General features: G+C 66.0%; 443 protein-coding genes, 4 tRNA genes and 1 other RNA gene (1 of these 448 cut by a window edge). 228 read left to right on the top strand and 220 right to left on the bottom strand.

The features are described from left to right. From murJ to D578_RS0107305, 16 genes are all read right to left on the bottom strand, one after another. Positions 1–643, bottom strand: partial view of a murein biosynthesis integral membrane protein MurJ gene (murJ, locus tag D578_RS0107385; RefSeq protein ID WP_018949334.1) — the start only. 929 nt of this gene lie to the left of the window's left edge; 643 of the gene's 1,572 nt are visible here — the first part of the coding sequence; it begins with the start codon at positions 641–643; its stop codon lies off the left edge, out of view. A gap of 460 nt (positions 644–1,103) precedes the next feature. Further along, complete coding sequence (locus D578_RS0107380) at positions 1,104–1,325, bottom strand: cold-shock protein (protein ID WP_196800663.1); 222 nt, start codon at positions 1,323–1,325, stop codon at positions 1,104–1,106. Positions 1,326–1,768: 443 nt separating this feature from the next. Continuing rightward, positions 1,769–2,488, bottom strand: a complete 720-nt coding sequence (locus D578_RS0107375) for an SDR family NAD(P)-dependent oxidoreductase (protein ID WP_018949332.1) — start codon at positions 2,486–2,488, stop codon at positions 1,769–1,771. 291 nt (positions 2,489–2,779) lie between these two features. Beyond that, positions 2,780–4,939: a bifunctional diguanylate cyclase/phosphodiesterase gene (locus D578_RS0107365; RefSeq protein ID WP_018949330.1), complete on the bottom strand. Its 2,160-nt coding sequence runs from the start codon at positions 4,937–4,939 to the stop codon at positions 2,780–2,782. Beyond that, a complete protein-coding gene (locus D578_RS0107360) occupies positions 4,936–6,720 on the bottom strand; it encodes a SpoIIE family protein phosphatase (protein ID WP_018949329.1) in 1,785 nt (594 codons plus the stop codon). Before D578_RS0107360 ends, D578_RS0107365 begins: the two co-directional genes overlap by 4 nt. A gap of 7 nt (positions 6,721–6,727) precedes the next feature. Then, complete coding sequence (locus tag D578_RS0107355; protein ID WP_018949328.1) at positions 6,728–7,033, bottom strand: STAS domain-containing protein; 306 nt, start codon at positions 7,031–7,033, stop codon at positions 6,728–6,730. 259 nt (positions 7,034–7,292) lie between these two features. Further along, the gene (locus D578_RS0107350; RefSeq protein WP_018949327.1) at positions 7,293–8,492 is read right to left on the bottom strand and encodes a methyl-accepting chemotaxis protein; all 1,200 of its coding nucleotides are present in this window, start codon (positions 8,490–8,492) and stop codon (positions 7,293–7,295) included. Positions 8,493–8,503: 11 nt separating this feature from the next. Beyond that, the gene (locus D578_RS0107345; RefSeq protein ID WP_018949326.1) at positions 8,504–9,583 is read right to left on the bottom strand and encodes a chemotaxis response regulator protein-glutamate methylesterase; all 1,080 of its coding nucleotides are present in this window, start codon (positions 9,581–9,583) and stop codon (positions 8,504–8,506) included. Beyond that, a complete protein-coding gene (gene cheD / locus D578_RS0107340) occupies positions 9,584–10,207 on the bottom strand; it encodes a chemoreceptor glutamine deamidase CheD (protein ID WP_018949325.1) in 624 nt (207 codons plus the stop codon). It lies immediately after the preceding gene. Further along, on the bottom strand, positions 10,207–11,028 hold the full coding sequence (locus D578_RS0107335; RefSeq protein ID WP_018949324.1) for a protein-glutamate O-methyltransferase CheR: 822 nt from the start codon (positions 11,026–11,028) through the stop codon (positions 10,207–10,209). The genes cheD and D578_RS0107335 overlap by 1 nt, the downstream gene beginning before the upstream one ends. Positions 11,029–11,063: 35 nt before the next feature. Next, positions 11,064–13,307: a methyl-accepting chemotaxis protein gene (locus tag D578_RS0107330; RefSeq protein ID WP_018949323.1), complete on the bottom strand. Its 2,244-nt coding sequence runs from the start codon at positions 13,305–13,307 to the stop codon at positions 11,064–11,066. A gap of 24 nt (positions 13,308–13,331) precedes the next feature. Then, a complete protein-coding gene (locus D578_RS0107325) occupies positions 13,332–14,111 on the bottom strand; it encodes a ParA family protein (RefSeq protein WP_018949322.1) in 780 nt (259 codons plus the stop codon). A 21-nt stretch (positions 14,112–14,132) separates the two neighbouring features. Continuing rightward, positions 14,133–14,654, bottom strand: a complete 522-nt coding sequence (locus D578_RS0107320) for a chemotaxis protein CheW (RefSeq protein ID WP_018949321.1) — start codon at positions 14,652–14,654, stop codon at positions 14,133–14,135. 20 nt (positions 14,655–14,674) lie between these two features. Further along, complete coding sequence (locus D578_RS0107315) at positions 14,675–16,741, bottom strand: chemotaxis protein CheA (RefSeq protein ID WP_018949320.1); 2,067 nt, start codon at positions 16,739–16,741, stop codon at positions 14,675–14,677. A 2-nt stretch (positions 16,742–16,743) separates the two neighbouring features. After that, the gene (locus D578_RS0107310; protein ID WP_018949319.1) at positions 16,744–17,106 is read right to left on the bottom strand and encodes a response regulator; all 363 of its coding nucleotides are present in this window, start codon (positions 17,104–17,106) and stop codon (positions 16,744–16,746) included. Next, on the bottom strand, positions 17,099–17,413 hold the full coding sequence (locus D578_RS0107305) for a lipid asymmetry maintenance protein MlaB (RefSeq protein WP_018949318.1): 315 nt from the start codon (positions 17,411–17,413) through the stop codon (positions 17,099–17,101). Before D578_RS0107305 ends, D578_RS0107310 begins: the two co-directional genes overlap by 8 nt. A gap of 229 nt (positions 17,414–17,642) precedes the next feature. On the opposite strand from D578_RS0107305, the gene D578_RS0107300 reads away from it, so the two are divergent. Then, positions 17,643–19,580, top strand: coding sequence for a GNAT family N-acetyltransferase (locus tag D578_RS0107300; RefSeq protein WP_026289237.1), 1,938 nt, complete (start codon positions 17,643–17,645; stop codon positions 19,578–19,580). A gap of 16 nt (positions 19,581–19,596) precedes the next feature. On the opposite strand, the gene D578_RS0107295 is transcribed toward D578_RS0107300, so the two are convergent. From D578_RS0107295 to D578_RS0107245, 11 genes are all read right to left on the bottom strand, one after another. Beyond that, on the bottom strand, positions 19,597–21,612 hold the full coding sequence (locus D578_RS0107295) for a methyl-accepting chemotaxis protein (protein ID WP_018949316.1): 2,016 nt from the start codon (positions 21,610–21,612) through the stop codon (positions 19,597–19,599). A 163-nt stretch (positions 21,613–21,775) separates the two neighbouring features. Then, complete coding sequence (locus tag D578_RS0107290) at positions 21,776–23,674, bottom strand: ATP-binding cassette domain-containing protein (protein ID WP_018949315.1); 1,899 nt, start codon at positions 23,672–23,674, stop codon at positions 21,776–21,778. A 961-nt stretch (positions 23,675–24,635) separates the two neighbouring features. Next, positions 24,636–25,976 carry an MFS transporter gene (locus D578_RS0107285; RefSeq protein ID WP_018949314.1) on the bottom strand — a complete coding sequence of 447 codons (1,341 nt, stop codon included), beginning with the start codon at positions 25,974–25,976 and terminating at the stop codon, positions 24,636–24,638. Positions 25,977–26,146: 170 nt separating this feature from the next. Further along, positions 26,147–27,217 (bottom strand): homoserine O-succinyltransferase, encoded by a 1,071-nt coding sequence (locus D578_RS0107280; RefSeq protein ID WP_018949313.1) that lies wholly within the window; start codon positions 27,215–27,217, stop codon positions 26,147–26,149. Beyond that, a complete protein-coding gene (locus tag D578_RS0107275; protein WP_018949312.1) occupies positions 27,217–28,068 on the bottom strand; it encodes a hypothetical protein in 852 nt (283 codons plus the stop codon). Before D578_RS0107275 ends, D578_RS0107280 begins: the two co-directional genes overlap by 1 nt. Positions 28,069–28,078: 10 nt before the next feature. Further along, the gene (locus D578_RS16050; RefSeq protein WP_018144768.1) at positions 28,079–28,225 is read right to left on the bottom strand and encodes a hypothetical protein; all 147 of its coding nucleotides are present in this window, start codon (positions 28,223–28,225) and stop codon (positions 28,079–28,081) included. Positions 28,226–28,243: 18 nt separating this feature from the next. Continuing rightward, on the bottom strand, positions 28,244–28,816 hold the full coding sequence (locus D578_RS0107265) for an isochorismatase family protein (RefSeq protein ID WP_018949311.1): 573 nt from the start codon (positions 28,814–28,816) through the stop codon (positions 28,244–28,246). Then, a complete protein-coding gene (locus D578_RS0107260) occupies positions 28,816–30,141 on the bottom strand; it encodes a TolC family outer membrane protein (protein ID WP_018949310.1) in 1,326 nt (441 codons plus the stop codon). The genes D578_RS0107265 and D578_RS0107260 overlap by 1 nt, the downstream gene beginning before the upstream one ends. Positions 30,142–30,252: 111 nt before the next feature. Further along, a complete protein-coding gene (locus tag D578_RS0107255) occupies positions 30,253–30,909 on the bottom strand; it encodes a protein-L-isoaspartate O-methyltransferase (protein WP_018949309.1) in 657 nt (218 codons plus the stop codon). 216 nt (positions 30,910–31,125) lie between these two features. Next, positions 31,126–32,358, bottom strand: coding sequence for a multifunctional CCA addition/repair protein (locus tag D578_RS0107250; RefSeq protein ID WP_018949308.1), 1,233 nt, complete (start codon positions 32,356–32,358; stop codon positions 31,126–31,128). A 25-nt stretch (positions 32,359–32,383) separates the two neighbouring features. Beyond that, positions 32,384–33,355 carry a complex I NDUFA9 subunit family protein gene (locus D578_RS0107245; protein WP_018949307.1) on the bottom strand — a complete coding sequence of 324 codons (972 nt, stop codon included), beginning with the start codon at positions 33,353–33,355 and terminating at the stop codon, positions 32,384–32,386. Between the two features lie 129 nt (positions 33,356–33,484). Here D578_RS0107245 and D578_RS0107240 point away from each other — a divergent pair, with 129 nt between their 5' ends. Continuing rightward, positions 33,485–34,852, top strand: coding sequence for an NAD-dependent succinate-semialdehyde dehydrogenase (locus tag D578_RS0107240; protein WP_018949306.1), 1,368 nt, complete (start codon positions 33,485–33,487; stop codon positions 34,850–34,852). Between the two features lie 43 nt (positions 34,853–34,895). On the opposite strand, the gene D578_RS0107235 is transcribed toward D578_RS0107240, so the two are convergent. From D578_RS0107235 to D578_RS0107225, 3 genes are all read right to left on the bottom strand, one after another. Further along, positions 34,896–35,306 carry an HIRAN domain-containing protein gene (locus D578_RS0107235; protein ID WP_018949305.1) on the bottom strand — a complete coding sequence of 137 codons (411 nt, stop codon included), beginning with the start codon at positions 35,304–35,306 and terminating at the stop codon, positions 34,896–34,898. Between the two features lie 85 nt (positions 35,307–35,391). Beyond that, entirely contained in the window at positions 35,392–36,360 is a 969-nt protein-coding gene (locus D578_RS0107230) for a YafY family protein (RefSeq protein WP_018949304.1), read from the bottom strand. 127 nt (positions 36,361–36,487) lie between these two features. Further along, positions 36,488–39,169 carry a bifunctional acetate--CoA ligase family protein/GNAT family N-acetyltransferase gene (locus D578_RS0107225; RefSeq protein WP_018949303.1) on the bottom strand — a complete coding sequence of 894 codons (2,682 nt, stop codon included), beginning with the start codon at positions 39,167–39,169 and terminating at the stop codon, positions 36,488–36,490. A 39-nt stretch (positions 39,170–39,208) separates the two neighbouring features. Between D578_RS0107225 and D578_RS0107220 the strand changes: the two genes are divergently transcribed. Beyond that, positions 39,209–40,132, top strand: a complete 924-nt coding sequence (locus D578_RS0107220; RefSeq protein WP_018949302.1) for a histone deacetylase family protein — start codon at positions 39,209–39,211, stop codon at positions 40,130–40,132. A 73-nt stretch (positions 40,133–40,205) separates the two neighbouring features. Here the strand turns inward: D578_RS0107220 and D578_RS0107215 are convergent, their stop codons facing one another. From D578_RS0107215 to D578_RS0107175, 9 genes are all read right to left on the bottom strand, one after another. Then, on the bottom strand, positions 40,206–40,991 hold the full coding sequence (locus D578_RS0107215; protein WP_018949301.1) for a metal ABC transporter permease: 786 nt from the start codon (positions 40,989–40,991) through the stop codon (positions 40,206–40,208). Beyond that, entirely contained in the window at positions 40,981–41,589 is a 609-nt protein-coding gene (locus tag D578_RS0107210) for an AAA family ATPase (RefSeq protein ID WP_018949300.1), read from the bottom strand. The genes D578_RS0107215 and D578_RS0107210 overlap by 11 nt, the downstream gene beginning before the upstream one ends. Positions 41,590–41,694: 105 nt before the next feature. Continuing rightward, positions 41,695–42,621 carry a metal ABC transporter substrate-binding protein gene (locus tag D578_RS0107205; RefSeq protein ID WP_018949299.1) on the bottom strand — a complete coding sequence of 309 codons (927 nt, stop codon included), beginning with the start codon at positions 42,619–42,621 and terminating at the stop codon, positions 41,695–41,697. Between the two features lie 84 nt (positions 42,622–42,705). Beyond that, positions 42,706–43,995, bottom strand: coding sequence for a hypothetical protein (locus tag D578_RS0107200; protein WP_018949298.1), 1,290 nt, complete (start codon positions 43,993–43,995; stop codon positions 42,706–42,708). Between the two features lie 150 nt (positions 43,996–44,145). Continuing rightward, complete coding sequence (locus tag D578_RS0107195; RefSeq protein ID WP_018949297.1) at positions 44,146–44,592, bottom strand: DNA-deoxyinosine glycosylase; 447 nt, start codon at positions 44,590–44,592, stop codon at positions 44,146–44,148. A 378-nt stretch (positions 44,593–44,970) separates the two neighbouring features. Further along, positions 44,971–45,453, bottom strand: a complete 483-nt coding sequence (locus D578_RS0107190) for a transcriptional repressor (protein WP_018949296.1) — start codon at positions 45,451–45,453, stop codon at positions 44,971–44,973. Between the two features lie 49 nt (positions 45,454–45,502). Next, a complete protein-coding gene (locus tag D578_RS0107185; RefSeq protein WP_018949295.1) occupies positions 45,503–46,531 on the bottom strand; it encodes an alpha-L-glutamate ligase-like protein in 1,029 nt (342 codons plus the stop codon). Next, positions 46,531–48,066, bottom strand: a complete 1,536-nt coding sequence (locus D578_RS0107180; RefSeq protein WP_018949294.1) for an inactive transglutaminase family protein — start codon at positions 48,064–48,066, stop codon at positions 46,531–46,533. Before D578_RS0107180 ends, D578_RS0107185 begins: the two co-directional genes overlap by 1 nt. Next, positions 48,063–48,611 (bottom strand): ATP-dependent zinc protease, encoded by a 549-nt coding sequence (locus D578_RS0107175; RefSeq protein WP_026289235.1) that lies wholly within the window; start codon positions 48,609–48,611, stop codon positions 48,063–48,065. Before D578_RS0107175 ends, D578_RS0107180 begins: the two co-directional genes overlap by 4 nt. A gap of 124 nt (positions 48,612–48,735) precedes the next feature. On the opposite strand from D578_RS0107175, the gene ppsA reads away from it, so the two are divergent. The 4 genes from ppsA (at position 48,736) to D578_RS0107155 (ending at position 53,163) form a co-directional block, all read left to right on the top strand. After that, entirely contained in the window at positions 48,736–51,108 is a 2,373-nt protein-coding gene (gene ppsA / locus D578_RS0107170; RefSeq protein ID WP_018949292.1) for a phosphoenolpyruvate synthase, read from the top strand. Continuing rightward, entirely contained in the window at positions 51,101–51,931 is an 831-nt protein-coding gene (locus tag D578_RS0107165) for a pyruvate, water dikinase regulatory protein (RefSeq protein WP_018949291.1), read from the top strand. Before ppsA ends, D578_RS0107165 begins: the two co-directional genes overlap by 8 nt. An 81-nt stretch (positions 51,932–52,012) precedes the next feature. Continuing rightward, a complete protein-coding gene (locus tag D578_RS0107160; RefSeq protein ID WP_018949290.1) occupies positions 52,013–52,573 on the top strand; it encodes a YggT family protein in 561 nt (186 codons plus the stop codon). A gap of 137 nt (positions 52,574–52,710) precedes the next feature. Beyond that, the gene (locus D578_RS0107155) at positions 52,711–53,163 is read left to right on the top strand and encodes a DUF4426 domain-containing protein (protein WP_018949289.1); all 453 of its coding nucleotides are present in this window, start codon (positions 52,711–52,713) and stop codon (positions 53,161–53,163) included. Between the two features lie 49 nt (positions 53,164–53,212). Here the strand turns inward: D578_RS0107155 and D578_RS0107150 are convergent, their stop codons facing one another. Both D578_RS0107150 and D578_RS0107145 read right to left on the bottom strand, forming a co-directional pair. Next, positions 53,213–53,875 (bottom strand): sulfite exporter TauE/SafE family protein, encoded by a 663-nt coding sequence (locus D578_RS0107150; protein WP_018949288.1) that lies wholly within the window; start codon positions 53,873–53,875, stop codon positions 53,213–53,215. A gap of 36 nt (positions 53,876–53,911) precedes the next feature. Then, a complete protein-coding gene (locus D578_RS0107145) occupies positions 53,912–54,385 on the bottom strand; it encodes a TerB family tellurite resistance protein (protein WP_018949287.1) in 474 nt (157 codons plus the stop codon). A gap of 43 nt (positions 54,386–54,428) precedes the next feature. On the opposite strand from D578_RS0107145, the gene D578_RS0107140 reads away from it, so the two are divergent. Further along, positions 54,429–55,070, top strand: coding sequence for a 7-cyano-7-deazaguanine synthase (locus D578_RS0107140; protein WP_018949286.1), 642 nt, complete (start codon positions 54,429–54,431; stop codon positions 55,068–55,070). Continuing rightward, positions 55,067–55,306, top strand: a complete 240-nt coding sequence (locus D578_RS0107135) for a hypothetical protein (protein ID WP_018949285.1) — start codon at positions 55,067–55,069, stop codon at positions 55,304–55,306. The genes D578_RS0107140 and D578_RS0107135 overlap by 4 nt, the downstream gene beginning before the upstream one ends. Here D578_RS0107135 and D578_RS0107130 read toward each other — a convergent pair. Next, a complete protein-coding gene (locus tag D578_RS0107130; protein ID WP_018949284.1) occupies positions 55,299–56,033 on the bottom strand; it encodes an HAD family hydrolase in 735 nt (244 codons plus the stop codon). The two genes, D578_RS0107135 and D578_RS0107130, sit on opposite strands and share 8 nt — an antisense overlap. Positions 56,034–56,065: 32 nt before the next feature. Between D578_RS0107130 and D578_RS0107125 the strand changes: the two genes are divergently transcribed. From D578_RS0107125 to cysQ, 3 genes are read left to right on the top strand one after another with little or no spacing between them, the layout of a single operon-like run. Then, positions 56,066–56,779 carry a hypothetical protein gene (locus D578_RS0107125; RefSeq protein WP_018949283.1) on the top strand — a complete coding sequence of 238 codons (714 nt, stop codon included), beginning with the start codon at positions 56,066–56,068 and terminating at the stop codon, positions 56,777–56,779. 18 nt (positions 56,780–56,797) lie between these two features. After that, on the top strand, positions 56,798–57,343 hold the full coding sequence (nudE, locus tag D578_RS0107120; protein ID WP_018949282.1) for an ADP compounds hydrolase NudE: 546 nt from the start codon (positions 56,798–56,800) through the stop codon (positions 57,341–57,343). 50 nt (positions 57,344–57,393) lie between these two features. Further along, complete coding sequence (cysQ, locus tag D578_RS0107115; RefSeq protein WP_018949281.1) at positions 57,394–58,227, top strand: 3'(2'),5'-bisphosphate nucleotidase CysQ; 834 nt, start codon at positions 57,394–57,396, stop codon at positions 58,225–58,227. A gap of 14 nt (positions 58,228–58,241) precedes the next feature. Here the strand turns inward: cysQ and D578_RS0107110 are convergent, their stop codons facing one another. The 3 genes from D578_RS0107110 to purH are packed head-to-tail and all read right to left on the bottom strand — an operon-like array spanning position 58,242 to position 63,642. Further along, the gene (locus D578_RS0107110; RefSeq protein ID WP_018949280.1) at positions 58,242–60,728 is read right to left on the bottom strand and encodes a glycogen/starch/alpha-glucan phosphorylase; all 2,487 of its coding nucleotides are present in this window, start codon (positions 60,726–60,728) and stop codon (positions 58,242–58,244) included. 45 nt (positions 60,729–60,773) lie between these two features. Further along, positions 60,774–62,063 carry a phosphoribosylamine--glycine ligase gene (purD, locus tag D578_RS0107105; protein WP_018949279.1) on the bottom strand — a complete coding sequence of 430 codons (1,290 nt, stop codon included), beginning with the start codon at positions 62,061–62,063 and terminating at the stop codon, positions 60,774–60,776. A 13-nt stretch (positions 62,064–62,076) separates the two neighbouring features. Continuing rightward, the gene (gene purH / locus D578_RS0107100) at positions 62,077–63,642 is read right to left on the bottom strand and encodes a bifunctional phosphoribosylaminoimidazolecarboxamide formyltransferase/IMP cyclohydrolase (protein WP_018949278.1); all 1,566 of its coding nucleotides are present in this window, start codon (positions 63,640–63,642) and stop codon (positions 62,077–62,079) included. A gap of 492 nt (positions 63,643–64,134) precedes the next feature. On the opposite strand from purH, the gene D578_RS0107095 reads away from it, so the two are divergent. Both D578_RS0107095 and D578_RS0107090 read left to right on the top strand, forming a co-directional pair. Continuing rightward, entirely contained in the window at positions 64,135–64,953 is an 819-nt protein-coding gene (locus D578_RS0107095) for a class I SAM-dependent methyltransferase (protein WP_018949277.1), read from the top strand. Further along, on the top strand, positions 64,950–65,798 hold the full coding sequence (locus D578_RS0107090; RefSeq protein WP_018949276.1) for a methyltransferase domain-containing protein: 849 nt from the start codon (positions 64,950–64,952) through the stop codon (positions 65,796–65,798). Before D578_RS0107095 ends, D578_RS0107090 begins: the two co-directional genes overlap by 4 nt. 37 nt (positions 65,799–65,835) lie before the next feature. On the opposite strand, the gene D578_RS0107085 is transcribed toward D578_RS0107090, so the two are convergent. Then, on the bottom strand, positions 65,836–66,570 hold the full coding sequence (locus D578_RS0107085; RefSeq protein ID WP_018949275.1) for an arginyltransferase: 735 nt from the start codon (positions 66,568–66,570) through the stop codon (positions 65,836–65,838). 155 nt (positions 66,571–66,725) lie between these two features. Between D578_RS0107085 and metH the strand changes: the two genes are divergently transcribed. The 5 genes from metH (at position 66,726) to D578_RS0107060 (ending at position 74,579) form a co-directional block, all read left to right on the top strand. Continuing rightward, on the top strand, positions 66,726–70,517 hold the full coding sequence (gene metH, locus D578_RS0107080) for a methionine synthase (protein WP_018949274.1): 3,792 nt from the start codon (positions 66,726–66,728) through the stop codon (positions 70,515–70,517). Between the two features lie 157 nt (positions 70,518–70,674). After that, on the top strand, positions 70,675–71,067 hold the full coding sequence (locus D578_RS0107075; RefSeq protein WP_018949273.1) for a PH domain-containing protein: 393 nt from the start codon (positions 70,675–70,677) through the stop codon (positions 71,065–71,067). Then, a complete protein-coding gene (locus D578_RS0107070) occupies positions 71,064–71,387 on the top strand; it encodes a hypothetical protein (protein WP_018949272.1) in 324 nt (107 codons plus the stop codon). The genes D578_RS0107075 and D578_RS0107070 overlap by 4 nt, the downstream gene beginning before the upstream one ends. A 57-nt stretch (positions 71,388–71,444) precedes the next feature. Further along, positions 71,445–72,998: a bifunctional GNAT family N-acetyltransferase/carbon-nitrogen hydrolase family protein gene (locus D578_RS0107065; protein WP_018949271.1), complete on the top strand. Its 1,554-nt coding sequence runs from the start codon at positions 71,445–71,447 to the stop codon at positions 72,996–72,998. Between the two features lie 213 nt (positions 72,999–73,211). Continuing rightward, positions 73,212–74,579 carry a response regulator gene (locus D578_RS0107060; RefSeq protein ID WP_018949270.1) on the top strand — a complete coding sequence of 456 codons (1,368 nt, stop codon included), beginning with the start codon at positions 73,212–73,214 and terminating at the stop codon, positions 74,577–74,579. A gap of 51 nt (positions 74,580–74,630) precedes the next feature. Here the strand turns inward: D578_RS0107060 and D578_RS0107055 are convergent, their stop codons facing one another. Further along, entirely contained in the window at positions 74,631–75,425 is a 795-nt protein-coding gene (locus D578_RS0107055; RefSeq protein ID WP_018949269.1) for a dienelactone hydrolase family protein, read from the bottom strand. A gap of 193 nt (positions 75,426–75,618) precedes the next feature. On the opposite strand from D578_RS0107055, the gene D578_RS0107050 reads away from it, so the two are divergent. From D578_RS0107050 to D578_RS0107035, 4 genes are read left to right on the top strand one after another with little or no spacing between them, the layout of a single operon-like run. Continuing rightward, positions 75,619–76,515 (top strand): HDOD domain-containing protein, encoded by an 897-nt coding sequence (locus D578_RS0107050; protein WP_018949268.1) that lies wholly within the window; start codon positions 75,619–75,621, stop codon positions 76,513–76,515. 44 nt (positions 76,516–76,559) lie between these two features. Next, entirely contained in the window at positions 76,560–77,144 is a 585-nt protein-coding gene (locus tag D578_RS0107045; RefSeq protein WP_018949267.1) for a Slp family lipoprotein, read from the top strand. A gap of 2 nt (positions 77,145–77,146) precedes the next feature. After that, positions 77,147–77,638 (top strand): Slp family lipoprotein, encoded by a 492-nt coding sequence (locus tag D578_RS0107040; protein WP_026289233.1) that lies wholly within the window; start codon positions 77,147–77,149, stop codon positions 77,636–77,638. Between the two features lie 58 nt (positions 77,639–77,696). Then, complete coding sequence (locus D578_RS0107035; protein ID WP_018949265.1) at positions 77,697–78,695, top strand: zinc-binding dehydrogenase; 999 nt, start codon at positions 77,697–77,699, stop codon at positions 78,693–78,695. Positions 78,696–78,906: 211 nt separating this feature from the next. On the opposite strand, the gene D578_RS0107030 is transcribed toward D578_RS0107035, so the two are convergent. From D578_RS0107030 to D578_RS0107015, 4 genes are all read right to left on the bottom strand, one after another. Then, positions 78,907–80,121: a TraB/GumN family protein gene (locus D578_RS0107030; RefSeq protein WP_018949264.1), complete on the bottom strand. Its 1,215-nt coding sequence runs from the start codon at positions 80,119–80,121 to the stop codon at positions 78,907–78,909. An 84-nt stretch (positions 80,122–80,205) separates the two neighbouring features. Further along, positions 80,206–81,327, bottom strand: coding sequence for a tetratricopeptide repeat protein (locus tag D578_RS0107025; RefSeq protein ID WP_018949263.1), 1,122 nt, complete (start codon positions 81,325–81,327; stop codon positions 80,206–80,208). Further along, positions 81,324–82,727: an adenylate/guanylate cyclase domain-containing protein gene (locus D578_RS0107020; protein ID WP_018949262.1), complete on the bottom strand. Its 1,404-nt coding sequence runs from the start codon at positions 82,725–82,727 to the stop codon at positions 81,324–81,326. Before D578_RS0107020 ends, D578_RS0107025 begins: the two co-directional genes overlap by 4 nt. Then, entirely contained in the window at positions 82,724–83,554 is an 831-nt protein-coding gene (locus D578_RS0107015) for an inositol monophosphatase family protein (protein ID WP_018949261.1), read from the bottom strand. The genes D578_RS0107020 and D578_RS0107015 overlap by 4 nt, the downstream gene beginning before the upstream one ends. Positions 83,555–83,650: 96 nt before the next feature. Between D578_RS0107015 and D578_RS0107010 the strand changes: the two genes are divergently transcribed. Both D578_RS0107010 and D578_RS0107005 read left to right on the top strand, forming a co-directional pair. Next, entirely contained in the window at positions 83,651–84,007 is a 357-nt protein-coding gene (locus D578_RS0107010; protein ID WP_026289232.1) for a DUF3301 domain-containing protein, read from the top strand. Next, the gene (locus D578_RS0107005; protein WP_018949259.1) at positions 84,004–84,942 is read left to right on the top strand and encodes a hydrogen peroxide-inducible genes activator; all 939 of its coding nucleotides are present in this window, start codon (positions 84,004–84,006) and stop codon (positions 84,940–84,942) included. Before D578_RS0107010 ends, D578_RS0107005 begins: the two co-directional genes overlap by 4 nt. A gap of 46 nt (positions 84,943–84,988) precedes the next feature. Here D578_RS0107005 and D578_RS0107000 read toward each other — a convergent pair whose 3' ends face one another. Next, positions 84,989–85,912 (bottom strand): GGDEF domain-containing protein, encoded by a 924-nt coding sequence (locus D578_RS0107000; protein WP_018949258.1) that lies wholly within the window; start codon positions 85,910–85,912, stop codon positions 84,989–84,991. A 264-nt stretch (positions 85,913–86,176) separates the two neighbouring features. Between D578_RS0107000 and D578_RS0106995 the strand changes: the two genes are divergently transcribed. Beyond that, complete coding sequence (locus D578_RS0106995; protein WP_018949257.1) at positions 86,177–88,090, top strand: ABC-F family ATP-binding cassette domain-containing protein; 1,914 nt, start codon at positions 86,177–86,179, stop codon at positions 88,088–88,090. 86 nt (positions 88,091–88,176) lie between these two features. Beyond that, positions 88,177–88,473 carry a hypothetical protein gene (locus D578_RS0106990; protein ID WP_018949256.1) on the top strand — a complete coding sequence of 99 codons (297 nt, stop codon included), beginning with the start codon at positions 88,177–88,179 and terminating at the stop codon, positions 88,471–88,473. A 148-nt stretch (positions 88,474–88,621) separates the two neighbouring features. Here the strand turns inward: D578_RS0106990 and fliL are convergent, their stop codons facing one another. Continuing rightward, complete coding sequence (fliL, locus tag D578_RS0106985; protein WP_018949255.1) at positions 88,622–89,029, bottom strand: flagellar basal body-associated protein FliL; 408 nt, start codon at positions 89,027–89,029, stop codon at positions 88,622–88,624. Further along, positions 89,026–89,862, bottom strand: a complete 837-nt coding sequence (locus D578_RS0106980) for a zinc-dependent peptidase (protein ID WP_018949254.1) — start codon at positions 89,860–89,862, stop codon at positions 89,026–89,028. Before D578_RS0106980 ends, fliL begins: the two co-directional genes overlap by 4 nt. 199 nt (positions 89,863–90,061) lie before the next feature. Here D578_RS0106980 and D578_RS0106975 point away from each other — a divergent pair, with 199 nt between their 5' ends. The 4 genes from D578_RS0106975 to D578_RS0106960 are packed head-to-tail and all read left to right on the top strand — an operon-like array spanning position 90,062 to position 95,335. Further along, positions 90,062–91,159, top strand: a complete 1,098-nt coding sequence (locus tag D578_RS0106975) for an efflux RND transporter periplasmic adaptor subunit (protein WP_018949253.1) — start codon at positions 90,062–90,064, stop codon at positions 91,157–91,159. 3 nt (positions 91,160–91,162) lie between these two features. After that, complete coding sequence (locus D578_RS0106970; protein WP_018949252.1) at positions 91,163–94,348, top strand: efflux RND transporter permease subunit; 3,186 nt, start codon at positions 91,163–91,165, stop codon at positions 94,346–94,348. 55 nt (positions 94,349–94,403) lie between these two features. Beyond that, the gene (locus D578_RS0106965) at positions 94,404–94,757 is read left to right on the top strand and encodes a hypothetical protein (RefSeq protein WP_018949251.1); all 354 of its coding nucleotides are present in this window, start codon (positions 94,404–94,406) and stop codon (positions 94,755–94,757) included. Positions 94,758–94,780: 23 nt separating this feature from the next. Then, positions 94,781–95,335 carry a CAP domain-containing protein gene (locus tag D578_RS0106960; RefSeq protein WP_018949250.1) on the top strand — a complete coding sequence of 185 codons (555 nt, stop codon included), beginning with the start codon at positions 94,781–94,783 and terminating at the stop codon, positions 95,333–95,335. A gap of 4 nt (positions 95,336–95,339) precedes the next feature. Here D578_RS0106960 and D578_RS0106955 read toward each other — a convergent pair whose 3' ends face one another. From D578_RS0106955 to D578_RS0106935, 5 genes are all read right to left on the bottom strand, one after another. Beyond that, positions 95,340–97,025 (bottom strand): alpha/beta-hydrolase family protein, encoded by a 1,686-nt coding sequence (locus D578_RS0106955; protein ID WP_018949249.1) that lies wholly within the window; start codon positions 97,023–97,025, stop codon positions 95,340–95,342. 240 nt (positions 97,026–97,265) lie between these two features. Further along, complete coding sequence (locus D578_RS0106950) at positions 97,266–97,667, bottom strand: hypothetical protein (protein WP_018949248.1); 402 nt, start codon at positions 97,665–97,667, stop codon at positions 97,266–97,268. Positions 97,668–97,714: 47 nt separating this feature from the next. Beyond that, positions 97,715–98,533 carry a UDP-2,3-diacylglucosamine diphosphatase gene (locus D578_RS0106945; protein ID WP_018949247.1) on the bottom strand — a complete coding sequence of 273 codons (819 nt, stop codon included), beginning with the start codon at positions 98,531–98,533 and terminating at the stop codon, positions 97,715–97,717. A gap of 94 nt (positions 98,534–98,627) precedes the next feature. Further along, entirely contained in the window at positions 98,628–98,990 is a 363-nt protein-coding gene (locus D578_RS0106940) for a diacylglycerol kinase (RefSeq protein WP_018949246.1), read from the bottom strand. A gap of 32 nt (positions 98,991–99,022) precedes the next feature. Next, a complete protein-coding gene (locus D578_RS0106935) occupies positions 99,023–100,225 on the bottom strand; it encodes a glycosyltransferase (RefSeq protein WP_018949245.1) in 1,203 nt (400 codons plus the stop codon). A 136-nt stretch (positions 100,226–100,361) separates the two neighbouring features. Here D578_RS0106935 and D578_RS0106930 point away from each other — a divergent pair, with 136 nt between their 5' ends. Both D578_RS0106930 and D578_RS0106925 read left to right on the top strand, forming a co-directional pair. Beyond that, positions 100,362–101,129, top strand: coding sequence for an ADP-ribosylglycohydrolase family protein (locus D578_RS0106930; protein WP_018949244.1), 768 nt, complete (start codon positions 100,362–100,364; stop codon positions 101,127–101,129). Between the two features lie 94 nt (positions 101,130–101,223). Next, entirely contained in the window at positions 101,224–103,314 is a 2,091-nt protein-coding gene (locus tag D578_RS0106925) for a UvrD-helicase domain-containing protein (RefSeq protein WP_018949243.1), read from the top strand. A 25-nt stretch (positions 103,315–103,339) separates the two neighbouring features. Here the strand turns inward: D578_RS0106925 and D578_RS0106920 are convergent, their stop codons facing one another. The 5 genes from D578_RS0106920 to D578_RS0106900 form a co-directional block, all read right to left on the bottom strand. Continuing rightward, the gene (locus tag D578_RS0106920; protein WP_026289228.1) at positions 103,340–103,738 is read right to left on the bottom strand and encodes a hypothetical protein; all 399 of its coding nucleotides are present in this window, start codon (positions 103,736–103,738) and stop codon (positions 103,340–103,342) included. Positions 103,739–103,853: 115 nt separating this feature from the next. Further along, on the bottom strand, positions 103,854–104,306 hold the full coding sequence (locus tag D578_RS0106915; protein WP_018949241.1) for a DUF302 domain-containing protein: 453 nt from the start codon (positions 104,304–104,306) through the stop codon (positions 103,854–103,856). Positions 104,307–104,342: 36 nt separating this feature from the next. Further along, positions 104,343–104,705, bottom strand: coding sequence for a group 1 truncated hemoglobin (locus tag D578_RS0106910; RefSeq protein ID WP_018949240.1), 363 nt, complete (start codon positions 104,703–104,705; stop codon positions 104,343–104,345). A 24-nt stretch (positions 104,706–104,729) separates the two neighbouring features. Beyond that, complete coding sequence (locus D578_RS0106905; protein WP_018949239.1) at positions 104,730–105,818, bottom strand: class I SAM-dependent methyltransferase; 1,089 nt, start codon at positions 105,816–105,818, stop codon at positions 104,730–104,732. A gap of 119 nt (positions 105,819–105,937) precedes the next feature. After that, positions 105,938–106,816: a helix-turn-helix domain-containing protein gene (locus D578_RS0106900; protein WP_026289227.1), complete on the bottom strand. Its 879-nt coding sequence runs from the start codon at positions 106,814–106,816 to the stop codon at positions 105,938–105,940. 191 nt (positions 106,817–107,007) lie between these two features. On the opposite strand from D578_RS0106900, the gene gshA reads away from it, so the two are divergent. From gshA to D578_RS0106880, 4 genes are all read left to right on the top strand, one after another. Further along, positions 107,008–108,594 (top strand): glutamate--cysteine ligase, encoded by a 1,587-nt coding sequence (gshA, locus tag D578_RS0106895; protein ID WP_018949237.1) that lies wholly within the window; start codon positions 107,008–107,010, stop codon positions 108,592–108,594. A 148-nt stretch (positions 108,595–108,742) separates the two neighbouring features. Beyond that, positions 108,743–109,759: a glutathione S-transferase family protein gene (locus D578_RS0106890; RefSeq protein WP_018949236.1), complete on the top strand. Its 1,017-nt coding sequence runs from the start codon at positions 108,743–108,745 to the stop codon at positions 109,757–109,759. A gap of 76 nt (positions 109,760–109,835) precedes the next feature. Then, entirely contained in the window at positions 109,836–110,942 is a 1,107-nt protein-coding gene (locus D578_RS0106885; protein WP_018949235.1) for an efflux RND transporter periplasmic adaptor subunit, read from the top strand. Then, a complete protein-coding gene (locus D578_RS0106880) occupies positions 110,939–114,097 on the top strand; it encodes an efflux RND transporter permease subunit (protein WP_018949234.1) in 3,159 nt (1,052 codons plus the stop codon). Before D578_RS0106885 ends, D578_RS0106880 begins: the two co-directional genes overlap by 4 nt. A gap of 712 nt (positions 114,098–114,809) precedes the next feature. On the opposite strand, the gene D578_RS0106875 is transcribed toward D578_RS0106880, so the two are convergent. Together D578_RS0106875 and msrB are read right to left on the bottom strand one after the other, a co-directional pair. Further along, positions 114,810–116,009: an MFS transporter gene (locus tag D578_RS0106875; protein ID WP_018949233.1), complete on the bottom strand. Its 1,200-nt coding sequence runs from the start codon at positions 116,007–116,009 to the stop codon at positions 114,810–114,812. Between the two features lie 52 nt (positions 116,010–116,061). Further along, positions 116,062–116,460: a peptide-methionine (R)-S-oxide reductase MsrB gene (gene msrB / locus D578_RS0106870; RefSeq protein WP_018949232.1), complete on the bottom strand. Its 399-nt coding sequence runs from the start codon at positions 116,458–116,460 to the stop codon at positions 116,062–116,064. Between the two features lie 116 nt (positions 116,461–116,576). Between msrB and D578_RS0106865 the strand changes: the two genes are divergently transcribed. Then, a complete protein-coding gene (locus D578_RS0106865; RefSeq protein ID WP_026289226.1) occupies positions 116,577–117,656 on the top strand; it encodes an EAL domain-containing protein in 1,080 nt (359 codons plus the stop codon). 13 nt (positions 117,657–117,669) lie between these two features. Here D578_RS0106865 and D578_RS0106860 read toward each other — a convergent pair whose 3' ends face one another. Genes D578_RS0106860 through D578_RS0106845 form a run of 4 tightly spaced genes read right to left on the bottom strand, consistent with a single transcriptional unit; the run spans position 117,670 to position 123,014 of the window. Then, on the bottom strand, positions 117,670–120,759 hold the full coding sequence (locus D578_RS0106860) for an efflux RND transporter permease subunit (protein ID WP_018949230.1): 3,090 nt from the start codon (positions 120,757–120,759) through the stop codon (positions 117,670–117,672). Further along, on the bottom strand, positions 120,759–121,895 hold the full coding sequence (locus D578_RS0106855; RefSeq protein WP_018949229.1) for an efflux RND transporter periplasmic adaptor subunit: 1,137 nt from the start codon (positions 121,893–121,895) through the stop codon (positions 120,759–120,761). Before D578_RS0106855 ends, D578_RS0106860 begins: the two co-directional genes overlap by 1 nt. 7 nt (positions 121,896–121,902) lie before the next feature. Then, on the bottom strand, positions 121,903–122,355 hold the full coding sequence (locus D578_RS0106850) for a cytochrome c (RefSeq protein ID WP_018949228.1): 453 nt from the start codon (positions 122,353–122,355) through the stop codon (positions 121,903–121,905). A 17-nt stretch (positions 122,356–122,372) separates the two neighbouring features. Continuing rightward, entirely contained in the window at positions 122,373–123,014 is a 642-nt protein-coding gene (locus D578_RS0106845) for a TetR/AcrR family transcriptional regulator (RefSeq protein WP_018949227.1), read from the bottom strand. A gap of 115 nt (positions 123,015–123,129) precedes the next feature. Here D578_RS0106845 and D578_RS0106840 point away from each other — a divergent pair, with 115 nt between their 5' ends. After that, positions 123,130–124,527, top strand: a complete 1,398-nt coding sequence (locus D578_RS0106840) for a glycoside hydrolase 100 family protein (RefSeq protein WP_018949226.1) — start codon at positions 123,130–123,132, stop codon at positions 124,525–124,527. Next, positions 124,524–126,707 carry an HAD-IIB family hydrolase gene (locus tag D578_RS0106835; protein WP_018949225.1) on the top strand — a complete coding sequence of 728 codons (2,184 nt, stop codon included), beginning with the start codon at positions 124,524–124,526 and terminating at the stop codon, positions 126,705–126,707. Before D578_RS0106840 ends, D578_RS0106835 begins: the two co-directional genes overlap by 4 nt. A 226-nt stretch (positions 126,708–126,933) precedes the next feature. Here D578_RS0106835 and D578_RS0106830 read toward each other — a convergent pair whose 3' ends face one another. After that, entirely contained in the window at positions 126,934–127,695 is a 762-nt protein-coding gene (locus tag D578_RS0106830; protein WP_018949224.1) for a sulfite exporter TauE/SafE family protein, read from the bottom strand. On the opposite strand from D578_RS0106830, the gene D578_RS0106825 reads away from it, so the two are divergent. Next, positions 127,688–128,350, top strand: a complete 663-nt coding sequence (locus D578_RS0106825) for a DUF4124 domain-containing protein (RefSeq protein WP_026289225.1) — start codon at positions 127,688–127,690, stop codon at positions 128,348–128,350. The genes D578_RS0106830 and D578_RS0106825 overlap by 8 nt on opposite strands. A 26-nt stretch (positions 128,351–128,376) precedes the next feature. On the opposite strand, the gene argB is transcribed toward D578_RS0106825, so the two are convergent. Further along, complete coding sequence (gene argB / locus D578_RS0106820; RefSeq protein ID WP_018949222.1) at positions 128,377–129,255, bottom strand: acetylglutamate kinase; 879 nt, start codon at positions 129,253–129,255, stop codon at positions 128,377–128,379. Positions 129,256–129,416: 161 nt separating this feature from the next. On the opposite strand from argB, the gene hmpA reads away from it, so the two are divergent. Next, positions 129,417–130,598: an NO-inducible flavohemoprotein gene (gene hmpA / locus D578_RS0106815; RefSeq protein WP_018949221.1), complete on the top strand. Its 1,182-nt coding sequence runs from the start codon at positions 129,417–129,419 to the stop codon at positions 130,596–130,598. A 7-nt stretch (positions 130,599–130,605) separates the two neighbouring features. On the opposite strand, the gene dut is transcribed toward hmpA, so the two are convergent. From dut to D578_RS0106795, 4 genes are all read right to left on the bottom strand, one after another. Next, a complete protein-coding gene (dut, locus tag D578_RS0106810) occupies positions 130,606–131,067 on the bottom strand; it encodes a dUTP diphosphatase (RefSeq protein WP_018949220.1) in 462 nt (153 codons plus the stop codon). A gap of 74 nt (positions 131,068–131,141) precedes the next feature. Continuing rightward, positions 131,142–132,317 (bottom strand): RNA-guided endonuclease TnpB family protein, encoded by a 1,176-nt coding sequence (locus D578_RS0106805; protein ID WP_018949219.1) that lies wholly within the window; start codon positions 132,315–132,317, stop codon positions 131,142–131,144. Positions 132,318–132,446: 129 nt separating this feature from the next. Next, positions 132,447–133,664, bottom strand: a complete 1,218-nt coding sequence (gene coaBC / locus D578_RS0106800; protein WP_018949218.1) for a bifunctional phosphopantothenoylcysteine decarboxylase/phosphopantothenate--cysteine ligase CoaBC — start codon at positions 133,662–133,664, stop codon at positions 132,447–132,449. A gap of 10 nt (positions 133,665–133,674) precedes the next feature. Further along, positions 133,675–134,277: a DUF502 domain-containing protein gene (locus D578_RS0106795; protein ID WP_018949217.1), complete on the bottom strand. Its 603-nt coding sequence runs from the start codon at positions 134,275–134,277 to the stop codon at positions 133,675–133,677. Positions 134,278–134,435: 158 nt separating this feature from the next. Here D578_RS0106795 and D578_RS0106790 point away from each other — a divergent pair, with 158 nt between their 5' ends. Next, complete coding sequence (locus tag D578_RS0106790; RefSeq protein ID WP_018949216.1) at positions 134,436–135,407, top strand: MBL fold metallo-hydrolase; 972 nt, start codon at positions 134,436–134,438, stop codon at positions 135,405–135,407. Positions 135,408–135,416: 9 nt separating this feature from the next. On the opposite strand, the gene D578_RS0106785 is transcribed toward D578_RS0106790, so the two are convergent. Continuing rightward, on the bottom strand, positions 135,417–136,466 hold the full coding sequence (locus D578_RS0106785; protein ID WP_018949215.1) for a lipid A deacylase LpxR family protein: 1,050 nt from the start codon (positions 136,464–136,466) through the stop codon (positions 135,417–135,419). Between D578_RS0106785 and D578_RS0106780 the strand changes: the two genes are divergently transcribed. Further along, positions 136,465–138,192 (top strand): potassium/proton antiporter, encoded by a 1,728-nt coding sequence (locus D578_RS0106780; protein ID WP_018949214.1) that lies wholly within the window; start codon positions 136,465–136,467, stop codon positions 138,190–138,192. The genes D578_RS0106785 and D578_RS0106780 overlap by 2 nt on opposite strands. A 41-nt stretch (positions 138,193–138,233) precedes the next feature. On the opposite strand, the gene D578_RS0106775 is transcribed toward D578_RS0106780, so the two are convergent. Further along, positions 138,234–140,285 carry a UvrD-helicase domain-containing protein gene (locus D578_RS0106775; protein ID WP_018949213.1) on the bottom strand — a complete coding sequence of 684 codons (2,052 nt, stop codon included), beginning with the start codon at positions 140,283–140,285 and terminating at the stop codon, positions 138,234–138,236. A gap of 86 nt (positions 140,286–140,371) precedes the next feature. Between D578_RS0106775 and D578_RS0106770 the strand changes: the two genes are divergently transcribed. From D578_RS0106770 to D578_RS0106760, 3 genes are read left to right on the top strand one after another with little or no spacing between them, the layout of a single operon-like run. Beyond that, positions 140,372–140,755, top strand: a complete 384-nt coding sequence (locus tag D578_RS0106770; RefSeq protein WP_018949212.1) for a co-chaperone YbbN — start codon at positions 140,372–140,374, stop codon at positions 140,753–140,755. Then, complete coding sequence (gene ampD, locus D578_RS0106765) at positions 140,752–141,315, top strand: 1,6-anhydro-N-acetylmuramyl-L-alanine amidase AmpD (protein WP_018949211.1); 564 nt, start codon at positions 140,752–140,754, stop codon at positions 141,313–141,315. The genes D578_RS0106770 and ampD overlap by 4 nt, the downstream gene beginning before the upstream one ends. After that, positions 141,312–141,896: a histidine phosphatase family protein gene (locus D578_RS0106760; protein ID WP_018949210.1), complete on the top strand. Its 585-nt coding sequence runs from the start codon at positions 141,312–141,314 to the stop codon at positions 141,894–141,896. Before ampD ends, D578_RS0106760 begins: the two co-directional genes overlap by 4 nt. A 17-nt stretch (positions 141,897–141,913) precedes the next feature. Here D578_RS0106760 and D578_RS0106755 read toward each other — a convergent pair whose 3' ends face one another. Then, on the bottom strand, positions 141,914–142,231 hold the full coding sequence (locus D578_RS0106755; RefSeq protein WP_018949209.1) for a DUF2322 family protein: 318 nt from the start codon (positions 142,229–142,231) through the stop codon (positions 141,914–141,916). Between the two features lie 161 nt (positions 142,232–142,392). Here D578_RS0106755 and D578_RS0106750 point away from each other — a divergent pair, with 161 nt between their 5' ends. Continuing rightward, entirely contained in the window at positions 142,393–143,154 is a 762-nt protein-coding gene (locus D578_RS0106750) for an inositol monophosphatase family protein (protein WP_018949208.1), read from the top strand. A gap of 54 nt (positions 143,155–143,208) precedes the next feature. Here the strand turns inward: D578_RS0106750 and D578_RS0106745 are convergent, their stop codons facing one another. The 16 genes from D578_RS0106745 to D578_RS0106670 all read right to left on the bottom strand — a co-directional run bounded on the left by D578_RS0106745 (position 143,209) and on the right by D578_RS0106670 (position 158,643). Next, positions 143,209–143,535, bottom strand: coding sequence for a helix-turn-helix domain-containing protein (locus tag D578_RS0106745; RefSeq protein WP_018144664.1), 327 nt, complete (start codon positions 143,533–143,535; stop codon positions 143,209–143,211). Next, entirely contained in the window at positions 143,532–144,524 is a 993-nt protein-coding gene (dusB, locus tag D578_RS0106740; protein WP_018949207.1) for a tRNA dihydrouridine synthase DusB, read from the bottom strand. The genes D578_RS0106745 and dusB overlap by 4 nt, the downstream gene beginning before the upstream one ends. Positions 144,525–144,634: 110 nt before the next feature. After that, complete coding sequence (locus D578_RS0106735) at positions 144,635–145,282, bottom strand: DUF3426 domain-containing protein (protein WP_018949206.1); 648 nt, start codon at positions 145,280–145,282, stop codon at positions 144,635–144,637. Between the two features lie 219 nt (positions 145,283–145,501). Next, positions 145,502–146,383, bottom strand: coding sequence for a 50S ribosomal protein L11 methyltransferase (gene prmA / locus D578_RS0106730; protein WP_018949205.1), 882 nt, complete (start codon positions 146,381–146,383; stop codon positions 145,502–145,504). A gap of 32 nt (positions 146,384–146,415) precedes the next feature. Beyond that, a complete protein-coding gene (gene accC / locus D578_RS0106725; RefSeq protein ID WP_018949204.1) occupies positions 146,416–147,762 on the bottom strand; it encodes an acetyl-CoA carboxylase biotin carboxylase subunit in 1,347 nt (448 codons plus the stop codon). A 51-nt stretch (positions 147,763–147,813) separates the two neighbouring features. Beyond that, entirely contained in the window at positions 147,814–148,275 is a 462-nt protein-coding gene (gene accB, locus D578_RS0106720) for an acetyl-CoA carboxylase biotin carboxyl carrier protein (protein ID WP_018949203.1), read from the bottom strand. A gap of 9 nt (positions 148,276–148,284) precedes the next feature. Continuing rightward, positions 148,285–148,725, bottom strand: a complete 441-nt coding sequence (gene aroQ / locus D578_RS0106715) for a type II 3-dehydroquinate dehydratase (RefSeq protein ID WP_018949202.1) — start codon at positions 148,723–148,725, stop codon at positions 148,285–148,287. 198 nt (positions 148,726–148,923) lie between these two features. Further along, positions 148,924–149,586: an OmpA family protein gene (locus D578_RS0106710; RefSeq protein ID WP_018949201.1), complete on the bottom strand. Its 663-nt coding sequence runs from the start codon at positions 149,584–149,586 to the stop codon at positions 148,924–148,926. A 103-nt stretch (positions 149,587–149,689) separates the two neighbouring features. Beyond that, positions 149,690–150,538, bottom strand: a complete 849-nt coding sequence (gene aroE, locus D578_RS0106705; RefSeq protein WP_018949200.1) for a shikimate dehydrogenase — start codon at positions 150,536–150,538, stop codon at positions 149,690–149,692. Further along, the gene (gene hemB, locus D578_RS0106700; RefSeq protein WP_018949199.1) at positions 150,535–151,551 is read right to left on the bottom strand and encodes a porphobilinogen synthase; all 1,017 of its coding nucleotides are present in this window, start codon (positions 151,549–151,551) and stop codon (positions 150,535–150,537) included. Before hemB ends, aroE begins: the two co-directional genes overlap by 4 nt. Before the next feature lie 23 nt (positions 151,552–151,574). After that, positions 151,575–152,504 (bottom strand): oxygen-dependent coproporphyrinogen oxidase, encoded by a 930-nt coding sequence (gene hemF, locus D578_RS0106695; protein WP_018949198.1) that lies wholly within the window; start codon positions 152,502–152,504, stop codon positions 151,575–151,577. 16 nt (positions 152,505–152,520) lie between these two features. Then, positions 152,521–153,129, bottom strand: coding sequence for an L-threonylcarbamoyladenylate synthase (locus D578_RS0106690; RefSeq protein ID WP_018949197.1), 609 nt, complete (start codon positions 153,127–153,129; stop codon positions 152,521–152,523). Next, positions 153,116–155,698: a DNA topoisomerase I gene (locus D578_RS0106685; RefSeq protein ID WP_018949196.1), complete on the bottom strand. Its 2,583-nt coding sequence runs from the start codon at positions 155,696–155,698 to the stop codon at positions 153,116–153,118. Before D578_RS0106685 ends, D578_RS0106690 begins: the two co-directional genes overlap by 14 nt. Positions 155,699–155,839: 141 nt before the next feature. After that, positions 155,840–156,325, bottom strand: coding sequence for a DUF494 family protein (locus D578_RS0106680; protein ID WP_018144651.1), 486 nt, complete (start codon positions 156,323–156,325; stop codon positions 155,840–155,842). Next, positions 156,322–157,461: a DNA-processing protein DprA gene (dprA, locus tag D578_RS0106675; RefSeq protein WP_018949195.1), complete on the bottom strand. Its 1,140-nt coding sequence runs from the start codon at positions 157,459–157,461 to the stop codon at positions 156,322–156,324. Before dprA ends, D578_RS0106680 begins: the two co-directional genes overlap by 4 nt. Before the next feature lie 21 nt (positions 157,462–157,482). After that, positions 157,483–158,643, bottom strand: coding sequence for a LysM peptidoglycan-binding domain-containing protein (locus tag D578_RS0106670; RefSeq protein ID WP_018949194.1), 1,161 nt, complete (start codon positions 158,641–158,643; stop codon positions 157,483–157,485). A 142-nt stretch (positions 158,644–158,785) separates the two neighbouring features. On the opposite strand from D578_RS0106670, the gene def reads away from it, so the two are divergent. From def to msrA, 13 genes are all read left to right on the top strand, one after another. After that, positions 158,786–159,319, top strand: coding sequence for a peptide deformylase (def, locus tag D578_RS0106665; protein WP_018949193.1), 534 nt, complete (start codon positions 158,786–158,788; stop codon positions 159,317–159,319). Next, the gene (gene fmt, locus D578_RS0106660; RefSeq protein WP_018949192.1) at positions 159,319–160,284 is read left to right on the top strand and encodes a methionyl-tRNA formyltransferase; all 966 of its coding nucleotides are present in this window, start codon (positions 159,319–159,321) and stop codon (positions 160,282–160,284) included. The genes def and fmt overlap by 1 nt, the downstream gene beginning before the upstream one ends. Next, complete coding sequence (rsmB, locus tag D578_RS0106655) at positions 160,284–161,642, top strand: 16S rRNA (cytosine(967)-C(5))-methyltransferase RsmB (protein WP_026289222.1); 1,359 nt, start codon at positions 160,284–160,286, stop codon at positions 161,640–161,642. The genes fmt and rsmB overlap by 1 nt, the downstream gene beginning before the upstream one ends. Further along, a complete protein-coding gene (locus D578_RS0106650) occupies positions 161,642–162,220 on the top strand; it encodes a DUF4390 domain-containing protein (protein WP_018949190.1) in 579 nt (192 codons plus the stop codon). Before rsmB ends, D578_RS0106650 begins: the two co-directional genes overlap by 1 nt. A 280-nt stretch (positions 162,221–162,500) precedes the next feature. Then, positions 162,501–164,705, top strand: coding sequence for an ATP-binding protein (locus D578_RS0106645; protein ID WP_018949189.1), 2,205 nt, complete (start codon positions 162,501–162,503; stop codon positions 164,703–164,705). Beyond that, on the top strand, positions 164,702–166,081 hold the full coding sequence (locus D578_RS0106640; RefSeq protein ID WP_018949188.1) for a sigma-54 dependent transcriptional regulator: 1,380 nt from the start codon (positions 164,702–164,704) through the stop codon (positions 166,079–166,081). The genes D578_RS0106645 and D578_RS0106640 overlap by 4 nt, the downstream gene beginning before the upstream one ends. A 23-nt stretch (positions 166,082–166,104) precedes the next feature. Then, positions 166,105–167,484 (top strand): Trk system potassium transporter TrkA, encoded by a 1,380-nt coding sequence (gene trkA / locus D578_RS0106635; RefSeq protein WP_018949187.1) that lies wholly within the window; start codon positions 166,105–166,107, stop codon positions 167,482–167,484. Between the two features lie 10 nt (positions 167,485–167,494). Beyond that, a complete protein-coding gene (locus D578_RS0106630) occupies positions 167,495–168,949 on the top strand; it encodes a TrkH family potassium uptake protein (protein WP_018949186.1) in 1,455 nt (484 codons plus the stop codon). A gap of 40 nt (positions 168,950–168,989) precedes the next feature. Continuing rightward, positions 168,990–169,349, top strand: coding sequence for a tetratricopeptide repeat protein (locus D578_RS0106625; RefSeq protein WP_018949185.1), 360 nt, complete (start codon positions 168,990–168,992; stop codon positions 169,347–169,349). Beyond that, positions 169,346–170,323 carry a lipid A biosynthesis acyltransferase gene (locus D578_RS0106620; protein WP_018949184.1) on the top strand — a complete coding sequence of 326 codons (978 nt, stop codon included), beginning with the start codon at positions 169,346–169,348 and terminating at the stop codon, positions 170,321–170,323. The genes D578_RS0106625 and D578_RS0106620 overlap by 4 nt, the downstream gene beginning before the upstream one ends. Positions 170,324–170,334: 11 nt before the next feature. Continuing rightward, on the top strand, positions 170,335–171,162 hold the full coding sequence (locus tag D578_RS0106615) for an Fpg/Nei family DNA glycosylase (protein ID WP_018949183.1): 828 nt from the start codon (positions 170,335–170,337) through the stop codon (positions 171,160–171,162). Between the two features lie 42 nt (positions 171,163–171,204). Further along, positions 171,205–172,365, top strand: a complete 1,161-nt coding sequence (locus D578_RS0106610; RefSeq protein ID WP_018949182.1) for a PQQ-dependent sugar dehydrogenase — start codon at positions 171,205–171,207, stop codon at positions 172,363–172,365. An 11-nt stretch (positions 172,366–172,376) separates the two neighbouring features. Next, positions 172,377–173,009, top strand: a complete 633-nt coding sequence (gene msrA, locus D578_RS0106605; protein WP_018949181.1) for a peptide-methionine (S)-S-oxide reductase MsrA — start codon at positions 172,377–172,379, stop codon at positions 173,007–173,009. Positions 173,010–173,060: 51 nt separating this feature from the next. Here the strand turns inward: msrA and D578_RS0106600 are convergent, their stop codons facing one another. Together D578_RS0106600 and D578_RS0106595 are read right to left on the bottom strand one after the other, a co-directional pair. Beyond that, positions 173,061–173,828: a gamma-glutamyl-gamma-aminobutyrate hydrolase family protein gene (locus D578_RS0106600; RefSeq protein ID WP_018949180.1), complete on the bottom strand. Its 768-nt coding sequence runs from the start codon at positions 173,826–173,828 to the stop codon at positions 173,061–173,063. A gap of 49 nt (positions 173,829–173,877) precedes the next feature. Beyond that, entirely contained in the window at positions 173,878–174,903 is a 1,026-nt protein-coding gene (locus D578_RS0106595) for an amidoligase family protein (RefSeq protein ID WP_018949179.1), read from the bottom strand. A 73-nt stretch (positions 174,904–174,976) separates the two neighbouring features. Here D578_RS0106595 and folB point away from each other — a divergent pair, with 73 nt between their 5' ends. The 6 genes from folB (at position 174,977) to fetB (ending at position 179,779) form a co-directional block, all read left to right on the top strand. After that, complete coding sequence (folB, locus tag D578_RS0106590; protein ID WP_018949178.1) at positions 174,977–175,342, top strand: dihydroneopterin aldolase; 366 nt, start codon at positions 174,977–174,979, stop codon at positions 175,340–175,342. A gap of 279 nt (positions 175,343–175,621) precedes the next feature. After that, a complete protein-coding gene (locus tag D578_RS0106585) occupies positions 175,622–176,335 on the top strand; it encodes a TorF family putative porin (protein WP_018949177.1) in 714 nt (237 codons plus the stop codon). A gap of 68 nt (positions 176,336–176,403) precedes the next feature. Then, entirely contained in the window at positions 176,404–176,742 is a 339-nt protein-coding gene (locus D578_RS0106580; RefSeq protein WP_012981610.1) for a P-II family nitrogen regulator, read from the top strand. A 34-nt stretch (positions 176,743–176,776) separates the two neighbouring features. Next, entirely contained in the window at positions 176,777–178,030 is a 1,254-nt protein-coding gene (locus tag D578_RS0106575; protein ID WP_018949176.1) for an ammonium transporter, read from the top strand. 331 nt (positions 178,031–178,361) lie between these two features. Then, the gene (locus D578_RS0106570) at positions 178,362–178,982 is read left to right on the top strand and encodes an ATP-binding cassette domain-containing protein (RefSeq protein WP_018949175.1); all 621 of its coding nucleotides are present in this window, start codon (positions 178,362–178,364) and stop codon (positions 178,980–178,982) included. Further along, positions 178,973–179,779 carry an iron export ABC transporter permease subunit FetB gene (gene fetB / locus D578_RS0106565; RefSeq protein ID WP_018949174.1) on the top strand — a complete coding sequence of 269 codons (807 nt, stop codon included), beginning with the start codon at positions 178,973–178,975 and terminating at the stop codon, positions 179,777–179,779. Before D578_RS0106570 ends, fetB begins: the two co-directional genes overlap by 10 nt. Before the next feature lie 154 nt (positions 179,780–179,933). Here the strand turns inward: fetB and speE are convergent, their stop codons facing one another. Next, entirely contained in the window at positions 179,934–180,785 is an 852-nt protein-coding gene (gene speE, locus D578_RS0106560) for a polyamine aminopropyltransferase (RefSeq protein WP_018949173.1), read from the bottom strand. A gap of 293 nt (positions 180,786–181,078) precedes the next feature. On the opposite strand from speE, the gene speA reads away from it, so the two are divergent. The 3 genes from speA (at position 181,079) to typA (ending at position 185,315) form a co-directional block, all read left to right on the top strand. Beyond that, entirely contained in the window at positions 181,079–182,983 is a 1,905-nt protein-coding gene (gene speA / locus D578_RS0106555; protein WP_018949172.1) for a biosynthetic arginine decarboxylase, read from the top strand. A gap of 4 nt (positions 182,984–182,987) precedes the next feature. After that, positions 182,988–183,230, top strand: coding sequence for a YcgL domain-containing protein (locus D578_RS0106550; protein ID WP_018949171.1), 243 nt, complete (start codon positions 182,988–182,990; stop codon positions 183,228–183,230). Between the two features lie 267 nt (positions 183,231–183,497). Continuing rightward, on the top strand, positions 183,498–185,315 hold the full coding sequence (typA, locus tag D578_RS0106545; protein WP_018949170.1) for a translational GTPase TypA: 1,818 nt from the start codon (positions 183,498–183,500) through the stop codon (positions 185,313–185,315). Between the two features lie 266 nt (positions 185,316–185,581). Here the strand turns inward: typA and D578_RS0106535 are convergent, their stop codons facing one another. From D578_RS0106535 to D578_RS0106510, 6 genes are all read right to left on the bottom strand, one after another. Then, positions 185,582–185,968 (bottom strand): type II toxin-antitoxin system VapC family toxin, encoded by a 387-nt coding sequence (locus tag D578_RS0106535; protein WP_018949168.1) that lies wholly within the window; start codon positions 185,966–185,968, stop codon positions 185,582–185,584. Further along, a complete protein-coding gene (locus tag D578_RS0106530) occupies positions 185,968–186,198 on the bottom strand; it encodes a type II toxin-antitoxin system Phd/YefM family antitoxin (RefSeq protein WP_018949167.1) in 231 nt (76 codons plus the stop codon). The genes D578_RS0106535 and D578_RS0106530 overlap by 1 nt, the downstream gene beginning before the upstream one ends. Positions 186,199–186,625: 427 nt before the next feature. Beyond that, entirely contained in the window at positions 186,626–188,041 is a 1,416-nt protein-coding gene (locus tag D578_RS0106525; protein WP_018949166.1) for a prepilin-type N-terminal cleavage/methylation domain-containing protein, read from the bottom strand. 30 nt (positions 188,042–188,071) lie between these two features. Then, positions 188,072–189,325 (bottom strand): PilX N-terminal domain-containing pilus assembly protein, encoded by a 1,254-nt coding sequence (locus tag D578_RS0106520; protein ID WP_018949165.1) that lies wholly within the window; start codon positions 189,323–189,325, stop codon positions 188,072–188,074. Between the two features lie 73 nt (positions 189,326–189,398). After that, the gene (locus D578_RS0106515; protein ID WP_026289221.1) at positions 189,399–190,217 is read right to left on the bottom strand and encodes a prepilin-type N-terminal cleavage/methylation domain-containing protein; all 819 of its coding nucleotides are present in this window, start codon (positions 190,215–190,217) and stop codon (positions 189,399–189,401) included. Then, a complete protein-coding gene (locus D578_RS0106510) occupies positions 190,211–190,771 on the bottom strand; it encodes a GspH/FimT family pseudopilin (protein WP_018949163.1) in 561 nt (186 codons plus the stop codon). The genes D578_RS0106515 and D578_RS0106510 overlap by 7 nt, the downstream gene beginning before the upstream one ends. Positions 190,772–190,960: 189 nt before the next feature. Between D578_RS0106510 and D578_RS0106505 the strand changes: the two genes are divergently transcribed. After that, a complete protein-coding gene (locus tag D578_RS0106505; protein ID WP_018949162.1) occupies positions 190,961–191,371 on the top strand; it encodes a type IV pilin protein in 411 nt (136 codons plus the stop codon). 9 nt (positions 191,372–191,380) lie between these two features. Here D578_RS0106505 and D578_RS0106500 read toward each other — a convergent pair whose 3' ends face one another. After that, positions 191,381–191,905: a GspH/FimT family pseudopilin gene (locus tag D578_RS0106500; protein ID WP_018949161.1), complete on the bottom strand. Its 525-nt coding sequence runs from the start codon at positions 191,903–191,905 to the stop codon at positions 191,381–191,383. A gap of 274 nt (positions 191,906–192,179) precedes the next feature. Here D578_RS0106500 and D578_RS0106495 point away from each other — a divergent pair, with 274 nt between their 5' ends. Next, the gene (locus D578_RS0106495; RefSeq protein ID WP_018949160.1) at positions 192,180–193,046 is read left to right on the top strand and encodes an SUMF1/EgtB/PvdO family nonheme iron enzyme; all 867 of its coding nucleotides are present in this window, start codon (positions 192,180–192,182) and stop codon (positions 193,044–193,046) included. A gap of 107 nt (positions 193,047–193,153) precedes the next feature. On the opposite strand, the gene D578_RS0106490 is transcribed toward D578_RS0106495, so the two are convergent. From D578_RS0106490 to D578_RS0106465, 6 genes are all read right to left on the bottom strand, one after another. Next, positions 193,154–193,534, bottom strand: coding sequence for a type II toxin-antitoxin system VapC family toxin (locus D578_RS0106490; RefSeq protein WP_018949159.1), 381 nt, complete (start codon positions 193,532–193,534; stop codon positions 193,154–193,156). Beyond that, positions 193,534–193,776: a type II toxin-antitoxin system Phd/YefM family antitoxin gene (locus D578_RS0106485; RefSeq protein WP_018949158.1), complete on the bottom strand. Its 243-nt coding sequence runs from the start codon at positions 193,774–193,776 to the stop codon at positions 193,534–193,536. The genes D578_RS0106490 and D578_RS0106485 overlap by 1 nt, the downstream gene beginning before the upstream one ends. 202 nt (positions 193,777–193,978) lie before the next feature. Further along, entirely contained in the window at positions 193,979–194,233 is a 255-nt protein-coding gene (locus D578_RS0106480; protein WP_018949157.1) for a Txe/YoeB family addiction module toxin, read from the bottom strand. Beyond that, positions 194,230–194,481: a type II toxin-antitoxin system Phd/YefM family antitoxin gene (locus D578_RS0106475; protein ID WP_018949156.1), complete on the bottom strand. Its 252-nt coding sequence runs from the start codon at positions 194,479–194,481 to the stop codon at positions 194,230–194,232. Before D578_RS0106475 ends, D578_RS0106480 begins: the two co-directional genes overlap by 4 nt. A gap of 210 nt (positions 194,482–194,691) precedes the next feature. Further along, positions 194,692–195,231 carry a protein disulfide oxidoreductase gene (locus D578_RS0106470; protein ID WP_018949155.1) on the bottom strand — a complete coding sequence of 180 codons (540 nt, stop codon included), beginning with the start codon at positions 195,229–195,231 and terminating at the stop codon, positions 194,692–194,694. Beyond that, positions 195,228–195,659: a hypothetical protein gene (locus D578_RS0106465; RefSeq protein WP_018949154.1), complete on the bottom strand. Its 432-nt coding sequence runs from the start codon at positions 195,657–195,659 to the stop codon at positions 195,228–195,230. The genes D578_RS0106470 and D578_RS0106465 overlap by 4 nt, the downstream gene beginning before the upstream one ends. Before the next feature lie 134 nt (positions 195,660–195,793). Between D578_RS0106465 and nadA the strand changes: the two genes are divergently transcribed. The 3 genes from nadA to D578_RS0106450 all read left to right on the top strand — a co-directional run bounded on the left by nadA (position 195,794) and on the right by D578_RS0106450 (position 197,563). Further along, complete coding sequence (nadA, locus tag D578_RS0106460) at positions 195,794–196,876, top strand: quinolinate synthase NadA (protein ID WP_018949153.1); 1,083 nt, start codon at positions 195,794–195,796, stop codon at positions 196,874–196,876. Positions 196,877–197,005: 129 nt separating this feature from the next. After that, complete coding sequence (locus D578_RS0106455) at positions 197,006–197,230, top strand: DUF433 domain-containing protein (RefSeq protein ID WP_018949152.1); 225 nt, start codon at positions 197,006–197,008, stop codon at positions 197,228–197,230. Beyond that, positions 197,231–197,563 carry a DUF5615 family PIN-like protein gene (locus D578_RS0106450; protein ID WP_018949151.1) on the top strand — a complete coding sequence of 111 codons (333 nt, stop codon included), beginning with the start codon at positions 197,231–197,233 and terminating at the stop codon, positions 197,561–197,563. Between the two features lie 108 nt (positions 197,564–197,671). On the opposite strand, the gene D578_RS0106445 is transcribed toward D578_RS0106450, so the two are convergent. Beyond that, a complete protein-coding gene (locus D578_RS0106445) occupies positions 197,672–197,878 on the bottom strand; it encodes a hypothetical protein (RefSeq protein WP_018938259.1) in 207 nt (68 codons plus the stop codon). Between the two features lie 98 nt (positions 197,879–197,976). On the opposite strand from D578_RS0106445, the gene D578_RS0106440 reads away from it, so the two are divergent. Beyond that, entirely contained in the window at positions 197,977–198,333 is a 357-nt protein-coding gene (locus D578_RS0106440; RefSeq protein WP_018949150.1) for a hypothetical protein, read from the top strand. Positions 198,334–198,703: 370 nt separating this feature from the next. On the opposite strand, the gene D578_RS0106435 is transcribed toward D578_RS0106440, so the two are convergent. Both D578_RS0106435 and D578_RS0106430 read right to left on the bottom strand, forming a co-directional pair. Then, the gene (locus tag D578_RS0106435; RefSeq protein ID WP_018949149.1) at positions 198,704–199,234 is read right to left on the bottom strand and encodes a hypothetical protein; all 531 of its coding nucleotides are present in this window, start codon (positions 199,232–199,234) and stop codon (positions 198,704–198,706) included. Positions 199,235–199,410: 176 nt separating this feature from the next. Continuing rightward, positions 199,411–199,992: a thioredoxin family protein gene (locus D578_RS0106430; protein WP_018949148.1), complete on the bottom strand. Its 582-nt coding sequence runs from the start codon at positions 199,990–199,992 to the stop codon at positions 199,411–199,413. 115 nt (positions 199,993–200,107) lie between these two features. On the opposite strand from D578_RS0106430, the gene D578_RS0106425 reads away from it, so the two are divergent. Continuing rightward, positions 200,108–200,848 (top strand): ferredoxin--NADP reductase, encoded by a 741-nt coding sequence (locus D578_RS0106425; RefSeq protein ID WP_018949147.1) that lies wholly within the window; start codon positions 200,108–200,110, stop codon positions 200,846–200,848. A 129-nt stretch (positions 200,849–200,977) separates the two neighbouring features. Here the strand turns inward: D578_RS0106425 and D578_RS0106420 are convergent, their stop codons facing one another. Next, a complete protein-coding gene (locus D578_RS0106420) occupies positions 200,978–201,748 on the bottom strand; it encodes a S9 family peptidase (protein ID WP_018949146.1) in 771 nt (256 codons plus the stop codon). Positions 201,749–201,889: 141 nt separating this feature from the next. Between D578_RS0106420 and D578_RS0106415 the strand changes: the two genes are divergently transcribed. Next, positions 201,890–202,090: a YdcH family protein gene (locus D578_RS0106415; RefSeq protein WP_018949145.1), complete on the top strand. Its 201-nt coding sequence runs from the start codon at positions 201,890–201,892 to the stop codon at positions 202,088–202,090. Positions 202,091–202,430: 340 nt separating this feature from the next. Here the strand turns inward: D578_RS0106415 and D578_RS0106410 are convergent, their stop codons facing one another. Together D578_RS0106410 and D578_RS0106405 are read right to left on the bottom strand one after the other, a co-directional pair. Further along, on the bottom strand, positions 202,431–203,726 hold the full coding sequence (locus tag D578_RS0106410; protein WP_018949144.1) for an FCSD flavin-binding domain-containing protein: 1,296 nt from the start codon (positions 203,724–203,726) through the stop codon (positions 202,431–202,433). Positions 203,727–203,743: 17 nt separating this feature from the next. Next, the gene (locus tag D578_RS0106405; protein ID WP_018144594.1) at positions 203,744–204,055 is read right to left on the bottom strand and encodes a c-type cytochrome; all 312 of its coding nucleotides are present in this window, start codon (positions 204,053–204,055) and stop codon (positions 203,744–203,746) included. Between the two features lie 225 nt (positions 204,056–204,280). On the opposite strand from D578_RS0106405, the gene D578_RS0106400 reads away from it, so the two are divergent. Then, positions 204,281–204,589, top strand: coding sequence for a PilZ domain-containing protein (locus D578_RS0106400; RefSeq protein WP_081617333.1), 309 nt, complete (start codon positions 204,281–204,283; stop codon positions 204,587–204,589). A 153-nt stretch (positions 204,590–204,742) separates the two neighbouring features. On the opposite strand, the gene D578_RS0106395 is transcribed toward D578_RS0106400, so the two are convergent. Both D578_RS0106395 and D578_RS0106390 read right to left on the bottom strand, forming a co-directional pair. Further along, the gene (locus tag D578_RS0106395; RefSeq protein WP_018949142.1) at positions 204,743–205,135 is read right to left on the bottom strand and encodes a DUF3775 domain-containing protein; all 393 of its coding nucleotides are present in this window, start codon (positions 205,133–205,135) and stop codon (positions 204,743–204,745) included. Further along, positions 205,136–205,447 (bottom strand): DUF2288 family protein, encoded by a 312-nt coding sequence (locus tag D578_RS0106390; protein WP_018949141.1) that lies wholly within the window; start codon positions 205,445–205,447, stop codon positions 205,136–205,138. It lies immediately after the preceding gene. Between the two features lie 95 nt (positions 205,448–205,542). Here D578_RS0106390 and D578_RS0106385 point away from each other — a divergent pair, with 95 nt between their 5' ends. From D578_RS0106385 to D578_RS0106375, 3 genes are read left to right on the top strand one after another with little or no spacing between them, the layout of a single operon-like run. Continuing rightward, positions 205,543–205,872 (top strand): PepSY domain-containing protein, encoded by a 330-nt coding sequence (locus tag D578_RS0106385; protein ID WP_026289219.1) that lies wholly within the window; start codon positions 205,543–205,545, stop codon positions 205,870–205,872. After that, on the top strand, positions 205,869–206,585 hold the full coding sequence (locus D578_RS0106380) for a response regulator transcription factor (RefSeq protein ID WP_018949139.1): 717 nt from the start codon (positions 205,869–205,871) through the stop codon (positions 206,583–206,585). The genes D578_RS0106385 and D578_RS0106380 overlap by 4 nt, the downstream gene beginning before the upstream one ends. Before the next feature lie 25 nt (positions 206,586–206,610). Beyond that, positions 206,611–207,945 carry an ATP-binding protein gene (locus D578_RS0106375; RefSeq protein ID WP_018949138.1) on the top strand — a complete coding sequence of 445 codons (1,335 nt, stop codon included), beginning with the start codon at positions 206,611–206,613 and terminating at the stop codon, positions 207,943–207,945. Positions 207,946–208,113: 168 nt separating this feature from the next. Here D578_RS0106375 and D578_RS0106370 read toward each other — a convergent pair whose 3' ends face one another. The 8 genes from D578_RS0106370 to D578_RS0106335 form a co-directional block, all read right to left on the bottom strand. Then, entirely contained in the window at positions 208,114–209,370 is a 1,257-nt protein-coding gene (locus D578_RS0106370) for an FAD-dependent oxidoreductase (protein WP_018949137.1), read from the bottom strand. 25 nt (positions 209,371–209,395) lie between these two features. Further along, complete coding sequence (gene hrpA / locus D578_RS0106365) at positions 209,396–213,337, bottom strand: ATP-dependent RNA helicase HrpA (RefSeq protein WP_018949136.1); 3,942 nt, start codon at positions 213,335–213,337, stop codon at positions 209,396–209,398. 8 nt (positions 213,338–213,345) lie between these two features. After that, the gene (locus D578_RS0106360) at positions 213,346–213,930 is read right to left on the bottom strand and encodes an SPOR domain-containing protein (protein ID WP_018949135.1); all 585 of its coding nucleotides are present in this window, start codon (positions 213,928–213,930) and stop codon (positions 213,346–213,348) included. A gap of 3 nt (positions 213,931–213,933) precedes the next feature. After that, positions 213,934–215,697: an arginine--tRNA ligase gene (argS, locus tag D578_RS0106355; RefSeq protein ID WP_018949134.1), complete on the bottom strand. Its 1,764-nt coding sequence runs from the start codon at positions 215,695–215,697 to the stop codon at positions 213,934–213,936. A 100-nt stretch (positions 215,698–215,797) separates the two neighbouring features. Then, positions 215,798–218,014, bottom strand: coding sequence for a primosomal protein N' (locus D578_RS0106350; RefSeq protein ID WP_018949133.1), 2,217 nt, complete (start codon positions 218,012–218,014; stop codon positions 215,798–215,800). A 408-nt stretch (positions 218,015–218,422) separates the two neighbouring features. Next, positions 218,423–219,811: an NAD(P)(+) transhydrogenase (Re/Si-specific) subunit beta gene (locus D578_RS0106345; protein ID WP_018949132.1), complete on the bottom strand. Its 1,389-nt coding sequence runs from the start codon at positions 219,809–219,811 to the stop codon at positions 218,423–218,425. Then, positions 219,808–220,119 (bottom strand): NAD(P) transhydrogenase subunit alpha, encoded by a 312-nt coding sequence (locus tag D578_RS0106340; protein WP_018949131.1) that lies wholly within the window; start codon positions 220,117–220,119, stop codon positions 219,808–219,810. The genes D578_RS0106345 and D578_RS0106340 overlap by 4 nt, the downstream gene beginning before the upstream one ends. After that, a complete protein-coding gene (locus D578_RS0106335) occupies positions 220,116–221,249 on the bottom strand; it encodes an NAD(P) transhydrogenase subunit alpha (protein WP_018949130.1) in 1,134 nt (377 codons plus the stop codon). The genes D578_RS0106340 and D578_RS0106335 overlap by 4 nt, the downstream gene beginning before the upstream one ends. Before the next feature lie 334 nt (positions 221,250–221,583). On the opposite strand from D578_RS0106335, the gene D578_RS0106330 reads away from it, so the two are divergent. The 5 genes from D578_RS0106330 to D578_RS0106310 all read left to right on the top strand — a co-directional run bounded on the left by D578_RS0106330 (position 221,584) and on the right by D578_RS0106310 (position 226,207). Next, positions 221,584–222,165, top strand: coding sequence for an HNH endonuclease (locus D578_RS0106330; protein ID WP_018949129.1), 582 nt, complete (start codon positions 221,584–221,586; stop codon positions 222,163–222,165). Between the two features lie 129 nt (positions 222,166–222,294). Continuing rightward, positions 222,295–223,389, top strand: coding sequence for a ferrochelatase (hemH, locus tag D578_RS0106325; protein ID WP_018949128.1), 1,095 nt, complete (start codon positions 222,295–222,297; stop codon positions 223,387–223,389). Between the two features lie 22 nt (positions 223,390–223,411). Further along, positions 223,412–224,170 carry a molybdopterin-binding protein gene (locus D578_RS0106320; RefSeq protein WP_018949127.1) on the top strand — a complete coding sequence of 253 codons (759 nt, stop codon included), beginning with the start codon at positions 223,412–223,414 and terminating at the stop codon, positions 224,168–224,170. Between the two features lie 146 nt (positions 224,171–224,316). Further along, complete coding sequence (locus D578_RS0106315) at positions 224,317–225,036, top strand: 2OG-Fe(II) oxygenase (RefSeq protein WP_018949126.1); 720 nt, start codon at positions 224,317–224,319, stop codon at positions 225,034–225,036. A gap of 172 nt (positions 225,037–225,208) precedes the next feature. Next, positions 225,209–226,207: a DUF4382 domain-containing protein gene (locus D578_RS0106310; protein WP_018949125.1), complete on the top strand. Its 999-nt coding sequence runs from the start codon at positions 225,209–225,211 to the stop codon at positions 226,205–226,207. Positions 226,208–226,381: 174 nt separating this feature from the next. Here the strand turns inward: D578_RS0106310 and D578_RS0106305 are convergent, their stop codons facing one another. Next, a complete protein-coding gene (locus tag D578_RS0106305; RefSeq protein WP_018949124.1) occupies positions 226,382–228,721 on the bottom strand; it encodes a S8 family serine peptidase in 2,340 nt (779 codons plus the stop codon). 480 nt (positions 228,722–229,201) lie between these two features. Between D578_RS0106305 and D578_RS0106300 the strand changes: the two genes are divergently transcribed. Beyond that, a complete protein-coding gene (locus tag D578_RS0106300; protein ID WP_018949123.1) occupies positions 229,202–229,966 on the top strand; it encodes a hypothetical protein in 765 nt (254 codons plus the stop codon). A gap of 324 nt (positions 229,967–230,290) precedes the next feature. Here D578_RS0106300 and D578_RS0106295 read toward each other — a convergent pair whose 3' ends face one another. The 14 genes from D578_RS0106295 to D578_RS0106230 form a co-directional block, all read right to left on the bottom strand. Next, entirely contained in the window at positions 230,291–230,986 is a 696-nt protein-coding gene (locus tag D578_RS0106295) for an outer membrane protein assembly factor BamD (protein ID WP_026289217.1), read from the bottom strand. After that, positions 230,983–231,801, bottom strand: coding sequence for a type II secretion system protein N (gene gspN / locus D578_RS0106290; protein ID WP_018949121.1), 819 nt, complete (start codon positions 231,799–231,801; stop codon positions 230,983–230,985). The genes D578_RS0106295 and gspN overlap by 4 nt, the downstream gene beginning before the upstream one ends. Before the next feature lies 1 nt (position 231,802). Then, positions 231,803–232,297, bottom strand: a complete 495-nt coding sequence (gspM, locus tag D578_RS0106285; protein ID WP_018949120.1) for a type II secretion system protein GspM — start codon at positions 232,295–232,297, stop codon at positions 231,803–231,805. Next, complete coding sequence (gene gspL, locus D578_RS0106280; protein WP_018949119.1) at positions 232,294–233,589, bottom strand: type II secretion system protein GspL; 1,296 nt, start codon at positions 233,587–233,589, stop codon at positions 232,294–232,296. Before gspL ends, gspM begins: the two co-directional genes overlap by 4 nt. Before the next feature lie 47 nt (positions 233,590–233,636). Then, a complete protein-coding gene (locus D578_RS0106275; RefSeq protein ID WP_018949118.1) occupies positions 233,637–234,437 on the bottom strand; it encodes a general secretion pathway protein GspK in 801 nt (266 codons plus the stop codon). Further along, positions 234,434–235,120, bottom strand: a complete 687-nt coding sequence (gene gspJ / locus D578_RS0106270; protein ID WP_026289216.1) for a type II secretion system minor pseudopilin GspJ — start codon at positions 235,118–235,120, stop codon at positions 234,434–234,436. The genes D578_RS0106275 and gspJ overlap by 4 nt, the downstream gene beginning before the upstream one ends. Then, entirely contained in the window at positions 235,107–235,499 is a 393-nt protein-coding gene (gspI, locus tag D578_RS0106265) for a type II secretion system minor pseudopilin GspI (protein WP_018949116.1), read from the bottom strand. Before gspI ends, gspJ begins: the two co-directional genes overlap by 14 nt. Positions 235,500–235,501: 2 nt before the next feature. Beyond that, on the bottom strand, positions 235,502–236,074 hold the full coding sequence (locus D578_RS0106260; protein WP_018949115.1) for a GspH/FimT family pseudopilin: 573 nt from the start codon (positions 236,072–236,074) through the stop codon (positions 235,502–235,504). 8 nt (positions 236,075–236,082) lie between these two features. Beyond that, the gene (gene gspG, locus D578_RS0106255; protein WP_018949114.1) at positions 236,083–236,553 is read right to left on the bottom strand and encodes a type II secretion system major pseudopilin GspG; all 471 of its coding nucleotides are present in this window, start codon (positions 236,551–236,553) and stop codon (positions 236,083–236,085) included. A 2-nt stretch (positions 236,554–236,555) separates the two neighbouring features. After that, the gene (gene gspF / locus D578_RS0106250; RefSeq protein WP_018949113.1) at positions 236,556–237,782 is read right to left on the bottom strand and encodes a type II secretion system inner membrane protein GspF; all 1,227 of its coding nucleotides are present in this window, start codon (positions 237,780–237,782) and stop codon (positions 236,556–236,558) included. Between the two features lie 4 nt (positions 237,783–237,786). Further along, positions 237,787–239,343 carry a type II secretion system ATPase GspE gene (gene gspE / locus D578_RS0106245; RefSeq protein ID WP_018949112.1) on the bottom strand — a complete coding sequence of 519 codons (1,557 nt, stop codon included), beginning with the start codon at positions 239,341–239,343 and terminating at the stop codon, positions 237,787–237,789. Continuing rightward, entirely contained in the window at positions 239,344–241,263 is a 1,920-nt protein-coding gene (gene gspD / locus D578_RS0106240) for a type II secretion system secretin GspD (protein ID WP_018949111.1), read from the bottom strand. After that, positions 241,260–242,123 (bottom strand): type II secretion system protein GspC, encoded by an 864-nt coding sequence (gene gspC, locus D578_RS0106235; RefSeq protein ID WP_026289215.1) that lies wholly within the window; start codon positions 242,121–242,123, stop codon positions 241,260–241,262. The genes gspD and gspC overlap by 4 nt, the downstream gene beginning before the upstream one ends. Before the next feature lie 585 nt (positions 242,124–242,708). Next, entirely contained in the window at positions 242,709–244,031 is a 1,323-nt protein-coding gene (locus D578_RS0106230; protein WP_026289214.1) for a VWA domain-containing protein, read from the bottom strand. Positions 244,032–244,668: 637 nt separating this feature from the next. Here D578_RS0106230 and D578_RS16045 point away from each other — a divergent pair. The 5 genes from D578_RS16045 to D578_RS0106205 all read left to right on the top strand — a co-directional run bounded on the left by D578_RS16045 (position 244,669) and on the right by D578_RS0106205 (position 248,120). Continuing rightward, positions 244,669–245,061, top strand: a complete 393-nt coding sequence (locus D578_RS16045) for a hypothetical protein (protein WP_196800661.1) — start codon at positions 244,669–244,671, stop codon at positions 245,059–245,061. 331 nt (positions 245,062–245,392) lie between these two features. Then, the gene (locus D578_RS0106220; protein WP_018949107.1) at positions 245,393–245,821 is read left to right on the top strand and encodes a hypothetical protein; all 429 of its coding nucleotides are present in this window, start codon (positions 245,393–245,395) and stop codon (positions 245,819–245,821) included. Between the two features lie 820 nt (positions 245,822–246,641). Continuing rightward, entirely contained in the window at positions 246,642–247,115 is a 474-nt protein-coding gene (locus D578_RS0106215) for a hypothetical protein (RefSeq protein ID WP_018949106.1), read from the top strand. A gap of 17 nt (positions 247,116–247,132) precedes the next feature. Then, on the top strand, positions 247,133–247,843 hold the full coding sequence (locus tag D578_RS0106210; protein ID WP_155996766.1) for a hypothetical protein: 711 nt from the start codon (positions 247,133–247,135) through the stop codon (positions 247,841–247,843). A gap of 31 nt (positions 247,844–247,874) precedes the next feature. Next, positions 247,875–248,120 (top strand): hypothetical protein, encoded by a 246-nt coding sequence (locus tag D578_RS0106205; RefSeq protein WP_018949104.1) that lies wholly within the window; start codon positions 247,875–247,877, stop codon positions 248,118–248,120. A gap of 154 nt (positions 248,121–248,274) precedes the next feature. On the opposite strand, the gene D578_RS16040 is transcribed toward D578_RS0106205, so the two are convergent. The 11 genes from D578_RS16040 to D578_RS0106150 all read right to left on the bottom strand — a co-directional run bounded on the left by D578_RS16040 (position 248,275) and on the right by D578_RS0106150 (position 257,739). Continuing rightward, positions 248,275–248,412: a hypothetical protein gene (locus D578_RS16040; RefSeq protein ID WP_018949103.1), complete on the bottom strand. Its 138-nt coding sequence runs from the start codon at positions 248,410–248,412 to the stop codon at positions 248,275–248,277. Positions 248,413–248,876: 464 nt separating this feature from the next. Continuing rightward, complete coding sequence (locus D578_RS0106195; RefSeq protein ID WP_018949101.1) at positions 248,877–249,203, bottom strand: hypothetical protein; 327 nt, start codon at positions 249,201–249,203, stop codon at positions 248,877–248,879. Between the two features lie 98 nt (positions 249,204–249,301). Further along, positions 249,302–250,219 (bottom strand): lambda-exonuclease family protein, encoded by a 918-nt coding sequence (locus D578_RS0106190; protein WP_018949100.1) that lies wholly within the window; start codon positions 250,217–250,219, stop codon positions 249,302–249,304. 240 nt (positions 250,220–250,459) lie between these two features. After that, on the bottom strand, positions 250,460–251,398 hold the full coding sequence (locus D578_RS14845) for an AAA family ATPase (RefSeq protein WP_018949099.1): 939 nt from the start codon (positions 251,396–251,398) through the stop codon (positions 250,460–250,462). Between the two features lie 118 nt (positions 251,399–251,516). After that, on the bottom strand, positions 251,517–252,557 hold the full coding sequence (locus D578_RS0106180) for a DUF3150 domain-containing protein (RefSeq protein ID WP_018949098.1): 1,041 nt from the start codon (positions 252,555–252,557) through the stop codon (positions 251,517–251,519). Between the two features lie 125 nt (positions 252,558–252,682). Further along, positions 252,683–252,817 carry a hypothetical protein gene (locus tag D578_RS16250; protein WP_018949097.1) on the bottom strand — a complete coding sequence of 45 codons (135 nt, stop codon included), beginning with the start codon at positions 252,815–252,817 and terminating at the stop codon, positions 252,683–252,685. A 36-nt stretch (positions 252,818–252,853) separates the two neighbouring features. Then, positions 252,854–253,075 (bottom strand): hypothetical protein, encoded by a 222-nt coding sequence (locus D578_RS0106170; protein ID WP_018949096.1) that lies wholly within the window; start codon positions 253,073–253,075, stop codon positions 252,854–252,856. A gap of 105 nt (positions 253,076–253,180) precedes the next feature. Further along, entirely contained in the window at positions 253,181–255,022 is a 1,842-nt protein-coding gene (locus D578_RS0106165; RefSeq protein WP_231364104.1) for a DUF4942 domain-containing protein, read from the bottom strand. Continuing rightward, a complete protein-coding gene (locus D578_RS0106160; protein ID WP_018949094.1) occupies positions 255,019–255,450 on the bottom strand; it encodes a hypothetical protein in 432 nt (143 codons plus the stop codon). Before D578_RS0106160 ends, D578_RS0106165 begins: the two co-directional genes overlap by 4 nt. 119 nt (positions 255,451–255,569) lie before the next feature. After that, on the bottom strand, positions 255,570–255,800 hold the full coding sequence (locus D578_RS0106155; RefSeq protein WP_018949093.1) for a hypothetical protein: 231 nt from the start codon (positions 255,798–255,800) through the stop codon (positions 255,570–255,572). 103 nt (positions 255,801–255,903) lie between these two features. Then, positions 255,904–257,739, bottom strand: coding sequence for a VWA domain-containing protein (locus D578_RS0106150; RefSeq protein WP_018949092.1), 1,836 nt, complete (start codon positions 257,737–257,739; stop codon positions 255,904–255,906). A gap of 426 nt (positions 257,740–258,165) precedes the next feature. On the opposite strand from D578_RS0106150, the gene D578_RS14840 reads away from it, so the two are divergent. Further along, a complete protein-coding gene (locus D578_RS14840) occupies positions 258,166–258,696 on the top strand; it encodes a helix-turn-helix transcriptional regulator (RefSeq protein WP_018949091.1) in 531 nt (176 codons plus the stop codon). Positions 258,697–258,739: 43 nt separating this feature from the next. Here D578_RS14840 and D578_RS0106140 read toward each other — a convergent pair whose 3' ends face one another. The 3 genes from D578_RS0106140 to D578_RS0106130 are packed head-to-tail and all read right to left on the bottom strand — an operon-like array spanning position 258,740 to position 262,097. Then, the gene (locus D578_RS0106140) at positions 258,740–260,623 is read right to left on the bottom strand and encodes a DNA topoisomerase 3 (RefSeq protein WP_018949090.1); all 1,884 of its coding nucleotides are present in this window, start codon (positions 260,621–260,623) and stop codon (positions 258,740–258,742) included. Beyond that, positions 260,623–261,072 (bottom strand): hypothetical protein, encoded by a 450-nt coding sequence (locus D578_RS0106135; protein ID WP_018949089.1) that lies wholly within the window; start codon positions 261,070–261,072, stop codon positions 260,623–260,625. Before D578_RS0106135 ends, D578_RS0106140 begins: the two co-directional genes overlap by 1 nt. A 2-nt stretch (positions 261,073–261,074) precedes the next feature. Next, positions 261,075–262,097 carry a ParM/StbA family protein gene (locus D578_RS0106130; protein ID WP_018949088.1) on the bottom strand — a complete coding sequence of 341 codons (1,023 nt, stop codon included), beginning with the start codon at positions 262,095–262,097 and terminating at the stop codon, positions 261,075–261,077. Positions 262,098–262,689: 592 nt separating this feature from the next. On the opposite strand from D578_RS0106130, the gene D578_RS0106125 reads away from it, so the two are divergent. From D578_RS0106125 to D578_RS0106095, 7 genes are all read left to right on the top strand, one after another. Further along, positions 262,690–263,322, top strand: coding sequence for a hypothetical protein (locus D578_RS0106125; RefSeq protein ID WP_018949087.1), 633 nt, complete (start codon positions 262,690–262,692; stop codon positions 263,320–263,322). Between the two features lie 726 nt (positions 263,323–264,048). Further along, entirely contained in the window at positions 264,049–264,375 is a 327-nt protein-coding gene (locus D578_RS0106120) for a hypothetical protein (protein WP_018949086.1), read from the top strand. A gap of 12 nt (positions 264,376–264,387) precedes the next feature. Further along, a complete protein-coding gene (locus D578_RS0106115) occupies positions 264,388–264,711 on the top strand; it encodes a hypothetical protein (RefSeq protein WP_018949085.1) in 324 nt (107 codons plus the stop codon). Then, positions 264,708–265,073, top strand: a complete 366-nt coding sequence (locus D578_RS0106110) for a hypothetical protein (protein ID WP_018949084.1) — start codon at positions 264,708–264,710, stop codon at positions 265,071–265,073. Before D578_RS0106115 ends, D578_RS0106110 begins: the two co-directional genes overlap by 4 nt. Continuing rightward, a complete protein-coding gene (locus D578_RS0106105) occupies positions 265,060–265,386 on the top strand; it encodes a hypothetical protein (protein WP_018949083.1) in 327 nt (108 codons plus the stop codon). The genes D578_RS0106110 and D578_RS0106105 overlap by 14 nt, the downstream gene beginning before the upstream one ends. 101 nt (positions 265,387–265,487) lie before the next feature. Continuing rightward, positions 265,488–265,760, top strand: coding sequence for an HU family DNA-binding protein (locus D578_RS0106100; protein WP_369772755.1), 273 nt, complete (start codon positions 265,488–265,490; stop codon positions 265,758–265,760). 10 nt (positions 265,761–265,770) lie between these two features. After that, positions 265,771–266,319, top strand: coding sequence for a PH domain-containing protein (locus D578_RS0106095; protein ID WP_018949081.1), 549 nt, complete (start codon positions 265,771–265,773; stop codon positions 266,317–266,319). A 94-nt stretch (positions 266,320–266,413) separates the two neighbouring features. On the opposite strand, the gene D578_RS0106090 is transcribed toward D578_RS0106095, so the two are convergent. The 7 genes from D578_RS0106090 to D578_RS0106060 all read right to left on the bottom strand — a co-directional run bounded on the left by D578_RS0106090 (position 266,414) and on the right by D578_RS0106060 (position 272,749). Continuing rightward, on the bottom strand, positions 266,414–266,650 hold the full coding sequence (locus D578_RS0106090; RefSeq protein WP_018949080.1) for a hypothetical protein: 237 nt from the start codon (positions 266,648–266,650) through the stop codon (positions 266,414–266,416). Then, a complete protein-coding gene (locus D578_RS0106085) occupies positions 266,647–266,886 on the bottom strand; it encodes a hypothetical protein (RefSeq protein WP_231364103.1) in 240 nt (79 codons plus the stop codon). The genes D578_RS0106090 and D578_RS0106085 overlap by 4 nt, the downstream gene beginning before the upstream one ends. Further along, positions 266,859–267,632, bottom strand: coding sequence for an EAL domain-containing protein (locus tag D578_RS0106080; RefSeq protein WP_018949078.1), 774 nt, complete (start codon positions 267,630–267,632; stop codon positions 266,859–266,861). Before D578_RS0106080 ends, D578_RS0106085 begins: the two co-directional genes overlap by 28 nt. A gap of 460 nt (positions 267,633–268,092) precedes the next feature. Beyond that, the gene (locus D578_RS0106075) at positions 268,093–269,298 is read right to left on the bottom strand and encodes a replication initiation protein (protein WP_018949077.1); all 1,206 of its coding nucleotides are present in this window, start codon (positions 269,296–269,298) and stop codon (positions 268,093–268,095) included. Further along, entirely contained in the window at positions 269,298–270,098 is an 801-nt protein-coding gene (locus D578_RS0106070) for an ATP-binding protein (RefSeq protein WP_018949076.1), read from the bottom strand. The genes D578_RS0106075 and D578_RS0106070 overlap by 1 nt, the downstream gene beginning before the upstream one ends. A gap of 18 nt (positions 270,099–270,116) precedes the next feature. Further along, positions 270,117–271,535, bottom strand: coding sequence for a RepB family plasmid replication initiator protein (locus D578_RS15110; protein ID WP_051076325.1), 1,419 nt, complete (start codon positions 271,533–271,535; stop codon positions 270,117–270,119). Positions 271,536–272,278: 743 nt separating this feature from the next. Continuing rightward, positions 272,279–272,749: a metal-dependent hydrolase gene (locus D578_RS0106060; RefSeq protein ID WP_018949074.1), complete on the bottom strand. Its 471-nt coding sequence runs from the start codon at positions 272,747–272,749 to the stop codon at positions 272,279–272,281. 109 nt (positions 272,750–272,858) lie between these two features. Between D578_RS0106060 and D578_RS0106055 the strand changes: the two genes are divergently transcribed. From D578_RS0106055 to D578_RS0106025, 7 genes are all read left to right on the top strand, one after another. After that, entirely contained in the window at positions 272,859–273,134 is a 276-nt protein-coding gene (locus D578_RS0106055; protein WP_231364102.1) for a hypothetical protein, read from the top strand. Positions 273,135–273,250: 116 nt separating this feature from the next. After that, the gene (gene traW / locus D578_RS0106050) at positions 273,251–273,850 is read left to right on the top strand and encodes a type-F conjugative transfer system protein TraW (RefSeq protein WP_026289213.1); all 600 of its coding nucleotides are present in this window, start codon (positions 273,251–273,253) and stop codon (positions 273,848–273,850) included. Beyond that, complete coding sequence (locus D578_RS0106045) at positions 273,850–274,878, top strand: TraU family protein (protein ID WP_018949071.1); 1,029 nt, start codon at positions 273,850–273,852, stop codon at positions 274,876–274,878. Before traW ends, D578_RS0106045 begins: the two co-directional genes overlap by 1 nt. A gap of 11 nt (positions 274,879–274,889) precedes the next feature. Beyond that, positions 274,890–275,669, top strand: a complete 780-nt coding sequence (gene trbC / locus D578_RS0106040; protein ID WP_018949070.1) for a type-F conjugative transfer system pilin assembly protein TrbC — start codon at positions 274,890–274,892, stop codon at positions 275,667–275,669. 68 nt (positions 275,670–275,737) lie between these two features. Beyond that, the gene (gene traN, locus D578_RS0106035; protein ID WP_196800659.1) at positions 275,738–277,372 is read left to right on the top strand and encodes a conjugal transfer protein TraN; all 1,635 of its coding nucleotides are present in this window, start codon (positions 275,738–275,740) and stop codon (positions 277,370–277,372) included. Continuing rightward, the gene (locus D578_RS0106030) at positions 277,369–278,352 is read left to right on the top strand and encodes a hypothetical protein (protein ID WP_018949068.1); all 984 of its coding nucleotides are present in this window, start codon (positions 277,369–277,371) and stop codon (positions 278,350–278,352) included. Before traN ends, D578_RS0106030 begins: the two co-directional genes overlap by 4 nt. A gap of 71 nt (positions 278,353–278,423) precedes the next feature. Continuing rightward, positions 278,424–278,909 carry a hypothetical protein gene (locus D578_RS0106025; protein ID WP_042798363.1) on the top strand — a complete coding sequence of 162 codons (486 nt, stop codon included), beginning with the start codon at positions 278,424–278,426 and terminating at the stop codon, positions 278,907–278,909. A gap of 65 nt (positions 278,910–278,974) precedes the next feature. On the opposite strand, the gene D578_RS0106020 is transcribed toward D578_RS0106025, so the two are convergent. Then, the gene (locus D578_RS0106020; RefSeq protein WP_231364100.1) at positions 278,975–279,289 is read right to left on the bottom strand and encodes a hypothetical protein; all 315 of its coding nucleotides are present in this window, start codon (positions 279,287–279,289) and stop codon (positions 278,975–278,977) included. Positions 279,290–279,345: 56 nt separating this feature from the next. On the opposite strand from D578_RS0106020, the gene D578_RS0106015 reads away from it, so the two are divergent. The 17 genes from D578_RS0106015 to D578_RS0105935 all read left to right on the top strand — a co-directional run bounded on the left by D578_RS0106015 (position 279,346) and on the right by D578_RS0105935 (position 295,135). After that, positions 279,346–279,780 (top strand): hypothetical protein, encoded by a 435-nt coding sequence (locus D578_RS0106015; RefSeq protein WP_018949065.1) that lies wholly within the window; start codon positions 279,346–279,348, stop codon positions 279,778–279,780. A 76-nt stretch (positions 279,781–279,856) separates the two neighbouring features. Continuing rightward, on the top strand, positions 279,857–280,087 hold the full coding sequence (locus D578_RS0106010) for a hypothetical protein (protein WP_018949064.1): 231 nt from the start codon (positions 279,857–279,859) through the stop codon (positions 280,085–280,087). A gap of 55 nt (positions 280,088–280,142) precedes the next feature. Further along, the gene (locus D578_RS0106005) at positions 280,143–280,550 is read left to right on the top strand and encodes a lytic transglycosylase domain-containing protein (protein ID WP_026289212.1); all 408 of its coding nucleotides are present in this window, start codon (positions 280,143–280,145) and stop codon (positions 280,548–280,550) included. Positions 280,551–280,554: 4 nt separating this feature from the next. Next, on the top strand, positions 280,555–281,046 hold the full coding sequence (locus D578_RS0106000; RefSeq protein WP_018949062.1) for a hypothetical protein: 492 nt from the start codon (positions 280,555–280,557) through the stop codon (positions 281,044–281,046). Positions 281,047–281,067: 21 nt separating this feature from the next. Next, complete coding sequence (gene traA, locus D578_RS14830; protein ID WP_018949061.1) at positions 281,068–281,424, top strand: TraA family conjugative transfer protein; 357 nt, start codon at positions 281,068–281,070, stop codon at positions 281,422–281,424. Next, complete coding sequence (gene traL, locus D578_RS0105990) at positions 281,424–281,729, top strand: type IV conjugative transfer system protein TraL (protein WP_018949060.1); 306 nt, start codon at positions 281,424–281,426, stop codon at positions 281,727–281,729. Before traA ends, traL begins: the two co-directional genes overlap by 1 nt. 40 nt (positions 281,730–281,769) lie before the next feature. Then, complete coding sequence (gene traE, locus D578_RS0105985; RefSeq protein ID WP_018949059.1) at positions 281,770–282,357, top strand: type IV conjugative transfer system protein TraE; 588 nt, start codon at positions 281,770–281,772, stop codon at positions 282,355–282,357. 3 nt (positions 282,358–282,360) lie between these two features. Continuing rightward, complete coding sequence (locus D578_RS0105980) at positions 282,361–283,386, top strand: type-F conjugative transfer system secretin TraK (RefSeq protein ID WP_231364099.1); 1,026 nt, start codon at positions 282,361–282,363, stop codon at positions 283,384–283,386. Beyond that, positions 283,386–284,771, top strand: coding sequence for a TraB/VirB10 family protein (locus D578_RS16150; protein ID WP_018949057.1), 1,386 nt, complete (start codon positions 283,386–283,388; stop codon positions 284,769–284,771). The genes D578_RS0105980 and D578_RS16150 overlap by 1 nt, the downstream gene beginning before the upstream one ends. A gap of 15 nt (positions 284,772–284,786) precedes the next feature. Further along, complete coding sequence (locus D578_RS0105970; RefSeq protein WP_018949056.1) at positions 284,787–285,641, top strand: DsbC family protein; 855 nt, start codon at positions 284,787–284,789, stop codon at positions 285,639–285,641. After that, the gene (locus D578_RS0105965; RefSeq protein ID WP_018949055.1) at positions 285,641–286,171 is read left to right on the top strand and encodes a TraV family lipoprotein; all 531 of its coding nucleotides are present in this window, start codon (positions 285,641–285,643) and stop codon (positions 286,169–286,171) included. The genes D578_RS0105970 and D578_RS0105965 overlap by 1 nt, the downstream gene beginning before the upstream one ends. A 91-nt stretch (positions 286,172–286,262) precedes the next feature. Then, positions 286,263–288,761, top strand: coding sequence for a type IV secretion system protein TraC (gene traC / locus D578_RS0105960; protein WP_231364098.1), 2,499 nt, complete (start codon positions 286,263–286,265; stop codon positions 288,759–288,761). Positions 288,762–288,765: 4 nt separating this feature from the next. Continuing rightward, positions 288,766–289,242 carry a hypothetical protein gene (locus tag D578_RS0105955; RefSeq protein WP_018949053.1) on the top strand — a complete coding sequence of 159 codons (477 nt, stop codon included), beginning with the start codon at positions 288,766–288,768 and terminating at the stop codon, positions 289,240–289,242. 31 nt (positions 289,243–289,273) lie between these two features. After that, a complete protein-coding gene (locus D578_RS0105950; protein ID WP_026289210.1) occupies positions 289,274–289,831 on the top strand; it encodes a S26 family signal peptidase in 558 nt (185 codons plus the stop codon). Positions 289,832–289,867: 36 nt separating this feature from the next. Next, complete coding sequence (locus tag D578_RS0105945) at positions 289,868–290,680, top strand: conjugal transfer protein TraF (protein ID WP_155996764.1); 813 nt, start codon at positions 289,868–289,870, stop codon at positions 290,678–290,680. A gap of 2 nt (positions 290,681–290,682) precedes the next feature. Beyond that, on the top strand, positions 290,683–292,149 hold the full coding sequence (locus D578_RS0105940; RefSeq protein ID WP_231364093.1) for a conjugal transfer protein TraH: 1,467 nt from the start codon (positions 290,683–290,685) through the stop codon (positions 292,147–292,149). Between the two features lie 16 nt (positions 292,150–292,165). Beyond that, positions 292,166–295,135, top strand: coding sequence for a conjugal transfer protein TraG N-terminal domain-containing protein (locus tag D578_RS0105935; RefSeq protein ID WP_018949049.1), 2,970 nt, complete (start codon positions 292,166–292,168; stop codon positions 295,133–295,135). A 25-nt stretch (positions 295,136–295,160) separates the two neighbouring features. Here D578_RS0105935 and D578_RS14820 read toward each other — a convergent pair whose 3' ends face one another. Both D578_RS14820 and D578_RS0105920 read right to left on the bottom strand, forming a co-directional pair. Next, positions 295,161–295,829, bottom strand: coding sequence for a hypothetical protein (locus D578_RS14820; RefSeq protein ID WP_018949048.1), 669 nt, complete (start codon positions 295,827–295,829; stop codon positions 295,161–295,163). A 496-nt stretch (positions 295,830–296,325) separates the two neighbouring features. After that, positions 296,326–296,655, bottom strand: a complete 330-nt coding sequence (locus D578_RS0105920; RefSeq protein ID WP_018949046.1) for a hypothetical protein — start codon at positions 296,653–296,655, stop codon at positions 296,326–296,328. Between the two features lie 156 nt (positions 296,656–296,811). On the opposite strand from D578_RS0105920, the gene D578_RS0105915 reads away from it, so the two are divergent. From D578_RS0105915 to D578_RS0105870, 10 genes are all read left to right on the top strand, one after another. Next, complete coding sequence (locus tag D578_RS0105915; RefSeq protein WP_018949045.1) at positions 296,812–298,356, top strand: UvrD-helicase domain-containing protein; 1,545 nt, start codon at positions 296,812–296,814, stop codon at positions 298,354–298,356. 10 nt (positions 298,357–298,366) lie between these two features. Continuing rightward, positions 298,367–298,765: a hypothetical protein gene (locus D578_RS0105910; RefSeq protein ID WP_018949044.1), complete on the top strand. Its 399-nt coding sequence runs from the start codon at positions 298,367–298,369 to the stop codon at positions 298,763–298,765. Further along, the gene (locus D578_RS0105905; RefSeq protein ID WP_018949043.1) at positions 298,762–299,187 is read left to right on the top strand and encodes a hypothetical protein; all 426 of its coding nucleotides are present in this window, start codon (positions 298,762–298,764) and stop codon (positions 299,185–299,187) included. Before D578_RS0105910 ends, D578_RS0105905 begins: the two co-directional genes overlap by 4 nt. Positions 299,188–299,244: 57 nt before the next feature. Further along, positions 299,245–299,865, top strand: coding sequence for a hypothetical protein (locus tag D578_RS0105900; RefSeq protein WP_018949042.1), 621 nt, complete (start codon positions 299,245–299,247; stop codon positions 299,863–299,865). Between the two features lie 16 nt (positions 299,866–299,881). Then, entirely contained in the window at positions 299,882–300,211 is a 330-nt protein-coding gene (locus tag D578_RS0105895; protein ID WP_018949041.1) for a hypothetical protein, read from the top strand. Then, positions 300,208–300,687, top strand: coding sequence for a hypothetical protein (locus tag D578_RS0105890; RefSeq protein WP_018949040.1), 480 nt, complete (start codon positions 300,208–300,210; stop codon positions 300,685–300,687). The genes D578_RS0105895 and D578_RS0105890 overlap by 4 nt, the downstream gene beginning before the upstream one ends. A gap of 63 nt (positions 300,688–300,750) precedes the next feature. Beyond that, complete coding sequence (locus D578_RS0105885) at positions 300,751–300,978, top strand: hypothetical protein (protein ID WP_018949039.1); 228 nt, start codon at positions 300,751–300,753, stop codon at positions 300,976–300,978. A 13-nt stretch (positions 300,979–300,991) separates the two neighbouring features. Further along, the gene (locus tag D578_RS16145) at positions 300,992–301,942 is read left to right on the top strand and encodes a hypothetical protein (RefSeq protein ID WP_018949038.1); all 951 of its coding nucleotides are present in this window, start codon (positions 300,992–300,994) and stop codon (positions 301,940–301,942) included. Between the two features lie 70 nt (positions 301,943–302,012). Beyond that, complete coding sequence (locus D578_RS15100; protein WP_018949037.1) at positions 302,013–302,513, top strand: hypothetical protein; 501 nt, start codon at positions 302,013–302,015, stop codon at positions 302,511–302,513. Positions 302,514–302,620: 107 nt separating this feature from the next. Beyond that, a complete protein-coding gene (locus tag D578_RS0105870; RefSeq protein ID WP_018949036.1) occupies positions 302,621–303,424 on the top strand; it encodes a hypothetical protein in 804 nt (267 codons plus the stop codon). A 1-nt stretch (position 303,425) separates the two neighbouring features. Here the strand turns inward: D578_RS0105870 and D578_RS0105865 are convergent, their stop codons facing one another. After that, positions 303,426–304,013 (bottom strand): site-2 protease family protein, encoded by a 588-nt coding sequence (locus D578_RS0105865; RefSeq protein ID WP_018949035.1) that lies wholly within the window; start codon positions 304,011–304,013, stop codon positions 303,426–303,428. Positions 304,014–304,195: 182 nt separating this feature from the next. Here D578_RS0105865 and D578_RS0105860 point away from each other — a divergent pair, with 182 nt between their 5' ends. The 9 genes from D578_RS0105860 to D578_RS0105815 all read left to right on the top strand — a co-directional run bounded on the left by D578_RS0105860 (position 304,196) and on the right by D578_RS0105815 (position 310,354). Continuing rightward, complete coding sequence (locus D578_RS0105860) at positions 304,196–304,594, top strand: TonB family protein (RefSeq protein WP_018949034.1); 399 nt, start codon at positions 304,196–304,198, stop codon at positions 304,592–304,594. Positions 304,595–304,637: 43 nt separating this feature from the next. Further along, complete coding sequence (locus D578_RS0105855; RefSeq protein WP_018949033.1) at positions 304,638–305,153, top strand: hypothetical protein; 516 nt, start codon at positions 304,638–304,640, stop codon at positions 305,151–305,153. Between the two features lie 66 nt (positions 305,154–305,219). Further along, positions 305,220–305,552 (top strand): hypothetical protein, encoded by a 333-nt coding sequence (locus D578_RS0105850; RefSeq protein ID WP_018949032.1) that lies wholly within the window; start codon positions 305,220–305,222, stop codon positions 305,550–305,552. Beyond that, on the top strand, positions 305,549–305,818 hold the full coding sequence (locus D578_RS0105845) for a hypothetical protein (RefSeq protein WP_018949031.1): 270 nt from the start codon (positions 305,549–305,551) through the stop codon (positions 305,816–305,818). Before D578_RS0105850 ends, D578_RS0105845 begins: the two co-directional genes overlap by 4 nt. A gap of 3 nt (positions 305,819–305,821) precedes the next feature. Continuing rightward, positions 305,822–306,097 carry a DUF4326 domain-containing protein gene (locus D578_RS0105840; RefSeq protein WP_018949030.1) on the top strand — a complete coding sequence of 92 codons (276 nt, stop codon included), beginning with the start codon at positions 305,822–305,824 and terminating at the stop codon, positions 306,095–306,097. Further along, the gene (locus D578_RS14810; protein ID WP_018949029.1) at positions 306,094–306,333 is read left to right on the top strand and encodes a hypothetical protein; all 240 of its coding nucleotides are present in this window, start codon (positions 306,094–306,096) and stop codon (positions 306,331–306,333) included. The genes D578_RS0105840 and D578_RS14810 overlap by 4 nt, the downstream gene beginning before the upstream one ends. A gap of 213 nt (positions 306,334–306,546) precedes the next feature. Continuing rightward, positions 306,547–307,659 (top strand): uracil-DNA glycosylase, encoded by a 1,113-nt coding sequence (locus tag D578_RS16140; protein ID WP_231364091.1) that lies wholly within the window; start codon positions 306,547–306,549, stop codon positions 307,657–307,659. 63 nt (positions 307,660–307,722) lie between these two features. Further along, positions 307,723–310,035 (top strand): S8 family serine peptidase, encoded by a 2,313-nt coding sequence (locus D578_RS0105820; protein WP_231364089.1) that lies wholly within the window; start codon positions 307,723–307,725, stop codon positions 310,033–310,035. A gap of 88 nt (positions 310,036–310,123) precedes the next feature. After that, positions 310,124–310,354, top strand: coding sequence for a hypothetical protein (locus D578_RS0105815; protein WP_231364087.1), 231 nt, complete (start codon positions 310,124–310,126; stop codon positions 310,352–310,354). 2,183 nt (positions 310,355–312,537) lie between these two features. Here the strand turns inward: D578_RS0105815 and D578_RS15875 are convergent. Then, positions 312,538–312,810 (bottom strand): hypothetical protein, encoded by a 273-nt coding sequence (locus D578_RS15875; RefSeq protein WP_155996763.1) that lies wholly within the window; start codon positions 312,808–312,810, stop codon positions 312,538–312,540. A gap of 427 nt (positions 312,811–313,237) precedes the next feature. Here D578_RS15875 and D578_RS0105805 point away from each other — a divergent pair, with 427 nt between their 5' ends. Further along, positions 313,238–313,666, top strand: coding sequence for a carbon storage regulator (locus D578_RS0105805; protein ID WP_018949023.1), 429 nt, complete (start codon positions 313,238–313,240; stop codon positions 313,664–313,666). A gap of 276 nt (positions 313,667–313,942) precedes the next feature. On the opposite strand, the gene D578_RS0105800 is transcribed toward D578_RS0105805, so the two are convergent. Beyond that, the gene (locus tag D578_RS0105800) at positions 313,943–314,956 is read right to left on the bottom strand and encodes a tyrosine-type recombinase/integrase (protein ID WP_018949022.1); all 1,014 of its coding nucleotides are present in this window, start codon (positions 314,954–314,956) and stop codon (positions 313,943–313,945) included. A gap of 244 nt (positions 314,957–315,200) precedes the next feature. On the opposite strand from D578_RS0105800, the gene D578_RS0105795 reads away from it, so the two are divergent. The 4 genes from D578_RS0105795 (at position 315,201) to D578_RS0105780 (ending at position 319,024) form a co-directional block, all read left to right on the top strand. Next, positions 315,201–315,494 carry a hypothetical protein gene (locus tag D578_RS0105795; RefSeq protein ID WP_018949021.1) on the top strand — a complete coding sequence of 98 codons (294 nt, stop codon included), beginning with the start codon at positions 315,201–315,203 and terminating at the stop codon, positions 315,492–315,494. 82 nt (positions 315,495–315,576) lie between these two features. Beyond that, complete coding sequence (locus tag D578_RS0105790; protein WP_231364085.1) at positions 315,577–317,517, top strand: hypothetical protein; 1,941 nt, start codon at positions 315,577–315,579, stop codon at positions 317,515–317,517. Next, entirely contained in the window at positions 317,514–318,449 is a 936-nt protein-coding gene (locus D578_RS0105785) for a helix-turn-helix domain-containing protein (RefSeq protein ID WP_018949019.1), read from the top strand. The genes D578_RS0105790 and D578_RS0105785 overlap by 4 nt, the downstream gene beginning before the upstream one ends. Next, on the top strand, positions 318,446–319,024 hold the full coding sequence (locus D578_RS0105780; protein WP_231364084.1) for a DNA-binding transcriptional regulator: 579 nt from the start codon (positions 318,446–318,448) through the stop codon (positions 319,022–319,024). Before D578_RS0105785 ends, D578_RS0105780 begins: the two co-directional genes overlap by 4 nt. Before the next feature lie 61 nt (positions 319,025–319,085). On the opposite strand, the gene D578_RS0105775 is transcribed toward D578_RS0105780, so the two are convergent. Genes D578_RS0105775 through D578_RS14795 form a run of 4 tightly spaced genes read right to left on the bottom strand, consistent with a single transcriptional unit; the run spans position 319,086 to position 324,316 of the window. After that, positions 319,086–319,700, bottom strand: coding sequence for a hypothetical protein (locus tag D578_RS0105775; RefSeq protein WP_018949017.1), 615 nt, complete (start codon positions 319,698–319,700; stop codon positions 319,086–319,088). Further along, a complete protein-coding gene (locus D578_RS0105770; RefSeq protein ID WP_018949016.1) occupies positions 319,697–321,622 on the bottom strand; it encodes a helicase-related protein in 1,926 nt (641 codons plus the stop codon). The genes D578_RS0105775 and D578_RS0105770 overlap by 4 nt, the downstream gene beginning before the upstream one ends. After that, entirely contained in the window at positions 321,585–322,508 is a 924-nt protein-coding gene (locus tag D578_RS16135; protein ID WP_231364082.1) for a hypothetical protein, read from the bottom strand. The genes D578_RS0105770 and D578_RS16135 overlap by 38 nt, the downstream gene beginning before the upstream one ends. Positions 322,509–322,522: 14 nt before the next feature. After that, positions 322,523–324,316, bottom strand: a complete 1,794-nt coding sequence (locus tag D578_RS14795; RefSeq protein ID WP_231364080.1) for a type IV secretory system conjugative DNA transfer family protein — start codon at positions 324,314–324,316, stop codon at positions 322,523–322,525. A gap of 142 nt (positions 324,317–324,458) precedes the next feature. Here D578_RS14795 and D578_RS0105750 point away from each other — a divergent pair, with 142 nt between their 5' ends. The 8 genes from D578_RS0105750 to D578_RS0105715 all read left to right on the top strand — a co-directional run bounded on the left by D578_RS0105750 (position 324,459) and on the right by D578_RS0105715 (position 330,418). Next, positions 324,459–325,139 carry an ERF family protein gene (locus D578_RS0105750; protein ID WP_018949012.1) on the top strand — a complete coding sequence of 227 codons (681 nt, stop codon included), beginning with the start codon at positions 324,459–324,461 and terminating at the stop codon, positions 325,137–325,139. 132 nt (positions 325,140–325,271) lie between these two features. Then, on the top strand, positions 325,272–325,700 hold the full coding sequence (gene ssb, locus D578_RS0105745; protein ID WP_018949011.1) for a single-stranded DNA-binding protein: 429 nt from the start codon (positions 325,272–325,274) through the stop codon (positions 325,698–325,700). A gap of 111 nt (positions 325,701–325,811) precedes the next feature. Beyond that, positions 325,812–327,206: a DNA cytosine methyltransferase gene (locus D578_RS0105740; RefSeq protein ID WP_018949010.1), complete on the top strand. Its 1,395-nt coding sequence runs from the start codon at positions 325,812–325,814 to the stop codon at positions 327,204–327,206. Between the two features lie 99 nt (positions 327,207–327,305). Then, positions 327,306–327,845: a hypothetical protein gene (locus D578_RS0105735; protein WP_018949009.1), complete on the top strand. Its 540-nt coding sequence runs from the start codon at positions 327,306–327,308 to the stop codon at positions 327,843–327,845. Between the two features lie 123 nt (positions 327,846–327,968). Then, on the top strand, positions 327,969–328,217 hold the full coding sequence (locus D578_RS0105730) for a DUF987 family protein (protein WP_018949008.1): 249 nt from the start codon (positions 327,969–327,971) through the stop codon (positions 328,215–328,217). After that, a complete protein-coding gene (locus D578_RS0105725; protein WP_018949007.1) occupies positions 328,214–328,507 on the top strand; it encodes a hypothetical protein in 294 nt (97 codons plus the stop codon). The genes D578_RS0105730 and D578_RS0105725 overlap by 4 nt, the downstream gene beginning before the upstream one ends. A gap of 102 nt (positions 328,508–328,609) precedes the next feature. Continuing rightward, the gene (locus D578_RS0105720; RefSeq protein WP_018949006.1) at positions 328,610–329,257 is read left to right on the top strand and encodes a hypothetical protein; all 648 of its coding nucleotides are present in this window, start codon (positions 328,610–328,612) and stop codon (positions 329,255–329,257) included. A gap of 114 nt (positions 329,258–329,371) precedes the next feature. Then, positions 329,372–330,418: a toprim domain-containing protein gene (locus D578_RS0105715; RefSeq protein ID WP_018949005.1), complete on the top strand. Its 1,047-nt coding sequence runs from the start codon at positions 329,372–329,374 to the stop codon at positions 330,416–330,418. A 43-nt stretch (positions 330,419–330,461) separates the two neighbouring features. Here D578_RS0105715 and D578_RS0105710 read toward each other — a convergent pair whose 3' ends face one another. After that, positions 330,462–330,689 (bottom strand): WGR domain-containing protein, encoded by a 228-nt coding sequence (locus D578_RS0105710; RefSeq protein WP_018949004.1) that lies wholly within the window; start codon positions 330,687–330,689, stop codon positions 330,462–330,464. 234 nt (positions 330,690–330,923) lie between these two features. Here D578_RS0105710 and D578_RS0105705 point away from each other — a divergent pair, with 234 nt between their 5' ends. From D578_RS0105705 to D578_RS16130, 5 genes are all read left to right on the top strand, one after another. Beyond that, positions 330,924–331,676, top strand: coding sequence for a hypothetical protein (locus D578_RS0105705; RefSeq protein ID WP_018949003.1), 753 nt, complete (start codon positions 330,924–330,926; stop codon positions 331,674–331,676). Between the two features lie 28 nt (positions 331,677–331,704). Continuing rightward, positions 331,705–332,013, top strand: coding sequence for a pyocin activator PrtN family protein (locus tag D578_RS0105700; protein WP_018949002.1), 309 nt, complete (start codon positions 331,705–331,707; stop codon positions 332,011–332,013). A 50-nt stretch (positions 332,014–332,063) separates the two neighbouring features. Beyond that, positions 332,064–332,300: a DUF4224 domain-containing protein gene (locus tag D578_RS0105695; protein ID WP_018949001.1), complete on the top strand. Its 237-nt coding sequence runs from the start codon at positions 332,064–332,066 to the stop codon at positions 332,298–332,300. A 12-nt stretch (positions 332,301–332,312) separates the two neighbouring features. After that, complete coding sequence (locus tag D578_RS0105690) at positions 332,313–333,293, top strand: tyrosine-type recombinase/integrase (protein ID WP_018949000.1); 981 nt, start codon at positions 332,313–332,315, stop codon at positions 333,291–333,293. A 103-nt stretch (positions 333,294–333,396) separates the two neighbouring features. Continuing rightward, a complete protein-coding gene (locus D578_RS16130) occupies positions 333,397–336,147 on the top strand; it encodes a DNA methyltransferase (RefSeq protein WP_018948999.1) in 2,751 nt (916 codons plus the stop codon). 257 nt (positions 336,148–336,404) lie between these two features. Here D578_RS16130 and D578_RS0105680 read toward each other — a convergent pair. The 7 genes from D578_RS0105680 to aroB form a co-directional block, all read right to left on the bottom strand. After that, positions 336,405–336,481 (bottom strand) — tRNA-Ile (locus tag D578_RS0105680). 110 nt (positions 336,482–336,591) lie between these two features. Continuing rightward, positions 336,592–338,514 (bottom strand): RNA polymerase sigma factor RpoD, encoded by a 1,923-nt coding sequence (rpoD, locus tag D578_RS0105675; RefSeq protein WP_018948998.1) that lies wholly within the window; start codon positions 338,512–338,514, stop codon positions 336,592–336,594. Between the two features lie 217 nt (positions 338,515–338,731). After that, positions 338,732–340,498 (bottom strand): DNA primase, encoded by a 1,767-nt coding sequence (dnaG, locus tag D578_RS0105670; protein ID WP_018948997.1) that lies wholly within the window; start codon positions 340,496–340,498, stop codon positions 338,732–338,734. A gap of 288 nt (positions 340,499–340,786) precedes the next feature. After that, entirely contained in the window at positions 340,787–345,250 is a 4,464-nt protein-coding gene (gltB, locus tag D578_RS0105665; protein ID WP_018948996.1) for a glutamate synthase large subunit, read from the bottom strand. Positions 345,251–345,758: 508 nt separating this feature from the next. After that, on the bottom strand, positions 345,759–347,603 hold the full coding sequence (locus D578_RS0105660; protein ID WP_018948995.1) for an SPOR domain-containing protein: 1,845 nt from the start codon (positions 347,601–347,603) through the stop codon (positions 345,759–345,761). An 11-nt stretch (positions 347,604–347,614) separates the two neighbouring features. Next, the gene (locus D578_RS0105655) at positions 347,615–348,784 is read right to left on the bottom strand and encodes a deoxyguanosinetriphosphate triphosphohydrolase (protein ID WP_018948994.1); all 1,170 of its coding nucleotides are present in this window, start codon (positions 348,782–348,784) and stop codon (positions 347,615–347,617) included. Positions 348,785–348,788: 4 nt separating this feature from the next. After that, a complete protein-coding gene (gene aroB, locus D578_RS0105650) occupies positions 348,789–349,898 on the bottom strand; it encodes a 3-dehydroquinate synthase (RefSeq protein ID WP_018948993.1) in 1,110 nt (369 codons plus the stop codon). 180 nt (positions 349,899–350,078) lie between these two features. On the opposite strand from aroB, the gene rpsU reads away from it, so the two are divergent. From rpsU to hemE, 4 genes are all read left to right on the top strand, one after another. Beyond that, entirely contained in the window at positions 350,079–350,294 is a 216-nt protein-coding gene (gene rpsU / locus D578_RS0105645) for a 30S ribosomal protein S21 (protein ID WP_018144550.1), read from the top strand. Positions 350,295–350,333: 39 nt separating this feature from the next. Beyond that, complete coding sequence (locus tag D578_RS0105640; RefSeq protein ID WP_018948992.1) at positions 350,334–350,780, top strand: GatB/YqeY domain-containing protein; 447 nt, start codon at positions 350,334–350,336, stop codon at positions 350,778–350,780. 75 nt (positions 350,781–350,855) lie between these two features. Then, positions 350,856–352,262 carry an FAD-dependent oxidoreductase gene (locus D578_RS0105635; RefSeq protein ID WP_018948991.1) on the top strand — a complete coding sequence of 469 codons (1,407 nt, stop codon included), beginning with the start codon at positions 350,856–350,858 and terminating at the stop codon, positions 352,260–352,262. 8 nt (positions 352,263–352,270) lie between these two features. Continuing rightward, positions 352,271–353,326, top strand: a complete 1,056-nt coding sequence (hemE, locus tag D578_RS0105630) for a uroporphyrinogen decarboxylase (RefSeq protein WP_018948990.1) — start codon at positions 352,271–352,273, stop codon at positions 353,324–353,326. A gap of 23 nt (positions 353,327–353,349) precedes the next feature. On the opposite strand, the gene D578_RS0105625 is transcribed toward hemE, so the two are convergent. Together D578_RS0105625 and D578_RS0105620 are read right to left on the bottom strand one after the other, a co-directional pair. Continuing rightward, positions 353,350–353,979 (bottom strand): hypothetical protein, encoded by a 630-nt coding sequence (locus D578_RS0105625; protein ID WP_018948989.1) that lies wholly within the window; start codon positions 353,977–353,979, stop codon positions 353,350–353,352. After that, positions 353,980–356,358, bottom strand: coding sequence for a penicillin-binding protein 1A (locus tag D578_RS0105620; protein WP_018948988.1), 2,379 nt, complete (start codon positions 356,356–356,358; stop codon positions 353,980–353,982). Between the two features lie 143 nt (positions 356,359–356,501). Between D578_RS0105620 and D578_RS0105615 the strand changes: the two genes are divergently transcribed. The 6 genes from D578_RS0105615 to D578_RS0105590 all read left to right on the top strand — a co-directional run bounded on the left by D578_RS0105615 (position 356,502) and on the right by D578_RS0105590 (position 362,055). After that, a complete protein-coding gene (locus D578_RS0105615; protein ID WP_042798362.1) occupies positions 356,502–357,569 on the top strand; it encodes a pilus assembly protein PilM in 1,068 nt (355 codons plus the stop codon). Next, positions 357,566–358,129 carry a PilN domain-containing protein gene (locus tag D578_RS0105610; protein ID WP_018948986.1) on the top strand — a complete coding sequence of 188 codons (564 nt, stop codon included), beginning with the start codon at positions 357,566–357,568 and terminating at the stop codon, positions 358,127–358,129. Before D578_RS0105615 ends, D578_RS0105610 begins: the two co-directional genes overlap by 4 nt. Further along, positions 358,129–358,710 (top strand): type 4a pilus biogenesis protein PilO, encoded by a 582-nt coding sequence (locus D578_RS0105605; protein WP_018948985.1) that lies wholly within the window; start codon positions 358,129–358,131, stop codon positions 358,708–358,710. Before D578_RS0105610 ends, D578_RS0105605 begins: the two co-directional genes overlap by 1 nt. A gap of 14 nt (positions 358,711–358,724) precedes the next feature. Continuing rightward, the gene (locus tag D578_RS0105600) at positions 358,725–359,252 is read left to right on the top strand and encodes a pilus assembly protein PilP (protein WP_018948984.1); all 528 of its coding nucleotides are present in this window, start codon (positions 358,725–358,727) and stop codon (positions 359,250–359,252) included. Between the two features lie 18 nt (positions 359,253–359,270). After that, the gene (pilQ, locus tag D578_RS0105595) at positions 359,271–361,409 is read left to right on the top strand and encodes a type IV pilus secretin PilQ (RefSeq protein ID WP_026289203.1); all 2,139 of its coding nucleotides are present in this window, start codon (positions 359,271–359,273) and stop codon (positions 361,407–361,409) included. A gap of 103 nt (positions 361,410–361,512) precedes the next feature. Further along, positions 361,513–362,055, top strand: coding sequence for a shikimate kinase (locus D578_RS0105590; RefSeq protein ID WP_018948982.1), 543 nt, complete (start codon positions 361,513–361,515; stop codon positions 362,053–362,055). A 350-nt stretch (positions 362,056–362,405) separates the two neighbouring features. On the opposite strand, the gene D578_RS0105585 is transcribed toward D578_RS0105590, so the two are convergent. Both D578_RS0105585 and D578_RS0105580 read right to left on the bottom strand, forming a co-directional pair. After that, on the bottom strand, positions 362,406–362,867 hold the full coding sequence (locus D578_RS0105585) for a nuclear transport factor 2 family protein (protein ID WP_018948981.1): 462 nt from the start codon (positions 362,865–362,867) through the stop codon (positions 362,406–362,408). After that, positions 362,843–363,253, bottom strand: a complete 411-nt coding sequence (locus D578_RS0105580) for a nuclear transport factor 2 family protein (RefSeq protein ID WP_018948980.1) — start codon at positions 363,251–363,253, stop codon at positions 362,843–362,845. The genes D578_RS0105585 and D578_RS0105580 overlap by 25 nt, the downstream gene beginning before the upstream one ends. A 124-nt stretch (positions 363,254–363,377) precedes the next feature. On the opposite strand from D578_RS0105580, the gene D578_RS0105575 reads away from it, so the two are divergent. Beyond that, positions 363,378–364,268, top strand: coding sequence for a PfkB family carbohydrate kinase (locus D578_RS0105575; protein WP_018948979.1), 891 nt, complete (start codon positions 363,378–363,380; stop codon positions 364,266–364,268). Positions 364,269–364,322: 54 nt separating this feature from the next. Here the strand turns inward: D578_RS0105575 and D578_RS0105570 are convergent, their stop codons facing one another. The 15 genes from D578_RS0105570 to D578_RS0105500 form a co-directional block, all read right to left on the bottom strand. Continuing rightward, positions 364,323–364,592 carry an HPr family phosphocarrier protein gene (locus tag D578_RS0105570; RefSeq protein WP_018948978.1) on the bottom strand — a complete coding sequence of 90 codons (270 nt, stop codon included), beginning with the start codon at positions 364,590–364,592 and terminating at the stop codon, positions 364,323–364,325. Next, positions 364,564–364,989 carry a PTS sugar transporter subunit IIA gene (locus D578_RS0105565; protein ID WP_018948977.1) on the bottom strand — a complete coding sequence of 142 codons (426 nt, stop codon included), beginning with the start codon at positions 364,987–364,989 and terminating at the stop codon, positions 364,564–364,566. The genes D578_RS0105570 and D578_RS0105565 overlap by 29 nt, the downstream gene beginning before the upstream one ends. 51 nt (positions 364,990–365,040) lie before the next feature. Further along, on the bottom strand, positions 365,041–365,913 hold the full coding sequence (gene rapZ, locus D578_RS0105560) for an RNase adapter RapZ (RefSeq protein ID WP_018948976.1): 873 nt from the start codon (positions 365,911–365,913) through the stop codon (positions 365,041–365,043). Positions 365,914–365,920: 7 nt separating this feature from the next. Then, positions 365,921–366,952 (bottom strand): HPr(Ser) kinase/phosphatase, encoded by a 1,032-nt coding sequence (hprK, locus tag D578_RS0105555; protein ID WP_018948975.1) that lies wholly within the window; start codon positions 366,950–366,952, stop codon positions 365,921–365,923. Positions 366,953–367,000: 48 nt separating this feature from the next. After that, entirely contained in the window at positions 367,001–367,468 is a 468-nt protein-coding gene (locus D578_RS0105550; RefSeq protein ID WP_018948974.1) for a PTS sugar transporter subunit IIA, read from the bottom strand. A 3-nt stretch (positions 367,469–367,471) separates the two neighbouring features. Further along, complete coding sequence (hpf, locus tag D578_RS0105545) at positions 367,472–367,810, bottom strand: ribosome hibernation-promoting factor, HPF/YfiA family (protein WP_018144530.1); 339 nt, start codon at positions 367,808–367,810, stop codon at positions 367,472–367,474. A 16-nt stretch (positions 367,811–367,826) separates the two neighbouring features. Then, entirely contained in the window at positions 367,827–369,311 is a 1,485-nt protein-coding gene (locus tag D578_RS0105540; protein WP_018948973.1) for an RNA polymerase factor sigma-54, read from the bottom strand. Positions 369,312–369,399: 88 nt separating this feature from the next. Continuing rightward, entirely contained in the window at positions 369,400–370,170 is a 771-nt protein-coding gene (gene lptB, locus D578_RS0105535) for an LPS export ABC transporter ATP-binding protein (RefSeq protein WP_018948972.1), read from the bottom strand. Then, entirely contained in the window at positions 370,167–370,706 is a 540-nt protein-coding gene (gene lptA / locus D578_RS0105530; RefSeq protein ID WP_018948971.1) for a lipopolysaccharide transport periplasmic protein LptA, read from the bottom strand. Before lptA ends, lptB begins: the two co-directional genes overlap by 4 nt. Continuing rightward, positions 370,687–371,226 (bottom strand): LPS export ABC transporter periplasmic protein LptC, encoded by a 540-nt coding sequence (lptC, locus tag D578_RS0105525; RefSeq protein ID WP_018948970.1) that lies wholly within the window; start codon positions 371,224–371,226, stop codon positions 370,687–370,689. Before lptC ends, lptA begins: the two co-directional genes overlap by 20 nt. Before the next feature lie 38 nt (positions 371,227–371,264). Then, positions 371,265–371,804, bottom strand: coding sequence for an HAD family hydrolase (locus tag D578_RS0105520; protein WP_018948969.1), 540 nt, complete (start codon positions 371,802–371,804; stop codon positions 371,265–371,267). Further along, complete coding sequence (locus D578_RS0105515; protein WP_018948968.1) at positions 371,804–372,781, bottom strand: KpsF/GutQ family sugar-phosphate isomerase; 978 nt, start codon at positions 372,779–372,781, stop codon at positions 371,804–371,806. The genes D578_RS0105520 and D578_RS0105515 overlap by 1 nt, the downstream gene beginning before the upstream one ends. Then, positions 372,778–373,755 carry a calcium/sodium antiporter gene (locus tag D578_RS0105510; RefSeq protein WP_018948967.1) on the bottom strand — a complete coding sequence of 326 codons (978 nt, stop codon included), beginning with the start codon at positions 373,753–373,755 and terminating at the stop codon, positions 372,778–372,780. The genes D578_RS0105515 and D578_RS0105510 overlap by 4 nt, the downstream gene beginning before the upstream one ends. Before the next feature lie 57 nt (positions 373,756–373,812). Further along, positions 373,813–374,745 carry an NAD-dependent epimerase/dehydratase family protein gene (locus D578_RS0105505; RefSeq protein WP_018948966.1) on the bottom strand — a complete coding sequence of 311 codons (933 nt, stop codon included), beginning with the start codon at positions 374,743–374,745 and terminating at the stop codon, positions 373,813–373,815. A 3-nt stretch (positions 374,746–374,748) separates the two neighbouring features. Then, positions 374,749–375,849 (bottom strand): LLM class flavin-dependent oxidoreductase, encoded by a 1,101-nt coding sequence (locus D578_RS0105500; protein ID WP_018948965.1) that lies wholly within the window; start codon positions 375,847–375,849, stop codon positions 374,749–374,751. A gap of 79 nt (positions 375,850–375,928) precedes the next feature. Between D578_RS0105500 and D578_RS0105495 the strand changes: the two genes are divergently transcribed. The 11 genes from D578_RS0105495 to hisC all read left to right on the top strand — a co-directional run bounded on the left by D578_RS0105495 (position 375,929) and on the right by hisC (position 385,314). Next, a complete protein-coding gene (locus tag D578_RS0105495) occupies positions 375,929–376,591 on the top strand; it encodes a hypothetical protein (protein WP_018948964.1) in 663 nt (220 codons plus the stop codon). Positions 376,592–376,672: 81 nt separating this feature from the next. Further along, positions 376,673–377,506, top strand: a complete 834-nt coding sequence (locus D578_RS0105490; protein WP_018948963.1) for an ABC transporter ATP-binding protein — start codon at positions 376,673–376,675, stop codon at positions 377,504–377,506. Further along, entirely contained in the window at positions 377,499–378,281 is a 783-nt protein-coding gene (gene mlaE / locus D578_RS0105485) for a lipid asymmetry maintenance ABC transporter permease subunit MlaE (RefSeq protein WP_018948962.1), read from the top strand. The genes D578_RS0105490 and mlaE overlap by 8 nt, the downstream gene beginning before the upstream one ends. A 21-nt stretch (positions 378,282–378,302) precedes the next feature. Continuing rightward, entirely contained in the window at positions 378,303–378,761 is a 459-nt protein-coding gene (gene mlaD / locus D578_RS0105480) for an outer membrane lipid asymmetry maintenance protein MlaD (protein ID WP_026289201.1), read from the top strand. 25 nt (positions 378,762–378,786) lie between these two features. Then, positions 378,787–379,455: a phospholipid-binding protein MlaC gene (locus D578_RS0105475; protein WP_018948960.1), complete on the top strand. Its 669-nt coding sequence runs from the start codon at positions 378,787–378,789 to the stop codon at positions 379,453–379,455. Continuing rightward, complete coding sequence (locus D578_RS0105470; protein ID WP_018948959.1) at positions 379,452–379,769, top strand: lipid asymmetry maintenance protein MlaB; 318 nt, start codon at positions 379,452–379,454, stop codon at positions 379,767–379,769. The genes D578_RS0105475 and D578_RS0105470 overlap by 4 nt, the downstream gene beginning before the upstream one ends. 101 nt (positions 379,770–379,870) lie before the next feature. Further along, positions 379,871–381,130, top strand: a complete 1,260-nt coding sequence (gene murA, locus D578_RS0105465) for a UDP-N-acetylglucosamine 1-carboxyvinyltransferase (RefSeq protein WP_018948958.1) — start codon at positions 379,871–379,873, stop codon at positions 381,128–381,130. A 38-nt stretch (positions 381,131–381,168) separates the two neighbouring features. Further along, the gene (gene hisG / locus D578_RS0105460) at positions 381,169–381,819 is read left to right on the top strand and encodes an ATP phosphoribosyltransferase (RefSeq protein WP_018948957.1); all 651 of its coding nucleotides are present in this window, start codon (positions 381,169–381,171) and stop codon (positions 381,817–381,819) included. An 11-nt stretch (positions 381,820–381,830) separates the two neighbouring features. Further along, a complete protein-coding gene (locus tag D578_RS0105455; protein WP_018948956.1) occupies positions 381,831–382,898 on the top strand; it encodes a 3-deoxy-7-phosphoheptulonate synthase in 1,068 nt (355 codons plus the stop codon). 14 nt (positions 382,899–382,912) lie between these two features. Beyond that, positions 382,913–384,214 carry a histidinol dehydrogenase gene (gene hisD / locus D578_RS0105450; protein WP_018948955.1) on the top strand — a complete coding sequence of 434 codons (1,302 nt, stop codon included), beginning with the start codon at positions 382,913–382,915 and terminating at the stop codon, positions 384,212–384,214. Positions 384,215–384,255: 41 nt separating this feature from the next. After that, positions 384,256–385,314, top strand: coding sequence for a histidinol-phosphate transaminase (gene hisC / locus D578_RS0105445; RefSeq protein ID WP_042798376.1), 1,059 nt, complete (start codon positions 384,256–384,258; stop codon positions 385,312–385,314). A 326-nt stretch (positions 385,315–385,640) separates the two neighbouring features. Here the strand turns inward: hisC and D578_RS0105440 are convergent, their stop codons facing one another. The 4 genes from D578_RS0105440 to D578_RS0105425 are packed head-to-tail and all read right to left on the bottom strand — an operon-like array spanning position 385,641 to position 392,068. Then, on the bottom strand, positions 385,641–390,152 hold the full coding sequence (locus D578_RS0105440) for a DEAD/DEAH box helicase (RefSeq protein WP_018948953.1): 4,512 nt from the start codon (positions 390,150–390,152) through the stop codon (positions 385,641–385,643). Positions 390,153–390,177: 25 nt separating this feature from the next. Further along, positions 390,178–390,480, bottom strand: coding sequence for a hypothetical protein (locus D578_RS0105435; RefSeq protein ID WP_018948952.1), 303 nt, complete (start codon positions 390,478–390,480; stop codon positions 390,178–390,180). A 60-nt stretch (positions 390,481–390,540) separates the two neighbouring features. Further along, a complete protein-coding gene (locus tag D578_RS0105430; protein ID WP_026289200.1) occupies positions 390,541–391,740 on the bottom strand; it encodes an alkaline phosphatase family protein in 1,200 nt (399 codons plus the stop codon). 4 nt (positions 391,741–391,744) lie between these two features. After that, a complete protein-coding gene (locus tag D578_RS0105425) occupies positions 391,745–392,068 on the bottom strand; it encodes a BolA family transcriptional regulator (protein WP_018948950.1) in 324 nt (107 codons plus the stop codon). A gap of 166 nt (positions 392,069–392,234) precedes the next feature. Between D578_RS0105425 and D578_RS0105420 the strand changes: the two genes are divergently transcribed. The 3 genes from D578_RS0105420 to D578_RS0105410 all read left to right on the top strand — a co-directional run bounded on the left by D578_RS0105420 (position 392,235) and on the right by D578_RS0105410 (position 393,910). Next, positions 392,235–392,543 (top strand): hypothetical protein, encoded by a 309-nt coding sequence (locus D578_RS0105420; protein ID WP_231364077.1) that lies wholly within the window; start codon positions 392,235–392,237, stop codon positions 392,541–392,543. Between the two features lie 86 nt (positions 392,544–392,629). After that, positions 392,630–393,142 carry a YiiX/YebB-like N1pC/P60 family cysteine hydrolase gene (locus D578_RS0105415; protein ID WP_231364076.1) on the top strand — a complete coding sequence of 171 codons (513 nt, stop codon included), beginning with the start codon at positions 392,630–392,632 and terminating at the stop codon, positions 393,140–393,142. Between the two features lie 99 nt (positions 393,143–393,241). Continuing rightward, complete coding sequence (locus D578_RS0105410) at positions 393,242–393,910, top strand: haloacid dehalogenase type II (protein WP_018948947.1); 669 nt, start codon at positions 393,242–393,244, stop codon at positions 393,908–393,910. 231 nt (positions 393,911–394,141) lie between these two features. Here D578_RS0105410 and D578_RS0105405 read toward each other — a convergent pair whose 3' ends face one another. Continuing rightward, positions 394,142–394,687, bottom strand: a complete 546-nt coding sequence (locus D578_RS0105405) for a glycine cleavage system protein R (protein WP_018948946.1) — start codon at positions 394,685–394,687, stop codon at positions 394,142–394,144. 349 nt (positions 394,688–395,036) lie between these two features. On the opposite strand from D578_RS0105405, the gene D578_RS0105400 reads away from it, so the two are divergent. Together D578_RS0105400 and D578_RS0105395 are read left to right on the top strand one after the other, a co-directional pair. Beyond that, positions 395,037–395,714 (top strand): c-type cytochrome, encoded by a 678-nt coding sequence (locus tag D578_RS0105400; RefSeq protein ID WP_026289199.1) that lies wholly within the window; start codon positions 395,037–395,039, stop codon positions 395,712–395,714. Then, entirely contained in the window at positions 395,711–396,712 is a 1,002-nt protein-coding gene (locus D578_RS0105395) for a c-type cytochrome (protein ID WP_018948944.1), read from the top strand. Before D578_RS0105400 ends, D578_RS0105395 begins: the two co-directional genes overlap by 4 nt. Before the next feature lie 115 nt (positions 396,713–396,827). Here D578_RS0105395 and D578_RS0105390 read toward each other — a convergent pair whose 3' ends face one another. From D578_RS0105390 to D578_RS0105375, 4 genes are all read right to left on the bottom strand, one after another. Further along, positions 396,828–397,562: an SDR family oxidoreductase gene (locus D578_RS0105390; RefSeq protein ID WP_369772756.1), complete on the bottom strand. Its 735-nt coding sequence runs from the start codon at positions 397,560–397,562 to the stop codon at positions 396,828–396,830. Positions 397,563–397,590: 28 nt separating this feature from the next. Continuing rightward, complete coding sequence (locus D578_RS15870) at positions 397,591–397,731, bottom strand: hypothetical protein (RefSeq protein WP_018948942.1); 141 nt, start codon at positions 397,729–397,731, stop codon at positions 397,591–397,593. Then, on the bottom strand, positions 397,728–398,729 hold the full coding sequence (gene rhuM / locus D578_RS0105380) for a virulence protein RhuM/Fic/DOC family protein (RefSeq protein WP_018948941.1): 1,002 nt from the start codon (positions 398,727–398,729) through the stop codon (positions 397,728–397,730). The genes D578_RS15870 and rhuM overlap by 4 nt, the downstream gene beginning before the upstream one ends. Positions 398,730–398,826: 97 nt before the next feature. Beyond that, positions 398,827–399,648, bottom strand: a complete 822-nt coding sequence (locus tag D578_RS0105375) for a TatD family hydrolase (protein WP_018948940.1) — start codon at positions 399,646–399,648, stop codon at positions 398,827–398,829. A gap of 248 nt (positions 399,649–399,896) precedes the next feature. On the opposite strand from D578_RS0105375, the gene pepN reads away from it, so the two are divergent. The 6 genes from pepN (at position 399,897) to D578_RS0105345 (ending at position 407,959) form a co-directional block, all read left to right on the top strand. Next, positions 399,897–402,533, top strand: coding sequence for an aminopeptidase N (gene pepN / locus D578_RS0105370; RefSeq protein WP_018948939.1), 2,637 nt, complete (start codon positions 399,897–399,899; stop codon positions 402,531–402,533). A gap of 232 nt (positions 402,534–402,765) precedes the next feature. Continuing rightward, positions 402,766–403,194 carry a hypothetical protein gene (locus D578_RS0105365; RefSeq protein WP_042798374.1) on the top strand — a complete coding sequence of 143 codons (429 nt, stop codon included), beginning with the start codon at positions 402,766–402,768 and terminating at the stop codon, positions 403,192–403,194. Positions 403,195–403,339: 145 nt separating this feature from the next. Beyond that, positions 403,340–405,157, top strand: coding sequence for a TolC family protein (locus tag D578_RS0105360; RefSeq protein WP_026289197.1), 1,818 nt, complete (start codon positions 403,340–403,342; stop codon positions 405,155–405,157). Continuing rightward, positions 405,157–406,566 (top strand): multicopper oxidase family protein, encoded by a 1,410-nt coding sequence (locus D578_RS0105355; RefSeq protein WP_018948937.1) that lies wholly within the window; start codon positions 405,157–405,159, stop codon positions 406,564–406,566. The genes D578_RS0105360 and D578_RS0105355 overlap by 1 nt, the downstream gene beginning before the upstream one ends. Positions 406,567–406,675: 109 nt before the next feature. Next, positions 406,676–407,047, top strand: coding sequence for a copper resistance CopC family protein (locus D578_RS0105350; RefSeq protein WP_018948936.1), 372 nt, complete (start codon positions 406,676–406,678; stop codon positions 407,045–407,047). A gap of 3 nt (positions 407,048–407,050) precedes the next feature. Beyond that, entirely contained in the window at positions 407,051–407,959 is a 909-nt protein-coding gene (locus tag D578_RS0105345) for a CopD family protein (protein WP_026289196.1), read from the top strand. A gap of 23 nt (positions 407,960–407,982) precedes the next feature. Here D578_RS0105345 and D578_RS0105340 read toward each other — a convergent pair whose 3' ends face one another. Further along, the gene (locus D578_RS0105340; protein WP_018948934.1) at positions 407,983–409,104 is read right to left on the bottom strand and encodes a S1C family serine protease; all 1,122 of its coding nucleotides are present in this window, start codon (positions 409,102–409,104) and stop codon (positions 407,983–407,985) included. A 42-nt stretch (positions 409,105–409,146) separates the two neighbouring features. On the opposite strand from D578_RS0105340, the gene D578_RS0105335 reads away from it, so the two are divergent. The 6 genes from D578_RS0105335 (at position 409,147) to D578_RS0105310 (ending at position 414,126) form a co-directional block, all read left to right on the top strand. Further along, the gene (locus D578_RS0105335; RefSeq protein WP_026289195.1) at positions 409,147–409,896 is read left to right on the top strand and encodes a Nif3-like dinuclear metal center hexameric protein; all 750 of its coding nucleotides are present in this window, start codon (positions 409,147–409,149) and stop codon (positions 409,894–409,896) included. Between the two features lie 317 nt (positions 409,897–410,213). Beyond that, positions 410,214–410,816, top strand: coding sequence for a ubiquinol-cytochrome c reductase iron-sulfur subunit (gene petA, locus D578_RS0105330; RefSeq protein WP_026289194.1), 603 nt, complete (start codon positions 410,214–410,216; stop codon positions 410,814–410,816). Next, positions 410,816–412,225, top strand: coding sequence for a cytochrome bc complex cytochrome b subunit (locus D578_RS0105325; protein WP_018948931.1), 1,410 nt, complete (start codon positions 410,816–410,818; stop codon positions 412,223–412,225). Before petA ends, D578_RS0105325 begins: the two co-directional genes overlap by 1 nt. Continuing rightward, complete coding sequence (locus D578_RS0105320) at positions 412,225–412,968, top strand: cytochrome c1 (protein ID WP_018948930.1); 744 nt, start codon at positions 412,225–412,227, stop codon at positions 412,966–412,968. Before D578_RS0105325 ends, D578_RS0105320 begins: the two co-directional genes overlap by 1 nt. A gap of 106 nt (positions 412,969–413,074) precedes the next feature. Beyond that, a complete protein-coding gene (locus D578_RS0105315; RefSeq protein ID WP_018948929.1) occupies positions 413,075–413,701 on the top strand; it encodes a glutathione S-transferase N-terminal domain-containing protein in 627 nt (208 codons plus the stop codon). Then, positions 413,698–414,126, top strand: a complete 429-nt coding sequence (locus D578_RS0105310) for a ClpXP protease specificity-enhancing factor (RefSeq protein ID WP_018948928.1) — start codon at positions 413,698–413,700, stop codon at positions 414,124–414,126. The genes D578_RS0105315 and D578_RS0105310 overlap by 4 nt, the downstream gene beginning before the upstream one ends. A gap of 63 nt (positions 414,127–414,189) precedes the next feature. On the opposite strand, the gene D578_RS0105305 is transcribed toward D578_RS0105310, so the two are convergent. The 3 genes from D578_RS0105305 to D578_RS0105295 are packed head-to-tail and all read right to left on the bottom strand — an operon-like array spanning position 414,190 to position 417,796. Further along, on the bottom strand, positions 414,190–415,569 hold the full coding sequence (locus D578_RS0105305; protein ID WP_018948927.1) for an FAD-binding oxidoreductase: 1,380 nt from the start codon (positions 415,567–415,569) through the stop codon (positions 414,190–414,192). Between the two features lie 10 nt (positions 415,570–415,579). Further along, positions 415,580–415,936: a YraN family protein gene (locus D578_RS0105300; protein ID WP_018948926.1), complete on the bottom strand. Its 357-nt coding sequence runs from the start codon at positions 415,934–415,936 to the stop codon at positions 415,580–415,582. Next, entirely contained in the window at positions 415,937–417,796 is a 1,860-nt protein-coding gene (locus D578_RS0105295) for a penicillin-binding protein activator (RefSeq protein ID WP_018948925.1), read from the bottom strand. A gap of 81 nt (positions 417,797–417,877) precedes the next feature. Here D578_RS0105295 and rsmI point away from each other — a divergent pair, with 81 nt between their 5' ends. Continuing rightward, positions 417,878–418,714, top strand: a complete 837-nt coding sequence (gene rsmI / locus D578_RS0105290; protein WP_081617330.1) for a 16S rRNA (cytidine(1402)-2'-O)-methyltransferase — start codon at positions 417,878–417,880, stop codon at positions 418,712–418,714. Between the two features lie 210 nt (positions 418,715–418,924). Here rsmI and D578_RS15865 read toward each other — a convergent pair whose 3' ends face one another. After that, the gene (locus tag D578_RS15865) at positions 418,925–419,125 is read right to left on the bottom strand and encodes a hypothetical protein (RefSeq protein WP_155996762.1); all 201 of its coding nucleotides are present in this window, start codon (positions 419,123–419,125) and stop codon (positions 418,925–418,927) included. A gap of 22 nt (positions 419,126–419,147) precedes the next feature. Between D578_RS15865 and rnpB the strand changes: the two genes are divergently transcribed. The 18 genes from rnpB (at position 419,148) to lpxC (ending at position 438,435) form a co-directional block, all read left to right on the top strand. Continuing rightward, an RNA gene (gene rnpB / locus D578_RS15115) (RNase P RNA component class A) lies at positions 419,148–419,499 on the top strand. 286 nt (positions 419,500–419,785) lie between these two features. Then, entirely contained in the window at positions 419,786–420,226 is a 441-nt protein-coding gene (mraZ, locus tag D578_RS0105280) for a division/cell wall cluster transcriptional repressor MraZ (RefSeq protein ID WP_018144475.1), read from the top strand. Positions 420,227–420,231: 5 nt separating this feature from the next. Beyond that, positions 420,232–421,158 carry a 16S rRNA (cytosine(1402)-N(4))-methyltransferase RsmH gene (gene rsmH, locus D578_RS0105275; RefSeq protein WP_018948923.1) on the top strand — a complete coding sequence of 309 codons (927 nt, stop codon included), beginning with the start codon at positions 420,232–420,234 and terminating at the stop codon, positions 421,156–421,158. Next, a complete protein-coding gene (gene ftsL, locus D578_RS0105270) occupies positions 421,158–421,442 on the top strand; it encodes a cell division protein FtsL (RefSeq protein ID WP_018948922.1) in 285 nt (94 codons plus the stop codon). The genes rsmH and ftsL overlap by 1 nt, the downstream gene beginning before the upstream one ends. Next, positions 421,430–423,145 carry a penicillin-binding protein 2 gene (locus D578_RS0105265; protein WP_018948921.1) on the top strand — a complete coding sequence of 572 codons (1,716 nt, stop codon included), beginning with the start codon at positions 421,430–421,432 and terminating at the stop codon, positions 423,143–423,145. Before ftsL ends, D578_RS0105265 begins: the two co-directional genes overlap by 13 nt. Then, positions 423,142–424,683 (top strand): UDP-N-acetylmuramoyl-L-alanyl-D-glutamate--2,6-diaminopimelate ligase, encoded by a 1,542-nt coding sequence (locus D578_RS0105260; RefSeq protein ID WP_018948920.1) that lies wholly within the window; start codon positions 423,142–423,144, stop codon positions 424,681–424,683. The genes D578_RS0105265 and D578_RS0105260 overlap by 4 nt, the downstream gene beginning before the upstream one ends. Continuing rightward, positions 424,680–426,050 carry a UDP-N-acetylmuramoyl-tripeptide--D-alanyl-D-alanine ligase gene (gene murF, locus D578_RS0105255; RefSeq protein WP_026289192.1) on the top strand — a complete coding sequence of 457 codons (1,371 nt, stop codon included), beginning with the start codon at positions 424,680–424,682 and terminating at the stop codon, positions 426,048–426,050. Before D578_RS0105260 ends, murF begins: the two co-directional genes overlap by 4 nt. Next, positions 426,031–427,113, top strand: a complete 1,083-nt coding sequence (mraY, locus tag D578_RS0105250) for a phospho-N-acetylmuramoyl-pentapeptide-transferase (protein ID WP_018948918.1) — start codon at positions 426,031–426,033, stop codon at positions 427,111–427,113. The genes murF and mraY overlap by 20 nt, the downstream gene beginning before the upstream one ends. Positions 427,114–427,117: 4 nt before the next feature. After that, positions 427,118–428,467, top strand: coding sequence for a UDP-N-acetylmuramoyl-L-alanine--D-glutamate ligase (gene murD, locus D578_RS0105245; RefSeq protein WP_018948917.1), 1,350 nt, complete (start codon positions 427,118–427,120; stop codon positions 428,465–428,467). Beyond that, positions 428,464–429,669 carry a putative lipid II flippase FtsW gene (ftsW, locus tag D578_RS0105240; protein ID WP_018948916.1) on the top strand — a complete coding sequence of 402 codons (1,206 nt, stop codon included), beginning with the start codon at positions 428,464–428,466 and terminating at the stop codon, positions 429,667–429,669. The genes murD and ftsW overlap by 4 nt, the downstream gene beginning before the upstream one ends. After that, on the top strand, positions 429,666–430,760 hold the full coding sequence (gene murG / locus D578_RS0105235; protein ID WP_026289191.1) for an undecaprenyldiphospho-muramoylpentapeptide beta-N-acetylglucosaminyltransferase: 1,095 nt from the start codon (positions 429,666–429,668) through the stop codon (positions 430,758–430,760). The genes ftsW and murG overlap by 4 nt, the downstream gene beginning before the upstream one ends. Next, positions 430,757–432,187 carry a UDP-N-acetylmuramate--L-alanine ligase gene (gene murC / locus D578_RS0105230; RefSeq protein WP_018948914.1) on the top strand — a complete coding sequence of 477 codons (1,431 nt, stop codon included), beginning with the start codon at positions 430,757–430,759 and terminating at the stop codon, positions 432,185–432,187. The genes murG and murC overlap by 4 nt, the downstream gene beginning before the upstream one ends. Then, the gene (gene murB / locus D578_RS0105225; protein WP_026289190.1) at positions 432,184–433,146 is read left to right on the top strand and encodes a UDP-N-acetylmuramate dehydrogenase; all 963 of its coding nucleotides are present in this window, start codon (positions 432,184–432,186) and stop codon (positions 433,144–433,146) included. Before murC ends, murB begins: the two co-directional genes overlap by 4 nt. Next, positions 433,143–434,081 (top strand): D-alanine--D-alanine ligase, encoded by a 939-nt coding sequence (locus D578_RS0105220; RefSeq protein ID WP_026289189.1) that lies wholly within the window; start codon positions 433,143–433,145, stop codon positions 434,079–434,081. The genes murB and D578_RS0105220 overlap by 4 nt, the downstream gene beginning before the upstream one ends. A gap of 65 nt (positions 434,082–434,146) precedes the next feature. Further along, on the top strand, positions 434,147–434,869 hold the full coding sequence (locus D578_RS0105215; protein ID WP_026289188.1) for a cell division protein FtsQ/DivIB: 723 nt from the start codon (positions 434,147–434,149) through the stop codon (positions 434,867–434,869). A gap of 23 nt (positions 434,870–434,892) precedes the next feature. After that, positions 434,893–436,128, top strand: coding sequence for a cell division protein FtsA (ftsA, locus tag D578_RS0105210; RefSeq protein WP_018168223.1), 1,236 nt, complete (start codon positions 434,893–434,895; stop codon positions 436,126–436,128). A 100-nt stretch (positions 436,129–436,228) separates the two neighbouring features. Beyond that, entirely contained in the window at positions 436,229–437,386 is a 1,158-nt protein-coding gene (gene ftsZ / locus D578_RS0105205) for a cell division protein FtsZ (RefSeq protein ID WP_018948910.1), read from the top strand. A gap of 128 nt (positions 437,387–437,514) precedes the next feature. Next, positions 437,515–438,435 (top strand): UDP-3-O-acyl-N-acetylglucosamine deacetylase, encoded by a 921-nt coding sequence (lpxC, locus tag D578_RS0105200; RefSeq protein ID WP_081617329.1) that lies wholly within the window; start codon positions 437,515–437,517, stop codon positions 438,433–438,435. Positions 438,436–438,466: 31 nt separating this feature from the next. Here the strand turns inward: lpxC and D578_RS0105195 are convergent, their stop codons facing one another. Then, positions 438,467–438,904: a DciA family protein gene (locus tag D578_RS0105195; protein ID WP_018948908.1), complete on the bottom strand. Its 438-nt coding sequence runs from the start codon at positions 438,902–438,904 to the stop codon at positions 438,467–438,469. 45 nt (positions 438,905–438,949) lie between these two features. Here D578_RS0105195 and D578_RS0105190 point away from each other — a divergent pair, with 45 nt between their 5' ends. From D578_RS0105190 to D578_RS0105175, 4 genes are all read left to right on the top strand, one after another. After that, the gene (locus tag D578_RS0105190) at positions 438,950–439,840 is read left to right on the top strand and encodes a M23 family metallopeptidase (RefSeq protein WP_026289187.1); all 891 of its coding nucleotides are present in this window, start codon (positions 438,950–438,952) and stop codon (positions 439,838–439,840) included. A 119-nt stretch (positions 439,841–439,959) separates the two neighbouring features. Then, complete coding sequence (gene secA, locus D578_RS0105185) at positions 439,960–442,758, top strand: preprotein translocase subunit SecA (RefSeq protein ID WP_018948906.1); 2,799 nt, start codon at positions 439,960–439,962, stop codon at positions 442,756–442,758. A 15-nt stretch (positions 442,759–442,773) separates the two neighbouring features. Beyond that, complete coding sequence (gene argJ / locus D578_RS0105180) at positions 442,774–443,985, top strand: bifunctional glutamate N-acetyltransferase/amino-acid acetyltransferase ArgJ (RefSeq protein WP_018948905.1); 1,212 nt, start codon at positions 442,774–442,776, stop codon at positions 443,983–443,985. Next, the gene (locus D578_RS0105175; RefSeq protein ID WP_018948904.1) at positions 443,966–444,940 is read left to right on the top strand and encodes a Nudix family hydrolase; all 975 of its coding nucleotides are present in this window, start codon (positions 443,966–443,968) and stop codon (positions 444,938–444,940) included. The genes argJ and D578_RS0105175 overlap by 20 nt, the downstream gene beginning before the upstream one ends. Before the next feature lie 34 nt (positions 444,941–444,974). Here D578_RS0105175 and zapD read toward each other — a convergent pair whose 3' ends face one another. Genes zapD through pilB form a run of 5 tightly spaced genes read right to left on the bottom strand, consistent with a single transcriptional unit; the run spans position 444,975 to position 450,302 of the window. Next, complete coding sequence (gene zapD / locus D578_RS0105170; protein WP_018948903.1) at positions 444,975–445,745, bottom strand: cell division protein ZapD; 771 nt, start codon at positions 445,743–445,745, stop codon at positions 444,975–444,977. 59 nt (positions 445,746–445,804) lie between these two features. Next, a complete protein-coding gene (gene coaE / locus D578_RS0105165) occupies positions 445,805–446,452 on the bottom strand; it encodes a dephospho-CoA kinase (RefSeq protein WP_018948902.1) in 648 nt (215 codons plus the stop codon). A 9-nt stretch (positions 446,453–446,461) separates the two neighbouring features. Beyond that, positions 446,462–447,325: an A24 family peptidase gene (locus tag D578_RS0105160; RefSeq protein WP_018948901.1), complete on the bottom strand. Its 864-nt coding sequence runs from the start codon at positions 447,323–447,325 to the stop codon at positions 446,462–446,464. A 3-nt stretch (positions 447,326–447,328) separates the two neighbouring features. Continuing rightward, on the bottom strand, positions 447,329–448,540 hold the full coding sequence (locus D578_RS0105155) for a type II secretion system F family protein (protein ID WP_018948900.1): 1,212 nt from the start codon (positions 448,538–448,540) through the stop codon (positions 447,329–447,331). A 43-nt stretch (positions 448,541–448,583) separates the two neighbouring features. Continuing rightward, complete coding sequence (gene pilB, locus D578_RS0105150) at positions 448,584–450,302, bottom strand: type IV-A pilus assembly ATPase PilB (RefSeq protein ID WP_018948899.1); 1,719 nt, start codon at positions 450,300–450,302, stop codon at positions 448,584–448,586. A 217-nt stretch (positions 450,303–450,519) separates the two neighbouring features. Here pilB and D578_RS0105145 point away from each other — a divergent pair. The 4 genes from D578_RS0105145 to tuf form a co-directional block, all read left to right on the top strand. Further along, positions 450,520–450,604: transfer RNA gene (locus D578_RS0105145), tRNA-Tyr, on the top strand. A gap of 57 nt (positions 450,605–450,661) precedes the next feature. Further along, positions 450,662–450,735 (top strand) — tRNA-Gly (locus D578_RS0105140). Between the two features lie 44 nt (positions 450,736–450,779). Next, positions 450,780–450,855 (top strand) — tRNA-Thr (locus D578_RS0105135). A 66-nt stretch (positions 450,856–450,921) separates the two neighbouring features. Beyond that, the coding region (gene tuf / locus D578_RS0105130) for an elongation factor Tu (protein ID WP_018948898.1) at positions 450,922–451,783 on the top strand (862 nt) is incomplete at its 3' end.

The raw sequence follows: 451,783 nt of genomic DNA, 5'->3' as shown, positions 1-451,783 counted from the left end.
GTCCGGCGCGCCACAGAAAGGGGATCTGGAAGGCCAGCTGCACGGCCCCGGCGATGAACACGCCCCAGGCCAGGGCCACCACCGGCTCGTCGAACATCGGCGCCAGCCACAGCGCGGCACCGATCATCGACAGGTTCAGGAATACCGGGGTGAAGGCCGGCACCGCAAAGCGTCCGATGCTGTTGAGGATGCCGGCCGCCATCGCGGTCAGCGAGATGAACAGCAGATACGGGAAGGTGATCCGCAGCATGGCCGCGGCCAGGTCCTGGCGCCCGTCGTCCTGGGTGCCCAGCCCCGGGGCGAACACCCAGATCAGCGCTGGCGCCGCCAGGACCCCGATCAGGGTGACGATGGTGACCACCGTCATCAGGGTGCCGGCGGTGTGATCCAGCAGGTCGCGCAGGGCCTCGCGCCCGCGCTTCTCGCGAAACTCCGCGAACACCGGCACGAAAGCCTGGTTGAAGGCGCCCTCGGCGAACAGCCGGCGCAGGAAATTAGGGATGCGAAAGGCGACGAAGAAGGCATCGGTCGCCGGGCTGGCGCCGAAGCTGACCGCCAGCACCATGTCGCGCAGATAGCCCATGATCCGGGAGATCATGGTCATGCCACTGACGACGGCGGTGGAGCGAAACAGGCGGTTCATCGCGTGCGGGAGCAGCCTACGGGAAAGCCCCGCAGTGTACTTGAATCATTCTCGACGAACTTCTGCATCCACCACGAAGCGCACGCAGACACGAAGAAGGGCAAGCTCAAGAGCGATTGCACCACAGAGGACACAGAGGAAACGGAGGAAATCGGGGATCGTTTGGTGGTGGGTAGGATGCGGATGAGCACAGCGAATCGCATCAATCCCGTGGGACGGCCCGACCCCGATGCGTTTCACTGCGTTCAACGCATCCTACCCGTCTGCGCCGCGAATCTGTCTGAAGGCTTTCCGGTTTCCCCCGTGACCTCTGTGGTTCAACCGCCCTTATTGGGCCACTTCACTTCGTGTCTGCGTGCGCTTCGTGGTGAATCCTGAACGCCGGACACGAAAAAGGCCGCCCGGAGGCGGCCTTTTCGGACGGTCCAACGAAGGAGCCGTCAGCCTTGGAAGTGGCGCCTTAGATGGCGGACACTTCGCCGGCGGCCAAGCCCTTGGCGGTTTCCTGGATTTCAAAGGAGACCTTCTGGCCTTCGGCCAGGGTCTTGAAACCCGAACCGCTGATCGCGGAGAAATGGACGAACACGTCCTTGCCGCCATCATCGGGGGTAATGAAACCAAAACCCTTGCTCTCGTTGAACCACTTCACAACACCTGTATTCACAACTTGTAACCTCTTCATGTAACTAAAAATGTGTCCGCGGCATGCTGCCAACAGATCAACGGGAGCACTGGTTCAAAAACTAGAAACTTCCTAGTGTTGTCGCTCAACCACGAATCACGCTCCCGACTATACGCGCCATCCCAGGCAAAATCCAACGCCCCTCCATGAACCTTTTTTGGCGCTGCGAAGCCGATTTTCCGGGTTGGGTCGGGATCCACCGCCAAGCGCCCAGAGCTGCGACGAAGGGCGAGGTCGAGAGCGTTTCCGCCACAAAGGGTAGGGAGCAGCGAGAAAAGCGGGGATTGTTTCGTGGTGGGTAGGATGCTGATGAGCGGAGCGAATCGCATCGATCCGACGGGGGCCCGTCCCTGATGCGTTTCGCTGCGCTTAACGCATCCTACCCGCTACAAGGCCATCCTCGGTTTTCTACGCGTCCCTCTGCGGTGAAACAGAATCGGGCGTCAGAGCTGGCGGATGTCGACGAAGCTACCGCGGGTCGTGTGGCGCAGGCGCGGCAAGGCGTCGAGGATGGCGCGCGCGGCATCCTCCGGGCCGGGCATGTCCTGAGTGCCGCGTGCCGCCTTCAGGCGCTGGAGGACCGGGAAGCTCTCGCGGTCGGCCTCGTCGCACAGGTAGTCCTGCATCGTGGTGTCGACCAGGCCCGGGGCGAAGGCGTTGATGGCGGTGTCTTCGGGGAATTCGTGGGCGTAGAGCTGCATCATCATGTTCAGCGCGGCCTTGGACAGCGAGTAGCCGCTCCAGCCGGCATGCCCGGAGACCGAGGCGCCGGAGGAGATCGCGATAATCTGGCCGACGGCCACGCGATGCTTCAGCAGCGCGTCGAGGATGACCTTGTTGGCGAAGGTGTTCACGTCCATTAGCAGGCGCAGTTCGTCCATCGGCGCGTCCTGCATGTGCTGCATATGGCCCAGAAGCCCGGCGTTGAGCACCACCAGGTCAAGGCGGTCCACGCCGTCCAGCAGCCGTTCCATTGCGGCCCCGGTGGCATCGAAATCGCCCAGATCCACTTTTTCGTCGCCGCTCACCCCGGCCTCGGGGCAGCCGCGCCGGCTCATGCCGTAGACGCTGGCGCCACACTCCAGCAGGGTCCGGGTCAGGCCCAGGCCGAGGCCGCTGGAGTTGCCCGTTACGAGTGCCGAACCAATGCCGCTGTCCTGCATGCTCTTTCTCCTTGGTTTTGCCGATGGAGGGATTGTCTATCACGAAGCGCACGAAGACACGCAGAAGGGTCAGGTGAAAAGCGTTTTCACCATAGAGGGCACAGAGGACACCACAAGGCCTTCAGGCGGATTCGCGGCGTGCAGCGGTAGGATGCGTTGAGCTATGCGAAACGCATCGGGGGCGGGCTGCCCCGTGGGATCGATGCGATTCGCATAGCTCATCAGCATCCTACTCGCTACAAGACCATCCTCGGTTTTCTCCGTGTCCTCTGTGGGGCACACCAAAAGCGATTATCCCTGTGTGCGCGTGCGTTCCTTCCATTCGCGTTCGAGCTGGGCGGCGGGCATCGGGCGGCCGAGCAGGAAGCCCTGGACCTCGTCGCAGCCCATGTCGCGCAGGAAGGCGTGCTGCTGTTCGGTCTCCACGCCCTCGGCCAGGACTCGCAGCTTCAGGGTCTTGGCCAGGCCGATGATCGCGCGGGTGATCGCCTCGTCGTCCGGGTCGTTGCCGATGCCCCAGGTGAACTCGCGGTCGATCTTCAGCGTGGTCAGCGGCAGCCGCCGCAGGTAGCGCAGGGACGACTGCCCGGTGCCGAAGTCGTCGATCGCCACCGAGACGCCGAGGTGCACCAGGCGCTGGAGCATCTCGGCGGCCGCGTCGATGTCCTCGACCAGCACGCTCTCGGTGATCTCCACCTCCAGGCGCTTGGGGGCGAGTCCGGCCGCATTAAGCGTTTCGAGGATGCGCTCGGGGAGCTCGGGGTCGGCGAACTGACGGGCGGAGAGGTTGATCGCCAGGCGCAGCGGTGGCAGGCCCTGGCGATCCCATTCCGCCAGTTGCCGCGTGGCGGTGCGCAGGACCCAGTCGCCGATGGGCACAATCAGTCCGGTCTTCTCCGCCAGCGGGATGAATTCGCCCGGCGAGATCATCCCGCGCTCGGGGTGGCGCCAGCGAATCAGGGCCTCGACGCCGACGGTATCGCCGTGGTTCAGGCCGGTCTGGGGCTGATAGTAGAGCTCGAATTCTTGCTGGCGAAGCGCGGCTCGCAGGCCTTGTTCCAGCTCCAGTTGCTCGCGCGCCTGGGTGTTCAGCTCCTGGGTATAGAAGCGGCAGGTGTTGCCGCCCGAGGCCTTGGCCTCGTGCAGGGCGCTGGTAGCTTGCCGCAGCAGGTCATCCTTGCCGCGCGCATCTTGCGGGAACAGGCTGATGCCCACGCTGCTGGTGGCGACATGCTGACCCTTCCCGAGGGCAAACGGTTCCGAGCAGTGATCCAGAACGGTCTGCGCGCGTGCCTGCGCCTGGGCGAGGTCCTCGATCTCGGTCAGGATCACTGCGAACTCGTCAGCGGCCAGTCGGGCCAGGGTGTCGCGCGGGCGCAGCAGGTTCTGCAAGCGCCGGGCCAGCGCGTTCAGCAGAGCGTCCCCGGCGTCGTGGCCCAGGGTGCTGTTGATGGAGGTGAAACGGTCGATGTCCAGCAGCAGCACCGCCAGTGATTCCCCCTGGCGCTCGGCCTCGTCCAGGGCGGTGCGCAATCGGGTGCGCAGCCCGGTGCGGTTGGGCAGGCCCGTCAGGGCGTCGAAATTCACCAGCTTGAACAACGCCTGCTCGGTCTTCTCGCGCTCGGTCAGGTCCTGATGGATGCCGAGGATGCGGGCGGGCGAATCCTCGGCGCGCTCGCCCTCGGCCAGCATGTAGCGTTCCTCGCCGTTGGGTAGTAGCAGGCGGTGCCGAATCGAGAAACGCTCGGTTTCCCCGTTGGCCAGGCGCAGCAGGGCAAAGGCCATGGCCGCGCGGTCATCCGGATGGGTGGCTTCGACCAGCGCCTCGCGGGGCATGGAGCGGGGACGGTCGTCATGCCCGAACAGGACGCTGGCACTTGGTGACAGCTGGAGTTCGTCGGTCTCCAGTACGAACTCCCAGTGGCCGATCCGGGCTACCCGCTGCGCGGCCACCAGGCGCCGATGACTGTCCTGCAGGGCCTGTTCGGCGCGCATGCGTTCTTGCACCTGACGGGTCAGCAGGTCGATGGCCTCGCGCAGGTGTTCGGCCTGTTCCGGCGTGTCGGCGGGGTGCCCCGGCCGCTGCTCGCGCAGTACCACGAACTGCACGTGTTCCTGCGTGTGCTGGCAGGTTCCGATATCGAGCAGGGCCGGCCGCGACTGGCCATCCTCGCAGAGGAGTTCAACCGGATCGCGGCGGGGGATCCAACCATCCGCGCGGGTCGATTCGCGCAGGCGTTCGAGCAGATCGAAGGCCGGATCGCGGGGTGTGATCAGGGCAGCCAGGTCGCGTCCGTCCAGGCTGCAGGCGGTCGTGCCGAACAGGCGTTCCGCCGCCGGGTTGGCGTAGCGCACGTGGCCATCGGCCGTGACGAACAGCACCGCCTCGCTCAGGGCGTTGACCAGATCGATCGGCGCCGGGCTGTGCATGGCTTCCAGGGCGTAGCTCATCCTGACTCTCCACCCTCGGACCCGGTACCCGTGGCGGCGCGCCAACGATAGTCCGCCTCCACCAGGTTGCCGCTGCCGTGATAGCGAACCTGCTCGCAGAGCTGGCGCACCAGGTTCAGACCGCGCCCCCACAGCCGCTTCTCGCCATGGCCTTCCAGGGCCTCTTGGATCTGGCGGTGGTCAAAGCCCGGGCCGCTGTCGCGCACCCGGATGCGAATGCAGTGCTGACCGGCCATGGGCCGGTAGCGCAGGGAGATGCCGATACGGCCGCGAATGTCACGCAGGCCCTCGGTCCGCTGCTGGTAGTACTGCTCGAAGCCCTCTACCGTGGCCTTCATGTCGGAGTCCAGGCGCAGCACACCGTGCTCGAAGGCGTTATTGCAAAGCTCGGCGATGACCGTCTGTAGTGCCTCGGCGTGGCCGCCTCCCAGGTTCGGCAGCCATTCGAGCAGCTGGGATCGGGCCGCGCCGACCAAGTCAATCTCGGCCAGGCGTTGGTCGCTGGCCTCCACTGACCAACGTAGGGTGCCCCCTAGCTGGCGACCCTGTGGGCGCTCGCTTTCGGTGACTACCGCGGGCGTGCAGTCGATGGTCACCAGGGTCATGTCGTCGGCGGGCGTCTTTTCCCCGCAGTGGGTGTCCAGCGCTTCGCGGATGCGCTCGAAAGCATCCGCAGAGGACTGGCTGGACTGGCAGTGGCGAGAGATCGTGCCTTCGCCGAACGCGGTGCCAGCGACATCGGTGGCCTCCAGCACCCCGTCGCTGACCAGCGTGAGCCAGTCGCCCTCGTCTAGATCGAAGGAACGGGTTCCGGTATCAGCGTCGAGGCGGTCGAGGATGCCCAGTGGCATGGCCTGGGACTGGATGCGCCGCACCCGGTCCCGTTGCGAGTTGCACAGCCAGGCGTCGGGCATGCCGCCGTTCCACAGGCGGACCCGGCGGCCGTCGGCGGAGAACGTGACGAGCAGCGCACCCATGAACATCGCGGCTGGCAGGAAATCGTGCAGGACGTGGTTCAACTCGTGTAGCAGTTCTTGGTCGTCCACGCCTTCCTGGGTCAGGGTGTGAAAGGTCTCGCTGACCGGATATGTCCCGATCGCGGCGGTCAGCCCGTGGCCAGTGAAATCGCCTACCAGGACGCGCAGCGCCCCGTCGGGGGTGTAGTCGGAGAGCACTACGTCGCCGCTGAAGGTGGAGGCAGCGCAGCGATGCAACCGCAACCGGTCCAGACCTTGGTTGCGGCGGGTGATGGCGCGCGAGAACAGGCCTTCGGCGGTCTCTTCTTCCCAGGCCTGGCGAGCCTGGGCGCGCAGCAGGGCCTCATTGCGGCTTTGCAGCCCCGCGTGCAGGTCGCGCAGGCGCTCCATCGCATGGATCTTGGCCTTGAGGACCGCGAGATTCAGCGGCTTGCTGAGGAAATCATCCCCGCCCGACTCGATGCCGCGCAGCAGGGCGTTCTCATCGTCCAGGGCGGTCAGGAAGATCACCGGGACGAAGTGATGGCCCATCGCGGCCTTGATGCGGGAGGTGGCCTGGTAGCCGTCCAACTCCGGCATCATCACGTCCATCAGGATCAGGTCCGGCACTTGCTCGCGGCAGGCCTCCACGGCCGCAAGACCGTTGTTGGCCTCGCGGATTCGGTATCCGGCGCCCATCAGCATCATTCGCAGCAGGCGGCGGTTGTGCGGGTCGTCGTCGACCACCAGCACCAGTCCCTCGCCGCAGATCAGATCGCCCGGCGAGGATTCGTTGCTGGTCGGGATGTTGGTCTGTTCGTCCACGACCCTGCTACTGAATGCGGAACAGGCGGCCGAAATTGGCGATATCCAGCACCTTGCGCACGCCCTGGGAGGCATTGGTGACGGTGACATCGGAGAACTCGCCTCCGGCGTGTTCTCGCAGCAGGAGCAGCATGCCCAGAGCGGAGCTGTCCATGTATTCGGTCTGCGAGAGGTCCACGGTGTAACGCACGCCGGTCCCGGCGGTGTCGCGGTAGGCGGCGCGGAAGTCCTGGTGCTGTTCGAAGTCGAAGCGACCCTTGACCCGGATGCGGACTTCCTTGCCGTCGTCGGAGGTGTGTTGCTCGATACTCATATGCGATTCCTGGCGCTATGGGGGGCTTCGTGCCCGGTGGAGTAGGCGCTGAACAAAGCCACCCTGGCTTGTTCAGCGCAAGCGACGCTGCAAATCCGAGTCGCAGCTTGTGCCGGAATCAACCGTTTGGTCCGGTCGATTCTGGCGGCACATCCGGTGTGCTGCGGGGAGGCGCGAATGAAGCTGCGTTCCCCTGGCGGATGATGGCCGGCATGATGCCGGAAGGGCGACGTCGGCGGGGAGGTTGGATGGCAAAATCTCAGAATAATTCCACGTCGCCGGTGGCCATGTTCTGCTGGTCCACCGCGCGGTGGTAATTCTCCTGGCGACGCTCGCGCCACTCGTGCACGCGCTGCGCCATGGCCCGGGCGTCCTCGGTCGAGCGGGCCTCGTGCAGGATGCCCTGAAGCTCCTGCAGGTGGGCAACCGCCTCGTCAGCGGTGCCCAGCGACTGTCGGGCAATGTCCTCGAATTGTAGTGAGCGTACGGCGATGGAGACCGCCTGGTTCATGCGTTCGCTCAACTCGGCCTCTTCGCGGATTCGCGCGTCCAGTTCGTCGGTGGAGCGCTGGGCGTATTCGAATAGCTCGGTAATGCGCTCCTTTTCACCCATGGTGTCGCTCATGTCGCGCGAGGCCATGTCATGCACCGTGCCGTGTACCTTGACGATCGACTCGCGCGCCTGATCGATCTGCTTGCGGATGTCGTCGTGGAAGGTGGCCGAACGCTGCGACAGCGTGCGGACCTCGTCGGCGACCACCGAGAAACCGCGCCCGGCCTCGCCGGCGCGGGCGGCCTCGATGCTGGCATTCAACGCCAGGAGGTTGGTCTGCCCGGCGATCGCGCCGGCGCTGTCCAGCAGCTTGAAGACCCCATCCATGTGCTGGCTCATGTCTTCCATATGGTGGGCGCTTTCGACACTCTGGCGACTGATCTCGACCAGGGTGTCGATGAACATCTGCAGGGTCTCGTCGGACTTGCGGGTTAATTCGGTGATGATCTGGGCCTGGGTCATCTCCTGGTCGCCGTTGCCCTGTGCAATGTCGTTGGTCATCAGCTCCATCTGACGTGCGGCGATTTCGTGCATTTCGTTGAAGCTGGACCCCAGGTCCTTCACTGCCTCGGCGATCAGGCCACGCTGTCGGCCGATTTCGGCCGACAGCTGCCCCAGTTCGAAATCCATCGCTTGATCCAGCTCGTCGGAGAGTTCGCTCCCGCCGGTGGGCTGACCCGGGCGTGTTTCCTTGCCGGACGTGGTGGCAGTGGCCGCCCGCTCGCGCTGGTGAATACCCAGGGTGAGCAGCGCGGCCAGCCCGGCCATGATCACGGCGCCCAGCGCTTGCCACCAGGCGGCGGAGAAGCCAGTGATGATGGCCGCGAGCAGGAGCAGGGCGGTCAGCGCCAGCGCGAGGGCTTTCTGGACCGAATCACGGGTGAGCCATTGCATGCGGTCGTCCATTCACGTTGCTCCTATTGGCCGGATGCGGCGGCGTTGCGGTGATCCCGAATCAGCGCAGCGGCGATACCGCCCAGCGGCAGAACCTGGATGGCCGCGTCCCGTTTGACAGCCTCGCCGGGCATACCCCAAACCAGGCTGGTGTTCTCGTTCTGGGCGATGGTGTGGGCCCCGGCCTCGCGCAGCGCTCGCAGACCGCGGGCCCCGTCGTCGCCCATGCCGGTCAGCAGGGCAGCCACAATATTCGCGCCCGCCTGCTCCGCGGCGGAGTTGAACAGCACATCGACGCTAGGGCGGTGGCGGTTCACCGGGCCGCTCTGGTCGAGCCGGCAGATGTAGCGCGCGCCGTCGCGTGCCAGGCGCAGGTGGTAGTCGCTGCCCGGGGCCACATAAGCATGCCCGGGCATTACGATATCGCCGTCCTCGGCCTCTTTCACGCTGAGCGCGGTGTTGCGGTCCATGCGTTCGGCGAAGGCGCGGCTGAAACCGGCCGGGATGTGCTGGGTGATCAGGATACCCGGGGCATCCGGCGGCAGCGCGACCAGCACCTCGCGCAGGGCCTCGGTGCCGCCGGTAGAGGCGCCCAGGACGATGACCCGGTCGGTGGTTCGGAAGCGTCCACTGCCCGCGGCGGCCAGCCTTTGCGGTGCCGGGGCGGGTGTCGCGCTGCGCGCCTGCAGGCGGACACCGGCCGCCGTGCGGACCTTGTCGATCAGCACGTCGGCGTAGTCCTGCAGGGCGTGGGAGACGTCCACCTTGGGCTTGGTGACAAAGTCCACCGCGCCGACCTCCAGCGCCTCCAGGGTCACGTCGGCCCCTTCCTCGGTCAGTGACGAGACCATCACAACCGGCATCGGGTGCAGCCGCATGAGATTGCGGAGGAAGGTGATGCCGTCCATCTTCGGCATCTCCACGTCCAGGGTCAGCACGTCCGGTTTGTGCTGCTTGATCTTGGTGCGGGCGTCGTAGGGGTCCGCGGCGGCAGCCACGACCTCGATGTCCGGCGCCTGGGACAGGATCTCCGTGAGCAGCTTGCGGATCAGGGCCGAGTCGTCGACGACCAGGACGCGAATGGAGTTGGGGGTAGCGGGCATCTAGAAAAGCTCCACGTCGCCGTGCAGGGGTTCGTCCTGTAGTTGGCGGCGGTAGTCCTGCTCGCGCTCGAGCAGGGTGTTGTTGTGCAGGGATACGAGCTTCTTGACCCGTGCCCGCCCGGTGGCAGGAAAGAACACGACCTTGCGCGGCCAGCGCCCGCCCACGTCTTCCGCCACCAATTCCAGGTTCTCGTCATGCAGGAACCGGCGCATGAAGGCGATGTTGCCCGCGCCGACATCGCTCATCCCGGCCATCACGCGGCCCCCGCCAAACATCTTGATGCGCAGATCCTCGCGGCGGGCCCCCAGCTTGAGCAGTTCGTTGATCAGGAACTCCATCGCGTGGGTGCCGTAGCGGGTGGCGCTGGAGACGGCCGGTCCCCAGCCGCTGTCGCGGTCGCCGTCCGGCAGCATGAAGTGGTTCATGCCCCCGACCCCGGCTTCGGATGACCACACGCAGGCGGAGACGCAGGAGCCGAGCACCGTGGTGATCAGCTCCGAACGCGAAACCGACACATAGCATTCCCCCGGCAGCAGCTTCGCGGCCGGGCAGGCGTGCACCCGATCCCAGTAGCGGTTGATGTGCGCGAAGGCGTCATCGTGCAGCTGCGGCAGGGCGGACATCAGCGGGCCCGCCGGTACAGCGTCTGTTCCAGCAGCCGGAAGTCCTCGGTCACGCGGAACAGGGACTCCGAGTGACCGATGAACAGATAGCCCTCCGGGCGTAGCAGCTTGGCAAAACGCTCCACCAGCTGCTTCTGGGTCGGCTTGTCGAAGTAGATCAACGTATTACGGCAGAAGATCACGTCCAGTGGGCCTTTCATCGGCCAGGGGTCGAACAGGTTCAGCTGCTTGAAATGCACCATGGCGCGCAGCTCGTCGCGGATCTTCACCCGGTCCTCGTTGGCCCCCTTGCCGCGCAACAGCCAGCGTTGCTGGCGTGCGCCCGGGATGCCGGTGACGCGCTTCGCGTCATAGACCCCGGCGTCGGCATGCTCGACCACGCGCGAGTCGATATCGGTGGCCAGGATGCGTACCTCATCCGGCGAGGGCAGGGCCTCGGCCAGGGTCATGGCGATGGAGTAGGGCTCCTCGCCGGTGGAGCACCCCGCCGACCAGACCTTCAGCGGGCCGTTCGGGTTGAGCCGTCGGATCTCCTGCAGCACTGGGCCACCCAGCATCTCGAAGTGATGCGGTTCGCGGAAGAACGCGGTCAGGTTGGTGGTCAGCGCATTGATGAACTCCTCAATTTCGCCCTCGTCATCCCCTTCGACTCGGTCCAGATAGGTGTCGAAGGCATCCAGCCCGAGCACGCGCAGCCGCCGCGAGAGCCGGCTGAATACCAGCTCCTTCTTGCTCTCGTTGAGCATGATTCCGGTGCGTTCCTGCGTTAGGCGGACAACGCGCCGGAAGTCGCGTTCGCTCAGGCGGTCGGAGGCGGCCAATCAGTGTCTCCCTGAGATGGATTGATTGCGGGGCCTTAGAATTCTTCCCATTCTTCGGTCGCCGCCTGGCGCGAGGGAGCCGGGGTCGGCCGTTTGGCCGATCCGCCTTCGTGGTTGCCGCCGGCGGAGGCCGGGCGCTTCAGTCCGGGCGTGCCACTAGCCGCCCTGCCGGTGGCTGGTCGTGCAGTCGACTGCGGCATGGCCTGGCGGGCCATCGGTGCCTCAACGCCCTTGAAGAAGCCCATCAGGTCCAGCAGCTCGCGTGACTGGTCGTCCAGCGACTCGCTGGCGGCTGCGGCTTCTTCGACCAGCGCGGCGTTCTGCTGGGTAACCTCGTCGAGCTGGGTCACAGCCTTGTTGATCTCGTCGAGGCCGGTGGATTGCTCCTCGCTGGCGGCGGCGATCTCGGCAATGATGTCGGAGACCTTCTTCACCGAGTCGACGATCTCCTCCAGCGCCTTGCCGGAGTTGTCGACCAGCTTGCTGCCCTCGCCAATGCGCTCTACCGAGTCGTTGATCAGGGTCTTGATCTCCTTCGCGGCCTGGGCACTGCGCTGTGCCAGGTTGCGCACCTCGGTGGCGACCACGGCAAAGCCACGCCCCTGCTCGCCAGCGCGGGCGGCTTCCACTGCCGCGTTGAGCGCCAGCAGGTTGGTCTGGAACGCGATCTCGTCGATCACGCCGATGATGTCGGCGATCTTCTTTGACGACTGGTTGATCTCGCCCATCGCCGAGACCGTCTTCTCGACGATCTGGCCGCCTTCCTGCGCCTTGTCGCGCGCGGCACTGGCGAGCTGGTTGGCCTGGCGGGCATTGTCGGCGTTGGATTTGACCGTGGAGGTCATCTCCTCCATCGACGAGGCCGTCTCCTCCAACGAGGAGGCCTGCTCTTCCGTGCGCTGGGACAGGTCGGTGTTGCCCTGGGCGATCTCGGCCGAGGCCGAGCGCACGTTGCCGGCGCCCTCGAGGATCTGCCCAACCAGGTTGTCGAGGTTCTCGAGCGAGGTGTGGATGGCGTCGCGGAATTTCCCGAACTCTCCCTGGAAGTCGCCTTCCATACGCACGGCCAGATCGCCCTCGGACATCGCTTGCATGACCCGGGAGCCCTCGCGCAGCGGCGGGACCACCGCGTCCAACAGTTCGTTGACACCCTCGGCAATATTGCGCGCAAAGCCCTGGTAGTCCTCCGGCAGCAGGCGTTCGCCGAGGTTGCCGGCAGCCGCGTCCTTGATCAGGGCGTCAATGGCATCCTCGGCCCGACGCATCTCGGTGGTGTCACGCCATTCGACCATGTTACCGGCGTAGTTCCCGTCGGCATCGATAATGGCGGTCGCGTTTAGGTTGAAATACAGGTCCGCGACCTGAATGTTTGCCTCGAAGGGCAGACGCGCGGGGTTCTGGAGGATCGCACGCTGGTGCGTCGGGTCCTTGTGGAACTGGTCGATCGACTGCCCCACCAGGTTGTCCGGATCGAAGTTCGGGAACTCCCGGCGCAAGACATCGCTACGGCTGCGAAGCAGGCTCACCACGGAAGGGTTGGCATAGACGATATTCATGTCCGGATCGCACATCATCAGCGCGGTTTGCGAACCCTCGACCGCGGCGCGCATTCGCGTGCGTTCTTGCTCCACGCGTTCCTGTTCGGTGATGTCCTGCCACTCGACCATGTTGCCCAGGTAGTCGCCGGCATCATCCAGTACCGCCGTCGCGTTCAAGCGGAATTTGAGGTCGGCGACCTGGATCCGGGCCTCGAAGGGCAGGTTTTTGGGGTTCTGAAGGATTGCGCGCTGGTGCGTCGGGTCCTTGTGGAACTGGTCGATCGACTGACCCACCAGGTTGTCCGGATCAAAGCCCGGGAACTCCCGGCGCAGGGTGTCGCGCCGGTTGCGCAGAAGTTCGACCACGGCCGGATTGGCGTAGATGATGTTCATTTCGCTGTCGCACATCATCAGCGCGGTCCGGGCACCTTGCACGGCGGCGCGCATGAAGAGGCTGTTCTGGTCACTGCCGGTGTGGGTTTGCGGATTGGCGGCCATGGGGGTGTCCTCGCTTTGCTTGTTCGTCTGGCGCGATGCCGCGGTACGGCGTCGCACGGGTTTGTTCGCTTTCGGTGTCGTGGCGGTTTGTGGGCCAGGCTGGGATTCGGGTCCGGATGCGGCGGCATCGGGCGGCGCACTCGAGTGCGTGGCCTCACCCCCGCTCGGCTCGCCGGTCTCGCTGGATTCGTCCAGCCAGCCCAGCGGGTCGTTGCCCAGCTTGTTGCGTTTGCGTGTCGTCATGGCCCGTTCTCCCTGGCTCGAGGCTCAGGCGTGTGCCGCCGTCGGGCGGGTGGTGGTTTGTGCCCCGGCCGCGACCAGGTCGGCGGCCAGCTGCTGAAAGTCCTCGGCCGCGCGGTGACGCGGCTGGTACTCGAATATCGTCTGCCCGAAGCTCGGGCTTTCGGCCAGTACCACCGTCTCGCGGATGGTGGTCGGCAGCAGCGCATCGGCGAAGTGCTCGCGGATGCGCTGGCGTACTTCGCGGGCGTGTCGGCGTTGCTCGACAAAACGCGACAGCACGATCCACTTCTTGCGGCTCGAGCCCAGGCGCGCCTCGACGCCCTGGAGGATGCGCATCAGCCGCGAAAGTCCATTCAGGGCCAGAAAGTCACCGGCCACCGGGATCAGCATCTCGTCGGCCGCGATGATCGCGTTCATGCCCAACAGGCCGGCGGAGGGCGGGCAGTCGATTAGAACGAAATCGAATGCCTGCTCCAGCGCGTCCAGGGCCTTCTTCAGGCGCCAGCCGCGTTCGGCGCCGCCCTGGTTCAGGTTCTCGACCTCCTGCAGCTGATCCCCGGCAGCGACGATCTGCAGCCCGTTGCCGGCCTCGCTGAAGGTATCCTGCAGCAGGGCTTCGTCCTGCAGTACGCGGTCCAGGCCGGCGGGGTCTTCCAGCCCGAAGGCCATGCTGAGATGACCCTGCGGATCGGCGTCGATCGCGAGCACCCGGTGCCCCTGCAGGGCCAGGGCATGCGACAGGTTCAGGGTTACGGTCGTCTTTCCGACCCCGCCTTTCTGGTTGATCACCGCGATGGTTCGCATGGTTCGTGTGCGAGGTCAGGCTTACGCCGTCGCCTCGGCCTCGATGGCATCCGTGCTGGCAATCAGCCCCGGGCCCAGCAGGGTGTCGATGTCCAGCACCAGGATCATCTGCTCCTCGACGGTTGCCAGGCCGCGCACGAAGTTGACCCCGATGCGGGTCCCGAAGTCGGGTGCCGGTTGCAGGTTGTCCGCACCAATGCTGTAGACCTCGGAGACCGCATCCACGACCACGCCCATTACGCGTTCGCGTTCCTCACCCACCACGCGCAGCATGATCACCACCGTGGTCGGGCCGTAGTCCATCGGCTCCATGCCGAAGCGCATGCGCATGTCGATGATCGGCACGATCATGCCGCGCACGTTGATCACGCCGCGGATGTAGTCCGGGGTGTTGGGCAGGGGGGTGGGGCGTTCCCAGCCCTTGATCTCCTGCACCCGCAGGATGTCCACGCCGTATTCTTCCTCCGCGAGGATGAAGGTGAGGTACTGGTCCTCGCCGGCGGTTGCCGGGTCGTGGATCGATTGGGTTGCGTCGTTCGCCATTGCGTTCGGCTCCTTGATGATCAGGCTGCGCGGGTATCGCGCCCGCTAGCCATGCGCGCGATCCCGGCGATATCCAGGATCAGGGCCACCTGGCCGTCCCCGAGGATGGTGGCGCCGGCGGTGCCGGGGACCTTGCGGAAATTGGTTTCCAGCGTCTTGATGACGACCTGTTGCTGACCGAGCAGGTCATCGACCCGCAGCGCCACACGCTGGTCGTCGGCCTCGGCCACCACCAGCAGGGCGCGTTCCGGCAGCGGGCTGGGTTCGGTGCGGCCGAACAGGGCCGCGAGGTCGACGATCGGGATGTATTCGTCCCGCAGGCGGTATAGCGGCAGCTTGCCGAAGGCCTGTTTCACGCTCTCTGGCAGTGTCTGCAGCGACTCGACGATCGCGATCAGCGGGATTACGAAGGTCTCATCGCCGATCTTCAGTAGCTGGCCATCCATGATCGACAGCGTCAGTGGGAGGCGGATGGTCAGGCGCGAGCCCTTGCCGGGCTCCGACTCCAGCTCCACGTTGCCGCCCAGGCCGCGGATGTTCTTCTTGACCACATCCATGCCGACCCCGCGACCGGACAGATCGCTGACCTGGTCCGCCGTGGACAGGCCCGGCTCGAAGACCAGCTGCAGGATCTCGTGGCGGTCCAGATGCTGGTTAGGTCCGACAAGCCCGGCGTCGCGGGCCTTGGCCAGGATGCGGTCGGCATCCATGCCCTTGCCGTCGTCGCGGATCTCGATGACCACGTTACCGCCGCGGTGGAAGGCCTCCAGTGTGACCTGGCCGGTCTCCGGCTTGCCGGCCGCCGCGCGTTCTTCGGGCATTTCAATGCCGTGGTCCACGGCGTTGCGCACCAAGTGCACCAGCGGGTCGCCCAGGTGCTCCATCACGGTCTTGTCGACCTCGGTGTATTCGCCCTTCAGGGTCAGCTCGATTTGCTTGCCCAGCTGACCGGAGATGTCGTGCACCAGGCGCGGGAAGCGGTTGAATACCTGCGCGATCGGCACCATGCGGATGCTCATCACGCTTTCCTGCAGCTCGCGGGTATTGCGTTCCAACTCGCCCAGACCGGTGCGCAGGCGCTCGATCTGCGCTTCCATCTTCGACGGGTCTTCCTCGAGCTGTTCGCTGATGTCGGTCAACATCGACTGGGTGATCACCAGTTCGCCCACCATGTCGATCAGGGCGTCGATCTTGCCGGCGTTCACCCGCATGGAGCTGGATTCCGCCCCACGGTTACCGCTGCCGCCGCGTGCAGCGGAGGCCTCCGGCGGACGGGGGGTGGTCGCGCCCATTTCTGCCGGTTCCGGTGTCAGTGGGGGCGCTTCAGTGGTCGGCTCGCTGTCCGCGTCGAGGGGTTCGATCAGGAGATCGCACTCGTCCTCGACCCATTCGAAGACCTCCTGGACCTGATCGCGGGTGGCATCGCCTTCCAGCTCCAGGGTCCAGGCGAGGTGGCAGTCCTCCGGATCGAAGGCATCCGCGTTGTCCGGCAGGCGATCGGTCTCGCAGTGCACGCTGAGCGTGCCGAGTTCCTCCAGCACCTCGAACATCCGCAGGGGGTCGTTGCCGGTGCGCATCAGGTCCGCGTAGGGCTGGAAGTGGATCCGCCAGCCGCGCGGGCCACCGTCGTGCGCGCCGCTGGAGGTGTCGATACCGTCGTCGCCATCGACTGCGGGCGGGGTCCCGGCCTCGCTGGCGGGCGCTGCATCCCCCAGGTGGGCCTCGATCAGGGTCCGGACCTCGGCGACTTCGGCGGCGTCTGCCTCGCCGCCATCGCGGGCGGCATGCAACTGCGCTCGCAGCGTATCCACTGCGCGCAGGAGGAGGTTCACGGTTTCCGGGGCCGCCTCCTGCTCGCCGTTCCGCATGCGGTCCAGCAGGGTCTCTACACCATGGGTGAACCCGGAGATCGCGCCGAACCCGAAGGTCCCGGCTCCGCCCTTGATCGAGTGGGCGCAGCGGAAGATCGTGTTCAGCGTCTCCGGGTCGCCGCCGTCCAGCGCCAGGAGTTCGGTCTCCATGCGCTCCAGCCCCTCGAAGCTCTCCTCGAGAAAGGCATCGATGAACTGGGCCATGTCGATCGACATGATTAGCGCAGCACCCGGTTGACGGTGTTCATCATCTGATCGGGGTCAAACGGCTTCACCAGCCAGCCGGTCGCACCCGCGGCCTTGCCTTCCTGCTTCTTCTCCGGCCCGGCCTCGGTGGTCAGCACCAGGATAGGCGTGAACTTGTAGTCGCCCAGCTTGCGCAGCTCGCGGGTCAGCTGCAGGCCATCCATGGCCGGCATGTTCACGTCAGTGATCACCAGATCCGCCTTGGCACCCTGGGCCTTGCTCAGGCCATCCTTGCCGTCACGGCCCTCAATGACCTCGTGCCCGGCCTGCTTGAGGGTGAATGCAACCATCTGGCGCATCGAGGCGGAATCGTCCACCACCAGAACCTTAGCCATTGATGTCTCCTGAATCCTTGTCGTCGTTTTGTTCGGCGCTCGACGCGAATCCGTCGTCGGGTACGCCCAGGGCGTGCAGGGCCTGGGCCAGCACAGCGCTGGTCCCGATCAGCGAACAACCTTGCGCATTGCGGGCGGCCGAGTGGCGAGCCATCAGCAGGACCTGCACGCCGGCGGCATCCACATCGGTCACGCCCGCGGCATCCACCTGGAGGTTTTCGCCGGCATCCAGTGCCGCGCGCAGTTCCTGCCAGCACTCGGCTGCGGTGTCGATGCGCAGGCGTTCCGGCAACGCAATGGTGGTCATCTGCAGTACCCTTCTATGAACACGGTCACACTGTACAGGTTTTGTACAGGCCTATTCCAGCCTTTCCTAGACTCTAGTACGGCTGGAAGCGCAAAAACTTGAGACGCGCTTCACCTCGATTACGCGATAAAGGGCTGGACTTTCGCCTCGGCAGTGCGAGGATCTTGCCATTTTTACCCTCGGAAACCCATTTTTTCCATGTGTCATTTGATCTCAGAGAGCCACTGACATGCAGGCCCGTTCGCTCTACCGACTGGCTGCCGATACCGCAGCCTGTCAGGCGACTGCGAACTGGTTGCGGGCTGCGTCATCGCAGGGACCGGTTCTGTGGGTGGGCCGCTCGGCACCCGACGGGGTGCCGCATGTGGCGCCTGCGCAGGCCGGACACTGGCTGGGGCACGAGGTGCAGGCCCTGGTGTTCGAGGCCGAACAACCACTCGCGGTGGATGCCCTGGTCTCGGTTGCGGGCCTGCTGCTCGGCGGTGGCACCCTGGTGATCCTCGACGGCGTCGACGGAGACGAGGTATTTGCCCGCCGCTGGCAGGGCGCGCTCGCCGAGCCGTGGGTGCAGACGGTGGCGGCGCACCAATTGCCCGAGGTCACGCAGAGGACGGAGCGTCGGTTCGAGTGGACGCCGGATCAGACCACTGCGCTGGAGCACCTGGCTGCGCTCGTCTCGGGCGAATGTCTGGCGCTGATTGCCCCGCGCGGTCGTGGCAAGTCGACCCTGCTGGGCGAGTTCCTGGGCGCGGCGCTACAACGGGGCGAATCCACGATCACGCTGACCGCGCCGGGCCCGCGGGCCGTGGACGCGTTGCTGGCACGCGCCCGGCAGTGGACGGACGAACCGGAGCGGCGCTACCGGGCTGCCGACGTCCTGCTGGAGGCCCCGGAACCGCTCGATACCCTGATCGTCGATGAGGCCGCAAATCTGCCGGTGGAGCGGCTGTTGCGGTTGGCGGGTCTGGCACGCCGTCTGGTCCTGGCGACCACGACCGGTGGCTTCGAGGGGAGCGGGCAGGGCTTCCGGCTGCGCGCCTTGCCGGCCCTGGGGGCTGCGGGGTTTTGGCTACGGACACAGACACTGGAAACACCGGTCCGCTGGGCCCCGGGCGATCCGCTCGAGGACTGGCTGAATCGGCTGTTTCTACTAGAGGCGGAGAGTCGGGCCCCGGTCGCCCAGGCCGTGCGGTTGCGCTGGAGTACGGTTGCGGCCCTAGCGGACACGCCGCAAACCCTGGAGGCGGTGATGGGCCTGCTGGCGGATGCTCACTACCGTACCCGCCCCTCCGATCTGGCCCGTTGGCTGGACGACCCCGGCGTGCACCTGTTGCGGCTGGAGGGCGTGAACGACGGCGCGCTGTTCGGCGTGGCCCTGATTCAGGAAGAGGCCGGACTGGACCCGGAGCTGGCCGAGGCCGTTTGGGCGGGGGATCGTCGCCCGCAGGGCCATTTCCTGCCCTGTACCCTCGCGGCGCAGGGCGACTTTGATCTGGCGGCGGAGGGGAACTGGCGCATCCAGCGCATCGCGGTGCACCCGCACTGGCAGGGACGGGGGCTGGGCGGCCGCCTGTTGCGTGCGGTTGCGGACCGGGCGCGTGCCGTGGGCGTGGCGCTGACCGGGGCCAGCTTTGGCCTGCAGCCGAGCTTGCTGCGGCTGTGGCAGAAGGCCGGCTACGGTTTGGTGCGAGTCGGCATCCAGCCGGATGCGGCCAGTGGCCGGGTCAGCGGAGTGGTGCTGAATGCGGTCGCCCCCTCGCTACAGCCCCGACTGGGGCAGACACTGCAGGCCTTCCGGCGCGACTGGCCGGCCTGGCATCGACGGTTCCTGCCGCCCACGACCGCGGCCATGGTGGGCGAAACCCTCGGGGCCAGGCATGGCGATCCGGATCGCCCCTTGCCGCCGGCCAATCCGGGGGCGGATCTGGAGGAGGTCCGGGCCTTTGCCTACCGCTCGCGGCCCTTGGAGTGGGCGCTTCCGGCCCTGCTGCGGCAGATGGCGGCGTCCCCGCCCGACGAGCCGGAAGGCCACCTGCTCGCGGCCAGCCTGGCGGCGCCCATCGACTGGGCCCGACTGGCTCGCGAGTTGAAGGTCTCCGGGCGGCGGGGCGTGACCCGAAGGCTGCGCCTCGCCGCCCGTGCCTGGCTGGAGGCGCGGGGGGTGTAGGTCGGGGTAGGCCCGATCAGAGCCGGAACTGGGCCAGTGCCTGCTGGATCTCCTTCTCCACCTGCTTGAGCTCGTCGGAGGCGGCGCTGACGCGGTCGGCGGTATTGGCCGACTGATCCGCCTCGTCGGAGATCTGCACGATGTTGCGGTTGATGTCCTCGACCACCGTGCTCTGCTCGCGCGAGGCGACCGCGATCTGCTCGGTCATCTCCACGATGGTGGTGACCGACTGGCGGATCTGCTGCAGGGCGCCGTTCACCTCGGCGGTATGTTCCATGGTGGCCTCGGCCTCCTCCTGACCCTGCTGCATGGCCTTCACTGCGCTGGTGGTGGCGGACTGCAGGCGCGCGATCATGGTCTCGATCTCGTCGGTCGATTCCTGCGTACGGGTCGCCAGCTTGCGCACCTCGTCGGCCACCACCGCGAAGCCGCGGCCGTGTTCGCCGGCGCGGGCGGCCTCGATGGCGGCGTTCAGGGCCAGCAGGTTGGTCTGTTCGGCCACGCCACGGATCACCTCGAGGATGGTCCCGATCTGCTTCGAGTCCTCGCCCAGCTTGGCCACGGTGTCGGCCGCCTGTTCGACCGTCCCGAGCAGTGAGGCCATGGACTCGATGTTCTTGCTCATCACCTCGGAGCCGTTGTTCACCGCATTCCCGGCCTCCTGGCCAGCCTGGGAGGTCGCATCGGTGTTGCGGGCGATCTCTTCGGCGCTGCTTTGCAGTTCGTTGATCGCGGTGGCGACGCGGTCGGTCTCGTCGCGCTGGCGCGACACGGCCTCGCGGGCCTGGTAGGCCTCCTGGTTCAGATTCTCGGTGGCACGGTTGAGGGTCTCGGTGCCACCGCGGGCATTGCCAATGGCCTGGGCGATCTTGTCGGTGAAGCGGTTGAAGGCCCGGCCCAGTTGTGCGGTCTCGATCAGGCCGTTCTCGTCCAGGCGGCGGCTCAGGTCGCCGTCGCCGTCGGCGATCTCCTCGAGCGCCGCGGTCGAATGGGCCAGGGCGCGGCGGACCACCAGGATGATGAACACCGCGCCGGCCACGCCCAGGATCACGCCGATCAGGGCCAGTACGCCCTGGGTGGTCTGGGTCGCACGCATGTCGGCGGTCAGCGCGGCGGCGCTGCGCTCGGCGCGATGGGTAATCCGCTCGCTGAGTCCCTGCAGGTGGTCACGGGCCTCGATCAGCACGGGCCCGATCTCGGTGCGGATCAGGTAGGCGTCCTGCAGTGCCTGTTCGCTGCCGTGGATCTCGATCAGGTCATCCAGCGCGGTGTTCTGGGTGTCCAGCGCCCCCTGAAAGTCCTCCAGCGCGATTTGCTGCTCGAAGTCCAGATCGTCGAACTGGTCCATTAGCTGTGCGGTGATGTCGTTGGTGCGAGTCGAGAACAGTCGGACATTCGCGCGGAAGGCATCATCGCGGAAGGCGATAAAGCCGCGCAGGTTGGAGGTGACCTGCACCACCGACATGCGCAGATCATGCAGAGTATCGAGACGATCCCAGGACCGCTGGAAGCGCGGGAGCCCCATCTCGGCGCTGATCATCATGTTGGTTTGCTGGGTCATCTCGCGGCTGGCGGGATTGGCCCGGGCATTGGCGATTCCCAGCGCCGGCATGTTTTCGGCGGGGTTTTCGGCCACCTCGATCAGTCGGTCCTCGAAGCTGGCGAACTGGTTGACCAGCCGGCGGACCTCGGTTGCGCTGGCGGACAGTTCCTCGTCGGCCGCGATCACCGGGTTCTCGTTCAGGGCCCGGGTTGCGCCATCGAGTTCACGCATCGCGTTCTGCCACGCGTCGCGATGGGACTGCTCCTCGCTCATCAGGTAGAAGCCGAGAAACGCCGCGCTCTCCTGCAGCAATTGCTCGACGTCGTTGACCCGGGCCACTGCCGGGTAGTCGGCCTGGGTGAGCTGCTCAACCCCTTGGCTGCCCGTACTCATCGCGCGCAGGGCCAGCAGGGAGTTGATAATCAGGATGGCAACCACCAGGCCAAAGCCGGCGATCAGCAGCCCCCGAATGGAGAGTTTGTCCAGCATGCGATGACTCCTTCTGGGCGCCTTGTGTCCGGCGCTTCACGAACCGGCCGCGGCCATTACGATCGCGGACTCGAAAGGTGGTTATTCAACCCCTGTTACGGCCGACCGCACTCAGAGTTGAGCCGTTATCCAGGGAGTCGCCGGATTGTAGACGTGCCGGGGTTCAGTCGGATTCCAGCTGTTCCCAGCGTTGGTAGCCTTGGGCCAGTTCTGCCTCGACGGTTTCGAGCCGCGCCTGCAGTTCGCGCATGCGGTCACCGTCGCGCAGGGCATCCGGCTCGGTCATGGCCGTGGTCAGGCTTTGCTGTTCCTGTTCCAGGGCCTCGATCTGTGCCGGCAGGGCCTCCAGTTCGCGCGCGGTCTTGTAGGAGCGTTTGCGTGGGGCGGCCGGTGCCGGCTCAGCTGCGGGTGCCGAAGGCTTGGCCGCCGGCTCGGCCTTCGCGGTGGCTCCGGACTCGCCCTCCAGCAGGCGTCGGGTGACCCGTTCGGGAAGGTCCGACCAGCCGCCGACGAATTCCTCGACGGCGCCGTCGCCCGGCAGCACCAGGGTCGAGGTCGCGACGTTGTCCAGGAACGAGCGGTCGTGACTGACCACGATGACGGTGCCGGTGTACTCGATCAGCAGCAGCTCCAGCAGCTCCAGCGTCTCCACGTCCAGGTCGTTGGTGGGCTCGTCGAGCACCAGCAGGTTGGCCGGGCGCAGGAACAGCTTGGCCAGCAGCAAGCGGTTGCGCTCGCCGCCGGACAATGCCGATACCGGCTGGCGCGCACGCGCTGGCGGGAACAGGAAGTCTTCCAGATAGGACAGGATGTGGCGGCTCTCGCCGTTGACCATGACCCGGTCGCGGCCCTCGCCGACCGCATCCTGCACGGTGGTCGCCTCGTCCAGGCGGGCCCGGGCCTGGTCGAAGTAGGCGATCTCGAGCTGGGTCCCCAGCTTGACGCTGCCTGCGAGCGGTTCCATCTGACCGAGCAGCCCGCGCAGCAGGGTAGTCTTGCCCGCCCCGTTGGGTCCGACGATGCCCAGGGCATCCCCGCGCTGCAGCAGCAGATTCACGTCACGCACGATGGGGGTGTCGTAGCCGAAGTCGGCATGCTCCGCCTCGATCACCAAACGTCCCGAGCGTTGTTCCGGGCTCAGTTTCATCTTCACCTGACCGCTGAGTTCGCGGCGTTCCGCACGCTTGCGGCGTAATGCCTGCAGCGCCCGCACGCGGCCTTCGTTGCGGGTGCGCCGCGCCTTGATGCCCTGACGCACCCAGACCTCTTCCTGGGCCAGCTTGCGGTCGAACTCGGCGCGCTGCGCCGCCTCGGTTTCGATCCGCTCGGCCTGGCGTTCGCGGAAGGCCTCGATGGACGGCGGGTGTTCATACAGATGCCCGCGATCCAGCTCCAGGATGCGGGTGGCCACGCTCTCCATGAATTGCCGATCATGGCTGATGAACACCACGGTCAGTCCGCTCTCGATCAGGAACTGCTCCAGCCAGCGGATCGCGGCCACGTCCAGGTGGTTGGTGGGCTCGTCGAGCAGCAGCAATTGCGGGCGTTGCACCAGCTCGCGCGCCAGCCACACCCGTCGCTTCAGTCCGCCCGACAGCGCGGCGAACTGCGCCTCCGGATCCAGGCTCAGGTGCGAAATCGTGGTCTCCACTCGGTTCTGCAGGCTCCATCCGTCGATGGCGTCGAGTTTCGATTGCACCGGACCCATCTTGTCCAGGGCGTCCATGTCACCTGACGCGGCGGCCTGGCTCAGGTGGTGGAAGCGTTCCAGCAAACGGCCGGCCTCGCCGAGGCCCTCGGCGACCACGTCGAAGACGGTGCCCTCGATCCCGGGGGGCAGTTCCTGGGTCAGGTAGGCGGTGGTCAGGCCATCCTGGCGGGTCAGTTCGCCGGAATCGGCCTGGGCCTCGCCGGTGATCACCTTGAGCAGGGTGGACTTGCCCTCGCCGTTGCGCCCGGCAACGGCGACGCGTTCGCCCGGCTCCAGGCTCATGTTGACGCCGTCGAGCAGGGAGGCCATGCCATAGGCCAGGTGGATGTTGCGCAGGGTGAGAAGTGCCATTCGAATTCCGGTCGCGAGCGAGTGTTGTTGCGGGCGCCAAGCCTATCACCTTGGCGCGCCGTAGCGCGCACCGTGATGCCTTGCAGACTCGCCTTTCGGCGCTTGGGTTGCCCTCGTTTGAGGGTATGCCGGGGGAGGGCTGGGCATGGTTTGGCATCTGGTGTTTACGGTGGCTCCGGTCCGCCGTCTGCCACGCGCTGACTCGCCAGCGCGCCCGAGGCACTTTCTTGCTTGCCCAAGAAAGTACCCAAAGAAGGGCACCCGGATTCCGCCCGGGAACCTTGCTCCAGGGCCCTCGGGCCGGCGGCGCTGAACTCGCTACGCCTGCGGCTACGCTCAGACATCCAGCGCCCCGTGTCTATTGTTAACTGGCCGGCCCGAGGACCCTGGAGCAAGAGGCTCCATACGGGAAGCGAAGGTCAAAACAGACGGCATCCCGTAGGGTGCGGTTGAGCGCAGCGAAACGCACCGTTCCCGACGTCGTGCGAAACCCTGATGCGATTCGCTTCGCTCATCACATCCTACGTCCCCCGGCGCCCGCTCGGCGGGTGCGGCACGCCATGGCCGAAGGCCGAGCGTGCCCGAGATGCCGGAAGACCCAGCCTTCATCCATGAGCACAAGCGCCGGAATAGCCGTTGTTTGGATCTTGACCCCGTTGTCGTCGCGCCGAGTGGAGAGGCTTTTCGCGGGACGATTCTAAATAGGCACGAGGCGCTGGATGTCTGAGCGAGGCGCAGCGTAGCGAGTTCAGCGCCGCCCGCGAAAAGCCTCGGGCCGGGGTCGCGGCAGTCGGGCGTGTTTCTTGGGTACTTCTTTGCACGAGCAAAGAAGTCAGTTTTTGATCAAAAACGGGCGCGGTGCGCTCGCGAGAGAGCGCATGGCAGGCGGCCGGACGAAGACACGTAAACACCGACGACGAACAGTGGCCAGTCGGGGGAGGCGGCGGGAAAGAGGCGGGCCTCAGGCTTCGCCCATGCGCCAGGCGCTGAAGGCGCCGGCGAGGCTCATCAGGGCGAGCACGAAGATGGCGACTTCGGTGCCGGCCAGTTGGGCCAGCAGGCCGAACAGGCCACCGATCAGTAGCAGGCCACCGATGACCGTGTTGCTGACGGCGGTGAACGCGGCGCGTGTCTCCTGCGTTGCCATGTCGACCAGGTACGTCTTGCGGCCGAGGCGCACACCGGCATGACTGACCCCGAGCAGAAAGAACAGCGTCGCGTAGACCCAGCCCCCGGGCACCAATGCATGGTCCGTATCCACCGGTGCAAACCAGACGCTCAGGGCGACGGCAATGCCGAGGCCGGCCGCTAGAAGCCCGGAGAGGATCAGGACCCAGCGGGCGGAGCGGTCGGATAGCCGGCCCCAGACCGGCGCACTGACGGCCGAGGCCAGGCCGCTGGCGAGGATCAGCAGGCCCAGGGTGCCCAGGTCACCGGCGGTGGCGTCCTGCGCGAGCAGGACGTAGAAGGGCAGCGCGAGGGCAGTGCTCATCAGCAGCGCCCGGGTGAGCACGAAGTGGCCGAAGGCGCGGTCGGTCCACAGCAGGCGCATCGACTTGATGGCCTCGGTGACGGCGTTGCCGCCGCCTTCGGTGGCACCCGGATCCTCGCGCAGCCGGGTGAAGGTCGCGGCGGCGATCCACCAGGCGCCGGCCGAGGCGGCCAGCAGGGCCACGAATACACCGATGCCGGCCTCTTCCAGGTTCGCGAGGCTGAGGTAGACGCCCAGCCCCAGGGTGAAGAACCCGGCCAGCGAGGCGGCATAGCCCATCACCGTCCCGCGCCGATGCTTGGCGATGGTCTTGCCCAGCACGTCCTTGGCCGCGACCGAGTTGATCCCGCGGGAAAGGGCAAAGACGACCAGCAGCCCGAGGATCGCCCAGCCGGCGGCCACGCCCTCCAGGGTCAGCGCGACCACGGCCATGCCGGCCACCGCGAGCCCGGAGAGCAGGCTGCCGAGGATCCAGAAGCCCTTGCGGATCGCCCGCCGCCGGATGGCGGCGGCGACGAACAACTGCGGCAGCAGCGAGCCGGACTCGCGGATCGGGACCAGGAAGCCGGCGAAGGCGGCCGGGGCCCCCAGGGCGCCCAATAGCCAGGCGAGGACCAGGCGGGCCGAGGCCAGCTCGTCGCCGATCTTGCTCAGGGTATTGGAGACCAGATGGACGAAAAAGTTGGTCGGCTGGGCGCTGCAGGCGTTTTCCGGGATGTCCTTGCAGACGCGTGCGTCCTCGTCCCCGGCAATGGTTTCGTACAGGGAGATCAGCGGGCGCGGCAGCTTGTCCTGGTCACTCTCGGCCATGCATCTTCCCTATCGAGGTGCTCGTCTTCTGCCCTGTCATTGCGAGGAGCCGAAGGCGACGTGGCAACCTCCGGACGCTGGCGAAGCGCCGGGATTTGGTGGTTTCGGAAGGAGATTGCCGCGTCGCTGCGCTCCTCGCAATGACGGGGGCAGGGCCCCGCCGCGTAGTCTTATCGCCGTCCGGCCAGCGGATCGCTCGGGTCGACGCTGTCACGGAACGGCTTGCGCCGGTCGAGGTTGGTCAGCTGATAGACGTTGCCCAGCCAGTTGTTGATCACGGCCAGCGCGGTGTCGTGCCAGGTGTTGTCCAGGCGGTCCAGCAGCAGGGCCTCGGGCAGTGCCGGGATCTCGGTGCAGTGCTCCAGCGCGGCCTCGACCTGTTCGCGATGCTCGTCGAGGATGGCGGCGGCCTGTGGCATCAGGTAGTTCTCCGGCAACGGCGGGTAGGCGTTGCGCTCGCCCCGGATGTAGCGCACGACCTCGCGCTTGTACTCCTTGAGCAGGCTGATGGAGTCGTATTCCGGGTGGCCCTGGAAGAAGACCATGCGGAAGCCGTCCGGCGAGGCGCCCAGGTGAATGCCGGACTGTTCGCTGTCCACCAGCACGCGCAGGCCGTGGCGCTCGAACTGCTCGCGCGAGACATCGTTGTAGCGCGAGTGTGGCACGTCGAAGCGGGTATTCACGCCGGTGACCAGCGGATGCCCGCGGTCCACCACCCGGTGCGGGAACACGCCCCACAGCTTCTCGCCCATGTGCACGCGGTGCTCGCCGTAGCGCGCCTGCAGCACGGCGTGGGTGGCGAGGCAGGAGCAAAGCGTCGAGGTCACATTTTCCCACGCCCAGTCCACCACCTCGGCCAGCGGCTCCCAGAACGGCTCCAGTGCCAGGTCCGGCTGGGTCACGTTGGCCCCGGTGATGATCAGCGCGTCAAGGCCCTCTTTCTTCAGGTCCTCGAAGTCCTCGTAGTACTGCTTGATGTGGTCGCGCCCCTTCGGCCCGCGCTTGAGCTGCGGCAGGGTGAACGGGTGGATGTAGAACTGCGCGATCTGGTTGCTCTCGCCGATCAGGCGGAAGAACTGACGCTCGGTGGCCGACAAGGCGGCGTCCGGCATCATGTTCAGCAGCCCGATGTGCAGCGCGCGGATCTCCTGCTGCTGCGCGAAGTCGCTGGGCAGGACGGTCTCGCCCTCGCTCTTCAGGCGGGCAAAGGTGGGCAGATCGGAATAGGCGACAAGTGGCATTAGAGGCGCGCCTCCCGTTCCAGGGCCATGCACACCAGGTCATCGAAGTCCGCGGCGTTGCGTACACGCGCGAGTTCGGTGGTGCTGATGGTGTAGCCGTGGGATTCGGCGATCGCCTCGTAGCGCGGCAGGCGCGCGCGGAACAGGCGCGAGAAGACCCAGCACACGAAGGCGTCCGGATCGATCTGGGCGACGTAGTCCAGCCCCTCGTCGCGCATGTATTCGGCCAGTTGTTGATCGAGGAAGGCCTCGCGGTAGTACAGCGGCTTGGGGTCACGCTCCGCACGCTCGACGAGCTGGCGTTCGTCCTCGTCGGTCGCCTTGATGTAGAGGATCAGGGTGTGTTCGGCGAGTGTCTCCAGTACGCCGGGGCTGTCCAGTTCGCAGACCGAGCCGCCGGCATCATTGACGAAATGCGGGTAGCCGAACAGCATCTGTGCCTTGTGGATGAAGTCCGGCACGTCGAGCATCGCCTGCACCTCGGCCTCGTGATGCAGGGTCTGGCGGCGCTTGAATTCGGTCAGCGGAAGGCCGCCCAGCTCCGGGTTGCCGAGCTTGCCGAGGAAGCTGGCCACCGGGTGCAGGTTGTCCACGGTGATGTTGTTGATGATCTGGATCGAGTCCGAGCGCAACAGGTCGCGCAGGAACGGCACCGCCATCGCCTGGGCCTTGATGTTGTCCAGGATCGGCTCGCTCAGGTAGCGCGTACCGATGCGGTAGTCCCCGGAGTAGTGGAACCAGTCCTCCTGCCGGAGCATGTTGGACAGGCGTGTCTTGCCGACACCGGACATCCCCAGCAGGGTGATGCGGCGATGTTCCTGGTTACGGTATTCGTCGGGTGTCAGGCGCATGGGAACTCGATTAGCGTCGCAGGATGAACAGGATACCGGCGATCACCGCCAGGCCGCTGATGACGTAATGGTCATACTGGAACTGCAGCCCCAGCAGGCCGCGCAGGCCGAACAGGATCAGCCAGACGCCCAATAGAATGTTGCCGAGTATGCGCATCCCTGCGGAATCCTCCGGTTAGCGGATCAGTTGGCTCAGTTCGCGGAACTGCGGATCGGCCGCGTCGCGCAGCCATTCGAACAGCACCGATTCGTGGTTGGTAATGATGGCGCCGGCCGCGCGCAGGCGCTCCAGCCCGTTGCGCTTGCGCCCGGCGTCGCGCGAGCAGACCCCATCCTCGACCACGAACACGGTCACGCCTGCGTCCAGCAGCTCCAGCGCCGTCTGGGTCACGCAGATGTGGGTCTCCGAGCCGGTCAGGATGACCTGGTCGCCGCCCGTCAGGCGCACGCGCAGGCCGTCCTCGGCGCAGCAGGAGAAGGCCGTCTTGTCGGTGACCGTGCCGTAACCGTCGAGTGCCTGCTGCAGAGTGGCGGTGACTTCGCCCAGGCCCTTCGGATACTGACGCGAGACCTCGATCGGGATCTCCAGCTTGCGCGCGGCCTCGATCAGGCGCGCGGTGTTGCGCTCGACCTCGGCGCGCGCGGCCTCCGGCATGGCGGCCAGCAGGCGTTCCTGCAAGTCGATCAGAACCAGCCGCGAGCGCGCACGCTCGCAGCGGGCTCCCGGATTGGCAGCGGCAGCGGCCATTACTCCAGCAGGCGGTTGATGGCCTCGAGATCGGTCACGCTCAGGCGGCCGGCGGCGCGCTGCAGGCGCAGCGATTCGCTGAGGAAGCCGTAGCGGGCCTCGGCGTAGTCGCGCTCGGCGCGAAAGACCTCGCGCAGGGCGAGCAGGACGTCGACCTGGGTGCGGGTGCCGACCTCGAAGCCGGCCTCGGCGGCCTCGAACGCGGACTGGGTGGAGGCCAGGGCCTGTTCCAGGGCGCGCACGCGGGAGCTGTTCGAGATCACCGACAAATAGGCGCTGCGGGTGTCCTGGGTGGTGCGGCGTTCGACCAGCGACTGCCCTTCCTGCGCGGCCTGGAAATTCTCGCGCGCCTGACGGGTCAGGGCGCTGACGCGACCGCCGGTGTAGAACGGGATCTCCAGCTGGATCCCGACCTGGGCTTCGGTGCCTTCGAAGAACATGCCGCCGGTCGCGCCGGCATCGAGGCCGTGATAGCGGTTCTCGTTGACCGAGGCGTTCAGGTTGATGCGTGGCAGGCCCTCGGCGCGCTGGCGCTGGATCTGTTCGCGCGCGCTCTCCGTGCTCAGGCGCTGGGCGGCCAGTTCCAGGTTGTTCGCCAGGGCGATATCCACCCAGGCCTGCGGATCGGCCGGATCCGGTGGGGTCAGCTCGGCGTCGTCGCGCAGCATGTCGAGCTGGTCCCAGTAGGTGTTGGTGATCACCGCGAGCTGTTCGCGGGTCAGGTCCAGCTGGTTTTCGGCGCTGATGCGTTCGGCCTCGGCAAGGTCGCGCTGGGCCTGGGCCTCGGTGACGTCGGTGCGGGCGACCAGGCCGACCTCAAAGCGGCGCTCGGTCTGTTCCAGCTGGCGCTCGATTGCCTCGACCTCGGCCCGGCGGAAGTCCAGGGTCTCCTGTGCGATCAGCACGTCGAAGTAGGCCTGGGAGACGCGCAGGATCAGGTCCTGACGGGCGGAATCCAGTTCCGCCTCGGCGCGGGCGATCTCGAGATCCACCTGCACAAGATCAATGTAGTTGCGGCGGTCGTAGAGGCTCTGGGAGAGGTTAACGCCAAAGCTGGTCTGGCGACCGTCATCGCTTCCGGGCCGGTTGCGGTCGTCGCGGTAGAACGCGCCCGCCTCGGCCTGCCCGGAGATCTGCGGCAGCAGGGCGGAGCGGGCGATCGGGCGGTTTTCCAGCACGCCGCGGTATTCCGCCTCGGCGGTGCGCAGCTCGGCGTCTTCCGTGGCGGCGCGCTCGTAGACTTCCAGGAGGCTCGAGGCGGCGGCGGGGGCCGAGATCACAAGGACCAGCCCGGCGGTGGCGAGAAGCGACGGCAGACGGTTCATGGACGCGACTCCGGAGGGATATTAGGAAAAGCCTATCCTATCAGAGCCGGTTCGGGCATGGGATCTCCACCCCATGCTGCCCGCGCCTGAAGTGGGCGCCCGGGGTGCCGCTCAGAATTCGAAGGCGGGCTTCGGCTCGAAGCCAACCAGCGGCTTGACGCGGGTCTCGAACAGCTCCTCGTGGTGGCAGCCGTCCTCGGTGGTACGGGTGATCAGCTGGGCCCCCATGATCGGACCGTCACCGGTGATCACGAATAGTCGCCCGCCCAGGGTCAGGTAGGGCTCGAGGAAGTCGTCGTATTCGGTCATGCCGCCGGTCAGGATGATCGCGTCGTAGCGCGGGCGCGGCGGGGTCCAGTCGGGGGTCACCGAGGCGGTGCGCAGTTGCGCGTTGTCGATGCCGAGATCACTCAGGCGGTTGCGGGCGGCCAGGCGCAGCTCGTCGATGCGCTCGACGCTGTCGACCTGGGCCGCCAGATGGGACAGGCAGGCCGTGACGTAGCCGGAACCGGTGCCGATCTCCAGCACGGTTTCGGTAGGCTGCGGCGACACGGCCTGCAGCAGGCGGCCGATCACGACCGGCGGCAGGGTGTTCTCGTCGTGCCCCAGCGGGATCTCGGAATCGGCGTACGCCAGGGCCTGATAGGGCTCGGGCATGAAACGCTCGCGCGGGAGCGTTTCCATTACGTCCAGTACACGGGTGTCCAGCACGTCCCAGGGGCGGACCTGCTGCTCGACCATGTTGATCCGGGCCTTGGCGTAATCCATCGCGGTTTCCTCAGTGCGCTCGACAGCCGCGAAAGAGTACGTTCGCGCGCCCCGACAGGCAAGTAGGAGCCCAGCCCCCTGGGCGATTGGATGCTGGACAGGCCCCATCGCCCAGGGGGCTGGGCTCCTACATCCGCCGTGGCCCCTGGAGCTGTAGGAGCCGAGCCTCTCGGCGATTGGATGCTGGAGAGGCCCCATCGTCCAGAGGCTGGGCTCCTACGGTTCGGGGTTATCCGGGAGGGCGTCGGCAATGGCGCGAATGCGCTCGCGCTGCAGGGCCTCGCCCAGTGCCTTGCCCTTGTGTCCCTCGGCCATCAGGGCCGCCGGCTGAACGCCTTGTGCGGCCGCTACCGCGCGGCGCACGGCGTCGGCCTGCGGATAGGGCTTGTCCTCCCACCCGGTGCGGCCGCGGAAGTCCGCCTCTACCGCCAGGAGGAAGGGCTCCACGTTCTCCGGGCGGCGCAGGACGTCCAGGCCGTCGACCAGCTTCATCACGGTCTTCGGGCGCAGCTCGAACACGCGATGCACCAGCCCGTGGTAGCGCGCCACGCGCACCGCCAGGTCGCGATAGCGATTGGGTACCCGCAGGCGCTCGGCCAGGGCGCGGATCAGGCCCACCCCGCGTTCTTCGTGCCCGTGGTGGCTGGGCAGGATTTCCGGGGCGGTGGTGCCCTTGCCGAGGTCGTGCACCAGGGCGGCGAAGCGCACCTCGGGTGCATCGGAAAGCCGTGTCGCCTGGTCGAGGACCATCAGGGTATGCACGCCGGTGTCGATCTCCGGGTGGTAGCGCGCGGGCTGGGGCACGCCGAACAGCCGCTCGATCTCGGGAAACAGGACCGCGAGCGCCCCGGCCTCGCGCAGTACCTCCAGAAAGCGGCGCGGTGCGGGGCTCTTCAGGGCTTTCTCGCACTCCGCCCAGACGCGTTCGGGCACCAGGGCGTCGACTTCGCCGGAGGTAACCAGTTCGCGCATCAGGGCGCGGGTGTCCTCGGCCACCTCGAAACCCCAGGGCGCAAGCTGCGCGGCAAACCGGGCCACGCGCAGCAGGCGCACCGGATCCTCGGCGAAGGCGGGGGAGACATGCCGCAGTCGTCGGGCCGCCAGGTCGGCCTGGCCGTTGTAGGGGTCGATCAGCGTGCCGTCGGTATCCTCGGCCATCGCATTGATGGTGAGATCGCGGCGTTCGAGGTCGTCTTCCAGCGTGACCTCGGGCGAGGCGTTGAACTGGAAGCCGTGGTAGCCACGCGCCGTCTTGCGCTCGGTGCGCGCCAGCGCGTATTCCTCGTGGGTCCTGGGGTGCAGGAAGACCGGGAAGTCGCGCCCGACCGGGCGAAACCCTGCGGCTTCCATCGCCTGCGGCGAGCTGCCGACGACGACATAGTCGCGCTCCGTGAACGGGCGCCCCAGCAGGCGGTCGCGAACCGCACCGCCGACGAGGTAGGTCTGCATGGCGGCTACCGGTTCACCCTTCGGATCAGCCGCGGCTGGCCCCGCGATTGAGCGTGCGCAGGTGCTGCATGCGGGCCTCGCGCCCGGCGCCCCCGCCGCCCAGATAACTGGGGGCAATGGATTCCAGGCGGGTCGGACAGGGCAGCTGCTGTTCGCCGTCGCAGACCGAGTCGATGGTCAGCGAGGCGAAGTTGTCGCGCGACAGCGGTTTGCCGGGCACGAACTCGAGCACGCTGGCCTGCAGCTTGCCGGCCCAGTCGGGCAGGCCGATCACCGGGCGCCGGTGGCCGGAGACCCGGCCGACGTAGCGCACCAGGTCACCCAGGGTGTAGGTTTTCGGGCCGCACAGCTCGAAGCCCTGGCCGAAGGTGTCCTGGTCTTCCAGGGCCTCGACGAAATGCTCCGCCACGTCGCCGACGAAGACCGGGGCGAAGCGTGCTTGGGCACGTGCCAGGGGCATCATGGGCGAGAACTTCAGCAGCGTCGCGAAGCGGTTCAGGAAGGAGTCTTCCGGGCCAAAGATCACCGAGGGCCGGAACACCGTGACCGCCAGGGACTCGCTGGCGAACACGGCCTGCTCTGCCGCGCCCTTGCTGCGCAGGTAGTGGCTGGGGGCGTCTTCCATGTCCGCCTTCAGTGCGCTCATCTGCAGGAAGCGGCGCACCCCCTGTGACTCGGCGGCGGCCAGGGCCTTCTCGGTCAGCTCGGTGTGGGCGACGCGGAACCCGGCGCCGCTGTGACCGCGCTCGTTGAGGATGCCGACCAGATTGATCACCGCGTCCTGGCCCGCGAACACGCGTTCCAGGGTGGCGGGATCATGGGTGCTGCCTTCCACCAGATCGATCTCCGGGTTGACCAGGAGGTCGCGGTGGCGGTGCGGACGGCGCGACAGAACGCGGACCTTCAGGCCGCGGTCAATCAGTCGGCGGATGATGTGGTGGCCGACGAAGCCGGTGCCGCCCAGCAGGCAGACATTGCGAATCGAATCGATCGACATGGGGCAAGGTCCTTCCGAAAGCGAGTGCGGATCGTCTTATACTCGGGTGATTCGCATTGTTCAAACAAGGGAAACACTGATCAATGTTTCCCAGGGCCTGTTTCCGGGCCGCAACGCCGAGGCACCAACATGACCGAAATGACCGCGATCAACCCTGCCACCGGCGAGACCCTGGCGCGCTACCCGCGCATGGATTCGGCCGGGCTGGAGACAGCACTGGCGCGCGCTGCCAGCGCTGCTCCGGGGTGGGCTGGGCAACCGGTGGCGGAGCGTGCCGCTCGCCTGCGCGCGCTGGCCGGGGTGTTGCGCGACGAGCGCGAGACGCTGGCGGCCACCGCCACCCGCGAGATGGGCAAGCGCCTGGCCGAGGCGCGCGTCGAGGTCGACAAGTGCGCGAATGCCTGCGAGTACTACGCCGAGCACGGCCCGGACTTGCTGCAGGACACGATGATCGCCTCGGATGCGAGCCGTTCCTTCATCGCCTGGCAGCCGCTGGGTACTGTGTTGCTGGTGATGCCGTGGAACTTCCCCTACTGGCAGGCTTTCCGCCAGGCAATCCCGGCGACCCTGGCTGGCAATACCGTGCTGCTCAAGCATGCCTCCAATGTCCCCGGTTGTGCCGAGCACCTGGAACGGGTGTTCACTGCGGCCGGCTTCCCCGAGGGTGTGTTCCGCAACCTGCCGGTCGGGTCCGACGCGGTGGAAGGCATCATCGCGGATGCCCGCGTCCAGGGTGTGAGTCTGACCGGCTCCGAGGGCGCTGGCCGCGCGGTGGGCGCGGCCGCCGGCAAGGCGCTGAAGTCCTCGGTGCTGGAGCTGGGTGGCTCGGATGCCTTCGTCGTACTGGCGGATGCCGATCTCGACTACACCGTGGAGCAGGCGGTGCGCGGGCGCTTCCAGAACAACGGCGAGACCTGCATCGCGGCCAAGCGCTTCATCGTCGAGGAGACGATCGCGGAGGACTTTGTCGAACGTTTCAAGGTGGCCATCGAGGCGCTGGTAATCGGTGATCCGATGAATGAGGCCACGAACATTGGGCCGCTGGCGCGCGACGACCTGCGCAGTGAGCTGCACGACCAGGTGACCCGCAGCGTGGCGGCCGGCGCCCGCCTGGTCACGGGTGGCCAAATGCGCGATGGGCCTGGGTATTTCTACCCGCCTACGCTGCTGGATGCAGTGGAACCCGGCATGGCGGCCTTCGACGAGGAGACCTTCGGGCCGGTCGCGGCGGTTACCCGGGCGCGCGACGCGGACCACGCCATCGAGCTCGCCAACCGCTCGCGCTTCGGCCTCGGCGGCAGCGTCTGGACCGCCGATCCGGCGCGCGGCGAGGCCCTGGCCCGACGCCTGGAATGCGGCTGCGCCTTCGTCAACGGCATCGTCAAGAGCGACCCGCGCCTGCCCTTCGGCGGCGTGAAGGACTCGGGCTACGGCCGCGAACTCTCCGAACTCGGCATCCGCGAATTCCAGAACGCCAAGACCATCTGGGTGGGTTGATTCATGCCCGTCGAAGGTTTGTCCGCGTCTTGAGGGCGTCGGCCTAGTGGGCAGAGCTGGGCCGCGACTTCGCACGGTAGAGGCCGAGTTCGAGGCGGCTGTGGCGGTCGGCGTGGTCGCGCTTTTCGAGGATGCGGGCGATCAGGGGCTGGTCCTGGTCCAGTAGCTGGGCGGCCAGGCCGTTGCGGTCGCGGGGCAGGTAGCCCAGGTGGTGATCCATCCAGCGCACGGCGACGGCTTGGCCGTCGTGCGTGTTGGTGCGCTCGCGTTCCACGGTCAGGGCCTGGCCGCGCTTGAGGATGCCCCAGAGCTTCGGCGCCTCGTGGTGGCGGAAGCCGGCCAGGGGGATGCGCTCCAGCAGTTCTTCGGTGTTGGCGGTGCGGTTGTAGGTGCCGCGCTTGGCGTAGTAGCCGGCCAGCGGCGGGACGGGGCGTGCTTGAATGGGCTGCGACATGTCCGGACTCCTTGGTGTTGCCTGGGTGTCCGTTGTAGCACCGGGGGTGGCTCACAGGATGAGCCACCCCTGAAATCCGGCTCCCTCAGCCGGACGCGTCGTACTGGTGTGCGGCGCGCGCGAGGTCGTCGGCCACGCGCCGGCGCAGGCCGGCGGGCGCCAGAACTTCCACGCCCGGGCCGTGGCGCAGGATCTCCTGGACCAGCTCGGTGGGGTCGGCGTAGGGGATCCGAAGGCGATACGCGTCGCCCTCGTATTCGCCAATTTGCTCCGGGTGCCAGGTCTCGTCGGCGACCCAGCGGGCGTGTTCCGGGGTGAAGCGCAGGATCGCCCATTCCTGTGCGGGACCGGTGAAGATGCCAAAGGCGTCCCCGGTGTGCGCGTCCAGGGTGGTCTCGTCGATGGAGCGGTAGGCGGCCTCTGCTGGATGTACCGAGCGGATGCGCTCCAGGGCGAAGGTGCGCAGGTCTCCGGCTTGCTCGCACCAGGCGATCAGGTACCAGTTGTCGCGGTAGTAGAGCAGGCGCTGGGGGTGCACGACGCGCCGGGTGGCCGCATCCCGGGCGCGCCCGTGGTACTCGATCTCGATGGGATGTTCATCCAGGGTCGCGGAGGCCACGGCCTGAAAGCTTTCGCCACGGCTGCCGCGCTGGGCCAGCGGCTGGATGCGGATGCGGCGGCGCACGGTGTCCGGCTGGTGCCCACCGCTGGCGAGCAGCTCGCGGATACGGCCCTTCAGTGGCCCGAGCGTGGGCGCCAGCAGGCCGGGCTGCACGTCCTCCAGCAGCTGCTCCATGGTCAGCAGTGCGAGCAGTTCGGATTCGTTGAACCACAGCCCCGGAAGCTCGAAGGCCGGGGCATCCTCGGTGTAGCAGTAGCCATTGGCCTGGGCATCGTATTCGATGGGTGCCTGCATGAAGTCGCGCATGTATTCGATGTCGCGCTTGATGGTCGCGCGGGATACCTCGAGACGGTCCATCAGGTCTGCCAGCGAGGGCGGGCGCCGCCCCTGCAGCAATCGGTGCAGGTGAAAGATGCGTTCGGCGCGGTTCACGGGCGGGTAAGGGGTGGATGCATGCCCCGGGACGCTACCCATTCGTCCGGGGCCCCGCAAGCGACGCGCCGGGGTGCCGGATGCCCGCCGGACCGGGTGCGGCGACTGCGCGCGACCGTCCCCGCGGTCAGTGGAGGCGCCGGCTGACGCGGATGATCTCCTCGTCGGAGGCGAGGATCTCGCGCTGGAAGCCGTGGCGTTGGGCGAGCGCGAGCATGCCGCCGTTGTGGCGCAGCACCTCGCCAAACAGTTCGCGCAGGCCGGCGTTGCGGGCGGAATCGATGACGGCCTCCATCAGGAGGCTGCCCACGCCGCGGCCCTGCCAGGCGTCGCTGATGACCACGGCGAACTCCGCGCTTTCGCCGTCGGGTTCGGTGGTGTAGCGGGCTACGCCGACCTGCACCTCCCGGCCCGTGTGGTGGTCGACCGCGATGAAGGCCATCTCGCGGTCGTAGTCGATCTGGGTGAAGCGCACGAGCATCTCGGGCGTGAGTTCGTCCATCGAGCGCATGAACCGGAGGTAGCGGGACTTCTCCGACAGGCTGCGCACGAATTCCTGTTCGATGGCGGCGTCCTCGGGTCGGATCGGCCGGAGTTCGAGCTCATGGCCGTCGCGGGTGGTGACCTTCCGGGCCATGTGGCCGGGATAGGGGTGGATGGCCATGTGCGCGTAGTCACGGCTGTCGTGCGCCGGATCGGCCAGTTCGATGCGGGCGTCCACGGCCATCACGCCGTGTTCGCCGGCCTGCAGGGGGTTGATATCCAGCGCCGCGAGTTCGGGCAGTTCACAGGCCATCTCCGAGACCCGGAGCAGGACCTGTTCCACCGCGCCCTCGCGCACCGGGGGCGCGCCGCGAAAAGTGCCGAGGGTGCGCGCCGCGCGGGTCTGCGCCATCAGGCGCCGGGCCAACGAGGGGTTCAGCGGCGGCAGGGCGACGGCCTGGTCGCCGATGACCTCCACCGCGGTCCCACCCAGTCCGAAGGCGATCACCGGGCCGAACACCGGGTCGCGCGAGATCCCCACCAGCAGTTCGCGAACATGCCCGACCTCGGCCATGCGTTCCACGCTCACGCCTTCGACCTCGACCTCCGGGAATTGCTCGTGGATCTGGTCGAGCATCTCCTGGGCCTGTTGGCGCACGGCCTGCACGCTGCGCAGGTTGAGCCGTACACCGCCGAAGTCGCTCTTGTGGGTGAGGTCGGGCGCACTGATCTTGAGCGCGACCGGGAAGCCAAGGGTCTCGGCAGCCAGCATGGCGTCGGCCGGGTCGCGGGCGAGGATGCTGGGGCTGCAGGGGATGTGGAAGGCGGCCAGCACGGCCCGGGACTCGCGCATACTCAGGACCTTGCGACCCTGGCTGCGCGCGTGCTGCAGGATCAGCCGCGCGCCCTCGACATCCGCGGGCTTGTCATCGCTGCGGGGGCCGGGGGCCTGCAGCAGCATGCGTTGGTTGCGTCGGTGTTCGATCAGCCATGCGAAGGTCTCGACCGCGCCCTCGGGCGTGCGGAACTGGGGGATACCTTCCGCGTCGAAGCGTTTCCGCGCGCGGGCTACCAGCGGGTCCCCCATCCAGCAGGCCAGCACCGGCTTGTGGCTTTTGCGGGTCTGTTCGATCACGGCCTCGGCACAGGCGTCGGGGTCGGTCATGGCCTGGGGGGTGAGGAGGACGCTCGCCATGTGAACCCCGGGGTCCGCGAGCACGATGCGCAGGGCTTCGCCATATCGTTCGGGGGTGGCATCGCCGAGGATGTCCACCGGGTTGCCATGGGACCAGTGGGCGGGCAGCAGGGCGTTGAGTGCCTCTAGCGTGCCGTCGGTCAATGCGGCCAGGTTCAGGCCGAGGTCGGCGGCCCGGTCCACGGCCATCACGCCAGGTCCGCCTCCATTGGTGACGATGGCCAGGTCCTCGCCGCGCAGGCGCACGCCGCTGGCCAGCGTCTGGGCGGCGGAAAACCACTGCGATACCCGCTCCACCCGGACGACGCCGGCCCGCTGCAGGGCTGCGTCGAACACCGCATCCGAACCCATCATCGCCCCGGTATGGGTGGCGGCCGCCTGGGCGGTGGCGGCATGGCGCGCGGACTTGAGGACCACTACGGGCTTCATGCGCGCGGCGGCACGCAAGCCCGAAAGAAAGCGTCGCGTGTGGCGGATGCCCTCGACGTACAGCAGGATGCCCTGGGTCTCGGGATCCACCGCGAGGTAGTCCAGCAGCTCGCCGAAGTCGACGTCTGCGGCGTCGCCGGTGGAGGCCACGCTGGAAAACCCGATGCCGGTGGGCTCTGCCCAGTCCAGGACTGCGGTGATCAGCGCTCCGGAACTGGAGATCAGTCCGAGCTTTCCGGGCAGCGCCTGGTTGTGGCTGAAGGTCGCGTTGAGCCCGATGCCCGGGCGCATGATGCCGAGGCAGTTGGGGCCGATCAGGCGCATGCGGTAACGCTGCGCGATCTCGACGCATTCCTGCTGCAGGCGTTCGCCCTCTCGGCCGGCTTCGGCGAACCCGGCCGAGAGGATGACGGCGCCGCGCAAACCCGCCTCGCCGCAGTTGCGCAGGATGCCGGGGACGGCACGGGCCGGAGTGGCGATCAGCGCCAGGTCCACCATGTGCTCGCCGGGTTTCAGCTCGGGCACGCAGCGCAGGCCCTGTACCTCGGCGTATTTGGGATTTACCGGGAGCAGGGTGCGTTCGAAACCGGCCGCCAGGAGGTTGGCCAGCACCGTGCGGCCGACGCTGCCTTCGCGTTCGGAGGCGCCGAACACGGCGACGCCACGCGGATTGAACAGCTTGTCCAGGATATGGGTTCCCATGCATGCTCTCGGTTATGGCGTACCAAATGTCTTCATAGCATGAATCTAGCGTTTTTCTCGCCGGACGCCGGCCTTGAGCACGACAATGGTCCGGGACACCCGGAATGTCCGGAGCGGCTGACCGCGATCCGTGACCAGCTGGTGGCCAGCGGGCTGGATCCGTGGGTCCTGCATCGCGAGGCGTTTCCGGCGAGTCGGGCGGATCTGCGCCGGGTTCACGCACGCGATTACATCGACACCATCCAGCAGCACGTCCCGGAAGGGGGGCGGGTGATGCTGGATGGCGACACGGCCCTGTCGCCGGGGAGTCGGGAGGCCGCATTGCTGGCGGCGGGCGCGGGTATCGGCGCGGTGGACTGGGTGATGGGGGAAGCGAGCCGGCGGGCCTTCTGCGCGGTGCGGCCTCCGGGACACCACGCCCGTGCCGACCGGGCTGCCGGGTTTTGCCTGTTCAACAACGTGGTGATTGCCGCCCGCCATGCACAGGAGCGCCATGGCGTGGGGCGCATCGCCATCGTCGACTTCGACGTGCACCATGGCGACGGCACCGAGTCCCTGGTGGCCGGTGATGACTCCATCCTGTTCGCTTCCGCCTTCGAGCATCCGGCCTATCCCGGATCCGGCATCCCGCCGTTGGCGGACAACTGCCTGAACGTCCCCGTGCCCGGGGGATCGTCGGCGACGCAGTGGCGCGAGGCAGTGGCTGCAGCCTGGTTCGATGCGCTGGACGCCTTTGCCCCGGAACTCGTGCTGATTTCCGCCGGATTCGATGCCCATCGCGAGGACGAACTCTCGCGCCTGGCGCTTGCCGAGGAAGACTATGCCTGGCTGACCCGGGAGCTGGTGGCCGTGGCCGAGCGCCACGCCGATGGGCGTGTGGTCTCCATGCTGGAAGGCGGCTACGCCCTGAGTGCCCTGGGGCGCAGTGTGGTGGCCCATATGCGCGCCCTGGCCGCCCTCTGAGCAGCCCCGCCCGCGGCGCAAGCCGCAGCGTATGGGTCGCGCCGCGTGCATGGCCGAGCCGTAGCCACCTTGTTCAGCGGTTGCGTTCGCGGTATCCCGACGCGGCCAGGCGGGCGCCGCTGGCGAGAGCCGCGTTCACCAGTACCAAAACCGGGGCAAAGGGTTGGTCCAGAGACAGGCTGAGGCCCCAGGCGACCAGGAAGCCCGCCAGGGCGATACCCTGGGTCCACAGGAACAGGCCACGCAGATTGTGCGCGAGGTAGGCGGCCCCCCAGGCGGGCAGCAGCAGGGTGGCGAGGGCGGCGGGCACACCCAGCACCATGCTGCCCAGCACGACCGCCGCCACCAGCCAGCCGATCTCGGTGAGCCGTAGCCACGCGGTCGGGGGGCGTGTGGCAGGGACATCGGGGGCTAGCTGCGCATGTCGCCATACGCGGTATAGTCCGGGCGCGAGCAGGATGCTGGCGACCGCCAGCATTGCCACCGCCCACAGTTCGTTCGGCCCGGCAAAGTACAGCTGGCCTTCGGCCCAGGCGGCTGCCGCCAGGCTGGCCTGGGAGAAGTTGGCAGCCAGCAGCGTGACGGCCGCAAGGCCGGCCAGGAATACCCCGAGCGGCAGGCGCTCGCGGTCCGTGCTGCGCTGCAGCAGGGCCATTACCCCGGTCCCCAGGATGAGGGCCACGAGCAGGACCGGCCAGTGCAGCACCGAGGCCAGGACCCCGCCGACGGCGGCCCATTGGCCGAGCGCGAGTGCCTGCCAGACCGAGCCGCGCAGAAACAGTCCGGCGCCGGCCAGACCCAGCACGCCGGTGATCAGCAGGCCCGCCACGAAGGGCATGAGTAGCAGGTCACCCAGCATGGATGTACTCCGTCAGGGGGTGGCGCTCGACCCCGGCGGCCTGGAGGAAATCGTCGTCATGGCTGGTCATTAGCAGTGTGGTGCCGCCTGGCAGGCTGGTGATCAGCTCGATCGCGTCGTGGCGAACCTCGGCATCCAGGTGATTGGCCGGCTCGTCCAGTAGCACCAGACGTTCCGCCGGCGGGCGCGTGGCATGGCTGGAAAGTGCCGCGGCCAGGCGCAGCAGCTGCCATTGCCCTCCGCTTAGTCGATCGAGTCGCCGGTCCATCAGGGCACGCACGCGTGCCTGTTCGGGTGGTTGCGCCCCCATCGCCCGGAACCAGTCGTGTCCGGACAGCGGCCAGGGCTGGCGGCGCGGGTGGTCCTGCGCGAGCAGGCTGATCCGGGCTTGTGGAGCAAGCTCCAGGCGACCGTGGTGTACCCGCGCCTGTCCCGTCAGGGCCTTCAGCAGAAGCGATTTTCCAATGCCGTTGGGCCCGGTCAGGGCCCAGCGCGAGCCGATCGGCAATTCCAGGGTCAGCGGCCCCAGCACCGGCCGGTCAAACCCCAGCCGGGCCGACTGGAAACGAAGGATCGGTTGAGCGGGGTCGGGAGACATCCGGGTTCCGGTGACGGGGTGCGCGAATGATAACGGACCGGTAGAGCGATTCGGGTCCGTCGTCAGGGGATGAGGGCCATCGCGTTGCGGGTGGCCGCGGCGTGATTACCGTTGAGGGAGGGTCTCCGCCCAGGTGGTCATCAGTTCCAGGTAGCCGTCCAGCGCCGTGTCGGCTGGCGGCTCGAGTGCTACGGCATGGGTCGGCCAGCCAAGGTGACGTTCCAGGAACTCTGCGCCGCGTGCGGGCTGGAAGGCCGCGTAGAGGACCGTGCCCTCGGTGCCTTCCAGGTCGCTCACCAGGCTGCGCAGATGACGGGCGGTGGGCGGGATGCCCGGGGCCGGCTCCAGATAGCCCACGATCTCGACCGGCAGCCACTCCTCGAGGTAGTCGAGGTCCTCGTGGTAGACCACGATGCGCTGGCCCGGCTCGACCTGTTCGGCCAGGGCCTTGGCCTGCTCGCGCAGGCGTTCGGCGGCGCGCTCGGCGCGTTGCGTGAACATGGCGGCATGCTCCGGGCGCAGCTCGCCCATGCGCTCGGCCAGTGCCAGCGCGATCTCCGCCATGCGCAGCGGATCGGCATTGAAGTGCGGGTTCCCCTCTTCGTGGACGTGGCCCATGTTCGGGCCGTCCACGGTGATCGAGCGGCGCAGCTCGATCATGTCCGCCGCACGGAAGTGGCCCGGTTGGCCCGAGTTGATGGCGCGGTTGCGGGCGCCGCTCTGGGCGGCCGGCAGCCAGCCTTCTTCAAGTCCGGCGCCGATCTCGAGCAGCATGTCGGCGCGGCGCAGGGCGGCCATGAAGCTCGGGCGGGCGTCCAGGTAATGCGCGTCGCGATCCGGCGGTGCGAGGACGCGGACCTCGGTCTCGTCGCCGCCGATCTCGCGGGCCAGGACGCCCAGGGTAGAGGTGGTGGCGACGATGTTCAGCCCGGCGGCGGCCTGCGACGGCAGCAGGAGGAGGGTCAGCAGCACCACCGAGGCGAGGGTGGCGAGCGTCCGGGTCATGCGGGTGCGAGTCTTGCGATCGGACATGCGGGACTCCGTTCAGGTCTGGATATGGGTGGAGGCCGGCAGGGGCTGGAGCAGCCCTGCCGGCCTCGCGAGGTCGAGCGGTGGTTAGAAGCGGTGGGCGCCGTGTGCGCCAAGGGCCACGTTCAGCTGCAGCATGAACTCCAGGCCGCGATCGCGGTGGCCGTCGTCATCGATGAAGTCGTTCTGCGCCAGCTGGGCACGCAGGAAGACCGGTTCCACCGGGCGGAAGGTGACCTGGGCGGTGTGGCGGTAGGAGGTGCCGAAGGACTCGCCGTCACCGCGACCGACGTCGTTGCTCAGGCCCAGGGCCTCGGCGCGCAGGCCGGCCTCCCAGCGCGGGGCAAAGCCATAGACGCCCTGGACGTAGATCCCGTCCTGCCTGTTCTTGAACGACTGTTCGTTGCGTACAAAGCCTTCTGGTCCGTTGCCGTCGGCTGCGAAATTCACGTCGCGGCGGTCGACGTCGATCTCGCGGTAGAAGTACTCGCCCTGCAGGCGCCAGTCGCCCTGGCCGTAGGCGCGGCCGGCGCTGTACTTGTACACCGCGTCCAGCCCGGCGAACCAGGCGCTGCCGTCCCAGTCCTCGAAGCGCGTGGTGTGCTCGTCGGTGACCTGATAGCTGCGGGCGTAGCCGCCGGAGAGGCCGAACTGGGCGGCGTGGTCCGGCCCGAGATCCGGTCCGACCTTGGCAAAGGCGGTGACCAGGCGTGGGCCGGAGCGGTCGCGCAGGATGCGGTCCTGATCGTTCAGCGCAGACTGGCTGCCTTCATAGTTCGCGATCCCGCTGGTCTTACCCTGCAGCAGCTCCACACCCAGCTGGGTGTAGGTCGCGGTGGGGGCGAGCCAGGTCGCCTGTACGCCCTTTTCCAGCAGACCGTGGTCGCCGAACAGGTATTCGTTGACCAGCGGACGGTTCACGAAGTCCCACTCGTGGGGGTGGCGGTTGTTGATGTAGCCGATGTCCGACAGGAACTTGCCCGCCTTGAGCTGGAGGCCGCCGGGCAGGGCGCGGGTGGTCAGGTAGGCCTCGTCGACCTGGATGTCCTGGTCGTCGAATTCGATGATCACGGTGGCGTCCAGGAGGTCGCCGAGACGGGCCTGAAAACCCAGTTCCGAATGGCCAAGGTTGAAGCCGTCGTCGAAGCCGTGGTCGCCGTCATCACCGTGATCGTGGCCGTCGTCGAAGCCGGCGGGCGAATCATTACCGTGCGAGAGCTCGTTGTAGTAGATGCCATCGAGGATCAGGGATACGTCCATGCCCCAGGCCGAGTCGCCGTCACCGGCGGTCCATTGCGCCATGGCGGCGCCGGGCACGGCGAGTGTCAGGGCGGCGAGCCCGCTAAATACGGGGCGTGAGAACGGGGTGAGGGGCATGTCGGGCTCCTTGTTGTGCGGCAGTCTGCCGCTCGGGGCAGTGCCAAGCAACGAAATTGGACTGTTATAGCGTAACGTCTGATAAGGTGAACGTTATACAATAACAATTCAGGTTTCAACCCCCGATCGGGCGATCCGGTGTGCTGCCGGTTAGTCGCGTGGAAGGCCGGCGCGGGCGAAGGCATCGCGCCAGGACTCCAGCTTCTCGTCCAGGCTCAGTCGGGCGTTGGCGGGGCTGGTGGAGGGCAGGCGCAGGGCCTCGACGCCCAGGGCGCGGGTCTCGCGGATGCGCCGCGCGCTCTCGGCGCCGTTATGGATGATCACGCGCAGGTCCGGGGCCTCGCGGGTCAGCCGGGCGAGATCGTTGGGGACCGGATCGCGGATGGCGCTGTCCAGGCTCCCCTCGCGCGAGCAGGCGCCGTAGACGTCCCAGAGGCCAGCGCCGTGCGCGAGCAGGCGCTCAATGCGTTCCGGGTAGTCCAGTTCCGGGAAGGACTCGCCGAGGATCTGCCCGGCAATCGGCCAGAACTGGTTGCGCGGGTGGGCATAGTAGGCCTGGGCCTCGAGCGAGGCGACGCCGGGAAAGCTGCCCAGCACGACCAGGCGGGTGTCCGCCCGCAGGATGGGCGGGAAGGCCTCTAGGGAAGCACTGATTAATGTACACGTTCGCGCTCGAGTCACTTTTGCGTGCGAACAAGGCGCGGTGACTGCCGTGCGGTCATTCTGCACAAGGGAGCCGCAACGCCGTGCGCGCGCAAAAGTGGCCGAGCCCCTGCATTCAATGGTTTGTGGGGTTGGTGCCCCAGGTTCCCCGATCCTGCGTTGCGCCCCTTGCCGGTAGAACCACTACCGGCTGCGGACCGCGCCTTGTCTCGGAAAACCTGGGGCACCAACGCGAACGTGTACATTAATCAGTGTTTCCCTAGGGCGGGCGTGGCGGTCATCGGAGGGCGGGGTCGGGCCGCTTCAGGGGCGTCAGGCGCGGTCCTGCTGACCCCGGCGGCAGCCCCCGCACTGGCCATGCAGCTCCACCATGCGCGAGTCGATGGCGAAGTCCTGGGCCTCGGCCTCGTGCTCCAGTGCCTGGCTGGCCGGTTCCGGGGTGTGGAATTCTGTGATCTGGCCGCAGCCGTCGCAGATCATCAGGGCCGACTCGTGGCGCTCGCCGGGGTGCGAGCAGGCGACGAAGCCGTTCAGGCTCTCGATGCGGTGGATCAGGCCCTGCTCCAGCAGAAAGGCCAGGGTGCGGTAGACGGTCGGTGGCTTGATGCTGTGATCATCGGAGGACAGCGCATGGATCAGGTCGTAGGCCTTGATGACGCCCTCGGTGCGCAGGATCTGCTCCAGGATGCGCCGGCGTTGCTCGGTCAGGCGTGCACCGTGGCGGGCGCAGACGCGCTCGGCGTCGGCCAGGGCCTGTTCGATGTCCGGCGTCTTGGTCTCGGCGGCGGCTGTCATGCGCCTAGGATAGCCCAAACGATCACTGTGCCCGTAACCGCCTCGCTGATCAGGCGGATTCGGCGGCCCGGGTGGTTTCGGTGTCGGGCTCGGTCGGGCGGGTCGCCTCGGGGCGCGCAAAGACCTCGGCGGACCAGCGGGCGCGTTCGGCGGCCGGTTCGATGTCGCGGGACACCATGTGTGCATCCACCGCGAGGATGCGGTGGTTCAGGCCTTCGCCGTTGGCGATCTGGATGGCGAGCCCGGGGCGGGCGTTGAGCTCCAGGATCAGCGGCCCGCGGTCGGCATCGATCACCACGTCCACCCCCAGGTAGCCGAGCTCGCTCAGTTCGTAGCAGCTGGCGGCCAGCTCCATCAGTTGATCCCAGCCGGGGATCTGCAGGCCGACGATGCTCTTTTCGCTGTCGGGGTGTTCGCGGCAGGGCCGGTTGTAGCGCACGCCACCGATGGTGCGGCCGGAGCCGAGGTCAATGCCCGTCCCCACGGCACCCTGGTGGAGGTTGGCCTTGCCGTCGGAGTCATGGGTCGGCAGGCGCATCATCGCCATCACCGGGTAGCCGCGATAGACCACGGTGCGGATATCCGGCACGCCCTGGTGCGAGACCTCATCGAAGATCGAGGAGAAGCGCACCCGCTGCTCGATCATTGCGGCGTCCGGTTGGCCACCCAGGCTGTACATGCCCGAGAGGACGTTGGCGATGTGATCGTCCACTTCGCTCAGCTCCATGGCGCGGCCACCAGCCCGGCGCGGCCGATCGCCACGCCAGCCGTCGATCACCAGGATGCCGTCGCCGCCCGCGCCGTGGGCAGGCTTGATGACGAAGCCGTCTTCATAGTTCCGCAGCTGCTGCCGCACGTCGCGAATCTGGCGCAGGGTGCGCACGACGCCGTACAGGTCCGGCACCGAGAGCCCGGCATCCAGGGCGAGTTGCTTGGTCTGGAGCTTGTCGTCCACCCGCGGGTAGAAGCGCCGTCGGTTCCAGACGGAGATGTAGCGGGCATTGCGGGTGTTCATGCCGACAATGCCCTGCTCCTTCAACAGCTTGGGGCGAACGAAGCGCGGCAGCCAGGCGCGCATTAGTCGGTCCTCCGCATCGCATCCTGGATGCGTCCGAAGCGGAACAGTTCGGTCAGGCGATAGCCGGTGTAGCGCCCCAGCAGCAGGGTCACGGCCAGCAGCACCAGCAGCAATTCAGGGAACACGAACAGCAGGTGTTCCAGCTGGCGGTTGGCCATCAACCCGTAGGCCGCGGCCGCGACGACCAGGCTGCCAATCCCCTGGGTGATGGCATCGGCGGGGCCGTGTTCTTCCCAGACCACTGACATGCGTTCGATGGTCATGGCGAGGATGACCATCGGGAACAGTGACAGCGCCAGGGCGCGCTCGAAGCCGAGCTGGTGCGACAAGATGCTGATGCCGAGCATGAGCATGATGACCACGCTGACGACCGCCGCCAGGCGCGGGACCAGCAGCAGTCTGAGGTGTTCGAGGTAGAAGCGCACCACGAGACCCAGTGACACGATCAGCGTGAACAGGATGATCCCGGCCAGCAGCTGGGTCTCGCGGAAGGACAGCGCGATCAGCACCGGCATGAAGGTGCCGAAGGTCTGTACGCCGATCACGTTGCGCAGGAAGACGATAATCATCGCACCCAGTGGCACCATCAAAAGCACCCGATAGGTGTTCTGCGTGCCCAGCGGCAGGTTCAGGGTGGAGAAATCGAGGAAACGACTGTCCAGGGTGTCCCCGAAGCGCTGGATGGTCGCCAGGGCATCCTGCACCCCGCGCGCCACCGCAAAGCGGACCTCTGCGTTCTCGCCGTGCGTTATCTCCAGGAGTGGGGCGTCGCCGTGCGACCACACGACCACATCGGCGGGGTACTCGATCTCGCCGCTCTCCGGGTCGATGGGCACCCAGCGCCGCGTGTTGTGGACCTCCAGCCAGGTCTGCGGCTCGATGTCGCGGCGCCCGTCGACCAGGCGCAGGGCGGTCACCTGCCGGGCCGGGATGCGTGCGGTGGCCAGCAGCTCGATCAGGGTCTCGGCCCGGCGGGTTCGATTGTCGGTGCTCTCGATGAATACGGCCGCATTTGAAGCGGGTGCGGCGTTGGCGAGGTCGTTTACCAGCACCGAGGCAAAACTCTGGATATCCGATGAGCGCCCGCGGACGTCGTCGATCAGCGCCTCGGCCGCCGAACGGAAGGGTTCGGCCCAGTCGGGCACGGCCACCGGCCCCGGGTAGTCGGCCTCGGAGCGGTCGTTTCCGTCACGGTAGAGCGTGGCGCGATAGTAGAGTACTTGCTCGCCGCGTGGCTGGCGTGTGGTCCACTGCGCCAGACGATCCTCCGTCTGGGTGATGGTGTTCAGGCCGTAGCCACGGGATACGAAGCCTTCGTCCAGGATGGAGAAGTTCGGCAGGCGGTGAGGGATCCGAAGCTGCACCGTGGTGGCCTCGCCGGTGGCCTGGAAGCGCACGCGGGCCTCCACCTGCCAGGTCTCGGCGGTGGCGTCCGGCTGCAGGGGCATCCCCAGCGCGCTGACCTTGTAGGCGAAGACCCCGAGTCCGATCGCGCTCAGCAGTACGATCAGGATCGGCAGGTGGAAACGCTTCACTGGTCATCCGTCGCGCAGTCGGGCGCGCGCAGGTGCTCCGCGCCGGAATCCACCAGGATGTGCCCGGCCATGTGGCTGCGCCCGATCAGGGCTTGGTATTTCAGGGCCGTGCGGTCGATCAGGCTGGTGTCGGCGCTCAGGAGCTGGTCGCCGATACAGAACTCCATGCGCACCACCGGGCGTTCCTGCGAGTCTCCGCTGTGCCTGCGGATGCGCACGATGCGCTCGATCGGTCGCTCCAGGGTGATGCGCGCGTCCTCGTCTTCCGGATCGATGATCTCGAAGCGGATCCAGTCCTCGCCGTCCTTCTCGAAGCGTTCCTTGTTCAGCGCGTTCAAGGAGGAGGAGGTTGCACCGGTATCCATGCGCGCCTCCAGCACGATGTCTTCCTCGGCGATGCGGACGTTCTCCACTACACCCAGGATGGCCATGGCCCCCCCCGACTCCTGGGCCCCTGCGGATTGCGTCAGGAAGGCCAGGACGAGCAGCATGGTCGGCAGGATGGATTGGGTTAAGCTGGAACGACGGGCGGCTGGAGCAGTCACGCAGTCTCCTGAAGGTTACAAAACACTGAAGTGTAGCTGATCACGCTTGTTACCCCGTGTTAAGGGGTTCACAAAGCCTAGGGAAGCACTAGATCAGTGTGGCCCTGGGAGTTCAGGAGTTGCCATGAGCTGGGTAGTCGATCTCGCCGATCTGACCATGAACGATGTCGCCCGGGTGGGTGGCAAGAATGCCTCGCTGGGCGAGCTGCTGGGGCAGCTCGGTGCCGCCGGGGTGCGCGTGCCGGGCGGTTTTGCCACGACCGCGGACGCCTATCGGGCATTGCTGGCGAAGGACGGGCTGGACGAGCAGATCAAGGCACGCCTGGCGGATCTGGATATCGACGATATCGAGGCCCTGCGCGCGGCCGGGCGCGAGGTGCGTGGCTGGGTCGAGCAGGCCGAACTGCCGGGCGAGCTGGAGGAGGCGGTGCGCGAGCACTACGCGAAACTGGGCGACGACGTCCCGGTGGCGGTGCGTTCCTCGGCCACCGCCGAGGACCTGCCCGAGGCCTCGTTCGCCGGGCAGCAGGAGACCTTCCTCAACGTGCGCGGCGTTGATGCGCTGCTGCAGCGGCTGCGCGAGTGCTTTGCCAGCCTCTACAACGACCGGGCGATCGCCTACCGCGTGCATAACGGCTTTGCCCACGACGAGGTCGCGCTGTCGGCCGGCATCCAGCGCATGGTGCGCTCCGACGTCGGCGCCAGCGGCGTCATCTTTACCCTGGATACCGAGAGCGGCTTTCGCGATGCGGTGTTCATCACCGGGGCGTGGGGGCTCGGCGAGACGGTCGTGCAGGGTGCCGTGAACCCCGACGAGTATCAGGTCTACAAGCCGGCGCTGGCGGCCGGAAAACGCGCCATCATTGGCCGTGCCCTGGGTACCAAGGCGGTGCGCATGGTGCTCACGGAGGACGGTACCCGTACCGAGGACACCCCGACCGACCTGCGCCACCGCTTCTGCCTGTCGGATGCCGATGCCGAGCAGCTGGGCCGCTATGCGGTTGCCATCGAGCAGCATTACGAACGGCCGATGGACATCGAGTGGGCCCAGGATGGAGAGACCAGCGAGCTGTTCATCGTGCAGGCGCGGCCGGAGACGGTGGAGAGCCGCGTCGAGCTGGGTGCGGGCGAGCGCTACGAGCTGGCCCCGCACGACGCCGAGCCGGTGGTGACCGGCCGTGCAATCGGCTCGAAGGTGGGGGCCGGTATCGTGCGCGTGCTGGATTCACCGGATGCCATGCACGCCATGGAGGAAGGCGACATCCTGGTTGCGGACATGACCGACCCCGACTGGGAGCCGGTGATGAAGCGCTCCGCCGCGATCGTGACCAACCGCGGCGGTCGAACCTGCCACGCGGCGATCATCGCCCGCGAGATGGGCATACCGGCGGTGGTGGGTTGCGGTAACGCAACCGAGGTGCTCTCCGACGGGATGGAGGCGACGGTTTCCTGCGCGGAGGGCGACGACGGGCACGTGTACCCCGGCAGGCTCGACTACACGGTCAAGAAGACCGATATCGGCGAACTGCCGGAGTTGCCGGTCAAGCTGATGCTGAATGTGGCCAACCCCGGGCGGGCCTATGCCTTCTCGCAGTTGCCACACGCCGGGATTGGTCTGGCGCGGCTGGAGTTCATCATCAACGGGACCATCGGCGTGCATCCGCTGGCGCTTCTGGACTATGGCGAGGACCCGAACCGCCTCGAGCCCGAGGTGCAGGAGCAGATTGCCGAACGCCTGCGTGGCTTTGACGACGGCCCGCGCGAGTTCTTCGTGCGCAAGCTGTCCGAGGGCATCGCGACGCTGGCGGCGGCCTTCGCGCCGGAGCCGGTGATCGTGCGCCTGTCCGACTTCAAGTCCAACGAGTACGCCCACCTGATCGGCGGCGCCGGCTACGAGCCGCACGAAGAGAATCCCATGCTGGGTTTTCGCGGGGCCTCGCGCTATCGCTCCACGACCTTCCGCCCGGCGTTCGCGATGGAGTGCGAGGCCCTGCGGCGGGTGCGGGACGACATGGGGCTGGACAACGTGCAGGTCATGGTCCCGTTCGTGCGTACGCTCGTCGAGGCCGAGGACGTGATCCGGGTGCTGGGCGAGGAGGGTCTGCGCCGGGGCGAGAAGGGCCTGAAGATCGTGATGATGTGCGAGATCCCGTCGAATGCCCTGTTGGCGGCGCGCTTTCTCGAGCATTTCGACGGTTTCTCCATCGGCTCCAATGATCTGACCCAGCTGACCCTGGGGGTCGACCGCGACTCCGGGTTGGTGGCCGACTCCTTCGACGAGCGCAACGATGCGGTGAAGGCGCTCTTGAGCATGGCGATCCGCGCCGCCCGTCGCGCCGACAAGTACGTTGGAATCTGTGGCCAGGCCCCCTCCGACTATCCGGAGCTGGCGGTCTGGCTGATGAACGAGGGTATCGACTCGCTGTCGCTGAATCCCGATTCGCTGCTCTCCACCTGGGAGCAACTGGCGAAGGTCGGGGGTCCGAGAGATGACTGATTCCGTCGCCCAATGCCCGCAGGTCTATCTGGTCTCGGACGGCACCGGGATCACCGCGGAGGCCCTGGCGCGCTCGCTGTTCACCCAGTTTCCGGATGTCGACCCGGCCTGGCACCGGTTGCCCTTCGTGCAGACGCCCGGGCGCCTGGCCGCCGTGTTCGCCCGGGTCGAGGCCGGGCCGCAGCCCGCGCTGGTGGTGGCCACCCTGGCCAATGCCGACCTGCGGGCCGATCTGCACCAGAGCTCGGTGCCGGTAATTGATGTCTTTGGCGAGCAGGTCGAGCGACTGGAGGGCCTGCTGGGGGTGCCCTCGCAATCGGTCTCCGGGCGCGCCCACGGCATGGGCGATGTCAGCCGCTATGACCGGCGCATCGAGGCCCTGAACTACACCCTCGCCCATGATGACGGTTTGGCCGTGCAGGATTTGTCGGTCGCCGATATCGTGCTGCTGGGTGCCTCGCGTTCCGGCAAGACGCCGACCAGCCTCTATCTGGCCATGAACTACGGGTTGTTCGCGGCGAACTACCCGCTGGTCCCGGAGGACCTGCGCCAGGGCGATATCCCGCACATGCCGGAAGGGCTGCGGGGCCTGGGTGGGCGCCTGGTGGGGCTGACGATCACCCCGCAGCGGCTCGCCCAGATCCGCGAGGGCCGACGGCCTGACAGCCGCTATGCCAGCCTGGCTCAATGCCGGGCCGAGTGTGCGGCGATCCAGGAGTTCTTCGACAGCTGGCAGATCCCGCATCTGGATGTGACCGAGCTGTCGATCGAGGAGATCGCGACCCGGGTACGCGACTGCATGGATACCCGCCGCGGCGTTTGATCCGCGTCTCCCTGGCTTGGCATCCCGCCGGGCTTGCCGGAGAATGGGCGCGGTTAACTCGCTGCATCGCAAGGAGTCTGCATGCCCGCCACCGGAACCGGACAAGAGATCGCCATCTTCCTCGTTGGCGTTGTCTTCGGGATTTATATCATCCTGTTGATTTTGAGGACGATCTTCGGCCTGGTGCGGGCCGATTACTACAATCCGATCTCGCAGACCATCGTGATGCTGACCGACCCGCCGTTGCGGGTGTTGCGGCCCGTGATCCCCTCGATCGGGCGGGTCGACCTGGCCGCGATCGTGCTGATGATCGTGCTCAAGTTCATCGAAATCTGGCTGCGCGTGCTGATTGTGGGCGTGGATGTCGGGGTTGGGATCATCCTTGCCGTGGCGATCCGCGAATTGCTGACCACTGTGATCTGGGTCTTCATCATCGCGCTCATTGCCGAGGTGGTGATGAGCTGGCTTCAGGCCGGGGGCGGTTCCGCCAACAATCCCATCATGCGTCTGGCGGGAGCGGTGAACCGCCCCATCCTCGGCCCTCTGCGCCGGGCCCTGCCAAATACCGGCGCGATCGATTTTTCGCCAATGATTGCCCTGGTCGGGCTTTATATCTTGCTGATTATCGTGCGCTCTTTTTGAGGTGGATCGACGCCCGGGCGAGATGCGCGAGGGGGCCTTGCCTGTTCGGGTGCAAAACGGGCTAGACTCGGGACGAGGGGCCCCTGCGGCAATGCCGCCGCCAGGTCCCCGTTTATCAAACGGAACAGGAGTCAGCCATGGCAAGAGTGCATCGGGTCATCACCGGCTTTTTCGTCGCATTGGCGGCGGTTGCTCTCGGAAGCTCGATCGCATCCGCCAACGAGGCGGAATTCGACAATTACGTCGTCTACTACAACGTGATCAACACCACCTTCCTGTCCCCGGAGGTCGCGCGGGCCTATGACGTGCGGCGCAGTTCCAACCGGGCCATGGTCAACATCAGCGTGATGGAGCGGGGCGACAACGGCTTGCAGGCGGTCTCCGCGGAAGTCAGTGGTTCGGCCACCAACATGAACGACCAGATGCGCAGCCTGCGTTTCCGCGAGATTCAGGACGGTGACGCGATCTATCACCTCTCCGAAGTGACTGTGCGGAGTGGTGAGACCCTCGAGTTCGAGATCGACATTAGCCCGGCGGACAGCGACCGCACGCTGCCGATCCGTTTCACCCGCGACTTTTACGCCGACTGAGCCCCGCCCCGGCGCTTGCGAACGATGCCCCGCTCGTCCGGGCGGGGCATCACATCATCAGGCGCAGCAGCATCCATGTGCCGTACAGCGCGACCCCGCCGCCGGCGACCCGGCGGACCCAGGGGCGGCGCACGAAGGCCGCCAGGCGCGCGGCGAACACCCCCATCAGCAGCAGATTCGGCAGCGTCCCCAGGGCGAAGGCCCCCATCAGTGCGGCCCCTTCCAGCGCGCCGCCGGCACTGAGCGCCCAGGCCAGCACGCTGTATACCAGTCCGCAAGGCAGCCAGCCCCACAGCCCGCCAACCATCAGCGCCTGACCGGCATGGCGCACAGGCAGGAAACGCCGGCCCAGCGGTTCAATGCGGCGCCACAGTACGCCACCGGCCTGTTCCAGACGGGCCAGGATCGGCCACCAGCCCCCGAGATAAAGCCCGAGCAGGATCAGGAAGACTGCGGCGATGCCCTGGAGGATCGCCTGCCCGGCGGGCAGGCCGCCGAGCAGGCTTGCCCCCAGCCACCCCGCCAGCGCGCCGGCGACCACGTAACTCGCCATGCGCCCGAGGTTGTAGGCCAGCAGGAGGTCGAGCCCCGGCCCACGGCGGCCGTGGCCCATGGAGATCGCGCCGACGATGCCGCCGCACATCCCCAGGCAGTGCACGCCGCCCAGGATGCCCACCGCCAACGCCGCCAGCAGGGTGCCCGGATCACCCATTAGCGAGACGTTGTTCCATGGACACGCGCACGTGGGTCAGTCCGGGTCGGCCGCATCGCCGAGAACCTCGTGCTTGGTACGGATGAAGGTGGAGTGCGGGATGTACAGCAGGTCCGCGAGGTGCCGAATGATCGCCTCCTGGCGCTTGTGCAGGTCGCGATTGGCCCAGGCGGCACGCCACAGGGCGCGCAGGATATCGGCCTTCTGATCGGCGTCGAAGGCGGCGTTCACCTCGCGCACCATCGGGTGGATGGAGATCAGCTCGTCGCTCTCCTCCCGGGCGATCTCCAGCATCGCATCGGCGGTATCGCTATCCAGCCGGAACAGTTCGATCAGGCTGGCGCGCACCGACTCCAGCTCCTCCGCGTGCAGATGAAAGTCGGCCCGGCAGACCTCCATGATCAGCGCCGCCGCGGCGCGTTGCAGGCGGTCCTCGGGGGCGCCCTCGGCGCGGTCGCTGCGCTCGGCGCCCAGCAGGCGCTGCCAGTGGCTGCGTAGTTGTTCGATCAAGTCGTGCTCTCCGTGGTCTTGCGCTGTGCGGTATGGTGCCCGAATGGAATCCGTCCGGCCCGAATCCCCCGATCTGCTCCTGCTCTCCGGCGGCATCGAGAGCAGCGCCTTGCTGGCGCAGGAGCATGCCGCCGGCCGCTCGTTGCGTGCCGTGTGGGTCGACTACGGCCAGCGCAATGCCGCGCGCGAATGGGCCGCGGTGGAACACTTGGCGGGCGTGTACGCGTGCATGCCCATTGCCCTGGATCTGCAGTCCCTGCGCACGGCGTTTACCCGTCGCAACGACTGGGTCGGGCATGTGCCGCTGCCGCAACGCAATCTGCTGGTGCTGGCCCTGGCGGTCAACCTGGCCGAGCATCACGGCGCCGGGCGCATCCTGCTGGCGCTGAACCGCGAGGATCAGGGGCATGGTCCGGGTTCGCAACCGAGTTTCGTGCAGCAGGTCTCGGACCTGGCTGCAGGCCTGGTGCCCGGCCTGCAGGTCGAGGCCCCGCTGATCGACCGGACCAAAGCCGAGATCATTGCGGCCACCGACCCGCTGGGGATCGACTGGCGCCGCACCTGGAGCTGCCTTCTGGCACAATCGCGCCAGTGCGGGCGCTGCCCGCAGTGCCAGGCCCGGCGCGCCGCGTTTGCCGTGGCCGGCATCCCCGACCCGACCGACTACCGCGAAGCCCCCCGATGACCGATCCCGCCATTCCCCGCCATGTCGCCGAGCGTCTGGAGATCGCTATCCTCACCGGCGAGACCCTGCAACTGAACTGGGTCGAGCCCAACTCCAGCCAGGCCTGGTGGGGCAAGGTGGCCCCGCGCGAGGTGCGCGAGGCGGACGGGTGCCACTGGCTCGACGGGGAATGCGAGGGCCGTACGGTGCAGATCCGTCTGGACTTGATCCGCAACCTGCCGACACCGGTCAAGTAGCCGCCACGCCTCCCGGGTCGGTCAGGCCGGGCAACAGGTCCGCGAGCGATTCCAGCAGCTCGAAGTCCTCCGAGTGCATGGGTTCGCCGCGCTCGTCCGGGTAGCGCATCCCGCGCAGTTGGGCGATCCCCGCCCCGGCGGCGCTGGCCAGCGCCAGCAGGTTGTCGTCCACCAGCAGGGTGCGTTCCGGATCGTACGGTGCGACCCGCTGCAGGCGTTCCCAGAAGCTGCCGTCTTCCTTGGCGCAATCGAGGTCGTGGGCGGAGACAATGGTATCCAGGCGGTCGCCAATGCGGGTGAGGCGATGCTTGAAGGCGTAGACCTGCGGGTGGGCGTTGGTGACCAGCACCCGCTGTCGTCCGGCGCGTTGCAGGGCGGCCAGAACCTGGTCGGCATGCGGTTTGAGGACGATGTGGTGGGCCAGTTCGCGTTTCAGGCCGAGGATGTCCAGACCGGTGAAGCGGGTCCAGTGATCGACGCAGTACCACTCCAGCTTGCCGCGCACCCGCTGCATCTCGTCCTCCAGGCGGCGGCGCGCACACTCCGGGTCATCCGGTTGGCAGCGGATGTATTCCTGCGGGATCAGTTCACGCCAGAAGCGATTGTCGAAGTGCAGATCCAGCAGCGTTCCGTCCATGTCGAACAGCACGGTGTCGACGCGATCCCAGGCGATCGCGTCGGGGGCCGCGGGCGGGTGCGGATTTTTTTCGGGGTTTTGCAGGTCCACAGCTAACGGCTACACGAAAGAGGGTGACGACGATGGCCCCCATGGTACCCCAATCGCGGTTCCTTCCCGCGACCCTGCTTCTTGCGCTAATGGCCCTGCCGCTGGCGGTGCAGGGGATGGACGCCGGCGACCCGGACTACGACCCGCTGGAGGATGACAGCCTGTGGGGCGAGACGGTCTCGCCGGACCAGACCCAGACCACCAGCCCCGACCTGAAATTCCTGCTGGAGGAGCCCGATCGCATCCCCCATCACCACCAGAATCAGATCCGCATCACGCAGTCCTCGCTGGAGGACGGCTGGGCCGATCTGCGCCAGTGCCACAACGATGTGGCGGCCATTCGGCGCATGGTCATTGTGTACAATGAGGCGACCATCGACGAGCTTCAGGTCGAGTCCACCCGCAACATCGAATCCGCGCGTGCCGAGGGCGATCGCGTGGACCTGCGCGGGGTGCAGCGGGACGCCGAGGTCTGCGTGACCGCGCGCATGAAGATCGTCGAGGACGAGGGGGATGGCGTCTATCGTCTGGAGAACGGCCCGTTCGTGCGCCGCTTCCTGGATGGCTACTTCCCGATGCGCGTCACCATGGCCGTGAGCTGGGGCGATCTCGATCTGCGCCTGGCGGATACCGATCCGGCTGACCAGGAAGGGTTCGAGGTGGTCACCTCCGATCACGGGTTCATGTTCGACACCCTGTTCGAGGGCGAACTGCGTACCCTGGTGCGGCTACGCAACAGCCACTGAATCTCGCCCGGAGGGCGCATGAGCCGAGACAAGCCGGATGTCCAGGGGCGGCGCACGGTCGCCAGCAGCCGCCTGTTCGAGGTGGAGGAGCTGGACCTCGAATTCAGCAATGGTGCGCGCACCTGCTTCGAGCGCCTGGTCAGTCGCGGCCACGGGGCGGTGATTATTGCCCCGGTGCAGGCTGACCGGACCGTCCTGCTGATCCGTGAATACGCCGCCGGCACCCACCGCTACGAGCTGGGTCTGCCCAAGGGCCGCATGGAGGCGGGCGAGGACATCCTGACTGCCGCCAATCGCGAGATCATGGAAGAGGTCGGCCACGGTGGGCATCGCCTGACCCATCTGGGTGCGCTGACCGTGGCGCCCGGCTACATGGCCCACCAGACCCATCTGGTGCTGGCCGAGGACCTGTACCCGCAGACCGCGGAAGGTGACGAGCCGGAGGCGCTCGAGGTGGTGCCCTGGTCGCTGGACCGGCTGACCGAGCTGGTCGCCCGCGAAGATCTGACCGAGGCGCGCTCCATCGCCGCGCTGTACATGGTGCGCGACTACCTCGACGCCTGAGCCCGAGCCTGCCAAGCTAGGGCTTGGTACCGGGAAAACAGGAGTTCCCCATGCATGCTCCGCCGAAGGACGCGGCCCTTACCGCCCTGATGCACGAGGTGGCCGCGCTGGCCGACCAGGCCGGCCACGCGATTCTCGAACTTTACGAGACGCGCTTCGCGGTCACCGAAAAGGCCGATCATTCGCCGCTGACCGAGGCCGATCTGGCGGCCCACCGGATCCTCGCCCGGGGGCTGGCCGACATCGACCCCGACTGGCCGGTGTTGTCGGAGGAGGGGCAGGACGTGCCCTTCGAGCGCCGCAGCCAGTGGCAGACCTACTGGCTGATCGATCCCCTCGACGGCACCCGCGAGTTCGTCAAGCGCAGCGGCGAGTTCACCGTGAACGTGGCCCTGATCCACGACCACGAGCCGGTGCTGGGCGTCGTCTGGTCCCCGGTGCTCAAGCGCCTGTACGCCGGTCATCGCGATGGCGTGGCGATTCGCCGTGACGAGGACCAACCCCCGCGGGAGATCGCAGTGGCGCGCGACCGTATTGGCACCGATCACCCATTGGTGGCGGGCAGCCGTTCGCACGGGGCGGAGCGGCTCAAGGTCGCGCTGGACCGGCTGGGTCCCCACGACCTGGTCAGCATGGGCAGTTCGATGAAGCTGTGCCTGGTGGCCGAGGGCGCCGCCGACATCTATCCGCGTCTGGGTCCCACCAGCGAGTGGGATACCGGCGCGGCGCATGCCGTGGTGCGGGCCGCAGGCGGACGGGTGACGGATCTCCACGGGCAAGAACTGCGCTACAACACGCGCGAAAGCCTGCTGAACCCCGAGTTCCTGGTGTGCGCGGGCAACCCCGACGGCTGGTTGCGCCGCCTGGGGCTTCCCGACGCCTGAGAACCCGCTCCGCGTCAGGCGGCGCCGTTGGTCTGTGACGGGGCCACCGGTTCGGGCGTGAGGTTCCAGATCTGGTCGGCGTAGTCGCGAACGGTGCGGTCGATGGAGAAGTACCCCATGCGTGCGACATTCAGGATGGCCGCCTCGGCCCACGCGGCGCGGTCGGCGTACAAAGCATCCGCCCGGTCGCAGGCCTCGGCATAGGCCGGATAGTCGGCGATTACGAAGAACGGATCCTCGTGGCGCAGGTAGCGCCCAAGGTCGCCATGGGTCCCCGGGTCGTCGCAGGTAAAGAACCCTGATTCGATCATCTCCACCGCAGCGGCCAGGTTGGGCTGCTGCGCCAGGATGGCCTCGGGACTCGGGCCGTTGCGGCGATGCTCGACCACCTCGTCGGCAGTCATGCCGAAGATGAAGATGGATTCCTCGCCCACCGCGTCTCGGATCTCGATGTTGGCGCCGTCCAGGGTGCCTATGGTCAGGGCCCCGTTCAGCGCCAGTTTCATGTTGCCGGTGCCGGAGGCCTCGAAGCCGGCGGTGGAGATCTGTTCGGAGACATCCGCCGCCGGGATGATGATGCTGGCGGAACTGACCTCGTAGTTGGGGAAGAACACGCACTTCAGGCGGTCGCCCACGGCCGGATCGTTATTCACGATGTCGGCCACCTCGTTGATCACCTGGATGATGCCCTTGGCGCGTGCATAGCCGGGCGCTGCCTTGCCGCCGAACAGGACCACGCGCGGCGGGACGTCCTCACCGGCGCGGATGCGCCGGTAGAGATCCACCACGTGCAGGAGCTTCAGGAGCTGGCGCTTGTATTCGTGGATGCGCTTGATCTGCACGTCGAACATCACGTCCGGGTTCAGTTCCACGCCAGTGCGCTCGCGCACCAGGTCCGTCAGGCGCTGCTTGTTGGCGCGCTTCACATCCATGAAGGCCTTTTGCAGGTCGGGATCCTGGGCGTAGGGTTCCAGCTCACGCAGGGCGTCCAGGTTGTACTGCCAGTCGTCGCCAATGCGCTGGCCCAGCAGTTGGGTGAGCGAGGGATTGGACTGGATCATCCACAAGCGTGGGGTCACGCCGTTGGTGACGTTGACGAAGCGCTCCGGCCACAGGGCGTAGAAGTCTTCGAACAGCGTCTCCTGCAGCAGCTGAGTGTGCAGTGCCGCCACGCCATTGACGTGGTGCGAGCCGACCACGGCCAGGTGCGCCATGCGCACGCGGCGGCCGTTGGCCTCGTCGATGATGGACAGTCGGGCCAGGCGGTCGTTGTCCCCGGGATAGCGGTGACGGACTTCCTCCAGGAAACGGTGGTTGATGCGGTAGATGATCCCCATGTGGCGTGGCAGCACGCGCTCCATGAGCTCCACCGGCCAGGTCTCCAGGGCCTCGGGCATCAGGGTGTGGTTGGTGTAGGCAAAGGTGCGCCGGGTCAGGTCCCAGGCTTGATTCCAGTGCAGTTCGTGGCCGTCCACCAGCAAGCGCATCATTTCCGCGACGGCGATTGCCGGGTGGGTGTCATTGAGCTGGATCGCAATCTTGTTGGGTACGTCATCCAGGCTGTAGCCAAGCGCCAGATGGCGATCCAGGATGTCCTGCAGCGAGGCGGAGACGAAGAAATACTCCTGTTTCAGCCGCAGCTCCTTGCCGATCGCGGTGGCATCGTTCGGATAGAGAACCATCGAGATGGTCTCGGACGCGGCCTTGTCCGAGACGGCGCGGATGTAATCGCCCTCGTTGAAGTACCGCAGGTCGAAGTCGCGGGTGGCCTTGGCCGCCCACAGCCGCAGGTTATTCACGTTGCGCCGGCCATAGCCTGCGGTCGGGTAGTCGTAGGCCATGGCCAGGACTTCCTCGCCATCCTCCCAGCTGTAGCGGGTGGTGCCATCGGAATGATGGTGCTCGACCACGTGGCCGTAGAAGTGGATCGGGTATTTGCGGTCGGCGCGCGGAAACTCCCACGGGTTGCCGTAGCGCAGCCAGTTGTCCGGATGCTCCACCTGGCGGTACGGCTCGAACTCCTGCCGGAACATCCCGAACTCGTAACGGATGCCGTAGCCATAGCCGGGATAGCCCTGGGTCGCCAGGGATTCCAGGATGCAGGCTGCGAGCCGCCCGAGGCCACCGTTGCCGAGGGCAGCATCGTCTTCCAGGTCGAGGATCGTATCCAGGTCTACGCCGAGGTCTGCCATCGCCTGGCGCGCCGGTTCGAGGATGCCAATGTTGCGCAGGTTCGCCTCGAGCATGCGCCCCACCAGGTATTCCATCGACAGGTAATAGACGCGCTTGACGTCCTCGTCGGTGAACTGCCGGCGGGTTAGCAGCCGCCGCTCGACCATGCGTTCGCGAATGGCGAAGGCCAGCGCCTCCATCCAGTCGCGCTCTTTGGCCTTGCGCGGGTCCTCGCCGACCACACGGACCAAGGCATCGCGGATCGATTGCCGCAGGCCCTCCGCGTCGTTGGGGAGGTTGGGCAGGTGCGTGACTTCGGGGGCGGCCATCGGGTGGATCTCCAAAAAAAGGGGTAGACGCGCCGTCGCCCGGGGTTATCCCTCCCGGGCGACGGCGCGATAGCCGATATCTGTTCGGCAGTATATATCGTCGAAATGAATCTGTTGTACGGCCGCGTAGGCCTTTTTCTGCGCGGCCTTCACGTCCTCGCCGAGGCCGACCACACACAGCACGCGGCCGCCGGCGGTGACGATCGTTCCGTCTCCGCCCTGTGCGGTCCCGGCGTGGAACACGTGGGCATCGGGATCGCGCTCCACGGCCTCCAGGCCGGTGATGGGGTCGCCCTTGCGGTAGGTACCGGGGTAGCCGCCGGCGGCCAGGACCACGCCCAGCGCCACGCGCGGATCCCACTCGGCCCGGACCTGGTCCAGGCGGCCGTCCAGCGCGGCCTCCACCAGTTCGCCGAGGTCGGAGTCCAGACGGCTCAGGATCGGCTGGGTCTCGGGGTCGCCGAAGCGGCAGTTGAACTCCAGCACCTTCGGGTTGCCCGCGGCGTCGATCATCACGCCGGCATAGAGAAAGCCGGTGTAGCGTTCGCCATCGGCGGCCATGCCCTGCACGGTCGGCTCGATAACCTCGCGCAGGATGCGCTCGTGCAGGGTATTTGTCACCACCGGGGCGGGCGAGTAGGCCCCCATGCCGCCGGTGTTCGGGCCCTGGTCGCCGTTGTCGCGCGCCTTGTGGTCCTGCGAGGAGGCCAGCGGCAGGACGTGCTCGCCATCCACCATGCAGATAAAGCTGGCCTCCTCGCCGCGCAGGAATTCCTCGATGACGACCCGGTTCCCGGCCTCGCCAAAGGCATTGCCGGCCAGCATGTCGTGTACCGCGGCGCGGGCCTCGTCTTCGGTCTGCGCCAGGATCACGCCCTTGCCGGCGGCCAGGCCGTCAGCCTTGACCACAATGGGTGCGCCGTGAGCGGCGATGAAGTCGAGCGCCGCGGTCTCGTCCTCGAAGCTGCCGTAGGCAGCGGTCGGGATGCCGTGGCGCTGCATGAAGTCCTTGGCGAAGCTCTTCGAGCCCTCCAGCTGCGCCGCCTTCGCGGTGGGGCCGAAGCAGCGCCGCCCCGCCGCGCGGAACGCATCCACCACGCCAGCCACCAGCGGGGCCTCCGGGCCGACGACCGTAAAGGCCACTGCCTCGCGCTCGGCCAGGGCCAGCAGCGCGTCGATGTCGGTGACGCCGATGTCGACGTTCTCGCACTTCGCCGCGCGCGCGGTCCCGGCGTTGCCGGGGGCCACCAGGACGCGCTCGATCCGTGGCGATTGCGCCAGCTTCCAGGCCAGGGCGTGCTCGCGGCCGCCGTTGCCAATTACCAGTACGTTCATGGGATGTCCCGGATCAGTGACGGAAGTGGCGCATGCCGGTGAACAGCATGGCGATGTCGTGCTCGTTGGCGGCGTCGATCACCTCTTGGTCGCGCATCGAACCGCCGGGCTGGATCACCGCGGTGATGCCGGCCTCGGCGGCAGCGTCGATGCCGTCGCGGAACGGGAAGAAGGCATCCGAAGCCATCACCGAACCGGCCACCTGCAGGCCCTCGTCGGCGGCCTTGATGCCGGCGATGCGCGCGGAATACACCCGGCTCATCTGCCCGGCGCCGACCCCAATGGTCTGCTCGTCACGAACGTAGACGATCGCGTTGGATTTCACGTATTTGGCCACCTGCCAGGCGAAGCAGAGGTCCTTCATCTCCTGCTCCGAGGGCGCGCGGGCGGTCACGGTCTTCAGCTCCACGTCGGCCAGGCTGCCGCGGTCGGCATCCTGCACCAGCAGGCCGCCGCCGATGCGCTTGTAGTCGAGGCCGGGGCCGACACCCGCCGGCGGGATCTCCAACACGCGGACGTTCTTCTTGGTGGCCAGGGCGCGCAGCGCGCCCGGGGTGATCTCGGGGGCGATGACCACCTCGACGAACTGGCGGCTGACGATCGCGTGCGCGGTATCGCCGTCCAGCGGCCGGTTGAAGGCGATGATGCCGCCGAAGGCCGAGGTCGGGTCGGTCTGGAAGGCCCGCTCATAGGCCATCAGCTGGGTCGGGGCCATTGCGACGCCGCAGGGGTTGGCGTGCTTGACGATCACGCAGGCCCCGGCCTCGAACTGGCGCACGCATTCCCAGGCGGCATCGGCGTCGCCCAGGTTGTTGTAGGAGAGCGCCTTGCCCTGGTGCTGGCGGTAGCTGGCCAGGGTGCCGGGGGCGGGCTGCGGATCGCGGTAGAACGCGGCGCGCTGATGCGGATTCTCGCCGTAGCGCAGGGTCTCGACGCGCTCGAAGGTGGCGTTCAGCTGCCCCGGGAAGGGGGCCGCTTCGCCATCGTCGTCGAGAGCCGAGAGATAGTTGCTGATCGCGGCGTCGTAGCGCGCCACGTGATCAAAGGCCGCGACCGCCAGGCGGAAGCGCAGCGATTGTGGCACCTCGCCATGGTCGCCGATGGCCGCGGCGATCTCGCTGTACTGGTCGGGGCTGGTGGCCACGGCTACGTCGCGGTAGTTCTTGGCCGCCGCGCGCAGCATCGCCGGACCGCCGATGTCGATGTTCTCGATCGCCTCTTCCAGATTGCAGCCGGGGCGGGCCACGGTCGCCTCGAACGGGTAGAGATTCACCACCAGCAGGTCGATCGGCGGGATGTCCTGCTCGGCCATCACTGCGGAGTCGATGTCGCGCCGACCCAGCAGGCCGCCGTGGATACGCGGGTGCAGGGTCTTGACCCGGCCATCCATGATCTCGGGGAAGCCCGTGTGTCCGGAAACCTCGGTTACCGGAAGGTTGTTTTCGGCCAGTAGGCGGGCGGTCCCGCCGGTGGACAGAAGCTCGACGCCGCGTTCGTGCAGGGCGCGGGCGAGCTCCACGACGCCGGTCTTCTCGGAGACCGACAAAAGGGCGCGCTGGATGGGGCGGCTGGGGGTCATGCGGGGCCTCGGGATCGCTGCAAAACGAGCATTATATCGAACGCGCGGCACGGATGGACTGGCATCGTGGGCCGCGCAGACAGGGCCGCCGGACGGGCTCTCAACTTGTAATGTTTGCGCAAAACCTTCAGGGTATAAAAACGATTTCGGACACAACGCCCGCGTTCAGACGCAGCGCGAGGCGCCGTAAACGATCCCCGAGCCAGGCGGGATGGGCCCGCCAGACCACGGCTCGGCATCCGGGTACCGATTGCCCTCCGGATGTGCAGGAAGAACCGGCCAGGCCGGTGTCGGGTGCTGCGAACAACGCACCTGGCGCATTGATACCCGAACACCGGGCGTAACCCGCCTGGCTCGATCGGGCTGCTGGCGAGACCGCCGAGTGATGCGGAGGTCGCGGTTCACTGCGTTTGCGGGGTGTTGTGCCGGCGGATCGGCCTTGGGGCCGGTCCGGTCACGCTTACAACAGCAGCAAAGCCAAGAGGAACCAGCATGGCAGCGAACATCAAGAATGATCAGGACTTCGGCGAAAAGCCGACCGAGCGCCGTAATACCGAGAACTATCTCAACGAGTACACCACCGGCTTCGTCGATAAGTGGGATGACCTGATCGATTGGGACAACCGTGCCAAGAGCGAAGGCACCTTCTTCATCGAAGAACTGAAGAAGCGCGGCGCCAAGCGCGTGCTCGACGTCGCCGCCGGCACCGGCTTCCATTCCGTGCAGCTGCGTGAGGCGGGCTTCGACGTGGTGACCGCCGACGGCGCCCCCGAGATGCTCGTCAAGGCCTTCGAGAACGGTCGCAAGCGGGGCCACATCCTGCGCACCGTGCAGGCCGACTGGCGCATGCTGAACCGCGACATCTACGGCCGCTACGACGCCGTCGTCTGCCTGGGCAACTCGTTTACCCACCTGTTCAATGAACACGACCGTCGCAAGGCCCTGGCCGAGTTCTACTCCGCCCTGAACCACGATGGTGTGCTGATCCTCGACCAGCGCAACTACGACACCATCATGGACCACGGTTATTCGTCCAAGCACACCTACTACTACTGCGGCGACAACGTCCAGGTGCAGCCGGCCCACGTCGACGAAGGCCTGGCGCGCTTCCAGTACAAGTTCCCGGATGGCTCCGAGTACTTCCTGAACATGTTCCCGCTGCGCAAGGCCTATGTCCGCCGCCTGATGCGCGAAGTCGGTTTCCAGCATATCGAGACCTACGGGGACTTCCAGGAGACCTATCGCGAGAGCGATCCGGACTTCTTCATCCACGTGGCCGACAAGCGTTATATCGAGGGCGAGGAACGATGAGCGAGAACTACTCCGACGTAGTCGAAACCGCTCGCGACTACTACAACAGCGAGGACGCCGACACCTTCTACAAGATGGTGTGGGGCGGTGAAGACCTCCATATCGGGCTGTACGAGTACAAGGACGAGCCGATCGGCGACGCCAGCCGTCGCACGGTCGCGCACATGTCCGACCTCCTGGGCGAGCCGCAGCCGGAATGGCGCGTGCTCGACATGGGCGCCGGCTACGGCGGTGTCGCCCGCTACCTGGTGGAAAACTACGGTTGCGATGTCACCGCGCTGAACCTGTCCGAGAAGGAAAACGAGCGCGATCGCGAGATCAACAAGGCGCGCCACCTCGACGACAAGATCACCGTGGTCGACGGCAGCTTCGAGAAGGTCGACGAGCCGGACGCGTCCTATGACGTCGTCTGGTCCGAGGACTCCTTCCTGCACAGCCAGAACGAAGACAAGAAGAAGGTGATTCAGGAGGCCGCGCGCGTCCTGAAGCCGGGTGGCTGGCTGATCTTCACCGATCCGATGCAGACCGACGACTGCCCGGATGGCGTGCTGGACCCGATCCTCGCCCGCATCCACCTGGATTCGCTGGCGAGCCCCGCGCTTTACCGCGAGGCGGCCAAGGCGGCGGGTCTGGAGGAAGTCAGCTTCGAGGAGCACTCCGGCCAGATCTCGACCCATTACGGCCGCGTGAAGCAGGAGCTCGAGTCCCGCGAGGACGAGTTGAAGAACTACATCTCGCAGGACTACATCGACCGCATGAAGCAGGGCCTGCAGCACTGGGTCGATGGCGGCAACTCGGGCTACCTGACCTGGGGCATCTTCCGCTTCCGCAAGCCGGCCCGCTAGGTCGGTCGCGGAGAAAGACCGGGAGGGCTATCCGCCGTCAGGCGGGTAGCCGCTTCCAGACCCCGTCCATGCGGCCTTCGAGCGGCTGGAAACGGGTCTTGTATTCCATCTTCGGTGCCTGGTTGATCCAGTAGCCGAGGTAGACATGAGGGAGGCCCAGGCGGTGCGCATGTGCCACCTGGGTCAGGATCGCGAGGGTGCCCAGTCCGCGGCGCGGCTGATCCGGATCGAAGAAGCTGTACATTGCCGACAACCCCTGCGGGGTGCGGTCGGTGACGGCCACCGCGACCAGCGTGTCGGCCTGGCGGAATTCGATCAGATCCACTGGACCGTTCCGGTGGGCGAGCATTCCCGCGTATTCCTCGTGTCCCATCTGTTCCATGCCGCCGCCCGTGTGACGGGCGGACTGGTAGCGCGAGAACAGCGGCATGTGCTCGCCGAGATCGGCGGCGGGCGATGGTCCGGGCTGCTCCGGCGGCCGCCGGATGGCAACCGCGAGATCGTGGTTGCGGCCCAGGCAGCGGCGCTGGCTCCGGTTCGGGCGAAAGGCCGCAACCGGGATGCGCACTGGCACGCAGGCCGCGCACTCGGGGCAGTGATGCCGATAGACAAACTGACCGCTGCGGCGAAAGCCCTCGGCCAGTAGCTGGCCGAAGCGCGCGCCGCCCAGGCTGACCGCGGGGTCGACCAGCAAACTCTGCATCTCGCGGTCGTCCAGATAGGGGCAGGCCTGCGGGGCAGTAATGAACCAGCGGATCGGGTGTTCCTGCATGGCGCTATCGTGACAGCTCTGTTCACGGGCGCAACCAGGCCGCATCCGGGGCTGCGACGCAATTTGAAAGAGCCTGCCAACAGGGTGGGCTCCACGACGGGGATGGAACCCTGGCGTGTACACTTATCCCATTCGAAACCAATGGTGTACGGCACATGACGGCAACACGAAACGATATCGAGAACGCGCTGAAAGAGCGCATCCTGATCCTGGACGGCGGTATGGGTACCACCATCCAGCTGTACAAGCTGGACGAGGCCGATTACCGCGGCGAGCGTTTCAAGGACTGGAAATCCGACCTGAAGGGCAACAACGACCTGCTGTCGCTGACTCGTCCGGACATCATTGAACAGATCCACAACGACTACCTCGAGGCCGGTGCCGACATCATCGAGGCCAATACCTTCAACGGTACCCGCATTGCGATGGCGGATTACCACATGGAGGATCTGGTTCCCGAGTTGAACCGCGAATCCGCGAAGCTCGCACGCAAGGCGGCCGACGCCTGGACCGAGAAGACCCCGGACAAGCCGCGCTTTGTCGCCGGCATCCTCGGCCCGACCAACCGTACCGCGTCGATCTCCCCGGACGTGAACGACCCGGGCGCGCGTAACGTCGATTTCGACACCCTGGTTGCGTCCTACAAGGAGGCCGCCGAGTCCCTGGTCGAGGGCGGCGTCGACCTGCTTCTGATCGAGACGGTGTTCGACACCCTGAACGCCAAGGCCGCGATCTTCGCGGTGAAGACGCTGGAAGACGAGCTCGGGAAGGAACTCCCGATCATGATCTCCGGGACCATCACCGACGCCTCCGGCCGCACCCTGTCGGGCCAGACCACCGAGGCATTCTGGAACTCCGTGCGTCACGCCAAGCCGGTCTCCATCGGTCTGAACTGTGCGCTGGGCGCGAAGGAAATGCGCCAGTATGTGGCAGATCTGTCGCGCATCGCCGACACCTTCGTCTCGGCGCACCCGAACGCCGGCCTGCCGAACGAGTTCGGCGACTACGACGAAAGCCCGGAACAGATGGCCGAGGACGTCGGCCCGTGGGCCGAACAGGGCCTGCTGAACATCATTGGCGGCTGCTGTGGCACGCTGCCGGAGCACATCCGCGCCATGCGCGAGGCGGTCGAGAAGCACGCCCCGCGCAAGGTACCGGAGGTCGAGGCAGCCTGCCGTCTGGCGGGTCTCGAGCCGTGCAACATCACCGACGATTCGTTGTTCGTGAACGTCGGCGAGCGCACTAACGTGACCGGTTCGCGCAAGTTCCTGCGCCTGATCCAGAACGAGGAATTCGACGTTGCGCTGGAAGTCGCGCTGAACCAGGTCGAGGGTGGCGCGCAGATCATCGACATCAATATGGACGAGGGGATGCTGGAGTCGCAGGACGCGATGGTCCGCTTCCTCAAGCTGCTCGCCGGCGAGCCCGATATCGCCCGGGTGCCGGTGATGATCGACTCCTCCAAGTTCGAGATCATCGAGGCCGGCCTGAAGTGCGTGCAGGGCAAGCCGGTGGTCAACTCGATCTCCATGAAGGAGGGCGAGGAAAACTTCATCAAGCAGGCCCAGTTGTGCCGCCGCTATGGCGCCGCGATCGTGGTCATGGCCTTCGACGAGGATGGCCAGGCGGATAACGAGGACCGCCGTGTCGAGATCTGTACCCGCGCCTACAAGCTGTTGACCGAGAAAGTCGGTTTCCCGGCCGAGGACATCATCTTCGACCCGAACATCTTCGCGATCGCCACCGGCATCGAGGAGCACAACAACTACGGCATGGATTTCATCGGGGCGGTGCGCCGCATCAAGAACGACCTGCCGCACGCGCTGATCTCCGGTGGCGTGTCCAACGTGTCGTTCTCCTTCCGCGGCAACGAGCCGGTACGCGAGGCGATCCACGCCGTGTTCCTGTACCACGCCATCAAGGCGGGCATGGACATGGGTATCGTCAACGCCGGCCAGCTGGCGGTCTATGACGACATCGACGCCGAGCTGAAGGAGCGGGTCGAGGACGTGGTGCTGAACCGTCGCGACGATGCGACCGACCGTCTGCTCGAGACGTCCGAAGACTACAAGGGCCAGGGCGGCAGCAAGAGGGAAGAGAACCTCGAGTGGCGCGAATGGGAAGTCTCCAAGCGTCTTGAGCACTCCCTGGTCAAGGGCATCGACACCTACGTGGTCGACGATACGGAAGAGGCCCGCCAGGCATACGACCGCCCGATCCAGGTGATCGAGGGTCCGTTGATGGACGGCATGAACGTGGTCGGCGACCTGTTCGGTGAGGGCAAGATGTTCCTGCCGCAGGTGGTCAAGTCCGCCCGCGTAATGAAGAAGGCCGTGGCCCATCTGATCCCGTACATCGAGGCCGAGAAGACCGGCACCGAAAACAACGGCACGATCCTGATGGCCACTGTGAAGGGCGACGTGCACGATATCGGCAAGAACATCGTCGGCGTGGTGCTGCAGTGCAACAACTTCGAGGTCATCGACATCGGCGTGATGCAGCCGGGGGCCGATATCCTGAAGGCCGCCAGGGAACATGACGTTGACGTCATCGGTCTGTCCGGCCTGATCACCCCCTCGCTGGAGGAAATGGCCAATTTCGCCGCCGACCTCGAGCGCGAAGGCCTGAAGACCCCGCTGATGATCGGCGGCGCAACCACCTCGCGCGCCCACACCGCGGTGAAGATCGAGCCGAACTACTCCGGCCCGGTGGTCTGGGTGAAGGATGCCTCGCGCGCCGTGGGCGTGGCCCAGAGCCTGATCAGCCCCGAGCTGCGCGAGAAGTACGCCGCCGACATCCGCGAAGAGTACGAGAAGCTGCGCGTGCAGAATGCCGGGCGCAAGAAGAAGGTCCAGTGGGTCACGCTCGAGAAGGCACGCTCCAACAAGCCGCCGATCGACTGGTCCGAGTACACGCCGCCGAAGCCCAAGGCGCTGGAGACCGACAACCTGCCGGGGCAGCCGAAGGTGCTGCACCCGCATGGCGACGGCTCCGTCCTGCTGCGTTTCGATGACTACGATCTCAACGAGGTCGCCGAGTACATCGACTGGACGCCGTTCTTCCACTCCTGGCAGCTGCACGCCGCCTACCCGCGCATCCTGGATGACGAGAAGGTCGGCGAAGAGGCGCGCAAGCTGTTCAAGGACGGCAAGGACATGCTCAAGCGGATGATCGACGAAAAGTGGGTCACCCTGCGTGGCGTGGTTGGCTTCTTCCCGGCGAACACCGTCGATGACGACGACATCGAGGTGTACACGGACGAGAGCCGCTCCAAGGTGCTGAAGAAGCTGCACCACCTGCGTCAGCAGACCGAGAAGCGTCGCGGCCAGCCGAGCCACTCCCTGGCCGACTTCGTGATGCCCAAGGAAGCGGGCGGTCCGGACTACATCGGGGGATTCGCGGTCAGTGCCGGCGGCGATGTCGACGTCAAGGCCAAGGAATACGAAAAGGCCAACGACGACTACCGCGCCATCCTTGTGAAGAGCCTGGCAGATCGTCTGGCCGAGGCCTTTGCCGAGTGCATGCACTACCATGTGCGTCGCGAGTTCTGGGGCTATGTCCCGGACGAGTCGCTGGAGAACGAGGACCTGATCGAGGAGAAGTATCAGGGTATCCGTCCGGCGCCCGGTTATCCGGCCTGCCCGGAGCACACCGAGAAGGCGACCCTGTGGGAGCTGCTGCAACCGGACGAGCACGCCGACATGACGCTCACCGAGAGCTACGCCATGCTGCCGGTCTCGGCCGTCTCCGGCTGGTACTTCGCGCATCCGGAGTCCCGCTACTTCGGTCTCGGCAAGGTCAACCGCGACCAGGTCGAGGACTATGCCAAGCGCAAGGGCATGTCGTTCGAGGATGCCGAGCGCTGGCTTGCGCCGAACATCGGCTATGACGACAGTGACGAGGCCAAGGCAGATGCCAAGGCCGAGCGCGAGGCCCGGACCGCGTAAGTTCGCGAGCCTGCCTCCGGGCGGGCCGGGTGACCGGCCCTTGCCCGGCAAACTTCGAGCCCCGCCCCGTGCGGGGCTCGCTTTGTTTGGGACGCCGCGCCAAACTGGACGGGTCCGTCCCCTTTCGGATGGGCCTGCCCCCAACCGGAGTCTGCGCATGTCTGCCCGCGAACCCGCGATCGATGCCCGACCGGCGATGTTCCGCAATCACCCGTTCGGCTTCATCCTGAGCCTGGTGCTAATCCCGGCCTTCGGCCTCGGCTTGCTGATCCTGCTGTGGTGGTATCTACAGACGCGCTCGGTACGCCTGCGTATTGACGCCGATCAGGTGCATCTGGAGCGGGGCCTGCTGTCGAAGTCGCATGTCGACCTCGACATCGGCCAGATCCGTACGGTGAAGGTGGACCAGAGCTTTTTCGACCGCATCTTCCGTGTCGGCCGCATCGCGGTGTACACCACCGGGGACAACCCGGAGTTCCGGGTCAACGGCATTCCGGACCCCCATCGCGTACGCGAATACGTGCGGGGGCGGCGCGAGGGCGTGGCATGAGCGGCGCGGACCGGCGCGACAGCCGCCTGGCGTCGCGCATCCTGCTCGGCACCTCGGCGCTGGTCGCGTTACTGGTGGCGCTGCTGGTGTTGGCGGCGGCGGTCTCCCTGCCGGGACTGTCGGAGTGGGTCGCCCTCACCTTCGATGACGGCATGGGCCTGAAGAGCGCGGCGCTGGTGGCGGCCATTGTCTCGGTGCTGGTGTCGATCGTGTTCGCCCTGGCGGCTGGCGAGGGACTGATCGGGGAGCTGCAGTTCATGATCCCCGGATTCTTCCTGTTCTTCGTGTTTTTCTGGCTGATGCTGGCCTGGATCTTTTGATCCGCGACCACTCCCCGTGCATCCTGCCTTTCCCTCTCAATCCCCGGAGCCCCGAGCGTGACCACTGACGCGGACAACGAGTCAAACCCCCAGCACCACCTGACCCTGCGCCCGACGCGGGTCGAGGATTACGAGGACATCCGCGAGATCATGGAGCGGGTCTATCACGACCTCGACGGCGCCTGGAGCGAGGCGCAGTTTCGCTCCCAGGTGATGCGCTTTCCCGAGGGTCAGATCTGCATCGAGGACAACGGCAAGGTGGTCGCCGCGGCGATCAGCCTGATCATCGAATACAAGCGCTTTGGCGATCAGCACAATTACTGGCAGATCACCGGCAACGGCTTCCTGACCACCCACGACCCGGACGGCGACACGCTCTACGGCGTGGACGTCTTCGTGCACCCGGACTATCGCGGGCTGCGCCTGGGGCGGCGGCTATACGACGCGCGCAAGGAGTTGTGCGAGAAGCTGAACCTGCGCGCCATCGTCGCCGGTGGGCGCATCCCCGGCTTTGATGAATACCGCGACGAGCTGACCCCGCAGCAGTACGTGCGCAAGGTCAAGAACCACGAGATCACCGACCCGATCCTGACCTTCCAGCTGGCGAACGACTTCCACGTCCGCAAGATCATCACCAACTATCTGCCGGATGACGAGAAGTCCGGGGCCTACGCGACCCTGATCGAGTGGTTGAACATCTACTACGAGGAGAAGGAGAAGCTGATCGGCGGCAGCCGCTCGGACGTGCGCATCGGCGTGGTCCAGTGGCAGATGCGCCCGACGGTGGACCTGGACTCCCTGTTCCAGCAGGTGGAGTACTTTGTCGACGCGGTCTCCGGCTATCGCTCGGACTGCGTGCTGTTCCCGGAATTCTTCAACGGCCCGTTGATGGGGGCGTTCAACCAGGAATACCCCGCCGAGGCCGTGCGCCGCCTGGCCGAGTACACCGACGCGATCCGCGAGGAGATGGTGCGCCTGGCGCTGGCCTACAACATCAACATTGTGGCCGGGTCCATGCCCGAGTACGACAACGAAGTCCTGCGCAACGTGTCGTACTTGTGCCGTCGCGACGGGACCTGGGACCGTCAGTACAAGGTCCATGTCACCCCGGACGAGGTCTCCTACTGGGGCCTGCAGGGCGGCGACGAAGTGCATGTCTTCGATACCGACTTCGGCAAGATCGGCATCCTGATCTGCTACGACGTCGAGTTCCCCGAGTTGCCGCGGGTGATGGCCGATCACGGCCTGCAGATCCTGTTCGTCCCGTTCTGGACCGACACCAAGAACGCCTACCTGCGGGTGCGGCGTTGCGCCCAGGCCCGCGCGATCGAGAACGAGTGCTACGTGGTCATCTCCGGCTCTGTGGGCAACCTGCCCAAGGTCGAGAACATGGATATGCAGTACTCCCAGGCCGCGGTGTTCACCCCGTCCGACTTCGCCTTCCCGCACGACGCGGTGGCGGCAGAGGCGACCCCGAACACCGAGATGACCCTGATCGTGGATCTCGACCTCGACAACCTGAAGGAGCTGCGCAATCACGGTTCGGTGCGCAACCTGCGTGATCGCCGGCGTGACCTCTATTCGGTCAAGTGGAAGTCGAAGCCAGTGTAGGAAACACGGAGCGGTGTTCCCGGATGACGCCCCGCTGGCCGACCGGCCCGAGCGAGAAAGTGTGAACCGGTTCCGGTTGCCCCGGCGACCCCACTGGTATCCGGGAGCGGGGGCCCGTAGTCTTGCGACTCTAGGGATGCTCGGCCACTGGGAATCCAGCGTGGTCGACGGCCGTGCCGCCGTCAGGCGGGCGGATGTCAGTCAGGGGGAAGCATGAGCGATCAGATACCGGACCCGAAACGCGCCGCGATCCTCGTGGTGGATGACTCCAAGGTCATCCGGGTTGCGTTGCAACGCATTCTGCAGGGTCAGAACACCGTCTACGAGGGGGCCGACGGCGAACAGGCCCTGGAGCTGCTGCAGCAGTATCCCGATATCGGGCTGGTGCTGACCGATCTCTCGATGCCGGGCATCGACGGCCAGGATCTCCTGCTGCGTATTCGCGATGGCGTCGATGAAGTCCCCACCGACCTCCCAGTGGTGATCGTGACCGGTCAGGAGAGCGACGAGGCGGCCAGCGACGAATGGCGTTCACTGGGGGCCAATGCCGTCCTGATGAAGCCGTTTGTTCCCACCCGCGTGCGCGAGGTCGTGGCCGAACTCCTGCCACCGCCTCCGGCACCCGAGCCCGCACCCCCCGCCGAGACCGCACCCGACTCCGCCGAGAATCAGGCGCTGCGGGACGAGGTCGAGCGCCTGCGCCGCGAGTTGATGCTGCGACAGCAATCCTCCAACGAGCGCGAAGCAAAGCAGGAGCTGGAGCGTCTGCGCAACGCCCTGGGCGAGGCCCGCGACGAATCGACGGCGGCGTTTCAGCGTGCGGAGGAGCGCGAAGGCGAGATCGAGTCCCTGCAGGCCCGTCTGCAGGAGACCGAGGCGGCCATGGCCGAGGCGCAGGCCAGCGCTGCGGAAGCGGAGACTATCCGCGCGCAGGCCGAGGAACGCGAGCATGAGCTCGAGGCCCTGCGTACGCGGGTTGAGGAGCTGGAAGCCGACTCGAACGCGTCCCCGGTCGAGGCCAATTCCGCGTCAGAGACGCTGCGCACCCGTCTGCACGAGCTCGAGGCAGAGAATGTTCGCCTCGACCACGAGCTTGTCGATCTGGAGCGCCAGCGCGAAGAGGAACAGACGGAACTGAAGGTGGCGCGGGGCGAGGCCGAGCGCCTGCGCCGCGAGCGCAACCAGCAGTGCGAGCGCGCCGCGGCGGCCGAGAAGGCCCAGGCCGAGGCCGAGCAGCGCTGTACGGATAGCCAGGATTCGGCTTCGGATCTGGGTGATCGCCTGGTGGCCCGCGAGCGGGAACTGGCGGAGGCCCAGCAGCGCAACCAGGATCTGCGTGGACGCATCCGTGATCTGGAGCACGCCCTGACCGGCCACAGCACCACCGCTGCTGCGGAGCCGATGAGCGAGCCGAGTCGGGGGGAACCGGTCAAGGCGGAGCCGGGGGACCGCCCGCGAGCTTCCCTGTTCGATGCGAAACCCGCGCGTCTGGGGCGTCGTCGCTGGTTCCGGCTGGCGTTTGTCGGGGTGCTGGCGGTGATCGTGGTCCTGGGGGTGGCGATCTATCTGCGCGGGGCCTGAAGCGCCGTGTGAACGCAGCGGGCACCTGGCGGTGCCCGGCGTTCGCCTGGTTTAGTGTCGGTCGCGGAGGACACCCAGCAGGTGGTTCCAGGAGTCGTGGTCGGCGCGGGCGTCATAGCCGACCGGCATGCCGAACTCCTCGGCAATGGCATCGGCCCCCGGATTGGTGAAGCTGTGCTTCACGCCGGAGAATTCCACCACGGTGTAGCGTACTTCGGCCTCCTGCATCTCCTCCTGGAAACCGGCGACTTGCTCCGGCGGGATCATCGGGTCTGCGGTGCCAGTGAAGGACAGCAGTTCGGCCGACACCTTGCCGGCCTCGGCCCGGTGCTCGGTTCCCAGGCCGCCGTGGAAGCTCGCCGCCACGTTCAGGTCCATCCCCGCGCGCGCGGCCTCGAGGGCCACGGTGCCGCCGAAGCAGTAGCCGACCGCGGAGGGCGGCGCATCGGCGCTGGCAGCATGCGCGCGCAGCCAGTCGTAGGCGGCCTGGAAGCGGCCCAGCATCAGGTCGCGATTCTCGCGGATTTCCCCGGCGAACTCGCCGGCGGTAGACGGGTGATCGGCCAGCTTGCCGCTGCCGTACATATCCAGGGCGAAGGCGGTGTAACCCTCGTGGGCCAGCTGCTCGGCGCGGTCGCGAGCGTAGTCGTTGTGGCCCCACCATTCGTGAATGACCAGGATCGCGGGGTGCGGCCCGTCGCCTTCGGGATGGGCCAGATAGCCGGTCATCTCGTCGCCGTCATGGTCGTAGGTGATCTCTTCGGTCTGGATACCGGCCAGGGCCATGCCGGGGAGCAGGCCGGCGAGCAAAACGGCCAACGGCGCAAATGCGGACTTGCTAAACATTGGACACCTCCTTGGAGGTCGAAACGTCGTGTTTTCGACCCGGACCCCCGAGTATGGTTCGCCCCCGGCCGGGTTACAACGGAGGGGACAGCGGCTACAGTAGAGACGTCGGGGCCACGTGCGCGAGGCGGCCTCGAACCAGGACGAGTGAGGCGCAGCGATCCCCGTTCCGCCTCGGCAAGAGGATCCACCCATGTCCGACCGTTCCGCCAACGATTCCCTTGAGGCCCGTGTCCAGTCGGCTGACAAGCTGCTGGCCATGCCGCAGGTGGTGTTCGAGGTTGCCCGCCTGCTCGAGGACGACGACGCCACGGCCGTCAAGATCGCCAGCAGCCTGGGGCGCGATCCCGGCCTGGTGGCCCTGGTCCTGCGTATCGCCAACAGCCCCGCCTATGCCCCGGCGCGTCCGGTTGACTCGGTGGACCGCGCGATTGCCCTGCTGGGCCGCGATGCCCTGCAGCGTCTGGTGGTGGCGAGTGCGATCACCCGTGCCACGGCCAGCATCCCGGATCAGGAGCGCCTGCCGCTGGAGGTCTTCTGGCGCCATTCGGCCTATTGCGCGGTGATCGCACGGCAACTGGCGATGCGCGTGCTGCCGCGCCAGGCCAGCGGCATCTTCCTGGCTGGTCTGCTGCATGACCTCGGCAAGCTGCTGCTGTTCTCGCAGTCGCCGGAATCGGCCCACCGGGCCTTCCTCTCCAGTCTGGATGTTGGTGACGGCCTGAGCCCGCAGGGCGCGGAGCGGGCCCAACTGGGCTTCGATCATGCGGAGCTGGGCGGGGCCCTGGCCGCGCACTGGGGTCTGCCGGAACTCCTGGTCGACTGCCTCGCCGGTCACCATCACCCGCTGCAGGCGCCGGAGCGCAACCGCACCGCAGTGATGCTGGTGCACCTGGCCAACACCGGTGCCCATCTGGCCGAGATCGATTCGCGCGACTGGGCGGATGCACCTCCGGTAGATCCGGCGGTGTGGGTCGCCCTGCACCTGGCCCCCGAGGTCCTGCTCGCCGCGGTGGAGGAGGCCCAGCACGAGGTCCTGGCGGTGCAGGATCTTTGCGATCCAGCGCACGACGGAGAGCCGCGGCCATGATCGCTCGCCGTGAACCTGCGGGCGGCGCTCGAGTCTCATCGACTATGCAGAGTCGGGCATTCCAGCTTGGTCGATTGCGCGCTCTGGTCCTGACGGGGCTGCTGCTCCTGCTGACGGGTTGCGCCGGGGTTCCAGCGGCCCTTTCCCCGTTGCCTGCTGCCGCCCCCGATCGCGATCAGGTGCTGGCGGATCCCGAGGCCGTGAAGGGCGAGACCGTGGTCTGGGGTGGGGTGATTGCGGACATCGACAACACCTCGGGCGGTACCCGGCTGGAGGTGGTGGCCCGCGAGCTTGATCGCCAGGGGCGACCGCAGGAGGCGGACCGCTCACCCGGGCGCTTCCGCGTGGTCAGCAGCAGCTTCCTCGACCCGCAGATCTACAAGGCAGGCCGCGAAGTGACCGTGCGGGGTGTCATCCACGGAATCGAGGAAGGCAGCATCGGCGACTACGCCTACACCTTCGTTACGCTGCAGGCGGATGCGGTCTACCTGTGGCCGCGGCGCCCGCCACCGACGGAGCGCGGCTACCGCGATCCGTTCTACGATCCGTTTTATGACCCGTTCTATAGTCCCTGGGGCCCGCGCTACGGCCTCTACGGGCGCTATCACCCGCATCCCTGGTATTGGTGAGCATGACCCGATTCTTGCGTCCTTTCCTGGCATTGCTGCTGTCCGTGTTCCTGGCCGCGTGCGCCTCCGGCCCGTTGGAGGCCCCGGATGACCCGGCCGTGCAGGTTGAGCCGCGTGGAGTCACCGCCGATAGCCTGCCGCCCGACGAGCAGGTATGGGGCGGTGTGATCGCGCGCGTCCACAATCGCGCCGAAGCGACCTTCATCGAGGTGGTCGGTTACCCGCTTAGTCGCCAGGAGCCGCAGACGCGGCAGTCCACCACCGGGCGTTTCCGCCTGCGTGTGGAGGGCTTCGCCGACCCGGTGGACTATCGTGCCGGGCGCCGGATTACCGGTGTCGGGACGGTGACCGGGGTCGAAGATGGTCGGATCGGCGAGCTGGACTATGTCTTCCCGGTGCTGGAGGCCCACTCGGTGCACCTGTGGCCGGAGCCCGAGCCGGCGCGTTCTTCCGGCGGTGTGCGCTTTGGCATAGGCATCGGAATCGGCTTGTAGGCCGTCCCGGGGCGGCCGGCGCGCGTTTCCACGAATCCCCATGCAACGAGGAGTATTCATGCGAGCAGTCGTGTTCGACCAACCCGGACCCGCCGAGACCCTGCGTCTGGACGATGTGGCGGAGCCGGCGCTCACGGCCCCCGACCAGGTCCGCATTCGGATGCTGGCGGCCGGCGTCAATCCGGTGGATACCAAGGTGCGCGCGGGAGGCATGATCGTCCCCGGCGCGCCGCGCAACACGCCGGGCTGCGATGGGATGGGAATCATCGAGGAATGTGGCAGCGCCGTGCATCACGCGCGGCCGGGGCAGCGGGTCGCCTTCTGTTTTGGCGGGGTCGGGGCCGACCCCGGGACCTACGCCGAACAGGTGGTGGTGCCCGAGGCCGCGGTAGTCCCGGTACCGGCGGCGGTATCCGATGCCCAGGCCGCCGCCCTGCCGCTGACCTGGCTGACCGCCTGGGAGGCCCTGTTCGAGCGGGCCGACCTGCAGCGCGGCCAGAGCGTGCTGGTCCATGCGGCGGCCGGTGGGGTCGGGCAGATGGCCGTGCAGATCGCGCGCGCCGCCGGTGGCCGGGTACTGGGCCTGGTGCGGCGCGACGAGGCGGCCGCGATTGTCACCGCGCTTGGGGGCGATGTCGTCGACCTGCGCAAGCCGGATGCCGCGGACGCGATCATGCAGTACACCGACGGTCGCGGCTTCGACATCGTGCTGGACACCGTTGGCGGCGAGGTCTTCCGCGAGGGCCTGACGCAGGTGGCCTATGGCGGGGATCTGGTTACCCTGCTGGCACCCCCGGCAGACACCGACTGGAACCCGGCGCGGCTGCGCAACCCGAGCATCAGTCTGGAGCTGATGCTGACGCCGATGCTGGAGAATGATCGCCGCCGTCTGAAGCACCAGGCCACTCTAGTGGGCGAGGGTCTGGCCCGGCTGGCCAGCGGTCGCTTGCAGGTCAACGTCGAGGACACCCTTCCGCTGGCCGAGGCCGCCGAGGCCCACCGCCGCATCGAAGCCGGCGGCCGCCGTGGCAAGCTCGTACTGCGTATCCCCGAATAAGCGGGTCTTGCAACCACGAAGCACACGAAGACACGAAGAAAGGTCGGTCGGAAGAAGGATGGTGTGGGCGCCCTTTTGCGGTCCACCGGTGATGCGTTGACCTACACGGTTGCCACTCGGCCCCGGCAACCGATCGTCCAACCTTCGTGTAACCCGATCTTGACCTTGCCCGTCTTCGTGCCTTCGTGTGCTTCGTGGTGGACCAGAAAGGTTAGCCGCCGAAGAGGTGGCTGAAGACGCGGGCGCCGCCGATGTAGGTGCCGGCGGCCGAGCCCAGGGTGGTCAGCAGGAAGACCAGCAACACGCGCGAGACGCGGTTGCGCCACCAGCCGCGGGGCGTCGTGGTGTCCTGGCGCAGGCTGGCGAAGTCGGAGACCCGCGGCTTGCGCAGGTACAGCTCGGCCGCCGCCGCGACAAAGCCGACCCCGATGGTGGGGTTCAGCGAGGTCAGCGGGGCCGCCAGGGCGGCGGTGAGTACGGTCAGCGGATGGGCCAGGGCGATGATCGCGCCGAGGGCCGCCAGCCCGCCATTGATCAGTACCCAGTCGATCACCATCTGGAGGCCGATATCCGGGTTGCGCGAGAACCCGATGGCAAAGCCGGCGAGGATGATCCCGATCACCACCCACGGAACGACCTTGGGCCAGCGCGCCTTGGGCGGGGCCTGATCCAGGGCATCGAGGATCGCGTCGGGCGGGGTCAGGTGATCCTCGGCCTGTTCGGCAATCCCGGGCAGGTGGCCGGCCCCCACCACCGCCAGGATGCACCGGGTTTCCGGGTTGGCCGCGAGGCGACGCAGGTGGGCGGCCATGTAGTGGTCGCGCTCTTCGATCAGGGTGCGGTAGAGGTCCTCGGACTGCTCGGCGAACTCGCTGAAGGTGGACTCCAGCATGTCGCCTTCCTTCAGGCGTTCGATCTCGGATTCGTCGATCTTCTCGCGCGAGAGGACGGAGCTGAACAGCCCGCCGATCAGCCCCATGCGTTCCCACCAGCGCACCGCGCGGTAGGTGCGGCGCAGGGTCAGGCCGATGTCGCGGTCGATCAGGGCCAGGGGGAGGCCATTGTCCAGGGCGCCATCCATCGCCGCGCGCATCTCCGCCCCGGGCTCGATGCCGTATTGGTCGGCCAGACGTTGCTGGTAGGCCCCTAGCGCCAGGCTGGCGGCGATCATCGGGGCCTGGCCCTTGCGCATGACGCTGAACAGGTCCATGCGCCCGACCGCGTCGGGGTCCAGCATTGCGCGCTGACGGCTTTCGCACAGCTCGACCGCCACGCTGTCAAAGGCCCCCGTGTCGATCAGGGCGCGTACCTTGTCGGCGCTGGCGCGCGACACGTGCGCGGTGCCCAGCACCACGACCTCGGTGTCGCCCAGTTGCAGGACGCGGTGGGGTTCGTCGGCGATCAGTTCCTGGACGGCGGGATTCATGCGTGGCGGGCTCTTGCTCCGGAGGGCGGGGCGTATTCTACGGCGAATGCGCGCGGCCCGCAGCGCCGGCGGCCGGATCGCGCGTTACGGGGCATCGGGATCGGCCTGTGGCACGTCGTCGGGCGGGCTGTCTTCGTCCGCTTCAGGGAGCGGTTCCGGCACGCGGAGGCTCTCCAGGCGTTCGACCACGCGCAGCGCGCGCTCGTGGGCCGAGATCAGTCCGGCATGGTCGGGCGCCAGTTCGAGCCCCTCTTTCCAGTGCCCCAGGGCCTCTTCGATGTCACCGGCGGAGTAATGGCTGCGGCCCTCCTCCAGCAGCGCCTCGGCGCGCGCGTCTCGGCGCTCGCGCCATTCCTCGCACAGCACGCGATGGGCTCGCTGGGCGGCCTGGTCCGGGCCGGAGGCGTCAGTGTCGGGCGTGATCTCGTTGCGGCACCAGCGCGCCGCCGTCACCAGGTCGTCGGCCTCCAGGGCTTGGCGCAGGCGCGCATTGATGGTGGAACGCGGGACTTCTTCCTCGATCTCGGGGGGTTCGGCCTGGCGCAGTTCGCGCTCCAGGCGCGCGATGCGTTCTGCGCGTTCGGAGTCCGAGGCCAGACCCTGGGCCAGGTGCAGGAGCTCCAGACGTTCCTCGCCATGGGTATCGGCGGCGTAGCGATCCAGCGACCGCGCCAGGGGCTCGCGACGATTGGCGAGGCGGTCGGGATCGTCCGGCAATCGTTCGCTGTGGCGCACCAACGGACGCATGACCTCGAGCAGGCGCAGCCGCTGGACGAGGGCGCGCGCCTCGAGGATGTCGTGGCGTTGCTGCAGGGTCTGCAATCCAATCTGTCGCTGGCGCTCCAGTTGGCTGATGAATTCCCGGCGTTCGCTGTCCGGCGGCAGTTGTTCCTCGGCCGTCTCGAGGATCTCCAGGGCCTGAGCGACCGCGCCTTCGGCCGAGGCGGCGCGCGCCTCCTGCATCGCCTCGGTCGCGGCGGTCGCAGCCTCGTCCTCGATGGCCGCCCGTCGTTCGGCCCATTCGGCGCGCGGTTCCGGGGCGTGCTGGTCGATCAGCTCGAGGGCGCGCTGGTACTCACCCGCCACCAGCGCGCGTTCGATGCGCAGCTCGGGCGGGGCGAAGGGGTCCAGGGCGGCACAGCCCTGGACCAGCAGAAGCGCCAGCAGGATGCCCGCGAGCGGGAACAGGGCGCGGGTTGCGTTCATGTGCGATCCGTGGCGTTCAGTACCCGGGCGGTGGGCACGGCTTCGCTGACCCCGTGCAGCTCGTGGGTGCCCCAGTCTTCGGTACGGAATCGCCCCTTCACCTGCTCATGCTCCATGAATGCGGCGGTCGTGACCAGCCCGCCGGGGGGAGCGACCGTAACCAGGCGGGCCGCGAGGTTGACGGTATCGCCGACCACGGTGAACTGCATGCGGTCTTCGGCCCCCATGTTGCCGGCCAGCATCTCGCCCGCATTCAGGCCGATACGGAACTCCACCCGGGTATCGCCGCGGCGTTCGCGTTCGGCGTTGATCGAGGCGACGGTGTCCAGCAGGGCCAGGCCGGTCTGCACGGCGGTCAGGCGATGGTTTCCGGCATCCGCCCCGAGGCCGAAAACCGCCATGGTGCAGTCGCCCATGTACTTGTCCACCGTGCCGCCGTGACGGGCGATGCATTCCGACATCGGGCCGAAGAATTCGTTGAGCATGCGCCCCAGGGCCTCCGGGCTGCAGCGCTCCGACAGCGCCGTGTAGCCTTGGATGTCGGCAAACAGTACTGCCCCGTCCAGTGCGCGCCCGCCCAGCTCCACCCGGTCCAGGTTTTCCAGGATGTCCTGGGCGATGGCATCCGACACGTAGCGGCGCAGGGCGGCCTCGACCTGGTCCTTGCGCAGCAGGTCGCGCGCCATATCGTTGAAGGCGTCGGTCAGCTGGGCGATCTCGTCCTGGCGCACCATCGGCAGCGGGTTCCCCTGGTCGTCCATGGGCTGCCCGCGCGAACGCATGCTTTCGGCCAGGCGCTCCAGCGGGCGCACCAGGCGCTTGCTGATGTCGATCGCCAGGATCAGGCTCAGGAGAAAGATCCCGACGGCCGTCGCGATCCCGGCGTTCAGCGTGTTGCGGATTAGCTCCTGCATTGGCGAGGTGTCGATGTAGGCCTCTATGTGGCCCACCTGCACGTCCTGAAAGCGCACGTTGCGTCGGTAGGGTTCCACCGTCGGTGCCAGCGGCCACACTCCGTCGGTGAGGGATTGCTCCGGAGGTGTCCCGGCGCTGGCAACCTGACCTCGGTCGATCGCGTAGGCGGTGATGGACTCGACGCGCCCCTCCTCCACCAGTGAGTTCAGCAGGGTCTCCAGGGTCAGGTAGTCCTCGGCCAGCATCAGTTCGGCCGAGGTGCGCGCGACCGGCGCCACGGTGCTCTCGGCCTGGGCGCGAATCTGGTTGTCCAGCACGTTGCTGACCTGGTTCAGGACCACGGCCGACAGGGTCACGATGCCGGCCAGCGTCAGCCCGGCGATCGCCGCGACGATCTTCCATGCGATCGGCAGGTAGCGCGGGGTGAAGTCGGCGCTGCTCACGCCCAGGCGTGATCCGCCGCCGGACTTGCGGCGGCGGATCACGAGATCGGGTCCTGGTTCGCGGTCCATGGGGTCAGCCAGGCCCGCCAGTCGGCGAGCAGGGTGTCGGAGCGCGCTGCCACGGCGGAGCGCTTGGTCAGCGATCGGCCGAATACGGGGTCGCCCGCGAGGCTGCACATGGCCCCGCCGGCGCGGGCGAGCATCAGCCCGCCGGCCGCGCTGTCCCACGGGGCCTGGCCGCCGTGCAGGTACAGATCGGCGCGCCCGGCCGCCAGCCAGGCCCACTCCAGGGCACAGGCGCCGAGATTGCGTTGCGAGCGAAACGGCGCATTGCAGGCCAGTTCGCGCGCCAGGGGGGCATCCAGGCGCTTGTAGTCCACCAGGGCGATGGCGCGGCCCAGCTCCGTGGCCGGGAGGCGATTGGCCGCCGGGGGCGCGACCCCGTTCAGTGTCAGTGCGGTGTCCTCGGTCGCCGTAAACAGCTCGTCGCGTACCGGGTCATAAGTGGCCCCGTGGGTGACCCGTTCGCCCTCGATGCGGGCGATGGAGATGGCGAAGAAGGGCATGCCGCCGGCGAAATTGGAGGTGCCGTCCAGCGGGTCCACCAGCCAGAAGGTGGGGGCCGTCTCCAGTATGCGTGCCTGTTCGCCGCGTGCCTGTTCCTCGCTCAGTACCGGCGCGTTCTGCCCGTATGCGTCCAGCAGGGCGCGCACACGCGCATCCACCGCGTGGTCGGCCTCGGTGATCACGCTGCCGTCCGCCTTGTAATCCACGGCGATATCGGCCTCGAAACGGGGCAGCAGTTCTTGCCGCCCGATCTCGCGCAGACCCTGCGCGAGATCGGAGAAGGGGAGAGCAGTGGAAGTCATGCAGGCCTGAAAACGCTAGTGGCAAGGTGAGCGAGCCGGAGGCGGCCGGGTAGGCCCGGACAAACTCCGGTTCGATTGCGCTTATCATACCGGTCCATGACGGGCTTGATCATTATATTATCCATTGCGCTAGTGGTGTTTTACGTTAATGACACCTGGCGTGCCAATGAGCGTGCCCGGCGGGTTGGGCGCCATGCCTGCGAGCGGGCAGGGGTGCAGCTGCTCGATGCCACCGTCGTGCGTACCGGCCAGCGTCTGCTCTGGGGCGACCGTGGCCTGACGCTGCAACGCCGCTACCGCTTCGAATTTTCCGCCGATGGGGCGGAGCGACATCCCGGCGAGATATCGCTGGAAGGCCGACAGTTGAAGCGCGTGACCCTGGACTGGCCGGACGGCGGCCGCGAGTTTCAGGGGCCGGACAGCGATGACGAGGGCGGAGGGGCGCCCCGGTGACCCTGAGCGAGCTGCGTTATGTGGTGGCCGTCGCAAATGCCCGCCACTTTGGGCGAGCGGCCGAGGCCAGTCATGTCAGCCAGCCATCGCTGTCGGTGGCGGTGCGCAAGTTCGAGGAAGAACTGGGCGTGACCCTGTTCGAGCGCGGCCGTGGCGAGGTGAACGTGACGCCGGCAGGTGAGCAGATTATCGCGCAGGCGCGGCGCGTGCTGGCCGAGGTCGAACAGCTGCGTTCGGTTGCCGTGCAGAGTCAGGATCAACTCTCCGGTCCGTTGCGCCTGGGCGCGATCTACACCATTGGTCCGTACCTGCTTCCGGAACTGATCCCCGCGCTGCACGAGCGCGCGCCGAACATGCCACTGGTGATCGATGAGAATTATACCGGGCGGTTGCGCGAGCGGCTCAAGCAGGGTGAGCTCGACGCGATCATCATTTCGCTGCCGTTCGAGGAGCCGGGGGTGGTCACGCTGCCCCTGTACGACGAACCGTTCATGGCCGTGCTGCCGGCGGCGCATCCGCTGAAGGACAAGGAACCCCTGCGCCTGGAGGATATGGCCGATGCGACCCTGCTGATGCTGGGCGCCGGACACTGTTTCCGCGACCAGGTGCTGGAGCGCTGCCCGGACTGCCAGCGCACGGTGACTGCGGATGGCAGTACCCCACGCAACCTGGAGGGGTCGTCGCTGGAGACGATTCGCCACATGGTGGCCTCGGGGATGGGGGTAACCATCCTCCCGTGCACTGCGGTGGGAGCGGATCGCTATGCCCAGCGGCTGCTGGCCGTGCGGCGGTTTCAGGATCCGGCACCCAGCCGGCGTGTGGCCCTGGCCTGGCGGACCAGCTTCCCGCGTCCGGAGGCCATTGAGGCGCTGCGTCGCGCGGTGCTCTCGACCCCGCTGACCTGCGTCGATTTTATCCAGCCCGGCGCGGGGTAGGCCCCTTTAAGGAAACACTGCTTGAGGCGGGATGTTCTGCCGCGGTTCAGTTGCCGGCGAGGACGCGGTTGCGCCCGGCCTGCTTGGCCGCATACAGGGCCTCGTCCGCCGCCTGGTAGGCGGACTGGAGGGTGGCGCCGCGCCCGATGCCGGCCACGCCGATGCTCGCGGTGACCTTGACCGCGCCGGCGCTCTCCAGCGCGGACTGGTCGCCGGCGGTGGCGCAGGTGCGCAGGGCGGCAATGGCCAGGCGGATGCGCTCGCCGCATTCCATTGCGCGGCTGAGATCCGCGCCGGGCAGCACCGCCAGGAACTCCTCGCCGCCCATGCGTACGCACAGGTCGGATTCGCGGGTGGTGCTGCGCAGGGTCTGCGCCACCAGGCGCAGGATATCGTCCCCCACGCTGTGGCCGTATTCGTCGTTGATCTGCTTGAAGTGATCGAGATCGATGGCCAGCACCGACATCGGGCGATCCTGGCGGCGACAGTCGGCCAGCCACTGGGCCCCCTGTTTCTCGAAGGCGCGGCGGTTGCCGAGTCCGGTCAGTTCATCGGTCTCCAGGCTCTCGTTCAGGCGCTGGAAGCGCAGGGCGTTGGCCAGCGCGGGCGCGGCCAGCCCCAGCAGCGCCTCGATCAGCTGCTGTTCTTCGTCGGTGAAGCGGCGCCCGCGCATCAGGATCAGCGAACCCATGGTCTCGCCGTTGAAGCTCATCCCGTACTCGATGCGATGGCGATCCTCGTCGCCGCCGGACCAGGTCTCGTCACTCTCCTGCCGGATGAAGAACCAGCCGCTATGGTGGACCTGAGCGTGCAGGTGTTCCTGCAGGCGGGCGAGGACCGTCCCGAGCTCGAGGCTGGAGGACAGGGCCTGCACGAAGGCAAGGGCATCAAAGGGCGTTCCGGCATCGCCAGTCGTCTTGCCCTTGGCGGATACCAGTCGCAGGTTGTGGGCGTTCCCGTCGCGGTTCATGGCCGTCTCGCTCGCATCGATCGTTGGATCGAGAGTAAAGCGAGATCCATGCCACTTATCGTATATTTCGGTAAAACAGAGACTTGGATCACGGATAACGGAGGTTTTGACGGAAATTCGGCGATTTTCCGCCGCCCCCGGCAGGTCCTGACCGCCGCGGCGGCAACGGGTGGCAATATTCTGACGCCCCGGCGATGGGGCACGATCCCCGAGTGATGGGCGGCCTACATGAGCCGGGCGCGCGCTTGCCCTACACTGCGCCGCATGATTCGAATACAAGATATTGAGCTGCGTCGCGGCCGGCAGATCCTGCTGCAACACTCCAGCCTGACGGTGCATGCGGGTTGGCGGGTGGGCCTGACCGGCGCCAACGGGTCCGGAAAATCCAGTCTTCTGGCGGCGTTGCAAGGCGAATTAAGCCTGGATGCCGGCGAGATCGACCAGCCCTCGGAGTGGGTGGTGGCGCATCTGCCGCAGGAGGTCCCGGGGAGCGAGCGCTCGGCCGTGGACTACGTCCTGGATGGCGATACCGAACTGCGCGATTTGCAACAGCGCCTGGAGCAGGTGTCCGATGGCGCCGAGCAGGCCCGCCTGTTCGGCGCGCTGGAGGCGGTCGACGGCTGGACGGCGGATGCCCGTGCGCGGCGGCTGCTGGCAGGCCTCGGGTTCGCTGCGGCGGATGCGGATCGGCCAATGAGCGATTTCTCCGGCGGCTGGCGCATGCGCCTGGGCCTGGCGCGCACGCTGATGACGCGCTCGGACCTCTTGCTGCTGGACGAGCCCACCAACCACCTCGATGTCGAGACGATCTTGTGGCTGGAGGACTGGCTGGCGCGCTATCCGGGCACGGTGATCGTGATTGCGCATGACCGGCGGTTTCTCGATTCCGTGTGTACCCATATCGCGCACATCGAGCGTGGTGGCATCGCGCTGTACGCCGGGAGCTACACCCACGCCGAGGCCAAGCGCGCCGAGGCGATGGCCCAGAGCGAGGCGTCTGCCGCAAAGGTGGCGGCCGAGCGCGCCCATCTGGAGGACTTTGTCCGCCGCTTCCGGGCCAAGGCGACCAAGGCGCGCCAGGCACAGAGCCGCCTGAAGCGTCTGGAAAAGCTCGACGAGGTGGCCGTGATCCGCGCGGCACGGCCGATTCACCTGGAGATCCCGACCCCGGAGCGTCTGCCCGACCCGCTGCTGGCGCTGGATCATGCCGAGGTGCGCTCCGGGGACCGCGTCCGCCTGCATCCGACGACTTTACGTCTGCGGCCGGAGGACCGAATCGGCGTTCTGGGCCCCAATGGTGCCGGGAAATCGACACTTCTGACGCTGCTGGCCGGCGAGCTGGCCCCGACCGCGGGCGAGCGCCGGGTCGAGCCCAGCTTGAAGGTCGGCTATTTCGCCCAGCACCAGAGCGAGCAACTCGACCTGAATGCCTCGCCCCTGGTGCACCTGCAACGTCAGGACCCGCGTGCCGAGGAGCAGCGCCTGCGCAACTTCCTCGGTGGCATGGGGTTTCCCGGCGAGAAGGCGGAACGTCCGGTCGATCAGTGTTCCGGGGGGGAGCGGGTGCGCCTGGTGCTGGCCCTGCTGATCTGGCAGGCGCCGTCATTGCTGCTGCTGGACGAACCGACCAACCATCTGGATCTGGACATGCGCGAGGCGCTGGCCGAGGCGCTGGAGAACTATGCCGGCGGCCTGGTGGTGGTGGCGCATGACCGCGAACTGCTGGCTCGGGTCTGCGACCGTTTCTGGAAGGTTGAAGGCGGCCATCTAAGCGACTTCGACGGGGATCTGGACGACTACGCCCGCGAGCTGAAGGCCCGCGAGCGGGAGGGTGCCGCCACGAACGCCGCGGAAACGCCTGCCACGACGTCCACAAGTGGTCCGGTACTGTCCGCGAAGGAGCGGCGTCAGCAGGCGGCGCAGGCACGCGCCGCACTCAAGCCGCTGAAGAAGTCTGCCGACCTTGCCGAGCAGGAGCACGCTCGCGTGCAGGAGCGACTGGATGCGCTGGAGATCGAGTTGGCCGATCCGGCGCTGTATGCCGACGACGCCGCGGATCGTCTGGCGCAGCTGACCCGGGAGCAGGGCGAGCTGCGTAGCCGGCTGCAAACGGCGGAGGCCGAGTGGATGGATGCGCTGGAGGCCCTTGAGGCGGCGCAGGGAGAAACTACCGAATGAGGGGCTCGTCAAAGACCCACCCTTGAAGTCGGGTATTGCAGGGTCTATACATGGGGGTGAATACATTGGAGCGAGGAGTGATCCCCATGAATGCACAGGAACTGAATCGTCGCTGTGTCGAGCTCTTTCACAACCCCGATGCAAAGCTGCATTGCTGGCACCCGCGCATGTTCTGGGAGACCCACATGCTGGAGAATCCCAAGCCGGAAGACCTGCAGGAACCCAAGGTCGACCTGCGCGAGCTGGAGGTGATGCTGGCGGAGGCCGCGCATGAGCCCTCGCAGTGTGCCGACGAGCTGGAGCAGGAAGAGCCCGGCCGGGCCGCGTTGATCCGGCACATGATGGAGCGTGGCGAGATGCCGCTGCTGCATCGGCCGCACTGATCGGTCTATCGTGGAGCGATTATTGATTTTGGAGTGAGCCCCCATCGGGGCTCGATCCCGTCACGTACTGGCGGGATCATCGGCCCCCGGCAGCCTGTGCTGCCGGGGGCTTTTTCCTGCCGGTGAGCGGTCCGCTTGCGAGCGAGGATTACTGGCGGATGAAATCCGAGAAGTAGAGCGCTGCGATCCGGGGCGCCCCGGTGATCTCCTCCAGCAGTTCGTTCAGCTCATCCGTGGCCTCGGTGCGCAGGTCCTCTCGGGCGCCACCGCCGGTCAGGCTGTCCGGGCTGCGCCCGCCAAGGATGCGGATCAGTCGGTCGCGCACTGCGGGGATGTGCTCGCGAATCGCGCGGGCGTCTTCCAGATCGTTTCCTTCCAGCTGGATGGAGGCCTGCAGGTAGCGCCCGCGGTCGGAGGATTCCATGTTCACCACCACTGGCTCCAGGGTCACGTAATGGCTGTCCAGGTCGTCCACGGCGAGCGCGAGGGGCGCGGCCAGCATCAGGGCAACACCCAGAAGAGCGAGGTGCAGGGAACGAAAGGGGCTTCGGATCATGGCGTGTGCTCCGGGGCGGGTTGCGTGCTGGAGGCGATCAGGCCGCCGCGTCGATGGGGCTCCTGACCAAAGTATGCCACCAGATGCTCATAGATTTCGGGCATGGCCTCGCGCAGGCGCGCCGGCTCGAAGAAGAAGGACTCCGCCGCGACGGCCAGGAACTCCTCCGGCGCGGTGGCCGCATACGGGTCCAGCGGCAGCTCCGCCTCGGCGATCTCGCCGGCCTCCACCGCCTCCACGAATGCCTCGAAGGCCCGCGAGAAATCCTCCGTCCAGGCGCGGGCCGCCTGCCCGTGGGGCAGAGGTGGAAAGCCGTTGACCTCGCCGTTGCCGGCGTCCAGCACGTGGGTCATCTCGTGCACGACCACGGCACCGTCGCGTTCGACATCGTTCCACGACAGGATCACCGGGCCGCGCTCCCAGGCCTCGCCGGACTGGGGTATCGCCCCCTGATGGACGACGCCGGCCTCGTCCACCCACTCGTGTTCGGGCACGAAGGTGTCGGGGTACAGGATCAGCGTACGCCAGTCGCGGTAGGGCTCGAGGCCCAGTTCCAGCACCGGCAGCGCGGCGTAGGCGGCGATTACCTGGCACTGCCAGGGTTCCGGTTCGGCGGCGATGCCGATGAATTCCTTTTGCGCCAGGATCTGGCCGACCAGTTCGCGCAGCCGGGAGCGCTCCTCCGGTGTGAGGCTGGCGATGAACGGGACCCGCCGGCGCAGGACTTCCCATTCGTCGTTGTCCAGCTGCACGGCCTCCGGTTCCAGGCCGGCAAAGGGCCCCAGAAGGCGGCGGAACAGGCCGCGCAGAGGAAAATGTGGTGTCGAATGCATCGTCCAATCGTCGCATGTTTGCCAGCCGGGCGCCGTGCAGGGCCGGAAAATCATGGGGCACCCGCGCGAACCCCGAGCGCCTCCCTGGCCTGCGGGGCGTGGGCAGGAACCGCTACCATGGGGATCAGCCCCAAAGATCGGTCGCCCGCGGGAGCACGATGGCACCGCGTGCTCCCCGTCGCCGAACAGGTCGCTGCACATGCCGAACATCCAGGGTGGTTTATTCGCGCGGTCCTCGCGCGCGACCCGCTGGGCGGGAGTCACGCTGGCCCTTGCGCTGGTGTTCTCGCTGACCGCCTGCGGGAGCGGCAACGAGGCCGGGGCCAATGACGAAGGCGGCGAGGCGGCTACGCCGATCGCGGCGGTGGAGCTCCAGCCGCGGGACCTGTCACGCGAGCTGATGGTGTCCGCGCGGGTCGAGCCGATGGCGCGGGTGCGTCTGGCGGCGCGCACCGATGGTGTGGTCGAGGCGGTGCATGTCGAGGAAGGCGACCGTGTGGAACAAGGCGAGACCCTGGTCGAGCTGGACGTGGCCGAGGAACGCGCGGAGCTGGCGCGCGCCGAGGCGCATGCCGAAGAGGCCCGGCTGGAGTATGCGCGCAGTTCCGAGCTGCGCGACGAGGGGATTGCCAGCCGTGCCAGCTACGAGCGGGCTCGCGCCGCGCTGCGCTCGGCCCAGAGCGAGCAGGCGCTGTGGCAGGCGCGGGTGGACTACGGGACGCTCGCCGCCGGGCGCGACGGTGTGATCACCGAGCGGATGGTCGAGCCCGGCGAGGCGGTCGCCGCGCGGGATACCTTGCTGGAACTGGTCGATGTCACCACCTTGGTCCTGCGTCCCGGGGTCTCCGAACTGGACGTACGCGATCTGGTGGTCGGCCAGGATGTGCCCATTCGGCTGGACGCGTTTCCGGATACCGACTATGTCGCCGAGATCCGGCGCATCTTCCCGGTGGCCTCGCCGGCCTCCCAGCAGGTGACGGTCGAGATCGCCCTGCCGACCGAGGCCGCGGAGAATGGCGTGCGTCCGGGCAACCTCGCCCGTATTCGCATGACCGTCGACGATCGCCCGGATGCGCTGGCGGTCCCGGCCGCCGCGATCGGCGAGGACGGCGACCAGCGCTATGTCTACGTGGTGGTGGACGAGCAGCTGGAGCGCCGCACCGTCGAGACCGGCGTGACCCGCGGCCCGTGGACCGAGATCACCGACGGCCTGGAAGCAGGCGAGATCGTGCTGGCGACCAACCCGATCGACATGCGCGAGGGCCAGCGCGTACGCATCGTCGGCTGGCGGGGCTAGAGCATGGCAGCCGACCCGGAGGACCGCCCGCGCGGACGGGTGACCAGTTTCTCCATCCGCCGGCCGGTGGCGATCATGGCGCTGGCCTCGGTGGTGATCGTGCTCGGCATGTTCTTTGTCGATCGCCTGCCGGTGGACCTGTTGCCGCACGTCGAGTACCCGCATATCCGCGTGACCGTGAACCATCCCGGCACCTCGCCGGAGGTGATGGAGGAACAGGTCACTCGCGTACTGGAACGCAACCTCGCGGCGACCGAGAACCTCACGCGCATCTACAGCCGTGCCTCCGAGGGGCGCACCAACGTCAATCTGCTATTCGAGTACGGGACCAACCTGGATCTGGCGCTGCAGGACGCGGCGCGCCACCTGGAGCTGGCGCGCACGCAGTTGCCGGACGACTTCGAATCCCTGCGCCTGTACAAGTACGACCCCTCGCAGGACCCGATCTGGGAGGCGGGGTTTTCCTCCACCGTGCGCTCGGAGACCGCGGTGCGCGACTGGGTGGAACACCAATTGGCGCCGCAGCTGATCGCGATCCACGGCATCTCCTCGGTGGAGGCCTCCGGCGGGCAGGAACGCGAGTTGGAGGTGATCCTCGACCAGGAACGGGTGCGCGGCTATGGCCTGTCGCTGGCCGCGATCAGCGAGACGCTGGCGGACGAAAATCGGGAGGTGGCCGGTGGCTGGGTGACCTCCGACACCTTCGACGTGATGGCCAAGACCGAGGGCCTGTTCACCTCCGAGGCGGACGTGCGCAACGTGCTGATCCCGCTGCCGGGGCCGCAGTCCGCGCATGTGCGCCTGGGCGAGCTGGCCGAGGTGCGCGATGGCCACCGCGTGCAGCGCCTGTTCATCCGCCTGGACGGGACGCCGGCCGCGCGCGTGTCCGTGTTCAAGCTGCCGGACGCCAACACCGTCGAATCGGTGGACTCGGTACGCGCCACGCTCGAACGGCTCGAGCGCTCGGGATTCATCCCCGAGGACATCCAGTGGGAGGTGGTCAGCGACTCCGCGCCGTTCATCCGCGGCGCGGTCAGCTCGGTCGGCACCGCCGCGATCCTGGGGGGTGTGCTGGCGATGCTGGCGGTATTCCTGTTCCTCGGCAGCCTGCGCAAGAGCTTCATTATCGGGTTGTCGATCCCGATCGCGTTGATGGCGACCTTCGCCATGATGGGTCTGGGCGGACTCACGCTGAACATCATCAGCTTGGGCGGTCTCGCGCTGGGGGTGGGGCTGCTGCTCGATAACGCAATCGTGATGCTGGAGAACATCTACCGCCATCGCGACAAGCTCGGGAAATCGCCAGCGGATGCGGCCCATGATGGAGCCGGCGAGGTGGTCTCGGCGGTCATCGCAGGCACCCTGACCAATCTGGCCGCGGTGCTTCCGTTCCTGCTGATCACCGGGATCGGGGCGCTGATCTTCCGCGAGCTGATCCTGACCCTGTCGTTCGCGATCATCGCGACGCTGGCGGCGGCCATCACCCTGGTGCCGATGCTCGCGGCCCTGCTTTCGCGCATCCGCTGGGAGAGTGGGCTGGACCGGACCTGGCTGCTGCGCGGGTTTGATCGCGGGGTGCAGGGGCTGCGCCGGCGCTATCGCCGTCTGCTGCCGAAGGTCCTGCGCCTGCGCTGGGCGGTGCTGGCGGGGGCCGTCGTGTTGCTGGCCGGTGCGGTGCAGATCGGCGGCGAACTGGGCACCGAGTTCCTGCCGCAGGTGGACGATGGCCAGGTCAGCGTGCGCATGGTCCTGCCGCCGGGGACCCCGCCGCACGAGACCGATGCCGCCGCGCGCGATATCGAGGCCGCGCTGGAGGTGCTGCCGCATGTGGAGAGTGTGTTCGCGATGGTCGGCGGGCACCTCGGGGGCGGTGTGGTCAACGAGCGCCCGGGCACCTCCAATATCACTGTGCAGCTTACCCCTGCCGGGCAGCGCGAGATGAGCGCGGGGCAGTGGGTGGCCGAGGCGCAGGCGGCGATGGATGCGCTGGATCTCCCTGGGGCACGGATCACCGTGCGCCCGCCGCGCATCCAGGGCCTGCAGTTCAGCCTAACCGGGGACGACCTTTCGATTGCGGTGGTGGGGGCGGATCTCGTCGAGATGCGCCGCATCGCCCGCGAGATCGCCGGGCGCCTGGAGGGTGTCCGGGGCCTGGAGGGCGTCGAGGTCGGGCGCGAGGACCAGAGCCCGATCCTGCGCGTGCATGTGGATCGCGAGCGGGCGGCCGCGCTGGGCTTGCAGGTGGGCCCGGTTGGGCAGGCGATCCGCGATGCGGTGGAGGGGTCGGTGCCGACGCAGTACGTCCGTGACGATCGCGAATACGACTTGCGCGTGCGTCTGCCGCGGGAGGACGTGCAGGACACGGCGACCCTGGGACGGATGATCCTGTTCCGCGACGGGGCCGACCCGGTGCGGCTGGCGGACGTGGCCGAGTTCGCGATTGGCGAGGGGCCCGCGCATATCGAGCGCGAGAACCAGAGCCGGGTGGTGCGCGTGAACGGCGACATCAACACCGAGGTGAGCGACGTCGGTTCCGTGATGGCCGAGGTCGAACAGCGCCTGGCCGAGGTGGATGTACCCGAGCACTACAGCCTGCTGATTGGGGGCGAGTGGGAGACCATTCAGGAGACCCAACGCGAGATGGCCACGGTGGTGGCGCTCGCCATCTTCCTGGTGCTGGTGGTGCTGGCGGTGCAGTACGAGCGCCTGGCGAATCCGCTGGTGATCGTGGCGGCCGCGCCGTTGTCGCTGACCGGGTTGGTCGCGATCCTGTGGGCGACGGGTACACCGGTCTCTGCCCCGGTGATGATCGGGGCGATCCTGCTGATCGGGGTGGTGGTGAACAACGCGATCCTGCTGGTGGAGTACATCGAGCAGGGCCGCCGACTGCGTGGCCTGAGCCCGGCGCGGGCGGTGGTGGAGGCCGGGGCGTTGCGCCTGCGGCCGATCCTGATGACCACCTTGACCACGGTGCTGGGCATGCTGCCGCTGGCCATCGGTATGGGTGAGGGGGCGGAGATCATGCGCCCGCTGGCACTGACCGTGGTGGGTGGCCTGATCGCCGGGATGATCCTGACGCTGCTGGTGGTGCCCTGCCTGTACCTGGTGGTAAACCGGGCCGCGGAGCGCGTGAAGGAAACACTGGGTGGACGCTCGCGAGCGCCTTCGGATGCCGGGACAATCGGTTAGGATGCCGGCCATTCGGAAAATCATGAAAGACGACGAGGGGAACGGGATGGGTCGAATGATCGGGAGTGGCGTGCTGCTGGCGGTGATGCTGATGGGGGCTGCACCCCTGGCGGCCGACGAGGTACATACCGTTGCGCAGCTGAACCAGGCCCCGGCCGAGCTGGCGGGCGAGGAAGTGCGCCTGGAGGGCATCGTGGGCCGGGTAAACGACGACATCATGGGGCGCAACTTCATCCACCTGGTGGACGGCACCGGCAGCGAGGGCGATTACATCACCATCACCTCCACCGAGCGTCCCGAGGCGGGTGACCGGGTCTCGGTGACCGGAACGCTGATCCTGGATCGCGACTTCGGGGCGGGTTATACCTACCCGGTGATCATCGAGGGTGCCCGCTTCAGCGAACGTTAATTCGGCATGCGCAGGGAGGCGATATGCGAAAGATGAATGAGGCGGCGCGAGTCGGTTGGTTCGTGGCCGTGCTACTGGTGCTCTCCGGCTGTGCATCGACACCGCCGGGGCACGACCTGGCGGAGGAGATCAACGACTATCGCGAGGCGCGCGGGCTGTCGGCGATCCCGTGGTCGCCGACGCTGGCCGAGGTCGCCGAGGTGCACCTGGCCGATATCGAGGCGCATGACCCGGCTGCCCGCGAGTGCTCGCTGCACAGCTGGTCGGATGAAGGGGCATGGACGCCCTGCTGCTACGAGGCCGGTGACTCCGCCTCGGCGCAGTGCATGCGCGACAAGCCGGGCGAACTGACAGGCGATGACTATCCGCATGCCGGATTCGAGATCGTGGCCTGGCGCAGCGAGGCGATGACGGAGGAGGCCGCGCTGGGCATCTGGCGGCGCAGCCCCGCCCACTATGCCGTGCTGGCGAACGAGGGCGTCTGGGCCTCCCGCGAATGGCGGGCGCTGGGGGCGGCGCTGTCGGACGAGCACGCCATCGTCTGGTTCGGCCTGCAGCCGGACCCGGCGGTGGAGTAGCCGCTCAGTCGGCCAGGTGGCGTTTGAGCCACGCGATCTCGTCCGCTGACCTGTCCACGTTTGTCACCGCCTGCCAGGCATCGATGTAGTGCTCGGTGGCATAGACGTGGCCGTAGCCGCGCGGGGCGGCGTCGCCGATCGCGACGTCGACCGCCAGCTGCAACATGGTGATCACCGGGTACCAGGTCAGGTCCGGGGAGACATCCGGGCCGCGCGGAGCCTGCATCCATTCCGGCTGGCGGTACAGGGCCTGGGGCTCGAAGAAGGTGACCGGGTCGCTGGCGTATTGCAGGTAGACGATGCGCATCGGGCCCCATTCGGCGCCGGGGATATCCAGGTGGTTTCCCTGATTGGTGAAGCGCACCACCGAACTGTCGCGAAAGCGCGGCAGCCAGGCCGGCGAGTCGGGTTGGCGCTGGCGCACGATGTCGTGCCAGGTCTCGCTACGAAACGGAGGGCCGGCCCACAGCGCGCCGGAGAACGGGTCGCCGATTACGTCGTACAGGTCTGCCGCCCGCTCGGAGTTCAGCGCCCCGAGGCTCAGGCCATAGAGGTACAGGTCCGGGCGGGCGTCCGGCGGTAGCTGTTTCCAGTAGCCGTAGATCTCAGCGAAGACCGCCTGGGCGGTCTCGTGACCGTATTGCGATTCCGCCATCAGCGACAACCAGCTCGGCAGGTAGGAGTACTGCACGGCCACGGTGGACACATCGCCACCGTGCAGGTACTCGACCGGCTGGATCGCACGGTTGTCCACCCAGCCGCGTCCGGTGGGCGTGGCCAGCACCAGCACCGAACGGTCGAAGGCATTGACCCGCAGCATCTCCTGCAGGGCCAGTCGCGCGCGTTCCTCGATGGTCTCGGCGGCGTTCAGCCCCACATACACGCGGATCGGGTCCAGCGCTCCGTCACCGGTGAAGTCGCTAATCGCGGCGGCGTCCGGGGCTTGGTCGATGAAACGCTGGCCCTGGCGGCCCAGGCCCTCGTCCCAGCTGATCAGCGAGGCCGGGCTGCCGGTGCGGAAGGCCGCGCCCGGCTGCTCCGCCCCGGGGTGTTCGCGTACGTCGAACTGCTGGAAGCTGCGATCGGCGGCGCGCAGGCTGTATTCCAGGATGACCCCGTCGATCACCGCCCAGAACACCCCGGCCGCCACCAGCACGCCAATCACGTTGGACAGCCGGCGCGGGATGAAGCGGCGCAGGTGCCGCGCGAGGAAGCGCACCAGCAACTGGAACAGCCGTGCCACGGCCAGCGTGGCGATGAACACCGCCGCTGCGATCAGCCCCAGGCGTATGGGGAATCCACCGTCCACCGGCTCCTGTTCCATGAGCGCGCGGATGCTGTTCTGCCACTCGGTGGCTTGCCACAGGAAGATCAGCACGATCAGCACGGCCCCGCCGCCGGCGATCACCACCAGGGTGTTGTGGGTGCGTTCGCCAAGCTCCGGCAGCTCCAGGTAGGACCACAGCCAGTGGAAAAACACGCCCACGCCGTAGCCGGCCGCCAGTGAAACCCCGGACAGGATGCCCTGTACGTCATCGGTGCGCGGGATCAGGCTGGGGGTCAGCGAGGCGGCAAAGAACAGCGTGGCCAGGATCAGCCCCGGGATCGACAGCGTCCCGAGGATGCGGTTGGCCCAGGCGGGCCAGATGAAGGCGCGCAGACGGGTTTGCAGGCGGCCGACGACGGACATCGCGTTCGCGCTTCCTTGGCGGAGTGTAGAGGGCCTCCATCCTGTCCGCCCCGCCCGCCGGGTTCAAGTTTGCGCGGCCGAGGGCGGACTGCCGAGCAGTCCCTGGGTGTTGCGTTCTGCTACCTGCCCGTCAGTGCGAGGAGCGCAGCGACGAAGCAATCGCTGCCCGGAGGCACCAGCGTTTCCTTAACGCGCTTCGACCTCTGGTGCTCCGCTGCTTACGGTACTTGTCTATACGGGCTACTCGTCGGTTGCGAGGCGACGGAAGCGGAAGGTGCCTTCGACCATGCGCAGGGCGACGCCGAATAACGCGACCTGCAGCAGGAGTCCGCCGGTCGCTGCGCCCAGCGCGAGGCCGGTGGCCAGCCCCAGTGCCATCAGCAGCATCAGCAACGTGGCGGCGGCCCGGCTGCGCAGCCAGCCGCCCACCAGTGCGAGCAGCGCGACTAGCGTGCCCTCGATCATCGTGGGTGTGTGCTGCACAAGGACGCCCAGCAACACAACCACGACCCCGGCGAATACCAGCACCCAGCCGGCCACGCGCGCCAGGCGCTGGGCCTGCTCGCTGTTCTCGATGGATTGCAGCAGCAGGAGCAGGTCGGCGCCGGCCCCCGCCCAGTGACGCGATCGTGATTCGCTCATGTGTCCACGGTACTACAGGCCCATGACAGCCCGGTGACAAGGGCCGGTTACCGCTTGGCGAGGAGCGACTCGAGATCGAGTGCATCGACCGTGGATGCGCCCGCCTCCGCGCTCTGTACAGCGCCATGATCCGACCAGTGCAGCAGGCTGAGATTGCCGGCGCGATCTTCCACCAGGGCGGTACAGTGCTCGACCCAGTCGCCATCGTTGCAGTAGAGGACGTCACCGAAGGACTCGACGTTCGGCTTGTGGATGTGGCCGCAGATGCAGCCGTCGAATCCGCCCTTGCGCGCGGTCGTGACGGCGGCGTGCTCGAAGCGGCGGATGTACTCGCGGGCGGCATGACTGACGCGGGTCTTAAGCCAGGCGGACAGGGACCAGTACGGGTGGCCGAGGCGGCGGCGGATGCTGTTCAGGTAGCGGCTGCCGCGCAGCAGCAGGTTGTAGCCCAGGTCGCCCAGCCAGTGCACCAGGCGACTATGGCGCACGACGCCGTCGAATTCGTCGCCATGGGTTACGCGAAAGCGGCGGCCGTCGGCCGTCCAGTGCACCAGTTCGCGTTCGATGCGAACGCCGCGGATCTCGGAGCCGACGAAGTCGCGCACGACTTCATCGTGATTGCCGGGGATGTAGATCACCTCGACCCCGTGCAGCGCCAGGGACAGGACCTGCTCGACGACCGCCGCCTGGGTCGCGTTCCAGAAGATGCGCCGGCGCATGGCCCAGAGGTCGAACACGTCGCCGACCATCACCAGACGGTCGCAGTTCACCTGGCGCAGCAGGTCCAGCAGGTATTCCGCGCGGCATTCGCGGGTGCCCAGGTGCAGGTCGGACAGGAACAGGGTGCGGCAATCCAGGGTGGCCATCGGGTACTCCCGCTGAGGCGTGCCGTCAGCATCGCGCGACGGAGTGACTGGCTTGTGGCGAGACGATGACGATTGGGTGATGGAGCGGATCCCGTCAGGGCCAGACGATCAGCAGCCAGATCACGGCGGCATGCAGAAAACCGAGCAGGACCGCGGCGGAGCCCATGTCCTTGGCGCGCGCCGCGAGCTTGTGCTGTTCCGGTCCGAAACGGTCCACGGTGGCCTCGATGCCGGAGTTCAGCACCTCGATGATCAGGATCAGGAACAGGCTTCCGAGCAGCAGGGCCCGCTCGGTCGGGGTTTCGCCAAAGACCAGCGACAGTGGCGCGAGCAGGACCACCAGGATCAGTTCCTGGCGAAAGGCCTCCTCATGGCGAAAGGTCGCCCGCAGGCCGCGCCAGGAGTACACGAAGGCCCGCAAGATGCGGTCAATGCCGGTCGCTCCGCCGTTGGCCATCGTGGTGTTCTCGAAAATGGTTCAGAAGGGGGTCAGTGGGATCGGTCGGAAGCTGGCTGTGGGCCGCGTACCGAGTCGGGAGTGCCCGCCAGGTCCTGATACAGGGCGAGCAGTTGTTCGGCCATGCGTCGGTCGCTCCATTGCTGCACCCAACGCCCGTGCGCCTCGCGCATCGCCCGCTGGAGTTCCGGGTCATCCAGTACCGCGGCGACCCGTTTGGCAAAGGCGGCGGGGTCCTCGGGGGCGACCTCGGCGCCGGATTCCGCAGTCAGGATGTCGATCGTCCCCAGGCGCGCGGTGGACACAACCGGCAACCTGCTGGCCATCGCCTCCAACAGCACTAGCCCCTGGGTTTCGGTGGCCGAGGCAAACACGAAGGCATGCCCGGCGCGGTAGCAGTCAACGAGGGACGTGGTGCGGTCCAAATACCCGCACCAGTGGATGTTGTCCTCCAGTCCCATGCGTTCCGCCTGGCGCTGCAGGCCATCCTTGGCCGGCCCTTCGCCCGCAATCAGCAGCAGGATGTCGGGGCGTCGCTCGCGCAGGTGCTGCAGCATCTGCAGCAGGAAACCAATGTTCTTTTCGAACGCGATGCGCGAGACATGCACCAGCATCTCGCGGCCGTAGGGGATGTCTCGCTCGGCCCGGAACAGGTGTCCGTCGCCCCCGGTCCAGGCCTCCGGGTCGATACCGGTGGGCAGGCGGACAATCGGTGTCTTGACCCCATAGTCCAGTAGTGCCTTGCGCAACGCCGTGGAGGGGGCGATCACCCGGTCGACTGCATTGCATTGGCTGCGCGATATTCGGCGTGCGAAGGCCCTCAGCCAAGTGGCGGGCAGCCACGGCAGGTAGTGCTGCAGGTACTCCTCGAAGAAGGTGTGGTAGGTCTCCACCACAGGTACCTGCCAGCGCCGGGCGAGATTCAGCCCGGCGTAATGAGCCACGAAGGGCGTGTGGATGTGGATCAGGTCGGTACGTTCGATGCCCGCTTCCCGCAGGTACCTCCGGATGAGACCGCCCTTCAGGATGCGATCCTCCGGGTCCACAATCAGGTACCGCGATGGGATGCGGATCAGGTCCGGATCGTCGGGCGCGGGGCCGGGGCGGGCGCCCAGTCCAGGATAGGCCGGGGCCACCAGTGTGACGCGATGGCCCAGTTTCTGAAGTTGTGAGCGGAAACTGTCCAGCGAGGTGGAGACCCCGTTGATCCGGGGGAAGTACACATCGCTCAGCATCAGAATGTGCACGGCGGCACCTGTCACGGGGCTCGAGTCCCGTAGTCTGGGCAAGATGCATGACCGCGTGATGACGCCGTTCTTGCGGAAATATTGCAACGGCAACACGGGTTAATGCTTCTTTGGAGGAGGCGTAATGATTGGTTCGATCGCCGGGGATATCATCGGGTCGACCTTCGAGGTGCGGCCGGTCAAGTCGAAGGACTTCCCGCTATTCGCGCCGGGCAGCCGGTTCACCGACGACTCGGTGCTGACGGTCGCGGTGGCGCGGGCGATCCTGGAGAACGAGGATTACCGCGACCATGTTCATGCGTTGGGGTGGCGCTACCCGGATGCCGGTTACGGGGCGCGCTTTATCGGCTGGCTGCAGGAGGCCGATCCGCAGCCCTACGGGAGCTGGGGCAACGGGGCGGCGATGCGCGTGAGCCCGGTCGGCTTCGCATTCGCCGATGTCGACACGGTGCTGGCCGAGGCGGCGCGTTCGGCCGCGATCTCGCATGATCACCCGGAGGGCATCAAGGGGGCGCAGGCGGTGGCCCTGGCGGTGTTTCTTGCGCGTACGACGGGGGATCGCGAGGTCATCCGCGAGGAGCTCACCCGGCGTTTTGGCTACGACCTCGACCGGTGCCTCGCGGATATCCGGCCCGGCTATGGCTTCGACGTGTCGTGCCAGGGTTCGGTGCCGGAGGCGATCATCAGCTTTCTCGAGGCGGACTCATGGGAGGACGCGGTGCGCAATGCGGTATCGCTGGGCGGTGATGCTGACACCCAGGCCTGCATTGCCGGCGGCATCGCCGAGGCGTACTTCGGCGTGCCGGAGGTGATCCGCACGCAGGCCGAGGCTCGATTGCCGCCGGACCTGCTGGATACCGTCCACGCCTTCCGGCGCCGTTTTCTGGAGTAAAGCGGCTGCCGGTTCCCGCACGTTGCGTGTCCGTGGGTGAAGCGGCGTCCGTCTTGTCTTAAGGTTGCCTCTTTCCGTTGCCCGGAGCGACCGCATGAGCGCGAATCCGAACGCCGCCACCGCCGAGCAGCAGGCCCGCGACGAGGAGCAGGCCCGCCTCGCCGAGGTGCACGAGCGCCTGGCTCGCAACCTGCGTGCGATCGAGGTGCGGCTGCAGGACTACGCCGGCGAGATCCGGGAGCAGAAGCGCTATCTGTGGGACGCGCGCGACGAGATGGACCACATCGAGAAGATCGCGCAACGCGAATCCATCGACCAGTCCGAGCGCAGTGCCGGCAACCTCGCGGACCGGCGGCGCCACCTGCAGAAGCTGCAGCGCTCGCCGTATTTCGGCCGCTTCGACTTCGCCCGCGCCGACGCGAATGCGCCGGAGCCCGTGTACATCGGCGTGCACCACTTCTTCGATGACGCGGCCGGCGAAAACGTGATCCACGACTGGCGCGCCCCGATCGCCAGCCTGTTCTACGACTACGAGACCGGCCCGGTGCGCTTCGAGGCGCCGGAGGGCACGGTGGATGGCCACGTGCACCTGAAGCGGCAGTTCCGCATTGCTGGCGAGCGCATCGAGCTGATGATCGACAGTTCGGTGAACGTGGTCGACGACGTGCTGCAGGACGAGCTCGCGCGCAACTCCGACGAGGGCATGAAGAACATCGTCGCGACCATCCAGCGCGATCAGAACGCGATCATCCGCGACGACGAGGCGCAGGCCCTGATCATCCAGGGCGTGGCCGGCTCCGGGAAGACCTCCATTGCGCTGCACCGGATCGCCTGGCTGCTGTACCGCTACAAGGACACGCTGTCTTCCGAGGACATCCTGATCATCTCGCCCAACGGGGTGTTCGCCGACTACATCTCCAACGTGCTGCCGGAGCTGGGCGAGGAGAGCGTGCGCGAGATGGGCATGGAAGAGGTGGCCGACACCCTGCTGGAGGGGCAGTACCGCTTCCAGACATTCTTCGAGCAGACCGATGTGCTGCTGCAAAAGGACGACCCGGCGCTCAAGCGGCGTATGCAGGTGAAGGCCGCGCCCGAGTTCCTCAAGCAGCTCGATACCTACGCCGCGCAGGTCGAGAAGAACCGCTTTCAGGCGGAGGACGTGTGGATCGCCCGGCGCCTGATCCCGGCCTTCCTGCTGCAGGAGATCTGGGAGCGGCACCCGACCCTGCAGGTGCGCGAGCGCATCGAACAGCTGCTGCGCGAGGTGGAACAGAAGGTCGCGATGGAATACCGCTACGACCTGACCCCGGACAACCGCAAGCAGCTGAAGGAGGGGGTGCGCGGGATGATCCGACAATCCACGCTGCGCGAGACCTACCGCGTCTTCTTCGACTGGCTGGGCGAGCCGGAGCTGTTCCGCAGGGCCGCCGGCGGCCGCCTGGAATACGCGGACGTGTTCCCGCTGATCTACCTGAAGATGAAGCTGGAGGGCATCCGCTCGCCGTACCGCAACGTGAAGCACCTGCTGGTCGACGAGATGCAGGACTACACCCCGGTGCAGTACGCGGTGCTGCGGCAGCTGTTCGATTGCCGCAAGACGATCCTCGGGGATGCCAGCCAGTCGGTAAACCCGTACAGCTCCTCGCACGCCGACCAGATCCAGGCCGCACTGCGCCATGCCAAGAAGGTCTCGCTGAACACGAGTTATCGCTCCAGCTACGAGATCATGGAGTTCGCCCGCCAGATCGTGCCCAACCCCGAGCTGCGCGCGATCGAGCGCCACGACGAAGCACCACGGGTCCTGCGTTGCAAGACGCGTCCGGCCGAGACGGAGGCGTTACGCGGCGAGGTCGAGGCCTTCGGCCAGTCCGGTTTCAACACCCTGGGGGTGATCTGCAAGACGCAGAAGCAGGCCCGGCGGGTGTACGAGGCACTGACAGGTACGCACGAGAAGCTGCAGATCCTGGACGCCGGGAGCCAGCACTTCGGCGCCGGCGTGATCGTGACCACCGCGCACATGGCCAAGGGCCTGGAGTTCGACACCGTGCTGGTGCCGGAGGTCTCGGCCAAGCACTACACCACGGAGCTCGACCGCAACCTGCTCTATGTCGCCTGTACCCGGGCGATGCACCGGCTCGTCCTGACCCATACCGCTGCGCCCAGTGAGTGGCTGCCCGACGCCTGAAGCCCTTGCCGGCTCGGTGGCCCGCTCAGCGGTAGACCCGGACCTCCTGTTCCCAGCCCTCCACACCGCGGTTGGCGCAAAACTCCTGCACCTCACCGTCAGCGTAGCGGATCTCCATGTTGAAGCCGGCTGCGGGGACATGGTTCAGCGCCACCCGCCGGTGTTCGCCGGGCCGGAGCTGGCCCTCGCGGATGCTCGATTCCGACAGGTCGTGGCCGAAGTCGAAGTGGATCGCCTGGATCAGCACGTCGCTGTCGTTGTGCACCGTGACCATCAGCGCCCCCTCGGCCGGAGGGCGCTCGACGCCCCAGTGCACGGCGGCGGCGCCGAGCACCAGCCCCAGCACGAACAGCCAGGTCGCGGGTGCGCGTAACGCATCCACGACCCGGTCCTCCCAGCTGCGATGTTCTCCGGACGATTGCACGTTTCACCCTTGTCTTATTAGTGAGTTCTAATATACAAGGCCGGGTGACATCGGGATACCGGGCGGGTCGCGGTATCCGGGTAGGCAGGCGACGCACGCAAACCGGACTGTTCCTCTACGGCCCGCCCAGGACATGATCCAGCAGCGCCTCGAAGGCCGGTTCGGCGCGTTCCACTGCACGTTCAAGGCTCGGGTGAGGCTGCAGCGTAGTCATGAACTTCGGGTGCAGCATGGACAGCTTCGTGCCTCCGTCCTCCTCGTACAGGCCGATGTGGCCGCAGGGCATCATCGCCCCGACGTGCAGTCCGGCATCCAGGATGTCCGGTCCCAGCGGCAGGTAGCAGACCTTGAGCGCAGTGATGTCACCGCCCGCCAGGTCGAATTCGGCCAGAAAGATCCAGTCCTCCTCGTTTTCGGCGTATTCGCGAATCGCCCCCGCCAGGTCCTCGCGCGACTGTTCGCAGTCGCGGATGATGAAGTGGTCGTCCGGTTCGGCGGCGGCCAGCGGGGCGGACAGCGCCAGTGCAGTGGCCAGCGTGAGAGCGGTGATGGGTGTCAGTGTTTTCATGATCGTGTCCTCCAGGTGTGTGGGCAGGGGTGGGGGTCAGACGCGAACGATCTCCGGTTTCAGCGACCAGGAGATCATCAGCAGCTCTTCCTTTTCGCGCTGGCCAACCCCGTGTTCGTCCAGGGCCTCGACAATGTCGTCGACCACGGCGACGAACTCTTCCTCGTTGATGTTCATGCCGCGATGGGTAGTCAGCATGTCGCGGCCCGTGTAGGCCTGCGGGCCGCCGGTTCCGTTGCAGATGAACTCGGTAACCAGCCGGATGACGTCGTCGCGATCGCTGTCGACGTAGCGGTTGAGGATGGTCGCGTTCTGCGTGTGCTTGTCGAAGATGGTATTGGCGAGTTCGCGGATGCGCGTCTCACCACCGAGGCGTTCGTACAGGTTGGTTTCAGTCATGGTGGAGTCCTCTTTGCGGGATCGTTAACGCGTGGTCACGTACCAGTTGTTCTGCAGGTCGTGAGTCAGTTGGTGGACCTGGATGTCGTGGAAGCCGGCGCGTTCCAGGTAGTCACGTGCCCGGGGTTCGCCCCACATCGCGCCCAGGCCGGGGCCGCCCTGGGCGAGCGATACCGGCATGCAGTGCATGCAGGAGACGGTGTAGAGGAACGGACCGAGCGGGTGGTCGAGATCGCCACGGATCTGGCCGGAGCCGCGGATGTCCTGCATCAGGTAGATCCCTTCGGACTTGAGCGCGCGGTGAATGCCCGTCAGCACGCCCAGCGGGTCGGCTTGATCGTGGATGGCATCGAAGGTCGTGATCAGCTCGAACTGTTGCTCGGTGACATGCCGATCCAGTTCGGCCGCGTCGGCCTGGATGAACTCGACGTTGCCAAGCCCTGCCTCCTGTGCGTCGGTGCGGCCCCGCTCGATGGCCTCTGCCGACAGGTCCAGGCCGGTGAACTGGCTGCGTGGGTAAAGTGTTGCCAGGCGGTTGAGGATGCGCCCGCTGCCACAGCCGATATCCAGTACCCGGATGCCGCGTTCGAGGTGGTCGGTCAGCCCTGGCACCAGTGGCAGGATGTCGCTCTCCAGCGACGACAGCACGGACTGGCCGCTGTCCTCGGCCATCACCTCGTGGAAGCGGGCGTAGTGCGCGTACCCCACGCCCTCGCCGGCCCGGAACGCGGCGACGATCGCGTCCTCCACCCCGCCCAGCAGGCCGATGTACTGGGAAAACACGGCCAGGTTGTCGGCGGCGGCCGCACGCGTCAGGCAGGCGGCGTGCTCCGGGGGCAGGGTGAATCGGGGGCCTCCCGTATCCACCGTCACGATGCCGCCGGTGGCCATGGCACCGAGCCATTCCCGTACGTAGCGCTCGTTCAGGCCCACGGCTGCAGCGATCTCGCCGGAGGTGGCGGGCGGCCGGTTGCGCATGTGGTCGAACAGCCCGGTGCGGTGCCCGATCGACAGTGTCAGGCACAGCGCGCCGTGGTTGAGCACGTTGACCAGATGCTCGCCGAATGCCTCGGCGGCATATGGGGGGGAAAGGCTTTCCGAGACTGACGACATGCGGTGGCCCTCCGTCAGGACAAACCGGGCCGGGTAGCGGCTTTACTTCGAGCCTAGGCCGGGAAGTCTTTTCGGGTGGTCACAATCTTGCGGGGGTGGGGCGAATCTTGCGGTGGATTTCAGGGGAGAGATGATCCGTGTTCCTGCTGGCGGCGGTATGCCCCAGGGGCCACACCAAGGGCCTGGCGGAAATGGCGGACCAGTTGTTGTGGGGAGTATCCGGTTGCGGAGGCGACCTCGGTGACATTAAGGGAGGTCCGGGTCAGGAGGTCGCGGGCCCGCTCCACGCGCAGACGCGTCAGATAGCGATGCGGTGGCAGGCCGTGGGTCTCGCGAAAGGCGCGGGCGAAGTGCCAGGGCGAGAGCCCGGTCAGGGCCGCCAGGTCGCGCAATGTGATGCGCTGGTCCAGGTGGCATTGCATGTAGTCGATCACCCGTGCCGACTGGTGCGGTGCCAGGCCGCCGCGGCGCCGTTCCAGGTCCCGGTCCTGTTCGGCCATGCGGGCCAGGCGCACGACCAGAACGGCGAGCATGCTCTCGACGAACAGTTGCGCGGCCGGGTCGTTGCGGCCCATCTCCTGCCACAGGGCGTCCAGGGCCTGGGTGATCAGGGGGTCCTGGTGCTGGCGGGTGTGCAGGTGGCCGAAGTCCAGCGGATCGCCGGGGGCGCGTTCCAGGCAGTCCCGGGCCAGCTCGGGCGGGATGCCGAAGAACCGCATGCGTGCCGGGTCCCGCATGTCGCAGCGTCCTGCGACCTGCGGGGCGATCACCACGAACTCGCGCGGGCCGGCGCAGCCGGAGAACGGACCGGCCCCGATGTCACAGCGGTAGCGAAAGGGGTTGCCCACGGTCTGGCTCAGCATCAGTTCGCGGACCGGCGGGGTGCCCAGGTGACCGGGTGGGTGCGCGTTCTCGATCATCCGCACCGGGAGATCGGGCCGCGCACGAGCCTCCTCCAGGAATGGCGCATCACGTCCCCGGGCGAAGAAGTCGAGCATGCTGGATGAACGTTGCAGCATTTGCCTCACCTCGCAACGTTGTTATAGGCCATTTTGGGCCAACCCGTCGCGGATGCGGGCAGCCCGGTCGGCGTAGTGCGAACCTCGTCGACTGCACCGGGTCGTATGTGACCCTGGCGCCGCATTCGGGTATGTTCGCCGGGTTTCGATGACCGCAGGGTTACCATCACGTGGGTACGGACGAGCGCAATCTGCAGGACCTGACGCACCAGCTGGCCGAGGCGCTGGCGGGTGTCGGGCTGCACGGGCGGATCGGGCTGGAGAAGGAGACGCTGCGGGTCGGGCCGGAAGGTTCACCGGCGCTTACCCCGCACCCGGCCGCGCTGGGGTCCGCGCTGACGCATCCGTACATCACCACGGATTACTCCGAGGCGTTGCTGGAGCTGGTGACGCCGCCGTTCGAGGATGTGCGCGAGACGCTGGGTTTTCTGCACGACCTGCAGGCCTTCGCGGCCGCGAATGTCGGCGACGAGACGTTGTGGTCGACTTCCATGCCCTGCGTGACCGCCGACGACAATGCCATCCCCGTCGCGGAGTATGGCCGCTCCAACGCCGGGTGCATGAAGACCGTCTACCGGATCGGGCTGGGCCACCGCTACGGGCGCAAGATGCAGGTGATCGCCGGGGTGCACTTCAACTATTCCCCGCGTCCGGAGTTCTGGCCGGTCCTGGCGGAGGTGCTGGGCGCGACCGATGGCCGCGCCTTCCGCGACGAGCGGATGATGGGGATGATCCGCAACCTGCTGCGTTTCGGCTGGCTGGTGCCCTATCTGTTCGGGGCGTCGCCGGCGGTTTGCAACTCCTTTCTCGAAGGCCACGGCGCGGTGCTGGAGGATTTCGACGACGACACCTCCTATCTGCCGCATGCCACCAGCCTGCGCATGGGCGATATCGGCTACACCAACCGCAAGGAGGCGGATACCGGCATCAAGGCGGACTACAACTCGCTGGCCGGCTATGTCGACTCCCTGCGCTGTGCGATCAACACCCCCAGCCCGGAGTGGGAACACATCGGAGTAAAGGTGGATGGCGAGTACCGCCAGCTGAACGCCAACATTTTGCAGATCGAGAACGAGTACTACTCCACGGTCCGACCCAAGCAGCCGCTGGAGCGCTTCGAGAAGCCGACCGACGCGCTGGAGGCGCGCGGCATCGAATACGTCGAGCTGCGCTCCGTCGACATCAACGCCCAGCACCCGCTGGGCGTGGACGAGACCCAGCTGCGTTTTCTCGAGGTGTTCGCACTGGCCTGCCTGCTGCAGCCGAGCCCGCTGCTGGAGGACGGCGAACTGGACGCGATCGATCGCAACCTGCTGGATGTCGCGCACTACGGGCGCCGCCCCGGCCTCGAGTTGCGCCGGGAGGGCGAGAGCGTTGCGCTGCAGGCCTGGGCGCGCGAGCTGCTGGCGCTGATGCGGCCGGTGGCGGCCGTCCTGGATCAGGAACTGCCGGGCGATCCCTACCGCCGAGCGCTCAGCGAGCAGTGGGGCAAGGTCGAGCAGGCCGATCTGACCCCGTCCGCGCGCATGCTGGAAGACATGATGGCGCGCGAGGAAGGTTTCTATCGCTACGCGAGTCGCCTGTCCGCCCAGCACCGCGAAGCCTTTCGCTTCAACGGGCCCCTGCCGCGGGCCGAGACCCTGGAGGCTCTGGCCCGCGAGAGCCTGGCCGATCAGGCGGCGATCGAGCAGGCGGACGAGCTGGACTTTGATACTTTCCTCGCACGCTACTTCGACGGCACGTTGCGCGCCTCCTGAACCGGGTTCTTCCGTTTTTATCGAATGATCGACCGCATCTAACGCGATTTATCTTCGACAAAATCGATGGGATCATTCCAGCAATCGAAAAAGCAGCCGCCGACGCATGCGCACATCCAGTGCCGGGCACGGGCGGCAGGGGCATGGCATGAGTCTTCTGATCAATGGTGAACTGCGCGAGGGCTGGCTGGAAGAGGAGTCGGACGAGAACGGCGAGTTCGTGCGCCAGGACCAGCAATACCGCAATTACGTGACCGCCGATGGATCGGCTGGCCCCCTGGGCGAAGGCGGGTACCCGGCCAAGTCCGGCCGCTATCACCTGTATGTCTCCTACGCCTGCCCCTGGGCACACCGCGCGCTGATCCTGCGCAAGCTGAAGGGGCTGGAGCCGCATGTCGGTGTATCGGTGGTGCATCACTACATGGGCGATGCCGGCTGGTCGTTCGATGACTGCGACGGCTGCACCGGCGACCAGGTGCACGGCTCGCGCTACATGCACGAGCTCTACACCCGTACCGACCCGAACTACACCGGCATTATTACCGTGCCCGCGCTGTTCGACACCCAGACCGACCGCATCGTGAACAACGAGTCGCTCGATCTGGTGCGCATGTTCAACAGTGCGTTCGACGACATTACCGGCAACACGCTGGACTTCTACCCGGAAGATCTGCGCGAGGAGATCCACGCCGTCAATGATCGGGTCTACGAGAACGTGAACAACGGGGTTTATCGCTCCGGCTTCGCGACCAGCCAGCAGGCCTACGAGGCGGCCTTCGATCGCCTGTTCGAGACTTTGGACTGGCTGGAGGAGCGCCTGGCACGCCAGCCGTTCCTGGTTGGCGAGCGACTGACCGAGGCCGACTGGCGGCTGTTCACCACCTTGCTGCGCTTCGACCCGGTGTACTACAGCCACTTCAAGTGCAACCGCCAGCGGCTGCTGGACTTCCCGAACCTCTCCGCCTACCTGCGCATGCTGTACCAGCGCCCGGGGGTGGCCGAGACCGTGCGCATGGATCACATCAAGGCGCATTACTACGGCAGCCACCCGATGCTGAACCCCAGCGGGATCGTGCCCAAGGGGCCGTTGATCGACTACAACCAGCCACACGGGCGGCCACTGGGCGCGCTGCCGGCGGTGCTTCGGAACACGGGCGAGGCGTGACGGTCGTTACACTGTTGGCACAGAGAACCGTGGCCCGGCAGCTTGCCGGGCCGCATTCGTGTCAGGGGAGAGGCAAGTGAAGGCGATTGGCGGGTTTCTGGGGCTGGTCCTGGTCGTGGCGCTGGTGGCCGCGGCCTGGTTTGCGTTTGGCCCCGAGGATGGCGCCCGCGACGAGGGGGGCGATGCCCCGGCCGCGTCCGAACGCGACGAGCGCACGCCGGTGCGGGTCAGCGAGGTGGCCCCGCGCACCTTCGAAACCATGGTTGAATCCCTGGGCACGGTAGAGGCCAACGAGTCGGTCGTGGTGACCGCGAGCGTGACCGAGCGCGTGGTCGAGATCCTGTTCGACGACGGCGATGCAGTGGAGGCCGGCGATGTGCTGGTGCGCCTGGACGCCGACGAGGAACGCGCGGCCCTGCGCGAGATCCGCGTGCAGGTGGACGAGGCCCGGCGCGAACTGGACCGCGTACGCAATCGGGTGGCCGATGGCGTGGTCACGCAACAGCAGGTGGATCAGCAGCGTTCGCGGCTGAACGAGGCCGAGGCCCGGGTGGCGGCGGCCGAGGCCCGGGTGGCAAACCGGGTGATCCGGGCCCCGTTTGCCGGCCGTTTGGGCCTGCGCCAGGTCAGTCCCGGCTCGCTGGTCAGCCCGGGTACCGCGATCGTGGAGCTGGACGACGTATCGGTGGTCAAGGTGGATTTCGCCGTCCCCGAGCGCCACGTCTCAGCCATCGACCTGGGCATGGAGGTGGCGGGCCACAGTGCGAGCGGCGAGTTCGCGGGGCAGGTTGCCGCGGTCAGCAATCGTCTGGACGTGGCTACCCGCACCCTGACCGTGCGGGCCCGGGTCGAGAATCCCGATCTGCTGTTGCGTCCCGGCATGCTGGTGAACATCCGCCTGCCGCTGGACCCGGTCGAACGCCCGGGGGTGCCGGAGGGAGCCATCCAGCAGGTCGCCGATCAGCACTTCGTATTCCGGCTGCGCGCCGACGGCACGGTGGAACGCGTGCGCATCCGCATCGGTCGCCGCGACCCGGGTTATGCCGAAATCCTGGACGGTCTGGAGCCGGGGGATACGGTGGTCTCCGAGGGTGTGTCGCGGGTCCGCGACGGCCGCGAGGTGCGTGTACTGCCGCCGCGCGTGCAGGAGTCCGATAACGGCGAGGCCGGGGCCGGCGCATGATCATCTCGGACGTCGCCAATCGCCGGCCGGTGCTGGCGATTGTCTTCAACCTGCTGCTGATCACCTTCGGCCTGATCGCCTACGACAGCCTGCCGCTGCGCGAATACCCGGACGTGGACCCGCCGGTGGTGTCGGTGGATACCATCTACCCGGGTGCCAGTGGCGAGATCATCGAGCGCGAGGTGACCCAGCGCATCGAGGACCGCATCGCGGGGATCGAGGGGATTCGCTTCATGCAGTCCTCCAGCGAGGACGGGCGCTCGCGCATCACCATCGAGTTCAATCTGAGCCGCGACATCGACGCCGCGGCGAATGACGTGCGCGAGGCGGTCAGCCGCGTGCTGGGGGATCTGCCCGACGAGGTTGATCCGCCGGAAGTGACCAAGGCGGATGCCGACGCCAGCCCGATCCTGTGGCTGAACCTCTCCAGCACGACGATGAACGCGCTGGAACTGGCGGACTACGCCGAGCGCAACCTGATCGACCGGTTCTCGGTGGTGGACGGCGTGGGTCTGGTGCGCCGTGGTGGCGCGCGCAGCTACGCGATGCGCATCTGGGTCGACCGCGAGGCCCTCGCGGCGCGCGAGCTGACCGTGACCGACATCGCCGACGCGCTGCAGCAGGAGAACGTGGAACTGCCGGCTGGGCGCCTGGATTCGCAGGAGCGCGAGTTCACCGTGCGCGTGGAACGCCAGTACCGCACCCCCGAGGACTTCGCCGGCCTGGTCCTCAAGCGCGGGGCGAGCGGGCAACTGGTGCGCCTGGGCGATGTGGCCGAGGTGAACATCGGCGCCGATACCGAGCGTAGCGAGTTCCGCGGCAATGGCGAGGACATGATCGGGCTGGGGATCATCCGCCAGTCCAACGCCAACGTGCTGGAGGTGGCCAACGGCGTGAAGGCGATGGCGGCCAGCCTGCAGGGCTCCCTGCCGGAGGGTACCTCGCTGGTGACCACCTACGACGAATCGGTGTTCATCGAGGGCGCGATCCGCGAGGTCTATATCACCCTGGCGGTGGCGACCGCGGCCGTGGTGTTCGTGATCTACCTGTTCCTGGGCAGCTGGCGCGCGACCCTGATCCCGGCCGTCACCGTGCCGGTGGCGATCACCGCGGCCTTCATCGGCATCAGCCTGTTCGGCTTCTCGGTGAACCTGCTGACCCTGCTGGCGCTGGTGCTGGCGGTCGGACTGGTCGTGGACGACGCGATCGTGATGCTGGAGAACATCCACCGGCGCATCGAGCGCGGCGAGCCGGGGTTGCTGGCGGCCTATCGCGGCGCCGGGCAGGTGGGCTTCGCGATCGTTGCGACGACTTCGGTGCTGATCGCGGTGTTCGTGCCGCTGGCGTTCCTCGACGGCACGGTGGGCCAGCTGTTCACCGAGTTCGCCATTGCCATGGCCATCGCCGTGTTCTTCTCCAGCATCGTGGCGCTGACCCTGGCACCGGTGCTGGCCGGGCGCCTGATGCACAAGGGCGACGACGAGACCGGTGCCGCGCGCTATATCGGTCGCGGATTTGCCGCGCTGGAGGCCGGCTACGGCCGGATGCTGGCGAAGGGGCTCAAGGGCTCCTGGCTGGTCGTGCCGCTTCTCGCCGCGGTGCTGGCCGGAGGCTGGTACCTGTTCGCGGAACTGCCCGAAGAATTCGCGCCGCAGGAGGATCGCGGGTCCTTCTTCGTATTGGTGGACGGTCCCGAGGGGGCCAACTTCGACTACATGAGCCGGCAGATGGCCGAGGTCGAGGCGCGCATCCAGCCGCTGATCGAGGATGGCCCGATTCGCCGAGCACTGGTGCGCACGCCGCGCGGCTTTGGTGGCTCCGAGCTGATGAACAACGGCTTTGTGATCGCGATCCTGGACCACTGGGATGACCGTGACGTCTCCGGCCAGGAGGTGATCGACGAAATCCGCGGCATCATCGGCGAAATGCCAGGGGTCGAGGCACGGGTGGTCATGCGCCAGGGACTCTCCAGTGGCCGTATCGGGCCGCCGGTGCAGTTCGTGATCTCCGGGCCGGATTACGATCAGCTCGAGGAGTGGGGCGAGATCATGCGCGAGGCCGCCGAGGGCATCGACGGCCTGACCCGCGTGGATCTGGACTACGAGCCCACCCAGCCGCAGCTCAATGTGCGTCTGGATCGTGACCGTGCCGGGGATCTGGGTGTCTCCATGCGCGATGTCGGGCGCACGCTGGATATCGTGCTCGGCGGGCGCGACGTGACCACCTTTGTTGATCGCGGCGAGGAATACGACGTGATCATCGAGGGGCTGGCCGACCAGCGCCGAACACCCGGGGATATCGACAACCTCTACGTGCGTTCCAGCTCCGGCGCGATGGTGCCGTTGTCCAGCCTGGTGACCTACGAGGAGCAGGCCGGGCCGTCGTCGCTGGAGCGTTACAACCGCTCGCGGGCGGTCACCCTGACCGCCGGGCTGCGCGACGGCATGACCCTGGGCGAGGCCCTGGATGCGCTGGACGCGAAGGCGGCCGAGCTGCTGCCGGCAGAGGCGGGGATCGACTACAAGGGCGAGTCCCTGGACCTGCGCACCGGCTCCGAGGCCATCCTGTTCGTGTTCGCGCTGGCCCTGCTGGTGGTGTTCCTGGTTCTGGCGGCGCAGTTCGAGAGCTTCGTGCACCCGTTGGTGATCATGCTGACCGTGCCGCTGGCGGTGGTCGGGGCGCTGATCGGCCTGACGGTCACCGGGCAGACGCTGAACATCTACAGTCAGATCGGCATGGTCATGCTGATCGGTCTCGCAGCGAAGAACGGCATCCTGATCGTGGAGTTCGCCAACCAGCTGCGCGATCGCGGACGCGACTTCGACACCGCGATCCTCGAGGCCTCGCGCATGCGCCTGCGTCCGGTGCTGATGACTGCGCTGACCACCGTGGCCGGTTCCATCCCGCTGATCCTGGCCTCCGGCCCGGGCGAGGAGACGCGCTTCGTGATCGGGGTGGCGGTATTCTCCGGCGTGCTGTTTGCCACGTTGTTTACGCTGTTTGTGATCCCGGCGGCCTACCGCCTGGTCGCCCGCGGCACGACCTCGCCGCTGGCCACCACGCGCCGCCTGAACGACCTTGATGCCGAGGTCGAGGACGTCGACGGCGAACGCCGTGGCGCCCGCGCCACCGCTGCCCCACGCGCCGAGCCCTGATCGCTCGGCGTCTCTTGCAGCCTGTGGTGCGGTGGCTAGGCCGGGTTCGACATCCGGTGTTTACGTGCCGTCGTCCGGCCGCCTGCCAGGCGCTGACTCGCCAGCGCGCCGCGCCCGTTTTTGATCAACAACGGACTTCTTTGCTCGTGCAAAGAAGTACCCAAGAAACACGCCCGACCGCTGTGCTCATGGATGAAGGCTAGGTCTTCGGGCATTCTGGGCACGCTCGGCCTTCGGCCGTTGCGTGCCGCACCCGCGGAGCGGGTGCCGGGGAACGTAGGATGTGATGAGCGCAGCGAATCGCATCAGGATTTCGCACGGCGTGGGGGACGGTGCGTTTCGCTGCGCTCAACCGCACCCTACGGGGTGCGGGCTTGCTGCTGGTGTCTGGATACCGCCTGTTTTGACTTTCGCTTCCCGTATGGAGCCCAGCGCGTCGGGAGCGAGGTTCCCGGGTGGAATCCGGGTGCCCTTCTTTGGGTCCTTTCTTGGGCAAGCAAGAAAGCCCGTTGTTGATCAACAACGGGCGCGGCGCGCTCGCGAGAGAGCGCGTGGCAGGCGGCCCGACGAAGGCACGTAAACACCGATGACGAACCGAGGCCAGCCACAACAAGGCAGGTGGCGGACCGAAGGCACCGTAAACACGCGATGATGAGCCATGCCCGCGGACCGGACGGCGGCAGGCCGAGCGCGGCCTGAGGGAATGGACGGGTCAGCCGCGTGCCGGGGTGCGGGAGTCGTCGCGCCAGAGCCAGAGGATGGCGGCGGTCAGCACGGCGATTACCGGGAGCATCGCCAGGTTCAGGCCGTCCCAGCCGAGAGGACGCAGCAGCGCCCCGGCGAGCAGCGATCCGGCGGTGACCAGGGCGAACACCGTCAGGTCGTTCATGCCCTGGACCTTGCCCTTTTCGCCGGCCGTGTGGGTGGTGGTCAGCAGCGTGCTGCCGCCGATGAACAGGAAGTTCCAGCCGACGCCGAGCAGGAACAGCGCGAGCCAGAAGTGGGCCAGGGTCTCGCCATGGGCGGCGATGGCTACGCTGAACAGCACCAGGGCGTTGCCGAGCGCGAGCACCCGCGTGAGGCCGAGGCGCGTGATCAAGTGCCCGGTCACGAAGGAGGGCGCGAACATCCCGAGCACGTGCCACTGCATCACCAGTGCGACCTGGCCCATTTCGAAGCCAGCCTGGCGCATGGCCAGCGGGGTCGCGGTCATCAGCAGGATCATCACGGCATAGCCCAGGGCAGCGGTTGTCAGCGCGACGATGAAGCGCCCCTGCGGCATGATCTGGCGCAGAGGGCGGGAGGCGGCGCGCTCCGCCGCAGGCGGGGCCGGCACGCGCAGCCAGGCCAGCAACAGCATGGCCAGAAGGGCCAGCGCCCCGAGCATCAGGTAGGGGCCGGCCTCCGGCGTGTCTGGCAGCAGAGCCTGGGCATGATGGGCATTCCACGGGCCGAGAAATGCCGCCGCCACGCCCCCGGCCATGACCAGCGAGATCGCCCGGGGACGAAAGGCCTCGCTGGCGACATCCGCTGCGGCGAAGCGGTAGTACATCGCGAAGGCCTGGTAGGCGCCCAGCAGGAGATTGCCGAGGACGAAGATCCAGAAGGCCTCGGCGAATACCCCGACCGCGGCAATTGCCGCCCCGCCGAAGCCGCCGATGCCCGCCCCCAGCAGGAAGCCCGTGCGCCGCCCGAAGCGCTTCATGAACAATGACGCCGGGAGGGTGATGACCAGGGTCCCGATCATCATGGCGGCGACCGGCAGGGTGGCCAGCGAAGGATCGCTCGCCAGGCGCTCGCCGACCACGCCGCTCAGGGTCATCACGGTCACCGCGGCGATCAGGAACAGGGCCTGCCCGAGGGCGAGGATCAGGACGTTCGCGCGCTCGCGCGGGGTGGTCTGGCCGGACATGAGATTCCCTTCGAGGGCCCGGGCCATCATGGCCCGGTTTGGGGTGACTGGGTCAGCTGCGCGGGCGGAATTCCAGGACAGCGGAGTTGATGCAGTAGCGCAATCCGGTGGGCGCCGGGCCATCCGGGAAGACGTGGCCCAGGTGGGAGTCGCAGGCGGCACAGCGCACCTCGGTGCGCTCCATGCCGAGCGCGCCATCGCGGTGTTCGTCGACGGCGGCAGCGGAAACGGGGGCGGTGTAGCTGGGCCAGCCGCTGCCCGAGTCGAACTTGGCCGCGGAGTCGAACAGCGGCGCGCCGCAGGCCGCGCAGTGATAGACGCCGTCGGCCTTGTGGTCGTTGTAGGCGCCGGTGAATGGCCGTTCGGTCCCGCCTTCGCGGGCGATGCGATACTGCTCCGGCGTCAGGCGCTCGCGCAGTTCGGCGTCGGTGGGGCGGTGGGATGAGCTCATGCAACCTCCGGGTTGGTGCTATTGTTTGCGAACCGAGAACGGGTCTTCCGGTGGACCGGGAAAATTATCCCCGGTTCTCGACCGGCTGGCCAAAGACTGGACCGCTGGAGGTGGTCGTGGGTTGTTCCGATTGCGAACGTATCGATCTTCTACCGGCCGCCTCCGGCACCCTCTACCTGGCGCCGGTTTTGGCGCACACCCGTGCGGCCCTGCGCCAACGCATGGTGGATGAGAAACTGCCCTGTGCGGAGCCGACCTCGGGCATCCTGGCCCTGCCGGTCAGGGGTGCCGGCGGGCTGGGCGAGATGCTGGTGCGGCTGGAGCAGGTCCTGAGCAGTTCCGAGCAGGCCGGTTGTCGCGCGACCTTCGTGCCGAAGGGCGAGGACTTCGGGCTGGGGCATCTGCAGGACACCCACCTGCTGTCCACGCTGATCGCGCGGCACAATGCGCGCGACCTCTCGGCGATCCTGGCCAACGACACCCTGGATTTCCACTTCCAGCCGATTGTGCATGCCGCGAACCCCACCGAGGTCTTTGCCTACGAGGCCCTGGTGCGCGCCTCCACGCCGGGCGGCGACATCATCCCGCCGCTGGACCTGTTCAAGACGGCGCGCAACGCCGAGCTGCTGTTTCATCTGGATCGCTCCGCCCGGATCAACGCGATCCGGCGCGCCCGCGAACGCGGAATCGGCAGCCATCTGTTCATCAACTTCAACCCCACCGCGATTTATGACCCGGCCTTCTGCCTGGAGACCACGGTGCGCGAGATCCTGTCGGGCGCGCCGGAGCAACCGGGACCGGCCGGCTTCGTGTTCGAGGTGATCGAAAGCGATCAGGTCAACGATATGGAGCACCTGTCGCGGATCGTCGAGCGCTATCGGCAAGCCGGGTTTCAGGTGGCCCTGGACGATCTTGGCGCCGGTTATGCCTCGCTTAACATGTTGTCGCAGCTGCGCCCGGATTTCGTGAAGATCGACCGCGAGCTGGTCAGCGGGATCGACCAGGACGTCTACCAGCAGAAGATCCTCGAGAAGATCATCGAACTGGCGCGGGATCTGAATACCCGGGTGGTGGCCGAGGGCGTGGAGACCGTGGACGAATGGCGCTGGTTGAAGGAACGCGTGGATCTCTGCCAGGGCTACCTGTTCGCGCGCCCGGCGGCGGAGCCGCCGCTGCCGAACCACCCGGAGTCCTGACAGCGCATCCGTTCTATTCCCTGGCGCTGGCGGTTGTAGGCCAGAATCGGTGCAGAAGCACAAACAGGGTCGGAATCACCACCAGCGTCAGAAGGGTCGCGGCCAGGATGCCGCCGATGATCACCGTGGCAATCGGCGAGAAACGTTCGGCCCCGACGGCCATCTCCAGGGCCAGCGGCAACATCCCGGCGATGGTGGACAGGGCGGTCATCATGATGGGGCGCATGCGGGTTTCCACTGCCTCGGTGACGGCGGCGTAAACGTCCCGGCCCTCGGCCAGTCGGCGCCGGGCCAGGTCGAGCAGGATGATGCTGTTGTTCACGACGATGCCGATCAGCAGGACGATCCCGAGCAGCGCCGGCATCGATACGTACTTTCCGGCGATCAGCAGCGCAGCGACCACGCCGATGAACTGCAATGGAATGGCGGTCATGATGATGACGGGGTGGGCGAAGCTGCGGAACTGCACGACCAGCAGAAGGTAGACCGCCAGGGCGGCCAGCAGCAGTGCCCGCATCATGTGGTCACGGGCCTCGTCGAAGTCCGCCTGCTCGCCCGCCAGCGTTGCCGAGTAGCCACTCGGGGCGTCGAACGTGTCCAGGCGTTGCTGGACGTCGGCCACGACCTCGGACAGCGGACGCCCCAGGTGGAAGCCGAGGACGTCCAGTGTTCGTTGGCCGTTTTCCCGTGTGACGATGCGCGGACCGAGGGTATGTTCAAGGCTTGCGACCTCGCTCAGGGGTACCGGTCCCTCGCGGGTGGGCAGCAGGATGCCTTCCAGGTCTTCCAGATAGCGGCGCTCGGAGGCCTCGTAGCGCACGACCACGTCCAGATTGCGCTTCGGCGGCTGGCGGAACCGTGTGGCCACGGCCCCATCCATGGCCTGGTGGACCGCGCGGGCGATTGCGCCCCCGGTGAGGCCGAGTTCGGCCGCCCGGTCATGGTCGACCCGGACCCGGACCTCGGGGGTGTCGAGGGCCCAGTCCTTGTACAGGTCGGTGATGCCGGGGATGCCCGAAAGATGGTCCAGCAGTTCGCTGGCCGTGCGGTCCAGGGCCGCGGCCTGCTCGCCGCTGATCCGGGCGATGATCGGCGCGGCCGTTGACGAACGCGCGGTGCCGCCGAGTTCCCGGGGCACGGCCAGGGTGACCCCGGGGGTGGCCTCCAGGCGCTGGCGCACGTCGTCCATGATCTCCCACTGTGTGAGGGGGCGTTGCGTCCGCGGCACCAGCGTCACCGTGATTTCGGCCTGGTTGACGCCCATGGCGCCGCGGTCGCCCATCGAGCGGGCGCCGGCTTCGTGCCCGGCCTGGCTGCTGACATCCACCACGTACTCGTGGTTGGCCAGATACCGCTCGACGGGTTCCAGGGTTGTCAGGGTGGTGTCGAGCCGGGTGCCCGGCGCCATGTCGACCAGAACCTGGAAGCTGCCCGAGTCGAAACGCGGCAGCATCTCGCTTCCGGTCATGCGGAGCATGCCCAGGCTGAGGACCAGGAGCATGACCGCCACCACCAGCGTCGCCAGCGGACGATGCAGCGCCAGGGCAAGGATGTCCAGATAGAGGTTGCGTACCCCTCGCGCCGGCGCCTCCAGGGTCTCCCTCCAGCGCGGGGTGGTGGTGGACGTTGCGGGTCGCAGCCAGTAGGTGGCCAGCAGCGGGATCAGGGTGACAGCCATCACGAACGACGCGCTCAGGGCGAACGCCAGGGTCAGCGCCAGCGGACGGAACAGCTCGCCGACAAAGCTGCCCATGAACGTGAGAGGCAGCAGTACGCCGAGCGTGGTCAGTGTGCCGCCCAGCTTGGCGCCGAACACCTCGCCGACCCCCTCGATGGCCGCCTGCCGCGGGGGCTGGCCCTCTTCGTCCAGGTGGCGGTGGATGTTCTCGAGGATCACGATGCCGTCGTCGACCAGCAGGCCGATGGCCAGGATCAGCGCCGACATGGTGACCATGTTCAGGTCTAGACCGGCCAGCTGCATCAGACCGAAGGTTGCCAGGAAGGCTGCCGGGATGGAGAGGGCGATGATCCCGGCCTGACGCAGGTTGGCGAGAAACAGCAGGACGATCACCATCGTCAGCCCGATGGCGATCATCACGGTTTGCGTCATGTCGGCGATCACCTTCTCGGTGAAGACCGAATCATCGTCGGCGACGACGATGTCCAGATCGGGCGAGGTCGCGCGCAAGGCGTCCAGCGCCTCGCGAACCCGCGCGGCCACTTCCACCGTGTTGGCGTCGTCCCGGCGCAGCACCTGGATGGCGATGGCCGCCCGGCCGTCATGACGGTAGGCCGAGCGGGGCTCGCCGGGCTCCAGACTGACGCGGGCGACATCACCCAGCCGCACGCGGGTATCGCCGTCCGCGTCCAGGATGATCCCGCGCGCATCGGCTTCGCTCTGCAGCGGCGCATCGAAGCGCACGACGCTCTCGAGGTCACCGAGCCGGACACGTCCACCCGGCGCCATGAGGTTCCAGTCGTCGAGGGCGTCCAGTACCCGGGACATGTCGATCCCGAGGGCCTCGGCGCGCTCTGGGTCGAGGGCAACATGCAGCTCTCTCTTGTGCCCCCCGACCACATCGACCGCAGCGACACCGGGGATCCACTCAAGGGTTTCGCGGACCGCGTTGTCGGCCTGCTCGCGAATCGCGTCGAGCGGCAGTGTGTCGCTGGTCAGGGCGATGGTGATGATCGGCTTGTCCGCCGTGGAAAATTCCAGGATCTGCGGTTCGTCGATGGTGGCAGGCAGGTCCGGCCGCAGCCGGCCGACTGCGTTCTGGACGTCCACTGCAGCCAGGGCGCTGGTGATGCCGTAGTCGAATTCCACGCGCGCCACGGACAGCCCCGTCTGGCTGGAGGAGCTGATCCGGGTGACGCCGTCGAGACTGGCAAACTCCTCCTCCAGCAGGCGCGTGAGTTCGCGGTCGACGTCCAGAGCCGCCATGCCGGGGTATGCCGTGATGACCGTGACGGTCGGCGGGTCGGTGTCGGGGAAGAGTTGTACGGGCAATTCGACGCGTGCCTGCAGGCCCAGGATCAAGGCGGCGGCCAGCAGTGCCAGCACCGTGTGTCGGTACCGAAGGAGTCCTTCGACCCAGGTCATCAGGGAGTATCGTCCACGTCGTGCACGGGCATCCCGTCCCGGACCCGGCGATCCGGAGTCACGATAATGCGATCACCCGCGTTGATGCCCTCGAGGATCGCCCGTTCTCCATTTGGCAATGACCGTGTCACCACCTCCCTGCGCTCGGCGTGTCCGTCCTCCAGCCGATAGACCCATTGGGCGTCGGCGTCGCCCCAGACGGCGTGGGCCGGTACCCGGATGGCCGCGTCCAGATGTTCCAGAACGACCCGTGCCTGTACGGCCATGCCGGGACGCAGCGCCTCCGGTGCCTCGGGCAGGCGCGTTTCAAAGCTCCCGCTGCGCCGGCCGGTATCCAGTGTGGGGTGGATCCGGTCCAGCCGGGTTGTCACGCTGTGGTCCAGGGCGGGAATGGTCAGCTCCACGTCCAGGCCGGGTTCCAGTAGCAGGGTGTCGCGCTCCGGCACGCGCAGAATCGCATGCAGGTCATCGAAGCCGACCAGGTCGATCAGGGGCTGGCCCGAAACGGCCAGGTCGCCCGGACGGACATGGGTACGGCGAACCTGGGCGGTGAAGGGGGCCCGTTCCGTTGTGTATTCCCGGCGTGTGCGGGCCAGTTCCAGCGCCGACTGGTTTTCGCGGACCTGGGCCTCCAGCGTGGCGACGCGCTGGCGCGCGTCATCAAGCTCGCTTTCCGGGATCAGGTTCCGGGAAAAGAGGCCCTGCTGGCGATCAAGGTTGCGCTGTGCGGTTGCGCGCTCTCCGTCCAGGCGCTGGTCGGTGGCCTGTCGCTGCTCGACCTCCAGGCGCGTCTCGTCGCGATCCATGCGCACCAGGAGTCCATCCGCCTCGACCCGGTCCCCGGCATTCAGTGGGCTTTCCAGCACCCGGGCCGTGATCCGGGCCGAAATGGTGGTCTCGTGGTGGGTCGCGATGCTGCCCCGATACGCGGGACTGTAGAGCGTGACGCCTGTTGGCTGCGCGGGGATCGTGGTGACCGCCGGGGGTGGCGTGGCGCGCGCGGCATCGGGAGAAAACCGTTCCGCCAGCCGGTCCGTCGCGCTCCAGGCGGTTACGACGATGACCCCGCCCAGCGCGACGAGGCCAAGGGTCCGCCGCAGGCCGCGGCGGCTGGATGGGGTCCGGGGGGCGTTCATGTTGTGCTCAGCGTTCCGCGGCAGCTTCCGGAGACAGGGCGTTGACCACCTCGTCCCGGAATGCGCTGTGACAGGCGATGCAGGCATTCACCAGCCTGCCGTGGTAGCGGATGGCCGTATCCAGGTCCTGATCACGCGCCGCGTCCGCAAGGTTTTTGGCGGCTTCGTGCACCTGCTGATCCAGTGAGCGGAATTCGCCGACACGGGTGCCTACTGCTGACAGCATGCGTCGCCGCTCACCCAGCGAGGGCCTCGGGTGGTCTGCGATCGCCTCCGCCGCCTCGGTGACGGCATCGAAGTCCTCGACAAACAGCGCGGACTGGACCCGGTTCATGTCGTCCGCGAGGTCCTGCATGACGGACTGGAAGCTCTCGGCCGATGCGGTGCTGGCCAAGGGCATGACGAGAAGGGCGAGTACAAGGGTGGCACTGCCGGTGGTGCGGGTGCGGATGAAAGACATGTCCAGTCTCCTGTGGGTTAGTCGAGCGTATTCGGGTGCGAACCGGATCCACGAGCCGGTCGGCTGTCCGGTGCCTGCAGTGCGGGCTCCAGCAATCGCCACAGCACGTCGCCCTGCTGGTCGAGCGGAAACTCGAAGTCGGAGAGTGACCAGCGCATGACCAGCCCCTGGATCATCGCCACGATCAGGCGGGCGATCTCGGCAGGTTCCAGGTCCTGGCGAAAGCATCCCTGGGTGACGCCTTCCCGGAGCAGTTCCTCCAGCCGGGAGGTGTAACGGTCGATGATGTCGCGGACCACCGCTTTCAACTCGGGGTCTTCCAGGTGCAACCGTTCGGAGAAGATCAGGCGCGGCAGCCCCTTGCGACGACTGATGAATCGCAATTGCCGGGTCAGGAGTTTGCGCAGTCGGGCGTCTGCCGATCCCCGTCCGGACAGCATCGGTGTAAGCACGTCCAGGAGCTTGCGGCCGATGGAATCCAGCGCCGCGCGGAAGATCGCGTCGCGGGTCGGGAAATGCCGGAAGATCGTGGGCTGGGCGATCCCCACCCGATTAGCAATGGCCTGGGTGGAGACGTCCCGCGCCCCGTGCTCGGCCGTCAGGTCGAGCAGTGCCTGAACGATCTCTTCGCGTCGTTCTTCGCCGGATTTTCGTTGCATGCAAGTAAGTAATCGCTTTCGTTCTTGATGATGCAAAGAGTATGAAGTTTATGGGGGCGTTGCAAGTGGCTGGGGTGCGTGCACAAGCGCACGTGTTTCCATAGACTTGGTGGTTATGAATCAACTCCCCCCCGACGCCCGCAATCCGACGCTCGAATCCGCCTACCAGTTGCTGCACGATGCCGAGGTGCGCTATCGCGGGCGCACGGTGGGCACCGTGGCGAGCCTGGACGAGCGCGCGCCAGCGGAAAACTATGCCGACTGCTTCATCCGCGACTTCGTGCCGTCGGGGCTGGTCTATCTGCTGAACGACGAGCCCGAGGTGGTGCGCGACTTCCTCGCGCTGATCCTGCAGATCCGTGATACCCAGGAAGAGATCGAGGGCCACCGCCGTCTGCCGCGGGTGATGCCGGCGAGCTTCCGTGTGTTCACCGACGAGAACGGCCGTGAGAGCCTGGCGGCGGACTTCGGCGACCGCGCGATCGGGCGCGTGGCGCCGGTCGATTCGATGATGTGGTGGGTGCTGCTGCTGCGCGCCTACCAGAACCGCACCGGCGACCACGCGTTCATCAAGAGTGCCGACGTGCAGCGGGGCATCCGTTTGATCCTGAGCATCTGCCTGCAGGACCGCTTCGAGGTCTTCCCGACCCTGCTGGTACCGGACGGCAGCTTCATGATCGATCGGCGCATGGGGGTGTTCGGCCATCCGCTGGAGATTCAGGCCCTGTTCTACGGGATGCTGAAGGCCTCGCTGGCGATGCTGGAGCCCTGTGACAAGGACTCCGAGCTGCTGTGCGAGCAGTCCGCGATCCGTACGCGGCAGCTGTCCGATTACATTCGCAACTACTACTGGCTCGATCTCGAACGACTGAACGATATCCACCGCTATCGCACCGAGCACTTTGGTCACGAGTCCGAGAACTCGCTGAACATCTACCCGGAGAGCATCCCCGACTGGCTGGTGGACTGGATCCCCTCGGAGAGCGGCTACCTGGTCGGCAACCTCGGCCCCGGACGCATGGACTTTCGCTTCTTCAGTTTCGGCAACCTGCTGGCGGTGCTGTTCGGGCTGGCGGACGAACACCAGTCGCGTTCGATCATGCAGACCTTCGAACAGCGCTTCGAGGACCTGATCGGGACCATGCCGGTCAAGATCTGCTATCCGGCGATGATTGGCGAGGAGTGGCGCCTGCTGACCGGGTCCGATCCCAAGAACACCCCGTGGTCCTACCATAACGGCGGCAACTGGCCAGCGCTGTTGTGGGCGTTCACCGGCGCGGCCCTGCGCGTCGGCCGGCCGGATCTCGCACGTAGCGTGCATGCGGTTGCGGCCGAGCGCCTGCATCGCGACAACTGGCCGGAGTACTACGACGGGCGCCACGGTCGTCTCGTCGGCCGGCGTGCCAACTACCGCCAGACCTGGTCGGCGACCGCGGTGCTTGTCTCGCAGGGCCTGATCGACAACCCCGAGACCCTTAGCCTGTTCGACAGCCCGGAACCCGAGGTGCCATGAAAAAGACCCAGAGCAAGTCACGCGACGGCGAAGGCCTTTATCTCGTCCTGATCAGTGTCCACGGCCTGGTCCGCGGGCGGGAGATGGAGCTCGGCCGCGACGCCGACACCGGCGGGCAAACGCTCTACGTGGTCGAGCTGGCACGGGCCCTGGCCCGTCATCCGCAGGTTGGCCGGGTCGACCTGCTGACCCGGCGGGTGGTCGACAGCAAGGTATCCGCCGACTATGCCGAGCCGGAAGAGGACCTGGGTGATGGTGCCCATATCGTGCGCCTGGACTGCGGCCCGCGGCGCTACTTGCGCAAGGAGAAGCTCTGGCCCTATCTGGACTGCTTCGCCGACAACGCCCTGGGGCATATTCGGCGGGTGGGGCTACGCCCGGACGTGATCCACGGGCATTACGCCGATGCCGGGCATGTTGCGGTGCAGCTGTCGAACCTGCTGGGTGCGCCGATGCTGCAGACCGGCCACTCGCTGGGGCGGGTCAAGCGCGAACGCCTGCGCGAGAGCGGGATGTCGGATGCCGACATCGAGGCACGCTACAACATCTCCACCCGCATTCATGCGGAGGAAGAGGCGCTGGCCCACGCCCACCGCGTGATTGCCAGTACCCGCCAGGAGATTGGCGAACAGTACGCGACCTACGACAACTATCAGCCGGAGCGGATGGAGGTGATCCCGCCGGGTACCGACCTGACGCGCTTCCATCCGCCGAAGCGGGGCCAGCGCAAGCCGCCGATCTGGGCGGCCATCCGGCGCTTCCTGGAAACCCCCGATCGCCCGCTGATCATGGCACTGTCGCGCGCCGACGAGCGCAAGAACATCCGCGCCCTGATCGAGGCCTACGCCGGGAGTGACTGGCTGCGCGAGAACGCCAACCTGCTGATCGTCGCCGGTAACCGTGACGACATCGCCGACCTCGACAAGGGTGCGCGCGATGTCATGACCGACCTGCTGCTGCGGATCGATCGCCACGACCTGCATGGCCTGGTGGCCTATCCCAAGCATCACGACTCCGACGACGTGGCGGATCTCTACCGCCTGGTGGCCTCCAGCAAGGGCGTGTTCGTGAACCCGGCACTGACCGAGCCCTTTGGCCTGACCCTGATCGAGGCCGCGGCCAGCGGTGCCCCCATCGTGGCTACCAATGACGGCGGGCCGGAGGAGATCATCTCGCGCTGCCACAACGGGCAGCTGATCGACCCGCTGGACCCGGAGGGCATCGCCGACGCGATCCAGGGCATCCTCGCCGACCGTCCGCGCTGGCAGCGCTACTCGCGCGCCGGGCTCAAGGGCGTGCGCCAGCACTATTCCTGGGACGGCCACGCCGAAAAATACGTGAAGCTGGTGAAGTCGCTGACCCGCGAGGTGCGCCAGGAGCGCCACCACGAACGCCGGGTCTCCGGCCACCTGGCGCAGATGGATCGCGCCGTGATCACCGACATCGACAACACCCTGCTGGGGGACGACAAGGCCACCCGTGCCTTCGTCGCCTGGCTCAAGCGCAATCGCAAGCGGGTCGCGTTCGGCGTGGCCACTGGCCGGCGCATCGACTCGGCCGCGGCGATCCTCGAAGAGCACGGCGTGCCCACGCCGGATGTCTGGATCACCTCGGTGGGCAGCGAGATCCATTACGGCACCAAGCAGACTGAGGACCGCGGCTGGGCCCGGCACATCAGCCACCGCTGGGAGCCGGAGCGGCTACGCGAATGCCTGCAGCAGGAGAAGAACCTGGTATTGCAGCCGGATGTGGATCAGCGTGCGTTCAAGGTCAGCTTTTTTGTCGAACCGCCCGGCAGTCTGGATGCGAAGACGGTCGAGACGCAGCTGTACCGCGAGGACCTGCACGCCCGGGTGATCTACTCGCACGACCGGTTCCTCGACCTGCTGCCGGTGCGCGCCTCCAAGGGGCTGGCGGTGCGTTATCTCTCCGACAAGTGGGGCATCCCGCTGGAACACGTACTGGTCGCCGGCGATTCCGGCAACGACGAGGACATGCTGCGCGGGCGCCTGCTGGGGACGGTCGTGGGCAATCACCAGCCGGAGCTGGAGAGCCTGCGTGGCTTTCAGCGCATCTTCTTCGCCGGGGCCACCCACGCCCGTGGCCTCCTCGAAGGGATCGAGCACTTCGATCTTCTGAACCGCTGCGAAAGCCCCGCCGACGCCGGGGCTGACGAATAGTCCAATTTGCTACCACGAAGCACACGAAGGCACGAAGAAGGGGATATGCGCTTTGTGGAGAAATGGCGAGGTCGGGAAGTGATTGGGCGATCCCGGCAATCCATAGAGCGAAACGGGGGTGGGGGTCGCCATCCACCCACTCCGTGATCTCCGTGCCCTCTGCGGTACAACCGCCTTGGCCCTTCTTCGTGCGCTTCGTGATGGGCGTCCCTGGCGAGGCAGGTCGTCAGGGCACGGGCAGTAGAAGGGCGATGCCGGTGAGGACAGTGACGACCTCGAAGGCGCGCTTGACCAGGCGGTTGCCGTAGTGCTGGGCGGCCCAGGCCCCCAGATAGCCGCCGACAAAGCTGCCGATGAGCAGTGCCGGTAGCCAGTCCCACTGCACCGTGCCGAAGGTCCCGAGCATCAGGGCGCCCGCCCCGTTCCAGACCAGCCCCACCAGGACCATGGTGTAGGCGACTGCCTGGGTGTAGTTCATGCCATACCAGCGCACCAGCCACAGGGTGACCATAAGCCCCGTGCCCGAGGCGAGCGAGCCGTTCAGGATGCCGATCAGGAACAGACCGGCCGCACCGATCAGGGCGTGGCTCCAGGAAAAGCGGATCTCGCGCACCATTTGCCCGAGCTGCGGGCGGCGCCAGGAGTACCAGCCGAGGCCGATGGTCAGCAGGCCCAGGGCGATTTCGCCGGCCCGCGGCGGGATCCCCAACACCAGCCAGGCACCGATTAGCACCCCAGGCAGACCGGCCAGCAGGATAATGGCTAGGCGCGCCGGCTCGAATGTGCTTTTCTTGAAGTGGCGCAGGCCGGCACCGGCGCCCAGGGCCACGGAGGCGATCTTGTGGGTGGCCAGTGCCACGGGGTAGGGAAGGCCCAGAAAAATCAGGGCGGGCAGTTGCAGCAGGCCCGCCCCGCCACCGGCCAAGGCGGAGAAACCGTTGGCCACAATGGCGATCAAGACGAGTCCGAGGTGTTCGAGAATGGTCATTTGGGGTGTGTGGAACGGGCAGCGGTCAGGGCTTTTGCGTTCGGCGATGGCCGGTGCGTTGTTGCTGGGGCTCGCAGTCCCGGTCCAGGCGGATATCTACCGTTGGGTGGATGATGACGGGACCGTACACTATTCCAGCACCCCGGAGCCGGAGACCAGTCAGCGCGAGCGGCGCATCTATGACTCCGAGGGCCGCATGCGCGAGATCCTGCCGGCGCCGATGAGCGCCGAGGAGCGGGCGCAGGCTGCGGCCGAGCGCGAGCAGGCGGAGCGCGACCTGGAGGCCACGCAGCAGGCGCGTCAGGATCGCGTCGCGCGCGAGCACCAGCTGCGCCGGGCCTACACCTCGCTGGAAGAGATCGAAGAGCTGCGCGAGCGCCGCGCGCGCTCGATCGGCGGCAACGTCCTGCGCAGCGAGGCCCAGGAAAAGACCCTGCTGCGTGAACGCGAGCGCATCCGTCGGCAGCTGGATGGAGCCAATGACAACTCCCCGCTGGCGGATCGTTACCGGGCGGAGCTGGACGAGCTGGATGCGCGCATTGCCCGCGAGCGCCAGTATCGTCGGGGTCAGCGTGACCGTCTGGCCGCGATCCACGAGCGTCTGGACCTGGATCGCCGCGACTTCCAGACTCTGGTGATGAACGGTCGCGGTTAGGGTGACGAAGCCTGGTGCAGGCTGGCCTAACGACTGATCAGCGTCCCCACACCCTGGTCGGTCAGTAGCTCCAGCAGCACCGCGTGTTCCACTCGGCCGTCCACGATGTGGGTGGCGTTCACGCCACTGCGCACGGCATCCAGCGCACAGCGGATCTTCGGGATCATGCCGCCGTGGATGGTGCCGTCGCGGATCATCGCATCCACCTCCGGCGCGGCCAGGCGCGGTAGCAGGGCCCCGTCGCCGTCGAGCACGCCCGGGGTGTTGGTCAGCAGGAACAGCTTCTCCGCATCCAGCACCACTGCGAGCTTCTCGGCCGCGGTGTCGGCATTGATGTTGTAGGCCTTGCCATCGCGGTCGAACCCGATCGGGGCGATCACCGGGATGAAGTCGCCCTGGTCCAGGGTGTGGACGATGCTCGGGTCCACACCCTCCACCTGGCCAACATGGCCCAGGTCCACGCTGGGTTCGCCCTCGGCCGCGCCGTAGTCGCGCAGCGGGGTCGCCCGGATCATCTGCCCGTCCTTGCCGGTCAGGCCGACGGCCCGGCCGCCGAAGCGGTTGATCAGCGACACGATCTCCTGGTTCACGAGCCCGCCGAGCACCATCTGCACCACGTCCATGGTCTCGCGGTCGGTCACGCGCAAGCCGTTGACGAATTCCGTCTCCTTGCCCAGGCGTTTCAGCAGATCGCCGATCTGCGGCCCGCCACCATGCACCACCACCGGATTCACGCCGACCTGCTTGAGCAGCACGATGTCGCGCGCGAACGAGGCCTTCAGGTGGTCCTCGGTCATGGCGTTGCCGCCGTATTTGATCACGATGGTCTTGCCCGCGAAGCGCTGGATATAGGGCAGCGCTTCGATCAGTACGTGGGCAACGGAATGGGCCGTCTGGGTATCCATGGCGGGTCCGGTTGTCGGGTTTCGCAGCCGCGCAGTTTAGCACCCCGCCTCGCGGGCGCGATGAGCTGCCCCACTAAGATGTATTTGCGGTATATCGTTTGACCCCGGGAGTCTGAGTGGGTATAAAGCTGCGCACTGCATACAACAAATGAAGGTGTCACATGCTCTCGATTGAACAGAAGGCGATCATCCAGCAAACCGTGCCGCTGCTGGAGTCCGGCGGCGAAGCCCTCACCCGCCACTTCTACGAGATCATGTTGCGCGACTACCCGGAGGTGCAGCCGCTGTTCAATCAGGCGCACCAGGCCAGTGGCGAGCAGGCACGGGCACTTGCCAATGCGGTCCTGAACTACGCACGGCACATCGACCAACTGGAGGCCCTGGGCCCGCTGGTGGGCCAGATCGTCAACAAGCACGTCTCGTTGCAGGTGCAGCCCGAGCATTACCCGATTGTCGGCACCTGCCTGTTGCAGGCCATGCGCGAGGTGCTGGGCGAGGACGTGGCGACCGATGCAGTACTGGAGGCCTGGGCGGCGGCCTATCAGCAACTGGCAGATATCCTGATCGAGGCAGAGGAGGGCGTGTACACCGCGCACGAGCAGCAACCCGGCGGCTGGCGTGGTGCCCGCGCCTTTCGTGTGGAGCGCAAGGTCCCCGAGAGCGAGGAGATCACCTCGTTCTATCTGCAGCCGGTTGATGGTCAGCCTGTCCCGCCGCACCAGCCAGGGCAGTACCTCGGGCTACGCCTGATGATCGATGGCGAGGAGGTGCGGCGGAACTATTCCCTGTCCGCAGCGGCGAACGGAAAAAGCCTGCGCATCAGCGTCAAGCGCGAGCCGGGCGGTGTCGCGTCGACGTTCCTGCACGACCGGGTGCAGGAGGGTGACGCGCTGGACGTCTTCCCTCCGGCCGGCGATTTCGTGCTGCGGGCGTCGGATCGTCCCGTGGCCTTCGTGACCGCAGGAGTCGGGATTACGCCGGCGATGGCGATGACCGAGGCGGCGCTGGCGGACGGTCGCGAGGTGCACTTTCTCCACTGTGCGCGGCACGGTGGCGTGCACGCGTTTCACGACTGGGTGGAGCGTCAGGCAGAACAGATGTCCGGTCTGACCCGTCGCTATTGCTATAGCGAGCCGCGTGCCGGCGATCAGCCGCATGCCGAAGGCTTTCTGACCCGTGAGCAGCTCGCCGAATGGCTGCCCGACAGCCGCGAGGTGGATGTCTATTTCCTGGGGCCGAAGCCCTTCATGCAGCAGGTGCGCGCCCACCTGCGCGGGCTAGGCATCCCGGACGAGCGGGTGAACTACGAGTTCTTCGGCCCGGCCTCGGCCCTGGAGACCTGACGCCGGTTCAGCCGCGCCCGGAGGAGCCGAAGCCGCCCGCGCCACGGGTGGTCTCTTCGAAGTCCTCGACCACGCGGAAGCGCGGCTGGACGACCGGGACGATCACCAGTTGGGCGAGGCGCTCGCCGACCTCGAGCGTGTAGGCGTTCGCGCCCCGGTTCCAGCAGGAGACCATCAACGGCCCCTGGTAGTCGGCGTCGATCAGGCCGACAAGATTCCCCAGCACCAGGCCATGCTTGTGGCCGAGCCCGGAGCGCGGAAGGATCATCCCGGCATAACCCGGGTCCTCGATGTGGATCGACAGCCCGGTCGGGATCAGCTCGGCCGCGCCCGGCTCCAGCGTCAGTGGGGCCTCGATCATCGCGCGCAGGTCCACGCCGGCCGAGCCGTCGGTGGCCGGGGCGGGCAGCGGGAAGTCCACGCCCATGCGCGGGTCGAGGATCTTCAGGTCAATCTCGGGGACGGGCATTCGGGGTTCCTTGGCAATGAGTGACTGCTCCCCGCCCTAAGCGCTGACGCGCCACGGGCAAGGCTTCCCACTTCTTAGGCAGCAACCGGCGACATGCCGGATTTACGCGAGCCTCCATGGGCAGAGACGGACAGCCCTTCCGCCTTCAAATGGATCATGCCTTGGTGCTTGATGTTCAGTGCCGCATTGATGTCCCGGTCATGATGAGTCTGGCAGGCGGGGCACTTCCACGACCGGACGCTCAACGGCATGGCGTCCATCTTGTGATGACAGACATGGCAGGTCTTGGAGCTGGCAAACCACGGGTCGATCCTGACCAGACGTTTGCCCTTCTCCATGGCCTTGTAGTCCAGTTTAGCGGCCAAGGCATACCAGGACGCATCGCCGATGTGCTTGGCGAGGCGGGTGTTCTTCATCATGTTGCGGACCTTCAGCGTCTCGACGATCACCGCTTGGTTGTCGTCAACGATCTGTCGAGAGAGCTTGTGCTGGAAGTCGTTGCGGGCGTTGGTCAGCCGTTCGTGAGCCTTGGCCACGAGCAGCCGCGCGCGGGAGCGGCGGCGACTACCTTTCTGGCAGCGAGAGAGCGCCTTCTGTTTACGCCGCAGATTGGCTGCGGCCTGGGTGAGAAAGCGCGGGTTGGAGGTCTTATGGCCGGTGGAGTCAATGGCCAGATGCGACAACCCCATGTCGAGGCCGACGACACCGGCGGCGTCGACATCCTTCAGCGGTGCCGGGGCGGCCTGTTCGGTTTCGAAGAGCAGCGAGGCGTAGTGCTTCCCGGTGACCGTCCGGGTCAGGGTGATGCTTTTCAGCTTGCCTTCAACCTTGCGATGCACCTTGGCCTTGATCGGACCGAGCTTGGGCACCCTGATCCAGTTCCCGTCAGCCTGGATACCAACACAGTGGTAACTCGACTGCTTGCCACGCTGGCTCTTGAAGCGCGGATAGCCGGCCTTCTGCGCAGGGTCAAAAAAGCGCTGGAAGGCATTATCGAGGTTCCGGCACGCCTGCTGGAGTGCGATGGAATCCGCTTCTTTCAACCAGCCATACTTGCGCGATTTCTTGGCCACCGGCAGCAGCTTTTTGATGTCGTGCTTTGCACTCAACGACTGGCCGTGGCGCTGGTAGCGATGGGACATGATGCGAAGGCCGGTGTTATAGCAAAAACGCACCGCGCCGAACTGGCGGTTCAGAAACGCCGCCTGCTCGGTTGTGGGATAAATGCGTATCTTGGTGGCCTTCCGCATGGCGCGCCATTGATGCATGGATGCGTGTACAGCTTATGCCGCCGGACCCCATACCGTAAACCCAGCAGCGCTATCGCGCTGCCCGCTTGTATCCCCGCCCGAGTGGGCGAGGGTTTACGCGGATTTTTGCTAATCTGTTTCGCGTGGGTTCAGGCGCTCGATGATCAGGTCGATCAGCGCCAGCGCCAGTTGGGCCTTGGGCTGGTTCGGCAGCGTGCGCTCGCCGCCCTCCCACAGGCACAGCAGCTCGTTGTCGGGGGTGCCGAAGGCGAGGCCCTCGCCGACGCGATTGGCCGCGATCAGGTCGAGCCCCTTGGTGCGGCGCTTGGTGTCGGCGTGTTCGCGCAGGTGCTCGGTCTCGGCCGCGAAGCCGACCAGGAACGGGCGCTGGGGGAGGTGGGTCGCCCGACGTGCGGCGTCGGCGAGGATGTCCTGGGTGCGTTCCAGGGCCAGGTTCATCACCGAATCGGACTTCTTGATCTTCTGGGCCTGTGGTGTGGCCGGGCGGTAGTCGGCCACGGCCGCCGCCGCGATCAGGATGTCAGTCGCGGGCAGGCGCTCCATCACCGCCGTATGCATGGCGGCAGCGGTCTCGGTGGCAATGCCCTCGACGCCGGCGGGCACGGCCTCCGCGGTGGGGCCGTGCACCAGGGTTACGCGGCCCCCGGCATCGCGCGCGGCCGCGGCCAGGGCGAAGCCCATGCGCCCGGAGCTGCGGTTGCCGATGAAACGCACGGGATCGATCGGCTCGAAGGTGGGGCCGGCGGTGATAAGCACGCGGCGACCGGCCAGCGGGGCATCTGCCGGTTGCAGGAGTTCGCGCGCGATCGCGGCCGGCTCGCGCATGCGGCCCTCGCCCTGCTCGCCACAGGCCTGGTCGCCACTGTCCGGTCCGATCAGCGTGACGCCGCGCGCCCGCAGGGTCGCGATATTGGCCTGCGTGGCGGGGTGCGCCCACATGCGGTGGTTCATCGCTGGTGCCAGGGCGACCGGTGCGGTGGTCGCCAGCAGCAGGGTGCTCAGCAGGTCGTTCGCCAGGCCCTGGGCGTAGCGGCCGATCAGATTGGCGCTGGCCGGGGCGACCACGATGCGATCGGCCCAGCGTGCCAGGGCGATATGGTCCATGCCCGATTCGGCCTCGGCGTCCAGCAGCTCGGTGCGCACCGGCGCACCGGAAAGGGCCTGGAAGGTGAGCGGGGTGACGAAGGCATGGGCGCCCGCGGTCATCACCACGCGCACCTCGCAGCCGGCACGCTTCAATTCGCGCACCAGTTCGCAGGCCTTGTAGGCGGCGATGCCGCCGCTGACGCCGACCAGTATCCGGGGCTGGGTGTCGTGTTCCGTCATGCGCCGGATTCTACCCGGTTCCCTTGTCCTGGCGCGCGGAGACGCCGGCGGTCAGGGCGTAGCGCATCGCGTCCTCCAGCGGCAGGTCCAGCGGCTCGACGCGCTCGCGCGGCAGCATCAGGGTGTAGCCGCCGATCTGGTAGCTCATGGGCATGTAGACCGCGAGCGTCTCTGGCCCGCCCAGGTTGTCCGGCAGGCCCTCGAAGTCCTCGCGGGTGACGAAGCCGACCAGTTTGAAGTCGCTGCCGGGAAAGGTGACCAGTACGGCCTTCCCGAAGCGCTGATGGATGTCGCCGGAGAGCAGGTTGGTGACGTCGCGCACCGTGCCGTGGATGGTCTTGACCACCGGGATGCGCTGCATGAGCCCCTCCATCCAGTCGAACAGCCAGCGCACGACATAGGCTTGGAGCAACACCCCCAGGCCGAAGACCAGGCCGATGCCGGCCAGGATCCCCATGCCCGGGAAATAGAGCAGATCCGGCAGGATGGCCTGCAGCAGCCCCCCGAGGACCTCCTCGGCGGTGCTCCCCAGCCACCACAGCAGGGCCAGCGTGATCGCGGCCGGCAGAATCGCGGCCAGGCCGGTCAGGAAGGTGCGGGAGATTCGGCGCACAGCAGGCTCCGTGCAGGGATGATCTCCGGATGCTAACGCATTCGTGGCCGCTGCACGGTCTGCCGTTGGCCACCCAAGCTCGGGGGTGGCACTTCCGTGAATGGGTACAGTCTATGCAACAGGCTTGAGCGGCTTTCTTGGCGAGATAGGAGCGGACGATGGGATGGACCGGGTTGGGCGCTCTGGCGCTGGTAGTCTCGGTGGTTGCGTTACCGCAGGCCTCCGTCGCGGGGCCATCGGACGCAGCGGCGCCCGAGGACTACGCGATGACCCCCGAGGCGGTGGCGCCGGGGGTTTATGCAGTGATGACCCCGGCGCGGGATCTCCCCAGTCGCGAGAATCTCGGCTGGAACGCGAACATGGCGTTCGTGGTGACCGACGCCGGCGTGCTGGTGTTCGACACCGGCTCCTCCGAGACCATGGGCGTGGCACTGCGCGAGGCGATTGGCGAGGTCACCGACCAGCCGGTGCGCTGGATCGTGAACAGCCACAGTCATGGCGACCACTGGCTGGGCAATCACGCCTTCGCCGACTCCGACCCGGAGATCATGGCCGGTTCCGCCGCGATCGCGCGTATGGAGACGGAGGCCGAAGGCTGGGTCGAGAACTTCCGCGAGATGACCGAGGGCGCGACCGGCGACACCACGCCGCTGCTCCCGAATCTTGCGGTGGACGAGCGCATCTCCCGTGACCTCGGGGGTACCGAGGTCGTGATCCTTCCCTCCAGGGGCGCGCATTCGCCGGGCGATCTGAGCGTCTGGTTGCCGCAGGCGCGGGTCCTGCTGGCCGGGGACGTGGTCTACAGCGATCGTGCGCCATCGGTCTGGGATGGCGACGTCGCGCAATGGATCGATCTGCTGGGCGAGCTGATCGCGCTGGAGCCGGCGGTCGTCGTACCCGGGCACGGTGGGCTGGAGGACGCGCAAACGCTGGATCGACTGCAGCGCTATCTGGTCACCTTGTGGGAGGCGATCGAGGAGGGCGTGGAACAGGGGCTGGCCGACTTCGAGACCGTGCCGCTGGTGCGCGAGCGTATGGGCGACCTGATTGATCACTACCCCGGCTTCGACGACAAGATCGACCGCTCGGTGGCCACTACCTACCCGGATGTCGAGGCGGCGGTCTTCTGAATCCCGTTGTCAGAACTGCCAGGTGGCGTGCAGTGAGCCGAACTCCGCCGCGCCCTTGGCCTGCCCGCTGAACTCGCGCGAGCGCCAGACATGGGTGTAGCCCAGACGCACCCCGCCCACGTGGAACACGAACCCGGCGGTGAGCTCGCCCACTACGGGGTGCTTGTCCACCGATGGCCCGTCACGGAAGACCGGGCCGTCCAGGAACAGGTCGTAGAGCATTAGCCGCGTATCCACGCCGGCAAACGCATAGCCGCCTGCACGCGCAGTGGTCTCGAAGGTGTGGGTGCCGGACAGGGCCGGCCTGATCCGGGGCGGGCCGTAATCGCCCGGCAGGTTGCGTCCCGCGCGCACGATGGCACCGGCATTCGCGAAGGTAAACGGTGTCCCGGCCGCCACGCCCCAGTGCGGGGTCAGGTCGGCACCCCAGCCGTTTTGCGTGCGATGGGACCGGCCGCGCAACTGGCGCTCGTAGGCCAGCATCAGGGTCGGTTCATTGCCGATCTGGCGATCCCATCCTTGCGGCTCCGGCGCGCTGGACCAGCTGTGGACCTCCCTCTGGGTGCGATCGGCCAGGGATGCCGGGCCGACCGTGCCCAGGGTGACCTGCAGGCGGTCCAGGCGGTCGTCGTGTTCCGCAGCCATGCTGAAATTCAGGTACAGCCAGCCGGCATAGGGGCGATCATCCGGGTCCGGCGTCGCGCGCTCGATATCCTCCGGGGTGTACATGTTCTGGCCCAGGTGGATCGCCGCCTTCAGGCGTCCGGGCTCCTCGCGACTGACGAAGAACGGCAGGCTGTCCGCGACGGTTCGCAGCCAGGGCGGCACGCGGCCCTCGCTGCGGGTCCAGCCGATGCGAAGCCCGTTGGTGTAGTAGCGATCCTCGCCGCCGAACAGGTCGTTCTCGAACTCGAAGTGCAGGGCGTCCACGCCGCCTCCGGCCAGTGCGGCCGGGCTGGCGCTGGCCGCGCACAGGACCGCCCCGGCCAGCAGCGCACCCTTTGTGCGGCGAGGCGTATGCCCGCGGGCTACGGGGGTGTTCCGGTATGATTGGCGCATGGATCTCTCCAACCAGATCATCTTCCTGGCCGCGATCGTGTTGCTGGGGAGCATCCTTTCGAGCGTCATCACCTCGCGGCTGGGGGTGCCCCTGTTGCTGGTGTTCCTGGTCATCGGGATGCTGCTGGGCCCGGAAGGTCCGGGTGGCCTGGTGTTCGAGAATATCACCGTTGCCTACCTGGTCGGCTCGGCGGCCCTTGCGATCATCCTGTTTGATGGCGGGATGCGCACACCGGCGCGCAATTTCCGCATCGGGCTGAAGCCGGCCCTGGGGCTGGCCACACTCGGGGTCATTGTCACCTCGGGGCTGACCGGGGCGTTTGCCGTGTGGTGGCTGGGGCTGTCCTGGCTGGAGGGGCTGCTGCTCGGGGCGATCGTCGGCTCCACCGATGCCGCGGCGGTGTTCTCCCTGCTGCGCTCGCGCGGACTGGAGCTGAAGAGTCGTGTAGGGGCGACGCTCGAGATCGAGTCCGGCTCGAACGACCCGATGGCGATCTTCCTGACTATCGTGCTGATCGAGCTGTTGTTGATGCCGGAACAGCAGTTCGGTCTGGTGGTGCTGGTGGAGTTCGTCCAGCAGATGGGCCTGGGCGCGTTGCTCGGCGTGGGCGGTGGCTTTGCCCTGCTCGCGTTGATCAACCGGGTGCCGATGGCGGCGGGGCTTTATCCGCTGTTTGCCATGGCCGGGGCCCTGGCCATCTTCGGGCTGACCGGGCTGGTTGGTGGTTCCGGGTTCCTTGCCGTGTACCTGGCGGGGCTGCTGCTCGGCAACCGTCCGCTGGAGGCCTCGCAGAACATCAAGCGTTTCCATGACGGCATCGCCTCGCTGGCGCAGATCGGCATGTTCCTGATGCTGGGCATGATCGTCGCCCCGTCGGAGCTTCCGCCGGTGGCGCTGGACGCCGGCCTGGTCGCCGCCGTGCTGATCCTGGTCGCGCGGCCGCTGGCGGTGTGGATTTGTCTCTACCCGTTCCGCTTTCCCTGGCGCGAGCAGCTGTTCATCTCCTGGGTCGGTCTGCGCGGGGCGGTGCCGATCATCCTCGCGCTTTTCCCGTTGCTGGCCGGGCTGGAGCTGGCCGGCTACTTCTTCCACGTGGTGTTCTTCGTTGTGCTGATCTCGCTGCTGGTGCAGGGCTGGACCGTCGCGACCTCGGCACGCTGGCTGGGGCTGGAGTTGCCACCCACCACCGCGCGGGTGCAGCGCACCGAGCTCGACATCCCGGGGCAGCAGGAGATGGAGCTGGTCGGCTACCGTCTGGCGGAGACCACACCGGTGGTGCGCGAGGCCTGGTCGAACTTCCGTTTGCCGGGCAGCGCACGGGTGGTGGCGCACCTGCGCAAAGGCAAGTTGCTGGAGACCCTGGAGCTGCTGGATCTGCACGCCGGCGACCACCTCTACATCATGGTTACACCCGCGGACCTGCATGACCTTGACCGCCTGTTCGTGCCCAAGGACGAGGTGCCGGAACGCCTCACCGAGCGCAGCGTGTTCGGCGAATTCGCGCTCAACGGCGACGCCCAGCTGGGCGCGGTCGGCATGGCCTACGGCGCCCCGGTCCCGCCAGAACGCCAGGGTGAAACCCTGGAGGTCTATCTGCGTCGCGAGCTCCAGGCCGAACCGGTCGTCGGCGATGCCGTCGATCTCGGCCCGATGCGCCTGGTCATCCGCGAGATGGACGGCGCCCGCATCACCCGCGTCGGTCTGAAGCTGCTGAAGCCTTCCTAAGTGTAAGTCCGGCGGTGCAAGGTCCGGTTCTCTATAGGGCCCTACTTTTCGAGCATGGCCTTCAGGCCGGCGAGGTGGGCGCGGGCGGTGAGCTGCTGGGTCTCGGGGTCCGGCGGCTTGGCGTCCGGCCAGTCGAGATGCTCCTCGGGGAGTTCGTCGAGAAAGCGCGAGGGCTCGCAGTCGATGCTCTCGCCGTAGCGGCTTCGGCTTTGGGCGTAGGTGATCAGCAGGGTTTGCTGGGCGCGGGTCAGGCCGACATAGGCCAGGCGGCGCTCTTCCTCGATGGAGTCGTCTTCGACGCTGACCCGGTGTGGCAGCAGTTCCTCCTCGAAGCCGACCAGGCAGACATGCGGAAACTCCAGGCCCTTGGCGGTGTGCAGGGTCAGTAGCTGTACCGACTCGTTGCCGTCCTGGGAATCCCGGTTGCGGTCGAGGATGTCCATCAGGCTGATGCGATTAACGATGTCGGCCAGGCCCATGCTGCGGGTGTCCTCGGCCTCGTCGTCGCCGTATTCGGCCGTGGTGTTGGCTCCGCCCATGCGCCCGACCCAGTCGATGAATTCGCGCACGTTGTCCATGCGCCGGGTGGCGGCGCGCGGGTTGGGACTGTTTTCCAGCAGCCAGGATTCGTAGTCGATGTCCTCGACCAGGGCGCGCAGTAGTGCGTCCGGGGACTCTTCCGCGCCGCGGCGCTGGAAGCCGTCAATCCAGTCAGTGAAGCGCTCCAGTCGGGCATGGGCGCGGGCATCCATGTATTCGGAAAGACCGGCGCCGCGCGCGGCCTGCAACAGCGAGGTGCCGCGCTGGTTGGCGTAGTGGCCGAGCTTCTCCAGGGTCGCCGGACCGATCTCGCGGCGCGGCACGTTGACCACGCGCAGGAACGCGGTGTTGTCGTCCGGGTTGGCGAGCAGGCGCAGGTAGGCGACCAGGTCCTTGATCTCGGCCTTCTCGAAGAACGACTGGCCGCCGCTCAGGCGGTAGGGGATGCCCTGCTCGCGCAGGAGTTTCTCGAACAGTCTGGACTGGTGGTTGCTGCGGTAGAGGATGGCGAAATCCCCCCAGCCCGCATTGTGACGGAAACGCCGACGCATCAGTTCGGAGACCACGCGTGCGGCCTCGGTGTCGGCGTCGGAGCAGCCGATGACCTCGATCTTCTCGCCCTCGCCAAGCGCACTCCACAGGCGCTTCTCGAACACGTGCGGATTGTTCGCGATCAGCGCGTTCGCGGTGTGCAGGATACGGTTAGTGGAGCGGTAGTTCTGCTCCAGCTTGATCACCTCCAGGCGCGGGAAGTCGTCCTGCAGGCGCACGAGGTTTTCCGGGCGCGCGCCGCGCCAGGCGTAGATCGACTGGTCGTCATCGCCGACCACCGTCAGTCCATCGCTGACGCCAACCAGCAGGCGCACCAGTTGGTATTGCGCGGAGTTGGTGTCCTGGTACTCGTCGACCAGCAGGTGGCGGATGCGGTCCTGCCAGCGGTTACGCAGCTCCGGATCGTCGCGCAGGCAGTCCACCGGGCGCTTGATCAGATCGTCGAAGTCCACCGCGTTGTAGGCGCGCAGGGCGTCCTCGTAGCGCGGGTAGAGGTTGGCCGCGGCGATCGCCTCCGGGGCGTCGGTCATCTGACCGGCATCGTGCAGCGCCTCCGCCGGCGTCATCAGGTCGTTCTTCCAGCGGCTGATGTGGCCGACCAGTGCGTCCACCTCGGACCCGGTGTCGTCGCGGTAGGTGATCTCGCGCAGCAACTGCCGGCAGTCGCCCGGATCGAGGATCGAGAAGCCGGCACGCAGCCCGGCCGCCTGCAGTTCACGGCGCAGGAAATTGAGTCCAAAGGTGTGAAAGGTGGAGACGCTAAGCCCGCGCGCCTGCTCGCGCGCCAGGCGGCCCTGCACCCGCTCGCGCATCTCGCGCGCGGCCTTGTTGGTGAAGGTGATGGCGACAATGCGGCGCGCCTCGAGTCCACGCTGCTCGATCAGGTGCGCGATCTTCTCGGTGATCACGCGCGTCTTGCCCGACCCCGCTCCGGCCAGCACCAGCAGTGGGTGGTCCGTGGTGGTCACGGCGGCCTGTTGTTGGGGATTCAGTTCAGACACCGGGGCGGTCGATTCCTTCTCAGCGGGGCGCGTAAACTAACCCACGATCCAGCATTCATAAAGACAGTAACGGTGAGGATAAGCCATTGACCGATGCGTCGGGCACTGCAGCCTCGGCCGGGGCGGACGTGTCGCTCCCGCGCCTGACCCAGTTTGATTTTCATCAGCGGCTGATGGATGTGCCGGACCCGGCGGTGATTCTGTTCACGCGCCAGGGCTGCGGCGCCTGCAAGGTAATGGGGCGGGTCCTGGCGGAATGGCAGGCGGCCGCGGATGCGCCTGCCTTGTTCGTGGTGGACGCCGAGACTGATACCGCCCTGGTGCGCGAGTTCGAGGTCTTCCATCTGCCGGCGCTGTTCGTGTTCCAGGCGGGCGCCTACCACGGCCGCCTGGAGGCCCCGCCCCGGCTGCCCCTGCTGCGCGAGGCGCTGATGGCCTGCCTCGCGCGCCCTCCCGAGGAGGCGCCATGACCGCGAGTGACATCGACCCCGACTGGTGGCCGCCTGCGCAGGTGGTGGAAAGCCCGAACCAAGATGCCCGGCCGCTGGGGCAGGCCCCGGAATTGATCGTGGTGCATGCGATCAGCCTTCCGCCCGGCGAGTTCGGCGGACCGCATGTCGCCGAACTCTTCCAGAACCGGCTGGATCCGCGGGCCCATCCCTACTTTGCCGAGATCGCGGCGTTGCATGTCTCCGCCCATGTGCTGATTGACCGCGACGGGCGGGCCACCCAGTTCGTGCCGTTCTCTCGCCGTGCCTGGCATGCAGGGGCCTCGCAGTGGTGCGGACGCGAGCGCTGCAACGATTTCTCCATCGGGATCGAACTCGAGGGGACCGACGAGGATCCGTTCACCCCGGCGCAGTACGCCGCACTGGCGCGGTTGGTCGGCTGGCTCCGGGCGTGTTACCCCGGTATTGGCCCGGATGCGCTGGCGGGCCACAGCGACATCGCGCCGGGGCGCAAGACCGACCCCGGGCCCTGCTTCGACTGGGCGCGCCTGCGACGGGAATTGCAGGAGGCGATGGCATGATCGTGGATTTGTTGCGCCACGGGGAGCCGGAGGGCGGTCAGCGCTATCGCGGTCATGGCTGCGACGACCCGCTGAGCCCGCGCGGATGGGCCCAGATGGAGCAGGCGGTGAAGGGCGCGGCCGGCTGGCAGTACGTGATCAGTTCGCCGATGCAACGCTGCCGCGCCTTCGCGGAAGACTTCGCCGCAGGGCAGGATTTACCGCTCTCCCTCGCGTCGGATCTGCGCGAGGTGGGCTTCGGCGACTGGGAGGGGCGGACCCGGGTCGAACTGCAGCGTGACCGGCCGGAGGAGTACCGAGCCTTCTACGCCGATCCGGTGCACTCGCGGCCCGCAGGGGCGGAGCCGCTGGCGGCCTTTCGGCGGCGGGTGGAGACCGGCTTCGAGGCGGCGTTGCGGCCCCAGGAGGCCGAGCGGGTGCTGCTGGTCGTGCACGCCGGGGTGATCCGTGCACTGGTGGGCTGGGTGATGGGGGTGCCGGACGAGCGGCTGTTCCAGTTGGAATGCGACTACGCCAGCCGCACCCGCCTGCACCGGCACCCGACCCGGGGTTGGCGCCTGATCCACACCAACCGGGTTTGAGTCGGACGCAGCTCCGGTCACCCGGCCTGGTTGTTACGCTTGGGAACGGCCTTCACCGACAGGTAGAAGTCGTTGTTCAGCACGTCGATCAGACGATCGATGTTCGGATGCTTGCCGGGGTTGGCGCGGGCGTCATCGGCGTGGCTGCCGTACATCAGCAGCCCCGAGTTGGCCGCCTTGGGGCCGATGCCGCCGAAGTCCAGCGCCAGCTGATAGTAGATCTGCAGCGACAGGCTCTGGCCTTCCGCGTTTTCGATGGTCGCGGTGGGGTTGTAGTCTTCGCCAAACAATTCCAGGCGTTCGATATTGCTGACGTCGGGCAGCTTCTTGGACATGTCGGGCTCCTCGGAATATTGGCGGCATTATCGGGGCATGATCCGGTGGCGACAACCAACCCGCGAAGGCGGCAGGGTCGCGCCGGGTCAGCGACGAATGCGCCACATGCTAAGATATCGGCTTTTGTCGAGGGGACACGAACATGTCGCGAAGCGCGTTCATGGAGGCCGCCCAGGCCGCCGCCGATGCCGCCGAGAAGGTGATCCGCCACTATTACGAGGCGGGTGTCGACGTCGAAACCAAACCCGACGATACCCCGGTGACCCGCGCCGACGTGGAGAGTGAACAGGCGATCCGCCAGGTGATCCGCGAGCACTTCCCGGATCACGGCTTCTACGGCGAGGAGACCGGGCAGTCGGATATGGATTCCGACTATGTCTGGCTGATCGACCCGATCGACGGCACCAAGAGCTTCGTGCGCCGCTACCCGTTCTTCTCCACCCAGATCGCGCTGATGTACAAGGGCGACCTGATCCTGGGGCTGTCCAATGGCATCCAGTTTGGCGAGCGGGCCTGGGCGGAAAAGGGGCAGGGCGCGTTCCTGAATGGCGACCCGATCGCGGTCGAGAAGACCACCGATCTGGGACGGGCCTCCCTGTCCACCGGCAACCTCAAGTCCCTGGCGCAGAATGCCGAAGGCTGGAAGGCACTAGGCGGCATCATGGCCGAGGTGAACCGCACCCGTGGCTACGGCGACTTCTACCACTACCACCTGCTGGCGCGCGGCAGCATCGACCTGATCGTCGAGTCGGACGTGAATATCCTGGATATTGCCGCGCTGGCGGTGATCGTGCGCGAGGCGGGTGGCGTGTTCACTAACCTTTCCGGTGGCGAACTGGACCTGCAGACCGCGAATGTCCTCGCCGCGGCCACCCCGGAACTGCATCGTACGGCCCTGACCCGCTTGGGCTGGAAGGGCTAGTCAGCGACTCCCCAGCGCCCCGGTCGGGGCGCATGGGCTTGCCTGCGCCGGGGGTTATTCTCCGGCGCCGTTCCCGTTGGTTCCTACCAGTCCGTGGGTGCGCAGCTTCTTGCGCAGGGTGGCGCGGTTGAGCCCGAGCAGGGCCGCCGCGCGGCTCTGGTTGCCCCCGCAACGCTCCAGCACGCTGGCCAGAAGGGGGCGCTCCACCTCGTTCATCACCAGCGCGTAGAGATCGTGGCTGCTCTGCCCATCCAGGGTCTCGAAATACTGGTCCAGCGCATGGCGCACGGACTCGGCGAGCACACAATCGGACGGGAGGACGCCGGCAACCGGCGTCTCGTGGACCTCAGGGTCCTGTTCGAGTGGCATGTTCATGCTCATGCAGCCTCGCTTGCGATTCCCGTCAGGTGGTCCCGAAGGCGCCACAGTTGTTCGCTGGCCGTGGGGGCGGCGAGAAGGTCAGCCCGGGCCGCCCGGGTGCGGGCCTCGTCGAGACCCAGGCCCTGAAGATACCAGCCCAGGTGCTTGCGCGCGATACGCACGCCCTGCGGTTCGCCGTATTGGGCGTGCAGTTCGCCAATGTGCTCCTCAATCAGGGCCAGGCGGGCGGCGCGCTCGGGTGCCGGCGGGACCGGTTCGCCGGCCAGCGCGGCCCGGATCTGGCCCGGGAGCCAGGGCTGGCCCTGGGCGGCGCGCCCGATCATCACGCCCGCCGCGCGGGTGGTCTCCAGTACCTGCATCGCCTTTTCGGGGCCGGTGATATCGCCATTGGCGAGCACGGGGATGGAAACGGCCCGGACGATGCGCGCGATGGCGGCGTAGTCCGTCTGTCCGCGATAGGCATCGGCCCGCGTGCGGCCATGCACGGTCAGCATCGCAATACCGCAGTCCTCGGCGATGGCCGCGATGGTCTCGCCGTTGATCCGTTCGCGGTCGAGGCCGAGGCGCATCTTCAGGGTCACCGGGACGGTGACCGCGGTGGTGAGCGCCTGAAGCAGTTCGCGCACCCGTTCCGGCTCGCCCAGTAGCGCCGAGCCGGCGGCCTTGCTGCAGACCTTCTTGGCCGGGCAGCCAAAGTTCAGGTCGATCACATCGGCGCCGCGGCGCACGTTCTCGCGCGCGGCCTCGGCCAGGGCCTCGGGTTCGTTACCCAGCAGCTGCACGATACGCGGGCGTGGCTCCTGGCGATGATCCAGGCGGTGGCGGCTCTTGTCGCTGGCCCATAGTCGGGTGTCGGAGGTCACCATCTCGGATACCGCTGCGCTGGCCCCCAGGCGGCGTGCCAGCAACCGGAATGGACGGTCGCTGACCCCGGCCATCGGCGCCAGAAACACGACAGGGTCGGGGAAGTGGTGAATTCCGAGCTGCATCGGGGCTATCGGGTCGGGAGCAAGCGGGCCAGTCTAGCAGCTAACCTGCGCGGTTTCCGGTGCGGTCAATCGCGAGACGATGTGAACGCCCGCGGCCTCGGACCCGAGGATTACCGGGGCTGGACCTCGATGCCGGTGATGTGGCCATGAGGACTGGCGACGGCCAGGCGCACGGAGTGGGGGGAGTGGGCGTTCATCGGTGCGTGGGTGTCGGTGTAGTCGTTCGGGGTCAGCCGGAGGGTGCCATGGGGCGTCCCAAGCTGGTCGGTCAGGCGAATATCGAGGATCGGCCAGGCCTGCCGGATCGGGCTTTCGAGGACGAATTGCAGGTGCAGAGTGCCATCGGTGGTGGTGAAGAAATCGGGCGCCGAGGTCCGGATTTGTCCAGGGGCGCGCCTCGGGTGCCAGGTCGGGCAGGGGAGGGCCGCGCACACTTGCGCCCGGGCCTGGTCCAGGTGGGCGCTCTGGTCCGGTGCCACGGGCGGGATTGCCAGTAGTTGCGCGCCCAGCAGCAGCATCAGGGCGGCGGCCAGCACGATCCCCGGCCAGGAACGCCGGCGGGTTGCGTCTGCCGAGCCCAGGGGGCTTGAGTGGCGTTCGATGTTGAGGGGTATTGCAACGCCCGGGGCGCTCTCGATGGCGTGGAGTGGCGCCTGCCGCGCCGGGAGGAGCCCCTGGCCCAACACGCGTTCGCCCGCGCCGCCGATCTCCAGTGCCGGGAACAGATCGAACTCGGCGTCGCAATTGGAGCAGTGCACTCGCCTCTGGCGGAGCTTGGCCCCGCGGGCGAGGGCGTGGGTGACGCCGCATTGGGGGCAGCGGGCGAGCATCCTACGGGCCGGGCGTCAGGTGTTGCGAGGATTCGCTCGATGGGGCCCGCTGATGGTCGTTCGTGTAGCCGGGCGATCCTGTGCTTGCGGCGCCTTGCCGTTGAGCGTGATCGACTCGGCCGGGCGCGTACATGAATCAGCGTCTCCCTAGCGCCGGCGGCCGCCGAGGAGGGCCCAGCCTTCGCGGCAGTCCTCGACGCCGATATCGAAGGTGTCGGAGTAGGCCGCGATGACTTCGTCTGCCTGGCGTTCGAGCAGCCCGGCGAGCAGGATGCGCGCGCCCGGTTTCGCTGCCCGTGCCAACTCCGGTGCCAGATCAATCAGCGGCTTGGCGAGGATGTTGGCCAGCACCAGGTCATAGGCCGCGCCGGGCACGGGGTGATCGGTCAGCCCGGTCTCCAGCTGTGCGGGCGGGATGGCGTTGGCGTCGGCATTGCTGCGGGTGGCCTGGATGGCCTGTTCGTCGATGTCGATGCCCAGTGCATGGCGTGCGCCCAGCTTCAGGGCGGCGATCGCGAGGATGCCGGAGCCGCAGCCGTAGTCGAGGACCTCCTGATCGCGCGGTGGCTGCTGGGCAAGGGCGGCCAGGCACATCGCGGTGGTCGGGTGATTGCCGGTTCCGAAGGCAAGACCGGGGTCCAGGCGCACGAAGGTGCCTTCCTCGATCGCCGGTTCGTCCTCCCAGGAGGGCACGATCCACAGTGCGCCACCGCAATGGATGGCACCAAGGCCGTCCAGCCCGGCGCGGACCCAGTCCTGGTCCTCGATCGCCTGGACCTGGATCGCCTCCGGGGCCTGCGGCTGGCGTGCCAGCGCGGCCGCCGCGAGGTCCGCCTGGGTGGTGTCCGGGAACACCGCCTTCAGGCGCACGCTGGACCACAGCGGATGGGTGCCCAGTGGCGGCTCGAACAGCGGCTCGTCGGCGGCATCGAACAGCTCGACGCTGACGGCGCCCAGTTCGAACAGGGTGTCCTCCAGCGGCTCGGCTTGTTCCGGGCTGATCTGGCATTCGAGTTCGGCAAGGCTCATGGCATCAGGCTCGTGGCGCGAGGAAGGAAGGATCAGGCCTGTGCCTTGAGCTTCTTCTCGAGGTAGTGGATATCGGTTTTGCCGCGCTGGAAGTTCGCGTCGATCATCAGGTCGTGGTGCAGCGCGACGTTGGTCTGGATGCCGTCCACCACGATCTCGCCCAGGGCGCCGCGCATGCGCGCGAGCGCGATCTCGCGGTTATTGCCGTGGGCGATCAGCTTGCCGATCATGGAGTCGTAGTACGGCGGCACCACATAGCCGTTGTAGATGTGGGTATCCATGCGGATGCCCGGTCCGCCCGGCGCGTGGTATTGCTGGATGGTGCCGGGGCTGGGCATGAAGGTACGGGGGTCTTCCGCATTGATGCGGCACTCGATCGCGTGGCCGGTGATGCGCACGTCGTCTTGCGTGTAGCCCAAGGGTTCCCCGGCGGCGATGCGGATCTGTTCGCGCACCAGGTCGATGCCGGTGACCTGCTCGGTGACGGTGTGTTCGACCTGCAGCCGGGTGTTCATCTCGATGAAATAGAACCCCCCGTTCTCGTACAGGAACTCGAAGGTCCCGGCGCCGCGGTAGCCGATCTCCTGGCAGGCGCGGATCAGGCGTTCGGCCATGGCCTGGCGCTGGTCGTCGGTAATGCCCGGGGCCGGTGCCTCCTCGATGACCTTCTGGTGGCGCCGCTGCATGGAGCAGTCGCGCTCGCCCAGGCAGACGGCATTGCCGTGGCTGTCGGCGAGGATCTGGAACTCCACGTGGCGCGGGTGTTCCAGGTACTTCTCCATGTACAGGGTGTCATTGCCGAAACCCTGCTGCGCCTCGTTGCGGGTCAGCGAGATGGCGTTCAGCAGCGCGCCCTCGGTATGCACCACACGCATGCCGCGGCCGCCACCGCCGGCGGCGGCCTTGATGATGACCGGGTAACCGACCTCGCGCGCCAGCGCCAGGTTGGCGTCCGCGTCGTCGCCCAGGGCGCCACCGGAGCCGGGTACGCAGGGCACGTTGGCCTCCAGCATCGACTGCTTGGCGGAGACCTTGTCGCCCATCAGGCGGATGGTCTCGGCGCGCGGACCGATAAAGGCGAAGCCCGAAGACTCCACGCGTTCGGCGAAGTCCGCGTTTTCCGACAGGAAGCCGTAGCCCGGGTGGATCGCGCCGGCGTCGGTGACCTCGGCGGCCGCGATCAGCGCGGGAATGTTCAGGTAGCTCTCGCCCGAGGCCGCGGGGCCGATGCAGACCGACTCGTCCGCCAGGCGAACGTGCTTCAGGTCGCGGTCGGCGCTGGAGTGGGCGGCGACGGTGGCAATGCCCATTTCGCGGCAGGCACGCAGGACCCGCAGGGCGATCTCGCCGCGGTTGGCGATCAGAATTTTTTCAAACATGCTCGAACCTGTTTCCAGCGAAGCCGGGGGTGTGAGGCCCGGCGGATGGGTTCATCCGATGATGAACAGCGGCTGCCCGTATTCCACCGGGTTGCCGTTCTCGACCAGGATGTCGCGGATGGTGCCGCCCTGGTCGGCCTCGATCGGATTGAGCATCTTCATGGCCTCGATGATGCACAGGGTCTCGCCGGCCTCCACGGTCTGGCCGACCTCCACGAACGGCTTGGAGCCCGGGCTCGGGGCCCGGTAGAAGGTGCCGACCATGGGTGCGGTGACCCGATGGCCATCCATTTCCGGTGCGGCCTCCGTCGCGGCCACCGGGGCTGTGCCAGGGGCCGCCCCGGCGGCGGGCGCCGCTGCGGGCAGCGGGGGCGGCGGGGCGGCTGCGGCCATGGGCGTCCCGCTGGCGGAGCGGGTGATGCGGACCGACTCCTCGCCTTCGTGGATCTCGATCTCGTGGATACCGCTCTCGTCGAGCAGGTCGATCAGTTTCTTGACCTTGCGAATGTCCATGGAAGCCTCTTATTCCTTGATAGCTGCAAGCGCCGCATCCAGCGCCAGCCGGTAGCCAATGACGCCGAAGCCACTGACAAGGCCGGCGGCGACATCGCTCAGACGCGAGGTCTGGCGGAAGGATTCGCGGGCGTGGATGTTGCTGATATGGATCTCGTAGAACGGGATGGCGACGCCCAGCAGGGCATCGCGCAGGCTGACGCTGGTGTGGGTCAGGCCGCCCGGATTGATCAGGATGTGCTTCACGCCCTCGCCGGAGGCGGCATGGATGCGGTCGATCAGGTCGCCTTCGTGATTGCTCTGGAAGCAGTCGAGGGTTGCGCCGGCCTGTTCCGTCCGAGCCTTCAGGTCGGTCTCGATGTCCGCCAGGGTCTGCATGCCGTAGCGCTCCGGCTCCCGCTGTCCCAGCAGGTTCAGGTTGGGGCCGTTGAGCAGCAGTATGGACGCCATGGCAGGGGGAATCGGTAGCGATCCTGTCGAGAATGGACGCGATTGCACCGAAAAATCACGATGCGGCGAATGATCGGGATTCTGCCGCAGGAAGGGTGGGGGTGTCCAGCGCGGCGCGCTGAAGACGTCGCGAAGATGGGGCCGGCCCGGCCCGGCCCGGCCCGGCCCGGCGTTGGGTGCCGGGCCGGAAAGTGCGGGTTAGTCGGCGGTGAGCGGGAACAGGGTGAGTTCGACGCGGCGATTCTGTTCGCGCCCAGCATCGGTGTCGTTGGTAGCGACCGGCTGATGCGGCCCGAGGCCGATGGTGTGCACGCGCACCGGTTGTACGCCACGGCGGATCAGGGCTTGACCCACGCTCTCGGCACGGCGCTCGGAGAGGTCCATGTTGTACTCGACCCGGCCGGTGCTGTCGGTGTGCCCGGCGACCTCGACCCCGGTCTGGTCGAACTCCTCCAGTACGAGCGTCACCGAGTCGAGGACCTCATGGAACTGCGGGTTGATCTCGCTGCGATCGAAATCGAAGGTGATGTTGCTCGGCATGTTGAGGATGATGTTGTCGCCGTCGCGGCTGACGCTGACGCCGGTGCCGCGCAGTTGCTCGCGCAGGACATCCTCCTGGCGGTCCATGTAGTTACCGATGGCGCCGCCCGCCAACGCCCCGATGCCGGCCCCGATCATCGCGCGCTGGGTGCGGTTGCGGCTGCTGGTGACGCTGCCGAGTACCGCCCCGGCGGCCGCGCCGATGCCGGCCCCGATGGTGGCGCGCGATACGCGGTCTTCCCCAGTGTACGGATCGGTGGTCGTGCAACCCATCACGAGTACCAGGGCACTGGTAGCGGCCAGAGCGAGAATGCGTTGCATGATGAAACTCCCGGTGTTCGGTGGCCCCGCGCGGATGCGGGAACGATAGGCTCAGGTTGCGCCGTGGCGCGTGAACCGTCCATGAACCCGGGTGGCGAGTGGGCTATTTATCGGCGATTTCGTGACGCAGTTGACGCAGAATGGGATCGGTCTCGGGATGCACGCCGCGCCAGATGGAGAAGGCCTCGGCCGCCTGTTCCACCAGCATGCCGAGGCCGTCGCTGCCGCGTACACAGCCCGCGCCGGCGGCCCAGTCCAGGAAGCGCTGCGCGCCGGCGCCGTAGACCAGGTCATAGGCCAGGCTGTCCACGTGGACGAGGTGGTCGGGGAGCGCCAGCGTGTCCTCGCCGAGGCCGGTGGCTGTGGCATTGACCACCAGGTCGAAGGGGCCCTGCGGCAGGGCGTCCAGGCCGCAGGCGGCGAGCCGGGTGGCCGGGGCGATGTCGCGGAAGGTATCCATCAGGCCCTCGGCGCGGGCCACGGTGCGGTTGGCGATGATCAGCGTGTCCGGCGCGCCTTCCAGCAGCGGCTGCAGCAGGCCGCGGGTGGCGCCTCCGGCCCCCAGGATCAGGATCCGGCGGTTGCGCATGTCGAAGCCCAGGCGGTCGAGGTCGCGACAAAAGCCGACGCCGTCGGTGTTGTCGCCATGGATCCGGTGGTTGCTGTCACGCCACAGGGTGTTCACAGCCCCGGCGTGGCGCGCACGGTCGGTCAGCGCCCGGGCCAGGGCGAAGGCCTCCTCCTTGAAGGGGACCGTCACGTTGAGGCCCTTGAGCCCCTCCGCGAACCAGGCGTTGACCTCCTCGGCGAACTGCCCGGGGGTGCCCTGGCGGGCCTCGTAGACAAGGTCCTGCCCGGTCTGTTCGGCGAACAGGGTATGGATGCGCGGGGAGAGCGAGTGGTGGATCGGGTTGCCGACCACCGCATAGCGATCCGGGCGTGGCTTGCTCATCGGGCTGCGTCTTCCGCCAGCCACTCGGCGACCGTGCGGGCGTAGTAGGTGAGGATGCCGTCGGCCCCGGCGCGCTTCATCCCGGTCAGGGCCTCCAGCACGCAGGCGCGCTCGTCCAGCCAGCCGCGTTCGGCGGCGGCCTTGAGCATCGCGTACTCGCCGGAGACGTGATAGACGAAGGTCGGGCGCTGGAATGCGTCGCGGATGCGGCGGACCACGTCGAGATAGGGCATGCCGGGCTTGACCATCACCATGTCCGCGCCCTCGGCCAGGTCGAGGGCGACCTCGTGCAGGGCCTCGTCGCCGTTGGCCGGGTCCATCTGGTAGGTCTCCTTGCCGCCCTTGCCGAGGTTGCCGGCCGAGCCTACCGCGTCGCGGAACGGGCCGTAGAAGGCGGAGGCGTACTTGGCGGAGTACGCGAGGATGCGCGTGTGCACGTGGCCGGCGTCTTCCAGCGCGGTGCGGATCGCGCCGATGCGCCCGTCCATCATGTCGGAGGGGGCCACTACGTCGGCACCGGCCGCTGCGTGCGACAGTGCCTGCTTCACCAGGGCCTGGGTGGTGATGTCGTTCACCACATAGCCGTCGTCATCGATGATGCCGTCCTGACCGTGGGTGGTGAACGGGTCCAGGGCCACGTCGGTGATCACGCCAAGTTCCGGGTGTGCCGCCTTAAGTGCGCGCACCGCGCGCTGGGCGAGGCCCTCGGGATTCCAGGCCTCGGCCGCGTCCAGGCTTTTTTTGTCGGCCGGCACCACCGGGAACAGCGCCAGCGCCGGGATGCCCAGGCGCACGGCGGCGGCCGCCTCCTCCAGCAGCAGGTCGATGGAGACGCGTTCCACGCCGGGCATCGACGGCACCGCCTCGCGCACGCCGTCGCCCTCGGTGACGAACACCGGGAGGATCAGGTCGTCCGCGCGCAGGTGGTGCTCGCGCATCAGGCGGCGGGAGAAGGCGTCGCGGCGCATGCGCCGAGGGCGGCCGGCGGGATAGGGGGCGATCGGTGCGGTCATGCCAGGTCCTTGGGTGTTGAAACTCAGTCGGCGGCCTCGGCCAGCCAGTCGCGCGGCTTCAGATAGCGGTCGTAGAGTTCGGCCTCGGGCGTGCCGGGTTCCGGCTGGTAGTTGTACTCCCAGCGCACCAGCGGCGGCAGCGACATCAGGATCGACTCGGTGCGCCCGCCCGACTGCAGGCCAAACAGGGTACCGCGGTCATACACTAGGTTGAACTCGACATAGCGCCCGCGGCGGTAGAGCTGGAACTGGCGTTCGCGCTCGCCGTATTCCGTCGCGTGACGACGCTCGACGATCGGGGCGTAGGCGTCGAGGTAGGCGTTGCCGACGCTCTGCATGTAGCCGAAGGCGTGCTCGAAGCCGCCCTCGCTGAAGTCGTCGAAGAACAGCCCGCCGACGCCGCGCGGCTCGTCGCGGTGCTTGAGATGGAAGTATTCGTCGCACCACTTCTTGTGCGCTGGGTAGAGGTGCTCGCCGAACGGGCGACAGGCGGCCTCGGCGGTGCGGTGCCAGTGGATGCAGTCCTCATCCGCGCCGTAGTAGGGCGTGAGGTCGAAGCCGCCGCCAAACCACCAGATCGGGTCCTCGCCGGGCTTCTCCGCGATGAAGAAGCGCACGTTGGCATGCGAGGTCGGCACGTAGGGGTTGTGCGGATGGATCACCAAAGACACCCCGGTGGCCTGGAACGAGCGCCCGGCCATCTCCGGGCGGTGGGCGGTGGCCGAGGCGGGGAGGTTGTCGCCCATTACGTGGGAGAAATTCACCCCGGCCTGCTCGAACACTGCACCCTCGCGCAGTACGCGGGTGCGACCGCCGCCGCCGGCAGGGCGCTCCCAGGCGTCTTCCTCGAAACGGGCCTGGCCATCCAGGCCCTCGAGGCCCTGGCAGATGCGGTCCTGCAGGCCCTGCAGATAGTCGATTACGCGCTCGATGGAGACGGGGTCCTGGCTCATGTTGCGTCCCGGTTGATCAGTTGTTGGTGTTGTTCGCTGCGTTGTCCGGTCCGCCCCGGAGCCAGGCCCCGGTGCGGGCGTCGCGGATCGCGCTGGGGGCGCCGCGCCCGCCACATTCTGCCTGCAGGATCGCATCGACGCCCGCCCCAAGTTGTGAGGCAACGCAATCCCAGGTGCGGCAAGGCTCCGCGCCCGCGCGGTTGGCGCTGGTCGAGACCAGGGCGCTGTCGGCGGCGGCGCACAGTGCGCGTGTGGCCGGATGGGCGGTTACGCGCACGGCCAGGCTGTCGTGTTCGCCATGCAGCAGAAGCGGGCAGTCAGGGGTTACGGGCAGCAGCCAGGTCGTGGGACCGGGCCAGCTCGCGTCGATCTCGGCCTGGCGGTCGGCGGGCAGCGGGGCCAGCCAGGAGGCAAGGCGGTCGAGCCGGTCGCTGACCACGATCAGCCCCTTGGTGGCCGGGCGGCCCTTCAGTGTCAGGATGCGTTCGATGGCCTCCGGGGCGTCCGGACGGCAGCCAAGGCCGAACACCGCCTCGGTGGGGTAGGCGATCACCCCCCCGTCGCGCACGCGGTGCGCGACGGGGTCGATCTCGGGGGTCAGCAGCGGGGCGTTATTCCGATCCACGATCGCCGGAGGGCTCGGCACTCAGGCGGTTGTCGTCGGCGCTGGCGGACTTCGCAGTAGACGACTTCTTCGCCGGGGTCTTCTTGGCGGTGGCCTTCTTTGCGCCCGTCTTGCTGGCGGTGGCCTTCTTCTTGGTCGCCGTTTTCTTCGTGGTCGTCGACTTGGCGGTCGACTTGGCGGTCGACTTGGCCGACGTCTTGCTGGCGGTCTTGCCCTCGGCCTTGCTAGAGGACTTGGCAGCGGTCTTGCCCGTGGACTTGGTCGCCCCCTTGCGTCCGCGGCCCTTGCGCTCCGGGGCGGCGGCGATCAGCTCCTGGCACTGTTCCAGCGTCAGGGACTTGGGGTCGGTCTCCTTCGGGATCTTGGCGTTCTTGTTGCCGTCGGTCACGTAGGGGCCGTAGCGTCCGTTCAGGACCTGAATGCCTTCCGCGTCGAAGCTCATGATGAAGCGTTCGGCGTCCTTTTTCTTCTTCTCGGCAACCACCTCGAGCGCGCGTGGCAGCTCGATGGTCCAGACGTCGTCGTCCGGACCCAGCGAGGCGTATTTGGAGCCGTATTTCACGTACGGGCCGAAGCGGCCGATGTTGACCATCACCGGTTCGCCCTCGGGGGTCTCGCCGAGATCGCGTGGCAGCTTGAACAGCTCCAGCGCCTCGTCGAGGGTGACCTTGTCCATCTTCTGCCCGGGCAGCAGGCCGGCGAAGCGCGGCTTCTCCTCGTCGTCCTTGGTGCCGATCTGCACGATCGGCCCGAAGCGGCCCAGGCGTACGCTGACCGGGCGCCCGCTTTGCGGGTCGGGACCCAGTTCGCGCGACTGCACGGCCTCGGCGCGGGTGACGTTCTCTTCCTTTTCCTTCACCCGGTCGCGGAAGTCGCCCCAGAACGCTTCCAGCACCGGGACCCAGTCCTTCTCGCCGCGCGAGATGGCATCCAGCTCGTCTTCCAGCTTCGCGGTGAAGTCGTAGTCCACGTAGCGGTCGAAGTGCTGGGTCAGGAAGCTGTTCACGATCCGGCCGGTGTCGGTCGGGATGAAGCGCTTGCCGTCCATCTCCACATATTCGCGCGACTGCAGGGTGGAGATGATGCTGGCGTAGGTGGAGGGGCGGCCGATGCCGTATTCCTCCAGCGTCTTCACCAGGCTGGCCTCGGTGTAGCGCGGCGGCGGCTCGGTGAAGTGCTGGTCGGCGGTGACTTCGTTCAGTTTGACGCTGTCGCCCTCGGCCATTTCCGGCAGGCGCTTGTCCTCGTCGTCGTCCTGCGTGTCGTCGCGGCCCTCCTGGTAGACCGCGATGAAGCCGGGGTCGACCAGGGTGGAGCCGGTGGCGCGGAACTGGTGCTTGGTTTCGCCCGGGACCAGGTCGGCAGCGACGGTGTCGAAGGTCGCGTGGATCATCTGGCAGGCGACGGTGCGCTTCCAGATCAGGTCATACAGGCGTGCCTGGTCGCTGCTCAGGCGATCGCGTATCTCGTTCGGCACGTGGCGCACGGAGGTCGGGCGGATGGCCTCGTGGGCCTCCTGTGCGTTCTTGGATTTGGTCTTGTACTGGCGCGGGCTGTCGGGGACGTTGTTTGCCCCGTAGCGCTCTTCAATCAGGCCGCGCATCTCGGCGATCGCCTCGCCAGCCAGGGTCACCGAGTCGGTACGCATGTAGGTGATCAGGCCGACCGCGCCGGAACCCAGATCGATCCCTTCGTAGAGCTGCTGTGCGGTGCGCATGGTGCGGCTGGCGGTGAAGCCCAGCTTGCGCGAGGCCTCCTGCTGCAGGGTCGAGGTAGTGAACGGCGCGGCCGGGTTGCGGCGGCGCTGCTTCTTCTCGACCTTGGCAACCCGCAGCTCGCCGCTGGCGGCGTCGGTCAGGCGCTTCTGCGCGTCATGCGCCAGCTCGGCGCTGTTGAGGTCGAACTGGTCCAGCTTGTTGCCGTCCAGGTGGGTCAGGCGCGCGGTGAAGCCCTGGCCCTGGCGCTCGGTAAGGGCGTCGAGCGTCCAGTATTCGCGTGCGACGAAGGCCTCGATCTCGTTCTCGCGCTCGGAGATCATCCGCAGGGCTGGGCTCTGCACGCGTCCGGCGGACAGGCCGCGCTTGATCTTGCGCCACAGCAGCGGCGAGAGGTTGAAGCCGACCAGATAGTCCAGCGCGCGGCGCGCCTGCTGGGCATCGATCAGTGGCTGGGCCAGGGCGCGCGGGTGCTCGATCGCTTCCTGGATCGCCTTCTTGGTGATCTCGTGGAACACCACCCGGTGCACGTCCCGGTTTTCCAGCAGGCCGCGTTCGCGCAGGACCTCGTGGAGGTGCCAGGAGATCGCCTCGCCTTCACGGTCGGGGTCAGTCGCGAGGATCAGGTCGTCGGATTTCTTCAGCGCCTTGGCGATCGCCTCGATCTGTTTCTCGCTGCGCTCGATGATGTCGTACTTCATCCGGAAGCCGTCTTCCGGATCCACGGCGCCCTCCTTGGGTACGAGATCGCGTACGTGGCCATACGAGGCGAGGACCTGGTAGTCGGGACCCAGGTACTTCTCGATGGTCTTGCCCTTGGCGGGGGACTCTACAATAACGAGGTGCTTGCTCATGTGGCTCGGGACCGTCTCCGTGGCAGCGGGTTCCGTGTCGGGGCGGTGGCGGTTGCAAGCATGCAACCGGGTTCACGGGCGCTAAAGACTAGTGGAGGAATTGCCGGTTGGCTACCGACCCGTTCGCGGAGGACGGAGAAATCAGTGCAGATAATCCACGGCACTGGGGCCCGAGTCGTCGCGCATGACCTCTTCCAGGCGGGAATAGGCGATCGCGTCGTCGGGCTGGTTGAACAGCACCATCAGCACGACCCAGCGCAGCTGGTCGAGGTCGATCTCCTCGGCATCCAGCTCCATGACGCGGTCCAGCACCAGTTCGCGGGTGCCCGCGGTCAGCAGGCCGTTTTGCTCCAGGTGCAGCAGGAAGCCGTGAGACTCGGTGTCCAGGCGCTTGCGCTCCTCGGGGGCGTAAATCCGCTGGGCGGCACCGTCCCCGCCGCGGCCTGCCAGCGGGGCCTCGCTCATCAGGCGGTCCAGCCAGCCGAGGGCGCGATCGATCTCGCGCCGAGCGAAACCGGCCTCCACCAGGTGGCGCTCCAGTTCCGAGCGGTCCGGCTCCTCGTCGGATTCCTCGTCGATGGTGTGCTCAAAGAGATACATGAGCACATCCAGCACGTTCTCGTTCATGATTCGGGGGATCCTGCGTCGAGGCGCTGGTAACGCCCGTGGTCGAGAGCGGCCACGCGGCCATGGAGTTCAAGCAAAACCAGCATGGATGAAAGCTGTTCGATGGTCAATTTGGTGCGTTCGCGCAGGGTTTCCAGCGGGACCGGGTTGAAACCCATCGCGTTCAGCACGCGTTCCTGCTCCGGGTCCAGCGGTTCGCTGGCGGACTCGGCCGGGACAACCGGGGCGTTGGGCGCCACGCCCAGCCAGTCCGCGAGGTCGTCGAGGATCTCGTCGGCCGACTCCACCAGCTGCGCGCCGTCACGGATCAGCCGGTGGCAGCCGCGGCTGGCGGGGCTGAGCACCGAGCCGGGGACCGCATAGACCTGGCGCCCCTGCTCGGCGGCCAGGCGTGCGGTGATCAGCGACCCGCTTTTAAGGGCCGCCTCGACAACCAGGGTGGCCAGGGAAAGCCCACTGATCACCCGGTTGCGCTGCGGGAAGTTCCGCGCCAGAGGGCGCGTGTCGGTGGGCCATAGCGAGACCACCAGGCCGTGGTCCGCGATGCGATGGGCCAGTCGCCGGTGCTGGGCAGGGTAGATGCGGTCGGGCCCGGTGGCGACCACCGCGATGGTGCGTCCGCCGGGCGCGGCGAGGGCGCCCTCGTGGGCCGCGCCATCGATGCCGCGCGCCAGGCCGCTGGTGATCGTCAGCCCGGCCGTAGCCAGCTCGCGCGCGAATTCGGTGGCCAGGCGCTCGCCCTGCGGGGTCGCCTCGCGGCTGCCGACGATCCCCACCTGCGGGGTGCGCAGCAGTTCGGGATCGCCGTTCAGGTACAGCACCGGTGGTGGGTCGGGGAGCTCTGCCAGCAGCGGTGGGTAGGCGGGGTCGTCGAGGCACAGGAGGTGATGCCGGGGATCGGCATCCAGCCAGGCCCGGTCGGCTTCGGCCCCGGTGTCGCGGGCCTGGCGCGCGGCATCGTCCAGCTTGAGGTCGATGCCCGCGCGCTGCCATTCGGCGGCAGTGGCGTCGAGGGCGTTGCCCGGAGTGCCGAAGGCCTCGACCAGTTGCAGCATGCGCCGCGGGCCGAGGCCGGGGGTGTTGATCAGGCGTAGCCAGTCCTGGTGCGGAGCGGCTGCCGTTCCGGCATCACGCATGCGGCCGGACCGCAAGTCCGATCAGGGGGCGCGAACCTTGTCACCCTCGCGCAGGGTGCGTTCGGCCTCGGTTACCAGCACGTAGGAGACCTTCTCGAAGGTCTGGAAGACCATCACGGTGGCGACTTCCTCTTCCGGCAGGGTGACCACGTCGTTGTTGCGATCACTGATCGGGTCGCGCACTTCGCGCCCGGCGGTAAAGGCCGCGAAGACCTGACCGTTCTCGATGCCGTCGCGTTCGCCGCGGTTGATGATGGCCGCCTGCAACTGGCCGATCTGGCTGATGGCGTCGAACAGCGAGATGATCGTGCCCTCGGTGCCGGCCGGCGCGCGGCCAATGTCGAACAGCCGGTCCTGCTCTTCGGCGTAGGGCACCAGGCGATCGCCGCGGATCGCCTCGCGTTCGCCCTTGCGAATGTCGGCACGGGCGACGTTGCCCGGCTCGATGATCTCGGCCTCGCCCACCGGCAGGGTCGCGACACCCAGCTCTTCGCCGGTATCCGGGTCAGTCAGCATGCCGTCGTGGCGGACGATGTGGTAGAGATCGTAGCGTTCGGTGTCCTCGGCATTGCGCACGTAGACGCGATCGCCGGGGCCGAAGATCACGCGCTCGTCCTGCGAGGCGAGGATGTATGGGGCATTGTCCAGGGTCTCATCGTCCAGCACCTGCGGCCGGAACATGAACGACTGCAGGGTGGAGATCGGGGAGATGTCCTCGTCGCGCTCCACCACCCGCGCCTCGGGCGACAGGCGATGGGTCGGGCGCACGCGCGGGCCGCCGTCGACCATGATGCGCGGCTGGCCATCCACGTAATGAATGCTCAGTACGTCACCCGGATAGATCAGGTGGGGGTTGTCGATCTCGGGGTTTACCAGCCAGATCTCCGGCCAGTACCAGGGGTCCTGCAGGAACATCGCGGAGATATCCCAGAGCGTGTCGCCCTTCTTGACGACGTAGCGTTCCGGCGCGGATTCGCGGATCTCCGGCTCGGCCTCGGCGGAGCTGCGTTGTTTCAGTGCGTTGCGCGACTCGCGGGCGGTCGCTTGCGTCTCGCTGGTCTCGGACGCGGCCGTTTCTGCGCTGCCGTTCTCCGGCGTGGCCGCGCAGGCGCTCAGCAACAGCGTTACACTGAAGAGAATGCCCGGCAGAATGAAGGTCGTGGTGGCCCTGGTCTTGTACATTTTGGTGTCCCCTGTCAGGTCCGCGCGCTCCCCGAGCCTTCCTGTGGCCCGGCCCCAATCGGATGACGCAACTCCGCGGATAATGCGGTCCAACGTTAGCAGAATTGCGACGTCTGTACAGTACAAAGTTTGAGGTTTTTTCATGGCCAAGCGTGAAATCCTGCACTTCCCCGATCCCCGGCTGCGCCTGAAGGCCGAGCCGGTCGCCGAGGTGGATGACGAGATCCGTACCCTGGTGGACGACATGTTCGAGACCATGTACGAGGCCCCGGGCATCGGCCTGGCGGCCACCCAGATCAACGTGCAAAAGCGTGTGCTGGTGGCGGATGTCTCCGATGATCAGAGCGAGCCGCATGCCTTGATCAACCCCGAGATCCTGGAGACCTCCGGCGAGGAGGAGATGGACGAGGGCTGCCTGTCCGTGCCCGGTTTCTACGAAAAGGTGCAGCGCGCCGACCGCATCCGTGTGCGCGCCCTGGGGCGCGACGGCCAGCCCTTCGAGCTGGACATCGAGGGCCTGCTCGCGGTGTGCATCCAGCACGAGATCGACCACCTCGACGGCAAGCTGTTCGTCGATTACCTGTCCAGCCTGAAGCGCAGCCGCATCCGCAAGAAGCTGGAGAAGCAGGGCGTCCGCAGCGGGGCGGGTGACAAGGCCGCGGTCCCCGCGGTCTGATGGGGGTGGCGGACACGGACGTCGACTCCCTGCGCATCGTCTATGCCGGGACGCCCGATTTTGCAGTCCCGGCTCTGCAGGCCCTGATCGAGAGCGGGCATGCGCCGGTCGCGGTCTACACCCAGCCGGACCGTCCCGCGGGGCGCGGGCGCAAGCTGCGCCCCGGCCCGGTAAAGCAGGTCGCCGAGGGCGCGGGCCTGCCGGTGGTGCAGCCGGAGAGTCTCAAATCCGCCGAGGCCCAGGCGGAACTCGCGGCCTGGCGCCCGGATATCCTGATCGTGGCCGCCTACGGGCTGATCCTGCCGCGCGCGGTGCTCGCGATCCCGCCGCTGGGCGGTCTCAATATCCATGCCTCGTTGCTGCCGCGCTGGCGCGGCGCGGCGCCGATCCATCGCGCCATCCTCGCGGGGGATTCCGGGACCGGGGTCTGCCTCATGCAGATGGCCCCGGGGCTGGACACCGGACCGGTGCATGCCTGTCGCCGTGTCCCGATCACGCCGGAGACCACGACTGGAAGCCTGCACGACATCCTCGCCCGTGAGGGGGCGGAACTCCTGGTCGAGCAGCTGCCGGCGATTGCCGCGGGCGAGTCCGCGCCCTGGCCACAGGATGACGAGCAGGCCACGTATGCCCGCAAGCTGGAGAAGCAGGAGGCTTGGATGGACTGGTCGCAGCCGGCCACGGCCCTGGATCGCCAGGTGCGTGCGTTCAATCCCTGGCCGGTCGCCCAGACCGGATGGCAGGGGCAGGTGGTGCGGGTGTATGCCGCGACCCCGCTTGTCGGTGCGGCCGAGGCGGTGCCGGGCACGATCCGGGCCGCCGGGCCGGATGGTGTGGACGTAACCACGGGCGACGGCATCCTGCGGCTGCAAACGGTGCAGCTGCCGGGACGTCGCCCGGTGGCGGCGGCCGACTGGGCTCGAAATGCCGATCTGGTTGGCCAGACCCTGACGGGGGCGGTCTGATGGCGGGTAGGAAAAAACGCGTAGTGCCCTCGCGGGTGGATTCGCGTTCGCCGCGTCAGCGTGCGCTGGAGGCGGTCGAACGCGTGGTGCTGCAGGGGCAGTCGCTGACCCGGGCGGTGGAGCTGGTGACCGAAGGCCTGGCGGCGCGCGATGCCGCCTGGGTGCAGGCCCTGGCCTACACCACCCTGCGCTGGTATCCGCAGCTGGAGGGCCTGGTCGGTGGCTTTCTCGAGCGGCCCCTGCGGCGCAAGGACGCGGTGATCGGGGTGCTGCTGGCACAGGGCCTGGCCGAGGTGCTGCATTTCGGTACGCGAGATCATGCGGCGGTGCGCGAGACGGCCGAGCTGGCGCGCGAGATCCATCGTCCCGGCGCGGTGGGGCTGATCAACGCGGTGCTGCGTCGCGCCCTGCGCGAGCAGGACGCGCTGGCCGCCCGGATCGCCGCGCAGCCGGGCCTGCGCTATGCGGTCCCGGTCTGGTTGCTGGAGGCAATCCGCGAGGCCTGGCCCGAGGACTGGGAGGCGTTGCTGGAGGCCTCGACGCTGCCGGCGCCGATGACCCTGCGGGTGAACCTCCACCGTGGCAGCCGCGAGGCGGCCCTGGAGGCCCTGGCCGCTGCGGGGACGCCGGCCCAGCCGCACCCGGTACTCGCCAGTGCGCTGACCCTGGAGAACCCGGTCGACGTCGGGGCGCTGCCAGGGTTTTCCGACGGGGCGCTTTCGGTCCAGGACGCCTCGGCGCAATGGGCCGGGCAGCTCCTGGACCCACAGCCGGGCGAGCGGGTGCTGGATGCCTGTGCGGCTCCGGGCGGCAAGACCGGGCACCTGCTGGAGCGCGCCGGCGGCCAACTGGACCTCACCGCGCTGGACAATGACCCGGAACGCCTGGAGCAGGTGCGCGAGAACCTCGACCGGCTGGGCTTTGACGCCCGGCTGGTCGCGGCCGACCTGGAGGCCGCCGACGACTGGTGGGACGGCCAGGCCTTCGACGCGATCCTGCTGGACGTGCCCTGTTCTGCTACCGGGGTGATCCGGCGTCATCCGGATATCAAGATCCTGCGCCGAGCCGAGGACATCCCGCGTCTGGCGGCGGAGCAGGCCCGCCTGCTGGCCGGCGCCTGGCGCCTGCTGCGCCCGGGCGGGCGGCTGCTGTATGCCACCTGCTCGTTACTGTCGCCGGAGAACGAGGCCGTTGTGGCCCCGTTCGTGGCCGCGACCGCGGATGCGCGGGTACTTCCCGTGAACGGCGATGCGGGTATCCCCGGAGGCCGGCCGCGCGAGGTCGGCGTGTCGCTGCCGCTGGGGCTCGAGGGTGGTGATGGCTTCTACTATGCGCTCTTGGAGAAGCAGGCCCCCTGATGCCGAGCGGCGCTTCCCCGTGGCGCGGGCCCCTCGCGGCGCTGTGTTGCCTGTTTGCTCTGCTGGCGCTGCCTGCGCCGGCCGCGGCGGTGGAGATCCGTGGCGCGAATCATCTATGGCTGGACGACACCACGGTGCTGGTGCGTCTGGATATCGACATGCGTCTGCCCGCCGTGCTGGAGGATGCGCTGGCCAACGGCGTGACCCTGGAATTCGAGGCGGAGACCCGTCTGGAGCGCGGTCGCCGGGTGGGGCGCGACACCCTGGCGAGCGAGACACGCCGGGTCCAGCTGCAATACTTTGCGCTGAACCGGCACTACCTGGTAACCGCGGTGACCGACGAGCGCATGGATCTGAAACCGACCCTGGGGGATGCCCTGGACCAGGTCGCCCGGCGGCTGGGTCGGCTGCGCCTGGATGGCATTCCCGAGTCGGCGCGCGCGAATCCCGGGGAGTTCGACCTGGCGGCGCGCCTGATGCTGGTGTACTCGGCGCTGCCGCTGCCTCTGCAGCTGGATGCCGGGCTGCGCGGTGATCTGACGACGCGACAGGAGTGGCGGCGATGGTCACTGGATTAGGGAAACGCTGGTCAACGTACACGCTCGCGCTCGAGTCGCTTTTGCGTGCGAACAAGGCGTGGCGACTGCCGTGCAGTCATTCTGCACAAGGGAGCCGCAACGCCGTGCGCAGGCCCGTTTTTGATCACAACGGGCGGCCGAGCCCCTGCTTTAAATGGTTCGTGGGGTTGGTAACCCAGGTTCTCCGATCCGGCGTTGCGGCCCTTGCCGGTAGAATGGCTACCGGCTGCGGACCGCGCCTTGTTTCGGAAAACCTGGGTTACCAACGCGAGGGTGTACGTTGATCAGCGTTTCCCTAAGGGGCTTCCCGTGGGGGCTGTTCGGCATCGGGCTCCTGTTCGTGCTGCTGCTGACCTCGCTGGTGGTGATGGGCGATGCCGCCCAGAACCAGGCGCGCTTCGAGCAGCTGTTCCTGTGGTTGCTGGTGTTCCATGTCGCCGTGCTGGTGGCGCTGGGCGGGTTAATCATCTATCAGGTCGCGCGCATGGCGATCCAGTATCGCCGTGGGGTGCCCGGCAGCCGGCTGACGCTGCGCCTGGTGGCGGTGTTCATGCTGGTGGCGGTGTTGCCGGTGTCGGTTGTCTATTACTTCTCCTTCAAGTTCCTGAACGAGGGCGTGGATTCCTGGTTCGACGTGCGCGTGGAATCGGCGCTGGAGGATGCGCTGGAGCTGTCGCGCTCGTCGCTGGATCTGCGGGTGCGCCAGCTGGCGAACGAGACTCAGGAGCTCATGAGCGATCTCGAGGGGGTATCGGAGGGTCTGGTGCCGCTGGCCCTGAACGACTATCGCCGCCAGGTCGGGGCGCAGGAGCTGACCCTGGTCGGCTCCAACAACCGCATCATCGCCTCCAGCACGGACAGTCCGATCCGTCGTCTGCCGACCCCGCCCGGGTCCGACATCCTGATGCGGGTGCGCCCGGAGCAGCCGTATTCGCGGCTGGAGCCGCAGACCGACGGCTCGCTGATCATCCGTGTGGTGGCGACCACCAGCAGCCGCCGCCCGGGCTCGGAGAACCGCATCCTGCAGGGCATCTACCCCGTGGACCCGCGCATGAGCGCGCTGTCGCTGCGGGTCCAGGACGCCTTCGCCGACTACCGCGAATTCGCCTACCTGCGCGGGCCGATGATCCAGGGCTTCGTGTTCACCCTGTCACTGGCGCTGGCGATCTCGCTGATGGCCGCGCTGTGGGCCGGGCTGTTGGTGGCGCGGCGCATGGTGCGCCCGATCTCCGACCTGGTGCGGGGCACGCGCATGGTCGCCGAGGGCGACTACAGCACCCGCTTGGCGGTACAGCGTGCCGACGAGCTGGGCTTCCTGGTGCAGTCGTTCAACACCATGACGCGCACGCTGAACGAGGCGCGCGACGAGGCCGAGCGCAACCGGCGTCTGCTGGATGCCGAGCGCGCCTACCTGGAGAGCGTGCTGCAGCACTTGCGTTCCGGCGTGCTGGCGCTGGATGGCAGCCTGCGTCTGCGTACCGCGAACGCCGCGGCCAGCGAGATCCTGGAGTGCGACCTGCAGCGGGCACGCACCCGGGTGATGTCCGAGCTGGGCAGCGAGTGCCCGCTGGTGGCGCAGTTCTTCGAGGCGATCAGCGATGCCCTGGTGCGCCAGGACGAGGAATGGTCGCGCCAGGTAGTGGTGTTCACCCGTAGCGGGCGCAAGGTGCTGATGACCCGTGCGGTGTGGCTGCCGACCTCGGGGTCTAGCCGCGGCCTGCACGCGATCGTGTTCGACGACATGACCGAATTCCTGAAGGCCCAGCGTGACGCAGCCTGGGGTGAGGTGGCGCGGCGTCTGGCGCACGAGATCAAGAACCCGCTGACCCCGATCCAGCTGTCCGCCGAGCGCCTGTCGCGGCGTCTGGGCAAGGTGCTGGAGGGGGCGGATCGCGAGGTGCTGGATCGCGCCACCGGTACCATCGTGCAGCAGGTCGAGGCGATGAAGACCCTGGTCAACGCCTTCCGCGACTATGCCCAGGCCCCGCACCTGGAGCGCGCGTCGGTGGATCTGAACCAGCTGATCCAGGATGTCTGCGAGCTGTATCTGGACCAGGACGGGCGCTCGCGCGTGGATGTCACGCTGGATGCGTCTCTGCCGCGTATCCAGGGCGATGCCGGGCGTCTGCGCCAGTTGCTGCACAACCTGATCAAGAATGCCCTGGAGGCGGGCGAGGGCCACGAGGACATGGAGGCGCACGTCGCCACTGCGTATCTCGACGACTCGGCCGGGCCGCATATCGAATTGCGCGTGACCGACACCGGCCCGGGCATCAAGCCGGAGTTCCTCGAGCGGATCTTCGAGCCTTACACCACCGACAAGCCGCGTGGAACCGGTCTCGGTCTGGCCGTCGCGCAGAAGATCGTGGAGGAGCATGGCGGCATGATTGAGTGCCATAATGCGGAGTCCGGGCCGGGCGGGGCGGTCTTCCGCATCCGCATCCCGGTGGAGCATGGTCCGGTGGTTCACGAGGAGCCCGAATGAGCGAAGCCTACATACTCGTAGTCGACGACGAGCCGGACATCCGCATGCTGCTGCAGGATGTGCTGGAGGACGAGGGCTATCAGGTAGCACTCGCCGGCTCCGTGGCCGAGGCCAAGGCGCAGCGACGCAGTCGCCGCCCGGACCTGATCCTGCTGGATGTCTGGATGCCGGACGGTGACGGAATCTCTCTGCTCAAGGAGTGGGGCGATGACGAGGGGCTGCCCTGCCCGGTGGTGATGATCTCCGGTCACGGCAACGTCGAGACCGCTGTGGATGCCACGCGTCTGGGCGCCTACGACTTCATCGAGAAGCCGTTGTCCATCGACAAGCTGCTGATTACCCTGAACAATGCCCTGGAAGCCGCACGCCTGCAGCGCGAGAACGTGGGCCTGAAGCGCCATGCGGGTACGGTGGCCGACCCGGTGGGCGACAGCGCCACCATGGTGAACCTGCGCGACCAGGTGCAGCGCATGGCGCAGCACGATACCTGGGTGCTGATCACCGGCGAGCCGGGGGTTGGCAAGCAGACCTTCGCACGGCTGCTGCATGCGCGCAGCGCGCGCCGCGAGAACCCGTTCATCGTGGTCTCGGTGGGGTCGCTCTCGGGCGAGGAGGCGATCGCCGAGCTGTTCGGCAGCGAGCAGGGCGAACATGTGCGCTACGGCCTGCTGGAGCAGGCGGCGGGTGGCGTGCTGTTCCTGGACGAGGTCGCGGAGATGGACCTGCAGACCCAGGGGCGGTTGCTGCATGCGCTGGATACCCAGCGAATCACCCGCATTGGCGGCAATCAGCCGATCAGCGTGAACGTGCGCGTGATCGCAGGGAGCCAGTACGACCTGGCCGAGGCGGTCAAGCAGGGCCACTTCCGCGAGGACCTGTACTACCGGTTGAATGTCCTGCCACTGACCATCCCGCCCCTGCGCGAGCACCCCGACGACATCCCGGAGCTGCTGGAGTGCCATATGCGCCACCTGCACCAGCAGGAGGGGCTGCCGCCGCGCGCCTTCCAGCGTCCGGCCCTGGAGCGGCTGCAGCAGTACCACTGGCCGGGCAACGTGCGCGAACTGCGCAACCTGGTGCAGCGGCTGATGATCCTCGGCTCCGGCGACGAGATTACCCGCGACGAGGTGGAGCGTACCCTCAGCGGGCAGCCGCAGCGCGCCGAGGAAGGCGGCGAGGGGGTAGTCGCAATCCCCGATCTGCCATTGCGCGAGGCGCGCGAACAGTTCGAGCGCGAATACCTGCAGCAACAGCTGGAGCGCTCCGAGGGCAACATGACGCGCCTGGCGGAACGGGTGGGGCTGGAACGTACGCACCTGTACCGCAAATTCAAGGCGCTGGGCATCGACCCCAAGCGCGTGAAATCCGATAGCTGAACCCGCTCCGGGACGGGAGACGCATGAAGCACATCATCATCCTCGGGGCCGGGCAGGTCGGTCAGTCGCTGGCGGAGGCGCTGAGCGCCGACGGGATCGACATCACGGTGGTCGATTACCGCGCCGAGATGCTGGCGGAGCTGGAGGATCGCTTCGACATCAAGACGGTCCACGGCTTTGCCGCGCACCCCTCGGTGCTGGAGGCAGCCGGTGCGCAGGACGCGTCGATGCTGATCGCGGTCACCAACTCGGACGAGACCAACATGGTCGCCTGCCAGGTGGCGTCCACGCTGTTCAATATCGAGACCAAGATCGCCCGGGTGCGGGCCCGCGATTACCACGAGACCCCGGAGCTGTTCGCCCAGGACGCGATGCCGGTGGACATGCTGATCTCCCCCGAGGCGATCGTGACCAGCCACATCCGGCGCCTGATCGAGCACCCCGGCTCGCTGCAGGTGCTGGAGTTCGCCGAGGGCCGGGTCTCGCTGGTAGGGGTGCGCGCCTACTATGGTGGCCCGCTGGTCGGCCATGAGCTGAAGAACCTGCAAAGCGACATGCCGGGCATCCAGACCCGGGTGGCCGCGATCTTCCGCAAGGATCGCTCGATCCAGCCAGATGGCTCCACGGTGATCGAGGCCGATGACGAGGTGTTCTTCGTCGCGGCGAAGAAGAACATCCGCGCGGTGACCTCGGAGCTGCGCAAGCTGGAGAAGCCCTACAAGCGGATCATGATCGCGGGCGGCGGCAACATCGGCGAGCGCCTGGCCGAGACCCTCAGCAAACGCTACCGGGTCAAGGTGATCGAGCGCGATTCCGAACGCGCGGACCATCTGGCGCGCACCCTGCCCGGCAACGTCCTGGTGCTGCATGGCGACAGCTCGGATGACCGCTTCCTGGAGTCCATCAACGTCGAGCACAGCGATGTGTTCTGCGCGGTCACCAACGACGACCAGGCGAACATCTTCGCCGGGATGCTGGCCAAGCGCTGGGGCGTGCGCAAGGTGATGTCGCTGATCAATCGGCCGAGCTACGTGGACCTGCTGCAAAGCGGGACCATCGATGTCGCCATCTCGCCACAGCAGGCGACCATTGGTGCGCTGTTGGCACGGGTGCGCGAGGGCGGTACCGCCACGGTGCATGCCCTGCGCCGCGGTGCGGCCGAGGCGATCGAGACCGTGGTCAACGGCGACGCCCGGACCTCGCAGGTGGTCGGCCGCCGGATCGACGAGATCGACTTTCCCGAGGGCACCAGTGTGGGGGCCGTGGTGCGGGGCGAGGAGGTCATCATCCCGCACCGCGACACGGTCATCGAGGCCGGCGACCACGTGATTCTGTTCGTGACCGACCGGCGCAAGGTGAAGCAGGTGCAGCGCCTGTTCCAGCCCACGGCGCTGTTCTTCTAGTTCGCCCGCGATGCTGCATCTCGCCTCCACGGCCCGGCTGCTGGGCGTCCTGCTGACGCTGTTCAGCCTGGCGATGCTGCCTCCAGCCGCCATCGGTTTCCTCTATGGCGAGTCGACCGCGTTCGTGTTCCTGCAGGCCTTCGCCCTGCTGCTGCTGATCGGCGGGCTGCTGTGGGCGCCGCTGTACCGGATGCGCCAGGAGCTGCAGGCGCGCGATGGCTTCATCCTGGTGGTGCTGTTCTGGCTGGGGCTGGGTCTCGCCGGGGCGACGCCGTTGTACCTCGATCCGAACCTGCATGTGTCCTTCACCGATGCCGCCTTCGAGTCGATGTCCGGCCTGACCACCACCGGCGCGACGGTGCTGACCGGTCTGGATGATCTTCCGCGGGCGCTGCTGTGGTATCGCCAGCAGCTGCAGTGGATGGGCGGCATGGGGATCATCGTGCTGGCGGTGGCCATCCTGCCGCTTCTGGGCGTGGGTGGCATGCAGCTGTTCAAGGCCGAGACCCCGGGGCCGATCCGCGACAACAAGCTGACCCCGCGCATCGCCGAGACCGCGCGCAACCTCTGGTACATCTACCTGGGCCTGACCGTGGCCTGTGCGTTGGCCTACTGGGCGGCGGGCATGGACGCCTTCGATGCCGTTGCGCATGCCTTCTCCACCGTGGCGATCGGCGGCTTCTCGACCTACGACGCGAGCATCGGCCACTTCGACAGCGCGATGATCGAGGGCGTGGCCATTGTCTTCATGATCATCGCGGGGATGAACTTCGCCCTGCATTTCCTGGTGATCCATCGCGCCACCGTCGCCCCCTATCGTCACGACGAGGAGCTGCGGACCTACCTGCTGCTGCTGGCCGGGGCCAGCGTGATCGTGGTGACCTTCATGCTCTGGACTGGCTTTGCCGGTGACACCGCGGAGGCCCTGCGCAAGGGCATCTTCCATGTGGTCGCGATCGCGACCACCACGGGCTATACCACTGACAGCTTCTACCTGTGGCCAGGCTTTCTGCCGGTGCTGTTGCTCTTTCTGTCGTTCATCGGGGCCAGTACCGGCTCCACTGGCGGCGGCATGAAGGTAATCCGCGTGCTGCTGCTGGTGAAGCAGGGCCTGCGCGAGATCAAGCGTCTGATCCACCCGCACGCGCGGATCGCCGTGAAGGTGAACGGGAAGGAGGCGCCGGATCGTGTCGTGCAGGCGGTGTGGGGCTTCCTGGCCGCGTACGTGATGGTGTTCGTGGTGATGATGCTGCTGCTGATGGTGACCGGTCTGGATCAGGTCACCTCGTTCTCGGCAGTGGCGGCCACCCTGAACAACCTCGGGCCCGGTCTGGGCGAGGTGGGCGCGAACTATGCCTCCATCAACGACTTCAGCAAGTGGGTCCTGGTGGTTGCGATGCTGATGGGGCGCCTGGAAATCTTTACCGTGCTGGTACTTCTGTCGCCCGCCTTCTGGCGGCGTTAGCCTGACTGTACGGATCGGCGCGCGCCGAGGGAGGTGCCCCATGAACGACATGATCGAACGCTTCCAGAATATGCTCGACGGCGGGCAGGATTCCGCCATGCTGCGCTTCTCGCTGGGCAATGCCCTCGCGACCGATGGCCAGCTGGAGGCCGCGGTGCTGCATCTGCAGCGGGCGTTGGACCTGGATGGCGGCTACTCGGCCGCCTGGAAGCTTCTGGCGAAGACGCTGGTGGCGCTCGAGCGCCCCGAATCGGCGTTGTCCACCTGCGAGCGCGGTATCCGCGTGGCCACCGAGAAGGGTGACCTGCAGGCGGCCAAGGAGATGGAGGTCTACGCCAAGCGCGCCCGCAAGCAGCAGGCCGCCACGGACGGGCCCGGCGATGGGTCCGGGGGCACATGAGCGCAACCGGCAACGACCCAACCCGGAGCGAGGACGCCGGCGCCTACCAGGCCCCGCTGACCGCCGCACACTTCGCCCCGCGTTACTGGGGTAGCTGGCTGCTGCTGGGCCTGGCCTGGGTACTGCAGGAGCTGCCGCGCCCGGCCGTGCGCGGTCTGGCCAGCGGGCTGGGTCGGCTGATTCGCCGGCTGGCCGGGCGCAGCCGCGCGGTGGTCGAACGCAATCTGGAGCTGTGCTTCCCGGAGATGACTGCCGCCGAGCGCGCCCAGCGCCTGGAGGCCTATTACCGCTATCAGGCGCAGGCGGTGCTGGACTACGGGTTGTTGTGGTTCGGCAACCCCGGCCAGCATGCCGCGAGGATTCGCATCGAGGGCCTCGAACACTACGAGCGCCTGCGCTCCGGCGGGACGCCGGTGATCATCCTCGCGCCGCACTCGCTGGCACTGGATTATGGCGGCGTGCGCATGAGCCAGATGTTTGACGGCGTGTCCTTCGCCAAGCCGATGAAGAATTTGGTGCTGGAGTGGATCAACCATCGCAGTCGCACGCGCTATTCCGGCGACATCTTTGCCCGCGATCAGGGTCTGCGGCCGGCCATTCGCCAGCTCAAGCGCGGGCGCTTCTTCTATTACCTGCCGGACGAGGACCTGGGCGCGGAGGGCGCGGTATTCGTGGGTTTTTTCGGCGTGCAGAAGGCCACGCTGACCGCTCTGGGCCGCCTGGCGCGCATGTCGAAGGCGGCGGTCCTGCCCAGTTTCGCCTGGTACGACGCAGCCGCGGACCAGTACGTGATGCGCCTGTGGCCGCCGCTGGAAGACTATCCCTCCGGCGATGATGCCGCCGATGCCCGGCAGATGAACGCCGCCATCGAGCGTGGCATCGATCAGGCCCCGGCGCAGTACCTGTGGTCCATGCGCCTGTTTCGCACCCGCCCCGAAGGCGAAGCCCGCCTGTACCCCGCGCGCAAGCGCTGATCCCGGCGCTCATGCCCGAGGGCGATACGATCCACAAGCTGGCCGCCGCGCTGCGCCCGGTACTGGAGGGCGCGACGCTGAATGCGGTAGCGACCCGCAGCCGGCGCGGCGACCCGCTGCTCGAGCACGGCGCGATGACTGCCGGCGCCGTGCAGGCCCGGGGCAAGCACCTGCTGCTGGATCTGGAGGCCGCGGATGGCCGGCCCTGGCAGCTGCGCACCCACCTGGGCATGTACGGGACCTGGCACCAGTACCCCCCGGGTGCCGCCTGGCACAAGCCGGCCTCCAGTGCCTGGGCCGTCCTCGGCCTCCCGGACCGGGTCCTGGTCTGCTTTCATCCTCGCGAGTTGCAGTGGCGCCCGCGCGCGGCGGGAGCGGCGGATGTCCCGCGTCTGGATGCCCGTGTCGGCCCCGATCTTCTGGACCCGGCGATCGACCTGGATGCCGTGGTTGCGCGGGTGCGGGCCGGCACCGACCCGGCGCGGCCGGTCCTGGACGTCCTGCTGGATCAGTCGCTGGCGGCGGGCATCGGAAACATCTACAAGTCAGAGGTGCTGTTCCTGCAAGGCTGTCACCCGCTGTGGCCCCTGGGGCAGGTGACGCAGCGGGTGCTGCAGGGGCTGTACCGCGATGCCGAGCGGCTGCTGCGGCGCAACTTGAAGCCGGGTCCGCGCATCACCCGCGAGCGTGCGGAGGCGGGGGCGTTCCTGAACGTCTATGGCCGCCGTGGCGAGCCCTGCCGGCAGTGCGGCGCACCGGTCGAATACGCCCTGCTGGGCGAGCACGGCCGCTCGACGTACTGGTGCCCTGTCTGCCAGCCGAGGGAACCCGCCCCCTGAACGCAGGTACCAATGGACATCGGACCGAACAAGGAGCGAACCATGAGCAAGCGCAGACATATCCTGGGACGTGTAACGGTGGTTCCAATGGCCGTGGGCCTACTGGTGGCATGCACCGGGTCCTCCGGGGTTTCGGCCGAAGGCCTGGAGGCCGGGCAGCAGGATCTGCAGGTCAGCGTGTTGCACGAAGAACTGAATCACCCCTGGGCCATCGCCTTCCTGCCCGGGGGCGGTGCAGTGATCAGCGAGCGCCCGGGTACCCTGCGCTGGTTCGCGGACGCCGAGTCCTTCGACGGGCGGGGCGCGCTGGTCCCCGGGTTGCCGGACGACCTGCAGGCGCGCAACCAGGGCGGGTTGCTGGATCTTGCCCTGCATCCGGAGTTCGCCGACAACCGCTGGCTGTACTTCACCTACTCGGCGAGCGTGGAGGGCGGGCTGACCACCCGCCTGGCGCGTGGGCGCTTCCAGGATGGCGAGCTGCAGGACGTGGAGACGCTGTTCACCGCCGAGCCGGGCGTGCGCGGCGGGCGCCACTTCGGCAGCCGCATCGTGTTCGACGATGCCGGGTACGTGTTTATCAGCGTGGGCGACCGAGGCGATCGCGATCATGCGCAGGACACCTCCACTCACATCGGCAGCATCATCCGGCTGCATGACGATGGTTCGGTGCCGGACGACAACCCGTTGGTGGATGAACGCGACGCCCGCCCGGAGATCTGGGCCTGGGGTATGCGCAACCCGCAGGGCATGGTGATGGACCCCGAGACCGGCACCTTCTGGCAGAACGAGCATGGCCCGCGCGGGGGCGACGAGGTCAACATCATCGAACCCGGGTTGAACTACGGCTGGCCAGTCATCACCCACGGTCAGGAATACTCCGGCGGCCAGGTGGGTGAGGGGCTGACCGAGAAGGAGGGGATGGAGTCGCCGCTGCATCACTGGACGCCCTCCATTGCCCCGTCCGGCATGGCGATCCTGCGCGATCCGGCCTTTGCGGACTGGGATGGTGACCTGCTGGTCGGCGGGCTGGCGCATCAGACGCTGCGCCGCCTGACGTTCGACGGGCGCGAACTGGTCAATGAGTCCGAGGTGCTGCCCGATCTGGATCGCCGCGTGCGCGACGTGCGCGTGCACGAGGGCGCAATCTACGTACTTACCGACCACAACCCGGGGGAGCTGATCCGGCTCACCCCGGCCGACTGACGGAGTCGCCGATGTTCGCATTTTCCGAGCCGCGCATGCCCGCGCCCGAGCAGGCCCTGCCCGGGCGCGAGGAGCCGATGCCGGTGCCCGAGCGCCACATGGTGCTGGGAACCCCGCTGGCACCACCGTACCCCGAAGGCATGCAGGTGATGCAGTTCGGCATGGGCTGCTTCTGGGGCGCCGAGCGCCTGTTCTGGCAGCTGGACGGGGTGTACTCCACCAGCGTTGGCTATGGCGGGGGCTACACCCCCAACCCGACCTATCGCGAGGTGTGCAGCGGCCAGACCGGCCACACCGAACTGGTACGGGTGGTATTCGATCCGCAGCGAATCGAGCTGGATGCGCTGTTCCGCACCTTCTGGGAAGGGCACGACCCGACCCAGGGCATGCGCCAGGGCAACGATGTCGGCACCCAGTACCGCTCCGCGATCTACACCACCGATGCGGACCAGTTGGCGGCCGCCGAGGCCAGCCGCCAACGCTTCCAGGCCGCGCTGGACAAGGCCCGAGGCGGGGCGATCACCACCGAGATCGCCGAAGGCCCGGCGTTCTACTTCGCCGAAGAGGATCACCAGCAATACCTGGCCAAGGTCCCCAACGGCTACTGCGGCCTCGGCGGCCTCTCAGTGCCTTACCCGGCCTGAGCGCCTGCCCGATTCTTCGTGTCTTCGTGCGCTTCGTGGTGAATCGCGTTTTTAGCTGGTATTGGCGGCGGCCCGGACGAGGGCGTGGAACAGGCGTTGGTGGCGGCGCTTCTGGGGCAGGTATTCCGGGTGCCATTGGACGCCGATGCACCAGCCGCGTTCGGCCTCGATCGCCTGTACCACGCCGCTGGCCTCGCGGCCGGCGACCTTCAGGCCGCGGCCCAGGCCGTCCACCGCCTGGTTGTGCAGGGCATTCACGCGCAGGGTGTCGTTGCCCAGGATGTCGGCCAGGTGGCTGCGTGGCTCCAGCTGTATCGGCTTGACCGGCAACAGGCTGCGGGCCTGCGGTGTTTCCACATAGAATTCGGCGAGATCGCGCTGCAGTGTACCGCCGCGGACCACGTTGACCAGTTGCATACCGCGGCAGATGCCGAGGATCGGGCGATGGTCGTCCAGGGCGCGATGGATCAGGGCCTTCTCCAGGCGGTCACGGTCGACGTCCAGTACGCCGCCGTGCGACTGGAACAGCCGGCGCAGCAGCCACAGGGCCGGGTAGAAGAGGTAGCCGATCAGGCGCTGCGAGAGGCGGCGCTCCGCCTGGCGGATGGCGGCCGCATCCGGACCCTCGGGCAGGGTCTCGCCGTAGAGCTCGGGGTCAACATCCGCCCCGCCGCCGACGACCAGGCCGTCGAACCGGCAATGGCTGTGCGGCTTTCCCGGACGCAACCGCCGCGGGCGGCCCCCGGCGCGCCACACTGCAAGTGCGGTGAACAGCCAGGCGGGGCCTCCACCCTGGTCCGGCCCGGTGATCGCGATCACCGGACGGCGGGGGCGGGGTGCGACCCGGTCGGTTGTGTTGGGAGCGGGTTCAGAACCAGTCACGAAGGCGCTGGCTCCAGTCGTCGGCCCAGCGGCCGAGGGCCTGGCCGGGGCGTTCCAGATATTCTCGCGACAGGCGCTCCAGGCGTTCCGGATCCGCCGCCAGGCGTTCCACCTCTACCCAGCCATTGAACGGGCGCGCCAGGCTCCAGTCCGGATCGTCGATCTCGCAGTTCGGCAGGCGGTAATGGAAGGCCGGGCGCGGTTTGATCAGCTCATGTTCCACCGGCGCGGTGTCGATGCGTTCCGGGTCCAGGTGGGCAAACAGCGGCAACAGGTCCAGTGGTCGGTTGCGGGTCGGGCTGTGCGCCAGGTAGGCATCGATCAGGCCGGCCTGATCGGGTTGGAAGTCCGGGTCCAGCATGTGGCGTACGAAGGGCCCGGGGAACGCCCGAATGTAGGGCGACAGTCGCCGTGCCAGGTCGATCGCGCCGGCCGCGGTGAGGATCTCGGCCATCAGCAGGAAGCTGCGCAGGATTGCCAGCAGCCACTCGGCATCGGTGCGGTGGATCTCGATATTGATCTGCAACCCGAAGGCGTAAAGAAACGAGCGTTCGGTGCCCTGGGCGCCGGCTTGTTGCAGGGCCGCGCGTACCCGGTCCAGGCGGGGCAGGTCGGCCACCGGGATCGGCGGGGCCACGATTTCATGCGGGACCAGACGGCCGGCAGCGTCGGCCAGCCAGCGATCCAGCGCGGCCTTGTCGGAGTCGTCCAGTTCGATGCCCAGGCGTGCGAGATGCTCGCGGTAGGCACGGTCCTTCAGCACCCGGGCGTCCAACTCCAGCTGGAAGTCGCCGACGTCGGTATCGCGCACGCGGGCGACGAAGGCACTGTCCGGTTCGATCTGCCCCCCGAATTCGGCCTTTACTGCTTCGGCCATAATCTCCAGCGAGACCCCGGCCATCTCGATCTCTACCCCGATGCGACGCGGTTCGCCCTCGGGGCTGTCGGGCCAGGGGAGGTCGTGGAAAGGCTCGCTCATGCGTGTCTCGAAGCCGTGCAAGGAGGCCTCCATGATAACGGCTCGGTGTACCTCGTGCGGCCCGGGCAGTAGGATAGGCGCCGACCTACAGGAGCCCGCCGAGCCCATGGATCGAATCTATCTGCGCGACCTCGAAATCGATGCCGTTGTCGGTGTCTACGACTGGGAACAGCGGATCCAGCGCCGCCTGCGATTCGATATCGAACTGGCGGCGGATACCCGTATCGCCGCCTATTCCGGCGAGATCGGCGATACCGTCGATTACGAGGCGGTGGCCAACGCGGTGCGCGCGATCGTCACCCGCGAGCCGCACGCGCTGCTGGAATCCCTGGCCGAAGAGATCGCCGAGGCCCTGATGACCCAGTTCGGCACCCCCTGGGTGCGCATCAACCTGGGCAAGCCCGGTGCCGTCCCCGGCGTGCGCGAGGTCGGCATCGAGATCGAGCGCGGCACCCTCGCGTCCCCCGACTAGCCCCGCTTCTTGCCGCGGGCCATCCCGGCCCGCACCTTCCTTCTGCTCCGTATCCGCCCCGTGCGGAGGCAGGACCGTGTTCACACTTTCCTTTGATCGCACGCTTTTGGTGCGTGTGCACTTTTAGTGCGCACCATTCAGAGGCAAAACCTCGTGGTTCGGCCGCAACACGTGTTGTGAAAAGCCGATTTTGCTCCCTTTTGGTACTTGGCACAGCCCGTGCAAGGACCGGGTGTCGACTACGCGACACTCGATTGACCAATCTGGGAGAAGACCAACATGAAGAAGTTCACCCGTTCCGCGCTGGCCGCTGCTGTCCTCACGGTAGGTTCCACCGGTGGCGTCGCCTTTACCTCGACTGCCGCCGCGGAGCTGTCCGTGAACATCGGTGCGGTCTCCAACTACTACTTCCGTGGTTTTTCCGAAACCGATGATGGTGCCGCCATTCAGGGTGGAATCGACTACGAGCACGCTTCCGGGTTTTATACCGGGACCTGGTTATCGAACGTCGATTTTGGTGATGACACCAGCTACGAGCTCGATCTCTACTTTGGGTTTTCCGATGAGTTCGATAATGGCTTCGGATATGACGTTGGGTATCTCTATTACGCCTACCCGGATGCCCGTGACGATACTGGCTCGCTGAGTGCCGACTTCGGCGAGGTTTACGGTGAAGTCAGCTTCGACACTGGTGCCGTTGGCCTGTACGGCGGTCTTGCCTATGTCGTGAACGACAGCGATGACTCGGCTCTGGAGCGCAAGGATATGTATTACTACGCCGGGCTCGATGTGCCGTTCATGGATGTCTACAGCGCCGGGTTCCTCGTGGGTCGTACCAGCTTCGACGATTCCGATGCCGAAAACTACACCCACTACACCGCCAGCCTGGCGCGCGACGCCGGGGACTGGGGCGAGTTCAGCCTTAACCTCGAGTACGTCGACGAGTCCGACGAGGACCTGGGCGCCTGGGTGGGCTGGTCCAAGACGTTCTGAATCCCGGCCTTACCTCTCAACCAAAAGGCGGGTCCGTATCTCCACGGGCCCGCCCACAGGAGTCTGACATGAAGATGATTACCGCCGTGATCAAGCCGTTCAAGCTTGATGATGTTCGTGAGGCGATCTCGGAGATCGGCGTGCAGGGCATGACCATGACCGAAGTGAAGGGTTTTGGTCGCCAGCGCGGTCATACCGAGTTGTATCGCGGTGCCGAGTATGTAGTCGATTTTCTGCCCAAGGTGAAGCTTGAAGTGGCTGTTGACGAAAACCTGGTGGATCAGGTGGTCGAGGCCATTTCAAAGTCCGCCAGCACGGGCAAGATCGGCGACGGAAAGATCTTTATTACGCCGGTGGAGCAGGTCGTGCGTATTCGCACGGGCGAAACCGGACCGGAAGCGCTTTAAACCTTTGCCTTCCAGCGAATGAGGGATTTCAATCATGGAAATTGAACAGCAAGTTGTCGAACTCGCCTATGCGATGGACACCTTTTACTTTCTGGTGGCCGGTGCACTGGTGATGTGGATGGCCGCGGGCTTTACCATGCTCGAGGCCGGTATGGTGCGCACCAAGAGTGTGGCCGAAATTGCAACCAAGAACATCGCCCTGTATTCGATCGCCAGCATCATGTACATGCTGATCGGCTACAACATCATGTACAGCGATGGGCTGAGCTCCATTATCCCGGGGCTGGGCTTCCTGATCAGCGGCGACAACGCAGTCGCGGACGTACTGGGTAGCGGTGGCGACATCTACTACTCGGATCGTGCCGACTTCTTCTTCCAGGTCGTGTTCGTGGCCACTGCCATGTCCATCGTCTCGGGTGCCGTGGCCGAACGCATGAAACTGTGGGCCTTCCTGGCCTTCGCCGTCGTGCTCACCGGCTTCATCTACCCGATCCAGGGCTTCTGGAGCTGGGGTGGCGGTATCCTCGACCAGATCGGCTACCTGGACTACGCCGGTTCCGGCATCGTCCACTTCACCGGTGCCGCTGCTGCGCTGGCCGGTGTGCTGCTCCTCGGGGCGCGCAAGGGCAAGTACGGCGCGGATGGCAAGATCAACGCCATCCCGGGTTCCAACATGCCGCTGGCGACCCTGGGTGTGCTGATCCTGTGGCTGGGCTGGTTCGGCTTTAATGGCGGGTCCGAGCTGAAGGTGTCGGACATCGAGTCCGCCAACGCCGTGGCCGCCGTGTTCGCCAATACCAACCTGGCCGCGGCCGGGGGTGTGGTTGCCGCGCTGATCACCACCCGTCTGATCTTCGGCAAGGCCGACTTGACCATGGCGCTGAACGGAGCGGTTGCGGGCCTGGTGTCCATCACCGCCGAGCCGATGATGCCCAGCCCGGTCCTGGCGATGATCATCGGTGCCGTTGGTGGCGTGATCGTGGTGTTCTCCATCGTCGCCCTCGACAAGCTGAAGATCGACGACCCGGTTGGTGCGATCTCCGCGCACGGTACCGCCGGTATCTGGGGCGTGATGGCGGTCCTGCTGTCCAACCCGGATGCGACCTTCTTCGGCCAGATCGTGGGTCTTCTCGCCATCTTCGTGTTCGTCTTCGTGGCCAGCCTGATTGTCTGGGCGATCCTCAAGGCGGTGATGGGCATTCGCCTGAGCGAAGAAGACGAGGCCATGGGTGCCGATATCGCCGAGTGCGGTCTCGAGGCCTACCCGGAGTTCACGGGGAAGAGTTGATCCCTCGTTAACCTGAAACCGGGATCGGGCCGCGCGGCGGCTCGATCCTGAACAAGTCTCCTCCGACGCCGACAAGACAGTCTCCCACGACTTGGATGTTGGCCTTTTGGGCGCCCCTTCCCCGGGCGCCCTTTTTTGTTGGCCATACCGGGCGGGAGTGGGCCTGCCCGCGAAGCCCCTGCCCGCGCCGGACTCGCAGGTAACATCCCTCTGCAACCCGATCCCGCGTCCGCGCCTTTTCCGCGCAAGCAGCGTCTCCCGGTCCGGCCATTCATCCCAGTACCCTGGCTTCGGTTACGATCCGGTTTTCGCCGCACCGGAACCCTGTCGCATGGATCGCCTGCTGGACGTTCGACAACTGAAGACGCCACAGCTGGGCCCGCTGGACCTGGCGGTTCAGCCGGGCGAGCTGGTGCAGGTCACCGGTGCCTCGGGTGCCGGCAAGTCCCTGCTATTACGCGCCCTGGCGGATCTCGATCCCAACACGGGGGAGGTGATGCTGAACGGCGAGGCGCGCGACGCCATGCTGCCCGTCCAGTGGCGCCGGCGCGTTGCCTATGTGCCGGCCGAGACCGCCTGGTGGGGCGAGCGCGTGGACGAGCACCTGCCGGCCGACTTCTCGCGCGAGACGGCCCTGCACCTGCTGGAACAGGTCGCGTTGCCGGAGGCCTCGCTGGGCTGGGAGGTCGAGCGCCTCTCCAGCGGCGAGAAACAGCGCCTGGGCCTGGTGCGCGCGCTGCTGAACCGACCCCGCGTCCTGCTGCTGGACGAGCCCACCGCCAACCTGGATCTGGAGAACACCAAGCGCATCGAGCGCGCGGTGCGGGCGTATCTGGCCGAGGAAGAGGCGGCGGCGCTGTGGGTTAGTCATGACACGCTGCAGCGCCAGCGTCTGGGTGGCCGCATCCTGACCATCCGCGACGGCCAGTTGGAGGTCAACGCATGGACCTGATCTCGCTTTCCGCGCTGGATTTGACGCTGGCGGCGCTGCTGGTCGTTGCCCTGGCTGGCCTGACCATCTGGGCGCGCATGGGGCTGGGGCGCAGCCTGCTGATCGCCGGTGCGCGCACCGTGATCCAGCTGCTGCTGATCGGCCTGGTGCTGCAGACGCTGTTCGACCACGCGCACCTGGGCTGGGTGGCGCTGATGGCACTGATCATGGTGTCGATCGCCGGCTACGAGGTGATGGCCCGCCAGCAGCGCCGTTTCGCCGGCCTGTGGGGCTACGGGATCGGCGCGGTCACCATGTTCGTCTCGGCCTTTGCCGTCACCGTGCTCGCGCTGACCACGATGGTGGGCCCCTCGCCGTGGTGGGAGCCGCAGTACGCGATCCCGCTGCTGGGCATGTTGCTGGGCAACACCATGACCGGTATCGCGCTGGGGCTGGACCGCCTGACCCAGACGGTCTGGCGCGAGCGCCGCACCATCGAGGCCCGCCTGGCACTGGGCTCGGGCTGGAGCGAGGCCGTCGCCACGATGCGCCGCGAAGCCGCACGCTCCGGTCTGATGCCGACGATTAACGCGATGGCGGCCGCCGGCATCGTCAGCCTGCCGGGCATGATGACCGGCCAGATCCTCGCCGGCGCCCCGCCAGTAGAGGCGGTCAAGTACCAGATCCTGATCATGTTCCTGATCACCGCCGGCACCGGCTTCGGCACCCTCGGTGCAGTCTGGTTCGCCTCCCGCCGCCTGTTCGACACCCGCGAACGCCTGCGCCTCGACCGCCTCAAGCCCGGCCGCCACACGTAGCCGGGCGCCGTAGGGCGCATTTCGCATGCGCTCCATGCACCCTACGACGCCAGGCGGAGCGGAGCCCCCGTAGGATGCGCTGAGCGCAGCGAACCGCATCACAGGCGTTGGCTGGGGCCCCTGGGCTGGCAAACCACCGGGGCGGCTGGTCCCGTCAGGCGAACAGCTTGCGGCGGAAGAACTCGGGTGTGGCGCCGGCAGCGCGGTGGATGGCGGCATTGTAGTAGTGGGTGATGAACGTCGCCTCCTCGGCGGCCTCCTCGCGCAGGAACGAGGCCGGGCAGTCCTTCGCGGCGATGGTGCAGGTCCACCAGCCGGAGGGGTAGGTGGGCTGGGGGAAGTGCATCGTCAACGCATCGATGAAGCCGGCGGCGCGCAGGCTGTCGTGCATCGGGCGGATGATGCTCTCGGTATGCAGGAGCGGCGATTCGCTTTGCTGCACCAGCAGGCCATCCGGGCCCAGGGCCTTCACGCAGTCCTGGTAGAAGGCGGTGGAGAACAGTCCTTCGGCTGGACCGACCGGGTCGGTGGAGTCGACGATGATCACGTCGACGGAGCCGGGTGTGGCGTCCTGCAGATATTGCACACCGTCGTCGAACAGGAGCTCGGCGCGCGGGTCGTCGTTGGCGTCGCACAGCTCCGGGAAGTACTGCTCGGACAGGCGGGTGACGCGCTCGTCGATATCCACCTGCACGGCCTTTTGCACCTCGTCATGCTTGAGCACCTCGCGCAGGGTGCCGCAGTCGCCGCCACCGATGATGACCACGTTCTTCGGGGCGCGGTGCGAGTAGAGCACCGGGTGCGACATCATCTCGTGGTAGATGAAGTTGTCGCGGCCGGTGAGCATCACGCAGCCGTCGATCACCATCAGGTTGCCGAAGGCCTCGGTCTCGTAGATCTCGATCTTCTGGTACGGGGTCTGTTCCTCGTGCAGCTTCTGCTTGATGCGCAGGGACAGCGCCATGTTTTCGTGCGGTTCGCTGAACCAGTTGTTGTCGAGTGCCATTGGGCGGCTCCCCTTGCGGATGCGGTGGACGGTATGATGCGCCGCTATGATAGTGCCCTGTATCCTGCGGGCAACTCTGCTCAACCTGTCATTGCGAGGAGCCGCAGGCGACGCGGCAATCTCCCGAAGCGAGCACGGCGCTGGGATCCGGTGATTTTGACAAGAGATTACTCGCTGCGCTCGCCCTTCGGGCCGGCCTGTGGCCGTTCAATGCAGCTACGCTGCTTATGTGCTTCGTCGTTTCGCTCCTCGCAATGACGGGGCATTCCTAGCTCTGAAAACCCGGTATCGCCATGACCGTCACGCCCTGGAATCTGGATGAGGCCCGCGCCACCTACGGGATCGACCACTGGAATGGTGGCTTTTTCGATCTGAATGACGCTGGCCATGTGGCGATGCGGCGACCGGATTGGCCGGATCACCCGGGTGTCGATCTGCATGAGTTGGCCGGGCGTCTGCGCGAGGAGCATATCGGGCCGCCGGTGCTGGTGCGTTTCCAGGACGTGCTGGACGGGCGCGTGCGCCGTCTGGCGCGGGCCTTTGATGCCGCGGCCCGCGAGCTGGGCTACCAGGGCGCATTCACCGCGATCTATCCGATCAAGGTGAACCAGCAGCGCAGCGTGGTGGATCAGATTCTGGCAGCGGGCGATGCGCCGGATGCCGATGGCTTTACCCCGCGGGTGGGGCTGGAGGCCGGCAGCAAGCCGGAACTGATGGCCGTGCTCGCGCAGTCGCGTCCGGGCGCCGCGATCATCTGCAATGGCTACAAGGACCGCGAGTACGTGCGCCTGGCGCTGATCGGGCGCCAGCTTGGGCATCGCGTAAACATCGTGATCGAGAAGCCCTCCGAGCTCGAGGAGGTGATCCGCCAGGCCGAGAATATGGACGTTGCGCCGTTGCTGGGGCTGCGCGTGCGCCTGGCCTCGATCGGCAAGGGCAAGTGGCAGAACACCGGGGGCGAGAAGGCCAAGTTCGGCCTGTCCGCGGCGGATGTGCTGGGGATCCTGGAGCGCCTGCGCGGCCTTGGCTGGCTAGACCGGCTGCAGCTGCTGCACTTTCACATGGGCTCGCAGATTGCGAACATCCGCGACATCCAGAACGGGATGGGCGAGGCGGCCAGCTACTTCGCCGCGCTGACCGAGGCCGGGGCCGCACTGCAGGTGGTGGATGTCGGGGGCGGCCTCGGGATCGACTACGAAGGCTCGCGTTCGCGCAACGAATGCTCCATCAACTACTCGGTGGAGGAGTACGCGCTGAACATCCTGCGCCCGCTCAAGCGCATCTGCGAGGAGCACGGCCTGGCCATGCCCGAGGTGTTCAGCGAGTCCGGGCGGGCCCTCACCGCGCACCACGCGGTGCTGATCACCAACGTGATCGACTGCGAGCCGGCCCCCGGGGACGGCGATGTGCCGCCCGCGCCGGACGACGAGCTGCCCGAGATCGCCGCGATGCGCGCGCTGCTCGACGAGCACGAGCGCCCGGCCTCGGAGATCTATCACGACGCCGCCTTCGGCCTGGCCGACCTGCAGGCGCGCTTCGCCCGCGGGATGCTGTCGCTCGCGGACCGGGCGCGCGCCGAGGCGATCTATTTCGCTTTGTGCCAGCGCCTGCTGGCACAGCCGGACGCGCTGCCGGCGGAGATCCATGCGGAGCTGACCGACAAGCTGGCGGACAAGGTCTTTTGCAACTTCTCCGTGTTCCAGTCGATCCCGGATACCTGGGCGATCAACCAGATCTTCCCCATCATGCCGTTGCACCGCCTGGACGAGGCCCCGACCCGGCGCGCCGTGCTGCAGGACCTGACCTGCGACTCCGATGGCCACATCGAGCACTACGTAGAGCGCGAGGGCACGCACACCACCCTGGCGCTGCACCCGTGGCACCCGGGCGAGCCGTACTATCTCGGGATCTTCCTGGTTGGCGCCTATCAGGAGATCCTGGGTGATCTGCATAACCTGTTCGGCGATACCGACACGGTGAACGTGGAACTGACCGAGCAGGGTGGCTATCGCCTGTTGAACCCCGAGCGCGGCGATACCGTGGACGAACTGCTCTCCTACGTGCACTTTGCCCCGGACGACCTGCGCCGCGCCTTCCGCGCCAAGATCGACGCCATCGGCCTGCGCGGCGAGGCCGCCGGGCGCCTGCTGGCGGAACTGGAACACGGCCTGACCGGCTACACCTATCTCGAGGACTGAACCGATGCAGTGCTACATCTATCGCGCGACCAAGCGCGCCGACACCTATGTGTACCTCCCGGAGAAGGATGATTTCTCCGAGCTCCCAGAGGGCGTGGTTCGGGCGCTCGGTCGCCTGGAATTCGCGCTCGAACTCGAGCTGACCCCCGAGCGCACCCTGGCCCAGGAAGACCCGCAGAAGGTCCTGGCCAACCTGGATGAGCAGGGCTTCCACCTCCAGTTCCCGCCCCCGGAAGAAGACCGCTAGCCCTGACCCATCCGCTCCGGCCTTTCCGTCGGCGGGGGCCAGGCCCACTCCGTCATCCCGGACACCGCGAAGCGGTGATCCGGGATCTCCCCAGCGAGGAGACGGCCGCGGGAGATCCGGGCTCTGCGCTGTGCTTCGACCGGCATGGCGGGCGAGGTGGGCACGGATCGGCGCGGAATCTGCTCTGAAAACGTGGAAGTAGCAGCGCGCCAACGCATAACTCTGTATAGTGTCCGCCCTTTTGCCAGTATCTAGAGTTTGCATTCCATGACCGAGAAGCTTCGCAATATCGCCATCATCGCCCACGTTGATCATGGCAAGACCACGCTGGTCGACCAGCTCCTGCGCCAGTCCGGCACCCTCGACAAGCGTGGCGATCACGGCGAGCGGATCATGGACTCCAACGCCATCGAGAAGGAACGCGGGATCACGATTCTCGCCAAGAACACCTCGATCGAGTGGAAGGACTACCGCATCAACATCGTCGACACCCCCGGACACGCCGACTTCGGTGGCGAGGTCGAGCGCGTGCTGTCGATGGTCGACTCGGTGCTGTTGCTGGTAGATGCGGTCGACGGCCCGATGCCGCAGACCCGCTTCGTCACCCAGAAGGCCTTCGCCATGGGCTTCAAGCCGATCGTGGTGATCAACAAGGTGGACCGCCCCGGCGCGCGCCCCGACTGGGCCGTGGATCAGGTCTTCGACCTGTTCGATCGCCTGGGCGCGACCGACGAGCAGCTGGACTTCCCCATCGTGTTCGCCTCGGCGCTGAACGGCTTTGCCGGCATGGATTCCAGCGTCACCGAAGGCGACATGACCTGCCTGCTGGAGACCATCGTCAAGCATGTGTCCCCGCCGAACGTCGACGCGGAAGGCCCGTTCCAGATGCAGGTCTCCTCGCTGGACTACAACAGCTACCAGGGCCTGATCGGTATCGGCCGCGTGAAGCGCGGGCACATCAAGCCGAATAGCCCGGTGAAAGTGGTGGACCGCGAGGGTGGCGTGCGCAATGGCCGCATGCTGCAGATTATGGGCTTCCACGGCCTGGAGCGCGTGGAGGTCGAAGAGGCCCGCGCTGGTGACATCATCACGTTTACCGGGATGGACAAGCTGTTCATCTCCGACACCCTGTGTGATCCGAACCACGTCGAGGCGATGGAACCGCTCACCGTCGACGAGCCGACCGTGAGCATGACCTTCCAGGTCAACTCCTCGCCGTTCGCCGGGCGCGAAGGCAAGTACGTCACCTCGCGCGTGTTGCGTGACCGCCTGCAGGAAGAGCTCAAGCACAACGTCGCGTTGCGCGTCGAAGAGGGCGAGGACCCGGACAAGTTCAAGGTCTCCGGCCGCGGCGAGCTGCATCTGGGCATTCTGATCGAGAACATGCGCCGCGAGGGCTACGAGCTCTCCGTGGCGCGCCCCGAGGTGGTCATCAAGGAAGTCGACGGCGTGCGGCAGGAGCCTTACGAGGCCGTCACCGTGGACATCGAGGAGCAGCACCAGGGCACGATCATGGAGAAGCTCGGCGAACGCCGCGGCGACATGACCAACATGGTCCCGGACGGCAAGGGCCGCGTGCGCCTGGACTTCATCATCCCCTCGCGCGGGCTGATCGGCTTCCAGACCGAGTTCATGACCGCGACCTCCGGCACGGGCATCCTGCATCACATCTTCGACCATTACGGCCCGTACCAGCCCGGCTCGGTCGCCTCGCGCCAGAACGGCGTGCTGATCGCCAACGCCACCGGCAAGGCGCTGGGCTTTGCCCTGTTTAACCTGCAGGACCGCGGCAAGATGTTCATCGGCCCCGGCGAAGAGGTCTACGAGGGCATGGTCATCGGACTGCATTCGCGCGAAAACGACCTGGTCGTAAACGCGCTCAAGGCCAAGCAGCTGACCAACGTCCGTGCGTCCGGTACCGACGAGAACATCCAGCTCACCCCGCCGATTCGCATGACGCTGGAACAGGCCATCGAGTTCATCGACGAAGACGAACTGGTCGAGGTCACCCCGGAGAGCCTCCGCATCCGCAAGAAGTTCCTGGTGGAACACGAGCGCAAGAAGGCCTCCCGCGCCTCGGCGTAACCGCTAGCGCCAACGCCCCTCCAGGGGCCAAGGCAAAAAAAGCGCCCGGTCGGTTCATCCGCCGGGCGCTTTTCGTTGTGTATCGAGCCGCCGGAATGAAGGCCTACGTCATCCCGGAAATCGCAAAGCGATTATCCCGGATCTCTACGGGGTACCCGGGGCAGTGTGGAAACGGCGCCCGTATGAAGGAGATCCCGGCTCACCGCTGCGCGGTACCCGGGATGAAGGCGTGGGTGACCCGGATGCTGGCGAACGCCTGAAGGCTGCTACCAAAGGCACCGTATCGGGAAGGCATGGAGCGCGGGATCCACCGTCACCAATGGGACGCCTTCCAGCTCTGCCTGTGCCGCCAGCATCCGATCGAAGGGGTCGCGGTGATTCACGGTGTAAGCCCCGGCATGGATTGCATGTCGGTAACTCACGGCCATGTGCGTGAATCCGTCGGCGATGATTAGCTCATCAAATCTCTGAAGGATTTCGCCGCCGATATCGAGCTTTCCCAGGCGGTGCTTGGTGGCAATCTCCCATGCGCTGGCGGCACTCACGAGCACGGTGTTTTGCACGTCCCCGATCACCTCGCGCGCATTCGTGGAGAGCCGTGCGTCGTCGGTAAACCACCAAAGCAAGGCATGAGTATCGAGCAGGGTGCGCACTACCTTTCCCAGGCGGCCAGTTCGTCTTCCGGCAACGCGTCAAAGAAGGCATCCTCGACGCGGCCCTTGATACGCCCGGGTTGACGCTGCGGAGGAGCGGTTTCTAATGGAACCAGACGCGCATAGGGGCGGCCCGATTTGGCCAGAATGATTTCCTCGCCGTCATGCGCGCGCTTCAGAAGTCGCGATAGATGCGTTTTCGCCTCATGTACGTTGACCGTTGTGCTCATGATTGTCCTCGATACGACTTAGTCATGAGACTTAGTCTATCCCTCGCCGCAGTGCGGAGCAATCGCGTTTGCGGGGCGGCGGGGTCCGTGGGATGTGGGGCAAAAGGCAAGGTTTGACCCCGTAGCTTCGCGCTGGTCCTTGCGAAGCGTCTTGACGCTCAAGGGGCATGTTAAGGCCGAACGGGGATGGGGCGGACTGGTGGGCAAGGCAGAGGTCATGGGGCAAAAGGCAAGGTTTGACCCCGGCGCTGCGTTGACCCCGTAGCCCGCTGACGTGTGACGTGAACAAGAAAAAGCCCTGACCTCTTATCGAAGCCAGGGCTGGGTCCTGCAGGGGGCTAAATCCATCTCCCCGTTACTGTCGTAGGCGTCGCATCCACACGGGCGTGTGGGGCCTGTGCAAGGCGTTAAACCTCTGGTTCGAGTCTTAACCCTCGTCGCCGGGTGGCGCTTCGCATTCGCCTCCGATCGGGTCGATCTCCAGGAAGCAGTAGTTTTCGCCGCTGTTGCCTGTGTAGTCATTTTGGATCGTTTCCTCGAACCAAGTGACGTTGTGTCCGGGAGCTTCTTCGCCTTGGGTGTCCAACATACGGCTTCGGCAGCTGTTGTTGCCACCCGTGCCGGCGAGCAAAAAGAAGTGCCCTACGTAGTCATCCGGAACGAAGGGGTCTCCATACAGGCCGGGTTCGTCAAATAGTGCCGTGATCGCCTGTGGCGCATCGTCTGGAACCTGCGTACCGAGATGCATGACCTCTGGCGTTGTGATTTCTGGGCCGTCTCCGATGCCGTAGGCCCGCGTCCCATCGTAGCCGCGGTATCGGCGTCGTAGGGATTCCACCGGCTCGCGGGAGTTCCAAGCCACCGTATCGTTGACCGTGGGATCCCCCACGCAGAGGTCGTTGGGCATGTTGGTGACGCCACCGTCTTGGTTGACCACCCCGATGTTTCCGAACCAGCCAACCCCGACGTAGCACCGATAGAAGATGCCTTGGATATTGGAGTAGTGTGGATGGTCCTCATTGCCGACGGAACCTGGCGGGTTTCCATCAGTGAGGGGAGTATTTACACAGTGTCCGGAGTCGGAGAGATCGACGCGGATGTCTTCCAGTTCTTCTGACGTCATGTCGTAGGCGAGCAGAAGGCCGCTGATGGTGCTGAACCCGGGGGTGCGCGTCTCCAGCAGGGGGGTGTCCTCGGCACCGGTGGTATCCACCAGTTGGATGCGGCCGTCGACTTCGCGGATTTCGTAGTCTCCGCCATGGAGTTCCGTGGTCGTTTCGGCGTCGGCGCTTTCGATGAGCTCACCGGGGCGGCGGGCGGCCCCGGACGGGCTGCCGATCAGGTTCTCGCCGGCCAGGCGGCCGCGGGCGAGGTTGATCGAATTCAGGGGGTCGTTCCATGCGACCGCGCTGCTCAGGGTGACGTTCTGGGGGTCACCCCGCGAATCGGTCCAGGCTACCTCGACTTCGACGTCGGCATAGCCTTGATAACCCGGGTCGGAAGGATCGAGTACCGCCGAGGTGTTGATGGGGTAAGGGTTCACCGACACGTTGAATGTCGCGTTGATCCCGGGAATCCCGGTCTCTTCCAGTGTGGTGGCCACAACGGCGAACCCGTGGGTGTCGTCCTGGTTATCGCCCGCTTCCAGGTGATTGCGCAGGGCATCCATACGGGATTCGGCGATCTGCATGGCCTCCGCCCGCGCCTTGGATTCCGCCGTGCTGGCGGTCAGCTCGCCATGCAGCTTGGCAATGGCCAGGAGCCCAAAGCCCAGCACGGCGAGGGCGATCAACGCCTCGATGAGGCTGATGCCGCGTGACTGTTTCTTTCGATGGTGGTTCATTGTTTTCCCTCGAACGCTGGTTTGCGCGGACTAGTTGCTCCAGTCGCGCCACGTGCCGGACATCATGCCCTTGGCACCCGAGCTAGCACCGCCACCTGCAGCCACGGGGTCGAAAACGAAATTCGGGCGCCCGCTGACGGTCGCGGTGGGGTCATCGGTGATCTCGGCATCGCCTTCGATAATGGTTGCGCCGTAGAATTCTGGGTTCCCCGAGCCGGTAAGGTTGCCGGCGACATACAGCACCCCGTGGAATTCCTCGAAGAAGCCGGCCAACCTCAGGTCGCCGTCGACAACCAGGACCACCGGGTTATCGCGGTTGCCGACCTGGCCTCTGATCGTGACTTCCCCGCCTTGACCGTCGATCCAGATCGTCTGCCCCCATTTGTCGTAGGAAATCGAGTTGCCATCGCCATCGGTTTGGTCGAGATCGCCTTGGTCGAGTCGGTGGGCGGCGACGTTCTCGCGGTATTGTTCCTTGGTGTAGCCCATGAAATTTTCAAAAAAATCGTCTCCGCTGCCCTGGTTCAGGCCGGGGTCGAAGTCGACAACATCAAGACCGATCTGGTCCTTGGCGCTCATTTCGAGGTAGCGCGGATCCATATTGTTCGGCCCGGGAGCGGGGACGTCTTCCTCCAGCGTTGGTGGTGGCTCCGTCGGGTCGCGCATGTAGGTGGTGCCCGCTGCGCCCGAGATGTCTGCCTCCCTGCCGGATCGGATAGTCAGGTTGGTGTAGGCGTTGTAGATCCCCACGTTGCCTGCCACGTCGATCCCGCCCCGGGCCAGCAGTGGATTGTCCGGGGGGTTGGCTACGGCCGGCCCGGCCTGCATCCCGACCATCAGCGCCTTGCGGCCGGAGCGGTCGTCGCTCCAGCCACAGGCGAACACCACAGCCTCCTGCAGGGTGTCGCCCTCCAGAGGTTCAGAGGTTCCGTCCCAGGTCTTGCGGAATTGGTTGATCGTGCTCTGAGCCGGGAAGTTGTTCGGATCCGCGGGGCACACGTCGTCGATCGTGCCAAGGGCGTCGCCCGAAACCTCTGCATCGAGGAATGCCACGCGGTATTCGCCGGTAGCGAAACCTTGGTCCTCAGAGAGTACGGTGGGCACTGAATTCTGCTGCATGTAGGCCATTGCCCGTTCCAGGCCAGCCTGCGCGGCGACGTTGGTCTGTTTCATGCGGACTTCATTGCCCGACATGCGTTGTTCGAGCACGGCCGTCTGCGCGGTAAAGATGACTACGAGTGTCACGCTGATCATGATGATCAGCGCGATCAGCAGGGTGGCCATACCTCCCTGTCGCCGGCCGAGATGATTGCAAGAGGTGTTCTGGGGCATCTTCAGGCTCCCTCGGAGCGGGCCGTTAGTCGAAAATCCGCAGGTTCCGCACACTCACGGTGTCGGAGTGATTTACCTGCGTGGTGTTGCTGTCCGCATGTACGGCCTCGAGTGTTACCGTCACACGAGCGCTTTCGGCGAAGACATCGCCGTCGTTATTGCCCAGACTGTTGCATGGGGAGGGCCCGTAAACTGGTCCGGAGGCGTCACCGTCCGCGTCTACTTTCATACAGCTGGAAGGGCTGGAATCAAACTCGAGGCGGTTGACTTGTGTGGTCTGCGGGTCGGTCAGGGGTTCCCATGTGCCGCCTTCGCAGGTGGATGTGTCGGTCAGGCCGCCCGTCAACATTTCGACGGTATATTTGTTTTGCCGATAGCCGAAGACGTACTGCTCTCCGTCGTTCACGAGATCGCTAAGATCATGCGTGGGCGTCACCGCGGTCGGATCGTAGCGAAAAGTCGGGTCAAAGCTGACCAGGATGCAGCTCCCGCTGTTGCCATCGAAATCATGGGCCTGCAGCCATTGGGCAGACTCCATGAACGGGTTAGCTGGGATTCGTTCCTCGTCGGGGTCCTCTGCGATGCGCTCGGGATGAGAATATCCCGAGCGCCGGATGTCATTGGCAATCAGATCCATCGTGATGCGGGTTTCCTGCGTCAATCGAGCTTCCTGGGTCGTGTAGGCGCTACTCTGGATCACGGTCAGGTAGAGGGAGGTGGCCGCAGCAATCACGATCATGCCCACTACGATGCCGACCATGAGCTCCACGAGAGTGAAGCCTTTACTACGGCGGGCGACGTTGGGTAGGCGCGGCGTCAAAATGAGGCGAGTATGGTTCAGCATTTGCTGTAGGCCCCCATGGCGCGGTTGGTTCCGCAGGCGCGAGGACGTCCGATCGGATTGATCTGTACCTGCATCTCGAAGGCGTTGGGCGATGAGGTGAAGACGAGATCGGACCGGTCGCCCTGCACGGTGCCGCGCACGTGATTGAAGGTGATGGTCTGTTCGCCCTTCATCGAGACGTTGCGGTAATCATCCGAGCTGGTGGTGCGCAGCACTGCGTCTTCGTCACCTGCCATCACGATGGTGCACGCGTCCGCGGAGGTCTCGTCGTCGACGGTGCAGTCGCAGGCGGGGGTGCTGGATATGCCGTGACACCAGGCGTTGCCGTCGTCGTCCACCTGGTGGCTCACGAAGTGGATATCGCGCCCTTGCTTGATGGCCTCGCTGCGGGCGGTCTGGATCTGATCAAGGGCGCTTTCGGCGGCCCCGATTACACGGCGCTGCTCGGCCAAGTTGAAGGCTGGAGCGGCCAGCGTGACCAGGATCACCAGCACGGCGATGGTGATCATGAGCTCGATCAGGGTGAAGCCGAAGGGTTTTAGCGGTGCGGCCATGCGTGGTCCCCGGGCAGGAGGAAGGGAGGTCTCGACTCCCATTATACGGTTTGGGGTATCTTGGGCATGTCGTCTGGCTACCGCTCGTGGTGCGAATGCTTCCACTCGCGATATTGACAGGGCTCGCTGGCGGGCGATTGTGGTGGAATCGGGTTTGGCGAAAACGGAAGTCTCCGAGGGGATAGAGCGATGAAGGCAGCAAACACGAAGGCGCTGGGATTTACCCTGATCGAGCTGATGATCGTGGTCGCGGTCGTGGCCATCCTGGCGGCAATCGCGTACCCGTCCTACCAGAACTACATACTGAAGTCGCAGCGGGCGGATGCGCATGACTCGCTGCTGCGTATTCAGCTGGAGCAGGAGCGCTGGCGAGCGAACAATCGGGCATACGCATCAGATCTTGGGACGTTGGGGCTGCCGACCACTTCGACTGATACTCATTACGAACTCGCTATAGAGATCAAAGAGGCTACAAAGGGTTCCCGTTACACCGCTGTCGCTTCTCCGCAGGGACGACAGAAAAATGACACCAACTGCGACCCTATTGAGCTGGAGGTCACTGGCGGGTCTTCCAAGGGGACTCCGGAAGAGTGCTGGTAGCGGTATTGTTCAACAGGAAACGAAGATTTCGCTGCGCGGGCGTCCAAGGCTGCTGACGATTACGCGGCGGCCCTCGGTGGCGCCACCGCAGATCCGGAAACTCCCCATCTGTAGTGCGCCGTTGACACGCTGCGTGGTTCCTCGCGGCACGTAGGAGACGTAGTCCTGTACCGGTGTGTTGCCGGTCACGTGCAGGTCCGAGAGGTGTGGGGCGGCGTGGCCGAGTAGTGGGTCGTCTTCGCCCCGTTCCCCCGAATTTCCTCGATCCGCGAACCAGATCCAGCCCTCGGACCAGTCGCCATCGGTGCGGCAGGTAGTGCCGTCGGCCGACGGGCAGAGGGTGACGCGCTCGTTGCGCTTGAGGGCCTCGCTGCGTGCGAGGTGCATGGCGTTGAGCAGGCTGTTGGTGGCGCCGATGACGCGTTGACGCTCGATCATCTGGCCGAAGCTAGGGGCGGCGAGCATGGCCAGTATGGATAGCACACCCAAAGCGACCATCAGCTCGATGGCCGTGATTCCCTTGCAAGTCTGCATCGTCGTCTCCTCCCTGAGATCGCGTGCATGCGAGAGCATAGACGAGCGCGGCGCCTGGGACCACGAGCCCGTTCGGGTGGTGCTGGAACGTTGCCGGCGACAGGTTGCCTACAAGTCAGAGGTCCCGGCAGGCATGCGGGCGGTGCTTCTGACTGGATGCTGCGGATGCGGCAGGAGATCGCTTCGCTTTGCTCGCAATGACGGGCCGGCGGGTCCGTAATGACGCGGCGTGGCATGTGCTGGGAAATTGAAGGTGCTGGAGGTGAACAGGCTCATGGTGACGGACGTGCAGCGGATGGATCAGGCGGATCTGCTGGATCTGCAGCAGCAGGCGGCGCGCAAGGTGGGCGGATCGGTCGGCTTTCGCGATGAGGCGCGCTCCGGCGCGCCGACGCCGGAGCTGCAGGTGATCCCGGCCGGGGAGTTCGAGATGGGTTCGGATGCCTCGGAGTATGGCTATCAGCCGCATGAGGGGCCGCGGCGCTTTGTGGTTCTGGAGCGACCGTTTGCCTTGGGGCGCTATCAGATCACCCTTGAGGAGTGGGAGGCGTTCCAGGCCGCGACCGGCTGGGAGCCCTGGGACTGGCTGGTCTGGCCCGGCAGCCCGCGCATGCCGGTCTTCAACGTCAAGCCGGATAGCATCCAGCAGTATCTCGACTGGCTGAGCGAGGAGACGGGCAAGCGCTACCGCCTGCCGACCGAAGCGGAGTGGGAGTATGCCGCCCGGGCCGGCACCCGCACGCCGTTTGCCTTTGGCGAGGTGGTCGGGTGCCGCGATGTGCACTTCAATTCGCTGTTCCCGTACGAGGAGCGACGCCAGCGGCGCAGGTGGTATCTACCCGCCTGTTTTCCGCTGTCACGACCGCTTGAGGTAGGCAGCTTCCAGCCGAACCTCTGGGGGCTGTACGACATGCACGGCAACGTGCAGGAGTTCACCTCCACTCCCTGGCGCGACGGGCACCAATCGCTACCGCGCGATGGCGTCTATCGCCGAGACCCCGAAAACGAGTGGGTGGTGACCAAGGGCGGCTCCTGGTTCGACCCCGCCGTGAATACCCGAAGCGCCGCCCGGCGCCGGCGTAACATCGACGAGATGGATACCAATCTGGGCTTCCGCGTCCTGCGCGAGCTGGACGATTAGTCGCTTCGCCCGAGGGCGATGCGTTTCGCTGCGCTCAACGCATCCTACGGCGTTCGGGTAATTATCGAGCGTAGGGTGCACTGAGCGAAGCGAACTGCACCGATCCGTTATTCGGGTCGAAACAGGTGTATTTCCAAACCCTCAATGTGCCGATAGCGCCGGTCGTTGGCCGTGACGAGTGGCAGGCCCAGCTGTGTGGCTGTCGCGGCAATCAGGGCATCCGCCATCTGCATGTTGTGGCTGAGGGCGTAGGTCTCGACAAGGAAGGTCGCCCGATTCGAGATGGCTTCACTTACCGGCTGGATGCGGGCATCCCAGTACTGGACGGCCTGGCGCAGCGCGCGGAATTCGGTCTGGTCGCGGAGGCCCTGGATGAGTTCCATGTAGGTTACGGCGGACACTGTGAATCCGGGTGAGCTGTCGAGCCATTCGCTGGCTCGCTGATTCCCGCGCAGATTCCAGATCAGGACGTCCGTGTCCACTAGCATTACTTGAAGTTCCTCGGTTGCCGGATTCGTCGGACGTGTTCGTCAACTGAGCCTTCCTGGTCCCGCCAGAGTCCAAACAGTGGATTATGGTCGGCGCGCGTATGCGGGGCCACGGTGCGCTGGTATGGGACCAATTTGGCGCGCAGGCGACCTCGATACGTAATTTCGATCTCCTCGCCCCGGTCCACGGCGGCGAGCAGTTCGCGGCTGTGCAGGCGCATGTCCTTGGTGGTGGCTTCCATGGCGGCCTCCGTTGGTTACACTTTGAAGTGTAACTTGTGCGCGTTGGGGGGCAAGAAGCTGGGTTGCTGGCCACGGCCATTTTGATGCGTTTCGCTTCGCTCAACAGCATCCTACTCGGGGATGGTGGGGCGTAGGGTGCACTGAGCGAAGCGAACTGCACCGTTTGCTTGGTTGCGAACTGTGGCGCGCCCGATGTTTCGGTCAGTAGTGGTGGCGGAGCTGCGCAATCAGCAGGGTGTTGTCGTCTACTTTGTAGACAATGCGATGCTCACCATCGATTCGGCGGGACCAGTAGCCAGCGAGGTTGTGTTTCAGGGGCTCGGGCTTCCCGATGCCCGTGAACGGGGCGCGCTGGATGGCCTTGGCCAGCTCGTTTACGCGGCGAAGTGTTTTCTTGTCGTGTCTTTGCCAGTAGAGGTAGTCCTCCCAGGTCAGTTCTGCAAAGAGCAGCCTCACTCGTCCAGGCTCCGTTCTTTGCCCCCTCCCTTTTCCAGTTCGGCGACCGCTGCGAGCAGGCGTCGAGCATTCTCCGGCGCCCGGAGCAGGTAGGCGGTTTCCTGCAGGGCTTCATAGTCTTCCAGCGACATCATGACCACGGAGGGCGCCTTGTTACGGGTGATGATGATCGTGGAGTGGTCTTCGCAGACTTTTTCCATCGTCTTGGCCAGATTGCTCCGGGCCGCTGTGTAGCTAATGGCGTCCATGGGGTGCCTCTGCGGTACATGGCTGTACATGTACGGGATAATGTACGGCCTAGCGTGACCCGCCGCAAGCGGACGGCCCATCGTTGATGGACGCTTATTGGGGCGGGTTGGGGAGTGATGCGTTTCGCTGCGCTCAACCGCATCCTACAGTCGGACTACGGCGCGTAGGGTGCACTGAGCGAAGCGAACTGCACCGTTTGCAGGAAGGCGCTACAGCCAGCGGGCGAGCCAGAGGCGCAGGCGGAGTTCGAGAGGCGGGGCGTAGCCCTGTTTGCGGAAGACGATTTCGCCGTCGGGGCTGATGATGAAGGTGGCCGGCACACCGCGAACGTTGTAGCGCGCGGATAGGGCGCCGTCCGGGTCGTTGATTACAGCCAATTCCCGTTCGCGCTCGTTCAGGTGATCGAGCACATCTTCCTCCGTGCCGGATTGCATCGCGACCGTCAGTACCGGGTGGCTTTGCGACAGGCGCACGATCTCGCCTTCTTCCAGGCGGCAGATGGGGCACCAGGTGGACCAGAAGTGCAGCAGCATGGGTTCGTCCGCGTAGTCCGCAAGCGATACCGGCGTGCCATCCAGCAGAAGGGCCTCGAACTCTGGGGCCGGGCCTTCGACCATGTCGCGGGCCATCCAGGCGCGCACGGCCAGGAAGATCACCAGCGCGAGGCCGATCTGAATGCCCCAGCTGAGCGCGCGGCGGCGTCGGGAGGGCTTGGGGCGTTTCGGTTTTTCTGGCTGGGTCTCGGTCAACGGATCATCTCGGCTTGTCCAGGGCGGGCGCGGGTACCACGTTTCTTCGGGCCCTTGCGCACCGCGATGCGTACCAGTTCGTCCTCATCTTCCATCAGGCGTTCCCTCTGGGCCTCGTTCAACAGCGGATTGCGCGCGACGAAGTAGCGCAGATTGGGGTCGCGGTCGTTCACGCAGGCCTCCACCTGGTCCGGGGTCAGATCCGGACGCTTGGCGCAGTTGAGGCGCACGGTCTGGTTGGGGTCGGCCAGCAGCAGGACGACCTCTTCCGGCGTCAGGTCCATGCGCCGCGAGAAATACGCCTTCACCTGGGCGTGTTGATCGCGCACCAGCAGCGGGCGCCAGCGCGCCTCGAGGTCCGCGGAGAGGGCCAGGTCCATGCGTTCCTCGAACGTCATCGCCTTGTAGTGCTGCTTTAGGTCGGTCATGGCGGACGCATTATAGGCGGGGTGGTTGGGATGCGTGGGTACGACCCCACAATGTGCAGGAACGACAGCGGCCTGGGCCCTGTCGTACTATTAGCAGACGATGATCTACCCCGGATGCTGGGGTGAGAGGGCAGATGAACGCACCGGTGGCCGAAAAACCGATTTTCCACGTGCCGCGCACGGACCATGTGACGGCGTCGTTGCACGCGTTGACCGACGCCCAGCGCGACGAGTTGGTGCGCCGCATCAAGCGCTTGCTGATCGAACGCAATGCGGTGCTGGTTGCGCATTACTACGTGGACGAATCCCTGCAGCGGCTCGCGGACGAGACCGGCGGCTGCGTGTCCGACTCCCTGGAGATGGCGCGCTTTGGCAAGGAACACCCGGCCGAGACGCTGGTGGTGGCCGGCGTGCGCTTCATGGGCGAGACGGCCAAGATCCTGAGTCCGGAGAAGCGTGTGCTGATGCCGACGCTGGAGGCGGAGTGCTCGCTGGATCTCGGCTGCCCGGCAGACGCGTTCGCGGAATTCCGTGCGCAGTATCCGGATCACACCGTGGTGGTGTACTCGAATACCTCGGTGGACGTGAAGGCGCAGGCCGATTACGTCGTCACTTCCAGCATCGCCGTGCCGCTGGTCGAGCACCTGCGCGACCAGGGCAAGAAGGTTCTCTGGGCCCCGGACAAGCACCTGGGCGACTACATCCGCCGCACCACGGGCGCCGACATGGTGCTGTGGGATGGCTCCTGCGTGGTGCATGACGAGTTCCGATCCTGGGCGCTGGAAGACCTGCGCGGCCGGCATCCCGGCGCCGCCGTGCTGGTCCATCCGGAATCCCCGCGCGAGGTGATCCACCAGGCGGACGTGGTCGGCTCTACCAGCCAGCTGATCGCGGCGGTGAAGGATCGCCCGGAGCAGGAATTCATTGTCGCGACGGACAAGGGGATCTTTTACAAGATGCTGCAGGCTGCCCCGGACAAGACGCTGATCGAGGCCCCGACCGGGGGGCAAAGCGCCACCTGTACCAGCTGCGCGCACTGCCCGTGGATGGCGATGAACGATCTGGTCTCTCTGGCCGAGACGCTGGAAGACACCAACGAACCGGCCAAGAACGAGATCTTCGTCGACGAGACCGCGCGCCAGAAGGCCCTGGTGGCCACGCAGCGCATGCTCGACTTCGCCGCCGAACACCGCAAGGCTACCGAAGGCGACGCGTAGCGGTAGCGAGCGGATTGCCAGCAGGCGAAGCAATCCCTTCCCGCGCAAGCTGCGGGTGCGCGCGAACACTTTCAGCTATGCGGGTACACTCTAACGGGAGTCGTTCCGTGGCATGTGCAGGAGGTTGGCATGAGCGAATTGCAGCGCATCACCTTTGATCCCGAGACATGTGGCGGCCGGCCGTGTATTCGGGGGACGCGTGTCCGCGTTAAGGATGTCCTGAATCTTCTGGCTGCGGGGGCTTCTCGGGAAGAGATCCTCAAGGACTACCCCTATCTAGAAGCTGAAGATATCACCGCAGCGTTGCAATTTGCTGCGCGACAGACGGACCACCCTGTCCTTCACGTAGCCTGAATGCGCTTTCTGGTCGACGCACAGTTGCCGCCGGCGCTGGCGCGCTGGCGTGTTGATCGGGGTGTGGAAGCCGATCATGTCGCGGATGTGGGATTGCTGTCTGCCTCTGACAAGGCGATCTGGGCGGAAGCGACCCGGACGGGCGCCGTGATCTTGACCAAGGATGAAGATTTCGCCGTTTGGCGATCTGCGGGCTCGTCCGATCAACCGGCTGTGGTGTGGCTCAGAGTCGGCAACACCCGGAAGGCGGCTTTGCTTCAATGGTTTGAGCCCTTGTTGCCCCGGGTCCTGGAAGCCCTGGAGCGGGGTGATTTGCTTATCGAGGTCGATTAACCCGTATCGACCGGATTCTAGGCGTCGCGCCCCCTCGGTGTTTGGGCGCTCCTTGGCGCCCATTGGTCAAAAGATGGGCGGGCGACTGTACGACAAGGGTTGTCGGGGTTAGCGGTCGTTAAGCCACGCGGCCCACTGCGAGTGGGTGGAGGCGTCCACGCCGGCAGCCTTTGCTGCCTGCTGCAGGTGGGTCTGCAGGTCGGCCATCAGTTCGGAATCCATCAGCTCGGGCTCCAGCGTCAGTTGCGCGTGCAGCGTGCTGTAGACGAGCTTCAGTTCATTCACCGGATAATGCGACCAGTCGAGGTGGGCCATGGTGTCCGTTCTCCGTATGCGATGGGTAATTAGTATCTCTGAATATAGCTTGGCGTTGACCTCGGTGGCTGGACAAATGGGCTTTCGGGGCGTCGGAGATGTTTAAGCGGCGGGCGCGTCTGCTGGTGGCGGCCGCGCGACCCGACGGGCGGGCCGCGCGTGTGGCCGAGCTGGGCGCCGCAGCGGAGTTCGAGGACTGGATCGAGGTGCGCCCGGCGCGGGCCATGGCCGAGGTGACGGACGAGGATCTGGCCTGGGCCGATCTGCTCGTGGCGGTCGACGCGGCTGCGGCGCGTGTCATGCCCGAGGATCGTCCGGCCACCTGTCGCCCGAAGTACTGGGGGCTGCCCGCCGAGACCGGGGCGGCGTTCGATTTGCAGACCGTCGATGCGTTGCGCTGCATGGTTGGCGGGATGCGCATGCTCGCGCGTGTGGACGCCGAAGACGACGCCTGACGCATCCTCTCCACGTTCGTCATCCCGGAAACCGCGCAGCGGTTATCCGGGATCTCCTGACCCTGCCCCATACCGGCGAGATCCCGGCTCTACGCTTCGCTTCGGCCGGGACGACGATATCCTGCGTCATTGCGAGGCCCCGCGAGGGGCCGTGGCAATCTCCAGCCGAAACCCCGATGCTTCGCGGGTGGGGTTTGGCGAGGAGATCCCGGATAACCGCTGCGCGGTTTCCGGGATGACGTCGGGCGGGGCGGCTCGGTTTCCGGAATGACGGAACGAGGGGTGTGGCCCTCGGTACGGCATCGAGCGGGGAGACGTAAGCCGGGAATGAAGGGGCCACCGCCCTGGCCGGAGTGGGTGGTGGGCCGTTCTACTCGGGGTGGTAGGGGACGGGTGCGCGGGCGTGGAGCTGGGCCAGGTGGTCTTCGTAGAGCGCCCAGATGCGTGGGGCGATGGCGCCGCGTGAGCCGGGGTAGGTGAGACGGTCGGGATTGAAGCTGGTCAGGCGCTCGATCTCCGTGCAGCGCAGTTCCTCGTTGATGATGTTGAATATCAGGATCTGTGTGCCCTGGTCGGCGATGGGGAGCAGGCCGCCGATGAGGCCGGTGTCGTTCAGGCCGGGGTCGCTACGGGCATCGCCCAGCTCGGCGGGTGGGCGTACCAGTGTGCCCAGCAGCTCCTGATAGGCCTGGTCACAGGCATAGCAGATCTCCGGCGCCCGCAGGCCCTGCACGCGCGCGCAGGCCTGGTGCACGGTGGCGTCCGGCAGTGCCATTCGCTCGGGTGCGACCGGGATGCGGTTGGGCGCGCCGTTCGGAAGCAGGCGCGGGACCGACTCCTGGCAGGACGGGCAGCGCCATGGTGTGACGCGCGGGCCGTCGATTACGTTATTGGGCGGCATGCGACGATCCCCGGCTGGTGGATGAGGCCAGTATACGGCGCAGCGAGGTGTTTGTTAGGGGCGGCCCGCGGGCGAATGCTCCGGCCAGGATCTGGCGCGGGCAGGGGCATTCGCGGGCAGGCCCGTTCCCACAAGGCTGTTCCCAACAAAGGCTTGTTTGAACAGGAGTGCCCGGTTCAGCCGAAGTAGTCGGGCTCGTTGCCCGGGCGCCACTTGATGTTGCAGCCGAGGCTCGGGTGCTGCGGCTCAGGCGCCGGCTTTCCGGCTAGGAGCGCGTCGCTGGCGGCGCGCAGATCGCGTCCGGTGACTGGGGTGTCGGAGCCCGGGCGGGACGCGTCGAACTGGCCGCGATAATAGAGCTTGCGTTCGGCGTCGAACAGGTAGAAGTCCGGGGTGCAGGCGGCGTGATAGGCCTTGGCGACGGACTGGTCTTCGTCCAGGCAGTAGGGGAAGTTGTAGCCGAAGCGGCGGGCGTCGTCCTTCATCTTGTCCGGGGCGTCGTCCGGGACGGCCTGGATGTCGTTGGAGTTGATCGCGATGACCGCGATGCCCTTGCTCGAGTATTCGCGGCCGTAGCGGGCGAACTCGTGGCGGACCAGCTGCACGAACGGGCAGTGATTGCATATAAAGGCGATCATGAAGCCTTTCGCATCGGGGAAACTGTCGAGGCTGATGGTCTCGCCGGAGACGACGTCCGGCAGGGAGAAGTTCGGTGCCTCGGTGCCGAGTTCGATCATCTGCGAGGGGGTGCGGGCCATGACTGCTCCAGTGTTCGGATTTGCGACAATTATACGGTGTTGGCCGGGGGTGCTTGAAACCTTCCGGCCGCGCCAGCACTCTTCGAGATAATACCCGAGTAATGGAGTAAGGAATATGGGCTGGGTGACCGGGGTCGTAAAGGAGCGCAAGCAGTGGACCGATCGGCTGTTCTCGCTGCGCGTGGATGCCGAGGTCGAGTCGTTCAAGGCCGGGCAGTTCAACCGCTTGCGTCTGGAGATCGACGGCGAGCCGGTGGCGCGGCCGTACTCCTACGTGAATGCGCCGGGTGAAACGCCGCTGGACTTCTACCTGATTACCGTTCCGGACGGGCCACTGTCCAACCGCCTGGTGCAGTTGGAGCCGGGCGACACGGTGGAGCTGATGCCGCGGGCGACCGGCTTTTTCACCCTGGACGAGCTGCCGGACAGCCGCGACCTGTGGTTGCTCTCCACCGGCACTGCGCTGGGGCCGTTCCTGTCCATGCTGAAGACCGATACCCCGTGGGAACGCTTCGAGAATATCCGCCTGATCCACGCGGTGCGCAAGGCAGAAGAACTCACCTACCAGGACACGATCCGGCAGTTCCAGGAACGTGATTCGAAACGGTTCCAGTACATCCCGTTTGTCAGCCGGGAACCGTGTCCGGGTGGGCTCGAGGGCCGCGTGCCGGCCGCGATTGCCGAGGGTCGCCTGGAACATCACGCCGGGCTGAAGATCACGCCGGAGCATTCCCAGGTCATGCTGTGCGGCAACCCGGATATGGTGAAGGACACCGCCGACATCCTGAAAGAGCGTGGGCTGGAGAAGAACCGCCGGCGCAAGCCGGGGCAGATCACGACCGAAAATTACTGGTAAGGCGCCTTCATCCGAGGAGGCATCCGTGGCTCTGGAGTTGTAGGAGCCGGGCCCTCTCGGCGATTGCGGCGCGGGTAAGGCTCGATCGGCCAGAGGGCTGGCCTCCACCGTTCTCGGGTGTCCCGGCGGTCAATCCAGCAGGTTGGCGGCCCAGGCCCGGATCAGGCCGGCGACGTAGCGGGTGTGTTCCGGGCGCGAGAGCAGGTGGTCGGTCTGGTGCAGGGCGACGAAGCTCTTCGGGTGGTGGGCCTGCTGGAAAATCTTGCGGGCGTGATCGACGCTGACCACGGTGTCGCCCGGTGCATGCAGCAGCAGGAGTGGCTGCTCCAGGGTCTCCAGTGCGGAATCCAGCGTCGGCTCCTCGATCGACTCGATAAAGGCGCGACCGATCTCCACCGGCCGCCCGCCGATGCTGATACGGGCGGAACCCTCGCGGCGGATCTCCTCCGCGGTATCGCCGAACAGGTGGGCGACATGCCCGGGGCGGCTGGGGGCGGCGATCGTCACGATGCCGTCCAGTGACTCGCGCTGCGCCCCTACATAGATCGCCATGGCCCCGCCGAAGCTATGGCCGATCAGCAGGTTGGTATGCCGCCCGGTGTGGGTCTCCAGCGCCTCGATGGCGGAGTGGAGATCCTCGCAGTAGGTCTCCAGCGTGCTGTCACGGAACTCCCCTTCGGAGTCGCCCAGCCCCATAAAATCGAAGCGCAACGTGGCGATGCCCTCCGCGGCCAGGGCGCGCGCCAGGCGTACGGTGGCGGGGAAGTCCTTGGAGCAGGCGAAACAGTGCGCAATGCAGGCCTGTCCGCGGATGGCATCCGCCTCGGGCGCGACGACTACGCCGCCGAGGCGAATGCCGCGCGGGGTCTGAACGGTCAGCGGCGTGTTGTGGGTCGCCATCGGGTGGGCTCCGGATGAATGAAGGCTTGCTATGGTCCCGCCGGGGACGGTCTGCGATCATACGGGTTTGACCATCCGAATGGCCACGCGGGGTGTCTCCCGGCACACGGCCACCACTTCACGGGACCACTGGGGGCCGGCTTGGAAACCGAGAGTCAGATTCGCGCACACCTGGCCGAGCTGGAGGCCGAGCACCGGGCCCTGGATTCCGCGATCGGCGTGATGCACGAGCAGGCCGCACCGGACATCTTCGCCATCCAGCGCCTGAAGAAGCGCAAGCTGCAGCTGAAGGACTCCATTCAGCGCCTGCGCAGCCGCCTGATCCCCGACCTCAACGCCTGACGCGCCTTTGTTTACCACGAAGCGCGCGAAGGCACGAAGAAGGGCAAGGTCAAGATCGGTTCAACCACAGAGGGCACAGAGAGCACGGAGAAGGGCAGCGAGTAGGATGCGTTGAGCCATGCGAAACGCATCAGGGGACGGCCGTTCCGCGGAACCGATGCGATTCGCTGCGCTCATCCGGATCCTACCCTTCTTGCGCACCATCTCCGGTTTTCTCCGAGGCCCCCGTGTCCTCTGTGGTTCAAACGCCCTTAGTCCATCTTCGTGCCTACGTGGTGAGCAAAAAAAAACGGCGCCCGGAGGCGCCGTTTGAGTGTGTTCCGTAGTGGAACGCTGGAGCTTAGCCCCAGATGTCGCTGGTGATGCCGTTGTACCAGGCGCGGGTGTAACCCGCCTCGCGGCGACGGAAGCTGGCGCTGGCACCTGACGGGCTGACACCGCCGGCACCGGACACTCCGGCCTGCGCCCCATCCTGGTACTGGTAGACCGCGGCCACGCTGACCGCGTAGTCGGGGGTCACCAGGCTGTAGCAGGTGTTGGCCGAGGACGGGTTGATGGGCTCCTGCCCCGCCAGTTCGCGGACGATGGCGGCAGCCACGATCTTGCCCTGGTTGTTGGCCGAGTGGCCGGATTTCGGCATGGCGCCCGCCACGCTCGCATCCCCCAGGACGTAGATGTTGTCGTCCATCTCCGACTTGAAGGTCAGCTGGTCTACTGGCACCCAACCGGCGTCGTTGGTCAGGCCCACGTCATGAGCGATCTGACCGGCACGCTGGGCCGGGATGAAGTTCAGCACGTCGGCGCGGACGCGTTCGAAGCCGCTGTCGGCCAATACGGTCATGTTGGAGACGTCGATCTCCTCGGCGCGGCCGCCCGAGGAGCCGGCACGCCATTCGATCATGTCGCCGTAGTGCTCGGCCCAGCCTTCCTCGAACAGGCCCTGCTTGGAGAAGCCGTCCTTCGGGTCGAGGATGATGATCTTGGAGCGCGGCTTCTCCTGCTTGAGGTAGTGCGCGACCAGCGAGACGCGCTCGTACGGCCCCGGTGGGCAGCGGAACGGGTTGGGCGGGGCGACCATGACGAATACACCGCCGTTGGGCATGCTGTGCAGCTGCGAGCGCAGCAACTCGGTCTGCGAACCAGCCTTCCAGGCATGCGGGATGCGGTCGGCATCGGCCTCGGAGATGCCGGGCATGTCGTCGTAGCGGAAGTCGATCCCCGGGGACATCACGAGCTTGTCGTAGCCCATGCTATCGCCGCCGGCCAGGCGCACGCTGCGCGCCGTGGCGTCCACGGCCGTGACCCGGTCCTGGACAATCTCGATGCCGTATTCATCCCGCAGGGTGTCGTAGCCCTGGGCGATGTCGTCCATGCCGGCGAAGCCGCCGATGACCCAGTTACTGCCGTAGCAGGTGTAGTAGGTGGCGTTTGGCTCGATCAGCGTGACGCGCATGTTGGGCGAGAACTGCTTGATGTACTTGGCGGCGGTCGCGCCGCCGGAGCCGCCGCCGACAACCACCACGTGAGCCCTTTCGGCCTCGCGCATGCCATTGGTGGCACAGCCGATACCGGTGAGGGCCGCGGCGCCGCTGACGCCCGCGACCTTCAGGAAATTACGTCGATTAAAGTCATGCATGATTCGTTTCCCCCTGATCAGAAGCGGCTGAAGTAGCCGGCCATCGATTCGATTTCCTCGTCGGTGTAGCCCTTGGCGTGACGATCCATGATCGTCGCGTCGCGGTCACCGTCGCGGAATGCCTTCATCTGGCTCTCGATGACTTCAGCGGGAATGCGGTTCAGTTCCGGTACGCCGTCGTCTGCAGCGGCTGCGTTGTGGCAGGCCTTGCAGGAGGCGGCCATCAGCTGGCCCCGGGTGATTTCGTCGTCGGCAAGGGCCTGGGTAGCAGTGCCCGCCATCGCCAGCGAGGCGGCAAGCCCCACCAGGTACAAGTGCGATTTCTTCATTGAAACGGACTCCTCCGTAAGAAGTGGCTTTTAGCGAGCGACAGCTGTGCAAGTACTGCCTTCATCCTTTGGCCCGGTGTGAAGATCCGGGTTGTGATTGCGCCTCCGGGTTCGAGCCCGGCAGTTGCGCCTGATCGCGAAAACCAACGATCATGAATCTCGTATAGCACAGAAAAAACGCCTTTTCGATACATTGCAAAGGCATATGCTGCCAGGAGGAGTGCCATGACAGGGGAACGACGTCGTCATCCACGGATCCCGATGACGGTCGAGGTTGTGGCCGAGTGCGAGAGCGGGGACACGGTCACCCTGACCACGAACGATATCTCCGGTGGGGGTGCCTTCCTCGAGTGGGAAGACCCGGAAAATGCCTGCGTGGGGCACCTGATGAAGCTCGCCTCGGACGACGAACTGATGCTGCAGGTGTTCGGCATGCTCGGGGATGGCGGCGAGGCGCCGCGGGTCAAGGCGCAGGTGGTGCGGGTGATGGACGGCGGGATTGCCGTGCGCTTCGACCCCGCGGAACTGGAATAGCTACCCCCTTGAGGGCGCGGCCGATCTTGCGCGGTGGGCGTAGCGGCTCGCGAATAAAGCTCGGTTACACTTCGCTCACCGCCTCTTGTTGTCAGCAAGCAAAATCGACTCGACCGCGGACGTGCGAACGAATCAGCGTCTCCCCGAGGATCGCTAGGCCTCGCGCTCGATCTCTTCCAGCCCCGCGGCCCATTCGTCGGCGATCAGCGGGTTGGTCAGCAGCCAGTGCACGGTGTCCGGGCTCCAGTCATCCTGCGCGTCCTGTAATGCGGTTTCCCAGTCCGTTGCCACGTAATCCCCGCGTCCCAGGGTGCTCAGGGCCTGCAACTCCGCCTGTTGGTCCTGGCCCAGGTCGCGCAGCGTGCCTTCCAGTTCCTGCAGGGTCAGGTCGCTGGCGTGATCGGCCAGGATCTGCATCGCCCAGTCGTCGTCGCTACCCTCGCTCCCGGTATCCGGGAAGACCACATCCTCTTTGGCATGGAATTCCCGTGCGGCCTGGATCAGCCGTTCCATCGTCTCGCCGGGGATGCCGAGGGAGATGGCCATCTAGTGGGCCGGGGTCCGCTCCTGGGCCAGAACCCAGGGGGCAGCCACGAGCGCGGTGAAGATCGGGTCGTTCGCGGCCCAGCGGCGGGCATCGTCATCCGAGGCGCGCGCGACCTGGTCGTTGGCCAGCCATTCGCTGACCTGGTGGGTCGCATCGTCGCGGATGGCGCGGGCCACCTCGATCAGGTCCAGTTCCGGCGCCACGCGGATCACCACGCCGCGGGCGAAATGGGGCATCAGGTCCTTCCACGGCAGCGGGCCGGCCTGTTCTTCCAGAGGGACTTCGGGTTGTTCGGCAGGGGCGTCGTGCATAACGGTTCCAGTCGGTTTCAGATATCGTTCAGGCTAGGCCGATACCCTTGTATCTTCAACACCTGCCCATGCACGCGTCCGGAGAATGCACCGATATGCGACCCACGCCGGATCTCCAGCCCGGATGCCGCGTGCGGGACCTTACGCGGCCCCGCGCGGGCCGCGCGCTGGTGCTGGCGACGCTGCTGTTCGTGGCGCTTCCGGCGCAGGGCCAGTTCAACACGGATGACCCCGAGGCTGCCGTCTGGGATCTCGACGAGGCCGTCGCCCAGATCGAGGCGCACTACCCGGGCCGGGTGCTCCACGCGCGCGAGGATGTGAGCCAGTTTGGGGCGCGTCTGTTCATCATCCGTATCCTGACCAACGATCAACAAGTGCGTACCCTCCGGATCGAGGAAGGCACCGAAGTGGAGCTCCCGGAATGAATCTGCGCGTGGTACTGATCGAAGACGACGTGGCCCTGCGCAACCAGATTGGCGAGGAGCTGGACCGCAGCGGCTGCCGCGTGGATACCGCCTCGGACGGCGAGACCGGGCTTTACCTGCTGACCGAGTACCATTGCGATATCGCGGTGGTCGATCTCGGGCTCCCCGGCATGGACGGGCTGGACGTGATCCGCAAGGCCCGCGAATCGAAGCCGCGCCTGCCGATCCTGATCCTGACCGCGCGCGACCGCTGGCAGGACAAGGTCGAGGGCCTGGAGGCCGGGGCCGACGACTACCTGGCCAAGCCCTTCCACATCGAGGAACTGCTGGCGCGGCTGCGTGCCTTGGCACGGCGCAGCCTGCAGTCGGGCCAGGAGCGGTTGGCGTTTGGGCCGCTGGTGATCGACACTGCGGGTGACGAGGTCTGGCTGAATGGTGAGCCGGTCACCCTGACCACCTTCGAATACCGCCTGCTGATGACCCTGGTACGCCAGCCGGGCCGGGTTCTCAGCAAGGATGCGTTGGCGGACTACCTCTACGATCACGACGAGGACCGCGAGAGCAACGTGATCGAGGTCCTGATCGGGCGCCTGCGGCGCAAGCTGGATGGCGACGGCAGCCTGGGCCTGATCGAGACCCTGCGCGGACGTGGCTATCGCTTTGCCCGCGAACCCGACGCCGCGCCGGAAAACGAGTCGGCCAGCCCCCGATGACCTGCCGCGAGGCTGCCCGGTCCGCATGAGAGGGGCCCTGCGCAAGCTGCGTGGGAGTCTGGTCCTGCGCCTGGCGGGGGTCACGGCGATCACCGTGCTGATCTTCTCGTTGCTGACGGCCTGGGTGCTTGAGGCCGCCTTTCGCGACAATGCGGCGGATGCGGTGGAGACCCGCCTCGAGGCGCAAGTCCTGCTGCTGATGGGGCTGGCCGAGGTGGTTGGCCCGGCCGATGTCCGCGTCCCCGAGATGCTTCCCGAGAGCCGGCTGCAGCTGCCGGTCAGCGGCCTCTACGCACGCATCCTTGGGGAGGAGGGCCAGACCCTTTGGCGCTCGCCGTCGGCGGTCGGGGTCTCCCTGCGCGGCTGGTCGGAAGACGACTACTTCAGTTTCAGTCTGCCGGTGCAGTGGGAGCTGGAGGGCGGGCAGGTCGGCCTGACCTTCCAGATACTGGAGGACCGCGAGGCCTTCAGCGAACAGGTCGAGCAGTACCGCACCAGCCTCTGGCAGGGGCTGATGACCATGACCCTCTCCATGATCCTGGTGCTCTCGCTAGCGTTGTGGTTCTGGGGCTTGCGCCCGCTGCGTCAGGTCCGGCGCGACCTCGACGCCCTGCGCCACGGCGACCATGCGCATCTGGCTGGCGACTACCCTACCGAGGTTCGCGCCCTGACCGGCAGCATCAACGACCTGGTCGAGTTCGAACGCGCTCGACTGGCGCGCCAGCAGAATGCCCTCGCGGACCTGGCCCACAGCCTGAAGACCCCGATCTCCGCCCTGCGTCTGAACCTCGAGAGCGCGCGACCGGATAATGACGACATGCAGCGCCAGGTCGACCGGTTGCAGGGCATCGTCCAGCACCAGCTCAACCAGGCGCAGCGGCTCGGTCCGGCCCCGTTCCAGGCCGCCGAGCCGCTGGGGCCGATCATCGAACGTACAGGCCAGGCACTGGGACGGCTCGCGGCCCACGAAGGGGTGGCGCTGGAGACCGATCTGGCTGCGGGCTGCGTCCTGCGCATGGACAGCGGGGCGATCTTCGAGCTCCTTGGCAACACACTGGACAATGCCATCCGCCATGCGACCACGCGGGTGCGTGTTACCACCCGTTGTCAGCCGGGGGAGGTGATGCTGATGATCGACGATGACGGGCCCGGCATCCCGCCGGCCGACCGCGCCCGGGTGCTGGAACGCGGCCAGCGCGCGGATACCCGCGGCGACCAGGATGATGGTCGCGCCGAGGGGCAGGGGCTAGGGCTCAGCATCATCCACACCCTGGTCACCGACCACGGTGGAAAGCTGTTCATCGAGCAGGCCCCGGAGCTCCACGGCGCACGCATCCGCATGGTGTTTTCCGCGTCCTGAAACCGGTGCGGGCGGAGTCGGGGTTTTCCATGGTGCGTTTCGCGGTGCTCAATGCATCCTACAAAGCTCCGCAACGACACCGCGCGGCTGGACATCGCCCCCCGTAGGATGCGTTGAGCACCGCGAAACGCATCAACCAGGGCGTGTCGCTCCCCAAACCGTGCGAAATCAGAGTGTCAGGCCGTCCATCGCCAACGCCGGGGGTTCGCCGAGTACGCTGTCGCGCACCAGCGCGGCGGCGCCGCAGGCGAAGGTCCAACCGAGGTGGCCGGAGCCGGTGTTGAGATAAAGCCCCGGCACCGCGGTCGCTCCGAGGATCGGGGTGCCGCGTGCGCTCATCGGGCGCAGGCCGGTCCACGCGGCCATGGTCTCGGCATCCATGTGCTCGGGCAGGCTGGCCAGGGTGCGGCGGCAATGGTCCAGCACGCTGGCGGCTCGTTGCGGGTTCAGACTGCCGTCGCGACCCGCGAACTCGGCGGTTCCGGCCAGGCGCAGGCGCTCGCCCAGCGGGGTCATCACCACCTTGTTGGCGTCGTCGATCAGCGGCAGGCGGAGCCGGGTTCCGGCATCCATCGGCAGGGTCAGCGAGTAGCCCTTGACCGGTGCCACGGGCAGCCGGATCCCGAGCGGGCGCAGCAGATCGGGCGCCTGGTAGCCGTTGGCAACGACGCAGGCATCCGCGGCGATCGGGCCTTCCGAGGTCTCCAGTGCATCGAGGCGGCCGCGGAAAGTGCGCAGGCGGCGCACGGCCACGCCCGGGCGATAGGTCAGTCCGCGGCGGCGGGCGATGGCCAGCAGGCCCATGGTAAATCGGGCGGCGTCACCGATGGCGTCGTCGGGGAAGTACAGTCCGCCGCACAACTGATCGCGCACGGGTGCCAGCGCCGGTTCTTCGGCGATGATGCGCTCGACGGTCCAGTCCTCGAAGCGCACACCGGCGTCCGCCATGTCCTCGCTGGCGGTGCGATTGCGGCCCTGGCTGGCCGGGTCCTGGAACAGCTTGAGGATGCCGCTGCGGCGGAAGTCGAAGTCCAGCCCCTCGGGTGCCAGCTCGCGCTGCAGGCGGTCGATCTCTTTCAGGGAGAAGGCGGCCAGGCGCGCATTGATCCGGGTGTGTTCCTCGAAGCGCGTGCGGCGGCTGTTGCCGAGAAAGCGCAGGCCCCAGCCGATCAGCCCCGGTATGGCGTGCGGGCGCACCAGCAGGGGCGAGTCGCTGCGCCCCAGATAGCGCAGCAGGTCGAGACCCACGCCCGGGGCATTCCACGGTTCGGCATGGCTGGCATGCAGCATGCCGCCATTGGCGAAACTGGATCCGCTGGCCGGCGCCGTGGCGGCGTCCAGCAGCACGACCTCCGCCCCGGCCTCCTGCAGGTACCAGGCTGTGGTGACACCGATCACCCCGGCGCCGATGACCACTACACGCATCCGTTGGTCCTTCCATTGTCGTGGCTCATGTGCCACTGGCCAGTCGTTGGATCAGTGTCGCGTATTCGCGTTCCAGGCGTTTGGGCGAAACCTTCTCGCGGGTGCCCAGTTCCTGGGCGAACTGCGAGACGCGGAATTCCTCGATGCGGTAGCGAAAGGCGAGGACGTCCGGGTGGTCCGGGGCGCGGGCGATCAGTTCCTGCGCCTGCTGCCACAGCGGCTCCACGGCGACGCGGCGGGCGCGGTCCTTGTCCGGGGCCTGGGTCAGGCGCTCCAGGCGCTTCTCGATCGCCTCGAGGTAGCGCGGCAGTTCCGGCAGGACATCATGCGGGATGCGCAGCAGGAAATCCGCCGGGACCAGCGCGTCCAGCTGCCCGCGGATGTCGCGCGCGGCCTCGATCCAGGACAGCGGCAGGTCGCCCTGCAACCGGGTGCGCAGGTCGTGCCAGCGGCGCAGGATCTCGGCGGTCAGGCGCGAGAGCTCCATTACGGTGGGCGAGAACGCCGGCAGGGATTCGTTGAGTCGTTGGGCGAACGCCTCGGCGTCGCGTGGCCAGGGCGCGGCCAGGAACACGCGGTCGGCGGCGGCCTCCAGGATCTGGTCGCGCAGGGTCTCGCAGCTGCCCAGCGTCGAGTAGTTCAGGCAGGCGCGTTCGATCTCCGGGAGCTGGCGGCGCAGATCGCGCGCGGTCTTGCGGCTGCCAAGCAGGAACAGCCGCCGCAGACCCGCGCGGTGGGCGCGTTCGGCCTTCGCTGGATCGGGTTCCAGCTCCAGCGAGACCGAATCGCCGCGATCGACCAGGATCGGGAAGGCACGCAGCTGTGCCCCCTGGTGGTCGAATTCGACGCTCTCCGGCAGCGCACCGAAATCCCACTCCGTGATGCCCTCGCGGGTGATCTCGTCCGGGCGGCTGGCATCGAAGTGGGCCTCGGCGCTCCCGCCCAGCCGTGCCTTGAGCGCGGGCAGGTCGCGGCCGCTGGTCTCTTCCTTCCCTTCCGGGTCGAGGATGCGAAAGCGCATCACCAGGTGCGGCTCCAGGGTCTCCGGGCGCCAGGCATCCAGCGGGATCTCGGTGCCGGTCATGGCGCGCAGGGCCTCGGCCAGTGTTGGGATCAGCGGGCCCTGGCGGTGTTCGATGCGGGCGAGCGCGGCGCGGGCGAAGTCCGGGGCGGGCACGAACTGGCGGCGCAGGGCCTTCGGCAGGCTCCGCAGCAGGGCGGTCACGCGATCCTCCAGCAGCCCCGGCACCAGCCAGTCGCCCAGCCAGTCGGGCACCGCGTTCAGCGCGGCGATGGGGATGGTGACGGTCACGCCGTCGTCCGGCTGGCCGGGTTCGAAGCGGTAGGCGAGTGGCAGGCGCAGGCCCTCGAGCTCCAGATGGTCGGGATAGGCGCCTTCCGGGAGCGTGGCCTCTGGCTCGTTCAGAAGCTCGGCGCGGTCGATCTTCAGGGCATCCGAGTCATTTTTTTCGGTCTTGCGCGCCCAGGTCTCGAAGCTCGTGCCGTCGGTGATCTCGGCCGGCAGGCGGGCGTCGTAGAAGTCGAACAGGCGCTCCTCTTCCACCAGCAGGTCGCGGCGGCGCCCGCGCGCCTCCTGTTCGGCGATCTCGGCCACTGCCTCGCGATTGGCGCGCACGCCGTTGGAGCGCGAGCGCAGTTCGCCGCCGACCAGGCCCTCGCGGATCAGGATACGCCGTGCCTCGGCCGGGTCGTGCTTGGCGAAGTCCACCGGCTTTTTCGGTGCCACGACCAGGCCGTACAGGGTGATGCGGTCGAATGCCCCGACGCGCCCGCTGCGGCCCTGGAAGTGCGGCTCGAAGATGTGGTGCTTCAGCAGATGCGGGGCGGCGGTCAGGATCCAGTCGGGCTCGATGCGGGCGTTGTCGCGGGCGTAGACGCGCGTGGTCTCGGCGATCTCCGCGCTCATTACCCAGGCCGGCTTCTTCTTCGCCAGCACCGAGCCGGGATGGATCTGGAAACGACGGTTGCGCGCACCCAGGTAGTCGCCGCGCTCGGTCTTCTGCCCGACCTGGCTGACCAGCCCGGTCAGCAGCGCGCGGTGCACCGCCTCGGCGTCCGCCGGCTGGTGGTTCGGGTGCAGGCCCATCTCGCGCGCCAGCCGCAACAGCTGCACGCGCAGTTCCTGCCATTCGCGCATGCGCAGGAAGTTCAGGAAGTGCTCGCGGCACCAGCGCTTCAGCGCACTGGACCCGAGATCCTCGCGGGCGGTGTGCCAGGCGTCCCACAACCTCAGCATGCCCATGAAGTCGGAGCCCTCGACCTGGAGCTCGCGATGGGCCTGGTCCGCCGCCTGGGTGGCCTCGGCCGGGCGCTCGCGCGGGTCCTGCAGAGACAGGGAGGCGGCGATGGTGGCCGTCTCGGTGACGCAGCCGTGGTCGGGGCCGGCCAGCAGCATCGCGGCGTGGCGCGGGTCGATGGGCATGCGCGCGAGCTGCCGCCCGCGCGGGGTGATCCGGCCACGGTCGTCTACCGCGCCCAGTTCCTCCAGCAGGTGGTAGCCGTCCTTGACCAGGCGCGGGTCGGGCGGGTCGAGGAACGGGAACTGGCGTGGCTGGCCGAGCTTGAGCGCGGCCATCTGCAGGATCACCGAGGCGAGGTTTGCGCGCTGGATCTCCGGGTCGGTGAAGGGTGGGCGCAGGTTGAAGTCGTCTTCCGCGAACAACCGGATGCAGATGCCGGGGCCCAGACGGCCGCAGCGCCCTGCGCGCTGGTCACAGGCGGCCTGCGAGATGGACTCCAGGCTCAGGCGCTGTACCCGCGAGCGCCAGGAGTAGCGCGAGATGCGCGCGAGCCCGGAGTCGATCACGAAGCGGATGCCGGGCACGGTCAGCGCAGTCTCGGCGACGTTGGTCGCGAGCACGATGCGGCGGCCGCTGTGTGACTGGAATACCCGCGACTGCTCGCGCGCGGACAGCCGCGCGTACAGCGCCAGGATTTCGGTATCCGCGCGGACCTGGCCGCGCAGGGCCTTGTGAGCGTCGCGGATCTCGCGCTCGCCGGGCAGGAACACCAGCACGTCGCCGGGCCCGGCGCGCTCGCACTCGGCCACCGCGTCGCGGATGCCGTCGAACAAGTCGCGTTCACCACGCCCCTGCTCGTCGCCCTCGTCGCCAGCATCCTCCTGCTCGATCGGGCGGTAGCGGAGCTCCACCGGGTAGGTGCGTCCGGCCACCGTCAGGATCGGGGCGTCGTCGAAGAACGCCGACAGCCGCTCGGGGTCCAGGGTGGCCGAGGTAATGATGATGCGCAGCTCGGGGCGCTTCTTCGACAGGCGCTTGAGCACGCCCATCAGGAAGTCGATGTTCAGGCTGCGCTCGTGGGCCTCGTCGACGATGATGGTGTCGTAGGCGCGCAGTTCCGGGTCATGCGCCATTTCCGCCAGCAGGATGCCGTCGGTCATCAGCTTGACCCAGTTGTTCGGCCCGGTCTGGTCGGAGAAGCGCACCTTGAAGCCGACCGTGGAGTCTCGATCGCCACCCAGAGTGGTGCCCAGTTCCTCGGCGATGCGGCTGGCCACCGAGCGCGCGGCGATCCGGCGCGGCTGGGTGTGCCCAATCAGCCCGGTCTCGCCGCGCCCGGCCTCCAGGCACAGCTTGGGCAGCTGGGTGGTCTTGCCGGAGCCGGTCTCGCCGCATAGAACCAACACCGGGTGCTCGCGGATGGCAGTGACGATCCGCTCGCGCTCGGCGTGGATCGGCAGGTCGCCGGCGTAGACGGGTTGTGGCCGCAGGCGGGCGCGCTCAGTGGTGCCGCCTTCAGTGCCGCTGCCTTCGGCGGTGGCCAGGCGCTCGGCGAGGGTGCTGGCCATGCGGTCGCACGGCTGCCCGCGTTTCTGGCGCTGGCGGGCCCGGCGCAGCAGGTCCGCGAGGTCCTTGCGTTCGCGGCCGGCGGCCAGCGCCTCGATGCGCGCCGCGAGGGCCTCCAGATCGGGAGCGGTGCCCGGCATGGTCTGTCTTAGCCCTGATAGCGCAGACGCAGGGCCTCGATGTTCTCCGTGCGCAGACGCTCCAGCGCCTGGCGCACGCGGTCCTCGTCACTGAACGGCCCCAGGTAGACGCGGTACCAGGTGTCGCCCTGGATCTGGACCTCGTGCACCTGTGGGTCCAGGCCAAGCAGGGCTAGCCGCGCCTTCATCTCGTCGGCCTGGGCAAAGCGGCGGAACGAGCCAGTCTGGAGGACCACCGGCTCGCCTTCGCTGGGCGATGCGGCCGGTGGCACGGCGGGGGCGGGCGCGTCGCGCTCGGACTCCGGCACCCGGATCTCGTCCTCGGGCAGTAGCTCGTAGTAGCGGAAGCGGGGCTCGTCGTCAGAGGGGACGGTGTCCCGCTCCACCGGTGCCGGGGTCGGGGCAGCGGTCTCGGTCGCCGGCTCGCCGAATAGCGCACCCAGATCCGGCGAGCGGTCGGCACCCTGCAGGTACAGCATGGCGGCAATCCCCAGGCCGATCAGCAGGCCAAGCAGCATCCACACCCAGCCAGGAATGGGCCGCGAGGCCCTGGCGGAGGTGGACTTGCGACGGGTCTTGCGCGCCTGGGCCATGGTTTACATCCGTTCCGGGGCGGTCACGCCCAGCAGGCGCAGGCCGTTGTGCAGTACCTGCTTTGCGCCGGTCAGCAGCGCGAGGCGCGCACTGATCACGTCGGCGTCCGGCGCATTCAGGAAGGGCACCGCGTTGTAGTACGCGTGGAAGCCGGCGGCCAACTCGCGCAGGTACTGGGCGATCTGGTGCGGCTCGCAGGCCTCTGCGGCGGCCGCGATCACCTCGGGGAAGCGATCCAGGCGATCCAGCAGGTCATCTTCCTGTGGTTCGGTCAGGCGCGTGCTGAGGCCCGCGGCGTCGGCCGCGGCCGGGGCATGCCCGCGCTCGGCGGCGGTGCGCAGCACGCTGGCGATGCGCGCGTGGGCGTACTGGATGTAGTACATCGGGTTGTCGTTGGACTGCGACTTGGCGAGATCCAGGTCGAAGTCCAGGTGCTGGTCGCAGCGCCGCTGCACATAGAAGAAGCGCGCGGCATCCGATCCGACCTCGTCGCGCAGTTCGCGCAGGGTCACGAACTGCCCGGCACGCGTGGACATCGGCAGGCGCTCGCCACCGCGATAGAGGATCGCGAACTGCACCAGCAGCACGTCGAGCTGATCGGGATTCAGGCCCAGGGCCTGTAGTGCGGCGCGCACACGAGCGACGTAGCCGTGATGGTCGGCGCCCCAGATGTTGATGACACGCTCGAAGCCGCGCTGGAATTTCTCGCGGTGGTAGGCGATGTCGGAGGCGAAGTAGGTGTAGTCGCCGTTCTCGCGGCGCACCACGCGGTCTTTGTCGTCGCCGTACTCGGTGGAGCGGAACCACAGGGCCCCGTCCTGCTCGTACAGCGCGCCGCGCCCCTGCAGATCCTCCACCGCGGCGTCGATCGCGCCGGAGTCGGCCAGGCTGCGCTCGGAGAACCAGCACTGGTATTCGACGCCGAACTCTCGCAGGTCGTCGCGGATGTCGTCGAGGATCGCATTCAGGCCGCAGTCGAATACCTCGCGGTAGAGCTCCGCGCCCAGCAGTTCTCGGGCGCGGGCGATCACCGCGTCGATGAAGATTTCCTTGTCGCCGCCGTCCGGCTCGTCCGCCGGAAGATCGCGGGTGACGGCCTCGGCCGGGCGCACGCCCTGTTCGCCGATCTGCGCGGTCAGGGTGTCGGCGACCGGGTAGATGTACTCGCCCTGGTAGCCGTTGGCCGGAAACGGCACCTGGACCCCGTGCTGCTCCAGGTAGCGAAGCCAGACGCTGGCGGCGAGGATGTTCATCTGCCGTCCGGCGTCGTTCACGTAGTACTCGCGGGTGACGTCGAAGCCGCAGAAATCCAGCAGGTCAGCGACAGTGGCGCCGAAGGCCGCGCCGCGGCCATGGCCGACATGCAGCGGCCCGGTGGGGTTGGCGGAGACGAACTCCACCTGAACCGGGCGCCCGCCACCGACGCTGGAGCGGCCGAAGTCGGCGCCCTGGGCGGCGACGCGACCCAGCACCAGCGTGCGGGCATCCGCGGCCAGGCGGAAATTGATGAAACCGGGGCCGGCGATCTCGGTGCCGGCGAGGCCGGGCACCTCGGGCATGGCGGCGCACAAGGCCTCGGCCAGATCGCGCGGCTTGGATTTCGCCGGACGCGCGAGTTGCATCGCCAGGTTGGCAGCGAAGTCGCCGTGTTCGCGGTCGCGGGCACGCGTGACCTGTACCTCGACACCGTGGTCGGCGGGTACGCGGCCATCGGCCACCAGGGTCTCCAGTGCGGCCGCGAGGGCCTCGGTCAGGGTGTCTTTCAAGAGGGACTCGATCCGTCGTGTAAAAAGGGCCGCATTCTAACCCGGAAGCGCTGGGCGTGCCGCCCCGGCGGCGCCTGCTCGAAGGGAATCGGGTAGCGGCTTACGCGAGCGAGACCGGGTCGATATCGATGGCGATGCGGGTGCCGCGCGGGAGGTCATCGGCCTGCCAGGCGTGGCGGGCGCGGGTCAGGCTCCGATGGAGGGGGCCGCGTTGGGTGGACTGCAGCAGGATCTGTTCGCGGAAGCGGCGATTGACGCGGTGGCGCGGCGCGGGGGCCGGGCCCAGCACACGCAGGCCTTCGGCAGCGGCGTTGCGCAGGTGGGTGGCGACGCGCTCGGCGTGGCGGCGGGTGGTCTCGGCATCGCCTGCCTCGACGCGGACCAGGGCCAGGTGGCCGTGGGGCGGCATCTCGGCGGCTGCGCGCTCCTCCAGCAGGGGCGCGACCATCGCCGGGTAGTCCGCGGCGTTCAGGCCGCGGATCAGGGGGTGGTCCGGGTGGCCAGTCTGCAGCAGGACGCGGCCGCCGCCGGAACCGCGTCCGGCGCGTCCGGCCGCCTGCACGATCAGCTGAAGGGTGTTCTCGGTGGCGCGCAGGTCAACGCTGAACAGGCCCTGATCGACGTCGATCACGCCGACCAGGCCGACCTGCGGGAAGTCGTGGCCCTTGGCCAGCATCTGGGTGCCCACGACGATGGCGGCATCCAGCTGGCGGATGCGGTCCAGTGCCTCCTCCAGCGCCCCCTTGTGGCGGATGCTGTCGCGGTCCAGGCGGATCAACGGGGTGGTCGGGAAGTGGCGGGCCAGGGCCTGTTCCAGGCGCTGGGTGCCGAGGCCGCGCTGCGCCAGGGCCTCGCCGCATTGCGGGCAGCGCTGGGGGCGCGGTTCCTGGTGGCCGCAGAGGTGACAGACGGCACGTGGATTGTGGGCATGGATGGTCAGGCGCGCGTCGCAGTCCGGGCATTCGGCGACCCAGCCGCAGGCGTCGCAGGCCAGCACGCGGGCAAAGCCGCGCCGGTTGAGCAGCAGGAAGCACTGGTGGCCGGCCGCGAGGGTCTGCTGCATGACATCCAGAAGCGGGGCGGTCAGGCCCTCGTCCGGGGTATGCACTCGAGTGTCGACGGTCTCGACGGTGGGCGGTTGAGAGCCGTCCGGGCGCGTGGCCAGGCGGGCGTGGGCATAGCGGCCGGTGGTCGCTGCATGCAGGGTCTCCAGGGTCGGCGTGGCCGAGCCCAGGACCACCGCGGCCTGTTCCAGCTGGCCGCGCTTGATGGCCAGGTCGCGGGCGTTGTAGCGAAAGCCGTCCTGCTGTTTGAAGGCGCTGTCGTGCTCCTCGTCGACGATGATCAGGCCGAGATCGGGCAGGGGCGTGAACAGCGCGGAACGGGTGCCGACCACGATGCGGCGTTGCCCCTGACGGGCGGCCTCCCAGGCGCGCAGGCGCTCGCCCTCGGCCAGTCCGGAGTGGAGTAGTGCGACCTGCCCGGGGAAGCGCTGCTGGATGCGCGCGCTCAGCTGAGGTGTCAGGGCGATCTCGGGGATCAGGAACAGGACCGCGCGGCCGCTTGCTAGCGCGCGTTCGGCCATTTGCAGGTAGACCTCGGTCTTGCCGCTGCCGGTCACGCCCTCCAGCAGCAGGGGTGCGCCGGGATCCGGGGTCAGGGCGTCCACCGCGGCGCGCTGCTCGGCGGTCAGGGTGTGGTCGCTGGTGTTCGGGGGTGGCGGGTGCGCCGGGTCGGGCGTGATCGCCTCCAGCCATCCGCGTTCCGCAAACCCGCGCAGTTCGCGCGGCGCCAGCTGCAACCCGGTGGTGGCGGCCAGGGTGGCGCGATCCAGGGCCGGTAGAGTGTGCGGTGTGGGTTGCGGGTCGGCCAGGGCGCGGAGGACGGCCTGCTGGCGTCGCCCGCGGGCGTCACCGTCGGCCAGTGCCCGGCCGCCCTCGGGTGTCAGCCGCCACAGCGTCTCCGGGGTCAGAGCGGGCAGCGGGTCGCCGTGGCGCAGGGCCGGCGGGAGGGCCCCCAGCAGGGCCTCGCCAAGGGGGTGGTGGTAGTAGCGCGCCCCGAACTGCAGAAGCTCCAGCAGGTGGGGGCCCAGGAGCGGTTCCGCCTCCGGTGCTGCCTGGATCGGACGCAGGCGGCCGGGCGGCACCTCGCTGGTGGCTGCCAGCTCGACCACGACCCCGATGGTCGACCCGCGTCCGAAGGGCACGCGAACCCGCTGGCCGGGCGCAAGCGCCAGGTCCTCGGGGATGCGGTAATCGAACAGCCGGTCCAGGGGGCGATCCAGCGCGATGCGGGCGATTCGGGGCGCGGCAGGCATGCGCACAGTCTACTGCGTCGGGTCCCGGGGAGGGGGAGTGGGTGGTAGCACTGCGGGTAGCGGTGTTATCCACAGAAGCTGTGGATAACACTGTGGGTGAATCGGTATGAACACCCCTAAATGCTTGTTACTGCTGGAGCCTGCTTGGATTGGACAAATATCGACCACATCCATTTTTAATCGGTAAAACAGTGAGTTACGATAGCTATATGAAACCGCGTACGCGCTGTGTGTGCTAACCGACGCCTGACCCCGGCCCTTGTGGGTAGTCTGTACAGGAAGCGTACAGATTTCCGGGTTCAATCCTGGCCCCAGGGGGCGAACAACAAAAAACCCGGCACCGCAAAACGGTGACCGGGTTTGGGTTGCGGGGCCCGGTGTCCGGGCCCCGCGAGTGGGGCAGGCCGACTAGCCGAGGGCCTTCACCGATGCCACCAGTTCGGCGGCCACCTTCTGGCCGTCGCCGTACAGCATCTGGTTGTTGTCGGCATAGAACAGGTGGTTCTCGATGCCCGAGAAACCGGAGCCCTTGCCGCGCTTCACGCAGATGACGTTGTGCGCCTGGTCCGCGTTCAGGATCGGCATGCCGTAGATCGGCGAGTCCGGATTGGTCCGGGCCACCGGGTTCACGACGTCGTTGGCGCCGATTACCATGGCGACATCCGCGGTCTTGAACTCCTCGTTGATCTCGTCGAGGTCGAAGATAATGTCGTAGGGCACGCCGGCCTCGGCCAGCAGGACGTTCATGTGCCCGGGCATGCGGCCCGCGACCGGGTGGATCGCGAACTTCACGTCCACGCCGCGCTTCTGCAGCAGCTGGGTGAATTCCCAGACCTTGTGCTGCGCCTGCGCCACGGCCATGCCGTAGCCCGGCACGATGATCACCTTCTCGGCAAAGGCCATCATGATCCCGGCGTCGTTGGCCTGGACCTCCTTCATGGTGCCCTCGATCGCTTCCTCGGCACCCCCGCCGCCGCCACCGAACTGGCTGAACAGGATGTTACTGATCGGGCGGTTCATCGCCTTGGCCATCAGCTGGGTCAGCAGCGTACCGGCCGCGCCGACGACGATGCCGGCGATCATCAGTGCCGGGTTGTCGAGCACGATCCCCTTCAGGCCGACTGCCAGGCCGGTCAGGGCGTTGTACAGCGAGATGACCACCGGCATGTCGGCGCCGCCGATCGGCAGGGTCATCAGGATGCCGAAGGCCAGCGACAGGATGAAGAACAGCAGCAGCGTGGCCGAGCCGATCTCGCCGCCACCGGTCGCCAGCATGAAGCCGAGGATCACGGTGATGGCGAAGATGGCGATGTTCGCCACCTGCTGGCCCGGGAAGTGGAAGGTCTTCTTCATCAGGCCCTGCAGCTTGGCGTAGGCCACCAGCGAGCCGGAGAAGGCCACCGAACCGATCAGTGAGCCGGTGGTGGCGATCGCGAGACCCGTATTGGTGACGCTTTCCGGGCTGGCCTGCAGGAGGTAGATCGCGCCGATGCCGGCCGCGGCGCCGCCGCCCATGCCGTTGTACAGCGCGATCATCTGCGGCATGTCGGTCATCGCGACCTTCTTGCCACTCCACCAGGCCAGACCGCCACCGATGACGATACCCAGGACGATCAGGGTGTAGTTCACGCGCCCGGAGACCTCCGGGTGCACGAAGGTCACGACCGTGGCGAGCACCATGCCCACGCCGGCCCACATGATCCCCGGCCGCGCGGTGGTCGGCGAGGACATCTGCTTGAGGCCGACGATGAACAGGACCGCCGCCGCAAAGTAGGCGAGGTTGATAATCAGGCTCATGCGTTATCTCCCTTCTTGTCGTCCTTCTTGCTGGTCTTGAACATCTCCAGCATGCGTTCGGTGACGACATAGCCACCCACGGCGTTGCCGGCGGCCAGGATGACGGCGACAAAGCCGATCGCCTGTTCCAGCGGGGTCGTGGCTTGGCCGAGTGCGACCATGGTCCCGACCAGCACAATGCCGTGGACGAAGTTGGAACCGGACATCAGCGGGGTGTGCAGGATGACCGGGACCTTGGAGATGATCTCGTAGCCGGTGAAGGCTGCGAGCATGAAGATGTACAGCGCGATAAAGCCTTCGATGGTCATGATTGCGCTCCCTTCAGGGCCTCGCGGGTGGCCTCGTGCACGATCTCGCCGTCGCGGGTCAGCACGCTCTTGGCGATGACCTCGTCATCCCAGTCGGGCTGGAATTCGCCGCCCTCGGCGATCATCGGCGTGAGGAAATTCAGCAGGTTCTTGGCATACATCTCGGAGGCATGCAGCGGGACCTGCGAGGGCACGTTCAACGGGGCATGAATGATCACGCCCTTGTGGTCGTGGGTCTCGCCGGGCTTGCTCAGCTCGCAGTTGCCGCCACCCTCGGCCGCCAGGTCGATGATGACGGCACCCGGCTTCATGCCCTCGACCATGGTCTTGGGGATCAGCTTGGGCGCGGCGCGACCCGGGATCGCGGCGGTAGTGATCAGCACGTCGGCCTTGGCGATGTACTCGCCCAGCGCGTCCTGCTGCTGCTTTTTCTCTTCCGCGGTGAGTTCGCGGGCGTAGCCGCCCTCGCCTTCGGCGGAGACGCCGAGATCGAGGAACTTCGCACCCAGCGATTCGACCTGCTCCTTGGTGGCGGAGCGCACGTCATAGGCCTCGACCATCGCGCCCAGGCGCTTGGCCGTGGCGATCGCCTGCAGCCCAGCCACGCCAGCGCCGATCACGATCACCTTGGCCGGGCGGATGGTGCCGGCCGCGGTGGTCAGCATCGGGAAGAAACGGCAGGAAAGATCGGAACCCATGATGGCGCCCTTGTAGCCGACCACGGCCGCCTGCGAGGACAGCACGTCCATGCTCTGGGCGCGCGAGATGCGCGGGATCAGCTCCATCGCGAAGCTCAGGATCTTGCGCTCCTGCATCGCCTTGACCACGTCCGGGTTACGGTGGGCATGGAACAGGCTGACCACGGTCGAGCCTTCCGGCAGCTGGTTGACCTCCTCGACCGTCGGCGGTGCCACGCGGACCATCAGGTCCGACTGGCCGTAGGCGGTTTCGGTGTCGACCACGGAGGCCTTCTCGTAGGCCGCGTCCGGGAAATGGGCCTCGGAACCGGCACCTTTTTCCAGCTGCACCGTGACGCCCATATCGCTGAACTTGGCCGCTACCGACGGATCCAGGGCCACGCGGCGCTCGCCACTGGCGGATTCCTTGGGAACGGATAATTTGATTGCCATGCGCTCTCTCCCCGGGCCAAGCGTTCCCGTATTCCCTATGGGACGATCAGCCGCGCTCGCGGGTGGTGAAATCGGATGCGGCACGCGTGATTCGAGCGTGCCGCACAAAAAACGACCCGCGAGTGTAGCGGATCCGGCCTCGTGCTTAAACCGTGTCCACGCTCATTGCAGGGGCCGTCAAGTCGGGCGAGCTTACGATACCGCGAGTCATGGTGTTGTAATTGCTTTGTTCCTGAAGGCTGTTTATTGTTTTTCGGGTATCGAAGGCGGCATGGATTTGCTCACCCGTACGCCGCGTGAGCAAATCCGTGTTTCCTTGAGACGGGACGGGGTCATGTTGCCGAATGAGCATCAGGTCCTGCGCACGGATGCCGCGGGCATGCCGCTGGAGTGGATCGGCCTGGAGCAGGCCGTGCGCCTCTATTACACCGAGCAGGTGGCCTACACCTGTGGCAGCCCGCTTTATCGCATGCGCGGCGGCATCAACGCGCGCACCGGGTTGCAGTCGCGGGTCGAGGTCAACTCGATCATCGCCACCCACGGCACCCGCCAGTCCCGCTTCAACGACTACATCCCCCCGCTCAACAACACCACGCTGTTCCGCCGCGATGCCCATCTTTGCCTCTACTGCGGTCATTCGTTCCTCGAGCGCGATCTGTCGCGCGATCACGTGACCCCAATCAGTCAGGATGGCGAGGACACCTGGACCAACGTGGTCACCGCCTGCAAGCGCTGCAACAACCACAAGGCCGGGTTCACGCCGGAAGAGGCCGGGATGCAGTTGCTTGCCATCCCGTTCACGCCCACCCACGCGGAATATATCTTCCTCAAGGGCAAGCGCGTGCTGGCCGACCAGATGGAGTTCCTGCAGGCGCACTTCCCGCGCACCAGCCCCCTGCGTGGCCGCCTCGGTTGATCCGGACCTGCCGCGCGCCAGATCGCACTACCGCGGTATCCTTCCCCGAACTTGATTCGGTGCTGAACCAAAGCGACAAACGGTGACTCCGACAGGAAGTCACCGCCCCCCATGCCTGCAAGGAGCCCCATGAAGTACTTCGGAGAAGCGGATTATCGCCACGGCCAGGCGCGCGGCGTCGGCGTATTGCTGACCAACCTGGGGACGCCGGACGAACCCACCGCGCCCGCCTTGCGGCGCTACCTGAAGGAATTCCTCTGGGACCCGCGCGTGGTCGAGGTCCCGCGCCCCATCTGGTGGCTGATCCTGAATGGCGTGATCCTGAACATCCGCCCCAAGCGCTCGGCGGCGAAATACGCAACCGTGTGGACCGACGAGGGCTCGCCGCTGCTGGCGATCTCGAAACGCCAGGCGGAGGGCGTGCGCCAGCGTCTGGCCGAACAGATCGGAGAGGATGTCCCGGTCGCACTCGGCATGCGCTACGGCAACCCGTCCATTGAATCCGGGCTGGACGAACTGCGCCGCCAGGGCGTGCGGCGTGTGGTCGTCCTGCCGCTGTACCCTCAGTACTCGGCCAGCACCAATGGCTCCACCTTCGATGCCGTGGCCGACGTGCTCAAGGGCTGGCGCTGGGTGCCGGATCTGCAGTTCATCGCCGCCTATGACGCCCAGCCCGGCTACATCGAGGCCCTGGCCAGCAGCGTGCGCGAGCACTGGCAGGCGCATGGTCAGGCCGATCGCCTGATGATGTCTTTCCACGGTATCCCCAAGCGCTACCTGCTGCAGGGCGACCCCTACCACTGCCTGTGCCACGCCACCGGGCACAAGCTCGCGCAGGCGCTGGGGCTGAACGATGACCAGTGGCAGGTCACCTTCCAGTCGCGCTTCGGTCGCGAGGAGTGGCTGCAGCCCTACACCGACAAGACGCTGGAGGCCTTGCCGGGGCAGGGCGTGCGCTCGGTGGATGTGATCTGCCCTGGTTTTTCGGCGGATTGCCTGGAGACCATTGAGGAGATCGGCGACGAGAACCGCGAGATCTTCACCGAGGCCGGAGGCGAGCGCTTCCACTACATCCCGGCGCTGAACGACCGCGCCGATCACCTCGACTTCCTGACCGGGCTGCTGCAGCAGCATCTGGCGCCATGGCTCAATGATCCGGACAACGCCCCCGAGGCGCGTGCGGCCGCCCGCGAGCGCGCGCTGGCCATGGGCGCCAAGCAGTAGATCGGCGATGGATCGACCCGCGATGGACGGCCGGGGATCGAACACAATTGAGATCGGCGCCGTGATCATCGGCGACGAGCTCCTGAGCGGGAAGCGCCGCGATCGCCACCAGGGCCACCTGACCGAGGCGCTGGCGCAAAAGGGGCTCGAACTCGCGTGGATCCGTATCGTGGGCGATAACGCCCGCCTGCTGACGCAGACCTTCCGCGAAACCCTGGCGAGCGGCGCCGAGGTGTTCAGCTTCGGCGGCATTGGCGCGACCCCGGATGACCGCACCCGCGCCTGCCTGGCCGAGGCGCTGGGCCGCCCGCTGGCGCCCCATCCCGAGTTCATGGCCATCCTCGAGCAACGCTTTGGCGCGGACGCCTGGCCCCACCGCGTACGGATGGCCGAGCTCCCCGAGGGCGCCAGCCTGATCCCCAACCCGGTCAACGGTATCCCCGGGTTTAGTTGCCAGCAGCACCACTGCGTACCCGGTTTCCCGGCCATGGCCGAGCCCATGGCCCGCTGGGTCCTGGAGCAGCGCTTCCCCGACCGCGACGCGGCGGCGGGCGCCGTGGAAGAGGTCCTGCGCCTGGAGAATGTCACCGAGAGCCGCCTGGTCCCGGTGCTCGAGGCCATGGAGGCCGCATTCCCCGACCTGCGCATCTCCTGCCTCCCGCGCATGGACCGCCATGCGCCGCAGGTCGAGCTGGGCCTGCGCGGCCCCCGCGCCCGCGTCACCGAGGCCCAGGCCGCCCTGCGCCAGCACCTGATCGCTGGCGGTTTTCTGACGCACTAAGGGTCGTTGGCCCATGGCGATGCAAAGCCCTTGCGCATTCCGGCGTTCCCGGTATATATCCTGTGGGGAGATGCTGATATAGGTGTCTGCCTGGCAGGCGCCCGCCTGCGCGCCGCGATCGCGGCCCGAATGGAAGACCCGAGTACGTGAACCTGCCTGCCCTCAGCCCCGAATGGCTGGAATCCGCCGAGACCGCGCCGACCCTCGTGCCGGTCGTAGCCGACTCCTCTTTGTCCGAATGTTGCGAGCCCGACGGCTGGTTGGATGCGCTGGCGAACGAGCATCTGTTCGTCTGGTCCGATTTTCTGCCGCCGGAGACCGTCGACGCCCTGCGAGACGAGGTCTATGCGCTGCGTGATGCGGCGCAACTGGCGCAGGCGCGTATCGGCCGTGCGGGCGAGCGCCATCGTGACCGGGCGACCCGTGGCGACTGGATTCACTGGCTGGATGGCGCGAGTCCTGCGCAGCAGGCATTCATGGCGCGCCTCGACGAGATTCGCTTGCAGGCGAGCCGGGCGCTGATACCGGGCTTGTTCGAGACGGAGTCCCACTTCGCCCTGTACCCGCCTGGCACGCACTACGCCCGGCACGTGGACGCCTTCCAGGCCGGCAACTGCCGCCGCCTGTCGCTGGTGTTCTACCTGAACCGCCACTGGCGCGAACGCGACGGTGGCCAGCTCGCGATCTACGACAACGAAGGGCGCGAGATCCACCGCATCCAGCCGCGCGCGGGAACACTGGTGCTGTTCCTCAGCCAGACCGTACCCCATGCGGTCCTGCCCACCCGTCGCTGGCGCGCCAGCATCGCCTCCTGGATGCGCATCCGCGACCTCTCCGGCCCCCTCGCCAGCCTCAACCGCTTCTGACAATTCGGTTTGCGCGCGCGCATCACGCCGATATCGACCCTCATGCTGTTCGGTTCATGTGACGTGCTTCCGGTTTCCGACCCTTTCCGCTGCGCTTGCGGCTTTGTGCCTCATTGGGCCTGGCAAACTGCCTGGGCTCGTAATGGATGTTCCTGGCTAGAGGGAGGCCGTGATGCACAAGATTGGCAATTTGACTCGTTTGGTGGGTTTGGGGATCGCGACTGCAGGGCTCGTCGCCTGTGGTGGTGGCGGTGGTAGCGGCGGCGAGGATAGTGGTGGCACCGGGCAGATGAGCCTCGCCGTGACGGATGCCCCGGTCGATTCGGCCAGCCGGGTCGTGGTCCGCTTCACCCATATCGAGCTACAGCCCTCCGACGGCGAACGCATTCGCATCGATCTGGGTGAGGACGAATCCGTTCGCGAGATCGATTTGCTCGCGTTACAAGGCGAAGACTCTGAATTCCTGTTCGAGGACGAAGAAGTCCCGGCAGGCGATTACGAATGGATCCGGTTTTATCTGGAGCCAGAAGAGGGTGTCAGTGCGCCTCCGCTCTCCAATTTCGCCACCAGCTCGTTTATCGAGTTCGTGGATGGCTACAGCGAGAACCTGATCATTCCGGGTGGACTGCAAGCAGGCTTGCAGCTATCCAGCGGTTTCAGCATTGCGGAGGGCGAAGAGGCCTCGTTCACCGTGGACTTTGATCTGCGCAAGGCGATCCGCGAAGACACGCGCTTTGAGGGGTACCATCGCATGCGGCGTTCGCTGCGTTTGGTGGATAACCGTGAAGCGGGCGCCATTACTGGAACGGTGGATCCTGGGCTCATCCCCGCGGATTTCACTTGCGAAGAGCGCGAACCGGGGCTGCACGCCTGTCCGGGCGCGGCGGTTTATGTGTTCGAGGGCCTCGACCGTGAGCCGCGGGATCTCCGCGATGATGATGACGATGCGGTGACCACGGCCAATGTGCATTACCGCCATGTCGAGGCGACCGGTGACTGGGAGTATCGCTACACCGCAGGATTCCTGGAGGCGGGCGATTACACGGTGGCCCTGACCTTCGAGGCGGGCCAGGACGATCCGGAAGAGGCCACTCCGATCGAGTTTGTTGATCAGGTGAACGCCGAAGTCGAGGCCGGCGAGACCACGGAAGTGAATTTCCCGGATAGCTAGTATCGACCGTTCGCTTGGGCCACCGTTTCGGGGCCACTCCCTGCCAGAAGGGGAAAGGAAAAGGGGCGCCGGGTTCTCACCCGGCGCCCCTTGCTGTTTCTGGAGGTGAATCGTTTTCCGCGTCTTGGTGCGCGGCCCGATTGTCGCGTTCACCCAAGGCATTGGGCAGCGGGGCTACAGGGGGAAACCACCGTCTGTGAACGGCCGCCAGGCGATTCCGAAGTCGAGGCCGGTACGGTCGCGATCCACTCGGAAGGTCTCGCGGGCTCCATGTTGGGGCCAGGCTCCGCAGGCCTCGGCGCCGGCACAAATCCGGTCATTGCCCGCGATGTTGGTGCCGGCGACCACGCGATAATCCCCGGCGGGCACCCCTTCGAAGCGATAGCGGTAGGTCCCGTACTCGGGTTCCAGGGCCGTTTGCGCCACGACGCGATCATCGCGGTCGAGCAGTAGTACGTAGACCCGTCCCACGGTATCGCGTTGCGGGTCGCGCTCGGCGACCCGGATGCCGACCGGAATGTCGCGCTGATCGCCGTTGTCGGCGGTGATGCGCAAGCGAGACTCGTAGTCGCCCGGGCTCAGCGCATCGCGCTGTCCGTAGGAGCGATAAAGCCCCAGGCCGTCTTCGGTGACGTCGTATGGTTCCACGGTCAGCCATGTCGCGGGCGTGGCGATGTCTTCAATCTGCAAGCTGCCATCGCCCCCGTTGCGCAGCCGCAGATCCAGGCTCGTTCCGGTAAAGCCGAAATTCAGGACTTGTGGGGTGACCGAGATCCGGGGCGCCAGCTCTCCCGTGTCGGTCCGCTCCGCGAACGCCTGGACCGCCTGATACGCGTCGATCTCGCCCCATCCGGTTTCCGGGTCCCAACCGGTGGGTCCCAGGTCCTTGGTGAGCGCGCCCGATTCGAGCAGCTCCAGCAGCAATCCCGGGGAGAGCTCCGGATTCACCGCGCGGCCCAGCGCAAGGACGCCGGAAACGACCGCTGTGGACATTGAAGTGCCCTGAAGGAATGCGTAGTCCGATGCAAGGGTTTCGCCCGTGTCATTGACCCAGGTGCTCAGGATGCCGTCTTCGGAGTGAATCATGACGCCCCCGGGCGCCACCAGGTCCAGACGGGGGCCGTAGTTGCTGTACCAGGCGCGATCGGCGTTGCGGTCCGTGGCGCCCGCTGCAAGTACGGATTCGTAGGCCGCGGGGTAACCGACCGTGCTGGTTCCATCGTTGCCCGAGGACGCGACCACCAGGATTCCGAGCTCGCGTACCTCCTGCAAGAGTTCATCGGCCTCCGCGCTGTAGCCACCACCCCCGAGGCTGAGGTTGATGATGTCGGCTCTCGGGCTGGGCTTGGTGCCGGAGTCGTTCGGCAGACCGGCTGCATAGCGGATCCCCTGTAGCGTGTCGTTCAGGGTTCCGGTGCCGTTCAGGGTCCAGACGGGGAGGATGTCCACTCCCCAGGAGACGCCGGCGACACCAAGACTGTTGTCGGTTGCCGCCCCGATGATTCCGGTGACGTGCGTGCCATGCCAGGAGCGCTCTTCATCGCAGGTGCTGTCTTCCGGGTCGCAGACAAACCGCTGGGTCGGGAAGAGTCGGTCCTCGTCCAGGTCTTCGTGCTCGCGGTAGACGCCGGTATCGACGACGGCCACCACGACCTCCTCGTCCGGCGCCTCGCCGGTGGTGATATCCCAGGCCTGCGGCAGGTTGATGGCCTCGTGGAACCACTGCAGGTGCCAGTCCGGGTCGTTCGGCGTCAGCATTGGGGTCATGTGGTAGTTGGGCGACGCCGAGACGATATCCGGTTGCCCCCGCAGCGCCTTGATTACGCGCAGGGTTTCATAGCGCGCGGCTTGTTCCGGGGTGCGCCAGGCCACTGCGGGCGAAATCGAGGGCGTATGCAGGCCCAGCGAGCTGATGACTGCCTCCGCATGACCTCCGGGGATCCGCCAGAGCTGCTCGCGCCCCGGTGCCCCGGAGACCCTCTGCAGGCCCATGTCGGCCGGGCTTTTTCCCAGTGCAAACGGGCGAATCTCGTCCGCGCTGCGCACAATGATCTCGTCCGGTACAAAGTCATCCGCGAGGCGCAGGCTTGCCGCATGCGCGGGGTCCAGCATCTGCGAGGAGTCGAGACGCAAGTGGTACGCGGACTGGCCCGAATAGGCCGATACCCGGACATAGTATCGGCCGGCTTCGGGTGCGACGACGCGCTCGAAACCGTCGATGCCAATAGAGGCATCCACCACCATCCCGGTGTCATCGATCAGATACAGGTCGAGATCGGCCCGTGCTGGATCCGGAAACTCCAGCAAGGCCTGGTCGCCGGCGTTGAACTCGGCCACGAATACGTCATCCGGGTCTCCAGCCGACCCGAAGCGGCTGTCGGTCAGGGGGCTGGCCACAAACCCGCCGATGATGGCGGGCACGCGTACCTCCTGCGCATTGGTAAGGTCGTTGTTTCTGAAGACCTGGCTTTGCGGGTCGTTCGTATCGGAGTCGACATGATGCAAGGCCTGCACCTCGAGGCTCCCGGACACGACAAAGCCCCCACTGGACGATCCGCCGCCCCCGCACCCGACCGCCAGAAGCGCCGAAGACAATGCCAGCGCGATCCATGCGGAGGCCCGGCGCATTGCGCGCGCTTGATCATGGTGAAGTAACGCGCCATTTGATGGGCCGAATGCCTGCTCCACTCGAAGGTTCCTCCGGATTACCAGAAAGTCTGGGGGAAGCGGCGATTTCGATTAACGAGCCGTCTTTCATCTCCCGCCGGCCGCCGACGGGATCAGTAACTCGCCGCTCTCGATTAAGAATCGCAGATCCGGGCGGTTCGGGCTGTCAACCCTCGTCCAATTTGGTCTTTTAGTGTCGGTCGGGAATGGCGTTCCGTATGGGAGCCGGCAGTTCGCTCGCACGGCTGGCGATTGAATCGCTGGTTCTTTAGACTCGGGTAAGCCCGCACAGGGTTTATGGAAAAAAATAAAAGGGAGAAGGGAAGTATGTGGAATCTGAAATCAGCAGAGGGATCTGTATGGCAGCTCGGCCTCGCGGCCGTGACCATCGCCTTGGTAACAGGCTGCGGCGGAGGGTCCTCCGGTGGTGGCGGGGGAGCCGGCGATGACCAGGAACAAGCGTCTGTAGAAGGCATCTGGCGTGGCACCTTCACCGAGGAAGGCATTGGGATGTTCGATGCCCAAGGGCTTTTCTACGATGGCCGGGTGTTTGCAATCAGCGAGGATGCGGGGGTCATCTACGATGGCGAGTACTCGGTGACGGGTGACCGGGTGGAGGCCGAGGTCCGTGCTTACCAAATCAATGGGTGGTACTTCGCGGATGCTGCGCTGGAAGGCACGGTGACGACGTCAGACTCCATGAGTCTGGAATTTGAAACCTCACTGGACACCAAGGGTTCGGTCTCTCTCGAATATGACACCCAATACGATCAGCCTTCGGATACGGATATGATCGAAGGGATGTGGCACTACGACGAACCAGGATACGAAGCGATAGTTGAGATCGACGCTTCGGGCGTCTTCTATGCCTACGACGGTGTGGGGTGTGTTTATTCCGGGGAGGCGCTATCTCTAAATCCAGACAAGAATCTCTACTCGGTCGATATGACGGTTGAGCTGTGTGGCGATCTGGATGGTGACTACACTGGCTTTGCGGCCTTGCTGGAGGAGCCGGGTATGGGCGAGATTCTGCAGATCGTGGTTTCCAACCAGGATGCCATTGTCTTCCGGCCGTTGCAGCCAGTGCCGTGATATTGGCCAACCCTGGGGCTTGGCATCGCGTGTTCAGATGAACCGCTTTGGCAGCCTTTCCACAAAGGCCCGAATCCAGATGGATCCGGGCCTTTTTTGTAGGATCGGATGGAAAGCGGTGTACCGGAAACCCGCTATCGGTCACGGATAACCCCCCGTACGGACGTCCTTGGGGGACCACATTTGGCCGAGCCTTCCGAGGGGTGGGCGACTCGTCTGCCGTAGTGAGGCGCGGGAAAGCTCCGCTTAGTTGCGGGGGCGGTTACGGTCGTTTGGGATAATCCGGCGGACCCTGTCGGCGGTCAGGGCGTGTCGCTAGGCCGGTTAGTTGCCGGCATCGTCTTCATCGGCGTCTCGTGCCTCCAGTCTCTCGGCGGCGGTTTGTGCGGCCGTGGTACCCGGGTAGTAGTCGCGCACGTATTCGAGTCGGGCGCGGGCCTCGTCTGTGTGTCCCGCCGCGGCGGATTGGTCGGCGATCTCCAGTTCGATGGTGGCAAGGTTCTCGCGCATACGGGCCAGGCGTGGGGCAATGGACTCCGCGTACTCCGACATGGGGTAGTCGTTGAGAAAAGCGGCAAGCTGGAGGAAGACCTGGCGGCCCTGCTCGCTGCGTTGTTTCGGTGGCGCGGACGAGGCCCTGTTCCACGTTCCCAGATGTGCCAGGGCACCGAGATACGCGGCGTAGTCGATATCCGGATGGCTCGGATTTTCCTGGCGGATGGTATCGGTGAGGTTGCGGGTGCGTGCGAATTCGCCGCGCTGCAGGCATACCCGGGCGACCGACAGGCGGACGTCGACCGAGGCGGGCGCATCGGCCGCATCCAGCGCACTGTAGGCCGCGCGGCAGTCCCCGCGTTCCAGGGCATAGCGGATATCCTCTGGCGGGGGCTCGGACCCGTTTGGCGGGGTGGTGGCGCAACCCGCCAGAATCAGCCCGAACAGTGCGCCGGCCGTCAGCGCGGCTGCCGGGGAGGCAGGCCGGAACCAGCGGGGGGTTATCGGGTTTTGTTCGGGGGTCACGGGGCTGATCCTGCGATCCATAGATACCTTCCCTGATCGTCACGGCGGAGATTGTTTTCGAGTAGGCGCTGGATGTTGGCATCGGCGTGGGCGCGCGGATCCAGCAAGACCCGCGCATCTATGCCCGGAGGATCCGTGCGCAGGTCCAGGCGAATGGTGCCGGTGATTCCCAGCTCGGCATCCGGGGAGGCATCCAGGTCGATTCCCAAACGCTTGTCCTCTTCGCGAAGGGTGGCGCGTTGCTCGCCCAGGGGCAAGGGACGGGGGAGTCCCGCGGCCGCTTCCTGCCAGTTGACCCGCCCCGAGGCGTGCTCCACCGTTCCGTCCCGATGGATCCGGAGGTGCAGGTCGCTGGTCTGCAGCCGGCCGTCGAGCACGAGCGGGATGCCCGTGTCCCACTGATGCAGCGCAGCAGCGGGCAGGGAGCCTTCAAGCCCGGAGAGCTGTACGCTGCCGAGTCCGAGCCGCAGGCCTCCACGGAGTTCGCCGCCGCCGGGCGGGGCCCAGTGGATGTCGGCGCCCAGCGCGGCGCGAAGAAACTCGCCGGGCCGCACATCCCAGTCCAGGCGGCCCATCGGTCCCACCGGTGATTGGAGCCCCTCGACGCTACCCTGCCAGATGGACCCGTGCACCTGTTCCCAGGTGATCGTGTCCGGCAGCCCGCCCCACCGCTCGGCAGCCGCCAGCGCGACGGAGGCGGGCGCGCGTATTATCAACGCAAGCAGCAGGACGAGAATAAAAACGGCCCCCAGCGCGAACCATGCACGGCGATCCGGGCGGCGTTCGTCGACGTGGTTGTCGGCGGCAATGGTCACGCTACGGCTCGCGGGTCAGGAAGAGTTCGGCATTGATGCGCCCCGGCTCGACGGCACGTTCCAGCAAGATTCGACCGGGGACGACGCCGTCTTCGCGTTCCAGTTCGCCGAGCCAGCGCATCAGGTCGCTGTAGGGCGCCCCTTCGAGGTGTACGGTCACGCCGGCCTCGCCAGGTCGCGCGCGTGCCAGGTATTCGCCCAGACCGAAGGCCCGCGCGGAGGCATCCACGTGGGCGATCAGCGAGCGGCCTTCAAGGCGCGGTTGTCGATTGTCCTGTGTCGGTTCGCGGCTGCGGGCGGTCGCGACCTCGGGGGCATTGGCCTGCATCCAGGCCAGCTCCGCGCGCGCCTCGGCGAGTCGGTCGCGGGACTGTTCGCGGCTTTCCAGCAGGGGCTCGACAACGCCCAGGAACACGACCGCGATCAGCAGGACCAAACCGCCTGCCAGCAGGAGCCGTTGCTCGCGCGTCCGCAAGTCGTCCCAGTAGGCCTTCATGGTTGCTTCTCGATGGTCATGCGTGCCCGGACACCCTGCTCGCCGGTTTCGGCCGAGACGATCCGGACACGTGCGTTCATGGCTTCGCGCAGGCCCTCGCGCAACTGTTCCAGTTCCGCGATTCCGCTGCCCTCCAGCTCGAGCTCGAGGCGATCGTGATCGCCCCGCAGGCGCTGTAGGGTGAGGTCGCGCGCGGCGAGGCCCTCCATGATGCGGGCAAGGGCTTCACCGAGCGGGCTGTGTACGGTCGCAGTGGTGCCCGATTCGCCCTGTCCCAGCACGCTTTCGAACTGGGCCACGGGGTCGACCATGCGGGCCTGCGGTAGGGTTTCCTCGAACAGGGCCGCGATGTCCTGTTCGGTCGCCCGGTATTCCCGCTCGAGTTGCCCGGCCTCCAGCCACACGGACCCAAGCCAGATTACGGCCAGAACGAGTGCCAGCGCCGCCGGTACACGCCAAGGGGCGGGAAGTGCCCCGAACGCGGTCGGGCTTTCGGCGGGCGATGCGAAGTCGAAGGCCAGGGCAGACCGTACGGCGCGCTGCAGCTCGGCCGGTGGCAGTTCTCCTGATTGCACCCCGACCAGCAGGAGCTCGAGGACGTCGCCGGACCATCCGGGTGGCGGCTGGAGGGGTGCGCGCGGGTCGGGTTCGGCGGCCGGGTCCACCACATGAACAGCGTTCTGGGGAGGCTGCGCTTCGTCGGTGCGGGCGTCATCGGGGGGCGTGGTCAAGGCGGCGCGCTGCTGCAACCACCAGCTGGCAACTTCCTGGGGCATCGCGAGCGGTTCGGCCTCGGGCGAAAGCACGATGCTGCGTTGTGTTCCCGAGAGCAGGAAGACCTGACCGCCCAGGTCTTGGCTTCGCAGCAGCGCAAGGTCCGGGATCATGTGCGACACGCGGATGCCGTGCTCGTGAAGCCAGTCTTCCCAGCACTCCAGGTCTCGCTGAGCGACCACGCCGGCCAGGGTCTCGCTACCGTGGCGAGGGCCGGCAACGATCCTGAGCTGTTCCAGATCTTCGCTGAGGCGATCCTCCAGGGCGAAGGGAAGCGCTCGGCGACGCACGCGGCCTGACTTCCCGGGCACGAACACCCGATGAAGAGGCGCGCGTTCCCCGGGGAGTAGTGCAACCGCATGGTCGTCCGCCGCGAGCAAGGTGCGCAGCTCGTCCGGCGCCGCCTCCCCCTGATCCGCGAGCGCTCCGTTTCTGCGCAGCCGCAGCCAGCGCAGCCGAAGCGGCGTGTCCGCGCCGAGCATTTCGGGTTCTGGCAGCTGGAAGAGGAACCAGTTCATGCCGAGTCCGGTGAGTGAAGAGCGTCTGCAAGCATCCGGTTTCTTGTTCAGGGTTCGCAGGGGGCGTGTTCGCGAAGAATGGTACGCCCGTTGGGGCCATCGAGGATCGCGCAGTGAAAATAATCCCGTCCGGCGATGCGGACAACCAGTTGCAGGCGGTAATAGCGAATGTCGCGGCTCTGTTCGGTCGCATGACCCAGCGCTGCGGTTTGGACGGGGTCCGGGGCGCGTTCCATGTCGATGGCATTGTCCGTGCCCGGCCGGGCCACGACCCAGGGTGCCAGTGTCCGCCAGAGGTCCGGGTCGAACCCGTGTACCTGGAGCAATTCCGATGCGAAGCGCATCGGGCGGTTGCCGCTGAGCCGGTGCGGTTCCAGGCCGCGGTATACCGGATCGTCCGTCTCCGGGTTCATCCAGTCGTGCACGGCGACCGCCAGGCGTTGGGCGTTGCCCGATTGTCCGTCGGTTGCCGCGAGGGCCTGTTCGATCAGGCCAGCGAAGGCCTCAAGGGGCGGGTCATCGGCACGCCCGAGACTGTTGATGTTGAAACGGCAGTGAAGATTCTCCAGGCGGGCGCGGACGCCGACACCCTCTAACTCCAGTGGCAATGTGGGCGACGTGCAGCCATCCCACGGCAGGTCGTCGTAGTTTCGCAGCCTTTCCAGCATGTGGAGGGCGACGGTTTCGGCCCCCTGCGTCAGGTGTTGCGCCCGATCCTGGTCCTGGATGGTGGCTGCGCGGAACACTTGCTGATTGTCACGCATGGTCATGGTGACCGCCGTCACGCTGGCGATCGCGACCACCAGCAGGGCCGTGATCAGCGCGGCCCCCGAATGCCGGCCCCTCACTGGACCCCCGGCAGGGCGATGCGGCGCTCGATGGGCCCGAGCCCCGGAACGATCAGGCTCACGATCACCTGCGCCGGACGGCGTTCGCCGCCATCCAGCGGCGGCCAGCTGTCCGTGATGTCCTGGGTGTCGCCATCGACAAAGTCGAACCGGATTTCCAGTTCATCTCCCGCGTCCTGCGCCATCTGGCCGTTCGCCGTGGACGCTCTCCCGGCGTGTGCGTCCCGATCCAGAAACAGGCGCACCTGTTCGGATTCCGGCAGGGCACCGTCCAGCACCGGCCAGGTGACCCGTTCCAGCCCCCGGTCACTGACCCTCCAGGCGACCCGCGCCAGGCGGCCGTGTTCCCCGTTTCCCGCCCGTACCAGTTCCAGTTGCCGCGGGTCCGTGACCGGGCTGTAACGCAGGGCGGGGAGGCGATCGCCGTAGCCGTCGCGGGGGTGGAGCTCGATGCTGTGGCGCAGGTCGCGTTCCAGCACGGCCAGTGTGACCTGAAGCTCCGCCAGGCGCTGGCTCTGGGCTTGCGTGGCATGGTCCGCCATCAGCACTGCCCGCAGTCCGCCGATCGCCAGCACGCCCACGGTGGCGAACACGGCCACGGCCACGAGCAGCTCCAGCAGGGTAAAGCCGCGCGCGGCGCCCGATGCACATGACCGACGTGCCGGCACGTCAGGGCAATGCATAGCTGGTTGCCTGGGCGAGGGGATGGTCGGGGTCGCCATCGAGCGGCCACACCCGGACCTCGATGCGGCGCACCGCCGGGAGCTCGAGCGGGGCGTCGATCACCGTGTCGGTGATCTCGATGCGGGCCTCCCATTCGCGGTCCGCGAGTGTGGACTGAATGCGCTCGGTGCCAACGTCGACTCGCCGCAACCCGGCCTCGTAGTCGGCGAGCAGGTTGCTGGCCACCCATCCGGCCAACGTGCGTTCCTGCAGGTAGGCAGTATTGCGCGCGTGTTCGCTGCCTGCCTTGATGAGGGCCCCAAGGGCGACGCCCAGCACCACCAGGGCAATCAGAACCTCGAGTAACGTGAATCCGCGTCGTGCGCCGCGTGCCAACATGGCTAGTTGGGGTGTCCCGGGCGGGCCATCAACAGGTGGCGGGGCTCGCCGCCAACCGGTGGTGGGTGCTCGAAGGCCTGAATGGGTTGGCCCCGTTCGACCCGCAACATGAGACCGCTTTGCCCGCCAGGGTGTTCCAGAACCAATTCAAAGGGTTCGATGTGTCCGCTGCTGCTAATGGCAATGCGGTTGTGTTCCGGCCCTTCGCGGAGGCTGCTTCGCCGGCCGTCCACATAAAGCCGTGGCTGCAGCCCGTGTTGCCGAAAGTCCCGCGGACCCAGCGGCCCCCTCTCGATCGGTGTCCAGGTGACCTGGGCATCGTCGATCCACTGGCGCTCCAGGATGACCAGCCCCTGCGTGCCAATACCGATGGACAGCGCCTGGCCGGTCAAGAGGGTGTGTTCCCGGGCGAGTTCGATCTGGCCCGCCAGCTGGCGGGCGGTCTGTTCGAGGCTCCGGCTGCCCAGCTGGCTCATGGACAGCACGCCGATGCTGGCGACCACACCGATCACGAACATCACGACCAGTAGTTCGATCAGGGTAAAGCCGGTGGGGCGTGCGCGGCGGGTCGCCATTGGCGTCCTCAGAATTCGTCCATGTTCCAGTTGCCGATCTCGCCCTCGATGCCCTCCCCACCGCGGCGCCCGTTGGCGCCGTAGCTGAAGACGTCGAAGTCGCCATGTCGCCCGGGGTGCAGGTACTGATACGGGTTGCCCCAGGGGTCGCTCGGCAGGCGGTCCATGTAGCCGCCCTGGCGGTACTGGGGGGGTTCCGGCCCGCTGCGCGGGCGTTCCACCAGCGCATCCAGTCCCTGGTCGGTGGTCGGATACCGGGAAGTATCCAGACGGTAGAGATTCAGGGCGGTTTCCAGGATGCGGATATCCTGCTTGACCTTGGTGATCCGGGCGTCGTCCGGGCGGTCCATCACGCGAGGGACCACGATCGCCGCGAGGATGCCGAGGATGACCACCACCACCATGATCTCGATCAGGGTGAAGCCTCGGGCACCGCGGAATCCGGTACGCGCAAGGCAGGCAGAGCGGGGTTCTTGCATGGTCAATTCACCAGCTGGTTGAGTTCGAAGATCGGGAGCAGGATGGCGAGGACGATGGTCAGGACGATGCCGCCCATGGTCAGGATCAGCAAGGGTTCGAACAGGCCCATGCTGATACTGATGCGGGATTCGACCTCCTGTTCCTGGGTCTCGGCGGCCCGTTCCAGCATCTCGGTGAGCCGCCCGCTGGACTCGCCGCTACGGATCAAGTGTACGGTGATCGGTGGGAAGTATCCCGTCTCCTCCAGGGCCTGACCAATGCTGCGGCCCTCGCGGATTCGCAGCGAGGCATCCTCCACTGCGGCGCGCATGGGGCGGCTGTCGATGACCTCGGCGCCGGTTCGCAGCGCATCCAGGAGCGACACCCCGCTGGCGGACAGGATGCTGAGGGTACGTGCAAACCGGGCCGTGTTGAGCCCCCGGACCAGGCGACCCACAAGCGGGAGGCGCAGTACCAGCCGGTCGAAGCGCATGCGCGGCCCGGGTTTGCGCAGCCAGCGGGCCAGCAGCGCCACGAGCACGCCCAGGGCGATCAGCGCGTATAGACCATAGGTTCGCAAGAGGTCACTGGTGCTGATCAGCATGCGGGTCAGTGTGGGCAACTGCTGGTCCAGGCCCTCGAAGACCTGGACCACTTCGGGTACCACATAGACGACCAGGCCCACGGTCACGCCCAGGGCCACCAGGGTCAGGATGATCGGATAGATCAGGGCGAGCATGACCTTCTGCCGCAACGCGTGGCGATTCTCGAGGTATTCGGCCAGGCGCTCCAGTACCAGGTGCAGATGCCCGGAGGCCTCGCCGGCCGCGACGGTGCTGCGGTAAATCTCGGGGAACGCGCGCGGAAATGCGCCCAGTGCCTGGGCCAGCGAGTGCCCCTCCATGACCCGGGTGCGCACGGCACTCAAGATGTTGCGCACCTTCTGCTTTTCGGACTGCCGGGCGACGGTCGCCAGCCATTCCTCCACCGGCAGGCCGGCGCGCGCAAGCGTGGCCATCTGGCGTGTCGCAAGCGCCAGGTCGAGCGCGCTGATGCCGCCGGTGCCGCGTCCCGAGTGGGTCCGGGTGCCCCGGGTGGCGGCCGAGGATTCGCCGATTTCGAGCAGATCCAGTGGGGTCAGGCCTTCGCTGCGCAACTGGGACCGGACGCTGCGGGCTGTGTCCCCCTCGGTCACGCCCTTGCGCGTTCGGCCGGCTGCGTCCAGCGCCTGGTATTCGAAGGCGGGCATGGCCCTAGCCCGCCTCGGTGACGCGCAGCATTTCCTCGAGGCTGGTCGTGCCGTCGAGAACCCGTCGGCAGGCATCGGCGCGGAGACTCACACTGTTCTCGCGTGCGGCGCGGACCATGGCCTGTTCACTGGCATTGTCATGAATGAGTGTGCGCAGGCGTTCGTTCACCTCCACCAGCTCATAGATGCCGGTCCGGCCCCGATAGCCGAGTTCGTTGCAGCTCGGGCAGCCGCGTGCATGGTAGAGGGTGGGAGGTTCCGTGGAGGCTACGCCCAGCAGTTCGCATTCCCGTGGCGATGCCGGGTGCGGTTCGCGGCAGTCCTTGCAAAGGACCCGTACCAGCCGCTGGGCGAGAATCCCGTTCAGGGTCGAGGACAGCAGGAAGGGCTCCACGCCCATGTCGCGCAGGCGCGTGATGGCCCCGATCGCGGAGTTGGTATGCAGGGTGGAAAACACCAGGTGACCGGTCAGGCTCGCCTGAACCGCGATCTGGACGGTGTCGACATCGCGGATCTCGCCGACCATCACCACATCCGGGTCCTGACGCAGGATCGCCCGCAGCCCGCGGGCAAAGGTCATGTCGATACGGCTGTTGATCTGGGTCTGCCCGATCCCGTCGAGGTAGTACTCGATCGGGTCCTCGACGGTCAGGATATTGCGGCTGCGGTCATTGAGCCGGGTCAGCGCTGCGTACAGCGTCGTCGTCTTGCCCGATCCGGTCGGGCCGGTGACCAGCACGATACCGTGCGGTCGCGTGACAATCTGCTCCAGGGTGTCACGGGTATCCGGATCCATGCCCAGGTGGGTGAGGTCAAGGCGACCGGCCTGCTTGTCCAGCAGTCGCATCACCACGCGTTCTCCGTGGCCCGAGGGCAGGGTGGAGACGCGCACGTCCACCGCGCGGCCGGCGACCCTGAGGGAGATGCGTCCGTCCTGTGGCAGTCGCTTCTCCGCGATGTCCAGCCGTGCCATCACCTTGATGCGCGAGACGATGAGCGATGCAAGCCCCGCGGGCGGGGTCAGAATCTCGCGCAAGACGCCGTCCACGCGCAGCCGGACGGCCAGGCGACTCTCGAAGGGCTCGATGTGGATGTCCGACGCGTTTTCCCGTACCGCCTCCGTCAGCAGCGCATTGATGAGCCGGATAATCGGGGCATCGTCTTCGGCCTCCAGGAGGTCCTGCGGCTCGGCGAGGGATTCCGCCACGCTCGACAGGTCGAGGTTGCCATCCAGCTCCTCCATCGATTGCATGGCCCGCGAGCTGGAGGATTCGTAGCGCTCGCGCAGCCGCTGCTCGAAGGTCTTGTCATCGACGGTTTCCAGGTTCAGCGGCTCGGGGCTGCGTCGGCGAAGTTCCAGGAGCCCTTGCGGATCGGCGTCGTGGCGCAGAAAGATCTGGCGTTGGCCCGCGACCAGATCGCCGGGCACGGCGCCGACCCGGCGGGCGAAGGTGTAGCTCACGGCGAACGTACCGGCTACCGGTGCCCCGGGCGCGTTCGGGTCGTCCGGCACGGGTTCCCGGGTCGCCCCCGCGTTCATGGCCTGGGTACCCTCGGCCATTCAGTCGCGCTTGCCATGGACATCTTCGAAGCTCGGCGGGAGCTGGGTCAGGCGCTCCCATTCCGGCAGGACCGGGCTTCTGCGCTGCTGGGTGCGCGCCTGCTCGCGCAGTTGCTCGCCGCGGATAAAGCTGTACTTCTCGCTGGTCAACTCGGCGCCGCGGGCGCTGTCCCGGACGATGCGCGGGTGCAGGAACACCATCAGGTTCCGTTTCTCGGTCTGGTTGCGGTCCGCCCGGAAGAGTCGTCCAACCCCGGGGATGCTGCCCAGCCCGGGGACGCGCGCCTCGCTGTCCGTTTGCTGTTCTTGAATCAGCCCGCCGAGCACCAGCATGTCGCCGTCATCGATCAGGACGTGCGTCTTCAGTGTCCGGGTATTGGTAATGAGATCGGCCGCGCCGGAAGTACCCGGCGCCAACTGCGAGACCTCTTGCTCGATCTCCAGGCGCACGGCATTGCCCTGGTTGATCTGAGGCCGCACGCGAAGCTTCACCCCGACATCCTCGCGACGGATCGTGTCGAAGGCCTGGCCCGAATCCTCGATCGAGCGCCCGACGATGAACGGCACATTCTGGCCCACCACGATCTCGGCTTCCTCGTTGTCCAGCGTAAGGAGGCTGGGGGTGGACAGGATGTTGCTGGAGGTGTCGCGTTGCAGCATGTTGATCAGGGCGGCGATCCGCGTGCTTCCGGTCGACCCCACGCCGCCGGCCGTCAGGCCGTCCCCGATGTCAGGGGGGGATGACACGGCTCCGTCAAGGAACCCTTCCACGCCCGCAGCGAGTTCGAGGATCCCGCGTGACCCGGGGCCGGAAAAGTTGAGGACCCCGGCGCCACTGCTTCCGATGGCGCCCCACTGTACGCCGAGATCCCGCACGCGATCCGACGAGACCTCCGCGATGACGGCCTCGACCAGGACTTGCGCTCGCCGGATATCGAGCCGCTCCACGATAATGTCGAAGTCGCGGATGAACTCGGAGGGCCCGTAGGTCACCACGGCGTTGGTGGACTCGTGTGCCTCGATATGGATCCCGCTTCCGCTCCGTGCGTCGGGGTCGATATCCGGGCTTTTTTCGGCGATGTTGCGCAGCAGTTCGGCCACCTCCTCGGCCCGCGCATACTTCAGGTAGTGCACGCGCGCGTTCCCTTCTTCCATCTCCCGGTCAAGCTGGGCAATGAGCCCGCGCAGGCGCAAGCGAGATTCCTCGCGCCCGGAGAGAACGATGGCATTGCTGCGGCGATCCGCCAGGACCTGGGGTGTGGCCAGCTCTCCCGTGCCCTCCCGGGCCAGAACCTGCAATTGCTCGGCGAGTTCCCCGGCGCGGGCATGCCGGAGTTCAATGACCTCGAAGTCGTCCGCGAATGGCCGGTCCATGCGCTCGACGAGGGCGCGGATGCGATGCACGTTGCTGCGCGTATCCGAAATCAGCAGGGTGTTGGGCTCGGTGGCCGCTGCAAGGTGTCCCCCTTGCGGGATCAGCGGACGAAGGACGGGAACGAGCTGGGCGGCAGAAACATGTCGCAACGCCATCACGTGGGTGACGATACTTCCGCCACGCACATCGGCGTCCGGTTCTGTCTCGATATCGAGGATCGTGGGGGCATCCTGCTTGGCCTGGGCGTCGGGCACGATGCGCGTGGACGATTCGCCCGCAATGGCCGCGAATCCGTGGATTTTGAGGATGTCGTGGAACAGGTCCATCAGCTCGTCCCGGGGCACGGGGCGGCTGGAAACAACCGTGATGTTGCCGCGTACCCGTGGGTCCACGATGAAGTTGGTCCCGGTTTCCTCCGACACAAGGTCGATCAGGTTGCTGATGTTGGTGTCGCGAAGATTGAGTGTCAGCTCGTCCGCCGCGACGGACCCCGCTGCGCAGACCAGGGACAGTGCGAGGGCGAAAAGGCGGAGTCGGAGGCTCATTCGGTTAACTCGATGGTCAGCGGAAGGGTCTGCCCGTCACGTTCTATGGTGATGTTCACCCGGTCGGTGTTGCCGAGTCCAGAGAGGATTTGCTCGGGGTCTTCAATGTCACGGATCTGCTGCCCCTGGACCGAGGTGATGATGTCGCCTTCCTGAAGGCCGGCGCGTTCGAATTCGCGCTGGTTGCGCGTTGGGGTGACCCGAATCCCCAGCAGTGCGCCATCCCGCAGTACGGGCTGGGCACGCAGCGAATTCATGGCGCGCTGCGGGTCGTCGAGCCAGCGGGATCGGCTGATGTTGGCCGTGATCGGCGTCGGGGAGGCGGCGACCTGCGATGACCGCTGATCGTTATCGGAGCGGCTGCCATCGACTCGCAGTTCGTCGCCCCGCGGGAGCCGTAGTGTCTCCAGTCGACCTTCGCGCTCCAGGATGACCCGGTCCGCGTGTACCTGGTGCAGCGTCGCCAGGTGGTTCCCGATGGTGTCGCCCACATGATAGAGCTCGACATTGGCCCTCCCTGCGGAAATGATCGCGCTGCCGTTGCCCTGTCCGGTCGCCAGGATGCCGAGCAGCTCCAGACTCAGGCGGGTCTCCGGCGCGTTCTCGATGGCCTGTTGGCCCGCTTGCCGGGGGCTGCCGAAGGGAGTGAATTCGGCGCTTCGGGTAAAGCCGGACCGGGCAGAGGTATCGGCTCCGGGAGACGGGGCGGGGCGACTGGCGGTTGCCCGTTCCGCGTGGACCGTGGTGCCCGACGGGTACGTGTACCCCGGAACGGCGATCGACCAGACCAGACCCGCGATCAGCCATGCCGTGACCGCCAGCAGCCCGGCACTGAGTATCCAGGGCAGGGGCAATGGCACAAGTCGGGGCGAAGATGGCATCGTCAACGGCGTTCGCGGTTTATTCGGTTGGCTGGCCCCGGCGGTTCTCGCTAGGTCGAGTCGGATCGCGTCTTGAAAGAGGGCCTGGGGGAACACGGTTTAATGTACCCGTTCGCGTGGATGCCCCTGATTCCCCGATCCTGCATTGTTCAGCATGCCGCTTTCGCCAAGTGGGGTCGAGTCCCGGGCCATGCGGCTCCCGGTTTTCCGGAGACGCCCCGCGCCCGTGCGCGGAGGCGAACGCCCTGGAGGAGGCGCGAAGGTATCGTGTCTCGCGGCTCCCAAGCCGATTGCTCCTGGTGGAGCCGCCGGTGTTGGTGCGGCCGCTACCGGGGCTGCCATCGGATTCGGGAACAGGGGCTGCGCCCGGTCTGGAAGCGGGCGTTCGTCGTGACGACGATGGGATGAGGCCGCGCCAGCCAGTGAAGGGGAGCCACCTGGACCGGCGGCTCCATCCACTGCGTCCGAACGCGGCCTGGTTGACGGACATCACCGACGACATCGACGGCTTCCGCAACAAGCGCCGTCCCCGCACCGAAAATGGCTTTCGGGCGAATGCCGGAATTACGGTCCCGAACAAGCCTGGATGGTCTTGGTCCCTGTCGCGTCCTCGACACCCGCGTACGCTACGGTGACCTCAAGTTTGGTTCCTTCTTTATCTGAGAGGTTGTCGAACTCGATTACATATTGATACTCAAAGAGTAACAGGGCCACTTGCAGAAAGGCCTGTTGGAGGTTGGCGTCACTCGCCGGCTGGTAGAATAGGCCGCCCGTGCCGTCCGCGAGCCTTTGTAGTTCATTTTTCTGAGCTTCCTGAAGGAATTCGCCGAACCCGATGGTGAAAACAGGGATATCCTCTTCTACCGCCTGACCGATAGTGTCGTGCAGCGCGGCCTCCGTGTCCTCAACAACAGTATCTTCGCCGTCGGTCAAGGCGATGACGGCCTTCCTGTCGTTGTTGCTGCCGGGAATGTCGAACCGTGCGATGGCTTCCTCGGTTGCGCCGTAGAACGCGGTGTCTCTGCCGAGGTCGGGCGGATTCTTGATCGCGGCCTCCAGGTCGCCCTTTACGGACGTGAAACCGTCGGTCGTCATGGGCTGGACGTCGTCGGCGTACTTGATGATGTCCGCCTCATCCTTGTCCTGCATCGCGACCACCAGCGATGTCGCGCCCGCCTCCATGTTGTCTACAGCGTCGGGGAAGTCGGTGATACTGCCGCTATAGTCCATCGTGATGCTGAGAGAGAGGTCGGTGTAGTTTCGGCTGATCGGTTGCACGTCATAACTACCGGGGGCGAACCCTGCAAGAGTGAAATCGCCAGCGACCAAGTTCGGAATGGGGAAGTCGGCCTGGTCGGTGACGGACACAAAGGCCTTGGGGGGGAAGGCGCACGCGTTGACCTGGTTGACGTTGACGTGGATCGACTTGATTGGTTCGTAGGTGCCCTCCAGAGTGCCCCCGACCGTGGGGGTGTTGGGGTCATCGCTCTCCGCGATCAATAGGGCCTCGAACTCGCCGATACGCGCGGGTTTGAATTCGGCCACAACGGTACAGCTGCCGCCGCCCGGGAGGTCAAACGGCGGCGCTCCGCAGGGGGCGTTGCCGCCCGAGTCGTCCAGAACAAACTGGCCTGGGTCGCGCCCAAACAGACTCATACTTGAGATGCTTTGGGACGTCGTTCCCTCGTTGCGGATGATGAATTGCCGAGGGAGCACGTGATTCTCGTTGCCTTCCGTAATGGTCCCGAAATTGAAACGGTCGGGCACCACCGTGATCCCGGCCGAAGGCGTGGTGCCACCGCCGCCGCCACCGCAGCCACTTAGGCCGATTGACGCAGCCAGCAGGGCTGGAACCAGGAGTCGGGATTTTCCGAATTCAAATGTCATGGTTTCGTTCCCCATCGATGAGTAAGGTGGCTGAGTCGGGGCCCTGCATGGGTGTGCGGGTGCCGAGAAAGATCAGGCGGCATGCCTGGTCGTCCGCTGGGGACCTGATTAGGGGAGGGAAGGTGGTGGAAGATCGAGGGCTGGGTCTGTTCGGTGTCGAACACAAGCCAGTCCTGGTCCCGCCAAGTCCCTGGGAAAGGGTCCCCTCGTCTATCGTTTTGGGGGTTAGGACGCTGGGTTTCATGAGTGTCCCGTCGGTGGTTCGCTTCGCCTATTTTTCATCGGGCGCGGGTGCAGGAGGCGAGCCCTCCGGGCGACCCGGCCGTGCGAGAACCCCTAACCGTCCGGAGGGCTCTCCTTCTGCTGGAGTATAGGGCGGCGTTTCGGCCGTCCAAGGCTTCCCGTTATCGCGGAGTTATGGGCAATGATCGTGAACGCCGGACGCTGCCGCTCTCGGCCTTCCTGTTCGAGCTGCGGGCCCGGCGAATCGAGTGTCTCCTGGTGCGCCGTCGCCTTCTGTTGTCCACCGCACAGAAGGGTCTGGGCAGGATGTGGATAGTTTCAGCCGTAGGGGAATGGCGTCGTAGCGAGATTGAACGGCGGCTTCGCGCCCGTGCCACAGGCCGGGTTCACCACCATGAACATCGCCGCACGACGAGCCGTTCCCACCTATCGCCGCAGGCGCGACTTTGAACGCACCGCGGAGCCGACGGCGATGACCTCAGGCGGTCTTCCCCGGGGCGGCGCAATGGGATCCATGAGCACGCGGCTTCCATCGAAAATCCAATCCGACAGGAGGTGTTTCATGGCAGACAAGTCGAAAATGCAGGGTGAAGGCGACCGAGAATCCGCGAAGCGTTACAATGAAGACACGCAGGATTTCGTTGAGTCGGGCAAGGTTGACGACGCGGCCAAAAAAGCGGGAGAAGGCGACAAGGACGAAATGGAGCGCGCCGAGAAGGCCGGTAAGGATCGCGCGAAGGATGAGGATCCAGCAGTCGATCGGAACCATTCGAAACCGACTAAGTAAGTAACGAACCCGACGGTCCGGGAAGGTGGGCCGAGCCCGTTTGCGCCTCCCCGGCCAATCGCGTCGTTCGCCTTGGGGAAACGCGCCTCTATCGAGCCGGCGTAGATACCGTCTGGCTCTATGAGGTGCAAGGCATGTCATTAAGCCGAGCACAACCGGGGTCAGACCTTGCGTTTTGCTTCTGCCGACGGCGGCGTAGGCAAGAGGCAAGGTCCGCCCGCATTACCGCATCCACCAAAGTGGATAGCTACTCGGCTGGTGGGGCCGCCGTGGAAATCTCAAAGGGGGTCTCGTAGTCTCCCCGGCTCGTCCATTCCGCTCTGGAGACATCGTGGCCAACATCCTGAACCCGTACGCCGACGAGCAGCCCGAGTCGAAGCATATCGTGCTACGTGCACGCAGTGGCCAGGCGGTCTCCGCCGATTTCACCCTGCAGGATCGGCGCGGGCGTGAAAGCGCTGCGGAATACCTGTTTCATCTCTATTCCACCATCAAGCAGAAGCTGGGCGAACCAGTCCTGGATACTGCTGCACCATCGCCGGACGACCAGGCCGCCATGCAGCGACTGATCCTGTACTCGGCCGGCGCCCACGACACCATGTTCGGCACCTTTAATGCCTCCAGTGCCTCCTCGGAGATGCCGGAGGAGGAACGAAACGAGTTCGTGGAGATCTTCCTGCTGGCCAGCGCCACGGTCATCGAGGGACAGCGGATCACCGTCGACCTCCAGCGAGGCCTCATTACCGCCGAGGCGCCCTGAGCGCAACGTCCCGCGCGGGGTCGCCGCCGCAGGGGGCGGATTGCCCCGTGCAGGTGGACATGGATGCATGCCGGCCCGTCTCGGGGGCGGCCTTGTGCCGTAAATCTCGGATGGGAGTGGTGGGCCCTGTTGGGTGGAAGGCCGGCCGCGTAGCGGCGCGAAGCCTGGCTTCGCGAGGCCGGAACGGCGTGCGCCGGGAGGCGCGCGACTGGAATAGTCCGACCCGCCCAGCAGGAGCGAAGCGAATGGTGGGCCCGGTCGGACTCGAACCGACGACCAAGGGATTATGAGTCTCTACCGCTTTTCCTTTTGATTCAGTGTCTTACGCCATAAATCCGTCCAATATCGGTTTTAGAAAAGACCCCTTTTGTCAGGAACTTGCAGGTTCTCCGGACTTGATATTGGACGGATTTTCCCCTGCTCTCAACTGCTTCCGTGTGGTGCTTAGGGCCTGCGGGATAGGCCGCTCAGGTACACCGTTTCCAGCAGAATCCCGATGATACAGGGGGGAGGGGTTACCCCTGCTCAACTCGGCGTCGTTCCTGGATACTGATGGAAAAACGATCCTGGGTTCGACTGCGATAGCGCTTCCCTCCGGTTGGGAGTGAGTGGCGGTATCGGTGGCTCATTGCGCGTGAGCCACCCCCCCCTGTTTGCGCTATTCCCAGCCCAGACCGGAGCGTGGATGCAAACACCGAAACGCGGCCGGGATAAAGGCAAATACCTCCGTGAAAATGCACAGGCGCGAGTGCAATGTAATGGTGTAGTGCTATAATGGGACTGCTGATAAATGCAGCCACCATTGACGGAGAACGAACGCATGAAACGACGCATTCACAAGATCGAGTATTCGATCCCCAGCGCTACCGCCCCCGGCGAGCGCGAGCACAAGACCGCCTATGTCGATGCCTACTCGGCCCCTCGGGCGCGCACCACCCTGTTCAACGAGCTATTCCGCATCGAGTCGCAGTCCACGGCCAAGGCCGACGAGCTGAGCGAAGCGATCCGCTCGATGAGCCAGGGCCTCCCCGGTATCTCCGTGTTCTACGAGCCGGAGGATGCCAGCGCTGAGGCTCAGGAGGAGTCAGCCGAGGGCGAGGGGAGCGAACGAGAGGGCGCTGAGGAGCCGAATCGGTCCAGCGCCAGCGCAACCCCGGCCGCTGAGACTCGAACGCCGGAGAGCGCCCCTGTGGCGGCGACTGAGCAGCCGAGCAGCCATGAGTCAGGCCCGGCGGCGGTTACGCCCCCAGCCGCCCCAGCTTTAGCGCCCGCGTCCGGGGCGGTCCCCTTCTAGGGGGGGGGGGGGGCTGCATGAGCGCGATCGCAACAGCCACGGAGCGGTGGCGCCGAGTGGATGCCACCGCTGCCTACTTCATGGAGCTGGCCCACTGGACCCACTGGGTTTCGTGCTGGGCAAAGGCGCATGAACGGGTGGGTAACCGAGAGGGCCGGACGCGGTGTTACGACCTCAAGCACTCCGCGATGGAGTGCCTGGCCGCAGCCCCGCACGTCCGAGTCTCCTGGGTGCCATCCTTTCAGCAGCTCGACATCGGCCGAGGACGGCTGGAGGGCAAAATCGCCCTTCCCGAGCTGTGTGACCGGCACGAGAGAGAGTGGATCGGGGCTGGATACTTCGAGCGTGACCAGTACATCGAGTCGCACTGGAGCCTGTTACGATCCTGCCCGGTTTGCGGCCCCAGGCTCATCGAGCACGAGACGAAGGCGGGGCTCTACCATCTGGACCTTCTCGCGAATCGCCCGGAGCTGATGAGGGGGGTGGAGTTGCCGGGAGTCGATTTCGACTTTCATGTTCCTTATCGGATCGGGGTGGCGTTTCTGCCCGCTCCTGATGAGCTTCCGGCGGCACGGCACCGCGCGCTTAACTCCGACTTCCAGTTCGGGCGGGCCTTGACCCGATCCGAGGCCAACGACCACCCCGAGGGCACGGTAACCAGCCGGATACGCGCCCTTTTGTCCGTGCGCGGCGGCCATATCCGCCGGGCATCCACCGCCAACGCATAGCGGAAGGCACTCACAACAAGAAAGGAATGACATGAAACAAGCTCTTGGCGTTATCGAATACCTTTTCCTCGCCGCCCTGGTCGCCAACGGAGCGCTGCTGGTCTTCATTGGAGTGCTTTCAGGGCTCCCCTTGACCTTCAGCTCGATCCAAGCCAACGACTTCATTCTCCAGGTCAAGCAGACCCAGATTCAGGCCATCATCGGTCTCCAGATCGGTCTCGCCTCGGGCTGGCTGGCTGTCCGCCGCGTACACCAGGACCTTTCCGGACAGGCGTAAACCCTCTCTGCCGGGCGATCCACCCTGGGTCGCCCGCTTCAGTCGCCCTCCTGGGCGCAAGCCCTACCTCTTTGCCCCTCCCCATAAAAAAACCCACCCAAAGCAAAGCTAAGGGTGGGTGTAGTGAGCCCGGAATATCAGAGATACCCGGAAATCAAAGGCCAGCGGCAGACATGCGCTGTTCGGTCAGAGACACGCTCTGATCCACACTATCAGCCACGGAAGCGGCAGTGATATTCACGATACCAACCGAAACGGCGGTGACGAGCGCGAAGGCAATGGCGTACTTCATTGGACTTCTCCTAGCGTGCAGGGCCGGAATGGCCTGCTTCACTAGGTATTGAGGGCGAAAAAAAACCCACCCAAGGCAGAGCCGAGGGTGGGCAGAGAGGTGTTCGACCAAAGATCGAATCCTCGTGTCGGTCAGAATCCGATTCCAAGGAAAGACCACCCAAAGGCAACCACAAGCACGACGATTACGGTCAGCCGGAAGGGATTGCCTAGCTCAGCCTTCGCCTCAAGAAAGGCACCGGGAGCTTCAGTGTGTCCACAATCGGGGCACTCACAGAACTCACCAGCGTCACGCGAACGATGGATGGGCATGGATTCGGAGGATCGGCAATTCGGGCAGCAGGCGCCCTCAAGATGCTTCGACATAGGAATAGCTCCTTTCATCGGGCAGCGCCGGGATGGCGTGCTTCTGCTGGTGAGTTGGGAGGCACGGAAAACCCACCCACAGAAGGAACCGTAAGGGCTCTACCGCCGGGGGATTGAGTCCCCACGGATATAGGCCACCTCGTCCCGAATTGCGGATCGAGCGACCTCTGCGGCACGTTTCAGCCCGCCCTGGATGCCCGAGCGGCGAGACTTCTGCCCACGCACCGTCAGGTAGACATTCCAGCCGGAGCGGGTGTAGCTCCCACCGGGATTGCTGGCGATGCGGACCTCAAAAGCAATCCCACACAGCGTCCCGGTGTAGGAGCCCGCTCGCACCAGGGGTACGTCCTTGTGCAGCTTGCTCCGATTCCAGCGGATGCGGCTGGTATATGCGTTGCACTCGGTCGTTTCTTCGGGGGTCTTCATGTCGATCTCCTTCTGTGTGCGAATCCGGAATGGATCGCTTCACGAAGGGATTGCGGGCACAAAAAAACCCGCCGCTGGCAAAGCCAGGGCGGGCGTGGTCAGTGGGCCGCTTGCGGACCCTTCTTTACGGTGACGCGCCAGGAGCCCTTTTTCGGGGAACCCCGGAAACGCTCCAGACTACCGAGCTGTTCCTGCTGCTCCTCGGTCATAAGACCAAGCGCCGCCTCGAACGCCTTTTTGTAGTCCAGAGAGCCATTGGAGCCACCCGAGAGCGACACAGACAGGCGTTCTCCATCCAGCTTGCGGTGACCATCGGGCACCAGGGAGATCAGTGCCTCCTTCTCATCAGCGACTCGCTCATTCGCGAGCTGCTGCTGCTCCAGGGCCTCCAGGTAGCGTTGCTCATGTTCGGCCCAGTGGGGGCCGCCGGGGGGTGTATCCCCGGAGAGCGAGCGCCAGAAGGCTTCCACCGATTCCAGCATGGACTCGATGAACGCCTCGTCTCGGGGAACCTCGACGAGCGCGGTTTCCTGCGAGTGCCCCGGCCGATACGACCAGTAGTGGTTCACCTTCGCAGACGGAACATTCACGAGCTGATGCTGGAGCTGCGGGTAATACTTCTCGGGGACGATCCCCTCGCAAGCCTTCTCGTGGTCCTCAAGGCCGGGCACCTTGATCTCCGCGATGATCTCGCCCCAGAAATCCAGCCCGTCAAGGCTGGCTCCCAGCCACGGAACGTCCGTCCGCTCCACGCACACAGGCGCGGCCATGTTGGCCGTGTACTCGTTGTAGAGCTGCAACGCGAGCGGTTCGAGAAGTCGGCCGCGCGCCATCGCCGGGTTATCCGGCTGCTCGGCCATGAGGCCCTTCTTTCGCATCCAGAGCTGATACGGAGAGGTGTACGGAGACACCCCCAGGATCGCGGCGGCTTCCGACGCCGTGATCCGGCTTCGGCGCCACTCGAACCACTCCGGAGAGCGCTGCTCCAGGTGGAGGTAACGGGTGAGGTTGGACATACCTTCTCCTTCGTCATGCAAGGCCGGAATGGCCTGCTTCACGAAGGAGTTGCGGTGACGGAAGAACCCACCCAGGCGCCGCATCCGGGCGTTCTTCTTGTGAGTGTTACTGTGACTGTCACCGTCACATTGCTTGTAACTGTGACAGTCACAGTGACAGTCGCAAGGCGAAAAAAAGCCACCCAAGTCAATGACAAGGGTGGCGTAGGTCAGCTTGGTGGATTGAGTTCGCGAACGCGCTTACTCAAAGATCACCTTCTTCATGTCGAACACAGCCTCCTGCTCGTGCTGAGGCAGTCGGCCCGCCATCGCCCGCTTGAGCGTGTAGGCCACAACATCGTCCACAGACGCTCGGCGGTAGCGGTCGATCATCGAGGCCCAGCGCACCAGGGTTCGCGTTGAGAATGTGGCGGACATCGTGCCCTCCTCGAACGCTGAGCGAACCCGAGTAGCCAGCGAGATCATCTGATCCATGACCTTCGGATCAATCTTGCCGCTGAACCGCGACGTGAGGATTTTCTTCTCGGTTTCGTGCTGGGGGTATCCAAGCTCGACCGTCCAGAAGCGATCCATGGTCGCGAGGTTCTGCTGGGCGGTACCAACGTAGTTGCCCGTGTCATCGCCCAGACCAGCGGTGTTGCCAGTGACCACGAATCGGAAGCTCTCGTCCGGGTGGATCACCTCCCCGCCGTTCCGGTCCAGAACGAGGGCGTTACCCTCCAGGACCGGGTTGAGTGCGGCGAAGACCGCAGGATTGAGGATGTCGGCTTCATCGAGAATGAAGATCGCCCCCTCTTTCATCGCGAGTGCGAGCGGACCGTACTGGAAACCCGTCTCCGGGCCATTCCCGGACTCGGACGTTTCGAGGGACTTGTCCCCAACCAGGTCAGCCAGCTCCATCCGCTCGGTCGCGTTGACCCGGCGAACGGGCCAGTTCAGCCGAGCGGCGGTCTGCTCAATCATCGAGGTCTTCCCGCATCCGGTCGGGCCGTGGATGTAGAACCCGTCACCATCCGGTTGCGACACCCAGGCGAGGAAGTCCCGCAGGGCATCGGTATCGAAGACATGGTGAGGGCTGTACTCGGGCACCAGCTCGGCCAGCTCGTGATCCGGGGCAAAGCCCGGAAACTGGCCGCCAGGAAGACCGAAAACGGTCAGGTCGATCATCTGTTCTTGCATGGTGGTATCTCCTTCGAGGCGCAGGACCGGAATGGCCTGCTTCACGAAGGAGTTGCCGCCATAAAAAAACCCGCCACAGGCAAAGCCTGGGCGGGTGGTTGGTGGTCATAGACCTCGACTAGAAGCTCACATAGACGCTGTTTCCAGCGCTGTTCTGCTTCTTCGGAGTGGGCGGAGGCATGGAGGCACCAAGATCGGTGTCACCCTCCTCAGCATCGTCCTCGCCTGCTTCGGCCGTGGTGTCGGCCGAATTGCTCGGGGAGGAGCCTGGAATCGTGCTCCCGACCATCTGATGCGGGAAAAACTCCTGCCGGGTGAGAAGCCCCTGGCCGAGTTTCTGCATCTTCTCCTCATCGGAGAGGATAATCAGGATCGACACGACCTCACCGAGATTCTGCCCGGTGATGTCACCCTTCGAGGGCATCCGTCCCAGCACATCGTCCAGCTCCATCACGATCGGCGGAATCCGCTTGTCCACGAACTCCAGACCCGAGAGTTTGTCCCGCAGGCTCGTGATCGAGCCCCGGATCAACCGCTGGGTCAACCGAGGCTCATCGCGGTTGCGGGAACCCTCGATGAAGTCGTCGTAGACGCGCTCGGCCGCCTGGGCGACCTCCCGGAAAACCGACCCGCTCATCCCTTCGGCGTGACGGCTCAGGTTCTCCGGTTCCTCATCGGAAGGCTGGATGTTGAACACCCCGTAGTCGAACCCGAAGCGATTGCGAAGCGTGTTCGCGCTCGGGACACCTCGGCGGATGGCGTCCTCCATTTCGTCGGTACACCAGTCCTGATCGACCCATTCATCGACCTCCTTGGTCAATCGCTGCACGAAGTCCTCCACGAAGTCGTTGAACTCGGTCTGCATCGCAGCGAGGTCCACGAGGAGATCGGGGAGGGCTTCCTTCGGGACAGCGAAGCCTCCGAGGAAGCGAGTGCCGACTTTCAGGCACCGATCCCGCGCACGACGCCGAAGCGTCAGGGCGGGGTTCAGGGTTTCCGGCTTCACCAGCATCTTCCGGCCGCGAGTAAACGCCTTCTCCGGAAGCGTGACGCCAAGCTCCCCCTGCTTCATGGTGACGCCGCCCGACCAGGTGGAAATGTCGAGGGTCACAACCGAGATTGCCTCGGTGACGGTCACGGAGTTGTTGGAATTGCTCATGGCCTTGCTCCTTCTTCATGCCGCACCGGAATTGGCGGGCTTCACGAAGGGATTGCAGGCACAAAAAAACCCGCCACAGGTAGTACCTGGGCGGGTGCTGGTTCCGTTGCGGGGAGAATAGGCCGTCAGCTCTCGTGTTTCAGCTTCTCGTGCTTTTTCTCAGCCCACTTCCCGAGCCGCATAAGGCCAAAATACGCCGCGATTACGGCGACCGTGGCGGCGACGATTGCGATGGACAGATTGCTCATATCGACATTCATGGTTGTCTTCCTCTCACGATTTTAGCACTTCGCCCGTCACTCATCGTTGTCGTACAACAGGACTTGCAGCACGAAAACGGCGAGCACGGCCAGCAGCAGGGCCAGGGGGTCAAACGCCCCTTCGTAGACCATCTTCCCGAACAGGAAGACGGTGGCGGCCATCGCTGCCTGCGGCAGCGGGCGGAACAGCCGCTTGAGCTGTTTGCGCGTCAGGGCTCCCGCCACACGAGCCCCGAGGCGCTGGGTCAGTTTCTTCATAGGCGATACCTCCGTAATGGTGCCGGGCCGGGATGGCGCGGCTTCACGAAGGGATTGCGGGCACAAAAAAACCCGCCGCAGGCAAAGCCAGGGCGGGTGTGGTCGTCATGCAGTGAGACGCTTCTGGGGCGCTTCAAGCGCCTTATCCACGTCAATGCCATGGCGTTCGAGCACGCGCCCGAGCGCCTGGTCCACTACTTCGCTTCCGTGGTTCCGTCGATCCTCGTGCGCAGAACAAACCTGATCGAACGGCGAACCCCAGAAAGAGCGGTCCACGGGGGCCTTCCGGACCTCCTCACGCAGCTCCTTGTCGAAGCGCTCCGCCTTCTCGTACTGAAGCCAGAAGTCCTCGCTGACGCGAGCATCTTCCGGCGGCAGCCACTCGCGATGCCGTCCGACCAAGCGGTTGAGGCGGTCCACTACCTCCTTGTTGCGGGGGAAGAAGTGGATCGTCCCGGCGCCAGGGTAGTACCGGAGATCGAAGTACGAACTCTGGATACGCTCGCCGTCCTTCAATGCCTCGAACTCCTGGTCGAAGGCTTCCGCGATGCCGTACTCCGGCTTTTGCTTGCCATCGAGCATGGCAAACACCTTGTCGAAGTCACTGAGTAGCCGCTGGGAGTCCCAGGAAATCCCGGTCCGCCATGGCTCGCAGTTGTGGCCCGGAAGGATGAAGCGGGTCATCTTGATCCGCATTCCGGCCTCCCTGTGACGATCGTTCGACTTCCACCCCCGGTAGTACACGGCATTATCCGAGTGATACCGGGTGATCTGATCGAACACGCTGCACGCCATTTCGAGCTGGATGTCGCCCTGGTTCTCGATCACTCCCAAGAGGAACCCGTAGATGTTGCTCACGGTGAACTCCAGGGTCTTGATCTGGGCGAATTGCGACTCGACCTGCTTCTGCCCGGCCGACGAGAGCCGGTCCGTCACGCGCGAGGATCGGAGAATCCCGGTCCACGCGCGGTCCTTCAGGTCTTCGTAGCGCTTGAACAGCTCACGCCGTACATACTCCACAGAGGAGCGGTCCCCGAAGGCGTCATCGCAATACCCGCCTGTCACAGCGCCCATCGAACGCCCCAGCCGGGCCTTGTACCGCTGAGCCCTCGCATCCGCGAAGACCGACTCACGAGACGCCCTCACGGCCGCGTTGAAGGCCGTCACGGCGTTCTCGATGGTCGAGGCGCCCAATGCCAGCTCTTGCGGCTCGTGATAGCCGCTGGCGAGCCCTGCGGCCGTCATGGAGTCCCGTTCAAGGTCTTCCATGATGGTCCCGGCCAGGTCGTGCTCCAGGTCGGCGTTCTTCCGCAGATACACCAGCGCCACCTCGACGTTGGTTTTCCGCATGGAGTCGTCCTCGGCAAACGCCGCCTCCACGAACTCCACTTCGCCGTGAGCCTCCACGAGCCGGACGAGCCGCCGCCGCTCTTTCGAGCACGGGTTACGGATCGTCTCGGCGTTGAGGATCGCGACCACCTCCCCATCCCATAGGGAATCCCACGCCTTCAGCGCATGAAGCGCGCCCTGGGCAAAGGGCGGGTTGAGGATGATGTGGCTGTACATGGAACCGGAGTCGAACTGGAGGAAGTCGAGCCCAACGACCGAGTACCCTTCCTCCCGCAAACGCGGGTGTCGGGTAATGTCGATCTCGATGCAGTCGATGGGGGTTCTCCCCATCCACCCATTCGAGGGCGCGGCAGCCAACAGGTCGCCGTTTCCGGCGGAGGGCTCCAGGACGCGAGTGAAATCGCGTTCCCGGAACATGGACCAAGCCTTCTCGGCCAGGGACTTCGGGGTTGGATAGAACTGCAACGAGTCAATCATCGTCTTTTCCTTCGTCATGCAGGACCGGAATGGCCTGCTTCGCGAAGGAATTGCGCCCACAAAAAAACCCGCCGCTGGCAAAGCCAGGGCGGGCGGTTTCTTCGTGGCCTGAGCCGTCAAACGTGGAATCGCAGGATTCTCGAATCCAGCAGGTCTTTTGACCCCTGGCTCCTGAGCCATTCGATTCGCTCTAGCTGTTTCTTGAGCGAACTGGCATCCCGGATTTGGGTTTCGAGGATGAGGGGGCCATCCGGGTCGTTGGCATCCCAGACGGCCGGTGCGTACAGCACGCTCCCGTCATGCGACGGCCGCTGTGAAAGGCCAGCGTCGATCTCGCGCTGGTCGATCGCCGCAAGCTCTACGACCAGGGTGCGGCCGTAGCCTCCACCAATCGGCCCTTGTAAACGGTACGCCCGCGACTGCTGATCCCCGAGGCGCTGGGCATCCTTGATGTGCGTCTCGATCAGGGTCGCCCCTCCACTCAGGAACGGGTTGGTCGTGTCGCGCTCGGTAACGACCGCATAGCAGGTGTAATCGAAGTCGATCATGCTCTTTCTCCTCACGATGCAGGGCCGGAATGGCCTGCTTCACGAGAGGATTGCGGGCATAAAAAAACCCGCCATTGGCAAAGCCAGGGCGGGTTGGTTTCAGCGCAGTTCCGGGCGGCTCATCGCCGGTAGTCCTTCATCTTGCGCAGTATTTCGAGGGCGAGAGCGAGTTCCCCGCCTTCCGACTGCTGGATACCTTCCCGCTCGATTTTCGACAACATTTCGTGGCACTCGAAGGCTACGCGAGAGAGCATGTTTTCGACCTGTCCCAGCACGTTTGCGGTGTCTTCGTCGAGCCCCGTCACGTTGTCGAGCAGTGCCATCACGTTCGTTTCATCGAATCCAGCCATGGTTTTTCTCCTTCGGGTATGCAGGGCCGAAATGGCCTGCTTCACCGGAGGATTGAGCCCATAAAAAAACCCACCCAAGGCAGAGCCGAGGGTGGGTGTGGTTTCAACGCAGGACGGTCCTTGCCGCCTTTCTCAGCTCGCCCGAAAGGGCTTCCAGTTTATCCACGGTGACGTACTGATCCCCGAAAATCGGGGACAGATCAACGCCCAGACCGACGCCGAATACGGAGACGCCCATCTTTCGGACCTCCTCGACCGCCTCAGCCGGGCATTCACCCGTGCGATCCGGCTCACCATCGGTCACGACTATCGCAATCTTCCGCTGCTCGGGTTGAGCAAGCAGATTTCCCGCGACAGCCCGCAGCGATTGGAGCATTGGCGTACAAACCCCTCCTGCTGCCGGGTACAGGCTTGCAGCCCGCTTCCTTTTGACCCCCGAGAACGTCTCGGAGAAGGGAACAGGACTCCAGACCTCCATCTCCTCTCCGTTCGGGAAAACGGACAGTGCTGAGCGGACCCCCTTCAGGGGCTCCAGAGCCTCCATCATCGCGTGTGTCGCAATGACGGATTCGGCCATCAGCGAGAAACCGCGTTCCGATTCGGCGGCTGTCATGCTCCCGGAAACATCCAGCAGGATATGGATTGCGCAAGACTGCGCGCGCGCAAACTCCTCCCGGTAGAAGACCCGATGGTTCCCGGTCATCACCGTTGGCAGAGAGCCACTGCTGAGGCGCCCTTGCCGACGCGGATCGCGGCGGTTTCGAGCCTGACCCTCCAGCAGAGCCCGCAGGCTACGTCGAACAGCGCCCGCGAGAGCGCTTGCCTCCGCAGCCAGCACCCCTCGGGTTTCCCCGGTGTAGGTTGGCAGATGGGAGAACCTTGCAAACGAGAAGGTGTCCTTCAGCTCTACATCCGGGCTCCCGCTGCGGTCCAGGTGACCGTGCTTCTGGAGAACGTCACCAAGGTCCGTATCCGGTACCGGCGTGTTGATCCACGGCTGGACGATCTTCTTGAACTTCCGGCTGGACTTGCCGCCATTCTGCTCAAGATCGTCTTCCTTCCCGGAGTCGGAGCCCTCGCTGGAACCGGAGTCACCGGAGTCAGAACCCGAATCCGAGCCCTCACCAGCATCCGATTCACTGGAGCTTCCTGAGTCACCTTCCGCGTCGCCGCTTGAGCCCTCATCCTGAGAGCCCTGACCGGAACCTTGGCTTTCACCCTGGTCCTGGTCGTCACCGGAGTCGCCCTTCTGCTCCTCCTGCTGGGACTGGTCGTTGTGCTGCTCCTCGGCCTCACGAATGAGGTCGATGATCTGCTCAGCGACCGCAACGGCTTCCGCCGTTGCCTTGAAGTCCAGGCCCATTGTGGGCAAGCACTCAAGAATCCCCTCGGCCCGATCCATGATGTCGTCACCCAGGATTGAACGCGCGAGCGCGTCGTCTTCCTTGGCGATGTCATCGAGAGCGGATTGCCGGAGCACCCAGGCGCGGCGGGTGTGGAGCAGCCAGTTGACGAAAACGACAACCGGGTGCTTTTCCCCATCCGTTGTGCCCATCGTGCCTTCCTGCACCAAATGAGCTACGAGTTGCCCCAGAAGGTTGCGAAGGCCGGGGTAGACGCGAACGATGCTCCGCTCGATACGGATGTCCTCGATGATGTTGAGAACCCCCTGGTGGAGCGGACCCTGCTTCGCGAATGCACGAAAGGCTTTCATGTCGGTCACCCGAGCATGGCTGGCCTCGTGGCCGAGATACGCAAGCGCGATGAAGCGCTTGTCGTCCTCCACGACCGGCAGACAGATGTGGTTGCCATCCGTCGAAGCCGTAGCGGCATACCGATCCACGGAAACGCGGATGTTGCCGCTCCCCTGACGGTTGATCTGCTCAACCATCATGGTCGCGGTCACACCGAGGGACTGCTGCATGGTGGATTGCGTCATAGCGATCTCCTTCTTCGTGCAAGGCCGAAATGGCCTGCTTCGAGAAGGAATTGCCGGACGAAAGAAACCCGCCCGAGAGAATTGGCGGGATCGCCGGGAGACCCCGACCGTTCCCCGGTCACTATGCCTGTGACCCTGTAACTGATTGACTCGCCAAGCCTCTCGCTCTCGTTAGGAGCGAGCGCAGACGGCTCCAGGGCAGGGCTGCAAAACCTCGAATCTGCAACAAAACCGCCAGAACGTGTAGAAATCAATACCTTCGGGTGTCTGGAAGTGATGTCGTGTACGCAGTTTGTAGATACAATGCACCGAGAGGCGATGGAAAAATTACAACAGGAAACGCTTATGTAGCGCGTTTCCCGACCGAACCCCCAACGGCGGCGAATCGAGAAGCCGCCCTTTTATCCAGAAACAAAGGAACGACGCATGGCCCCCAAAGGCAGTTCCAAAGAGAAGACGGGTGAAGATGGAGGTGGCGCGGCTCCCACCGGCCACATCAAAGGCTCTGCGCTCACGAAAGCACTGCTGGAGCGAGCGGAGGAGCTGGAAATGGACCGCTACAAGTTGGCGGACGCCATCGGCATCACCTACTCCTACCTCACCCTGATCCTTAACGGTGGGCGGGACATCAGCAAGATCACGGACGAAAAGCTCCGCAGCATGGGGCGCTTCCTCGGCATCCCGTTCGCCCAGGTGCTTATGCTCGCGGAAGTCCTCCGCCCGGAAGACTTCATCGTGGGAGAGGAGGAGACGATCGACGCCTCGATCCGACAGGTCTACGCCTCGATGTCCCGGCATCCTGAGTGGCGCGGCCTTGCCCCTACCGATGAGGATTGGGCCAATACGCCCCGCCAGGTGAAGATCGTCCTCGGCATGATGTTCCAGCGCCTCACCAATGAGGAAATGCTGGAAGTTGCCAGCATGATCGAGGTGGAAGACGGGGAGGCGCAGGGGTAACCCTCGCCTCCGTGGGCGGCCCCTTCGCGGGGCCGCCTTCCTTTCAAGCCGCCTTACGTCGCTTGGTGCCGCCTTTCTTCGGCGCCCGACCCTTCGGTTTCGCAGGCTCCCCCGCGATCTCCACTTCGCCCTTCCGGTCCTTGGCCCACTTGAGGATGTAGTCCAGGAAGCGGTGGATGTTCCCCTCGAATTCCGACAGCTCCATGTCGCCGTCCGCGATCCGCTTCAGGTCCATTTCCCACTTCGCCGTCAGATCGGGGTTCACGAGCAGAGGGTGTAGCGTCTGCGCAATGGAACGCCCCAAGTCGCTCACCTTCAGCTTGCCGCGATCCAGTGTGATGTACCCGCGCGATTTCAACGTCTCGATGGTTTGCGCCTGGGTGGCGGCCGTGCCGATCCCCGAGTTCTCCTTGAGAACGGCCTTCAGCTTGTCGTTCTGGACGTACTTCGCGACCGATCCCATGTCCTCGATGAGCGTGCCTTCGGTGTAGTAGTCCGGCGGGCGCGTGGTGCGTTTGCGCGGCTTCGCGTCCGCAACGGTCACCTGGGCGCCATCCGGGAGGTCCGGTAGCGCCTTGTCGTTCGCGGCCTTGCCCGCCACGGCGGTCCATCCGGGCGAAACGGTCACTTGGCCCTTGGTCTTGTACGTCCGGCCGTCCCAGGAAGCGGTGTACAGCGTCTCGTCATATACGCGGTCGGGGGCGAGCATCAGCAGGTAGCGCATGGCAATCGCCTTGTAGAGCGCCACGGCCTGACCCGAGAGGCCATCCGGAAGGGGCTTCCGGGTGGGGATAATGGCGTGGTGCTCCTCCACCTTCGAGGTGTTGAACACGCTCGAACGGGGCTCCGGATTCTGGAGTCGCCCCCTGGCGCTCACCAGGGAGTCGTCGGCCGCCTGCCCAATCGCGTCGAGAATGTCCGGCACGTCCCCCTCCTGCTCCTTGGGCAGATAAGGGCATTCGGTTCGCGGATAGGTTGTCAGCTTCTTCTCGTAAAGCTCCTGCGCCACGGCCAGCGTCTTCGAGGCCGAGAGCTTCAGGTTCTTGCTCGCGAATTTCTGGAGTTCCGGCAGCGTGAACAGCCGGGGAGGGCGCTCTTTCTTCCGCTCCGTTGTCTTCGACAGCGCCCCGTCTCGGCCCTTTAGGGCCTTGGCGATGGCCTTGGCCTCGTCCTGATCCCACAGGCGGTCCTCGTCCTTCTGCGGGGAGAACGCGAGGCCCAGCCGGGGCGTCGATTCGTCGGCGGGATCGCGGCTGGACTCGTAGACCGTGGCCTCGATGTCGAAGAAGTCCCGAGGCTTGAAGTTCTCGATGAGATCGCAGCGGCGCGCGACCAGGGCAAGCGTCGGGGTCTGCACCCTTCCAATCGAGATCATGTGTTCCCGCGAGAGCGTCTTCGTGATCGCGCGGGAGAGGTTCATCCCGACAAGCCAATCCGCCCTGGAGCGGCCAAGCCCGGCTTGGTAGAGCCCTCGGAAGCGGTCGTTGGGCTGCATCCGACCCAGCTCGCGCTTCACGGTCGCGGGATCGGTTGCGGAGAGCAGGAGCCGCTTGGTGGGTCGGTCGTTCCCGAAGTATTCGAGGACTTCATCGACGAGCATTTGGCCCTCGCGGTCGGGGTCGCCTGCGTTGACCACGGTGGATGCCTTGGCGAGCAGGGCCTTGATCGTCTTGAGCTGGTCCTTGCTGTCCCGTTTCGGCTCCAGTTTCCACCGGGGAGGGATGATGGGGAGGTGCTTCAAGTCCCACGATTTCCATTCCGGGTTGTAGGCTTCCGGGAAGGGCATTTCGAGGATGTGGCCGAAGCACCAGGTCACCACGTCATTGCCTGCCTGGATGTAGCCGTCGCCGTTCTTTTTGGGGCCGGGGAGGTTTTCAGCGATGGCCCTCCCGAGGGAGGGCTTCTCTGCGATGAATAGCTTGTCCATCAGAACTGATCCATGGAGTCTTGCATGATGCGCAGGGTTTCCGGGTCAATGTCTTCTGTCCCACCCTCCTGTCCTGTCCCTTCACCTTCTGGCGATGCTTTTCTTGCCGCCTGCGGCGGAGCCTGTTCGGATGAGGGCTCGGGTGCCGTTTCCGGCGGTTGCGGTTTCTCCGGAGCTTCGGCGGGGACGGATGCGACCTCTGAACGGGCCGGTTCGGAGGGGGCCGCCTGTGCGGCCGGTGCCTCCTTGCGCTTCGGGGGGTCGGCTGGTTCCTGCCCCCCATCGTTCTCCGCGCGGATGGCGTCGATCAGCATGGATCGGGCCTTCTTGGACGCGGCGCCATACGGCTGCGCCATCAGCCACTCATACAGCTCGGGGTCGCGATCGGGCTGGACGTGAATCGTGATGCGTTCTGGCCCATTGCTTCGGGCTCGCTTCCAGCGCGCCATGATTACGCCTTCGCCTTCTGGCCGAGCCGGTCGGTCATGCGACCGAAACGGTAGTAGCCCTCGGAGTTGGCGAAGCGATGGCCCTTGTAACGGGTGCCCTCGGCCTCGGTGTCCTCCGCCATGCGAGCGTGCGGCCACTTGGCCTGAAGCTGATCCAGCACAAGAGAGCCGCCGCCCCCGGTGACGATGATCCCGTCGAGGTGCTTGGCGTGGCTCTGCATGAGCTGGTTGGCGGTGTCGATCACCTGGTTGGTGATGGTGCCCAGCGCCTTCGTGACGTGATCCTGCACGTCGATTCGCTGCCCGTACTGCTTCAGGGTGCCCTCGCGCAGCGCCTTCTCGGCCTCGAAAATGTCGGCCTCGATGTCGTGATCCCGCAGGATGCGTTCGAGCGCCTGAGCGGCGACGTAGACGCCGGGGCCGCCACCGGAGCCTGCCTCGACCCAGCGACCGTTCACCAGAACCATGATGTCGGTCGAGTAGTAACCCACGTCGATCACGCCCCACGACTCGTCGTGCATGACGCGCCCATCGGCGGGCAGGCCGGTACGGGCGAGCATGACGCTCTGGTAGGTGCCCATCGGCTGCGGCATCACCCGAATCTGAACACCATCCCCGAAGACCTCGGTGGCGATCTCCTTGAGAGGGTCGCGGCGCTGGTCGAACTCGGTGACCGGCAGACCCAGCACGACGATCCGGTGGGAGAAGGCGTCCGCGTCCTCGCCCGCGATCCGGTTGGCGTGCGCCATGAGGGCCATGTGCTCGTTCGACTGGAGCCATTCACGGGTCAGGCCAGCGGCCACGGAACCTCGTGCCTGGATCGTTGCGGTATCCCCCACGAAGTATTCGCGCCCCCGGACCTTCACGGTTTCGCGCGCGGCCCGCTGCGCTTCCTCGCTGTTGCTGATGTGGATGGCCGGGGCGGCCACGGAAGGGAACATGTAGCGGTTCACGCTGTTCGCCTTGTCGAAAGTCATTTTGACTGCGCTATGGCCGATGTCGAGGCCGATTACCTGGGTCGCCATTCCGTTCTCCTGTATTGGCTCTGTGAGGCCGTTTCTGGCCGTTTTGTAGGGGGGCTTCCCCTGTGCTTGTTACAGGCGCAGTAACAGTGACATTGACTGTTCCTGTGCTTGTGACTGTGACTGTTACAGTGACAGTGATAGTGACTGTTCCTTGTACTGTGACACATACAGTAATACAAGCAGGTGCAAGTCACAACAGAAGTGACAGGTGGTTATACTGTGACCGTGGCCTGTTCCAGAGCGGGAATGGTCGGTGCCAAGAGCTTGAACACCTGCCCCGGAACCATGGCCCTCAAGAGGTCCGCCACCACGGGGGCGCACCCGCGAAGCGCCGAGCGAACAGGGCGGGACCGAAGGCTGATCTACAACAGCACCAAGCAGCCCAACGAGCAGCCAAAAAGACCCGGTTCGGATGGTCGTAGCCGAGGCACCGATGGCCTCGAATCCCACCGGAACCGGAGACACAGGAGCGGCCTCGACGCCGGTTCGGATGCCCCTCACCAGACAGGAGTGGCGACCGAGGCGATGGCGGCTTTCTCACCGATTCGGATGGGCCGATTCGGATGAGCAGCGAGAGACATGGAGGAGTGGAATGGCGGGAGTGGAGTCGAGTGGCCTGGGCCGGTTCGAGTGGTCACCGGAGGCACCCGAGGAGCTGGATTACGAGACGAAGATGCTCGGGGACATTGCCGATTCGGAGGCGGCATTTGCGGCTCGGATTCGGCAGGGTGCGGATGATCTGGCTCGGGCGGTTCAGATGTTGAACCGTTGGATCGTGGCGACGGATCGGGTGTTGTGGCGATTGCAGCCTCCGGCCACGGGGCGCATTCGGGTTCGGTGGGAGCGCAAGTCCGGTTCGGATGGGCGTTCGTTGACGCCGATCCTTGTGCGGTGGAAGAAGGTGCGTGGTGGCTGGCAGACGGAGCGGTTGGGGCCTCGTGCGGAGAATAGCGTCACGCGCTGGGGCGGCTTTGAGCGCCATTCAGATGAGGTCCGGGATGCTGTGCTTTTGGCGAAGCGGTTGATTGCCCGGCGGGCGGAGGTGGTGAAGCGGGGCCGGGATTTCCAGCTTTCCGGATCGGAGCGTGCCCGTTCGGGTGAGCTGATGGGTAGCCGAGCCCAGGAGGAGTTGGAGCGGATCGTGGAGGAGGCGAATGGTCGGATGCGGGAGGCGGATGAGCCGCTGGACCTTTCGTATGTGCTGACGGGTGAGTGGTCGGCTTAGGCGGCTGGATCGGGCACCGGCCCGGTTCGGATGGATAACATGTTTGGACGCTGATTCGGCTGGGTGGGGTGTCTTGTCTGCGCGCGGTCGTTCGGGTGGGGTTCCTTCAGCATCGTCGTAACATGTTTGGACGTTGTATCGGTCTTGTGGGGCCGGTTCGGATGGGCTGGGGTGCGCGTCCCGTGCGTAACATGTTTGGACGCTATACCGGGGTGTCCCGGCGGGAGTTTGGGCTTCTCGATAGGAGGAGGGCTCGTGGCACCTCGGGCTCCTGGATACCGCTGGAGACGGGGCGAGGGAGACAACATGTTTGGACCTCCTACCGGGAGGGCGCGGCGGTCGGTGCCTGGGGCGCGGGGCTTTCCGATAACATGTTTGGACGCTGTATCGGGTGGAGCCGGGCATAAAAAAGGCCGCCCGGAGGCGGCCAATGCGTTTCTGGAGGCTTACCAGTAGAGGAGACTTCCTCCCCACGTCGATAGGGAGGGCCGCTTACGGCGGCCAGTCGCCGGGGCAGACGCACAACAGGAGAAATACCTGCCCGGATGAAGCCGGAAGGCCACAGGGGAGCAACCTTCCGGCAACAGGACGAATCCTAGCGGCTTGTTCGGCAATCTTCAACTCTGGTGTTTCAAGAATTCCATTGCGCTGCATTGTAACTCGTGCCCTAATTGATTATCCTCGTATTCATCAAGGCGCATCGTGCGCGCAAGCTGGATACAGGACATGGACAACGGGAACCCTCCCGAGCAGCGCAACCCCCTACGTCGATTTCGGGACTGGATCGCGCCCTCGCAGACGTGGCACGTCACCTGGAAGGTGTACGCGCTTCCGGACACCGCCCGCAAAGGCCAGGCGCCACAGGAGTTTGTGCTGGATGGGTCGTTCCGCGTGCCCGGCAAGCTGAACTCCAAGGCATTCGACACGCTCCGGAGCGGGGTCTGGGCCACGACGCAGGAAGCGCTCACCAATCGCGAGGTGGAGGGCCTGAGCCCCGATCCCGAGGACGTTCGCTACATCACGATTCTCAACCTGACTCGTCTCCCGAACTGAGGGCCGGTTCGGATGCTGACCTACGGAATCATCGACGACACGGTGCAAGACACCACCCCCGGTTCCGGGTGCCTGCTGGCACCCCCGGCCGACTTTGCCGGTTCAGATGAAGACTACCGGGAAGCCATGAGGGAGCAGTTTCAGCACCCGGCAGGCAGGCAGCGTATGGCCCTGCTGGTCTACAAGCCCTCCCATCGGATGCAGAAGCCGGAGATCGTTCTTTCGGGGCCGTATGAGCATTCTGCCCGTCAAATCCTCTCCTCGATTCGTTCTTGGTTGGCCGGTTCGGATGAAGGCATCCAGCCCTCGCGCTCACAAAGGGATCGGGCGGCATGAGTGAGCCCCGCGCCACCAACCTCCGGGATCGCAATATCCGCCTCGTATCCGTGCGGGATGGTCGCCTCAAGACGACCGTTTCGATGGACTCGAACCTCTACGCGATCCTCCTGCATTTGTTCAACGACGACCCCACCGATGTAGCGGTCTGGATTCGAGATCGCGCGTTCTCGCGCGCCTGCGAACAGGCCCAGAAATCGGGCAAGCGATCCCGCTCCCGATTCGTCCAAAGCGAAGCACTCGCCCTGATCCGGGACCACCTCGAAAACGGTCCCGGTGTCGTGTCACACCCCCATGCACAGGGGGATGAATCCACCCTCAACCCCCCAAGCCAACAGGAGGACTCCAATGCAGAACTTTAAGGGGACTCAAGAGGATTTCCGCCGCCAGAACTACGCACTCCGCATCGACCCCGATCCGGAAAGCGAGCTGGTCATTGATCGCGAGGGTTACCGGAACCAGCCCCTCGACGCTCCGAAGGGGAAGGGCGCTCTCGTGCTCCGGGGCTTTCGCGCCGAAACACGAAGCCCCATGCGGGACTACCTACAGGCCGAAGCCCGCGAGGACGCCGAGAAAGGCCCGGCCGCGCTCATGCGGTTCGCGATCCGGCGGTTCCACCCCAGCCAGCGCAACCCCGAAGCCCCGATCCTCGAACAGATCGTGATTACGGAATAACGCCCGCCCCGGACTCCGGGGCATCCCCGAGCCGCCCGGTGGGGGCGGTTCCGGGATGCCGCGAGCATCCATCACCAACCGAAAAGGAGCACGACATGAACATGAAAGAGCTGGCCGACATCGTGGCCGACACCGAAAAGAACGAGTCCTCGAAAGCCCAGGTGGAACGCAACCTGCGATCCGCATTCGAGGCCATCACCGACGCCCTCGGCCACGGCGAAGAAGTCACCATCCCCGGCTTCGGGAAATTCTCCGTGGCGAGCCGGGCCGCCCGCACCGCTCGCAACCCGGCCACCGGAGAGTCGATTACCGTTCCCGCCAAGAAGGCCCCGGCGTTCAAGGCGGCCAAGGCACTCAAGGACGCGGTGAACTGAGGCGGACACGATGGAGAACCAGGATACCCAGACGAATCAGGCCATCATCGAGGCCCGGCCCGCGTGGCGAAACCAATGGATGAGCCTCGCGGCCCTTCCATTCGTCGCAGCGGTCCCGGTCTGGGTGACGGCGTGGTACACCCTGCCGGGGCTCAGCCTGCCGCTGCCGCCCCCACAGGGCCTTTTCGCGGCGATCGCCAGCGCATCCATTCCTTCGCTGCTGGTCGCCTCGTGGGGCGCGCTGGGCTTCCTGATTCTCCGCGTCCTGTACCTGCGCTACGTCGATCACTTCCGTCTCGACGAGAACCGGGTGGCCCATCGCCACGGAATCGTGGCGCGGAACCAGCACAGCATCCGCCTCGCAGCCATCCGGTCGGTCGAACTGAAGCAGAGCATCATGCAGCGCATCCTCGGCATCGGAGACATCCTGATCTATGCCGCAGGGTCCAACGAGGCCGAGGTCGCCATGAAGGGCCTCTCCCGGCCTCTGAAGGCCCAGGAGAGCATCAAGGCGGCATCCGAGGCCGCAAGCACCCGTCAGGCCGTGGAGAGCGACTGACGGCCATCTGAACCGGCCATCTGAACCGGCCCACGAAAAAGGCCCCGGTGGAATCCACACGGGGCCTTTTTCTTTGCCTGTCACTCCGGGAACCCTACACCTCAGTCCCCCCAACCCACACGCGCCCGAGATAAGCTTCAGCGCCCCCCTCGGTCAACGGGGCAAGCTCCTCCGCAAAAGCCTCCAGGCGCTCGTGCGTCCACCCCGTCTCCGGCGGCAAGGATTGAGCCAGCAGATTCCCGTCGAGATCGACCACCGAAAGCTCCAGGTGACGCACCGGAGCCAAAATGTCCGGCTCGTGGAGCCACTGATCCGTGACAAAGCGAATCACGCCACCTTCCTCATCTGAACCGGCCCATCTGAACCGGCATCCCTCTCGTGATACACCTCGATCCACCGATACAGCACCCGGTCCACATCACTCCCATCCGGGTCCGCCTCAGCAATCAGCTCCAGCGCCCGCAAATACCGACGACGCTTCGCCTCCACATACTCATCAAGCGGCATAAAGCCCTCCGAACCGGCCATCTGAAGGGGCCTTAAAGGCTCGCCGCGCGAGAAGTCCACGATCCACCTCGCGAGCGAGGAGACAGGCGCAAAGGCTGCGGCGGGATCGGCCGTTCTGCTGGGCGCCCAACGTGGTACCCCTGCGCGAAGAACGCCCCGCAATCGTTCGCCACATCGAGCATGTCCTGAGTCTCGACGCCCTCCAGGATCACGGAGAAGTCGCCCAGGCGGTTTGCCGTATCGGCCACCGATTCCAGAACCGCGCGGCCTCGATCCGAAGTGACATCGACCACCGGGGCGAACTTGACGTAATCGAAGTGCGCCATGCTGAAGATCGCGAGCCCTGCGCCCCCGGTGCCGAAATCATCGAGGGCCGTCTTCACCCCCATTTCCGCGATCCGCTCCACGGCCGCGACCAACGAGAACAGCACCGCCTCACTCGCATCGAATGACTCCGTAATCTCAATCACCAGGTTCTCGGGGGAGGGGAGGCTCTGAACGGCAGCGGTCAGGCGAGGCAGGTACTCAGGATGAATCAGGCTGCTCGGGGCCACGTTGATCCCGAAGCACTCGTTCGGCCGAGTCCGGGCGGCTAACACGGCTTGGGCCATCACAGCGAAATCGACCTTGAGGGTCCGATCGGGACACGCAAATAGCTCCTCCAGCCGCCATTCCCAGCCGCCCGGATTCTGGACGCGAGACAGCAGCTCGTAATACTCCACATCCGTCGATAGCTGCCACGGGAGCGGTGCGATCGGCTGAAACAGAACCGAGTGCGTACCCACCGAGTCGATGAAATTCCCCATTGATCTACCTCGTTACGCCAGAAGGCCGAATAGCCACATTGTACATGGTCAGAATCGCCAAGATACTGCGAATGCAATGTAAATGGTTGAAGTGCCACCCCGGCGCCGTAGGCGCTGCTTGGCCCGCCGCAGGCGATCCTCTGCGCCGTAGGCGCTCCTCCCTGTGCGCAAGCACTCCTTCTGGCTGCAAAGCAGCTTCTCTCCACGAGCGAAGCGAGTGGGTCAAAGGAAAACTCCCGCCGTAGGCGATCCTGCGCCACAGGCGCTCTTGCGCGATGCCGAATCCGGTTGCCCGGCCCGTTCGGGTGCGCGGCGTTTCGCCGCCGCCGGTTCGGAGGTCGATGAGCCCCGCCGCGTACTTCGCCGCCCAGGACCAAACGCCCACCATCGGAACAGGCCACGCCCTTCCCGAATCACGCCGCCCATGCCTCCCGGCTCGGGATACTGTACAAATGAACAGCTACCCGGCCACAGCACGCCGCAACCCATCTGAACCGGCCATCCGGCGGCGCAGCCAAGCCTTCCAGAGCCACATCGGCATCGCAGCCGGAACCGACACCTCGCCGCAGGACTCCTCCCGCCAATACGCCAGGCATCGAGCCGCCTCGGCCCGAAACATCGCGCGACCCCCCGGCAACCCACTGGCCTCGCAGAACGACTCCGCCCAGCTCAACCAGACTTCCGGCACCCTTGTATCAAGATCACGGCCCCGATCCCACTCACCAGGACCACACACAGCGCTCTCATTGAGATCGCAATGATGGTCTTCCTGGGCCTGCGGCCCAGCCGGTTCGGATGAGAGGGGAGGACTCGGTATTGCGGGGCAACGCGACCCGGTTCGGACCCACTCAACCCCCCGGCCAGAACCCCACCCAGAAACCACTTGCGACTGTGATTGTGACTGTGCCTGTAATAGTGACTGCGCCTGTAACTGTGACTGTGACACTTCCACGTTTTCGCTCTCATATTCAGCCACTTGCGAAACCCGCAGAAACGCGCGAAGGTCGCTCGTATCGACCTCAACACCCAGCAGCTTCCGGCCATCACGAATCGGCGCCGCATCCAGCTCGACCCCGAGCCGCTTTCGGATACGATCCAGCCCCTCGGCAATGATGAACCGGCGGAAATCCCCCTTCGCCGGGTAGCGGCCGACCAAGCCCAGCGCCTCCCTCAGCTCCGCGAGATCAAGACAGGCCCGGCCGTTCTCGCTCTTGACGGCGATCCATTCGAGAAGGCGGATCACGCGGGGCATCAGGCCCCGGATCAAGCTCGGCTCGTAGATCAGCACCCGGTCGCTCTCGGCCACGAGCTGCTGCAACGCCTCGGAGAACCGAAGAACGGCCTCGCCACGACCCTCCCGGTAGTCGGCGCGGTCCAGCCAGCGCAGGCGCAGACCCTTCCGCGCACAAGCAAGCTCCGCGCTCCCCAGGGTGTCGATCGCGTCCCGCACATCCCGATAGGCTGCCGCCGATGCTTTCGGCGGCATCATCGGTGCCACGTCCGGCATCGACACCAGCACATCCGGCACGGGCGCCGACACCGGCAGCGCGGCGAGGTCAACGCGCGCAAGCGCCGCACGAATCAGCCGTGCGGAGGTAAGGTCCATCTGGTATGCCGACTCGATCAGGCGAGAAGGCATCCGCACCGCAGGCACCGCCGAGCCCATCAGTGAAGGGCCTCCTGTACCGGAGGGGTCACCACTTTGCCTCGCTGGTCCTCGCCCTTGAATTGGACCGCATCCGACTCCGAGAAAAGGCGGCTCATACTCGCTTGCCCGCCCAGGCTCAGAGTAAGTTCCGTCAGGGTGACATTCGAGATCACCATGGTCGGGCGCATTTGCCCCCAGCGCTCGTCGAGCAGGTAGGCCAGTGTCTTGCGCTCCGAATCGGAATCCGGGGTGAAGCCGATCTCGTCGAGAACAAGCAGATCGGCCGACACCAGGGCATCGAGGATGTCTTCCGGGCGCTCGGCGGAATCCAGTGAGTACGACGACTTCAGGCGCATCATCAGCTTCGAGGCTTTCGTGTACACCGCGCGACCACCGGAGTCGTTCACCGTGTTCACCGTGCTCCATGCCAGGTGCGTCTTGCCGCCACCGATCGCCCCCAGGAAAACGACATTGCGCGCCTCGTCCGGGTTGGTCCGAAGGGCGTGGACAATGCCCTTCACCAACCGAAAGGCTTTTTCCTGCTCGCTGTTTCGCGGCTCGAACGACTCCAGACGCAAGCCTCTGAACCGGCGCGGGACTTCCGCCTCACCTTGGGCCTTCGCCGTCTGGATGCTGGAACGGTGGCGCTCCAGTTCTCGGCCTTCTTCGGCCGCTTCCGCCGCCTTGTCGCGCTCCATGCAATGCGGGCACTGACTCCACGGCTTGTCGCGAAAACTCATCGCCTCGTATGGCCCGTGCTCCGGGCACACGCGGTCTTCTCGCTTGATCTCCAGCGCTCCACCAATATGCTTCAGCATGATTCGGCTCCTTCCTGTCTACCTCTGACCGAAGACCGCTGCACGCAGGTCTTCGGGCTCGTTTTCTAGCTGCTCAGCCATCTGCTCGGCTGTCCTCACGGCACTCACCCGGTCTCCCGTGGCTTTTGCACCCGCACCTCCGAACCGGCCCGCGCGCTCCTTCTTCCACTGGAGTTCACGCCGCACCCAGTTCCGCCAGGTCGCGAGCCAATCCAGTTTCCGGGCCTCCTTTCCTGATTTGCTGCGCCAGTGATCCGCGAAAACCTCGCCAATCTCCTCGATCTCCGCGTCACTCAGGGCGGCCCCTTTGGCCTTGGCCTGCTCGGCGGCCCACTCGCGCCACTCGGCGGGCAGAACCCAATCGTCCGGCAGACGGGTTCCTTGGGTCTGAGTCTTCTTTACGGTCTTCTTGGGGGGTGTTTCGGTGTTGGCCTGCGGCTTGGCCGGTTCAGGTGCCGGTTCGGATGGGATGGGCTCCTCGATGTACAGGGGCAGCTCCATCGGTTCGGCATCGAGGAGGGGTAGGGGCTCATACGCCTCGGCCTGACTTTCAGCCTCCGCGTATTCGGCCGGGGCGGGGTTCTCGCTCTCCTGCGGCTGCGCGGCAGGTGACGGCTTTTCAGCTTTGGTCTTGCGGGTGTCGCCTTCTGGATTCGCCTCCAGAGCGCTGTCGATCAGCTCGGGAATCGGGGGCGTCTGCCTTTCCATCTGAAAACAGACCGCCACGGTCCATTTCGCCTCGCGAACCGGCTTGTAGCTCAGCCGCATGTCCGACATCGCGTTGATCTCGTCCACCGTTGGCTGAATGATCCGCCGCCGAAAGTCCTTCCAGGCCGGATACTTGTCTTCGAGACGGAGCATCCTTCGGAGGTCTTCGAGCGATACCGTGACCTCGGACCAGCGGCGATAGGACGCCAGCAGCTCATACATCCTTACCGAGTACGGCGACCCCATCCGGGCGACGAACTGGAGGTCGTATTGGAGGAAATGGCCCGAAAGGTTCTGGAGGAACGGCAACACGTCATAAGCAAACCGAAGCTCGACGCGGCCTTCCGAGGGAATGTAGCGAGCGCGCTGTACCCAGCGGCCCACGTCCAGCTCCGCGCCGCGATCGGGCTTCTCGTTCGGTTTTCCGCAGAACACGAGCTGAGCTTCATAAAGCTCGTCGGCGGCCTTCTTCAGCTCGCGATAAAGCCACCCCCCGCTCGCGTTTCTCAAAGGCGGAAACAGGCGCCGCAGGTCTTCCACCGACACGCTGAAGATGCGCGTCTCCGTGATCTCGCTGGAGCGATCCACCTGGGCGATCGTCGTCAACAGAACCCGCGTTGCCATCATGTTCAGCGAATAAGCCGCCTCAACGAAGGCGTTGGCCTTCACCACCATGCTCTTTTCGGGGTTCTTCGGGGCAACCTCACCCTCGACCGCTTCTGATCCCATGTGACCACCTGTTTTACAACGTAGTGCAATGCGAAAACATTAACTGATTGACCGGAGATTCTACCCAGGCATCAGCAGGTGTGCAAGCGGATTCAAAAGAACGCCAGAAATACCATCGGTATGCACAGCATGTTGCGGTGCCGCAAGGGGGTATTTGTCCCCTTGAAGCCCATGCGCCCCGACCAAGACGCATGAGAAACCGGCCCCTCTGGCTAGGTGAGGGGGTATTTGTCCCCCTGAGAGCGGTGGGGCTCCAAGGTGAGGGGGTATTTGTCCCCCTGAGAGCCTGTGCCTGGCCTCAGCACCCGTAACATTCACAAGCACAGTGACAGTGACAGTCACAAAAAACCGAGGGGGTATTTGTCCCCCTGAGAGACATCCCGCCCCGCGAAGCGAGGGGGCATTTGTCCCCTTGAGAGGGGGTATTTGTCCCCCTGAGAGGGGGTATTTGTCCCCCTGAGAAGGGGGCATTTGTCCCCTTGAGAGGGGGTATTTGTCCCCCTGAGAGGGGGTATTTGTCCCCCTGAGTTTCCGCCTCCTCCGCCTTTTCAGTGACTTACGCGCCCCCCAAAGGCAAAGGCAAAGTAAACCACAAAGGTCAAAGGAACAAAGGGAGCGCGTAACGCGCGTGCGGGCGCGTGCGGGCGCAGGCACGCGGGTACGCACACACACCCGCGCGTGCGCGCGCGAGACGCCTCCGGCTTCGCCTTCGGCCAGACCGCCGGTTCAGGAGGGGGGGGTGGTCAGGTGAGGAGGGAAATTGTCAGCCCCGTGCCGACCATGGCCGCACTGACGGCAACCAGCCAGAGCAATTCGGTACCGGGGCCGCTGACGCGCCGGAGGCTGTGCCGGACATCTGGCCGCCATACGGGAATCCCCATGGGAGTGAGCCAGTCCAGGGTGACGTGGAGCAGGCCGCCCAGGGCGAAGCCCCAGAGCACCGGCCACCCCTGGATTACCCCAGCCAGAGCCAGCAGCACCCACGCCGCGAGCCAGTGAGTCGCGGTCCTGTGCGGAACGGCCGAGTGACGAACCCGGCGGCGGCTCCAGGGCCAGAACCCTTCCTCCTTCCAGCGCGGAATCTCCAGCGCATCCGGAGCTGTGCTCCCCAGGTAGGCCGCCACGGCTGCGACGACCCCCGTACCCGATGGGAGCGCGGCAAGAATTGCCCCGCCCAGGGCGATCCCGCCGAGCTTGTGTGAGCTGGATTTCATGCCGCGTCGAGCCTATGGTTATGGTCTGTGGGTTGCGCTATAATACACCGAGACTACAATGCAACGCTAAAACCAAACGGCAGAACGACGCATGTTCCGGATGTTCGACATGATCTTTTTCGCTGGGGTGCTGTTCTTCCTTGGCTGGATTTTCCTCGCCTCGACCCCCGAGCAGCGGATGGATCGTGCGTGCGCCCCGATCTCCTGGGGCGGCCAGCTCGTCGAGGCGGGCGGCGAACTCGCCACGGAGCCGAACAGCACCACCGTTCGCCTGATTCGCGAGTACACCGACAAGGGCGTGTACGGCTGCCAGTACATCATCTGGCGCGCGTTCTACGCCCATCCCGATCAGCTCGAATCCGAAACCGAGGAGCAGGAAGTGTGAGACGCCGGACCATTCCATCGAAGATCGCAGGCGCTCTCGCCCCGGTGTTGTTGGCCGGGGCACCTGCGTTTGCGGACACCCCCGAACCGCAACCCCTTCCTGAACAGGCCCCCTCGCTGGGTCGGGAAGACCTCGGCGCTGTGGGGCCGGTGTATCCGATCGCGGAGGCCAACATGCTCGAATGGATCGAGCAGCAGCTTCTCAAGCGGGAGCAATCCGGCGAACTGGACCGGCTTCAGGAGGAGGCCGTCGAGCAAGCGCTGGATTCGCTGGAGAACCCGGACCCGAACAACCTCCCGACGCTGGACTACGACACGGTGCAGTACCACGACCCGTCGATCATGGCGACCCGAGACATTCGGGACCACGAGGGGCGGGTGATCGTGGAGAAAGGCACCACCGTTAATCCGCTCGACACCATCACCATGACCCGCGAAATGCTGTTCTTCGATGGCCGCGACCGGCGGCAGGTGGCGTGGGCGCGCGAGCGCATGGAGGAAGCGCGGGACGCGGGCAAGGTGCCCCGGCCGATCCTCGTTGCAGGCTCCTATCTGGAGCTGATGCGCGAATGGGAGGAGCAGGTCTTCTACGACCAGGGCGGCGCGCTGATCCGGCAGCTCGGGATCGGGGCCGTGCCGGTCCGCGTGTACCAAGAGGCCGGTAAGCGGGTGCTGACGCTCGAATACGAAAGCATGACCGGCAGAGGGCCACGCTGATGAAGTCGCTGATGAAGTGGGCCGCCGGGGCGGCCCTGGGTGTCCTGGCGCTCGTCGCTGCTCCCAATGCGAGTGCGACGACCTGCACCGGGGAGTTCGCCAATCCGATCACCGATCTGTGCTGGAGCTGCATGTACCCGATCAAGGTCGGTGGGGTCACGCTGATGGATGATGGTCAGCAGGACATCGACGGCCCATCCGGCCCACTTTGCAACTGCGGGCTCGACCTGGGGATCACGGTTTCCTTCTGGGAACCCCTGCGCCGAATCGACGTAAACCGCAAGCCCTACTGCATGGTTTCGTTGGGCGGCATCGAGGTCGATCCCGGCTTTGACGCGCCGGAGCACGGGCGCTCCATGTCCGGAACCGGTCAGGAATCGGGCCAGACCACGGCCTTCTATCAGGCCCATTACTACATGGACCCGGTGCTCTACTGGCTGGAAGTGATCCTCGACAATCCTTGCCTGGAGCGCAGCCCGTTCGACATCGCCTACATCACCGAAGTCGATCCGATGTGGAACGACGACGAGCTGACGCTGATCCTGAACCCGGACGCCAACCTGTTCACATCCATGGCGGCTTCGATTGCCTGCACAGCGGATTGCATCCAGGCCACCGCCGGGTTCCCGAGTAATGACTTGTACTGGTGTGCGGGCTGCCAAGGACCGCTGTATCCGCTTACCGGCAACATCGCGCACCACACCAGCGGGCCTCAGTCTGCTTCTCTGATTCTTCAGCGGTTGCTCTCGAAAATGCACCGTCAGCTCGCACTCTGGAGCGCGAATGGCTCGGATGGGCTCTGCGGCTACTACCCGCAGCCGATCATGGACAAGACCGAGTACAAGTACACGATGCTCTACCCGATCCCGCAGACGCGGAAGATTCGGGGCGAGTGCTGCCAGCCTCTCGGGCGCACCACGCAGGAGTGGGCGGCAGGCAAGGAGTATCCCTACAAGGGCGAGGATTTCGCGTTCCAGGTGTTCCGTAAGCGCGACTGCTGCCAGGGCGGGCTGGAGGCGATGTTCTGATGAGGAATTCCATGACTTCTACCGCGCTGACCCGCGCCCTGGTGATTGCCGGGGCGCTAGGCATTGCCGTTCCCGCCGCTGTTTCGGCGGATGTGTTGCAGCAGGCCCAGGACCGGATCGGTGACTACCAGCGGGAGTCGTCCGAGCGACTTCAGGACGATCGGTTGAGGGAAACCGCTGACGGTTCGGCCGAGGAGCGAATGCCGGATCAGGACCGCCCGCTGCCATCTGTCTCGGTTCCGGACATTGACCCCTCGGAGGTTGGCGTCGAGGCGATGGGGGCGTTTCTGGACCGCATGGAGTCCGGTGAGATCGCGTTGCCCGACCCGGCGGCCCTGGCCGATGGCGGGGTGCGCCTGATCGCCTTTGCCAGCTTCTCGATTCCCGACGAGAACCTGAAGCGCCTGATCCTGGATGTGAACCGGGCCGGAGGCGTTGTGTTGATGCAGGGGCTCCATGAGGACAGCTTCGAGGAAACCTCCAAGAAGGTCCGCGACATTGTGGGTCTCTCGACCGAATTCGAGTTCGACATCGACCCGCGCCTGTTCGTGACTCTCGGCATCGAGCGAGTGCCCACGTTCGCCCTGGTGGATGAGCCCGACTCCATTCTGGAGGCGAGCTGCACCCAGGGGCTCGGGGTGTGCGAGCAGGCCGATACCGAGGTACCGGCGCTCACCGTTTCCGGTGATGTCTCCGTGCGGTATGCGCTGGAGACGATGGAGCGGCGCGCTGGGCACTCCGACTGGCGCTTCGCCGCCGAGAACTACCTGAACGCGCTGGAGCGCGACTGACAAGGCCAGGACGCTTCGATATGACCCGACCCCAGTATTTGCTCCTCTTGGCCCTCCTGAAAGGGCTGATGCTGCTTACAGCGGCCTCCGCGCTCATGGCCCCGTGGGGCTCCGGCGCCCAGGCGTTCGATGCCTCGAAGTACGAGACGTGCTGGAGGTTGTCAACGGAGTGCGTGGACTCTGGGACGAAGACCATCGACGGCATGACGTTGACCCGTGAATGCTGGGAGTACGAGCAGACCTACGCCTGCTACACCGAGCATGTCGATTACTGCTCTCCGCTTGAGCGCGAGGACGGTTGTTTCGAGACTAGCTCCGTCTGCGCGGAGACGGACCATCGGGGCCAGTGCATTCGCTACACGAAGACCTTTCAGTGCAGCGACGAATTGGAACCGCAGCCGCAGCAGACCGAGAAGCTGGAAGATGCCTATGTGATCTCTAGCGAGGAGCTGGACTACTCGATGTGCGACGGGGAGAACGAAGACCCCTACTGCGCGGATGTCGAGCGCGTCTGTCTGGAGGGGCCGGAAACCCGGAATATCGACGGGAAGGATGTCTACCGCGAGTGCTGGAAGTGGGACTACCGCTATCACTGCCTCGGGGAGTGGGACGACACCTGTGATGCCATCGACTCGGGCTGCACGTTCTCCCATGAAGAATGCTTCTCCACGGTCGAGATCGACGGCGTTGAGGAATGCACGGCGACCAGCCGGTACTACGACTGCCCCGAGGAAGGTACGACCCGTACCTTCGAGTCCTGCGGGACCAATAGCGTGTGCGCGGACGGCAACTGCTTCGACACCAGCCACCCTTCTGCGGCGGATGACTTCCTTCAGGCCGCAACGGCGATGGAGGCGGCGCGTCAGGCGGGCGAATACTTCAACGAAGACGATTTCCAGATTTTCAAAGGTGAAGCCGAGCGCTGCCGCGTGTGGGTGCGTTTCGGCTCGGTACTCGGCATTTTCGGTGACCCCGATTGCTGTAGCGCCGGAGGCGGTACCGCCCGCTCGAACCAGTCCGTGATGCAGGAGGCAGGAATGGGCGCGGGTCGCGCGGCCGTGGATGCCGGGTACTCCATGGCATCCGACTACATGTACGACTTCATGTTCGATCAGGGCTCCGGGTGGATGGCGGACAAGGCGGTGGATGCCTGGTACTCCGGCTCTTGGGGGCCGGACTCCATCGGGACCGACTTCGGGATCGGGTTCTACGGCTTCGAGGTGTCCTGGTCCGCCGCAGGTGGTCTCCAGTTCGGGTTTGATCCGTGGTCGTTTGCCATCGCGGTCGCAATCCATGTCATTACGGAAATGATGGCGTGCGACGAGGACGAGATCATCACCGGGGGCAAGGTCGAAGCCGGTCTCTGCCACAAGATCGGCCGCCATTGCACGCGCGATGTGACTCTCATCGGGTGCGTGCGCCGTCACGATGAGTTCTGCTGCTACAACTCCAAGCTGGCCCGGATCATCAACGTCCAGGGCCGCCCGCAGATCGGAAAGTCTTGGGGTTCCCCCGGCTCGCAGGACTGCTCCGGCTTCAGCCCCGAGGAGTTCCAGCAGCTCGATTTCTCACAGATCGACATGAGCGAGTTCTACAACGACATCCTGAACTCGGCGCACGTTCCGGATGAGGGGCTGCTGAACGAAATGATCGAGAAGAACGCAGACCTGATTCAGCAAAGGACCGAGGACTTCTATCAATGAGATTTTCTCGAAACGCAATTTATGGCGCGTTGCTGCTCTCGTTGTCGCCCCTCGCTCACGCAGGCGCCTTTGAGGAAGGGCGTGCATTTTCGAGCGACATGGGGCGCCAGGAGATCAGCACGGATGCGGCGGCGGAACTACCGGACGCGGAGGGTGACACGTCCCAGCAGCGCGGATACTTCCAGGGCGGCCAGGGCAGCACGACCGGGCCGGGTACGACGCGGGTGCTGGAGTGCGATGCGCAGGGGAATGACGATCCGGAGTGCAATGCGATCAACTTTATGAACCAGAACCCGACGCCGGACTACCCGGTGAGCCGGGACGACCCGCTGCTTGAGGATGCCAAGGAGATCAGGAGCAACGCGGAGTCGATTGCGGGGCCGGACATGGACTCCGAAGCGGAGTGTGTCACCACGACCGTCTCAGGCCCGGACATGACGGTGGAGCAGAGCTGCGACGTGTTTCGCCACGGAAACGTAAGCCATTGCGATGTGGAGCGCGTGATCGAGGTGGACCGTGAGGTGGTCTACCAATGCGATGATGGATATTCGATGGATGAGTATTCTTGTAGCCAAACCTTAGAAGTTGAGGTTGAGCCTGCCTGTAGCCCTGGTGAGCAGTTTGCCGATGGTTTTCGGTGTGACTCCAGTATGCGAGTTCAGACGCATAGCGATCATTATGGCTGGCTAGATACGGGCCTAAACTATGGCGAAGGGGGGCGGGGGTCAAGTGGTTTTAGGATTTATTGCGTTCAACCTATACAGGGGGAGTGTTACGTATCCGTGAACGCTGAAGATTGGCGGCAATCATGTAGCGGGGGAGCTTGCACTATGTCTTTTTACCTTCGTTACTATGATATGCATGGCGGAGGCACTGGAGAGGATGGTCCTTACCTAGTGAATTATAACGCCGAACCGACGATCTCCGGTGAGGCGTGGGTGGATGGCTGCTCCGATGTGGATGCGATCACCCAGAACTAATGGTTTTCTCGAAGCATTATGCTTTTATAGTTTCTGGGGCTCTATCCCTTGCTTTTGTGGGCCCCACCGCAATGCTCTGGCTGGTGATCCCCGGTTTTTTTGGCGCCGCACTTTCCGTATCGGCCACGGTGGCGACCCTGGCGCTGGGCGCCTTTCTTCTCTGGAAGGGCTGGCAGGCTGAACGCCTGACCGGCCACCACTTCCGGGTGTTTCTGGCGCTAGCCTACGACGACGACCGCGTGTACCGCCTCGCGAAGCAGATCGAGCGGGAGAAGCGGCGGCCGACGCGCGGGGACTTGCGAGAGGCGATGGCCGAGCACGCCGAGACGCTTGCCAAGCGGGGCGCGAAGCGGTTGTCCGAACGCTCGGCTGCCCCCAAGGGTGAGCCTGAGCCTGAACCAGCGGCAGGGACGCCCGACGACGAGGGCCGGACGACGACCGAAGACGCGAAGCAGGCGCACGAGGACAAGATGGAGGCGCGGCGCCAGGAGAAGGCGAAGCGCCTGGAGGCGCGCAGGAAGCGGCTCAAGGAAGCGAAGGCGGCGAGTGTGGCCTAGAGCGGGCAGGCCGGTTCAACAGGGTGATCCGAGGGCGGCGATGCCGCCCTTTTTCGTGCCATGGATCAGGCGCTCTCGTCTTCGTCAGCGCTCTTTCCCCGGCCATAGGGGTCGGGGTGGTGGTGTTTCGGGATGCAGCGGCCCGTGGCTTGTCGCGTGGCCCTCACCGAGCGGTCGATCAGGAACGAGGCCATCACCACGCCCAGGCCGCCCATGCCCCCGCGCCCCAGCTCGTGCTGGATGCCCAGGTCTACGCGCGGCCCCTTGCATGGAGGCGGTGTCTCGCCGCTCCCTTTCGGAGCGGAGGCGCACCCGGCCGTCACCACGGCGACGAGGCCAATCGCCGCGATTCGTGCCATCCCTGATGAAAGACTTGCCATGCGTGTGTTCTCCCGTTACCATTGAATCAGCTTGTACATTACACGAAGGAAACGCAATGAACCAGAAGCATAAGCGAGGCCCCGGCGTGGCCGCACTGATCGCGGCGCTGACCGTTGGTTTCTCGGGTCTGCTCCACGCGGGAACGGAACTCGAATCCCACGGGGAGGGCGAGTGGATGGAGCTTTCCTTCGAGGAGCACTTGATGAAGGCGACCATCCAGGGTGCCTCGCGCGGCCCGGCTGGAGACGACATGCAGCGCATGTTCGAGCGAACCACGGGCTCCAGCGAACCCGTGGAAATCCGTGCCGAGCGCCAGAACATGATTGAAGGCCAGCCGGGGTGCGCGGTGGTCTTCATGTACTTCGTGCAGGAGGGTGTCCCGGTAGTCGATCGCGACGGGAATCCGGCCGGAACCAAGCCGTTCGAGATTCGCTACCACGTCGAGCGCTGCGCGGACGGGGACATTCCGGAGTACCGAAGCGCCCGGTAAAAATGCAGCGAGAAACAATCAATCGCGCACACACAAGACAATGTACTTTTCAGGTATCCTCTGGGGAGAATCAGTAATGCAGACGAACCAGCCCTTGCATCGCCAGATCATCCGCATCTTGAGCGCGCGAAAGAGCGCAGCGCTTGTTCATTCCATCGCCAGTGAGGTGACGGTGACCCGGCATGAAGGCCGTGTGCATTCGGCTCTCATGGAGCTGCGCGAAGCCGGGGTCGTGACCTGGTGCTCGAATGGGTGGCGGCTGAAGCAGGCCGAGGATTGCATCGAGGCCCGGCGCCGTGCGGCCTGATCGCTCCCTACTTGCGGCCGCGGCCCTTCTGGCCTTCTCCGGGGGAGTGGGACAGGTGCAGGCCGCCCCGCCGGAGCTGGAGAGCTGCTTCCAGGAGGCGGCCGAGCGCTATGACGTATCCGCGCCCCTTCTCAAAGCGATCGCGGAGGTGGAATCGAGCTTCCGCCCGGACGCGATCAACCGGGCCAACGGCAACGGCACCTATGACGTAGGCGTTATGCAGATCAATTCGTGGTGGTTCCCGCGCCTGGAGCGCGATTACGGCATCACGGAAACGGACCTCATGGAGCCGTGCATGAACATCAAGGTCGGCGCGTGGATTCTCGCGACGAACTTTCAGCAGGTGGGTTGGAGCTGGCAGGCCATTGGGGCCTACAACGCGGGCACCGGCCGAGGCGAAGAACGAGAACGGCTGCGGCTGGGCTATGCCGAGCGTGTCTATGCAGCCCTTGAGAGGTACTGAGGACATGACGAACAAGGGAGCGCTTCGCGCGGTGGTGGTGGCGGCGGGACTGGCTGTGCTGGCTGGTTGCGCGACACCGAAGGCGAGCAATGACGAAGCCGTGGACGTGTTCGATTCCATCGGCAACCCGATCCTGGGCGTGAAAGCGAACACGGACGCGAAGTGCATCGTGCCGGTGCGGACGAAGCAATTTCGGGGCGATCACGTCTGCGACGTGGCGCATCCCGTCTGGAGCGCCGCCAGTCGCGAGGAAAGCCTGACCCGTGACCGGGTGGGCGACCGCGCGGCGGCGCGTGAACACGATCCGTCTCAGCCGGGGTGGGGGCGTTCGGATACCCGTGATCCGAGTGGCCCCGTCTCCGGTGAGGAGGGTCGTCTGGCTCTGGCTTGGGAGCGCTATTGCGACGGCGGCCAGGGCATGACCGATGAGGACTGGACGCTCATCGAGGGGCGTGATGTCCCCGATCACATCACGAACTGCAATCCACCCAAGTAAATCCTCCAAGGGAGACTGAAGATGAACGCAATCCGTTCTGCAATCCGCTACGCGGACAACGTGAGCATGAAGGCCGCAACCGCCGTCGATTCCAACCACAAGAGCCTGCTGCTGATGCTGCTGGTAATGACCGCGATCTACGCTTCGGCGGCCGTTGCGGGCACGAGTGGCGGCGAGTTTCAGGGTATCTACGACCAGGTGAAGGGCTGGACCGAAGGCTATCTCGGTAAGGCCATCGCCCTGTTCGCCTTCCTGCTGGGCCTCGGTGTGGGCGTGGCTCGTCAGAGCCCGATCCCGGCGATCTCCGGCGTGGTGTTCGCGCTGTTTGTCGCCTTTGGCCCGGACATCATCGAAGGCATTGCGTCGGCGGTGATCTGATGGGCGGCAGCGGCCCCGAGTTCTCGAACCGGATACCGCGCTATCTCGACGCGCAGCCCAAGGTGTTTATGTGGGATGCCGACGAGTTCGTAGTGGCGATGGCGCCCCTTGGGATCGGCATTGTCACGGGGTTCATCCTGACTAGCATCGTCTTGGGTGTGCTGATGGCCTACGGCCTGGCGAAGCTCAAGAAGGGGCAGGGGAGCGGCTTTATGATGCGCGCCGCCTACTGGTATTTGCCCAGCGGCGGCCTTGCAAAGCTGAAGCGAACCCCGCCGTCGCATATTCGGGAATTTGTGGGATAAGGCACCCCGCCCAGCCGGGCGGGGCTTTTAAGGAGCAGACATGAAGCGCGAGCAGTACAAATCCAAGGTCGCGGCCCTGATGGGGACTCAGGCGATGTTGCGCTACGCATTGGGCGCGGCGGTCGTCGTCAATCTGGCCCTCATCGTTGCGCTGTTTCAGTTGGCGGGCAACACGAAGACCGTGGTGGTGCCCCCTGGGATCGACGAGCCCTTCTGGATCACGCAGGACAATGTGGACCGGAAATATATTGAATCTCTCGGTATGTTTCTTGTGTCTTTGGGGTACAATGTAACTCCATCGTCAATCGAGTATCAGACCGAGAATTTTATGGACTGGGTTCACCCGAGCATTCACGGCGAGCTGCGCAGCGACATGGTGCGCCTGGCGAACCGGATCAAGCGGGAGAACGCCTCCATGTACTTCTCCCCGATGCGGGTTGAGCTGGATCGCGGCGGTGAGGGTATCCCTCGTGTCGCGGTGTTCGGTGACGTGACCCGCAAGGTGGGGAGTCGCGAGACAAGCCGCGAACGAGTCGCGGTGGTGATGAGCTTCACCGTGGTCGGCGGCCGGGTGTACCTCACCCGCTACAACCAGGCGGAAGACCCCAACAAACCCTTTGAGAGCTAAGCGATGCGAATGATGCAAAAGCTGGTAGCAGTCGTGGCGGTGCAGGCTGCTCTTGGCCTTTCGGCCACGGCAATCGCCGCCGACGCGCCCACTCACACGGTCGAGCCGGGCCAGAATCTCCACCTGATCGCCATGAGCTACGGCATTTCCTGGGCGGAGCTGGCCGAGCTGAACGACCTTCAGAATCCGAACGAGATCGAGGAAGGGATGGAGCTGGTCCTTCCCGAGCGTCTGGCTGGGCGTATGCCGACCCAGCGCTCGGATGGCCCGGTTGCGCCCCCGGCACCCGAGCGTTCCTCCGGGGCGATCCCAACCGTATCCGGCGCCCCGGCGGCGCTGACGCAGGTTCATCCGGTAGAGCCGAATGACACCGTTGAGGTCAGCGTCTCGCGCGGCGAGGTAAACCGCCTCGCGATCGAAGGCGGCCGGATCACGGATGTCACCGGGGCCTCCGAGCACCTGTTGATCGAGGGCGACGATGAGCGCGGCCAGGTGTTCTTCCGCTTTAACCCGCAAACGATGCGCAGCGGGTCGAGCGAGCGCACCGAATGGCGTCCGATCTCCCTGTTCGTGAGCGACGACCGGGGGGCGACCTACACCGTGATTCTGCGCCCGGACGGCCAATCCACGACTTCGATCATCCTGCGACCCACCTTTGGGCAGCTTCCGCACACGATCAACCACAAGCGCACGACCGGGCCGGGTACCCCGTACCAGCAGCGCTTGATGGGGCTGATCCGGACCATGCACCGAAACGACAAGGATTCGAGCCACTACCAGGCGACCCCTCGCGGGACCGAAACCCAGCGCTGGGACGGCCTACCGATGCGCCTGATTCGCGATTGGAGCGGGGATGGATTGATGGGCCAGGAGTATTCCGTGCGCAACGACTCCAGCCAGCGCCTCTCGCTGTCTGAAGCCGAGTTCGCGACCCAGGGCGTCCTCGCCGTCGCGATTGACGAGCACGAGCTGGAGCCGGGCGAAGCCGCCCGAGTCTTTGTCGTTCAGCAGTCTGCGGGAGGCCGGTAATGGCGAAGGATGTGAATGTTCGTGATCCGGCGGCGGTACTCAAGCGCCAGAAGATGATGCTGTACGGCGGTGGCGGTGCTCTGTTTCTCGCCGTCCTCGGCCTGATCGCGGTTTCGGAAAGCGGTGGCGATGGCGACCGGCCGGACCCGGTGGTGGTCGAGCGCACCGATATTCGTTCGGGTGGGGAGTCACTGACGGATTCCGAAATCTGGGTGGCGCGCTCCGAGGCGGTTCTGGGTGACCTTCAGGACTCGATCCGCTCGCTGGAAGGCCAGCTTGCCCGCATGGAACGGGATAACGAACGCCTGCGTGATGATCTCGACGAAGCGCGCGACCGCGTGGCGGAATCGACGGCCGTTCGTGGCGGAGGTGGCGATCCGTTTGCGATCGACAGCCCGTTTGTTCCGCCGCCCCCGCCGTCCCCTGACAACCTGGAAGCGGACCCGGAACCGGATACGGCCGAGCGGGGCGTGGTCCCGCCGCCCCCTCCGGGTTCTCGCCGGGAGGGTGGTGGTGAAGAACGCGCGGATCGTCCGCGCGAGCCGGACGTGGTTCGCGGCATTGCCCGCGTCTCTCTTGGCGACCCCCGCCGAGAGGCGCGCGAAGCGCGCGAGCAGGAGGAAGCCGAGCAGCGTGAGCAGGAGGAGGCCGGCTCCCGGAACGTGGGCACTTACATCCCCTCCGGGTCGTTCGTTCGCGCCAACATCATCGGCGGAATCGACGCCCCCACGGGCGGCACTGCCCAGGGCGACCCCCATCCGCTGCTGATGCGCCTGTCCGACAACTCCATCCTCCCCAACCGATTCCGGGGCAAGGTGAAGGAGTGCTTTATGACGGGTGCGGGCTACGGCGACATTTCGAGTGAGCGTGCCTACGTTCGCGTCGAGAGCCTGTCCTGTGTCCTGCCGGATGGTTCCGTGATCGACCAGTCCGTTGATGCCTATGTCGTCGGTGAAGACGGCAAGGCTGGCATCCGGGGCCGCCTGGTCAGCAAGCAGGGTCAGCTCATCGCTCGCGCCTTGATGGCCGGAATCGTCGGCGGCATTGGCGAGGGCTTCTCGCAGGCCAGCACCACGCTTCGCACGACCGGAACCGGGACGACCCGCGACGTTGATCCGGGGGATGTCCTGGAGTACGGCACCGCAAGCGGTGTGGGCTCCGCAATGGAGCGTCTGGCTGATTACTACGTCCAGGCAGCCGAGCAGACCTATCCGGTAATCGAAGTGCCCGCAGGCCGCGACGTATCCGTGGTGTTCCTGCGTGGCGCGGAGCTGGACGGAAATGTGAATAACGCGGGTCGCGAGGCGGGCTTCGAGCCGATCGTGACCGACGAAGATCGAGCGCTGGCCCGCACGGGTGTTCGCTCTCGTGTGAACGTGCGCTAACTGGAGACTTGGAAGATGAAGAAGGCACTGATCGTATCCGCCCTTGCGGCGGCAATGGCCCAGTCACCGGCTTGGGCCGAAGGTGAGCGCGGGGGCGGCACACCCGCCTCCGTGGCGGAGATTATCAGCTTCGACGTGGAGCAGATGAGCGCGGCGGAGGCGGAGGCCGTGATCCGGCAGCAGTTCCCCAATAGCCGAATCGCGAGTGTCACGCCCTCTCCGGTCACGGGGCTCTACGAGGTCGTGGCGGGCAGCAACGTGTTCTACGTCCGCCCAGGTGAGCCCTACATCGTCGCGGGACATATCTTTGCGACCGACGACCAGCAGGACATCACAGCCGAGCGTAAGCGCGAGCTGGGGCTGTCGGCCGCCACTTCGGCCGGTGAGTCGGCCGCACCCGCGACGGCGCCCGTACAGGCGGGTGGAAGCTCCGATATTTGGGAGAACCTGCCGAGCGACATGATGATCGTGACGGGACCGGAGGATGCACCCGCCATTGCTCTGTTCACGGACCCGGCGTGCCCACATTGCACCCGTTTCGAGCAGGCCCTTCCCTCGATGGGGGACATTCGGGTTTACCGATTGATGATGCCGCTTTCCCGTGATCCGGCCGCGCGCCAGCAGGCCGCGATGGCGCTGTGCGCGGCTGATCCGATGTCTGCCTATACCCGCCTGATTAACGGGCAGGGCGCCCCGTCCGTGGACGACCAGGCGTGCTTGGCGCGGGCGCAGGAATACATCGGTGAGGTGGAGCGCTTCGCCGCCCGCTCGGGCATCCGGGGCACCCCGTTCTTCGTGCGCCCGGATGGCGACAACCGGATTGGTTTCAATCCCCAGGGCTTCGAGTCCTGGGCCAAGGGGGGTAACTGATGAAGGGAACAACCACGACCACGATCCGTTTCGGAGCGCTGGCCGGGGCCGTGATGCTGGCCTCGGGCTGTGCCTCCACGATGGGGATGGGGGAAAGCAACCTGTCGTGCCCGTACCCGGAGGGTGACCAGTGTTTGAGCCTGGAGGACGCCTACGCCAACTCCATTGCGGATACCGATGCGCGTGATGCCGCTCGGGCGGCGCCGACCGCGCTCCCACAACAGGCCATGCCGCCGCGCCTGCCCTCGGGCGCTCCGATCCTGAGCGAGCCGGAAATCCTCCGGGTCTGGGTCGGGCCGTGGGAAGACGAGGTGGGTCAGTTCCACGACCAGTCCTATGTCTACACCGTGGTCCGTGAGGGTCAGTGGGTGCTCAAGCGCAACCACCAGGCGCAGGACGATCGCTTCATCAACCTGCAAGCGCCGGATACCAGCCCCCTCGTGATTGAGGAGGAGGCGCCGGAGCGCATGACCGATGAGGAGGCCACGCAGTCGGCCGTGGACTTCCTGAACCAGCAGGCGAACCAGTAAGGGGCCAGACGTGTTTGATCTTAATGCGCTGAAACGGCAGGTGAAGGAGTGGGTTGGGTCGAGTCTTCAGGACACCCCGGACGACGAGGTGATGGAGGGCGCGCTGCCGCCCACGCTATCCCGAATGGCTCAGTGCATGGAGCATCACCGCTTCTCTGACCTGCTGAACTACGAGTCCTATGACGAGGAGACGAGCCTGTTCTTCAACTCGGCAAGCCACGGCTTCGCCTTCGAGTGTGCCCCGCTGGTCGGGGCCTCCGAGGAAACCGTCCGGGTGCTGCTGGGGCTTTTCAAGCAGTCCCTCCCGACCGGAGCGACGATCCAGACGATGCTTTATGCCTCGCCCCAAGTGCTTCCGGTGATGAAGGAGTGGGCAAAGATGCGCCTCCCCGATCAGGAGTACAGCCCCGAGGAGCTGGACCGACTCGGGCGCACCCCGCGTTCGACCAACGTGTACCGGAGGATGGCGCGGCGGCGGCTCGATTATCTGCTGAAAGGGCGCTGGAACTCGCTGTTTGAGGGGCAAGAGTATCGCCTTCGCAACTTCCGGCTATTCATCACCGTCAGCCTGCCGGGCAACGATCCGACCGAGACGGAGATCAAGCACGCGATCAGTGCCCGAGACGGCTTCGAGGGGACGCTGCGCACGGCCGGAATTCAGTCGCGCCAGATGAAGCCCCGTGACCTGATTACCTTGCTGCACGAAATCCTGAACCCGAATGCGACCGAGCACGTCCGTGAGGCCCGGCAGTACGACGAAGGAGCCTTGATCCGCGATCAGGTGATCGACCGGGATACCGTGTATCGGGTCGGCGCTCAGGGCATGACGATCAACGACACCGCTGTTCGCTCCTATACCGTCCAGGGTTACCCCCAGGAAATGCTCCTGCCGTACATGACGGGCCTGATCGGTGACGAGTTTCAGGAAACGATGCAGGTTCCGGCACCTTTCCTCCTCTGCTGCAACATCCGGATTCCGGATCGGGAAGCGCTGCGGAGCAAGGTGCAGATGAAGACCGCGCGTGCCGTCCAGTCGGCTGACTCGCAGATGGCCCGGATCATGCCCGACATGGGCGCGAAGGCGGAGGAGTGGAAGTACATTTCCGATGCGGTCGAGAAGGGCGTCGATCTGGTCGAGGTATCGCACTCGGTCATCATGCTCTCGCGTCCGGAGACGGCGAATGCGGCCGAGAACAAGCTGCTCTCAATGTGGCGCTCGAAGGGGTGGACCCTGAGCCGTGACAGCTTTCTCCAGGTGCAGGGTTTCCTCGCGTCCCTTCCTTTCGGGTACGACTCACAGATGGCTGCGGACTTCGCCTCGATGAAGCGCACCCGAAAAATGACGGAATGGAACGCGGCCAACATGATGCCGCTGATGGCTGAATGGGGTGGCACGGGCACGCCCCGGATGATGCTGATGGGGCGTCGGGGGCAGCCTCTTTCCTTCGACGTGTTCGACGTGTCGCAGGCGGGGAACATGAACGCGGCGATCGTCGCGTCCTCGGGCTCCGGCAAGAGCTTCTTCCTGAACGAAATGGCGACGGCCTATGTCGGCACCGGCGGACGGGTCTGGATCATCGACGTGGGCCGGTCGTACCAGCGGACGTGCGAGCTGCTGGGCGGCCAGTTCATCGAGTTTGGCGAAAAATCGAAGATCAACGTCAACCCGTTCACCTTCATCGACACGCTCGATAAGGACCGTATCCGGCTGCTGAAAGACATCGTGAGCCAGGCGATCTCCTCCCAGCGCGAACTCACGGACCTGGAGGGCTCGTGGGTCGAGCAGGCGATCAATTATGCGTGGGCGGAAAAGGGCAACCAGGCGACATTGACGGACGTGGCCCATCACCTGATCCATGTGAACCCGGATGCGCGTGCGCATGACCTCGGAGACATGCTCTATCCGTACACGAAGGACGGCATGTATGCCGACTACTTCGAGGGTCCGGCCAACCTGAACTTCAACTCGTCGCTTGTGGTGCTGGAGCTTGAGGAGCTGAAGGGGCGGAAAGACCTTCAGGCGGTGATCCTGCTCATCATCATGCTTCAGATTCAGGAGGCGATGTACCTCTCCCACCAGTCGGGAAATCGGGAGCAGCCGAAAATCTGCATCATCGACGAGGCGTGGGACTTGATGAGCGGCGGCAAGGCGGCTGACTTCATTGAGACCGGGTACCGCCGGGCGCGGAAGTATGGCGGGAGCTTTATGACCGCGACCCAGGGCGTCAACGACTACTTCAAGAACGACGCTTCCCGAGCGGCGTGGGAAAACGCGGACTGGATGTTCCTGCTTCGCCAGAAGGAGGAGTCCATCGACGACCTGAAGAACTCGGGCCGGTTCAAGGTGGAGGGGTACACCGAGCGCCTGCTGCGCTCGGTGAAGACCCAGCAGGGCCAGTATTCCGAGATTTTCGTCAAGAGTCCGCTGGGCTCGGGGATCGGTCGCCTGATCGCGGACCCCTTCAGCGAATTCATGTACTCGACCAAGGCCGACGAAGTGGCCGCTATCAACCAGCTCCAGGAGAACGGGGTCGCTCTGGCAGATGCCATCGAAATCGTGATCGAGCAGCGAAAGGGCAAGAAGGAGTGACCCAATGAGCAACGAGAATCCCAACGAGAACGTAAACGCTGGCCCGGCGCCCCAGGGCGCTTCGGCCCCCAACACGGCCGAGCTGGCCGCGAAACAGCGCACGATGCGCTTCATCCTGTTCGGCGTGTACTTCGCGCTGGCTGTTGTGCTGCTGGTTCTGGTGGCGCGATACGCGATGCCGGAGGGCATGGTTTCCGGCGGCCACCAGATCGGCGTCGTCAATGTGGCGGGGCTGATGGAGGAGTATCAGCGCACGGCGCTGGATCACGTCATCGAAGGGGACGAGCAGGCGCAGATGGCCGCGATGAGCCAAGCGACGGCTTTCGCAGAGCGCGTGGACCAAGCGCTGCTGGTTCTCGCTGAGCGCAACCCCGGCCTCGTGCTGATCCAGTCCCAGGCGGTCGCCGTCGAGGCGGGCCTTGAAGACTACACGGACGATCTGCGCGCCATTCTGGAGCCGCAGGCGTCTCCTGCCCGCTGAACCGGCCGTCATGGGTGCTGAGGCTTCCGTGATGCCCGAGAGCCGCCCGGATGTGCCCGTGAGAGTGCGGGTGCTCCGGGCGGCGCTCGTTGCGGCCGCCCTGCTGGCGTGGCCGGTCCATGCGCTCGTGAGCGCGGTGTCGGATCGCTACATGTTCGCGCTCAATCTCACCGAGAGCCTGCCGGAGCGGGTTTTCTGGGTCGAGCGTGTGGAGTCCGAGGGCAACCCGTCCAATCGCGCGATCATCGAGGAGCTGAGCTTCGGGGATCGTATCGCTTTCCTCGTGGGAGAGGGGGCGCGCGACCACTATCGGCCGGACACCGTGTTCGTGAAAGAGGTCCGAGGCGTGGCGGGGCAGACCGTCAGCGTGGACGAGAATCGGATTGTTCACATCGACGGTCAGCCGGTCGCCAAGGCAAAGCCGGAGTCGGGGCGCGGGCTCCCCCTGGAGGTGGTTGAGGGGGGCGTCATTCCTGATGGGAAGGTGTTTGTCTGGACCCCACACGAAGACTCCTACGACTCGCGCTATGCGGACATCGGCCTGATTGGTTATTCTCGCATCGTCGGAACAGTCCGCTTTCAATTCTGATAGAATTACAATGTTCTTCTTCTGAATGGATTGACCATGAGAATCACTTGCAAGGGTTGGGTGCGCGGCCTGCTGATGGCCGGAGTGGCGGCAAGCGTCGGTCTTGCGCAGGCCAATCCGGGCACCAGTTCGGGTTTCTACGGAGATCGCGAGCGGGGTTGGTTCTGGTACGAGCAGCCCCCGGAACCGCCGAAACCGCCGGAGCCCGAGCCCGAGCCGGAAATCGTCCCGATTGTTCCGGAGCTTTCGGCGCGTGAGCGCCTTGAGGCGCTTCAGGAGGAGATCGAGGAGGCCAAGGCCCTCGCAATCCTGGAGCCGACGCAGGAGAACATCGCCGCCTACCTCGAAATGCAGGACGCGATGATGAACCGCTCGATGGTCTTCGCGGACACCTGGCGCCGCACGCTCTGGGATCGCCCCGACCTCGATTACAGCACCGAGCGCCCGGTCGTGCAGTCCGGGGTCCGGGAGCAGCGCCGGATCGAGGATCGGGAGATCGCTCAGGCCGTGGACCACGTTCGCGACGAGAGGGGGCTGGTCTTCTTCTACATGAACCGCGAGGAATGCCCGTACTGCGAAGTGCAGTCCCGCCACGTCGAGCGTTTTGCTCGCGAAAACAACCTGACCGTCCGAGCCATCACGCTCGACGGGAGCACCAACGAATACTTCCCGGAGGCGCGTCAGGACGATGGGCTTGCGGAAGCCTTCGGCGTTCAGGAAGCGCCGGGCCTGTTCCTCGTGAATCCGGTAACCGGCGAGGTGGATTCCGTGGGGTACGGGGTGATTGATGATGCGGAGCTGGGTAAGCGCCTGCGTCGGATCGTGTCGCTTGAAATTGGAGAGTTCTGAGCATGAAAACGAAGAAGGGTGTGATGGCGAAGCTGAAGCCGCTGGCCGGAGCCGTAATGCTGGCAACCAGTGTGGCGGGGTTCTCCAATGCGGCGGCGCTTGATGGCGCGATGGATTCGTTCCTGGATTCCTACACGGTCAACGAGCCGGGGTTCTATCAGTCGGAGTCGGCCGGGTTCGTCAACTTCGGCCAGCTCACCGCTCGTACCGGCACCCGGTACTACCAGCCGATCCAGATTCAGGCCCCGCGCGCCGAGTTCGGCTGCGGCGGGATCGACGCCTTCCTGGGCGGGTTCTCGTTCATCAACATGGATCAGATCGTCGCGATGGCCCGGCAGGTCGGATCGCAGGCGGTATCGACCGCGTTCTACCTGGCGCTCGATTCCCTCTCGCCGCAGCTCGGCGCCTTGATGAAGCAGATGCAGGATTGGGCCAACAAGGCCAACCAATTCAACATGGACTCCTGCCAGACGGCCGTGGACATTAACCGGGGCGCCCTGGGCGCGATGGGGATGCAGGACAGTGTGTGCCAGCGCTTCAACTCGGGCGAGTCCATGGCCTCGGACGAGTTCGCCTCGCGGTTCGAGTGCGGCTCCGAGAAGGAGTGGGATTGGGGCCTGCTGAACCCCCTGAACGACGACGGCCAGCCGCAGGATGATGGGGATGCCGTCAAACAGGCCCTTCGCGGGAACATCGTCTGGCAGGCCCTCAAGAATGCCAAGGTATCCGACGACGAGATTCTGGAGCTGGTGATGTCATTGGTCGGCACCGTGGTCTGGCCGGAAGGCGCCACGGGGCCGGGGATCAGCGCGCTCCAGAACCAGCCGATTCCGCCCACTCTCACATGGAGCGAGCTGTCGGAATCGGGATCGGATACGTCTTCGGGGCACGTCACGCTCCTGCAATGCAACGACCCAGGGCGCGGCTGCCTCGAAACCTCGGAGCGCAATATCCCGGCCCGCGATGCCAACGTGTTCCGCACGCGGGTCGTGCTTGCGGTTGAGGAGATCATGGATGCGGTGCAGCAGCCGCCGTCAGCGACCCACATGGGGTTCTCGGACGACGCCACCCTCGTGCTGGCCCTGTCGCGCCTGCCAATCTTCCAGATGATTCAGGCCGAGACGGATGCCGGGTATCCGGGGCTCACTCGCGAGAAGTACACCGATCTTCTCGTGAAGGAACTGATGTTCCGCTGGCTGGAACGGGTCGTCCCGCCCCTGCAAACCGCGCTGCTCTCGACGGCGAATATGCCGGGCGGGGAAACCGGGACGCTTCAGGCGCTCCAGATTGCGGAAAACGCGCGGAGCCTGGTCGATCAGGCGCAGCGTGAGTTCCAGACGGAGCTTCGCAATCAGGGCGGGATGCACGAGTTCATCCAAATGCAGCGCGACCTGAAATCCATCATGGCGACCCGCATGAGCCCGACCATGGCCCAGCGGATCAACTTCGCTCAGACCTTGGCCCGGTAAGCAGCAGGGAACCGCAATGGCGCTTGAAATCATCACCTACGGCTCGGGCTCCTACGTCCAGCAGACGCTCACCTCGCTCTCCGCTCTCGCGGGGAGCAGCGATTGGGTCACGCTCGCGCGGATAGCAGGTGTGGTCGGGATCGTCTGGGTGATGCTCGCGGCGTTCAAGAACGCGCGCGGCGGGTCATTGCAGGTCGATTGGTCGTGGTTCCTCGGGTTCGGGTTCATCTACCTCGGACTCATGGTGCCGAAGGTGGATGTCGCCGTGATCGACCGGATCGAGTCGGGGTGCGGGACGGCACCCCCGGCGATCGTGACCGGCGTTCCCGTTGGGATCGCGGCGTTCGGTTACGTTACCTCGGGGCTGGGTGATGGCATCACGCGCCTCTACGAGCAGTACATCAGCCTGCCGGGTGACCAGCAGTACGCGCAGAACGGGATGCTGTTCGGTTCCCAGGTCGCCCGCACGCTGACGCAGACGCGGATTGCCGATTCGGAGCTTTCGGCGGATATGTCCTCGCTTATGACGAGCTGCGTGTTCCCCATGATCGCGCGCGGCCATTTGCCGCTGAATGAAGCGACCCGTTCGACCGATTTGTGGCAGACGATCAGCTCTCAGCTCCCGAACAACCGCTGGGTCGCGCGTAGCGATGGTAGCGTCCTCTCCTGTCGGGCGCTGGGGGACGAGCTGACGCCCGAGATTACGGGTAATGGCGCTTCGCAGATTCAGGCGGCCGCCCGCCAGAATGGCGGCGCGATCTGGTCGGCCTGCACGGTCGATGATGCGGCCGCGCGCTACCTGGCCTCGGCCGGGGGTGTGACCGGCCAGGACATGCTCGGGATCAACCAGGATGCCGCGAGCCTCACCCGTCAGGCCATGACGATCAACGCCATGCAGGATGCGTTCGCGCAGGGCGTATCGGAGACGGATAACGCTGCGCTCGCGCAGTCGGTGTTCACCGCTCAGGCCGAGCAGACCCAGCGCAATACCTACATGCTCATGGGCAACATGGCCTCGCGCACCCTGCCGGTGATGCGCGCGGTGATCGAGGCCCTGCTGTATGCCCTGTTCCCGGTCATTATGATCTTCATGCTGACCCCGGCGTGGCTGTCGGTGCTGGGCCAGTACATCATCGTAATGATGTGGATTCAGCTCTGGCCGCCGATGTACGCGGTGCTGAACTCGATCATGTACTGGTACGGAGCGCCGCAGTCACAGCGTATGGCGGAAATGAGCGACGGCAGCTCAGGGCTGACGCTGGATACGGCCGCCTCAGTCAGCTACGCGAACACCGACATGGTGGCGTTGGCCGGGTACATGGCGCTCACGATCCCGATGATCTCCTACATGATGATCCGTGGCGGGGCGATGATCGGGGCGAGCGTGGCGTCGAGTCTGAACCAGCCCATGTCGCAGGCGGCGACCCGCTCGGGCGCGTCCCTGACGGACGCCTCGATGCAGTCCGGATCGGTGTCGTGGGATACCTCGCAGGTGAACACCGCGAGCGCCAACCAGGTCAACACCGCGCCCAACATGCGCTTCGGGGCGGCTACGATCGAGGAATCCACCATGGCCGGTGGCACGGCGCGCACGAGTGAGGGTGGTCAGGCGAGCTATAACGCAAGCCCTGGCGCAACGAGTCTCGGGAATGTCTCTGCGTCCGCTCAGGGCACGTTGGAGTCGGGCATCCAGACCCAGGCTCAGCGCGCCCAGCAGGCGGCGCAGGAACAGGCCCTTGCCTTCGACCAGCGGGTGCAGGGCACGGCGGCTCAGCAGTCCCAGCTCAACGACCTGGTGGGTGATCGTGCCATGGCCTCCGATATGGGGCTGAGCAGCGATGAATCCTTCAAGTACCAGCAGGCGTATGGGCAGCGGGAGGGCCTGGTCCAGCAAGCCGCAGAGCGCGCGGGCGTTTCCGAATCGGATATGCGGAGCACGCTCAGTTCTTTGAAGCACTCGACTTCTGCCGGACTTTCAACGCCCGTGGCCTCCGCAAGAGCCGAAGCCGCGCTGGTTTCCCAGGGTGTAAGCCAGGAGCAGGCTTCCCGTACCGTCGAGGAAGCTCAGACGGTTTCCCGTTCGCAGGAGTATCAGGTGTCGGACGATTACATCCGGCAAATTGGGGAGCGCGTGGGCAATACCCAGACCGAGCGGTTCGGGGATTCCTTCTCCATGCTGGGCTCGGCCGGTGTGGCTGAGACACGGGATGCGTCGCAACGCATGGGCGCTTCCCTTCAGGAATCGCAGTCCTGGTCTGAGCTTCAGTCGCGCGTCGAGAAGGAAGGGCTTTCCGTGGGTGGCAAGCTCGACGGGGCGATCTACAGCACCCTCGCGCCGAAGGTGGGCGAAGCCAACCTCCAGCGCATGATTGCCAACGCCAATGATGGCGGTGACAGCGCAGACAGCCGCGCACTGATGGGGATGATTCGCGAGAACAGCGAGGAGATCGCGGGCCGGTACTTCGGCGTTGGCATTGCGGGAGCCCCGCAAAACAACGTCAATGCCGCTTACGGAGGCTATGCCTCGGGTGTTCCGGGGGCGGATCAGGCCCGCGACTTCGGCAGCGGGGCGCGGAACGATCTCGCGGACGACGCTGAGGGCCGCGGAATCACCGGCGTCGAAGGCAACGTGCGCGCAGGACGCCAAGACCTCCAGGGCCAACATGACGGTGCCCGGAACATCGCGATTGAGAACATCGGGAGTCAGGCGCCGAGCACCCTGGGCGATTGGCGTGTGGGCGAAAACGGTGGCCTGGAGCTGAAGCCGGGCGCCGACCGCTCCTTGGTCTATCAGGGCGATGGGGCCAGTTCAGGAGGCGGGGGAAGTGAGCGTGAGGCCGTGGAAGATCGTCTCCGGGGCGAGCGGCAGGATCGCGCCGATCAGCAGCAGGGAAGCGCCCAATCGGATTGGCGCGAGGATGCCCAGGAGAAAATGATCGAGGCGAAGCGCAACCAGGGTCCGCGCCCTCCGGGCCGAGGGCGGTAGATTCCCGGATTGACGACCACTGGCGTTAGAGCCGGTGGTCGTCATATTCCACGCTAGAAGGGGTGTCGAGAGGCCCGTCCTGCCAGAAGTCCAGGGTGATGTCATACAGGTGACGTTCCAATAGCTCGTCCACATGATCCTGTTCTTCCAGCCCCCGGCGCATCGCTTCAACAGCTCGCTCGTTTTCCTCAGCGATCTGCTGCGGAGTGAGGTCGCCGTACAGGGCTTCGTCGCTCTCGCGGCTCATTTGCCCGAGCACGCCTGCCGGGGCCACTGCACTTTCCTGGGCGGCCAGGTGTGCCACATAGGCATCATCCGTAGCTCCGGTCGCTTCCGGGGGCAGCCCCGGATGATCCGTAAAGTCCTCGATGTCCGGGCTACGCTGGGTCAGGTCGAATGCCTGGTGCGCCTCGCGCAAACCGCCCAGCACCTCGTAGCGATCCGGGACGTACAGAAGGCCCAGGGCGGCTCCTGCGGCGAGAACGATCCTCTGGCGCAGGGGTAGCTCATTCGGGCTGGTGTGCGTCTCTACACGGCCGTCTCGCACGGTGTAGTGACCCATCGGCACCGGGCGGCCACGGGCAAACGCCACGACGCTCAACAGCGGCGGGCGACGAGTGCGGTCAACCTGGATGCTGACCGGGATGCGGCGGCCCTGATGGCCCGCCAGGGTTTCGGTGTACTGAAGGTTCATCGGTGTGTCCTCTCATGGTGTCCTTTGGTTTTCGAGCTGGTTACAGACAGTGCTTCATTGAATTACATTGTACTCCGTGAAGGGTGGGAGTTCAAGGGTATTCATCTGCGGTCGAGCCTTGTTATGGGCATAAAAAAAGCCGGACCCGAAGGCCCGGCTCATTAGGTATCGCGGGAGACGCTACCCCAGGTTCGAGACCGGAGTGCTGCTCAGGTGCTCCGACCCTCGATCGGGCAGGATGTTATCCAGTTCCTCCGGGGTGGCTCGGTATGCCTTTTTGGCCCGGCCCTGGACGCAGGGGAGGAGCCGCTTGCCCTCGGGGGGTGTGTAGGTCGTGCTTCGCATTGTCTGTTTCTCTCCTGTTTCAGATACTTAGCCTTTTCTTGTCATTGTGTGACGCCTTGCGTCTCCCGCATGGATTCTGTGTCCCGCGTGCCCCGTATTGTCCGGACAAAAAAAACCCACCCAGGGCAGAGCCAGGGGTGGGTGGTTTTCGTCAGGAATCGAGGCCCGTTTTAGCCTTCAATTCGTCCGCAAAAACCGGCCAGAAACGGCGTTCGCGTCCCGCACCGTGCCCGAGCCGGGAGCACAGGGCAATGCGCCGTTGCGTCCCGATCGTGCGTCGGTAGGTGTCGTGCAGCACGTCCGCGAGCAGGACCGTGGCAACAATCGACGCGACGGTAAGCGGGGCGAGCATGGCACCCATCACGACCAGTCCTTGAGCGATGGCAAGGATGAGCCCGCTCAGGAGGGGGATGAGGGCAACCGCCCCTGCGACCAGGTGATGCAGTTCCAGGGTGAAAGCCAGGGTTCGCTCGTTCTTCATGGGAATCTCCTTCGGGTGTCGCCAGGCGGGATGCCGGACGTTCACCGGGGTATTGCCGGAAGATCGAAACCCGCCCATCGTTGTTGTTGACTGGCTGTGTTTCGTAGCACTACAATGTATTTCAATCGAGACGCAACGAGATACAGGAGGCTCGCGATGTCCGCGACCGAACAACAGGAAATCCGCCCGACGCCCGAGCAGCAGGCGATCATTGATGCACCGGAAGATCGGGACATTGCGGTAAGCGCCCTTGCAGGGGCCGCCAAGACGACAACGCTGGAGTTGCGGGCAAAGGCCCATCCGCGCCAGAAGATCCTCTATGTGGCGCTCAACAAGTCGGTTCAGCAGGAGGCCGCCCAACGGTTCCCGTCGAACGTGACCTGCAAGACCACGCACGCGCTGGCTTTCCGCACGCATGGGGCGCCCTTCAAGGAGAAGCTGGGGAATCTGCGGCCCTTCCAGGTGAAGAACGCGCTGCGCCTCTCCATGCGCAACGATCAAGCGATGGTTTTTGCTTCGCTGTGTGCTGAGACGGTCAAGCGGTTCTGTGCGTCCCCTGACGCCGAGCTTTCCGATCGCCACGTTCCCGCCGCAAAGGCGCGGACCAGCGGCTTTGATGTGCGAGACGTGCAGAGCTACGCGCTGGGCCTCTGGAGCCTGATGCAAGACACGGGGCGCCCGGATGTGCCCATGACGCACGATGGCTACCTGAAGCTCTATCAGCTTTCGGAGCCGGACCTTTCCAGCCAGTTCGACGCGATCTATCTCGACGAGGCGCAAGACACGAACCCTGCGATGTTCGCAATCTTCTCGGCGCAGACGAACATGCAGCGGGTCGCGGTCGGAGATCGAAACCAGTCGATCTACCGATTCCGGGGGAGCATGGATGTGATGTCCGAAATGTCGGACGCAGACCCGTACTCCCTGACCGGCAGCTTCCGCTTCGGAGCGCCAGTCGCGTACACCGCCAACGTGCTGCTCGGCCTTTACCTCGGTGAGTCCCTGACCCTCGAAGGGCTTGGCGGACCGACCCGGTTGGTGCCGAGTGACGACAAGGACATACCGGCCGATCATCGGGCCTACCTGTGCCGCACCAATGCGGGTCTGTTCGATCAGGCCGTTGAGCTGCTGGATCAGGGCTATGAACGGCTGTGCTGGCTCGGCGGCATCGAGAGCTACGGCATGGAGACGCTGATGGATGTCTACCGCCTGTCGGTCGGGCAGCACAGTGAGATTAAGGACCGGCTGATTCGGTCTTTCCGAGGGCTCGAAGAACTGAAGACATACGCCGACGAGGCCGAGGACATCGAGATCAGCGTGCGGGTGAAGGTCGTTGAGAAGTACGGCCAGAAGCTCCCCCAGAAGGTGACGCAGTTGCGGCGAACGGCGCTGGAGCGTGTGGTTCACGGGGAACCCTTGCTGACGACCGCGCACCGATCCAAGGGGTCCGAGTTTGCGCATGTGATCCTGGGTGAAGACTTCCCCGCTTTCATCGGGAACCAGTCGAAACCGATCAATGAGCAATTCCCCCTGATCGAGAGCCGGATGCCGCGCGGCGCGAACGAAGACCCGATCGAGGCGGATGAGGTGTATCTGGCGTATGTCGCCGCGACTCGCGCACAGAAGACCCTCGGTGTGAACACGGAGCTGGCTGCCCTGCTGCGGTGGTGGAAGCAGATTGGCTCCCGGCAGGCAGCGTGAGGAGTGAGGCATGAGCGACGAAAGCCACTACGGCGGTGACTGTTGTGAGGCGGCCCTTTGGGGCGCGGAGAAGCTGGTGACAATTCACCGGATGAACCCGGATACCCTGCGGATCGTTCACGGGATCGTGACCGGCTCCTCCGGCCCGGTCGAGGGGCTGCGTTACGGCCACGCCTGGATCGAAATGAACAGCACGATCGTCTTCGATTTCTCGAATGGAAATGAGGCTGTTCTGATGAAAGAAGCCTACTACGCAGCGGGGGAGATCGAGGAAGAAGAAACCCGCGTGTACAGCCTTGATGAAGCGCGCCGCGAGTGCGTCGAGAGCGGCATTTATGGCCCGTGGGACGACGACTTGTTCGAGCACTGGATTCCCGAGGAGCTGGCTACCCAAGGAGGCGAGTCGTGAACGGCACGGTGGATGTCGAGCGGGTTCGCTTCTGGGACGTGGACGTGGATGCGGAATCCGATCTCTATGTGTGCCCGTGCTGTGATGCCCACCTGCACAGGGATTCCGTTGAGGGTCGTTGCCCGGTCTGCGAGGTCGATCTGGACGACCCGGAGGGGTGCCCCGAGGGTGCCAAGGGGCCGGATCGTCATGGCTGGCGCCCGATTCAGTTTGCCCCGGCCAGCGAGCCGGGCGAGGAGAGGATCATGCTGCTGGTCTGGGCGGAGGGTGCCGGAGAGCGCGGCGAGGGCGATGTCTTTCGGGGCTATGTCTACATTGGCCCGGATGGAGAGCGGGTCGGTGTTGCCGAGGGGTGCGGCGGGTATGCCGTGACGCACTACCAGCCACGGCCCGGTGCCCCGGAGAGACGAATTCCTCGATAGGTCAGGAACCGTTCATCGAGGCCACTTATGGTCACAGGAAATCACAAGGAGAGCAGCATGGATTCGATTCGATCCCGAGGCGTGGGCGCGACCGTGATGGCGGCGCTTGCCGGAACACTCGTGGGGTGCGCGTCGATGGATACGACGCAGGCGGAAACCCGGTCCATTGGGGGCCAGGGCGCGGATTCGCGGATCGCGCGTGAAGCCCCGCGCGGTCACCAGGGCGTCTACGACCCGCAGGAAGTCGAGGTGATCCTGGCGGCCGCCAACGCACGCCAGCCGGTTACCGGGTTCTCCGGTCATTCGGAGCTGAGCGCGACGTATGTGGGGGAGCGCAATGGCTGTCAGGCGGTCACGGTCGAGAACCGCAATTTCGATCTCACGAGCCATTACGCGGTGTGCAATGGGCAGATCACCCGGCGGCAGGAGGTCGCACCGGCTCGGCCGGGGCAGGGCGCGTTCGGGGCGGGGCCGGTTGAGATCGACCAGGCGGCCGTGCGCAGCGCAACCGATGGCGCGCTCCTGTACGGATCGGGCCGGAGCCAGTACCAGGGGTACACCTACGCGGCCGAAAGGGTCGGCGTTCCGGACGGGAACGGCTGTATGCCGGTGGAGCTGACGGTGAGCCATGACGGGCTGCTCGTGGATCGCAGCGTGCAGCGTGTGTGTGGCGAGTGATCGAAAGGAGGGCGCGATGAGCAACGAGACGGGAAATGACGAGCCTCGTGAGTACCACGACGACGAAATCATCAGTGGCCTCGCGACGATTGCCGATGTCCTTGGCGTCTCGGTGGATTGGGTCATGCGCCATAAACACGAGCTGCCGTGCCGCCAGATCGGCGGCAAGACCTTCACCACGCCGGGCGCGCTCCGGGTCTGGATGATGACGCCGAACACTGCGCCGAAAGTGCTCCCGCCCGCCCAGGAGGACCGAAGCCGCCGCCGTCCGAAAAACCGCAAGCACCCCGCGCACATCGAGGCCGCCATCGAGGCCGTGCGCTTGGCGGGAAGGGGGTCGAGGTGAGCATCAAGCGGCCTGCCCTGAACCCCAGGGACCGCTCCATCCTCGCTGAATCGCTTTTCGGTATGGGGCGCTATGATCGACGGACCTCCGATTCCTGGCTTGATAACGTGCCGGTCTTCAAGAAGGAGGGGATGGAGATTCTGTACAGCGGCCCGGCCCTTGATCTCTCGGATCGGGCTGTATGGGAGCAAGTCCTTCGTGTGTGCTCCAGCGCGCCACCGGATGCTTTCGAGGGTGAGGCGTTTCTGCGTGCCATCAATAGGACGGCGACTCCCTCCGATTTTGAGTGGCTGGACGAGGCTTTTGAGCGCCTGATCCGCGCAGGAGTGATCGTGCGAAGCGAGTCGGCCCGGCAAGCGTTCGGCCTTGTGAAAGAGGTTTCCAGAAGCGGGGATGCCGGGCCGCCACGATATTCGGTGGTGCCGCATCCATCGGCGGCCAATCTGTTCCTCGGGGAATCTGACGCGCGATCATAGTTGCGACGTTAATTCGGTTGAAGTACAATGTAGTTCAATGACAAATAAAGGAAGGATTCAGTAATGGCCCGAAACAACGGCGAATGGAAGCAGAAGTACGGGGAATTCATGCAGGCCGCGATCAGCGGTCTGGCCGCGAACCCCAATTTTCCGGAAGACCGAGCCAGCTATCGCAGCGATGCGATCGCCGCAGAGGCTTCCAGTATTGCGGCCAATGCAGCGGATGAGTTCATGCGGACGAAGCTGCGCGTTGAGCGCGCCGAAGAAGAAGGCCCCCGATTCAGCCGGTAAAAAGGACAGGACCATGACGAAGATGAACCGCATTTTTCTCGGCCTGGCGATGGCCGTGACCGCCACCTCCGCCGCCCAGGCGGACACCGTGACCCTGATCGACGGCGCGAGCCTGTCGTGGGCCACGACCTGCCAGCAGCAGATGAGCGTTATCAATCCGGGGCAGGGCCAAGACCCGTACCTCGGGAACTGCCCGATCACCCTGGCAGAGCCAGTGCGGGAGTGGAACTACAACCTGCGCCATGAAGCGATCTCCTACGCGGATCGCCTGACGGCCCGCGATATGCCGGAGTGGGTCGCTTCCTGGCAGGAGCGGGTGCTGTCCTCGATGGCGGATCACCTGACGACCTCTGGCTTCTCGGATTCCGAGACGATGAATGCCCCGCTTTCGCTGGGTGTGGCGCGGGAAGAAGCGGCCTTGGCGGCGGTGCAGGCCCGGATCGAGGAAAACGCCTCTCGCCCGGCGATGCAGCGCGAGGCGCTGGGTCTGATGGTGGTCGCGGACGAGCCGTGGATTCGGGTCGAGTACGAGGGCGAAATGGAGAATCCGAACCCGCACTACACCGGCTCCAACCCGTTCCGGCAGATGGGTTCCTCGATGAACATGTACGGCAACGGTGCCCTGACGTTCCAGGGGGTTGCCAACGTCGAGGCGGGCCAGAGCTTCTACATTTTCAGCGCGGAGGGTGAACTGCTGGACGTGCGGGAGATCAAGGCCGACACGACCACGGACGCGGTGTTTATGTCGCTGGATGATCCCCGCTCGATGGAGCGGACGGCCAGCTATAACCAGCAGCACGAGATCAACCGGAATGGCCGGGCCACCGAGCCGACCCCGGAGATCGAGGACACCCGCTACGAGGCGTTCAAGGCCGCGTTTGCGGAGCTGGGCGACAAGCTGGCCGAGGCCGCCCCGGCCGCTTTCGAGGACGTGGATCGGATCAAGGCAGCGGCAGGGCTGTAACGCTTCCAGGCCCCCGGCTCACGGGTCGGGGGCCATTCCCCCTCAACCACGTCGAGGATGCTTCCCTCTCATGGCCTCGGCCCCTATGCTCTTGACGGCGGCCATCGCCGCCTTTCTTGCCCTCGGCGGCGTCCTGTACCGCCCCTTGAACTGGCTCTTTCTGCTTCCCGGCACACTGGCTCACGAACTGGCTCACTGGCTGGTCGCGTTCCTGACCGGATCGCGGCCGGGGTTGCCGCGCCTTATCCCGCACCGGATGGACTGCGGGAACTGGTCGCTGGGCTCGGTGAGCTTCGCGCCGGGTTGGCTGACGGCGGGGTTCGTAGCGATGGCTCCGGCCTACCTCCTGCCGATTCTGGCCGTCGCGCTTTATGCCTACGGCAGCGGTCAAAGCCTGCCGGTTCAGGGTGGGGTTGGTTATGTCCTCGGGGTTCTGGCGTGGTCCTGGTGGCCGTCCCGGACGGATTTTCGGATCGCGGCCCGATACCCGGTGGGCACGCTCGTTCTCGTGGGCATCCTCGGCCTCCTCCTGCTGGGAGTGTGGGATCGGATTGAGCTTCCAACTCCTTGACGGATGGGAAGATTTCCGAGACTATCTGTTGCAATTACGCAGGCATTGAACTACATTGTATCCATAGCAAACGGATACAGGAGCCGCGCTGTGCGCGAGACGACATCATGTTATTGGCAAAGACTTTCACCCTGGGCTGTCATGCCCGCGAGCGAGTGGGGGAGCGATTCCCCAGCGAAACCCCCGAGCGCATAGAACAGGCGCTTCAGGCGCACGGCGTTGTTACGTCCTCCGCCCCTAGCGGCGATCTGGTCAATGTCGCGTTCTGGTCGGTACCCCATGCGGAGCCGGGGATCGCGGTCACGAACCGCTTTACCGGGGAAGTGCTGACGGTGATGCAGGCGCTTCACCCGGAGCTGGGCTGCCGTGTCCTCTTGACGGACGGCTTGGGCCGGGGCGCGAGCACTTGGCACGAACATCCGCGCTGGGCGGACCTTCGGTTCGCTGCGATTCAGGCGCTTGGAGAGGTGCCTGAAGGCCGTTTCCGGGAGGCGTTGGAAGAATGGGAGGCGCGCGCGGCTGAGCGCAAGGCTGAGGCGCTGGCTGCCCAGAAAGCCCGCGAGCACTCCAACTCGACACAGGAGCCGTATCTGGCGACCCTTCGGTTCGTCACCCGCGAGGGCCAGGCGAAAGTCCTTCGTGCGGGCGCGGAGAGCCGCGTGTGGGCGGCGAATGCGTCTGAGGCGGAGCGCGCCCTGCCTGCCCTGATGTTGAAGCTCATCGCGCGAGGTGTCTCGCTCTCCGAACTGGAGGCGATGTCGGTCGAGATCGCGCCGAATCCCAAGGTCGCGGAGCCGCCGGTAGACAGCTACGAGCTGCCACTGATGGCGCACGGAATCGCGGGGGATGTCGGGGTCGAGGCATTCGAGAAGGCCCAGGCCGAGGCGGCCGAGGCAGCGCAAACCGCCTGAGCTACGACACCGACTCGCGGATTCCCACGAGGAACGGGATCGCGAGGATCATCCCGGCCACGGCGATGAAGAAGCCTGCGCGGTAGATGCGATCCCGCTGCTCGCGGTCCCTCCAGACACGAATCCCCTTCAGCTCCAGCCCCGCCTCCAGGATGCGCCAGCCGTCCAGCGGGGGCAGGGGCACCAGGTTCATCACGGCGATCAGCACGTTGATGACACCGAAAACGCCCCAGACGAACGCCCGCTCGGGGTCGATCCCGCCCAGCGCGAAGAAGCCCAGCGCGGCCACCACGGAACCCACCGGGCCGCCCAGGGCGATCAGGAACTTGTCTCGGGCAAGGGTCCGGTTGCCCTCGGGGTTTTCGGCCTCGAAAAGCGCCCGGAACTCAACCGACCCGGCCATCGGGAACATCCCGATCCTGATGGGAACCCCGCGCGCTTTGAACCTTAGTGGAAACCCCCATCCGATCACGGCCTCATCCGGCCGGTGCCCTCGCATCCAGCCGAAGGCCGCGTGCCCGCCTTCGTGGGCGGCGATGCTCAGGTGAAACAGGAAAACGGTGAGAAGAAGGGCAAGGAAGTAGTCCATTAGGAATACCCGTGGTTGATTCAGAATATCTACCGAGTTACAATGTGATTCAATAGAGTCAGGCGTGGTTGTTTCCAGTATTCCACAGGCTGCGCCAGATCACCCGCTCGTGCCAACTGCCGGGCGGCCCGCGCTCGGGGTGTAAGGCTTCCGGCGCAATACGACAAGGAGAAGGGAGAAGCATGAACAAGTGGAGCAAATTGGGGCTGGCCTGCGCGCTGGCCGTGATGGCGGCCCCGGCCGCAGCGGACTCGGAGGCTTTTACGCAGGAGGTCGGGCAAGTCGTCCACGCGCATGTGGCGGAGACAGCGCAGCACCCGGCAGAAGGAAAATCTACCCGCAATCCGTTCTACCAGTACGGGCTGGGAACGGTGACCGTCATGTTCACGGTTTCTGATAGCGGCAAGGTTGAGGGTGCCCTTGTGGACGAGTCCAGCGGCTACGGTTATCTCGATCGCGCAGCCCTTGAGGTTGTGGAGTCCATGAGCGGATTGCCGACGCCGCCCGAGACGTTAAGCGTTGCGGAGCGCACTTTCCGCATTCCCATCGAGTACAACTCCAGCTCGCAGTTAAGCCGGTAGATAGCGCCTGGTCGTTACCTGAAAACAAGGAGAAGGGAGAAGCATGAACAAGTGGAGCAAATTGGGGCTGGCCTGCGCGCTGGCCGTGATGGCGGCCCCGGCCGCAGCGGATTCGGAGCTGAGCAGGGAGGCTCAATACATCGTTGAGCAGGGATCGAAGGACGGGATGGAAGCCTGCGCGGGTGCGCTCGCCGTGGTTTATCAGGCGGCAGAGAACGACAACGTGCATGTGCGTACAGCCGGTGCCAAGACGAGTTCTGGCGCGTGGCGCCGGGTAACGGCCTCCTGGGATGGCGGCGGCGAGGGCGGCGGAGTCCCCCGCACCCAGGACGTGCATGTGATCTACGACCGTGAAACGAAAAGCTGCCACACCACGGTTGCCATGACCTTCACCGCAAGGGATTCCTGTGTGGACATGGAGAGCAACCCGGACTTTGAGGTGAACGCCACCACGCCGGGCGTGGCCTGGACGGACGAATCGACGGGCATGTTCCGCGACACCGAGGGCGGCCGGTGCGTCTTCACGTCGCTCTGGGAAGGCAACTTCGAGGCTCAGTAAGCAGCCCCCTGTTCCCCGCCCTCGCGGCGGGGATTCCATTCACACGCCAAACCGAAGGAGAGCCCGGTGAGCACACCTTTTGAGCGCTACACGAACATCGCCCTGAGCCAGCTCGGCCTCCCGGCCGGGAGCGAGGTCTACGCGGCCAGCGCGGAGGTTGAGTGGTACGAAGATGGCTGGGAGCACGAGCTGGAAGACGAGGGGATTGATCCCGACGAGCTGATGAGCCTCAGCGAAGCCGTCGAGCTGGTCCGGGAACGGGCGTTGGTCAGCATTCCTCTCCCGCCCGGACAGATGCTCGTGCGTGCCCGCGATCCCGAAGGGAAGGATCACGCAGGCGTTGTGACGCTCGTGGACGACTGGCAGCCCGCCGGGCCGTTGGTGGGGCGCGCATCGTGAAGTCTGAATCCCGCTGGCTCTACTACCTGCGTGGTGCGCAGGCGATTGGGCTGATTGCGGTGGTTATTGGCGCCCTCGCGCTGATTCACGCCGCGCTGATTATCGCGGGGTTCAAGTATCTGGCTGGAGTCGAGCTGAGCCCCGGATCGCTTGGCGTCTGGATCGGCGCGCTGATCCTGGTCGGTCTGACGACCCGGATTGCCTGGTGGGGCCTTGGGCGACTGAGCGCCGAGAACCGTTATGCCCATGAGGAGCGGGAGGAATAGCGAATGCCGAAAGTGCTGAACAAGCGCCGTGATGGCGTGCCGCCTGGTGCGGTGTACATCGGTCGGGGTGGCCCGTGGGGCAACCCCTTCGTGCTGGGCCGCGACGGCGACCGGGAAACCGTGATCGCCAAGTACCGTAGCCACCTGCTCGCGCGACCCGAGCTGGTCGAGCGGGCACGGGCCGAGCTGGCCGGGAAAGACCTCGTGTGCTTCTGCGCCCCAGCGGCGTGCCACGGCGACGTTCTTCTGGAGATCGCCAACGGAGGGTCCGAGAAATGATCTACCTCGCGAAGCTGGTCGAGCTGGGCCGGGTGACTGGAGCGGTTCGGTTTGAGGCTCGCTCTCCTGAAGAAGCCCGCAAGGAGGCTGAGGACAGCGTGGATTGGCGCAAGGGCCAGTGGGCTGAGGTATCCCAATGGAAGGCGCCCGAGGAGCCGCTGAACCTGCTGGAAACGGCGGGTGAGCCCGGCTCCTGGGCGGATGAGGCGGAAGCCGGTGACTCGGGAAGCGACTAAGCCCTTCCGCATCGCCACCGAGGAGGACCGTGAAGCCGTGAGGGACGGGCTCGAAGCCGAAGCGGTGTTCCCGATCACGCTCCCCGAGGGACAGAAGGTGACCGGGGTGGAGATTGGCTGCGAAGGGTGCGGCGAACCCATCCCCAAGAACGACACGCGATTCCGCCACCAGGAGCCCGTGCCCGATACGCATGTGATCGAGGCGCTGGGCGTATGCCGGTCGTGCCGGTTGCTCTCTCGATCAACTCGTCGAGTGATGCCGGATGGGCGTCTGCAATGGCAGCTCGACAATGGAACCTGGGTGGAATCGACTTTTCTGCAAGCGCGGCCGATCCCGTGGTGGGACTTGGATCGCCAGATTCGGCGCGCGGCCCGGCGGTTAGTTCGGTGGTGTGCTCGCGCGCTGCTACAGCGCCTCAGATAACGGATGGGGCTTCCCGGTCCCAAGCGGAGAACGAAATGCGAAACGACTGTGCGGCTTGCCGCTTGAGTGAGTGCCGAACGCAGATGGTGGAGCCGGATGGCGCCACCGACTCGATCCTGGCCGTGGGCGAAGCGCCTGGCGCCGAAGAAGACGAGCGCGGCGTGGGCTTCATCGGGGCGGCGGGGCGGACCTTGAGGCGCGAGATCGAGGCCATCACCGGGCTCCCCCGTGAGGGCTGGTCACGGGCCAACATCGTGCGGTGCCGTCCTCCGAACAACCGCAAGCCTTTTGCGGACGAGGTTCGATCCTGCACGGACAAGCTGAAGGAGGCGATCGAGCGGCAGAACCCGCGCGTGATCCTCGCGGTGGGTGAGAGCGCAGGGCGCGTTCTCTGCGGCGAACGCCTGCGTGCCGGGGCCTACCTCCCGCAAGTCGCCCGAATGATCGCTGACGCGCAGCAGCGCGGCAGTCAGGCCCTCCCGTTGTATGAGGGGCGCCGGGTGATCCCGATGCCGCATACCTCGGGTCTGGCGTGGAACCGGACGTACAAGACCCCCGAGGGCAACCGCAAGATCGCGGAGCTGGGCCGGGATGCGATCCGGCTTGCCGCTCAGTGCTTTCCGGTCAGCGGGCGCCCTTGGACTGCTCATGGCCGCATTGCGAAGGCCGCTGAACAGGCGGCAGCCGCCTGGTTTGTCCGCGCCTGCGAGGGCGCCAACGAAGGTGCCTTCTTGCATTACAAACCCGGATACATCGGATTCTGGATCAGTCGGAAGCACCCAGGCGAGCACTGGGTTCGAGACATCCCGATCTCGAATGGAATGAATGAACAGGAAATCGCGAGCTTCATTTTCGATCGCGCGCGTTCTTTGCCAATCGTCAGCGAGGTCGATCTTTGCTGAGGCACCCATACGCGATCCGCGACATTGCGGTGGAGACGCGAAACCGAGACAGGGAGTGAGGTGATGGAAGGGCTCTGGGTTCAAAGCAGGATGGCGATAGCGGTTGCGGCCGCGACACTCACTCTTTACGGGTGTGGTGGCGGGGGCGGTGGCACATCGCAAGTGCGACCGACGCCGCCGGATTCTGGCTATGAAGACGTAGATGAAAACGGAGGCACCGAGGATGGAGGCACCGAAGACGGAGGCACCGAGGACGGAGGCACCGAGGACGGAGGCACCGAAGACGGAGGCACCGAGGAAATTCAGGCCGTAAAGATCGCGGTTCTCGACAACGAGTTTCGTTTGAGCCACGAGGAGTTCGATGGGCGGATCGCGGGCGTCCACAACGTAGTAGGTGAGGACGACGACATGGAGGCTGCGGAAGACGCGGACGGAAACCTGGCCCCCGAACAGCATGGAACCCCCGTGGCGGCCCTTGCCGCTGGCAATACGTTTGGTGTCGCCCCGGAGGCGGAGCTGGAGCTGATCCGGGTAACCGAGGGGACTTCAGCCTGGGGCTCGGACATTCGTTCCGGACTGGAACATGCGGCGGTTTCGGGCGCGCTGATCGCCAATGTTTCCTACGGGAGCGCGTGGCTGTCCATGAACCGTGAGGAAACGGTGCAGAGCATTCAAGCGGCCAACGATGGCGCCGGAATGGCTGTGGTCGTCGCAGCAGGGAACAGCGCGACGAACCTCTCGCGAAGCGAAGACGGGAACCCTCCGGCGCTCGATTACGACGCGCTCGAATGGACCGCGCAAGTGTGGGACCAGTTGATTATTGCGGGCTCCAGCGATGCAAACGGTGACCTCTCAACTTTCAGCAATTACGCGGGGGAGGATGAGCGGATTCAGGACCGTTTCATGGTGGCTCAGGGCGAGTGGCTGATGTCGGCCAGCTATACCGAAGATGATGCCGTGGGTTTCTTCTTCGGAACCTCGATGTCTGCCCCGAGAATTTCCGGGGCGCTTGCCCTGCTGCATTCACGCTGGCCGCACCTGACATCGAAGGAATCGACGGGGCACCTGCTGAAGACGGCCGATCAGGGCTCCGAGCTGTACGAGCAGAACGATTGCGGTCCCGACGAGAACCTGAACTGCGGCTTCTACTATCTCGGCCAGGGGCACCTCGACATCGAGGCCGCCCTGGAGCCGGACGGCGATCTGGCAATCGCAAGCCAGGAGGAAACCGTCAATACGGCGAGCTACGCTCCTGCTGAGAGCCGGGCGGCCTGGTCGTCGAGCTTTGGGGGCGGGCTCGATCCCCAGGCGTTGACCGGAGCGGTGGCCTTCGACGCGCTCGGGCGCGACTACACCCTCGACCTGTCCGGGCACAGCCAGCAGGTTCAGCCCTACGGCCAGCGCCTCGCGGATCGCGTGGAGCGGATCGCCTCGGCGGGCCTGAACCCCCGTCCGATCACCACGGACATTATGCCGGGCCTGTCCATGACCAGCCGCCATACAGCCGGGGGTGGGCTGGGCGCGAGTGAAATGCGCTTCGACACCGGCTATCTGGAGCTGTCGGCCTTCGGCTTCCACCAGGGCGAAACCGGCCTGATGGACCCGTGGAGCCCGGAGAGCGGGATGGCGATGCTTTCGGACGGCTCGGGCGGTCTGGCTCACCTTCTGGACACAGGCGCGGGATTCGGCGCGACGTTGCCGCTCAATGACCGCTGGAGCATGGACGTGGGCCATTGGGCCGGTTCAGCAGGCGGTGAGGAGGACAGCCTGTACCGGGGATACCGGCAGGCACGGACGGATGTGGCGCTCCGCTTCGCGGCAGCATCCCATCTGGAAATGGAGCTGGGTTACGGCCAGCGCCAGGAGGACGGCGGCGTGCTGGGTTCGCGCGGCTTCGGGGCGCTGTCGCTGGGCGACCAGACCCGGATGAACCTGCTGAACGCGGGAGTGAATCTCTCCCTGGGCGATCACTTCGGGGTCATGGCCCGTTACGAGCAGGGCTACGCGGACGTGGCCGGAGGGCCGGGCATGATCCGGTCCATCGACGGGCTCACCACGGAGCAGTCCGCGCTCGGGCTGACCTTCGAGCATGACCGCCATGAGGCCGTCTTCATGGTGAGCCAACCGCTGCGGGTAACCGGGGGCGAAGCCCAGCTCGACGTGCCGGTTGGTCGCGATCTCGACGGAAGCGTGATCCGTGAACGGCGCTCCGCCGGGCTGGCCCCCGGTGGCCGTCAGCAGGACGTGGAGCTGGGTTATGCCTTTGCCCCGTCCGTGGACAGCCGCCTGAACCTGAACCTTCTCTACTCCCGCCATCCGGACCACCAGAGCGGTTCGGACATGGCCGGAGTGGCGACGTACTCCGCGCGCTTCTGAGGGCCGCATCATGCGATTCCTGAACGGAAACCGGGCGGCCCTTGCGGCCGCCATCGTCTTCGCCACCACGGCCTGCACGGGAGGCGCAATGGAAACCAGAACCGGCGACATCCACGGATACGAGCGCGATCGCCACGGGGAGCCGGTGGCGGCGTTCGTCTTCTCGGGCTGGGACGACCGGGGCTGCGCTCAGTACCGCCTCGAACCGCTGACCGACGACATGGCGGTAGTGACGGCCATGTTCGTCTGGGATGGCGAGCAGTTCACGACCGACCAGAGCCGGTGCGTACCGGGGCAGGTGGGGCGAGAGAGGAAGTAAAAACTGATCCGGTCTGAGCAGACAATCCTTGCCAACGCACATGCGGTAGGTTTGCCGCTGGGTCAACGATCCGCCACCTGCATTTCGGGCATTCCATTTCGTCGATCCAGAATTGGGACTCGATCCTTAATGCTGAATGACAATGGTTGCAGTAAAGCCAGTTGATTCGGGCATCGGCCTTTCCTCGTCTTGATCGGGCATCGGCCTTTCCTTGTCTTAACTTGCTCGCCGGTTCCTCGTCCTGCTTTTCGCGGGCGCGCACCAAAGCCTCTCCAGGATGGAAAATCCACCTAGAGCGCGGTCCCGTCTGGCCGCTCATAATCCTTTTCCTCAACCCCTCCTTGCTAATGTCTTGAGGGACTGCTGAAAGGTCGATTTCAACCGTGCTGACGCGCGATTTCTTAACCTTCTTGACCTTCTCGTGTGAGCAGAAATGGGAAACCGCGAATTCGATAAATATAGGCTCAAAGTTACAAACAGCGTAAATGTCGGGCTGAAGGTCTCCGACTCTCGTTTCACTTCTCACTTCGTAGAGGGGGAACACCCCTTCTCGATGGATAGGGATTTCTACTTTCTTCGCGGTTCCACGCCCATCCTTTTTGTTAATATAGATTTTGAGCCCTGGAAGCCAAATTGCAGATTCTTCTTCAATTATCGCTTTCGCTAATAAATGCACTTTGGTTTCTGGTGTGTATCCGCATGGTTCGTACCCTGAAGCGTGGGCGAAGTGGGAAACTCGAATAGCCCCCTTTTTTGCTACAAGGGGAGCCCCGCACCCTTCGCAATGGCAGTCGCAACCCTGGCCTCGCGCGGCATCATCAATGTGTTTCCTCGCTCCGGTTGAGCTGTCAATCCCCCAGGTTAGGTAATCGTCTCTGTAACCCATTAAGTCGCTCCACGGTCAAGATTGGTTTTATGGGTCAAGCGCCCTACCAGCTAAACTTAGCGGCTGCGATAAATCGCAGCCGAACATGGAGAAAACATGGTTGAAAGCGTATCGAGGAAACAGGTGCAGAAGGGTTCTAGAACCCCTTTGTCTACTCCTGAAGCAGCCCGAATCCTTGCCTCCGAGGTTTCTCGCTGGACCGACCCCTGTGATCGCCCCGTGGTCCTTCTCAAGACGCTTTGCGAGTTGGCCCAGGGCTCTAGCCCCGATCGAGATAGAGCCTTGTTCACGACGAAGGAAATAGCCGAAGCGATTGATCCGGAAACGGGATTCTGGGGGCGCACATCGAGTGGTGGTAAGCCGATTCCCGACGAGAGCGGGGATAGGAGCCGAGCCATTCGGAACTCGTGGAAGCGGCTTTGCGAGCAGAGGTCTGAGGCGATAAAGGGCGTGTTCCGGAGGGCGGGGTTGGGCGAAACCCTGGAGTTGACGAACGATTCCGGGTTGGGTGGAGCGGGACGCCACGCGAGTTATGGGTTTCGGCTTGTGTGGGCGGGCGCCCCCCAAGCAATTTATGCGCCCCCTATTGGCGGCGTAGAGTATCGCCTTGAGAAAGGCGCCCGCCCACCAGGATTGCTCGTCTCGACCCTGACTGGAGGGGGGCTTTACGGATGGAGGCTGGCCGGGCTGGGCATCATAGCGGCCTTCATCGGCCTCTACTCGATCGCGGCGATCTTGGTGTTCATGGTGTTTGCATTCGATGGCGGCGATTCCGCGCAAAGTATGGCGGGTTCTTTAATGGCCTTGGCAGCCGCGCTTTGGATGGTTTTTCCGATTTACAAGATCGGCAGGGATAGGTTGATTCGTGCGCCTTGGTGGCTTCAACCACTTCGTTTTGATGCGGGTGATGGGTATTTGCTTGAGCTTCGGCCCGGTTCAAGTGGGGGGCGAAATTCGCTCCATTTGGCGCTATACAGGGGAACATGCCCTGTCTGCGGGGGCTCTCTCCTAGTGAGCGGGGGGCGAAAAGAGTTTTCCGGCCGGTTCGTCGGACGCTGTAATTACGCCCCGAACGAACATGTCTATTCTTTCGATCATGTCACCTTGACCGGGGCTCCCCTTAGACCCCAGGCGCAGCGCAAGTAAGGCACTGAATCAAGAAACGATCAATTAAATTGCAACCGAAAAATCAGTGACTTCCATCGCGGGCAATTTGTATGGCCGCGATCCGATCAAGAAACCAGCGCAGATTGCGCGAGGTGCCAACCCAGCGGTCACGCGGAGGTAGTCACGGCCCTCACATGAGGGCCGTGACTTTCCCAGCGATCTCCGGTTCGATGGAGGTCTTCCCGTCTCGCTTCCAGCCACCACCCAGCACTCTGCGAGGCGGTGAATTACAACGGGCATCCGCGATACGGATGAGGGCACGCTTCTCATCTTTCAGCCACCGCCCTTTCGAGCGGTGATTTTCACCTGATGACGGGCGCGCGGAGGTCGAGGCCGTGATCGACGCTTTCAGCCACCGCCCTTTCGAGCGGTGATTTTCACGGCCAATCAGGAAAACAGGCATCAGCGATTACCTCCCGCTTTCAGCCACCGCCCTTTCGAGCGGTGATTTTCACCCACCCCATTTCGATCCGCTAGGGATCGGAGAATCCGAGGTGTTTTTCGAGCGGTTCCTGCACGGCGTCCAGTTTACACCAGCCAGGGGCGTGTTGTTCGCCCGAAAGGCGCATCCGGCAGCCAACGAGCGCTCCCCGGTGTTTTTAGCGCCACTGGAGCGCTCGCAGGCTCTCGGCGGCACAATTCCCACGGCACCCCACCCCCGATCAACAGCCCCCTTGTGGCAATTTTGCCACGAGAAAGGGTGAAAATTCCCCCAAAAATCCGTGATTTATACCATAGTTAGGGGTTGCGCCCGCGTTTTTCGCCCGGTAGCGTATGGGGTGAGTCCCGGATCGGGGCTCGCCAATACACAATCACACGGAAATGTGAACATGAACGACGCAAGCAAGGCCGATGACGGCCGTTCCACCCTAGCGCTGACCCGCCGCCCCGGCGAGGCGATCTGCATTGGCCCGGATGTTCGGGTGACCTACTCAGTCGGCTCCTCCGGCCCTCGCATCATGGTCGAGGCCCCGCGCGATATGCCGGTGCGGCGGGAGTCGCTGCTGCCTGATCCCGCGACTCTGGAGAGGGAGGCTGAAGAAGCCGCCGAGCAGGGCGATCCCGAGTATATCGGGCCGATCAGCACACTCGTTCTCGGCGTGGGCGGGGGAGAGCGGGTCCACCTCGGGCGCCCCGGCCTCGATGTGGAGCTGGCAATCTCTCCCCGCTCGGCCGATGCCGCCCGATTCGCCATCACGGCCCCGCGCGAGCTGACGATCCTCCGGGATGAGCTGGCCGAAGACCTGGCCGCCGCGTAGCTCCGGCGCTCGGCAGCCGCTCCAATGAAGAAGGCCCCATCCTTTCGGGTGGGGCCTTTCTCGTTGAGAGCGCAACCACCTATCCCTCCCTATATGACAACCTATCCCTCCCCATATCGGCCGGGGTAGGTGCTATCCCACCCTTGCGTAACCGCTATCCCACCCCGAGCCCATCGAGTCGTAAATGTGTCTCTTGCGAGGGGTGGGGTGCAGGTTTTGTCGGGTAAAAGCAGGGTCAATCGTCCCAAAATCTGCATTTGAGGGCAGAAGAAGGGGCTATTTTCCCTCGATTCGGCGGCCCTCCTCCGCTGCTGGGTCGAAATCTCTGGCTTCGCTGGGCTCCACGTCCACCAGATGCGTGTAGAGCTGCGTGGTGTTCAGGCTCGCGTGGCCGAGGTTGTCCTGCACGCGGCGCATGGACATCCCCGAGGCGAGCATCAAGGTCGCGGCGGTGTGCCGCAAGAGGTGGGGGCCGGTCTGAGGCTTCGCGATTCCTACCTCAGAAACCGCCCGCTGAACGATGTGGTGGAGGTTGCACTGGCGCATGGCCGCGCCCGTTCTCACCCGGAACAGGCGCTCCTCGGGGTCGGGTTTCTCGCCCAGGCTGTCCAGGTAGTCCATCAGGTGCGCGCGGTTCCGGTCGAGAGGGCGGACCAGCCGCTCCTTGTCGCCCTTGCCGATTACCCGCAGTACGCCGTTGTTCAGCAGGTCTTTGGCGTCCTGCACCCGCAGGGCTTGGACTTCGCTGGATCGTAGCCCCGAGTCGAGGATCAGCCCCACAAGGGCCAGATCGCGCAGCCGGTTGGTGTGGTTGCGCGCAAACAGCGTGTCCATGACCAGATCGACCTCGTTGGGGTACAGGAAGGCCGGGAGGCGTTTTGCAGTCCGCCCGCCTCGTCGTGTCTTTTTCAGCTCGGCCCGGTACTTCTTGACCGGATTGCCCTCGCGGATGCCCTCGAACTCCAGAAAGTCGAAAAAGGCGTCCACGGCGGAAATGCAGAGGTTCCGGGTCGAGGTGCTGACGTTTTGCGCCTGCTCGTTCACGAAAGCCCGGATGGTCGGCTGTGTCGCCTCGGAGACGTGAATCAGGTGCATGGAGGCCGCAAACTCGATGAATTGACGCGCGCAGCGGGAATAGGCCCGAATCGTGGCCTCCGAGTACGGAGTGGCGAAGTCACCGCCCTTCAGCCAGTCCGAAAAGGCGCCCAGGAGGCGGGTCTGGGCGTCTTCGGAGCCGATGGCCCCGATCCTGGCATCCGTTTCGGGCTCGTTATAAGTGTTAATGGTCATTATCACTTAATCCTTTCTCGCAGAGAGGTGGGCGATGGAGCTGGGTCGGGCGTTTTCGGCGCCGCAGAGGCTCACCATTATCACTTACTCCGGCTGAGGAGGGGCGAGGTTTTCGCCGCAACCCCCGCCGCGCGCCCTGTCACCTCGATTTTTTGTTCTTTATGGCCTTTCGGCGCGTGCGCCATGCTGCCTGTCATATAGAATACAGGTTGCAGGTGCAATGTACACACGAAAGGAGAAAATGATGCAGACAGAAGATAAGCGCCGCATTTCGGCCGAACTCATCGGGGATGACGCCGTTCGCGCTGAAGTGATGGCGACCATGCTTCGGATCGGCTCCGGGGCCGATAAGTCCATGACCAAGCTGGAGCGGGACACCGCGTTCGTTCAGCTCGCCATGTCGGCTCTGGAGCGCGTGATCGACGAAACCCGCGCTGCGACGGGGTGCGGTTACCCCAGCGCCTCTCAGGTAGAGCAATTCCTTGATCGGTCCTCGAAGCAGAAAGAAATCGCGTCGGGCGAGACGTATTCGATCTGAGCGCCCATTTGTCGCGCTGTTGGCCGCGAGGTCCGGAACGGGCCTCGTGAGCCCCTTATTGACGGTTTGATCGGGAGGTCGCGTGCATAGAAGCGTACTTCGGCCCGCCATGGTGGTTTTCGCCTTCTGGTGGGCAATCCTTTGGTTCTGGGGCGGGATGCCGGTCGCGCTCCCGAATGTGGGCAGGGTTCTGGACGTGGCGATGGTGGCCGGGGCGACCGGGCTGCTGGTGTTCGGGCTGGCCTACGGGCTTCGCAGCGCGAACGCCGCGATCCTCAAGGGTGGTGCGGCCAAGATGGCGCGCTCGACGATCGGGCCAGTGCCAGGCTACCAGCCGCCGAAGCGGTGCAAGGTGGACTCCTTCAGCAAGGAGCGCTGGCCCATGACTCACGCCTGGCTCCAGAGCGGGGCCAAGGATTTCGAGGCCCACCGCCGATTGTTCCGGGCGGTCCTGGAAACGATGGCGGCGCGTCCAGACCTCCCGGCGGCCCCGGAACCAGGCGGTCATGGTGGCTGCACCCTGATCGAGCATTGCCTGAATGTCGTGGAAACCGGCTTCCGGGAAGTCGAACAATGGCGACTGAGCCGAAAGAATCACCCCAACGATGGGTGGCGCCTGGATGCCGACGCATACCCGCTGATGCCGCTGGTCCTTCTGGCGCACGATCTAGGCAAGATCGTCGCTTTTCGCACCGAAAACGGCGACGATACCAAGGTGATTGGTCGCAAGGCATATCACGACCGAGAGAGCGCGCGGCTGGTAGCGCTCATGGAGGAGTCGTGGGAGCTGTCTGAGGACGAGCACAACGATCTCATCATGGCGCTCAGCTTTGAGCACCACCCGCAGGACATCCCGCAACACGCCACGGATCGAGCGCGCTTGCTGATGGAGTTCCTGATCCACGCGGATCGAGTGGCATCGGAGAACGAGGGGCGGCGGGCCAAGGGCTTGCCCGAGCGCTTCCCTGTTGCGGAGGCCCCGGCCCCGGCCGAGGGTCAGGCTGAGGCCGCCCGCGCGCCCTCCCAGCAGGAAGCTGGAAGCGACAGCTCTCTCTATGAGAGCGAGCAAGGCGGCGAAGCACACCCAGGCGACAATCCGCGTCGCGCCGATCCAGCGCCCGGCGCTTCGGTGGCCGCCGCGACCCCCTCGGGCGATACCGAAGCGCAGGCGCAGGCCGCTCGCGAGCAGGCGGCCGAAGCCGGACAGTTGTGGGATTGGCTCCGCGAGATCATTGCTCGGCCGGGAACGATCAACGGCCGACAGAAGCAGTACCGGATCGGCTTTTGGGACGGGAAGCGCCTGTATCTCAACGAGGCGGACACGCGGAAGCTGCTTGCGAGCGAGTACCACGGTGATGCGCAACGAGCGTTCGAGCAGGCCGGGGACGGCCGCTTTCCGATTACGACCCCCCTCCTGGAAGCGCTGGACGCCAAGGGGGTTCTGGTGCGCCGCCACGAAGGGCGGGAGTGGAACGCGAAAAACGCGCTGTTCAAGGTGAAATCGACCGACCCGGATACCGGGAAGGTGCTCAACCAGGGCTGGAACAGTGCGATTGTTCTGGAGTTCACGCCGGACACGCTCCCGGTGGTGCTTGGCACCATGTCGCCTGCGCCGAAGCCGCCCCGGATCACGGGTGCGGTGTTCCCGCAGCACGCTCTACGCAAGCGCCCGGCCGAAGCGGAAGAAGCCGAGGAGAGGCCGCAGGCTGATCCCGAGGGTCCAGAACCTCCGGCCGAGGAACCCCCTCGCGGGGCGGGTGAGGCCGAGGAAAAAGCCGAGCCCCAGGAGGCTGAGACGGACCAGGATGCCGACGACCCCTTTGCGGCATACATGTCGCAGGCTCTCCCGCCTCGCAAGAAGAAACGCAAGGCTCCGCCCAAAGAGCAGGAGGCATCGGAGGGGGCTTCCGTCACAGAGCAAGAGAATGACGGGAACCCCAGCGATCCAGCCTCGGCCAGAGAGTCAGGCGCGGGTTTTAGCGAGGACGACTTGTACGCGCAGTACGAGGAGGGCTCGCGATGATGGAGGTGATGGAGTTGCCGTATCGCGAGGAGGATGCGGCGTTGGACCAAGCGGCTTGCGAGTGGCTTGAAGGCCGCATGGATGCCAATGAGTTTGCTTGCCTTGTGCAGCCGCGTGTCGAGCGGATTGCATTCAACGTCGCGGGCCGCTTTGGCCTGTTCGGGAGCGAGGAGGATTTGGCTCAGGAATGTCTCGCCCTTCTGTTTGAGAAGCGGGGTTGGAATCCGGAGGCAGGGGCTTCGTTGTCTTCCTACCTGTTTGGCTGCGCTCAGAACATCGCGAATGCGCGAACCAAGCGGTTCGACCATCGCGAGGTCTATAGCGTAGGCGAGGTCTTCGATGCCGTGGAGGCATCGGCCCAGGCTGGTCAATCCGCGACTGCCGAAAGCAGACCCTTCGAGGTGATCGAGGGTGTTGAAATGGCGCGGCGTTCGGCCCGCATCGACGCCTCGGCGCTGCGCTCAGCCTTGAAGGAGCTGGAGCCCCGGAAGCGGAGCCGGAAGGACACTCGGCACCTGCGCGGGAACGAGACGCTGCAATCCATTCGGGATCGGGCGGGGCTCACCCGAGAGGAAATGGCCCAGGGCCTCGGGATTGAAACGTGGAGGTACCAATCCTACGAAACCGGCAAGGCAAAGCCCCCCGAGCGATTCCAGGATCGCGCGCGGGACTACGCTGAGAGCGCTCGGCCGCCACAGCATTTCGATTGGCTGCATACCGCTTCCTCGAAGGACATCGTAGGGTCGTGGATGGAAATGCTGGGGGTATCCCTGTGCGACCCACTCCTACAAGAAGTCACAGGCAAGACGTTCAAAACGCTACAGAGGTGGTACAATGCAGATCAGAAGCCGAAGGTGAGCGGCCTGGCTCAGTGCCACGCGGCCGTTCTCGCTTATTTGGCTCAGCCAACAAGCGGAGGAACGTCAAAATGAAAGAGAAGGGAGCCGCAGGTAGCGTTTTCCCGAAGAACACCAAGGGTAGCGTCAAGGTGGAGCGAGCTTCGGGAATGAATGCCGTGGGCCGCCTGGGTGGCGCCCTGGTCCCGTCAGAGAGCGCGACCCGCCGCGAGAAGAAGCGACGCATCCGTTCTCCGGAACAGCGGGAGCTTCTGGCGATCCGCGACAAGATGGGGCTGTCTCAGGCGTCGTTCGCGGCGGCGATCGGGATTTCCCGCGACAAGCTCGTGAATATCGAGAATGGCCGCATCCTGAACATCGAAGACGAGATCATGCAGCCCGCACGGGAGCTGATCGAAGACCCCGAGCGTCTGAACGCCGTAGAGCGCCTGAAGACGGCGAACATGAACGATTTGGTCAACGAGTGGTGGACGAAGCTCGGGTTGCCTCTGGATGATCCCGAGAGCGACAAGGAAGGCGCCGACCTCATCGGGGTACACGCCAATAGCGTTTACAGATGGCGAAAGGGGATGGCGCGGCCGGACCCGGAAACCCTCATGCGGTTTGATCGGCTAACCGAGCGATTGTCCAAGCAGCTCAAGGTGAGCTGAACGACGAAGCCCCGGACATCCGGGGCTTCTTTTTGGGGTCGGTCTTCGGCTTCGCCGCCGCTCAGAACGGGTCCGTATCCTCGAAGTCGTCGCCGTCGAATAGGCCCGCCCACTCCCCGTATCCGGACTTGGCAGCTCCAACGAGCTTGACGGAATCATCGCCGTAGCGACCGTAACGCTCGATGTAGTCGGTCGTGAGGCTCTGGTCGTTCCATTCAATCCCATCCGCCTCGTTGGCGCGTGCAAGCAGAAGCGCCGCCGCCAGGATGTAGGCATCCGCCCGCTCCAGAGGGGAGCGATTCTCTGCTGCGCTGGCCTCCTCGGCTTCCAGGGCGATCTCGCGCGCCATCGTCGCCACGGTTCGTCTCGGGTAGGGACTCGGCAGCGGCTTCCCGCCTGCCTGCTCACGGCAATACCCGTCGAACTCTGCGAGGGTGGGGGGGCGATTCAGGGTGGCGGTGCAGCGGCGGGTGGCCGCCTGGATGGCCTCGGGCGAGAAGTCCGCGAGGACATCGGACCACTGCTTGATCCAGTGCGCCCGACTGGCGGGCATCCAACCCCACTCCTTCTCGAACGCGCGATATGCGGAGGCGATCGCAAAGCGCACGCCAGCGACCTTCCGGGCGTGCTTCGCCTCGAAATCGTCGTCCAGTATCTTCTTCAGGTTCGTGCTCATGCCACGTTTTCCTGAGCGATCACCCCGTCGAAGTCTTCGGGAGTCAGCTTCAGTCCATAAAAGGGGGCCTGTGTTGCCCCATGCTGTTTCTCGGCTTCCTCGCTGAACAGGTCACCAAAACCCCGCTGGGCCATGTCCAGCTCGGCCAGCTCGAACCCATCCTGCGTTCTCAGCAGAAGGCTCAGGCGCTCCAGCGTTGTCACCTGGCCGTCCGTCAGCGCGTCCGAGTTACGAGTGTCCACGCCCGGCAGCATGAAGAAGAACCCCTTGCCGCCCTGACGCACGAGCCGTCCGCGCATCTGGTGGAGTGTACTCGTTCCATACCGCCCGGCATCAACCACAATCAAAGTGGAGAGGTCCGGTATTGTGACCCCTACCTCAATAATCGAGGAGGCGACCAGCAGCGGCGTGTCCTTGTCTCGTACACCCTGGAGGATAGCCGTCTTTTCTTCCTGCGTCATTTGCCCGTGCAGGCACGCCACCTGACCGGGGAAACGCTCGGCCCATGCCTCGGCGGCATGGATGACGCTGCGCTTGCGCTCCGTGTCCTGGTTCCGGATTGGGTAGATCACCGCGCACCGACGGCCCTCTGCCATCTCCTTCTCGATGTGATCGACAAGCCGCGCCCGATCCTGCTCCCCCAGGATGTAGGATCGGATGTCCTTCTCGGTATGCGGCTTGAGCCGGTAGATGTCCATGTCGCCGTGCTTGATCTGCCCCATGGTCATAGGGATGCACGTCGCGGTGGCCTCGATAACGTTGGTGTCCTCGTGCATGACCTGTTGCTTCTGCGTGAGCCCGAGCTTTTGCTGCTCATCGAGGATCAGCACATCCGCCCGCCAACCCGAGCGCTTGGCGTAGGCGGAAATGGCGGTCGTTCCGATCAGGAGCCCCGTGTCTCGATCACCCTTGAGGCCGCCCTTCGATACCAGGGTGGCGTTCACGCGGGGGAACACCTCCTGGCACTCGCGAAAGACCTGTTCGGCCAACACCCCATTCGGGATCATCACCGCTACGCGCGCCCCGGCCGTATGGGCCAGAACGGCCAGCGCAAGGTACGGGAGCGTCTTTCCGGAGCCTACGTCGCCGGAGATCAGGGCTCGGGTGGGCTGATCCCGCCGGAGGGCGTCCACAAGGCCGTGGATCGCCTTGAGCTGGGATTCGGATAGGGAGAACCCCGTGCGCTCCTCCAGTACCCTCACGGCGCGATCGCGCAGCCAGTCCTCGATGGCTACGCAAGCGCCGGGGCGGCCCGACACCGGAGGAGGGCGCCGCTTCAGGATGGAGAGAGCGGAGAGCTGACGGGCTCGCTGGATCGCCAGGTGCCCGTCGCGCTCGCAGTCCGGGGCGTGCAGGGCCAGCAGCAGTTGATTCAGGGGTGCGGGACCAGGGGAGGCCGCGCCAAGTCTCTCGTGAAGAAGCTCGGAAGCCCGCTCCAGGTGGCGCTCATCCTCCAGTGCTTCGGCTACGCGCTTGGCGACGGTGGCGGAGGCCGCTCGCTTCAGGGCGCCCCGGCGGTACCGGGCGGCAATCCGGCCGTACATCGCCGGGGATACTCGCTCGGCGCCATCGAGGACGAACTGACGGCCGAACTGGTTGATCGTGCCTTTGAGCAGGATGCGGGCGCCGGGCTTCACGTCCTTCCAGTCGGTCGTGTGTTCCGGGCGTTTCCCGAAGTAGGTAACCCGCAGCTCCAGCGTGCTCGTTGCCACGTCAAACTGCCACATCGGGCGCCGAGTGCCGCGCTTGGCCTTCGGGGCTGTCAGGACGCGGGCAAGGCCGCAGAAGCGGTCGCCCACACCGAAGGGGTAGTCGTCCTCGCGATAGTCCACAAAATCCTTCGGCAGATGGAGGAGCCATTCCGCCGGTTCGATCGCGGGTGCGTTATCGCCAGGGGTCTTCTCGTTCGAGGCGGTAGCCATAGTGTCCGACCAGGTAGAGGTTAGAGCCAGCGTTTTCGAGCATGAGGCGGCTTTCGAGCAGCGCTTCCACGGCGGCCTTGAAATCCATTTCCTTCCTGTCTGGAAACTCGGTTTTCGCGGCGCGCATAAGGAGGCTCAACGGGATGCCCGGCTGAAGCCACACGCGAAGCGCCATGAACTCACCGAGAGGGCCGCCGTTGAATAGGCATTGCCCCATGAGGTCGCGCGGGGGATGGGCAATGAAAAACCCGGACAGCGGGCGGTTCAGGTAAATCCAGTGCCGATAGAGGTACGACTGGAGGCGAAGCCGGATATTGTTTGGCTCGGCCCCGAGTGCCCTCGCGCACTCATCGAAAGGCAGGGGCTCCTCGGGGTCGCAGGAAAAGACCCACGCGAGGAATTCTCGCCCCCTGGGCCGCTGGTCAATGATCTCCTTCATTCGGAGCTGAAGAAGCCGCACGAGGTCGCGCTGAACCGGGTCGTCCCAATCCTCCGGGCGGATGTGGAAGGTCAGTCTCGATCCGCTTTCCCGTCGCCCCTTCTGCGCGCGTCTCGGAGCGTCGGGAATAGCTTGGAGCGAGGCGTCAATAGATGCCGGAAGTACGCCTTGTGGGAACCGATCAGGCTCTTGATCGCCCAGACCGTCCATTGCCAGAGAACGACGATGATCCCCCTCCCGCTCGGCGTGAAAACCTGACTCACCAAGTAGCTCAGCAAGGGCCTCGTCGGAGGGAAAATCAGAAGCGCCACCACTCCAATCCCACCCCACCAAAGTATCGTCGGAAGGAAGGTCGCTCCCAGCGTCTCGTTCAGATTCTCCAGCATCGTTCGCGTCCCAGTAAAAGCCGTTCAGTTCGTGCGTTGGGTCCATAGTGGCTGCGTCCATGGTTGCGCTCTCCATCACACACCGAGAGCCTTTCCGGCTTCCTCGGAGAGCACTTCCTTCTCCCGACTGGTGAGGAAGCGGTCAATCTGACCAAAGAGGTTGATGCCCTTGCGGAACTGGCGCTTCCGGTGGGAAGTTTTCGCGGTACCGATCTGCTTGGTGAAAGCCGGGTCCAGTTGGATCATTGGTACCTTGATCGGGTAGATGCGGTCCCCTCCGATCACCATGATCGCTTCCCCCTTCGCCAGCGATTTCAGGTCGTCCGGGCTGACGCGGTATTCCTCCTGCTCTCGCTCGGAGTACCCCGATCCGGATGAATCCCCCGACGATTGCGTAGGCGCCGGGTTCACCAGGGTCGCCGTTTCCGATTGGGAATCCGATTGCGTAAGGGTCCGCTGGACGCCCATCTTCATGCCGATGAACTCGGCGGCTGCCTCGGCCGTCTTCTGCGCACCCAGCTTGAAGAACGCCTTGTTCCAGGTGTTGCCCTCGATCATTTCAGCCAGCTCCGGCGAGATCGCCTCGAAGTTGGAGTTGGTCTGGATCGCAGGCATGAGGATGATCTGTGCGGAGCGGGCCTGCTCGAACATGCGGTCCCATGTCGCGGAAATGTACGAACCGGCCTCGTCGAAGAAGCCGAGATAGGGCGGGTCCGGCCGATCTCCTTTCGGGAGCGCCTGAATCCAGGAAACCGCTGTGCGGAAGTCTCCGATCAGCATTTTCCCGAAGTTGGATGCGGCCACGTCCTTGCCCATCGTGGGCAGCGCAACGTAGGTGATCTTGTTGTTCCGCACCGAGTCGTAGAGCCGCACTTCCGGGTCGTAGGTGTTCATCACCTCACCGAACTTGCCGGTGCCGAACATATAGAGGCGCCCGCCAATCCCCCCGAACGTCTCCTTGAGGCGCTTGAGGTCCACCATCCCTTCCTTTCCGGTGCGGTACTGGTCCAGAAAGATCGAGAGGGCCTTGGCTTCCGGCCGATCCGGCGGCACCAGGCTTTCGAGGTACTGAAGCGCTTTCGGGGATGAAAGCAGGATCGTAAGGTCGATGAAGTTGTACGCCATCCCGGACGCCTGGAGCGCGCCGATGAGGGTCGAGACGCCCTGGTTTGCCGCCTGCTTGTAGTAGTCGGTCCCGGCGCTCCCTTCGGTAGACGGGATGAGGCCGATGATGCGCGCCGCCACCTCGTCGGGGTCGCCGTAGAGGATCGGGTTGTAGCTGTTCGATGTTTCCGGGGTGCCGGGGCTGATGATCTCCACGTCATTCTCGCGCCCGGCCCATGCGGCCATCTGATACAGCGCGTCGAGGTTGTCCACGTCGATCTTGCCGTCCACGAACATGAGACCGCCGCCGCGCTCGATCTGCTGGAACATGAGCGAGGAGGCCATCACGGTTTTGCCGACCCCGGACTGACCACGGATGTAGACGTGCCGCATGAGGTCTTCGTCCGGCACCCAGATCGGCTCGCCCGTATCGAGGCAGTACCCCATGAGCAGCGCGCCGGGGACGTGCTCCCCAAGGCCCGCCTTCAGGCGCGGCACGTCCGAGCGCACCTTCATGTCGGTCTCGAAGGCCCAGCGCCGCCGGACAAACTCACTCCCGCGCCACGCGAGCCAGCCGCTCCCGGCCGCTGCGGCTCCGAGCGCGGCCGCGTGGGGCAGATAGGGGGCGACGGCCGGGTGAGCGCTCATAAGCGCGATCCCGGCGCTGGTCAGCGCAAGGGTGTCGAGAGGCCCGCCCAGCTTGGATCGAGAGTTCATTCCGGCTCCGGAAACTGCATTGGTCTGTGATTGACTGATGAACAACATTGTACAACGGGCCTCGGAAAATGACAGCCCGGAGGGGCGGTGTGGTGGGTTTTTTCTGTCTGGCAAACCTTTGTGCAGCCGGATTCCCCGGCATTCACCCGAAGCGATCCATCCCGGATTCGCATTGAGAAGGAGAGCAGATATGCAGCAGACCCGAGAAATGAACCCCGACTTCATGGCCGCCTTCGCGAAAGCGCAGGGGGAAATGGAGAACGCGGTGAAAAACGCCGAGAACCTTCACCTGAAGAACAAGTACGCCGACCTTTCGGCTGTGCTTCAGGCGATCCGTCCGGTGTTGTCCCGTCACGGCCTGTTCATCACGCAATGGATCGAGACGCTGCCGGGAAGCATCGACAACGAATCCGGCGAAGTGACCCAGGGTGGTGACTATCTTCGGACGATCCTTGGGCACGCCTCGGGCGGGTTCATCGAGTCGATGGTCATGCTTCGCGTTCCCACCGGGAACGGGAAGACGCCCGGCCCGCAGTTGTTCGGCTCCGTGGTCACCTACATGCGTCGCTATCAGGCGCTTGCTGTCGCTGGGATCGCAGCGGACGACGACGATGGTGCGAGTGCGAGTGCTGTGGTTGCCGCTGAATCGGCTCAGCCCGTGATTAGCCCGGAGGCCAAGGAGCCGCCGGATGATCTCGTTCAGCGTATTCGGGGCATCGACACCGCCACCAAGGCCGCTACCGCGCGCCAGTGGCTTACCTCGGCCGATACCGGCATCAGCGAGGAAGCCCGCAAGAAGGCCCTGCAAATGCTCGATGAGCAGGAGAAGAAGATCGCCAACCAAGGCGATCAGCAGAGTGCCGTTGCCTGATTCCAGGTAGCGGGACTTCGACCACACCCCACCCTCGGCTTTGCCTTGGGTGGGTTTTTTTTGTCCGCCAATCCCCTTGCGATCACAGGCATGTCGCCTCGTGACGCTTGAACTCAAGTAAGGAGAATCAAAATGGCTAACCGTGGTCTGAACAAAGTGCAACTCATCGGCAATCTGGGCAACGATCCGGAAATGCGCGAGACGCCGAATGGCGTCAAGATCGCGAATATCTCGATCGCAACTTCCGAGCGCTGGAAAGACGCTTCTTCTGGTGAAACCAAGGAGAAGACCGAGTGGCACCGGTGCGTTGCCTTCAACAAGACCGCCGAGATCATTGGTCAGTATGTGACCAAAGGCTCGCAGGTCTATATCGAAGGCAAGCTCCAGACTCGCAAGTGGCAGGACCAATCTGGTACTGATCGCTACACGACCGAAATCGTCGTGAACGATCTTCAGATGCTTGGTGGTGGTTCCGGTAACGGTTCCTCCAGCGGCAATCCGCCGTCCGACTCTGCCCCGGCTAACGAAGGCGCCCCCGCCGACGACAATATTCCGTTCTGAGACGGAATTACCCCTACCCACCCTTAGCTTTGCTTTGGGTGGGTTTTTTTATGCCCGCAATCCCCAGGGAAGCAGGCCATTCCGGTCCTGCATACCCGAAGGAGAATCATCATGTCGGCAACTGTGATCTACACCAAGCTCGGTGAGCGCAAGGGCAAGAAGCGTCTGTGGCTGGAAGGCCGCCGTCTTGCTCGCGCGGGGATTGCCCCCGGCCAGCACTTCGAGCTGTCTCATGTCGAGCAGAGCGGCAAGGCCGGGAAGGGCCTCGTCATGCGCTTCGTCGATACCGGCGAGCGCAAGGTTTCCCGCCGCAAGCGGGGCGATGAGGAGCTTCCCGTCATTGACGTGAGCGGCGAGGAGCTGGTCCGCACGTTCGGCTCGGCCGAGCGGGTCCGGGTCGTGATCCGGCCGGGTTCGATCGAGGTCACGGTTCACCACCATGACCGTGCCACGGCCGAGCGCTCCTCGCGTCTGATCGAGCGATTACAGGCTCATCAGCCGCTCCGTATCGGATCGCTGGCCCACGGGGGCGGCATCCTGGACCACGCGCTTCATCGCGGTCTGGAAGCTGCCGGAGTCCCCGTCGAGCTGGCCTTTGCCAACGAGGCGGACGGCGACTACCTGGAGTCGTCGTTGGCGAACAATCCGATCTGGAAGTCGGATTCCATTGCCATCGAGGCTCCAATGCAGGATGTGGAGTGGCGCAAGCTACCGGCCATCGACATCCTCGCGGCGGGGCTCCCCTGCACAGGGGCCTCACTCTCGGGTCGAGCGAAGAACCGCTTGGCAAAAGCCGAGGAGCACGAAACCGCTGGTCCATTGTTCGTCGCGTTCCTCGCGGCGATCCAGACCTTGCGGCCGAGTGTAATCCTGCTGGAAAACGTGCCTCAGTACGGCACGACGACCAGCATGACGGTGATTCGGTCGGTTCTGCGCAGTCTCGACTACGAGCTGCACGAAACGGTCCTGGATGGCTTCGAGCTGGGCTCGCTGGAGCGGCGCAATCGGTTCTGCATGATTGCGACCAACCCGGAGGTGCCTTTCTCGTTCGAGGGGCTTCGTTCCGCTCGGGAGCGTGAGTCGTGCATCCAGGACATCCTGGAGGACATCGGCCACGACGATCCGATCTGGAAGGAGTACAGCTACCTGGCCGAGAAGGAAGTCCGCGACAAGGAAGCCGGAAAAGGCTTCCGGCGGCAGCTTCTCGATGGCTCCGAGGCCAGCCTTGGGACCATCGGCCGAGGGTACGCGAAGGCTCGGTCAACCGAGCCCTTCATCCAGCACCCGACCGATCCGGAACGTTCGCGCCTGCTCACTCCGAAGGAACATGCCCGCGTCAAAGCGGTTCCCGAGTCCCTGGTTGCAGGGCTCTCCGCTACCCGCGCGCATGAAATCCTCGGCCAGTCCGTTGTCCATTCGGCCTTCGAGGCTGTGGGGCAACATCTGGGGCATTCGCTCGTTGCGCTCCGGGACTCTCCGGTACAGGAAGCGGCATTCGCCGCGTGAAGACCACACCCGCCTCGGCTTTGCCTGGGCGGGTTTTTTTGTGGGCGCAACCCCTTTGCGAAGCCCTCCATCCCGGAGCGGCATCGCAAGGAGAAGACCATGGGCAACGGTTACACCCACTACTTCACGCGCAAAATCCCCATCCCGACCCACGTTTGGCGTCAGATCATCCGGGACGCTCGGTATCTCGCCGGACGGCTGCCAGAGCACTCGATCTCGGCGGGGGGTTACTTCGACGACGAGCCCCTTCGGCTCGCCCTCGATCGCAACGCCCCGGACGCGCCGCCTGAATTCTCGGCGGATGCGATCCGATTCAACGGGACTGGCCGGATGGGCCTCAGCGGCGACACCTTCCTGCTGACGCCCGAGGTTGCGGATGGTCGATTCGAGTTCTGCGACACCTCCCGGAAGCCTTACGACTTCTTCGTGTGCGTGGTTCTGACCCTGATCTACACCCGCGTACCGGGTTGCCTCGACATCGCCTCCACGGGCTCTCGTGAGGATTGGTTGCCTGCGGCCCAATTCGCGGCCGATGAGCTGGGAGAGGACATGTACATTCCTCACCGGATCACGGGCATGGAGAGCAACCGGGTTGCACCTCGGGAACCCGAAACCATCGACCTCTGGATGAGCGCCTGAACAGATCACGTTGATCTGCCGAAGACCGACACCCGCCCAGGTACTACCTGTGGCGGGTTTTTTTGCGCCCGCAATAACAGGTGAAGCAGGCCATTCCGGTCTGCACCTCGAAGGAGATACAACATGACAGTGGAAAGCCGACCCGTGAAAATCATCACCCGCCACGCCGCCCGCCGTTTGTTGGGCGACAATCCGCGCCGACTCGGCGCTCGGCCGCTCGACAAGTGCAAGTACGAGTGGAAAGGCAGCCAGAAAGCGTATGTGGGCCGATCGACCATGGCGCCCCCCAATGTGCTCGCCATCTACATCGAGCGCCGGGAGGACCGTCATGGGCCGTTTGCTCAGGCGATGGTGGTGGAGGATCGGGCATGACGACGACTGATCTGATCCATGATTATCGCCTGCGCGAGTATGCCCCCGGCGTCTTCCGAGGCCCCACACGCTCGGACGCGGAGGCAATCGAGCGACGCTTGCGCAACGCGGGTTCCGAGTTCATCGAGGTCTTCAACTGGCGAGACGCGCTGGCTCGGCGCGTCTGGGTCGCGCTTCAGGCGCAATCCATTCTCACCTACGTTGACGGCTACCTGACGCTCGAAACCTTCTCCGACACGGACGCGATGCTTGAGGCAATCGAGTTCCGGAAGGCGTGTTACGCCGCATGACGACTATGCCCACCCTGGCTTTGCCAGCGGTGGGTTTTTTTATGGGCTCAATTCCTTCGTGAAGCAGGCCATTCCGGCCCTGCACTCCGAAGGAGATACACCATGAGCGTAACCACCAACGACACCCAGCGTCTTTTCGTGATCCCGGCCGGTACCGGCTATTCCTGCCTTGGGTTCGATGTCTGCTACGAGCGTGCTCGCGAGCTGGCGAGCGCCCTGGGGCAACCCGCTCCTCGACCGGAGGAGCGGGGCACGATCGAGCAGTACATGGAATACCAGGCCCTCGTCGATCAGGCCCGGAACCACGATCTCGGGACATGGTTCGAGCCCGGAACGCCGGACGGCGTGAAAACCGCGCTCGAATCCGCCCGCAAGCGTGGCGTTCGAGTTCGCCTTTTCCTCGGGGACAGCACCACGGGTCGGGACTGGATTGAGGAATGGGACGTGATGGGGACGGTCAGCCGTTCTCTCGGCCCCTTGAAAACGCCCATCCTGATTGCCAACAGCCGCTCCTACGGCGGCGGCGCGATCCTGACGCGACACGTTGTTCGGATCGTTGAGATCGAGTCCCGCAGGGAGGTCTATCGCCATCCCAGCTACTACCTTCCGGTCTTTACCATTCGGCCGGGAGTCGGCAATGGGCCTCGGTACATGGTCTACGCAGACGGCCGATCCCATGCGGGATTCGCCACGAAGAAGAAGGCCATGCACTTCATCGCGTTCATGCGCGGTGAGCGCTTCGCCAAGTAGACCCTATGGCCCGCCCAGGCTTTGCCTGCGGCGGGTTTTTTTGTGGGCGCAATTCCTCAACAGAAGCGGCGCCAACCGGCCCCGCATGTTTGCTGTCACCACAAGGAGGCGACGATGAACGAGGAAGCGAAAAATGACTCCCCGCGCTGGATCGACACGATCAAGAAGCAGGTGGACCTTGAGGCTTTCCTGACCGATCAGGGGTTCCGGTTCACCAGGGGAAACTCTGGGCTGCGATCCGACTCCTGCCCGAGCTGCGGCCACAAGGCCCACTCGAACCGTCTCGGCATTCGCGCCGGTCGGTATCACTGCTTCTCGTGCGGAGCGAAAGGCTCGGTCGTGGATGCCGCCATGGCGATCTACGGTGCCTCGATCTCCGACACGATCAAGCGGCTGATGCGGGAGTATTGGGTTCACGAGTCCTTGGGGCCTCGCGTCCAGGACAACCCGCCCCCTGCGCCACAGGAAAGCTCGGAAACGCTCAAGCGCGTGGTGGCGGCCGTGTTTCAGGCATCCCTCAAGGATTCCTCGGACCACATCCGCTACCTCCGGGACTCCCGAGGCATTTCCGAGCGAGTGATTCGCGAGGCCATCGAGCGGGGTTTGCTCCGGTTCCTTCCGGGTAACCCCTTCAGGGCTCGCGACTTCATGGCGGAGGCTGCCGGTGGCGTCGATCAGCTCGTTGAGGCGGGACTGATGAAGCCTGGGAAGAAGATGCCAGCAGGGGCCTACCGGCCGCTTCTCTGGTTCTTCCCTGGGCTCGACTCCATCGAGTTCAGGCTTGCTCGAAGCGCCAATGAAGGCGAGCGCAAAGCGCTCCGCTACGGGATTGCCGCCCAGCCCTCCATTTGGGAACAGGAAGGCTCCAAGTCCCTTGCGGTCGTCGAAGGCGTGATCGACGTGCTCTCGATGGTTGATCTGGGGTACACAGGCGACGTGATGGGGCTTCCCGGAACGAATGCCTGGCGTCCCGAGTGGTTCCAGAACCGCGTCAACAAGCAGACCACCATCTGTTTCGATGGTGATTCCGGCGGGCGCCACGGTGCTGAGCGCCTGAAGGAAATCCTCGATGAAGAACACGGCATCGCCGTGGACATTCGCTGTCCCTCCAGTGGGGACATCAACGACCAGCTTCGCCGCCGCCGAACGGCTGCTGCGTAGCCTCACACCCGCCTTGGCTTTGCCTGGGCGGGTTTTTTTGTGCCTAGTGGACCCGCGAATACCCCCGAGAGGCGCGGCGCCGGTCGATCCCGTCGATCAGCTTCATGCCCTCCTCAACGGAGGCCACGGGGGAGATCGCGTGGCCGCCGCGCCGGGTGCCCCGGCCGCCCCACACCTGTACGACCGTTAGCTCGTTGAACAGATCGCGCACCAGACGGGCGCTGTAGTAGCGCCCCTGTTTCCGATGGACCCAAGCCTGCCGGTATTCCATCCGGTCCCTCCGGTTCGTGGTTGCCCTAAACAGTTAAGCACTGGTGTTTTGTACAGCACAAGAGGGCGATCCGGCCGGGCAGAATTCTGGTTGTGTTCCGTTCGGTATAATTATTTTCGTTGTATTCCGGCTTGTTTCTACAGAATACCGCCGGTATTCTTGTGATATTCGTCACCTTCTTACCGTGAGCCCGGAGGGGTGCCGGATACCCTGGAAACCAGACGGAGAACCCAGATGATCTCGAACCACAACCTCAACAACCCGAGCAGCTACGCCTTCGTGTCGGGCTGCTGGAACGCAACCTGGCTGGTCGGCTACGCGATGGATTTCGACCGCGAGGCCAAGACGATCCTGCTGAGCCGCGAGAACCCGGACCAGCAATCCGCCGAGAACGCGATGCAGGTCGCTTTCCCGAATGACCAAATCCCGAGTTCGCTCAACAAGGGCGATACCGTGAAGGTAATCGCGCACCTCTACTCCGGAGTGACCGAAGAAATGGACGACAAGGCGGCCATGAAGGCGGGGCGCCACGTCCGCATGGAGGGTGTCTACCTGGGGCGCCCTGGCATCCTCGATACCGAACCGGATGCGAAGGCAGCGCTCGAATCGACCAGTGCGATCTCCATGCCGGAGACGTTCACCCGCGCCTCCAACCACTTCGAGTTGGCCGGGTTTGTCGCGGGCGAGCCCTTCCAGATGGACAAGCGGGTGATCTTCCTGCTCCAGCAGGCCAACAGCCGAGAGTCCCTGATCCCGATTGAAATGTCCGGCAAGCAGGGCATCCGTTTCCGCAAGGCGATCCGAGTGGGGAACCCGATCTTTGTCGAGGGGCTGATGGAGCCGGTCCAGCGGGGCGGCGAGATTCAGACGGTCGCTCGCGCTACGAACCTGCGCCGCGTCGAACCGGCCCGTGACTTCACCTTCGATAGCGTTCCGGAATGGGTGCTGGATATTCGTCGCCGCTACCTGAGCCGGTCGGCGGGCTAAGCCCGCTGACGGCAGGAGAACCCTCAAAGTGACCAACAACACGACGAACGACCGCTGCAATGCTGGCACGTCCACCGTTGATCTCCTGATGCGCGAGTACGGGGCGGCCGACATTGAGCTGGAACGAGTGACCGACAAGTACCTGGCGATCAGCCGAAAGGAGGCGTTCCGCCGAGCCAACCGTGGCGACCTGCCGTTCCCGGCCTATCGGGCCGGGTCGGCAAAGTCGCCATGGATGGTGCGGGTCACGGACCTGGCCGAGCACCTTGATTCGGCCCGCCTGGAGTTTGTCTCCAGGCACGCGGTCGAGAACGAGCTGGAAAGGAAGGCGGGTTGACTTCGGTGGCCCACCGCCCTTCTCTGTATGAATCGAGAATGAGATAAGCCATGTTTCTATCTCGCGAACAAGTCGAGGAGCTGACCGGCTACCGCCGCCCCAGTTCCCAGATCAAGCAGCTCCGATCCCAGGGGGTGCATTACTTTGTGGCCGCTGACGGCTATCCTCGTGTCCCCGTGACGCAGGTGGATCACCCTGGGGCCTCCAAGCGAGGGGGCGGCAACGCGCCAAGCGCCGCCGCGAGTCCAAAGAAGAAGGCGGGGCCGGACTTCACCGCCTTGGCATAGGGCTGTACAGCGATGGGCAGAAAGAGGAAAAGCGACAAGAATCTCCCCGAGCGGGTCTACGTCCGCCGGGGCAAGTATTACTTCGTGGACAAGAGCGGCAAGTGGAATCCGCTTGGCTCGGAATTCCACGAGGCAATGGTCGAGTACAGCCGCCTGAATACGACCAAGGCCCCCGTCATTACGATGGGCCAGATCATGGACCGCTACCTGCGCGAAGTCCTACCGCAAAAGGCTCTCACCACCCAGAAGAAGCAGGTTCAAGAGCTGGGCCTTTTGCGGTCGGTTTTCGGAGAAATGGAGCCCGACGACATCCAGCCGAAGCATATCTACGGCTACATGGACCGCCGCGCGCGGGTCCGTGGCAACCGGGAAAAGTCGCTCCTATCCCACGTCTTCACCTACGCGATCCGTTGGGGGCTCGCTACGGACAACCCTTGCCGACTGGTCACCAGGAACAAGGAAGCCCCTCGGAAGCGGTACATCACGGACGAGGAGTTTTTGGCCGTGCGCGCCATCATGCCCCCGGTCTATCAGTGCGCGATGGACCTCGCTTACGCAACGGGTTTGCGCCAGTCTGACATTCTCAATCTCAAGTGGAACGACTGGTCCGAGGATGTCGGCCTGACCGTTCTCACCGGGAAGACGAAGAAATCGCTCGTCTTTGAGCCCACCCCGGCGCTCCGAACGATTATGGCCTCCTTAAAGGCCCTCCCGTCGAAGGTTTCGCCTATGTGGGTCGTTCACAAGCGGGATGGCTCGCCGTTCACGGGGGATGGCTTCCGCGCGCCCTGGCAACGCTACATGCGCAAGGCCATCGAGGAGGGTGTCCTGACCGAGCGCTTCACCTTCAACGACATTCGAGCGAAGGCTGCCTCGGACGGTGACGACGATCGCCTCCTCGGGCACGAGAACCCTGCAACCCTCCATCGCCACTACAAGCGCGCTCCGGTTCGGGTCCGGCCGGTCGAGCGCAAGGGTGGCGGGAAGGAATAAGCGTCACCCGCCTCGCAGCGCACAATCGCCGCACCTAGCCTCTCGGCATCGTGCCCGACCCGAATGGTAGAGTTGGCGCCTTTCCCTGGATGGAAAGCTGCTGATGCCCCTTAGCTGGAACGAAATCCGCGCTCGCGCCATCGCCTTCTCAAACGAATGGTCTGGCGAATCCTCCGAAAGCGCGGAAGCCAAGACCTTCTGGGACGAGTTCTTCAAGGTCTTCGGGGTTCCCCGCCGCCGAATCGCCACCTTCGAGCAGCGCGTCGAGCGAGCAGGTCAGAACGCCGGATATATCGACTTGTTCTGGCCCGGAATGCTGATCGCGGAGCACAAGTCGCGCGGGAAAGACCTGTCTCGCGCCTACGATCAGGCCATCGACTACTTCCCCGGCATCCGTGACGCAGATTTGCCACGGTATGTAATCGTGTCGGACTTCGCCCGAATGAGGGTCCACGACCTCGATACCGATGAGCAGACGGAATTCCAGGTGTCCGATCTGCACGATCACATTGAGCAATTTGGGTTCATCGCCGGATACCAGGCCCGCACTTTTCGGGAGCAAGACCCTGTAAACATCAAGGCCGCCGAAAAGCTCGCGCGCCTCCATGACGAACTTACGGAAGTCGGGTACTCGGGGCACGAGCTGGAAATCTACCTTGTCCGAATCCTGTTCTGTCTGTTTGCAGAAGACACGGGGATATTCACACCCAAGGCGGCCTTTCAGGACTTCATCCGAGAGCGGACCCATGAGGACGGGTCCGACCTGGGTTCGCGCTTATCCGAGCTATTTGACGTGCTCAATACGCCGGAGGATCAGCGCCTCACGAGCCGCGACGAGCAGCTTTCCGCGTTTCCCTATGTCAACGGCCGTCTCTTTGCGGAAAGGCTCCGGACTGCGGCCTTTGACTCCGCGATGCGAGAGCATTTGCTGGATTGCAGCACCCTGGACTGGGGCCAGGTAAGCCCCGCGATCTTTGGGTCGCTGTTTCAAGGCATCATGGATGCCGCCACCCGCCGTAACCTTGGCGCGCACTACACGTCTGAGCAGAACATCCTCAAGGTTATCGGCCCGCTGTTTCTGGATGACCTCAAAGCGGAACTTGGTGCTGCCGGGAATTACAAGGCCAAGCTCAGAGCCCTCCACGAAAAACTAGGGTCTCTCCAGTTCTTTGATCCAGCCTGCGGATGCGGCAATTTCCTGGTGATTACCTACCGAGAAATACGCCTGCTGGAGCTGGAGGTGATCCGAAGGCTTTACGCCAAGGAAATCCGATCCCTTCACCTTTTCGACGTGATCGAGAAATACATCAAGGTGGATGTCGATCAGTTTCATGGCATCGAGATCGAGGAATGGCCCGCGCAGATTGCCCAGGTGGCGTTATGGCTGATGGACCACCAGATGAATATCTTGGTGGGGAGGGAATTCGGTAACGCATTCGTGCGGATTCCCCTCGTGAAGTCCGCCAACATCGTCCACGGAAACGCTCTGAGAATGGACTGGCGCGATGTCCTTCAGCCATCGTCGCTCACCTACGTCTTCGGTAACCCGCCATTCAACGGGAGCAAGACCCTAACGCCTGAACAGGCGAAAGATCGGAACTTCGCCTGCCAGGATGTCAAAGGCCATGGTGACCTTGATTTCGTCAGCGGATGGTACGTCAAGGCCATTAACTACATTCAGGGCCTTACGACTAGATGCGCTCTGGTCTCCACGAACTCAATCACGCAGGGCGAACAGGTAGGCGTCCTTTTCCGCTACCTGTTCGATCGAGGTCTGAAGATCCATTTCGCTCACCGCACCTTCCGTTGGCGCAACGAGGCCAAGGGCGTTGCCGCCGTGCATTGCGTCATCATCGGATTTGGCCTGCAAGATGCCCCGAAAAAGCGCTTGTTCGAGTACGGAGACCCGGCGGGTGAGCCCATGGAGATAGAGGTTGAGAACATCAACCCCTACTTGGTGGATGGGCCAAATGTCCTCTTGGAATCCCGGAGCAAACCGCTGTGCCCCTCGCCAACCATTCGCACAGGAAACAAGCCGATCGACGGTGGCTTCTACCTCTTTACCCCGGAAGAAAAGGCGAGCTTCCTTGCCAAGGAGCCCCTGGCTGCGCCCCATTTCCGTCGCTGGGTTGGTTCGCAGGAGTTCATCAACGGGATCGAGCGGTGGGTGCTCTGGCTGGGTGACTGCTCCCCGGCCGAGCTGCGCAAACTCCCTCACGCGATGAAGCTGGTTGATGCTGTCCGACAAGTCCGGCTGGGTGAAGGCCCGAACAAGAAAGGGAAAGAGCCGAAGAAGACGCCTCCGCCATCCACGCAGGCGCTCGCGAGAAAGCCGACGCGATTTCACATAGAGAGCATTCCAGAGGGTCGGTATCTGGTACTGCCCGAGGTATCGTCTGAGCGCCGACCATACATCCCCTTCGGGTATCTGCCCGCCGATGTTTTTCCGAGCAACCTGGTGAAGGTTGCGTTCGATGCGGAGCCGTACCACTTCGGGGTTCTTTGTTCGTACATGCACATGGCATGGGTTCGTGCCGTTTGCGGGCGGCTGGAAAGCCGATACCGATACTCAGTCCAGATCGTCTACAACAACTTCCCCTGGCCGAATCCAACGGAATCACAGAAGCGGAAGATCGAAGCCACGGCGCAGGGGATTCTTGACGCCCGCGATAACCACCGCGACTCCACGTTGGCAGACCTCTATGATCCGCTGGCGATGCCGAATGATCTCCGGAGCGCCCACGAAGCCAACGATCAGGCCGTGGATCAGGCTTACGGCCGCCGGAAGTTCAAGGTGGAGGCTGAGCGGGTTGGCTTCCTGTTCGAGCGTTACACCGACATCATCCGGCAGTAAGCCCGAGTAGGGACGCTGCACCCCGCACCTGAATGGGCGAGCTTTTCGGTTGTTGCCATCATCCGTTTGTAGGCGACCATGAGGCCACTCGGCAGGGGTGTTGCCGGTTCAGTAGGGCGATAGAGCGAGGTGGGTTCTTCTCAGGAAGGGGGCGGTTCGGGGGCGAGCTGCCCTTCATTTGGGGCAGAATTTATTGGACACCCCCCTTCGTATTGGACAGAAGGAGGTTCCGGATTATCGGTAAGTGTCTGTTTTTATGGTGGGCCCGGCTGGACTCGAACCAGCGACCAAGGGATTATGAGTCCCCTGCTCTAACCAACTGAGCTACAGGCCCGTGCTCGGGAGCGTTTGCGCGGTGCGCAAACAAATGCGGCGCCATTCTACCCCCAAGGGGGTTGGCGCCGCAGCGTGGTGCGAGGGTCGGCCGTGCGGCCGGGACGCCGGTTACTCGGCGTCGGTGTAGGTGCGCAGCAGTTCGGCGCGGGTCGGGTGGCGCAGCTTGCGCAGGGCCTTGGCCTCGATCTGGCGGATGCGCTCGCGGGTGACGTCGAACTGCTTGCCGACTTCCTCGAGGGTGTGGTCGGTGTTCATGTCGATGCCGAAGCGCATGCGCAGGACCTTGGCCTCACGCGGGGTCAGCGTGGACAGGATCTCGCGGGTGGCCTCGGTGAGGCTTTCCTGTGCGGCGGAGTCGGACGGCGAGGCGACCTTCTCGTCTTCGATGAAGTCGCCCAGATGGGAGTCTTCGTCGTCGCCGATCGGGGTCTCCATGGAGATCGGTTCCTTGGAGATCTTGAGCACCTTGCGGATCTTGTCCTCAGGCATCTCCATGCGCTCGGCCAGCTCTTCCGGAGTGGCCTCGCGACCCATCTCCTGCAGCATCTGGCGGGAGACGCGGTTGAGCTTGTTGATGGTCTCGATCATGTGCACCGGGATGCGGATGGTGCGCGCCTGGTCCGCAATGGAGCGGGTGATCGCCTGGCGAATCCACCAGGTGGCGTAGGTCGAGAATTTGTAGCCGCGGCGGTATTCGAACTTGTCCACGGCCTTCATCAGGCCGATGTTGCCTTCCTGGATCAGGTCGAGGAACTGCAGGCCGCGGTTGGTGTACTTCTTGGCGATGGAGATCACCAAGCGTAGGTTGGCCTCGACCATCTCTTTCTTGGCGCGACGGGCCTTGGCCTCGCCGATGGACATGCGGCGGTTGATCTCCTTGATCTCGGCGATGTTCAGGCTGGCTTCGCGCTCGATCTCGGCCAGCTTCTTCTGCAGGCGCACGATCTCTTCTTCGTGCTGGGCTAGGGCGTTGGTGTACTTGCCCTTGGCCTTGCAGGCTTCCTTGATCCAGTCGAGATTGGTCTCGTTCTTGGGGAAGCTGTCGATGAAGGCCTTGCGCGGCATCTGGGCCTGCTCGACGGCCAGCGCCATGATGCGGCGCTCGTGGCGGCGGACCTGATTGATGCTGCCGTGCAGCTGGGTGGTCAGCTGGTCGAGCACGCGCGGGATCAGCTTGAACTCCATGAAGTACTTGGCGGTGGCCTCGCGCGCCATGGCGTAGGCCTCGCGGTTGCCCTTCTCGAAGGCCTTGTGCGCCTTGGCGTGCAGCTTGCGCAGCTTCTCGAAGCGCTCGCGCGCCTCTTCCGGATCCGGGCCGGTGTCGACCGGCTCGGCGGCTTCTTCGTCTTCCTCGGCGTCTTCGACCTCGTCGACGATGGCATCCAGCTCGGCGCTGGCCTGCTGTTCGGCGGCGGCTGCGGCGGCCGCCGCGGCCGCGGCCTTCTGCTCGTCCTGGGCCTTCTGTGCCTGTTCCGGCGTGACCAGCCCGCGGGCCAGGGCCTCGCCATCGGCGTGGTTGTTGGGGTCGATAAAGGAGGTCACCAGGTCGGTCAGGCGGCCATTGTTCTCGACGATCCGGTCGTAATCACGGATCAGTCGCTCGATCGCGCCCGGGTGATGGGCCAGCGCGAACAGGACCTGCATCAGGCCCTCTTCGATGCGCTTGGCGATGCGGATCTCGCCTTCGCGGGTCAACAGCTCGACCGTGCCCATCTCGCGCATGTACATGCGCACGGGGTCGGTGGTGCGGCCGAAATCGCTGTCGGCGGAGGCGAGCGCCGCCACGGCGTCCTCGGCGTCGTCGTCGGCAGAGACCGAACCGTCGGACAGCAGAAGGCTGTCGGCGTCCGGGGCCTGCTCATGCACCGCGATGCCCATGTCGTTGATCATCGCAATGATGTCCTCGACCTGGTCGGAGTCGATGATCGAGTCGGGCAGGTGGTCGTTTACCTCGGTATACGTGAGGTATCCCTGCTCCTTGCCCTTGGCAATCAGGTCCTTGAGCTGGGATTGCTGCTCTTCACGATTCATTGCGGTCGTACTCCGAGGTGCTTGTTTGAGCCGTGGCAACACGGTTCAAGGAAAATGGGGCGCAGAAAAATCAATCCTGTATTGTAGCAGAAGAATCTTATATTGCCGGTGGCCTGACTGATTTTCGGGCCAAGGCTGGGTCGCGACCCGGCCTTGGGACGACCTCCTTGACCGTTATATTGAGGGCGAATCCGGGCGTTTCAAGCCCCCGGCGGTGCTACTTGGGTACGTCGAACCGCTGTACCTGCTGGGTCAGACGGGCGAGCTCGGCGCGTTGTTCCGTTCCGAGTTCGGAACCGGGGCGAGTCAGTTCACGAATTCGCGATCGATAGTGCTGACGCAGGAGCTGGCGGGCGCAGTCCAGCGCCGTCTGGTGAGTGACCGCCGGCTCCCCGTCGTTGAGCTCCTGGTGGGCCAGGGCCATGAGCCGCTGAAAGTGGCGCTGGTCGCGAAAGCGCTCCAGCAGGCCGGCCGTATGGCGTCCAGGGCTCTCGTCCAGGGCCGCGAGGACATTACGCAGGGTCTCGGCGGCAGCTCCGGGCAGCTCGACGACTTGGCGGAACTCGGGCTGTGACCAGTCCAGCTCCGGGTGTTGCAGGACGCGGGCGAGCAGGGCGCCCCACAAGGTCGGGGCACTCTCGCCGCTCGCGGGCGTAGCCGGGAGCTCGTGGCCCGGGCCGGGTTCGGGGCTGCGGACAGGCTGGGGGGGCTGTTCCGACAGGACCTGTTCCAGGCGCTCGGGGCTCAGTCCGGTTTCCTGTCCGATGCGCTCTACGAGCTGGTCACGAAACAGCGGATCGCGGGCGGTGGCGACCAGCTTCATCGCGGCGTGGGCGAAGCGGGTGCGGCCTTCGGCGGTGTCGGTCGGGTGCTCCTCGCGCTGCAGGCGCATCAGGGTCTCGGACAGGGGCAGGGCGCCGGCCAGGCGTTCCTCCCAGCCGGCCAGGCCATCGCGCAGGACCAGGCTGTCGGGGTCGTCGCCCTCCGGCAGGAACAGCACGCGCACCTCGCGCAGGCCCTGGATCGCCGGCAGGGCCTCGCCCAGCGAGCGCCAGGCGGCGCGGCGGCCGGCGGCGTCGCCGTCGAAGCACAGGGTGATGCGCGAGACCTGGCGGAACAGGCTGTCCAGGTGGGCGCGGGTGAGCGCAGTGCCCATGCAGGCCACCGCGCGGTGGAACCCGGCGCGCGCCAGGCCGACCACATCCATGTAGCCCTCGACGACCACGATGTCGTCCAGCCGGGTGCCGGCCTTGCGCGCCTCGAACAGGCCATAGATGACCTGGCCCTTGTGGAAGACCTCGCTCTCTGGGCTGTTCAGGTACTTCGGCTCGCCGTCCTCGATCAGGCGCCCGCCGAAACCGGTGATGCGCCCGCGCCGGTCGCGGATCGGGAACATGATGCGGGAGCGGAAGCGCTCGCGAATACCGCCGTCGTCGCGCCGGGCGGCCAGACCGGCGTCCACCATCTGCTGTGGAGTGAAGCGCGGCTTGAGCGCTTCGATCAGTCCGGAGGGCGGGGCCCAGCCAATCTGGTAGTTGCGGGCGGTGGCACCGTCGATGCCGCGGTTTTTCAGGTACTCGACCGCCTTGGGGGTCTGGCGCAGTTGCTGTACGTACCACTCGGCGGCCGCGTCCAGCGCGTCATATAGCGGGGCATGGGCCTCACGCCGGTCGTCATCCCCGGCCTCGCGCGGAACCTCGAGACCGGCCTGCTCGGCCAGTTGCTCGACCGCCTCGGGGAAGCTCAGGTTCTCGTACTCCATGAGGAAGCTGACGGCCGTGCCGTGGGCCCCGCAGCCGAAGCAGTGATAGAACTGCTTCTGCGGGGAGACGTAAAACGATGGCGTCTTCTCGCCATGGAACGGGCAGCAGGCCGCGAACTCGCGCCCGGCCTTCTTCAGGCTGACGCGACGCTGGATCACCTCGACGATGTCGCTGCGCTCGAGCAGATCGTCGATGAATGCCTGGGGGATGAGGCCTGCCATGGGGTCGCTGCGCGTTCCTCTAGGGTCGTGCCGGTGGTGGGGTTCGCATGATAGCCCGGAGGGCCCGGTAGCCGTCAGGGCATCGATCCCTTCACGTCAGTGCGAGCCCCCAAAACCCCGTCATTGCGAGCGCCTCGAAGCAATCGCTTGATGCGGGCAAACGGGTGGGGATCGGGTGGTTGGCCCTGGAGATTGCTTCGCTGCGCTTGCAATGACGGGAGTTTCGGGGCGGCGCAAACAAAACGGGCCCCGTAAGGGGCCCGAATCGCGGTGCCGCCGGGTGGCGGGTCAGGCGGCCTGGCGCAGGTTGGCCAGCAGGCCCCGGAGTTCGGAGGCCTTGGGCTTCACCAGCCAGAACGAGCCCTGGTAGTCGTCGAAGCGTTCCAGGATCTCGCGGCCCCAGGCGCTGTCGGTCTCGTGCACGAATTCCGTGACGAGCTCCTCCAGGTAGTTCCGGTGCGCCTCCATCTCCTCGGTGTCGAGGCGGTGCAGGTCGATCAGCTCATTGTTGATGCGGTCCGGGAAGTCGTTCTCCCGGTCCAGCACGAACGCGAAGCCGCCGGTCATGCCCGCGCCGAAGTTGATGCCGGTATTGCCCAGCACCACCATCACGCCGCCGGTCATGTACTCGCAACCGTGGTCGCCGATGCCTTCCACCACGGCGATCGCGCCGGAGTTGCGCACGCCGAAGCGCTCGCCACACTGGCCGGCCGCGAACAGCTTGCCGCCGGTCGCGCCATACAGGCAGGTGTTGCCCATGATGGTGGTGTCCTGGCTGGCGAAGCTGGAGCCCTCCGGCGGACGGATTACCAGCTTGCCGCCGGTCATGCCCTTGCCGACGTAGTCGTTGGCGTCGCCTTCCAGGTAGAGGTAAAGGCCTCCGGCGTTCCAGACGCCGAAGCTCTGCCCGGCCGTGCCCTTCATGCGCACGGTGATCGCGGCGTCCGCCATGCCCTGGTTGCCGTGGCGCTTGGCGATCTCGCCGGACAGCCGCGCGCCAATCGAGCGGTCGGTGTTGGCGACGTCGAAGTGGTATTCGCCACCGGCCTTGCTCTCGATGGCCTGGAGCATCTCCGCGACCATTTTTTCGGCCAGCTCGCCCTTGTCGAACGGCTCGTTCTTCGGCGCCTTGCAGAAGCGCGGCTTGTCGGCCAGGTCGCCGCTGGCCAGCAGGCCGTTCAGGTCCAGGTGCTGCTGCTTGGGCGTCTCGCCCGGCAGGATCTCCAGCAGGTCGGTGCGGCCGATCAGGTCGGTCAGGCTGCGCACGCCCAGCTTTGCCATCCACTCGCGGGTCTCGCGGGCGACGAACTGGAAGTAGTGCATGACCATCTCGGGCAGCCCGATGAAGTGGTTCATGCGCAGCACCTTGTCCTGCGTGGCCACGCCTGTTGCGCAGTTGTTCAGGTGGCAGATGCGCAGGTACTTGCAGCCCAGCGCCACCATCGGGCCGGTGCCGAAGCCGAAGCTCTCGGCGCCGAGGATCGCGGCCTTGATCACGTCCAGACCGGTCTTCAGGCCGCCGTCGGTCTGCAGGCGCACCTTGTCGCGGAGGTCGTTGCCGCGCAGGGTCGCGTGGGTCTCGGACAGGCCCAGCTCCCACGGGGTGCCGGCGTACTTCACCGAGGTTAGCGGGCTGGCGCCGGTGCCGCCGTCATAGCCAGAGATGGTGATCAGGTCGGCGTAGGCCTTGGCCACGCCGGCGGCGATGGTGCCGACCCCGGCCTCGGAGACCAGCTTCACCGAGACCAGCGCATCCGGGTTGACCTGCTTGAGGTCGAAGATCAGCTGCGCCAGGTCCTCGATGGAGTAGATGTCGTGGTGCGGCGGCGGCGAGATCAGGGCCACGCCGGCATTCGAGAAGCGCAGCTCCGCGATCATCTTGTTGACCTTGTGGCCCGGCAGCTGGCCGCCCTCGCCGGGCTTGGCGCCCTGGGCGACCTTGATCTGCAGGACCTCGGCGTTGACCAGGTAGTGCGGGGTCACGCCGAAGCGGCCGGAGGCCACCTGCTTGATCTTGGACATGCGCTCGGTGCCGTAGCGGGAGACGGCCTCGCCGCCCTCGCCGGAGTTGGAGCGCCCGCCGAGGCGGTTCATCGCGGTGGCCAAAGCCTCGTGGGCCTCCGGCGACAGCGCGCCCAGGCTCATGCCGGCGGAGTCGAAGCGCGGCAGGATGTCGGCCTCGGGCTCGACCGCTTCGAGGTCGATCGGCTCGATGTCGTCGCGCACCTTGAGCAGGTCGCGCAGGACGGTCACCGGGCGCTGGTTCACCAGATCCGCGTATTCCTTGTAGATCCCGTAGTCGCCGGATTGCACCGCGCGGTGCAGGGTCTGGATTACGTCCGGGTTGTAGGCGTGGTACTCGCCGCCGTGGACGTATTTCAGCAGACCGCCCTGGCCGGCGCTCTTGCGCGGGTTCCAGGCGCGCTTGGACAGCGTTTCCAGATCCGCCTGGATGTCGGCGAAGCGGGTGCCCTGGATGCGGCTGGTCGTGCCCTTGAAGCAGGTCTCCACGATCCCGTTGGACAGGCCGACGATCTCGAACAGCTGCGCGCCGCGGTAGCTGGCGATGGTGGAGATGCCCATCTTGGACAGGATCTTGAACAGGCCCTTGTTGATGCCGCGGCGGTAGTTCTGGGCGAGGGTCAGCGGGTCCGCGTTCGGGATCTCGCCGGACTGGCACATGCCGTGCAGCGCGGAGTAGGCCAGGTACGGATAGATCGCGGTGGCGCCATAGCCCAGCAACACCGCGAAGTGGTGCGGGTCGCGCACGGTGGCAGTCTCGGCGACGATATTGGCGTCGGTGCGCAGCTTGGCGCGGATCAGGGCATGGTGAACCGCGCCCACGGCCAGCGCGGCCGGGATCGGGCGGCGTTCCGGGTCGATGCCGCGGTCCGACAGGACCAGCACCACGGCACCGTCGCGCACGGCCTCGACCGCGTGGTCGGTCAGGGCCTTCACGGCGTCTTCCAGCGAGCCGGAGTGGACGTCGTAGTTGAGGTCCATGCGCTCGACGCGGAAGGCGTCCTCGGTCTGGTTGCACAGCTCGCGGAACTTGGCCTCGGACAGAACCGGGGAGTCGGACACCAGGCGGTGGGCGTGGTCCGGGGTCTCCTCGAACAGATTCTGTTCGCGGCCGAAGCAGGTCTCCAGCGACATCACGATGCTTTCGCGTAGCGGGTCGATCGCCGGGTTGGTGACCTGGGCGAACTGCTGGCGGAAGTAGTCGTACAGTGAACGGGTGTGACCGGAGAGCACTGCGAACGGGGTGTCGTCACCCATGGAGCCCACGGCCTCCTGGCCGGCCTCGGCCAGCACACGCAGGATCTGGTCGCGCTCCTCGAAGGTTACGTCGAACAGCTTTTCGTAGGTCTCCAGGCGCTCGGGTGGCATCGGCTCGCCGGAGAACAACTGGTTGTCGTCCAGCTGGCTCTTCAGGTGCTTCACCTGGGCGCGCAGCCACTGGCGGTAGGGCTGGCGGGTGCGGTTGATGCGGTCGACGTCCTCGGGCTGCAGCAGCTCGCCGGACTCGGTGTCCACGGCCAGCATCTGCCCGGGCTTCAGGCGGCCCTTGGCGACCACGTCCTCGGGGGCGTAGTCGTACACGCCGATCTCCGAGGCCAGGGTGATGTGGCGGTCCTTGGTAATCACGTAGCGCGCCGGGCGCAGGCCGTTGCGGTCCAGGGTGCAGGCGGCGTAGCGGCCGTCGGTCAGCACGATGCCGGCCGGGCCGTCCCAGGGCTCCATGTGCATGGAGTTGTATTCGTAGAACGCGCGCAGGTCGGAGTCCATGTGCGCGACGTTCTGCCACGCCGGCGGGACCAGCAGGCGCATTGCGCGGAACAGGTCCATGCCGCCGGCCAGCAGCACCTCCAGCATGTTGTCCAGGCTCTGCGAGTCGGAGCCTTCCAGGTTCACCAGCGGTTCCAGTTCGGCCAGCTCCGGCAGCTTCTCGGTGGCGAACTTGTGCTGGCGCGCGATTGCCCAGTTACGGTTGCCCTGCACGGTGTTGATCTCGCCGTTGTGGGCGAGGAAGCGGAACGGCTGCGCCAGGCCCCACTGCGGGAAGGTGTTGGTGGAGAAGCGCTGGTGGAACACGCAGATCGCGGTCTCCAGTTCCGTGCGCTTCAGGTCCGGGTAGAACACCGGCAGGTTGGCCGGCATCACCAGGCCCTTGTAGGAGAGCACTTGCGCCGACAGGCTGGGCACGTAGAACACCGGGTCGTCGCCCATCGCGATCTCGGCGCGGCGACGTACCACGAACAGCGCGCGCTCGAAGTCGTCCGCGTCCATCCCCGCCGGGGCGTTGATGAACAGTTGCAGGATGTGTGGCTGGCTTTTCAGGGCCTCGGCGCCGCAGGCGTCTTCCGGGTTGACCGGAACTTCGCGCCAGCCGGCAAGCTTCAGCGGGCCGCGCTCGATCGCGCCTTCCACGGCGGCACGGGTCTCGGCGATCTTTGCCGGGTTGAGGAACACGATGCCGGCGGCGAAGCGCTCGGTCAGGTCGATGCCGGACTCGCCCGCCAGGGTGCGCAGGAAGGCCTCGGGGGCCTTCATCAGCAGGCCGCAACCGTCGCCGGTCTTGCCGTCGGCGGCGATCGCGCCACGGTGGGTCATGCGTTCCAGGGCCTTGATCGCGGTGTCCACCACCCAGTGGCTGGCTACGCCGTCCATGTGCGCAATGAGGCCGAAGCCGCAGTTGTCGCGCTCGAATGCGGGGCGGTAGAGGGTGCCGTTCAGTTGGTTCTGTCGCATCAATCAACTCCGGTCGCAGCGCGCGGGGCCGTACGCGGGCGCGGTACGTTGGTCAGGGCCGTCCCTGGAAAAAGAACACGGAAAAAGGCGCAGGAATATAGCCGAACCGTCATTCTCCCGGCAAACCGGGGCCGGTCAAGTAGGCACGGCGGGGGCGCAGGTTAAGGTCCGGCAGGGCGGGTCACCACGGGGCGCGCGAAGGGGCGAAGAAGGTCAAGGGCGGGTGAACCACAGAGGGCACGGAAAAAACGGAAGAAGGGTTCCCAGGGGGCGGTAGGATGTGATGAGCGGAGCGTCATCCCGCGGCGGCGAGGTTCCCGGATCGATGCGTTTCGCTTTGCTCAACAGCATCCTGCTCCCTGCGGAGTCGAACCGCGGGAGGTCAGCCATCCAGGGGCGATTGCGGAGGGGGCGTTCCAATCAGGAATTACCTTCCCTCTCCGTGCCCTCTGTGGTGCATCGCCCTTGAACTTTTTCGCGCGCTTTGGGGTGGACGCAGGTGGCCGGATCAGTCGCGGACGGCGTTCTGGACCGAGCCGATGGAGCGGATCCAGGGTTCGTCGCTGCGCACGGCGGCTGGCAGGTCTTCCGCGGCGCGCTGGGCGGCCGCTCGGTCGGGGAAGACCCCGGCCAGGATCACCACGAATTCGCGGTTGTTGACCTGCGTGGGGATGTAGCGGATGCCGCCCAGGTCGTGCTGATCGGCATAGGCCCGTGCGGCCCCCATGTTCGGCGCGGCCAGCAGCTGGATGGTTGTGGCGCCGCCGTCCTGGTCGTTCAACCAGGCGCGGTCGTTGCGCAGGCGTCCGGCGTCGGCGTCCTCTGCGGCCGGTTCTTCGGTGGCGGGTTCCGGCTCGGGCGCAGGTGTCGGTTCCGGCGCGAGCTCGGGCTCCGGAGTGGTTTCGGGCTCGGGCTCGGGCTCGGAGGCGGGCTCCGGCTCCACGGCTTCCGCGGGCGTTTCGGGTTCGGGCTCGCCCGGGGTCGGGGTAGCGGTCTCCGGCTCGGTCGGTTCGGCCTCGGCCGGAGGCGGCAAGTCCAGTGGATCGGCCACGGCGACTTCGTCGTCGGTGGTGGGCCCCGGCCCCTCGGGCGCGGGTTCCGGCTCGGCCTCGGTGATGCGCGGCTCGGGCAGGGGCAGTTCGATGATCTCGCTGTCGGTCGGCGCGGGTTCCGTCTCCAGTAGTTGCCAGGCGACCGGGGCGGCGATGCCCAGGGCCACGGTGATGGCTACTGCCGGGACGAACCAGCGCTGGTTCCAGAATGCGACGTTTTCCGCCGCCGGCGGCTCCGGGATGCGGTCGTCGGCGTCGATGCCGCCCGGCTCGCCCGTTGGCGCATCGGTGGCTGCCTCGCGGGGCGGGTCGGGCGTCGGATTGGACGCGGCGAGGGCCTCGGCCGCCGGGGTGAAGTGGTCGTCGTCCGGGTCGCGGCTGGCGCGGATGGTCGGCTCTGGGGGCGTCTCGCTCGCCGGCTCGGCCTCGCGGGTGGAGGGGGTGAGCGCGGGCTCCCCCTCTTGCGGTTCCATGTCGGCGTCTGCCTCGGCCGCGTCGCCTGCGGCTACCCCCGGGGCAGTGCTGCCCGCGGCACCGGCCCGGCGCTCGCTGCGGCACTGGCGTTCGAGGAAGCTGTTGGCCTCGCGGTTGAGGTTGCCGGGCAGGCCCTGACTGGTGGTCTGCAGGTGATGGATGGCGTCTGCATCCAGCAGGCGATCGGGGTCGGCCAGGCCCGCGGCCTGCAGGCGGTGGCGCAGGTAGGCCGCGGTCTGCTCCAGGTTGAACGCGCGGAGGCTGACGCGAGTGACCTGGTCCTCGTCGGAGGGGTCGGGCAGGTAAAGGCGGCGGCGCAGTAGCCCACTGGAACCGACCAGGATGATGCGCGGGGCGCGGCCCTGCCTGGCAAGGATTTCGCTGCGCATGCGCATCAGGTTGTTGACGATGTCGGTGCCGACCAGGTGCGCGTCATCCATCGCGATAACCGGGTCGACGCCTTCGGCGACGCGGTCGCCGAGGAGTTCGGTCAGAGGGCGATCGGGATCGTCCGCGTTCTGCGAGCGCAGGTAATTGCGGATGGTGTTGTCCACCGACTCGAACTGGGTGTTGATGCGCGCACGGAAGGCGATCAGCTCGAACGGATCGGGCAGCATCGCCAGCAGTCGCATTAGCTGGAGGCTGCGGCCGGAACCGTTCTCGCCGGTCATCAGCACGACTGCGCCGGGGCCGTTCAGGGCAGCCCGCGCGGACTCGAGCAGGCCATCCAGCAGCGGGTCGCTGTAGATGAAGGTCTCGTCGGGCGCGTCGTCAAACGGCGGCGCGTGCAGGCCGAGGTGTTCCAGGCATTGTTCGGAAAGCGCCATCGAATTCCTTTTCAGGTCAGCGTGCCCAGGTCGAACAGGCGGTGGTGTTCACGGATGGCGTGGCGGTCGGTCATGCCGGCAATGTAGTCGGCGATGGCGCGTTGCGGCCCGTGCGCGTCGTGGGTGGCCATCTCGTCGGCATGCCGCTGGTAGTGCTCGGGCATCAGGCGTGGCTCCGACTCGAACGCGGCAAACAGATCGTGGATCAGCTGGCGGGCCTTGTGCATTACCCCGTGGACCTGGTGGTGATGGTAGAGGTTTTCGCGCAGGAAGCCCTTGAGCTCGCGCGCCTGTTCCGCCATCTGCGGGCTGAAACGGATCAGTGCCTCGCCGGCGCGGCGCACGTCGTCGGGGGTTTGCGGGCGCTGGTGGTCGATCGCGGCCTGGCTGGTCTCGATCAGGTCGCCGACCAGGGCGTCGATCATGCGCCGGACGGTCTCGTGCTGGATGCGACGCGGGTCCAGGTTCGGATACCGGGCCTGGACCGTCTCGCGGCAGTCGCGGAACAGGGTGACCTCGGCGAGGCGGTCCATGGTGAGCAGCCCGGAGCGCAGGCCGTCATCGACGTCGTGATTGTTGTAGGCGATTTCGTCGGCGACGTTCGCGAGCTGGGCCTCGAGGCTCGGCTGTTCCTTCTGCAGGAAACGCACCCCGATCTCGCCCAGCTGGCGCGCCTTCTCGGGTGCGCAGTGCTTGAGGATGCCCTCGCGGGTCTCGTAGGTGAGGTTGAGGCCGTCGAAGTCGGCGTAGTGGCGCTCCAGCAGGTCGACGATGCGCAGCGACTGCAGATTGTGCTCGAAGCCGCCGTGCTCGCGCATGCAGGCATTCAGCGCGTGCTGTCCGGCATGCCCGAAGGGGGTGTGGCCGAGATCGTGCGCCAGCGCGACGGCCTCGGTCAGGTCCTCGTTCAGTTGCAGGGCGCGCGCGATGGAGCGCCCGATCTGCGCGACCTCCAGCGAATGGGTCAGGCGGTTGCGGAACAGGTCGCCCTCGTGGCTGATGAAGACCTGGGTCTTGTACTCCAGCCGGCGAAAGGCGCTGGAATGCACGATGCGGTCGCGGTCGCGCTGGAAGTCGCTGCGGTGACGCGGCGCGGCCTCGGCCTGGGCGCGGCCGCGCGAACGTGCGGGGTCGCAGGCGTAGGGCGCCAGGCCCGGTGCGGCGGCGTTGGGGGTGGCCATGGTTTCAGGCGACACGGGCATGCTCGTGCAGGGTGTCGTCCAGGGCGTCCTGATCGAACGCGTCGGTGAGGACGGCTTCGCCAATGCCGCGCAGCAGGACCAGGCGCAGGCGGCCGCTGGCCACCTTCTTGTCGATTGCCATCAGTTCGCGGAAGCGGTCCGGGGTCACCGCCCCCGGCGGTTCCAGGGCCAGGCCGGCGCGCTGGATCAGGGCCTCGGCGCGTTCACGACCAGCGGTATCCAGCCAGCCCATGCGTTCGGACATGCGTGCGGCCATGGCCATGCCGGTGCCTACGGCCTCGCCATGCAGCCAGGCGCCGTAGCCCATGCCGGCCTCGATCGCGTGGCCGAAGGTGTGGCCCAGGTTCAGCAGGGCGCGGATACCGCCCTCGCGCTCGTCGGCGGCGACGATCTCGGCTTTGCAGGCGCAGGAGCGACGGATAGCGTAGGCCAGCGGCTCGGGTTCCAGTGTGCGCAGGGCGTCGATGTGTTCCTCCAGCCAAGCGAAGAACTCGGCGTCGCGGATCAGGCCGTACTTGATCACCTCGGCCAGGCCCGCCTGCAGCTCGCGCTGGGGCAGGGTCTTGAGGGTGTCGGTGTCGATGACGACGGCGCGTGGTTGATGGAAGGCGCCGATCATGTTCTTGCCCAGCGGATGATTGACACCGGTCTTGCCGCCAACCGAGGAGTCGACTTGGGCGAGCAGGGTGGTTGGAATCTGAACGAAGTCGATACCGCGCTGGTAGACCGCGGCCGCAAACCCGGCGATATCCCCGACCACCCCGCCGCCCAGGGCGACGATGCGGCTGCCGCGATCCAGGCGCGCCTCCAGCAGCCGGGTCAGGATGGTCTCCGCGGTCGCGAGGGTCTTGTGCTGTTCGCCGTCGGGCAGTTCGATCCATAGCGGTTCCCCGCTGATGTCACATGCAGCGAGGTTCCGGCGCAGGGTGTCGCCGTACAGTGGACCGACCGTGGTGTTGGTCACCACGGCGACGCGCCGGCCGTGCAGCGCCGGGCGGAGCCGCTCCGGTTCGGTCAGCATGCCCGGCCCGATGTGGATCGGGTAGCCGCGTTCGCCCAGTTCTACGTTGAGACTTTCCATGCCCGTCATCATAGCGTGCGGGCCGACGGCGGCGTAAGCCGGGCATTCCGTATGGTGCGGATCGTTTCACGGACTTTTGCAATTGGCGCCGGTTGGATTACCATAGGGAGTTCTGCATGGTCGCCCGGAGTGTCTGGCGGCCGGTTTTGTTATTTTTGATCGAGATGATCCTGCATCCGTTTCGGAGATTGTATGCCGCACGTACGAATTCGTGAGAATGAGCCCTTCGAGGTCGCCCTGCGCCGTTTCAAGCGCACCTGCGAGAAAGCCGGCGTGGTCGCGGAAGTCCGCCGCCGTGAGTACTACGAGAAGCCGACCACCGAGCGCAAGCGTAAGGCCGCTGCCGCGGTGAAGCGTCAGCTCAAGAAGAATTCCCGCGACATGACCCGCCGGGTGCGTCTGTACTGAACCCCGTCCGGGTGTCTGCCCGGACCCGAGGACCCAAAGATGTCGCTCAAGGCCCGGTTGCAGGATGACGTCAAGCAGGCCATGCGGGCCCGGGCGAAGGACCGCCTGGCCGCTTTACGCATGATTCAGGCCGAGGTGTCGCAGTTCGAGGTGGACGAGCGGCGCGAGGCCGACGACGACACCGTGCTGGCGATCCTCAACCGCATGCTCAAGCAGCGGCGCGATTCCATCGATCAGTATAAGAAGGGCGGTCGCGAGGACCTCGCCGAGCGCGAGGCCGCCGAGGTCGTCATTATCGAGGAATACATGCCCGAGCCGCTGGACGCGGCCGCTCTGGACCAGTTGGTGAGCGAGGCAATTGCCGAGACCAGCGCCAGCGCCCCGGGTGACATGGGCCGCGTAATGGGTGTGCTGAAACCCCGGGTCTTCGGGCGTGCGGACATGGGCCAGGTGAGCCAGAAGGTGCGCGCCGCCCTGCAGGGCTGACTACGGGCCGGACCCCGGCCGAACTCCCCGGGCCCATCGCGGCCCCTATCCCGATTTCGTCGGAGCGAGTGTTCCATGGCTTCCAATCCGATGCAGTTCCTGGACCTCCCGCGCCAGGACCCCCAGAAGACCCCCGCCGAGATCCGGATCCACGAGTTCGGCGAGATCATTGGTCAGTTCGACCCTGGGACTGCCGGTCAGCAGGCTGGCCGTTGCCTGGCCTGCGGCAATCCCTATTGCGAATGGAAGTGCCCGGTCCACAACTTCATCCCCAACTGGTTGAAGCTGGTGGAGGAGGGCAACCTGTTTGCGGCCGCCGAGCTCTCGCACAAGACCAACTCGCTGCCCGAAGTCTGCGGCCGCGTGTGCCCGCAGGATCGCCTGTGTGAAGGGGCCTGCACCCTGAATGACGGCTTTGGCGCGGTCACCATCGGCTCGGTCGAGAAGTACATCACCGACGAGGCCCTGAAGGCCGGTTGGCGTCCGGATCTGTCCGACGTCACCCCGACCGGCAAGCGGGTCGCGGTGATCGGCGCCGGTCCCGCGGGGCTTGGCTGCGCGGACATCCTGGCACGCAACGGCGTGCAGGCGGTGGTGTATGACCGTTACCCGGAGATCGGCGGTCTGCTGACCTTCGGCATCCCGCCGTTCAAGCTGGAAAAGCACGTGATCCGCACTCGCCGCGAGATCCTCGAGGGGATGGGCGTCGAATTCCGCCTGAACACCGAGATCGGCCGTGACATCGCGATGGATGCCCTGCTGGAGGAATACGACGCTGTGTTCCTCGGCATGGGTACCTACACCGCGATGCAGGGCGGCTTCCCCGGCGAGGACCTGCAAGGCGTTTATCCTGCACTGCCGTTTCTGATCTCCAACATCCGCCAGGTGATGGGGTGGCCGCAGGAGGAAGGCGACGACTTCATCGATATGGCCGACCAGCGCGTGGTCGTGCTGGGCGGTGGCGATACCGCGATGGACTGCAACCGTACCTCGATCCGCCAGGGCGCGGCGTCGGTGACCTGCGCCTATCGCCGCGACGAAGAGAACATGCCCGGCTCGCGCAAGGAAGTGGTGCATGCGCGCGAAGAGGGCGTGCATTTCGAGTTCAACGTGCAGCCGGTAGAGATCGTCGGTGACGGCAAGGTCGAGGGCGTGAAGGTCGTGCGCACCCAGATGGGCGCCCCGGACGAACGCGGCCGCCGGCGGCCCGAGCCGGTTCCCGGCTCGGAGCACGTGATCCCGGCCGACCGCGTGCTGATCGCCTTCGGCTTCCGCCCTTCGCCGTCCGACTGGTTTGCCGACTACAAGATCGGGATCGACGAGGGCGGCCGCGTGCAGACCGTGGGCGAGCGCGCCTTCCAGACCGGCAATCCGAAGGTGTTTGCCGGCGGCGACATGGTGCGCGGTTCCGACCTGGTGGTCACCGCCGTCTTCGAGGGCCGCGAGGCCGCCGAAGGCATCCTTGAATACCTCGGCGTTTGAGCCTTTCGATGTCCCAGAACCTGAAGAACGACCTCCTCCTGCGAGCCCAGCTGCGCGAACCGGTGGAGCGCCCACCGATCTGGATCATGCGCCAGGCTGGACGCTACTTGCCGGAATATCGCGAGACCCGCGCCCAGGCCGGCAGCTTCATGAGCCTGTGCCAGAACCCGGAGCTGGCCTGTGAAGTCACCATGCAGCCGCTGCGCCGGTTTCCCCTGGATGCGGCGATCCTGTTCTCCGACATCCTGACCATCCCCGACGCGATGGGCCTGGGTCTGTATTTTGAGACCGGCGAGGGTCCGCGTTTCCGCGAGCCGGTGCGCACGCTGGAGGCGATCGAGAACCTCCCGGTGCCGGACCCGGAGCAGGAGCTGCGCTACGTGATGGACGCGGTGCGCCTGATCCGCCGCGAGCTGGACGGCCAGGTCCCGCTGATCGGCTTTGCCGGCAGCCCATGGACGCTGGCGACCTACATGGTCGAGGGCCAGGGTTCGCGCGACTTCGCCGAGACCAAGCGTCTGATGTACGGCGAGCCGCAGGCGATGCACGCCCTGCTGCAAAAGGTCGCCACTGCGGTGACCGATTATCTGAACGCGCAGATCCGCGCCGGTGCCCAGTCGGTGATGATCTTTGACACTTGGGGTGGCTCGCTCACTCCGAGGGCCTATCGCGAGTTCTCGCTGGCTTACATGCAGCGCATCGTCGATGGCTTGATCCGTGAAAACGACGGCCGCCGGGTCCCGGTGACCCTGTTCACCAAGGGTGGCGGTGCCTGGCTGGAGATGATGGCGGACACCGGGGCGGATGCCCTGGGGCTGGACTGGACCATCGAGATTGCCGAGGCCAGCCGGCGGGTCGGCGATCGCGTTGCGCTGCAGGGCAACCTCGATCCGTCGGTGCTCTACGCGCCCGAGGCGGTGGTCCGCGAAGAGACCCAGCGGGTGCTGGATGGATTCGACCGCGACACCGGCCATGTCTTCAATCTGGGCCACGGCATTCATCCGGGGATCGACCCCGAGCGGGTCGCCGCGATGGTGGAGACGGTCACGAACTATCGCCGGTAGCCCGGCGCGTTGGTTCGGACTGGTTACTCCGCCGCGGCCGGTGCCTCGTCGGCGCCGGCCTCCGTCAGCATTTTCTCTACGTCCACGCGGGTTGCGCGTTGCATCGGGCGTCCGTCCACCGGCGACGGTGGCGCCTGGCGCAGGCCGTTCAGCGGGAATACCGTGAGCTCAATGTCGGTGTCGTTCGGTCCGCGGAAGGCGAGGAAGGGGATGCGCTGTTCGCGCCCCTGCCGGCTGCGGTAACGGCGCTCGCCGGTCTCGCTGTGAATCCCCCGATCCCCCATCTCCAGGATGACCTCTTCCACCGTCTCGGCGAAGGCATGCAGGTTGATCAGCGGTTGCGATTCCACTAGCCCTTGAAGGAGCGGGCCGACCAGGCGCGGTTCCAGGTGTCCCAGGCGTTCCATCACGACCAGAGCCGCCTCCAGACGACTGCGGTAGGCGGCCCGGCTGGCCGGATCCGAGAACAGGCGGCTGCGTTCGATCGCGGCCTCCTGGACCTCCAGGTTGCCGGGCATATCGTGTCGGGCGTCCACGCCCAGGTGTTCCGCCGCTTTGCGCTTGGCCAGCCCGAAGTCCCGGATGCCGTCGTCGAGCATGATGCGAGCGGCTTCCTGGGCCAGCTCCTTCCGCGCGCGCGAGGGGCTGGCCATTTAAAAGACCAGTTCGGGTTGCTGGTTTCCGCTGCTGCCGTTGTCGCCGTTCCCTGGAATGACGTGTCCGCGTTCCGGAATCTGGTGGGGTAGCAGCCACTGGTTGCGCGCCCCCGGGGCGTCGTCGGTGGGGGCGCGCTGGCCGTTCGGCAGGATGGCGACTCGGACCAGGTCGTTGGGGCGCTCCACGGGCCGCTCCGGCTGGTCAGCCAGCACGCTGCCCATGAAGCGGGTCCAGATTGGCAGGGCCGCGCGACCGCCACTTTCGCGCCGGCCCAGCTCGCGGTTGTCGTCGAAGCCAATCCAGGCGGTCGCAACCAGCTCCGCGTTGAACCCGGCGAACCAGGCATCACGGTAGTCGTTGGTGGTGCCGGTCTTGCCGGCCAGGTCGGAGCGTCCCAGCTCCAGGGCGCGACGGCCCGTGCCGGAGGTGATCACGCTGCGCAGCATGTCGCTCATCTGCCAGGCGGCACCGGGATCCAGGACCGGTACCGGATCGGTGTACTGCAGCGGGCCGCTGCTGGCGACGAGCGGCAGATCCTGTCCTTTCGGGTTGGCGCAGGGCGCCGGACAGGCACGTTCGGTCGGTGCCTCGTACAGGGTCTCGCCGTCCACCGTCTCGATGCGCGCGATGATCCAGGGGCTGTTCAGGCGACCACCGCTGGCGAACACGCCATAGGCGTTGTTCAGCTGCAGCGGAGTGAGCGAGCCGGTGCCCAGGACCATGGACAGGTTGTTCGGTTGCCTCTCCAGGTCCAGACCGAAGCGCGTCAGCTCCTGGTGCACGTTTCCGGTGCCCAGGCGGTCCAGCAGGCGGATGGAGGCCAGATTGCGGGAATTCGCGAGTGCCTCGCGCAGGGTGGTTTCGCCGTGGAAGCGCCGCGAGTAGTTCTGCGGGCGCCATTCGGCCCCCAGGGCGGGGTCGTTGAAGACCATCGGCGCATCGATGACGGGCCCTTCGGGCCGGTGGCCCTCGCGCAGGGCCAGGGCGTAGACCAGCGGCTTGAACGCGGATCCTGGCTGGCGTTGCGCCTGGGTCGTGCGGTCGTAGCGGTTTTCGAAGAAGTCGAAGCCGCCGGCCAGAGCCAGGATGGCGCCGTCCTGCGGGGCCTGGGCGATCACGGCCCCGGTGACCTCCGGCTTTTGGGCCAGGCGCCAGCGGCCGTCTGTATAGGGACGGATACGGATCACGTCGCCGCGTTCGAGTGCCGGTGACCCAGCCCATTCGCGGTCTTCCGGCAGGATCTCCAGTTCGCCAATACGGCCGCCGTCGACGCGCAGTACCCCGGCGTCACCCTGTTCCAGGACGACGGCCGGAAACAGCAGTCGTCCGTGCACTCCGATGGCGATCAGAGCGCGCTCGCGTGCCTCGGCGTCCTCCAGGGTGTTGCCCGGAATCCGCATCTCGGGACCGCGAAAACCGTGACGCTCGTCATATTCCAGCAATCCTTCCCGCAGCGCCTGGTTGGCCGCCTCCTGCTGGCGGGAGTCGATCGTCGTATGCACCTGCAGGCCGCGACGGTAGGCGTCGTCGCCCCACAGGTTCACGACCATCTGGCGGGCCATTTCGGCGACCCAGTGGGCGTCGATCTCGGTGGCTGTGGTGTGGCGCTCAGACAGCACCGGGCGCTCGATCGCGGAGGCATAGGCGTCCTCGTCGATCACCCCGGTCTCCAGCATCCGCCGCAGTACGTAGTTGCGGCGGATCTCGGCCCGTTGCGGATTGCTTACCGGGTTGGTGGTCGACGGCGCCTTGGGCAGGGCGGCGAGCGTGGCAATCTCGTCCAGTTCCAGCGCATCCAGCGATCGGCCGAAATATACCCGCGAGGCGGCTTCGATCCCGTACGCGCGCTGTCCCAGATAGATCTTGTTCAGATATAGCTCGAGGATTTCGTCCTTCTCGAGTTCCTGTTCCAGGCGGATGGCCAGGAAGATCTCGCGCAGCTTGCGTTCGTAGGTGCGCTCGCGCGTCAGGAAGATATTGCGCGCCAGCTGCATGGTGATCGTGCTGCCGCCCTGGCTGCGCTCGCCGCCGGTGGAGATCACATTCAGTCCGGCGCGGGCGAGGCCCATGATATCCACGCCCGGATGGTCATAGAAGCGCTCGTCTTCCGCCGCAATAAAGGCATCGCGAACCTGCTGCGGGATCGCGTCGATCGGGACGGGAATGCGGCGTTCTTCCGCGAACTCACCCATAAGGCGGCCATCCGCACTGCGGACCTGCAGTGGAGTCTGCAGGCGCACATCGCGTACGGCGTCGGCCTCCGGGAGGGTCGGCGCGTAGTAAACATAGAGGGCGGCCGCCGCGATGGACAGGCCGATTCCGGCTGCCAGAATCAGGGCCAGCAGCGCCGTAATAATCTTAAGGAGCGGATTCATGACAGCAAAAAAAGTGAGGCCAAGATGAGAAGTCGCTTTCAAAGCGACTTGCAACCCTGAAGTCGCGGTGTATATTGTGAACCAGCTAGCATACGTGATTGTAACGCTACCAGTTACTTTCGTCGGGGTATACAGGGGGATGTGTGCTGAGTCTCGGAAAATCCAAACAAGGGGTCCTGGGCGTGGATATCAGCTCGGCAGCCGTCAAGGTGCTGGAGCTGACGCGACAGGGTAAGGGCTATCGGGTCGAGGCCTTCGCGGTCGAGCCGCTGCCCGATGGGGTGATGGTCGACAAGGTCTGTCAGGACACCGAGGCCGTGGGTAATGCCCTCGCCCGGGCGGTCAAGCGCTCCGGCACCCGCCTCAAGCACTGCGCGATGGCTGTGCCGTCCTCCGCCGTGATCACCAAGACCATCCAGATGTCGGCCGCGCTGGGCGATGCGGAGCTCGAGGGTCAGGTCTTCGTGGAGGCGGATCAGTACATCCCCTACACGCTTGAAGAGGTCAACCTGGATTTCCAGGTCCTCGGCAAGAACGAGAAGAACCCCGAGATGGTCGACGTCCTGGTGGTCGCCTCGCGCCGCGAGAACGTTGACTCCCGTGTGGCGATTGCCGAGGCGGCCAAGTTGACCCCCGAGCTGATCGACGTCGAGGCATACGCGATCGAGCATACCGCCGAGCGCTTGATGGAGCAGGTCCCCGACCGCGAGAGCAAGCCGATCGTGGCGGTCGTGGACGTCGGCTCTTCGGTGACCGCCGTGTATGTCGTCAGTCAGGACGAGGGCGTGGTCTACACTCGCGAGCAGAATTTCGGCGGCCGCATGCTCACCGAGGAGATCATGCGCCGCTACAGCATGAATTATCAGGAGGCCGGCGCCGCCAAGATGAGTGGCGACCTGCCGACCGACTACGCAAGCTCCATCCTCGAGCCCTTCAAGCAGACCATGGTCGACCAGATCCAGCGGCTGCTGCAGTACTTCTACGTGACCCGCCCGCAGGACACCATCGATCACATCCTTCTGGGTGGCGGCTGTGCGGCCATCCCGGGCGTGGACGAACTGCTCGAGGAGGCCGCCGGCACGCCGGTATCGATCGCGAACCCGTTCCGTGGGATGGCGTTGGCCAAAAGGGTAAACCAGGAACGTTTCGCCAATGATGCCCCGGCGCTGATGACGGCCTGTGGCCTGGCCGTGCGGGGGTATGCGTCATGATTTATATCAACCTCCTTCCCTGGCGCGAGAAGGCTCGCGAACAGCGGCGCAAGCAGTTCTTCGCCGCGGTTGGTGGCGCCGCGGTGGTCGGCGTTCTGCTGGCCTTCGTTGGCTACAGCTTCATCGGCGCGTTGATCGACCACCAGCAGTCGCGTAACCAGATGCTGGAAAGCGAGATCCGCGAACTGGATCGTCAGATCGCCCGGATTCGCGATCTGGACGAACAGCGCGCGGCCCTTATTGCCCGAATGGAAGTGATCCAGACCCTGCAGGCGCAGCGGCCCGAGGCCGTGCATCTTTTCGATCAGCTGGTCGAGACCCTGCCCGATGGTACTTATCTCAACGAGATCCGCCAGGAAGGCGAGAATGTGCGCCTGGTCGGGCGCTCCGAGTCCAACACCCGGATCTCCGCGTTGATGCGCCGGATCGATGGTTCGCCCTGGCTGGGCAGTTCCAACCTGCAGATCATCGAGACCCGCGAGGAGGGTCGCCTCCAGGTGCGTGACTTCCGACTGGATGCCACACAGACCCGGCCGGATGCCGCAGAGGGGGATTCCTGATGGATCTCAATGAACTCAAGCAGGTCGACTTCAACAACATCGGGGAAGCCTCCTGGGGCGTGAAGGGCCTGATCCTGGTCGTGATTGTCCTGGCCATCCTCGGCCTGTCTTACTACCTCTTCATCGGCGATCAGCGGACAGAGCTCGAACGCGCGGAGAGCCGCGAGCTGCAGCTGCGCGGCGAGTTCGAGGACAAGCAGCAGCGGGCCGCCAACCTCCAGGCCTACGAGGATCAGCTGGAGGAGATGGAGCGCATGTTCGCCTCGCTGCTCGAGCTGCTGCCCAGTAGTGCCGAGATCCCCAGTCTGCTGGTCGATATCTCGCAGACGGGGCTGCAGGCCGGACTCGAGATCGAGCTGTTCGAGCCGCGTGGCGAGAATCGGCGCGACTTCTATGCCGAGGTCCCGATCCGTCTGCGCGTCCGGGGCGATTACGAGGATCTCGCGGAGTTTGTCAGCGGTGTCTCGGCCCTGCCTCGGGTGGTCACCATGCATAACATGCATGTCCGTCCGGGCGATTCCGACAACGACCTGCTGATGGATGCGGTCGCCCGCACCTATCGCTACCTGGAGGAGAACTGATGAGGCATTCTTCCATGCGAGCGGTGTGGCCCGGACTGGCCATGGTCCTGAGCGGCGGGATCCTGATCTCGGGCTGCACTCAGGACAACCGTGACCTCGAACAGTACATCGCCGAGGTCAAGGAACGCCCGGGGAGCGGGATCGAACCGATCCCCACCCTTGAGCCGCACGAGCCGTACATGTATCCGGGGCATACCCGGTCGCCCTTCGACTCGTCGGTGATCGCCCAGCCGGAGTTGGCTGGGGCCGAGGGGCAGCCGGGAGACGCCGAGATTGATCCTGACCGCCCGCGCGAGTTCCTCGAGGGCTTTCCGCTGGATTCGCTGCGGATGGTGGGGGCGCTGGAGCAGCATGGCGTGCGCTACGCACTGGTGCGCACTCCGGACCGTGGGGTGCAACGCGTCACCGCGGGTAATTACATGGGCCAGAACCACGGGGAGATCATCGAGATCACGCCGACTCGGATCCGGCTGGTCGAGATCGTGCCGGATGCCTTTGGCGGTCACGTTGAACGTGAAAACTCGGTGGCGCTGACCGATTAGCGGTTGGGGGAGAAGAACATGATGACGAGCATTCGCCGCACGGTCGGCACAAACAACAGGGGATTCAACATGGGTTCTTCCATGCGCGCTTTCGCAGGCACGGTCGTTGCGGGCCTGCTGTTCATGGTGTCCCAGGGGGTGGCTGCCACCGAACTGGAAGAGATCCGGGCCGGTAGTCTGAGCGGTGACCGGGTGCAGGTAAATCTGCGTTTCTCGGAGGCGCCACCCTCCGACATTCGAGCCTTTGCGATTGATTCACCGCCGCGCATTGCCCTGGATCTGCCCAATGTTGGTAACGCACTGCCGCGGCGCGAGACGGACCTGAATGTGGGGCCGGTGCTGCGGGCGAGTACGGTAGAGGCGGGCAACCGCACCCGGGTGGTCCTGAACCTGACTCAGGCCTCCGAGTACCAGACTCGAGTAGAGGGCAATAATCTCATCCTTACGCTGGGCCGCGGGGTTTCCGAGGCGGATGCCCGGACCCAGCAGGTCGTGGATCGTGCGGGTGAACCCACCACCACGACCCGCAGCGCCCGTCCAATGGAGATCACCGGGATCGACTTCCGGCGCGGCAGCGAGGGCGAAGGTCGCGTCGAAGTGGATCTCTCCCGCTCCGGGGCCGAGATCAACGTTCGCGAGCAGGCGGGTCGGATCGAGATGACCTTCCCGCGCGCGATGGTTGACGAGTCGCTGGAACGTCGCCTCGACGTGGTTGATTTCGCGACCCCGGTGCACACCATCGACACCGTCGCCGAACGCAACCGTGTCCGCATGGAGATCGAGGCGCGCGGCGAGTACGAGATCATCTCCTACCAGAGTGATCGCCAGTTCGTCCTCGAAGTCGCCCCGATCTCCGAGGCCGAGCGTGAGGCGCGCGCCCGCGAGGAAGAAGAGTTTGCTGGCGAGCGCCTGTCCCTGAATTTCCAGGACATCGAAGTACGTTCGGTTCTGCAGCTGCTGGCGGACTTCACCGACCTGAACATCGTGGTCAGTGACACCGTGGGCGGGAACATCACCCTGCGCCTCAACAACGTGCCCTGGGATCAGGCGCTTGATGTCATCCTCCAGGCGCGTGGTTTGGACAAGCGCATGGACGGGAACGTCCTCTACGTCGCGCCAAGCGACGAGATCGCGGCCCGTGAACGCATGGAAATGGAGGCTCAGCGCGATCGACAGGAACTGGAGCCCTTGCGGACCGAATTCGTTCAAATCAACTTTGCTCAGGCCGAGCAGATCGCTTCCCTGATTCGCAGCGAAGAAGGTGGTCAGTTCCTGTCCGAGCGCGGCAGCATAACTACGGACAGCCGGACCAACACCCTTCTCTTGCAAGATACACAGAGTCGGATTGAGGACGTTCGTCGGCTGGTGTCCACTTTGGACGTGGCAGTGCAGCAGGTCTTGATTGAGACTCGTATCGTTATAGCGACCGATGACTTCAGTCGCGAACTCGGTGCTCGTTTTGGCGTAAGTGGGGGACGTACCCGTGGAGACACTCAGATTGGAGGGAGTGGTTCACTCGAGGGGGCGAGTGGTGCGCGCGGAGGGGCTGGGGTTGGCGATGTAGCTCTTGGCGAGCGTCTAGGCAGCTCATTCCCGTCGATTGGGCAGGCAGGATCGAACTTTGATGCGGGCGCGGCGGCCTTCAGTATCTTGCGTCGCGGTGTGTTGTTGGACTTGGAGCTGTCCGCCCTGCAGGTCGAAGGCCGGGGGGAAATTATTTCAAGCCCTCGCGTTGTCACGACGAATGGGCAGCGCGCTTTAATTGAAGACGGTACTGATGTCCCGATTATTGTCCGAGATGAAGGGGGCAACCCCCAAACGGAGTTGGTTGAGGCCTATCTGTCCACCGAGGTCACGCCGCAGATTACGCCCAATGGCAATGTGATCATGGATATTCGCGTCACAAAGGATGAACCGGGGGAAGTCGTTCGTGATGGTGTGACGTTCAACCGTCGCACTGTAGAGACACAGGTATTTGTGGGCGACGGCGAGACGGTCGTTCTGGGTGGTACCTATGAGATTACGAGCAACAACCGTATCGAAAAGGTGCCTTTCTTTGGAGATCTTCCATTTCTGGGAAATCTTTTCCGGAATAATCTCGCCGAAAATACCAAGGCGGAACTTCTGATCTTCGTGACGCCGCGCATCCTCGATTGAGCACGGACTTTGCGTCGGGAAGTGCCCTTCCGGGTACGATGCTAAAAGCCGGGGCCTGTCCCCGGCTTTTCTTTGGGCGGCCCAGCCAGTAGCCTTGGCGCCCATGCAGAACATCGTATTGGTAGGGCCGATGGGGGCCGGCAAGAGCACAATCGGACGCGGCCTCGCGGGACTGCTGCGGCGGCCGTTCTTCGATACCGATCAGGAGATCCAGCGGCGTACCGGCGTGGATATCCCGACCATCTTCGAGTTCGAGGGCGAGGCAGGCTTTCGCAAGCGCGAGTCGGCGATGCTGGAGTCGCTGGTGCAATACGAAGGGGCGGTGATTGCCACGGGCGGCGGGATTGTCGAACGCCCGGAGAACCGGGAACGCCTGCGCGATCAGTTCGTGATCTACCTGCGGGTGCCGGTGGAGGAGCAGTTTCGACGGACTCGACGTAACCGCAAGCGCCCGCTGATCGCAGAGGCCGCGGACCCGAAGGCCCGCCTTCAGGAGTTGTTCGCGGTCCGCGATCCGCTCTATCAGGAGGTCGCGGACCTTACGCTGGAGGGCAAGGGGCGGCGGGTGCGCGACGCGGTCAAGGGCGTATGCGCGGCCCTTCAGGTGCAGCGCCCGGACCTTTGCCAGCCGCGCTCCGAAGGTTAGTTTCTATCCACGAAGCGCACGAAGACACGAAGTAAGGGCGCGAGCGATCCACGGTGGCCGGTTCCGGCACAACGCGGGGTCGTATTCGGGTCAGCGGACAGTGAAAGGCCCTGAGCTCCGTCGATCTTCCGGACGCCTGGTGGCGGTGGTCACCTGATGTTTTGAACCCCGGAGGACGCGGAGCACAGCGAGGCAGTTTCCGGTTGTTGAGGCGCTTCACGACACGCATCCATACCGTGAGCAGACCCCTTTGCGTCGGAAAACACCTGCCGTCCGCCCTTGTCCGTGCTCTCTGTGGTGCACTCGCTTTAGACCTTCTTCGTGCGCTTCGTGGTCGATCCCACTGATCGTTAGTGGCGGGTGTTGCCGCCGCCATTGGGGACGAACATGCCGTCCTGCGACGGCGGTGACCGGCGCCCGTGCGAGGCGTGGTGAAACAGCAGGCGCCAGCCCGTGTCCAGCCAGCGCCAGGTCTGGCTGATCAGGATCGTCCCGGTTGGAGCGACGTCGCCCGGTCGCGTGATCGCCTCTTCGATGACCACGCTGATGGTCTCCCCGGCCTCGTGGCGCCCCACGATCTTCGGTTCGATCCCGATATTCAGTTCGCGCGCGAAGACCAGCAGCCAGCTCTCCATCACCTCCGCCACGCCTCGGTGGGCGCGTGGGCTGCCCGGGTGGATGCAGACGATGTCGGGGCGCTCGCCCCAGAGGCGCATCATCTGTTCGATATCGGCGGCGCGAAAGGCGGCGTAATACGCCTCGACGCAGCGATCGGCATCCGTCGGCATCAGTGCATACCCCCGGTGGGCCATTCCGACGCGGGTTCCGGGTCCGGGCTGGCGTGGTGGAGCACCATGCGCCAGCTTTCTCCGTCATGGCGGTAGCCATTGGTCGCCAGCATGACGCCGCGGCGTTCGCCGTGGACATACAGGTTTTCCCGCAATACGTGAAGGACGAGGTCTTCGCCCGGTATGGCGGTCACCTGGGTCCGGTGTACGATCACCCCGCGCATCCCCGGCAGGATGTCGTCCCAGCTCTCCAGGATGATGTCTGTTCCCTGCAGGCGCTCGCCACCGGGGTGGATGCAGACGCACTCCGCACTGTCGTGCCAGATCTCGCACATGCCTTGCGCGTCGCCCGCCTGAAAGGCCTCGTAAAAGGCGGCTTCGGCGGATTCGGGAGAAGGGAACGTGGCCATACGGGTCGAAGCCTCCTGAGGCAGAGGGCTTATTGTCGCAGGAGCATCCGAGGATGACGAATACGCGAGATGACGTAATCGGCGCTACCCGCCAGAATGGCGATCCTTCATCACGGGAGCCCGTATGGCACGCATCCTCGCCACTGGCATTGTCACGCTCGATCACACCCTCGATGTTGCGGCCTTCCCGGCCGAGGACGACGAGGTCCGGGCGCTCGCCAGCACCACCCAGCCCGGAGGCAACGCGACCAACACTGCAACGGTCCTGGCGCAGTTCGGCCATCGGCCTGGCCTGGCCGCGGTCATCGCCCAGGGTGCGGCCGGGGATGCCCTGAGCGAGTCCCTGGAGGGTCGCGGACTGGATGTTCGCCACTGCGTGCGCCGGCCCGGCGCGACGCCGACCTCCCATATTCTGCGCTCGCGGGCGACGGGCAGTCGCACCATCGTCCATCACCGCGACCTGCCCGAACTCGAGGTGGAGGATCTCGCAGGGGTGCCCTGGCCGGAATATGACTGGCTACACTTCGAAGGGCGTAACCCGGAGGCTCTTGCCTCCATCCTGCGGGCGGTGCGGGAGCAGATCTTTGACCAGCCGGTGTCGCTGGAGCTGGAGAAGCCCCGGCCGGGGCTCGACGCATGCCTGGGCTATGCCGATGTCGTGATGCTCTCGCGCGACTGGGCCGCGAGCGTGGCGGACACTCCCAAGGCTGCACTGAAGCAGTTGGCCGAGCGGTTTCCCGATCGCATCCTGACCGTCACCGACGGGGCGGCGGGGGCCTGGATGGCCGTGCGGGGCGCGATCCACCATTGTGAAGCGACGTCCGGACTGCGGGTGGTCGACAGCGTGGGGGCGGGGGATACCTTCAATGCCGGGTTGATCCACGCGCTGGTCTCCGGGGAGCCCCCGGAGCAGGCCCTGGCGGCCGCTGTGCGGCTGGCGGAGCGCAAGCTTGAGCAGGTCGGCCTCGACGGGCTGGGTGCGGCGGGTTCCGATCCGGGGGCGTGGCCAGGATAGCGCCCCCGCGGGGTGCCGGTCTTCACCAGCCGGCACGGGTGGGCGTTCGGAGTTTCAGGCCTCTTCGCCGAAGCGGTCGGCGACCAGCTCCGTCAGCGCATCCAGTGCCTCCGGCGCATCCTTGCCTTCGGCCTCGATGGTGATCTCGCTGCCCTGGGCGGCGGCCAGCATCATCACGCCCATGATGCTCTTGCCATTCACCTCCTGCTGGTTGCGGGAGACGGAGACGTCCGCGGCGAACTGGCTGGCCAGGCTGACGAACTTGGCCGCGGCGCGCGCGTGCATCCCCAGGCGATTAACGATGGGGACTACGCGCTGCGGCATCGCTGCACTCCTGATCGCAGAGGAGAATCCCGTCATGGCCGCCGGACAGGGCCTTGTTGACCAGCTCGGTCAGGGGGAGGTGTTGATAGTTGAGCACGCGGATGAGCATCGGCAGGTTGGCGCCGGCGATCACGCGGGCATTTGCACCACGGGCGACGCGAATCGCCACGTTGGATGGCGTGGAGCCAAACATGTCGGTCAGAATGAGCACCCCCGAGCCGCTGTCCAGGGTAGCCAGGCGCTCGCGGGCGCGGGCCAGGACCTCGTCGGGGTCGTCGTTCTGGGACATCGCCATGGACTCGCAGTCCTCGGGCAGGCCCCCGAGCATGCTCTGCGCGGTCTGCAGCAGGGTATCGCCCAGGTTTTGATGCGTGATCAGAATGAGACCAACGCCCATGGATCTGCTCCGATTGCGGGTTCCAGAAGGCCCTCGCCCCGCGTCCAGTGGTTACTGTTTCCCCAGCTCGCGGTGACGGGTGCTAACAGTAACATGTTCCCGGTCCTGCCACGCTGCTGCAAGGCGCTCCACCAGATACACCGAGCGGTGTTGCCCGCCGGTACAACCGATGGAGACGGTTACATAGCTGCGGTGGTCATCCAGCAGGCGTGGGAGCCACTGCGACAGAAAGCCCTGGATGCTGTCGAACATGGCCGCGACCTCCGCGTGGCGCTCAAGGAACTCGCACACGGGCTGGTCGCGACCGGTCAGGGCGGCCAGGTTGCTTTCGTAGTGCGGGTTGGGCAGGCAGCGCACGTCGAACACGAAGTCGGAATCCAGTGGCGCGCCGTGTTTGAAGCCGAAAGACTGGAACTGCAGGGATAGCTCGTGTTCCCCGCGCTCGCCTATGCGGTCTCGCAGCGTGCGCGCCAGGTCGTGCATCGACAGGCGCGAGGTGTCCACTGTCAGGTCGGCCTCCGCGGCCACATGGCCCAGCCACTCGCTTTCGCGGTCGATGGCCTCGACCAGTGGCACGCCGTCGCGCGCCAGCGGGTGGCGCCGGCGGGTCAGGTGGTAGCGCCGCAGCAGCACCTCGCTGGCCGCCTGCAGGAACAGGACCTCCACCTGTACCCCGTCCGCCCGTAGTTGCGTCAGGAGACCGGAGAACCCCTCCAGGGCCTCCAGGCCGCTGCGCACATCCACGCCCACGGCCAGGTGGCGGTCGCTCTCGGTGTCGTAGTGGCCCTGCCGGACCTGATCGATCAGGTCCGGCAGCAGCGGCAACGGGAGGTTGTCGACGCAGAAGTAGCCGGCATCCTCCAGTGTGTGCAGGGCCACCGTCTTGCCGGACCCGGACAGGCCACTGACGATCAGCAGGTGCATGGCGGGGTCAGCCTTCCGGATCCGGGTTGGGGACAGTGGTGGCGGGCACCGCGCGATGGTAGGGCGGCTCCTCGGCCTCGCCGCTCATCTGGCGGCGCTGGCGTGCGCGCAGGTCGTCGCCAGCGATATAGCCCTGCATGTGCAGCATGTGGTTGCGCACGGCCGCCTCGATCATCACCGCGATGTTGCGACCCGGCGCGATCGGCAGGCTGATCAAGGGGATGCGCAGGCCGAGGATATCGATCTCGCCGCGGCGCCCGTTCAGCCGATCGTCGGGGACCGGCGAGGGTTCGCCATGATCGCGCAGGTCGATGATCAGGCGCAGATACTTGCCGCCCTTGATCGCGGAATCGCCGTACATGGCGCGGATGTTGAGTACTCCGAGCCCGCGGACTTCAAGCAGGTCCTGGAGCAGGGCCGGACAGTGTCCGCGCACGATATCGGGGGCAATGCGTGCGAACTCGGGGGCATCGTCGGCGATCAGGCGGTGCCCGCGCGAGATCAATTCCAGCGCGACCTCGCTCTTGCCGACGCTGGAGGCGCCGCTGATCAGCACCCCGATCCCGAGGATCTCCATGAACACGCCATGGCGCACCTCGAAATGGGCCAGGCGCTGCTGCAGGAAATAGCGCAGCAGCGAGATGATCTCGTGGCTGCTGGTGCTGGAGCGCAGGATCAGCGGCAGCGCCTCCTGCGGGGCCTCGGGCATCTCCGAGATCGGGGAGGTGTCCTCGGCGAAGATCACCGCGGTGGTCCCGGTGCGGGCCATCTCCAGGATCAGCTCGTTGCACTGGGTGTCACTGAGACTCGAGATGTAGCGGGCCTCGAAATCGCCAATGATCTGGATGCGGTTGGGTCGGATCAGGTTGAGATGGCCGGCGAGCGGCAAGTCGTCGCCATCGTCGCCGACCAGCTTGCGGTCGGGTGCCGCCTGCTCGCCGTGCACGAAGCGCAGATCCAGGCGGTTTCCCATGGCCAGGATCAGGCTCTCCACGTTGATATCGCGGGCGATCCCGCCTTCTCCCAGCGCCTCGTTCATGGGATTCGATGCGCGCCGGGATCGGGGCTGGAGGCGGGTTCCACGGACTCAGCCCTCGCTGAAGCGGTGCACGAGTTCCTGTTCCAGGGCCGCCGCATCCCCGGCCCGGCGCAGGGCTCCGATGGTATCTGGCTGCGACAGGCCGCGGGCGAGCTGGGCCAGCAGGTCGAGGTGGTCGCCGGTGGCGGCCTCCGGGACCAGCAGTGCGATCAGGATATCGACCGGCTCGTGATCCATGGCGTCGAAATCGACGCCCTTTTCCAGGCGCAGCACGGCCACGCGCGGCGCCTCGAGATCGGCCAGGCGGCCATGGGGAATCGCGACCCCATGGCCGAGACCGGTGGATCCGAGTTTTTCGCGCGCGGACAGGGCCTCGAAGATCGCGTTGCTCCCCGGTCCCGCGCCGTCACCCCCGCCGGCGAGGAGTTCCGCCAGGGCCTCCAGGGCCCGTTTCTGGCTGGAGCACTCGGGCTTCAGGCCAATGCGCTCGGAGGTGATCAGCTCGGCAATAGTCATGGATCAGGAGGCCTGCTCGCGGTTGCGCTGGGCACCTTCGGCGCGGTGGTGGTCCTTGACCTTTTCCTTGTGCTTGATCAGCTGGCGGTCAACCTTGTCGATCAGCGCGTCGATCGCGGCATACATGTCCTCGTGAGAGGCCTCGGCATGGATGTGATTGCCGCTGACCTGGAGATTCGCCTCGGCCTGGTTGTGCTGATTCCGGGTCTTCTCGTGTGTCAGCACAACGTGGACGTCGATGACCTTGTCGAAGTGGCGCTCCAGCTTCGCGAATTTCTCGTTGACGTAGTCGCGCAGGGCGTCGGTGATGTCCACATGGTGGCCGGTCAGGTTGATCTGCATGGTTGGTACTCCTTGGTCACTTGCTGCCGGTAGGCATCGAGGCCATCTGCCGGCGTTCGCTGGATGAAGGGATGTGCATCGCCTCGCGGTACTTGGCCACGGTGCGGCGCGCCACGTTGATGCCCCGGTCCGACAGGACCTGGGCGAGCCGGGCATCGCTGAGCGGCTTGTTCGGGGGTTCGTCGCCAATCAATTCGCGAATCATGGCACGGATGGCGGTGGCGGAACACTCGCCGCCGTCATTGGTGCCGACATGGCTGGAGAAGAAATACTTGAACTCGAAGACCCCGCGCGGGGTGTGCATGTACTTCTGCGTCGTCACCCGCGAGATGGTCGATTCGTGCATCTCCAGGGTCTCGGCGATGTCGCGCAGGATCAGCGGCTGCATCGCGACATCGCCATGCTCGAGAAAGCCCTGCTGGCGATGGACGATTGCCTCGGCGACCCGCAGCAGGGTGTCGTTGCGGCTATGCAGGCTCTTCAGGAACCAGCGTGCCTCCTGCAGCTGGTCGCGCATAAAGGCGCTGTCGCGGGCATCCGAGACCTGGCGCACCATGCCGGCGTAGAGGTCGTTGATGCGGATGCGCGGTGCGATCTCCGGGTTTAGATCCACGCGCCAGCCCTCGGTGGTGTGGCGCACGTAGACATCCGGGACCACGTATTCCGAGGTGGCGGAGCTGATCTGTGCGCCGGGGCGCGGGTTCAGGGTGCGGATCAGATCCAGTGCCCGTGCCAGTTCGTCCGGGTCGCGTACGCCGGACTGGCGCTGCAGGGCCTTGTAGTCGCGCTTGCCGAGGCTGTCCATGCCGTGTTCCAGGATCGCCCGTGCGGCCTCGCGGGCCGGGGCGTCCGGGGCCAGTTCGCGCAGCTGAATCTCCAGGCACTCGCGCAGGTTGCGCGCGCCGACTCCCAGCGGGTCGCACTGCTGGATCCAGTGGAGCACCGCTTCGACCTCGTCGACGCCGACGGTTTCGTCCTCGCCGCGGCTGATGGTCTCGGCCAGGGTTTCCAGGTCACCCTCGAGATAGCCGTCGGGGCTGATGGTGTCGATCAGGGCAGCACCGATGCGTTGGTCGCGTGGTGTCAGATGGCTCAGATGCAGCTGCCACAGTAGGTGATCCTGCAGGCCCTCGCCGCCGTCGTCGCTGGTGTTTTCCAGCGGGTCGCGGTCATCCACGCCCTTGTTGGGTGTCGGCGCCGGCTCGTAGATGTCGTCCCAGCGGCTGTCGGTGGTCAGTTCCTCGGGGATCACGTCGTCACTGGTGGTAGTCGCCTCCATGCGATCGCCTTCCACCAGCTCGCCCTCCTGATCCAGGCGCTCGGTGGGGGTGTCGGCGTCCTCGTCCTCCACCTGTTCGAGCATGGGGTTGCTCTCCAGGGCCTGCTGGATCTCCACCTGCAGCTCCAGCGTGGACAGCTGCAGCAGGCGGATCGCCTGCTGCAGTTGCGGGGTCATGGTCAGCGTCTGACCCAGCTGCAGATTCAGGCCGGGTTTCAGCATCGCGTATTCGGAGCGAGGGTGAGCATTAGTGGAATCTTAAAGCCTGCCTTGTGGTTTGTGCACCGACCGGGCCGCATGGGGGTCGCTTTCACAGGCGGAAGTTCTCGCCGAGATAGACCCGGCGCACCTGGGGATCGGCCAGCAGCTCGTCCGGTGTCCCGGCGGCCAGCAGGCGGCCCTCGCTCAGAATATAGGCCCTGTGGCAGATGCCGAGGGTTTCGCGCACGTTGTGATCGGAGATCAGTACGCCGATGCCGCGCTGGGCGAGATGCCGAATGACGTCCTGAATATCGCCCACCGAGATCGGATCCACCCCGGCGAAGGGTTCGTCCAGGCAGATAAAGCGCGGGTCCCCGGCGAGGGCGCGGGCGATCTCGGCCCGGCGGCGTTCGCCACCGGACAGCGCGATGCCGGGGCTGTGGCGCACGGTCTCCAGCTGGAACTCCTCGATCAGGGCGTCGCCAATGCGGCGGCGCTCGTGGCGATCCAGCCCGGGGCGCAGCTCCAGCACGGCCTGCAGGTTGTCCCACACGCTCAGGCGGCGAAAAATCGAGGCCTCCTGCGGCAGGTAGCCGAGGCCCGCGCGGGCGCGCACGTGGATGGGCGCGCGGGTGATGTCGCGTTCGCCCAGGGTGATGCGTCCGGCATTGGGGCGGATCAGCCCGACCAGGCTGTAGAAGCAGGTGGTCTTGCCGGCCCCGTTCGGGCCCAACAAGCCGACGACCTCCCCGGGTGCCAGGTCCACGTCGACCTGGTCCAGCACCGTGCGCTTGCCGTAGCGTTTGGTCAGTTCGCGCCCGACCAGGCGGTCGCTGGTCTGTGCCGGTGTTGCGGCCGGGCTGGGGGCGGCTGCGCTCATTCGTCGTCGCGCGGCTGGATGGTGATGCGCACGCGCTCGCTCTCGCCTTCGCCGCGCTCCGCCTCGATCACGTCGGTCGTCAGGTCGTAGGTGATGCGCTTGCCGCGCGCCTCCTCGTTGGAGGTGATCACGTGGGCCTGGTCAGTGAGGATTACGCGGTCCTCGTTGAGCAGGTAGTCGATGCGCAGGGCGGTGGCAATGCGCATCTCGCCGGTTTCGGGATCGGGAGATTCCAGTCGTGCCGGCTCGCCGTGGGCCTCCATCTCGTAGGGGCGGCGATCGCGGGTGCGCACGTAGACCTTGTCGGCCTCCAGGGTCATGTCGCCGCGGATCACGATCACGTCCCCGGTGTAGGTCCCCAGACCCTGGCGTTCGTCCATCTCCGCGCGGTCGGCGGTGATCTCCACCGGCAGCGCCGGGCCCGAGCCCTGCTGGGCGAGCGCGGGCGCGGCCAGCAGGCCGAGCAGCAGGAGCGCCGCCGCGCGGGCGCCCGAGTGGACCGGGCCGTGGCGAAGGCTATGGGGCTTCAGGGTCATGCGCGGGCTCCTCCTCGCTCGTCTCGCTGTAGAGCGAATACACGTCATGGAACAGCTCTATGGTATCCCCTCGCGAGTCGACGCGCAGACCGGTGCCGCGCTGGAACAGGCCCGGCTGGTTCAGGGTCGAAAGGGCATCCGAGGTGGCGACCATGGTGTCGGTGGCAACGCGGACATCCCGCGAATCGATGATGGTCTCCACGCGCTCGCCGCGGGGCGGCTGTACGCCGTGGGTAGGGCCGATCAGATCCAGCGTCTCGGCGGCCGGGCGATGCAGCGCGGCGGGGGCGGTCCAGCGCCATTCGATACCGCCCTCGGCGAACAGGTCGAGGTCCGGGTCGTCCACCCACTGGGGGCCGTCGCGCCCGAATTCGCGCAGGCGGGTTCCGCGCAGACGATGGGCCAGTTCGCCGTCGTCGCCGGTGGCATGCAGGGTGAAGCTGTCGATCTGCAGCGTGACCTCGCCCTCGGGCGGGCTCACCTCGGCCTGCGCCAGGGGTACGGCCGCGAAAACGAGCATGGCCAGGGCCCATCCGAATTGGCTGCGAGTCCTGTGGCTCATCCGTTCAGGTAGGTCTCGAATAGCGCGTCGAGCCGGTTCTGCGCGGCCAGCAGGTCCTCGCAGGCCTCGCGCACGGCCCCGCGCCCACCGTGGGCCGCGGTCACCCACTGGGCATGCTGGCGCACCAGCGGGTGGGCGTCGCCGACCGCGATCCCGAGCCCGACCCGCCGCATCGCCGGAAGATCCACGATGTCGTCGCCCATGAAGGCCGTTTCGGCGGGGTCGTGGCCGGTGCGCTGCAGCAGCTCGTGCAGGGCCTCGCCCTTGTCACGGCGGCCCTGGATCAGGTGCTCTACGCCGAGATCGCGCATGCGGTGCTCGACCACGCCGGAGGTGCGCCCGGTGAGGATGGCGATCTCGATGCCGCCGTCCAGGGCCAGGCGGATGCCGTGGCCGTCGCGGCTGTTGAAGGCCTTGTACTGTTCGCCGCCGTCGCCGAGGAACAGGCTGCCGTCGGTCAGCACGCCGTCCACGTCCAGGATTAGCAGGCGAACGGCCTGCTGGCGGGTGCGCAGGGTGGTGGTATCCAGGTTCATCACGCCACCCCGGCGCGCAGCAGGTCGTGCATGTTGATCACGCCGACCAGGCGCTGCTCGGCATCGGTGACGGGCAGGGCGCTGATGCGCCGGCTCTCCATGGTCTCCAGGGCCTCCGCAGCCAGCCAGTCGGGCTGCGCGGTGTGGCCGCCAGTGGTCATCGCCGCGCCGATGGTCAGCGCATCCAGGCTGTGTCCGGCGTCCAGCGTGCGGCGCAGGTCGCCATCGGTGAACACGCCCTGGATGCGGTCGTCGCCATCGGTGATGATCACCAGCCCCAGGCCCTTGCGGGTGATCTCGAACAGGGCGTCCTTGAGCGGGGCCTCGGGGCTGATGCGCGGGATCGCGGCGCCGGTGTGCATGATGTCGGCGACATGTACCAGCAGGCGCCGGCCGAGGCGGCCGCCCGGATGCGAGCGGGCAAAGTCGTTGGCGGTGAAGCCGCGCGCATCCAGCACCGCGATCGCCAGGGCGTCGCCCATCGCCAGTGCCGCGGTGGTGCTGGAGGTGGGGGCCAGGCCCAGCGGGCAGGCCTCGCGCTCGACGCTGACATCCAGGTGCACGGTGGCATCCGCGCCCAGGCGCGAGCCGGGGTTGCCGGTCATCGCGATCAGGGGCACGCCCAGGCGCCGGATCAGCGGCAGGATGGTGATGATCTCGTCGGTCTCGCCGGAGTTCGACAGGGCGATGACCACGTCCTCGCGGGTGATCATGCCGAGATCGCCGTGACTGGCCTCGCCCGGATGCACGAAGAAGGCCGGTGTGCCGGTGGAGGCCAGGGTCGCGGCCAGCTTGCTGCCGATGTGCCCGGACTTGCCCATGCCGGTGACGATCACGCGGCCCTTGCACGCGAGGATACAGCGGCAGGCCTCGAGGAAGCGGTCGTCGATGCGCTGAGCGAGATTGCGCACGGCCTCGGCCTCGTCATTGAGGACGGCCAGCGCCAGCGTGCGGGTGGTTTCGGGGTTGAAGTTCATGCAGTAGCCGTAATTCCCAGGTAGACAAGGTAGCTTGCGAAGGCGACGAGGAGAAGGGCGCCCTGCCAGCGCAGGATCTGCCCGCGGCGACCCAGCGCGATCAGGAACAGGGCCACCGTCAATGCCAGCATCACCGGATAGTCGCGCGTCAGCACGTCGGCGTCGATTGCCAGCGGTGCGATCAGGGCCGGCACCGCCAGTACCGCCAGCAGGTTGAACAGATTGGAGCCGACCACGTTCCCGATCGCCAGCCCCGCCTCGCGGCGGAAGGCGGCGACCACCGAAGTGGCCAGTTCCGGCAGGCTGGTGCCCACCGCGACGATGGTCAGGCCGATGACCAGGTCGCTGATCCCCAGTTGCCCGGCGATCTCGACCGCGCCCCAGACCAGGGCCTGGCTGCTGGCCAGAAGGAACAGCAGTCCGAAGACCAGCCAGGCGATAGCGGGGGCGAGGCGGCCGCCCTCCGGGATCGTCTCGACCATGCCGCGCACCACCTCGGGGGTGTCGTCATGTGGAGCCGGCCGGGCGCGCCGCGCACTGACGGCCATCCAGACGGTGAATGCGACCAGTCCAGCCAGCAACCCGATGCCTTCCAGCCGACCCAGTTCGCCGTCCACCAGCAGGAGCAGTACGCCGAAGCTGACCAGCAGCAGGATCGGCAGTTCGCGCCGAACCATGCCGCGCCCGATTGCCAGCGGCGCGACCAGGGCCGCAGCACCCAGCACCAGCGCGATGTTGGCGACATTCGAGCCGATGGCGTTGCCTACGGCCAGCCCCGGGTTGCCCTGCAGGCTGGCGAGGACCGAGACCACGATCTCCGGGGCCGAGGTCCCGAAGGCGACGATGGTCAGGCCGATGATCAGCGGGCTGACCCCCAGACCGCGGGCCAGGGCCGAGGCGCCGAAGACGAAGCGGTCGGCGCTCCAGGTCAGCAGGATCAGCCCGCCGAGGATGGCGACAACGGGTAGCACCATGGACAGTCAGGTCCGGGGAGAGTCAGGCCCGCGATTGTAGCCGATCGGGTTGCGGTTTCAGCAGCGCAGGCGCTCCAGGCACTCGGCGGTGGTCACCTGCGGTGTCCAACCGAGCTGCTCGCGGGCGCGGGTGCAGTCCAGCACCAACGGGCCGTCCAGCCCGCGGACCCATCCCGGGTCCCCAGCGTGGGCGGTCAGGCGCCAGGTCAGCGGGTGCAGGGTACGGATCAGGCCCAGTGGCACCGGGATCCCCCAGCGCCGCTGGTGGCGTGCCATTGCCCGCAGCGACCAGGCGGGTTCGGCGCCCAGGTTGAAGGTGCCCGCCGTGTGGGTTGTGACGCTGCGCACGATTGCGGCGGCGGCATCGTCCTCCCACAGGACCTGCACCGGCTGCTCGCCGCCGGTGGGGTAGAGCCGCCCGCGGGCGATCTGCAGCAACAGCGGGTGGGCGTGCGGGCCGATGATCGCGGGCGGGCGCAGGACGGTCACGCGGCACCCGGGGTGCTCGCGGGCGAGTGCGAGCAGGGCCTGCTCGACGGCGACCTTGTCCTCGGCATAGGCGAAGCGCGGCCGGGTGGGGTGGTCCTCGCGGAGCGGCTGCGGGCTGTCCGGCCAGGGGCCGTAGACCGCGGCGCTGGACACGAACACGATGTGGCGGACACCGGCCGTGACGGCCGCGTGGAACACCTGCTGGCTCAGGGCGACGTTCTGCTGGCGGACCCAGGTGCGGTCATGCCGGCGGCGCCCCCCGTGACCGCCCATTAACTGAAAGGCCAGGTGCACCAGGGTGTCCACCCCGGCCAGGTCCTCCGGCTGGAGTTGCGCCAGGTCGAGCACGCGCGCCTCGATTTCCGCGCCGTCTCCGCGGGGTGGCAGCGCCGGCGCGGCCCGGTCCAGTGCGAGGATGTGCTGGATGGCCGGCTCGCGCGCCAGAGCGGGCAACAGGACCTGCCCCAGGCGTCCGGCGGCGCCGGTCACGGCGATGTACATTGATTAAGGCGCGGTGCGGGCGGCCGCGACCGGGGTCGAATCGGCAAACGCGGGCATGACCTCTTCGGCGAAGCAGTCCATGGACTCCTCGGCCAGCGCATGCGGAACGGCCCCGGCGCCGAAGGCGAGCAGGACCTGGTCGACCCCGGCCGCACGCAGGCCTTCGATACGTTCGCGACATTCGGCGGGGGTGCCGACGAGCGTCATGCCCAGCATGTCGAGGACCTTCAGGTTGATCCCGGCCTTGACCAGGTGGCGGAAGCGGCCGAGCGAGCGGTAGTAGTCGTAGCCCTCGATCAGGCGTTCCAGAACCGGCAGGGTCTGCTGGAACATGTGGCGGTAGAACCATTCGAAGGCCGGCTTGGCCTCGCGCCGGGCACGCTTGCCGTCCGGCAGGCACAGTACACCCAGGGTCATGCCGACCCGGGGCGGATGGGCGACGTCCGTGCGCGATGCGTCCCAGGCCTCGTGGTACAGGCGGATGTCCTCGCGGATCATCTGCCAGGGCTTGAAGGGCCCGGCCAGCGCGCCGATGCCCTGTTCCGCCGCCCAGGTGAAGGACTCCGGGCTGACCGCGGCGGTCCAGATCGGCGGATGAGGGTCCTGCACCGGTCGCGGCATCACGGGCACGTCGTCCAGGTGATGGAACGGCCCGTCCTGGGTGATGCGGCCGGTGGCGAAGGCCTGGCGCAGCGCGTCGAGGCCGGCATCCACCCGCGCGCGCGACTCGCTCATCTCGGCCCCGAATGTGGCATATTCGCGCGGCGAGAAGCCGCGCCCGATGCCCAGATCAAGGCGCCCGCCGGAGAGCTGGTCCAGCATGCCGACTCGCTGCGCCACCCGCAGCGGGTGGTGGTAGGGCAGCGGGACCACGCCCAGGCCCAGGCGCAGGCGTTTGGTACGCTGGCTGGCCGCCGCCAGCACCAGGTCCGGCGCGGTGGAGTGGGAAAATTCCGGCATCAGGTGGTGCTCCACCAGCCAGGCGGTGCCGAAGCCGAGGCGATCGGCGCGCTCCCACAGGCGCAGGGTGTTCTCCAGCACCTCCGCTTCGGAGGTGTGCAGGAAGTCCGGTACCGAGAGCTCGTGGAACAGGTCGAAACGCATGGCGCCAACTGTGCCGCGCGCACGCAGGCGATACAAGCAATCCGCGCAAAGATGGCGCTTACGTGGTGGAGGCAGCGGCATGTCAAAGGATCATGAGGCCCTGGTATTGCAGGCTGCCGGGGTTGCGGCTCCGGGCGAGGACTGGTGGGAGCGCTTTTTCCCCGAGGACCTGCCGCAGGACTGGCAGCTGGAGTACTACACCCATTACCACAGCCGCTTGTTGCTGCCCGCCTCGGTATGGACGGAGACCAAGGCCCCGGCCTTTGGTGACTGGACCGCGGCCGTGCCCCCCGCGCTACGGCTGACACTGGACTGGCCTGTGGAGCTGGCCGCCGAGGCGGGGGCGGCGCATGCGCGCGTGCTGGCCGGCGCGGTGGGCGATCGCCTGCAGGCAGTGGCGCCGGGGCCGATGGAGCCGGCGCAGGCGCAGGCGATCCGTGCGGCGCTAGAGGCGGCCGGACTGGGGCGCCTGATGGTGTACGGCGCCGGCGAGGAGCGGGTGATCGCGCGTGCCGAGGCGGCGTGCTTTTACCCCGCCCCGGTGTCGAGGTCAGCGTCGGCCTCCGGGGGCGGGGCCTGGCAGATCAGCCCCGAGGCGGGGCTGGACGCGCCGGGCTGGCGCGCGCTGGTGGAGGCGCTGGGGCAGGCCGGCGGTAGCGGCGAGACCCCGGTGTTCCTGCGCGCGCGTCCGGAGCGGCTGTCGGATTTCCGCACCATCGCCGCATTGCTGGGATTGGGATGAGCCCTTCACCCGCACGTTTGACGGTCTCCCGGCGGGCGGCCAGACTCCTGGGTTCTGTGAGCCTAAAGGCGAGGAGCACGCGTGGCTGACCCGGCCGTGGAAGACAGTCCGCATATCGTGATCGAGAACCTGTGCTTCCGGCGCGGGCGCAAGATCATTTTCGATGACCTGTCGATGCGCATCCCGCGCGGGCAGGTGACGACCGTGATGGGGCCCAGCGGCAGTGGCAAGACCACGCTGCTGCGCCTGGTCGGCGGTCAGTTGCGTCCGGACAAGGGCCGCATCTGGGTGGATGGCCAGGAGGTGGCGAAGCTCTCCACCCGGCGTCTGTACGCGCTGCGCAAGCGCATGGGCATGCTGTTCCAGAGCGGCGCGCTGCTGACGGATCTCTCGGTATTCGAGAACGTCGCCTTCCCGCTGCGCGAGCACACCGACCTGCCGGAGGACGTGCTGCACGCGCTGGTGCTGCTGAAGCTGGAGGCGGTGGGCCTGCGCGCGGCGCGCGATCTGGACCCGGCCACCCTCTCCGGTGGCATGGCCCGGCGCGTCGCGCTGGCGCGCGCCATTGCGCTGGACCCGGACCTGATCCTGTACGACGAGCCGTTCACCGGGCTCGACCCGATCACCATGGGGCAGATCGTCAGTCTGATCCGCCGGACCAATCAAAGCCTGGGGCTGACCAGCGTGCTGGTCTCGCATGACGTGACCGAGGCGATGGCGATCTCCGATCAAGTGGTGCTGATCGCCGATGGCCGGGTGGTGGATGCCGGGCCGCCGGACGAACTGGAGGCGCGCGCCTCCGACTGGAGCGCGCAGTTCCTGCAAGGGCGCCCGGACGGGCCGGTGCCGTTTCATTACCCGGGCGCGTCCTACCGCGACGATCTGCTGGGGCAGGGAGAGCGCCGCGATGACTGACGCGATTGCCTCGCTGGGCCGGACTACGATCAATGCCCTGACGGTGTTCGGCCGGGCGTTCATCTTCCTGATTCGGATGCTGGCGAGCCTGGATATCGTCTTTCGCCGCTTCGGGCTGACGCTTGTTCAGGTGTATTCGGTGGGCGTGCGTTCGCTGCTGATCATCATCGTGTCCGGGTTGTTCGTGGGCATGGTGCTGGCGTACCAGGGCTACATCACGCTGGTGAACTTCGGCGCGGCCGAGGCTCTGGGCAGCGTGGTGGCGCTGTCGCTGGTGCGCGAGCTGGGGCCGGTGGTTACCGCGCTGCTGTTCGCCGGGCGCGCCGGTTCCGCGCTGACCGCGGAACTGGGGCTGATGAAGACCACCGAACAGCTCTCGGCGATGGAGATGATGGCGGTAAACCCGTATCGCCGGATCTTCGCGCCACGCTTTGTCGCCGGGTTCCTCTCCATGCCGCTGCTGGCCGCGATCTTCAGCGCCGTGGGCGTGATGGGCGGCTATCTCGTCGGGGTGGGTCTGCTGGGCGTGGACAGCGGCGCCTATTTCTCGCAGATGCAGTCGATGACCGACTGGAACGAGGATGTGCTCTCCGGCGTGATCAAGAGCATCGTGTTCGGCTTCGTGGTGACCTGGATCGCAGTGTTCCAGGGCTTCAATGCGCAGCCGACGTCCGAGGGCATCTCGCGCGCCACGACCCAGACGGTAGTGGTGTCGTCGCTGGCGGTGCTGGGCCTCGATTTCATCCTGACCGGACTGATGTTCGGTGCGGGCTGACCAACAACGCAGGTGGCAATGATGAAGGTACGTTTCTTCGAACTGGCGGTCGGTGTATTCGTGCTCCTGGGCATCGGGGCGCTGTTCTACCTGGCGGTGCAGGTGAGCAACGTGACCGACTACCACGACCGTGACACCTATACGGTGAGCGGCTATTTCGACAACATCGGGGGGCTTAAAACGCGTGCCCCGGTCACGGTGTCGGGTGTGCGCATCGGGCGAGTGGCGGACATCCGCTATGATCCGGAACGCTTTCGTGCCGAGGTGACTTTGGCGATCCGCTCGGAGCACGACTACCTGCCGATGGACACCCAGGCCGCCATCCACACCGCGGGGCTGCTGGGCGAGCAGTACATCGCGCTGGAGCCGGGTGGCGACTACGACGCCCTGCAGGAAGGCGATGAGCTGATGTTCACCCAGTCGGCACTGGTGCTGGAGAACCTCATCGGTCGCTTCATGACCAACATGGGTAGTGACTGATCTACCCAAACCGGGAGCAAGAGACATGAAATGGTTGCGTGAACGAATCCTGATCCTGCCGCTGGCGCTGCTGGTCCTGATCCTGGCGGCGCCGGCCCAGGCCGAAGAAAACCCCGCCGAGATCATCAAGCAGTCGATCGACGCGGTCTACGAGAAGCTCCGGGCGAACGAGGCGCGGGCGCAGGAAGATCCTGACTTCGTGATTGGCGTGATCGAGGAGGAGATCCTGCCCGGCTTGGACGTCAACGGGATGGCCCGCCTGGTGCTGGCACGCCACTGGCGCGATGCCAGCAGCGATCAGCAGAGCCGCTTCGCCGAGGCCTTCAAGAACACGCTGCTGCAGGCCTACGGGGTGCAACTGGCCGACCATCTGGACAAGGATGTGCGCGTAATCGAGCGGCGCTCGCGCCAGGACGAGCGCATGGCCGTCGTCGCCACCGAGGTGGTGATGGGCTCCGGCCAGTCGAACATCCAGATCAACTATCGCCTGCGTCCGGTGAACGGCGAGTGGAAGGTCTTCGACGTCGAGGCCGAGGGCCTCAGCTTCGTCGGCAATTTCCGCACCCGCTTTAACGAGGAGATCAACCGCGACGGCCTGGAGGCCCTGATCGAGCGCCTGGAAGACGGCGACGAGGCGCTGATCGAGGATGCCGTGGGCGATGTGACCCCCAACAACGGGGCCGGGGACCGGTGAGCGACGCACAGATCCGGGCGGATGCCGGTGGCCTGGTTGTCAGCGGTCCGCTGACGTTTGCCACGGTGGCCGGGCTGGAGGCGCGGGCCCGCGGGCTGACGGCGCATTTTCCGGAGCACGCCCGGGTGGATCTGGCGCAGGCCGGTCGTATCGACAGCGCCGGGGTGGCGTTCCTGGTCATTCTCTGGCGCCGCGCCCGCGAGCAGGGTCGTACCCTGGTCTTCGAGCCCCTCCCCGAGGGGTTGCGCCCGTTGCTGGAGCTGTACGATTTGGAGTCCATCATTACCGACTCCGCCGCCCGTTCCGTCGCCTGAGTCGTGCTGGCGGCGGGCGAACGGGCGAGCCCGGCGCGGATTCGTTATCATGGCGCGTTTCGCCGGACCACGGTCGGTTCGGCGGTCAATCCGGGCATCCCATGGACAAACTGATCATTACTGGAGGTCGCCGACTCGAGGGTCAGGTCTGGATCTCCGGGGCCAAGAACGCCGTGTTGCCGATCCTGTCCGCCACTTTGCTGGCGGACGGGCCGATGACCATTGGCAACGTCCCGCATCTGCAGGACGTGACCACCACCATGGAGCTGCTCGGCCGCATGGGCGTCAGCCTCACGGTCAACGAGCGCATGCGCATCGAGGTCGACCCGACCACGCTGACCCAGTGCGTTGCCCCGTACGACCTGGTGAAGACCATGCGCGCCTCCATCCTGGTGCTCGGGCCGCTGCTGGCCCGCTTCGGCGAGGCCGAGGTCTCCCTGCCGGGCGGCTGCGCCATCGGTTCGCGCCCGGTGAACCTGCACCTGCGAGGTCTTGAGGCCCTGGGGGCCGAGATCGAGGTCGAAGGGGGTTACATCCACGCCCGCGCGGATCGTCTCAAGGGCGCGCGTGTGGTCTTCGACCAGGTGACGGTAACCGGTACCGAGAACCTGCTGATGGCCGCCACCCTGGCCGAGGGCGAGACCCTGATCGAGAACGCCGCGCGTGAGCCAGAGGTCATCGATCTGGCGGACTGCCTGATCGCGATGGGCGCAAAGATTCAGGGCGCCGGCACCGACACCATTCGGGTGCAGGGTGTGGAGCGCCTGCACGGCTGCGAATACGACGTGATGCCGGACCGTATCGAGACCGGGACCTTCCTGGTCGCCGCCGCGGTCACCCGCGGGCGCGTGCGCTGCCGCAATACCCGCCCGGAGCTGCTGGACGCGGTGCTGGCCAAGCTGGTCGAGGCCGGCGCCCGCATCGAGACGGGGCCGGACTGGATTGAACTGGACATGGAAGGCCGCCGTCCGAAGGCGGTGAACCTGCGCACCGCGCCGTTCCCGGCCTTCCCGACCGACATGCAGGCGCAGATGATGGTGCTGAATACCGTGGCCGAGGGCACCGCTTCGGTGGTGGAGACGGTGTTCGAGAACCGTTTCATGCATGCACTGGAACTGCAGCGCATGGGCGCGCACATCACCATCGAGGGCAACACCGCAATCGTCGAGGGTGTGGAAAAACTGGTCGGTGCACCGGTAATGGCGACCGACCTGCGCGCCTCGGCCAGCCTGATCATCGCCGGCCTGGTGGCCGAGGGCGAGACCGAGGTGGATCGTATCTACCACATCGATCGCGGCTACGAGTGCATCGAGGAAAAACTGAGCCAGATCGGCGCGACCATTCGTCGCGAACCGGCCTGAAACTGCGACTCACACGGAACCGGACGAACGCCTGACCCATGATGGATCCCAACGCCCTGACCATCGCCCTGTCCAAGGGCCGCATTCTCAAGGACACCCTGCCGCTGCTTTCCAGCGCCGGGATCGAATTGCTGGAGGACCCGGACGAGACGCGCAAGCTGATCCTCGACACCAACCGCGAGGATGTGAAGATCGTGGTGGTGCGCGCGACCGACGTGCCCACCTACGTGCAGCACGGCGCGGCGTCCATCGGCGTGGCCGGCAAGGACGTGCTGATGGAACACGGCGCGGCCGGGCTGTACGAACCGCTCGATCTGCATATCGCCGAGTGTCGCCTGATGCTGGCGGGGCGCCCGGGCCAGCAACCGGACCCGCAGCAGCGCCTGCGCATTGCCACCAAGTTTGTGAACATCACGCAGAACTACTTTGCCCAGCAGGGCCGCCAGGTCGAGATCATCAAGCTCTACGGCTCGATGGAACTGGCACCGCTGGTAGGCCTGGCCGACTACATCGTCGACCTGGTGGACACCGGCAATACCCTCAAGGCCAACGGCCTGGAACCGCTGGAACTGATTACCCCCATTAGTTCCCGGTTGATCGTGAACCAGGCAGCCATGAAGATGCGACATAGAACCATTCAAAATCTTATCGAGGGCCTGCGGGAGGCCGTCACCCCCGCGACGACGTAATCGAGAACACCATGACCGCCGATACCGACGACCTGCGAATCCGCGAAATCCAGGAGGTGTCCGCCCCGGACACCGTACGCGATGAACTGCCCATCACCGATGCGGCGGCCAACACCGTGTTCGAGGCCCGCCAGGCCTGCCATCGCATCCTGCGCGGCGAGGATGACCGCCTGCAGGTGATCGTCGGCCCCTGCTCGATCCACGACGTGGACGCCGCGCTGGACTATGCCGATCACCTGAAGGCCCTGCGCGAGGAGCTCTCGGACGCGCTGCACATCGTGATGCGCGTGTACTTCGAGAAGCCGCGCACCACGGTGGGCTGGAAGGGCCTGATCAACGACCCCGACCTGGATGGCAGCTTCCACATCAACAAGGGCCTGCGGGTGGCCCGCGGGCTACTGCGCGATCTGGCGGTCAAGGGCATGCCGGCGGCCACCGAGTATCTGGACCTGATCAGCCCGCAGTACATCGCGGACCTCGTCGCCTGGGGCGCGATCGGCGCGCGCACCACCGAGAGCCAGGTGCACCGCGAGCTGGCCTCCGGTCTGTCCTGCCCGGTGGGCTTCAAGAATTCCACCGATGGCAGCCTGCGCGTGGCGATCGACGCGATCCGCTCTGCCTCGCGCCCGCATCACTTCCTGTCGGTGACCAAGTCCGGCCGCTCGGCGATTTTCTCCACCACCGGCAACGACGACTGCCACATCATCCTGCGCGGCGGGAAGCAGCCGAACTACGATGCTGCGAGCATCGAAGAGGCCTGCAGGGAACTGCGCATGGCCGAGCTGCCGGAGTCGGTGATGGTCGACTGCAGCCACGCCAACAGCCGCAAGGACCCGAAGCAGCAGATCGAGGTTGCGCGCGTGCTGGGCGAACAGATCACCGGCGGCGATCAGCGCATCATGGGCGTGATGCTGGAGAGCCACCTGATCGGTGGTCGCCAGGACATCCTGCCCGGCAAGCCGCTGCAATATGGCCAGAGCATCACCGATGCCTGCATGGGCTGGGACGACAGCGAGGCCACCCTGCGCCTGCTGGCCGATGCCGTGCGCGCGCGCCGCAAGGCTGCCGTACCCGTCTGAACGAGGAGCCCGACATGCCATCCATTGCCCGTCTCGATACCCAGCAGCCCGATTTCGATCAGGCCCTGGAGAACCTGCTGTCCTGGGAATCCGTTGCCGACACCGGCGTGCGAGATGCGGTGGACGAAATCCTCGGCGCGGTGCGGGCCGAGGGCGATGCCGCGGTGCTGCGCTACACGGCCAAGTTCGATCGTCTCGACCGTGCTGCGGTCTCCGATCTTGAGATCCCCCACGACCGCCTGCAGGCCGCGCTGGAGTCGATTCCCGCGGAGCAGCGCAAGGCGCTGGAGACCGCCAGTGCGCGTATCCGCCGCTACGCCGAGCACCAGCTCATGCGCGACTGGGACTTCACCGACGAGGATGGCACCGTCCTCGGCCAGCGTGTGACCGCGCTGGACTCGGTGGGCCTCTACGTCCCCGGCGGCAAGGCCGCCTACCCGTCCTCCGTGCTGATGAACGCCATCCCGGCCAAGGTCGCCGGCGTCGACCTGCTGGTGATGGTCGTGCCCGCCCCGGGCGGCGAATTGAACGATCTGGTGCTGGCGGCGGCCGCCGTGGCCGGCGTGGATCGTGTGTTCACCGTGGGCGGCGCCCAGGCCGTGGCCGCCCTGGCCTATGGCACCCAGACCATTCCGGCGGTGGACAAGATCGTCGGCCCTGGCAACATCTTTGTCGCCGCGGCCAAGCGCGAGGTGTTCGGCACCGTCGGTATCGACATGATTGCCGGCCCCTCGGAGATCCTGGTGGTCTGCGACGGCGAGACCGATCCCGACTGGATCGCCGCCGATCTGTTTTCCCAGGCCGAGCACGACGAACAGGCCCAGTCCATCCTGCTGTCCTGGGACGAGGCCTTCCTCGACCGCGTGGCCGAGGCGATGGACCGGCTTCTGACCGAGATGCCGCGCGCCGAGATCATTCGCACCAGCCTCGACAAGCGCGGGGCACTGGTGAAGGTGCGCGACTCCGCCGAGGCGGTCGCGGTGGCGAACCGCATCGCCCCGGAACACCTGGAGTTGTCGGTGGCCGATCCGCAGGCGATGCTCGACGCCGGGCTGCGCCACGCCGGCGCGATCTTCATGGGCCGCTATACCTCCGAGGCCCTGGGCGACTACTGCGCCGGGCCCAACCACGTGCTGCCGACCTCGCGCACCGCGCGCTTCTCCTCGCCGCTGGGCGTGTACGATTTCCAGAAGCGCTCGAGCATCATTCACTGCTCGGCCGAGGGCGCGGCGAAACTGGGCACGACCGCCGCCGCCTTGGCGCACGGCGAGGGGCTCACCGCCCACGCCCGCTCCGCCGAACTGCGCAGTCGATGACCGCGCGCGCCAGTCGCGCAACCCGGGCCCCGGATGCCCTGATGCGTCCGGAGGTGCTGGCGCAACCGGCCTATCAGGTGGCCGATGCGACCGGCCTGATCAAGCTGGACGCGATGGAGAACCCGCACCCCTGGCCGGGCGAGCTGGAAGACGCCTGGCTGGCGGCCCTGCGCGATCCGCAACTGAACCGCTACCCGGATGCCCAGGCCCTCGGCCTGGCCGCGCAGGTGCGCGCGGCCCACGGCGTACCGGAGACCGCCGGACTGATGTTCGGCAACGGCTCCGACGAGCTGATCCAGATCCTGATCACGGCGGTGGCGGGTTCCGGTCGCCCGGTGCTGGCGCCGGAGCCGACCTTTGTGATGTACGGCGTGCTGGCCCGCGCGCTGGGGGTGCCGTTCGTTGGTGTACCCCTGAACGCGGACTTCACCCTGGACCTCGAGGCGATGCGCGCGGCGATGGCCGAGCACAACCCCGCGCTGGTGTTTCTCGCCTACCCCAACAACCCGACCGGCACGCTGGACGATGCCGCGACCGTGCAGGCCATCGTGGACGAGAACCCGGGCGTCACGGTGGTCGACGAGGCCTACGCGCCGTTCGCCGCGCACAGCTTCCTGTCCAGCGTCGGGGATGATGACGGGCTGATGGTGATGCGCACGGTGTCCAAGCTTGGACTGGCCGGTGCACGGCTCGGGTATCTCGCGGGCACGCCCGCGTGGATCGATGCGCTGGACCGCCTGCGGCTGCCGTACAACATCAATACCCTGACCCAGCGCTCGGTGGCCTTCGCCCTGGAGCACCGCGACGCACTGGACGTCCAGGCACGCGGCATCGTCGAGGAGCGCGGGCGTCTGGCCGAGCGCCTGGAGGCGACGGCCGGCGTCGAGCAGGTGTTCCCCAGCCAGGCGAACTTCATCCTGTTCCGGGTGCGCGCGGGACAGGGGCATGCGACCTTCGCGGCCCTGCGCGACGCTGGCATTCTGGTCAAGGATGTCGGGCGTGCGCATCCGCTGCTGGTGGACTGCCTGCGCGTGACCGTCGGCCGTCCCGATGAGAACGACGCGTTTCTCGCCGCCCTGGGGCAAGCCCTCTCCGCCTGACGCTTACCGGTTTCTGCGTTTTTTGTTGCACCACAGAGGGCACAGAGGACACGGAGAAAATTCGTGTGGCAGGCCAGTGAACCCTTGATCCGTCCATCCCGGCCGAAGCGAAGCGGAGAGCCGGGATCCGTTCGAGCCGCTTAAGCGCATTGCCCGTCCCGGGAGATCCCGGATAACCGCTTCGCGGTTTCCGGGATGACGTGGGGGCAGGCGCCGGGCCAGTGAGCAAAGGCGGGCACAACCCCTGACAGCCTTGCGATTTTCTCCGTGTCCTCTGTGCACTCCGTGGCGGAAAGCCCTTGCGAGGTGTTTCAAGGCGGGGCGTGTCAGCGGCGGCCGGCGGGGGCTTCCAGGCGCAGGCCGCGGACCTCGCCCATCGCACCCCCGGCGCGCAGGGCGGTCGCGAACGGGGACTGGCGGGCCGGTTCGCCGTTGATGGTCTCGATGGTAATGCCGCGGCGGCGGGGCAGCCAGCGGCTGCCGGAGAACTGGCGGATGCCCTCGGTCACGAGGGCCGCGTGTTGATCCAGCGTGTCGATGCCGGGGATGGTCTCCCAGACGAATAGCTGGCGGCCGGAGGCGGCGAGATAGAGCAGTGGCTGCCCGCCGGCCAGCGCGACGAGGGCCCCGGCGACGCGGCGCAGGCGCCCCTCGGCAGCCTTGGGTGGCTCCGGCCAGGCCAGGAGCTGGCCCCAGGGGTTGGCCGGGTCGACGCTGGCCAGCCATCGGGGCTCGGGTGCGTCACCGGCCGCACGCTCCAGCGCGCGCAGGCGGTCCACCGCGCCGGCGCGCGCGAACTGGGCGCCGGTCAGGCCCTCGACGAAGTGACCGCGGCGCAGCTTGCCGGCGTCCTCCATCGCGCGGTAGACCGGGTAGACCCGCCCGAAGCCGCCGGGCAGGCCCTCGGCGCGGGCCATCTCGCGGCTGACCACGCCGTAGCGCGCCAGTAGGTTCTCGGCCTGTTCGCGGGCGCGCTCGGTCAGCGACACGCTGGGGTCGATCAGGTCGGCCACCCGTGACCAGCGCCCACCGGCCAGGCCCTGCCCCGGGCGGCGGCCCCTTGCGCTGGCCTTGCGCTGGCCCAGGCTGCGCAGCGGGGCGAAGGTGTCGTTGGTGATGCGCCCGGCCCAGACCAGGTCCCAGATCGCCGCCTCGATCGCGTCCTGGCGGAGGTCCGGCTGCGCCTCGCGCGCCGCGCGTTCCAGCTCCATGTAGAAGCAGGCGCCGCGCCGGTCCAGGGCCTCCAGGATCGTCTTCGCCAGCGGCTCCTCGGCCGGTGTCTCGGCCTCGGGAGCGTCGGGCTCCAGCAGCACCATCGCCTGTTCGCGGCGCAGGAAGCGGATGCGCCCGTCGCGCTGGCCCAGCGCGCCGCTGCCCACCCAGACGAACTCGCCGGAGGCGGTGATGCGGTCCAGGGCATCCAGCGAGAAGTCGCGTACCCGCATCGGGAGCACATGGCTCGTCCAGGCGGACCAGGGCAGGGCGATGCCTTCCAGTTGCGTGAGGACCTCGCGAAGTGTTCCCAGGCCCGAGCCCGGTTCGGTCAGGCCCTGCCAGGCGGGCAGGAAGCGGCCCAGGGCGCGGGCGTCCACTGCGGCCGCCTCGTCGCGCAGGCGGGCCAGGGTGCGGCGTTTCAACCGGCGCAGGATGTCCAGCTCGCACCAGTCCTCGCCCTGGCCCTGCGGGCGGATCTCGCCACGCAGCAACACCCCGGTGCGTTCCAGCGCTTCGAGCGCGGGCAGCAGCGCGCCGGGCGCGAGGCCGTAACGCGTGCTCAGGTCCTCCATGCGGAACGGGCCGTGGCTTCGGGCGTAGCGGCGCAGCAGTTGTTCTAGCGGGCGCTGCGGCGGCTCGAGGAAGCCCGCGGGCAGGCCGGGTGGTGGCACCACGCCCAGTGCGTCGCGAAAGAGGGCGGCGTCCTCGGCGGCGATCCAGCGCGGTTCGCCGGCAATCCGCACCTCGACCGCACGCAGGCCATCGGCCAGGGCCTGCAGCCAGGGCTCGGGGTCTGTGGCGGCGGCCGATTCGATCTCCTCCCGCGTCAGGTCGCCACGGCGGCGCAGCAGGTCGTGCAACTCGTCGGCGTCGCGGAGCTGGGTCGCCTCGGTGGTGTGCGCCAGTTCGGCCTCGAGTTCGGCCAGGGCATCGGCGTCGATCAGCTCGCGCAGTTCGGCCTGGCCCAGCAGTTCGGCCAGCATGCCGCGGTCCAGGGTCAGCGCCTGGGCCTTGCGCTCGGCCATCGGCGCGTCCTGCTCGTAGATGTAGGCCGCCACGTAGGCGAACACCAGGCTGCGGGCGAACGGCGAGGCGTGCCGGGTTTCGACCTCGTGGACGCGGATGCCTCGATCCCGGATCCCGCGCAGGATCTCGCGCAGCGCATCCAGGTCGAACACGTCCGCCAGGACCTGGCGGTAGGTCTCCAGCACGACGGGGAAGCTCGCGTACTCGCGCACCGAGGCGAGCAGCTGTTGCGACTTCAGACGCTGCGCCCACAGCGGCGTGCGCTGGCCCGGGCGGTTGCGCACCAGCAGCAGGGCGCGGGCCGCATTTTCGCGGAAGGCGCTGGCGAACAGCGTGGAGTTCCCCAGCTCGCGGGTGACGGCCTCCTCCAGTTCCTCCGGGTCCGGAAACAGGCTGTCCAGTTCGGGCAGGTCCTCGCTATCCGCCAGGCGCAGCACGATGCCGTCGTCGGTGTACATCACCTGCACCTCGAAGCCGGAGGTGCTGGTCAGCGCGCCCTGCAGGGCCAGGGCCCAGGGGGCGTGCACGCGGGCGCCGAACGGGGTCAGGATGCAGACGCGCCAGTCGCCGACCTCGTCGCGAAAGCGCTCCACGACGATGCGCTTGTCCGACGGCAGTTGCCCGGTGGCCTCGCGCTGTTCGTCGATGTAGTCGCACAGGGTCTCGACCGCCGCCGCGGACAGCGGGGCGTGTTGTTTGAGCCACGCGGCGCGCTCCGTGCGGTTCATGCGCGCGAGCCGTTCGGTGGCCGCGCCGATTGCGCGCCCGAGTTCGATCGGGCGGCCGGGGCCATCGCCGTGCCAGAAGGGCAACTTGCCGACCTCGCCGGGGGCGGGGGAGACCAGTACGCGGTCGCGGGTGATCGCCTCCACGTGCCAGGTGCTGGCGCCCAGGGTCACGTTCTCCCCGGTCTTCAGCTCGAACACCATCTCCTCGTCCAGCTCGCCGATGCGTGGGCCGCCCTCGCCGACGTGCACGCCGTACAGGCCGCGGTCGGGGATGGTGCCGGCGTTGAGGCGCGCGGCCAGCGCCGCGCCCCGGCGCGGGGTCAGCTCGTCGCGCGCGCGGTCCCAGGCCAGCCAGGGGCGCAGGTCGGCAAAGTCGGTACTCGGGTAGTGGCCGGAGAGCATGTCCAGGGTCGCCTCCAGCAGCGGGCGCGACAGCTCGCGCCAGGGGGCGGCGCGGCGCACCAGCGTGTGGAGTTCGTCCACCGTGCGCGGGCGTTCGCAGACCATTGCGACCAGTTGCTGGGCGAGCACGTCCAGCGGATTGTGCGGGGCGTGGATGGGCTCCAGCGCACCGGCCTGCATGCGTTGGCCGATCACCGCACACTCCAGCAGGTCGCCACGAAAGCGTGGCAGTAGCAGCGAACGCGAGACCTGCCCGACCCCGTGCCCGGCGCGCCCGGCGCGCTGCAGGCCGCGGGCTACGGCGCCGGGTGATTCGACCATGATCACCAGGTCCACCGCACCCATGTCGATGCCCAGCTCCAGCGAGCTGGTGGCGACGATGCCGCGCAGGCGCCCGGTCTTCAGTCGGCCCTCGATCTCCGCGCGGCGCTCGTGGGAGACGCTGCCGTGGTGGGCGGCGACCAGGTCTTCGGGCTTTTCGGCATCCTCGGGTTGCTGTTCGCGCCAGGCCTCGTTGATGCGCTGGACCAGGCGCTCGCACAGCCCGCGGCTGTTCACGAACACGATGGTGGAGCGGTGTTCCAGGATCGCGGCCAGCAGGCGCGGCTCCAGGCGCGCGGCGCGGTCGCCGCGACCGGACGGGAGCTGTCCGGTGCCCTGACTGTAGACCGCGCCGAGGATGGAGCCGGACGGGATGATGTCCGTGCCTTCGGACGGCTCGATGGTGGCGGGCGCATGCTCGGCCGGTGGTTCCTCCGGGGCGAGGATTTCGAGATCCAGGCGCGGCGGCTCGGCGGCGTCGATCACCTCTACCTCGCGGTCGCCGCCGAGGAAGCCGCGCGCCACCTCCACCGGGTGCACGGTCGCGGACAGTCCGATGCGTTGCGGGTCCTCGCCGCAACGCTCGGCGAGGCGCTCCAGCGACAGGGCCAGGTGGGCGCCGCGCTTGTTGCCGGCCAGGGCGTGCACCTCGTCGATGATCACGGTGTGCACCGACTCGAGGTTCTCCGCGGCCCTGGAGCCCAGCAGCAGGTACAGGGACTCGGGTGTGGTCACCAGGATGTCGCCGGGTTCGCGGGCCTGGGCGCGGCGCTCGGCCTGCGAGGTGTCGCCGGTGCGGATGTGTACCACGGGCTCGCGCGCCGGCTCGCCCACGCGTGCCGCGGTGCGTGCGATCCCGGCCAGGGGTGCGCGGAGGTTGCGCTCGATGTCGGTGGCTAGTGCCTTCAGCGGCGAGATGTAGAGTACCGAGTAGCCGGTGCGCGGCTCTGGAGCCGGTTCGCCGCTCAGGCGGTCGATCGCGCTCAGGAACGCGGCGAGGGTCTTGCCGCTACCCGTCGGGGCGATCAGCAGGCAGTGGCGGCCGGCCCGGATCGCGGGCCAGCCGCGGGACTGGATGGTGGTGGCCTGCTCGAAGGCCTCGCGGAACCAGGTGTCGGTCGCGGGGCGAAAGGGCGTGACCGGCATCGGCTGGGGTGCCCGGGCTGGCGGGTCAGGCGTGGCCGACGGTGGTGTCGGTAGTGGAGTGGAAATAGTCGCTGTCGCGCGCCAGTTCGTCGATCAGCTCGTGCAGCATGGCCAGCCGGCTCTCGGCATCCGCGAACGGGGCGCAGTCTTCGCACAGCGGGTCGCCGCAGGGCTGGCGGCTGTACAGCCAGAAGTGGATCGCACCGGCCAGCAGGCCGTCGGCAACATCGCCGGTCTCGTCGGCCTGGCCGTCATCCGCCAGGCGGTTGGCCAGCTCGATCAGGTGCTGGGCGGCGTTGTTGTAGGTCTGGTCGGTGGTGTCGTTCATGGGTTCTCGAAAGCGATTGCGGGCGGCCCGCAAGTTGAGACCGCCGAAAAACGCGACAGTTTACCCGGAATGGACCGGCTTCCGTAGAAACAGGGGGATATGGCGTTCTTCCGGCGACAGCCCGCCGTGGGCACCACGGAAGAACGGCCCCTCGTCGTCGGCAGGCGGGTCGACCAGGTAGGCGTCCTCCGCGGGCAGCAGGAGGTAGTCGCCGACGCGTTCGCGCAGTTCCGGGTGCTGCGGCTCGGGGCCGAGGGTCCCGTGGCCCAGCCATTCGGCCTGCGGGATGGCGAGGACGTCGTCACCGAACGCCCGCTCCAGTGCCTGCAGGAAGTCAGCGTGCTGTCCAAGTCGGATGTGGGCGAGGGCGGCGCGGGGTTCGCCGGTCAGGCGGTGGCGCAGGCAGGCCTGCACGGCCGGGTGCTCGCGCAGGTCCAGGCGGCGGTCCATCGTGCGCATGCCGTGGTCGGCGGTGGTCAGGAACACGCTTTCCGGGCGCTGGATCTGCGCGCAGGTGGCGGTGTAGGCCAGGTCCAGCTGTTTCAGGTGGCGCTCCACCTCCGGGCTGTCCGGGCCGTACTCGTGGCCCAGATGGTCCAGCTCCGACCAGTAGACGTAGGTGAAATGCGGGCCCGGGGTCGCGTTCACATGCGCGGCCACCCGCGCCGGCAGCTCGGACAGATCCTCGAAGCCGATGAAGTCGGCGCCGCGGCTCATCATGCGGTTGTAGGGCGTGCCGCCGATCCAGTCCGGGCCGATGAAGGTCATGCCGCAATCAATCCGGTCGCCCAGGCGGTCGGGTTGCACGCGGCCGGTCAGCTCGCGGTAGCCGAGCGTGGCCGGTTGGTCGTCGGCGCCGCGTTCCTGGCCCATCAGTACCGTCAGGGTGCGGTCGGCGGCCGCCAGGCGGGTATGCCAGCCGAGCAGGCCGTGCTGGGCGGGGTGGCGGCCGGTCAGGATGCTGGTGATCGCGGTGGCCGTGGTGCTGGGAAACACGGTCTCCAGATCGGTCACGTGGTCCGCACCCAGCAGCGGCGTGTGGCGGCGGTAGCGGGCGGCAAAGCCGTCGATCAGCCACAGAACAATGTGACGATCCGGCCCCAGATGCTCGGACACACCCGGCAGCGGCGGGTGCGCGGCCGCCGGGTTCAGGCTGGCCTCGATCTGGCCGAGCAGATCCATTAGTCCAGGCGATTGCAGCCGCGCGCGCAGGATGGCGTCCACGGCCGAGTGGGCCGTGGGGGTGGCGGTTACCGACAAGACGTCAGGCCTTCGCGCCGCCGTCGCCGCCCATGCAGGGCGGGGAGTCCGCGACCTTTCCGGCGCGTTCGAACCATTGATCCGGGTCCAGCGTGTGCAGCGCGAGGGCGTGGATGCCGCCGGCCAGCTCGTCGGCCAGGGCCTGGTTCACCAGGCGATGCCGGGCGATCAGCTTCTGGTCGCGAAAGGCGTCGGAGACGATGGTTACCTTGAAGTGCGACTCCGAACCCGGCGGTACGTTGTGCATGTGGCTCTCGTTTTCCACCGCAAGATGCACCGGCTCGAACTGTGCCTCCAGCTTGGCGGTGATCTGTTCCTGCATGCTCATGTTGGGGCTCCCGCGAATGCTGGTGTGTTGCGTACAGGCCACCAGTCTGCCTTGATGCGCCGCCATGTCCAGATCCGCCGTCGGTTGGACGGATGTTGCCCGTCATCGGGCGGACGCCCGGTGCGGGAGGGTTATACTGCCGCGCTCATTTTCGTGACAGGGAAGCATGATGAAGATTTCAGCGATGCGGATGGCCGGTACGAGCCTCCTGGGGATGCTGGTGATCGCACTGGCAGGGTGTTCCTCGCCACGGGCGGATTTTGAAAATGCCTGTATCGAGAACTCGGGTGATACGGAGGGCTGCACGTGTGCGGCCGAGCGTCTCGACAACAACCTCGACCGGGATCAATACGCCCAGTTGGTCGAACTGATGCAGGATGGTGGCGCGACCATGAGGGAGGTCGAGCAGGCGGTCGATGCCGAGGTCATGGAAGAGCTGATGATTGCCGGCAAGCAGTGCAACACCGGCATGTAATCCTGCAGCCCCTCCTGGCGGGCTTGCTGGGGTTATGGCTGGCGGTGCCGGTGGCTGTACAGGCGGAAGTCTCCCGTGGGGCGGAAGTGACGCCCGTTACGGGCGATATCGTCCTGCGCGCCGGCAATGGCGCCTGGGCCTTTCTGGCGCGGCGGTTCTCGGAATCGGATCCGCGCTGGAGCCATGCCGGGGTGATCCTCCGCGAGGGTGAAACTGTGAGGGTCGTTCACATGGACGGCTCGCCGGCCGGGGGCGAGATTCGTGCCGACTCGCTGGAGGCCTTCAGCGAGGGCCCACAAGCCATGCAGCTGGTGCGCACGGGGCTGGACGCCGCACAACGCCGGCGCGTTGGAGACTGGCTGGCCGGGCAGCTGGCGCGCGGCACACCCTTCGACACCCAGTTCCGCCTGGAAGACGACTCTGCGCTCTATTGTTCGGAGCTCGTGTGGCGAGCCCTTGAACACGTGGACCCGGCCCTGGACCAGGCGGACCTGCCACGGATGGCGGGCCGTTCATATATTCCGGTGGATCGGCTGCTGCAGTTGGGGGATGCTGGACCGGTGCCCGGTCCGGGTGTTCCGGTCCCTGCAGTCCAATGAAACGCGTGCAGTTTCTGGCAGAGCTGGTGACTTGTCGGGGGTCGTCCGGGCAGATTGCAGCTCCGCTGTGAACAGCCGGTAGAGATCACGGGGGGGCGCATGGGACAGACACTGGCGTTCGATATCTACGGGACGCTGATCGATACTCAGAGGATCGCGGCGACGCTTGAGGGCTGGATTGGCGAGCTGGCACCGGTGCTGGCGCGCGCCTGGCGCGAGAAGCAGCTGGAATACACCTTCCGGCGCGGGCTGATGGGGGCGTATGCGGACTTCGATGCCTGCACGGAACAGGCCCTGCGGTATTGCTGCCAGATGCAGGGCGTGACGCTGAGCGCGGGGCAGGAAGCAGAACTGCTGGAGCGGTACCGTCAGCTCCCGGCATTCACCGATGCCGCGCCCGCTCTGGATGGACTGCGTGCGGATGGGCACCGCCTATTCGCGTTCTCCAACGGGACGGCGGAAACAGTGGGCGGATTGCTGCGCCACGCCGGGCTGGAGGATCGCTTCGAGGATATCGTCAGCGTGGACGAGATCGGATGCTTCAAGCCGGATCCGCGCGTGTATCAGCACTTCCTGCAGCGGGCGGGCTCGAAACCTCAACAGACGTCGCTGATCTCGGGCAACCCGTTCGATGTAATCGGCGCGCAGGCCGTGGGTATGCGGACGGTCTGGCTCGACCGCACGGGTCGGGGCCTGTTTGACCCCTGGGGCGATAAGCCCACAGCCACGATCCGGGGCCTCAAGGAACTCGCCGGAATACTGGGGTAGCCTCGACGCATGGGTGAGTGGAATCGACGATCTTGTGGAACCTTCGGAGTCGATTGAAGCGCCGTTGGATCGCATCCGTTGTAGCGGGTATCCCGTCATGGCGAAATCCGGTCCGAACCCGCATCGTAGCCCGGCTCGGGCGCTGTTCAAGGACGTCGAAAACGACCCCGAGGTCGTGATCCGGGCAATGCGCCGGGGCTGATTGCGATCTAAAGCCGACCTTGAAGCCCCTCAGGTTGCGGCCTCGGGAGGCTCGCGTTGCGGGTCGTGGAGTTCGAGGTCGACCATCAGTTCGTTGGCCAGTGCCTCGAGGGCGTCCTGCAGGGTGTCCAGATCCAGGTCCTCGGGGACGCCGAGCTGCGCCTGCGCGTGGAACATTGGCTCGCCGGTCATCGAGCCCGGTTTGCAGGCCGTATCCAGGGTTTCCACGCTGACGCCGTGGCGCGAGAGGATGGCGGTGATGTCCTGCACGATCCCCGGTCGGTCGTGTCCGACCAGATCGAGCGTCACGTAGTGCCAGGGCGGCGCCGGAAGATCGCTCCCGCGCTGGATCTGGACCTGTAGACCGTCTCTCTCCAAATCGCGCAGCGCCGCCTCCAGCTGGTCCGCGGCATCCACCTCGGCCTCCAGCAGCACGACCCCGGCGAACTGCCCGGCCAGCTGCGCCATGCGACTCTCCAGCCAGTTGCCGCCAGCCGCCCGCGCCCGGGCCGCCACCGCGCTCACCAAGCCTGGTCGGTCCGGCCCGATCACGGTCAGAATCACCGAAGTCTTCATGCTTTGTCTCCCTGTTCCAGTTGCGATCAGACGGGCCATGCTACGGCATGGTTCCGGTTCGTAGGTACCGCGGCGCTTTGGGACCCTTGCCGGCACTTGCGCAATTCGGAGCCACTTCAGCTAATAGCCGGGGGGGGCGCAGCTCAATGTACGCCTTGGCGTAGGTCCCTATGTGGGAGAGGTTTGATCTGCATCAAGAACCCGGTTGTCTCTAATCGCAGGACGTATCCTTTATGCTGAGTTGAGAATATTCTTTAATTGTTCTTCCGGGGTCGGCCAAATGATCGGGGTGACCGTTTGGTGACTACTCTTTCGACGCATAACGGCTCATCACCAAGGACATTAAAATATGAGAAAGAAACAGCTTGCCGGAGGGTTGGCCCTTCTCCTCGGCTTCGGCCTCGCGGGGACGCCGGCGCTTGCCGTGGACGGCCTCGAAGGTGACCCGCAGCGCGGCGAGGGTCTGACGCAGACCTGCATTTCCTGCCATCAGGCCGATGGCTCCGGGCAGAACGTTCCGGGGGGCGAATCCTGGCCGCGACTGGCCGGTCTGTCCGCAGGCTATATCGCGCGGCAACTGAAGGATTACCAGGAAGGCCGCCGCCAGAACAGCACCATGGCTGCGTTCGCCAATATGCTGGATGATCAGGCTGTTGCCGATGTCGCTGCGTACTACGCCCAGCTTCCGGTTACCGAGGCCCAGGGGGGCGACGACGTCGATGACGCCACCCTGGCGCGCGGCGAGGAGCTGGCCCTCCGCGGAGACTGGAACCAGTACATCGTCAGCTGCCAGAGCTGCCACGGACCGGGCAATGCCGGGGCCGGTGAGGCGTTCCCGGGCATCGCGAGTCAGCATGCCGGCTATATCGCCGGTCAACTGCATCAGTGGCAGGAGGGCGAGCGGGACAACGATCCGCAGGGCCTGATGGCGGCGATCGCCAAGCGCATGAGCGATGAGGACATCCGGGCAGTCTCGGCCTGGCTGGCCCGTCAACGTGTCACGTCGGCACAAGGGGATTCGAAATGAAGATTCGCAAGCTCACGCTGACGACGGGCGCGGCCGTCCTGCTGGCCGGTGCCGCGAGCGCTGCCTGGGACGAATACAAGCCCCTGTTCGCCCTCGGTTATGCCGAGCCGGAGGAGGGCCAGCTCGTGCATATCCCGCCGACCCTTCAGGATCTGGAGGATGCCGCCATGAGTCCGGAACTCAAGGAAGTGGTCCGCCGTGGCTATGATCTGTTCGTCGATACCCAGCAGCTGCGTGGCCAGCACGTATTCAATGACATGAACTGTGCCAGCTGCCACATGGACGCCGGGCGCCAGCCGTTCAGTGCCGCCCTGTGGCCGGCTGCGATCACGCTGCCCGACTACCGCGGCAAGAACTGGCAGGTGAACAGCCTCGAGGAACGCGTGGTCGGCTGCTTCACGTACTCGATGAATGGCGACCCGCCGGAGTACGGTAGCGACACGATGCTGGCCATCACTACCTACATGCAGTGGCTGGCCAAGGGTGCGCCGGTCTACCCGGATCAGGAGATTTACGGTCGTGGCTATGGATCGGTGGACGAGCCGGAACAGGAGCCTAACTACGAGCGCGGCAAGGAGGTCTATGCACAGAGCTGTGCGATCTGTCACGCAGAGGATGGTCAGGGGCTGAAGCAGGACGGCCAGGTGGTCTTCCCGCCGTTGTGGGGGGATGGTTCCTACAACTGGGGTGCCGGGATGTCGCGGATCAATACCTCGGCGGCCTTCATCAAGCACAACATGCCGCTGGGCCAGCCGAATTCTCTCAGCGACCAGGAGGCCTGGGACGTCGCGTTCTACATGAACAGTCACGAACGTCCGCAGGACCCGCGCTACACCGGTGATGTCCACGAGACCCGTGAAAAGCACGCCAACTTCCACGGGCGCACCCTCTACGGGACCGTGCGCGAGGTGGACGGGCACTTGCTGGGTGATCACGACAACACTGGCGAGAAGGACTTCCTGCGCCCGGAGATACTCCGCTCGCGTACCTTCGACTGACGCGATCAGCCTCACGGCTGATTCGCCGGGAGGACATCAACGCCCTGGAACGCTCGTCGTTCCGGGGCGTTTTCGTTTCCGCTTTTGGGCCGGCCTTTGCCGCTCCCGGGCGGGCTCAGTCGGTATAGATCATGCGGCGGGTCATCCCGCCGTCGACGGTCCAGGTCTGGCCGGTGACGAAGCCGGCTTCCGGCCCGAGCAGGAAGGCGGTGAGGTTCGCGATATCCGAGGGCTGGCCCACGCGTCCGGCCGGGTGCTGGGCGTGGTCCTGTTCGGATAGCGGTTCGGCCTGGCGCTGCGCGGGGCTGCGGGTGTCGATCCAGCCGGGGCGGATGGCGTTCACGCGGACGTCCGGCCCGGCGCTGATGGCCAGGGCATGGGTGAAGGCGTCGAGGCCGCCCTTGCTGGCGGCGTAGGCCTCGGTATCCGGTTCCGACTGCAGGGCGCGAGTCGAGCTGATGTTCACGATCGCCCCGCCTCGGCGGCGCAGCAGCGGCAGGGTGTGCTTGCTGAGCAGGAAGGCGCCGGTGAGGTTGGTGTCCAGCCAGCGTTGCCAGTCGGCGAGTTCCAGTGCCTCCAGTGGCCCGGAGTGAGGGTCGCTGATGCCGGCGTTGTTAACCAGCGCATCGAGCCCGCCGTGCCATTCCTCCGTGCGCTGGATGACCTCGCGCACGCGTGCCTCGTCGCGGACATCCAGCGTCATGGCTCGGGCCGCGGGGCCGAGGTCCTGCGCGGCTTGCTGGCATTCGGGACCATCGAGATCGGTTAGCACCACCCGCCAGCCGTCCTGCACCAGGCGTTCGGCGATGCCGAGACCGATCCCGCGCGCCGCACCGGTGACCAGGGCAATACGCGAGCCGCTGCGGGACGGCGACTCGTCAGACACGCCCGGCGTCCGGAAGGCTGTAGAAGTCCCGCGCGGTGGCGGCAGTGTTTGCCACCAGATCTTCGGGAGTTTGGTCTTGAATCTGGGCGACGGATTCCCCGCTGAGATTGGTATGGGTCTCGACGTCGTTCATGCCGTGTTTGTCTCGTTGGCGAGCATATTCATGATCAAGCGGATCATGGTCTCCTTGTTGGCGGGGTCAGATTCCGCGATCAGCAGGGTCAGGGCTGCGAGACCCACATCGTTGATGACCGGCTCGCCGGTTGTGCTGATGAGGCGGTGATTGCGATGCAGGAAGTCTACGAACACGTACGCGGCGCTGCGCTTGTTGCCGTCGGAAAAGGGGTGGTTCTTGATCACGAAGTACAGCAGATGTGCCGCCTTGGACTCTACGGTGGGGTAGGCCGGTTCGCCGAATACGGACTGCTCGAGATTGCCCAGCACCGAGTCCAGCCCTTCGCCGCGTTCCTGAGCGAATAGTTCCGTCGCCTGGCCTTTTGCCATCAGGTCTTCCTTGAGCGCGGCTAGGGCGTCGCGCGCTTCGCCGATCGTCGGCAGTGTGCCTCCGGTCTCGGCTTTGGGCTCGGTCAGCAGGCCTTCGTCGTACCGCTGCAGTAGCAGAAAGGTCTGGGCGTAGCGGGTGACGATATCGACCAGTCCGCGGCCGGCCTCCAATCCCAGTTCCGGGCTGCGGGCGGTGCGGCGCACCAGTTCCAGCGCGGCTTCCAGCTCCCGGGCGTTGGTCTCGAAGCGCTGGCGGTTGAGGGTCCAGCCGCGGGTTAGGTGCTCGCGAAGGATGCGGGTGGCCCACTGGCGGAAGCGGGTCGCGCGAGAGGAATTGACCCGGTAGCCGATTGAGATGATGGCGTCGAGGTTGAAGTATTCGACCCGGTAGGTCTTGCCGTCCGCGGCAGTTGTTGCCTTTTTTGCAACAACTGAATCGCGTTCGAGCTCGTGTCTTTCAAATACGTTCTTCAGGTGCCTCGATATTACCGATTTGTCCCGGCCGAAGACGTCCGCGATCTGACCCAGCGACAGCCAGACCGTCTCTTCGTCGATATCAAGCCGGACCTCTACGGCGCGGTCCGCATCCTCGTAGATGATGATGGGTGCTTCGTCTTCCTGGGTCATGTCGGATCCTCTTCCCTGAGGGGTTGCTGTTTTATAGCTTGTTCCTGCCTGTGTTTCCTGTCACTGGCTGGCCACATGGAGGCTCTCACCCCGCGTGTTACGCGCCTGATGCCGGCGGCAGGTTGTAGAAGGCGCGGGCGGTGGCGGTGGTGTGGGCCGCGAGTTCTTCGGTGGTTTCGTCGCGCAGCTGGGCGACGTATTCGCCGATGTGGGGGAGGAAAGCGGGTTCGTTGCGGCGGCCGTTGCCGAGCTTCTTGCCGGAACCCTTGGGCAGGCTGCGGGGCAGCAGGTAGGGGGCGTCGGTCTCGATCATCAGGCGGCCCTGCGGGATGCGCGGGACCAGCGGGTGCAGGTGGTGGCCGCGGCGTTCGTCGCAGACCCAGCCGGTGATGCCAATGTGGCAGTCGAGGTCGAGGTATTCGGCCAGGGCATCGGCCTCGCCGGTGAAGCAGTGGACGACCGCTTGGGGCAGGCGGTGGCGCCAGCGGCGCAGGATTTGCGCGAAGTCGTGGTGGGCGTCACGTTCGTGGAGGAAGACCGGCAGGCCGAGGTCGGCGGCCAGCTCCAATTGGGCCTCGAAGGCGATGCGCTGCTGCGGGCGCGGCGAGTGATCGCGGTTGTAGTCCAGCCCCATCTCGCCCATGGCGACCACATTGTCGTCCGCGCGGGCCAGGTCACTGAACCGGGCGGCGATCGCGTCGGTCCACTGTTTTGCCAGGTGCGGATGCACGCCCAGGGTGGCGCGGCAGCAGTCCGGGTACTGGTCGGCGATCTCCAGGCATTTTTCGCTCTGGTGTGCGTCGGCGCCGGTGATCAGCATCCAGGAGACGCCGGCCTCGCGGGCGCGGTCGAGGACCTCGTCGCGTTCCTTGTTGAAGGATTCGTGGGTGAGGTTAAAGCAGATATCGATCCATTCCATGCGCGGTATGCTAACGGATTGGTGGCGTGGCGCCAGACCCTGGCTCCGTCATTGCGAGGCGCGCCGCGACGTGGCGATCTGTTGGGGGTGGCTCCTGCGCCGGACGGAGCGGGCGGCGGGGGTTGCGGATGGGGGGTTGCCGCGGCCCCTGCGGGGCCTCGCAATGACGGGGTCCTTGTCCGGGTTTCGGGTATGGACCGCCGGGGCGTGATACGTGTTGAACAGTTGTTGATGATTTGGAGTTTGGAATGCGTGATGCGAGCCCTCTGGCGGTTTATCTGAATGACTATCAGCCGCCGGCATTTATGGTGGAGAGCCTGGAGCTGGACTTTGATCTGGCGGCGGCGACCACTGAGGTGACGACGCGCATGGCGGTGCGGCGCAACCCGGAGGCGGCGGAGCCGGATGCGCCGCTGCGCCTGTATGGCGATGGCGTGGAGCTGGTCTCGCTGACGGTGGACGGCGCCAAGCCGGCCGAGGGTTTGCTGGAACAGGACGCCGAGGGCCTGCTGCTGCACGGCCTGCCAGAGGCCGCGCGGCTGAAGATCGTCAGCCGCTGCCATCCGGAGCAGAACACGCAGCTCGAGGGGCTGTACGCCTCCAGCGGCAACCTCTGCACCCAGTGCGAGCCGGAGGGCTTTCGCCGCATCACGTTCTTCCCCGATCGCCCGGATGTTCTGACCACGTACCGCGTGCGCCTGGAGGCGGATCGGGCGCAGTACCCGGTGCTGCTGGCCAACGGCAACCGGGTCGAGGTCGGCGAGCTGGACGGTGGCCGCCATTACGCTGTGTGGGAGGACCCGTTCCTCAAGCCGTCGTACCTGTTCGCGCTGGTCGCGGGGGATCTGGCCTGCCAGCGGGAAATCTTCACCACGATGTCCGGGCGCGAGGTGGCGCTGGAGCTGTACGTGGAGGCGCACAACGCCGATCGCTGCGACCACGCGCTGGCCTCGCTGAAGCGCGCGATGCGCTATGACGAAGAGGCCTTCGGCCGCGAATACGATCTGGATGTGTACATGATCGTCGCAGTGGACGACTTCAACATGGGGGCGATGGAGAACAAGGGGCTCAACCTGTTTAACGCCAAGTACGTGCTGGCCAGCCCCGATACCGCCACGGACGACGACTTTGTCGCCATCGAATCGGTGATTGCGCACGAGTACTTCCACAACTGGTCGGGCAACCGCGTGACCTGCCGCGACTGGTTCCAGCTGTCGCTGAAGGAGGGACTCACGGTCTTCCGCGACCAGGAGTTCACTACCGACTGCACCCTGTTCGGCGTGAAGCGCATCGACGACGTGGCCATGCTGCGCGCCTTCCAGTTCCCGGAAGATGCCGGCCCGCTGGCGCACCCGGTGCGCCCGGACCACTACGCCGAGATCAACAATTTCTACACCCTGACCGTGTACGAAAAGGGCGCGGAGTTGATCCGCATGCTGCGCACCCTGATCGGGCGCGAAACCTTCCGCCACGGGCTGGATGTCTACTTCAAACGCTTCGACGGCCAGGCGGTAACCACCGACGATTTTGTTGCAGTGATGGCCGAGGTCAGCGGTCGCAATCTGACGCCATTCAAGCGCTGGTACACCCAGGCCGGCACCCCGCGGGTGACGGCCGCGACGTCATTTGACGGCCCCGGTGGCCAGGCGCGTATCACGCTCACGCAGGAGACACCGTCCACTCCCGGACAGGAGCACAAGGAGCCTGTGGTGATCCCGATGCGGGTGGCCTTTCTGGATGCGGAAGGACGGCGCATCACGGCTCACCAGAAGGGCGGTGAGGTGCAGGACGAGTGGGTGCTGGAGCTAGACGAGGGCGAGCAGACCTTCCGTTTCGAAGAGCTGTCCGACTCGCCGACTGCGATCTCCTGGCTGCGCGGCTTCTCCGCCCCGGTGATCCTGAATGCCAATCAGGGCGTGGACGAGCTGTCCCACCTGCTGGCGCATGACGACGACGCCTTCGCCCGCTGGGAGGCTGCACAGACGCTGTTTCGCCGCGCCATCCGTTCCCGCATCGAACACGATGCTGCTGACTCCGCGCTGGAGGCGTCGATCGAGCACGCGCTGGCGGCGCTGTTGCGTGACGAGGCGATCGAGCCGGTGCTGCTGGCGACCATCCTGCAGTTGCCGCCGACCCGCGAACTGGCCGAGCTGTTCGAGCGCGTGGACCCGGTGCGCCTGCGCGCCGAGCGCGACGACCTGGAGAAGCGCCTGTACGGGCCGCTGACCGCGGCGATGCAGCAGATCCAGCCGAAACTGGACGATGTCGACAATGGCGCGTTCACCGCCGAGGCCATGGGCCGGCGCCAGTTGCGCAATCGCCTGCTGGCGCTGCGCGTGGCCGCGCGTGATCAGGCCGCGGTGCCGGAGGCTCTGGCGCAGTACCAGAAGGCGCGCAGCCAGACCATGCGCATGGGCGCGCTGAACGCGGTTAACGAACTGGACCACGAGGCGCGCCAGGTGCTGCTGGCGGACTTCGAACAGCGCTACCGCGACGATCCGCTGGTGCTGGACAAGTACTTCGGCCTGCAGGCCGGCAGCCAGGTCGCCGGAGGCTTCGAGCGCCTGGATGCTCTGCTGGAGCATCCAGGATTCCGCTGGACCAACCCGAACCGCGTGCGCGCGGTGCTGGGGCCGTTCATGGCGCGCAACGAACGCCACTTCCATCAGGACGACGGTGAGGGCTATCGTCGCATGGGCGGCTTCGTCGAGAAGCTGGACGCGATGAACCCGCAGACCGCCGCGCGTCTGGCCCAGCCGCTGACCCGCTGGCGCAAGGTCGACGCCGCGCGCAGTGAATTGATGCGAGCGGAACTCGAGCGCCTGACCGCACTCGAACTTTCGCGCGATCTGCGCGACGTGGTCGAGCGTGCCTTGGCGGAGTAGAAGGCGAACGCTTTCGCTCATCGAGCGTCGGGGTTTCGTTGGGAGGTTGCCACGGCCCCTGCGGGGCCTCGCAATGAAGGGATATTAGGTGGCGTCGAGGCCAGGATGTGGGCCCCAAAGGCCTGGCCCGGTGGCTTGTGGTAGGTTGATGTCCGATTGCCGGGGGCCGGGCGCCCCCTGAAACGAGGTTGTGACCGACGTGAACCGAGTCTTCTTCCGACTGCTGTGCTGGATGCTGGTGCTGGCGATTGCCGGCCTGCCGGCGCTGGCGGCGGCTGTGGGAATGGAAGACGGTCACGCTGGGCACACGGTGCAAGGTGCCCAGTCCAAGGGCGATGCCGAGCACGAGGCCCACGATCACGGGCACGACGCTGCCCATCATCACCATGCGCATGGCGACCGGGCGGGCCACGCCGGTTCGCCGCATGGTTCGGACCCTGCTCCTTCATCGGGACACTCCCAGGCCAGCGAGCTGCTCGTACATGTCGATTGCGTGGACGCGGCCTGTCTGGCTGCCTGCGCCGCCTGCAGCCATTGTCAGGGCATGCCGTCCATCACCGGCATGAGTGTGCTGACGACGGTCGCACAGGGCGCAAGCCTGCATTCCTTCCAGAGCGGCCCTTCCGCGGTCGCGTTGCACCGCCCTCCAATCCTCTCCTGATCCCGCAGTGCCGGCCGTTTGGCCGGTTCCTGCCCGTGTGTCTGGGGGATTCCCAGCAGCGGGCGGCATGCCCGTGTCGTGCTTTCGCGCGCGGTACGGAATCGAGTACGGAATCAAGGAGATTTTCACGATGCGAGCAACCCGATTGCTGCTCCCCGTGGTGTCGGTACTGTTCCTCGCCGGTTGCGCGGTTACCGCGCCCGAGCTGGATCGGTCCGAACTGGCGGAGGACGTCTCGGTGCAGGGGATCGACCTGCCCGAGTCGGAGATGCCCCGACCCTCCGGCGAGCTGACGCTCGACGAGGCTGTTCACCAGGCCATCTGGCGCAACCCGCGCATGCAGCAGGCCTACGCCAAGCTGGACCTGACCGCGGTCGACGTGGTCGAGGCCTCCCAGTTTTCCAACCCTTCGCTGTCGCTGTCGGTGATGCGCCCCGAGGGTGGTGGCGGTAACGAGTACGGCGTCGGCCTGGCCTGGGGAATCTCCGGCCTGCTGATGCGTAGCTCCCGCCAGGAGATGGCGCAGTCGCACTGGGAATCCACCCGTCTGCAACTGGCCGAAGGGATGGTCGCGCTGGCCAGCGATACCGAGCGCGCCTGGTATGACGCGGTGGCCGCGCGCCAGCGCGCGGAGGTGCAGCGTCTGGAGACCCGTGCGGCCGACCTGGGTGCCCGCCTGGGCGAACGCTTTTATGAGGCCGGCAACGTGTCGGATCTTCAGCGCGCGCAACTGCGCATCCGCGCCGCCGAGGCGCGCTTGGAGCTCGAGGATGCCCGCCAGCGCGAGCGCGAGGCGCGGCTGCGCCTCGCGCATCTGATGGGGCTGCCTGGCGAGGTCGATGACTGGGAGCTTTCGAAAGAGCTGCCGCTGCCGCTGGCAGAGGTCGAGGAGCGCCAGGCCCTGGTGGACCAGGCGCTGGAACAGCGCCTGGATCTGCGCGCGCTGGATCATGCCCTGGATGGGCTGACCGAGGGCGTGGCCCTGGTGCGGCGCTACCGCTGGATGGGGGATATCGAGCCGGGGTTGGAGTTTGAGCGCGAGGGTGACGGGACCCGCCTGTGGGGTGGAGGCATCTCGTTCACGCTGCCGATCTTCAACCAGAACCAGGCCGGTATTGGCCGCGCCGAGGCACGGCTGGCGGACGGCGAGGCGCGGCGCGAGTCGCTGGTGCAGGTGATTACCAATGATGTGCACCAGCACTTCGAGCGTCTGACCCACCACCGCACTCGCTTCGGCGTGCTGCAGGACGATCTGCTGCCGGCCCGCGAGCTGGCGACCGAGCGGCTCCAGGAACGCGTGAACTTCATGTTCGACGACGTGTTCGACCTGCTCGCGATCAAGCAGGAGGAGCTGGCGGACTGGCAGAAGGCGATCGCGGCCCTGGGTGACTACTGGCAGGCGCGTGCTGCGCTGGCGCATTCCGTGGCCGGTGAATTGCCGGGCGGCGAACCGGGCAGTGCCGGCAAGTTCGAGACCGCGCAGCTGGAGCACGACCCGGCGCCCATGGATCACGGTGCCATGGATCACGGTGCCATGGATCACGGTGCCATGGATCATGGCGGTGGCGATGAAGGGCATTCCGGCATGGACCACGGGGATCACGGGGCCCATGACGGGATGGATCATGACGAAGGCCACGAAGGCCACGAAGGCCACGAAGGCCACGAAGGCCACGAAGGCCACGAAGGCCACGAAGGCCACGAAGGCCACGAAGGTCACGAAGGTCACGAAGGCCACGAAGGTCATGAAGGTCATGAAGGTCATGAAGGTCATGAAGGTCATGAAGGTCATGAGGGCCATGAGGGCCATGAGGGCCATGAGGACCATGAGGACCATGAGGGCCATGAGGGCCACGAGGGCCACGAGGGCCACGAGGGCGAGGGCATGGATCACGATGACCACGGTCAGCAGGGCCAGGATCACCGCGATCATTCCAACCACGGGCATGGAGGGCATCACTGATGAAACGCCGTAACTTTCTGATTGCCGCCAGCGCCCTGCTGCCGGCAACCACCCTGACGCGGGTGATGGCCGAAACGGGTCACGAGCACCACAACCAGGGCGACCACACCCCCGGCGATCGTACCGAGCAGGGCTACATGCCGGTGCATACGCCCAATGGCTGGACGCTGCCGTACCAGATGAACGACGGGGTGAAGGAGTTTCACCTGGTGGCCGAGGAGATCGAGCACGAGTTCGCGCCCGGTTCGGTGGCCAAGTGCTGGGGCTATAACGGCACCACGCCCGGGCCGACCATCGAGGCGGTGGAGGGCGATCGTGTCCGCATCTACGTGACCAACCGGCTGCCCGAGTACACCTCGGTGCACTGGCACGGCATCCACCTGCCCTCGGGCATGGATGGTGTGAAGGGAGTGACCCAGCCGCCGATCCACCCGGGCGAGACCTTCGTCTACGAGTTCGAGCTGAACCAGCATGGCACGCACATGTACCACCCGCATGCCGACGAGATGGTGCAGATGGCGATGGGGATGATGGGCATGTTCATCATCCACCCGAGGGATGGCGAGATCGAGCCGGTGGACCGCGACTACGCGATCCTGTTGCACAACTGGGGACTGCATCCCGGTACCCGCACCCCGGATCCGTCGATCATGGTGGACTTCGATCTGTGGTCGATGAATTCCAAGGTGTTCCCGGCCATCGACTCGCTGGTGGCGAAGACCGGCGAGCGGGTGCGTATCCGCATGGGCAACCTGTCGATGTGGAACCACCCGATGCATGTGCACGGGGTGTCGTTCGAGGTGACCGGCTCCGATGGCGGTCGCTGGCCACGCAACCAGTGGCGCAAGGAGACCACCGAGATTGTGGCGGTCGGGCAGACGCGCGATGTCGAGTTCGTTGCGCCACCGGGTGACTGGGCGTTCCACTGCCACATGTCGCACCACACCATGAACCCGATGGGGCACGGCATTGCCAACCCACTGGGTGTGGATCAGTCCGGTATCGAGGAAGAGATCCGCTCGATCCTCCCCGGCTATATGGCGATGGGCGAGCACGGCATGGCCGACCACCAGGAGCACACCGACGGCGGTCACATGACCGGCCCGGAGAACACCCTGGCGATGGCCATGGGTCAGGGCCCGTTCGGCAGCATCGGCATGGGCGGGATGTTCACCCTGATCAAGGTCCGCGATGACCTGGAGCCGGGCGACTTCCGCGACCCCGGTTGGTACTGGCACCCGGATGGCGAGGTCGCCTGGATGGTCAGCGATGACCCCGACTTCGGCAACCCGGTGCGCCGCGGCAAGCTCGCCGGCGAGGGCTCGGACGCGCTGCCGACCCCGAGCCGTGAAACGAACGGCCATGGTGGCCATGGCGGTCACGGGGGGCATGGAGGCCACGACCACTAGTCGCGGGTATGGAACCGGCCGGAGGGCCCAGTTGGGCCCTCCGTTTTTCCAACCCATGTTTCAACGCAACAAACATTTGCAACACAGCAAAACGACAAGAGGACACGACATGCAGACCAAGAACACGCTCCACAACACCACCCGAGCCGCCGTGGCGGCCCTGCTGCTGGCCCTGGCCATGCCGCTGTTGGCCCATGAGGGCGATTTGGGCAGCACGCCGAAGGACGGCGCCACCGTGCAGGGCTCGCCGGAGGAGATCGGCATCGAGTTCGATGGCGCGATGCGCATTACCCAGTTCGACGTGACCGGCCCCAACGGCCGTGTGAGCATGGCGAATCGGCCGGGCAGCGAGCCGACCGAGCGCTACTTTGTGGAGCCTGCGGAGCCGCTTCCGGCCGGCAGCTATCAGGTGCGCTGGCGCGGTCTGGCACGCGACGGGCACATGATGTCCGATGGCTTCCGCTTCACGGTGGAGGACTGATCTATGGCTTGGATGTCGGCACTCGCCGGGGTGGAGGCCTGGACCGTCGCGATGATCCTCGTGACGGCCGGGTTCTACCTCGGGGCCCTGCTGGCGACCGGGGCGGTGCTGTTCCGCCTGGCGTTTCCGGATCTGCCCGATCCGGATCGCCGGGTGCTCGCCCGCACAGGGGCGATCTCGGCCTGGGTGGCAATCGCCCTGGCCATGCTGCAGTGGCTGTTGCAGGCCGGGTATCTCGGGGGCGGTAATATCGCCTCCGCGATGGACCCCATGCTGCTGGGGATCGTGTTCGAGGGCGCGCAGGGCACCCGATTGATTCTCGCGGTGACGGGCTTGCTACTGGTCCAGGCGATCCTGTTGGATGCCCGGCGTCTGCCGGGGGTGGGCTATGGCCTGAGCCTGGCCGGGGTGCTGTTGGTGATGTTCGCCTTCGTGCAGGTGGGCCATACGGTGGACGAGCCGCGCCCCCTGCTGGCCGGCTTGCTGATACTGCATTTGCTGGCAGCCGCCTTCTGGGTCGCGTCGCTGGGTCCGCTGTACCGGCTGGCCGGGCACCCACCCGAGGGTCCCGATGCCGCGCGCATCCTCGCTCGCTTTGGGCAGGTCGCGATGATCGGGGTCGGGCTGCTGGTGCTGGCGGGGCTGGTTCTCGCCTGGTGGTTGCTGGGTGGCATCACGCCGTTGTTGACCACCGGCTATGGCCAGTTCCTGATCGGCAAGGTGCTGATCGTCGCACTGCTCCTGCTGCTGGCGGCCGCGAACAAGTGGCGGCTGGTGCCGGCCTTCGAGCGGGGCGAAGCGGGAGCACCGCGGCGTCTGCGGCGCAGCATCGCGCTGGAGGGCGCCCTGGTGGCGTTGGTCCTGCTGCTAACCGCGGTGCTGACCACGGTCAGCTCGCCGGCCAACGGCTGAGAAAGACCCGGGTGGGTGTTTCCTTAGATCGGGCGCTGGACGACAGTCGCTGAGAGCTCGACGTCCTCGTCCTTGCGTTGGATGCGGATGTCCAGGGTTTCGCCCGGTGAGGTGCGGGCGATCGCGTTGAGGGCCTCGCGCGGGGTGTTTACGCTGCTGTCGTCGAGGTGGGTGATGATGTCCCCCGGGCGGATGCCGGCCTCGTCGGCCGGGCCTTCGCGCAGGATGCCCGCCACCAGCACGCCGCGCGGGGCGTCCAGACCGAAGGATTCGGCCAGTTCGCGGTCCATCGCCTGGACCTCGATTCCCAGCCAGCCGCGGGCGACAAAGCCCTGTTCGATGATGTCGGTCATCACGCTGCGCGCCAGGTCCACCGGGATCGCGAAGCCGATGCCGTGGGAGCCGCCGGAGCGCGAGAAGATCGCCGTGTTGATGCCGATGACCTCGCCGCGGGCATTGATCAGGGCGCCACCGGAATTGCCCGGGTTGATGGCCGCGTCGGTCTGGATGAAGTCCTCGAAGGTGTTGATGCCCAGCTGGTTGCGCCCGGTGGCGGAGACAATGCCCTGGGTCACGGTCTGGCCGACCCCGAACGGGTTGCCAATGGCCAGGACCACGTCACCCACCTGCAACTCGCTGGAGTGACCCACCGTGGCCACGGCCAGATCCGGTACCCGCACGCGCAGCACGGCCAGGTCGGTGTCCGGGTCAATGCCGATGATCTCGGCGGGGTGGGCCTCGCCGCCGGGCAGCACGATTGCGATGGCATCGGCCTCCTCGATCACGTGGTGATTGGTGAGCACGTGCCCCTGATCGGTCATGATGACCCCGGAGCCGAGGCTGGACTGTTCCTGTTCGCCCGGTGGCAGTTGCTGGCCAAAGAACTCGTGCAGGCCGAAGCCGGACGGGCGGTCGATGGTGCGCGAGGTCATGATGTTGACCACCGCGGGTGCTGCGCGGCGTACGCCGTCGGCATAGCTGGCCGGCGCGCCCGTTGCGGCAGGCGCAGCCACCGGCTCGGCGACCTGCAGCTCGGCACCCGGGTCGCCGCGGCCGAGGATCTCGGGGAAGAACACCGCGATCACCACGGCCAGGGCGATGCCGGTCAGCGCGGCTTGCAGGAGGAAGCGAGAGAAATTCACCATATGCTGAATATACCGAAACATCGTTCAACAGGGGATCCCGCCGTGGTCGATCGCGACGAACTGATGCAGGCACTGAATGCGGAACTCGAACCGGAGCGTTTCCGCGACTACTGTCCGAACGGCCTGCAGGTCGAGGGGCGGCGCGAGATCCGCCGAATCGTCAGCGGGGTGACCGCCTCCCTGGCGCTGGTGGAGGCGGCCGTGGAGACCGGGGCCGACCTGATCCTGGTGCATCACGGCTACTTCTGGAAGGGCGAGCCGCAGGCGGTGACCGGCATGAAGCGGGAGCGCTTGCGGCAGTTGCTCGCGCACGAAATCAATTTGGTGGCCTACCATCTGCCGCTGGATGCCCACCCGGCACTCGGCAACAATACCCAGCTGGCGGGACGCCTGGGGTTCGCGATCGACGGCGTGCTGCGCGAGGACGGGGTCGGCCAGATCGGAACACCCGCCCGGCCGCTGTCGGCGCCGGACATGCAGGCGCACATCAGCAATGTGCTGGGGCGCGAGGCCCTGTGCGTGGAGGCCGGCGATCACCGGATCCGGCGCATCGCCTGGTGTACCGGCGGGGCGCAGTCGCTGCTCTCCGAGGCGGCAGCCCGGGGGGTGGATGCCTATGTCAGTGGCGAGATCTCCGAACAGACCACCCACGAAGCGCGCGAGCTTGGGGTGCACTACTTTGCTGCCGGGCACCACGCGACCGAACGCTACGGGGCTCTGGCCCTGGGGCAGTGGTGTGCGGAGCGTTTCGGCCTCGAACACGAGTTCATCGAGATCGACAATCCGGCCTGATCGTTGTCTCCCTTGTGGGCAGCGCGCTGCGAGATTGTGGTGCAGATTGTGCGGTTTCGGGGCGTTGGCGGCGCCCGGAACAAGCAAATTTATAATCAACCGCTTATAGGGTTTTCGGGGGTCTGAGACCGAGTGCAATGCTCGGTCTTAAGGCGGCAATCTACTTGACCTTATTAGCGTGTTCGGGAATTCTATCGCATTTTACAGCCCGCCCAGATGGGTATTCGCGCGTGCGGCAAGCCCCTTCGCGTACCGGCCGCGCCTCCCTTGTGCGGCCGCGGGAATACGATTTCAACACGTTGTTTGGAGAGACAAACATGGCAAACCAAGGCGTAAACCGAGGCCGTCGCCGGTTCCTCGTCGCCGCGACATCCGTCGTAGGCGGAGCCGGGGTCGCCGCAGTCGCGGCCCCGTTCCTGGCGTCCTTGCAGCCCAGCGCGCGCGCTCAGGCAGCCGGGGCCCCTGTCGAGTTCGACGTGGCCGCTGTCGAGCCGGGTCAGCGTGTCAGCGTCGAGTGGCGCGGGCAGCCGATCTGGGTAGTGCGGCGCACCGACGAGATGGTTGCCGGTTTGGCCGAGGTGGCCGATCGCCTGCGCGATCCGGACTCCGAAGTGGAAAGCCAGCAGCCGGCATATGCGCAGAACGAATACCGTTCGCGCGATCCCGAGATCCTGGTCGTCATCGGTATCTGCACCCATCTGGGCTGCTCGCCGACCTACCGCCCGGAGATCGGCGATCCCGAGATGGGCTCCGACTGGCTGGGCGGCTGGCTGTGCGGCTGCCACGGTTCGCGCTTCGACCTTGCGGGTCGCGTGTACCGCAACATGCCGGCGGTGACCAATCTGGTGATCCCGCGGCACATGTATCGGACCGACACCTTGCTTGTCATTGGTGAAGACGAAGACGGGGAGGCGATCTGATGGCTAGCAATCCTGATACCAAGATCCAGGGCGGTGTACTGGGCTGGGTGGACGCCCGCTTCCCGCTCTCCCAGATGTGGAACGAGCATCTGGCGCAGTACTACGCACCGAAGAACTTCAACTTCTGGTATTTCTTCGGATCCCTGGCGCTGCTGGTGCTGGTCATCCAGTTCGTCTCCGGTATCTTCTTGACCATGTTCTACAAGCCCGACGCCGAGCTCGCGTTTGCATCGGTCGAGTACATCATGCGCGACGTGGAGTGGGGCTGGCTGATCCGCTACATGCATTCCACCGGCGCCTCGATGTTCTTCGTGGTCGTCTACCTGCACATGTTCCGGGCGTTGCTCTACGGCTCCTACAAGAAGCCGCGCGAGCTGATCTGGATCTTCGGTGTGCTGATCTACCTGGTGCTGATGGCCGAGGCCTTCGCCGGCTACCTGCTGCCGTGGGGTCAGATGTCCTACTGGGGCGCGCAGGTGATCGTGAACCTGTTCCAGACCATCCCGTATATCGGGCCGGACCTGGTGACCTGGATCCGCGGTGACTTCCTGCTGTCCGACGCCACGTTGAACCGGTTCTTCGCACTGCACGTGATTGCCCTGCCGCTGGTGCTGATCATGCTGGTGGCCGCGCACATCATCGCGCTGCACGAAGTGGGTTCGAATAACCCGGATGGCGTCGAGATCAAGAAAAACAAGGACGAGAACGGCATCCCGAAGGATGGCATCCCGTTCCACCCCTACTACTCCGTGAAGGATCTGGCGGGTGTTGGCGTGTTCCTGATGGTCTTCGCCGCGATCATGTTCTTCTTCCCCACCGGGGGTGGCCTGTTCCTGAAGGCCGACAACATGATCCCGGCCGATCCGCTGGTGACCCCGGATCTGATTCCGCCGGTCTGGTACTTCACCTCGATGTACTCGGTACTGCGCTCGGTGCCGGATCCGTTCCTGGGCGTGATGGCGATGGGCGCGGCGGTCGTGATGCTGTTCTTCATCCCCTGGCTGGATCGCAACCCGGTCCTGTCGATGCGCTATCGCTCGTTCGCGGCCAAGTTCAACCTGGCGGTGTTCGTGGTGGCGTTCGTGGTCCTCGGTTGGCTGGGCCTGCAGCAGGCCACCAGCGAGGTCAGCGAGATGAGCCTGCGCTTCTCCACGGTCTACTTCGCGTTCTTCTTCGTGCTGTGGTTCCTCAGCCGGGAGCGGTCCATGTTCTTCAGTCTGATCGCGTTTGCGGTGGTGGTGGGTATCTACTCCATCTACGACATCCTGCGCTTCGATCCCAATGACGGGAGCCTGATCTTGTGGTCCTGGCTGATTCCGACCGTATATCTCTTCGTGACCATGGTGGTCCCTGCGTTCGCGCGTGGCCTGGGCCGTGACCGTGCCGTTCCGGAAAGGGTGACTTCCTAATGAAAACGCTGATTGCAACTACGTTCCTGGCCGCTGCGGCCCTGTTCACCGTCCCGGCCGCCTCCGCGGCCGGGTCCAGCGACGGACTGCAGAAGGCCAATGTCGACGTGACCAACGAGGCCTCGCTCCAGCGCGGCGCCAACCTGTTCATGAACTACTGCATGGCCTGTCACTCGACCGAGTACATGCGCTACAACCGTGTCGGTCGCGATATCGGCCTGACCGAGCAGCAGGTGGAGGAGAACTTCATCTTCATCACCGACGAGTCCGGTGATCCGGTCGGTGTCGGTTCGCTGATGACGAACGCCATGGGCGACGACTATGGCGAAGAGGCCTTCGGTGTGGTCCCGCCGGACCTGACCATGACCACGCGCATCAATGGCGAGGACTGGGTCTATACCTTCCTGAAGAGCTTCTACATCGACGAGTCGCGCCCGCTGGGTGCGAACAACGAGGTGTTCTCCAACGTCGGCATGCCTCACGTGTTGTGGGAACTGCAGGGCTGGCAGGAAAAGGTCGTCGACGAGAATGGTGACGAGCGTCTCGAGCTGGTGCGCTCCGGCCAGATGACGCCCAGCGAGTACGACCGTGCGGTGCGCGATCTCGTGACCTACCTCTCGTACATGGGTGAGCCGATGCAGCTGGACCGTCAGCGAATTGGCCTGTACGTGCTGATTTTCCTCGGGATCTTTACGATTCTTGCCTACTTCTTGAAAAAGGAGTACTGGAAAGACGTACACTAGGCGGCATGAACCGTAGCCGGTGCGCGGATCAGGGATGATCGCGCGCCGGTGTTATTGACCGTCTGCCCGGCACCGGAAACTGTTCGGCCGGGGTAGGGAGAAAGCCATGGCGCTGGTCGCCAACCGTCGTTCTGTTATGACCCTCTTTTCTGCTCACGACTGCGTGCGTTGCCACCGTGTTCGCATCATCCTTGCGGAGAAGGACATCGCCGTGGATGTCGTGAATCTCGGGCCCGATGAACTGCCCGAGGATCTCTCCGACCTGAATCCGTACAACGAGGTCCCGACCCTGGTGGATCGCGACCTGGCCCTGTACGGCACGCATGTCATCACCGAGTACCTGGATGAACGCTTTCCGCATCCCCCACTGATGCCGGTGGATCCGGTCTCGCGGGCGGCTGCGCGGCTGGCGCTTTATCGCGTGGAGCGTGACTGGTACGAAGGTCTCGATGCCGTCCAGCAGGCCTCCGGCTCCGGCTTGACCAAGGCGCGCAAGATCCTGCGCGAAAGCCTGGTCAGCTCGGCCGAGATCTTCGAGCTCAAGCCGTACTTCCTGAGTGACGAGTTCTCGATCGTGGACTGCGCCATTGCCCCGGTGATGTGGCGGCTTCCCGCCGTGGGCATCGATCTGACGGCGTTGCCGCAGGCGATTCAGGAGTATGCCGATCGCGTCTGCAAGCGCGAATCGTTCCAGGTGAGTCTGACCGAGGCCGAGCGCGAGCTGCGCCTGTGACTTCGTCGCGCCCCTATCTGCTCCGGGCACTGTGGGAGTGGGTCACGGATAACGGCTTCACGCCGCATCTCCTGGTCGACGCTACGGTCGAAGGGGTGGTCGTTCCGGATGCGTTCGTCGACCAGGGCAAGATCACCCTCAATGTCGGTCCGACCGCAGTGCAGGCCCTGAACATCGGTGACGAGGCGGTGGCCTTCTCGGCCCGTTTCGCGGGCAGCCCGATGGATGTGTTTGTGCCGATGCAAGCGGTGCTCGCGGTGTACGCGCGCGAGAACGGTCAGGGGATGATGTTCGGCAGCGAACCGGGGCCCGGCCCCGACGACGACGGCCCGGGCACGCCTCCGGACGGTTCTGGTGATGATGGGGGCGGGGACGATTCGCCGACTCCGAAGCGCAAGGGGCCGGCACTGAAGGTTGTGAAGTAGGGCCCCTTCCGGGGCCCTTTTCTTGTCCGGGCCTTGCTTGGGGGGCGCCTAACCGGTATTTGGCTAAGCGGGTCCGGGCGCCTTGCCCGGGTTCAGGATGTTGTCCGGGTCGAATGTTCGCTTGATGCCGGCCATCAGTTCCAGTGTCACCGGGTCCAGTTCCCGGCTTATATAGGGCCGCTTCACCAGCCCGATGCCGTGTTCGCCCGAGAGCGTCCCGCCCAGCGACAGCACCAGGGTAAAGACGCCGTCCAGGCAGCGCTCTGCCGCGGCCAGTTCCGCCGGGTCATCCGGGTTCACCAGCAGGTTTACATGAATGTTGCCGTTGCCGGCATGGCCGAAGTTCACGATCTTGATCGCGTGTTCCGCGGCCAGCCGGTCGAGCCCGGCAATCAGGTCGGGAATGCGCGAGACTGGCACGACCACGTCTTCGTTGATCTTCTTCGGCGCAACCGTGCGTAACGCCGGTGACAGGGCCTTGCGCACGGCCCATAGCGCCTGGGCCTCTTCCGCGGTGTCGGCGCTGAGGGTCTGCACGCAGCCTTCGCCCTCGGCCGCGCGCCGGATGCCGGCGGTGGTGGCGTCGATGCCGGCCTCGGTGCCATCGGTCTCGATCATCAGGATCGCGCCCGCATCGGCGGGCAGGGGGCAATCCGGCGCGTAGTCACGGATCATCGCGATCGCCGAATGGTCCATGAACTCCAATGCCGACGGGACCTCGGCGCGCGCCATCAGCCGGGATACGGCGCGGGCCGCGGCACCGACGTCGCGGTAGACCGCCTGGATCAGGCGCGTCGCCTCCGGCTTGGGTGTCAGTCGCAACGTGGCCTCGGTGAACACGGCCAGGGTGCCTTCGGAACCGATCAGCAGCCGGGTGAGGTCATAGCCCACCACGCCCTTGGTGGTATGGACGCCAGTACGGAATGCCTCGCCGGTTCCGGCCACGCCGGACAGGCCCAGGGTGTTGTCACGCGGGGTGCCGTACTTGACCGCGTGCGGGCCGGCGGAGTTATAGGCCAGATTGCCACCGAGCGTGCAATAGGCGCTGCTGGTAGGGTCCGGCGGCCAGAAGAAGCCCCTGGCGCCTGCCGCCTGCTGGACCTCGCCGTTGGTGGCGCCCGGCTCGGCGATCAGCCAGCGATTGTCCGGGTCTACCTCCAGGATGCGGTTCATGTGCTCGAATGACACCACCAGCCCGCCATGGTCCGGGACCGCGGCTCCGGTGGTGCCCGTGCCACGTCCGCGGCTGGTCAGGGCCACGCCGAGACGCCGGCAAAGGCGCACAAGCTCGCGCACCATGTCTGCGTCCCGTGGGAAGGCCACGGCATCCGGCACCGCATGCAGCTTCGAGTTGTCGGCACCGTAGGTCCAGCAGTCCGCGGGATCGAGCAGACGATCGCCGGGCGCCAGGAGCTGTTCCAGTTCGCGGGCCAGAGGCGTCATCGGTGGACGCTCACGAGGTGGATGCCTGGATGGCGTCCTGCAGCCACTCGATCCGGTCCTGGCCATCCAGGGTCATTACATCGAAGCGGACCGGGCCGTTCCAGGCGCTTTCCTGCAAGTAGGCCTCGGCCACCCGCAACAGCCGTTCACGCTTGCGCCGGTCGATGCTCTCTGCGCCGCCCCCGAAGCCCGGGTGGCTGCGCTTGCGTACTTCCACCAGCACCAGGGTATCGTCCTCGAGTGCGACAAGGTCGAGCTCGCCGTAAGGGCGGCGGACGTTACGTGCACGGATCTGCAGCCCGTGTGCCTCCAGGTAGTCCGCAGCCCGCTTCTCGGCGGCCTGCCCCGAGGCGCCCGGACGAAACACTCAGGAGTCTCCGGCGTGTACGTCGATGCGTCGGGGCTCGCCGCCCTCGAAGCGGGCCCAGGCCGGTTCTCTCACCCACTCGTGGTTGAAGGGGTTCAGGCTCCAGGTGCCAGCGCCGCCGGTTAGCTGATGATGGGGGGCGTTGCGAATGCCTGCCTGGCGCAAGCTCAGGCGCATCGCGTCCATGCCCAGGGCGACGAACCGGGGGAGCGCCTCGTCGGTCCCTTGATCGTCGCCAGCCAGCGGGCTTACCCGGTCGAACAGCCGTGGGGTGTCGGGGAAGACGATCCCGTTGAGATCGGCGTCGCGATTGGTATCCGGACGTCCGGAATAAACATGGGCCGTGGCCATCATCGGGAGCTGGCTGGCCCGGTGGAAATGCAGATGCGGCACGATGCGCCGAACTTGCGGCGCCGTGCCGGCAATGAAGATGTGGTCCACATCCGCGCGCACCTGAGGGTCGCCTTCCAGTTCCAGCCCGGTCCGGCGTGCCACATCCCGAATGCGCGCCTCGCTCTGCTGGATGCCGAGTGCGTTGCCAATGGCGGCGTTCAGCTCCCCGGCGCTGGGCTGGATGCGAATCAAGTCTCGCGGGCGCCGGTCCTCGTCGGCCAATGCCGCTCGGAAGGCACTTGCCACGCGATCTCCGAAGGCTCCTTCCGGCAGGAGCACCAGCGGGTGATACCACCCGGCGCGGGTAGCCCGGTCGGCCACCGCGCGGGCGTCCTCTTCGGGATTCAGGGCCAGCGTTGTGAGTTCGCTGTGGGTCGAGACTTCCGTGCGGTTCAGCAGGATGGTCGGGAGGGTTTCATCGCTTGCGGCCACCTGGTTTACCGACTCACGCCGCAGCGGACCGATGATGCGCGCGACGCCGGAGTCCACGCCACGCCGGTACAGGGCGGCGGCGCCGTCCGGATCGCCGCGCGTGTCGCGCACGATCAGCCTGCCGTTGCCGCCACCCTCCGCGTAGTAGGCGCGGGTGATCCCATCGAGTATGGCGTTGCCCAGTGCGGCCAGGTCGCCCGACAGCGGCAGCAGCACCAGGGTGTCGCCCGGCGCGTCCGCGGCCAGCGGGTGGCTGGCGACGAGTTCCGGCAGCAGGCTGTTGGCTGGATGCGCAGGATGGCGCTCGCGCCACAGTCCGGCGGCCAGGTGCGCCTGTTCCCCGGTATCGGCGGCGCGCAGTAGCCGGAACAGACTGACCCAGGCATCACCATCCGGCGGGTGGTTGCCCACGACCTGGTCACGCTGGGCCGGGCGCAGGGCCGCGAGCAGCCCCCATATGCGCTGCTGATTCTCGGCGTGTGTGTCGGGCTCCATGATTAGCAGGCGGTCCAGGCGCAGCCGGGTGTCCAGGGCCTGATACCATTGGCTCTCCTGTTCCAGCATCCGGGCGTGCAGGGCAAGCCCCTGGCGGTAGACCTCCGGGGAGCGCGTGGGGTCGTCCGGGTCGTCTGCACCCAGTCGTTGGCGGGCGAGCCCCCAGTCCCGCTGCGCTGCTGCGAGTCGCGCGCCCAGAAGGCGCACTTCCTGGGTGTCACGCTCGGCGGCGGGAAGCTCGGCCCACAGGGCCTCGGCCCGGTCCAGCTGGTCCGGCGTCGCGGGATCGAGCGCCAGCACGGCCTCGATGGCGCGGCGCACCAGGTCGGCCTCCGGGCGCGAGCGGGCCTCGCTCAACAGGAGGCTGGCGCGCACCTCGGGAGGGAGTTCGGCCAGGTCCGGCCGGACCTCGGCGTCCGGGGTCGGCTCCGGATCCGGGCGCGGCGTGGCACAGCCCACCACGATGGCCGTGGCCAGCAGCAACAGGGCAAGACGGGACAGGGGCCGGGTATGCCCGGCGCGTTCGGGGATTCGGGTCACGATAGCGGTTCGTCAGCGAATGAGGAGTCAGTATTGAAAGCGCATCAGGCCGTGTCAACGAACTGGGGCACGTTGTGGGTAGTGGCTACCCCGATTGGCAATCTCGGAGACATGAGCCCGCGGGCGGGCGAGGTCCTCGGTCGGGTGCAGCGCATTGCGGCGGAGGATACGCGACACAGCGCCGGGCTGCTGGCCCATCTGGGCGTGCACACGCCGCTGGTCAGCCTGCACGAGCATAACGAGGCGGAGCGTATTCCCTCGCTGCTGGAGGCGCTGATGGCGGGGGAGTCCGTCGCGCTGATCTCGGATGCCGGCACGCCGCTGGTGTCGGACCCGGGTTTTCGGCTAGTGAGGGCGGCGCGCGAGGCCGGGTTGGATGTGCGCGCCGTACCGGGGCCCAGCGCGCCTCTGGCTGCGCTGGCGGTTGCCGGGCTGCCGTCCGACCGCTTCTGCTTCGAGGGATTCCTGCCGCATGCCGCCGGGGCGCGCCAGCGGCGGCTGGAGGCATTGCTGGTCCTGCCAGTCACTACCATCCTGTTCGAATCGTCCCACCGGGTTCGCGCGGCCGCCGCCAACCTGGCGCAGCTGGCGCCGGGGCGGGAGGTCTTCCTGGCGCGGGAGTTGACCAAGCAGTTCGAGGAACACTATCGCGGCCCCGCCGGCGAACTGCCGGCCTGGCTGGATGCCGATAGCAACCGCACCCGCGGCGAGTTCGTGCTGATCCTGGGCCCGGCGCCCGCACCCGACACTGGGGGCGAGGCCGACATGCCCCTGTCCGACGAGCACGAGCGCCTGCTCGCGGCGCTGTTGCACGAACTCCCCCTCAAACGCGCGGCGCGCCTGCTCTCCGATGCCACCGACCTGCCGCGCAACCGCGTCTACGCCCGTGCCCTCGCCCTCAAGGACGCGGGCGGGTAGGGCTTTTCATTTACCACGAAGCGCACGAAGGCTCGAAGAAGGTCAAGGGCGTTTGCACCACAGAGGGCACGGAGTACACGGAGAGCAGCGCAGGGCTTCCAGAGAGGCAGGCAGGGTTGTGTTGAGCGCGGCGGAACGCACTAATGGTCCGGCCTCGCGTGAGCCATGATGCGATTCGCTCTGCTCATCGGCATCCATATATCTTGCGGTTCAGCACGATCGCACCGTGCCGGTGAAGATCCCCGTGGATGGCAGGTCCAGGTGCACCCAGGCCACGACAATGTCTTTCTCCGTGACCTCGGTGTTCTCCGTGGTTGGCCCGCCCTTGACCTTCTTCGTGTCTTCGTGCGCTTCGTGGTGGGCAAAAGCCCCTTGCGGAGCAGGTCGTTGAAAAGCCTTGCGTTCGCGCACGCGCCGGCGTAAAAGGAGCGCGGGAGTCGGCCAGGCAGTCGCTGCATCCTCGGATGTGGAGGAAAGTCCGGGCTCCATAGGGCAGGACGCCAGGTAACGCCTGGGCGGCGCGAGCCGACGGAAAGTGCCGCAGAAAATATACCGCCGATGGCCCGGTTCGCCGGGTACAGGTAAGGGTGAAATGGTGCGGTAAGAGCGCACCGCGCGACTGGTAACAGTTCGTGGCAGGGTAAACCCCGTCCGGAGCAAGGCCAAATAGGGGTGCATGGTGTGGCCCGCATCGCACCCGGGTAGGCTGCTCGAGGCGTCCGGTGACGGACGTCCCAGATGAATGACTGTCCTCGACAGAACCCGGCTTACGGCCGGCTCCCACTTTTACCCACGATCAAGCCCCCGCAGCCGCCTCGGTCTGCGCGTACACGGCTGTGTGTGCGGCAAACTTGTAAGGTGATGCATTAAGTTTGGGCCTCAACGCGAGGCTTTTAATACCCTTCTCCCCGCTCTTTCGTCCACCTCGGGGTGGGTGCGCTAAGTCTCTGTGATTCAACGCTTATTTTTCGTTTCTCGGGGTCGATTTTCTTGACTCTGGAGGATGCCCGTACCTATAGTGTCGGAAAGTGGGTCAAAGTGGGGAAAGGTGGGTAACCACCGTTATCAGCGATGTTTCGAGGCGTTAGCCAGCTCAATCTGGATGCGAAGGGCCGCCTGGCCATGCCGGCGCGGTATCGCGACGACCTCGCTGCGAGCTGCAACAGCCAGCTGGTGATCACGGTTGATCCCTCCCGCTGCCTGCTCTTGTACCCGTTCCCCGAGTGGGAGCGCATTGAGCAGAACCTGATGTCCCGCCCCAACATGAACCCCAAGGTGCGCAATCTGCAGCGCCTGCTGGTGGGCCATGCCACCGAGTGCGAGCTGGACGGCAGCGGACGCCTGTTGCTGCCCCCGCCCTTGCGGCAGTACGCCGGCCTGGAAAAGCGGGTGGTGCTGCTGGGCCAGGGCAAGAAGTTCGAGATCTGGGGCGAGGCCGCCTGGGAGGAGACCTGTGCCCAGGTGCTGGGGGGCGACGTGGATGACGAAGCGCTCGAGTCCATCGCGTTGTGACGGACATGGAAGCCGTTTCTCACATCCCGGTGCTGTGCGACGCGGTGCTGGAGGGCCTGGCCGTGCGCGCTGATGGCTTTTACGTCGATGGCACCTTCGGTCGCGGCGGGCATAGCCGGGCGATCCTGGATCGCCTGGGCCCGGACGGCCGGTTGCTGGCCATGGATCGCGATCCGGAGGCCGCCACGGCGGCGGCCTCGTTTGCCGATGATCCGCGTTTTGCCTTCGAGGCCGCGCCGTTCTCGACCATGGCCGCCACGCTAAAACGGCGTTCGCCGGAGCGTGGTCCGGACGGCGTCTTTCTGGACCTGGGCGTGTCCTCGCCCCAGCTGGATACGCCCGAGCGCGGATTCAGCTTTCAGCACGACGGCCCGCTGGACATGCGCATGGACCCGAACAGCGGCGAGAGCGCGGCGCAGTGGCTGGCGCGGGCCGACGAGACCGAGATCGCGAACGTGATCTATCAATACGGCGAGGAGCGTCACTCGCGGCGCATTGCCCGGGCCATCGTGGCTGCACGGACCGAGGCGCCGCTTGGCCGCACCGGCGAACTGGCCGAGATCGTTCGCCGTGCGGTCCCGAAACGCGAGCCCGGCAAGCATCCGGCCACCCGCACCTTCCAGGCCCTGCGCATCTTCGTGAACGAGGAGCTGGCCGAGCTGGAGCAGTGGCTGGCGACCATCCCCGATGTGCTCCCGCCTGGTGCGCGGCTGGTGGTGATCAGCTTCCATTCGCTGGAAGACCGGTTGGTAAAACAGGCCTTGCGCAAGCCGGTGTCCAGCGTGCGCCTGCCGCGCGGCCTGCCGGTGATGCCGGAGGAGCCGGAGCGCAAGCTGCGCCCGGTCGGCAAGCCGATCCATGCCGATCGCGAGGAGCAGCGCATCAACCCGCGTTCGCGCTCGGCCGTGCTGCGCGTCGGGGAGCGACTCTGATGGTCGCGCGCGGACTCCTGGCGGTGGCGCTGGCCACCGGGGTGTTTGCCTCGGCGGTCGGGGTGGTGGCGGCCAAGCATGAGTCGCGCCAGGCCTTTATCGACCAGCAGAAGGCATTGAGCCAGCGCGATGTCCTTAACCTTGAGTGGACGCAGCTGCAGATCGAACAATCGACCTGGGCGACCCAGGGCCGGGTTGAGGAGCAGGCGCGTGAGCGTCTCGACATGATTCAGCCCGATTCGGATCGCATCGTGGTGATCGGGGGTGGTTCGTGGGCGCGCTGAAGCGGCAGATCAGTGGTGGCCGTCTGAAGGTCGTGATCGCCGTGTTCGCGGTGGCGGGCGTGGCGTTGCTGTTGCGGGCGGTTGACCTGCAGGTCCTGGAGCGCGATTTCCTGACCTCGCAGGGTGAGCAGCGCCAGGTGCGCACCCTGACCGAGTCCGCGAACCGCGGCATGATTACCGATCGTCACGGCGAACCCCTGGCGATTTCGGCCCCGGTGCAGACCGCCTGGGCCAACCCGCAGGACTTGATGGGCCAGCGCGAGCGCTGGCCGGATTTGGCCGCGGCGTTGGAGGTGGAGCCGGGCTGGCTGGAGGAGCGTATCGAGGCGCGTGCCTCGCGCGAATTCATCTACCTGCGCCGCCAAATGTTGCCGGATCAGGCCGAGCGCGTCGCGGCCCTGCGCATCCAGGGCGTCGGCCTGACCCGCGAGTTCCGGCGCTATTACCCGCATGGCGAGGCCACCTCGCATGTGCTTGGTTACACCAATATCGATGATCAGGGCCAGGAAGGTGTGGAGCTGGCCTTTGACCAGTGGCTGGCCGGTCATCCGGGCGCCAAGCGGGTGCTGCGTGATCGCTACGGCCGCAGCATCCGTGATGTCGCCAGTATTCGCACCGCGCGTGACGGCAACACCCTCGCCCTGACCCTGGATCAGCGTCTGCAATATCTGGCTTACCGCGAGCTGAAGACCGCGGTCGCCGAACACAATGCCCGTGGCGGCTCCGCTGTCCTTCTGGACGCCCGCAGCGGCGAGATCCTGGCGTTGGTCAATCAGCCCGGATTCAACCCGAACAATCGCGGCGCCATCCGCTCCGATCGCGCCCGCAACCGCGCCATCACCGACACCCTGGAGCCCGGTTCGGTGATGAAGCCATTTACCGTGGCGGCGGCCCTGGATGCCGGGGTGGTGGACGCCAACGCCACCCTGGAGACCGGCCCGGGCACCATGCGGGTGGGGCGCCTGACCGTGCGCGACCTGCGCGATTACGGGACGATCGACCTGACCACCCTGATCGCCCGTTCGAGTAATGTCGGGGCGACCCAGTTGGCACTCGAAACCCCGGCAGATCGTTTCTGGAAGACCCTGCACCAGGCCGGCTTCGGTCAGGCCCCCGGTACCCATTTTCCGGGCGAGGCCAGTGGCCGCCTGCGCGATTTCACCACCTGGCGCGAGGTCGAGCAGGCGACGCTCGGCTATGGCTACGGGCTATCGCTGTCGCCGTTGCAGATGGCCGCCTCCTACACCGCCTTTGCCAATGACGGTGAGCGAGTGCCGGTTCGTCTGGTGCGCACCGCCGACGATCTGCGCGAGTCGGCGCAGGTGATGACCCCGCGAACCGCGCGCCAGGTGCTGGCGATGATGGAGCACGTGATCGGGACCGAGGGCACCGCCCGGCAGGCGGCGATCGACGGCTATCGCGTGGCCGGCAAGACCGGCACCAGTCGCAAGAGCGGTCCGGGCGGTTATACCGAGGATCGCTATTTTTCCAGTTTTGTCGGCCTGGCCCCGGCCTCCGATCCGCGTTTTGTCATGGCCGTGGTGATCGACGAGCCGGATGCCGGCGTCTACTACGGTGGGGCGGTCGCCGCGCCGGTGTTCCGTAATGTCGTCGGCTCGGCCCTGCGCATGTTCAATGTGCGCCCGGACGCGATGCCGGAGGTCCCGATGCGCCTGGCCGCGGACCACGAGGGGGCGACATGATGGCCGCCCGAGATACCCGAGGCGAGGCTGGACCGGTGCTGGGCGATCTGCTGCCGGCCGATCTCCTGCGCCCCGACTTGGCGGACCTGTCGGTCGCCGACCTGGTTCAGGACAGCCGCCGGGTCGCGCCCGGCTCAGCCTTTGTGGCCCTGGCCGGCACGCACGGCCATGGCCTGGCGCATGCCGCCGATGCCGTGGCACGGGGTGCCGGCGTGATCCTGTGGGACGAGGCCGAATCCCCGGAAGCACCATTGGCGGTGCCGATGCTTCATGTCCCGGGCCTGCGGGAACGGCTGCCGCAAATGGCGCGCGGAATGTTCGGTACGTGGCCGGAGGCGGCCCCGCTGGTGGCGGTGACCGGTACCGACGGCAAGACCTCGGTCACGCACCTGATCGCGTTGGCCCTGGAGACCCTGGGGCGGCCCACCGGTCTGATCGGCACGCTCGGTGTCGGGCGACCGGGGCACCTGGTGGATACCGGACACACGACCCCGGGTGTGCTGGATCTGCACCGCCACCTGGCCGAGCTGGCCGCGGCCGGCTGTGGTGCCGTGGCGCTGGAGGCCTCCTCGCACGGTCTGGCACAAGGGCGCCTCGCCGGGGCCCCGATCCGCGTCGGGGTGCTGACCCGGCTGAGCTCCGATCACCTCGATTTCCACGGTAGCCAGGAGGCGTATGCGGCAGCCAAGGCGCGGCTGTTTGTCTGGCCTGGCCTGCAAACGGCGGTCCTGAATATCGATGACGCCTTTGGACGCCAGGTCGCGCAGGATCTGCCGGCCGGCGTTCAGGCCCTGACCTACAGCGCGACTGGCGCACCCGCCGATCTGCGTGCCCGGGGAGTGGAGGCCACGTCCGAAGGGCTGCGCTTCACCCTCGAGGCCGACGGCCGGGCCTACCCGGTCCGTTCTGCCCTGTTCGGCCTGTTCCAGGTCGGCAATCTGCTGGCGACCCTCGCTACGTTGCAGGCCCTCGGGGTGGAGCGCGCGCAGGCGATCGCGGCGGTCGCCGAACTCCCCGGTGTTCCCGGCCGCATGGAGCGCTTCCCGCTGCCGAACGAGGCCCTGGCGGTGGTCGATTACGCGCATACCGCCCAGGCCCTGGAGGCCGCATTGCAGGCGCTTCGACCCCATGTGCGCGGGCGCCTGAGCGTGGTGTTCGGCTGCGGCGGCGATCGCGATCGCGGCAAGCGCCCGGCAATGGGCGGGGTGGCCTGCCGGGAGGCCGACGTGATCTTCGTGACCGACGACAACCCGCGCGGAGAAGACCCGGCCGCGATCCGCGCCGAGATCCTCACCGGCTGCGCCGATTCCGCCGAATGCCACGAGATCGGCGATCGCGCAACGGCGATTGCCAGTGCGCTGGCGGAGGCCGTCGCCGGGGATGTGGTCCTGGTGGCCGGCAAGGGTCACGAGACGACCCAGGAGATCCGCGGTCAGCGCTATCCGTTCAGCGACCGTGAGCAGGTGCAGGCACGGGCGGGCCCGCACCTACAGGACCCGCGTGGCCAGGGCCGCGCGATCAGGGGGGAGGGGCAATGATTCGAATGACCAGCCAGGAACTGGCCGAGGCGGTCCATGGGTGCCTGCAAGGCGTGCCCGACACGGCCTTCGAGGGCGTATTTACGGACACTCGCGAGCCGCGCCCGGGTGCGCTGTTCATCGCGTTGAAGGGGCCGAATTTTGATGCCCACGCACAGGTCGGCGCCGATCTGCCGGCGGCCGTGCTGCTGGTGGAGCGGGCACTCGATGTGCCGCAGCCGCAGGTTGTCGTTTCCGATACCCGCGAGGCCCTGGGCCGCCTGGGCCGCCATTGGCGGCGCCAGAGCCGCGCGCGGGTGATTGCCCTGACCGGCTCCAATGGCAAGACCACGACCAAGGAGATGCTCCGCTGCATCCTCGAGGGGGTGGGGTCGGTGCATGCCACCGCGGGCAACCTGAACAACGAGATCGGCGCGCCGCTGACATTGCTGGCGATGCCCTGTGAAGTCGACTACGCGGTCATCGAGCTGGGCGCCAATCACGCCGGCGAGATCGGCCGCATGGCGCGCTGGGTCGAACCGCAGGTCGCATTAATCACCAATGCCGGGCGCGCCCATCTCGAGGGCTTCGGCAGCCTCGAGGGCGTCGCTCATGCCAAGGCCGAGATCTACTCCGGTCTCCCGGCGCAGGGTGGCACCGCGGTCATCAATCTGGATGATCCCTTTGCCGACTACTGGCTGTCGCTGAACGAGCATCACCACTGCCAGCGCTTTTCGCTGGAGGGTGGCGGCGAAGTGGAAGGCATGTGGCAGGCCCCGGACCGGCTGCGCCTGTCCATCCTCGGGGCCGGCCGCGATCTGCGCCTGGCCGGCCCCGGTCGCCACCTCGCAGCCAATGCCGTGGCGGCCGCCGCCGCGGCGAACGCGGTGGGCATCGGGATTGACCGGATCGTCGAGGGGCTCACGCGCTGGAAGCCGGTGCGCGGCCGTCTGCAGGAGCTTTGGCACGTCAGCGGCGCACGGATTTGGGACGACAGCTACAACGCCAATCCGGACTCGCTGCGGGCCGGACTCGAGGTGCTGGCGGCGATGCCCGGCCGGCGCATCCTGGTGCTGGGTGCCATGGGGGAACTAGGCGCCGAGACGCCGGCGTTGCACCGGGAAACCGGGCGCCTGGCCCGCGCGGTGGGGATCGAACACTGCCTGGCGCTGGGCGAGGCCGCGCGCGACAGCGCCGAGGCCTTTGGCGACGGCGGCGAGTGGTTTTCCGACCACGCCGCGTTGCGTTCGCGCCTGGAGGATCTCCTGGGGGAGGGCACCACGGTTCTGGTAAAGGGCTCGCGCAGCCAGCACATGGAACAGATCATCGAGGGGCTGGAGCTGGCCTCGTCAGCGCCGGAGGTGGCGAATGCTGTTCGCGCTGACTGAATACCTGAGCCTGTTCTATTCCGGCTTCACGGTCTTTCAGTACCTGACCGTTCGCGCCATCCTCGGGGTGGTTACCGCACTGGCGATCGCGCTGCTGATCGGGCCGGCGATGATCCGCCGCCTGACGGTCGGCAATGTCGGCCAGCAGATCCGCGATGACGGTCCCGAGTCGCACCTGACCAAGGCCGGCACGCCGACCATGGGCGGTGCCTTGATTCTGGTCGCGGTCGCGGCGGCGACCCTGCTGTGGAGCGACCTGACCAACCGCTTCGTCTGGCTCGTGCTGCTGACCACCCTGGCGTTCGGCGCCGTGGGTGGCTGGGACGACTACCTGAAGCTGCGCTACGGCAACAGCAAGGGCCTCTCGGCGCGCGCCAAGCTCCTGTGGCAGACGCTGTTCGCCCTGATCGCCGCGGGCGTGATCATGTACACCGCGCAGGGGCCGGTGGAGACGACCTTCTACCTGCCGGTGTTCAAGGACATCCAGTTCAGCCTGGGCTGGCTGTTCATCCCGCTGGTGTGGCTGGTGGTCGTGGGTTCCTCCAATGCCGTGAACCTGACCGATGGGCTGGATGGCCTGGCGATCATGCCGGCGGTGCTGGTGGCCGGCGCCCTGGGCGTGTTCGCCTACGCGGCAGGACACGCGGTATTCGCCGACTATCTCGGCATTCCGGCGGTACCCGGCGTGGGCGAGGTGGTGATCTTTACCTCCGCCCTGGTCGGCGCCGGGCTCGGATTCCTGTGGTTCAACACCTACCCGGCGCAGGTCTTCATGGGCGATGTCGGGGCGCTGGCCCTGGGCGCAGCCCTGGGCATGCTGGCGATCATCACCCGGCAGGAGGTCGTGTTGCTGATCATGGGTGGCATCTTTGTGCTGGAGACGCTTTCGGTGATGCTCCAGGTCGCCTCGTTCAAGCTTACCGGACGGCGCATCTTCCGGATGGCGCCGTTGCACCACCACTTCGAACTCAAAGGCTGGCCGGAGCCGCGCGTGATCGTGCGTTTCTGGATCCTGACCGTGGTGTTCGTACTCATCGGTCTTGCGACCCTGAAGGTGCGCTGATCCCATGACGCGAACCGGCGACAACAATCTGATCGTGGGCCTGGGGGCGACCGGCGTGTCGGTTGCCCGCTTCCTGCGTGCGCAGGGTCAGCCGTTTGCGCTCACCGATACCCGCGAGGCACCGGCCGCGCTGGAGACCGATGGTGCCAAGGCCTGGCTGGCCGATGCCTGGGTCGGGCCGCTGGATCGACTGGACGCCGCGGGCTTTGCCCGCATCATCGTCTCGCCGGGGGTCGCACTGGAGCACCCGGTCCTGCAACGGGCGCGTGCCGCCGGTGTCCGCCTGACCGGGGACATCGACCTGTTCGCCGAACAGGCGGACGCCCCGGTCATCGCGATTACCGGCTCCAACGGCAAGAGCACGGTGACCGCGCTGGTCGGCGAGTTGCTGCGGGCCGCCGGCCTGCGGGTGGCGGTGGGTGGCAACTACGGCACCCCGGCGCTGGACCTGCTGGAGCAGGCCCCGGACCTGTACGTGCTGGAGCTGTCCAGCTTCCAGCTGGAGCGCAGCGACGTGTTGGCGCCAGCGGCCGCGGCCATCCTGAATATCTCGCCTGATCACCTGGATCGCTACGCCGATCTGGATGCGTATGTGCGTGCCAAGGCCCGCATCCTGGATCGCGCCGAGCGTGGTGTGCTGAACCGCGAGGACGCCTGGCTGCGCGAGATCGCCCTGCCCCCGGGTCTGAAGGTGATCTCTTTCGGTCTCGATGCGCCGGCCGGCGCGGACGAATTCGGGGTGCGCCCGTCCGGCGCGGATGCTCCGGACCTGGTGCGCGGTGACCAGGCCCTTCTCTCGACCGGCCGTCTGCGTCTGCGCGGGCAGCACAACTGGGCCAACGCCCTGGCCGCGCTCGCCCTGGTCTGGCCGTGGCTGGAGTCGGGCGAGCCGCGCGCCCGCGCACTGGCGGCTTTGGCCGAGTTCGCCGGCCTTCCGCATCGCTCTCAGTGGATTGCCGAGGTGGCCGGTGTCGCCTACATCAACGACTCCAAGGGCACCAATGTCGGCGCGACTCTGGCGGCCCTGCGCGGCACGCCCGGGCCGCTGGTGCTGATCGCTGGCGGGCAGGGCAAGGGGCAGGACTTCGCGCCGCTGGCCGATTACGTCCCGGGCAAGGTCCGTGGTGTGGTGCTGCTCGGCGAGGACGCCCCGGCAATCGCCCGTGCCCTGGCCTCCGTGGTCCCGGTCCAGCGCGTGGACGACATGGCCGCCGCGGTTGCGCAGGCCGCTGCCTGGGCGGAACCCGGGGATACTGTCCTGCTGTCGCCCGGTTGTGCCAGCCTGGACATGTACCCGAATTATCAGGCGCGCGGCGACGACTTCGCGCATGCGGTGCGGGAGCTGGCGGCATGAGTATCTCCAGCACCCGCCTCGGACTCCCCGATCGCAGCCTGGTCGCCGGCTTGCGCGATCACGTCGATCTACCCCTGCTGGCGGTCGCGGCGATCCTGCTGGGCATCGGCCTGGTGATGGTCGCCTCGGCGTCCATGGGGCTGGGCGAGCGCTACTTCGGCAACACCTGGCACTTCTTTCAGCGTCAGGTGATCTTCGCCGCCATCGGCCTCGCGGTGGCGACCTTCCTCTGGGTGGTCCCGCTGGCGCGCTGGGAGCGCGCCGGGCCATGGCTGCTGATCCTTGTGATGGTGCTGCTGATCGCGGTGCTGATCCCGGGTGTCGGGCGTACGGTCAACGGCGCGACCCGCTGGATCCCGCTGGGGATGTTCAACCTGCAGGTCGCCGAGCTGGTGAAGCTGCTGGTGGTGATGTACCTCGCCGGTTACATCGTGCGTCACTATTCGACGCTCCGCCTGCACTTCCTCGGTTTTATCCGCCCGCTGATCGTGCTCGGCGTGGGGACTATCCTCCTGCTGCTGCAGCCGGACTTCGGCGGCGCGGCGATCATGCTGGCGATCGGCATGGGCATGCTGTTCCTCGCCGGCGCCAAGCTCTGGCAGTTCGCCGCGCTGGCGGGCACCATCGCGGCGGGGATGGCGGTCGTCGCGGTCGCGGCGCCCTACCGCGTGGCGCGCCTGACGGCCTTCCTCGATCCCTGGCAGGACCCGTTCGCGACCGGTTTCCAGCTGACCCAGTCGCTGATTGCGATCGGCTCCGGCGGCTGGTTCGGGGCCGGGCTCGGCAACAGCGTGCAGAAGCTCTTTTACCTGCCCGAGGCGCACAACGACTTCCTGTTCGCGGTGTTCGCCGAGGAGTTCGGCTTTGTCGGTGTGGTGGCGCTGATTGCGCTGTTCGCGGTCCTGGTCTGGCGCTGCATCCAGATCGGTTTGTACGCCGAGCGCGCAGGGCACGCCTTCGGCTCGCATCTGGCCTTTGGCGTGGCAATCTGGATGGGCCTGCAGGCGTTCCTGAACCTCGCGGTGAACATGGGGCTGCTTCCGACCAAGGGCCTGACCCTGCCGTTCCTCAGTTACGGCGGCAGTTCGCTGATCGTCTCGCTGGCGGCTATCGGCCTGGTGATGCGCGTCTACCGCGAGGCCCAGGTGCCGGCCCCGCGCGCCGCACCCCCGGCGCGCCGCCGGCGTGGGGGTGCCGCATGAGGGCCCCGCGCATCCTGATTATGGCCGGGGGCACCGGGGGCCATGTGTTCCCGGGGCTGGCAGTGGCCACCCTGCTGCGGGAACGCGGCGCCGAGGTGCGCTGGCTGGGCACGGCCCGCGGCGTGGAATCGCGGCTGGTGCCGGCGGCCGGGATCGAGCTGCACACGCTTCCAATCGCCGGCATTCGCGGCAAGGGCCTGGTCGGACTGGCACTCGCACCCTGGCGGCTCGGCATTTCGCTGTGGGCGGCCCTGGGTTTGATGACGCGTCTGCGACCGGATGCAGTGATTGGCTTTGGCGGGTTTGCTGCAGGCCCCGGGGGGTTAATGGCGGCCGCCATGGGCCGGCCGCTGGCGATCCACGAACAGAACGCCGTGGCCGGCCTGACCAATCGCTGGCTGGCGAAGGTCGCCGACCGGGTCTATGCCGGCTTCGAGCACAGCTTCCCCGAGCGGGTGGCGGTCACGGTGGTGGGCAACCCGGTGCGCGCCGCGATTGCGGAACTCCCGGCGCCGGAGGCGCGCTTCGACGAGCGCGAGGGCGCCCTGAACATTCTCATCCTGGGCGGAAGCCTGGGCGCCCGTTCGCTCAACCGCACGCTGCCCGCCGGGCTGGCGCGCGTGGCCGTGGAGCAGCCGCTGAACATCCGCCACCAGGCGGGCGAGCGCACCCTCGACGAGGCGCAGGCCGCCTATGCCGAGGAAGGGCTGGAAGCCGAGATCAGCTCCTTCATCGAGGACATGGCCGCGGCCTATGCCTGGGCGGACCTGGTGATCTGCCGCGCCGGCGCCCTGACCGTGGCCGAGGTGGCCGCGGCCGGCGTGCCGGCGATCTTCGTGCCCTATCCGTATGCGGTGGACGATCACCAGACCGCGAATGCCGAGGCCCTCGTTCAAGCGGGTGCCGCCTGGCGGGTCGCGGATGCCGAGTTGGACGCTCAGCGGGTCTATGCGCTGGTCGCGCCGCTGGACCGCGAGGCCCTGCGTTCGCGTGCCCTGCTGGCCCGCGAACAAGCCTGCCCCGACACCGCACGGCGCCTGGCCGATGCCTGCATGGAAATGGCGGGCGCCCGCCGGGAGGGATCGTCATGAATGCCCCGCGCCTACCACGTCATGCGATGCGTCGCATCCGCCGGATCCATTGCGTGGGGATCGGGGGGTCCGGCATGAGCGGGATCGCCGAGGTCCTGCATCAACTGGGATATCAAGTCTCGGGATCCGATCTCGGGCAGTCGGCGATGGTCGAACGCCTGAAAGGCATGGGCATCCCGGTGGTGGCGGCCCATACCGAATCGAACGTGGCCGATGCCGATGTGCTGGTGGTTTCCAGTGCGATCAATCCGGACAACCCCGAGGTCCAGGAGGCGCGTCGCCGGGGCATCCCGATCGTGCGCCGCGCCGAGATGCTGGCCGAACTGATGCGCTTTCGTTACGGCATCGCGGTGGCCGGGACCCATGGCAAGACCACGACCACCAGCCTGGTTGCCAGTGTGCTGGCCGAGGCGGGGATGGACCCGACGTTTGTGATCGGCGGACGCCTGAACAGCACGGCCAGCCACTCGAACCTGGGCGCCGGGGACTATCTGGTGGCCGAGGCCGACGAGAGCGATGCCTCGTTCCTGCATCTGCAGCCGATGATCAGCATCGTGACCAATATCGATGCCGACCACCTGGGCACCTATGGCAACGACTTCGGCAAGCTGCGTGCGACCTTCCTGGAATTCCTGCACCACCTGCCGTTCTACGGGATTGCCGTGCTGTGCGCCGATGACCCGCAGGTCCGCGATCTCTACCGGGAGCTGGAGCGCCCACGCCTGACCTACGGCATCGACCAGGAGGCCGACGTGTGTGCCCTGAACGTGCGTCAGGAAGGCGTGCGCATGTACTTCGACCTCGCGTTGCCCGGTCAGGCCGCGTTCCCGGTGACGCTGAACCTGCCTGGGCGCCACAACGTGCTCAATGCCCTGGCGGCGGCGGCTGTCGCGCACGAGCTGGAGGTCGCCCCCGAGGCGATCCAGGCCGCACTGGCACGCTTCCAGGGTATTGGTCGGCGCTTCCAGGTGCAGGAATTGCAGACTGCGCAGGGGGCCCTGACCCTGGTCGACGACTACGGTCATCACCCGCGCGAGATTGCCGCCACTCAGGCGGCCGCGCGCGATGCCTGGCCGGGTCGCCGACGGATCACGATCTTCCAGCCGCATCGTTATACCCGTACGCGTGATCTGTTCGAGGACTTCGCCGAGGCCCTGTCCGAGACCGATGTCCTGATCCTGCTCGAGGTGTATGCCGCCGGGGAGGACCCGATCCCCAGCGCCGATGGCCGCAGCCTGGCGCGCGCCATTCGCCTGCGCGGGCGGGTGGAGCCGGTGTTTGTCGAGCGCGCGGAGGATGTGATCGGTGTGCTCGCGGGGATGCTGCGGCCGGACGATGTCGTGCTCGCCCAGGGCGCCGGCGATATCGGCCGCCTGGCCGGTCTGCTTTCGCAGCAGCTGGGGACCGTCGGCGAGGGGGAATCATGATGGCCGCCCGCGCAGTGGAATCGGCGATGACCCCGTTCGCGCAGGCCACGCGTGGCCGACTGCAGGCGCAGATCCCGCTGGCCGGGCTGACCTCCTGGCGCGTGGGCGGTCCGGCCGACTGGCTGTTCCAGCCGGCGGACCTCGACGACCTGGTTAGCGCATTGCGTGACCACGCGACGCATGCACCGGAGATGCCGGTGACCTTCCTCGGCCTGGGCAGCAACGTCCTGATTCGTGACGGCGGGCTGGACGGCCTGGTCGTGCACCTTTCCGGAGTGCTGAATGAGCGCCGGCGTCTGGACGGCGATCGCCTGCTGCTGGGGGCCGGGCTGGCCTGCGCCCAGGCCGCGCGCTTCGGCGCCCGCGAGGGGCTGGTCGGGGCGGAGTTCCTGGCCGGCATCCCCGGGACAGTGGGCGGCGCGCTGCGGATGAACGCCGGCGCCTGGGGTGGCGAGATCTGGCCGCTGGTGGAGGAGGTCTCCACGGTGGATGCGCGCGGCGAACTGCATACCCGCACCCCGGCGGATTACACGATCGGCTACCGCAGTGTCCGCGGCCCCGAGGCGGAGTGGTTCACCGGCTGCGTGTTGCAGCTGGCCGCGGGTGACCCTGACGTCGGGACCCGGCGCATCCGCGAGTTGCTACGCGAACGATCCGCGAAGCAGCCGCTGGGGCTGCCGTCCTGCGGGTCGGTGTTCCGCAACCCGGAGGGCGATCACGCCGCGCGCCTGGTCGAGGCCGCCGGCCTGAAGGGACTGCGCCACGGGGCGGCGGAGATATCTCCCAAGCACGCGAATTTCATCACCCACGACGGCAGTGCGCGGGCCGCCGACATCGAGTGGTTGCTGCGTCATGCCCAGGACGAGGTACAGCGGCAGTTCGGGGTACACCTGGAGCCCGAGGTCCGGGTCCTGGGTCGGCCCGGGGCTACGCACGAGGCAAGCGAGGGAACGGCATGAGCAAGCGAAGCGCACAAGATTACGGCCGTGTTGCGGTCCTTATGGGCGGCTGGTCCGGTGAGCGCGAGGTCTCGCTGCACAGTGGTCAGGCGGTGCTGGCGGCACTGCAGCGCCAGGGCGTCGATGCCCATCCGCTGGACCTGACCCGCGAGACGGCTCGCTGCCTGGCCCTGGAGAACTTCGACCGGGTGTTCATCGTGCTCCACGGGGAGTGCGGCGAGGACGGAACGTTGCAGGGTTGTCTGGACATGGCGGGCATGCCCTACACCGGGACCGGCGTGCTCGGTTCCGCCCTGGGGATGGACAAGCTGGCCTGCAAGCGGTTGTGGGCGGGGAGCAACCTGCCGAGTGCCCCCTACCGCTTGCTGACGCCGGGCTTCGATCCCGACGCGGTGGCCGATGCACTGGGCCTGCCATTGATCGTGAAACCGGCGCGCGGGGGCTCCAGCCTGGGGATCACTCGGGTGGATCGGGTGGCCGATCTTCCGGCCGCCTTCGAGGCCGCGCGGCTGCAGCCGGGGCAGGTGTTCGCGGAGCAGTGGATCAGCGGACGCGAGTACACGGTCGCGATCCTCGGCAACGAGCCGCTGCCGGTGGTGGAGATTCGCACCCCGGGTGGTTTCTACGACTACCACGCGAAATACGAGGCCGACGATACCGGCTATGTCTGCCCGCCACCGCTGGATTCCAGCGCGTTGCTGGAGTTGCAGTCCATGGCCATCGCCGCCTTCGCGACGCTGGAGGGCTGCGGCTGGGGACGAGTGGACATCCTCCAGGACGAGCACGGCGAGAACTTCCTGATCGAGGTGAACACGATCCCGGGCATGACCGACCACTCGCTGGTGCCCAAGGCGGCCGCGGAGGCCGGCATCGACTTTGACGAGCTGTGCCTGCGCATCCTCGATTCCAGTTTCGAATGTGGAGGACTGCGTTGAACGCACGCCGCACAACCCGACCCGCGCGTCGCCCGCAGTCTCAGGGGCCGTCGCCGCTGCGCCGGCTGGCGGGTCCGGGGCTACGCCTGATGTCGGGCATGGGCCTGGCCGGGCTGCTGGTGCTGGGTACGCTGGCCTGGTTGCAGTTCGACCCGGATGCCTGGTTGCCGATCGAGAACATCGAGGTGACCGGCAATCCGCAGCATGCGGATCTCGCGGCGGTGCGCGAGATCGCGCGGACCCATGCGCCGGGCTTCATCGGTGTCGAGCTGGAGCGCCTGCGCGTTGCGCTTGAGGGTCAGCCGTGGGTGGACGCGGTCCGCCTGCGGCGCCAGTGGCCGAACACGCTGGTGGTGAAGATTCGCGAGCCGGTACCGGTGGCGCAGTGGGGCGAGGACCATCTGGTCGATCGCCACGGTCGCCTGTTTGGCCCGGTGGCACTGGATGACTGGGAGGGCCTGCCGGCACTCGCCGGGACCGACGGGCGCCAGGTGGTGCTGATGCATCGCTACCTGGAGGTCTCCGCACGCCTGGCCGATGCCGGCCTGGAGGTCGCCGGTCTCGAAGAGGGCGAACGCCACGACTGGACCATCCACCTGGCGGACGGCGTACGCGTGCTGATGGGGCGCGATGCCGATCTGGCACGACTGGGGCAGCTGGTCCGCGCGGCCCCGGCGATTCGCGATTATCGCGAGGCCCCGGTGGAGCGGATCGATCTGCGTTACCCGCACGGGCTGGCCGTGGCCTGGGCGGATGCGGCGGAAGACGGTGCGGGGAACGCCCGATGACACGAACGACAGGACGCAGAAAGATGATGGCAAAGAAGTCGGAACCCGGTCTGATCGTCGGCCTGGACGTCGGGACCTCGAAGATCGAGGCGGTGGTCGGGGAGCTGACCGAGGAAGGCGAGATCGAGATCATCGGCATCGGCTCCTCGCCCTCGCGCGGGTTGAAGAAGGGTGTGGTGGTGAACATCGAGTCCACCGTCCAGTCGATCCAGCGCGCGGTGGAGGAGGCCGAGCTGATGGCCGGCTGCGAAATCCACTCGGTCTATACCGGGATCGCCGGTTCGCACATCAAGAGCTACAACTCCACCGGCGTGGTCGCGATCAAGGACGGCGAGGTGGTTGCCGGCGATGTCGATCGGGTGATCGACGCCGCGCGCGCCATCGCCATCCCGGCCGACCAGCGCATCCTTCACGTGCTGCCGCAGGAATACATCATCGACGAGCAGGAGGGCATCCGCGAGCCGATCGGGATGTCCGGGGTGCGGCTGGAGGCCAAGGTGCATCTGGTCACCGGGGCGGTCTCCGCTGCCCAGAACATCGTCAAGTGCGTGGAGCGCTGCGGACTGCGGGTGGACGACATCATCCTCGAGCAGCTCGCCTCCAGTTACTCGGTCCTCAGCGAGGACGAGAAGGACCTGGGCGTGTGTCTGGTGGACGTCGGCGGCGGCACCACGGACATCGCGGTGTTCGCCCACGGCGCGATCATGCACACCGCAGTCATCCCGATCGCCGGCGATCAGGTCACCAATGACATCGCGGTCGCGCTACGCACCCCGACCCAGTACGCCGAAGAACTCAAGATCAAGTACGCCTGCGCTCTGCGCTCGCTGGCCGATCCGAGCGAGAGCATCGAGGTGCCCGGTGTGGGCGATCGCGCCGCGCGCCGACTGTCGCGCCAGACGCTCGCCTCCGTGGTCGAGCCGCGCTACGAAGAATTGTTGCAGCTGGTGCAGGCGGAACTGCGCCGCAGCGGCACCGAAGAAATGATTGCCGCCGGGGTGGTACTAACCGGCGGTTCGTCCCGAATGGAAGGTGTGGTGGACCTCGCCGAAGAGGTCTTTCACATGCCCGTACGCCTGGGGGTGCCGCAACGCGTCACCGGGCTCCTGGATGTTGTGAAGAATCCGATCCACGCGACGGGGGTGGGGCTGTTGCTCTACGCCCGCGAGTCGCGTGCGGAGCAGGAGGCCCGGCCCGTGAGCAGCGGGTTCCAGGGCGTATGGGCGCGCATGAAGCGCTGGTTTTCCGGACAGTTCTGATGATCGGGACCCCGGAAGTTTAGGAGGCCGGACCGCTCTCCGGCCATGACGCAGGTAAACACAAGTTTATGTACTACACACGCAACGAGAGGACGCAATCATGACGTTCGAACTGATGGACACCTATAGCCAGAACGCGACGATCAAGGTCGTCGGCGTTGGTGGCGGCGGCGGCAACGCCGTGCAGCACATGGTCAACTCGCAGCTGGAAGGCGTCGATTTCATCTGTGCCAACACCGATGCCCAGGCCCTGAAGAGCCTGGACGCCAAGACGCTGCTGCAACTGGGCGGCGATATCACCAAGGGCCTGGGAGCCGGGGCGGATCCGTCGGTCGGTCGCGAGGCTGCACTGGAGGACCGCGAGCGCATCCAGGATCTGTTGCAGGGGGCCGACATGGTCTTCATCACTGCCGGCATGGGCGGTGGTACGGGCACCGGCGCCGCGCCGGTGGTGGCGCAGATCGCCAAGGAGATGAACATCCTGACCGTCGCGGTGGTCACCAAGCCGTTCCCGTTCGAGGGCAAGCGCCGCATGCAGGTTGCGATGTCCGGGATCAAGGCGCTGACCGAACAGGTCGATTCCTTGATCACTATCCCCAACGAGAAGTTGCTGACGGTGTTGGGCAAGAACACCACGCTGCTGGATGCCTTCAAGGCCGCCAACGACGTGCTGTTCGGCGCGGTGCAGGGCATCGCCGAGCTGATCACCCGCCCGGGTCTGATCAACGTCGACTTTGCCGACGTGCGCAACGTGATGCGCGAGATGGGCATGGCGATGATGGGCACCGGCACCGGCACCGGCGAGGATCGTGCGCGCGAGGCCGCCGAGGCGGCGATCGCCAGCCCGTTGCTGGAGGACATCGACATCTCCGGTGCTCGCGGCATCCTGGTGAACGTGACCGGTGGCATGGATGTCGGGATCGGCGAGTTCGAGGAAGTCGGTGAGGCGGTAAAGGCACTGGCCTCGGAAGATGCCAATGTCGTTGTCGGGACGGTAATCGACCCCGAGATGACCGACGAGCTGCGGGTGACCTTGGTGGCCACGGGTCTTGGCGCGCCCGCGACGCAGTCCGAACGGCCGCAGGTGCGGGTGGTCGATGCCCAGCCGAAGAGGGCCGTGGGTTCGGATGTCGAAGTCGACCTCGACCAGCCGACCGTCAAGCGTCGCGGTGGCGACAACCTGTCGGTGGACTACAACCAGCAGCAAGGCATTGATGTGCTGGATATTCCGGCCTTCCTGCGCAAACAAGCCGACTGAGAGCGGCTGCACATGCAGGACGAGCGGAATCCTGCAATAATGCGGTAATCGTTGTGTGCATGAGGAGCCCGGGAGGGCCCGGGTTCCTCATATCCGCTCTTCTGGAAGTCTTAGAGAGGCTCAATTCGTTGATCAGGCAAAGAACGCTCAAGAACAGCATTCGGGCGACCGGGGTGGGACTGCATACCGGAGAAAAGGTGGTGCTGACCCTGCGGCCGGCTCCGGTGAATACCGGGATTGTGTTCCATCGCTGCGATCTTGATCCGTCCGTGGAGATCCGCGCCTGTGCCGACAATGTCGGCGACACGCGGCTGTCCACCACGCTGGTCAATGGAGACGTCCGGGTTTCGACCGTGGAGCATTTGCTCTCGGCCATTGCCGGATTGGGAATCGACAATCTGCATGTCGATGTGAGTGCCGCCGAGGTGCCCATCATGGACGGCAGTGCCGGTCCCTTCGTGTTTCTGCTGCAGTCCGCCGGACTGAAGGAGCAGGACGCACCCAAGGAATTCATTCGGATCAAGCGCAGCGTGGAAGTCCGCGAGGACGACAAGTGGGTGCGCTTCGATCCTTACGAGGGGTTCAAGGTCGGTTTTTGTATCGATTTCGAACACCCCATGTTCACCGACGGTAGCCAGCGCGCGGAGCTGGACTTCTCGTCCACCTCCTTTGTGAAGGAGGTCTCGCGTGCCCGGACCTTCGGGTTCATGCGCGACATCGAGGCCCTGCGGGCGAACCAGCTGGCGCTGGGCGGCAGCCTGGACAACGCCGTGGTGCTTGATGATTACAAGATCCTCAACGAGAACGGGCTGCGTTACGACAACGAGCTGGTCAAGCACAAGATCCTCGACGTGGTCGGGGACCTGTACCTGCTCGGTCACAGCCTGATCGGTGCGTTCACCGGCCACAAGTCCGGGCATGCGCTGAACAACCAGCTGATTCGTCAGCTCGCGGCCGACGAGACGGCCTGGGAGAAGGTTACCTTCGAGGACCCGAGCGAGCGCCTGCCGATCTCCTTCGGGCAGCTGGCGCCCACTCCGGCGGGCTGAGCGAACCTGGATCGCGTTCCCGGGGGTGAGGTCAGTCCGCCTTCGGTGACGGCCTGGCCGCCCGGGCGAGGCGCTCGAGGGCGCCGGCCAGCCCGGGGTCCTGGATGTTGCTGGCGGTATCGGCCAGGATTCGGCGGGCCGCATCCGGGATCTCGCGGCGCTCCAGTCGCGTGGTGGGCTGGGGTGGTCGTGGGGTGTTGGTCAGCCGGATACGTATCTGTTCGATGCCCTCGTAGCCCGCGGCACGCAAGGTCTTGAGCAGTTCGCGCTGCTGGAAGCGCAGTTCGGTGGCCAGCCCACGGTTCGCGCAGATCGCGACCAGGGTGTCCTCGCGCAGGGTGAACGCCAGTCGGCCGGCCTGCAGGGCGTTGCCGACGAGCCCCTCCAGGGCGCGTTCCACGCCGCGGTCGCGGCTGGAGTGCGCGGCAAAGTCGCGGGCGATGAAGCGGGTAATCCGCTGCGCCGTCATCGAGGGACTCCGGCAGGCCGCGGCGGAAGGAACGAGAGGAATCGCATGCAGTTGATCCTACTACGTCCGGATGGTCTTTGTGCACGTCTTCCGTTGTGGGGCGTGGCGCTGGCGGGCGCGCTGCTCGTGCTGCTGCTGATGGCGGTGGTTGTGACCGCCTACCTGGCGGGGCAAAGCCAGCGCGAGGTGGTCAGGATCCCGGTCACCAACACGCTGAACCCGGTCGTGGTCGAGACGGCCGAACGCGATGCGGCTCGTGAAGGTTTGAATCATTTGGTTGAGCGTGTGGTCGCGCTGGAACGCCAGCTGACGCGGGTGGATCTGCGCCTCCGCTCGGTCGGTGACTCTCTGGGGCTGGACGTGGCCACGCTGGAGCCGGAAGTCGGCGGCCAGGGTGGTCCGCTGCTGGACGGGGCGGGTTCTCCACTGGAGATCCATGACCGCTTGCTGGCGCTGGAGCACCTGCTGGGTCATCGCAGCGCCGCCGTGGAGACGGTGGGCTCCGAGTTACGCCAGGAGGCGGCTCGCGAAGCCCTGTCCCCGCAGTTTCGCCCGGTGGAGGATGACGCCTGGATCAGCTCGGCGTTCGGTTATCGCGAAGACCCGTTCACCGGGAACCGCCGATTCCACTCGGGAATGGATTTTGCCGGTCGGCCCGGTTCGGACATCCGCGCCGCAGGCGGCGGCCTGGTGGTGTTCGCGGGGCGTCGGAGTAGCTACGGCAAGCTCGTCGAGATCGCGCACGGCGGCGGCCTGAATACACGCTACGCGCATAACGCGGAAATCCTGGTCGAGCCCGGGCAGCGAGTGGAGGCTGGCGAGGTGATCGCGAAGATGGGTCGCACCGGTCGCGCGACCGGTACCCACCTGCACTACGAGGTGGTCGACGCCGACCAGGCCCTGAATCCTTATCATTTTCTCCAGGATCGGGACTGACCATCCACGGTGCTTCTCGGTCCCGCAGGGGCGTGATCGGCTGCGCGTCTCTTGGCCACAGCGTTTCCCGGACGGATCGTTTATCCTAGCCGGGTTTCAGCCAACCCTTTCGGATCCCCATGGTCAAGCAGCTCGTACAGAAGATTTTCGGTAGTCGCAACGATCGCATCCTCAAGCGCTACACCCGCGCGGTCGAGCGAATCAATGCCCTGTCGGACTCCACCGAGGCGCTGTCGCAGGACGAGCTGCGCCACAAGACGCAGGAATTCCAGCGCCGCCTCGGCGAGGGCGAGAATCTGGAAAAGCTTCTGCCGGAGGCCTTCGCGGTGTGTCGCGCGATGAGTGCCCAGGTCCTGGGGCTGCGCCACTTCGACGTCCAGCTGATCGGCGGTATGGTTCTCAACGATGGGCGCATCGCCGAGATGCGCACCGGTGAGGGCAAGACCCTGGTCGCGACCCTGCCGGCCTATCTCAACGCACTGACCGGCGACGGCGTGCATGTGGTGACCGTGAACGACTACCTGGCCCGCCGCGATGCGGCCTGGATGGGGCGGCTCTACCAAGCACTGGGTCTGACGGTTGGTGTGGTGAACAGCTCCGGCGGTCTGGGGGTGGATTCCGCCTCCTATCTCTTTGATCCGGAGTACGAGGCCGAGGAGGGCGGCATCGATCAGATGCGTCCGGCGACCCGGCGCGAGGCCTATGCCGCCGATATTACCTACGGCACGAACAACGAGTTCGGCTTCGACTATCTGCGCGACAACATGGCCTTCTCGGCCGATCAGCGCGTGCAGCGCGCACTCAACTTCGCGGTGGTGGACGAGGTGGACTCCATCCTCATCGACGAGGCGCGTACCCCGCTGATCATCTCCGGCCCCAGCGGCGACAGCTCCGAGCTCTACGAGCGGCTGAACACCATCCCGGCCCAGCTGACCCGTCAGGAAGACGAGGAGAGCGAGGGTGACTACTTCGTCGACGAGAAGGCCAAGCAGGTCTTCCTCAGCGAGGAGGGTCACGAGAAGGCCGAGGAACTCCTGCGCCAGGCCGGCTTGCTGGAGGAGTACCAGACCCTGTACGACTCTGCGAGCATTGCGGTACTGCATCACCTGAATGCGGCCCTGCGTGCCCACGCGCTCTTTCACCGCGACGTCGACTACCTGGTGCGCGACAACAAGGTCCAGATCATCGACGAGTTTACCGGCCGCATCATGGGTGGTCGGCGCTGGTCGGAGGGGCTGCACCAGGCGATCGAGGCCAAGGAAGGGGTTCCGATCCAGCGCGAGAATCAGACGCTGGCGTCGATCACCTTCCAGAACTATTTCCGCCTGTACGAGAAGCTCGCAGGCATGACCGGTACGGCCGATACCGAGGCCTACGAGTTCCAGACCATCTATGGCCTGGAAGTGGTCGTGATCCCCGGCAACAAGCCGCTGGTGCGCGACGACATGCAGGACCTGGTCTTCCTGACCCAGGAGGAGAAGTACACCGCCATCATCAAGGAGATCCAGTGGTGCGTGGATCGCGGCCAGCCGGTCCTGGTGGGGACGGCCTCGGTGGAGAGCTCCGAGCGGCTGGCTGAAGCGCTGAAAAAGACCGGGATATCGTTCGAGGTGCTGAACGCCAAGCAGCATGAGCGTGAGGCGGCGATCATCGCCCAGGCGGGTCGCCCGAAGGCGGTGACGCTGGCGACGAACATGGCCGGCCGTGGTACCGATATCGTGCTGGGAGGGGCGCTGGATGCCGAACTGGCCGAAGTGGACCCGGACGACAGCGCCCAGCAGGAGGCAATCCGGGCCGACTGGCAGGCCCGTCATGACACGGTGATCGAGGCCGGCGGTCTGCACATCATCGGCTCCGAGCGCCATGAGTCGCGGCGGATCGACAACCAGTTGCGCGGGCGCTCCGGCCGCCAGGGTGACGCGGGCTCCAGCCGCTTCTTCCTGTCGCTGGAAGACAACCTGATGCGGGTCTTTGCATCCGAGCGTGTGCGCAGCTTGATGCAGCGTCTGGGCATGAAAGAGGGCGAGGCGATCGAGAACGCCTGGGTCTCGCGCGCCATCGAGAACGCGCAGCGCAAGGTCGAGGCGCATAACTTCGATATCCGCAAGCAGCTTCTCGAATACGACGACGTCGCCAACGATCAGCGCCGGGTGATCTACGACCAGCGCGCCGAATTGCTGACCACCGAGGACATCAGCGAAACCATCGACACCTTGGTGGGGGATGTCGTCAACGCCTTGATCAACCCGTACATGCCGCCGGGCTCGATCGAAGACGAATGGGACATCGAGGGCCTGCAGCAGGCCCTGAACGGCGAGTTCGGGCTCGACCTGCCGGTCCAGCAGTGGCTGGACGACGAGGACGACCTGCACGAGGAGCCCCTGCGCGAGCGGATCATCGGGCATGCGCGCGCGCTGCTGACGAGGAAGCGCGAGCAGCTGGGCGACGAGACCATGAACCGGCTGCAGCGCGACGTGATGCTGCAGGTCCTGGACAGCCAGTGGAAGGAACACCTGGCAGCGATGGACTACCTGCGCCAGGGCATTGGGCTGCGTGGCTACGCCCAGCGCAACCCGAAGCAGGAGTACAAGAAGGAAGCCTTCGCGATGTTCCAGTCCCTGCTGGAACGCATCAAGCACGACGTGGTGAAGTTCCTGCTGCGCATGCAATTGCGCTCGCCGGAAGAGGTCGAGGCATTGCAGCCGAAGAAGGCCGCCCCGGCCGAGGACGACCTGCAATTCCAGCACCAGAACCCCGACAGCCCCCTGAAGGCTGGAGCCGAGGGCGACGCGGAGTCGCGCGAACCGGTTGCGAGCGGCGAGGCCCCCTACCGACGCGACGAGCCCAAGCTGGGCCGCAACGAGCCCTGTTGGTGCGGCTCGGGCAAGAAGTTCAAACACTGCCACGGCAAGCTGTAGGGGGAGGCGAAACCCATGGCCGTAGGACTCACCGCCCCGGAGGTGCTGCAGCCGGTACCGGGGATTCGCCTTGCCGCGACCGCGGCGGGGATTCGCTATCCCGGGCGCGACGATCTGGTGTTGATCGATGCGGGCCCCGACGCGACCATTGCGGCGCTTTATACCACCAATGCCTTTCGCGCCGCGCCGGTCGTGGTTGCCGCGGAGCACCAGGCGGCGGGCGAGGCGCGCTGGGCGCTGATTAACGCCGGTAACGCCAATGCCGGGACCGGCGAGCCAGGGCTGGCCGCCGCCCGCGCCTGCTGCGAGGCCCTGGCCGGGGTTACGGGCGGCCCGGCGGAGGCAGTCCTGCCATTTTCCACCGGGGTGATTGGCGAGCCGCTGCCGGTGGAGCGCATCACCGCGGCGCTGCCCGTGCTGCACGCAGGCCTGGCGCCCAACACCTGGATGCAGGCGGGACGCGCGATCATGACCACTGACACCGTGCTCAAGGGTGTCAGCCGTCGGGTCGCGCTGTCGCAGGGCGAGGTGACCCTGACCGGTATCGCCAAGGGCTCGGGGATGATCCACCCCGACATGGCGACCATGCTGGCGTTTATCGGGACCGACCTCGCCATCGAGGCGCAGGAGCTGGACGGCCTGCTGCGCGAGGCCAATCGCGACAGCTTCAACGCGATCACCGTGGACGGGGATACCTCCACGAACGACGCCGTGGTGGTGATGGCCAGTGGCGCCAGTGCGGCCGGGTTGGTGACGGCGGGTGACCGCGAGGCCTTTGCCGAGGCCCTGGGCGCGGTCTGCCTGGAGCTGGCCCAGGCAATCGTCCGGGATGGCGAGGGTGCCACCAAGTTCGTGACCGTCGAGGTGGTGGGTGCGCGGGCGCGCGAGGAGGCGGCGCAGGTCGCCGAGACCGTCGCGCTGTCCCCGCTGGTCAAGACCGCGCTGTTCGCCTCCGATCCCAATTGGGGCCGCATCCTCGCCGCCGTGGGGCGCGCCGGGGTGCCGGATCTGGTGATCGAGTGCGTGGCGATCCGCGTGAATGACGTCGAGATCGTCCGCGCTGGCGGACGTGCGCCGGAATACGCCGAGGCGGACGGTCAGCGAGCCTTTGGCGCCGAGGAGATCCAGATTCGGATCGACCTCGGTCGGGGTGACGCGCTGGCACGCAAGTACACCTGTGACTTCTCCCACGAGTACGTGCGCATCAATGCCGAATACCGGTCCTGAGCGGGCGTCTTCCCGTCCGGTCGAGGTCGCGATCGGACTGATCCTCGACCACCAGGGTCGCGTGCTGGTTACGTGTCGCAGGGACGCGCAACACCTGGCCGGACTGTGGGAGTTTCCCGGGGGGAAGGTCGATAGCGGCGAATCCCCCACGGTGGCCCTGCAGCGCGAACTCGACGAGGAGCTTGGCATCGGCGTCGATTCGGCGGTGCAGTGTCTGACGATCGAGCACGACTATGGGGAGCGCGCGGTCCGTCTGCACGTGTTCCGCGTCGGCGCCTGGTCGGGCACGCCCCGTGGCCGCGAGGCCCAGCCTATGGAGTGGCGTGCCCCGGCGGATCTGGACCCCGCGGATTTCCCGGCCGCGAATCGCGCGATGCTCAACGCCTTGCGCCTGCCCGAGCGTTATCTGATCACACCGTCACCGGACGACGCCGCGCAGGCCGTTGGCATCGCCGGTCGCGTAACCCAGGCCCTGCGTGCCGGCGCGGCTGACATGGTGCAGGTGCGTGCGGCGGCCCTGGGCCGGGTCGACTATTGCGACTTTCTCGCGGCGATTACAGGGCCCGCCGATGCCCTGGGTATCCCGGTCCTGGCGAATGCACCACCGGATTGGCTGGCTGATCTTCCGCCCGTGGGATTGCATCTGCCCGAGCGGCGCTGGCGCGAGCTGGATGCGCGTCCGGCATCCAGTGGCTGGGTGGCCGCCTCGGTACACGACCGTTCCGGTCTCAAGCGGGCGGCGGCCCTGGGGCTGGATTTCGTGGTGCTGGGGCCGGTGCAGGCGACCGCGACACATCCCGGTGCCGAGGCACTGGGCTGGGGGCATTTCGCGGAGTGGGTGCGGGGCGCGGCGCTACCGGTCTATGCGCTCGGCGGGATGTCGGCGGTCAGCCTGCCCCGGGCGCGGGCGGCCGGTGCGCAGGGGGTCGCGGCCATTCGCGGCTTGCTGGGCTGAATCCGGGCCTCCCAAGCTTGCCAAGGCCTCCGCCTTAAATCGCGCAGCAGCAGAGCCGGAAGGGCACGTCGACACGGGCCGGCACAGGGCGTTCGCGGAAGTCGCCGGGGGCGAAGAAGCGCACGGTGAAGCGCTGACGTCCCCCGCTGATTTCCGGGTAGACCCCCACGTCGGGATCCACCGTCACCCGGATCAGCTGCCACGCATGGGCGGTATCCAGGTTGCGCTCGAAATACCCGTCCTCGGCCGTTACCGGCTCCGCGTGGCCCGAGTGACGCATGTAGCGTAGTACCTGGGCGGTCGCCTCGGCCACGGTGTTCAGTGGTTCGAACCATTCCAGAAGAAGTTCGGTGCGCGCCTGATTCGGCTGGGCCAGCCAGTAGTGGTAGATCGGCAGGTCGAAGTCGAAGGCCCCGCCGGGCAGGGCCATGCGCTGGCGCACGCTGGAGAAGAACTCGCTGCCACGGACGCGGTGATCGAGCGCGCCGGCCTGTTCCTCCAGGGCATCGTGCAACCGCTTCTGGGCATCCATGGTCTCGCGAAAGCGATCGGCATCGATGCCCGGCTGGTTGGCCAGTCGGGTCAGGTTGACCGTCTGGCGCTCGATCTCGCCCATCAGTTCGCGTTTGATGTCCACCCGGGTGACCAGGGCGTAGATGTCCACCAGCGAGACCAGGGCCTCGTGATGATCGAAGGCCCGCCCGGACTCCAGTGCGCCCCCGAACCGCGCGTTCAGGGCCTCCAGGCGCAGCAGGAGGCGCACGCGTTCGTGCAGCGGTTGTTCGAAGGTCAGGGTTTGGCTCACGGCGGGCCCTTTCGGCAGGAGGGCTGGTGGAGTTGCATGGTCCAGGAACCCCCGCAGTATCAGGTATTCGGGGGGCGGTTTTCTACCCGCGAACGGTGGGTGGTGGCCTGTTTGCGCAGAACAGCGTCACGTTCTGCTACCTGGTTCGCCAGTTCGGCATCCGTCGTCTGCTCGGTATTGCGGATCTCGCTGTCCCCACGCAGGCGGCGCTCATCGGGGTTCATCTGGGCCTCTATAATGGCCTCCACTTCGGCGCTGCTGCGCCCATCCCGCTGGGTCACGCGGGCGATCTGTTCGCTGGGCTCGCAGTGGACCACAACCACGTGATCGAAACGCGTCTCCCAACCGGCCTCGAACAGCAGGGGCACTACGATCACGGCATAGGGTGTGGTCTCCTCCGGTAGCGCGGCGAGGCGTTGCTCGATAGCGGCCTCCACCGCCGGGTGAACCAGTGCCTCCAGGGCCTGGCGTTCGGCCGGGTCGGCAAAGATCCGGCTGCGCAAGGCGCCGCGGTCCAGGTGGCCGCGCGCATCGAGTATGCCGGGGCCAAAGCGGTCCACGATGGCCGCGTAGAGGTCGTGTCCTGGGGTCTGGAGTTCGCGGTTGAGGGTGTCGGCATCCAGTACCGGTGCCCCGAGGCTGGCGAAGAGCCCTGCAACGCGACTCTTGCCGCACCCGATCCCCCCGGTGAGTCCGACTCGCAGCATGACGTTGGCCTAAAACCCTTGCGGGAAGTAGAGGGCCAGCAGCTCGTCGCCCCAGATCAGCGCGAGCCACCCGGCGGCGGCGAGATAGGGTCCGAACGGGATCGGGATGTTGCGATCGCGTCCGCGCAGCAGGATCAGCGCGATCCCGACCACCGCGCCGACCAGTGAGGCCAGTAGCAGGATGACCGGCAGGGCCTGCCAGCCGAGCCACGCGCCCAGGGCCGCCAGCAGTTTGAAGTCGCCGAAGCCCATGCCCTCCTTGCCGGTCAGCAGGCGGAAGCCGTGGAAGATCAGCCACAAGGTCAGGTAGCCGGCAGCGGCACCGATCACGGCGGATTGCAGGTCGGTGAAGGTACCGGGGATGTTGACCAGCAGCCCGAGCCACAGGAGCGGCAGGGTGAGTTGATCGGGGAGCAACGTCGTACGGGCATCGATCCCGGAGGCGGCGATCAGTACGGCCGTGAAGACCAGCGCCAGCAGCCCGGCGCTACCCGGGCCCAGTTGCCAGACCGTCACCACGAAGAGCAGCGCGGTGAGTGCCTCCACTGCGGGATACTGCCAGCTAATGCGGGTGCCGCACCCGGGGCAGCGACCGCGCAGGAACAGGAAGCTGAGAATGGGCACGTTTTCCAGCGCCCGGATCGGGCGCTGGCATTGCGGGCAGCGCGAGCGCGGACGGATCAGGTCGAAGTGCTCGCGCTCGCTATTTGGCTCGTGCTCGAGGATCGCGCGCGCCTCGGTCTCCCACTCGCGTTCCAGCATCACCGGGAGGCGCGCGATTACCACGTTCAGGAAGCTGCCGATAAGCAGCCCGAACACCCCGGCGATCGGCAGTGCCCAGCCGCCCAGTTGGGCTCCGATGTCGGCGAGCATCCCCTAGATCACCTGACCCATCTGGAAGATGGGCAGGTACATGGCAATGACCAGGCCGCCGACCAGCACGCCGAGCACGACCATGATCAGCGGTTCCAGCAGGCTGGACAGGCTGTCCACGGCGTTGTCGACCTCTTCCTCGTAGAAATCCGCGACTTTTGACAGCATCGAATCCAGCGAGCCGGACTCCTCGCCGATCGCGACCATCTGCACCACCATGTTGGGGAACACGGCGGTGTTGCGCATGGACCACTGTAGTTGGCCGCCGGCCTCGGTCTCGTCGCGCATGCGCAGGGTGGCTTCGCGATAGACCGCGTTGCCGGTGGCACCGGAGACCGAGGTCAGGGCATCCACCAGCGGCACCCCGGCCGAGAACATGGTAGCCAGCGTCCGCGCGAAGCGGGCGATGGCGGCCTTGCGCAGGATCGGGCCGAAGGCCGGAGCCTTGAGGATCATGATGTCGAGGAAGCGGGCGAAGCGTGGTAGGCGCCGCCGGGCCTGAACGAAGACGAACCCGATGGCGACCATGACCGCGAGGATGGCCCACCACCAGCTCTGGGTGAACTCCGAGAGGTCGACCACCATGCGGGTGAATACCGGGAGGTCGGCGCCGAAGCCGGTGAACAGGGCCTCGAACTGCGGGACTACGTAGATCAGCAGGATCGCGGTGACGACGATGGCCACCACGACCACCGCGGCCGGATAGAACAGGGCCTTCTTGATCTTGCCCTTCAGGGCCTCGGTCTTCTCCTTGTAGGTGGCGACCTTGTCCAGCAGGGTCTCGAGTGTCCCCGCCTGCTCGCCGGCCTCGACCAGGTTGGTGACCAGGTCGTCGAAATGTCTCGGGTGCTTGGACAGGGCCTGGGCAAAGGTCTCGCCGCCCTCGACATCGGCTTTCAGTTTCAGGACCAGATCGCGCATCGCGGGCTTCTCGTTCCCGCGGCCGACGATCTCGAAGGCCTGCACCAGTGGCACGCCGGATTCCAGCATCGTGGTCATCTGGCGCAGGAAGTAGGCGATGTCCGCGGGGACGACCTTCTTTTTTCCGCCGGAGAAAAGTGACTTTGGCTTCTTGCGGATCTTGATGACGTTGATGCCGTTCTTGCGCAGCTCGGCACGGGCCGTGGCCTCGTTGTCGGCCGGAGTCTCGCCCTTGATCCGGGCGCCGTTCTTGTTCAGTCCTTCCCAGGTGTAGATCGTCCCGGAGTCGGCCATCCCCCTGTCCCCCTGTAGCTGGTGACCCGTGCCGATTGTGGCACTAGTCCTTGGTCACGCGATTGACTTCCTCGAGGCTGGTCAGCCCCGCCATTACTTTCACGAGGCCCGCGCGTCGCAGGTCCTCGATCCCTTCTTTTTCCGCTTGTTCCGCGAGCTGCATGGAGTTGTAGCCCTCCAGGATGCCGCGCTGCATGTCGTCGCTGATGGGCATCACCTGGTAGATCCCCAGCCGGCCCTTGTAGCCGTTGGTGCACTGGTCGCAGCCCACCGCGCGATAGGAGACCACTCCGGTCTGGATGTCAGCGTCGGTAAAGCCTTCCTTGCGCAGCGCCTCTTCCGGGAGCTTTTCCGGTTCCTTGCAGTTCGGGCACAACCGCCGCGCCAGGCGCTGGGCGATGATCAGCAGAATCGAGGAGGCGATGTTGTATGGTGGTACGCCCATGTTGGCCAGGCGTGTGAGCGTCTGTGGGGCGTCGTTGGTATGCAGCGTGGAAAGCACAAGGTGACCGGTCTGGGCCGCCTTGATGGAGATCTCGGCGGTTTCCAGGTCGCGGATCTCCCCGACCATGATCACGTCCGGGTCCTGGCGCAGAAACGCGCGCAGCGCGCTGGCGAAGGTCAGCCCCACCTTCGGGTTGATGTTGACCTGGTTGACCCCGGGCATGTTGATTTCCGACGGATCTTCCGCGGTGGAGATGTTGCGGTCGGCGGTGTTCAGGATCCCGAGACCGGTGTACAGCGATACGGTCTTCCCCGACCCGGTGGGGCCGGTGACCAGGATCATCCCGTAGGGGCGGCTGAGCGCCTTGAGGTAGGCGTCCTTCTGGTGCTCCTCGTACCCGAGCTGGTCGATGCCCATCGCGGCGCTGCTGGGGTCGAGGATACGCATCACGATCTTCTCGCCGTACAGCGTCGGCAGGGACGAGACACGAAAATCGATCGCGCGCGTGCGCGAGAGCTTCAGCTTGATGCGCCCGTCCTGCGGCACGCGGCGCTCGGCGATGTCCATGCGCGACATCACCTTGACGCGCGCAGTAATACGCGGTGCCAGGGAATTGGGTGGGTGAGCGATCTCGTGCAGTACGCCGTCAATACGGAAGCGAACGCGAAAGTCCTTCTCGAAGGGCTCGAGATGGATATCCGACGCCTTGCGATTGATGGCATCCATCAGGACTTTATTGACAAAGCGCACCACCGGGGCGTCATCCGCGCCCTCGGCAGTGTCGGAGGAATCCTTGTCCTCATCCCCGCCGGATTCGATGGCCAGCCCGTCGAGGCCGTCGTCGCCAAGATCGTCCATCAGGGACGAGGCGGCACTCAGCGCAGTGTCGATCAGGCGGTCGAGCTTGTGTGGCTCCACCAGGACCGCCTCGACCGGCATGCCGGTGGCGAACTTGAACTCGTCGGTGGCGCCAAGGTTGGTCGGGTCGGAGACGGCGATGTAGAGGCGATTGCCGCGTACCATCAGTGGCAGGGCATGGTGCTTCTGGATCAGCTTCTCGTTGAGGTGATCCTTGGGCAGCAGTTCCGCATCGAAGCTCCCCAGGTCGAATACCGGGAGCCCGAACTCCTCGGCAGCGGCCTCGACCAGGCGGGTCTCGGCCACCTGGCCCTTGCTAGCCAGCAGGGTCATCAGCGGCGTCTGTTGGGACTGAGCTTCCTCGACCAGTTGGGAGGCGATGTCCTCCGCGATCAGGCCAGCTTCGACCAGGCGCTTCGCCAGCCCGGGTAGCCGCGGTGCCGTAGTGGTATTCGCCATGGGCCTCTGCGTATACAAACCTAGTGATGGGCCACACTCTACGTGCGTCCGCGGCGGAAGGGAAACGCGCTGCCAGGCAGCGAGGACCCCTTGCTGAGCCCCGATCATAGGAATCAACCCTGTAAATGGCAAGGCTGTTGCTGGCCCCCTTGAAGGGTAATTCAACGGGTGCTTGACGCTGTGCTTCGCGCTGGTTCAGAATACGCGGCTTGATCGAGGAGGGATACCCAAGCGGTCAACGGGGGCAGACTGTAAATCTGCTGGCTCAGCCTTCGGAGGTTCGAATCCTCCTCCCTCCACCATCGGGTTTTTCAAGCCAGCGGCCAGAAGCGGACGGTGGTGCGGCAAGCCAGGGTTCTGCGGGTGTAGTTCAATGGTAGAACCTCAGCCTTCCAAGCTGATGATGTGGGTTCGATCCCCATCACCCGCTCCAGTTTTGGCCCGCACGATGTCGGGCGAGGCCCTGGCGGTAGTTCGGCTCATGTAGCTCAGTCGGTAGAGCACTTCCTTGGTAAGGAAGAGGTCACCGGTTCGAATCCGGTCATGAGCTCCATATTAATGTCAGCGTACAACCTGCGTCGCTGTTGAGTTTTAGCGTCACGATCCGGGGAAGCGAGAGATGTCCAAGGAAAAGTTCGAGCGTAAGAAGCCGCATGTGAATGTGGGTACGATTGGTCATGTGGACCATGGGAAAACGACGCTGACGGCGGCGATGACGGCGGTGCTGGGCAAGAAGTACGGTAGCGAAGCCCGTGCATTTGACCAGATCGACAATGCGCCGGAAGAGAAGGCGCGTGGTATTACGATTGCTACCGCGCACGTCGAGTACGAATCCGACGCGCGTCACTATGCGCACGTGGATTGCCCCGGTCACGCGGACTACGTGAAGAACATGATCACGGGTGCGGCGCAGATGGACGGCGCGATCCTGGTGGTGTCGGCGGCCGATGGTCCGATGCCGCAGACCCGCGAGCACATCCTGCTGGCGCGTCAGGTCGGTGTGCCGTACATCGTGGTGTTCCTGAACAAGGCCGACATGGTCGATGATCCGGAGCTGCTGGAGCTGGTCGAGATGGAAGTTCGCGACCTGCTGTCCTCGTACGACTTCCCGGGTGACGACACCCCGGTCATCACCGGTTCCGCGCTGAAGGCGCTGGAAGGTGACGAGAGCGAAGTGGGCGCCCCGGCGATCTACAAGCTGGTCGAGGCGATGGACACCTGGATCCCGGAACCGGAACGTGCCGTGGACGGCGCGTACCTGATGCCGGTGGAAGACGTGTTCTCGATCTCCGGTCGCGGTACCGTGGTGACTGGTCGAATCGAACGCGGCGTGGTGAAGGTTGGCGAAGAGATCGAGATCGTCGGCATTCGCGACACGCAGAAGACCACCGTCACCGGTGTCGAGATGTTCCGCAAGCTGCTGGATCAGGGCGAAGCGGGCGACAACGTGGGCATCCTGCTGCGCGGCACCAAGCGTGACG

Source organism: Thioalkalivibrio sp. ALMg11, assembly GCF_000377905.1.
Lineage (GTDB): Bacteria > Pseudomonadota > Gammaproteobacteria > Ectothiorhodospirales > Ectothiorhodospiraceae > Thioalkalivibrio.
Note: the sequence above shows the minus strand (reverse complement) of the source record. Positions and strands in the feature narration are given on the sequence as shown.

Bases quoted from the DNA above. Each gene is read 5' to 3' on its own strand.
- D578_RS0107265 (WP_018949311.1), bottom strand. From the start codon at position 28,816: ATGGCCGCTGCCGCTGCCAATCCGGGAGCCCGCTGCGAGCGTGCGCGC.
- D578_RS0107040 (WP_026289233.1), top strand. From the start codon at position 77,147: ATGACCCGATTCTTGCGTCCTTTCCTGGCATTGCTGCTGTCCGTGTTC.
- D578_RS0106375 (WP_018949138.1), top strand. From the start codon at position 206,611: ATGAGAGGGGCCCTGCGCAAGCTGCGTGGGAGTCTGGTCCTGCGCCTG.
- D578_RS0105550 (WP_018948974.1), bottom strand. From the start codon at position 367,468: ATGACTATTGCCGAGCTGATCACCTCCGAGCGCATTGGCCTGAAGCCC.
- D578_RS0106135 (WP_018949089.1), bottom strand. From the start codon at position 261,072: ATGGCGCGCTGGAAGCGAGCCCGAAGCAATGGGCCAGAACGCATCACG.
- cheD (WP_018949325.1), bottom strand. From the start codon at position 10,207: ATGTCCGCCCTGCCGCAGCTGCACGATGACGCCTTCGCGCACATCAAC.
- D578_RS0107250 (WP_018949308.1), bottom strand. From the start codon at position 32,358: ATGCAGACCTACCTCGTCGGCGGTGCGGTTCGCGACCGCCTGCTGGGG.
- D578_RS0106760 (WP_018949210.1), top strand. From the start codon at position 141,312: ATGATCGTGGATTTGTTGCGCCACGGGGAGCCGGAGGGCGGTCAGCGC.
- D578_RS0107140 (WP_018949286.1), top strand. From the start codon at position 54,429: ATGGAATCCGTCCGGCCCGAATCCCCCGATCTGCTCCTGCTCTCCGGC.
- mlaE (WP_018948962.1), top strand. From the start codon at position 377,499: ATGACTGACGCGATTGCCTCGCTGGGCCGGACTACGATCAATGCCCTG.
- D578_RS0107205 (WP_018949299.1), bottom strand. From the start codon at position 42,621: ATGTCCGATCGCAAGACTCGCACCCGCATGACCCGGACGCTCGCCACC.
- ppsA (WP_018949292.1), top strand. From the start codon at position 48,736: ATGAGCTGGGTAGTCGATCTCGCCGATCTGACCATGAACGATGTCGCC.
- D578_RS0106020 (WP_231364100.1), bottom strand. From the start codon at position 279,289: ATGGCAAGTCTTTCATCAGGGATGGCACGAATCGCGGCGATTGGCCTC.
- D578_RS0105950 (WP_026289210.1), top strand. From the start codon at position 289,274: ATGCCCGAGAGCCGCCCGGATGTGCCCGTGAGAGTGCGGGTGCTCCGG.
- D578_RS0105855 (WP_018949033.1), top strand. From the start codon at position 304,638: ATGAACAAGTGGAGCAAATTGGGGCTGGCCTGCGCGCTGGCCGTGATG.
- mraY (WP_018948918.1), top strand. From the start codon at position 426,031: ATGCTGTTCGCGCTGACTGAATACCTGAGCCTGTTCTATTCCGGCTTC.
- secA (WP_018948906.1), top strand. From the start codon at position 439,960: ATGGTCAAGCAGCTCGTACAGAAGATTTTCGGTAGTCGCAACGATCGC.
- D578_RS0106475 (WP_018949156.1), bottom strand. From the start codon at position 194,481: ATGGACGCCATTAGCTACACAGCGGCCCGGAGCAATCTGGCCAAGACG.
- D578_RS0106640 (WP_018949188.1), top strand. From the start codon at position 164,702: ATGAGCGAAGCCTACATACTCGTAGTCGACGACGAGCCGGACATCCGC.
- D578_RS0107275 (WP_018949312.1), bottom strand. From the start codon at position 28,068: ATGCGCCTGACACCCGACGAATACCGTAACCAGGAACATCGCCGCATC.
- D578_RS14840 (WP_018949091.1), top strand. From the start codon at position 258,166: ATGGCCCCCAAAGGCAGTTCCAAAGAGAAGACGGGTGAAGATGGAGGT.
- D578_RS0107315 (WP_018949320.1), bottom strand. From the start codon at position 16,741: ATGTCGATCGACATGGCCCAGTTCATCGATGCCTTTCTCGAGGAGAGC.
- D578_RS0105730 (WP_018949008.1), top strand. From the start codon at position 327,969: ATGACAGTGGAAAGCCGACCCGTGAAAATCATCACCCGCCACGCCGCC.
- D578_RS0106685 (WP_018949196.1), bottom strand. From the start codon at position 155,698: ATGAGCAAGCACCTCGTTATTGTAGAGTCCCCCGCCAAGGGCAAGACC.
- D578_RS0105320 (WP_018948930.1), top strand. From the start codon at position 412,225: ATGAAAACGCTGATTGCAACTACGTTCCTGGCCGCTGCGGCCCTGTTC.
- D578_RS0105780 (WP_231364084.1), top strand. From the start codon at position 318,446: ATGAAAGAGAAGGGAGCCGCAGGTAGCGTTTTCCCGAAGAACACCAAG.
- D578_RS14845 (WP_018949099.1), bottom strand. From the start codon at position 251,398: ATGCAAGAACAGATGATCGACCTGACCGTTTTCGGTCTTCCTGGCGGC.
- D578_RS0105770 (WP_018949016.1), bottom strand. From the start codon at position 321,622: ATGGCTACCGCCTCGAACGAGAAGACCCCTGGCGATAACGCACCCGCG.
- D578_RS0105640 (WP_018948992.1), top strand. From the start codon at position 350,334: ATGTCGCTCAAGGCCCGGTTGCAGGATGACGTCAAGCAGGCCATGCGG.
- D578_RS0106435 (WP_018949149.1), bottom strand. From the start codon at position 199,234: ATGCCGCCCAATAACGTAATCGACGGCCCGCGCGTCACACCATGGCGC.
- D578_RS0107200 (WP_018949298.1), bottom strand. From the start codon at position 43,995: ATGCCCCTCACCCCGTTCTCACGCCCCGTATTTAGCGGGCTCGCCGCC.
- D578_RS0106500 (WP_018949161.1), bottom strand. From the start codon at position 191,905: ATGCAGACTTGCAAGGGAATCACGGCCATCGAGCTGATGGTCGCTTTG.
- D578_RS0106070 (WP_018949076.1), bottom strand. From the start codon at position 270,098: ATGCTGAAGCATATTGGTGGAGCGCTGGAGATCAAGCGAGAAGACCGC.
- D578_RS0105840 (WP_018949030.1), top strand. From the start codon at position 305,822: ATGCCGAAAGTGCTGAACAAGCGCCGTGATGGCGTGCCGCCTGGTGCG.
- D578_RS0107210 (WP_018949300.1), bottom strand. From the start codon at position 41,589: ATGTCTCCCGACCCCGCTCAACCGATCCTTCGTTTCCAGTCGGCCCGG.
- D578_RS0106515 (WP_026289221.1), bottom strand. From the start codon at position 190,217: ATGCTGAACCATACTCGCCTCATTTTGACGCCGCGCCTACCCAACGTC.
- D578_RS0107010 (WP_026289232.1), top strand. From the start codon at position 83,651: ATGACGGGCTTGATCATTATATTATCCATTGCGCTAGTGGTGTTTTAC.
- D578_RS0106215 (WP_018949106.1), top strand. From the start codon at position 246,642: ATGAAACGACGCATTCACAAGATCGAGTATTCGATCCCCAGCGCTACC.
- dnaG (WP_018948997.1), bottom strand. From the start codon at position 340,498: ATGGCAGGCCTCATCCCCCAGGCATTCATCGACGATCTGCTCGAGCGC.
- D578_RS14810 (WP_018949029.1), top strand. From the start codon at position 306,094: ATGATCTACCTCGCGAAGCTGGTCGAGCTGGGCCGGGTGACTGGAGCG.
- D578_RS0106260 (WP_018949115.1), bottom strand. From the start codon at position 236,074: ATGGCGACCCGCCGCGCACGCCCCACCGGCTTTACCCTGATCGAACTA.
- D578_RS0107150 (WP_018949288.1), bottom strand. From the start codon at position 53,875: ATGGGTGATCCGGGCACCCTGCTGGCGGCGTTGGCGGTGGGCATCCTG.
- D578_RS16130 (WP_018948999.1), top strand. From the start codon at position 333,397: ATGCCCCTTAGCTGGAACGAAATCCGCGCTCGCGCCATCGCCTTCTCA.
- D578_RS0105455 (WP_018948956.1), top strand. From the start codon at position 381,831: ATGACCGCCGATACCGACGACCTGCGAATCCGCGAAATCCAGGAGGTG.
- D578_RS0106950 (WP_018949248.1), bottom strand. From the start codon at position 97,667: ATGAGCGAATCACGATCGCGTCACTGGGCGGGGGCCGGCGCCGACCTG.
- D578_RS0105860 (WP_018949034.1), top strand. From the start codon at position 304,196: ATGAACAAGTGGAGCAAATTGGGGCTGGCCTGCGCGCTGGCCGTGATG.
- pilQ (WP_026289203.1), top strand. From the start codon at position 359,271: ATGATGACGAGCATTCGCCGCACGGTCGGCACAAACAACAGGGGATTC.
- D578_RS0105325 (WP_018948931.1), top strand. From the start codon at position 410,816: ATGGCTAGCAATCCTGATACCAAGATCCAGGGCGGTGTACTGGGCTGG.
- D578_RS0107075 (WP_018949273.1), top strand. From the start codon at position 70,675: ATGTCTGCCCGCGAACCCGCGATCGATGCCCGACCGGCGATGTTCCGC.
- D578_RS0106110 (WP_018949084.1), top strand. From the start codon at position 264,708: ATGAGTGAGCCCCGCGCCACCAACCTCCGGGATCGCAATATCCGCCTC.
- D578_RS0105350 (WP_018948936.1), top strand. From the start codon at position 406,676: ATGCAGACCAAGAACACGCTCCACAACACCACCCGAGCCGCCGTGGCG.
- D578_RS0106170 (WP_018949096.1), bottom strand. From the start codon at position 253,075: ATGAAGAAACTGACCCAGCGCCTCGGGGCTCGTGTGGCGGGAGCCCTG.
- D578_RS0106150 (WP_018949092.1), bottom strand. From the start codon at position 257,739: ATGACGCAATCCACCATGCAGCAGTCCCTCGGTGTGACCGCGACCATG.
- rpoD (WP_018948998.1), bottom strand. From the start codon at position 338,514: ATGAATCGTGAAGAGCAGCAATCCCAGCTCAAGGACCTGATTGCCAAG.
- ftsZ (WP_018948910.1), top strand. From the start codon at position 436,229: ATGACGTTCGAACTGATGGACACCTATAGCCAGAACGCGACGATCAAG.
- D578_RS0106010 (WP_018949064.1), top strand. From the start codon at position 279,857: ATGCAGACGAACCAGCCCTTGCATCGCCAGATCATCCGCATCTTGAGC.
- D578_RS0106580 (WP_012981610.1), top strand. From the start codon at position 176,404: ATGAAGATGATTACCGCCGTGATCAAGCCGTTCAAGCTTGATGATGTT.
- D578_RS0105945 (WP_155996764.1), top strand. From the start codon at position 289,868: ATGAGAATCACTTGCAAGGGTTGGGTGCGCGGCCTGCTGATGGCCGGA.
- D578_RS0105500 (WP_018948965.1), bottom strand. From the start codon at position 375,849: ATGCGTTTCGACCTGTTCCACGAGCTCTCGGTACCGGACTTCCTGCAC.
- D578_RS0106000 (WP_018949062.1), top strand. From the start codon at position 280,555: ATGACGAACAAGGGAGCGCTTCGCGCGGTGGTGGTGGCGGCGGGACTG.
- D578_RS0107070 (WP_018949272.1), top strand. From the start codon at position 71,064: ATGAGCGGCGCGGACCGGCGCGACAGCCGCCTGGCGTCGCGCATCCTG.
- D578_RS0106430 (WP_018949148.1), bottom strand. From the start codon at position 199,992: ATGGCCCGCACCCCCTCGCAGATGATCGAACTCGGCACCGAGGCACCG.
- hemB (WP_018949199.1), bottom strand. From the start codon at position 151,551: ATGACCGCACCGATCGCCCCCTATCCCGCCGGCCGCCCTCGGCGCATG.
- D578_RS0105585 (WP_018948981.1), bottom strand. From the start codon at position 362,867: ATGGCCCACCGGGGGTATGCACTGATGCCGACGGATGCCGATCGCTGC.
- D578_RS0106595 (WP_018949179.1), bottom strand. From the start codon at position 174,903: ATGGAGGCCTCCTTGCACGGCTTCGAGACACGCATGAGCGAGCCTTTC.
- lptB (WP_018948972.1), bottom strand. From the start codon at position 370,170: ATGAGCGCAGCCGCCCCCAGCCCGGCCGCAACACCGGCACAGACCAGC.
- D578_RS0105955 (WP_018949053.1), top strand. From the start codon at position 288,766: ATGAGCAACGAGAATCCCAACGAGAACGTAAACGCTGGCCCGGCGCCC.
- D578_RS0106320 (WP_018949127.1), top strand. From the start codon at position 223,412: ATGGACGGCCGGGGATCGAACACAATTGAGATCGGCGCCGTGATCATC.
- D578_RS0105690 (WP_018949000.1), top strand. From the start codon at position 332,313: ATGGGCAGAAAGAGGAAAAGCGACAAGAATCTCCCCGAGCGGGTCTAC.
- D578_RS0106915 (WP_018949241.1), bottom strand. From the start codon at position 104,306: ATGAAAACACTGACACCCATCACCGCTCTCACGCTGGCCACTGCACTG.
- D578_RS0106045 (WP_018949071.1), top strand. From the start codon at position 273,850: ATGAAGTCGCTGATGAAGTGGGCCGCCGGGGCGGCCCTGGGTGTCCTG.
- argJ (WP_018948905.1), top strand. From the start codon at position 442,774: ATGGCCGTAGGACTCACCGCCCCGGAGGTGCTGCAGCCGGTACCGGGG.
- D578_RS0106420 (WP_018949146.1), bottom strand. From the start codon at position 201,748: ATGGCGACCCACAACACGCCGCTGACCGTTCAGACCCCGCGCGGCATT.
- folB (WP_018949178.1), top strand. From the start codon at position 174,977: ATGGATCGAATCTATCTGCGCGACCTCGAAATCGATGCCGTTGTCGGT.
- ftsA (WP_018168223.1), top strand. From the start codon at position 434,893: ATGATGGCAAAGAAGTCGGAACCCGGTCTGATCGTCGGCCTGGACGTC.
- D578_RS0106485 (WP_018949158.1), bottom strand. From the start codon at position 193,776: ATGGAAGCCACCACCAAGGACATGCGCCTGCACAGCCGCGAACTGCTC.
- D578_RS0107290 (WP_018949315.1), bottom strand. From the start codon at position 23,674: ATGGCACTTCTCACCCTGCGCAACATCCACCTGGCCTATGGCATGGCC.
- cysQ (WP_018949281.1), top strand. From the start codon at position 57,394: ATGCATGCTCCGCCGAAGGACGCGGCCCTTACCGCCCTGATGCACGAG.
- D578_RS0107355 (WP_018949328.1), bottom strand. From the start codon at position 7,033: ATGAGTATCGAGCAACACACCTCCGACGACGGCAAGGAAGTCCGCATC.
- D578_RS0105920 (WP_018949046.1), bottom strand. From the start codon at position 296,655: ATGAAGAACGAGCGAACCCTGGCTTTCACCCTGGAACTGCATCACCTG.
- D578_RS0106075 (WP_018949077.1), bottom strand. From the start codon at position 269,298: ATGGGCTCGGCGGTGCCTGCGGTGCGGATGCCTTCTCGCCTGATCGAG.
- D578_RS0105885 (WP_018949039.1), top strand. From the start codon at position 300,751: ATGGCCCGAAACAACGGCGAATGGAAGCAGAAGTACGGGGAATTCATG.
- D578_RS0106945 (WP_018949247.1), bottom strand. From the start codon at position 98,533: ATGGCCACCCTGGATTGCCGCACCCTGTTCCTGTCCGACCTGCACCTG.
- D578_RS16050 (WP_018144768.1), bottom strand. From the start codon at position 28,225: ATGCGCATACTCGGCAACATTCTATTGGGCGTCTGGCTGATCCTGTTC.
- dut (WP_018949220.1), bottom strand. From the start codon at position 131,067: ATGCCCGTCCCCGAGATTGACCTGAAGATCCTCGACCCGCGCATGGGC.
- D578_RS0106120 (WP_018949086.1), top strand. From the start codon at position 264,049: ATGGACAACGGGAACCCTCCCGAGCAGCGCAACCCCCTACGTCGATTT.
- D578_RS0107030 (WP_018949264.1), bottom strand. From the start codon at position 80,121: ATGAATCCCGCCGTCCAGGAACTGATCGCCGACGAACCCCACCGCGTC.
- D578_RS0105260 (WP_018948920.1), top strand. From the start codon at position 423,142: ATGATGGCCGCCCGAGATACCCGAGGCGAGGCTGGACCGGTGCTGGGC.
- D578_RS0106570 (WP_018949175.1), top strand. From the start codon at position 178,362: ATGGATCGCCTGCTGGACGTTCGACAACTGAAGACGCCACAGCTGGGC.
- D578_RS0107295 (WP_018949316.1), bottom strand. From the start codon at position 21,612: ATGCTGGACAAACTCTCCATTCGGGGGCTGCTGATCGCCGGCTTTGGC.
- D578_RS0105820 (WP_231364089.1), top strand. From the start codon at position 307,723: ATGGAAGGGCTCTGGGTTCAAAGCAGGATGGCGATAGCGGTTGCGGCC.
- hemF (WP_018949198.1), bottom strand. From the start codon at position 152,504: ATGAGCCAGGACCCCGTCTCCATCGAGCGCGTAATCGACTATCTGCAG.
- D578_RS0105800 (WP_018949022.1), bottom strand. From the start codon at position 314,956: ATGACCATTAACACTTATAACGAGCCCGAAACGGATGCCAGGATCGGG.
- D578_RS0107050 (WP_018949268.1), top strand. From the start codon at position 75,619: ATGTCCGACCGTTCCGCCAACGATTCCCTTGAGGCCCGTGTCCAGTCG.
- D578_RS0106835 (WP_018949225.1), top strand. From the start codon at position 124,524: ATGAAAAAGACCCAGAGCAAGTCACGCGACGGCGAAGGCCTTTATCTC.
- D578_RS0106975 (WP_018949253.1), top strand. From the start codon at position 90,062: ATGCCGAACATCCAGGGTGGTTTATTCGCGCGGTCCTCGCGCGCGACC.
- D578_RS0105365 (WP_042798374.1), top strand. From the start codon at position 402,766: ATGCTGGTGCTGGCGATTGCCGGCCTGCCGGCGCTGGCGGCGGCTGTG.
- gspM (WP_018949120.1), bottom strand. From the start codon at position 232,297: ATGAAGGCCTACTGGGACGACTTGCGGACGCGCGAGCAACGGCTCCTG.
- D578_RS15110 (WP_051076325.1), bottom strand. From the start codon at position 271,535: ATGGGATCAGAAGCGGTCGAGGGTGAGGTTGCCCCGAAGAACCCCGAA.
- hisG (WP_018948957.1), top strand. From the start codon at position 381,169: ATGATGGATCCCAACGCCCTGACCATCGCCCTGTCCAAGGGCCGCATT.
- gspF (WP_018949113.1), bottom strand. From the start codon at position 237,782: ATGCCCGCCTTCGAATACCAGGCGCTGGACGCAGCCGGCCGAACGCGC.
- coaBC (WP_018949218.1), bottom strand. From the start codon at position 133,664: ATGACGGAACACGACACCCAGCCCCGGATACTGGTCGGCGTCAGCGGC.
- D578_RS0107260 (WP_018949310.1), bottom strand. From the start codon at position 30,141: ATGAACCGTCTGCCGTCGCTTCTCGCCACCGCCGGGCTGGTCCTTGTG.
- D578_RS0106995 (WP_018949257.1), top strand. From the start codon at position 86,177: ATGATTCGAATACAAGATATTGAGCTGCGTCGCGGCCGGCAGATCCTG.
- rsmH (WP_018948923.1), top strand. From the start codon at position 420,232: ATGGAAGCCGTTTCTCACATCCCGGTGCTGTGCGACGCGGTGCTGGAG.
- D578_RS0105715 (WP_018949005.1), top strand. From the start codon at position 329,372: ATGAACGAGGAAGCGAAAAATGACTCCCCGCGCTGGATCGACACGATC.
- D578_RS0106195 (WP_018949101.1), bottom strand. From the start codon at position 249,203: ATGAAGACCCCCGAAGAAACGACCGAGTGCAACGCATATACCAGCCGC.
- D578_RS0106780 (WP_018949214.1), top strand. From the start codon at position 136,465: ATGGATCTCTCCAACCAGATCATCTTCCTGGCCGCGATCGTGTTGCTG.
- trbC (WP_018949070.1), top strand. From the start codon at position 274,890: ATGACTTCTACCGCGCTGACCCGCGCCCTGGTGATTGCCGGGGCGCTA.
- D578_RS0106385 (WP_026289219.1), top strand. From the start codon at position 205,543: ATGCGACCCACGCCGGATCTCCAGCCCGGATGCCGCGTGCGGGACCTT.
- hemH (WP_018949128.1), top strand. From the start codon at position 222,295: ATGAAGTACTTCGGAGAAGCGGATTATCGCCACGGCCAGGCGCGCGGC.
- dusB (WP_018949207.1), bottom strand. From the start codon at position 144,524: ATGCAGCTCGGAATTCACCACTTCCCCGACCCTGTCGTGTTTCTGGCG.
- D578_RS0105970 (WP_018949056.1), top strand. From the start codon at position 284,787: ATGAAGAAGGCACTGATCGTATCCGCCCTTGCGGCGGCAATGGCCCAG.
- D578_RS0106550 (WP_018949171.1), top strand. From the start codon at position 182,988: ATGCAGTGCTACATCTATCGCGCGACCAAGCGCGCCGACACCTATGTG.
- D578_RS0106860 (WP_018949230.1), bottom strand. From the start codon at position 120,759: ATGACCTGGGTCGAAGGACTCCTTCGGTACCGACACACGGTGCTGGCA.
- hpf (WP_018144530.1), bottom strand. From the start codon at position 367,810: ATGCAGATCAACCTGACCGGCCACCATGTGGACATCACCGACGCCCTG.
- D578_RS0106380 (WP_018949139.1), top strand. From the start codon at position 205,869: ATGAATCTGCGCGTGGTACTGATCGAAGACGACGTGGCCCTGCGCAAC.
- murA (WP_018948958.1), top strand. From the start codon at position 379,871: ATGGACAAACTGATCATTACTGGAGGTCGCCGACTCGAGGGTCAGGTC.
- D578_RS0105695 (WP_018949001.1), top strand. From the start codon at position 332,064: ATGTTTCTATCTCGCGAACAAGTCGAGGAGCTGACCGGCTACCGCCGC.
- D578_RS0107060 (WP_018949270.1), top strand. From the start codon at position 73,212: ATGAGCGATCAGATACCGGACCCGAAACGCGCCGCGATCCTCGTGGTG.
- D578_RS0106495 (WP_018949160.1), top strand. From the start codon at position 192,180: ATGGTGACGGACGTGCAGCGGATGGATCAGGCGGATCTGCTGGATCTG.
- D578_RS0107255 (WP_018949309.1), bottom strand. From the start codon at position 30,909: ATGGATTACGCCAAGGCCCGGATCAACATGGTCGAGCAGCAGGTCCGC.
- D578_RS0105160 (WP_018948901.1), bottom strand. From the start codon at position 447,325: ATGCTCGCCGACATCGGAGCCCAACTGGGCGGCTGGGCACTGCCGATC.
- D578_RS0107225 (WP_018949303.1), bottom strand. From the start codon at position 39,169: ATGGGAACCCATATCCTGGACAAGCTGTTCAATCCGCGTGGCGTCGCC.
- D578_RS0105795 (WP_018949021.1), top strand. From the start codon at position 315,201: ATGCAGACAGAAGATAAGCGCCGCATTTCGGCCGAACTCATCGGGGAT.
- D578_RS0106990 (WP_018949256.1), top strand. From the start codon at position 88,177: ATGAATGCACAGGAACTGAATCGTCGCTGTGTCGAGCTCTTTCACAAC.
- D578_RS0106455 (WP_018949152.1), top strand. From the start codon at position 197,006: ATGAGCGAATTGCAGCGCATCACCTTTGATCCCGAGACATGTGGCGGC.
- murD (WP_018948917.1), top strand. From the start codon at position 427,118: ATGACGCGAACCGGCGACAACAATCTGATCGTGGGCCTGGGGGCGACC.
- D578_RS0106620 (WP_018949184.1), top strand. From the start codon at position 169,346: ATGAGCGCAACCGGCAACGACCCAACCCGGAGCGAGGACGCCGGCGCC.
- D578_RS0107330 (WP_018949323.1), bottom strand. From the start codon at position 13,307: ATGACGACACGCAAACGCAACAAGCTGGGCAACGACCCGCTGGGCTGG.
- D578_RS0106680 (WP_018144651.1), bottom strand. From the start codon at position 156,325: ATGAACGAGAACGTGCTGGATGTGCTCATGTATCTCTTTGAGCACACC.
- D578_RS0106965 (WP_018949251.1), top strand. From the start codon at position 94,404: ATGATCGGGAGTGGCGTGCTGCTGGCGGTGATGCTGATGGGGGCTGCA.
- D578_RS0106845 (WP_018949227.1), bottom strand. From the start codon at position 123,014: ATGCAACGAAAATCCGGCGAAGAACGACGCGAAGAGATCGTTCAGGCA.
- speA (WP_018949172.1), top strand. From the start codon at position 181,079: ATGACCGTCACGCCCTGGAATCTGGATGAGGCCCGCGCCACCTACGGG.
- argB (WP_018949222.1), bottom strand. From the start codon at position 129,255: ATGGATACCCAGACGGCCCATTCCGTTGCCCACGTACTGATCGAAGCG.
- D578_RS0106790 (WP_018949216.1), top strand. From the start codon at position 134,436: ATGGGATGGACCGGGTTGGGCGCTCTGGCGCTGGTAGTCTCGGTGGTT.
- murF (WP_026289192.1), top strand. From the start codon at position 424,680: ATGATTCGAATGACCAGCCAGGAACTGGCCGAGGCGGTCCATGGGTGC.
- D578_RS0106390 (WP_018949141.1), bottom strand. From the start codon at position 205,447: ATGCACGACGCCCCTGCCGAACAACCCGAAGTCCCTCTGGAAGAACAG.
- D578_RS0106095 (WP_018949081.1), top strand. From the start codon at position 265,771: ATGGAGAACCAGGATACCCAGACGAATCAGGCCATCATCGAGGCCCGG.
- traE (WP_018949059.1), top strand. From the start codon at position 281,770: ATGAAGCGCGAGCAGTACAAATCCAAGGTCGCGGCCCTGATGGGGACT.
- gspG (WP_018949114.1), bottom strand. From the start codon at position 236,553: ATGCAAGAACCCCGCTCTGCCTGCCTTGCGCGTACCGGATTCCGCGGT.
- D578_RS0106650 (WP_018949190.1), top strand. From the start codon at position 161,642: ATGCCGAGCGGCGCTTCCCCGTGGCGCGGGCCCCTCGCGGCGCTGTGT.
- D578_RS0107245 (WP_018949307.1), bottom strand. From the start codon at position 33,355: ATGTCGATCGATTCGATTCGCAATGTCTGCCTGCTGGGCGGCACCGGC.
- D578_RS0105495 (WP_018948964.1), top strand. From the start codon at position 375,929: ATGTCAAAGGATCATGAGGCCCTGGTATTGCAGGCTGCCGGGGTTGCG.
- speE (WP_018949173.1), bottom strand. From the start codon at position 180,785: ATGGCACTCGACAACAACTGGTTCAGCGAACCGCACGAAAACATGGCG.
- aroQ (WP_018949202.1), bottom strand. From the start codon at position 148,725: ATGGCGTCCATACTGCTGCTCAACGGCCCCAACCTGAACCTGCTGGGA.
- D578_RS0106345 (WP_018949132.1), bottom strand. From the start codon at position 219,811: ATGAGCCTGATTATCAACCTCGCCTACTTTGCGGCGGCGGTCCTGTTC.
- D578_RS0105515 (WP_018948968.1), bottom strand. From the start codon at position 372,781: ATGAACTTCAACCCCGAAACCACCCGCACGCTGGCGCTGGCCGTCCTC.
- D578_RS0105620 (WP_018948988.1), bottom strand. From the start codon at position 356,358: ATGAATCCGCTCCTTAAGATTATTACGGCGCTGCTGGCCCTGATTCTG.
- msrB (WP_018949232.1), bottom strand. From the start codon at position 116,460: ATGAGCTCATCCCACCGCCCCACCGACGCCGAACTGCGCGAGCGCCTG.
- D578_RS0106755 (WP_018949209.1), bottom strand. From the start codon at position 142,231: ATGTCCAAGAAGCTGCCCGACGTCAGCAATATCGAACGCCTGGAATTG.
- D578_RS0106190 (WP_018949100.1), bottom strand. From the start codon at position 250,219: ATGTCCAACCTCACCCGTTACCTCCACCTGGAGCAGCGCTCTCCGGAG.
- hprK (WP_018948975.1), bottom strand. From the start codon at position 366,952: ATGAACGAGGCGCTGGGAGAAGGCGGGATCGCCCGCGATATCAACGTG.
- D578_RS0105655 (WP_018948994.1), bottom strand. From the start codon at position 348,784: ATGGCCACCCCCAACGCCGCCGCACCGGGCCTGGCGCCCTACGCCTGC.
- D578_RS0106955 (WP_018949249.1), bottom strand. From the start codon at position 97,025: ATGTCCGTCGTCGGCCGCCTGCAAACCCGTCTGCGCGCCTTCATCTGG.
- metH (WP_018949274.1), top strand. From the start codon at position 66,726: ATGACGGCAACACGAAACGATATCGAGAACGCGCTGAAAGAGCGCATC.
- D578_RS0107190 (WP_018949296.1), bottom strand. From the start codon at position 45,453: ATGACAGCCGCCGCCGAGACCAAGACGCCGGACATCGAACAGGCCCTG.
- D578_RS0106105 (WP_018949083.1), top strand. From the start codon at position 265,060: ATGCAGAACTTTAAGGGGACTCAAGAGGATTTCCGCCGCCAGAACTAC.
- D578_RS0106205 (WP_018949104.1), top strand. From the start codon at position 247,875: ATGAAACAAGCTCTTGGCGTTATCGAATACCTTTTCCTCGCCGCCCTG.
- D578_RS0106180 (WP_018949098.1), bottom strand. From the start codon at position 252,557: ATGAGCAATTCCAACAACTCCGTGACCGTCACCGAGGCAATCTCGGTT.
- D578_RS0105440 (WP_018948953.1), bottom strand. From the start codon at position 390,152: ATGCCGGTCACGCCCTTTCGCCCCGCGACCGACACCTGGTTCCGCGAG.
- murG (WP_026289191.1), top strand. From the start codon at position 429,666: ATGAGGGCCCCGCGCATCCTGATTATGGCCGGGGGCACCGGGGGCCAT.
- D578_RS0107350 (WP_018949327.1), bottom strand. From the start codon at position 8,492: ATGGACGACCGCATGCAATGGCTCACCCGTGATTCGGTCCAGAAAGCC.
- D578_RS0107220 (WP_018949302.1), top strand. From the start codon at position 39,209: ATGAATCTAGCGTTTTTCTCGCCGGACGCCGGCCTTGAGCACGACAAT.
- hemE (WP_018948990.1), top strand. From the start codon at position 352,271: ATGTCCCAGAACCTGAAGAACGACCTCCTCCTGCGAGCCCAGCTGCGC.
- D578_RS0106030 (WP_018949068.1), top strand. From the start codon at position 277,369: ATGAGATTTTCTCGAAACGCAATTTATGGCGCGTTGCTGCTCTCGTTG.
- nadA (WP_018949153.1), top strand. From the start codon at position 195,794: ATGAACGCACCGGTGGCCGAAAAACCGATTTTCCACGTGCCGCGCACG.
- rpsU (WP_018144550.1), top strand. From the start codon at position 350,079: ATGCCGCACGTACGAATTCGTGAGAATGAGCCCTTCGAGGTCGCCCTG.
- D578_RS0106100 (WP_369772755.1), top strand. From the start codon at position 265,488: ATGAAAGAGCTGGCCGACATCGTGGCCGACACCGAAAAGAACGAGTCC.
- D578_RS0106350 (WP_018949133.1), bottom strand. From the start codon at position 218,014: ATGCCTGCCGCGCCCCGAATCGCCCGCATCGCGCTGGATCGCCCCCTG.
- D578_RS0107345 (WP_018949326.1), bottom strand. From the start codon at position 9,583: ATGCCCGCTACCCCCAACTCCATTCGCGTCCTGGTCGTCGACGACTCG.
- D578_RS0106940 (WP_018949246.1), bottom strand. From the start codon at position 98,990: ATGGCCAACGGCGGAGCGACCGGCATTGACCGCATCTTGCGGGCCTTC.
- typA (WP_018949170.1), top strand. From the start codon at position 183,498: ATGACCGAGAAGCTTCGCAATATCGCCATCATCGCCCACGTTGATCAT.
- D578_RS0105635 (WP_018948991.1), top strand. From the start codon at position 350,856: ATGGCTTCCAATCCGATGCAGTTCCTGGACCTCCCGCGCCAGGACCCC.
- D578_RS16140 (WP_231364091.1), top strand. From the start codon at position 306,547: ATGCCGGTCGTGCCGGTTGCTCTCTCGATCAACTCGTCGAGTGATGCC.
- D578_RS0105575 (WP_018948979.1), top strand. From the start codon at position 363,378: ATGGCACGCATCCTCGCCACTGGCATTGTCACGCTCGATCACACCCTC.
- D578_RS15875 (WP_155996763.1), bottom strand. From the start codon at position 312,810: ATGCCTGTTTTCCTGATTGGCCGTGAAAATCACCGCTCGAAAGGGCGG.
- D578_RS0107235 (WP_018949305.1), bottom strand. From the start codon at position 35,306: ATGTCGCAGCCCATTCAAGCACGCCCCGTCCCGCCGCTGGCCGGCTAC.
- D578_RS0105195 (WP_018948908.1), bottom strand. From the start codon at position 438,904: ATGACGGCGCAGCGGATTACCCGCTTCATCGCCCGCGACTTTGCCGCG.
- D578_RS0107085 (WP_018949275.1), bottom strand. From the start codon at position 66,570: ATGCAGGAACACCCGATCCGCTGGTTCATTACTGCCCCGCAGGCCTGC.
- D578_RS0106980 (WP_018949254.1), bottom strand. From the start codon at position 89,862: ATGCATTCGACACCACATTTTCCTCTGCGCGGCCTGTTCCGCCGCCTT.
- D578_RS0105720 (WP_018949006.1), top strand. From the start codon at position 328,610: ATGAGCGTAACCACCAACGACACCCAGCGTCTTTTCGTGATCCCGGCC.
- mraZ (WP_018144475.1), top strand. From the start codon at position 419,786: ATGTTTCGAGGCGTTAGCCAGCTCAATCTGGATGCGAAGGGCCGCCTG.
- D578_RS0106960 (WP_018949250.1), top strand. From the start codon at position 94,781: ATGCGAAAGATGAATGAGGCGGCGCGAGTCGGTTGGTTCGTGGCCGTG.
- D578_RS0105305 (WP_018948927.1), bottom strand. From the start codon at position 415,569: ATGACGCCTCTGGCCCGCGAACTGGAACAGCTCCTGGCGCCCGGCGAT.
- D578_RS0106750 (WP_018949208.1), top strand. From the start codon at position 142,393: ATGGAGGCCGCCCAGGCCGCCGCCGATGCCGCCGAGAAGGTGATCCGC.
- D578_RS0107320 (WP_018949321.1), bottom strand. From the start codon at position 14,654: ATGGCGAACGACGCAACCCAATCGATCCACGACCCGGCAACCGCCGGC.
- D578_RS0106935 (WP_018949245.1), bottom strand. From the start codon at position 100,225: ATGCTGAGCGATGTGTACTTCCCCCGGATCAACGGGGTCTCCACCTCG.
- D578_RS0105910 (WP_018949044.1), top strand. From the start codon at position 298,367: ATGAGCGACGAAAGCCACTACGGCGGTGACTGTTGTGAGGCGGCCCTT.
- D578_RS0105895 (WP_018949041.1), top strand. From the start codon at position 299,882: ATGAGCAACGAGACGGGAAATGACGAGCCTCGTGAGTACCACGACGAC.
- D578_RS0106855 (WP_018949229.1), bottom strand. From the start codon at position 121,895: ATGAACGCCCCCCGGACCCCATCCAGCCGCCGCGGCCTGCGGCGGACC.
- accC (WP_018949204.1), bottom strand. From the start codon at position 147,762: ATGTTTGAAAAAATTCTGATCGCCAACCGCGGCGAGATCGCCCTGCGG.
- D578_RS0106300 (WP_018949123.1), top strand. From the start codon at position 229,202: ATGTGGAATCTGAAATCAGCAGAGGGATCTGTATGGCAGCTCGGCCTC.
- hisD (WP_018948955.1), top strand. From the start codon at position 382,913: ATGCCATCCATTGCCCGTCTCGATACCCAGCAGCCCGATTTCGATCAG.
- D578_RS0106710 (WP_018949201.1), bottom strand. From the start codon at position 149,586: ATGCAACGCATTCTCGCTCTGGCCGCTACCAGTGCCCTGGTACTCGTG.
- ssb (WP_018949011.1), top strand. From the start codon at position 325,272: ATGGCTAACCGTGGTCTGAACAAAGTGCAACTCATCGGCAATCTGGGC.
- D578_RS0107135 (WP_018949285.1), top strand. From the start codon at position 55,067: ATGACCGATCCCGCCATTCCCCGCCATGTCGCCGAGCGTCTGGAGATC.
- D578_RS15870 (WP_018948942.1), bottom strand. From the start codon at position 397,731: ATGAACGACGTCGAGACCCATACCAATCTCAGCGGGGAATCCGTCGCC.
- D578_RS0107285 (WP_018949314.1), bottom strand. From the start codon at position 25,976: ATGGCCGAGAGTGACCAGGACAAGCTGCCGCGCCCGCTGATCTCCCTG.
- D578_RS0105340 (WP_018948934.1), bottom strand. From the start codon at position 409,104: ATGGTGAATTTCTCTCGCTTCCTCCTGCAAGCCGCGCTGACCGGCATC.
- D578_RS0106055 (WP_231364102.1), top strand. From the start codon at position 272,859: ATGATCTTTTTCGCTGGGGTGCTGTTCTTCCTTGGCTGGATTTTCCTC.
- D578_RS0107365 (WP_018949330.1), bottom strand. From the start codon at position 4,939: ATGAGCTACGCCCTGGAAGCCATGCACAGCCCGGCGCCGATCGATCTG.
- D578_RS0106025 (WP_042798363.1), top strand. From the start codon at position 278,424: ATGCTCTGGCTGGTGATCCCCGGTTTTTTTGGCGCCGCACTTTCCGTA.
- D578_RS0106625 (WP_018949185.1), top strand. From the start codon at position 168,990: ATGAACGACATGATCGAACGCTTCCAGAATATGCTCGACGGCGGGCAG.
- D578_RS0107185 (WP_018949295.1), bottom strand. From the start codon at position 46,531: ATGCGCGCCTGGCTGCCGCGCTTCGTTCGCCCCAAGCTGTTGAAGGAG.
- D578_RS0105805 (WP_018949023.1), top strand. From the start codon at position 313,238: ATGAACGACGCAAGCAAGGCCGATGACGGCCGTTCCACCCTAGCGCTG.
- D578_RS0105900 (WP_018949042.1), top strand. From the start codon at position 299,245: ATGGATTCGATTCGATCCCGAGGCGTGGGCGCGACCGTGATGGCGGCG.
- D578_RS0107300 (WP_026289237.1), top strand. From the start codon at position 17,643: ATGCAGGCCCGTTCGCTCTACCGACTGGCTGCCGATACCGCAGCCTGT.
- D578_RS0105725 (WP_018949007.1), top strand. From the start codon at position 328,214: ATGACGACGACTGATCTGATCCATGATTATCGCCTGCGCGAGTATGCC.
- D578_RS0105400 (WP_026289199.1), top strand. From the start codon at position 395,037: ATGAGAAAGAAACAGCTTGCCGGAGGGTTGGCCCTTCTCCTCGGCTTC.
- D578_RS0106785 (WP_018949215.1), bottom strand. From the start codon at position 136,466: ATGCGCCAATCATACCGGAACACCCCCGTAGCCCGCGGGCATACGCCT.
- purH (WP_018949278.1), bottom strand. From the start codon at position 63,642: ATGACCCCCAGCCGCCCCATCCAGCGCGCCCTTTTGTCGGTCTCCGAG.
- D578_RS0105735 (WP_018949009.1), top strand. From the start codon at position 327,306: ATGGGCAACGGTTACACCCACTACTTCACGCGCAAAATCCCCATCCCG.
- D578_RS0105425 (WP_018948950.1), bottom strand. From the start codon at position 392,068: ATGAGCATGCAGGAACAGATCACCGCCAAGCTGGAGGCACAGTTCGAG.
- D578_RS0105345 (WP_026289196.1), top strand. From the start codon at position 407,051: ATGGCTTGGATGTCGGCACTCGCCGGGGTGGAGGCCTGGACCGTCGCG.
- D578_RS0106745 (WP_018144664.1), bottom strand. From the start codon at position 143,535: ATGAGCATGAACATGCCACTCGAACAGGACCCTGAGGTCCACGAGACG.
- D578_RS0106465 (WP_018949154.1), bottom strand. From the start codon at position 195,659: ATGACCGACCTAAAGCAGCACTACAAGGCGATGACGTTCGAGGAACGC.
- D578_RS0106445 (WP_018938259.1), bottom strand. From the start codon at position 197,878: ATGGCCCACCTCGACTGGTCGCATTATCCGGTGAATGAACTGAAGCTC.
- murB (WP_026289190.1), top strand. From the start codon at position 432,184: ATGATGGCCGCCCGCGCAGTGGAATCGGCGATGACCCCGTTCGCGCAG.
- hisC (WP_042798376.1), top strand. From the start codon at position 384,256: ATGCGTCCGGAGGTGCTGGCGCAACCGGCCTATCAGGTGGCCGATGCG.
- D578_RS0107215 (WP_018949301.1), bottom strand. From the start codon at position 40,991: ATGCTGGGTGACCTGCTACTCATGCCCTTCGTGGCGGGCCTGCTGATC.
- D578_RS0105155 (WP_018948900.1), bottom strand. From the start codon at position 448,540: ATGGCCGACTCCGGGACGATCTACACCTGGGAAGGACTGAACAAGAAC.
- D578_RS0105935 (WP_018949049.1), top strand. From the start codon at position 292,166: ATGGCGCTTGAAATCATCACCTACGGCTCGGGCTCCTACGTCCAGCAG.
- D578_RS0105625 (WP_018948989.1), bottom strand. From the start codon at position 353,979: ATGGCCAGCCCCTCGCGCGCGCGGAAGGAGCTGGCCCAGGAAGCCGCT.
- traC (WP_231364098.1), top strand. From the start codon at position 286,263: ATGGAGGGCGCGCTGCCGCCCACGCTATCCCGAATGGCTCAGTGCATG.
- murC (WP_018948914.1), top strand. From the start codon at position 430,757: ATGAATGCCCCGCGCCTACCACGTCATGCGATGCGTCGCATCCGCCGG.
- D578_RS0106360 (WP_018949135.1), bottom strand. From the start codon at position 213,930: ATGGCCCAGGCGCGCAAGACCCGTCGCAAGTCCACCTCCGCCAGGGCC.
- gspD (WP_018949111.1), bottom strand. From the start codon at position 241,263: ATGAGCCTCCGACTCCGCCTTTTCGCCCTCGCACTGTCCCTGGTCTGC.
- D578_RS0105540 (WP_018948973.1), bottom strand. From the start codon at position 369,311: ATGCTGAAACCCGGCCTGAATCTGCAGCTGGGTCAGACGCTGACCATG.
- D578_RS16135 (WP_231364082.1), bottom strand. From the start codon at position 322,508: ATGGACGCAGCCACTATGGACCCAACGCACGAACTGAACGGCTTTTAC.
- D578_RS0106910 (WP_018949240.1), bottom strand. From the start codon at position 104,705: ATGACTGAAACCAACCTGTACGAACGCCTCGGTGGTGAGACGCGCATC.
- D578_RS0106510 (WP_018949163.1), bottom strand. From the start codon at position 190,771: ATGGCCGCACCGCTAAAACCCTTCGGCTTCACCCTGATCGAGCTCATG.
- D578_RS14820 (WP_018949048.1), bottom strand. From the start codon at position 295,829: ATGAACCTTCAGTACACCGAAACCCTGGCGGGCCATCAGGGCCGCCGC.
- D578_RS0105785 (WP_018949019.1), top strand. From the start codon at position 317,514: ATGATGGAGGTGATGGAGTTGCCGTATCGCGAGGAGGATGCGGCGTTG.
- mlaD (WP_026289201.1), top strand. From the start codon at position 378,303: ATGAAGGTACGTTTCTTCGAACTGGCGGTCGGTGTATTCGTGCTCCTG.
- D578_RS0105940 (WP_231364093.1), top strand. From the start codon at position 290,683: ATGAAAACGAAGAAGGGTGTGATGGCGAAGCTGAAGCCGCTGGCCGGA.
- hmpA (WP_018949221.1), top strand. From the start codon at position 129,417: ATGCTCTCGATTGAACAGAAGGCGATCATCCAGCAAACCGTGCCGCTG.
- D578_RS0106880 (WP_018949234.1), top strand. From the start codon at position 110,939: ATGATCATCTCGGACGTCGCCAATCGCCGGCCGGTGCTGGCGATTGTC.
- D578_RS0106335 (WP_018949130.1), bottom strand. From the start codon at position 221,249: ATGGCAATCAAATTATCCGTTCCCAAGGAATCCGCCAGTGGCGAGCGC.
- D578_RS0106525 (WP_018949166.1), bottom strand. From the start codon at position 188,041: ATGAACCACCATCGAAAGAAACAGTCACGCGGCATCAGCCTCATCGAG.
- D578_RS0107110 (WP_018949280.1), bottom strand. From the start codon at position 60,728: ATGGCCGCCCCCGAAGTCACGCACCTGCCCAACCTCCCCAACGACGCG.
- D578_RS0105220 (WP_026289189.1), top strand. From the start codon at position 433,143: ATGAGCAAGCGAAGCGCACAAGATTACGGCCGTGTTGCGGTCCTTATG.
- D578_RS0105315 (WP_018948929.1), top strand. From the start codon at position 413,075: ATGGCGCTGGTCGCCAACCGTCGTTCTGTTATGACCCTCTTTTCTGCT.
- D578_RS0107240 (WP_018949306.1), top strand. From the start codon at position 33,485: ATGACCGAAATGACCGCGATCAACCCTGCCACCGGCGAGACCCTGGCG.
- pilB (WP_018948899.1), bottom strand. From the start codon at position 450,302: ATGGCGAATACCACTACGGCACCGCGGCTACCCGGGCTGGCGAAGCGC.
- purD (WP_018949279.1), bottom strand. From the start codon at position 62,063: ATGAACGTACTGGTAATTGGCAACGGCGGCCGCGAGCACGCCCTGGCC.
- D578_RS16045 (WP_196800661.1), top strand. From the start codon at position 244,669: ATGAACATCGCCGCACGACGAGCCGTTCCCACCTATCGCCGCAGGCGC.
- D578_RS0106830 (WP_018949224.1), bottom strand. From the start codon at position 127,695: ATGACCATTCTCGAACACCTCGGACTCGTCTTGATCGCCATTGTGGCC.
- D578_RS14795 (WP_231364080.1), bottom strand. From the start codon at position 324,316: ATGTTGTTCATCAGTCAATCACAGACCAATGCAGTTTCCGGAGCCGGA.
- D578_RS0106060 (WP_018949074.1), bottom strand. From the start codon at position 272,749: ATGAAATCCAGCTCACACAAGCTCGGCGGGATCGCCCTGGGCGGGGCA.
- D578_RS0105190 (WP_026289187.1), top strand. From the start codon at position 438,950: ATGCAGTTGATCCTACTACGTCCGGATGGTCTTTGTGCACGTCTTCCG.
- D578_RS0106340 (WP_018949131.1), bottom strand. From the start codon at position 220,119: ATGACCATCGAAGGCTTTATCGCGCTGTACATCTTCATGCTCGCAGCC.
- fliL (WP_018949255.1), bottom strand. From the start codon at position 89,029: ATGATCCGAAGCCCCTTTCGTTCCCTGCACCTCGCTCTTCTGGGTGTT.
- gspL (WP_018949119.1), bottom strand. From the start codon at position 233,589: ATGAACTGGTTCCTCTTCCAGCTGCCAGAACCCGAAATGCTCGGCGCG.
- def (WP_018949193.1), top strand. From the start codon at position 158,786: ATGGCCAAGCGTGAAATCCTGCACTTCCCCGATCCCCGGCTGCGCCTG.
- D578_RS0105590 (WP_018948982.1), top strand. From the start codon at position 361,513: ATGCAGAACATCGTATTGGTAGGGCCGATGGGGGCCGGCAAGAGCACA.
- D578_RS0107045 (WP_018949267.1), top strand. From the start codon at position 76,560: ATGCAGAGTCGGGCATTCCAGCTTGGTCGATTGCGCGCTCTGGTCCTG.
- D578_RS0106970 (WP_018949252.1), top strand. From the start codon at position 91,163: ATGGCAGCCGACCCGGAGGACCGCCCGCGCGGACGGGTGACCAGTTTC.
- D578_RS0106585 (WP_018949177.1), top strand. From the start codon at position 175,622: ATGAAGAAGTTCACCCGTTCCGCGCTGGCCGCTGCTGTCCTCACGGTA.
- D578_RS0107305 (WP_018949318.1), bottom strand. From the start codon at position 17,413: ATGACCACCATTGCGTTGCCGGAACGCCTGCGCATCGACACCGCAGCC.
- D578_RS0106400 (WP_081617333.1), top strand. From the start codon at position 204,281: ATGACAGGGGAACGACGTCGTCATCCACGGATCCCGATGACGGTCGAG.
- D578_RS0106015 (WP_018949065.1), top strand. From the start codon at position 279,346: ATGAACCAGAAGCATAAGCGAGGCCCCGGCGTGGCCGCACTGATCGCG.
- D578_RS0105475 (WP_018948960.1), top strand. From the start codon at position 378,787: ATGAAATGGTTGCGTGAACGAATCCTGATCCTGCCGCTGGCGCTGCTG.
- D578_RS0106930 (WP_018949244.1), top strand. From the start codon at position 100,362: ATGATTGGTTCGATCGCCGGGGATATCATCGGGTCGACCTTCGAGGTG.
- D578_RS0106395 (WP_018949142.1), bottom strand. From the start codon at position 205,135: ATGGCCATCTCCCTCGGCATCCCCGGCGAGACGATGGAACGGCTGATC.
- D578_RS0107165 (WP_018949291.1), top strand. From the start codon at position 51,101: ATGACTGATTCCGTCGCCCAATGCCCGCAGGTCTATCTGGTCTCGGAC.
- D578_RS0105605 (WP_018948985.1), top strand. From the start codon at position 358,129: ATGGATCTCAATGAACTCAAGCAGGTCGACTTCAACAACATCGGGGAA.
- ftsW (WP_018948916.1), top strand. From the start codon at position 428,464: ATGAGTATCTCCAGCACCCGCCTCGGACTCCCCGATCGCAGCCTGGTC.
- D578_RS0107015 (WP_018949261.1), bottom strand. From the start codon at position 83,554: ATGACTTCCACTGCTCTCCCCTTCTCCGATCTCGCGCAGGGTCTGCGC.
- D578_RS0105710 (WP_018949004.1), bottom strand. From the start codon at position 330,689: ATGGAATACCGGCAGGCTTGGGTCCATCGGAAACAGGGGCGCTACTAC.
- D578_RS16150 (WP_018949057.1), top strand. From the start codon at position 283,386: ATGGCGAAGGATGTGAATGTTCGTGATCCGGCGGCGGTACTCAAGCGC.
- ftsL (WP_018948922.1), top strand. From the start codon at position 421,158: ATGGTCGCGCGCGGACTCCTGGCGGTGGCGCTGGCCACCGGGGTGTTT.
- D578_RS0106490 (WP_018949159.1), bottom strand. From the start codon at position 193,534: ATGCTAGTGGACACGGACGTCCTGATCTGGAATCTGCGCGGGAATCAG.
- hrpA (WP_018949136.1), bottom strand. From the start codon at position 213,337: ATGCCGGGCACCGCTCCCGATCTGGAGGCCCTCGCGGCGCGCATCGAG.
- D578_RS0107280 (WP_018949313.1), bottom strand. From the start codon at position 27,217: ATGCCACTTGTCGCCTATTCCGATCTGCCCACCTTTGCCCGCCTGAAG.
- lptC (WP_018948970.1), bottom strand. From the start codon at position 371,226: ATGCTCGTTTTCGCGGCCGTACCCCTGGCGCAGGCCGAGGTGAGCCCG.
- D578_RS0107375 (WP_018949332.1), bottom strand. From the start codon at position 2,488: ATGCAGGACAGCGGCATTGGTTCGGCACTCGTAACGGGCAACTCCAGC.
- D578_RS0105870 (WP_018949036.1), top strand. From the start codon at position 302,621: ATGTTATTGGCAAAGACTTTCACCCTGGGCTGTCATGCCCGCGAGCGA.
- D578_RS0106530 (WP_018949167.1), bottom strand. From the start codon at position 186,198: ATGAGCACAACGGTCAACGTACATGAGGCGAAAACGCATCTATCGCGA.
- D578_RS0106850 (WP_018949228.1), bottom strand. From the start codon at position 122,355: ATGTCTTTCATCCGCACCCGCACCACCGGCAGTGCCACCCTTGTACTC.
- D578_RS0105750 (WP_018949012.1), top strand. From the start codon at position 324,459: ATGCAGCAGACCCGAGAAATGAACCCCGACTTCATGGCCGCCTTCGCG.
- D578_RS0105520 (WP_018948969.1), bottom strand. From the start codon at position 371,804: ATGAACCTGGATACCACCACCCTGCGCACCCGCCAGCAGGCCGTTCGC.
- gspE (WP_018949112.1), bottom strand. From the start codon at position 239,343: ATGGCCGAGGGTACCCAGGCCATGAACGCGGGGGCGACCCGGGAACCC.
- D578_RS0107160 (WP_018949290.1), top strand. From the start codon at position 52,013: ATGCCCGCCACCGGAACCGGACAAGAGATCGCCATCTTCCTCGTTGGC.
- D578_RS0107310 (WP_018949319.1), bottom strand. From the start codon at position 17,106: ATGGCTAAGGTTCTGGTGGTGGACGATTCCGCCTCGATGCGCCAGATG.
- D578_RS0106440 (WP_018949150.1), top strand. From the start codon at position 197,977: ATGTTTAAGCGGCGGGCGCGTCTGCTGGTGGCGGCCGCGCGACCCGAC.
- D578_RS0105570 (WP_018948978.1), bottom strand. From the start codon at position 364,592: ATGCCGCAGCGCGTAGTCCCCATCGTTAATCGCCTGGGGATGCACGCG.
- D578_RS0106825 (WP_026289225.1), top strand. From the start codon at position 127,688: ATGGTCATTTGGGGTGTGTGGAACGGGCAGCGGTCAGGGCTTTTGCGT.
- D578_RS0107055 (WP_018949269.1), bottom strand. From the start codon at position 75,425: ATGTTTAGCAAGTCCGCATTTGCGCCGTTGGCCGTTTTGCTCGCCGGC.
- rapZ (WP_018948976.1), bottom strand. From the start codon at position 365,913: ATGCACCTGCTGATCGTCAGTGGCCTGTCCGGGTCCGGCAAGACGGTG.
- pepN (WP_018948939.1), top strand. From the start codon at position 399,897: ATGCGTGATGCGAGCCCTCTGGCGGTTTATCTGAATGACTATCAGCCG.
- D578_RS0106155 (WP_018949093.1), bottom strand. From the start codon at position 255,800: ATGGCTGGATTCGATGAAACGAACGTGATGGCACTGCTCGACAACGTG.
- D578_RS0105355 (WP_018948937.1), top strand. From the start codon at position 405,157: ATGAAACGCCGTAACTTTCTGATTGCCGCCAGCGCCCTGCTGCCGGCA.
- D578_RS16040 (WP_018949103.1), bottom strand. From the start codon at position 248,412: ATGAAGTACGCCATTGCCTTCGCGCTCGTCACCGCCGTTTCGGTTGGT.
- msrA (WP_018949181.1), top strand. From the start codon at position 172,377: ATGTTCGCATTTTCCGAGCCGCGCATGCCCGCGCCCGAGCAGGCCCTG.
- aroB (WP_018948993.1), bottom strand. From the start codon at position 349,898: ATGATGACGGGCATGGAAAGTCTCAACGTAGAACTGGGCGAACGCGGC.
- D578_RS0105915 (WP_018949045.1), top strand. From the start codon at position 296,812: ATGTCCGCGACCGAACAACAGGAAATCCGCCCGACGCCCGAGCAGCAG.
- D578_RS0105740 (WP_018949010.1), top strand. From the start codon at position 325,812: ATGTCGGCAACTGTGATCTACACCAAGCTCGGTGAGCGCAAGGGCAAG.
- aroE (WP_018949200.1), bottom strand. From the start codon at position 150,538: ATGAGCAAGCCACGCCCGGATCGCTATGCGGTGGTCGGCAACCCGATC.
- rhuM (WP_018948941.1), bottom strand. From the start codon at position 398,729: ATGACCCAGGAAGACGAAGCACCCATCATCATCTACGAGGATGCGGAC.
- D578_RS0105980 (WP_231364099.1), top strand. From the start codon at position 282,361: ATGCGAATGATGCAAAAGCTGGTAGCAGTCGTGGCGGTGCAGGCTGCT.
- D578_RS0106875 (WP_018949233.1), bottom strand. From the start codon at position 116,009: ATGTCCGGCCAGACCACCCCGCGCGAGCGCGCGAACGTCCTGATCCTC.
- D578_RS0106410 (WP_018949144.1), bottom strand. From the start codon at position 203,726: ATGCATGACTTTAATCGACGTAATTTCCTGAAGGTCGCGGGCGTCAGC.
- D578_RS0106520 (WP_018949165.1), bottom strand. From the start codon at position 189,325: ATGGCCACCCTGCTGATCGCGCTGATCATCATGATCAGCGTGACACTC.
- D578_RS0106370 (WP_018949137.1), bottom strand. From the start codon at position 209,370: ATGCGTGTAGTGGTCATCGGCGCCGGGGTGATCGGTGTCACCACAGCC.
- gspJ (WP_026289216.1), bottom strand. From the start codon at position 235,120: ATGCATTGCCCTGACGTGCCGGCACGTCGGTCATGTGCATCGGGCGCC.
- D578_RS0107125 (WP_018949283.1), top strand. From the start codon at position 56,066: ATGGCCCCCATGGTACCCCAATCGCGGTTCCTTCCCGCGACCCTGCTT.
- rsmB (WP_026289222.1), top strand. From the start codon at position 160,284: ATGGCGGGTAGGAAAAAACGCGTAGTGCCCTCGCGGGTGGATTCGCGT.
- dprA (WP_018949195.1), bottom strand. From the start codon at position 157,461: ATGCGTGATGCCGGAACGGCAGCCGCTCCGCACCAGGACTGGCTACGC.
- D578_RS0106080 (WP_018949078.1), bottom strand. From the start codon at position 267,632: ATGGGGAATTTCATCGACTCGGTGGGTACGCACTCGGTTCTGTTTCAG.
- D578_RS15100 (WP_018949037.1), top strand. From the start codon at position 302,013: ATGGCCTCGGCCCCTATGCTCTTGACGGCGGCCATCGCCGCCTTTCTT.
- fetB (WP_018949174.1), top strand. From the start codon at position 178,973: ATGGACCTGATCTCGCTTTCCGCGCTGGATTTGACGCTGGCGGCGCTG.
- D578_RS0106805 (WP_018949219.1), bottom strand. From the start codon at position 132,317: ATGCGGAAGGCCACCAAGATACGCATTTATCCCACAACCGAGCAGGCG.
- traN (WP_196800659.1), top strand. From the start codon at position 275,738: ATGCTGCTTACAGCGGCCTCCGCGCTCATGGCCCCGTGGGGCTCCGGC.
- D578_RS0105965 (WP_018949055.1), top strand. From the start codon at position 285,641: ATGAAGGGAACAACCACGACCACGATCCGTTTCGGAGCGCTGGCCGGG.
- D578_RS0105175 (WP_018948904.1), top strand. From the start codon at position 443,966: ATGCCGAATACCGGTCCTGAGCGGGCGTCTTCCCGTCCGGTCGAGGTC.
- D578_RS0105580 (WP_018948980.1), bottom strand. From the start codon at position 363,253: ATGGCCACGTTCCCTTCTCCCGAATCCGCCGAAGCCGCCTTTTACGAG.
- D578_RS0106905 (WP_018949239.1), bottom strand. From the start codon at position 105,818: ATGTCGTCAGTCTCGGAAAGCCTTTCCCCCCCATATGCCGCCGAGGCA.
- D578_RS0106210 (WP_155996766.1), top strand. From the start codon at position 247,133: ATGAGCGCGATCGCAACAGCCACGGAGCGGTGGCGCCGAGTGGATGCC.
- lptA (WP_018948971.1), bottom strand. From the start codon at position 370,706: ATGACCCTGAAGCCCCATAGCCTTCGCCACGGCCCGGTCCACTCGGGC.
- D578_RS0106615 (WP_018949183.1), top strand. From the start codon at position 170,335: ATGCCCGAGGGCGATACGATCCACAAGCTGGCCGCCGCGCTGCGCCCG.
- D578_RS0106330 (WP_018949129.1), top strand. From the start codon at position 221,584: ATGTTGCCGAATGAGCATCAGGTCCTGCGCACGGATGCCGCGGGCATG.
- D578_RS0105660 (WP_018948995.1), bottom strand. From the start codon at position 347,603: ATGGCGCTTTCCGAACAATGCCTGGAACACCTCGGCCTGCACGCGCCG.
- D578_RS0105610 (WP_018948986.1), top strand. From the start codon at position 357,566: ATGATTTATATCAACCTCCTTCCCTGGCGCGAGAAGGCTCGCGAACAG.
- D578_RS0105865 (WP_018949035.1), bottom strand. From the start codon at position 304,013: ATGGACTACTTCCTTGCCCTTCTTCTCACCGTTTTCCTGTTTCACCTG.
- D578_RS0105815 (WP_231364087.1), top strand. From the start codon at position 310,124: ATGGAAACCAGAACCGGCGACATCCACGGATACGAGCGCGATCGCCAC.
- D578_RS0105775 (WP_018949017.1), bottom strand. From the start codon at position 319,700: ATGAGCACGAACCTGAAGAAGATACTGGACGACGATTTCGAGGCGAAG.
- traL (WP_018949060.1), top strand. From the start codon at position 281,424: ATGGGCGGCAGCGGCCCCGAGTTCTCGAACCGGATACCGCGCTATCTC.
- ampD (WP_018949211.1), top strand. From the start codon at position 140,752: ATGACCGCGAGTGACATCGACCCCGACTGGTGGCCGCCTGCGCAGGTG.
- D578_RS0107090 (WP_018949276.1), top strand. From the start codon at position 64,950: ATGAGCGAGAACTACTCCGACGTAGTCGAAACCGCTCGCGACTACTAC.
- D578_RS0105395 (WP_018948944.1), top strand. From the start codon at position 395,711: ATGAAGATTCGCAAGCTCACGCTGACGACGGGCGCGGCCGTCCTGCTG.
- D578_RS0105375 (WP_018948940.1), bottom strand. From the start codon at position 399,648: ATGGAATGGATCGATATCTGCTTTAACCTCACCCACGAATCCTTCAAC.
- D578_RS0106115 (WP_018949085.1), top strand. From the start codon at position 264,388: ATGCTGACCTACGGAATCATCGACGACACGGTGCAAGACACCACCCCC.
- D578_RS0106610 (WP_018949182.1), top strand. From the start codon at position 171,205: ATGAGCAAGCGCAGACATATCCTGGGACGTGTAACGGTGGTTCCAATG.
- coaE (WP_018948902.1), bottom strand. From the start codon at position 446,452: ATGCTGCGAGTCGGACTCACCGGGGGGATCGGGTGCGGCAAGAGTCGC.
- D578_RS0106450 (WP_018949151.1), top strand. From the start codon at position 197,231: ATGCGCTTTCTGGTCGACGCACAGTTGCCGCCGGCGCTGGCGCGCTGG.
- D578_RS0106310 (WP_018949125.1), top strand. From the start codon at position 225,209: ATGCACAAGATTGGCAATTTGACTCGTTTGGTGGGTTTGGGGATCGCG.
- prmA (WP_018949205.1), bottom strand. From the start codon at position 146,383: ATGAGCCTTGCCGAACTCGAATGCCAGATCAGCCCGGAACAAGCCGAG.
- gspI (WP_018949116.1), bottom strand. From the start codon at position 235,499: ATGTTGGCACGCGGCGCACGACGCGGATTCACGTTACTCGAGGTTCTG.
- gltB (WP_018948996.1), bottom strand. From the start codon at position 345,250: ATGCGACAGAACCAACTGAACGGCACCCTCTACCGCCCCGCATTCGAG.
- D578_RS0107155 (WP_018949289.1), top strand. From the start codon at position 52,711: ATGGCAAGAGTGCATCGGGTCATCACCGGCTTTTTCGTCGCATTGGCG.
- D578_RS0106575 (WP_018949176.1), top strand. From the start codon at position 176,777: ATGGAAATTGAACAGCAAGTTGTCGAACTCGCCTATGCGATGGACACC.
- D578_RS0107380 (WP_196800663.1), bottom strand. From the start codon at position 1,325: ATGAAGAGGTTACAAGTTGTGAATACAGGTGTTGTGAAGTGGTTCAAC.
- accB (WP_018949203.1), bottom strand. From the start codon at position 148,275: ATGGACATTCGCAAGGTCAAGAAACTGATCGACCTGCTCGACGAGAGC.
- D578_RS0105565 (WP_018948977.1), bottom strand. From the start codon at position 364,989: ATGGGCGTTGGTCTCATTCTGATCACGCATCAAAACCTGGGCGATACC.
- D578_RS0107025 (WP_018949263.1), bottom strand. From the start codon at position 81,327: ATGAACGCAACCCGCGCCCTGTTCCCGCTCGCGGGCATCCTGCTGGCG.
- D578_RS0107035 (WP_018949265.1), top strand. From the start codon at position 77,697: ATGCGAGCAGTCGTGTTCGACCAACCCGGACCCGCCGAGACCCTGCGT.
- D578_RS0107325 (WP_018949322.1), bottom strand. From the start codon at position 14,111: ATGCGAACCATCGCGGTGATCAACCAGAAAGGCGGGGTCGGAAAGACG.
- nudE (WP_018949282.1), top strand. From the start codon at position 56,798: ATGAGCCGAGACAAGCCGGATGTCCAGGGGCGGCGCACGGTCGCCAGC.
- D578_RS0106900 (WP_026289227.1), bottom strand. From the start codon at position 106,816: ATGCTCGACTTCTTCGCCCGGGGACGTGATGCGCCATTCCTGGAGGAG.
- D578_RS0105600 (WP_018948984.1), top strand. From the start codon at position 358,725: ATGCGAGCGGTGTGGCCCGGACTGGCCATGGTCCTGAGCGGCGGGATC.
- trkA (WP_018949187.1), top strand. From the start codon at position 166,105: ATGAAGCACATCATCATCCTCGGGGCCGGGCAGGTCGGTCAGTCGCTG.
- D578_RS0105705 (WP_018949003.1), top strand. From the start codon at position 330,924: ATGATCTCGAACCACAACCTCAACAACCCGAGCAGCTACGCCTTCGTG.
- traA (WP_018949061.1), top strand. From the start codon at position 281,068: ATGAACGCAATCCGTTCTGCAATCCGCTACGCGGACAACGTGAGCATG.
- D578_RS0106630 (WP_018949186.1), top strand. From the start codon at position 167,495: ATGCTGCATCTCGCCTCCACGGCCCGGCTGCTGGGCGTCCTGCTGACG.
- D578_RS0106925 (WP_018949243.1), top strand. From the start codon at position 101,224: ATGAGCGCGAATCCGAACGCCGCCACCGCCGAGCAGCAGGCCCGCGAC.
- fmt (WP_018949192.1), top strand. From the start codon at position 159,319: ATGGGGGTGGCGGACACGGACGTCGACTCCCTGCGCATCGTCTATGCC.
- D578_RS0106670 (WP_018949194.1), bottom strand. From the start codon at position 158,643: ATGTACAAGACCAGGGCCACCACGACCTTCATTCTGCCGGGCATTCTC.
- D578_RS0106130 (WP_018949088.1), bottom strand. From the start codon at position 262,097: ATGGCGACCCAGGTAATCGGCCTCGACATCGGCCATAGCGCAGTCAAA.
- D578_RS0106230 (WP_026289214.1), bottom strand. From the start codon at position 244,031: ATGACATTTGAATTCGGAAAATCCCGACTCCTGGTTCCAGCCCTGCTG.
- D578_RS0106890 (WP_018949236.1), top strand. From the start codon at position 108,743: ATGAGTCTTCTGATCAATGGTGAACTGCGCGAGGGCTGGCTGGAAGAG.
- D578_RS0106425 (WP_018949147.1), top strand. From the start codon at position 200,108: ATGGGCTGGGTGACCGGGGTCGTAAAGGAGCGCAAGCAGTGGACCGAT.
- D578_RS0105505 (WP_018948966.1), bottom strand. From the start codon at position 374,745: ATGTACATCGCCGTGACCGGCGCCGCCGGACGCCTGGGGCAGGTCCTG.
- D578_RS0105405 (WP_018948946.1), bottom strand. From the start codon at position 394,687: ATGAAGACTTCGGTGATTCTGACCGTGATCGGGCCGGACCGACCAGGC.
- D578_RS0105435 (WP_018948952.1), bottom strand. From the start codon at position 390,480: ATGAACGACACCACCGACCAGACCTACAACAACGCCGCCCAGCACCTG.
- D578_RS0107095 (WP_018949277.1), top strand. From the start codon at position 64,135: ATGGCAGCGAACATCAAGAATGATCAGGACTTCGGCGAAAAGCCGACC.
- D578_RS16145 (WP_018949038.1), top strand. From the start codon at position 300,992: ATGACGAAGATGAACCGCATTTTTCTCGGCCTGGCGATGGCCGTGACC.
- D578_RS0106125 (WP_018949087.1), top strand. From the start codon at position 262,690: ATGGCGGGAGTGGAGTCGAGTGGCCTGGGCCGGTTCGAGTGGTCACCG.
- D578_RS0105410 (WP_018948947.1), top strand. From the start codon at position 393,242: ATGGGACAGACACTGGCGTTCGATATCTACGGGACGCTGATCGATACT.
- D578_RS0106405 (WP_018144594.1), bottom strand. From the start codon at position 204,055: ATGAAGAAATCGCACTTGTACCTGGTGGGGCTTGCCGCCTCGCTGGCG.
- petA (WP_026289194.1), top strand. From the start codon at position 410,214: ATGGCAAACCAAGGCGTAAACCGAGGCCGTCGCCGGTTCCTCGTCGCC.
- D578_RS0107000 (WP_018949258.1), bottom strand. From the start codon at position 85,912: ATGAACCGCGACGGGAACGCCCACAACCTGCGACTGGTATCCGCCAAG.
- D578_RS0106840 (WP_018949226.1), top strand. From the start codon at position 123,130: ATGAATCAACTCCCCCCCGACGCCCGCAATCCGACGCTCGAATCCGCC.
- D578_RS16250 (WP_018949097.1), bottom strand. From the start codon at position 252,817: ATGAATGTCGATATGAGCAATCTGTCCATCGCAATCGTCGCCGCCACG.
- D578_RS0106505 (WP_018949162.1), top strand. From the start codon at position 190,961: ATGAAGGCAGCAAACACGAAGGCGCTGGGATTTACCCTGATCGAGCTG.
- D578_RS0106160 (WP_018949094.1), bottom strand. From the start codon at position 255,450: ATGATCGACTTCGATTACACCTGCTATGCGGTCGTTACCGAGCGCGAC.
- D578_RS0105510 (WP_018948967.1), bottom strand. From the start codon at position 373,755: ATGGTGCTACCCGTTGTCGCCATCCTCGGCGGGCTGATCCTGCTGACC.
- D578_RS0105420 (WP_231364077.1), top strand. From the start codon at position 392,235: ATGATGAAGATTTCAGCGATGCGGATGGCCGGTACGAGCCTCCTGGGG.
- D578_RS0106140 (WP_018949090.1), bottom strand. From the start codon at position 260,623: ATGGACAAGCTATTCATCGCAGAGAAGCCCTCCCTCGGGAGGGCCATC.